297 protein-coding genes and 3 pseudogenes (1 of these 300 cut by a window edge) are annotated in these 344,169 nt (G+C 71.5%); 130 read left to right on the top strand and 170 right to left on the bottom strand.

The window, feature by feature from the left end; all coding sequences use genetic code 11:
* A partial coding sequence (locus tag ABD808_RS36890) for a hypothetical protein (RefSeq protein WP_344907620.1) occupies positions 1-312 on the top strand: 312 nt, incomplete at its 5' end.
* Positions 313-430: 118 nt separating this feature from the next.
* Here the strand turns inward: ABD808_RS36890 and ABD808_RS36885 are convergent.
* Positions 431-991, bottom strand: a complete 561-nt coding sequence (locus tag ABD808_RS36885; RefSeq protein WP_344907617.1) for a zinc-binding dehydrogenase — start codon at positions 989-991, stop codon at positions 431-433.
* Between ABD808_RS36885 and ABD808_RS36880 the strand changes: the two genes are divergently transcribed.
* Positions 938-1,462 (top strand): hypothetical protein, encoded by a 525-nt coding sequence (locus ABD808_RS36880; protein ID WP_344907615.1) that lies wholly within the window; start codon positions 938-940, stop codon positions 1,460-1,462. The genes ABD808_RS36885 and ABD808_RS36880 overlap by 54 nt on opposite strands.
* A 159-nt stretch (positions 1,463-1,621) precedes the next feature.
* The gene (locus ABD808_RS36875; protein WP_344907612.1) at positions 1,622-2,062 is read left to right on the top strand and encodes a class I SAM-dependent methyltransferase; all 441 of its coding nucleotides are present in this window, start codon (positions 1,622-1,624) and stop codon (positions 2,060-2,062) included.
* 32 nt (positions 2,063-2,094) lie between these two features.
* Here the strand turns inward: ABD808_RS36875 and ABD808_RS36870 are convergent, their stop codons facing one another.
* Complete coding sequence (locus ABD808_RS36870; protein ID WP_344907609.1) at positions 2,095-2,742, bottom strand: NAD(P)-dependent oxidoreductase; 648 nt, start codon at positions 2,740-2,742, stop codon at positions 2,095-2,097.
* A 90-nt stretch (positions 2,743-2,832) separates the two neighbouring features.
* Here ABD808_RS36870 and ABD808_RS36865 point away from each other — a divergent pair, with 90 nt between their 5' ends.
* On the top strand, positions 2,833-3,249 hold the full coding sequence (locus ABD808_RS36865; protein ID WP_344907606.1) for a winged helix-turn-helix transcriptional regulator: 417 nt from the start codon (positions 2,833-2,835) through the stop codon (positions 3,247-3,249).
* 51 nt (positions 3,250-3,300) lie between these two features.
* Here ABD808_RS36865 and ABD808_RS36860 read toward each other — a convergent pair whose 3' ends face one another.
* The gene (locus ABD808_RS36860) at positions 3,301-4,254 is read right to left on the bottom strand and encodes a zinc-binding dehydrogenase (RefSeq protein WP_344907603.1); all 954 of its coding nucleotides are present in this window, start codon (positions 4,252-4,254) and stop codon (positions 3,301-3,303) included.
* A gap of 153 nt (positions 4,255-4,407) precedes the next feature.
* Here ABD808_RS36860 and ABD808_RS36855 point away from each other — a divergent pair.
* Together ABD808_RS36855 and ABD808_RS36850 are read left to right on the top strand one after the other, a co-directional pair.
* Positions 4,408-4,639 (top strand): annotated as a pseudogene (locus ABD808_RS36855) (helix-turn-helix domain-containing protein); the annotation flags it as partial.
* A 52-nt stretch (positions 4,640-4,691) separates the two neighbouring features.
* Entirely contained in the window at positions 4,692-4,859 is a 168-nt protein-coding gene (locus ABD808_RS36850; RefSeq protein WP_344907600.1) for a hypothetical protein, read from the top strand.
* On the opposite strand, the gene ABD808_RS36845 is transcribed toward ABD808_RS36850, so the two are convergent.
* Entirely contained in the window at positions 4,829-5,176 is a 348-nt protein-coding gene (locus ABD808_RS36845) for a DUF190 domain-containing protein (protein WP_344907597.1), read from the bottom strand. The two genes, ABD808_RS36850 and ABD808_RS36845, sit on opposite strands and share 31 nt — an antisense overlap.
* Before the next feature lie 371 nt (positions 5,177-5,547).
* Between ABD808_RS36845 and ABD808_RS36840 the strand changes: the two genes are divergently transcribed.
* A complete protein-coding gene (locus ABD808_RS36840; RefSeq protein WP_344907594.1) occupies positions 5,548-5,670 on the top strand; it encodes a hypothetical protein in 123 nt (40 codons plus the stop codon).
* Positions 5,671-5,722: 52 nt separating this feature from the next.
* Here ABD808_RS36840 and ABD808_RS36835 read toward each other — a convergent pair whose 3' ends face one another.
* On the bottom strand, positions 5,723-6,331 hold the full coding sequence (locus ABD808_RS36835) for a TetR/AcrR family transcriptional regulator (protein ID WP_344907591.1): 609 nt from the start codon (positions 6,329-6,331) through the stop codon (positions 5,723-5,725).
* Positions 6,332-6,399: 68 nt separating this feature from the next.
* Between ABD808_RS36835 and ABD808_RS36830 the strand changes: the two genes are divergently transcribed.
* Entirely contained in the window at positions 6,400-7,047 is a 648-nt protein-coding gene (locus tag ABD808_RS36830) for a hypothetical protein (RefSeq protein ID WP_344907588.1), read from the top strand.
* On the opposite strand, the gene ABD808_RS36825 is transcribed toward ABD808_RS36830, so the two are convergent.
* From ABD808_RS36825 to ABD808_RS36800, 6 genes are all read right to left on the bottom strand, one after another.
* Positions 7,044-8,741, bottom strand: coding sequence for an ABC transporter ATP-binding protein (locus ABD808_RS36825; protein ID WP_344907585.1), 1,698 nt, complete (start codon positions 8,739-8,741; stop codon positions 7,044-7,046). The genes ABD808_RS36830 and ABD808_RS36825 overlap by 4 nt on opposite strands.
* Positions 8,738-10,516: an ABC transporter ATP-binding protein gene (locus ABD808_RS36820; protein WP_344907582.1), complete on the bottom strand. Its 1,779-nt coding sequence runs from the start codon at positions 10,514-10,516 to the stop codon at positions 8,738-8,740. Before ABD808_RS36820 ends, ABD808_RS36825 begins: the two co-directional genes overlap by 4 nt.
* A gap of 143 nt (positions 10,517-10,659) precedes the next feature.
* Positions 10,660-10,824, bottom strand: coding sequence for a VenA family class IV lanthipeptide (locus ABD808_RS36815; protein WP_344907579.1), 165 nt, complete (start codon positions 10,822-10,824; stop codon positions 10,660-10,662).
* On the bottom strand, positions 10,821-12,635 hold the full coding sequence (locus tag ABD808_RS36810) for a S9 family peptidase (protein ID WP_344907576.1): 1,815 nt from the start codon (positions 12,633-12,635) through the stop codon (positions 10,821-10,823). The genes ABD808_RS36815 and ABD808_RS36810 overlap by 4 nt, the downstream gene beginning before the upstream one ends.
* Positions 12,632-15,406, bottom strand: a complete 2,775-nt coding sequence (gene lanL / locus ABD808_RS36805) for a class IV lanthionine synthetase LanL (RefSeq protein WP_344907573.1) — start codon at positions 15,404-15,406, stop codon at positions 12,632-12,634. Before lanL ends, ABD808_RS36810 begins: the two co-directional genes overlap by 4 nt.
* 400 nt (positions 15,407-15,806) lie before the next feature.
* Positions 15,807-16,967 (bottom strand): ROK family transcriptional regulator, encoded by a 1,161-nt coding sequence (locus tag ABD808_RS36800; RefSeq protein ID WP_344907570.1) that lies wholly within the window; start codon positions 16,965-16,967, stop codon positions 15,807-15,809.
* Between the two features lie 147 nt (positions 16,968-17,114).
* Here ABD808_RS36800 and edd point away from each other — a divergent pair, with 147 nt between their 5' ends.
* Genes edd through eda form a run of 3 tightly spaced genes read left to right on the top strand, consistent with a single transcriptional unit; the run spans position 17,115 to position 20,547 of the window.
* Positions 17,115-18,938 (top strand): phosphogluconate dehydratase, encoded by a 1,824-nt coding sequence (gene edd, locus ABD808_RS36795; RefSeq protein ID WP_344907567.1) that lies wholly within the window; start codon positions 17,115-17,117, stop codon positions 18,936-18,938.
* Between the two features lie 11 nt (positions 18,939-18,949).
* Positions 18,950-19,924, top strand: coding sequence for a glucokinase (glk, locus tag ABD808_RS36790; RefSeq protein WP_344907564.1), 975 nt, complete (start codon positions 18,950-18,952; stop codon positions 19,922-19,924).
* The gene (eda, locus tag ABD808_RS36785) at positions 19,921-20,547 is read left to right on the top strand and encodes a bifunctional 4-hydroxy-2-oxoglutarate aldolase/2-dehydro-3-deoxy-phosphogluconate aldolase (protein WP_344907561.1); all 627 of its coding nucleotides are present in this window, start codon (positions 19,921-19,923) and stop codon (positions 20,545-20,547) included. The genes glk and eda overlap by 4 nt, the downstream gene beginning before the upstream one ends.
* Here the strand turns inward: eda and ABD808_RS36780 are convergent.
* Positions 20,533-20,718 carry a hypothetical protein gene (locus ABD808_RS36780; protein ID WP_344907558.1) on the bottom strand — a complete coding sequence of 62 codons (186 nt, stop codon included), beginning with the start codon at positions 20,716-20,718 and terminating at the stop codon, positions 20,533-20,535. The two genes, eda and ABD808_RS36780, sit on opposite strands and share 15 nt — an antisense overlap.
* 74 nt (positions 20,719-20,792) lie before the next feature.
* Between ABD808_RS36780 and ABD808_RS36775 the strand changes: the two genes are divergently transcribed.
* Complete coding sequence (locus tag ABD808_RS36775) at positions 20,793-21,764, top strand: LysR family transcriptional regulator (RefSeq protein WP_344907555.1); 972 nt, start codon at positions 20,793-20,795, stop codon at positions 21,762-21,764.
* A 13-nt stretch (positions 21,765-21,777) separates the two neighbouring features.
* Here the strand turns inward: ABD808_RS36775 and ABD808_RS36770 are convergent, their stop codons facing one another.
* On the bottom strand, positions 21,778-24,366 hold the full coding sequence (locus ABD808_RS36770; RefSeq protein WP_344907552.1) for an ABC transporter permease: 2,589 nt from the start codon (positions 24,364-24,366) through the stop codon (positions 21,778-21,780).
* Between the two features lie 136 nt (positions 24,367-24,502).
* Between ABD808_RS36770 and ABD808_RS36765 the strand changes: the two genes are divergently transcribed.
* A complete protein-coding gene (locus ABD808_RS36765; RefSeq protein ID WP_344907681.1) occupies positions 24,503-25,789 on the top strand; it encodes a sensor histidine kinase in 1,287 nt (428 codons plus the stop codon).
* Positions 25,786-26,430, top strand: a complete 645-nt coding sequence (locus ABD808_RS36760; protein WP_344907549.1) for a response regulator — start codon at positions 25,786-25,788, stop codon at positions 26,428-26,430. Before ABD808_RS36765 ends, ABD808_RS36760 begins: the two co-directional genes overlap by 4 nt.
* 5 nt (positions 26,431-26,435) lie before the next feature.
* Here the strand turns inward: ABD808_RS36760 and ABD808_RS36755 are convergent, their stop codons facing one another.
* Together ABD808_RS36755 and ABD808_RS36750 are read right to left on the bottom strand one after the other, a co-directional pair.
* The gene (locus ABD808_RS36755) at positions 26,436-26,966 is read right to left on the bottom strand and encodes a DUF1707 SHOCT-like domain-containing protein (RefSeq protein WP_344907546.1); all 531 of its coding nucleotides are present in this window, start codon (positions 26,964-26,966) and stop codon (positions 26,436-26,438) included.
* A gap of 6 nt (positions 26,967-26,972) precedes the next feature.
* Positions 26,973-27,635 (bottom strand): PadR family transcriptional regulator, encoded by a 663-nt coding sequence (locus ABD808_RS36750; protein WP_344907543.1) that lies wholly within the window; start codon positions 27,633-27,635, stop codon positions 26,973-26,975.
* Positions 27,636-27,815: 180 nt separating this feature from the next.
* Here ABD808_RS36750 and ABD808_RS36745 point away from each other — a divergent pair, with 180 nt between their 5' ends.
* Positions 27,816-29,801: a bifunctional phosphatase PAP2/O-acyltransferase family protein gene (locus ABD808_RS36745; protein ID WP_344907540.1), complete on the top strand. Its 1,986-nt coding sequence runs from the start codon at positions 27,816-27,818 to the stop codon at positions 29,799-29,801.
* Here the strand turns inward: ABD808_RS36745 and hpnH are convergent, their stop codons facing one another.
* The 10 genes from hpnH to ABD808_RS36695 form a co-directional block, all read right to left on the bottom strand.
* Complete coding sequence (gene hpnH, locus ABD808_RS36740; RefSeq protein ID WP_344907537.1) at positions 29,802-30,806, bottom strand: adenosyl-hopene transferase HpnH; 1,005 nt, start codon at positions 30,804-30,806, stop codon at positions 29,802-29,804.
* Between the two features lie 3 nt (positions 30,807-30,809).
* Positions 30,810-32,669 carry a squalene--hopene cyclase gene (gene shc, locus ABD808_RS36735; protein ID WP_344907534.1) on the bottom strand — a complete coding sequence of 620 codons (1,860 nt, stop codon included), beginning with the start codon at positions 32,667-32,669 and terminating at the stop codon, positions 30,810-30,812.
* Positions 32,669-33,679 carry a polyprenyl synthetase family protein gene (locus ABD808_RS36730; RefSeq protein ID WP_344907531.1) on the bottom strand — a complete coding sequence of 337 codons (1,011 nt, stop codon included), beginning with the start codon at positions 33,677-33,679 and terminating at the stop codon, positions 32,669-32,671. Before ABD808_RS36730 ends, shc begins: the two co-directional genes overlap by 1 nt.
* Positions 33,676-35,064, bottom strand: coding sequence for a hydroxysqualene dehydroxylase HpnE (gene hpnE, locus ABD808_RS36725; protein ID WP_344907528.1), 1,389 nt, complete (start codon positions 35,062-35,064; stop codon positions 33,676-33,678). The genes ABD808_RS36730 and hpnE overlap by 4 nt, the downstream gene beginning before the upstream one ends.
* Complete coding sequence (gene hpnD / locus ABD808_RS36720; protein WP_344907525.1) at positions 35,061-35,978, bottom strand: presqualene diphosphate synthase HpnD; 918 nt, start codon at positions 35,976-35,978, stop codon at positions 35,061-35,063. The genes hpnE and hpnD overlap by 4 nt, the downstream gene beginning before the upstream one ends.
* Complete coding sequence (gene hpnC, locus ABD808_RS36715) at positions 35,975-36,850, bottom strand: squalene synthase HpnC (RefSeq protein WP_344907522.1); 876 nt, start codon at positions 36,848-36,850, stop codon at positions 35,975-35,977. Before hpnC ends, hpnD begins: the two co-directional genes overlap by 4 nt.
* 131 nt (positions 36,851-36,981) lie before the next feature.
* Positions 36,982-38,334, bottom strand: a complete 1,353-nt coding sequence (locus ABD808_RS36710; RefSeq protein ID WP_344907519.1) for a DUF2079 domain-containing protein — start codon at positions 38,332-38,334, stop codon at positions 36,982-36,984.
* Between the two features lie 423 nt (positions 38,335-38,757).
* A complete protein-coding gene (locus ABD808_RS36705) occupies positions 38,758-39,144 on the bottom strand; it encodes a CGNR zinc finger domain-containing protein (protein ID WP_344907516.1) in 387 nt (128 codons plus the stop codon).
* Between the two features lie 14 nt (positions 39,145-39,158).
* Entirely contained in the window at positions 39,159-40,073 is a 915-nt protein-coding gene (locus tag ABD808_RS36700) for an aminoglycoside phosphotransferase family protein (protein ID WP_344907513.1), read from the bottom strand.
* Between the two features lie 31 nt (positions 40,074-40,104).
* Positions 40,105-40,521, bottom strand: coding sequence for a TetR-like C-terminal domain-containing protein (locus ABD808_RS36695; protein WP_344907510.1), 417 nt, complete (start codon positions 40,519-40,521; stop codon positions 40,105-40,107).
* A gap of 362 nt (positions 40,522-40,883) precedes the next feature.
* Between ABD808_RS36695 and acnA the strand changes: the two genes are divergently transcribed.
* A complete protein-coding gene (gene acnA / locus ABD808_RS36690) occupies positions 40,884-43,649 on the top strand; it encodes an aconitate hydratase AcnA (protein ID WP_344907507.1) in 2,766 nt (921 codons plus the stop codon).
* A gap of 36 nt (positions 43,650-43,685) precedes the next feature.
* On the opposite strand, the gene ABD808_RS36685 is transcribed toward acnA, so the two are convergent.
* Positions 43,686-44,306, bottom strand: coding sequence for a LysE family translocator (locus ABD808_RS36685; protein ID WP_344907504.1), 621 nt, complete (start codon positions 44,304-44,306; stop codon positions 43,686-43,688).
* Between the two features lie 64 nt (positions 44,307-44,370).
* On the opposite strand from ABD808_RS36685, the gene ABD808_RS36680 reads away from it, so the two are divergent.
* Genes ABD808_RS36680 through mug form a run of 3 tightly spaced genes read left to right on the top strand, consistent with a single transcriptional unit; the run spans position 44,371 to position 46,596 of the window.
* Positions 44,371-45,306: an aldo/keto reductase gene (locus ABD808_RS36680; protein ID WP_344907501.1), complete on the top strand. Its 936-nt coding sequence runs from the start codon at positions 44,371-44,373 to the stop codon at positions 45,304-45,306.
* Positions 45,307-45,313: 7 nt separating this feature from the next.
* Positions 45,314-46,033, top strand: a complete 720-nt coding sequence (locus ABD808_RS36675; protein WP_344907498.1) for a sulfite exporter TauE/SafE family protein — start codon at positions 45,314-45,316, stop codon at positions 46,031-46,033.
* On the top strand, positions 46,033-46,596 hold the full coding sequence (gene mug, locus ABD808_RS36670; protein ID WP_344907495.1) for a G/U mismatch-specific DNA glycosylase: 564 nt from the start codon (positions 46,033-46,035) through the stop codon (positions 46,594-46,596). Before ABD808_RS36675 ends, mug begins: the two co-directional genes overlap by 1 nt.
* Here the strand turns inward: mug and ABD808_RS36665 are convergent.
* The 3 genes from ABD808_RS36665 to idi all read right to left on the bottom strand — a co-directional run bounded on the left by ABD808_RS36665 (position 46,583) and on the right by idi (position 48,605).
* Positions 46,583-47,215 carry a Uma2 family endonuclease gene (locus ABD808_RS36665; protein ID WP_344907492.1) on the bottom strand — a complete coding sequence of 211 codons (633 nt, stop codon included), beginning with the start codon at positions 47,213-47,215 and terminating at the stop codon, positions 46,583-46,585. The genes mug and ABD808_RS36665 overlap by 14 nt on opposite strands.
* Positions 47,216-47,306: 91 nt before the next feature.
* The gene (locus ABD808_RS36660; RefSeq protein ID WP_344907489.1) at positions 47,307-47,738 is read right to left on the bottom strand and encodes an ASCH domain-containing protein; all 432 of its coding nucleotides are present in this window, start codon (positions 47,736-47,738) and stop codon (positions 47,307-47,309) included.
* A 288-nt stretch (positions 47,739-48,026) separates the two neighbouring features.
* Positions 48,027-48,605 carry an isopentenyl-diphosphate Delta-isomerase gene (gene idi / locus ABD808_RS36655; RefSeq protein ID WP_344907678.1) on the bottom strand — a complete coding sequence of 193 codons (579 nt, stop codon included), beginning with the start codon at positions 48,603-48,605 and terminating at the stop codon, positions 48,027-48,029.
* Positions 48,606-48,755: 150 nt separating this feature from the next.
* Between idi and dxs the strand changes: the two genes are divergently transcribed.
* Positions 48,756-50,684, top strand: a complete 1,929-nt coding sequence (gene dxs / locus ABD808_RS36650; protein ID WP_344907486.1) for a 1-deoxy-D-xylulose-5-phosphate synthase — start codon at positions 48,756-48,758, stop codon at positions 50,682-50,684.
* Here the strand turns inward: dxs and ABD808_RS36645 are convergent.
* The 3 genes from ABD808_RS36645 to ABD808_RS36635 all read right to left on the bottom strand — a co-directional run bounded on the left by ABD808_RS36645 (position 50,681) and on the right by ABD808_RS36635 (position 54,008).
* Positions 50,681-51,046 (bottom strand): hypothetical protein, encoded by a 366-nt coding sequence (locus ABD808_RS36645; RefSeq protein ID WP_344907483.1) that lies wholly within the window; start codon positions 51,044-51,046, stop codon positions 50,681-50,683. The genes dxs and ABD808_RS36645 overlap by 4 nt on opposite strands.
* A gap of 68 nt (positions 51,047-51,114) precedes the next feature.
* Positions 51,115-52,464 (bottom strand): FAD-dependent oxidoreductase, encoded by a 1,350-nt coding sequence (locus ABD808_RS36640; protein ID WP_344907480.1) that lies wholly within the window; start codon positions 52,462-52,464, stop codon positions 51,115-51,117.
* Between the two features lie 38 nt (positions 52,465-52,502).
* The gene (locus ABD808_RS36635) at positions 52,503-54,008 is read right to left on the bottom strand and encodes an amino acid permease (protein ID WP_344907477.1); all 1,506 of its coding nucleotides are present in this window, start codon (positions 54,006-54,008) and stop codon (positions 52,503-52,505) included.
* 149 nt (positions 54,009-54,157) lie between these two features.
* On the opposite strand from ABD808_RS36635, the gene ABD808_RS36630 reads away from it, so the two are divergent.
* Positions 54,158-55,369, top strand: coding sequence for an RNA-guided endonuclease InsQ/TnpB family protein (locus tag ABD808_RS36630; protein WP_344907474.1), 1,212 nt, complete (start codon positions 54,158-54,160; stop codon positions 55,367-55,369).
* Positions 55,370-55,574: 205 nt separating this feature from the next.
* Here ABD808_RS36630 and ABD808_RS36625 read toward each other — a convergent pair whose 3' ends face one another.
* From ABD808_RS36625 to ABD808_RS36590, 8 genes are all read right to left on the bottom strand, one after another.
* The gene (locus ABD808_RS36625; RefSeq protein WP_425549021.1) at positions 55,575-57,662 is read right to left on the bottom strand and encodes a 3-hydroxyacyl-CoA dehydrogenase NAD-binding domain-containing protein; all 2,088 of its coding nucleotides are present in this window, start codon (positions 57,660-57,662) and stop codon (positions 55,575-55,577) included.
* On the bottom strand, positions 57,659-58,861 hold the full coding sequence (locus ABD808_RS36620) for a thiolase family protein (protein WP_344907469.1): 1,203 nt from the start codon (positions 58,859-58,861) through the stop codon (positions 57,659-57,661). The genes ABD808_RS36625 and ABD808_RS36620 overlap by 4 nt, the downstream gene beginning before the upstream one ends.
* A 53-nt stretch (positions 58,862-58,914) precedes the next feature.
* The gene (locus tag ABD808_RS36615) at positions 58,915-60,162 is read right to left on the bottom strand and encodes a sensor histidine kinase (RefSeq protein ID WP_344907466.1); all 1,248 of its coding nucleotides are present in this window, start codon (positions 60,160-60,162) and stop codon (positions 58,915-58,917) included.
* Positions 60,159-60,821, bottom strand: a complete 663-nt coding sequence (locus ABD808_RS36610) for a response regulator transcription factor (RefSeq protein ID WP_344907464.1) — start codon at positions 60,819-60,821, stop codon at positions 60,159-60,161. Before ABD808_RS36610 ends, ABD808_RS36615 begins: the two co-directional genes overlap by 4 nt.
* Positions 60,822-60,893: 72 nt before the next feature.
* On the bottom strand, positions 60,894-61,790 hold the full coding sequence (locus ABD808_RS36605; protein ID WP_344907462.1) for an SMP-30/gluconolactonase/LRE family protein: 897 nt from the start codon (positions 61,788-61,790) through the stop codon (positions 60,894-60,896).
* A gap of 353 nt (positions 61,791-62,143) precedes the next feature.
* The gene (locus tag ABD808_RS36600; RefSeq protein WP_344907461.1) at positions 62,144-62,803 is read right to left on the bottom strand and encodes a DUF6082 family protein; all 660 of its coding nucleotides are present in this window, start codon (positions 62,801-62,803) and stop codon (positions 62,144-62,146) included.
* A gap of 74 nt (positions 62,804-62,877) precedes the next feature.
* Positions 62,878-63,483 (bottom strand): DUF6879 family protein, encoded by a 606-nt coding sequence (locus ABD808_RS36595; protein ID WP_344907459.1) that lies wholly within the window; start codon positions 63,481-63,483, stop codon positions 62,878-62,880.
* Positions 63,476-63,745 carry a hypothetical protein gene (locus tag ABD808_RS36590; protein WP_344907676.1) on the bottom strand — a complete coding sequence of 90 codons (270 nt, stop codon included), beginning with the start codon at positions 63,743-63,745 and terminating at the stop codon, positions 63,476-63,478. The genes ABD808_RS36595 and ABD808_RS36590 overlap by 8 nt, the downstream gene beginning before the upstream one ends.
* 101 nt (positions 63,746-63,846) lie before the next feature.
* Between ABD808_RS36590 and ABD808_RS36585 the strand changes: the two genes are divergently transcribed.
* Positions 63,847-64,173 (top strand): hypothetical protein, encoded by a 327-nt coding sequence (locus ABD808_RS36585; RefSeq protein ID WP_344907457.1) that lies wholly within the window; start codon positions 63,847-63,849, stop codon positions 64,171-64,173.
* Positions 64,174-64,271: 98 nt separating this feature from the next.
* Here ABD808_RS36585 and ABD808_RS36580 read toward each other — a convergent pair whose 3' ends face one another.
* The 3 genes from ABD808_RS36580 to ABD808_RS36570 all read right to left on the bottom strand — a co-directional run bounded on the left by ABD808_RS36580 (position 64,272) and on the right by ABD808_RS36570 (position 65,617).
* Positions 64,272-64,457, bottom strand: coding sequence for a DUF397 domain-containing protein (locus tag ABD808_RS36580; protein WP_344907454.1), 186 nt, complete (start codon positions 64,455-64,457; stop codon positions 64,272-64,274).
* A 177-nt stretch (positions 64,458-64,634) separates the two neighbouring features.
* Positions 64,635-64,820, bottom strand: coding sequence for a DUF397 domain-containing protein (locus tag ABD808_RS36575; protein ID WP_344907452.1), 186 nt, complete (start codon positions 64,818-64,820; stop codon positions 64,635-64,637).
* Complete coding sequence (locus ABD808_RS36570) at positions 64,811-65,617, bottom strand: helix-turn-helix domain-containing protein (protein ID WP_344907450.1); 807 nt, start codon at positions 65,615-65,617, stop codon at positions 64,811-64,813. Before ABD808_RS36570 ends, ABD808_RS36575 begins: the two co-directional genes overlap by 10 nt.
* A 136-nt stretch (positions 65,618-65,753) precedes the next feature.
* On the opposite strand from ABD808_RS36570, the gene ABD808_RS36565 reads away from it, so the two are divergent.
* The 5 genes from ABD808_RS36565 (at position 65,754) to ABD808_RS36550 (ending at position 68,164) form a co-directional block, all read left to right on the top strand.
* Positions 65,754-66,152, top strand: coding sequence for an ATP-binding protein (locus tag ABD808_RS36565; protein ID WP_344907448.1), 399 nt, complete (start codon positions 65,754-65,756; stop codon positions 66,150-66,152).
* Positions 66,131-66,532, top strand: a complete 402-nt coding sequence (locus ABD808_RS36560) for a hypothetical protein (RefSeq protein ID WP_344907445.1) — start codon at positions 66,131-66,133, stop codon at positions 66,530-66,532. Before ABD808_RS36565 ends, ABD808_RS36560 begins: the two co-directional genes overlap by 22 nt.
* A 165-nt stretch (positions 66,533-66,697) precedes the next feature.
* Entirely contained in the window at positions 66,698-67,006 is a 309-nt protein-coding gene (locus ABD808_RS38735) for a MerR family DNA-binding transcriptional regulator (protein ID WP_425549020.1), read from the top strand.
* A 133-nt stretch (positions 67,007-67,139) separates the two neighbouring features.
* Positions 67,140-67,661: a hypothetical protein gene (locus ABD808_RS36555; RefSeq protein ID WP_344907442.1), complete on the top strand. Its 522-nt coding sequence runs from the start codon at positions 67,140-67,142 to the stop codon at positions 67,659-67,661.
* 65 nt (positions 67,662-67,726) lie between these two features.
* A complete protein-coding gene (locus ABD808_RS36550) occupies positions 67,727-68,164 on the top strand; it encodes a hypothetical protein (RefSeq protein WP_344907440.1) in 438 nt (145 codons plus the stop codon).
* 28 nt (positions 68,165-68,192) lie between these two features.
* On the opposite strand, the gene ABD808_RS36545 is transcribed toward ABD808_RS36550, so the two are convergent.
* From ABD808_RS36545 to ABD808_RS36535, 3 genes are all read right to left on the bottom strand, one after another.
* A complete protein-coding gene (locus ABD808_RS36545; protein WP_344907673.1) occupies positions 68,193-69,398 on the bottom strand; it encodes a ribonuclease D in 1,206 nt (401 codons plus the stop codon).
* 325 nt (positions 69,399-69,723) lie between these two features.
* Complete coding sequence (locus tag ABD808_RS36540; protein WP_344907437.1) at positions 69,724-70,290, bottom strand: DUF3000 domain-containing protein; 567 nt, start codon at positions 70,288-70,290, stop codon at positions 69,724-69,726.
* Between the two features lie 160 nt (positions 70,291-70,450).
* Positions 70,451-70,708: a hypothetical protein gene (locus ABD808_RS36535; protein ID WP_344907434.1), complete on the bottom strand. Its 258-nt coding sequence runs from the start codon at positions 70,706-70,708 to the stop codon at positions 70,451-70,453.
* A 148-nt stretch (positions 70,709-70,856) separates the two neighbouring features.
* Here ABD808_RS36535 and hemE point away from each other — a divergent pair, with 148 nt between their 5' ends.
* A complete protein-coding gene (hemE, locus tag ABD808_RS36530) occupies positions 70,857-71,891 on the top strand; it encodes a uroporphyrinogen decarboxylase (RefSeq protein ID WP_344907431.1) in 1,035 nt (344 codons plus the stop codon).
* 29 nt (positions 71,892-71,920) lie between these two features.
* Here hemE and ABD808_RS36525 read toward each other — a convergent pair whose 3' ends face one another.
* Complete coding sequence (locus tag ABD808_RS36525) at positions 71,921-72,901, bottom strand: DUF4349 domain-containing protein (RefSeq protein WP_344907428.1); 981 nt, start codon at positions 72,899-72,901, stop codon at positions 71,921-71,923.
* A gap of 150 nt (positions 72,902-73,051) precedes the next feature.
* On the opposite strand from ABD808_RS36525, the gene hemG reads away from it, so the two are divergent.
* Complete coding sequence (gene hemG, locus ABD808_RS36520) at positions 73,052-74,485, top strand: protoporphyrinogen oxidase (protein ID WP_344907425.1); 1,434 nt, start codon at positions 73,052-73,054, stop codon at positions 74,483-74,485.
* Positions 74,482-75,192 (top strand): hydrogen peroxide-dependent heme synthase, encoded by a 711-nt coding sequence (gene hemQ / locus ABD808_RS36515; RefSeq protein WP_344907423.1) that lies wholly within the window; start codon positions 74,482-74,484, stop codon positions 75,190-75,192. Before hemG ends, hemQ begins: the two co-directional genes overlap by 4 nt.
* Before the next feature lie 56 nt (positions 75,193-75,248).
* On the opposite strand, the gene msrB is transcribed toward hemQ, so the two are convergent.
* Complete coding sequence (gene msrB / locus ABD808_RS36510) at positions 75,249-75,650, bottom strand: peptide-methionine (R)-S-oxide reductase MsrB (protein ID WP_344907419.1); 402 nt, start codon at positions 75,648-75,650, stop codon at positions 75,249-75,251.
* A 65-nt stretch (positions 75,651-75,715) separates the two neighbouring features.
* Here msrB and ABD808_RS36505 point away from each other — a divergent pair, with 65 nt between their 5' ends.
* Positions 75,716-76,798 carry a DNA polymerase domain-containing protein gene (locus tag ABD808_RS36505; RefSeq protein ID WP_344907416.1) on the top strand — a complete coding sequence of 361 codons (1,083 nt, stop codon included), beginning with the start codon at positions 75,716-75,718 and terminating at the stop codon, positions 76,796-76,798.
* 203 nt (positions 76,799-77,001) lie between these two features.
* Positions 77,002-78,672, top strand: a complete 1,671-nt coding sequence (locus ABD808_RS36500) for a flavin monoamine oxidase family protein (RefSeq protein WP_344907414.1) — start codon at positions 77,002-77,004, stop codon at positions 78,670-78,672.
* 58 nt (positions 78,673-78,730) lie between these two features.
* Here the strand turns inward: ABD808_RS36500 and ABD808_RS36495 are convergent, their stop codons facing one another.
* Entirely contained in the window at positions 78,731-80,671 is a 1,941-nt protein-coding gene (locus tag ABD808_RS36495) for a Xaa-Pro dipeptidyl-peptidase (protein ID WP_344907412.1), read from the bottom strand.
* A 182-nt stretch (positions 80,672-80,853) separates the two neighbouring features.
* Entirely contained in the window at positions 80,854-83,259 is a 2,406-nt protein-coding gene (locus ABD808_RS36490; protein WP_344907409.1) for a HelD family protein, read from the bottom strand.
* A gap of 223 nt (positions 83,260-83,482) precedes the next feature.
* Here ABD808_RS36490 and ABD808_RS36485 point away from each other — a divergent pair, with 223 nt between their 5' ends.
* Positions 83,483-85,171: an alkaline phosphatase D family protein gene (locus ABD808_RS36485; RefSeq protein ID WP_344907406.1), complete on the top strand. Its 1,689-nt coding sequence runs from the start codon at positions 83,483-83,485 to the stop codon at positions 85,169-85,171.
* 93 nt (positions 85,172-85,264) lie between these two features.
* Here ABD808_RS36485 and ABD808_RS36480 read toward each other — a convergent pair whose 3' ends face one another.
* Complete coding sequence (locus tag ABD808_RS36480; protein WP_344907404.1) at positions 85,265-86,356, bottom strand: ATP-dependent DNA ligase; 1,092 nt, start codon at positions 86,354-86,356, stop codon at positions 85,265-85,267.
* 126 nt (positions 86,357-86,482) lie between these two features.
* Between ABD808_RS36480 and ABD808_RS36475 the strand changes: the two genes are divergently transcribed.
* The gene (locus tag ABD808_RS36475; RefSeq protein WP_344907401.1) at positions 86,483-87,667 is read left to right on the top strand and encodes an RNA-guided endonuclease InsQ/TnpB family protein; all 1,185 of its coding nucleotides are present in this window, start codon (positions 86,483-86,485) and stop codon (positions 87,665-87,667) included.
* Positions 87,668-87,765: 98 nt separating this feature from the next.
* Here the strand turns inward: ABD808_RS36475 and ABD808_RS36470 are convergent, their stop codons facing one another.
* The 3 genes from ABD808_RS36470 to ABD808_RS36460 form a co-directional block, all read right to left on the bottom strand.
* Positions 87,766-88,485, bottom strand: coding sequence for a pyrimidine reductase family protein (locus ABD808_RS36470; RefSeq protein WP_344907398.1), 720 nt, complete (start codon positions 88,483-88,485; stop codon positions 87,766-87,768).
* Between the two features lie 15 nt (positions 88,486-88,500).
* On the bottom strand, positions 88,501-90,594 hold the full coding sequence (gene glgX / locus ABD808_RS36465) for a glycogen debranching protein GlgX (RefSeq protein WP_344907671.1): 2,094 nt from the start codon (positions 90,592-90,594) through the stop codon (positions 88,501-88,503).
* A gap of 197 nt (positions 90,595-90,791) precedes the next feature.
* On the bottom strand, positions 90,792-91,340 hold the full coding sequence (locus tag ABD808_RS36460) for a DUF4262 domain-containing protein (protein WP_344907395.1): 549 nt from the start codon (positions 91,338-91,340) through the stop codon (positions 90,792-90,794).
* A 189-nt stretch (positions 91,341-91,529) separates the two neighbouring features.
* On the opposite strand from ABD808_RS36460, the gene ABD808_RS36455 reads away from it, so the two are divergent.
* Together ABD808_RS36455 and ABD808_RS36450 are read left to right on the top strand one after the other, a co-directional pair.
* Complete coding sequence (locus ABD808_RS36455) at positions 91,530-92,198, top strand: sulfotransferase family protein (RefSeq protein ID WP_344907392.1); 669 nt, start codon at positions 91,530-91,532, stop codon at positions 92,196-92,198.
* Positions 92,199-92,301: 103 nt separating this feature from the next.
* A complete protein-coding gene (locus ABD808_RS36450; protein ID WP_344907389.1) occupies positions 92,302-93,012 on the top strand; it encodes a DUF1707 SHOCT-like domain-containing protein in 711 nt (236 codons plus the stop codon).
* A gap of 16 nt (positions 93,013-93,028) precedes the next feature.
* On the opposite strand, the gene ABD808_RS36445 is transcribed toward ABD808_RS36450, so the two are convergent.
* The 4 genes from ABD808_RS36445 to ABD808_RS36430 form a co-directional block, all read right to left on the bottom strand.
* On the bottom strand, positions 93,029-93,787 hold the full coding sequence (locus tag ABD808_RS36445) for a sirohydrochlorin chelatase (RefSeq protein ID WP_344907386.1): 759 nt from the start codon (positions 93,785-93,787) through the stop codon (positions 93,029-93,031).
* Entirely contained in the window at positions 93,769-94,479 is a 711-nt protein-coding gene (locus tag ABD808_RS36440; RefSeq protein ID WP_344907383.1) for a phosphoadenylyl-sulfate reductase, read from the bottom strand. Before ABD808_RS36440 ends, ABD808_RS36445 begins: the two co-directional genes overlap by 19 nt.
* A gap of 259 nt (positions 94,480-94,738) precedes the next feature.
* On the bottom strand, positions 94,739-96,406 hold the full coding sequence (locus ABD808_RS36435; protein ID WP_344907380.1) for a nitrite/sulfite reductase: 1,668 nt from the start codon (positions 96,404-96,406) through the stop codon (positions 94,739-94,741).
* Between the two features lie 270 nt (positions 96,407-96,676).
* On the bottom strand, positions 96,677-96,865 hold the full coding sequence (locus tag ABD808_RS36430) for a hypothetical protein (protein ID WP_344907377.1): 189 nt from the start codon (positions 96,863-96,865) through the stop codon (positions 96,677-96,679).
* Between the two features lie 145 nt (positions 96,866-97,010).
* On the opposite strand from ABD808_RS36430, the gene ABD808_RS36425 reads away from it, so the two are divergent.
* The 3 genes from ABD808_RS36425 (at position 97,011) to ABD808_RS36415 (ending at position 99,976) form a co-directional block, all read left to right on the top strand.
* A complete protein-coding gene (locus tag ABD808_RS36425) occupies positions 97,011-98,108 on the top strand; it encodes a YihY/virulence factor BrkB family protein (RefSeq protein WP_344907375.1) in 1,098 nt (365 codons plus the stop codon).
* A 39-nt stretch (positions 98,109-98,147) separates the two neighbouring features.
* Entirely contained in the window at positions 98,148-99,161 is a 1,014-nt protein-coding gene (locus ABD808_RS36420; RefSeq protein ID WP_344907372.1) for a phosphotriesterase family protein, read from the top strand.
* 77 nt (positions 99,162-99,238) lie between these two features.
* Complete coding sequence (locus ABD808_RS36415; RefSeq protein ID WP_344907369.1) at positions 99,239-99,976, top strand: phosphoribosyltransferase; 738 nt, start codon at positions 99,239-99,241, stop codon at positions 99,974-99,976.
* A 332-nt stretch (positions 99,977-100,308) separates the two neighbouring features.
* Here the strand turns inward: ABD808_RS36415 and ABD808_RS36410 are convergent, their stop codons facing one another.
* The 4 genes from ABD808_RS36410 to ABD808_RS36395 all read right to left on the bottom strand — a co-directional run bounded on the left by ABD808_RS36410 (position 100,309) and on the right by ABD808_RS36395 (position 103,961).
* Positions 100,309-100,605, bottom strand: a complete 297-nt coding sequence (locus ABD808_RS36410) for a WhiB family transcriptional regulator (RefSeq protein WP_075901375.1) — start codon at positions 100,603-100,605, stop codon at positions 100,309-100,311.
* Positions 100,606-100,786: 181 nt separating this feature from the next.
* Positions 100,787-101,701, bottom strand: coding sequence for a ferredoxin family protein (locus ABD808_RS36405; protein WP_344907365.1), 915 nt, complete (start codon positions 101,699-101,701; stop codon positions 100,787-100,789).
* A gap of 86 nt (positions 101,702-101,787) precedes the next feature.
* Positions 101,788-103,365 (bottom strand): glycerol-3-phosphate dehydrogenase/oxidase, encoded by a 1,578-nt coding sequence (locus ABD808_RS36400; protein WP_344907362.1) that lies wholly within the window; start codon positions 103,363-103,365, stop codon positions 101,788-101,790.
* Positions 103,362-103,961 (bottom strand): TetR/AcrR family transcriptional regulator, encoded by a 600-nt coding sequence (locus tag ABD808_RS36395; RefSeq protein WP_344907359.1) that lies wholly within the window; start codon positions 103,959-103,961, stop codon positions 103,362-103,364. Before ABD808_RS36395 ends, ABD808_RS36400 begins: the two co-directional genes overlap by 4 nt.
* A 60-nt stretch (positions 103,962-104,021) precedes the next feature.
* On the opposite strand from ABD808_RS36395, the gene ABD808_RS36390 reads away from it, so the two are divergent.
* The 5 genes from ABD808_RS36390 to ABD808_RS36370 all read left to right on the top strand — a co-directional run bounded on the left by ABD808_RS36390 (position 104,022) and on the right by ABD808_RS36370 (position 110,860).
* On the top strand, positions 104,022-105,629 hold the full coding sequence (locus tag ABD808_RS36390; RefSeq protein ID WP_344907668.1) for an FAD-binding oxidoreductase: 1,608 nt from the start codon (positions 104,022-104,024) through the stop codon (positions 105,627-105,629).
* Between the two features lie 3 nt (positions 105,630-105,632).
* Positions 105,633-106,520, top strand: coding sequence for a diacylglycerol/lipid kinase family protein (locus ABD808_RS36385; RefSeq protein ID WP_344907356.1), 888 nt, complete (start codon positions 105,633-105,635; stop codon positions 106,518-106,520).
* A gap of 335 nt (positions 106,521-106,855) precedes the next feature.
* Positions 106,856-108,385, top strand: coding sequence for a metallophosphoesterase family protein (locus tag ABD808_RS36380; RefSeq protein ID WP_344907353.1), 1,530 nt, complete (start codon positions 106,856-106,858; stop codon positions 108,383-108,385).
* Positions 108,386-108,541: 156 nt separating this feature from the next.
* Positions 108,542-109,069 (top strand): DUF4234 domain-containing protein, encoded by a 528-nt coding sequence (locus ABD808_RS36375; RefSeq protein ID WP_344907350.1) that lies wholly within the window; start codon positions 108,542-108,544, stop codon positions 109,067-109,069.
* 129 nt (positions 109,070-109,198) lie between these two features.
* The gene (locus ABD808_RS36370) at positions 109,199-110,860 is read left to right on the top strand and encodes a bifunctional 3'-5' exonuclease/DNA polymerase (protein ID WP_344907348.1); all 1,662 of its coding nucleotides are present in this window, start codon (positions 109,199-109,201) and stop codon (positions 110,858-110,860) included.
* Here the strand turns inward: ABD808_RS36370 and ABD808_RS36365 are convergent.
* Together ABD808_RS36365 and ABD808_RS36360 are read right to left on the bottom strand one after the other, a co-directional pair.
* Positions 110,842-111,528 (bottom strand): SGNH/GDSL hydrolase family protein, encoded by a 687-nt coding sequence (locus ABD808_RS36365; RefSeq protein WP_344907345.1) that lies wholly within the window; start codon positions 111,526-111,528, stop codon positions 110,842-110,844. The two genes, ABD808_RS36370 and ABD808_RS36365, sit on opposite strands and share 19 nt — an antisense overlap.
* Positions 111,525-112,928, bottom strand: a complete 1,404-nt coding sequence (locus ABD808_RS36360) for an MFS transporter (protein ID WP_344907342.1) — start codon at positions 112,926-112,928, stop codon at positions 111,525-111,527. Before ABD808_RS36360 ends, ABD808_RS36365 begins: the two co-directional genes overlap by 4 nt.
* 118 nt (positions 112,929-113,046) lie before the next feature.
* Between ABD808_RS36360 and ABD808_RS36355 the strand changes: the two genes are divergently transcribed.
* Positions 113,047-113,655 (top strand): TetR/AcrR family transcriptional regulator, encoded by a 609-nt coding sequence (locus tag ABD808_RS36355; protein WP_344907339.1) that lies wholly within the window; start codon positions 113,047-113,049, stop codon positions 113,653-113,655.
* Position 113,656: 1 nt separating this feature from the next.
* On the opposite strand, the gene ABD808_RS36350 is transcribed toward ABD808_RS36355, so the two are convergent.
* From ABD808_RS36350 to ABD808_RS36320, 7 genes are all read right to left on the bottom strand, one after another.
* Positions 113,657-114,916, bottom strand: coding sequence for a flavin-dependent oxidoreductase (locus ABD808_RS36350; RefSeq protein WP_344907337.1), 1,260 nt, complete (start codon positions 114,914-114,916; stop codon positions 113,657-113,659).
* A 10-nt stretch (positions 114,917-114,926) separates the two neighbouring features.
* Positions 114,927-115,715, bottom strand: coding sequence for an ABC transporter ATP-binding protein (locus tag ABD808_RS36345; RefSeq protein ID WP_344907335.1), 789 nt, complete (start codon positions 115,713-115,715; stop codon positions 114,927-114,929).
* Complete coding sequence (locus ABD808_RS36340; protein ID WP_344907332.1) at positions 115,712-116,353, bottom strand: ABC transporter permease; 642 nt, start codon at positions 116,351-116,353, stop codon at positions 115,712-115,714. The genes ABD808_RS36345 and ABD808_RS36340 overlap by 4 nt, the downstream gene beginning before the upstream one ends.
* Complete coding sequence (locus tag ABD808_RS36335) at positions 116,350-117,126, bottom strand: ABC transporter permease (RefSeq protein ID WP_344907328.1); 777 nt, start codon at positions 117,124-117,126, stop codon at positions 116,350-116,352. Before ABD808_RS36335 ends, ABD808_RS36340 begins: the two co-directional genes overlap by 4 nt.
* The gene (locus ABD808_RS36330; protein ID WP_344907665.1) at positions 117,123-117,635 is read right to left on the bottom strand and encodes an ABC transporter substrate-binding protein; all 513 of its coding nucleotides are present in this window, start codon (positions 117,633-117,635) and stop codon (positions 117,123-117,125) included. Before ABD808_RS36330 ends, ABD808_RS36335 begins: the two co-directional genes overlap by 4 nt.
* Positions 117,632-117,793, bottom strand: coding sequence for a type 2 periplasmic-binding domain-containing protein (locus ABD808_RS36325; protein WP_344907325.1), 162 nt, complete (start codon positions 117,791-117,793; stop codon positions 117,632-117,634). The genes ABD808_RS36330 and ABD808_RS36325 overlap by 4 nt, the downstream gene beginning before the upstream one ends.
* 102 nt (positions 117,794-117,895) lie before the next feature.
* A complete protein-coding gene (locus ABD808_RS36320; RefSeq protein ID WP_344907323.1) occupies positions 117,896-118,888 on the bottom strand; it encodes an ABC transporter substrate-binding protein in 993 nt (330 codons plus the stop codon).
* Between the two features lie 666 nt (positions 118,889-119,554).
* Between ABD808_RS36320 and ABD808_RS36315 the strand changes: the two genes are divergently transcribed.
* The 6 genes from ABD808_RS36315 (at position 119,555) to ABD808_RS36290 (ending at position 129,162) form a co-directional block, all read left to right on the top strand.
* On the top strand, positions 119,555-122,965 hold the full coding sequence (locus ABD808_RS36315; protein WP_344907320.1) for a nitrate- and nitrite sensing domain-containing protein: 3,411 nt from the start codon (positions 119,555-119,557) through the stop codon (positions 122,963-122,965).
* The gene (locus ABD808_RS36310; RefSeq protein WP_344907317.1) at positions 122,962-123,414 is read left to right on the top strand and encodes a roadblock/LC7 domain-containing protein; all 453 of its coding nucleotides are present in this window, start codon (positions 122,962-122,964) and stop codon (positions 123,412-123,414) included. The genes ABD808_RS36315 and ABD808_RS36310 overlap by 4 nt, the downstream gene beginning before the upstream one ends.
* Before the next feature lie 28 nt (positions 123,415-123,442).
* The gene (locus ABD808_RS36305; protein WP_344907314.1) at positions 123,443-123,913 is read left to right on the top strand and encodes a DUF742 domain-containing protein; all 471 of its coding nucleotides are present in this window, start codon (positions 123,443-123,445) and stop codon (positions 123,911-123,913) included.
* 40 nt (positions 123,914-123,953) lie between these two features.
* Positions 123,954-124,571 carry a GTP-binding protein gene (locus tag ABD808_RS36300; RefSeq protein WP_344907662.1) on the top strand — a complete coding sequence of 206 codons (618 nt, stop codon included), beginning with the start codon at positions 123,954-123,956 and terminating at the stop codon, positions 124,569-124,571.
* A gap of 111 nt (positions 124,572-124,682) precedes the next feature.
* Positions 124,683-125,456, top strand: coding sequence for an SGNH/GDSL hydrolase family protein (locus ABD808_RS36295; protein ID WP_344907311.1), 774 nt, complete (start codon positions 124,683-124,685; stop codon positions 125,454-125,456).
* A gap of 88 nt (positions 125,457-125,544) precedes the next feature.
* The gene (locus ABD808_RS36290) at positions 125,545-129,162 is read left to right on the top strand and encodes an AAA family ATPase (protein ID WP_344907307.1); all 3,618 of its coding nucleotides are present in this window, start codon (positions 125,545-125,547) and stop codon (positions 129,160-129,162) included.
* A 28-nt stretch (positions 129,163-129,190) separates the two neighbouring features.
* On the opposite strand, the gene ABD808_RS36285 is transcribed toward ABD808_RS36290, so the two are convergent.
* Positions 129,191-131,104: an ABC transporter ATP-binding protein gene (locus tag ABD808_RS36285; RefSeq protein ID WP_344907303.1), complete on the bottom strand. Its 1,914-nt coding sequence runs from the start codon at positions 131,102-131,104 to the stop codon at positions 129,191-129,193.
* Positions 131,105-131,364: 260 nt separating this feature from the next.
* On the opposite strand from ABD808_RS36285, the gene ABD808_RS36280 reads away from it, so the two are divergent.
* The 5 genes from ABD808_RS36280 (at position 131,365) to ABD808_RS36260 (ending at position 134,124) form a co-directional block, all read left to right on the top strand.
* On the top strand, positions 131,365-132,528 hold the full coding sequence (locus ABD808_RS36280; RefSeq protein ID WP_344907301.1) for an LCP family protein: 1,164 nt from the start codon (positions 131,365-131,367) through the stop codon (positions 132,526-132,528).
* Positions 132,529-132,566: 38 nt separating this feature from the next.
* Positions 132,567-132,923 (top strand): hypothetical protein, encoded by a 357-nt coding sequence (locus tag ABD808_RS36275; protein WP_344907298.1) that lies wholly within the window; start codon positions 132,567-132,569, stop codon positions 132,921-132,923.
* Positions 132,924-133,008: 85 nt separating this feature from the next.
* The gene (locus tag ABD808_RS36270) at positions 133,009-133,167 is read left to right on the top strand and encodes a hypothetical protein (RefSeq protein ID WP_344907295.1); all 159 of its coding nucleotides are present in this window, start codon (positions 133,009-133,011) and stop codon (positions 133,165-133,167) included.
* Positions 133,168-133,337: 170 nt separating this feature from the next.
* The gene (locus tag ABD808_RS36265; RefSeq protein ID WP_344907292.1) at positions 133,338-133,499 is read left to right on the top strand and encodes a hypothetical protein; all 162 of its coding nucleotides are present in this window, start codon (positions 133,338-133,340) and stop codon (positions 133,497-133,499) included.
* A gap of 136 nt (positions 133,500-133,635) precedes the next feature.
* Positions 133,636-134,124: a glutathione peroxidase gene (locus ABD808_RS36260; protein WP_344907289.1), complete on the top strand. Its 489-nt coding sequence runs from the start codon at positions 133,636-133,638 to the stop codon at positions 134,122-134,124.
* Positions 134,125-134,177: 53 nt separating this feature from the next.
* Here the strand turns inward: ABD808_RS36260 and ABD808_RS36255 are convergent, their stop codons facing one another.
* The 3 genes from ABD808_RS36255 to ABD808_RS36245 form a co-directional block, all read right to left on the bottom strand.
* Positions 134,178-134,720 (bottom strand): methylated-DNA--[protein]-cysteine S-methyltransferase, encoded by a 543-nt coding sequence (locus ABD808_RS36255; protein ID WP_344907286.1) that lies wholly within the window; start codon positions 134,718-134,720, stop codon positions 134,178-134,180.
* A gap of 73 nt (positions 134,721-134,793) precedes the next feature.
* Positions 134,794-137,418 carry a DUF6493 family protein gene (locus ABD808_RS36250; RefSeq protein WP_344907283.1) on the bottom strand — a complete coding sequence of 875 codons (2,625 nt, stop codon included), beginning with the start codon at positions 137,416-137,418 and terminating at the stop codon, positions 134,794-134,796.
* A complete protein-coding gene (locus ABD808_RS36245; protein WP_344907280.1) occupies positions 137,415-138,806 on the bottom strand; it encodes an SWIM zinc finger family protein in 1,392 nt (463 codons plus the stop codon). Before ABD808_RS36245 ends, ABD808_RS36250 begins: the two co-directional genes overlap by 4 nt.
* Before the next feature lie 172 nt (positions 138,807-138,978).
* On the opposite strand from ABD808_RS36245, the gene ABD808_RS36240 reads away from it, so the two are divergent.
* The 3 genes from ABD808_RS36240 to ABD808_RS36230 all read left to right on the top strand — a co-directional run bounded on the left by ABD808_RS36240 (position 138,979) and on the right by ABD808_RS36230 (position 140,743).
* Positions 138,979-139,335, top strand: a complete 357-nt coding sequence (locus tag ABD808_RS36240; RefSeq protein WP_344907278.1) for a hypothetical protein — start codon at positions 138,979-138,981, stop codon at positions 139,333-139,335.
* A gap of 81 nt (positions 139,336-139,416) precedes the next feature.
* The gene (locus ABD808_RS36235; RefSeq protein ID WP_344907274.1) at positions 139,417-139,728 is read left to right on the top strand and encodes a DUF3817 domain-containing protein; all 312 of its coding nucleotides are present in this window, start codon (positions 139,417-139,419) and stop codon (positions 139,726-139,728) included.
* Between the two features lie 88 nt (positions 139,729-139,816).
* Positions 139,817-140,743, top strand: coding sequence for a bifunctional helix-turn-helix transcriptional regulator/GNAT family N-acetyltransferase (locus ABD808_RS36230; RefSeq protein ID WP_344907272.1), 927 nt, complete (start codon positions 139,817-139,819; stop codon positions 140,741-140,743).
* Between the two features lie 107 nt (positions 140,744-140,850).
* Here the strand turns inward: ABD808_RS36230 and ABD808_RS36225 are convergent, their stop codons facing one another.
* The 5 genes and pseudogenes from ABD808_RS36225 to ABD808_RS38730 form a co-directional block, all read right to left on the bottom strand.
* On the bottom strand, positions 140,851-141,252 hold the full coding sequence (locus ABD808_RS36225; protein ID WP_344907269.1) for a hypothetical protein: 402 nt from the start codon (positions 141,250-141,252) through the stop codon (positions 140,851-140,853).
* 187 nt (positions 141,253-141,439) lie between these two features.
* A complete protein-coding gene (locus ABD808_RS36220; RefSeq protein ID WP_344907266.1) occupies positions 141,440-142,429 on the bottom strand; it encodes a S66 family peptidase in 990 nt (329 codons plus the stop codon).
* 1 nt (position 142,430) lies between these two features.
* A complete protein-coding gene (locus ABD808_RS36215) occupies positions 142,431-143,303 on the bottom strand; it encodes an aminoglycoside phosphotransferase family protein (protein WP_344907657.1) in 873 nt (290 codons plus the stop codon).
* Between the two features lie 81 nt (positions 143,304-143,384).
* Positions 143,385-144,122, bottom strand: coding sequence for an MFS transporter (locus tag ABD808_RS36210; RefSeq protein ID WP_344907263.1), 738 nt, complete (start codon positions 144,120-144,122; stop codon positions 143,385-143,387).
* Positions 144,062-144,679 (bottom strand): annotated as a pseudogene (locus ABD808_RS38730) (MFS transporter); the annotation flags it as partial. The gene ABD808_RS36210 and the pseudogene ABD808_RS38730, both read right to left, overlap by 61 nt.
* A 210-nt stretch (positions 144,680-144,889) precedes the next feature.
* Here ABD808_RS38730 and lon point away from each other — a divergent pair.
* The 5 genes from lon to ABD808_RS36180 all read left to right on the top strand — a co-directional run bounded on the left by lon (position 144,890) and on the right by ABD808_RS36180 (position 151,395).
* The gene (gene lon, locus ABD808_RS36200; RefSeq protein ID WP_344907257.1) at positions 144,890-147,286 is read left to right on the top strand and encodes an endopeptidase La; all 2,397 of its coding nucleotides are present in this window, start codon (positions 144,890-144,892) and stop codon (positions 147,284-147,286) included.
* A 171-nt stretch (positions 147,287-147,457) separates the two neighbouring features.
* A complete protein-coding gene (locus tag ABD808_RS36195; RefSeq protein WP_344907254.1) occupies positions 147,458-148,459 on the top strand; it encodes a Gfo/Idh/MocA family protein in 1,002 nt (333 codons plus the stop codon).
* A 100-nt stretch (positions 148,460-148,559) separates the two neighbouring features.
* Positions 148,560-149,549 carry a substrate-binding domain-containing protein gene (locus ABD808_RS36190; RefSeq protein ID WP_344907251.1) on the top strand — a complete coding sequence of 330 codons (990 nt, stop codon included), beginning with the start codon at positions 148,560-148,562 and terminating at the stop codon, positions 149,547-149,549.
* Positions 149,546-150,565 (top strand): ABC transporter permease, encoded by a 1,020-nt coding sequence (locus ABD808_RS36185; RefSeq protein WP_344907249.1) that lies wholly within the window; start codon positions 149,546-149,548, stop codon positions 150,563-150,565. Before ABD808_RS36190 ends, ABD808_RS36185 begins: the two co-directional genes overlap by 4 nt.
* Positions 150,562-151,395 (top strand): ATP-binding cassette domain-containing protein, encoded by an 834-nt coding sequence (locus tag ABD808_RS36180; protein ID WP_344907246.1) that lies wholly within the window; start codon positions 150,562-150,564, stop codon positions 151,393-151,395. The genes ABD808_RS36185 and ABD808_RS36180 overlap by 4 nt, the downstream gene beginning before the upstream one ends.
* A gap of 20 nt (positions 151,396-151,415) precedes the next feature.
* Here the strand turns inward: ABD808_RS36180 and ABD808_RS36175 are convergent, their stop codons facing one another.
* From ABD808_RS36175 to ABD808_RS36160, 4 genes are all read right to left on the bottom strand, one after another.
* A complete protein-coding gene (locus tag ABD808_RS36175) occupies positions 151,416-151,877 on the bottom strand; it encodes a hypothetical protein (RefSeq protein ID WP_344907243.1) in 462 nt (153 codons plus the stop codon).
* Positions 151,811-153,568 carry a hypothetical protein gene (locus ABD808_RS36170; protein WP_344907240.1) on the bottom strand — a complete coding sequence of 586 codons (1,758 nt, stop codon included), beginning with the start codon at positions 153,566-153,568 and terminating at the stop codon, positions 151,811-151,813. Before ABD808_RS36170 ends, ABD808_RS36175 begins: the two co-directional genes overlap by 67 nt.
* Positions 153,569-153,678: 110 nt before the next feature.
* Positions 153,679-154,107: a cytidine/deoxycytidylate deaminase family protein gene (locus tag ABD808_RS36165; RefSeq protein ID WP_344907238.1), complete on the bottom strand. Its 429-nt coding sequence runs from the start codon at positions 154,105-154,107 to the stop codon at positions 153,679-153,681.
* On the bottom strand, positions 154,100-154,786 hold the full coding sequence (locus ABD808_RS36160; protein WP_344907236.1) for a RibD family protein: 687 nt from the start codon (positions 154,784-154,786) through the stop codon (positions 154,100-154,102). The genes ABD808_RS36165 and ABD808_RS36160 overlap by 8 nt, the downstream gene beginning before the upstream one ends.
* Positions 154,787-154,890: 104 nt before the next feature.
* Between ABD808_RS36160 and ABD808_RS36155 the strand changes: the two genes are divergently transcribed.
* Together ABD808_RS36155 and ABD808_RS36150 are read left to right on the top strand one after the other, a co-directional pair.
* Positions 154,891-156,021, top strand: coding sequence for an exonuclease SbcCD subunit D (locus ABD808_RS36155; RefSeq protein ID WP_344907233.1), 1,131 nt, complete (start codon positions 154,891-154,893; stop codon positions 156,019-156,021).
* Positions 156,018-159,041 carry an AAA family ATPase gene (locus ABD808_RS36150; protein WP_344907230.1) on the top strand — a complete coding sequence of 1,008 codons (3,024 nt, stop codon included), beginning with the start codon at positions 156,018-156,020 and terminating at the stop codon, positions 159,039-159,041. The genes ABD808_RS36155 and ABD808_RS36150 overlap by 4 nt, the downstream gene beginning before the upstream one ends.
* 5 nt (positions 159,042-159,046) lie before the next feature.
* On the opposite strand, the gene ABD808_RS36145 is transcribed toward ABD808_RS36150, so the two are convergent.
* Positions 159,047-159,499, bottom strand: coding sequence for a MarR family winged helix-turn-helix transcriptional regulator (locus ABD808_RS36145; protein ID WP_344907227.1), 453 nt, complete (start codon positions 159,497-159,499; stop codon positions 159,047-159,049).
* 103 nt (positions 159,500-159,602) lie between these two features.
* Here ABD808_RS36145 and ABD808_RS36140 point away from each other — a divergent pair, with 103 nt between their 5' ends.
* Entirely contained in the window at positions 159,603-160,613 is a 1,011-nt protein-coding gene (locus tag ABD808_RS36140) for an SMP-30/gluconolactonase/LRE family protein (RefSeq protein ID WP_344907224.1), read from the top strand.
* Between the two features lie 71 nt (positions 160,614-160,684).
* On the opposite strand, the gene ABD808_RS36135 is transcribed toward ABD808_RS36140, so the two are convergent.
* The 3 genes from ABD808_RS36135 to ABD808_RS36125 form a co-directional block, all read right to left on the bottom strand.
* The gene (locus tag ABD808_RS36135) at positions 160,685-161,005 is read right to left on the bottom strand and encodes a GroES family chaperonin (RefSeq protein WP_344907222.1); all 321 of its coding nucleotides are present in this window, start codon (positions 161,003-161,005) and stop codon (positions 160,685-160,687) included.
* A 10-nt stretch (positions 161,006-161,015) separates the two neighbouring features.
* The gene (locus tag ABD808_RS36130) at positions 161,016-161,924 is read right to left on the bottom strand and encodes an NAD-dependent epimerase/dehydratase family protein (protein WP_344907220.1); all 909 of its coding nucleotides are present in this window, start codon (positions 161,922-161,924) and stop codon (positions 161,016-161,018) included.
* Between the two features lie 62 nt (positions 161,925-161,986).
* On the bottom strand, positions 161,987-162,751 hold the full coding sequence (locus ABD808_RS36125; protein ID WP_344907218.1) for an SDR family NAD(P)-dependent oxidoreductase: 765 nt from the start codon (positions 162,749-162,751) through the stop codon (positions 161,987-161,989).
* Between the two features lie 62 nt (positions 162,752-162,813).
* On the opposite strand from ABD808_RS36125, the gene ABD808_RS36120 reads away from it, so the two are divergent.
* The gene (locus tag ABD808_RS36120; RefSeq protein ID WP_344907216.1) at positions 162,814-164,490 is read left to right on the top strand and encodes a DUF4132 domain-containing protein; all 1,677 of its coding nucleotides are present in this window, start codon (positions 162,814-162,816) and stop codon (positions 164,488-164,490) included.
* A gap of 31 nt (positions 164,491-164,521) precedes the next feature.
* Here ABD808_RS36120 and ABD808_RS36115 read toward each other — a convergent pair whose 3' ends face one another.
* The gene (locus tag ABD808_RS36115; protein ID WP_344907213.1) at positions 164,522-165,187 is read right to left on the bottom strand and encodes a helix-turn-helix transcriptional regulator; all 666 of its coding nucleotides are present in this window, start codon (positions 165,185-165,187) and stop codon (positions 164,522-164,524) included.
* Positions 165,188-165,270: 83 nt separating this feature from the next.
* Here ABD808_RS36115 and ABD808_RS36110 point away from each other — a divergent pair, with 83 nt between their 5' ends.
* Entirely contained in the window at positions 165,271-166,194 is a 924-nt protein-coding gene (locus tag ABD808_RS36110; RefSeq protein WP_344907210.1) for an aldo/keto reductase, read from the top strand.
* 68 nt (positions 166,195-166,262) lie between these two features.
* On the top strand, positions 166,263-166,907 hold the full coding sequence (locus tag ABD808_RS36105; protein ID WP_344907208.1) for a PadR family transcriptional regulator: 645 nt from the start codon (positions 166,263-166,265) through the stop codon (positions 166,905-166,907).
* On the opposite strand, the gene ABD808_RS36100 is transcribed toward ABD808_RS36105, so the two are convergent.
* Positions 166,793-168,250, bottom strand: coding sequence for an APC family permease (locus tag ABD808_RS36100; RefSeq protein ID WP_344907205.1), 1,458 nt, complete (start codon positions 168,248-168,250; stop codon positions 166,793-166,795). The genes ABD808_RS36105 and ABD808_RS36100 overlap by 115 nt on opposite strands.
* 171 nt (positions 168,251-168,421) lie before the next feature.
* On the opposite strand from ABD808_RS36100, the gene ABD808_RS36095 reads away from it, so the two are divergent.
* The gene (locus ABD808_RS36095; RefSeq protein ID WP_344907202.1) at positions 168,422-169,051 is read left to right on the top strand and encodes a TetR/AcrR family transcriptional regulator; all 630 of its coding nucleotides are present in this window, start codon (positions 168,422-168,424) and stop codon (positions 169,049-169,051) included.
* Complete coding sequence (locus tag ABD808_RS36090) at positions 169,048-170,202, top strand: DmpA family aminopeptidase (protein WP_344907199.1); 1,155 nt, start codon at positions 169,048-169,050, stop codon at positions 170,200-170,202. Before ABD808_RS36095 ends, ABD808_RS36090 begins: the two co-directional genes overlap by 4 nt.
* 3 nt (positions 170,203-170,205) lie before the next feature.
* Here the strand turns inward: ABD808_RS36090 and ABD808_RS36085 are convergent, their stop codons facing one another.
* Positions 170,206-171,192: a diacylglycerol/lipid kinase family protein gene (locus ABD808_RS36085; RefSeq protein WP_344907196.1), complete on the bottom strand. Its 987-nt coding sequence runs from the start codon at positions 171,190-171,192 to the stop codon at positions 170,206-170,208.
* A 171-nt stretch (positions 171,193-171,363) separates the two neighbouring features.
* Here ABD808_RS36085 and ABD808_RS36080 point away from each other — a divergent pair, with 171 nt between their 5' ends.
* Positions 171,364-172,311, top strand: coding sequence for an alpha/beta hydrolase (locus ABD808_RS36080; protein WP_344907653.1), 948 nt, complete (start codon positions 171,364-171,366; stop codon positions 172,309-172,311).
* Positions 172,312-172,318: 7 nt separating this feature from the next.
* Here the strand turns inward: ABD808_RS36080 and ABD808_RS36075 are convergent, their stop codons facing one another.
* From ABD808_RS36075 to ABD808_RS36065, 3 genes are read right to left on the bottom strand one after another with little or no spacing between them, the layout of a single operon-like run.
* Positions 172,319-173,329, bottom strand: a complete 1,011-nt coding sequence (locus tag ABD808_RS36075) for a cation diffusion facilitator family transporter (RefSeq protein WP_344907194.1) — start codon at positions 173,327-173,329, stop codon at positions 172,319-172,321.
* The gene (locus ABD808_RS36070; protein ID WP_344907190.1) at positions 173,326-173,727 is read right to left on the bottom strand and encodes an ArsR/SmtB family transcription factor; all 402 of its coding nucleotides are present in this window, start codon (positions 173,725-173,727) and stop codon (positions 173,326-173,328) included. The genes ABD808_RS36075 and ABD808_RS36070 overlap by 4 nt, the downstream gene beginning before the upstream one ends.
* Before the next feature lie 47 nt (positions 173,728-173,774).
* Complete coding sequence (locus ABD808_RS36065; protein ID WP_344907187.1) at positions 173,775-174,830, bottom strand: DUF6777 domain-containing protein; 1,056 nt, start codon at positions 174,828-174,830, stop codon at positions 173,775-173,777.
* A 132-nt stretch (positions 174,831-174,962) separates the two neighbouring features.
* Here ABD808_RS36065 and ABD808_RS36060 point away from each other — a divergent pair, with 132 nt between their 5' ends.
* Positions 174,963-176,627: a serine/threonine-protein kinase gene (locus ABD808_RS36060; RefSeq protein ID WP_344907184.1), complete on the top strand. Its 1,665-nt coding sequence runs from the start codon at positions 174,963-174,965 to the stop codon at positions 176,625-176,627.
* Here ABD808_RS36060 and ABD808_RS36055 read toward each other — a convergent pair.
* Genes ABD808_RS36055 through ABD808_RS36030 form a run of 6 tightly spaced genes read right to left on the bottom strand, consistent with a single transcriptional unit; the run spans position 176,616 to position 184,827 of the window.
* Positions 176,616-177,818, bottom strand: coding sequence for a VWA domain-containing protein (locus ABD808_RS36055; protein WP_344907181.1), 1,203 nt, complete (start codon positions 177,816-177,818; stop codon positions 176,616-176,618). The genes ABD808_RS36060 and ABD808_RS36055 overlap by 12 nt on opposite strands.
* Entirely contained in the window at positions 177,815-180,097 is a 2,283-nt protein-coding gene (locus tag ABD808_RS36050) for a DUF5682 family protein (protein WP_344907178.1), read from the bottom strand. Before ABD808_RS36050 ends, ABD808_RS36055 begins: the two co-directional genes overlap by 4 nt.
* Positions 180,098-180,123: 26 nt before the next feature.
* Positions 180,124-181,209 (bottom strand): ATP-binding protein, encoded by a 1,086-nt coding sequence (locus ABD808_RS36045; protein ID WP_344907175.1) that lies wholly within the window; start codon positions 181,207-181,209, stop codon positions 180,124-180,126.
* Positions 181,206-182,723 (bottom strand): DUF5691 domain-containing protein, encoded by a 1,518-nt coding sequence (locus ABD808_RS36040; protein ID WP_344907171.1) that lies wholly within the window; start codon positions 182,721-182,723, stop codon positions 181,206-181,208. Before ABD808_RS36040 ends, ABD808_RS36045 begins: the two co-directional genes overlap by 4 nt.
* Positions 182,720-184,018 (bottom strand): SWIM zinc finger family protein, encoded by a 1,299-nt coding sequence (locus ABD808_RS36035; RefSeq protein WP_344907168.1) that lies wholly within the window; start codon positions 184,016-184,018, stop codon positions 182,720-182,722. The genes ABD808_RS36040 and ABD808_RS36035 overlap by 4 nt, the downstream gene beginning before the upstream one ends.
* Positions 184,019-184,074: 56 nt before the next feature.
* Positions 184,075-184,827 (bottom strand): M50 family metallopeptidase, encoded by a 753-nt coding sequence (locus ABD808_RS36030; protein WP_425549019.1) that lies wholly within the window; start codon positions 184,825-184,827, stop codon positions 184,075-184,077.
* A 272-nt stretch (positions 184,828-185,099) separates the two neighbouring features.
* Here ABD808_RS36030 and ABD808_RS36025 point away from each other — a divergent pair, with 272 nt between their 5' ends.
* From ABD808_RS36025 to ABD808_RS36000, 6 genes are all read left to right on the top strand, one after another.
* On the top strand, positions 185,100-187,241 hold the full coding sequence (locus ABD808_RS36025; RefSeq protein ID WP_344907163.1) for a hypothetical protein: 2,142 nt from the start codon (positions 185,100-185,102) through the stop codon (positions 187,239-187,241).
* Complete coding sequence (locus ABD808_RS36020) at positions 187,241-188,224, top strand: AAA family ATPase (RefSeq protein WP_344907160.1); 984 nt, start codon at positions 187,241-187,243, stop codon at positions 188,222-188,224. The genes ABD808_RS36025 and ABD808_RS36020 overlap by 1 nt, the downstream gene beginning before the upstream one ends.
* Before the next feature lie 14 nt (positions 188,225-188,238).
* Positions 188,239-189,369: a DUF58 domain-containing protein gene (locus ABD808_RS36015; protein WP_344907158.1), complete on the top strand. Its 1,131-nt coding sequence runs from the start codon at positions 188,239-188,241 to the stop codon at positions 189,367-189,369.
* Positions 189,366-191,588 (top strand): transglutaminase TgpA family protein, encoded by a 2,223-nt coding sequence (locus tag ABD808_RS36010; RefSeq protein WP_344907154.1) that lies wholly within the window; start codon positions 189,366-189,368, stop codon positions 191,586-191,588. The genes ABD808_RS36015 and ABD808_RS36010 overlap by 4 nt, the downstream gene beginning before the upstream one ends.
* 100 nt (positions 191,589-191,688) lie before the next feature.
* A complete protein-coding gene (locus tag ABD808_RS36005) occupies positions 191,689-192,633 on the top strand; it encodes a threonine ammonia-lyase (protein WP_344907152.1) in 945 nt (314 codons plus the stop codon).
* An 89-nt stretch (positions 192,634-192,722) separates the two neighbouring features.
* On the top strand, positions 192,723-194,828 hold the full coding sequence (locus tag ABD808_RS36000; protein WP_344907149.1) for a fibronectin type III domain-containing protein: 2,106 nt from the start codon (positions 192,723-192,725) through the stop codon (positions 194,826-194,828).
* An 8-nt stretch (positions 194,829-194,836) separates the two neighbouring features.
* Here the strand turns inward: ABD808_RS36000 and ABD808_RS35995 are convergent, their stop codons facing one another.
* Positions 194,837-196,510: a serine/threonine-protein kinase gene (locus ABD808_RS35995; RefSeq protein WP_344907146.1), complete on the bottom strand. Its 1,674-nt coding sequence runs from the start codon at positions 196,508-196,510 to the stop codon at positions 194,837-194,839.
* Between the two features lie 340 nt (positions 196,511-196,850).
* Between ABD808_RS35995 and ABD808_RS35990 the strand changes: the two genes are divergently transcribed.
* The gene (locus ABD808_RS35990) at positions 196,851-198,398 is read left to right on the top strand and encodes a hypothetical protein (RefSeq protein ID WP_344907144.1); all 1,548 of its coding nucleotides are present in this window, start codon (positions 196,851-196,853) and stop codon (positions 198,396-198,398) included.
* Positions 198,399-198,448: 50 nt separating this feature from the next.
* The gene (locus tag ABD808_RS35985) at positions 198,449-199,594 is read left to right on the top strand and encodes a CaiB/BaiF CoA transferase family protein (protein ID WP_344907141.1); all 1,146 of its coding nucleotides are present in this window, start codon (positions 198,449-198,451) and stop codon (positions 199,592-199,594) included.
* On the opposite strand, the gene ABD808_RS35980 is transcribed toward ABD808_RS35985, so the two are convergent.
* Positions 199,581-199,787, bottom strand: a complete 207-nt coding sequence (locus ABD808_RS35980) for a hypothetical protein (RefSeq protein ID WP_344907137.1) — start codon at positions 199,785-199,787, stop codon at positions 199,581-199,583. The genes ABD808_RS35985 and ABD808_RS35980 overlap by 14 nt on opposite strands.
* A 48-nt stretch (positions 199,788-199,835) precedes the next feature.
* Between ABD808_RS35980 and ABD808_RS35975 the strand changes: the two genes are divergently transcribed.
* The gene (locus ABD808_RS35975) at positions 199,836-200,495 is read left to right on the top strand and encodes a TetR/AcrR family transcriptional regulator (RefSeq protein WP_344907134.1); all 660 of its coding nucleotides are present in this window, start codon (positions 199,836-199,838) and stop codon (positions 200,493-200,495) included.
* A gap of 79 nt (positions 200,496-200,574) precedes the next feature.
* Here ABD808_RS35975 and ABD808_RS35970 read toward each other — a convergent pair whose 3' ends face one another.
* The 5 genes from ABD808_RS35970 to ABD808_RS35950 all read right to left on the bottom strand — a co-directional run bounded on the left by ABD808_RS35970 (position 200,575) and on the right by ABD808_RS35950 (position 204,670).
* Complete coding sequence (locus ABD808_RS35970) at positions 200,575-201,828, bottom strand: aspartate aminotransferase family protein (RefSeq protein WP_344907131.1); 1,254 nt, start codon at positions 201,826-201,828, stop codon at positions 200,575-200,577.
* A gap of 109 nt (positions 201,829-201,937) precedes the next feature.
* Positions 201,938-202,597 carry a GntR family transcriptional regulator gene (locus ABD808_RS35965; protein WP_344907127.1) on the bottom strand — a complete coding sequence of 220 codons (660 nt, stop codon included), beginning with the start codon at positions 202,595-202,597 and terminating at the stop codon, positions 201,938-201,940.
* A 24-nt stretch (positions 202,598-202,621) separates the two neighbouring features.
* Positions 202,622-203,380: a maleate cis-trans isomerase family protein gene (locus ABD808_RS35960; RefSeq protein WP_344907124.1), complete on the bottom strand. Its 759-nt coding sequence runs from the start codon at positions 203,378-203,380 to the stop codon at positions 202,622-202,624.
* Between the two features lie 29 nt (positions 203,381-203,409).
* Positions 203,410-204,171, bottom strand: coding sequence for a maleate cis-trans isomerase family protein (locus ABD808_RS35955; protein ID WP_344907121.1), 762 nt, complete (start codon positions 204,169-204,171; stop codon positions 203,410-203,412).
* A gap of 16 nt (positions 204,172-204,187) precedes the next feature.
* Positions 204,188-204,670 (bottom strand): DUF3830 family protein, encoded by a 483-nt coding sequence (locus tag ABD808_RS35950; RefSeq protein WP_344907651.1) that lies wholly within the window; start codon positions 204,668-204,670, stop codon positions 204,188-204,190.
* A 308-nt stretch (positions 204,671-204,978) separates the two neighbouring features.
* On the opposite strand from ABD808_RS35950, the gene ABD808_RS35945 reads away from it, so the two are divergent.
* On the top strand, positions 204,979-205,995 hold the full coding sequence (locus ABD808_RS35945) for a D-2-hydroxyacid dehydrogenase (RefSeq protein WP_344907118.1): 1,017 nt from the start codon (positions 204,979-204,981) through the stop codon (positions 205,993-205,995).
* Between the two features lie 2 nt (positions 205,996-205,997).
* A complete protein-coding gene (locus ABD808_RS35940; RefSeq protein ID WP_344907115.1) occupies positions 205,998-207,392 on the top strand; it encodes an amidase in 1,395 nt (464 codons plus the stop codon).
* Here ABD808_RS35940 and ABD808_RS35935 read toward each other — a convergent pair.
* Positions 207,379-208,392 (bottom strand): alcohol dehydrogenase catalytic domain-containing protein, encoded by a 1,014-nt coding sequence (locus ABD808_RS35935; RefSeq protein WP_344907112.1) that lies wholly within the window; start codon positions 208,390-208,392, stop codon positions 207,379-207,381. The genes ABD808_RS35940 and ABD808_RS35935 overlap by 14 nt on opposite strands.
* Before the next feature lie 107 nt (positions 208,393-208,499).
* Between ABD808_RS35935 and ABD808_RS35930 the strand changes: the two genes are divergently transcribed.
* On the top strand, positions 208,500-209,195 hold the full coding sequence (locus ABD808_RS35930; RefSeq protein ID WP_344907109.1) for a TetR/AcrR family transcriptional regulator: 696 nt from the start codon (positions 208,500-208,502) through the stop codon (positions 209,193-209,195).
* 173 nt (positions 209,196-209,368) lie between these two features.
* On the opposite strand, the gene ABD808_RS35925 is transcribed toward ABD808_RS35930, so the two are convergent.
* The 7 genes from ABD808_RS35925 to ABD808_RS35895 form a co-directional block, all read right to left on the bottom strand.
* The gene (locus tag ABD808_RS35925) at positions 209,369-209,656 is read right to left on the bottom strand and encodes a hypothetical protein (protein ID WP_344907106.1); all 288 of its coding nucleotides are present in this window, start codon (positions 209,654-209,656) and stop codon (positions 209,369-209,371) included.
* Complete coding sequence (locus ABD808_RS35920) at positions 209,625-210,515, bottom strand: endonuclease/exonuclease/phosphatase family protein (RefSeq protein ID WP_344907103.1); 891 nt, start codon at positions 210,513-210,515, stop codon at positions 209,625-209,627. Before ABD808_RS35920 ends, ABD808_RS35925 begins: the two co-directional genes overlap by 32 nt.
* Positions 210,508-211,023: an HAD family hydrolase gene (locus ABD808_RS35915; RefSeq protein WP_344907100.1), complete on the bottom strand. Its 516-nt coding sequence runs from the start codon at positions 211,021-211,023 to the stop codon at positions 210,508-210,510. The genes ABD808_RS35920 and ABD808_RS35915 overlap by 8 nt, the downstream gene beginning before the upstream one ends.
* Before the next feature lie 151 nt (positions 211,024-211,174).
* Positions 211,175-212,158 carry a hypothetical protein gene (locus ABD808_RS35910; RefSeq protein WP_344907097.1) on the bottom strand — a complete coding sequence of 328 codons (984 nt, stop codon included), beginning with the start codon at positions 212,156-212,158 and terminating at the stop codon, positions 211,175-211,177.
* Between the two features lie 78 nt (positions 212,159-212,236).
* Entirely contained in the window at positions 212,237-213,019 is a 783-nt protein-coding gene (locus ABD808_RS35905; RefSeq protein WP_344907094.1) for an SAM-dependent methyltransferase, read from the bottom strand.
* A gap of 31 nt (positions 213,020-213,050) precedes the next feature.
* Positions 213,051-213,881 (bottom strand): SAM-dependent methyltransferase, encoded by an 831-nt coding sequence (locus ABD808_RS35900; RefSeq protein ID WP_344907092.1) that lies wholly within the window; start codon positions 213,879-213,881, stop codon positions 213,051-213,053.
* Positions 213,878-214,084, bottom strand: a complete 207-nt coding sequence (locus ABD808_RS35895; protein WP_344907089.1) for a hypothetical protein — start codon at positions 214,082-214,084, stop codon at positions 213,878-213,880. The genes ABD808_RS35900 and ABD808_RS35895 overlap by 4 nt, the downstream gene beginning before the upstream one ends.
* 487 nt (positions 214,085-214,571) lie before the next feature.
* Between ABD808_RS35895 and ABD808_RS35890 the strand changes: the two genes are divergently transcribed.
* From ABD808_RS35890 to tgmC, 5 genes are all read left to right on the top strand, one after another.
* Positions 214,572-216,053, top strand: coding sequence for an NsdA family TPR-like regulatory protein (locus ABD808_RS35890; RefSeq protein WP_344907086.1), 1,482 nt, complete (start codon positions 214,572-214,574; stop codon positions 216,051-216,053).
* Between the two features lie 10 nt (positions 216,054-216,063).
* On the top strand, positions 216,064-216,618 hold the full coding sequence (locus ABD808_RS35885) for a GNAT family N-acetyltransferase (RefSeq protein WP_344907083.1): 555 nt from the start codon (positions 216,064-216,066) through the stop codon (positions 216,616-216,618).
* Positions 216,619-216,800: 182 nt separating this feature from the next.
* Positions 216,801-217,073: a putative ATP-grasp-modified RiPP gene (locus ABD808_RS35880; RefSeq protein ID WP_344907081.1), complete on the top strand. Its 273-nt coding sequence runs from the start codon at positions 216,801-216,803 to the stop codon at positions 217,071-217,073.
* A gap of 4 nt (positions 217,074-217,077) precedes the next feature.
* A complete protein-coding gene (tgmB, locus tag ABD808_RS35875; protein WP_344907078.1) occupies positions 217,078-218,076 on the top strand; it encodes an ATP-grasp ribosomal peptide maturase in 999 nt (332 codons plus the stop codon).
* Complete coding sequence (gene tgmC, locus ABD808_RS35870) at positions 218,073-219,374, top strand: ATP-grasp peptide maturase system methyltransferase (protein WP_344907076.1); 1,302 nt, start codon at positions 218,073-218,075, stop codon at positions 219,372-219,374. The genes tgmB and tgmC overlap by 4 nt, the downstream gene beginning before the upstream one ends.
* On the opposite strand, the gene ABD808_RS35865 is transcribed toward tgmC, so the two are convergent.
* The 10 genes from ABD808_RS35865 to grpE form a co-directional block, all read right to left on the bottom strand.
* Positions 219,371-220,030, bottom strand: a complete 660-nt coding sequence (locus tag ABD808_RS35865; protein WP_344907073.1) for a DUF1707 SHOCT-like domain-containing protein — start codon at positions 220,028-220,030, stop codon at positions 219,371-219,373. The genes tgmC and ABD808_RS35865 overlap by 4 nt on opposite strands.
* Positions 220,031-220,039: 9 nt before the next feature.
* Positions 220,040-222,319 carry an FdhF/YdeP family oxidoreductase gene (locus tag ABD808_RS35860; protein WP_344907070.1) on the bottom strand — a complete coding sequence of 760 codons (2,280 nt, stop codon included), beginning with the start codon at positions 222,317-222,319 and terminating at the stop codon, positions 220,040-220,042.
* Positions 222,320-222,375: 56 nt separating this feature from the next.
* On the bottom strand, positions 222,376-223,497 hold the full coding sequence (locus ABD808_RS35855) for a S1C family serine protease (protein WP_344907067.1): 1,122 nt from the start codon (positions 223,495-223,497) through the stop codon (positions 222,376-222,378).
* A 45-nt stretch (positions 223,498-223,542) separates the two neighbouring features.
* Positions 223,543-224,790 (bottom strand): multidrug effflux MFS transporter, encoded by a 1,248-nt coding sequence (locus tag ABD808_RS35850; protein WP_344907064.1) that lies wholly within the window; start codon positions 224,788-224,790, stop codon positions 223,543-223,545.
* A gap of 90 nt (positions 224,791-224,880) precedes the next feature.
* Complete coding sequence (locus tag ABD808_RS35845) at positions 224,881-226,602, bottom strand: TRAFAC clade GTPase domain-containing protein (protein ID WP_344907061.1); 1,722 nt, start codon at positions 226,600-226,602, stop codon at positions 224,881-224,883.
* A 3-nt stretch (positions 226,603-226,605) separates the two neighbouring features.
* Positions 226,606-228,840: a GAP1-N2 domain-containing protein gene (locus tag ABD808_RS35840; RefSeq protein WP_344907058.1), complete on the bottom strand. Its 2,235-nt coding sequence runs from the start codon at positions 228,838-228,840 to the stop codon at positions 226,606-226,608.
* A gap of 2 nt (positions 228,841-228,842) precedes the next feature.
* Entirely contained in the window at positions 228,843-230,087 is a 1,245-nt protein-coding gene (locus ABD808_RS35835) for a TRAFAC clade GTPase domain-containing protein (protein WP_344907055.1), read from the bottom strand.
* A complete protein-coding gene (locus ABD808_RS35830) occupies positions 230,084-232,723 on the bottom strand; it encodes a SaeA-related protein (protein ID WP_344907052.1) in 2,640 nt (879 codons plus the stop codon). The genes ABD808_RS35835 and ABD808_RS35830 overlap by 4 nt, the downstream gene beginning before the upstream one ends.
* Before the next feature lie 13 nt (positions 232,724-232,736).
* The gene (locus tag ABD808_RS35825) at positions 232,737-234,320 is read right to left on the bottom strand and encodes an Hsp70 family protein (RefSeq protein WP_344907049.1); all 1,584 of its coding nucleotides are present in this window, start codon (positions 234,318-234,320) and stop codon (positions 232,737-232,739) included.
* Positions 234,321-234,327: 7 nt separating this feature from the next.
* The gene (gene grpE / locus ABD808_RS35820) at positions 234,328-235,080 is read right to left on the bottom strand and encodes a nucleotide exchange factor GrpE (protein WP_344907046.1); all 753 of its coding nucleotides are present in this window, start codon (positions 235,078-235,080) and stop codon (positions 234,328-234,330) included.
* A 194-nt stretch (positions 235,081-235,274) separates the two neighbouring features.
* Here grpE and ABD808_RS35815 point away from each other — a divergent pair, with 194 nt between their 5' ends.
* The gene (locus tag ABD808_RS35815) at positions 235,275-235,724 is read left to right on the top strand and encodes a hypothetical protein (protein ID WP_344907043.1); all 450 of its coding nucleotides are present in this window, start codon (positions 235,275-235,277) and stop codon (positions 235,722-235,724) included.
* Here ABD808_RS35815 and ABD808_RS35810 read toward each other — a convergent pair.
* Positions 235,687-236,604, bottom strand: coding sequence for a carbohydrate kinase family protein (locus ABD808_RS35810; protein WP_344907040.1), 918 nt, complete (start codon positions 236,602-236,604; stop codon positions 235,687-235,689). The genes ABD808_RS35815 and ABD808_RS35810 overlap by 38 nt on opposite strands.
* Positions 236,605-236,676: 72 nt before the next feature.
* Here ABD808_RS35810 and ABD808_RS35805 point away from each other — a divergent pair, with 72 nt between their 5' ends.
* Together ABD808_RS35805 and ABD808_RS35800 are read left to right on the top strand one after the other, a co-directional pair.
* Positions 236,677-237,327 (top strand): class II aldolase/adducin family protein, encoded by a 651-nt coding sequence (locus tag ABD808_RS35805; RefSeq protein ID WP_344907647.1) that lies wholly within the window; start codon positions 236,677-236,679, stop codon positions 237,325-237,327.
* A 20-nt stretch (positions 237,328-237,347) separates the two neighbouring features.
* Positions 237,348-237,767 carry a TIGR03668 family PPOX class F420-dependent oxidoreductase gene (locus tag ABD808_RS35800; RefSeq protein ID WP_344907038.1) on the top strand — a complete coding sequence of 140 codons (420 nt, stop codon included), beginning with the start codon at positions 237,348-237,350 and terminating at the stop codon, positions 237,765-237,767.
* Positions 237,768-237,774: 7 nt separating this feature from the next.
* Here the strand turns inward: ABD808_RS35800 and ABD808_RS35795 are convergent, their stop codons facing one another.
* A complete protein-coding gene (locus ABD808_RS35795) occupies positions 237,775-238,773 on the bottom strand; it encodes an ADP-ribosylglycohydrolase family protein (protein WP_344907035.1) in 999 nt (332 codons plus the stop codon).
* A gap of 15 nt (positions 238,774-238,788) precedes the next feature.
* Positions 238,789-239,607 (bottom strand): AraC family transcriptional regulator, encoded by an 819-nt coding sequence (locus ABD808_RS35790; protein ID WP_344907032.1) that lies wholly within the window; start codon positions 239,605-239,607, stop codon positions 238,789-238,791.
* A gap of 62 nt (positions 239,608-239,669) precedes the next feature.
* On the opposite strand from ABD808_RS35790, the gene ABD808_RS35785 reads away from it, so the two are divergent.
* On the top strand, positions 239,670-240,080 hold the full coding sequence (locus ABD808_RS35785; protein WP_344907028.1) for a DUF2000 family protein: 411 nt from the start codon (positions 239,670-239,672) through the stop codon (positions 240,078-240,080).
* 21 nt (positions 240,081-240,101) lie between these two features.
* Here ABD808_RS35785 and ABD808_RS35780 read toward each other — a convergent pair whose 3' ends face one another.
* On the bottom strand, positions 240,102-240,344 hold the full coding sequence (locus ABD808_RS35780) for a hypothetical protein (RefSeq protein ID WP_344907025.1): 243 nt from the start codon (positions 240,342-240,344) through the stop codon (positions 240,102-240,104).
* Positions 240,345-240,561: 217 nt separating this feature from the next.
* Here ABD808_RS35780 and ABD808_RS35775 point away from each other — a divergent pair, with 217 nt between their 5' ends.
* A complete protein-coding gene (locus ABD808_RS35775; RefSeq protein ID WP_344907022.1) occupies positions 240,562-242,235 on the top strand; it encodes a hypothetical protein in 1,674 nt (557 codons plus the stop codon).
* Positions 242,236-242,299: 64 nt separating this feature from the next.
* Here the strand turns inward: ABD808_RS35775 and ABD808_RS35770 are convergent, their stop codons facing one another.
* Positions 242,300-243,073, bottom strand: coding sequence for an SDR family NAD(P)-dependent oxidoreductase (locus ABD808_RS35770; protein WP_344907020.1), 774 nt, complete (start codon positions 243,071-243,073; stop codon positions 242,300-242,302).
* Between the two features lie 102 nt (positions 243,074-243,175).
* Between ABD808_RS35770 and ABD808_RS35765 the strand changes: the two genes are divergently transcribed.
* The gene (locus ABD808_RS35765; RefSeq protein ID WP_344907017.1) at positions 243,176-244,003 is read left to right on the top strand and encodes a helix-turn-helix domain-containing protein; all 828 of its coding nucleotides are present in this window, start codon (positions 243,176-243,178) and stop codon (positions 244,001-244,003) included.
* 63 nt (positions 244,004-244,066) lie between these two features.
* Positions 244,067-244,804 (top strand): thioesterase II family protein, encoded by a 738-nt coding sequence (locus ABD808_RS35760; protein ID WP_344907014.1) that lies wholly within the window; start codon positions 244,067-244,069, stop codon positions 244,802-244,804.
* Positions 244,805-244,896: 92 nt separating this feature from the next.
* Here ABD808_RS35760 and ABD808_RS35755 read toward each other — a convergent pair whose 3' ends face one another.
* Both ABD808_RS35755 and ABD808_RS35750 read right to left on the bottom strand, forming a co-directional pair.
* Complete coding sequence (locus ABD808_RS35755) at positions 244,897-245,964, bottom strand: S1 family peptidase (RefSeq protein WP_344907011.1); 1,068 nt, start codon at positions 245,962-245,964, stop codon at positions 244,897-244,899.
* A 203-nt stretch (positions 245,965-246,167) separates the two neighbouring features.
* On the bottom strand, positions 246,168-246,908 hold the full coding sequence (locus ABD808_RS35750; protein ID WP_344907009.1) for a S1 family peptidase: 741 nt from the start codon (positions 246,906-246,908) through the stop codon (positions 246,168-246,170).
* Positions 246,909-247,160: 252 nt separating this feature from the next.
* Here ABD808_RS35750 and ABD808_RS35745 point away from each other — a divergent pair, with 252 nt between their 5' ends.
* Both ABD808_RS35745 and ABD808_RS35740 read left to right on the top strand, forming a co-directional pair.
* Entirely contained in the window at positions 247,161-248,114 is a 954-nt protein-coding gene (locus tag ABD808_RS35745) for an ornithine cyclodeaminase family protein (protein ID WP_344907006.1), read from the top strand.
* 172 nt (positions 248,115-248,286) lie between these two features.
* Positions 248,287-248,892 (top strand): response regulator transcription factor, encoded by a 606-nt coding sequence (locus ABD808_RS35740; RefSeq protein WP_344907003.1) that lies wholly within the window; start codon positions 248,287-248,289, stop codon positions 248,890-248,892.
* Positions 248,893-249,135: 243 nt separating this feature from the next.
* Here ABD808_RS35740 and ABD808_RS35735 read toward each other — a convergent pair.
* From ABD808_RS35735 to ABD808_RS35705, 7 genes and pseudogenes are all read right to left on the bottom strand, one after another.
* Positions 249,136-249,705: pseudogene (locus ABD808_RS35735) on the bottom strand (ATP-binding cassette domain-containing protein); the annotation flags it as partial.
* An 893-nt stretch (positions 249,706-250,598) separates the two neighbouring features.
* Positions 250,599-252,275 carry an ATP-binding cassette domain-containing protein gene (locus ABD808_RS35730; RefSeq protein ID WP_344907000.1) on the bottom strand — a complete coding sequence of 559 codons (1,677 nt, stop codon included), beginning with the start codon at positions 252,273-252,275 and terminating at the stop codon, positions 250,599-250,601.
* 90 nt (positions 252,276-252,365) lie between these two features.
* On the bottom strand, positions 252,366-252,476 hold the full coding sequence (locus tag ABD808_RS35725) for a SapB/AmfS family lanthipeptide (RefSeq protein ID WP_344906997.1): 111 nt from the start codon (positions 252,474-252,476) through the stop codon (positions 252,366-252,368).
* A gap of 6 nt (positions 252,477-252,482) precedes the next feature.
* Entirely contained in the window at positions 252,483-255,086 is a 2,604-nt protein-coding gene (lanKC, locus tag ABD808_RS35720; protein WP_344906994.1) for a class III lanthionine synthetase LanKC, read from the bottom strand.
* Positions 255,087-255,272: 186 nt separating this feature from the next.
* Positions 255,273-258,236 carry a helix-turn-helix transcriptional regulator gene (locus tag ABD808_RS35715; protein ID WP_344906991.1) on the bottom strand — a complete coding sequence of 988 codons (2,964 nt, stop codon included), beginning with the start codon at positions 258,234-258,236 and terminating at the stop codon, positions 255,273-255,275.
* Between the two features lie 145 nt (positions 258,237-258,381).
* On the bottom strand, positions 258,382-259,674 hold the full coding sequence (locus ABD808_RS35710; protein WP_344906989.1) for a glycosyltransferase: 1,293 nt from the start codon (positions 259,672-259,674) through the stop codon (positions 258,382-258,384).
* Between the two features lie 216 nt (positions 259,675-259,890).
* On the bottom strand, positions 259,891-261,564 hold the full coding sequence (locus ABD808_RS35705) for a CocE/NonD family hydrolase (protein ID WP_344907644.1): 1,674 nt from the start codon (positions 261,562-261,564) through the stop codon (positions 259,891-259,893).
* A gap of 177 nt (positions 261,565-261,741) precedes the next feature.
* Here ABD808_RS35705 and ABD808_RS35700 point away from each other — a divergent pair, with 177 nt between their 5' ends.
* The gene (locus ABD808_RS35700) at positions 261,742-262,791 is read left to right on the top strand and encodes a mechanosensitive ion channel family protein (protein ID WP_344906987.1); all 1,050 of its coding nucleotides are present in this window, start codon (positions 261,742-261,744) and stop codon (positions 262,789-262,791) included.
* Here the strand turns inward: ABD808_RS35700 and ABD808_RS35695 are convergent.
* Entirely contained in the window at positions 262,780-263,388 is a 609-nt protein-coding gene (locus ABD808_RS35695; RefSeq protein WP_344906986.1) for a TetR/AcrR family transcriptional regulator, read from the bottom strand. The two genes, ABD808_RS35700 and ABD808_RS35695, sit on opposite strands and share 12 nt — an antisense overlap.
* 194 nt (positions 263,389-263,582) lie before the next feature.
* Between ABD808_RS35695 and ABD808_RS35690 the strand changes: the two genes are divergently transcribed.
* Positions 263,583-264,962 (top strand): MFS transporter, encoded by a 1,380-nt coding sequence (locus ABD808_RS35690; protein WP_425549022.1) that lies wholly within the window; start codon positions 263,583-263,585, stop codon positions 264,960-264,962.
* A 25-nt stretch (positions 264,963-264,987) separates the two neighbouring features.
* Here ABD808_RS35690 and ABD808_RS35685 read toward each other — a convergent pair whose 3' ends face one another.
* The 8 genes from ABD808_RS35685 to ABD808_RS35650 form a co-directional block, all read right to left on the bottom strand.
* Positions 264,988-265,833 carry an ATP-binding protein gene (locus ABD808_RS35685; RefSeq protein WP_344906980.1) on the bottom strand — a complete coding sequence of 282 codons (846 nt, stop codon included), beginning with the start codon at positions 265,831-265,833 and terminating at the stop codon, positions 264,988-264,990.
* Positions 265,834-265,919: 86 nt separating this feature from the next.
* The gene (locus ABD808_RS35680; protein ID WP_344906978.1) at positions 265,920-266,606 is read right to left on the bottom strand and encodes a lysophospholipid acyltransferase family protein; all 687 of its coding nucleotides are present in this window, start codon (positions 266,604-266,606) and stop codon (positions 265,920-265,922) included.
* Positions 266,607-266,773: 167 nt separating this feature from the next.
* Positions 266,774-267,397: a GOLPH3/VPS74 family protein gene (locus ABD808_RS35675; RefSeq protein WP_344906974.1), complete on the bottom strand. Its 624-nt coding sequence runs from the start codon at positions 267,395-267,397 to the stop codon at positions 266,774-266,776.
* 2 nt (positions 267,398-267,399) lie between these two features.
* Positions 267,400-267,696 (bottom strand): type II toxin-antitoxin system antitoxin, encoded by a 297-nt coding sequence (locus ABD808_RS35670; protein ID WP_344907641.1) that lies wholly within the window; start codon positions 267,694-267,696, stop codon positions 267,400-267,402.
* Between the two features lie 11 nt (positions 267,697-267,707).
* A complete protein-coding gene (locus ABD808_RS35665; RefSeq protein ID WP_344906971.1) occupies positions 267,708-268,622 on the bottom strand; it encodes an SPFH domain-containing protein in 915 nt (304 codons plus the stop codon).
* A 58-nt stretch (positions 268,623-268,680) separates the two neighbouring features.
* Positions 268,681-270,225, bottom strand: a complete 1,545-nt coding sequence (locus ABD808_RS35660) for an MFS transporter (RefSeq protein WP_344906968.1) — start codon at positions 270,223-270,225, stop codon at positions 268,681-268,683.
* 102 nt (positions 270,226-270,327) lie between these two features.
* The gene (locus ABD808_RS35655) at positions 270,328-273,420 is read right to left on the bottom strand and encodes an AfsR/SARP family transcriptional regulator (protein ID WP_344906965.1); all 3,093 of its coding nucleotides are present in this window, start codon (positions 273,418-273,420) and stop codon (positions 270,328-270,330) included.
* 33 nt (positions 273,421-273,453) lie between these two features.
* Positions 273,454-274,509 carry an ATP-binding domain-containing protein gene (locus tag ABD808_RS35650; RefSeq protein ID WP_344906963.1) on the bottom strand — a complete coding sequence of 352 codons (1,056 nt, stop codon included), beginning with the start codon at positions 274,507-274,509 and terminating at the stop codon, positions 273,454-273,456.
* Positions 274,510-274,736: 227 nt separating this feature from the next.
* On the opposite strand from ABD808_RS35650, the gene ABD808_RS35645 reads away from it, so the two are divergent.
* Complete coding sequence (locus ABD808_RS35645; protein ID WP_344906960.1) at positions 274,737-275,240, top strand: DUF1269 domain-containing protein; 504 nt, start codon at positions 274,737-274,739, stop codon at positions 275,238-275,240.
* A 40-nt stretch (positions 275,241-275,280) separates the two neighbouring features.
* On the opposite strand, the gene ABD808_RS35640 is transcribed toward ABD808_RS35645, so the two are convergent.
* Positions 275,281-280,713: a DUF3320 domain-containing protein gene (locus ABD808_RS35640; RefSeq protein ID WP_344906957.1), complete on the bottom strand. Its 5,433-nt coding sequence runs from the start codon at positions 280,711-280,713 to the stop codon at positions 275,281-275,283.
* 502 nt (positions 280,714-281,215) lie between these two features.
* Between ABD808_RS35640 and ABD808_RS35635 the strand changes: the two genes are divergently transcribed.
* From ABD808_RS35635 to ABD808_RS35615, 5 genes are all read left to right on the top strand, one after another.
* Positions 281,216-282,238 carry a serine/threonine-protein kinase gene (locus tag ABD808_RS35635; protein ID WP_344906955.1) on the top strand — a complete coding sequence of 341 codons (1,023 nt, stop codon included), beginning with the start codon at positions 281,216-281,218 and terminating at the stop codon, positions 282,236-282,238.
* A gap of 61 nt (positions 282,239-282,299) precedes the next feature.
* Positions 282,300-285,077 (top strand): DEAD/DEAH box helicase, encoded by a 2,778-nt coding sequence (locus tag ABD808_RS35630; RefSeq protein ID WP_344906952.1) that lies wholly within the window; start codon positions 282,300-282,302, stop codon positions 285,075-285,077.
* Complete coding sequence (locus ABD808_RS35625) at positions 285,074-290,221, top strand: class I SAM-dependent DNA methyltransferase (RefSeq protein ID WP_344906949.1); 5,148 nt, start codon at positions 285,074-285,076, stop codon at positions 290,219-290,221. The genes ABD808_RS35630 and ABD808_RS35625 overlap by 4 nt, the downstream gene beginning before the upstream one ends.
* 3,051 nt (positions 290,222-293,272) lie before the next feature.
* Complete coding sequence (locus ABD808_RS35620; protein ID WP_344906946.1) at positions 293,273-293,722, top strand: hypothetical protein; 450 nt, start codon at positions 293,273-293,275, stop codon at positions 293,720-293,722.
* Positions 293,722-294,225, top strand: coding sequence for a hypothetical protein (locus tag ABD808_RS35615; RefSeq protein ID WP_344906943.1), 504 nt, complete (start codon positions 293,722-293,724; stop codon positions 294,223-294,225). Before ABD808_RS35620 ends, ABD808_RS35615 begins: the two co-directional genes overlap by 1 nt.
* A gap of 147 nt (positions 294,226-294,372) precedes the next feature.
* Here the strand turns inward: ABD808_RS35615 and ABD808_RS35610 are convergent, their stop codons facing one another.
* The gene (locus ABD808_RS35610; protein WP_344906940.1) at positions 294,373-294,798 is read right to left on the bottom strand and encodes an ATP-binding protein; all 426 of its coding nucleotides are present in this window, start codon (positions 294,796-294,798) and stop codon (positions 294,373-294,375) included.
* A gap of 107 nt (positions 294,799-294,905) precedes the next feature.
* Here ABD808_RS35610 and ABD808_RS35605 point away from each other — a divergent pair, with 107 nt between their 5' ends.
* The 9 genes from ABD808_RS35605 (at position 294,906) to ABD808_RS35565 (ending at position 311,698) form a co-directional block, all read left to right on the top strand.
* Positions 294,906-295,718, top strand: coding sequence for a helix-turn-helix domain-containing protein (locus tag ABD808_RS35605; RefSeq protein ID WP_344906938.1), 813 nt, complete (start codon positions 294,906-294,908; stop codon positions 295,716-295,718).
* Complete coding sequence (locus ABD808_RS35600; RefSeq protein WP_344906936.1) at positions 295,715-295,909, top strand: DUF397 domain-containing protein; 195 nt, start codon at positions 295,715-295,717, stop codon at positions 295,907-295,909. Before ABD808_RS35605 ends, ABD808_RS35600 begins: the two co-directional genes overlap by 4 nt.
* Positions 295,910-296,466: 557 nt before the next feature.
* Positions 296,467-296,730 (top strand): hypothetical protein, encoded by a 264-nt coding sequence (locus ABD808_RS35595; protein WP_344906933.1) that lies wholly within the window; start codon positions 296,467-296,469, stop codon positions 296,728-296,730.
* Between the two features lie 1,204 nt (positions 296,731-297,934).
* On the top strand, positions 297,935-298,324 hold the full coding sequence (locus ABD808_RS35590) for a hypothetical protein (protein ID WP_344906930.1): 390 nt from the start codon (positions 297,935-297,937) through the stop codon (positions 298,322-298,324).
* A gap of 301 nt (positions 298,325-298,625) precedes the next feature.
* Entirely contained in the window at positions 298,626-300,365 is a 1,740-nt protein-coding gene (locus ABD808_RS35585) for a DUF262 domain-containing protein (protein WP_344906927.1), read from the top strand.
* A complete protein-coding gene (locus ABD808_RS35580; protein WP_344906924.1) occupies positions 300,352-301,614 on the top strand; it encodes a type II toxin-antitoxin system HipA family toxin in 1,263 nt (420 codons plus the stop codon). The genes ABD808_RS35585 and ABD808_RS35580 overlap by 14 nt, the downstream gene beginning before the upstream one ends.
* A gap of 134 nt (positions 301,615-301,748) precedes the next feature.
* Positions 301,749-308,321, top strand: a complete 6,573-nt coding sequence (locus tag ABD808_RS35575) for a DEAD/DEAH box helicase (RefSeq protein ID WP_344906921.1) — start codon at positions 301,749-301,751, stop codon at positions 308,319-308,321.
* Positions 308,318-310,531: a UvrD-helicase domain-containing protein gene (locus tag ABD808_RS35570; protein ID WP_344906919.1), complete on the top strand. Its 2,214-nt coding sequence runs from the start codon at positions 308,318-308,320 to the stop codon at positions 310,529-310,531. The genes ABD808_RS35575 and ABD808_RS35570 overlap by 4 nt, the downstream gene beginning before the upstream one ends.
* A gap of 342 nt (positions 310,532-310,873) precedes the next feature.
* Positions 310,874-311,698, top strand: coding sequence for an abortive infection family protein (locus ABD808_RS35565; RefSeq protein ID WP_344906916.1), 825 nt, complete (start codon positions 310,874-310,876; stop codon positions 311,696-311,698).
* On the opposite strand, the gene ABD808_RS35560 is transcribed toward ABD808_RS35565, so the two are convergent.
* The 3 genes from ABD808_RS35560 to ABD808_RS35550 form a co-directional block, all read right to left on the bottom strand.
* Entirely contained in the window at positions 311,589-313,760 is a 2,172-nt protein-coding gene (locus ABD808_RS35560; RefSeq protein ID WP_344907638.1) for a GmrSD restriction endonuclease domain-containing protein, read from the bottom strand. The two genes, ABD808_RS35565 and ABD808_RS35560, sit on opposite strands and share 110 nt — an antisense overlap.
* 1,098 nt (positions 313,761-314,858) lie before the next feature.
* Positions 314,859-316,187: an outer membrane protein assembly factor BamB family protein gene (locus ABD808_RS35555; protein WP_344906913.1), complete on the bottom strand. Its 1,329-nt coding sequence runs from the start codon at positions 316,185-316,187 to the stop codon at positions 314,859-314,861.
* 349 nt (positions 316,188-316,536) lie between these two features.
* The gene (locus tag ABD808_RS35550) at positions 316,537-316,776 is read right to left on the bottom strand and encodes a hypothetical protein (protein WP_344906910.1); all 240 of its coding nucleotides are present in this window, start codon (positions 316,774-316,776) and stop codon (positions 316,537-316,539) included.
* 336 nt (positions 316,777-317,112) lie between these two features.
* Here ABD808_RS35550 and ABD808_RS35545 point away from each other — a divergent pair, with 336 nt between their 5' ends.
* Positions 317,113-317,430, top strand: coding sequence for a hypothetical protein (locus tag ABD808_RS35545; RefSeq protein WP_344906907.1), 318 nt, complete (start codon positions 317,113-317,115; stop codon positions 317,428-317,430).
* Between the two features lie 70 nt (positions 317,431-317,500).
* On the opposite strand, the gene ABD808_RS35540 is transcribed toward ABD808_RS35545, so the two are convergent.
* Positions 317,501-318,004 carry a hypothetical protein gene (locus tag ABD808_RS35540; protein ID WP_344906904.1) on the bottom strand — a complete coding sequence of 168 codons (504 nt, stop codon included), beginning with the start codon at positions 318,002-318,004 and terminating at the stop codon, positions 317,501-317,503.
* Between the two features lie 448 nt (positions 318,005-318,452).
* The gene (locus tag ABD808_RS35535; RefSeq protein WP_344906901.1) at positions 318,453-319,463 is read right to left on the bottom strand and encodes an ATP-binding protein; all 1,011 of its coding nucleotides are present in this window, start codon (positions 319,461-319,463) and stop codon (positions 318,453-318,455) included.
* A gap of 283 nt (positions 319,464-319,746) precedes the next feature.
* Between ABD808_RS35535 and ABD808_RS35530 the strand changes: the two genes are divergently transcribed.
* Positions 319,747-320,307 carry an RICIN domain-containing protein gene (locus tag ABD808_RS35530; protein ID WP_344906898.1) on the top strand — a complete coding sequence of 187 codons (561 nt, stop codon included), beginning with the start codon at positions 319,747-319,749 and terminating at the stop codon, positions 320,305-320,307.
* Positions 320,308-320,530: 223 nt separating this feature from the next.
* On the opposite strand, the gene ABD808_RS35525 is transcribed toward ABD808_RS35530, so the two are convergent.
* From ABD808_RS35525 to ABD808_RS35500, 6 genes are all read right to left on the bottom strand, one after another.
* Positions 320,531-320,935 (bottom strand): PPOX class F420-dependent oxidoreductase, encoded by a 405-nt coding sequence (locus ABD808_RS35525; RefSeq protein WP_344906895.1) that lies wholly within the window; start codon positions 320,933-320,935, stop codon positions 320,531-320,533.
* Positions 320,936-320,996: 61 nt separating this feature from the next.
* Positions 320,997-321,470 (bottom strand): NUDIX domain-containing protein, encoded by a 474-nt coding sequence (locus ABD808_RS35520; RefSeq protein ID WP_344906892.1) that lies wholly within the window; start codon positions 321,468-321,470, stop codon positions 320,997-320,999.
* 10 nt (positions 321,471-321,480) lie between these two features.
* Complete coding sequence (locus ABD808_RS35515) at positions 321,481-322,155, bottom strand: NUDIX hydrolase (RefSeq protein WP_344906889.1); 675 nt, start codon at positions 322,153-322,155, stop codon at positions 321,481-321,483.
* Positions 322,155-323,681: a hypothetical protein gene (locus ABD808_RS35510; RefSeq protein WP_344906886.1), complete on the bottom strand. Its 1,527-nt coding sequence runs from the start codon at positions 323,679-323,681 to the stop codon at positions 322,155-322,157. The genes ABD808_RS35515 and ABD808_RS35510 overlap by 1 nt, the downstream gene beginning before the upstream one ends.
* Before the next feature lie 140 nt (positions 323,682-323,821).
* Positions 323,822-324,385: a carboxymuconolactone decarboxylase family protein gene (locus ABD808_RS35505; protein WP_344906884.1), complete on the bottom strand. Its 564-nt coding sequence runs from the start codon at positions 324,383-324,385 to the stop codon at positions 323,822-323,824.
* Positions 324,386-324,412: 27 nt separating this feature from the next.
* Positions 324,413-325,084, bottom strand: coding sequence for a hypothetical protein (locus tag ABD808_RS35500; RefSeq protein ID WP_344906882.1), 672 nt, complete (start codon positions 325,082-325,084; stop codon positions 324,413-324,415).
* Positions 325,085-325,224: 140 nt separating this feature from the next.
* Between ABD808_RS35500 and ABD808_RS35495 the strand changes: the two genes are divergently transcribed.
* The 4 genes from ABD808_RS35495 (at position 325,225) to ABD808_RS35480 (ending at position 329,393) form a co-directional block, all read left to right on the top strand.
* Complete coding sequence (locus ABD808_RS35495; protein ID WP_344906879.1) at positions 325,225-326,001, top strand: IclR family transcriptional regulator domain-containing protein; 777 nt, start codon at positions 325,225-325,227, stop codon at positions 325,999-326,001.
* A gap of 129 nt (positions 326,002-326,130) precedes the next feature.
* Positions 326,131-327,471 (top strand): cation:dicarboxylate symporter family transporter, encoded by a 1,341-nt coding sequence (locus ABD808_RS35490; protein ID WP_344906876.1) that lies wholly within the window; start codon positions 326,131-326,133, stop codon positions 327,469-327,471.
* 20 nt (positions 327,472-327,491) lie between these two features.
* Positions 327,492-328,316 (top strand): SDR family NAD(P)-dependent oxidoreductase, encoded by an 825-nt coding sequence (locus tag ABD808_RS35485; protein ID WP_344906874.1) that lies wholly within the window; start codon positions 327,492-327,494, stop codon positions 328,314-328,316.
* 261 nt (positions 328,317-328,577) lie between these two features.
* A complete protein-coding gene (locus tag ABD808_RS35480; protein WP_344906871.1) occupies positions 328,578-329,393 on the top strand; it encodes an SGNH/GDSL hydrolase family protein in 816 nt (271 codons plus the stop codon).
* A gap of 33 nt (positions 329,394-329,426) precedes the next feature.
* Here ABD808_RS35480 and ABD808_RS35475 read toward each other — a convergent pair whose 3' ends face one another.
* Positions 329,427-330,446, bottom strand: a complete 1,020-nt coding sequence (locus ABD808_RS35475; protein WP_344906868.1) for a lysylphosphatidylglycerol synthase domain-containing protein — start codon at positions 330,444-330,446, stop codon at positions 329,427-329,429.
* Positions 330,447-330,702: 256 nt separating this feature from the next.
* Here ABD808_RS35475 and ABD808_RS35470 point away from each other — a divergent pair, with 256 nt between their 5' ends.
* Positions 330,703-331,902 carry an aminotransferase class I/II-fold pyridoxal phosphate-dependent enzyme gene (locus ABD808_RS35470; protein WP_344906865.1) on the top strand — a complete coding sequence of 400 codons (1,200 nt, stop codon included), beginning with the start codon at positions 330,703-330,705 and terminating at the stop codon, positions 331,900-331,902.
* Here ABD808_RS35470 and ABD808_RS35465 read toward each other — a convergent pair.
* Positions 331,868-332,968: a threonine aldolase family protein gene (locus tag ABD808_RS35465; RefSeq protein WP_344906861.1), complete on the bottom strand. Its 1,101-nt coding sequence runs from the start codon at positions 332,966-332,968 to the stop codon at positions 331,868-331,870. The genes ABD808_RS35470 and ABD808_RS35465 overlap by 35 nt on opposite strands.
* Positions 332,969-333,038: 70 nt before the next feature.
* Positions 333,039-333,602: a hypothetical protein gene (locus ABD808_RS35460; protein WP_344906858.1), complete on the bottom strand. Its 564-nt coding sequence runs from the start codon at positions 333,600-333,602 to the stop codon at positions 333,039-333,041.
* Positions 333,603-334,137: 535 nt separating this feature from the next.
* Between ABD808_RS35460 and ABD808_RS35455 the strand changes: the two genes are divergently transcribed.
* Positions 334,138-335,610, top strand: coding sequence for a GAF domain-containing protein (locus ABD808_RS35455; protein ID WP_344906855.1), 1,473 nt, complete (start codon positions 334,138-334,140; stop codon positions 335,608-335,610).
* A 23-nt stretch (positions 335,611-335,633) separates the two neighbouring features.
* On the opposite strand, the gene ABD808_RS35450 is transcribed toward ABD808_RS35455, so the two are convergent.
* Complete coding sequence (locus tag ABD808_RS35450) at positions 335,634-336,374, bottom strand: histidine phosphatase family protein (protein WP_344906852.1); 741 nt, start codon at positions 336,372-336,374, stop codon at positions 335,634-335,636.
* 54 nt (positions 336,375-336,428) lie between these two features.
* Between ABD808_RS35450 and ABD808_RS35445 the strand changes: the two genes are divergently transcribed.
* Entirely contained in the window at positions 336,429-336,794 is a 366-nt protein-coding gene (locus tag ABD808_RS35445) for a hypothetical protein (RefSeq protein WP_344906849.1), read from the top strand.
* Between the two features lie 103 nt (positions 336,795-336,897).
* Positions 336,898-337,305 (top strand): hypothetical protein, encoded by a 408-nt coding sequence (locus ABD808_RS35440; protein ID WP_344907635.1) that lies wholly within the window; start codon positions 336,898-336,900, stop codon positions 337,303-337,305.
* Between the two features lie 59 nt (positions 337,306-337,364).
* Here the strand turns inward: ABD808_RS35440 and ABD808_RS35435 are convergent, their stop codons facing one another.
* Together ABD808_RS35435 and ABD808_RS35430 are read right to left on the bottom strand one after the other, a co-directional pair.
* Positions 337,365-338,135: an NERD domain-containing protein gene (locus tag ABD808_RS35435; RefSeq protein WP_344906846.1), complete on the bottom strand. Its 771-nt coding sequence runs from the start codon at positions 338,133-338,135 to the stop codon at positions 337,365-337,367.
* 298 nt (positions 338,136-338,433) lie between these two features.
* Complete coding sequence (locus ABD808_RS35430) at positions 338,434-339,207, bottom strand: TetR/AcrR family transcriptional regulator (protein WP_344906843.1); 774 nt, start codon at positions 339,205-339,207, stop codon at positions 338,434-338,436.
* Positions 339,208-339,300: 93 nt separating this feature from the next.
* Between ABD808_RS35430 and ABD808_RS35425 the strand changes: the two genes are divergently transcribed.
* Together ABD808_RS35425 and ABD808_RS35420 are read left to right on the top strand one after the other, a co-directional pair.
* A complete protein-coding gene (locus ABD808_RS35425) occupies positions 339,301-340,281 on the top strand; it encodes an ATP-binding cassette domain-containing protein (protein ID WP_344906840.1) in 981 nt (326 codons plus the stop codon).
* A gap of 2 nt (positions 340,282-340,283) precedes the next feature.
* Positions 340,284-341,072, top strand: a complete 789-nt coding sequence (locus ABD808_RS35420) for an ABC transporter permease (RefSeq protein ID WP_344907632.1) — start codon at positions 340,284-340,286, stop codon at positions 341,070-341,072.
* Here ABD808_RS35420 and ABD808_RS35415 read toward each other — a convergent pair.
* The 3 genes from ABD808_RS35415 to ABD808_RS35405 form a co-directional block, all read right to left on the bottom strand.
* Complete coding sequence (locus tag ABD808_RS35415; protein ID WP_344906837.1) at positions 341,069-341,773, bottom strand: hypothetical protein; 705 nt, start codon at positions 341,771-341,773, stop codon at positions 341,069-341,071. The genes ABD808_RS35420 and ABD808_RS35415 overlap by 4 nt on opposite strands.
* A gap of 105 nt (positions 341,774-341,878) precedes the next feature.
* On the bottom strand, positions 341,879-342,625 hold the full coding sequence (locus ABD808_RS35410) for an anti-sigma factor family protein (protein WP_344906835.1): 747 nt from the start codon (positions 342,623-342,625) through the stop codon (positions 341,879-341,881).
* Entirely contained in the window at positions 342,622-343,221 is a 600-nt protein-coding gene (locus ABD808_RS35405; RefSeq protein WP_425549018.1) for a sigma-70 family RNA polymerase sigma factor, read from the bottom strand. Before ABD808_RS35405 ends, ABD808_RS35410 begins: the two co-directional genes overlap by 4 nt.
* 330 nt (positions 343,222-343,551) lie before the next feature.
* On the opposite strand from ABD808_RS35405, the gene ABD808_RS35400 reads away from it, so the two are divergent.
* Positions 343,552-344,169, top strand: partial view of a hypothetical protein gene (locus ABD808_RS35400; protein ID WP_344906833.1) — the 5' portion only. 102 nt of this gene lie beyond the right edge of the window; only the first 618 of its 720 coding nucleotides appear in the window; it begins with the start codon at positions 343,552-343,554; the stop codon falls past the right edge of the window.

The raw sequence follows: 344,169 nt of genomic DNA, 5'->3' as shown, positions 1-344,169 counted from the left end.
AACCCACAACCTCAACTGTGGATATGTGGATACTGTGAGGCCACATGCTTATCTAAATGGCATTGCCTCAAGGGCTGGGAACGAGTCGTCGAGGTCGGCTTCGACAGCGCCGAAGGCAAGACGCAGATCACCTCGCCTTGGGACTCGGTGGAACTGCCCTCCATCACCGTCGCCGGTCCCGGCCCGTACCGGCTGCGCATCCACGTCCGAGGCCAGGGCGCCCCCGAGACCTTCTATCCAGAAATGCCCGCCGAGCACCAACTGCTCGTCGTCTACCCTGGCAAATCAAAGAAACAAAAAGAGCTCAAGTGAACGCAAGAGCGATAGCCAATTGGCGAGTCGTAAGCACCACACTCGTCCTCGGCCCACGCACCCGTGCCACCTCGTCCGGGGCCCGTCTCGCCCACCAGGCTGGCGGTGCGATCACGGCTCACAGGACGAGCATGAGCTTGCCTCCGGGGCGGCGAGATTTGCTGAGTTCGGCCGCTTTCTGGATCTGGTCGAGCGCGTAGGTCCGGGCGACCGTTACGACCAAGATGCCTTCGTCGGCGAGCCGGGCGAACTCGTCCATCTGGTCGTAGCGGATCTCGGTGGTGACCCGGACGCCCAACTCGGCCGCGGCGGCGAAGTCCGAGACGGTGAGGACACGGTCGGGATCGCCGGTCAGTTCGATCAGGGTCGGTAGTGAACCACCGGCAGGGCTGGGCTGGTCGGGGCGGTCGATCCGGCCGCCGGTCGGGGCCGTGTCCAGGGCGCGGTCGACGTGGCCTCCGGACGGTGCCCGGACGCGTTCGGCCATGCCGTCGCCGTAGGCGGTCACCTGGGCACCGATCGCTTCCAGAGCTGCGGCCCGGGTCTGCCCGGCGGTGGCGATCACCCGAACACCCCGGTGCAGCGCGAAGCGCACCGCCGCCTCACCCACGGTGGTGCCCGCGCCGTGGACGAGCAGCAACTCGCCCGGCTGGACGCCGAGGTCGCCGAGGCGCGCCACGCCGTCTCGGCCGCCATCGGCAGCGCGGCGGCCTGCTCGACGGTGACGCCTTCGGGGATGTGTGCCCAGGCCGGCATCAGCGCGTACTCGGCGGCACCGGCCGTCGGACCGTCGAAGGTGGCCGGGCCGAACACGCGGTCGCCGGTCCGGACACTGGTCCGGGACGCCATCGACAACCACCGCGACGATCCACAGTTGCTGCGCATCATGATCGAGGAGGCGCCCCTCTCGCGGGAGTTGCTCGAAACGGTCGACCGGCACGAGAAGAAGCGCGTCGGTCAGGTGCGCGATCTCCTCGCCCGCCACCCCGACGTCCGCGTACGCGATCTCGACACCGCCGCCGACTTGATCGTGACCACCGTGGAACTGAACACCCACAAGGCCATGGCTCGTCCGCAGGCGATCACTGTCGAGACCTTCGAGAACGAACTCGTGGACATGGTGACCCGGTACCTGCGCGGTGATCGGTAGCCGGACTTCTTAGCCCAGGTAATCGCAGTGTGGCGCGTCCGACCAGAATGCCCGGCCTTGCGGGACGGCCCAGCGATATATATCGTCCCGATATATCTGTTCGATACATGGGGACGGGTTTGTCCGTTGTCCTGTGGCCCGGCTGATACGGGAGGGGCGATGAGGCGGGTCGACTACGACACCGAGCAGTACCAGGACTACGCGCGTGGCCGCGCGCTCACCGAACAGGAGTTACAGGCATGGCTCAGTGCCTTCGGAGCGGTGTTGCCTGAGCGGCGGCCGCTGGTGGGGCTGGACGTCGGTTCGGGGACCGGCAGGTTCACCCCCGCGTTGGCGCGGACGTTCGGGCCGGTCACCGGCGTCGAGCCGTCCGTGCGAATGCGCGAGGTGGCGGAGACGCAGGCCTCGCACCCCGATGTGCGTTATCTGGCGGGCTCTGCCGAGGCCGTGCCCGTGCCGTCCGGCAGCGCCGACTATGTCTTGATGTTCCTGTCCTGGCACCACGTCCAGGACAAGCCCGGTGCGGTCCGGGAGCTGGCCAGGGTGCTCAGGCCGGGCGGGCGGCTGCTCATGCGTGCGAACTTCTTCGAACGTCCCTAGCCCAACTCCGGCCGACTTCCCCAAGCACTTGGCTAGTGGGCGAGGTTGACCTGTGTTCTGTGGTGGTCGTCTTTCTCGATCAGGTCGACGAATCCGAGGGCGTAGTCGGCGGCGGAGATCGCGCCGCCGTCCTGCGGCTGGACGGCCACGTCGTCGCCGAGCCGGTAGCGGCCGAGTCGTTCGGCGGGCATGCGTGCGCCGAACCTGAGCGCCGGGCTCACGAAGACCCAGTCGAGGGTCGGCGGCGTGGCAGGGAGGTCCTCGATGATGAGCGCGGCCCCGGCGCGGATCTCGTCGTGGAGCTCTGCGGGGACGTGGCCGAGGTCGGTGACGAAGCGGGCCGCCCCAGGTGCGGGACGCAGGGAGGAGTAGCCGCCGACGACGTACAGGCGCGCGCCCGCGACATCGGCCAGACGTGCGATGGTGCCGTTGACGTCGCGGAAGGTGGCGGTCAGTGGGCCGCGTGGCGCGAGAGCCGCCACGACGACATCCGCGTCCTTTATGGATGCCGAGAGGTTCGCTTCGGCGGTGGCGTCGCCTTGGACGTAGTGCACGTTCGGGATCGGAGCGTCGGGAAGCGAGCGGCTCAGCGCGGTGACCCGGTGGCCGCGAGCAGCGGCCTCCGCGACGATGGCCGAACCGGCGTAGCCGGTGCCGCCGATGACGGTGATACGGGACATGAGGTGCCTTTCCCCCGGAGACGGATGGCGTCAGGCGACGCCTCCTGGTTACCGTAGGAGAGCAGCTCTCCAATCGGAAGAAGGCACTTCTTGGTAACCACTCAGGGCGAGCCTGTTCTCCACGGCAGCCCCTATCGCGCGGACTGTCCGACCCGCCACATCCTGGATCGCATCGGCGACCGTTGGACGGTGCTCATCGTGGGCGCCCTGTGGGACGGCAGCGCCCGGTTCTCCGAGCTGCGCCGACGCATCGAGGGCATCTCACAGAAGATGCTCACCCAGACTCTCCGCGGACTGGAACGCGACGGGCTCGTAAGCCGCACCGTCCACCCGGAGGTTCCGGTCCGCGTCGAGTACGCGCTGACCGAGGCGGGCAGCAGCCTGCGCGAACCGCTGAGCGCCCTACAGGAATGGGCGATAGCGCACCTCGGCCAGGTATCGGCGTCACAGGAGGACTACGACCACGCCGACCAACCACCCGCCACCTCCACGAACCACGACACCTGACCGCCACGTTCGGGGTCGCGGCCGCAGGGCAGGTCTATCCGGATCTCCTCGTCATGGGAGGAGGAGGGTTTTTGCTAGGACGGTGCGGGTTTCGATGGCCTTGTGTGCCTCGGCCGCTTGGTCCAGCGGGTAGGTCTGGCCGATCACTGGGGTAAGGATGCCCTCGGCTGCTTTTTGCAGGGCCCTTTCCAGGAGGTTTAGGCGTTCGTCCCAGGAGACTTGCAGGTCCTGGATGCCGCGTAGCGTGATGTTTCTGCGTTCGGCTTCCTGCTGGTCGGCGGCGGTGAAGCCGCCCAGGGTGGAGCCGTGGGCGGAGAAGGTGCCGCCGTTCGCGGTGGCGGCGAAGGCCGCTAGGCCGATTTTGTCGCCTACGCCGTCCAAGACCACATCTGCGGTTCCGTGAATTTCGTCCGCCCAGGTGGGGGACGAGTAGTCGAGCACGGTGTCGGCGCCCTGTTCGCGGGCCAGTTCCAGCTTTTGTGTTCCGCGTGCTGCGGCGATGACGTGGGCGCCTTGGGCTTTGGCGAGTTGGATGAGGAGGACGCCCATTCCGCCGGTCGCTCCCACGATCAGGACGGTGGCTCCAGGGGCGATTTCTGTGCGGTCGAAGAGGCGGAGTGCGGTCACGCCGTCGTGGAGGAGCGCCGCGGCCTCGTGGAAGCCCACGCCGTCGGGGATGGGACGGACGTCGTCCACGGGCGCCACCACCCGGTCGGCGTAGCCGCCGTTCGCGACGGCCACCATCGCGCGGCGGCCGATCCAGGCGGGGTCGACGTTCCGTCCGGCGGCGATCACCTCGCCCGCGCCGCCCCCGCCCGGCACGTACGGCGGTGTCGTGTCGAAGTACTGCCTGGCCATGCCCGAGCGGATCCGGGTCTCGACGAACATGGTGTCGGCGGCGGCCATCGCGACCACGACCTCGTCCGGTCCCGGCACCGGGTCCGGGGCCTCGCGCGGCTCCAGGACCTTGGGTCCGCCGAACTCGTTCACTTCGATCACTCGCATGTCCGGCTCCCTGTGTCGTCTAGGAGGCCAGTCTGGTCCCTCAACCAAACTTGAGGTCAACCCTTGAGGTGCAGGTCGAGACCCGTCGTGCCCGGGGGCTCCACGCCGGGGAGCAGGCGCGTGTCGTGGTCGTAGTCGCCGCCCGCGCGCGGGGTGCTCGGCGGTTTTCTGCGGGCGCGGCGGGAGCGCGTCGCCCCGGAGCAGGTCGGGATCGCCGGGGGCGGACGGCGGCGGGTGCGCGGCCTGCGCCGTGAGGAGCTGACGCAGCTTGCCGGGATCAGCGTCGACTACTACGTCCGGCTCGAACAGGGGGCGGGCGACGCAGCCGTCCGCCGAGGTGCTGGACGCGTTGGCCTGGGCGCTGCGGCTCGACGCGGCCGAGCGCGGGCGCCGAGTACCTCTTCCTTGACCCCGGACGCAAACGGATGCGGCACCCGGTGGAAGGGCTGATCACCCTGGACTACGAGACGCTGCACGTACCGGCCACACCGGGGGAGATGGGCCTGGTCGTGCATGCCTTCAGCGCGGAGCCCGATAGCCCGGAGGCCGACGCGTTGGAGCGCATGGGCGCCGTTCACCCCGTCCTGTCGGGCCGGTCGACGTAGCGGATCACCTCGACCGGGTCGAGGATGACCAGGCCCTCGGTGATCAGGTCGTCCAGTTGCGGCAGGAACGCTCGGATCTTGTCGGTGGCGTCCACGATGGTGATCGCGAGGGGAAGGTGCTCGGTCAGCGACAGGATCCGGGTCGTGTGGATCCGGCTGGACGTGCCGTAGCCCTCCATGCCGCGGATCACGCTGGCGCCCGCGAGTCCTGCCTGGTGGGCGCGGTGCACGATCTCGTGGTAGAGCGGCTTGCGGTGCCAGGTGTCGTCCTCGTCGACGAGGATCGTCAGGCGGAGCGCGGATCCTTCCAGCTTCATGATCGATCGGCCTTCTTCCTGGCGGCGGCGGGTCGGCGTCCCCCGGCCGCGTTGAGCGAGGCGTTGCGATGAGTGATTGTATGATTGCTCAACGTTATATCATGGTGGATAGTGCGGGCTTGACCAGGGCGTCCGGGGTCTGTCGCCAAGCGGGACTTCTGTTCGGAGCGGCCTCTCGGTTTGGACAGGACAAAGGTTGTCTCGTGGCGGGAATTCGCCATTTCTCGCGCGTTTGTGCAGGCGTGGGTCTTCGCGGAGATCAAGATCCATGTCAACACGGGACTTGACACGTCGTCCACGGTCACGAAGGGCTACAAGGACACGATAAAGATTCGCAAGCACTACAAGCTGACCGCCACACAAGGTGGGAGATGCAGCAGGCGAAAGGCTACGTCTACCACGTCTACAGCAACTGCGAGACGCAGTCCCGGGGCTCTTTCGATCTGAAGGCGCCCTACAACAAGTTCGTCTCGTACAAGACCGCCAAGATCTGACGGTGTGATCCGGGTCGCCCGAATGAATGGGCGGCCCGGATCTGTCAGGGAATCAGCCGCCGCCGGTCGCCGCGCGGTGGTCGTGGAGGTCGTGGAGCTCGTCCAGGTGAGCGGAAATGGCGGCGCGCATGCGTGGTGGGGTGGTGGTCTGCGGGTGGAGGGCGGCATGGACGGCCAAGCCGTCCACCAGGGCGTGCAGGCGGTCGGCTTCCAGTTCCGTGTCCGACTCCGGGGCCAGGGAAGTGACCAGCGCGAGGCAGCCCGCGCGTAGGGCGGTGTGGGCCTCCTCGCACAGGGCGCGCAGGTCCGGGTCGACGAGGGCGCGGGCGGTGAAGGCGAGCCAGACGTTGTTCTCGGCGGCGCGTTCGGCGTCCATGGGGAGGAGTTCGTCGAGGATCCGGGCGGCGCGGTCGCGGGGGTCGGCGGTCGGGGCCGAGACCGCGGCGATCCGTTCCTCGACCCGTTCGATGATCGTCCGCAGGGTGAACGCCAGGAGTTCGGGCTGTGTGGCGAAGTAGTGCCGGAGCGAGCCCGCCGACAGTCCCGCCTCGCGGGCGACGTTGCGGACGGACGCCCGGTCCAGCCCGTCCCGCCGGATGACCCGCCACACCGCCGCGACCACCTCGTTCCGGCGCCGGGCCGGATCCACCACCTTCGGCATGGGACTTTTATAGCACAACTGTGCTACTTTCGGAGATGTAGCACAGTTGTACTAGAAAGGAGTCCGCCATGAAGCGTGCTCTCGTCGTCGGCCTCACCGCGGGGCCGCTGCTGCTCACCGGGAGCGGGCTCGGCGCCGCCGCCGCCCTCCAGGCGAGTTCCGGTGGCGCGTTCACGACGCCGGACCACCGGTTCGGCACCTCGGCCGTCGCGCTCAAGACCGACGAGATCGCGGTGGGGTCCGACACGGCGCGGGCCGGGAACCCCACGCCGGACGTCGGCGAACTCGCCCAGGTCAAGATCGTGGTGCGGCCCGTCGACCCGCGCGTCCCGCTGTTCGTCGGGGTCGGGCCCAAGGATCGGGTCGAGGGCTACCTGAGCGGGGTGAAGCGCGATGAGTTCGTGTCGGCCGACCTCAGCCCGTTCAGACCGGTGTTCCGGCATCTGCCGGGCGCGTCGCGGGCCACGGCGCTGCCGTCGCGGCAGGGTTTCTGGGTGGCCAGCTCGGCGGGTTCGGGGACGCGCGTCCTGAAGTGGAACAAGTCCGGGGGCGCCTGGTCCGTGGTGGTGATGCGGATGGACGGGCAGCCAGGGGTGGACGCCTACGCCTCGATCGGGTTGCGGTTCGGCTTCCTGCTTCCCGGCGCGATTATCGTTCTGGCCGCTGGGGCAGTGCCGGTCGTCTGGGTCTCGGTGCTGCGGTGGCGGGGGCGTTAGGTGTGCCAGTGGCCGACCAGTTCCGCATAGAGGGGGCTGCGTTTTGTCAGGGTGGCGTGGGTTCCTGTGACGGGGGTCGGGCCGTCCAGGAGGACGACGAGGTCGGCGCGTTCGGCGGAGCTGATGCGGTGCGCGATCACGATGAGCGTGCCGCCGCGTGCGGCGAGGGCCTGTTCGGCGCGGGCCTCGGCGGACGGATCGAGCTGGCTGGTGGCCTCGTCCAGGATCGTGATCGGCGTGGCGGACAGGTAGGCGCGCGCCAGGGTGATCTGTTGCCGCTCGCCCTGGGAGAGGGGTCCGCCACCCGGGGGGATCTCGGCGTCGTAGCCGCCGAGGCGTTCGACGGTGGCGGCCATGCCGATGGCCTCGACGGCCCGGTCGAGTCGCGGGACGGTGGCATGCGGGCACAGGTAGGCGAGGTTGTCGCGCAGCGTCCCGGCGAAGACGTAGCTCTCCTGCGGGACGAGCGTGACCGCCGACCAGAGCCGCGCGGGTTCGAGGCCGCCGAGAGTGACGGTCCCCTGGGACGGGTGGAGCAGGCCGATCAGCAAGTTGGCGAGCGTCGACTTCCCGGTTCCGCTGGGGCCGACGACGGCCAGATGGGTGCCTTCGGGCACAGACAGGGACGCGTCCTTGAGCACCGGTTCGGCGTCGGGGGAGTAGGCGAACGTGAGGTGGTCCACCTCGATGTCGAAGGAGTCGGGCGCGCCGGGCGCCGAAGGAGGCGGTGACGTCGGGACGGCGCAGATCTCGGCCAGGCGGCCCAGCATCACCGCGAGGCTGAGCAGCAGCGTCCCGCCGGTGTCGATGAGGACGGTGATCCCGGGCTGGAGCCCGGTCACGAGGTAGACGGCCCCTCCGGCGACCTCCCCGGTCGTGAGCCCGTGGTGCGCGGTCAGATCGGGTGACAGGACGAGGAGCGCCAGAAGCGGCAGATGCACCCCCAGCGCCAGCACGGGCAGCCGAACCAGGCGGGTGCGGGCGTAGGCGCGCAACGCCTCCGCCTGGGCGTCGATCACGTCGCCGACGGTGCGGGCGGCGCGGTCCTCGGCGGCGCAGGCGGCGACGTCCCGGACGCCGTGCACGATCACGGCGGCCGACTCGCCGATGCGTTCGGCCTGCCGGACGACGGCCCGGTACCGGCGGATCTGGAGGCCGAGGAACGCGGCGAACACCGCGACGGCGAGCGTCACCGACAGGCAGGCGACCAGCGCGAGCGGCGGCGACAGCAGGGTCAGCCCGACCAGCGCGGCGACTCCGGCGGACAGGAGTTGCCGGACGTTGCGCAGCGCCGTCCCGAGCAGCGCGCGAACGGCCTCGGCCTGCTCGGTGACCTGGGACGCGCCCGCCCCGGCCGCGTCCGGCGACCGGTCGGTCATGCGGTGCAGGGCGCCGTTCACGACGTCCCGGACGAGCGAGTCGCGCATGGGCTCGACGGTGGCCGCGAGCCACGGGTAGATCCGGCCGGTGCCGACCGCCCCGACGATGGACAGGGCCGCGAGTGCCGCGAGCCACGCCAGGCCGGTGCCGGGACGCCCGGCGAGGAACCCGTGGTCGATGGCCCGCGCCAGGACGAGGCCCGACGCCAGCGCGGGCAGCGATTCGAGCGCCGACCAGGCGGCGAGGCGGCGCAGCGCGGGCCACTGTCCGCGCAGGTGGCGGTGCAGGAGCAGGGCGGCGGGCGGGACGGTCACGGTGCCGCCGGTTCCACCGCGAACACGGCCCGGTAGGCGGGGTCGCGCCACAGTTCGGCGTGCGGGGCCAGCGCGCGCACCCGGCCGCCGTCGAGCCAGGCGACGAGGTCCGCGCGGGCGGCGGTGGCGGGACGGCGGGCCACGACCAGGCTGGTGCGTCCGGTCAGGACTCGGCGCAGCGCCTGCGTCACGCGCGCCTCCGTCGCGGTGTCGAGACTGCTGGTGGCGTCGTCCAGGACGACGACGCGCGCGCCGGTCAGGGCGGCGCGGGCAAGGCCGAGGCGTTGCAACTCGCCGCCCGACATCGGGGCTTCGGCGAGGGGCGTGTCGTAGCCGTCCGGCAGGGCCCGGACGAAGTCGTCGGCCGCCGCGATCCCGGCCGCGCGGCGGACCTCGGCGCGCGTGGCGTCGGGACGCGCGTAGGCGATCGTGTCGTGGACGGTGGCGCCGAGCAACGCGGGGCGTTCGAAGGCGTAGGCGACGGCGCGCCGCAGGTCGGGGAGCGGTACGGCGGTGACGGGAACGCCGTCGAGTTCGACCGTGCCCTCGTCGGGGTCGGTGAGTCGTCCGATCGTCGACACCAGCACGCTCTTGCCCGAACCGGAGGTCCCGGCGACCGCGACGGCGGCGCCTGGTGGCACGTCCAGGTCGAGCCCGTCCAGGACGGCGCGCTCCCCGGCCCTGACGGTGACGCCGCGCAACCGGAGCCGACCCGGCCCGTCCGGGAGCGGTACCGGACGGGCGGGCGGCCTCACTCGCGGGGTGGCCGTGAGGATCTCGTCGACGCGCCCGGCGCCGACCTGGCAGTTGAGCAGCGCGACGACCGTGTCGAACAGGGAGGCGGCGGCGACGGCCATCGCGACATAGGACGCGCTCGCCACGAGCTGACCCGTGGTGATGTGACCCGACGCGAGACGCAGCCCGGCGACGCCGACGACCACGACCTGGACGAGCGGTGCCAACAGCGCGAGGCGGCGGCTCACCAGGCCCTGCACCGCCCACGTCTCGCGGCCCGCCCGCCCCAACTCGGGCAGTGGCTCCAGGATGCGCCGGACCTCGGTGGGCGCGGTGCCGCTCGCCTGGATCGTCCGGATTCCCTGGCGGGCGTCCAGGAGCCGGGTCACGATGGCCGCCTGGCACCGCTGGTAGCGGGCGAACGGCTCGGTGGCCCGGACGACGAACAGCCGCAACGCCAGGACGACCGGCGGCACTCCCAGCGCGAACGCGATCGCGAGCCACCAGTCGATCAGGGCCAGCGCCGTCGCCGCGCCCGCGGCGGTGAGCAGCGCGGCGGCGGCGTTCAGCAGCAGGACGGGGAACGCCGCCGGTCCCGACGCGCTCTCGGTGAGCCGGGCCAGCACGTCCCCGGTCGGGAACCGCCGCTGCCCCGGCGCCCCGAGGAGCAGCACCCGGTCGAGCAGCCGGTGCCGGAGCCAGGCGGTGATGTCGCTGCCGCAGTAGGAGCCGAGCACGTCCTCCCAGGTGTCGGCCAGCGCGGCCACGGCGAGGACGACGCCGAGCCGCGCGGCGGCGGTACCGGCTCCGTCCCCGGTGCGGACGGCGTCGATCGCGGCGGCGAGCAGGATGGGGGTGAGCAGCATCGCGCCGACGCGGATCGCCGTGAGCGCCGCCAGCAGGGCCAGCTTCGGGCGGATGCGGCGCATGGCCTCCCGCAGCCGCCGCCTCCCCCCGGCGCGCAGCGCGGCGGCGGCGTCGTCGGGCGGCGCGGCGCGGCGGGCGGCGGGCCGGGGGGAGCGTCGTGATGTCCGGGCCACCCTCGTCGGCTCCGTCCGGTGTCGGCGGGTGTCGCTTAGACTTGGTGTGGGTCCGGTCACGGACCGGCTGTTGCCGGTCCGTGACCGGGGTTCTGCGGCTGGAACGTTCAGTGGGTTCCGCTATCCGCATGTTCCGCGGGGCGTCACGAGCACGAGACGCCAACGCAGATGGTGTTCAGCAGCGTGAGCAGGCCCGTGCAGCTGCACGTACCGCCCAGCTGGATCCCGTCGATCTCGATGGGGTCCGTCTCGGGCAGCTCCTGTAGAGCGGCCACGATGTCGCCGTCGAATTCCATGGTGAATGTCACCTCCCTTCCTGGTCGATGGTGAAGATCCGTTCCGCCGCGAGGCAGAAGCGGACCACCGTTTCGCGCAGGACCGGAGGCCACGCCTGGACGACGCCGTGATGGTCGCCGCCCACCTCCAGGTAGTCGAAGTCGACTCCCTCGGTCCTGCCGAGTTCGAGGAGGCGCCGTCGCAGCGCCCTGGACTGGCCGACCGGGACGACCTCGTCCCGGTCGCCGTGCACGATCAGCAGTCGCGCGGTCAGCGTCGCGCAGGCGGCCAGCACGTCACGGTCGATCCGCCGCCGCTCGCCGGTCGCGTCGCACCTGCTCAGCCGGGAGACCCGTTCGCCGATCGGCCGCTCGACGTCACCGCGCAGCGCGGCCGCCGACGTGAACGGCGCCAGCGCGACGCAGCCCGACCACAGCTCCGGGTCGCGGCAGGCGGCCAGCAGCGCCAGGAAGGCGCCGTAGCTGCCGCCGAGCACGACGGGCCGGGGCAGACCGGCGCGGTCACCGGCGATCGCGCGGGTCAGGTGGAGGACGTCGTCGAGGTCGCGCCCGCCCCAGTCACCGATGACCGGACGCAGGTGCTCGTCGCCGTACCCCGTGCTGCCGCGCTGGTTGGGCGCCACCACGGCGATCCCGGCCGCCGCGAGCTGCTGGAACAGCGGCTCGAACTCGTACAGCCACGCCGCGAGCGGACCTCCGTGCAACGCCACCACCAGGTGGCGGCTACAGCGCCAGTCGGGGCCGCCGTAGACGATCGCCTCGATCGGGCCCGCCGGGCCCGGCAGCTCGACCAGGTCGGCGCCTGCCCACCGGTCGGCTTCCGCATGGGCGGCGTACCGGACGATGGGTTCCGGTGCGCCGGAGTACGCGGCCTCATCCACGGTCGCCAGGGTCGGGGGCTGGTCCGGTGCGGCGAACCGCATGTGGATGCGGCCGTCGTCCGCCCACTGGACGGGCGGCCATAACATTCCGCGCGGCGTCTGGAGCGGGGTCAGGCGGTCACGCACCGGGTCGTAGGCGGCCAGGCGCGCGGTGGCGCCCTGCATCTCCCGGACGAGGAGGGAGCCGCCTCCAGGGTCGAAGCCCAGCGGCGTCCGCGTGTGCGGAGACCGGTTGAGGGTCGCGGGGAACCGGACGGTGCCGTCGCCGGGCAGCCGCAGCCCGATCTGCTCGGTACCCGGCTGCTGGAGGCCCGGCGCGGTGGTCGTGACCGCCAGGGCGCCGGTCTGTCCGCTGTAGGCGACGATCCGGTCGATCGTGGTGTCGGACACCGACCAGATGCGCCGCCAAGAGCGTTCGGCGAGGTCGACGAGCACGCCACTGGTGCGATGCTCGGGGCCGGTGTGGTTGAGGGCAAGGGTGCGACTGTCGTCCAGCCAGACTCCGCCCGCCAGCACGCCCGGGACGCGCAGGACCGGATCCGGATGCGGCGTCGAGTCGGACAGCCGCCAGATCCGGGAGTAGCCGTCGTCCTCGATGGTCACCAGGAGCAGGGCCGGGCTCGGACCGGCCAGGGGGAAACCGGCCAGCATCGACGGGACCCGCCACGACCGCGTGACCCGCAGCCCCACCGGTGTCGGCTCCGCAGCGAGCACGGTGCCCGACGCGGGTTGGGTGAGCAGGACGCGGCCATCGTCCAGCGGCAGGACTCCGCACCGGCGGTCGATGGGCGTCTCCGTCCCGTCGAGGACGTGCCGGGTCGGCGCGGGGCGCGCGAGGTCCCAGCGTTCGGCCGTGACGTCGTCGTCGACGGCGCTCAGGCAGGCGGCCCACCGGCCGTCGCCGGAGAACGCGAACCCGAACCGGGTCGGGACGGCCGTCATGACGCGCGCCCCGAGCCGACCGCCGCCGCCGGGCCGGAGCCGGACGCGGACTCTGGACGGTCGGCCGCCCACAACCGGGACGTCCCGTGCCGCAGCCGCAACAGGAAGGCCAGCACGCCGCCCATGCCGTCGCCCCAGGTCGTCGAGACCTGCCCGAACTCGTCGGGGAACACGACGGTCCCGTCCCGGTACGCCCGGCCGGACAGGATGATCTCGGCGAGCCGCCAGGCCGCGTCGCGGTGGCGGTCGTCGCCGGTCAGCGCGGCCAGGTCGAGCAGGAAGTCCCCGTTGCCCGCCAGCCCGTGGCACTGCCCGAGCGTGGCGCGCCACCGATGGTCGAGCACCGACCGCGCCGCCCGTTCAGCGGCCCGGACGAAGCGCGCGTCGCCTGTCCAGGCGCCGAGACGCGCCAGGAACCCGCCGATTCCCGCGGCGCCATGGCACCAGTACGGCGCCGTGGGCGCGTCGCCCGGGCCCGCCCCCCAACTCGCGGATCGCTCCGTGCCGGTCGCCTCGTCCAGGAGGTTCTCGGCGACGGTGACGGCGAGGGCCCGGTAGTCGTCGCGGTCGGTGGCCCGCGCGCAGGCGGCGAGGAAGTGGCCGACCCCGGCGACGCCGTGGGCGTATCCGTAGTAGCGCCTTCCGGCGAGCTTGGACTCGTGCTGTGCTGGGGTGCTCCAGGACAGCCTTCCGCCCCGCGCCTCGACCCCGGCGGTGAGCGCGTCGGCGGCGGCGACGGCCCGTTCGACGTACTCGTCGCGTCCGGTGCGGGCCCACAGGTGCAGCGCGGTGAGGCCGAGGCCGGACGTTCCGTGCGTGATGTCGGGGCCGGGCAGCGAGGTGGGCAACCGGTCGGCGACCGCCAGCGCGCCGTCGACGAGGTCGCGATCACCCAGGGCCAGCCCGGTGTCGAGAACCGCCCACGCGGCCCCGGCCGTTCCGAAGTAGAGCCCGGCGGGTCGCGCGGTGCCGTCGTCCAGCCGGTCCAGGATCCAGCGGGCGGCGCGCGCCACCACGTCGGGCAGGCGCGGGTCGGAGGTCTGCTCGTAACATCGGACCAGCGCGCCGAGGACTCCGGCGGCGCCGTGCTGGAGGCTGCACGGGTCGGGCGCGCCGTGCACGCAGGACGCGGGCCACAGGGTCTCCGGCGCCGCGAGATCCATGGTGGCGAGCAGGTGGTCGACGATGCCGTCGGCGGCCCGTTCGCTCAGCTCCGCCAGGTCGCGCGGGGCGTCCGGCGGACGGGCGGCGCCCGGGGTGAGCCGGGTCAGGGCGGTCCGGGCCCGTTCGGCGGTCCACCGGTCGGCGGGGTCGTCGGCCATCAGGCCCAGCACCAGCGCCGGGAGGGCGGCGGGCAGGTCCAGGTCGCGGACGCGGACGGCGAGCCATTCGGCCAGCCGCTCGGACACCGGACGCGGCTCGGGAAACTCGTCCAGCAGGTACGGCGGGCCGCCGGTGATGAGGTGGCAGAGCGTCGCGCCGAGGGAGAAGCGGTCGGCGGACGGGTCCGGCGCGGCGCCGTCCATCTGCTCGGGCGCCGCGTAGCCGGGGGTGCCCGCGCGCAGCGGCGCCGGTTCGGTCGCGGTGGGGACCACGGCCAGCTCGAGGTCGATCAGGATGGGGGCGCCGTCCGGACGGACCATGATGTTGTTCGGGTTGAAGTCGCGCAGCACGACGCCCGCGCCGTGCGCCTTGATCATCAGCTCGGTCAGCCGTCCGGCCATCGCGAGGGCGGCGGGCAGGTGCGGGCCGAGGCCCGCCTCGCCGATGACGTCGGCCGTCCACTGCCGCAGCGACGTGCCGGGGATCAGCTCCTCCGCAAGGAAGAGATGGCCGCTCTGGGTGAACAGCCGGACCGGGCGCGGCGCCACCCCGAGCCGCTCGACCGCCTCGAGCGCGCGGGCCTCGGCGCGGAGCGGGTCGCGGGCGTCCCTGCCGTGCTCGTCGGCGGCCACATGAGGTCGCGCCTCCTTGAGCACGACCGGTTCGCCGGTCTCGGTGTCGGTGGCGCGGTAAACTCCGCCCTTGTTCGTGTGCCGGATCGCCTCGCGAACCGAGAATCGTGTACCAATGAGAATCTCGTTCCGGCTTTCCGTACCGTCCGTTCGACGCCCGGTTCCGGCCATTCCATGATCCGGAAATGGACAGACCGCCCATGGCGGGGGAGTGTACGATCCGACGCGCTTGTCCTCCACCGGACGGCCGTCCGGATCGAGGATCATCCAGGCGTAGAAACCGTCATTGGTGATCCGCCGCTCCTCGACGAACGCACCGTACCGATAATGGACGAGACTGCCGGGCACATAGGGCCGGTCGGAGAGAATACGGGGGCCGGGTAATCCGGCGGTCGCCGCGTCAAGTTCCGCCGCGAGCCGGACGGCCTCGTGATCATTTACCGGGTAGACGGTGATGAACTTTCCCGAATGGCCGCGGGAGGTGTTGCGCGCGTTGATCGCGGCGACATGGTCGTGGGTGGCGGCGAACTTGAACATGGACCCCGCGGCCAGCAGCACCGTCAGCGCGCGGCCCAGCACCTCCTCCGCGGAGGCGGGCGTGGCGGACACGTGCAGCTTCCAGCCCTGCGCCGGGCAGCCGCCGCCCTCTGGTCTGACGTGGCACCACATGGTGCTCCGGTCGGTCGTCCAGCGGGCGGTGGCGGGCACGGTGGCTGGTGAGGCGGCGAGCGCCCGGTCGAGGACGTCGAGCAGGCGGGTGTCGTCGGACGGCGCGGACACGGCTCCGCCGAAGACGCTGATATTGAAATCCGCCATGGGTTTAGCCCTCTTCCTGGCCTCGCCTTGCCGCAGCTTCTTCCCGAACCCCATACGGCCTTCCCAGCCGCATATTTGATCGAATTATTTGACTGATCGGGAATGTCTTTCTGAGAACGTCGATACGGTAACGCCGATCGCGCTCGATCGCCAGGTCAAGTTTTCGCCGAGTATTCACCACGTGGAGATAAAAGCCTTACTCGCTCCGTGGGAGCCTCCGATGACCGTGTGCAGAGAGTGACCGATAAGTTCATTTAATGTCAGAAATGAGGGGATTTGTCCGATTGTTCCGGTCACTCGAACTCTGACAATCTTGCTGTTTCGATAACAGATTAGTTTCGATTCGAGTCATGGCCGAGGGCTGCCATCGGGGGCCCTGGCGATCCGGTGCCCTTTTCTGCTATGCGCCGCCATCCGGGGGCCAGTTCCCGATGGCTTCCGGGGCGAGGACGCGGTCCAGCACCATGGCGGCACAGCCCGCGAGGCCCGCCCGTTCGCCCAGGCGGCTGGGCTCGATCCGCAGGCTGCGGGTCGCCAGGGTGGTGGAGCGCTGGTAGACGACCTCGCGCAGGCCCGCGATGAGAGGCTCGTCCGCGCCCACGAGGTCGCCGCCGAGCACGACCACGGCGGGGTTCAGCAGGTTGACGGCGGTGGCGACGACCTCGCCGATCCGGCGTCCGGCCTCGCGCAGCAGGGCGATGGTGCCGGGATCGCCGGAGCGGGCCAGCGCGACCAGCTCGGGGAGGTCGCGCGCGGGCGAGCGGGCGAGGAGCGCACCGCCGCCCGCGAGGGCCTCCACGCAGCCGGTGTTGCCGCAGCGGCAGGGAGTGTCGGCTGCCGCGCCGGTGCCCGGGGGGATCCGGACGTGGCCGATCTCGCCCGCCGCGCCGAGCGCCCCGCGCTGGATGCGTCCGCCGGAGATCAGGCCCGCGCCGATCCCGGTGGAGACCTTGACGAACAGCAGGTCGTCGACGCCGGGATGGGCCTGGTGCTCGCCGAGTGCGGCGGCGTTGACCTCGTTGTCGAGATGCGCGGGGACGCCGAACCGCGCGGCGGTCGGGGGGCCGACCTCGACGCCGTTCCAGCGTCCGGCGGCGTGCTCGACCGCGTCCGGGACGCCGAGCCCGACCCCGCGCACGGTGGCCCCGTCGATGTCGGCGGAGGCGAGGAGGGACGTCCACTCGTCCAGGAGGCGGGGGAGCGTCTGCTCGGGGGACGCCTCGGGCGGCGGGCCTTCGGCGTGGGCGAGGACCGTCCCGGCGAGGTCGCAGACGGCGAGTTGCCCCCGCGACTGGCCGAGGTTCGCGACGAGGACGGTGCCGCCCGCCGCGTTGAACTCCAGCCGGGCCGGGGGACGCCCCCCGGTCGACGGCCCGTCGGCCCGCTCGACCACGAGGCCGCGGGCGACGAGGTCGGCGACCCGCGCGGCGACCGCCGGACGCGACAGCCCGGCGACGCGGCCCAGCTCGGCGCGGGTCGCGACGCCGTGCTCCCTGATCAGGCGGAGCAGGTCGCCGCTGCCGGACGGGCGTCCGAACGGGCTGCTGGCGGCACGGGGCATCCGATCAGTCAAGCACGCACCCTTGTGTACGTCCAACAAACGCAAGTGGCCGACTTTTGTATGAACAGATTCATAAGTGAGTTGTCTCGCCAACAAATGTCTCGATAGCTTGGGCGAACCGGAGAACCCCCTGGTCTGGAGCGTCCTATGGCTGTCCATCCCGTGCTGGCGGAAGTGACCCGGCGCGTCGTCGAACGGAGCGCCGGGCCCCGCGGCGCCTACCTGGATCGGATCCGCGCCGCCCGGAGCGAGGGCCCCGTCCGCGGCGGGATGGGATGCGCGAACCTGGCGCACGGCTTCGCGGCCTGCGGCGTCCAGGACAAGCTGTGGCTGCGCGGGAACGCCACCCCCAACATCGCGATCGTCACGGCGTACAACGACATGCTGTCCGCGCACCAGCCGCTGAAGGACTACCCCGACGCGCTGAAGGCCGCGATCCGCGCGGCGGGCGGGACGGCGCAGGTCGCGGGCGGCGTGCCCGCGATGTGCGACGGCATCACGCAGGGCCGCGCCGGGATGGAGCTGTCGCTGTTCAGCCGGGACGTCGTCGCGATGGCGACGGCGGTGGCGCTGTCGCACGACATGTTCGACGGCGCGCTGCTGCTCGGCGTCTGCGACAAGATCGTCCCGGGGCTGGTGATCGGGGCGCTGTCGTTCGGGCACCTGCCGGTGATCCTGGTGCCCGCCGGGCCGATGGCGTCCGGGCTGCCGAACGGGGAGAAGGCGAAGGTCCGCAAGCGGTTCGCGGCCGGGGACGCCGGGCGCGACGAGCTGCTCGCCGCCGAGGCCGCGTCCTACCACTCGCCCGGCACCTGCACCTTCTACGGGACGGCCAACTCCAACCAGCTCCTGATGGAGGTCATGGGCCTGCACCTGCCGGGGGCGAGCTTCGTCCCGCCGGACACGAAGTTGCGCGACGCCCTGACCGAGGCGGCCGGACGCCGCGTCCTGCGGCTCACCGACCTGACCGACGGCTACCTGCCGGTCGGCGAGACGCTGGACGAGCGCGCGTTCGTCAACGGGGTCGTCGCGCTGCTGGCCACGGGGGGCTCCACGAACCACACACTGCACCTGGTCGCGATGGCCGCCGCCGCGGGCATCGAACTGACCTGGGACGACTTCGACGCCCTGTCCGCGGTGACGCCGCTGCTCACCCGGCTCTACCCGAACGGCACGGCCGACGTGAACCACTTCCACGCGGCGGGCGGCACCGCGTTCCTCATCGGCGAGCTGATCGACGCCGGGCTCCTGCACCCGGACGCCAGGACGGTCGGCGGTGACACGCTCGCCGACTACCGGCGCGTCCCGGAGATCGACGGCGGCAGGGACGGCGGCCGGGTGACGTGGCGGGACGGTCTGACCGAGTCGGGCGACCCGGGCGTGCTGCGGCCGGTGGCCGAACCGTTCGACGCGCACGGCGGCCTGCACACCGTGCGCGGCAACCTGGGCCGGGCGGTGATCAAGGTGTCGGCGGTGCGCGCCGAGCACCGGACGATCGAGGCCCCGGCCCGCGTGTTCGACTCGCAGGAACGGCTCCAGGCCGCCTTCGCCGCCGGGGAGCTGGACCGGGACGTGGTCGCGGTCGTCCGTCACCAGGGGCCGCGCGCCAACGGGATGCCGGAGCTGCACCGCCTGACCCCGCCGCTGTCGGTCCTGCAAGACAGAGGGCATCGGGTCGCGCTGGTCACCGACGGCCGGATGTCCGGCGCGTCGGGCGCGGTACCCGCCGCGATCCATGTTTCACCGGAGGCGGCGGCGGGCGGTCCGCTCGCCCGCGTCCGCGACGGGGACGTCGTCCGGCTCGACGCGGACGCCGGTGTCCTGGAGGTCCTGGTCCCGGACGAGGAGTTCGCCGCCCGCGAGCCCGCCGCCGACCCGCCCGACGAGACCTGGGGCACGGGACGCGAACTGTTCCGCGCGTTCCGCCACGCGGTGGGCCCCGCCGAGCGCGGCGCGGGGGTGTTCTCGTGAGCACGGGCTCGTTGAATTCGGAACCGTGGCTGGTCGGGGACATTGGCGGCACCAACGCGCGGTTCGCGCTGGTCGACGGCCCGGACGGCGTCCCGACCCGCGTGGAGTCCCTCCCGACCCGTGACCACGCCGGGCTCGCCGAGGTCGCGGCCGCCTACCTCGCCCGGTACGCGCCGGACGTCCGGCCGTCCGCCGCGTGCCTGGCCGTCGCCGGGCCCGTGACGAACCGGACGTATCACCTGACGAACGCGGGCTGGCCGAGGGGCACCGAGGAGGAGGTCCGGGCGCATCTCGGCCTGGCCCATCTGGAGATCATCAACGACTTCGAGGCCCTGGCCCTCTCCCTCCCGCGCCTCGGCGAGGACGACCTGATCCCGCTCGGCGGGACGGCACCCGACCCCGCCGCGCCGCTCGCCGTGGTCGGGCCGGGCACGGGGCTCGGCGTCGCCGGGCTCGTCCCCACGGCCGGGGGCTGGGCGCCGCTGCCCGGCGAGGGCGGCCAGGTCGACGCCCCGGCCGCCACCGACCGGGAACTGGAGGTCGCGCGGCTGCTGCGCGCCGAACGCGGCGTCGCCAACGCCGAGGACCTGCTGTCCGGTGACGGCCTCGGCCGCATCCACCGCTATCTGGCCGTGCTCGACGGCGCGTCCGCCGCGCCGCTCACCGCCCAGGAGATCGTCGAGCGCCGCGACGACCCGCGCTGCGCCGAGGCCCTCCACATGTTCTGCGCGCTGCTCGGTTCGCTCGCCGGGAACGTGGCGCTGACGCTCGGCGCTCGCGGCGGCGTCTTCGTCGGCGGCGGGATCCTGCCGCGCATCGTGGACGTGCTGCGCGGCAGCGCGTTCCGTGCCCGCTTCGAGGGGAAGCCTCCCGTCGAGGACTACCTGCGCGGCATTCCCACCGCGCTCATCGTTCACCCCGGCCCGGCGCTCGCCGGTGCCACGCTGCGGCTCGCGCAGAGCCTGCCGGAAACGGAGCCCGCATGATCGCCGATGACCTGTTCGACCTCGCGCCCGTCGTCCCCGTCGTGGTGCTGGACGACGCCGACGCGGCCGTCCCGCTGGCCCGCGCCCTGGTCGACGGCGGGCTGCCGGTGATCGAGGTGACGCTGCGGACTCCGGCCGCCCTCGCCGCGATCACCCGGATCGCCGCCGAGGTGCCGGACGCGGTGGTCGGCGCGGGGACGGTCGTCCGCCCGCAGGACGCGGAGCGGTCCGCCGCCGCCGGGGCCCGGTTCCTGGTCAGCCCCGGCTGCACGTCCCGGCTCCAGGCCGCGATGGCCGCGACCGGGCTGCCGTTTCTGCCGGGCGTCGCGACCGCGTCGGAGGCGCTCGCGCTGCTGGAGAGCGGGATCACCGCGATGAAGTTCTTCCCCGCCGAGGCGGCGGGAGGGATCGGATACCTGAACTCGCTTCGGGGGCCGCTGCCGCAGATCAGGTTCTGCCCGACCGGCGGGGTCGGCCCGAAGAACGCCGCCGACTATCTCGCGCTTGAGAACGTCGGCTGTGTCGGCGGTTCCTGGGTGACCCCGGCGGACGCGGTCCGGGACGGAGACTGGGACCGCGTCCGCGCGCTCGCCGCTGAGGCGGCGGCGCTACGCACCGGGTGAGGCGGCGTCCGGGGCGTCGGCGTGGCACCGTGGGCACGGGCCCGCGGTCAGGGGCCGCCCGCCGCCGTTCGGGACGAGGTCCATGCGGAGCCTGCCGCAGGCGCACCGGGTCCAGACCACGATGCCGTCGCTGGTGAGATGCCGGGAGAGTGTGGTGCTCTGCTGGTTCATGTCCGTCAGTCTGCAACCGGTGGAACGTTGGCGTCTATTTCAGATTTCCGCACTGGACCGTGTAATTTGGTTGCATGATTGATCTGCGGCGGCTGCACATGCTCCGGCTCGTCCACCAGTACGGGACGGTGACGTCCGCTGCGGAGGCGCTGCACCTGACCCCGTCGGCGGTGTCCCACCAGCTGCGCGAGCTGGCGCGGGAGCTGAGGGTGCCGCTGCTGGAGCCGCAGGGCCGCAAGGTCCGGCTGACCCCCGCCGCGTATCTGCTGATCGAACACGCCGACGGGCTGCTCGCCAAGTGGGAGGAGACCCTCGCCGACCTGGAGTCGCACCGCGCGGGCGTCACCGGGCCGCTGCGCATGTGCGGGTTCACGACGGCGGTCGGCGGGCTGGTCGCGCCCGCCGCCGGGGCGCTGCTGCGCGAGGACCCGAGCCTCACCATCGAGGTCCGCGAATGCGACACCGACGTGGCGGTGGGCCTGCTCGCCGCCGGGGAGGTCGACATCGCCGTCATCGAGCCGACCCCGGACGCGCCGCCGCCGGGCGATCCGCGCTTCGACCGGGAGCCGCTGCTGGAGGAGGCGCTCGACCTGATCGTCCCGGCCGGGCACCCCCTCGCGGTGCGGGCGGGCCTCCTGTGGGGGGACGACCCCCCACGCCCCCCGGAAGGGCCCGGTGTGCGGCTGGAGGACGCGGCGGAGGAGGCGTGGATCAGCGTCATGCCCGAGGTCTGCGCCCACCACCAGCAGGTCATGACGTACTGCGCCGCCGCCGGGTTCACGCCCCGGATCGCGCACAAGGCCACCACATGGTCGGTGATCTGGGCGCTGGTCGCCAACGGGCTCGGCGTGTCCCTGGTGCCCCGGCTGGCTGGCGGGCCGTCCGACCAGCCGGTGGTCCGGATCCCGCTGACCGGCGACGGCGTCCCGAAGCGGCGGGTGCTGACCTGCGTGCGGCGCGGCAGCCGCGAGCACCCGCTGATCGTCCGCGCGATGCGGGCGCTGCACGACGCCGTCCCCGACCAGTGCTCCCGAATGGCCGCCTGAGCCACCCCGTCCGCTATTCCGTCGCGATCGCCCGCAGGACGTTCAGGCGGGCGGCGCGGTGGGCGGGCCACACGGCGGCGGCGACACCGATCACGGCGGCGGCCGCGACGCACACCGCGAGCCGCCCGTAGGGGATCGCGAGGACCTCCATGCCGCCGTCGCCCGCCGCCATCGCGCGTTGCAGGACGATCCCGAGGACGACGCCCGTCCCGACGCCGAGCGCGGCCCCGAACAGCGACACGACGACCGCCTCGTAGCGGATCATGCGGCGGAGTTGGCGGCGCTGCATGCCGAGGGCCCGGAGCATGCCGATCTCCCTGGTCCGCTCGGTCACGGCCAGCGCGAGCGTGTTGACGATGCCGAGCGCGGCCACGAGGACCGACAGCACCAGCAGGCCGAGCACGAGCTTCAGGAACAGGTCGATGGACCCGGCGGCGTCGGCCTTGACCTGGGCGCGGTCCTTCAACTCCAGGTTGGGCCAGGGGCTCAGTGCCTTCTCCAGGGCCGCGCGGCCGACGCCCGTGGCGTCGACCTCGATGCGGTCGATCGGGGCGTCGGGGTCGTGCGCCCGGTACCCCGCCCAGTCGATGATCATGGAGGGGGCGGACGGGGTGACCGACGGATGGTCGGCGAAGATCCCGGCGATGCGGAACGTGCGCTTCGTGCCGTCCTGGTACTGGCCCGCGATGGCCGTGCCGACCTTCCAGCTCCGCGCGGCGGCGACGCTGTGGCCGACGAGCAGGTCGTCCCCGTGCGCGGACGGCGTCCCCTGCTGGAGCGGCAGCCGGAAATGGCCGAGCAGTTCGCCGGGGGTGCCCGCCGCCGCCGACTCCACGGACCCGTCCAGCCTGAACCGCGCCGTCCTGATCGGGATCGCCGCCCGCACGCCGTCGACCTTCGCGACCGCTCCGGCGGCCTCGGCCGTGACCGGGGTGAGCTGGCTGCGTCCCGTGATCTGGTAGTCGGCGGTGAGGCCCGCGTCGAGCTGCCGGTCCACCGACGACGCCATCGACTGGACGAGCACCGACACCGCCGCGATCAGCGCCAGCCCGATCGTCAGCGCGGACGCCGTCGCCGCCGTCCGCCGGGGGTCGCGCAGCGCGTTGCGACCGCCCATCCGTCCCGCCGTCCCGCCGAAGCGCGCGCACAGGCTTTTCCAGGGGGTGTGGGGGGTCGTCCCCCCACAGAAGAGGGGCCAGCCCAGCAACCGGATCGCCGGGCCGCTGAGCGCGGGGGACGCCACGACCACCCCGATGAACAGTGTCATCGCGCCAGCCCCGACCAGGGTGAGGCCCGAGTTTCCGCTCCCTGCCAGCCCGGCTCCGGCGAGCGCGCCGCCGACCGCGAGCGCGCCGCCGCCGGACAGCAGCCGTCCCCGCAACGGTCGTGGCGTCGCCGTTCCCTCGCGCAAGGCCGCGACGGGCGGGGTTCGCGCCGCCCGCCGGGCCGGGACGAACGCGGCGGTCAGCGTGACGAGCGTCCCCACGGCATACGACGCGATCACGGCGGAGGACGGCACGACGAGCGTCCCGAACGGTAGATCCTCGCCGCCCAGCAGGACGCCCAACACCCGCGCCAACCCGGCCGCGACGCCCACGCCCGCCAGCAGGCCCAGCGTGGACCCGACGAGACCGACCCCGGACGCCTCGCCGAGCACCGACCGCGTCACCTGCGCGCGCGAGGCGCCGACCGCGCGCAGCAGCGCCAGCTCCCGCACCCGGCCGCTGACCAGCATCGCGAACGTGTTGAAGATGATGAACGACCCGACGAACATCGCGATCACCGCGAACATCAGCAGGAACGTCCGGATGGCCTTGAGAACGTCGCTGACCGGCTCGGCCTGCTCGTCGACGGCCTGTTCACCCGTGATCGCCTCGACGCCGGGTGGGAGGGCCGCCGCGACTGCGTCCTTGAGCTGCTCCTGCGTGACGCCGTCGTCGGCGTGCACGACGATCCGCGCGTACGTCCCCGGATGGTCGGACAGCAGGCGCGGCGCGGCGTCCGGCGCGAACGCGGTCATCGAGAGCTGGTCGCTGAGCGCCGAGTCGCCGACCTCGAACAGGCCGGTGAGCCGGAACGTCCGGGTGCCCGCCGCCAGCGCCACCGTGACGCGGTCGCCGACGCGGTATCCGGCGTCCTTGGCGGTCGTGACGTCCACGGCGATCTCGTCCGGCGCGGTGGGCGGCGCCCCCGAGGTGAGGCGGGGGAGCGACAGGTCGGGGTCGCCGTCCCAGGCCACACCGGTCTGCGGCTCCGACCCGGCGATCCGGCCGTGCCGGTCGACGACGGCCGCGAACCCGGTGACGACGCCGTGCGCCTTCTCCACGCCGGGCACCTTCCGCACGGCCGCCAGCACCGGCGCGGGGACGGGACGTTCCGACGCCCGCTCGCCGAGCCCCGGCTCGAACGCCCGGTCGGTCCGGACGATCACGTCCGTGCCGCGTCCGAGGTCGTCGAAGGCCCGGTCGAACGAGCGGTCCAGGGTGGCGGAGAAGATCAGGGTTCCGGCGATGAACGCGACACCGGCGACCACCGCGACCCCGGACAGCAGCAGGCGGGCGCGGTGCGCGACGAGGCCGCGCAGCACGAGCTTGGACATCATGCGACCGATTCCAGCCCGGCGGGACCGCCGCCCGGCAGCCCGGATCGTCGGGTCCGGCCCCGCCGGACGGCCCCCACACCACGACTTTCGTAGGGGTCGCGGACCGGACCCGGTTGCGTACGGTTGTGCTGTGCGCATGCCCTCGCCCCGCCTCGTCCCGGCGCGGCTCCCTCCCCCCGGACGGCCCCGCGACCTGGTCGCCGACGCCGTCGTCGTGGTGGGCGCCGTGCTGTTGAGCTGGAGCCTGGCGTCGGGCCCGCGCGCGTTGCTGCACCCGCACGGCGGCGCGACGATGGCGCTGCTCATGGGCCCCGCGCTGGCATTGGCGGTCCGCCGCCGCGCCCCGATGACGGTCGCGTGGCTCACCGCCGCGTTCGCGGCGCTGGTGTGGATCGTCGAGCAGGCCGCTCCGGGCACGCTGCTGCGCGTGGGCGCCGACCACGCCCTCGGTTCGCCGGTGTGGTGGCCGCCGACCGCGCCGTTCGCCGCCTACGCGGCGATGGCCTTCCCCCGCGACGGCGCCCGCCCGGCGTGGCTGCGCGCGCTGCCGGTCGTCGCGCTGCTGCCGGTGATCGGCACCACGGGCGACGTCCTGCCCGAGGCGGCGATGCGGCGGTTCTCGGCGCAGGAGTCCGGCAGCGTCGGCGCGCTGGTGTTCCGCAGTACCGCCGTCGTGGTGATCGCCGCGCTGATCGGCATGTACGTCGCCGCCCGCCGCCGCGTCGTGCAGGGCCTCACCGAACGCGCCGAACGCGCCGAAACGGAGCGGCATCTGCTGGCCGAGCGAGCCCGCGCGGAGGAACGCGCCCGGCTCGCCGCCGAGATGCACGACGTCGTCGCGCACCGGGTCACGCTGATGGTGCTCCAGGCGGGGGCGCTGCGGGTCCGGGCGCCGGACGAGGCGACCCGGGCGGCGGCCGAGGAGCTGCGCGGCACCGGCTGCCAGGCCCTCGACGAACTTCGCGACGTCGTCGGGCTGCTGCGGCGCGGGCCCGGCGCCGGTCCCGCGGCCGACTCGGGGCCGCTGCCCGACCTGTCCGCGCTGGTCGCCGAGTCGGCGGCGGTCGGCGTCCCGGTGGAGCTCGCCGAGCACGGCGACCCGCCGCCCGCGTCGCCCGCCGTGGGACGCACCGCGTACCGGGTCGTACAGGAGGCGCTGACCAACGCGCGCAAGCACGCGCCGGGCGCCGCCGTCCACGTGGACGTCCGCTACCGCATCGACGGGGTGACGCTGATCGTGCGGAACGCGGCGGCGTCCGGCGAACCGGACGCCGAGCTGGCGGCCAGCGGGTCCGGGATGGGCCTGGCCGGGCTGCGCGAACGGGTCGAGCTGATCGGCGGGACGTTCACGGCGGGCCCCCACCTGGACGGTTTCCGCGTCGAAGCCGCCCTGCCCGCCTACGTGCCGGTGGCCGAGCCGTGATCACGGTCCTGCTGGTGGACGACGAGCCGATGGTCTGCGCGCACCTGCGCACGATCCTCGGCGCGGCCGACGACGTGACGGTCGTCGGTGAGGCGCACGACGGCGCGGCCGGGGTAGAGGCCGTCGTCCGCTATCGCCCCCACGTCGTGCTGATGGACCTGCGGATGCCCGGCGTGGACGGCCTGGCCGCCATCGAACGCATCGCCGCGCTGCGCTCCCCGCCCGCCGTCGTCGCGCTGACCACGTTCGACGCCGACGAGTACGTCATCCGGGCCCTGCGGGCAGGCGCGGCGGGGTTCCTGCTGAAGTCGACGCCGCCCGAGGACCTGGTGAAGCTCGTCAGGGTCGCCGCCGACGGGCACACGGTGATGTCGGCGGCCGCGACGATGCGGCTGCTCGGCACCGCCGAGGACCGCGCGTCCGACCGGGACCGGACCCGCGCCCTCGTCGACGGCCTCACCGAACGGGAGGCGCAGGTGCTGGCCTGCCTCGGCAGCGGCCTGTCCAACGCGCAGATCGCGCGCCGCCTCCACCTCAGCGAGGCCACCGTCAAGGGCCACGTCTCCCGGCTGCTCGACAAGCTCGGCTGCGCCAACCGCACCCAGGCCGGGCTCATCGCACGGGACGCGGGCGTCGGCTGAGCCGTTCAAGCCCTGCCGCGACGCATCCCGATGGCCAGCACGATGGCCCGGATGACCCAGATGGCCAACGCGATCTGAAGGACCGCGAGGACCCCCGCCCCCGGCCCGACCGTGAAGGCCAGCACCAGGAACACCGCGAGCAGTAGCGGGAACGCCTTGTGCGGGCCGTGTCGGTGATGGGGCCGGTGCCGGTGATGCGGTGCCAGGTGGCCGTGGTGGGCGAAGGCGTGCTGCCACCCGGGGTGTCCCAGGCCGCCGAACATGACCGCCGCGCCCTGTTCCAGCGTCACCCGGTCGGGCTTCTCCGGTTCGGGCAGGCCAGTCGGGGACGGCAGGTCGCGGACGAGCACGCGCAGGTCGCCGCGCGTCTTGGCGGACAGCGTGGCGTCGAGGCGCTCGTCCAGCTCGGCGCGGTCGAGCCGTCCGGCCGCGAAGTGGTCGTGCAGGGCGAGCATGACCGCGTCGCGCTCGGCGTCACCGATGCGGATCTCGTCGTGGCGTGCCTCGTCCTTGTGGGCCTTGCCCTCGTGTGCCATGGGTCGTCATCCTCCGGTGTTCGCGTCGGTGGGGCCCGCGTCGTCGGTGTCGGTGTCGATGTCGTCGTCGGCGAGGATCCGGTAGAGGCCGCGCCGCGCGTCCGACAGGACGGTCGTGGCCCGGTCGACCTGGTCCGCCGACCCCGAGTGGACGATCTGCATGACCGCGGCTCCCGTCTGCGCGGCCTGCCGGAACAGCTCGGGGACGCCCTCGCCGAACTCGGGCGTCATCTCCTCCCACGGCGCGGTCAGCCGGTCGGCGTTCTCCTCGACATGGGCGCGGCCCTCGTCGGTGAGGTGGAACGAGCGGCGTCCGCCCGCCTCCTCGCCCGCGATCAGGCCCTCGTCGGCGAGCTGCTGGAGCGCCGGGTAGACCGCGCCGGGGCTCGGCCGCCACGCGCCGCCGCTGCGCTCGTCGATCTCCTGGATGATCTGGTAGCCGTTGCGCGGCTCCTCGGCGAGCAGCACGAGGATCGCCGCGCGGACGTTCCCCTTGCGCGCCTTGGGGCCCCGGCCCCACGGCCCGCCGCGCCCCCGCGCCCAGGGCGGACGCGGGCCCGGACCGAAGCCGAACCCACCGGGACCGCCGGGGCCCGCGCCGTGCCCGGGGCCGAACAGCCCGCCGAACGGGAAGTCGCGCCAGGGGCCGTGGCCATGCGAGTGACCCATGTTCTACACCACCTTCTGAGAGCTCTCTATGACCTCTCGCGATACGACAACGATATATCGAAGACGTCGGGTGAAGCCAGATGGTTCCCGAGATTCGCGAGGGCGAACCGGACATGATCCCTAATTTCGGTCATCGCCGTCTGATCGCCAGGAAACCTGGGTAACAGCCGTACGGGATGGATGATGGGCGCACATGAGGCGGTGACCGCCCGCGAGGCGGTGCTCACACCGGACGCGCACGGCCCGGCGCCGCGCGTCCGGCGCGAGCTGCTGGTCGGGCTCCTGCTGTTCTCGGCGTACGCGCTGGTCACCCGGCTCCCCGAGCAGGGCAGGACGGCGACGGCCCGCGCGCACGGCGAGGCGATCTTCAATCTGGAGCGGGCGCTGCACCTCGACGTCGAGCCGCGCCTCAACGGGTGGCTGGCGCACCAGTCGGTGCTGCGGGTGCTGGCGAACTACGAGTACGCGATCACGTACATCGCGAGCGCGCTGATCCTGCTGATCTGGCTTTTCATCCGGCACCCCGAGCGGTACCGGACGGCCCGCAACGCGTTCATCCTGCTCAACATCGGCGGCCTCGCGACGTTCGCGCTGTATCCCGTCATGCCGCCGCGACTGATGCCCGACCTCGGATTCGTCGACACCGTCCTCCTGGGAGGCACCTGGGGGTCGTGGGGGTCGCCGATGGTCGAGCACGCCGACAAGTTCGCCGCCGTGCCGTCCCTGCACATGGGGTGGACGCTGTGGGTCGGCGTGGAACTCGCCCGCGTCAACGCCCGACGCTGGGTGCAGGTGCTGAACGCCGCGCACGTTCTCGTCACCCTGTACGTGATCCTCGCCACCGCGAACCACTTCATCGTGGACGCGGCCGCCGCCGTCCCGTTCGTCGCCGTCTCGGTGTTCATCGCCGACCGCATCTCCGGCCCGGCGCCCGTCCGCGCCCAGGGCCCCGACGCGTTCTTCCTCGCCGTGGAGACGCCCGACGCCCCGCAGCACGCGGGCGGCGTGATCATGCTGGACACGTCGCGGCGGGAGGTCGGCCGCGACGATCTCGTCCGGGTGGTCGGGGAGCGCCTCGCCGGGCTGCCCCGGTTCCGGCAGCGGCTCGTCCGGCGGGGGCGGTGGCGCCGTCCCGTCTGGCGCCACCACGGCGCCGTCGACTGGGGCTGGCACGTCGCCGAACGGCACGTCGACGGCATGTCCGGGCTGCGCGCCGTGGTCGCCGAACTCCAGTCCGAGGCGCTGCCGCTCGACCGGCCGCCGTGGCGGATGGTCGTGGTGAAGGGCGCCGAACCCGGCCGGACCGCCGTCGTGTACCTGATGCACCATGTGGTCGCCGACGGCGTCGGCATCGTCGCCCAGGCCGTGTACCTGATGGACCCGCCGCCCGAACCCGCCAAGGCCGGGCCTCCGCGTCAGCGGCTGCGCAGGGCACTCGCCACCGTCGTCGGGCTCGGGCAACTCGCCGTGGACACCGCGTCGCCCGACCGGTTGCCCGCCGCCGGGACGTCCGAACGCCGGTTCGGCACCATGCACCTGCCGCTCGCGACCGTCCGCGACGTGGGTCGCCGTTATGGCGCCCGCGTCACCGACGTGGTGCTGTGCGCGGTCGCGGGCGCCCTGAACCGGGTCGTCAGCGAGGAGGACGGGCGGCCCGGGACCTGCCGCGTCGCCGTCCCGCTGATGATGCGGCCGCCCGGCAGCGCCATGGTCGGCAACCACACCACCGCCGTCATGGTCGACCTGCCGATCGGGAAGATGGCCGAGACCGACCGGCTCGCGCTGATCTCCAAGCGGAGCCGCGTACTGCGGTCCGGGACGCGCGCGCAGGCCGCGTGGACGGTGATGTGGCAGGCGGGCCGGATCCTGCCCGCGCCGCTGCACGCCCGGTTCGCGCGGAAGGCCTACAGCGGCCGGTTCCTCCAGGGCACCGTGTCGAGCCTGCCCGGCCCCGACCGGCCGCTGCGGATGGCGGGCGCGCCGCTCACCGCCGTGTATCCGGTCGTCCCGCTCGCGCCCGGCACGCCGTTCGCGATCGCCGGTCTCGGCGTCGACCGCGAGCTGTGCTTCGGGCTGTCCCTCGATCCCGGGCTCGTCGACGACGCGGATGTGCTGATGGACGCCGTCCTCGACGTCATCGAAGAACTGCGGGACGAGCCCGAGTGATCAGAGCGTGCGCATCGCGCGCAGCGACTCCTTGAGCGAACCCATCGTCGCGAACACGGCGGTCGGCTCGTAGCCGCAGTGCGCCATGCAGTTCGCGCAGCGCTCGTCGCGTCCTCGCCCGTAGGCGTTCCAGTCGGTCGTTTCGAGGAGTTCGCGATACGTCGCGGTGTGGCCGTCGTCCATCAGATAGCAGGGGCGCTGCCAGCCCTTCAGCGAGTACGACGGGATCGCCCACGCCGTGCACGGGAAGTCGACGCGCCCTTCGAGGAAGTCCAGGAACAGCGGCGAGTGGTTGAGACGCCAGCGGCCGCGCCGGCCGTCCGCGAACGCCTTGCGGAACAGCTCCCGCGTCTCCCGCACGCCGAGGAAGTGGTCCTGGTCGGGCGCCTTCTCGTAGGCGTACGCGGGGGAGATCATCATCTGGTCGACGCGCAGGTCGTCGTTGAGGTAGTTCAGGACCTCGATGACCGTCTGCGGGGTGTCGGTGTTGAAGAACGTCGTGTTGGTCGTGACGCGGAACCCGCGCTCCTGGCACATCCTGATCGCGTCCACGGCCTGGTCGAACACGCCCTCCTTGCAGACGGAGGCGTCGTGTCGTTCGCGCAGCCCGTCGATGTGCACGGCCCACGCGAAGTACCGGGACGGCTCGAACTGGTCGATCTTCTTCGGGATCAGCGCCGCGTTCGTGCACAGGAACACGTACCGCCGCATCCGCACCAGCTCGGCGACCATCGCGCCGATGTCGGGGTGCATGAGCGGCTCACCGCCCGCGATCGACACCATCGGCGCGCCGCACTCGCGGATCGCCGCGACCGCCTGCTCCACCGGCATCCGCTGCTTGAGGACGTCCGCCGGATGCTGGATCTTCCCGCAGCCCGCGCACGCCAGGTTGCAGGCGTACAGCGGCTCCAGCTCGACGATCAGCGGGAACCGCGTCCGGCCCCGGAGCCGGTTGCGCAGGACGTGCCCGCCGACGCGCAGGCTCTGGCGCAGTGGCATCGCCATGGGTCATGACCCCTTCAGATAGCGGCCCAGCGCGCTGAGGGGGAACACCAGGCGGTACAGGTGGTAGTTGATGTAGAAGTCGCCGGGGAAGCCGGTGCCGGTGAAGTGGTCCTCGTCCCAGGTGCCGTCGTCGCGTTGGTGGTCGACGAGCCATTGCACGCCGCGCTCCACGGACGGGCCGCGCTCTCCGGCGGCGAGCAGCGCGAGCAGCGCCCACGCCGTCTGCGACGCGGTGGACTCGCCGTGCCCCACCCACGACCGGTCGCGGTAGGAGCGCAGGTCCTCGCCCCAGCCGCCGTCGTCGCGCTGGTGCCGCTCCAGCCACGCGACCGCGTCCCGGATCACGGGCTTCTCCGGCCGGACGCCCGCCGCGATCAGCGCGGGGACGACGCTGCCCGTCCCGTACACGTGGTTGGCGCCCCAGCGTCCGAACCACGACCCGTCCGGCTCCTGGGCCTTGAGCAGCCAGACCACGGCCCGTTTGACGAGCCGCGAATCCGCCATGCCGCGGTGTGCCATCGCCTCCACGACATGCGCGGTGACGTCGGCGGACGGCGGGTCGATCACCTCGCCGAAGTCGCAGAACGGCAGCCTGCGGCCCAGCGTCCGGGTGTTGTCGGCGTCGAACGCGGCGAAACCGCCGTCCCGGCAGACCATCCCCACCATCCAGCGCACGCCGCGCTCGATCGCCGGGTCGGCGGCCGGGTGCTGGACGCGGTTGAGCGCGATGACCACCTCGGCGGTGTCGTCGACGTCGGGATAGCCGTCGTTGTCGAACTCGAACGCCCAGCCGCCCGGTGGGAGGCCGGGGCGCCGCACCGCCCAGTCGCCGGGGCCCTTGACCTCCTCGCGGATCACCCAGTCGGCGGCCCGTTCCAGCGCCTGGTTCCCGGCGGGGACACTGGCGTCGGCGAGGGCGTTCATCGCGAGGACGGTGTCCCAGACGGGGGACTGGCACGCCTCCAGCCGCCGCCCTTGCTCGTCGCGGATGGTGAACCGTTCGAGACCGTCCAGGCCGCGCCGGACGATCGGGTGGTCCAGGCCGTAGCCGAGCAGGTGCAGCGCGAGCAGCGAGTACACCCACGGCGGTTGGATGCCGCCCCATGAGCCGTCCCGTTCCTGGCGCGCGATGATCCAGTCGGCGGCGCGGCGGAGCGCGGCCCGCCGCAGACCCTTGACGGGACGCCGCTCGTACACGTGCAGGGCCTTGTCGAGCGTGGTGAACGCCAGGTCCCAGGCGGTCGGTTCGGGCTTCTCCGGCGGCGGGTCGACGGGGCCGGGATACAGCTCGTCCAGGTCGAACGGCAGCGGCCGGACGGGACGCAGCGCCGCCACGACCGTCAGCGGCACGATCGTCTGCCGCGCCCAGCACGCGAAGTCGTAGACGTTCAGCGGGAACCAGCGCGGCAGGAAGATCATCTCCGGTGGCACGACCGGCAGGTCGTCCCATGACCACCGGCCGAACATCGCCAGCCAGAACCGCGTGAACACCCGGGTCGCCGGAATCCCGCCCCGGGTGCGGATGAAGGCGGCCGCGCGTTCCATGTGCTCGGCCTCGGGCGGGTCTCCGGCGAGCCGCAGCGCCACGTACGCCTCGACCGTCGTGGACAGCTCGGGCGGGCCGCCGTGGAAGTTGGCCCAGGTGCCGTCCGGGGCCTGCCGCGACCTGATCCAGCGGGCCGCCTCGTCCGTGTCGGCGCCGGTGCGGATGCCGAGGAACTCGCGCAGGAGGAGATCCTCGGCGTCCATCGTGACGTTGGTCCGCAACTCGCCCTTCCACCATCCCTCCGGCGACTGGAGGAGCAGCAGGTGCTCGCGGGCGGCGTCGACCGCGTCCGCGACCGTCAGCAGCGGCCCGGGCATCAGTGGTCCCGGCCCGTGACGAAGTCGGCGACGCGCAGGAACTCGGCGCGCACGGGCTCCGGGATCCGGGCCGTGACCAGGTGCTCGGCGGCGCGCTGGATGCGGCTCTCCGCCTCCAGTTCGGCCCAGGCCCGGCCGCCCGCCGCCTCGATGAGCGCCGCGACCTCGCGCAGGTCGTCCTCGGAAAGGTCGTCGCGCCCGTACAGGTCAGTGATGCGGTCGGCCTCCGGTCCGCCGTTGTTCAGCGCGGCCACGACCGGCAGCGACATCTTGCGGGACCGGACGTCCGACAGCGCGGGTTTCCCCGTCGTCGCCGGGTCGCCCCAGATGCCGAGCAGGTCGTCCACCAGCTGGAACGCGATACCGAGGTCGGCGCCGAACGCCTCCAGCGCGGCGGGAAGCGCGTCCGGGGCGCCGTCCAGCACGGCGCCGATCGAGCACGAGCACTCCAGCAGCGCGGCCGTCTTGCCGGACACCATCGCCACGCACTCGTCCAGGCTGATGTGCCCGCGCGTCTCGAACTCCATGTCGAGTGCCTGACCGGCGATGAGACGGCGGGTCGCCACGGCCAGCGCGCGCGTCGCCCGCGCCGACCCCTGACCCGGCGCCTCCAGCAGCACCTCCACGGCGAGCGCGAGCAGCGCGTCACCGGCCAGGATCGCGGCCGGCTCACCGAAGATCGTCCAAGCGGACGGACGGTGCCTGCGGGTCCGGTCGCGGTCCATGATGTCGTCGTGCAGCAGCGAGAAGGCGTGGGTCAGCTCGACCGCGACCGCGCCGGGCAGCGCGCTCTCCGGCGGGGCGCACGCGGCGCGGGCCGACAGCAGCGCCAGCGCCGGGCGCAGCGCCTTGCCCGCCGGGCCCGTGCGCGGATGCCCCTCCTCGTCGGTCCAGCCGAGGTGGTACGCCGCGACGCGGTAGGTGCACGGGTCGAGGCGGCCGACCGCGGCGCGCAGCGCGCCGTCGACCAGCTCCCGGACGCCGGTCAGCGAGATCGGAACGGCCGTCACCGGACCCGCACCCCCTCGGTCACCCGTTCCGGCAGCCGTTCCAAGTGGCGGCGGACCAGGCGCGCGGCGGTCAGGCCGCTGCGCACCGCGCCCTCCATCGTGTCGGGCCAGCCGGTGTCGGTCCACGCGCCCGCCAGGAACAGGCCGGGCGCCCGCGTCGCCGCCGACGGCCGGGCCGCCGCGCAGCCGGGACGCTGCCGGAACGTCGCCCGCCGCTCCCGCGTCACGAACACCTCCCGGACCTCCGCGCCCCGTGCGGCGGGCAGCAGCCTGCGCAGCTCGGGCACGAACCGGGCGCGGATCTCGGCGGTCGGCATGTCGATCCAGCGGTCGGCGGCCGACAGCGAGATCGCCAGGTACTGGCCGGCGCTGTCTCCGGTGGGGGGGCGACCCCCCACACCACCCGGAACCGCCGCGAGGCCACTGGCCGCCGTCCGGTCGAACGCCCACTGGACGGGTGAGCCGACCGCGGCGGCGAACGGCTCGTCCATGACCGTCCGGTCGTAGACGACGTGGACGTTCACGATGGGGCTGGCGTCCAACTCGTGCCAGCGCAACGGATCCGGCAGCGCCTGCGCGGGCAGCAGCCGCGCCGCCGCCTCGGGCGGCACCGCCATGATCACCGCGTCGGCGGCGATCGGGACGCCGTCCACCACGACCTTCGGGTCCGTGGTGACCGCCTCGACCTTCGACTTGAGCCGGACCGTCCCGCCCATCTCCGCGATCCGCCGCAGCGCCGGACCGCCGTGCAGCTCCTCCAGCGGGACGCTCGGCACCCCGATGTCGGCGGCGTCGGCGCGGCCCAGCAGGGCGCGGCGGCACACCACCGCCGACAGCCCGAGCGCCGCGTCGTCGACCTCGGCGTTCAGCGCGGACGTGAGGAACAGCCCCCACAACGCCTGCCGGGCCCACGCCCGCTGCCCGTGCTCGGCCAGCCACGCGCCCGCCGTCACGGCGTCCAACGCCGGGTCGGACGGGTCGAGCCCCCGCATCGCGACCGCCGCCCGCACCGCCCGCACACGGTCGGCGAAGGGGAGCGGCGAATACCTCGCCAGCGCGGGCAGCATGTGCAGCGGGCTCGGCAGGTTCGCCCGCCGCAGCCGCGCCGGTCGTGTGCCCGGACGCAGCACCGCGACGTCGAACCGGTTCTGCACCGACACCAGCCGTTCGGCGCGCAGCCTGCGCAGCAGCCCCTGGTACGCCGTGCAGCACTTGAGGAAGACGTGCTGGCCGTTGTCGACGCGCAGGGCGCCGCGTCCGAACGAGTGCGTGGCGCCGCCCAGCCACGGGCGCGACTCCACGAGCGTGACCGGCACCCCCGACTCCTGCAACGCGATCGCGGCGCTGATGCCCGCCAGGCCGCCCCCGACGATGACGACGCTCACCGCTCCACCCCCGACAGCGCCCGCGCCGCCACGACCGCCTTCTGCCAGGTCGGCAGCGACACCCGGGCGTTCAGCGCCGCCGCCGGGCGCGCCGCGATGTTCTCCAGCAGCCGCCGGTAGATGCCCGCCATCGCGGCGGTGCAGGCGGCGCTGCGCCGGTCCAGCAGCGGCAGCAGCCGCAGGCCCTCGGCGTACCAGGCGCGGGCCCGCTCCGCCTGGAAGCCGACCAGCTCGTTCAGCCGCCACGGCGGGTCGAGGAACCGGCCGGACTCGTCCAGGTTCAGCGTGCAGCCGAACCGTTCGAGGTCCTCGGCGGGCAGGTAGATGCGGCCCGCCATCCGGTCCTCGCGCAGGTCACGCAGGATGTTGGTGAGCTGGAGAGCGACGCCGAGCGAGTCGGCCAGGCCCTCGGCGCGCTGCCGCCCGTCCGAGCCGAACACGCCGAGCGACAGCCGTCCGATGGTTCCGGCGACCCGCTGGCAGTAGCGCAGCAGGTCGTCGAACGTCTTGTAGTCGGCGCCGCGGATGTCGTCCTCGCAGCCGTCGATCAGCTCGTCGAACGCCTCCAGCGGGATCGGGTAGCGGCCCGCCGCGTCGACCAGCGCGGTCAGCACCGGATGGCCCTCCAGGGCCCCGGCGTCGGCGCGGCGGCGCAGCACCTCCTGCACGGTCGTCAGCCGTCGCCGCGACCGGTCCAGCAGGTCCAGCCGCACGCACGCCGGTTCGGGGCCGTCCCCGATGTCGTCGACGCCGCGTGCGAAGGCGTAGACCGCGCTCATCGCCCGCCGCTTCGGCGGCGGCATCAGCCGGATCCCGTAGGAGAAGTTGCGGGCCTGTTCGCGCATCACCCGCTCGCAGTGCCGATACGCCCCAAGGACCCGGTCGGATTGCTCGCACGCCTCCGAGACCGTCATCGCCTCCCCCTTTCGAAACCCCGTCCGAGGCCCCGGGCCCACCCGGCCAGGAGCCACGCGCGTCGTGGGCGCAGTCGGTGCGCCAGCACGTCGTACCGGCCGCGTTCGAGCGCGGCCAGCGTCGCCCGGCCGCCCGCCACGTAGCCCGCGACGGCGATCCGCGCCCAGCCCGTCAGCTCCTCCATCAGCGGTGCGGCGCCCCGGTCCAGGAGGTCGCGGGCGCGGCCCGCCTCCAGGGCCAGCACGCCCCGCAGCCGCGTCGGCGTCAGCGGGCGGGCCAGGTCGTCCTCGGCGCACCCGAACCGCCGCAGGTCCTCGCCCGGCAGGTAGATCCGGCCGTCGCGGTAGTCCTCCCCGACGTCCTGGCAGTGCTCGATGAGCTGCAACGCGGTGCAGACGTCGTCGGACGCCGCCACCAGACGCGGCCGGTAGGCGCGGAACAGGTGCAGGACCATGCGCCCCACCGGCGACGCCGACAGCGCGCAGTACTCGGTCAGCTCCTCGAACGTCTCGTACCGGTTGACGACCTGGTCCTGCCGGTTGGCGCGGACCAGGTCGCGGAACGGGTCCGCCGGTATCCCGTGCGCGTGCACCACCGGCGCCAGCCTGCGCAGTTGCGGCAGGCTCGGCGTCCGCCCGGCGAACACCCGGTCGAGGTCGTCGTCCACCAGACCGAGCAGCTTGGCCCGCTGCCCGCGCGGCGCCTGGTCGCCGATGTCGTCGACGAGCCGAGCGAAGCCGTAGACGGCCCGCAGCCCGGCCCGATGCCGGGCCGGCAGCAACCGCGCCGCGACGGGAAAGTTCTCCCGCGCGGCGAGCCGGTCCAGCGCGCGGTCATGCTCGGCTGCGCTCCAGGACGGTTCAATGATCACCTTGGGAAGATCGACAGGACCGGCACTAGAGAAACTCTGGCCAAGGTATGGGTTCTTTGAAACGTTGCGCGCCCGGCCCGCACCGGTTCACAGTCCCAGCCGCCCCGAAGGTTGACCTTCCGGCTCTGACGTCAGCCCGGATTCCGATGGAACAGGAGCACGCCGTCTTCCGCTCTGACCAGCGAGAACCCGGCCGAGGGGAGCTCGTTCAGCCTGGCCAGCTGCACCTCGGCGGGCGCCGGAACGCCCCCAGGACGCGTGCTGTCGACGATCACCCACTCCGCAGGGCGTCGATGCACGTCGGCGAAGAGCGTCACGTCGCACCTGTCCGTGAGTTGCGGAACGAGATAATTGCTGGCGGCGACCGAGGCCCCACTGGGAATCGCCGCGAGCAATTCCCGCGTCGCCACGACATGGTCCGAAGGGTGATAAAAACTGGAATGCATAAGATTCCAGAACGAAAAGAACGGTAAGAACGCGATGCCTATGACGATCGTGCTCATCGGGGCGAGGCCAGCGTACCGTCGAGCCATCGAGAACCTGCTGGTCCGTAGCATTGTGACCGCGTCAAGCATTGCCACGAAGACGATCGGCATCAAGATCGCATTGTAGTGCACCTCGCCGATACTCCATTGAGGCGACTGCGTTGACGCGATCCGGTAGGCCACAACCGGAAGACCCACGATAACGAGAGGCGACCGCAACGCGGAGAACGCCGTGACCGCCGACAGGCACAGCAAGAGCATAAGCTTCTGCGGATGTTGAAACATGCTGGCAGGCACGTCGGCGACAGTCGAAAGAATGCTCTGCTGACCGCCAGCACTCATCTGACCCCAGTAGCGGTACTGGCCTGCCCAGTTGAAATAGGGTATCAACACGGTAACCGTCACCACGAGACCGACGATGCCGATGGTGGCGACACTCACTCCAAGACGGTAACGCTTCTTTATCACAAGGTAGAGTCCGATGGCGGAGATGACGAGCCCAAAGTCTTCCTTGACAAGTAATAAAGGAAGGGCCATTGCAACCGCCGCCCGCCAGTGTTCCTCCGTCAGGTAAGTGACCGCGAACGCGAGGAGTGGAACCGCGAACGCGATCTCGTGAAAGTCGAAGGCGACCGCACCCTGGACGCCCCAGGAAAGTCCGTAGGTCACTGACACGGCGGTACCTCTGACCAGGCCAAGCCGTGCGATGGCCAATCTGGCGATCGGAACCACCGACAACGCGACCAGGAACGCCTGGGCCACCAACAGCATTCTCGCATCAGGCCACACCCAGTACAGCGGGGCCAGCGTGGCGATGATCGGATGAAAGTGATCTCCGAGAAGGTTGGCCCCCGGCCCTTTGACAGGCACGATTGGCGCATCGAAATGCGAATAAGCACGAACCGCCTGGTCAAAGATGCCGAGATCGTATCCAGCCGAGTCTATGCGCGCATGTCTGAGCAGTGAATAGGAAGCGTAGAGGGCCCACAGAACGACCATGAGAATGAAGGGAGCAGCTCGGCCGGCTGACGGCCGGCTGACGACATCAGGCGGTCTGGTTTCTCTGGAGTGCACAGGGGCATCTATGGCCATGACAGGCGAGCTTACTGTCTAACACACCTCTGTCGACACCAGTTTCCCGAGATCCATCAGACGCCACCGGATCGCGAGTCGGCAGATGGCGCACTCGAAGCCAAGCGACTGTGCAGGGTGTTTTAGCAGGTGGGCGGAACGCTTTCGCTGACGTCCGAGACCAAAACAGGTACCGGATTAACCTGCGTTTGGTGACGTTGCGTGGGCACTGAGAAGCGTGCTGGGATCGAGCGACTTGGGCCATTTGTGTCGCGCCCGAAGGTAGGAACGGCACTCGGCCCCAGAAGGGTGGCCGGTGAGTGTGCCACGAACGGCTTGAATTGTGGGGAGTCAGGGCTGCTCGTGGCGGCCGCGGAGGGTTTCCTTCTTGACGCGGTTGCCGCAGGTGTTCATTGAGCACCAGCGGCGGGTGCCGGGGCGGGACGAGTCCAGGAACAGGGCCTGGCATCCGGGGCCCGCGCACTCGTGGACGTGGGCGATCTCGGGTGCGGTCACGAGGTCCAGGGCGTCACGGGCCACCAGGGCCAGGGTCGCGGGGACGGGGTCGGCGGCGTGCCAGGAAAGGTGTCCGGCGGCGTCCAGGCGCGGCACGGGGGTTGGGAGGGCGGCCGCGTCGTTGACGGCTTTTCGTGCTCCTGCGGAGCACGATTCGAGGCCCGCCGGGGTTCGGGCGGCGGTGATGAGTTCGAAGGTTGCTTCTCGGAGGTTGCGGGCCAAGGCGTCGTGGTCGACTAGGTGAGGCGTGGGAGGAGCTGGAGCGCGACGTCGAGGGGGCGGCCGTCCGGGGTGCCGCCGTCCTCGGTCGTCCATACCTCGGAGAGGACGGCCACGACGAAGCCCCAGGCGGCCACTCGTTCGGACGGTATCCGAAGGCCGTCGGCGAGCTGCTCGATCCGCGCGGGCACGAGCGCGAGCAGGGCGTCGTCGCGGTCGCCGGGGTCAGGGTTGTAGAGCAGGGCACCGACCTCGTAGCCGGGGTCGCCGACGTAGCCGTGTGGGTCGATCGCCAGCCAGGGTTCGCGCCGGGCCCGCAACACGTTGTCGTGGTGCAGGTCGCCGTGCAGGACGACCGGTTCCGTGGTGTCGGCGCACAGTTCGTCGAAGAGCTTCGCGGCCCGTTCGACGAGGTGTCGTGGGAGTGGGTCGTCCCCGGGGAAGCGGTTCAGGTGCTCCGCGAACGACTTGGCCTCTGTGGAGAGGTCGGGGAGTGGGTATCCGGGTGGGGCCGGGTTGTGCAGCTGCTGAATCAGGTTGATCACTGCGGCCGTGGCCTCGTCGTCTTTGGCGGGGACGAGGTCGCGCGCGAGGGTTCCGGGGTCGGCGCGTTCCAGTAGCAGGGCGCCGCGGTCGTGGTCGTGGGCGAGCAGCCGGACGGCGCCGTGCCCGTGGTAGAAGTCCAGCGCCGCCACCTCGCGATCGAGGTGGCCCGGCTGCGGCGGTCCGAGCTTGAGGACCGCCGCCGTCCCGTCCTCGCGCGTCGCCGCCGCCACCCAGTGGTAGCTCAGGTCGAAGAGCGGACCGATCGTCAGACCCCAGGCGTGGGTCACGGCGTCGATGGTGCTCGGCAGCGCGTCCAGCCAGCGTTGGCCGTCGGCGCCCCAGACGTTCAGCGCGTTCCGGACGAGGACGGGGGGAAGTTCGATCACGGGACCGATCCTGCCACCTGGGCGCGCCTCGTCATTCCTCGTCGCGGCGGGCGGCGGCCTGGTCGGACAGGGCGCGGGCCAACTCGGCGGCCTGCGCGTCGCCGAGCGGCTCGTGTCCGACGAGGATCCGGTACCAGAGCAGGCCGTAGATCTGGTCGACCATCAGGGCGAGGTCGGCGCCGGACGCGATCTCGCCGCGGCCGCGGGCGCGTTCGAACAGCGCGGACAGGACGCGGCGCCGCGACTCGATGAACACGCTCATGTGCTCGCGCGCGTGCGGGTCGCGCTGCGCCTCGGCCATCGAGTTGCGCAGCACGGACGCGGTGAGCCGGTGGCCCGCCGCCCGGAACGTCGCGGTCAGGAACGCCGTGAGGTCGCCGTGGAGGGTGCCGGTGTCGGGGACGGGGATGTCGGCGCCCGTGCGTTCGGCCATCGCCTCCAACAGCACCGCGCCCTCCCGAGGACGTCGCGCAGGCGGTCCTGCTCACCGCGGCCAACGGCTTCGTGACCGGCCAGGTCGTCGAGTGCAACGGCGGGCTCAGTCTGCCGACCGGACGCTGACGAGGAGCAAGTACCTTGATGTCGAGATAAGTTGGGAGTAGCTTGACGTCAAGAGAAAAGCGGCGGAAGTTAGCCTGACCTGATTGCCGGTCGGACTCCCGACTAGGGCAGGATCAAGGGAGACGTGCATCAGCCCGCCGCGCGGCGCCCCGCGCCGAACCCAGGGCGGCGGGCGCATCTGAAGATCGAGACGACGCCGCGCGCCCATGTCCTGACCGGACGCGCGCGGTGGTGACGGAGGAGGAGTCCGTGTCCGCGAACAGCTTCGGCAGCCGCGACAAGCTACAGGTCGGCGACAGGTCATACGACATCTACCGGCTCGACGCCGTCGAGGGCGCGGCACGTCTCCCGTACAGCCTCAAGGTGCTGCTGGAGAACCTGCTGCGCACCGAGGACGGCGCGAACGTCACCGCCGACCACATCCGCGCGGTCGGCCAGTGGGACCCGAAGGCCCAGCCCAGCAAGGAGATCCAGTTCACCCCGGCGCGGGTCATCATGCAGGACTTCACCGGCGTGCCGTGCGTGGTCGACCTCGCCACGATGCGCGAGGCCGTCCGCGACCTCGGCGGTGACCCGAGCCAGATCAACCCGCTGGCGCCCGCCGAGATGGTCATCGACCACTCCGTCATCGTCGACTACTTCGGTTCGCCGGACGCCTTCGAGCGCAACGTGCAGCGCGAGTACGAGCGCAACCGCGAGCGCTACCAGTTCCTGCGGTGGGGGCAGACGGCGTTCGACGAGTTCAAGGTCGTCCCGCCCGGCACCGGCATCGTGCACCAGGTGAACATCGAGCACCTCGCCCGCGTCGTGTTCGACCGCGACGGCGTCGCCTACCCCGACACCTGCGTCGGCACCGACTCGCACACGACGATGGAGAACGGCATCGGCGTGCTCGGCTGGGGCGTCGGCGGCATCGAGGCGGAGGCCGCGATGCTCGGCCAGCCCATCTCGATGCTCATCCCGCGCGTCGTCGGGTTCAAGCTGAGCGGTGAACTGCCCGCCGGGACGACGGCGACCGACCTGGTGCTGACCGTCACCGAGATGCTCCGCCAGCACGGCGTCGTCGGCAAGTTCGTCGAGTTCTACGGCGAGGGCGTGCACGCGCTGCCGCTCGCCAACCGCGCCACGATCGGCAACATGAGCCCCGAGTTCGGCTCCACCTGCGCGATCTTCCCCATCGACGACGAGACGCTGAACTACCTGCGGCTCACGGGACGCGACGAGGAGCAGATCGCCCTGGTCGAGGCGTACGCCAAGGCGCAGGGGATGTGGCTCGACCCGTCCGTTGAGCCGGAGTTCTCCGAGTACCTGGAACTCGACCTGTCGACGGTCGTGCCGTCGCTGGCCGGTCCGAAGCGCCCGCAGGACCGCATCTCCCTCGCCGACGCCAAGCCGACCTGGCGCCGCGACGTGCAGAACTACGTCGCCAGCGTGCAGGGCGCGGCGGACGAGGCGTCCAACGAGTCCTTCCCCGCCTCCGACTCCCCGGCGATCAGCCACGACACCAACGGCGACAAGCCCCGTCACGTCGACCCGGACGGCTCGTCCCGCCCGCACACCCGGGTGCCCGTGACGCTGGACGACGGCACCGAGTTCGAGATCGACCACGGCCATGTCGCGGTCGCGGCCATCACGTCCTGCACCAACACGTCCAACCCGTACGTGATGATCGGCGCCGCGCTGCTGGCGAAGAACGCCGTCGAGAAGGGTCTCACCCGCAAGCCGTGGGTGAAGACCTCGCTCGCGCCCGGGTCGCAGGTCGTCACCGACTACCTGGAGCGCGCCGGGCTCACCCCCTACCTCGACAAGATCGGCTTCAACCTGGTCGGGTACGGCTGCACCACCTGCATCGGCAACACCGGCCCGCTCCAGCCGGAGATCTCCAAGGCCGTCAACGACAACGACCTCGCCGTCACGGCGGTGCTGTCGGGCAACCGCAACTTCGAGGGCCGCATCAGCCCCGACGTGAAGATGAACTACCTCGCGTCGCCGCCGCTGGTCATCGCCTACGCGCTGGCCGGGTCGATGGACGTCGACATCCTCAACGACCCGATCGCCGAGGGCACGGACGGCCCGGTCCACCTGCGCGACATCTGGCCCGCGCCGGACGAGGTCGCCTCGATCGTCGAGTCGTCCATCGGGCAGGAGATGTTCACCGAGAGCTACGCCGACGTCTTCAAGGGCGACGAGCGCTGGACCGGCCTGCCGATCCCGACCGGCAACCTGTTCGAGTGGGACGCCTCGTCCACCTACGTCCGTAAGGCCCCGTACTTCGACGGCATGGGCGCCGAGCCCGAGCCCGTCGCCGACATCCACGGCGCGCGGGTGCTGGCGAAGCTCGGCGACTCGGTCACCACCGACCACATCTCCCCGGCCGGGTCCATCAAGGTCGGCACGCCCGCCGCGCAGTACCTCCAGGACAACGGCGTCGCCGTGAAGGACTTCAACTCCTACGGCTCGCGGCGCGGCAACCACGAGGTCATGATCCGCGGGACGTTCGCCAACATCCGGCTCCGCAACCAGCTTCTGGACGACGTCGAGGGCGGCTACACCCGCGACTTCACCCAGGACGGCGCGCCCCAGTCGTTCATCTACGACGCGGCCCAGAACTACGCCGCGCAGGGCACGCCGCTCGTCGTCATCGCGGGCAAGGAGTACGGGTCGGGGTCGTCGCGCGACTGGGCGGCCAAGGGCACCGCGCTGCTCGGCGTCCGCGCCGTCATCGCCGAGTCCTACGAGCGCATCCACCGCTCGAACCTGATCGGCCTCGGCGTCCTGCCGCTCCAGTTCAAGGACGGCGACTCCGCCGAGTCCCTCGGCCTGACCGGCACCGAGACGTTCGACATCACCGGCGTCACCGCGCTCAACGAGGGCGGCGTCCCGGACGAGGTCACCGTCAGCGTCGACGGCAGGGAGTTCGCCGCGACCGTCCGCATCGACACCCCTGGAGAGGCCGACTACTACCGCAACGGCGGCATCCTCCAGTACGTCCTGCGCAACCTCATCCGCAAGTGACCTTGGGACGGGCCGTCCCGCGCGGGGCGGCCCGTCCTACCGCTCGACGGCCAGGCGGACGCCGAAGCCGATGAACACCACTCCGGTGACCTGCTGGAGGCGCCGTTTGACGGCGGGCCGCGACAGCGCGCCGCGCGCCGCGATCGTCGCGACGACGACCAGCCCGAGCCACAGCAGCACCTCGGCGACATGGATGACGCCGAAGAGCATGCTCGTCCCGAACGTCGGTGCCCCGGCCGGGATGAACTGCGGCAGCATGCTCATGTAGAACACGCCGACCTTGGGGTTGAGCAGGTTGCTGACGAGCCCGATCCGCAGCGCGGCGGCTCCCGAGACGTCCGCGCCCGGGGCCTCCTCGGCGTCGTGGGCCTTCCGGCGGGCCGTCCAGAGCGCCCGCCCGCCGAGCCACAGCAGGTAGCAGGCGCCCGCGACGCGCAGCACGTCGAACGCGATCCGCGACGCGGCCAGCAGCGCGGTCAGCCCGGCGGCGCTCGCCGCCGCCCAGCACAGCAGGCCGGAGGCCACCCCGACCCCGGCGAGCAGCCCGGTCCGCCGCCCCCGCGTGGCGGTCGTCCGCAGCACGAGCATCGTGTCGACGCCCGGCACGACCGTCACCAGGGCGGCCACGGCGGCGAAGGTGAGACAGGCTGTGATCATAAAAGCAATTGTGCCAGGAATAATCCGATATGCCATGACCTGACCTTTCATTATGATCAAGGACATGGTGATGACGAAGATCGGCGACCTGGACGTCTCCCCGCTCGCGCTCGGCGGCAACGTGTTCGGCTGGACCGCCGACCGGGAACGATCCTTCGAGGTTCTGGACGCCTACGTCGCGGGCGGCGGCACCTTCCTCGACACCGCCGACCAGTACTCGGCGTGGGTCCAGGGCAACGGCGGCGGCGAGTCCGAGACGATCATCGGTGACTGGACGGCGTCCCGCCGCAACCGCGACGACCTCGTCATCGCGACCAAGGGCGGCCGCCACCCCGACCACATGGGACTGTCCGCGCCGACGATGCGGGCCGCCGTGGACGACTCCCTGAAGCGGCTGCGCACCGACCGCATCGACCTCTACTACACGCACTTCGACGACCCGTCCGTCCCCGTCGAAGAGATCATGACGACGCTGGACGAGCTGGTCACCGCGGGCAAGATCAGGCAGATCGCGGTGTCCAACGTCGAACCCGACCGGCTGCGCGCGTCCCTGGAGTTCAGCGAACGCGAGGGCACCGCCCGCTACGTCGCCATCCAGCCGCACTACAGCCTCGTGTCCCGCGACACCTACGAGGGCGCCCGCCGCGACCTCGCCGAGAAGCACGGGCTGGTGGCCGTCCCGTACTACGGCCTCGCGGCCGGGTTCCTGACGGGCAAGTACCGTCCCGGCGCCACCGTGGACAGCGTCCGGGCGGGCGGCGCGTCCAAGCACACCGACACCGAACGCGGCCGCAACGTCCTCGCCGCGCTCGACGCCGTCGCCGAGGAACAGCACAAGGCCGTCGCGACGATCGCGCTGGCCTGGCTCGCCGCGCGACTCACCGTCGCGACGCCCCTGGCCAGCGCCCGCACCCTCGACCAGCTCCCGCCGCTCCTCGACGTCGCCCGCACGACCCTCACGGCGGACCAAGCCACCCGCCTCACCGAAGCGTCCGCGTAGTCCCTCCATGCCGGACGTCGAATTCCTCCTCGTCGCCGGGCTGGCCGTCATGGTTGGGGCGATCGTGCAGGGCAGCGTCGGCCTCGGCGTCGCGCTCGTCGCGACCCCCATCGTGACGATGCGGTACCCGTCGCTGATGCCGGGGTCGATCCTCGTCGTCGCGGCCGTCCTGCCGCTCGCGACCCTCGCCCACGAGATCAGGGAGGCCGACCTGCGCGGCTTCGGCTGGGCGTTCGCGGGCCGCGTCGTCGGGACTCCGTTCGGCGTCATGCTGGTCGCCGCCGTCCCCGACCGGGCCCTCGGCATCGTGATCGGCGCCGTCGTGCTCGCCGCGCTGGCCGCGACCGCCTGGTCCCGCGAACTCCCGCGCAACCGCCGGACCCTCGCCACCGCCGGGGTCGTCTCCGGCACCACCGGCACCGCGTCCGGCATCGGCGGCCCCCCGCTCGCGCTGCTCTACCAGCACGAACGCGGCCCCCGCGTCCGCGCGACCCTCGCGGTCTTCTTCACCTCCGGCGCCCTGCTGTCCCTCGCCACCCTCGCGCTCGTCGGCCGCCTGCCCATCCGGCAGGTCACGGCGGGCCTGGAACTCCTCCCGTTCGTCCTCGCCGGTTTCCTCGCCGCCGGACCCCTCCGCCGCTACCTGGACGCCGGCCACCTCCGGCGCGCGCTTCTGATCGTCGTCGGCGCGTCGGCGGTGACCCTCATCGCCCGTAACCTGACCTGATGCGCCCCACCAAGGCCGACCTCGAAGCCGCCCGCGACCGCCTCATCCCCGACGTCCTCCCCCCGGACGGCGGGACGCTCCGCGTCCTGTTCAGCGGCATCAACCCCGGCCTCTACTCGGGCGCCACCGGCCACCACTTCGCCCGTCCAGGCAACCGCTTCTGGCCCGCCCTGCACCGCTCCGGCTTCACCGACCGCCTCCTGGACCCGTCCGAACAGAACCTCCTGCCCTCCTACGGCCTGGGCATCACCAACCTCGCCCACCGCACGACAGCCCGAGCCGACGAACTGACAACCACCGAACTCCAGGAAGGCGGCCGCCGCCTAACCGCCCTGGTAGCACGCCACCGCCCGACCTACCTGGCGGTCGCAGGCGTCACCGCCTACCGCACAGCCTTCAGCCACCCCAAAACCCAAATAGGCCCCCAGGAAGACACATTCGGCCCCGCAAGAATCTGGGTCCTCCCCAACCCGAGCGGCCTCAACGCCAGTTGGCCCCTTGGCCGCATAACAGCCGAATTCACCCGCCTCCGCCAGGCCACCGAAGCCCTCAGAACGCCGTGAGCACCTGCGGATCGAAGCGAACGGTGAACGGCTTGTCTGCTTCGATCTTGACTTCCAGGATGTCGCCAGCCGTCGCCCTCTGGTCGAGCCGGTAGGCGCTGACCCTCTCGCCGGTGTGACCGGCTTCGTGTTCGTCCAAGACGAACACCTGGACGACGGGTTCAGGTTTGTAGTCGACCACCCAGTACTGGGGAATTCCCATCGCCGCGTACTCCTGGGGCTTGCGGAAGCGGTCCCTGCTTTCACTTCCGCTGCGCGGTGAGACGACTTCCACCACGAGGAGCAGATCGTGTCCTGGAATGGTGGTCGGGCAGTCGCCCTCGAACCAGGACTTCGCGGTGTGCCGCGGGACGACGATCACATCGGGTTTGCGGACCCCTGACGGTGTGCTGATCTCCCAGTCGCCACCTCGGTCCGCGTAGATGGCGGCACCCGCCTGCTGCGCCGCGGTCTCGATGAGTTCGTGCAGCCTTCGGTACGCGTAGTTGTGGAGCGGATTCGGAGACAGCTTGACCAGCCACCCATCCTCGAGTTCCAGGCCGCGGCCTTCGTCCTCTCGGGCGTGCAGGTCTTCCACCGTGTACGGGCCCGGCCCGCCATGATCGTGCGCGACGCTCACGTTCCGCTCCAGTTGGTGGCATGACAGATCCATGCAGGCACTAGGTTACCCCGCCCGACTTCTGCCACCTAGAGTAGCGGGCTCTTTACTCTCAGGTGACCTTGTTGAGGGTGGCGCGGGCGAACTTCGCGGTTACCTCGGTGACGAGGGAGGGTTTCGGTTCCCAGAGGCCGGGGCGGCCGAGGGCCACGATGGGGCGGGGGAGGGTGCGGACGGAGGCCAGGTGCCAGTGGTGCATGCCCGGGGTCGCCCAGGGGCCGCAGTCGCAGGTGGCGCCGGTGGGGGAGCAGACGGCGTCGAGGTCGGCTACGGCGATGATGGCGCCGATGGCGGCGAGGGGGTCGCGCGGGTCCCAGCCCGCGGCCTGGATGAGGGGGGAGTCGCAGGCCGTCAGGTCGACGCGCATCGAGGCGTGGACCAGGATCGGGCCGCGGTAGGCGGTCGGCAGGGCCTGGTTCGAGACGGTCTTGCCGCCGCGCGCTATCGCGAACGCCCAGGGTTGCTGCACACTGATCGCCTGCACGCGGTACCTCCAGTGCTCGCCCATCCTCCACCGCCACGGGATCCCCCGAGGCCCGGCGAGACGCCGGTACACCGCGCAGTGATGCCCGAGAGGCTAGGCGCATCACGGCGGAAACGCCAGTGGACGAGGCGAGCGGGTTGTCGCCCCGGGACGACCGGAAGTCCGTTCGATTCCCAGGCGGAGCTTCTCTGATCATCCGTGTGACGCGCGAGGCGCCCGGGTGGTTGACGGGCTGGAGGGGTTCGTCTGCCGGGCGGGCGCCGAGACGGCGCCCGCCCGGACTCGCGACTACCAGCCGAGGGCCGGTGGGAGGTCGGTCTGGCCCGCGTCAGGCCAGTCCCGGGGGGCGCCGAGCGGCGCGAGTTCGGCGAGTTGGAGGCGGTACCAGGGTGATGACTCGGGCTTTCCGGTCAGCTCCAGGCAGCGCTCCCACGTCCACCATTCGGCGCGCTCGACCTCCGTGGGGTTCGGGTGGACGTCCCCGTTCGCCGGGACGGTCGCGCGCACGACGGGGCAGCGCTCGTGTTCGACCGTCCCGTCCTCGGCGACGGCCCGGTACCGGAACCGGGGCAGGACGGACGTGAGGGTCGCGTCCGGCATGCCGAGTTCGTCCCGCAGGCGCCGGAGCACCGCGTCGCGGAGCCCCTCGCCGGGGGCGGGGTGGCCGCAGCAGCTTCCCGTCCAGACGCCCGGAAATGTCCGTTTGTCGAGGGCGCGCTGAGTGATCAGCACGCGACCCTCGGTGTCGACGACGTAGCATGAAAATGCCAGGTGGTATGGCGTGTCCTTATGGTGGCTGGCGTTCTTCGGGGCCGTTCCGACGGCCTCGTCATCCGCGTTGAGCAGCACAATCTCTTCGACGCCCATGCTCATTTACTACCTCATGCGCGCCGCCGGGGGCAGCCGTTTCGCGCAGCGGCGGCGGGGGGTCCTCCCCGCGCCGGGGGCGAACCGGGATTAAACTCGGAACGGCCCGAGCCAGGGGAGCCGCGATCCCCGATGGAGGAGTTGAAACGAGTGAGTCTGCTGGAGTCGATCACGGGTCCCGGGGACCTCAAACGACTGGACGCCGCTCAACTGTCTCGGCTCGCGGAGGAGATCCGCGAGTTCCTCATCCAGGCGGTCTCGAAGACCGGTGGCCATCTGGGTCCGAACCTCGGTGCGGTCGAGTTGACGATCGCGCTGCACCGGGTGTTCGACTCGCCGCACGACAAGGTCCTGTTCGACACCGGCCACCAGGCGTACGTGCACAAGATGCTGACCGGGCGGCACGACTTCGACCGGCTGCGCCAGCGCGGTGGGCTGTCGGGGTATCCGAGCCGCGCCGAGTCCGAGCACGACAACATCGAGAACTCGCACGCCTCCACCGCCCTGTCGTACGCCGACGGGTTCGCCAAGGCGTTCCAGCTCCGTGGTGAGGGCGACCGCGCCGTGGTCGCGGTCGTCGGCGACGGCGCGCTGACCGGCGGGATGTGCTGGGAGGCGCTCAACAACATCGCGGCGGGCATCGACCGGCCGGTCATCATCGTGGTCAACGACAACGGCCGCTCGTACTCGCCGACCATCGGCGGCCTCGCCTCCCACCTCGCCGACCTGCGCGTCACGCAGGGGTACGAGAACGCGCTCGACCTCATCAAGAAGACCGTGCCGCGCGCCCCGGTCGTCGGCAACTTCACCTACGAGGCGCTGCACGGCATCAAGAAGGGCATCAAGGACGTCCTCCAGCCGCAGGCCATGTTCGAGGACCTCGGGATCAAGTACGTCGGCCCGATCGACGGCCACGACGAGGACGCCGTCGAGCGCGCGCTGCGCCGGGCCCGCGGGTTCGGCCGCCCGGTCATCGTGCACTGCATCACCACCAAGGGACGCGGCTACGCCCCGGCGGAGAACGACACCGAGGACTGCATGCACGGCGGCGGCGCGTTCGACCCCGCCACCGGCGAGTTCGTCCGCAAGAAGGGCGGCCCCGCCTGGACGAGCGTCTTCGGCGACGAGATGGTCGCGATCGGCCGCGAGCGCGCCGACGTCGTGGGCATCACCGCGGCGATGCTGCACCCGGTCGGGCTCGCGCCGTTCGCCGAGGCGTTCCCCGACCGCGCCTTCGACGTCGGCATCGCCGAGCAGCACGCCGCCACGTCCGCGACGGGGCTCGCGATGGCCGGGATGCATCCGGTCGTGGCCCTGTACGCGACGTTCCTGAACCGCGCGTTCGACCAGGTCCTGATGGACACGGCGCTGCACCGGCAGCCCGTCACGTTCGCGCTGGACCGCTCCGGCGTGACCGGTGACGACGGCGCCAGCCACAACGGCATGTGGGACATGTCGATCCTGCAACTGGTCCCCGGCATGCGCGTCGCGGTGCCGCGTGACGGCGCCCGGCTGCGCGAGCTGCTGCGCGAGTGCGTCGCGGTGTCCGACGGCCCGACCGCGATCCGGTACCCGAAGGGCCCGGCCGCCGAAGACATCGACACGGTCGACACGGTCGGCGGCATGGACGTGCTGGCCCGCCACGACGGCTCGAACGGCGCCCGCGTGCTGCTGGTCGCGGTGGGCGCGATGGCGACGCCCGCCTTGGAGGCCGCCGCGCTCATCGCCGCCCAGGGCATCGGCGTCACCGTCGTCGACCCGCGCTGGGTGAAGCCGCTCGACCCGGCGCTGGCCGACCTCGCCCGCGACCACACGCTCGTCGCCGTCGCCGAGGACAACGGCCGCACCGGCGCCGTCGGCGACGCCGTCGCTCGACTGCTGCGCGACGCGGAGGTCGACGCGCCCATCCGCACGTTCGGCATCCCGCAGGAGTTCCTCGACCACGCCGCGCGGGCCGAGATCCTCACCGAGATCGGGCTGACGCCGCAGGCTCTGGCCCGCGACATCACCGAGCACACCGCCCGGATCACCTCCACCGAGGCGCACGACCCGGACCGGGAGACCTCCGACCGCGACTAGACGCCCTCCGCGGACAGCAGCTGCCAGAAGTGGGTGATGGACGCCGCGGACGTGCCGAGCTCACGTCCGGAGTACGTCCATCGCCCGCTCAGGCGCCAGGGGCGTCCGGCGCCGTCGCGGACGTAGACCTGGAGCGGGAAGCAGGCGTCGTGGGCGCGGATCACGCCGGTGGTGTCGACCGAGGGGTCGAACCGGGGCTCGCCGTCGCACCGCACGCCCATGATGGACGTGCGCGGATCCTGGCGCAGGAGGCCCCGCGTCAGGTCGTAGACGAGTACGGACACGTAGTCGGGGCCCAGCCACCTGAGGTCGGGGACCGTCTCGGGTGGAGGGAACCCGTACAGCTCTGGACCGCCGGTCACAGGCCGCACGGTAGCGTCAGAGTGACATCCCCGTCACTACTTTCGCGGGATATTGCCGCCGGGCCGAATCAGTGCCGGGTGTGGCACGCCGAGGTCATCGCCTCCCAGCGGGCCAGCTTGACGCGGTCGCCGCGGTCGAGGGAGCGGGCGAGCGCGATCTCGGCGGCGTCGAGGTTGAGCCAGTCGTCGTAGGTGACGACGCGCAGGCCGCGCGCCTCCAGCAGTTCCTCGATGGTGCGCTTCGGCGCGGCCTCCCGGTCGGCGGGCAGGTCGGCGAGGAGGTTCCGGACGGTCTCGGCGGCGTCGGACTTGTTGGTGCCGACGACCCCGGTCGGCCCGCGCTTGATCCACCCGGCGACGTACTCGTGGGGGACCGGTCGGCCGTCCGCGTCGAGGACGCGCCCGCCGTCGTTCGGGACGGTCGAGCTGCGCTCGTCGAAGGGGACGCCGTCGAGCGGGACGCTCTGGTACCCGACCGACCGCAGCACCATCCCGACGGGCAGCGTCTCGAACTCGCCGGTGCCGGTGACGCGGCCGGTGTCGTCCAGCCGGGTCCGTTCGAGGCGCAGGCCCTCGACCCGGTCGGTGCCGACGATCTCGACGGGCGCGCGCCAGAACCGCACGTCGATGCGGCGGGGCCGGTCGGGCGGCTCGGCCGTCCAGCCGTTGACGACCTTGACGTTGCCGCGGACGTGCCGGTCGCTCTCGGCCAGCTCGGCGCTCGCGGGGTCGAGATCCATGTCCTCGGGGCTGACGTGGATACCCGCGTTCGGCAGTTCGCCCAGCTCGCGGGCCTCCTTGGTGGTGAACTTCGCCTGCGCGGGGCCGCGCCGTCCGATCATGTGGACGCGCCGCACCCGGCTGCGCGACAGCGTCTCGATGACCTCCTCGGGGACGTCGGTCGCGCGCAGCTCGTCGGCCGTCTTGGCGAGGATCCGGACGACGTCGACCGCGACGTTCCCGACGCCGATCACCGCGGCCTCCTCGACCGACAGGTCGAAGGTGTGGTCGGCGGCGTCGGGATGCCCGCAGTACCAGTTGACGAAGTCGGTCGCGGCGATGCTGCCGGGCAGGTCCTCGCCGGGGATCCGCATGTGCCGGTCGACCATCGCGCCGGTGGAGTAGATCACGGCGTCGTAGCACTCCAGCAGGTCGGCGCGGCCGACGTCGCGGCCGAGCTCGACGCAGCCGAAGAACCGGACGGCCGGGTTCTCCAGCACCTTCTGGAGATACCGGGCGATCGACTTGATGGACGTGTGGTCGGGGGCGACGCCGTACCGGACCAGACCGTACGGGGTGGGGAGGCGGTCGAAGACGTCCACGCGAACGTCCCCGTCGGTCTGCTTGACCAGCGCCTCGGCGGCGTAGATCCCCGCCGGTCCGGAACCGATCACCGCGACGAGCACCGGAGAAGCCATGCGGCCATTGTGCCTACTCGGAGGCCGAACCGACACCGTTATGAGGGTGGCGGACGGGTTCGGTCTTTCGCGGCGACCGTCGCGGACCGCTGCACCCTGCTGTTCCGGTAGCCGTACGCGGCGTAGACGACGATGCCGATCACCAGCCAGGCCAGGAAACGCAACCATGTCTCCACGGGCAGGTTGATCATGACGAACAGACAGCCCAGGACGGACAGCGCGGGCAGCACCGGGACCCAGGGCGTCCGGAACGCGCGCGGCAGGTCCGGACGGGTCCGGCGCATGATCACCACGGCGATCGAGACGACGAGGAACGCGAACAGCGTGCCGATGTTGACCAGCTCCGCGAGTTCGGCGAGCGGGATGAACCCGGCGAGCACCGCGGCGATCCCGCCCATGATGAGCGTCGACCGGTAGGGGGTGCCGAACCGCGGGTGGACGGCCGACAGCCAGCTCGGCAGCAGCCCGTCGCGGCCCATCGCGAAGAAGATCCGGCTCATCCCGAGCAGCAGGATCATCACGACGGTGATGAGCCCGGCGACGGCGCCCACGTCGATGACGGTGGCGAACCCGGGATGCCCGACGGCCTTGAACGCGTCCGCCAGCGGCGCCTCGGTGCTGAGCTCGGTGTAGTGCTGCATGCCGACGACGACGGTCGACACGGCCGCGTACAGGACGGCCGTGATGATGAGGGAGCCGATGAGCCCGATCGGCAGGTCCCGCTGCGGGCGCCGGGCCTCCTCGGCGGCGGTGGCGACGATGTCGAAGCCGATGTAGGCGAAGAACACGATCGAGATGGCGGAGAAGACGCCGAGCCAGCCGTAGGTCGCGGGCGTGATCCCGAACAGGACCTGCATCAGCGGCGCGGCGAGACCGCCCGCCTCCTCGGTCGGTTTGGACGCCGGGATGAACGGCTCGTAGTTCGCGCCCTTGACGAAGAACAGCCCGGCGACGATCACCAGCAGGACCACGAACACCTTGACGGTGACGACCACGGCGGTGACCCGCGAGGAGATCTTGATGCCGAGGATGAGCAGCGCCGTCACCGCGAGCACGAGCGCGATGGCCGGGACGTTGACGGTCCCGCCGTCGCCCGGTGGAGCGGCGATGGACGCCGGTATCGTGACGCCCGCGTCGTCCAGCAGCGAGGCGAAGTAGCCGGACCAGCCGACCGAGACGACCGCCGAGGCGAGCAGCATCTCCAGGATGAGGTCCCAGCCGATGACCCACGCCGGGAACTCGCCGAGCGTCGCGTAGGAGAACGTGTACGCCGATCCCGCGACCGGGACGGTCGAGGCGAACTCGGCGTAGCAGAGCGCCGCGAGCCCGCACACCACGGCGGCGAGGATGAACGACAGCGCGACGGCGGGCCCGGCCTTCTCCCTGGCCACCTGGCCGGTGAGCACGAAGATGCCCGTCCCGATGATGACGCCGACGCCGAAGACGGTGAGATCGAGCGCGGACAGGGCGCGCCGAAGCCGATGCTCGGGCGCCTCCGTGTCGCGGATCGACTGCTCGACCGACTTCGTGCGCAGCAGGTTCATCGAATACCTCCGAGGAGATCCCCGCCTTCAGGCGGGGGAGGAATCGGGCCCCTGTGGAGCGGGCCGGGAACAGGCGATTCGCCGCTGGGCGAACCGCCGTCCACCCCACGAGGGCAAGACTTAACCGATCTTGCGATAATGTGTGAGGCATGGCGCCGACCGTGAAGCGGGCGTTCAAGTACCGCTTCTACCCCACCGCCGAGCAGGCGGCCGAACTCGCCCGCACGTTCGGATGTGTCCGCTTGGTCTATAACCGGGCGTTGGAGGAACGCACCCGGGCCTGGTACATCGAGCAGCGTCGCATGTCCTATGTCGACACCTCGGCCGCGCTCACGGCATGGAAGAAGACCGAGGACCTGGCGTTCTTGAACGAGGTGTCGTCGGTGCCGCTCCAGCAGGCGCTGCGGCATTTGCAGGCCGCGTTCGTCGGGTTCTTCGACAAACGCGTCCGCTATCCGCGTTTCAAGTCGCGTAAGAAGTCCCGGCCGAGCGCGGAGTACACCCGGTCGGCGTTCACGTTCCGCGACGGTGAGCTGAGACTGGCGAAGATGAGCGGGCCGCTGAACATTCGATGGTCGCGTCCGCTGCCCGAGGGGGCCGAGCCGTCCACGGTGACGGTGTCCAAGGACGCGGCCGGGCGGTGGTTCTGCTCGATCCTGTGCGCCGACGCCATCACGCGCCTGGACCCGTCCGAGCGGGCCGTCGGTGTCGACGCCGGGATCACCTCGCTGGTGACCCTGTCGACCGGGGAGAAGATCACCAACCCCCGCCATGAGCGCCGCGACCGTGACCGCCTCGCCCGCGCGCACAAGGAACTGGCCCGCAAGCAGAAGGGATCGGCGAACCGGGACAAGGCCAAGCGGAGACTCGCGCGAGTCCACGCGCGGATCACCGACCGGCGCCGGGACTTCCTGCACAAGCTGACGACTCGGCTCGTCCACGAGAACCAAGTGGTCGTGATCGAGGACCTGAACGTCACGGGCATGACCCGCAACCACTGCTTCGCCCGAGCGATTTCCGACGCGTCGTGGCGCCAGTTGCGGACGATGCTGGAGTACAAGGCCGACTGGTACGGCCGTGACCTGGTGGTGATCGACCGGTGGTTCCCCTCCACCCGGACGTGCTCGCAGTGCGGGACCATCACCCAGAAGATGCCCCTCAACGTGAGGGAATGGCAATGCGGCGGTTGCGGCGCCCGGCACGACCGGGACGTCAACGCCGCGCGTAACGTTCTGGCCGCCGGGCTGGCGGTGTCGGCCTGTGGAGCCGGTGTAAGACCTCAACGGGAGTCCTCCCGGACGGGGCAGTCGGCAGTGAAGCAGGAAACCCACGGGGCGACCCGTGGACTCCCCCGTTCTTAGGCGGGGGAGGAGGTCAATCCCGGTGCCCTTCCGCCCTCCCCTCACCCTCGTGCACATGGCCGTCACCTGAACGTCAGCCCTATGCCCCACAGCGCGCACCTTATGATCAGCTCATCGGCGCCCACGGCGATGACATGCGGAAATGCAGAAAAAGAGGCATCCCGAACCATGGTCGGAATGCCTCTTTTCCCGTTTCGGCCCGGAATCAGGCGGGTGGGGAGGCCGCTCCCGGGGCCAGGAACCGGCGGCCGGTGACGCGTTCGGCGACGCCCGTCCGGTCCAGGTACGGGGTGATGCCGCCGAGGTGGAACGGCCAGCCCGCGCCGAGGAGCATGCAGAGGTCGATGTCCTCGGGCGCGGCGACGACGCCCTCGTCCAGCATGATCCGGACCTCGTCGGCGAGCGCGCTCAGCGCCCGGTCGAGGACCTGTTCCTCGGTGGACGGGTTCGTCCCGCCGCCGAAGATCTCCACGACCTCCGGGTCGAGCGAGAAGTCCGGCAGGTACACGCCGGGCTTGCCGGACGCGACCAGCTTGGCCAGGTTGCCCGACAGCGGGAACCGGTCGGGGAACGCGCCGTGCAGCGTCTCGTTGACGTGCAGCGCGATCGCCGGGCCGACCAGGCCCATCAGCACGAACGGCGGCATCGGCAGCCCCAGCGGCTGCGCGGCGCGCTCGGCCGTCTCGATCGGGGTGCCCTCGTCCACGGCCTGGACGATCTCGGCGAGCAGCCGCAGCAGCACGCGGTTGACCACGAACGCCGGGGCGTCCTTGACCAGCACGCACGACTTCTTGAGCGCCTTGCCGGTCGCGAACGTGGTGGCGAGCGTCGCTTCGTCGGTCTGCCCGCCACGGACGATCTCCAGCAGCGGCAGCACCGCGACCGGGTTGAAGAAGTGGAACCCGACGACGCGCTCAGGATGCGCCAGCCCGGCCGCCATCTCGGTGACCGACAGCGAGGAGGTGTTGGTCGCGAGGACGCACTCGGCGGAGACGTGCTCCTCGATCTCCGCGAACACCTTCCGCTTGACCGCCATTTCCTCGAAGACGGCTTCGATGACGAAGTCGGCCTCGGCGAAGGCGTCCTTGCCGAGCGAACCGGTGATCAGCGCTTTGAGCCGGTTGGCCTTGTCGGGGGAGAGGCGGCCCTTTCCGAGCAGTTTGTCGATCTCGGCGTGCGCGTGGCCGACGCCCTTGTCGAGCCGTTCCCGGTCGAGGTCGGTCAGCACGACCGGGACTTCCAGTCGGCGCGCGAACAGCAGCGCGAGCTGAGACGCCATCAGCCCGGCACCGACGACGCCGACCTTGGCGACCGGACGGGCCAGCGCCTTGTCGGGCGCCCCGGCGGGCTTCTTCGCGCGCTTCTGGGTGAGGTCGAAGGCGTAGAGCCCGGCGCGCAGCTCGTCGCTGATGATCAGGTCGGCCAGGGCCTCGTCCTCGGCGGCGAAGCCCTCGTCACGGGTGCGGTCCTTGGCGGCGGCGATCAGGTCGAGCGCCCGTACGTAGGACGGCGCGGCGCCGTGCAGCCTGCCGTCGACGTTCCAGCGGGCCATCGCGACGGCGTCGTCCCACGCCTTGCCCGTGTCGACCTCCGGCCGCTGGACGGTGATCTCGCCGGTCAGGACGCGGGCCGTCCACGCGAGCGACTCCTCCAGGAAGTCGGCCGGTTCGAAGATCGCGTCCGCGATGCCCAACTCGTGCGCCCGCGGGCCCCTCAGCATCCGGTTCTGGGCCAGCGGGTTGTCGATGATGACCTTGAGGGCGTTCTCCGCGCCGATCAGGTTCGGCAGCAGGTACGTCCCGCCCCAGCCGGGCACCAGGCCGAGGAACGTCTCGGGCAGCGCGAACGCCGGGACGCCGGACGAGATCGTCCGATATGTACAGTGCAGCCCGATCTCGACGCCGCCGCCCATCGCCGCGCCGTTGTAGTAGGCGAACGACGGCACGTCCAGCTCGCCGAGCCGCCGGAACACGTCGTGGCCGAGCCGGGCGATCGCCAGGGCGTCGTCGCGGGTCCTGACCAGCGGGACGCCCTTGAGGTCGGCGCCCACGGCGAAGATGAACGGCTTGCCGGTGACGGCCACGGCCGCGACGTCGTCGCGTCCGGCGACCGTGTCGATGGCCGCGTCCAGCTCGCCGAGGCCGCCGGGGCCGAACGTGTTGGGCTTGGTGTGGTCGTGCCCGTTGTCCAGCGTGATCAGCGCGAGCGTGCCCGCGCCGTAGGGCAGCGTCACGTCCCGGACGTGGGCGTGCGTGACGACTTCGTCGGCGAAGACTTCCCCGAGGCTGCTCACTTCGTGCCCTCCCATGCGGCGTTCTCCCAGAGGACGGTCCCGCCCATGCCCATTCCCACGCACATCGTGGTCAGTCCGTAGCGGACGTCGGTGCGCTCTCCGAAATGGCGGGCCAGCTGGTTCATCAGCCGGACGCCGGACGAGGCGAGCGGATGGCCGAGGGCGATCGCGCCGCCCCACGGGTTCACCCGCGCGTCGTCGTCGGCGAGCTTGAAGTGCTCCAGGAACGCCAGCACCTGCACGGCGAACGCCTCGTTGATCTCGATGAGGCCGATGTCGTCCATGGTGAGGGCGTTGCGGGCGAGGAGCTTCTCGGTGGCGGGGACGGGCCCGACGCCCATCACCTCCGGCTCCACCCCGGCGAACGCGAAGTCGACCAGCCGCATCCGCGCGGTCAGCCCGAGTTCGGCGGCGACGTCCTCGGCGGCGATCAGGCAGGCGGTGGCGCCGTCGTTCAGCCCGGCGGCGTTCCCGGCCGTGACGTTGCCGTGCGCGCGGAACGGGGTCTTCAGCCCGGCCAGGTCGTCCATCGTGGTGCCTGGACGTGGCGGCTCGTCCCGCGTCGCGAGCCCCCAGCCCTTGTCCTGCGAGCGGATAGCGGTCGGGACGAGATCCGGCTGGATCTTCCCGGCCGCGTACGCCTCGGCGACCTTCCGCTGGCTGCGCACCGCGTAGGCGTCGGCGCGCTCGCGGGTGATGCCGGGGAACCGGTCGTGCAGGTTCTCCGCCGTCGAGCCCATGACCAGGGCGGACGGGTCGACGAGCTTCTCGGCGAGGAACCGCGGGTTCGGGTCGACGCCCTCGCCCATCGGGTGCCGCCCCATGTGCTCGACGCCGCCCGCGATGGCGACGTCGTAGGCGCCGAACGCGATGCCGGACCCGGACGTGGTGACGGCCGTCATCGCGCCCGCGCACATGCGGTCGATCGCGTAGCCGGGCACGCTCTTCGGCAGCCCGGCCAGCACGGCGGCGGACCGCCCGATGGTCAGGCCCTGGTCGCCGGTCTGGGTGGTGGCGGCGATGGCGACCTCGTCCACCCGGTCGGGCGGGAGGGACGGGTTGCGGCGCAGCAGTTCGCGGATCGCGCGGACGACCATGTCGTCGGCGCGGGTCTCCGCGTACAGGCCCTTCGGGCCGGCCTTGCCGAACGGCGTGCGGACGCCGTCGACGAACACGACGTCGCGTGCGGTGCGAGGCACGGGATCGCCCTCCCTGCGGTGAGGCTCCGGTGAGTCACCCCCAATGCTACTCGCTAGTAACCGACGGCCGGGGAGAGGCTCGCGGACAGCGGCAACCGAATGGTGATGGACAGGCCGCCGCCGCTGCGCGGGACCGTCTCGATCATGCCGCCGTGCGCGTCCACCACCGCCCGGACGATCGACAGGCCGAGGCCCGCGCCGTCGGCCGACCCCGTCCGGTCCCGCACTCCGTTCTGTGTCCCGTTTCGCGCGTCGTCGCGCGGTCCGGTTCGGGTGGGGCGCAGCCGCCGGAACGGCTCGAAGATCGTCGCGACCTCGTAGGGCGGGACGGATCGGCCGGTGTTGACGACCTGGAGAAACGCGGCGCCGTCCCGCACGCCCGTCCGGACCCACACGCGACCGTCCCGCACGTTGTACTTGACGGCGTTCTCCAGCAGGTTCACCGCGCACCGCTCCAGCAGCACGGGATCGCCGGACACGATGGCGGGCGCGAGCCGGGCCTCCACGTCCACGGACGCCTCGTCGGCCTGCCCGTCGAGATGGCCGAGCGCGCCGCGCACCACGTCCGGCAGCGGCGTGTCCGTCCGCTCGCCGAGGGCCCGCTCGGACCGGGCCAGCGTCAACAGTCCCTCGATGAGGCGTTCGTGGCGGGCGGTGTTGCCGAGCAGCACGTCCGCGAGCGCCTTCGTCTCCGGCGGGTTGCGGCGGCTGGCGAGCGCGACCTCCAGCACCGTCCGGTTGATGGTGAGCGGGGTGCGCAGTTCGTGCGACGCGTTGGCGACGAACCGGCGCTGGGTGTCGAACGCGCGGTTCAGCCGGTCCAGCATCCGGTTGAACGTGTCGGCCAGGTCCTGGATCTCGTCCTGCGGGCCGTCCAGCGCGATCCGCTCGTGCAGGTTGCTCTCCGACAGCCGCCGCGCCGCCGCCGTGACGGTGTGCAGCGGGCGCAGCATCCGTCCCGCCACCACGTACCCGATCACCACGGCCAGGACGCCGAGCACCAGCATCGTGACCAGGGAGCTTTGCAGGAGCTGCGCCAGCACGTCGTGCTTCTGCCGGGCCAGCTCCCGGTCCGCCTCCGCCTTCAACGTCGTCAGGCCGGACAGGTCGCCGGCGGTGCCGATGTTCCGCAGCCTCGCGAGGGCCGCCGGGTCGAGACGGTCGTTCGCGGTGAATCGCCCGTCCAGGGTGCGGACGGTCAACAAGTACGTCACCGCGACCAGGACCGCCGAGGTGAGCATGAACAGCGACCCGTACACGAGCGTCAGCCGCGTCCGGACGTTCAGCCTGGGCGCGTTCATCGGGTCTCCAGCCGGTAGCCGGAGCCCGTCACCGTCTCGATCACCGGCGGCTCGCCCAGCTTGCGGCGCAGCGTCGCCATCGTGACCCGGACGATGTTGCTGAACGGGTCGATGTGCTCGTCCCACGCCCGTTCCAGCAGCCGTTCGGCGCTCACCACACCGCCCTCCGCCCGCAGGAGTTCCTCCAGGACGGCGAACTCCTTGTTCGTCAGCCGGAGCTCCCGGCCGTCGCGCGCGACCCGGCGCCGGTGCGGGTCGAGCCGGATGCCGCGCCGTTCCAGTACCGGCGGCACCGGCGGCCCGGACCGCCGGGCCAGCGCCCGCACGCGCGCGACCAGCTCGTCGAACACGAACGGCTTCGGCAGGTAGTCGTCGGCGCCGAGCGACAGCCCGGCCACGCGGTCGTCCACGTCACCGGCCGCGGTCAACATCAGGATCCGCGCGTCGCCGTGCCGTCGCACCAGCTCCCGGCACACGTCGTCGCCGTGGACGCCCGGCAGGTCCCGGTCCAGGACCACCACGGCGTACTCGTTGTACGAGGCCCGGTCCAGGGCGTCGTCGCCGTCGTACACCACGTCGACGGCGATCGCCTGGTCGCGGAGCCCCTCGGCGATCGCGTCCGCGAGCACTCGTTCGTCCTCGACGATCAGAACACGCATGCGGCCGATCATGTCCGGCGGGACGTTAAACGCCGGTAAGGGAAGCGGGGGGCGGGGTGGTGAGCGCGTGGTCTACGGCTGGACCGAGATCACGTCGTACGGGGTGTCGGGAGCGGGCTTGGTGTTGAAGCGGGCGTTCGGCAGGTACAGGCGGTCACCGGCCTGCGCCACGCTGGTCGGGACGTCGAACCGCGGGTCGGTCAGCTTCTTGACGATCTTGCCTTCGGTGGCGTCGGCGTTCAGCTCGATCACGGCGACGGTGTTGAGCTGGTTCTGCACCGCGTAGGCCGTCGTGCCGTCGGCGTAGAGGCCGTCCCCGGCCGTCAGGACCTCGCCGTGCAGGTCGACCGCCTTCGTGACGCCGGTCGCCGGGTCGACCTTGAACAGCTTCCCGGCGTTGGACTGGATGAGCAGCAGCGAGTGCCCGTCCGGCGCCATCGTGATGCCGTTGGCGTTGAAGCCGTCCTTGTAGACGATGTCTCCGGTCAGCGGCAGGGTCGTGACCGGCCCGCACCCGTCGAGCGGGGTCATGTAGAGCGTGGGGTTGGTCGAGTCGGTGTACCAGGCTCCTTCCTTCGTGACGACGACGTCGTTGATGAAGGACGCCTTGTCCGTGAGCTTGAAGTTCTGGAGGACCTCGCCGGTCTTCGCGTCCAGGGTCCGCGCGTCTCCGGCCCTCCCTCCGGCCACGTACAGCTTGTCGCCGAGGGTCTCCATGCCGAGCGACGGCGTCCCGGGGCCCTTGTTGATCACCGTGCCCTTTCCGGTCTCCAGGTCGGCCCGGTAGATCGCGCCCGACGACCGGGAGCTGACGAACGCCACCGGCCCCGGACCGGCCGCGATGCCCTCGGGCTGGAACCCCGCGGGCAGCGCAATCTGGTCCGGCGGAGCCGTTGCCGCCTGCGCGGTCGCGCCCATCGGAATCAACAGTCCGATGATCACCGCTGTACCGAGAATTCGAGATCTCATGGACCCAAACGTCTCGCATCACGCCCACACCGACCAGACCCATCTCTCGCCGCTATGACCGACCAATTCACAAAGCCCCAGCGTACCGGGGTTGCCAGGCCTGAACACGGCCCACAGCGACAATGGGGAGCCATTAGGCCGTGAGATCTGGTTTCGCCTGGCAGGCTGAGAACACAGAAAACCCCGGGCCCAAGCGGCTGACGGGGGATCTCTGTGCGCTCTGGAGGTTTTCGAGTGTTTTGGCGAACCGGCGAAAGTCCGTGAAACCCAGGGCCCTATTGGACGCCCTGCGCTCAGAAACACTGACCCGCAAGGTGTACGCCCTACGCCTCTTCGGCATCCGCGTTCTCGCCCTACTGGTCCCCGCCTAAGCGGCGCGCTCGCCTAGCAGCTACACGCCCCAACACCGAAATCAACCCCACCCCCGTCAAAGCCCCGATCATGAGACCCCAGAGACGGCGACGGCGGGGGCTTGGTGCGGGAGCGGACGCACGGTGGTATTCCTCATCAAGGATCTGGTGGAAGCGGCGGGCGCGCCGAGTTTCCGACGTACTCATCCGCACTTGACGAGCTTCACGCCAGAAAGCACGTCCTGGATGGGCGCTGAACATCTCCCGGGAAATCGCGCGTAGGCGCGTCTCTGGGAGGGCCTTCGTCTCGAACGACATCTGCCATTCCGAGATGATCATGTTGATGTACATGAGCTGCCGACGTGCCTTACGGCTCTCACCTGCCGGGACCGGCCCCCACGCCTCGTCGAGATCGGGATCGTCCATGGCCATCTTGAGCAGTTCCGCTATCGCGATGCGGCGCGCCTCCTCGCGGCTGATCTTCGTTTCGCGTGCCTGGAGGATGAGGGTGGCCACGATGCCGACCAACGCGACGGCGGCGACGAGCGCCGATGCCGCACCGTAGGTCTGGCCTATGAAGCTCAGCCGCTCCCACCGCTCAGTGGAGCCGTCGAACGCGCGCAGGGCCCACGGGGACACGCCGATCAGGCCGATGACCACCATGGTCAGGAGGCTGAGACCGAACGTCCTCAGCCCGCGACGGCCCATGCGAACGGAAGGCATCCATGAACGATAGATCAGACGGTCGGCGCGGGCAGCGGGGCGACCTCTCGCTCGAAGAAGTCGAGGAGCGGTTCCCCCTTGTGGAACAAGTGGGCGATCTCGGACGCCACCGTACTGATCAGGTGGGGGACGTCAACGCGTTTGGCCCCGTCCGGCGTCCAATCAGGCTGGTAGCGAATCTGGTAGAGAACCTGCCCGCCGATGACCACGACCTCGGGCACCTGACGACGACTCTCGAATGACGCGAGTTCCGCCGCAGGAAGCACGCTCAGCTCGAAGCCCGCTTCCGCGAGCATCCGTAGCGCGTACAACTCCCACTGGACGTAGGGCGTCAACGGAGTTTCGACCACGCGAACGCGCTTGATTGTCAAGCCTTGCCGCCGGTTCTGACGAGCCTCCGCACTGATGGCGTCACGGTCCTTCTCCAAGAGATCCAGGGCGCGTTGCCAGTCTCCGGCCGAAAAGGCCTCCCAACTGGGGTCGTCGACCTCTCGAAAGGTCTGGGAGCGTTCGAGCTTCCAGATCACCCCCCGGAGGCCCTCGACGTGGCGCGCGAAGTCACTGTGGTAGGCCGCGTGATCCAGCTCGTCACCAGGGATCTCGGGAATCCGGTCAAGCATCTGGGATGTCCGGTTTCGCGGCGGCGAGCAGCCGACCGGAGATGATCACAAGGCGCTCATCGGTGCCGATGCTCACACCTGGCGGAAGCCGATCGCTGTAGGCGCTGGTGGCATCGCGGCCGATCACGGCGATGTCGCCGTTGTCCATCTGCCAGATCTCCGGGCAGTCCTGCGTCGTACGGCTGTCTCCCACCTCGGCGGCCGTCTTGCCCAGCCGCCGACGGAATCCAGCGTCGTGATCGGCTTCCCATGGCCTGGTCATGATGTGGCTCACTTCCAGTCGCTGACAACAGTAGAAATTTTCCCACTGAAGCACAGGACCAACAAGCCCTGTCCATTATGTCCATTCAGCGATAATTTGCCATGAAAGTGACGTTGGATGGCCGAATTATCGGCCGCCAGCTCGGCTTTCAGTTCCTCCGGTTGCGCACCCCGCTGCTGGCTGTCGAATCATTCTTCGAAAAGCTCAGGAAGATACGGCTCGAACCGGGAGGCCGGACACTCAAGATCCAGGCCGCGTCCTCTTCCGGCCAGCAAGCGACGACGACGCTGGACGTCGGCGGCGCCCATCGCGGCACCGGCCGCCACACGTTGTCGCGTCAGACCCTGGACTACGTGACCGTGGCGGCCCGCCGACACCGTAGGGCCATCGGCAGCAAGGGCCGGACGATCACGCCCGGCAAGCGCTGATAGTGCTGGTCCACGTACGCAAGGGCCGAACGGGAAAGCTCCAGCGAGGACTCCGGGACATACTCGCTGTCTCTGAGTCTGGGGGGAGTCTTTGTGCGCTAGAGGTTCTTGAGGGTTTCGGTGAGGTGGCGGAAGTCTTCGCGGGTCACGAGGATGTGACCACCGTCCGGATTCTTGCTATCACGGAGCGCGACAGTGTTCGGAATGTTCGCGACCTCAACGCAAGCGCCGCCGTCATGAGCGCTGTGTCGAGATTTCCGCCATGTGGCTGTGCTCAGGTCCATCTCTCGTCATGACCTTTCTGGTCAAGGCTCGCGTGTCCTTACACGTTGAGTGCCTCCGCTTGCAAGTGTAACGAGGGCATGGCCCTAGGGGGCGGGGCAGTGGTTTGGCCGTGGCGGGCTGAGAACGCAAAGCCCCCGGTACTCGCTGGCTCTGAGTCCGGGGGGAGTCTTTGCGCGCTAGAGGTGCTTGAGGGTTTCGGCGAGGTGGCGGAAGTCCTCGCGGGTCACGAGGATGTGACCACCGTCCGGGTTCTTGCTGTCGCGGAGTGCGACAGTTCCCGGAACGCTGGCGACTTCGACGCAGTTGCCTCCGTCGTCGTCGCTGCGTGTGGCCTTGCGCCAGGTGGCGGTGCTCAGGTCCATCTCTCGTCTATGACCTTTCTGATCAACGCTCGCGACTCCTTCGCGCTGAGCGCTTCCGCTTGGAGTGTAACGAAGGCTTCGGTGGTCTTCTTGAGGTCTTCCGGCTTCGTGGACGTCTCGCCTCCATATGCCTTGTCCGTGACCACGACCATCGACATGTCCGGGAGGGTGGCGATGGTGAAGGACGTTCGCACCCCACGATAGTAGGCCAGGGGAGCGATCTGGATATTGATGCCCTCGCGTTCCGAGAGTTCGATGAGGTATTCGAGCTGCTCTTTCATGGTCTTCGGACAGTCTATCTCGCGATACAGGACGCTTTCGTTCATTACCACGGAGATGAGAGGTGGGGGGTTCCTTTTCAGGATCTCTTGCCTCCGTATCCTGCTCTGGAAGTCCTCCTCGTTCGGGAGTAGGAACCGGGCGTACGCCTCCGTTTGAAAGAGGCCGTAGACGAGCCTGATTTCGTATCCGCGCAGCATGTCGGCCTGGAATTCCGCTTTGGGGAAGTGTGCGAAATATGTCGGATACTTGATAGTTCTGAGTATCTCGACCAGTTCATCCCATGCCTTGACGAGTTCCCCGTTCGCGTTGAGGGCCTTGTCTACCCGGATGGTGAAGTCTCGACGGCACTTGGTTCGCGCTCGCTCTACATGGCTGATGTATGACCGCGCCACGTTGACCTGCTCGGCTAGCTCCGTCTGGTTCAGCCCCGCCGCTTCCCGCCGACGACGGAACTCGCGAGCGAATCCGACCAGCTCAGGGTCCACGTCCATCTTCTTTTCGCTGGTTGAAGCCATGTGGATCTTCCTCCGGGTGTGAATGGTCTGTGAACGACTGCTAGTCGAATGGGGGTAGTGCCTCGCTTCGCTTCTTTCAGTATGTATCTCTGTGTCTTCATGTGTGAAGACAACAGCCGAACTCAAAGGTCGTACGATGCCCGCACTCGATCAGGCCCCAGAGGTGCCGACGCTCTTCCTTGATCCCAATGAACACGCACCTAGGCGCGCACGGGACTTCATCGCTAAGTGCTTCTGTGATCTGGGAATCGCCGACGACTACGTGGGGCGCGTCGTAGTGAGTGAACTCGTCGCTAACGTGTGCGTACACGTCAAAATCGGGCAGATCATTGTCCGGGTGGTCGAAGACGAGCGGGACCGTTCCGTGGCCATCGAGGTATGGGATCAGGGCGAGAAGATGCCGGTCATCGTGGAAGCCGATGAGTGCGCCGAATCCGGGCGCGGGCTCTTCATGATGTCGCTGCTCGTCCGTGAATGGGGCGTACGACCGATCACCGAAGGAGGAAAAATCATATGGGCGCGGCTCGACCGGTGACCGTCCGAATGGAGCGGCGCGTGCTGCGGCTGCGCACGTGCCTCGGTCGGTCGACGGCCGTGAGGTATCTGGACACGCTCAGCGCCGCTCTCCAGCCGCTGGGCTACCGGTCCATCCGGCTCTACCGGCCCGAAGAGTTCCCGATGCCCGTAGCACTGCCCGTGCTTTGGGAGCCCTTCCTGTGGGTGTACGTCCCAGGTCCGCGTGGTCATGTGGGGACCGTCCTGAACGCCCGTGCGGTGCCGAACCAGATGTGGGCGTACCACGAGGCCCGGCGCGGCAGGCAGGGATATCTGTCCCCGTGTGGCGACGCGAAGACCGCGGCCGAAGAGGTCGACAGGCTTCTCAAGCACCGGATGTACCCGGACGTCGACTGGTAACAGACCAGCGAGGGGCGTGGGACCTGGGGGGACGCGCCCCTCATTCCGAAGAGACGTCATTGAGATCTGTCCCCGTGGAGATCTCAGTGCCGTTTCTGGGGCCCCTGTTCCTTTCAAGGTGAGGGGGAGGAACAGGGGCCCTGTCTCATAGACCTGGAGGAACGGATGCAGAGTTCAGCGGAGAAGCCCCTGCGGTGGGGATGGCTCGCCGTCATCTACTTGAAGTCGGGCGGACAGTGGGTCAGCGCCACGGAGGCATCACGGTTGTCCGGAGTACCCACGGCCAACCTTCGGCGGTGGGCACGGCGGGGAGTCATCAGCGTCATCCATCGACCGGGGCAGCGGCGTCGGTACTACGTCCCTGAGCTTGAGTTACTCGAAAAGTTCGAGAAGCACAGGGGAGATCTGCCGGGGCTGATCGTGCTGGGCAATCACATTGAGGTCGTGCTCGCTTCCGCCTACGACTCCGCCTAGCTTCTCATGGACGAACCCCCTTCGGACTCTGGTCGGCTGATGCTGCTTTAACCCCCGTGCCGCTGTTATGGGTCCGGCTCGGGTGCGTGACCTGGGCGGAGAGGAAACGATGGGGATTCGACTCGGAGTGGGGATGGCGACGGCGGTGGTCTCGGCGTCGGTGACCGTCGCGGTCACCGTGTGCGGCGGCGTCGGCGGGGCCGCGGCGGCCGACGGGACCGGGACGGCGGCCAAGGCGTCGGCGTCGGCGTCGGCGAAGCCGGACTCCCACGGTGCGTCCCTTTCCCCGGACGACGCGCGGGCCAAGTTCGTGAAATGCCTGCGGGACAACGGAGTGGACGTCCCGGACCGGGACGAGGCGATGCCGAGGTGGTTCGACAAAGGCGTCAACACGGAGAATCTGAAGGGCGCGATGGAGAAATGCAGGTCCCAGCTGATGACGGGATCGAAGCTGCCCGATCTGAATGACCCGAAGGCCCGTGCGCGGCTCGACGGGTTCGCGCGGTGCATGCGCGAGCACGGGGTCAAGCTGCCCGACCTGTACCCGAACGGGCGGTTCAAGGCTCCGGGCCCGATCCTCGACCCGCACGCCGCCCGGACGGCGGTCGAGCAGTGCCGGACCCATCTGGTGAGCCTGCCGGGCTCCGGGAACTGAGGCAGGGCCCCGGGCACCGGCACCGTCGAGCGCGATCTGACCCCTGGAAACGCCCAGGTGGACGGGTGCATGATTGGTACGGCCGTACGGCGGCCGTACGGTCGTGTCGGTCCGCGACGTTCGCCGGGGAGGTGTTGTCCGTGCCGGTGCCGCGTCCGCTCCGCGAACGCTGCCGTGAGTTCCTCGGCATCGACGGGGAGATCCGCTATGTCTTCCTGGCGTCGAGCCTCGGCGGCGGGGCGAGCTTCGTCTTCGTCGTCACCGACGACCGGATCGCGGTGGTCTCCACCGGTCCGCTGAACCGCGCCACCCCCAAGAGCGTCTGGGGCAGCTACCCGCGCGGCACCCGCATCGGCCCGGTGGAGATCAGCGCGGGCGCGTCCTTCGAGTTCGCGGGCGCGCGCTTCGAGCTGGACGACGAGTACGTCTCGGTCGTCAACGCCGCCGACGCCGAGGTCTTCTCCCGCGACAGCTTCCCCCACGACCCCCTGCCGGACCTCTGACCGAGGCCCGGCCCGGCCCACATGTCGTTCAGAGGTCTTCCTTGGTCTCCAGGCGGAGGAAGGCGCGGGCGAGGGGCTGCGCGGTCAACTCGACCTGCCAGCGGCGGGCGCCGAGCCCGCGCAGGGCGGCGCCGATCGCCGAGGCGGACGCCTCGTCCGGCGGCGACCAGGCGAGGCGGCGGACGAAGTCGGGCTGCACGAGGTTCTCCGACGGCATGGAGTGCTCCTCGGCGAGCCCGGCGACGACGGCGCGCGCGGCGGTGAGGCGCTTGGCGGCCTCGGGGTCGCGGTCGGCCCAGCGGTGCGCGGGCGGCGGCCCGTCCCCGGGGACGGTCGGCTCGGGCAGCCCGCGGTCGGTCAGCTCGCGGGCGCGGGCGACGGCGCGCAGCCACGCCGACGAGTGACGGCGGGCGCCACGGCCCCGCATCGTCGGCAGCGCCTGAAGGTCGGCGGGGGTGCGCGGGGCCCGCTGCGCCAGCTCGATGATGGCGGCGTCCTGCAACACCCGTCCGGGCGACAGGTCGCGTTCGCGGGCGATCGTGTCGCGCGTCTCCCAGAGTTCCCGGACGGTCGCGAGCGCCCGCCGGTTCCGGACGCGGTGGATCCCGGACGTGCGGCGCCACGGATCGGCCCGCGGCGGCTTCGGCGGCGTCGTCAGGATCGTGGCGAACTCCTCCAGCGCCCACTCCAGCTTGCCCGCGGCCTCCAGCTCGTCGTGCAGGGCGTCGCGCAGCTCGACCAGCAGTTCGACGTCGAGCGCGGCGTAGCGCAGCCAGTCCTCCGGGAGGGGGCGCGTGGACCAGTCGGCGGCCGAATGCCCCTTCTCCAGCACGAACCCCAGCACGTTCTCGACCATGGACCCGAGGCCCACGCGCGGGTAGCCGAGCAGCCGCCCCGCCAGCTCGGTGTCGAACAGCGTGCGCGGCACGAGCCCCACCTCGGCCAGGCAGGGCAGGTCCTGGTTGGCGGCGTGCAGCACCATCTCGGTGTCGGCGAGCACGGCGTCCAGCCCGGACAGGTCGGGCAGCTCGATGGGGTCGATCAGGGCGGTGCCCGCGCCCGCGCGGCGCAGCTGGATCAGGTACGCGCGCTGCCCGTACCGGTAGCCGGAGGCCCGCTCGGCGTCGACCGCCACGGGGCCGGTGCCCGCCGCGAACGCCGCGATGACACGTTCCAGTTCGGCGGCGCCGGTGAGCACGGGCGGGACGCCCTCGCGCGGCTCCAGCAGCGGCACGGCCGGGGGACCGGTGTCGGCCTCGTCGTCGGGGCCACTGCCCGATCCACCGCCCGGACTGCCGCCCGGTTCGGCCTTCGGCCGCCGGAGGGTCTGCTCTGGAACGGTCCCTGGCCGCTTCGCGGCTGTGCTCTCCGCACCGGTGTCCCGCTCGGGGCCGGTGGCGCGCGTTTCCGACACTCCCACTGAACCTTTTTCATCTCCGGATCGACGAGCCGTGCGAGGGTTCCGGGACGCGGACCGACGAAAAAGGCTGTCTGCTCCCGCGTTGTCCCCCGCCGCCCCGGTCTCGGACGCTGTGCTCACGTCCCCTACCGTACGTCGCTCAACCGCCGGTGCCACCAGGGCGGTCCGGCAGCGCGGCGACTCCGGCCGGCGGCAGCCCCGCCGTGGTGCACATCACCTCGCACCAGGCCGCCACGTGCGGAGCGAGATCATCGCCGGTCGGGGACCAGGACGCCCGCAGCTCCAACTCGGTGGTGGACGGCTCGTCGCGCTTGTCGCCGAAGCTCTCCGACACCGCGCGGGTGATCGTCCCGGACACGCCCGCGTACCCGGCGGGCTCCAGCGCCTCGAGCAGCCAGTCCCACGCGACGGAGCCGATCAGCTCGTCGGCGGCGATGTCGGGCTCGAGGTCGGCGCGGATGTAGGCGACGATGCGGAAACCGTTCGTCCAGCCACTGTCGCCGTCGGGATCGTAGAGCACGATGAGGCGCCCCATGGCGACCTCGGTGTCGTCGTCGCGGTAGACGCTGCCGGACATGGCCGCCGCGTGGGGCGCGAGGCTCTGCGGGGCCGGCATGTCCTCCAGATCGAGCTCCGGCCGGACGCCGGGGCCGTCGAGGATCTCGCGGAGGGTGGCCAGGGCCCGCTCGAAGGCAGGTGGGTTCATGGAAGGACCGCCCTGGTCGCGGGTGCGTGGACGGGTGCGAGGGGAGGTGTCGGGTCGATGGTTCCTGGACGGCGCGCCGCCGCGGGCGGGCGCGGTGGCGCCGGGAGGGCGCGGAGGGGATGCAGGCACAGCACAGGTTTCGTCTCGGGGGCCGGGCCGGTCAGGCCACGGCTCGCACGGTCGCCGGGGCGTCGAAGGCGGTATCGGCCTCGGAGGCGGTATCGGCGTCGGGGGTGATGTCGGCGTGGGCGGTGGCGTGGGCGGTGGTGTCGGCGCGGGCGGGCGCGGTCAGCGCGGAGCCGACCAGGACGGCCGAGCCGCAGTCCACGCAGGCCCGTTCGGGGCACTCCGCACCGTGGCCGTCCGGACACGGCGGGCTCTCGAACACCCGTTCATCACCGCAGGTGGAGCAGTACACGGGGGACCTCCCTCGGCTATGACACGAATCACGCTCGCACGCGGCGGTGACAGAATGCGGGACTTCGCTCGGCGTGTCCGGAAGTTCGTGCCGCTCCGCGCGTCCTTCCCGTGCTTTCTCACCATCGGATCCGTGGGACCATCGCAAGGTGACTGAGAGCCCCTTTCTGCTGGCCTGCCGCCGTCGCCCGGTGCCGCACACCCCGGTCTGGTTCATGCGACAGGCCGGACGCTCGCTCCCGGAGTACCTGCGGGTCCGCGAGGGCGTCCCGATGCTGGAGTCCTGCGCCCGCCCCGACCTGATCGTCGAGATCACCATGCAGCCGGTGCGCCGGTACGCGGTGGACGCCGCGGTCTTCTACAGCGACATCATGGTGCCGCTGCGGGCCATCGGCGTGGACCTCGACATCAAGCCGGGCGTCGGGCCGGTCATCGCCGACCCGATCCGGGACGCGGCGGGCCTGTCCACGCTGCGCCCGCTCGAACCGGGCGACGTCCCCTACGTGACCGAGGCCGTCGGCGCCCTGGTCGGTGAGCTGGGCTCGACCCCGCTGATCGGCTTCGCGGGCGGGCCGTTCACGCTGGCCTCGTACCTGATCGAGGGCGGGCCGTCCAAGAACCACGAGCGCACCAAGGCCATGATGTACGGCGAGCCCGAGCTGTGGTCGGCGCTCATGGAGCGTCTCGCCGACCTCACGATCGCGTTCCTGAAGGTGCAGGTCGCGGCCGGGGCGAGCGCCGTGCAGGTGTTCGACTCGTGGGTCGGCGCCGTCGCCGCGCAGGACTACCGCGCCTCGGTGCTGCCGCACACCCGCCGCGTCTTCGCCGAGATCGAGTCGCTCGGCGTCCCGCGCATCCACTTCGGCGTCGGGACGGGCGAACTGCTCGGCCTGATGGGCGAGGCGGGGGCCGACGTCGTCGGCGTCGACTGGCGGGTGCCGCTGGACGACGCCGTCCGCCGCGTCGACCCCGGCAAGGCGTTGCAGGGCAACCTCGACCCGGCGATCCTGTTCGCGCCGTGGGAGGTCGTGGAGCGCCGCGCCCGCGACGTGCTCGCCCGGGGCCGCACCGCCGAGGGCCACATCTTCAACCTGGGGCACGGCGTCCTGCCGTCCACCGACCCGGACGTGCTGGCCCGCCTCGTGGACCTCGTCCACGAGGCGAGCGCGGAGGGCACGGCCTAGCTCAGCGGGCTCAGTTCAGACGGCCCGGCTCAGCCGGTCGGCGGCGGGTTCTGCGGGCGCTTCACGCGCCCGGTCCAGCGGCCCGTCGTCGCCTCGAACGCGACGCGCAGGCGGCGCCGGAACACCAGCACCGGGACGCCTAGCACCGCGATCGTGACGAGGAAGGGCAGCAGCCAGCCCAGCAGGACGGCGAGGCCGCCGAGGAACGCGGTGAAGGCGTGCCAGCCGTCGCCGAGCGCGCCGACGAACCCGCCGCGCTCGTCGTCCTTCTTGACGGGCGGCGGCGCCTTGCTGACGAGCGTGACCGTCACGGTCGCGAACGCGGTGCTGTTCCGGAGCGTCTTCTCGCGGGCCTGGAGCGCCTCCAGGTCGGCCTCCCGCTCGGCGATCTCGTTCTCGATGCTGATGATCTCGCTCACCGAGGTCGCCTTGTCGAGCAGCTTGCGGAACGAGGCGAGCGTCGCCTGGGCGGACCGGACGCGGGCCGCCACGTCGGCGACCTCGCCGGTGACGTCGTCGGCCTCCTGGGTCAGCGACAGCTTCGTGCCGAGCTGGGTGCCGAGCGCGTTCAGGACGTCCGGGTAGCGCGTGGCGGGGATCTTCAGCGCGATCTCGGAGCGGTCCCCGGAGCGGCCGGTCGACGACCCGCAGCAGCCGTGGTCGCTGGACGTCGACTCCTTCTCGACGTATCCGCCCGCCGCCGTGACGAGCTGCTTGGCCTTGGCGGCGGCGGCCTCCACATCGTCGGCCCTGACCCGGAGGGTCGCGGTGTGGACGACCTCGCGCGCGGCGGCCAGCGGCGCGTTCGGCGTGTTCCGCTTCCGCTCGCCGGTGTCCTGACCCTTCTCGCCCGCCCGCGCGCTGCTCGGGGCGGCGGGCGCGGCGGCGTTCTGCCGGTTCACGCTCGACGTGCCACCGGAGTCGCTGTCACCGCTGCCGCTGCATGCGGTCAGCGTCCCGGCCAGCGAGAGCACTGCCAGGACGTATGCCGCATTTCTGACGATCCGCATGGGGCTTGGACGTCGGTGACCTGCGTCACCGTTCCCCCCGAACCCGTAGCGATACGGGAACGAAGAGGGCACACCGGAGTCACGGCGCGCGAGTGGACCGTGAGGGGACCCGGTGCGCGGACCGGCGGGACGTCTGGGAGGCTGGGGGACATGTCCACGTCCCACGCCGTCGTCGTCGGGGGCGGCATCGCCGGGCTGTCCGCCGCGCGCGTGCTCGCCCGGAGCGGCGTGCGCGTCACCGTGCTGGAGGGCTCCCCGCGGATCGGCGGCAAGCTGCGGGTCAGCGAGATCGCCGGGATCCCGGTCGACGAGGGCGCCGAGGCGATGCTGGCCCGCCGTCCCGAGGGGCTCGACCTGGTGGACGAACTGGGCCGGGGCGACGACCTCGTGCATCCCGGCACCACGTCCTCGGCGATCTACAGTCGCGGCGCGCTGCGGCGGTTCCCGGCGGGGCAGGTGATGGGCGTTCCGGCCGATCTGCGGGCGCTCGCCGCGTCGCGGGTGCTGTCCCCGGCGGGGCTGGCGCGCGTCCCGCTCGACCTCGTCCTGCCGGAGACGCCGCACGGGGACGACGTGTCCGTCGCGTCCTTCATCGGCGCGAGGCTGGGCCGCGAGGTCGTCGACCGGCTCGTCGAGCCGCTGCTCGGCGGCGTGTACGCGGGCCGCGCCGACCTGCTGTCGTTCGAGGCGACGCTGCCCGGCGTCGCCGCCGCCGCCCGCACCAACCGGTCGCTGATCGGCGCCGTGCGGGGCGTCCGGGACGCTGCTCCGACGAACCAGGGGCCCGTGTTCGCCACCCTGCCCGGCGGTCTCGGCGCTCTCCCGCAGCTCGTCGCGGACGACGTCGTCGCCGCCGGGGGAACGGTGCGGACCGGCGCGACCGTCCGCGAACTGCGCCGCAGGGACGGCGGCTGGCGCCTCACCATCGGCCCCACCCGCGACCCCGAGTACCTGGACGCCGACGCCGTGGTGATCGCGGTCCCGGCGGCGCCCGCGTCCCGCCTGCTCGCCGCCGAGGTGCCCGCCGCCGCCCGGCAGCTCGCGGGCATCGAGTACGCGAGCATGGCGATCGTCACGCTCGCCTACCGGACGAGCGCGTTCCCGCGCCTCCCCAAGGGCAGCGGCTACCTCGTCCCGGCCGTCGAAAGTGATCCGCGCCGGGGCGGCAAAGGCGTCAAGGCCGTCACCTTCAGCTCGATAAAATGGCCTCACCTGCGTGACGGCGACCCCGACGTCATCGCGGTGCGCTGCTCCATCGGCCGGTTCGGTGAGGAGCGCACGTTGCAGCGGTCCGACGCCGAGTTGGCCGCCATCGCGCGGGCGGAGCTGGCCGCGACGTGCGGCGTCACCGAGGCGCCCGCCGAGAGCCGCGTCTCCCGGTGGGGCGGCGGGCTCCCGCAGTACAACGTGGGCCACGCCGACCGCGTGGCCGCCATCCGGGCCGCGGTCGCCGCGGAGCCGGGCCTCGCCGTCGCGGGCGCCGCCTACGACGGCCTGGGCGTCCCCGCGTGCATCGCCTCCGCGCGCGCCGCGGCCACCCGGATCCTGGACGACCTGTGCAGCCGAGAAGGAGCAGAGCAATGACGGAGCAGGCGGGCAAGCCCGATCGGCCGAAGGCGCGCGAACTCAACGACGTCATCCGCTACACGATGTGGTCGGTCTTCCGGATCAAGGGCACGCCGGGTTCGGCCCGTCCGAACTACGCGGCCGAGGTCCAGGAGGTCCTCGACCAGGCCGCCCAGAAGGACGTCACCACGCGCGGCGCCTACGACGTCGCGGGCCTGCGCGCCGACGCCGACTACATGTTCTGGTGGCACGCGCCCACCTCCGACGACCTCCAGGAGGTCTACACCCGGTTCCGCCGGACGGCTCTCGGCCGCGCGAGCGAGCCGGTGTGGTCGCAGATGGCGCTGCACCGCCCGGCGGAGTTCAACAAGAGCCACATCCCGGCGTTCCTCGCCGACGAGGAGCCGCGCGCCTACGTGTGCGTGTACCCGTTCGTCCGGTCGTACGAGTGGTACCTGCTGGATGACGGGGAGCGCCGCCAGATGCTCGCCGAGCACGGCAAGATGGCCCGCGAGTACCCCGACGTCCGCGCGAACACGGTGTCGGCGTTCGCGCTCGGCGACTACGAGTGGATGCTGGCGTTCGAGGCCGACGAGCTGCACCGCATCGTCGACCTGATGCGCCACCTGCGCGGCGCCAAGGCCAGGCTGCACACCCGCGAGGAGGTCCCGTTCTACACGGGCCGCCGCAAGCCCGTCTCCGAGCTCGTGGCGGGCCTCGCGTAGGACGGTCGCCCAGGTGCCCAGGTGCCCAGGTGCCCAGGTGCCCAGGCGTCCGGGCGCTATTCGGCGGGTTCGAGGGTGAGCGAGACCGAGTTGATGCAGTACCGGTCGTCGGTGGGGGTGTCGTACCCCTCGCCGTGGAACACGTGGCCGAGGTGCGAGTCGCAGACCGCGCACCGCACCTCGGTGCGGACCGTGCCGAGCGAACGGTCCTCGATCAGGGTGACCATGTCGGAGTCGGACGGCGCGTAGAACGACGGCCAGCCGCAGTGGCTCTCGAACTTGGTCTCCGAACGGAACAGCTCCGTCCCGCAGGCGCGGCACCGGTACACGCCGACCGTCTTGGTGTCGGTGTACTCGCCCGTGAAGGGCTTCTCGGTGCCCGCCTCCCGCAGCACGTGGAACTCCTCGGGGCTGAGCCGCGCCCGCCACTCTTCCTCGCTCTTGCGGATCTTGTCCATGCCTTCGACGGTACCCGGCGGACGGGTGGAGGTGTGGTGTCCGACCTGTGGGTTAACGTGCATGCATGGCCTCGCCCTTCATCGAGATCCCGGTCGGGGATCGGCTCGTCAAGGTGTCGAACCCCGACAAGATCTACTTTCCTGAGCCCGGCTACACCAAGCGGCGGCTCGTCGAGTACTACATCGCCGTGGGGGAGGGCATCCTGCGCGCCACGCGCGACCGTCCGACGACGCTGGAGCGCTGGCCCGCGGGCGTCTTCGAGGGCGCCCGCATGGCCACCCGGGAGGACTACGCGCGCGGCCAGGCGGGCATGGGCGCGGGCAAGTCCGACGCGTTCTACCAGAAGCGGGTGCCGAAGGGCGCGCCCGACTGGGTGCGGACGTCCCGCATCGCGTTCCCCAGCGGCCGTTCCGCCGACGAGGTCCGCCCGACGGAGGTCGCCGTGATCGCCTGGGCGGCGAACCTGGGCACGCTGACGTTCCATCCCTGGCCCGTCCGGGACGGCGACGTCGACCATCCCGACGAGCTGCGCATCGACCTCGACCCGCAGCCCGGCACCGACTTCTCCGACGCCGTCCGCGTCGCGCTCGGGCCCGCCCGCGAGCTGCTCGACGAGCTGGGGCTGACCGGGTTCGTCAAGACGTCCGGCAAGGGCGGCGTGCACATCTACGTGCGGATCGAGCCCCGCTGGTCGTTCACCGCGGTCCGCCGCGCCGCCCTCGCGTTCGGCCGCGAGGTGGAGCGCCGCGCCCCCGCCGAGGTCACCACCAAATGGTGGAAAGAGGAAAGGGGGGAACAGGTATTTGTGGACTACAACCAGAATGCCCGTGACAGAACGATCGCGTCCGCCTACAGCGTCCGCCCCGTTCCGGACGCCGCCGTCTCGGCCCCGGTGACCTGGGACGAACTGCCCGACATCGGCCCGCACGACTTCACGATCGCCACCATGCCCGCCCGTTTCGCCGAACTGGGCGACCTGCACGCCGCCATCGACGACACGGCGTTCTCCCTGGAGGGCCTGCTCGATCTCGCCGACCGCGACGAACGCGACCACGGCCTGGGCGACATGCCGTACCCCCCGAACTACCCGAAGATGCCGGGAGAGCCGAAGCGGGTCCAGCCGAGCAAGGACACCGACAACCGCTGACCGTAGGCGCCGGGCCGAAAACCGGGTTTGTTTTGTGCGCTAATTACCCTGGCCGGTTCCGGACGTTCCAGTTGTCATGCCGTGAGCTGTGCGTGTCGCGGTACGTGATCAAAAAGGCCATTGTGCGCGCCTATCAGTGAACGCTTGCGGTCACTTACCGTGCTTGCGTTCACGTCTTTCCGTCGCAGTCTCCCAGAAGGAGCATGATGGACCAGCCGCACAACGGCTCATCGCGCCGCACGTTTCTCGGCATGGCCGCCGGCGCCACCCTGCTACAGGTCATGGCCGGGATCGCTCCGGCGCACGCGGCGACCGAACCCTCCGGGTTGTTCGCGCCGCCGAGCAAGAAGGGGCGTGGCAAGACCGTCGCGATCCTCGGCGCCGGGGTCAGCGGGCTGACCGCCGCCCACAAGTTCATCGAGGCCGGGTATCGGGTCACCGTCCTTGAGGCGCAGGGCCGCGTCGGCGGCCGCAGTTTCACCGCCCGGCGCGGCGCCAGCATCACCGAGGTGTGGGCGGACGGGTCCGCCCGCACCCAGACCTGCCGGTTCGACCGCGGCCTGTACGCCAACCTCGGCCCGGCCCGCATCGGAAACGACCAGTACCGGGTCATCGGGACGTGCCGCAGGCTCGGCGTTCCACTCGAACCGTTCCTCATGGGGACCGCCGAGAACTTCTACCGGACCGACGACGCGTGGCAGGGCGCGCCCGTGACGCACACGAGGCTCTCCAACGATGTTCGCGGCTATGTCGCGGAACTCGCCGCGGCGGCCGTCGAGAAGGGCCTCGCGGACAGCGGCGGGCTCAGCGAGCCCCAGCGCGCCAGCCTGCTGGCCCTGCTGGACTATTTCGGCGACCTCGACACGACCGACCACGGATACAAGGGGTCGTTGCGCTCCGGGCTCGGCGCGCCGCTCGACATCGACAAGACCGCGACGAAACTCGACCCGCTCGCTTTGACCGACATCTTGGAAAGCGAATACTGGACGAACCGCTTCTACGAGGACCTTGACTACGGTTACAAGCCCTCCATGTTCCAGCCGGTCGGCGGAATGGACGGCATCGTCCACCGGCTCGCCGCCGCCCTGCCCGCCCGGACCATCACGCTCAACGCGCCCGTCCACGCCATCCGATCCTCCGACGACGGAGTGCGGGTCGCCTGGAAGGACGCCGACGGCGAGCACGACAGGACGTTCGACTACTGCCTGAGCAGCATCCCCGTCCCGGTGCTCAGGCAGGGCGTCGAACTCGCCGGGTTCTCCGCCGCCTTCGCCCGCGCCGTCGCGGGCGTCCAGTTCGTGCCCTCGTGCAAGCTCGGATGGCAGGCGAACCGGCGGTTCTGGGAATCGGAGAAGTACAGGATCCAGGGCGGCATCAGCCGTGTCGACACCGAGGTCGTGCAGTTCTGGTACCCGTCCCACGACATTTTCTCGCGCACGGACAAGGGCGTCCTGATGGGCGCCTACAGTTCCTACAGCAGTGGGCAGAAGTTCGGCGACTACTCCCACGCCGAACGGTTGCGAGTGTCCCGTGAGGCCGGGACGAAGCTGCACGGCGAGTTCGCCGACCGGTCCATCGTCCCCGAACGGCAGGGCATGTCCGTCGCCTGGCACAAGGTGCCCTACCAGCTCGGTGCCTGGGCCGACTGGGACCGCACCATCGCCGAGCACCGGGAGATGTACGAGACCCTGATGAACGTCCAGGGGCACGGGAACGTCATGGTGATCGGCGACCAGATCTGCCCCCTGCCCGGCTGGCAGGAGGGCGCGATGATGTCCGCCGAATGGGCCTTCAACGCCCTGCACGGTGATCGACGGCGCCACGTGACCGTGCGGCGGGTGCCCGACTCGCGGCGGGTGACGACCGGCGGCTGACCGGACCCGGCACGGCGAGGCCGCCGCCCCACGCGGGAGCGGCGGCCTCGTCGGCGTGTCAGCGGAACTGGCGTTCCTGGACGGGCAGCGTGACGTTGGACGGCCCGCGCCACGGCGTCACCGCCTGCGGCACGAGCGCGCCGCCGCCGTGGTGGTGGCGTCCACCCGCGACCAGCGGGACGCTGATGGAGCTGCCGTGCAGGTCCACCGTCACCTTGGCCCCGGTCGCGGTCTCGATGTTGTAGTCGGAGTCCGTCCCCGCCAGGATCAGCCCGAGGCGGTGCCCCTTCTTCAACACGTACTCCTGGCTGAGCGTCTCCCAACGGACGTCGTAGTAGCGGCCGGGCACCAGCGGCGTCGGGTCGCTGAGCGACTGGTGGTTCTGGGCGTCGAGCCACCCGCGGGCGACCACGTTCACCGCCGACCTCACCGTGGTGACCTGCGTCTTCTTGTAGCAGCCGTCGTCGGCGGCGGTGGCCTCACCGTGGCAGTCCTCGGTGGTGAGGGTGCGGATGCCCGCGCCGTCGCCGAGGTAGTCGACGCGGGTGTCGTCGCCGTAGTCGACGAGCAGTGCCGTCAGGTTGGCCGTCGGCTTGTCCAGCTTGATCCGCAGGCTCGCGCTGGGCGTCCCGGACAGGCGGGACGTGTCGGGCAACGGTCCCGACACGAACGCGGACCGGAACGCCTTCGCCGTCCCCGGGTCGCTGACCATCTGGCCTTCCGGGGTGCCCGTGCGTCCCGATCCGGGCGCGTCGGTGAACGACGCGGTCGCCCCCTCCGGCGCCTGCGCCGGGCCGAGCGACCCGTCGGCGGCGGGCCGCAACGTGACGGCGCTGGCGGCGGGGGACGGCCAGTCCTCCTGCGTGATCCACTGGTCGGGCCCGATCTCGATGTCGGCCCGCGGCTCGTCCATCACCCGGTTGCGGACGTTGAGCAGCTCGTGGTCGAACCACTTGTGCAGGGTGTCCACCCAGTCGTCCCGCCGGATGTCGAACGGGTCGACGTGGCCGCGCTGCGACAGCCACACCTTCCGCTCGACGCCGCGCTTCGCCAGCGCCTTCCACCAGAGCGCGAAGTTGTCGTCCTTCACGTTCAGGTCGTTGACGCCGTGGTAGGCGAAGATACTGGCGCGGACCTTGTCGACATTGCCGATGGTGCCGTCGCGGTAGTCGGTCGTCTTCCAGTAGTCGTTGTAGTTGCCGGTCTCGTCCTCCTCGTCCTCGCCGAGCTGGGCGCGGACGGCGGCGCACTTCGCGGGCGGGTCCGTGTCGACGTAGTCGGAGAGCCAGGGTTGCTCGTTGGCCTGGTACACCACGCCGTTCATGCGGCTGTAGTTGTACCAGCCGCTGATCCCGGCGATCGGCACGATCGTCTCCAGGCCCTGCACGCCGGTCGAGGCGACGCCGTTGGCGAGCGTCCCGTCATAGGACTTGCCGATCATGCCGGTGCGGCCGGTCGTCCAGGTCGCCTCCACCGGCTTGCCGTCCGGCCGGAACGCCTTGGCGCGCCCGTTCAGCCAGTCGATGACCGCCTTGCCGCCGAGGACGTCGCTCGGGCCGCCGCTCACCGGGCACCCGTCGGACTTGGTCGTCCCCACCATGTCGACCGCGAGGAACGCGTACCCGCGCGGGACGAAGTAGTTGTCGTAGTAGAGCGGGAACTTCGACGGATTCCCGTTCGCGTCGTAGGTCTTGCGCTCGCTCTCGTTGCCCCGCCCGGCGTTGTCGTAGTACGGGCTCTCGTCCATGATCACCGGCACCTTGAGACCCTGCTCGGTCTCCTTGGGCCGGATGATGTCCACGTTGACGCGGTCGGGTTTGCCGTCCGCGTCGCTGTCGACGGGCGACTCGACGTACACGTGCTCGCGGATCGCGTCCTTGTAGGAGAAGACCGGCTGGGTGACGCCGTGCCTCACCACGATCTTGGGGGACGCCTGGGCGAGCGCCGTGGCCCCGCCCGCCGCGGTGAGCGCCGCGCCGGTCAGCACGGCCACCGTCATCGTCCGCCGGGTCCGTCTCAGGGATCGCCTGGCCAACCCGCACCTCCCACGAAGAAGAATGATCTCTACGGGGGCACAGGGTCCTCGCCGCGGACCATGGCGTAAAGAGCACCGCTCGCCGAGAAATCAGGCACGCTCTGCCCTTGCCTTTTCCCACCAGACGCGCTTGACACGGCCGCCCATCAGACGAGCGCCGACAGGATCTCTGGGAGGTCGTTGTCGTGGACGACGGTCAGGCGGCGCGTGGCGCGGGTCAGGGAGACGTAGAGGTCGTGGCCGCCCTTGACACCCTGGGCGAGGATGCCCGCCGGGTCGACGACGATGACGGAGTCGAACTCCAGGCCCTTGGCCTCCTCGGTGGTCAGGATGACGGCGGGGGAGTCGAGGGCCTCCGGGGTCGCCCCGGCGGCGGCGTCCTGGACGGCGTCCAGGACGAGCGGGTGGGCCGTCGCGGACGCGATGACGGCGAGGCGTCCCTCGGTGAACGTGCCGCCGAGGTCGCCGGGGGAGTCGGCGGCGATGCGCGACAGCTCCGCCTGCACGAGGTACGCGAGGTCGGTGACCGGCATCGCGACCGCCGTGGGCGGCGGGCCGTCGTCGCGGACGGGCTCGGGCGGGACCTGGTCCGGGGCGACGGCGGCCAGGACGTCCGCCGCGACCCGCATGATGGCGGCCGGGGTGCGGTAGTTGACCAGGAGGCGTTGCTCGCGCCAGCGACCCGGGACGTAACGGTCGAGCATCTGGCCCCAGGACGCGGCCCCGGCGGCGCTCCCGGTCTGGGCGATGTCGCCGACGACCGTCAGGGACCGGGTCGGGACGCGTTTCATCACCGTCCGCCACGCCATCGCCGACAGCTCCTGCGCCTCGTCGACGATCACGTGGCCGTAGGCCCATTCGCGGTCGGCGAGGGCCCGCTGCGCGGTGGTGAGCGGCGGGCCGTCGTACTGGTGGCGGTCGGCCAGGTCGCTCGCGGTGACCATGTCGAGCTCGGCGACGCCGGTCGATTCGATGACCTCGCGGGCGTACAGCTCCTCCTGCTCGCGTTCGGCGTCGGCGGCGCGCTTGCGGGCCCGTTCGGCGGAGTCGTCGGCGCCGAGGAGGTCGGCGGCCTCGTCCAGGAGGGGGACGTCCGAGACGGTCCATGGGGCGTAGGACGGACGGCGCAGAAGCGCCCATTCGGCAGGGTCCAGCCCAGCGTGCGTGCCCAGACGGGCGAGTTCGTCCGGGTCGGTGTAGAGGTCGGTGAGGAGGCCCTCGGGTGTCAGTTCCGGCCAGAGCGCGTCGAGGGCGGCGCGGACGTCCGGGTCGTGCCAGAGGGTCTCCTTGGCCATGCGGAGTTCTGTCTCGTCCAGGAGGGGTTCGTCGGCGGCCTCGTCGATGAGCTCCTGGAGCCAGGCGGGCAGGCCGCCGTTCTTGGCCATCTCCTCCAGCGGCTCGTCCACGATGCGGTCGTACTGCTCGGCGCGGTCGACGGCGAGCGCCTCCAGGAGGTCGTGGACGAACCGGCGCCGCTGCACGTTGTGGGGCAGGCGCAGCGCGCGGGCGCGGTCGCGGGCCCGTTCGCACGTCTCGGCGTCGACGGTGAGGGTGAGGCCGTCGGTGGTGACGCGCAGGCCGTCCGCCGGGACGCGCTGCCGGTCGCGGACGGCCTCCGCCACCAGGTCGGCCATGCGCAGGTCGCCCTTGACGACGGCGACGTCGGGCCGGTCCGAGGCGGTGGCCTTCAGGCCCGGGTGCAACTCGCCGACCGTGGCCAGCACGACGTCGGTCTCGCCCAGGCCGGGAAGCACCTGCTCGATGTAGCGCAGGAACGTGGTGTTCGGGCCGACGACGAGGACGCCGCGCCGTTCCAGTACGTCCCGGTGCGTGTAGAGCAGGTACGCGGCCCGGTGCAGCGCGGCGACGGTCTTGCCGGTGCCGGGGCCGCCCTGCACGACGAGCACGCCGTGCAGGCCGGAGCGGATCACCTGGTCCTGCTCCTCCTGGATGGTGGCGACGACGTCGCTCATCCGGCCCGTCCGGGCGCGGCGGAGTGTGGCGAGCAGAGCGGCCTCCCCGACGATGCCGCGCCGCTCGGACTCGGCCAGGCCCTCCAGGTCGAACACCTCGTCGTCCAGCCGGACGACCTCCCGGTCGCGCAGGTGCAGGTGGCGGCGGCGGGCGAGGGTGCCGGGCGCGCCGGGGGTCGCGGTGTAGAACGGGCGGGCCGCGGTGGCGCGCCAGTCGATCAGGAGGGGCTCGCGGTCCTCGTCGCGCAGGCCGACGCGGCCGATGTAGAACGTGTCGCCGGGGCCGTCGACGCCCGCGCGGTGGTCGATCCGGCCGAAGCACAGGCCGTGCTCGACGCCGCCGAGCCGGGCGAGCCGGCGGGCGGCCTCGTCGGTGGCGACGCCGCTCTCGACCCTGGCCTGGAACGCGCCGCCGCCGCCCGCCGCCGGGCCCGCGCGCAGCGCCGCCTCGGCCCGGTCCCGTTCGGCGTCGAGCCGCGCGTACGCGCGGGACACGTACTCCTGCTCGGTCCGGATCGCGGCCTCCCGCGATTTTTCCTCGCGTTCGGGGTTGACAGCGTCCGCTTGACGGAGTCCCATGACCTGTGCTACACTCCTGTTTATAGATTGGGTTTGGTGTGCGCAGTTCGTAAGTCGCCACCTTATCACCCTCCCATCTCCCATCGCACCCGATCTTTTCGGAACGTCCCAAAAGATCATCTCTGTTGTGGTGGGCGTCATCCGGGCGGTACCCCAGGGACACCGACCTTCGTCAGGATTTCGGGCGATTGATGCTGGATCCTCCCGAAAGGTCGCTAGCCCCATGGCCGACATCCCACGTCCGCTGAACCGGCGAACCTTCCTCGTCACCAGCGGGCTCGCCACCGCCGTCGCCGCCGTCGGCGCGAACTCCGTCGTCCCCGCCGTCGCGCACGCCGACCCGAGCCCCCGCACCCTGAGCGGCGACCCGTTCACCCTGGGCGTCGCCTCCGGTGACCCCGAGCCCGACGGTTTCGTCCTCTGGACGCGGCTGGCCCTCAACCCCCTCGCCGAGGACGGGCTCGGCGGCATGCCGAACCGGACGGTGCCCGTCAGCTGGGAGGTCTCCTCCGACGAGCGCTTCCGCAAGATCAAGCGCCGTGGCACCGTCGCCGCCCGCCCCGGCTCCGCGCACTCCGTCCACATCGAGCTGAACGGCCTGCGCCCCGGCCACGACTACTGGTACCGCTTCCGCGCCGAGAACCACGTGTCCCCGGTCGGACGGACCCGCACCGCCCCCGACGTCGGCACCTACGGGCCCGCCCTCGCCATGGCGTTCGTGTCGTGTTCGCAATACGAGCACGGCTACTTCACCGCGTATCGGCGTCTCGCCGAAGAGCACCCCGACCTGATCCTGCACCTCGGCGACTACCAGTACGAGTACAAGAAGGGCGTCTACAACATCCCCGGCGGCAACGTCCGCGACCACGAGGGCCCCGAGACCGTCACGCTCGGGAACTACCGGCTGCGGCACGCCCAGTACAAGGCGGACCACGACCTCCAGGCCGCGCACGCCGTCGCGCCGTGGCTCGTCGTCTTCGACGACCACGAGGTCGAGAACAACTGGGCCGACGACGTCCCCGAGGCGGGCTCCGACACCCCGACGCCCGAGGCGTTCCGCGCCCGCCGCGCCGCCGCGTTCCAGGCGTACTACGAGAACATGCCGCTGCGCCGCCGGTCCATCCCGCGCGGCCCCGACATCCAGGTCTACCGGCGCGTCGCCTGGGGCAAGCTCGCCAACTTCCACATGCTCGACACCCGCCAGTTCCGCGACGACCAGGCCTGCGGCGACGGCTACAAGGACTGCCCCGAGGCGAGCGACCCGAAGCGCTCCATCACCGGCGACCGGCAGGAACGGTGGCTGCTGGACGGCTTCCGCCGCTCCCGCGCCCGCTGGGACGTCCTCGGCCAGCAGGTGTTCTTCGCCCAGCGCGACAACACCGCCGGGCCCGTCAAGAAGACCTCGATGGACTCCTGGGACGGCTACGTCGCGTCCCGCGACCGGATCACCAAGGGCTGGGTGGACGCCCGCGTCCGCAACCCCGTCGTGCTCACCGGCGACGTCCACGCCCACTGGGCGAGCGACCTCAAGGCGAACTACGACGACCCCGACTCGAAGACGATCGGCTCCGAGCTGGTGTGCTCGTCCATCACCAGCACCGGCGACGGCAAGGACTCCAACCCCGCCGACCAGCCCTTCCTCAAGATCAACCCGCATCTGCGCTTCTACAACGACCAGCGCGGCTACGTCCTGACAAGGATCACCAAGGACGAGATGAAGGCCGACTTCAAGACCCTCCCGACCGTCCGGACGCATGACGCGGAGGCGTCCGTGAAGGCGACGTTCGTCGTCGCGGACCGCGAGCCCGGCGTCAAGCAGACCTACCTGCGCCCCTACGACGCGCCGAAGCTCGCCGCGCGGGCCGACGACGACCTGATCAGCGAGACCCTCCGGAAGGAATCCCAGCCCTGATGAAGGCGGCGCCGGGCGGCACGAGCCGATCGTGCCGCCCGGCGCGGCACCGGCTCAGCGGTCGACGCGCGACGCGCGGCGCGCGGCGCGGGGTCAGCGGTCGACGCGCGGCGAGGTCGCCGGGCCGGAGAGGATGTCGGTCAGGTCGTAGGCCACCGGCACCTCCAACTGCTCGTACGTGCACGACTTCGGGGTGCGGTCCGGCCGCCAGTTGCGGAACCGGGCCGTGTGCCGGAACCGGTCGCCCTCCATCGCCTCGTACGCCACCTCCACCACCAGGTCGGGACGCAGCGGCACCCAGCTGAGGTCCTTCTTGCCCGTCCAGCGGGACACCGCGCCCGGCATCCGGTCGACGGTCGCCTCCGTCTGGCTCGCCCACTCCGCCCACGGATGCTCCGACAGGTCGTCCAGACGGTACGGCTGGAGCTCCTCCACCAGCTCGGCGCGGCGTTTCATCGTGAACGACGCCGCGACGCCCACATGCTGGAGATTCCCTTCGTCGTTGTAGAGGCCGAGCAGCAACGACCCCACGATCGGGCCGGACTTGTGCCAGCGGAACCCCGCCACCACGCAGTCGGCGGTGCGCTCGTGCTTGATCTTGAACAGCACCCGCTTGTCCGGCTGGTACTCGGTGTCGCGCGGCTTGGCGATGACGCCGTCCAGCCCCGCGCCCTCGAACTCGTCGAACCAGCGCAGCGCCAGCTCGTACGACTCGGACGCGGGCGTCACATGGATCGGCGCCCCGACCCCGGACAGCGTGTCGACCAGGCGCCGCCGCCGCTCGCCGAGCGGCACCTCCATCAGCGACTCGTCGCCGAGCGCCAGCAGGTCGAACGCCACGAACGACGCCGGGGTCCGCTCCGACAGCAGCTTGATCCGCGACGCGGCCGGATGGATGCGCTGCTGGAGGCCGTCGAAGTCGAGCCGGGTGCCCTTCGGCATGACGATCTCGCCGTCGATCACGCACCGCTCGGGCAGCTCGCGCCGCACCGCATCGACCAGCTCGGGAAAGTACCGGGTGAGCGGCTTCTCGCCCCGGCTGGACAGCTCCACCTCGTCGCCGTCGCGGAACACGACGCAGCGGAACCCGTCCCACTTCGGCTCGTACAGCAGATCGCCCTGGGGCATGGTCTTGACCGCCTTGGCCAGCATCGGCGACAGCGGCGGACTGATCGGCAGGTCCATCAGGTTTGCGCGGGTTCCCCGCCTGCTTCAGCAGGCGGGGAACCCGCGCTCCCTCCCTCCTGGTTTTGTCGGTGTGGGCCGGTACCGTCGGCTGGGCAGGGCCGGTTCTGGCACGGGGGGGTGGGTGTGCGCAGGTCGTTCAAGTTCCTGCTGCGGCCCACCGCGCGGCAGGCCGGGTCTTTGGCGGCGTGTCTGGAGGACCACCGGCAGTTGTACAACGCAGCCCTTGAGCATCGCCGTACCGCCTACCGCATGGCCGGGGTCTCGGTCCGGTACGGAGACCAGTCGGCCGAGTTGACCTACATCCGTGCCGCTGACGCCGGTGGACAGGGCCGCTGGTCGTTCTGCTCGCAGCAGGCCACGTTGCGGCGGTTGGACAAGGCGTTCGCGGCGTTCTTCCGCCGCGTCAAAACCGGGCAGCGGGCGGGGTTCCCCCGGTTCAAGGGGCGGGGCTGGTTCGACACGGTGACCTGGCCCCGGGACGGTGACGGGTGCCGGTGGGACTCCCAGCCCCAACATTCCTCGGCCGTGTTCGTCCGGCTCCAGGGGGTCGGGCACGTCCGGGTCCACCGGCACCGCCCCGTCCATGGTGTGGTGAAGACGATTAGCGCGAAGCGGGAAGGGCGCCGCTGGTTCGTGGTGCTGTCGTGCGATGAGGTGCCCGCCGACCCGCTTCCCGCCACGGGCGCGGCAGCCGGGATCGACCTGGGTGTGGCGTCCCTGGCCACCACCAGCGACGGGGAGCACCTGGCCAACCCCCGCCACCTGGCGGCGTCCGCCGAACGCCTCGCCCGCGCCCAGCGCGACCTGGCCCGCAAGAAGCGCGGGTCGCAGCGGCGCCGCAAGGCGGTGGCAAAGGTGGCGGCGCTGCACGCCAGGGTGCGGCGTCAGCGTCTGGACGGCGCGCACAAGGCGGCATTGGGGCTGGTTCGCGCGTATGACGTGATCGTGCACGAGGACCTGCGGATCGCGAACATGACCCGTTCGGCGTCCGGCACGGTCGAGGAGCCGGGGCGGAACGTGGCGCAGAAGCGGGGGTTGAATCGTTCGATTCTGGATGCGGGTTGGGGGGTGTTCCTGACGATCCTCGCGCACAAGGCTGAAAGCGCCGGTCGAGAGCTGATCGTGGTGAACCCCGCCGGAACGTCCCGCACCTGCTCGCATTGCGGGCACTGCGCGAAGGCGAACCGCGTCACCCAGGCCGCGTTCGCGTGCACGGCGTGCGGGCACACCGCACACGCCGACGTGAACGCGGCCGTCAACATCCTCAGGGCAGGGCTTGCCCTTCGCCAGGCTGCGGAAGCGGCTTAGCGAGAAGCCGCTCCCTTCGGGGAGCGGAGGAGTCACCCCCCTATAGTGCGCGGTGCCACCGACAATCGGATAGGGCGGGGTCCCCGTAGGTCAGACGCTTATTGTTTGCGTGCGTAGCGCAGGAAGAGGTAATCGTCCTCCCGCAGGGCGTGCGCGAGGGTCAGGTCCGGGGGGACGGGCACCGGCGGGCCGTCCAGGATCCGCGTGGGGGCCCCGCCGATCAGCAGCGGGCTCAGCGTGAGGCACAGCTCGTCCAGCAGCCCCGCCGCCACCACCTGTCCGAGGACGGTCGGGCCGCCCTCGCACAGCAGGCGCCGATGGCCGCGCGCCACGAGCTGTTCGACGGCGGCGGTGAAGTCGAGGGAGTCGGTCCCGGCGACGATGACGTCGGCGCGTTCCCGCGCGGCCGCCAGCCGCGCCGGGTCGGCGGACGCGGGCGTCAGCACGATCGTCCTGGCCTCGGCCTCGGTGAAGAGCGGCGCGTCGAAGTCGAAGTCGAGGGAGCGCGACACGACGGCCAGCGGCGGGACGGGCGGCCGCCCCGCCCGCACGTCGCCCCACTCCTCGGCGGGCTCGACGGGCCCGTAGCCCTCGACGCGGACCGTGCTCGCGCCGACGATCACCACGTCCGCGAGACCGCGCGTCAACTGGAACAGGTGCCGGTCGGCGGCGTTGCCGAGGCCGCCGCTGCGCCCGTCGCGCTGCGCCGCGCCGTCCAGTCCCGCGACCATCTGGGCCCGCAGCCAGACCCGGTCGGACGGACAGGCGTACCGCTCGGCGAGATCGACGTCGCCGGGCTCAGGAGTGAGGGCTCGCATAGGAGGCCAACGCTACTAGGGGAGCCTGCGCAGGACCGTCAGCGACCGGTCGGCGATCTCGACGGTGTCGCGGGCCTTGACGCGCGGACGCTCGTCGACCGCGCCGGGATCGGCGGTGTCCAGGGCGAACTCCCAGCGTTCGCCGTACTGGCCGCCCGGGAGCGTGAACTCGACCGGCTCCGCGCCCGCGTTGATCAGCAGGAGGAACGAGTCGTCGCGGACGCGGCGTCCCCGTGGATCGGGCTCGGTGATGGCGTCGCCGTTGAGGAACACGCCGAGCGACTTCGCGAACCCGACGTTCCAGTCGTCGTCGGTCATGCTGTCCCCGGCGGGGGTGAGCCAGGCGATGTCGGCGGCGGCGCCGCTGCCCCGCCCGGTGAAGAAACGGCGGCGGCGGAACACCGGATGGTCGTGCCGCAGCCGAGACAGGACCCGCACGAACTCCATGTCGTCGGAGCCGTCCCACCGGACCCAGGCGATCTCGTCGTCCTGGCAGTAGGCGTTGTTGTTGCCCTTCTGCGTGCGGCCCAGCTCGTCGCCGTGGGACAGCATCGGCACGCCCTGCGACAGGAACAACGTCGCCAGGAAGTTGCGGCGCTGCCGGGCGCGCAGCGCGAGCACGGCCGGGTCGCGGCTCGGGCCCTCGACACCGCAGTTCCACGACCGGTTGTCGTCGGTGCCGTCCCGGTTGTCCTCGCCGTTGGCGTCGTTGTGCTTGTCGTCGTAGGACACCAGGTCGGTCAGCGTGAACCCGTCGTGACAGGTCACGAAGTTGATGGACGCGAACGGCCGCCGCGCACTGTGCTCGTACAGGTCGGACGAACCCGTCAACCGGGACGCGAACTCCGGCATCGTCGCGTACGACCCACGCCAGAAGTCGCGGACCGTGTCGCGGTACTTGCCGTTCCACTCCGTCCACAGCGGCGGGAAGTTGCCGACCTGGTAGCCGCCCTCGCCGACGTCCCACGGCTCGGCGATGAGCTTCACCTGCGAGACGACCGGATCCTGCTGGACGAGGTCGAAGAACGTGGCGAGCCGGTCGACGTCGTGCAACTCGCGCGCCAGCGCCGACGCCAGGTCGAAACGGAACCCGTCGACGTGCATCTCCAGGATCCAGTAGCGCAGCGAGTCCATGATGAGTTGCAGCGCGTGCGGGTTCCGCACGTTCAGCGAGTTGCCGCAGCCCGTGTAGTCGAGGTTGTAGCGCTTGTCGTCGTCCCGGAGCCGGTAGTAGGACGCGTTGTCGATGCCACGGAACGACAGCGTCGGCCCCAGATGGTCGCCCTCGGCGGTGTGGTTGTAGACGACGTCGAGGATGACCTCGATGCCCGCCTCGTGCAGGGCGCGGACCATCGCCTTGAACTCCAGCACCTGGTCGCCGGACCGTCCCGACGAGCCGTAGGCGTTGTGCGGCGCGAAGAAACCGATCGTGTTGTAGCCCCAGTAGTTGCCGAGCCCCCGCGCCACCAGCGCGTGCTCGGGAATCGACTGGTGCACCGGCATCAGCTCCACGGCCGTCACGCCGAGGTCGAGCAGATGGTCGATCATCACCGGATGCGCGAGGCCCGCGTACGTGCCGCGCTGCTCCTCCGGGATGCCGGGATGCAGCTTCGTCAGGCCCTTCACGTGCGCCTCGTAGATGACGCTCTCGTGGTACGGGACGCGCGGCGGCCGGTCGTCGCCCCAGTCGAAGAACGGGTTGACGACCACGTTCTTCGGCATGAAGGGGGCGCTGTCGTCCTCGTTCAGCGCGTCCGGATCGGCGAACCGGTACGAGAACAGCGACTCGTGCCAGCGGATGTCACCCTCGACCGCCTTGCCGTACGGGTCGAGCAACAGCTTCGCCGGGTTGCAGCGATGCCCCTCGCGTGGATCGAACGGCCCGTGCACCCGGTACCCGTACAACTGCCCGGGACCGACGCCCGGCAGGTAGCCGTGCCGCACGAACCCGTCCACCTCGGGCAGCACCCGTCGCGTCTCGCGCCCGTCGGCGTCGAACAGGCACAGCTCGACGCGCCGCGCCACCTCCGAGAACAGCGCGAAGTTCGTGCCCGTGCCGTCCCAGGTGGCGCCCAGCGGATAGGCGTCACCGGGCCACACCTCCCGCATGCGCCCCAACTCCTCGACCGATTCCATCCCGACGATTGTGGCCTACCCACCGTCCTCCAGCCCCCACCCACCACCATCCAACGGACGAGCTTCGCTCGGCAGCCCCTCTGCCAGCCCCCACCCACCACCATCCAACGGACGAGCTTCGCTCGGCAGCCCCTCTGCCAGCCCCCACCACCTTCACCCACTGCGCGGCGTTAGAGACGCTGCGTCCAGATGTTGGAGGGGTGTTGTCTTGGTGGTAGCCACAGCCATGGCTGTGAGCGGCGGAACGGTAGTTCGGTGCCGGGTTGCCAGGGGAACAGGCCCTCGCCGTTGGGCCAGACGACCTGGAGCATTGGCGGCGGCGGTTGCCGGTAGAACGCGGCGGCGCCCTCGAACAGGGGGTCGTACCAGCGCTGGTCGACCTCGCGGAACGCGGCCTGGTGGCCGCGGACGACGCCGTCGCGGCGCTCGCCGTCCTTCGGGGCGTGTCCGTCGGCGGTCTGCCGCCCGAGCGCGTTGAGCAGCTCCTCCATCTCGTAGACGTCGCCGCCGAACATCGCCAACTCCGGTGCGCCATGGCTGTGCCACAGGCCGATCGTGTACGCCCACCCGGGCACGTCGTCCTCCGGGTGGACCAGGACGACGCTCCACCCGTACTCCGTGATGTGCACGATGGTCCGCAGCTGGAAGTTCTCCAGGCGGTCGCGGTCGCCGTAGTCCTTGCAGATCAGGCAGGTGCACGGGGAGTGGGCGTCGGACATGGCCTTCAGTTTACGATCTATGAACCCTCGGTATCGCTCGCCCACCCGCGATGGCGGGGTTGTGGACATGTCCAACTCCGGTCTCTGGACGTCCGTTGGACGGCGAAGGTTGACCGCTCCCGAAGCAGGGCCGAAAGTGACTTCTGTGATCCGCGAAGATCACCCAGCCATCGGAGTGGGGGTTCGAGAATGGTCGACGTCCTCGGCGCGGGATTCGGACGCACCGGCACCATGTCGCTCAAGCTCGCGTTGGAGCGCCTCGGTTTCGGTCCGTGCTACCACATGGCCGAGCTGACCGAACATCCGGAGCAGATCCCGTTGTGGCGCGGCGCCGCCCGCGGCACCATGCCCGACTGGGACGGCGTCTTCGCCGGATACCGGTCCGCCGTCGACTGGCCCGCCGCCGGGTTCTGGGACGTGCTCGCCGACTTCTACCCGTCCGCGAAGGTGATCCTCACCGTCCGGGACCCGCAGCGCTGGTACGAGAGCACCGCGTCGACCATCCACAGCATCGCGATGGCGCATCCGCCGTCGGAGGAGGACGGCGGGCTGATCTCCGAGATCCAGAACGTCGCGCGGGACATCGTCTGGGAGGGCGTCTTCGACGGCCGCTTCGACGACCGCGACCACGCGCTCGACATCTTCACCGAGCACGCGGACACCGTCCGCCGCACGATCGCCCCCGAACGGCTGCTGGAGTTCCAGGTCAGCGACGGTTGGGAGCCGCTGTGCGCGTTCCTCGGCGTCCCCGTTCCCGACGAGCCGTTCCCGCACGCGAACGACCGAGAGCAGTTCGGCGTGTGGATCGAGGAGCTGATGTCCAGGAGCGAGCCCGCCGCGCCGCCGGACCTGCGATGAGCATGCCGCCCAGCCGCCTTCCCGTCCATCCTCCTGAAGTGGTGGGACGATCTCGTCCGCGCGGCGGATTGCTCACCGTCACCAGGGGCATACCTTCGGAATCATGAGTCAGTCGAGTCCGCAGCCGGAGCGGCCGTCTCCGTGTCGTCCGCGGGACCGGTGGCCGGACCCGAGCCCCGAGCGATCCGCGGCCGAACTCTCCGAGGTCACGGCGGCACCCGACGCGGTACGCGCGTCCGACGCCGAACGTGAGGCCGTCGTGGAGCGGCTGCGGATCGCCTCCGTCGAGGGACGACTCACCTTCGAGGAGCTGACCGAACGCACCGAGGCCGCCTACGCCGCCGTCACCCGGGGCGACCTCGAGCGCATCACCGCCGACCTGCCCGGCATGGGCGCCCCCGGCGCCGAGCCCGCGCCGCTCCAGGTCAAACGCCGTTTCACCGCCGTGATGGGCGACTGCAAGGAGCGCATCGTCGGTCGTATCGACGGGCCGCTGGAGGCCGTGTCGGTGATGGGCGACGTCGAGCTCGACCTGCGCGGCGCCCAGGTCCCCGCCGGGGAGGTCAGCATCACCGCCACCGCCGTGATGGGCGACGTCAAGATCATCGTCCCGGACGGCGTGCGCGTCGAGGTGACCGGCCACAACTTCCTCGGCGACCGCCGCATCGCCGTCCGCGAACCCCATCCCGGCGCCCGCGTCCCCGTCGTCCGCGTCACCGCGAACGTCGTGATGGGCGATGTGAAGATCGCCGACGACGAGCACCACGCCCCCGCCCGCCGCGCCATCGCCTCCTGGTGGCGCGACCGCACCTGACCGGCCGCTCCTCCGGTCAGACGGCCTCGGCCGTCCGCGCCACCTCCAGCTCCTCATAGCGTCGCAGGACGAGGTCGGCGATTTCCGGGGCCGCGCCCAGGGCGGGAGAGACCGCCGTGGCGCCCGCCGCGAGTGACTCCGCTCTGATCTTGTCGGCGAAGTGGCCCGGGGACAGGACGTAGGACGCGACCGCGACCCGGGGGGCACCCGCGGCCAGCAGGGCCGTCACCGCCTCCGCCGGGGCCGGACGGGCCGCCGTGGCGTACGCCGCGACCACGTCGCGGAAGCCCCGTGACCGCCACTGCCGAGCGAGACGCGCGACGGTCGCGTTGGCGGACGCGTCGCTGGAGCCCGCCGACACCAGCACGACGGCCGTGTCCGGGTCGCCGGGTTCGACGCCCACCTCGGCGAGGCGGCGGTCCAGGGCGTCCAGCAGGAGCGGGTGCGGGCCGAGCGTCCCTGCCGTGCGGACGTCGAGCCCCGGGTGCAGGGCGCGCACCCGGTTCAGCACGCCGGGGATGTCGGTCTTGCTGTGGTAGGCGGACGTGAGCAGCAGCGGCAGCACCACCGCCTCGTGCACGCCGTCGCGGGCCAGACCGTCCAGGACCTGGGCGGGCGCGGGCGCGGCGTGGTCGAGGAACGAGGCGTGCACGGGGACGTCCGGGCGGCGGGCCCGGACGGCGTCCAGCAGCGCGGCAACGGTCGCGGCGGCGCGCGGGTCACGGCTCCCATGCGCCACCGCCACCATCGGACGGCTCAAAGGTGAATGCCGCATTCGGTCTTGCCCAACCCGGCCCAGCGGCCGCTGCGGGGGTCCTCGCCGGGGGCGACGGGACGGGTGCACGGCGCGCAGCCGATCGACGGGTAGCCGTCGTAGTGCAGCGGGTTGACGAGCACCCCGTTGTCCTCGATGTAGTTGTCCATCTCCTCCTGGGTCCAGTCCAGGATGGGGTTCACCTTGACCATGCCGCGCTTGCGGTCCCACTCGACGACCCGCCGGTCGCGGCGGCTCGCCGTCTCGTCCCGGCGGATGCCGCTGAACCACGCCATGTAACCCTCAAGAGCGCGGCCGAGCGGCTCGACCTTGCGCAGGTGGCAGCACAGGTCGGGGTTGCGGCCGAACAGGCGGGGGCCGAGCGCGGCCTCCTGCTCCTCGACCGTCCGGGACGGGGTCACGTTGATGACGTTCACCGGGTAGACGGCCTCGACCGCGTCGCGGGTGCCGATCGTCTCGGCGAAGTGGTAGCCGGTGTCGACGAACAGCACGTCGATGCCCGGCTTCACCTTCGACACCAGATGGATCAGCGCCGCGTCCGACATGGAGGAGGTGAGGCAGATGCGGTCGCCGAACGTCGCCACCGCCCAGCGGATGACCTCCAGCGTGGGCGCGCCCTCCAGCGCGACGGCGGCGGATTCAACGACGTCTTCGAGTTCCAAAGCGGGTCTGTCGGTCTCCAAGAGAGTCACCGAGGGATCTCCTTGCTCGCGGTGCGGGGAGCTCCGACACCGAGGAATTTCAACGTGAAGGCCCTGACGCAGTCGGGACAGAACCACGAACCGTGCGCGTCCTTGTGGGGGGACGACCCCCCACGCCCCCCGGGAAGTTCGGAGGGGGGTTGGGGTTCGAGGTTCTCCTCACCGCAGTACGGGCAGTAGAACGGCGCCATACGCTCGCCCCCGCCGTGCGAGTGTCGGCCCCCCGCACCCCCCGGGCTCGCGTCGTCCGTCATTTGAGATCCGCTTCGTCGGCACGGTGCACCCACTCGGCGAACGTCTCGCCGTCGGTGCGCTGCTCGTCGTATTTGCGGACGACTCGTTCGATGTAGTCGGTCAACCCGGCCGAGGTGGTCTTCAATCCGCGGACCTTCTTGCCGAACGTCGCGCCGAGCTGCCCGCCGAGGTGGATCTGGAACCCCTCGACCTGGTCGCCGTTCTCGTCGAGGACGAGCTGGCCCTTCAGGCCGATGTCGCCGACCTGGATGCGGGCGCAGGCGTTCGGGCAGCCGTTGACGTTGATGGTGAGCGGCTGGTCGAAGTCGGGAAGCCGCTTCTCCAGCTCGTCGATCAGGTCCATCGACCGCTGCTTGGTGTCGGTGATCGCGAGCTTGCAGTACTCGATGCCGGTGCACGCCATCGTCTGGCGGCGGAACGTGGACGGACGGACCTGCAAATCGTGCTCGGCCAGCGCGTCGGCGAGGGCCTCGGTGTCCTTTTCGGGAACGTCGAGGATCACCATCTTCTGCTCGATGGTCGTGCGCACCCGGCCGGAGCCGTAGCGCTCGGCCAGGTCGCCGATGACGCCCAGCGTCTCGCCGCTGACCCGGCCGACGCGCGGCGCGAACCCGACGTAGTAGTCGCCGTCCTGCTGCGGGTGGATCCCGACGTGGTCGCGGCGGGGGAGCGGGGCGGCGGGCGCGGGGCCGTCGGGCAGCGCGTACCCGAGGTACTCCTTCTCCAGCACCTCGCGGAACTTCGCCACGCCCCAGTCCTTCATCAGGAACTTCAGCCGGGCGCGGCTGCGCAGCCGCCGGTAGCCGTAGTCGCGGAAGATGGAGGTGACGCCGTGCCACACCTCGCTCGCCTGCTCCGGCTTCACGAACACGCCGAGGCTCTGCGAGAACATCGGGTTCGTGGACAGCCCGCCGCCGACGAACAGCTGGTAGCCGACCTCACCGGCCTCGTTCACGACCCCGACGTAGGCGATGTCGTTGATCTCGTGGACGGTGCAGTGCGAGGTGCAGCCCGACAGCGCCGTCTTGTACTTGCGCGGCAGGTTGGAGAACTCGGGGGACCCGATGTACCGGTCGTGGATGTCGCGCAGGTTCGGCGTCGCGTCGATGATCTCGTCGGCGGCGATCCCGGCGAGCGGGCAGCCGATGATGGTGCGCGGGACGTCCCCGCACGCCTCCATCGTGTGCAGCCCGACCGCGTCGAGGGCCTCCCAGATCGCCGGGACGTCCTCGATCCGGACCCAGTGCAGCTGGACGTTCTGCCGGTCGGTGATGTCGGCCGTGCCGCGCGCGTACCGGGTGGAGATGTCGGCGATCGTCCGCAGCTGCGGGCCGCTGAGCTGCCCGCCGTCGATCCGCACCCGCATCATGAAGTAGCGGTCCTCGAGCTCCTCGTCCTCCAGCGCGCCGGTCTTGCCGCCGTCGATGCCCGCCTTGCGCTGCGTGTAGAGGCCCATCCAGCGGAACCGGCCGCGCAGGTCGGCCGGGTCGATCGAGTCGAAGCCGTTCTTGGAGTAGATGTCGATGATGCGGCGGCGCACGTTGAGGCCGTCGTCGTTCTTCTTGTTCTCTTCGTTCTTGTTGAGGGGTTCGTGGTAGCCGAGGGCCCACTGGCCCTCGGCCTTCTTGCGCTTGATCGCGGGTGGCACGGCGCGCGTCCTCATCTGTGATGGGAGGGGCACACGTGGGCACCGACAGTCGGGGGGCGGCCGGCTCGGCACTGAGCTGGGATGAATCAACGACGCCGATGCGCCACGCGGCCCGATGAGCTGGGGCGTGGTCGGAGCGTCACCGACAGATCGCGCTGCGGACGCGGAGGAAGTCGACGTGCCGGCGCTTGGCCAGCAACGGGTCCGCGGCAGTCATACCAGAACTCTGACATGTCCGCTCGGGGACTGTCCAGTTACGTGGGGCCCACGGGCGAGTGAGATGCGTCATCCCTGACGCCTCCAGTTCACCGGAGGCTCGGCGTCCCCGCCGGTACCGGTCTCGCCGTCGGCACTCACGCCGCTCTCCGGGGAACGCTCGTCGCGTGTCGCCGGGCCGCGCTGGTGCTGGCAGTCGCACCAGGACCCGCCGCGACACTCCTCGTGGCGGCGTTCCCGGCAGGACTGGCAGATCATAGTTTTAGTATGCATTACCGATGCGAGTGCCCGGCCGTCACCGACCCCGTAGCCGGTCGCCACGTGAAGCGTCGTTCTCCACCGTCAAAGCGGGTATGAGCAGAGGGATGTGTTCCGGACTCGTAACGCTCTACGGTTGGGCGGTGTGACCACCGTCTCCGGCGCCGCGGGCGTCTCCCCTGCCGGAGACCCCGGCGACGAGCCGGCTCCGGCCACTCCGGGGCCCGGCGACCGACGGCCCGGGGGCGGCTGGCGGCGCGCCGTGCCGCCCGTGCGGGATCGAGTCCGCGCGGCAGTCGCCTCCTCGGGACGGGTCAGCTGGCTACTGGTCAGGGGCACCGCGGTCAGCGCGTTCCGGTACCGGGTCACCGGGCTGGCCGCCGAGGCCGCGTTCTTCGCGCTGCTGTCGCTGCCGCCGCTGGTGATCGGGCTGATCGGCACGATGGGCCACCTGAGCGGCACGATCGGAACCGACACCGTCGCCGACACCCGCTCGTGGGTGATCGACCACTCCCGGCAGGTGCTGACCGGGTCGGCGGTGGACACGGCGGTCGTCCCGCTGATCGACGACGTGATCAAGGGCGGCAGCCCCGACATCGTGTCGCTGAGCTTCCTGATCTCGCTGTGGGCGGGGTCGCGCGCCACCAACGTGTACGTCGACACGATCACGATCGCGTACGGCCTGTCGGGCATCCGCGGCGTGATCCGCACCCGGCTGCGCGCGTTCTTCCTCTATCTGGTCGGGCTGCTGGTCCTGCTGGTCGTCATCCCGCTGCTGGTGGCCGGGCCCGCGCTGGTGCGGGAGGCGCTGCCGGAGAGCGCCGAGGCCGTCCAGCTCCTGTACTGGCCGGTCGTGGTGACGCTGTCGATCGTGTTCCTGGCGACGCTGTACCACGTGAGCGTCCCGGTGCGGACGGCGTGGGCGCGGGCGGTGCCGGGCGCCGCGCTGGCACTGCTGATCTGGATCGTCGGCAGCATCACGCTCCGGGTCTACCTGACCGGGTCGCTGAGCGGCGTGTCGGTGTACGGGTCGCTGGCGGCGGCGATCGCGGTGCTGGCCTGGCTGTACGTCGCGGCGCTGGCGGTGCTGATCGGGGCGGCGCTGAACGCCGAGATCGACCGGCTCTGGCCCACCGAGATCACCACGCGGGCGCGCGCCGAGCTGGCGGAGCGGAACGCGAAGGTGGCGGAGGAGGAGGACCCGGACGACGCGGGGCCGGACGGCAAGAACAGCGCAGCGTAAAGTCCGGAAAAAGCCGAATATGTCGTAACCTCGCCTGTCATGACCCCCCGAGTGGAGACGGGCCGGATCCGGACGGTGACCGGCGCGATCGCGATGTCCGACGTCACCGGCCCGGTGCTCGCCCACGAGCACCTACAGATGGACTTGCGCTGGGCGGCGCGTCCCCAGCTGGTGGAGTCGGACCCGGGCCGGTGGCTGGACGAGGAGAAGTCCGTCCAGCGGGAGCTCGCCGCGGCGCGCGGGGAGCACGGCCTCGGCCTCGTCGTCGACCTCACGTGCTCCGGCATGGGGCGCAACGCCGCCGCGCTGGCGCGGATCAGCGCGGGCGCGCGGGTCGCGGTCGTCGCCGGGACGGGCGTGTTCACCGAGCCGTTCCACCCCCCGTTCGTCCGCGAGACCCTGGGCGCCGGGGAGGACACGTTCACCGGCGCCGACGGGACCGTTCCGGACGCGCGGTCCGGCGTCGAGCGGCTCGCCGAGCGGCTGCTCGCCGAGGTCGGCTTCGGCATGGACGGCACCAACTCGCTGCCCGGCGTCATCGGCGAGATCGGCACCTGGGGCGAGGCGCCGACCGAGACCGAGGAGCTGTGCCTGCGCGCCGCCGCGCGGGCGGCCCGGCTGTCGGGCCTGTCGGTGGCCACCTACGGCCGCGCGGGCCTCGCCCAGCTGGAGATCCTGACCGGCGCCGGGCTCGCCCCGCGCCGCGTCGCCGTCGGCCAGCAGGACCGGGTGGACGACCCGGGCCAGCACCGCAAGATCGCCGAGACGGGCGCGTACGTGTCGTTCGGCACGCTCGGGCTCGCCGGGGAGGACCGGGCGGCGATCGGCGCCCGCGTCCGCTGCGTCATGGACCTGCTGGAGGCCGGGTACGCGTCGCGGGTGCTGCTGAGCACCGGCGTGTCCAGGGCGCGGCAGATCACCCGGTACGGCGGCGGCGGGTTCGGGTACCTGTTCGACACGTTCCTGCCCGCGCTGCGGGCCGCGGGCGCGGACGACGCGACGCTCGACGCCGTCCTGCGCGACAACCCGCTGCGCTGGCTCACCGGGACCTGAGCGCCCATATGGGACGATCCGCACGCCTGTAACGACGGCGGGAGTGGGTAGGGGTGGCCCCGAAAGGGGGTGCGCCGATGTCCTGGAGGGGATCCGCGCCCTGGAAGGGATCCGCACGCGGCTCCCACCAGACCGAGACCGTCCGGCTCCCCTACGCCGACCGCGCCGAGGCGGGCCGGGTGCTCGCCGAGCGGCTCGTGCCGATGGGGCTGGACGGCGCCGCCGTCCTCGCGCTGCCCCGGGGCGGGGTGCCCGTCGGGCATGAGATCGCGCGGCGGCTGGGGTCGCCGCTGGACGTCCTGGTGACCCGCAAGATCGGGTATCCGCCGCAGCCCGAGCTCGGCGTCGGGGCGATCGCCGAGGGAGGCTCCCCGGTGTTCGACGGCGACCTGCTGGACCGGCTGGGGCTCGCTGAGGACGATCTGGACGCCACCGTCGCGGCGGAACGGGCCGAACTGGACCGCAGGGTGGCGGCCTACCGGGGCGGGCGGCCGCTGCCGAACGTCACGGCACGGCCGGTGATCGTCGTGGACGACGGCCTGGCCACCGGCGGGACCGCGCGCGCCGCCGTCCGGGCGCTGCGCGAGCGGGGGCCGTCGCGGCTTGTCCTCGCGGTGCCGGTGGGCGCCGCCGAGACCGTCCACGCCCTGGAGCCCGAGGTGGACGACCTGGTGGTCCCGGCCGCGCCGTGGGAGTTCCACGCGGTCGGCCAGTGGTACCGCGACTTCGACCAGCTCACCGACGGCGACGTGCTCGACTGGCTGCGCCGGGCGGCGCGGTCGCGGGGGACGGGCCGGTCGGGCGGGACGGGCTGACCGCCGGACCGTGACGGACCGCCCTGACGGGACGGACCGCCGCGCGGGGGACGACGACGCCCAAAGAATGGTGCGGTCGGATTTCCGAGAATTGGCCACGCCGGGGACGCCGTTGCGGTAAAGGTGCGGATTCCCGAAAGGCGATCGGGATGTGATGTACATGTGACGTACTTGGGACGAACCGTCCCCCGGTCCGGGGCGACCGGACCCCGGGCAACGCAAACGGCCCCGCGATGCGGGGCCGTGTCGTTTTTCTAGGTGGCGTGCCGGGGTAGGCGACGGGAGCGTTCTGGCGCGTGCGTTCCGACCCTGCGGGCCGGGCCGCCGACGGGCTACGCGGCGTTGGCGCGGCGCATCCGGCGACGACGCTCGGACGCGCGCTCGTCTTCGTTCAGACCGCCCCACGTGCCGTACTTCTCGGGCCTGGACACCGCGTAGTCCAGGCAGTCCGTGCGGACGGGGCAGCCCATGCAGATCTGCTTGGCCTTGCGTTCACGGATCTCCCGCTCGGGCTGACGCTCGCCGTCGGGACCGAAGAAGAGGACGAGGTCTTCCCCCCGGCACGCCGCGGCGTCCTGCCAGCCCCAGCTGGGACGAGGGAGGTTTGCCTGCCGACGTACCTGAGCCATGGAACACCCACCTTGATTGGTTCGTACAATTTCAGGACATGGACGCTCGACATGCTTCGGGTGACATGAGTCAGAAGCGCCGAATGGTCCAACGTCTGGAGTTGCCGCTCTGTTCCCGTCCGGTTACTCCGGAAACTGGGGACGCGCGACAGGGAGACCCGCGAATGGGGCCTCAGTGAGATTACACGAGGGCCGCCTCGTTGAGAAGGGTGAGTTCCCTAACAACATAGGTTTTCAGGTTCTCGTCGCACTCCGGGCCGCAGGGGGCGGACTGCTGGACGTCCTCGACGACGACCCGGTAACGATGTCCCAGTACCGTAACGTCTGCTTTGTAGCCTGATGTTCCCAGCCGGGGGCGGACATCGACGGCGGTCACGTCGTCCAGCCCGAGTCGTCCCGTGTGAGCCCGGACGAAGTGCTCGGCGGCCTGCGCGAGTTCGGACGTCCCGGCGCGCCCGCGCAACCTGCTCAGGACCACCTCGCCGCGCAGGTAGGCGTCCGCCGCCGCCATGGCCTCGGGTTCGCCGAGGTCGCCATAGCAGAGACCGTGGGGGAGACACACCAGGTTCGCGGCGAAACGGTCGCCGCCGACATGCGTGGTTTCCCACACCCGGTGGCCGTAACGCGCCGTGAGCGAGCGTGCCAGCGGCGCTCCGGTGCGGGCGCAGCAGGCGTTGCGGCGCCCGTGGGCGCAGACCAGGAACACCGGCTCGGTCAGGCGCTCCCCGAGGCCGGGCGAGCGTCCGGCGGCGAGCGCGGTCAGGTCGAGGGCCGCCAGGTCGGCGGGGTCGGCGAGTTCGCGTCCCTCGATCCAGACGTCGGCGCCGCGCGAGAACGCGGCGTAGACCTGGATGGGCGGGGTGGCGCGGCGGCGTCCCGCGCGGCGGATCAGCTGCGGCCGGACGCCCGCGTTCCGGGCGGCGCGCACGGCCTCGGCGACCGGGGCGGGACGGGCGAGCTGCTCGACCCGCTCGGGCCAGGGGCCGGGGTGTTCGACGAGCAGCCAGGAGCGCGCCTTCTCCGTGGCGCTCGCCAGGCACGGCAGCTCGCCGGTGTGGCTCCCCGGGCAATGCCCGCAGCCGTTACCCCGCTTCACAGAATCCCCCCGGTCGATCTTTCCGCGATTAGGTAAGGGTAACCTAAGCACCTCCTTCCAAACCAGGCGGATCCGCCGGAACGACTTCAGTTGAATGCCCGGTCGGGCAGCAGTGTCCGGGCGGCCGGGAGCGCGGCCTCCCGGTCGGCCGCGACCAGCCCGATCCGGGTGCGGCGGTCCAGCAGGTCGCCCGCGTCCAGCGCGCCCTCGTGCCGCACCGCCCACGCCAGTTCCACGCCCAGCACCGGCAGCCCCGGGACGACCGGTTCCAGCAGCGCCGGGTCGTCGCGCGCGAGGGCGATGAGCAGGGGCGCCTCCGTCCCGTACCGCTGGACGAGCCGTGACGGCGCGTCCAGCGCGTCGAGCCGTTCGGGCGGGGCCGCGCCGACGAGGGGGAGGCGCGCGGTGCGGGACGGCCCGGTGTCGAGCCCGGCGGTGCGGGCCGCCGCGTCCACGGCGTCCTGCGCCATCCGCCGGTAGGTGGTGAGCTTGCCGCCGACGATGGTGACGACGCCGTCCCGCGAGGTCAGCACGGCGTGCCGCCGGGAGATGTCGGTGGTGCTGGTGTGGGTGGCGCTGGTGTGGGTGGCGCTGCCGCCGTGCCCGACGTCCAGCAGGGGCCGCAGCCCGGCGAACGCGCCGAGCACGTCCGCGCGCCGCACCGGAACGTCGAGCGCCGAGCCGAGGACGTCGAGCAGGAAGCCGATCTCGCCGTCCGTCGGCTCCGGGACGTCCGGGATCGGGCCGTCGGCGGGCTCGTCGGTCAGGCCCACGTAGACGCGGCCGTCGCCCTGCGGCATCACCAGCAGGAACCGGCTGGACGTGTCCGGCACCGGCACCTGCAACCCGGCGGTCAGCCCGCGCAGCGTGTCCGCGCCGACGACGAGGTGGGTGCCGCGTGAGGGGCGCAGTCGCACCCCGTCCACGAGCCCGCCCGCCCAAACGCCCGTCGCGTTCACCACCGACCGCGCCCGGACGGTGAACTCGCGGCCGGTCAGCTCGTCCCTGACCCGCGCACCGTCACCGGACAGGGCGACCGCGCGGCAGCGGGTGAGGACGCGGGCGCCGTGCCCGGCGGCGGTCCGCGCGATCGCGGTGACCAGGCGCGCGTCGTCGGCGAGCTGGCCGTCCCACGACAGCAGCCCGCCGCGCAGCCCGTACGGGCGCAGCGCCGGGGCGAGCCGCAGCGTCTCGACCGCCGACAGGCGGCGCGGGCCCGGCAGCACCGAGCGCGGGGTGCGGGCGGCCAGGCGCAGCGCGTCGCCCGCGTGGAAGGCGGCCAGCGTGGCGGCGGCCCGGGTGCGCGGCATCAGCGGCGTCAGCGGCGTGACGAACGGCAGCGCCCGGACGAGGTGCGGCGCGGTGTGCCGCATCAGCACGCCCCGCTCGACGGCGCTCTCGTGCGCCACGTCCACCTGCCCGGACGCGAGGTAGCGCAGCCCGCCGTGGATCAGCTTGGAACTCCATCGGGACGTGCCGAACGCCAGGTCGTGGGCGTCGATCGCGGCGACCGACAGGCCCCGGGACGCGGCGTCCAGCGCGGCGCCAGCCCCGGTCGCGCCGAGGCCGACGACCAGCACGTCCACCACCTCGTCCGGCAGGGCGGCCAGCTCGCGTTCCCTGCGCGCCGCGGTGAGCGACGTGCGCGGATCGGGTGTGGTCATGGCGCGAGCATCCTCTCCAGAATGTGGTGGAGGTCGGCGTCGAAGGCGTCCGGGCCGAGATCCGGATCGGAATCGTCGATCATCGTCGGCGCCGACAGCACGTAGGTCTGGACGACCAGCAGCACCGCCCGCGCCTGCCGCGCCGGGTCGTCGCGGCGGATCGTGCCGTCCGCGTGGCCCGCCCGCAGCGCCTCCTCGAACAGGCCGAGGAACACCAGTTGGCTCTCGCCGCAGCGATCCAGGACGTAGGGGAGCAGCAGCTCGGGATCCACCTCGACGATCTTGCGGAGCAGCGGGTGGTCGCGGAACTCGCGGGCGCCGGAGACCAGGCCGTCCACGAACCGGGGCCGGACGGCGCGGCCGTCCTCGGGCGGTTGCAGCGAGCCGCTCAGCCCGACCCACTCGCGGGTCATCAGGTCGGTGACGATGGTGCGGACGTCCGGCCAGCGGCGGTACAGCGTCATCCGCGACACGCCCGCGCGGCGCGCGATGTCGGTGAGGGTCGTGCGGCGCACGCCGACGGCCAGCACGCAGGCGCGGGCGGCGTCCAGGACCGTGTCGTCGGCGGTCCGTTGCTTGTGACGATTCGACGTCATGTGTCACAGTGTAAGCACACGCGCCGATGACGGGGGAGGCCCGGGGTGGAGACCCGCGACATGCTGTGGAACGGCTGGGGCGACCCCGACCGGGCCGCGCCGCTGCCGGAGCCGGTGGTGACGCTGCTGCGCGATCTGCTCGGCGTCCGGCCCGCCTCGGCGCCGCCGGTCGCGCTGGCGGACGTCTCGGTCCCCGAGAGCCGGCTGCCTCCGGGCGCCCTCATCGACCTCGCGCGGATCGTGGGCGACCGGCACGTGCGCGCCGACCGCGAGTCGCGCGTCCGGCACACGCGCGGCAAGTCGACGTCCGACCTGCTGCGCCTCCGCTCGGGTGAGGCCGTGGACGCGCCGGACGCGGTCGTCCTGCCGGGCACGCACGACGAGGTCCTCGCGGTGCTGCGGGCCTGCGCGGCGCGGCGGATCGCCGTGGTCCCGTTCGGCGGCGGCACCTCGGTCGTCGGCGGCCTGGCCCCACACGGGGTGGAAGCCTTCGTCGCGCTCGACCTGCGGCGCATGGACGCGCTCGTGTCCGTCGACGAGGTGTCGCGGACGGCCGTCCTGGAACCGGGGCTGCGCGCGCCCGCCGCCGAGGCGTTGCTGGCGGAGCGCGGCTACACCCTCGGGCACTTCCCGCAGTCGTACGAGTGGGCGTCGATCGGCGGGTTCGCGGCGGCCAGGTCCAGCGGGCAGGCGTCCGCCGGATACGGGCGGTTCGACGAGATGGTCGTCGCGCTCACCGTCGCGACGCCGGAGGGCACGCTCGACCTCGGGCGGGCGCCCCGGTCGGCCGCCGGGCCCGACCTGCGGCAGCTCGTCCTCGGCTCGGAGGGCGCGCTTGGCGTGATCACGTCGGTGACCGTCCGGGTCCAGCCCATTCCGGCGGCCCGGGCGTACGAGGGCTGGCGGTTCGCGTCGTTCGCCGAGGGCGGCGCCGCGCTGCGCCGCCTCGCCCAGGACGGGCCGCTGCCCGCCGTGCTGCGCCTGTCCGACGAGACGGAGACCATGGTCGGCCTCGCCGACCCGTCCGCCCTCGGTGGTGAGCCGTCCGGCGCCGGGTGCCTGGCCGTCCTCGGTTTCGAGGGCACCGCCGAGCGGGTCGCCGAACGGCGGGCCGGGGCGGCGGACGTGCTGCGCGCCGCGGGCGGCGAACCGCTCGGCGCGGGGCCCGGCGAGAAGTGGGAGCACGGCCGCTTCGACGCCCCCTACCTGCGGGACGCGCTCCTGGACGCGGGCGCGTTCGCCGAGACGCTGGAGACGGCGGCGTTCTGGTCGGACGTCCCCGCGCTGTACGAGGCCGTCCGCGCCGCGCTGACCGGCGCCCTCACCGGCGCGGGCACGCCGCCGCTGGTGATGTGCCATGTCTCGCACGTGTATCCGTCCGGAGCCTCCCTCTACTTCACCGTCGTGTCCGCCCAGGGCGACGACCCGGCCGGTCACTGGGCGCGCGCCAAGCGTGCCGCCAGCGACGCGATCGTCGACGTGGGCGGCACGATCAGCCATCATCACGGGGTGGGCACCGACCATCGCGACTGGTACGCGCGGGAGATCGGCCCGCTGGGCGCGGCGGTGCTCCGCGCCGTCAAGGACCGGGTCGACCCGGCCGGGATCCTCAACCCGGGCGTGCTCGTCCCACCTGAAACACCTGAAACACCGGAGACAGGGGAGTAGTACATGGGCGAGGTACGGGCGTTCACCGCCGTCGTCAATCCGGCGGCGGGCGGCTCCGGGTCCGCCTCGTCGCTGCTCACGCTCGCCCGGCTGCTGCGCGACTCGGGCGCCGAGGTGGACGTGGAGTACAGCCGGGGCCTGGCGCACGCCGCGGACGTCGCCCGCGCCGCCGCCACGACCGGGCGCGTCGTGCTCGGCGTCGGCGGCGACGGCATGGTCGGCTGCGTCGGCGGCGCCCTCGCCGGGACGGACGCGGTCTTCGGCATCGTCCCGGCGGGGCGCGGCAACGACTTCGCGCGCCAGCTCGGCGTCCCGTCCGACCCGCAGGAGCTGGCCAAGCTGCTGCTGGAGGGCGAGCCGCGCGCGGTGGACGCGATCGACGCCAACGGGACGGCCGTCCTTGGCAGCGTCTACGCGGGCGTCGACGCGGTCGCCAACGCCAACGCCAACAAGTCCCGCCTGCGCGGTTCGGCCGCCTACTACTTCGGCGCCCTGCGCGCGATCGCGTCGTGGCGCGCCGCCGACTACGTGATCACCGTGGACGGCGAGACGCGCGAGCGGCAGGGCTACACCGTCGTCGCCGCGAACTCGGGCTACTACGGGTTCGGCAAGCACATCGCCCCGGACGCCCGCGTGGACGACGGGCTGCTCGACGTGATCCTCATCCGGACCGCGCCGAAACGGCTCTTCTTCGCCGTCATGCGCGAGTTGGAGGCCGGAACGCACGTCCGGCGTCCCGAGGTCGAGGTGATGCGCGGCGCGGAGGTGCGGATCGAGCTGGCGGGCCCGTCCGGAAGGACGCTCCCGTACGGCGCGGACGGCGAACTCCCCGGCGCGCTGCCCGTGACCGCGCGGGTGATGCCCGGCGCGCTCCACGTCATCGCCCCCTGAGCCGATGGCGTCCTGACCTGGCCCGACTTGGACCGAAGTTTGGGTCGGTTTACGCCACCATTACGGCCCCTCGGGTAGCGTCGAGTACGTCCCGCTTAGGGACCTTGGGGCTGTCTGCGGACACATCATGGGAAGGCGACCGCGACGCTCGCCGTTCTGGGGGGACTCATGATGGCCGCAGGCGCCCGCGACGTGGTGGCGCCGGCGTCTCTGGGGGTGGCGCCGGTGTCCACCACGCTTGGAATCACGTGGTTGTCGCGGTAAGTCGCCTTGACTGGTGAGAAAGCGTCCGGACAGGCTGTGAGGAACCCCTCACGCTGCCGGAGGCTGCCCCCGTGTCTGCCGAGCCAGTGTCCGTCGAGGAGTCCACCGGCCCCGACAGCTCGCGCGATTCCGAGGCGGGCGCCGGATGGGTCTGCCAGAAGCCGGGCACGTTCAACGACCTTCTGCCCGACCGCGTCGCCGACTTCTCCTGGCGCCGCCCGAAGGTGCTGTGGAGATCCCGCAACGACCTGCTCGCGCGGCTGTTCGGCGACCCGTCCAACGAGATCCGCCGCCGCTGCGTCGCCGCTCTGCGCGACAGGGGGACGCCCGCCGGGTTCACCGTCCACCGCGCCGACTCCGAGTACTCGTTCGCGCTGCTCGGCGACACCGGCGAGGGCGACCGGTCCCAGTACGCGGTGGTGCCGCCGCTTTTGCACGCCGCGGGCGACACTGACTTCATGGTGATCGTCAGCGACGTCATCTACCCGGCCGGAGGCTCCGACCAGTACGCGGACAAGTTCTTCCGCCCCTATAAGGACTACCCGGCGCCCATCTTCGCCGTGCCCGGCAACCACGACTGGTACGACGGCCTGCGCGGCTTCCTCCACGTCTTCTGCGGCCTGGACGCCGACTGCTCCCCGCCGCCGTGGCGCGGCCCCCTGTCGTTCCTCCCGCGTCTGCTGTGGCGCGACCCCGACGACCTGGACCACGCCGCTCTCGCCGAGGCCACAAACCACTATCGGGGCGCGCCCGGCCAGCGGACCGTCCAGCCGGGCCCGTACTGGGCGATCGACACGCCGCCGCTGCGCCTCATCGGCATCGACACGGGCATCGAGGGCACGGTCGATCGGGACCAGGGCCGCTGGCTCCGGGCCGTCTCATCGGGACCGAAACCCAAGTTGCTCGTGACCGGAAAGCCCCTCTATGTGGACGACGATCACCGTCCCGGGCCGATCGAGGGCGGCGGCACGGTCGACGAGATCGTCCAGGACCCGGCCCACAACTACGTCGCCGCGATCGGCGGCGACATCCACAACTACCAGCGCTACCCGCGCGAGACCCGCGACGGGCGAACGATCCAGTACATCGTGTCCGGCGGCGGGGGCGCCTTCATGCACGCGACCCACACGATCCCGAAAGTCGACGTTGTGGACGAGGACGACTTCCGCTGCTACCCCCTGCGCGGCGACTCCCTGTCCCGCTACAGCAAGCTGTACGGCCGATGGCTGCGCCTTCCCCGGCTCTTCGAGCTGACTCCGGAGGAGGCCACGGCCGCCGTCCAGCACCGGCTCGGCATCACCCCCGGCCGCGGCTACGGCGGCGACGGCCCGATGCCGTCCCGCCGCGCCCGCTTCGTCGCCGCGCTTCTCGGCGTCCCCCGCGATGGCCGGGCCCGCTCCGTGCGGCTCCCCGTGCGCAAACTGCCGCAGCGCTTCCGCTCGGAACTGTCCGACTGGGACGACCCGCCGTTCTTCAAGAGCTTCCTGCGGCTGGACGTCACCGAATCGCGCCTGCGGATCCGCTGCTACGCGGCCACCGGTTGCGGCGACCACGAGACGGCCCCGCCGTGTGAGGACGAGGTCACGATCCCGCTCCGCTGAACCCCCATCTTTTGGAGCATCTGACAGCAAAGTCGGCCGAAGTCGGCGATCCGTCACCCCCACATGCGCGAATGCCGTTACAGTCTTGGCTCGAAATACGGGTGAACGGTAAGGACGGTCGGCCGGAAAACGACCGCGTCCCAGGAGCGAAACTCAATGAGCTACCCCCAGCAGGGCCAGGGCCAGCCGTACCAGCAACAGCCACAGCAACAGCAACAGCAACAGCCCTACCAGGGCGGCTACGCCCCCGCCCCCCAACAGCAGCAGGGCCCCGCCGCCGTCGGTTCCGGCGCGAACATGAAGCGCCGCAACCCGGTCGGCGCCTGGCTCGGGCTGCCGATCATCACCTTCGGCATCTACGGCCTTGTGTGGTTCTACAAGGTCCACGTCGAACTCCACGAGTACGACCGCCGCATCGAGAACGCGTCCACCAACGCGCTCCTCTCCGTGCTCTTCGGCACCATCACCCTTGGCATCTGGCCGCTGATCATGTACGTCAAGCTGGGCGGCCGCATCGCCGAGGCCCAGCGCGCCGCGGGACTTCCGCCGAGTTGCAGCGGGGGCATGGGCTTCCTGCTCGGCATCTTCGGCTTCGGTGTCCTCTACTACCAGATCCAGCTCAACAAGGTCGTCGACCGCTACGGCGGCACCCCGGCAGGCCAGCAGGTCTCCCTGGTCGCCTGACCTCCAGGGGCTACGGCCCTGGCTCCCTGAAGCAGCCAACCACCGACCCCCTCCCGCCCCCACCCGTGGCGCGAGGGGGTCGGTGCTTTTGGCGAGCTGTTTTGTCAGAGCCGCTCGATAAAATCAGGTGTGCGGATCGCGGTTGCTGAGAGCGCCCGGAGCGGGGGTGTGCTGTGTGTTCTCGGGGAGGACGGTCGTGCCGCCGGGGCCGTTCAGGAGGTCGCGGATCTGGTCGGGGCGGTTCGGGAACGGGAGCGTGGGGACTCGCCGCGATGGGTCTGGGGGTCTACCGCGCGGTTCTATCCACGGCTGCTTGAGGCGGGGGTTCGCGTTGCGCGATGTCATGACTTGGAGCTTGTTGAGAATCTGCTGCTCGGGCATGCGGGACGGTATGGGGAGCCGCGTTCTGTAAGGGCGGCGTGGGCACGGTTGCGGGGAGAGCCCGTGCCAGCGGATCCGGTGCATGAGGAGGAATCCGCACAGGCGTCGTTGTTCGAGGAAGAGCGCGATGCCGCTGGTGAGGGCATTGAGCAGGTCGTTGGCGTTTTCGCGGAGCAGCAGCGGGTCGTTTCAGGATTGGACGGGTTCGCCTTGCTCGCGGCGGCGGAGTCGGTCGGATCTCTTGTCGCGGCCGAGATGAGCCATGACGGGCTGCCCTGGTCGGCCGAGGAGCATGACGCGCTGCTTACCGACCTTCTGGGAACGCGTCCTTCCGGGGGCCTTCGTCCTCGGAAGTTGCAGGGTCTCGCGGATCGCATCAGCGCGGCATTCGGTGCGCGGGCCCATGTGAACCCTGATTCGCCCGCCCAGATTATCAAGGCGTTCGCGTCAGCCGGGTTGCCCATTGCGTCCACGCGGGCGCATGTGCTCAAAGGGATTGATCACCCGGCGGTGCCGTTGTTGCTTGAGTACAAGGAGTTGTCCAGGCTCCATACCGCGCATGGCTGGGCGTGGTTGGACACGTGGGTCAGCGATGGACGATTTCGTCCTGAGTATGTGGTGGGGGGCGTTGTTTCGGGGCGGTGGGCCACCAGCGGCGGGGGCGCGCTTCAGATTCCGCGTGTGTTGCGAAGGGCTGTTGTCGCTGATCCTGGATGGGCGCTGGTCGTCGCCGACGCCGCTCAGCTGGAGCCGCGCGTTCTGGCTGCTCTGGCAGGGGATCGAGCCTTCACCGAGGCGGCGGCACAGGGTGATCTTTATGCGGCGCTTTCTGATGCTTTTCAGGACGACGGTGTTTCCATGAGTGCGCGCGACAAGGCGAAGCTCGCCCTGTTGTCCGCGATGTACGGCGGCGGGACGGGGGAGGCGGTACAACTCCTCGGCGTCCTCAAGAAACGGTTTCCGGACGCGTTCGAGTACGTGGAGGCGGCGGCGCGGGCGGGGGAGCGAGGACGGCTTGTGCGGTCCAGGCTCGGACGCACCTGTCCGCCGCCGTCGGCAGGATGGCGTGAACTGACGTTGGAGGGCGGCGATCCCTCGGGTTCGGCGGGGCAGGCGCTTCGGAGCCGGGGCCGGTTCACGCGCAACTTCGTCGTGCAGGCCACCGCCGCCGACTGGGCGCTCGCCCTACTCGGGTCGTTGCGTCGTCGGCTGCGTGTTCTCGATGCTCCTCGATTGGTGTTCTTTCAGCACGACGAGGTCGTCGTGCACACGCCCGTGGAACTCGCGGGGGATGTCGCCGCCGCCGTGCACGCCTCGGCGGACGAAGCGCGGCGGCTGCTGTTCGGCGACACCCCCGTCGTGTTCCCCATGGAGGTCGCGGTGGTGGACCGCTACTCCGACGCCAAGTGACGGGCCAGGGCGCGGATGGTGGTCGCGCCGGCGAAGGCGTGGCCCCGCGCGTTGAGGTGGAGCCGGTCGGCGCTGTAGATGCCCGGGTCGGCGGTGAGCGGATGGCCGGACGGGACGGCGGCGTGGCAGCCGCCGTGTTCGGCGGCGACCTCGGCCGCCACCGTGTTCAGCCGCTGGATCCTGGACGAGATGACCTCCCGGAACCCGGGCGGCCCGAGCCCCGCGACGGTGATGTCGAGGAGCCCGATCGTGACGACGTCCGCCCCGGTGGCGCGGAACGCCGACACCATCGTGGTCAGTTCCCGCCGCACCTCCTCGCCGTCGAAGTCGGGGCTGAGCATGTCCCGGCCGCCCGCGACGACGAACGCGAGGTCCGGGCCGAACTCCAGCGCCGGTTCCAGTTGTTCCGCCGTGACCTGCGCGGCGATCAGGTCGCGGCGGCCGAGGTTGAGGGAGGTGAACGTGGGCGTCGCCGCGAGGAGCGCCTCCTCGACCCGGTTCGTCCACGACAAGTCGCGGTAGCCGGGGACCGGGTCGCGGATGCCCTGCGCGACGCTGTCGCCGATCGTCGCCATCCTCGCCCAGGGCGCGCCCGCCAGCAGCGCCGCGGCGTCGGCGGCGGGCAGGGCGGCCGGGTCCGTCCACTCGGACAGCATCGTCTCGCTCAAGTTGTCTCCTCTCGGCGCCGGACGCTCAGCAGGAGTCCCGCGAGCGCGGCGCCGACGGTGGCGATCGTGCAGAAAAGGTAGACGGGGATGTAGTCGTCGTGCACGGCCCGCGCGGGAAGCAGCGCGGCGAGCATGGCGATGCCGAACGCGCCGCCGAGTTGGCGCGCGGTGGTGTTGAGGCCGGTGGCCCCGGCGAACTGGACCGGCTTCACCGAGAGCGCGGCGGCGGACGCGACCCCGGTGGCGAGCATCCCCATGCCCGTCCCGACCAGCAGGCCGACCGGCAGCCAGAAGGTGACGAAGTGGGCCTCGGACGGCAGCGAGACGAGCGTCCACACGCCGGCCGCGATCATGATCAGCGCTCCTCCGGTCACGGCGGGACGGACGCCGACCCGTCCGGACAGCCGCCCCACGGCGACGGCCGCCGCGGTGGCGGTGAACGCGCCGGGCGTGGAGGCGAACCCCGCCTTCAGGATCGAATAGTGCCATTCGCCGGTGATGTAGAGAACGCCGACCAGCAACCACGTGTACATGGCCATCCCGTACAGGAACGACGCGGCGTTGGCGGCGGCGAACTGGCGGCTGCGCCACAGGGAGATCTCCAGCGCGGGCACCGGGTGGCGCGCCGACCGCCACAGCGCCAGCGCGATGAGCACCGCGCCGCCGACCAGCAGGGCGAGGGTGCGGGCGTCCGTCCACGCCCAGTCCCGGGTCTGGGTGACGCCGAGGGCCATCGCGCCGACGCCGCCGCCGAGCAGGACCGTCCCGACCAGGTCGGGGAGGCGGCCCGCGGCGTGCCGGGCGCGGGGCAGGCCCATCCCGACCACCACCAGCGCCAGGCCGAGCGGGACGTTGATGACGAACAGCGACCGCCAGCCGAACTGGTCGACCAGCACGCCGCCGAGGCTCGGGCCGATGGCGGCGGCGAACGCGCCGGACGCGCTCCACAGCCCGATGGCGCCCGCGCGCCGCTCGGCGGGCAGGTCGTGCAGCAGCAGCGCGAGCGACGCGGGGATCATCGCGGCGGCGGCGCCGCCCTGGAACGCGCGGGTCGCCAGCAGGACGGGCACGGTCGGCGCGAGCGCGCAGGCCAGCGACGCGAGCGTGAACAGCCCGACGCCCCACTGGTAGAGCGTCCGGCGTCCGACCAGGTCGGCGAGCCGCCCGGCGGGGGCCAGCAGCGCCGCGAACAGCACCGCGTACAGGGTGATGACCCAGGTCAGCCCGGACAGCGAGCTGCCCGGGAAGTCGGCGTGCAGGTCCGGGACGGCGAGGTTGGCGACGGTCGCGTCGAGCATGGCGAGGAACGCGGCCCCGGCGGCCAGCCAGGGCACCCGGCTCGCGCGGGTCCGGGCGGCGGTGGACGCGACGGGCGCCCCCGCTGTGGTCTCGGCGGTCATAGGGATGAGCCTCTCGACTAAAAAGAACGAACGGTCGTACACTCTTCTTGACGCGAGCGGCTCCCGTCAAGGGGTGATGGCTTTGACTTCGTACGAACGGTCGTGCAGATTGGTCGATGTGAGCATCGACGGACGGGTTCTCAAGGGAGAGCAGACGCGCGGCGCCATCCTCGCCCGCGCCGCCGACCTCGCCTCGACCGAAGGGCTCGAAGGGCTGTCGATCGGGCGGCTCGCCACCGAGCTGGGGATCAGCAAGAGCGGCGTGTTCACGCACTTCGGGTCCAAGGAGGAGTTGCAGCTCGCGACCGTCCGCAAGGCCGCCGAGGTGTTCCGGCAGCATGTGGTCGAACCGGCCCTCGCCGCGCCCCGGGGGCTGCGGCGGCTGCGCGCGCTCATCGAGGCCTGGCAGCGCTACCAGCGCGGGCTCGTGTTCCCCGGCGGCTGCTTCTTCGACTCGACGATGGCCGAGTTCGACGCCCGTCCCGGCCGCGTCCGCGACGCCATCGCCTCGTCGCAGCGCGACTGGAGCGCGTTCCTCGAACGCTGCGTCGGCCAGGCCCGCGACCTCGGCGAACTCGACGGCACCACCGACGTCGCCCAACTCGCCTTCGAACTGGACGCCGTCTGCCGCACCGCGTCGATCTACGCGGTCCTGTACGACGACCCGTCCATCTACGAGCGCGCGGCCCGCGCCGTCGACACCCGCCTCGTGGCCGCGTCGGTGTGACTCAGCGCGCCGAGTAGGACGACCGCGCGTTGAGCGACTCCACGTCGGAGAACGACGTCCGGCGGTACGCGCCGGTGATCGTCGTCAGCTCGTCGGCGGTCAGCACGTCCTCGATCGTGTCGAAACCGTCCGGCGCGCGCTCGGCGACGGCGTGCAGGATCCGGTCGGCGGGCATGTCGCGGCAGGCCAGCACGATGGCGTTGACCGTTTCGAGGCGCTCCCGCTCGTAGGCGAGCAACCCGGCGACGGGGTTGGTGGCCTGCACCAACTCGTGCGCCAGGACGCGCCCGTCGAGCACGGCCTGCGACCCGCCGTTGGACCCGATCGGATACATCGGATGGGCGGCGTCGCCGAGCAACGTCACCCGGCCCGACGACCAGCGGCCCAGGGGGTCCCGGTCGACCATCGGGTACTCCAGGATCTCCGCCGTCGCCGTCAGCATCGCGGGGATATCCAGCCAGTCAAATGTCCAGTCGGCGTAGTGGGGCAGGACGTCCTCCAGACGGCCCTTGCGGTTCCAGTCGGGGGTGACGTCCATCCCCTCACCCGCCAGATTGACCTCCGCCACCCAGTTCAACAACGCCTCGCCCCGGCGCTCGGCCCGCGCGGAGATCGGATAGACGACCATCTTCGCCGCACTGTTGGTGCCCGCGACGGCCAGCGTCCGCCCGGACAGGAACGGAACTCCTTCGGTGACACCGCGCCACATCCGGATGCCGTTCCACAACGGCGCGGGCTCGGCAGGGTTGAGCTGCGCACGGACAGCCGACCGCAGCCCGTCCGCCCCGACCAACGCGTCGGCCGTAACTGTTTCGGCGGTGCCGGACGCACGATCGAGCAGCCGGGCCCGCACGCACGTCTCGTCCTGCTCGAAGCCCTCGAACACGGTGCCTGTGCGGACGGCGCCCTCCCCGAGCCGCGCGCGAACCGCGTCGAGCAGCAACATCTGCAAGTCGCCACGGTGAATCGAATACTGCGGCCAGTTGTAACCAAGCGCCCGCCCCCGCGGCTCACCCCAGATCCGCCCGCCGTGCCGATCGAAATGCACCATCTCCCCGGTCTGGACACCGAGTCCGGCGAGGTCGTCCCCGAGCCCCAGCTCGGTCAGTTCGCGCACCGCGTGCGGCAGCAGGTTGATGCCGACGCCGAGCGGCCGCATCCGGGTGGCGGAGTCGACGACCAACGCCCCGATCCCGGCCTCGTGCAGGCTCAGCGCCGCCGTGAGCCCCCCGATCCCGGCCCCCACGATCAAAACGCGCATCGGTCGCCTTTCACTCTTCGTCCACGATGTCCGGCACCCTAGCGCCGCCCCGGACGAGCCGCCCGACCTCCGCCCTGAGCCGGACGAACTCGGGCAACCCGCGCGTCTCGATCTGGTCGCGCACGGCGGGCAGCCCGACGGGCAGGTCGGCGCGGACGCGGCCGGGCGAGCGGCTCAACACGACCACCCGATCGCCCACGTAGACGCTCTCGTCGATGTCATGGGTGACGAGGAGGATCGTCATCCGCCGCCGCTGGTGCACCTGGAGCAGGAGGTCCTCCAGGTCCTCGCGGGTCTGGGCGTCCACGGAGCCGAACGGTTCGTCCATCAGCAGGAGCGACGGACGGTAGGCCAGGGCCCGCGCGATCGACACGCGTTGCTGCATGCCGCCCGACAGCTGCCACGGGTACCGGCGGCCCGCGTCCGGCAGGCTCACCGACTCCAGGGCCTCCAGCGCCGCCGCGCGCCGCTCCGCCCTGGCCATGCCTCGCCTGCGCAGCGGCAGCGCCACGTTGTCGCGGACGGTCAGCCACGGGAACAGCGACCGGCTGTAGTCCTGGAACACCACCGCCAGGTCGGCGGGGACGCCGTCGATCGGCGCGCCGTCCAGGGTGAGCGTCCCGCCGGTCGGGCGGACCAGCCCGGCGACGCAGCACAGCAGCGTGGACTTCCCGCAGCCGGACGGCCCGACGATGCTGACCAGCCGCCCGTCCGGAACGGCGAGGTCGAGCCCGTCCAGGACCCGGTGGGCGCCGTAAGAATGGGTGAGCCCGGTGATCCGGAGCATTCCCGTCGTCATGTCGGAAGCCTGCGCGCGCCCGCGTGCCAGGAGAGCAGGCGCCTTTCCAGGAGGACGAAGGCGGCGTTGAACAGGAATCCGAGAATGCCCAGCATGACGATTCCGGCCCACATGCGGGGCAGCTCGAACGTGCGTTGCGCGCCGATCAGCTCCGAGCCGATGCCCGAGGTGCTGCCGACCAGCTCGGACACGACCATCAGGATCAGCGCGAAGGACAGCGCCACCCGCAGCCCGGCGAAGACCTTCGGGGCCGCCGCCGGGAGGACGATGACCAGCGTCACGGGCGGCACGGCGCGCAGGAACTCCAGCACCGGGTTCAGCAGGTCGTCGAGGAATCGCGACCGTCCGATCGCCGCGCCCGCCACGATCCCGGCGGCGCCCGCGGCGGCCCACCCGACGAACAGGTGGGTCAGGCTGGTGGAGAAGTCGTCCACCGCGTTGTCCGAGAGGAACAGCCGGGACGCCGGGCCGGAGAACCACAGCTCCCGCAGCGAACCGGCGATCGTGGTCGGTGGGGGAAAGTACGTCTCCTTCGCCGCGCGTGTGGCGAGTTCCCACGCCACGGCGGCGACGGCGACCAGCCACCCGTGCTCGGCCGTTCGGCGGAGCCCTCCGCGTGGCCGCTCCTCGCTTCTCACGCGACGCCCTCCACCCGGGCCGTGTGCCAGCGGAACATGATCCGTTCCAGCCCGAGCAGAACGCCGTTGGCCAGCAGCCCGAGGCCCCCGGCCCAGACGGCCCCGGCCAGCAGGAGGTCGCTCCGGCCGCCCCCGGACTGGGTGGCGGCGAGGTAGATCCCCACGCCGTCGACACCCCCGGCCAGCAGTTCGGTGCTGATCACGACGATGAGCGCGACGGACGCGGCGATCCGGACGCCCGTCGCGATGAACGGCGCGGCGCTCGGCAGCGACACGCGCCACAGCACCGACGGCGTCCCGAACCCGAAGCCGCGCAGGCTGTCCTTGGCGACCGGGTCGACGTCGCGGAGCGCGTACAGGGTGTTGATCAGTATCGGCCACAGGCACGCGTAGAAGACCAGCGACATCTTCATCCGCGTGGGGTCGCCGAACAGGATGATGGCGAGCGGGATCAGCGCGACCGACGGGACGGGCCGGAGCAGCTCGACCAGGGCGCGGGCGGGGACGCCGAGCAGCGGCACCGAACCGAGCAGCACGCCGAGCGGCACCGCCACGAGCACGGCCAGCGCGAGCCCGCCGAACCACGCCGTGAGCGTGGCGCCGACGTCGACGCGGAACTCCTCGTCGAGGGCCAGCCTCCCGGCCTCCCTCAGCACGTCCGACGCCGGAGGCAGCGCGGTCTCGTCGACGAGGCCCGTCCGGCTCACGACCTCGAGGAGGACGACCGCCCCGGCGACTCCGGCGGAGCCGAGCACGACGCGGCGAGGACTCATGAAGCCGGAAGCGACAGGACGTACCGCTTGACGTCGATGTGCTCGTCCACGTACCCGAACCGCCGCATCAGGTCCGCCACACGTTGGATCCGGTTCACGTCCCGCGTGGTCGGGAAGGTGCCGATGGCCATGGCCGAGACGACCTTCGCCTCGATGCCCTTCGCGTAGGACGGCACGGTCTTCTCGACGGTCCCACGGTCGGCGGCCATCGCCTGCGCCTTCACGAACGCGCGCTGGAACGCGGCGACCGTCCTCGGATTCTCCTTCGCGAACTTCTCGGTGGTGCCGAGGTGCGCGATCGGGAAGTCGGCGGTGGGTCCGCTGGTCAGGTCGGCGATCACACGGGCGCCGATCGACCTCGCCATCTGGGTGCCGAACGGCTCGATCGCCTGGACGGCGTCGACGCTCCCGGACTTCAACGCCTGCTCCATGGCGGGTGGGGCGACCTCGACGAAGCTCGTGTCCTCGTCGAACTCGACGCCCTGCGGCGCGCCCGCGGCGCGCGTCAGGAGCGTAGCGATGTTGCCCTGTCGAGTTGACCGCTCTTGAGCAGCGGGATTCCGGCGGCGCCCCCCTGGATGGTGCGCGTCCGCACGGTCAGGCCCTCGGACCTGAAAAGGCCCTTGGTGAGTGCGAGCTGGATCGACACGGTGTCGACGATGGTCATCGTGCCGACGAACGCATGGCGCAATGGAGGCACATCACGGGTGACGCGCCGCGTTCATGTCTACTTATTCGAATTGGTGAGGTGGGACGGGCGCGCCGGGTGTCAGGTGGCGGACTGGACCGGGCGGAACAGGATGGCCTTCATGTCGGGCTTCTTCTGGAGGAGGCCGCCCGCGGTCATGAGGTCCACGACGCGCTGGATGTGGTTGGTGGTCAGCGTGCTCGGGTAGTTCGGCAGCGTGATCACCGAGACGACCCTGGAGTCGATCTTGGTGTAGGCGGGCAGGGCGCTCTCGACGCGGCCGCGGTCGGTGGTGGCGATCCGCTGGGCGGCGAAGATGGCGCGCTGGAACGCGGCGGCGGTGTTCGGGTTCTTGGTGGTGAAGTCCTGCGTGCTGACGTAGCCGGAGATCGGCAGGTCGCTCACGGGCTCGGCCCCGCCGTCGACGACCACCCGGGCGCCGAGCCTGCGCTCGGCGTCGGAGGTGAAGGGCTCGCTGAGGTGGACGGCGCCGACCTGCCCCCGGTCCAGCGCCGAGGCCATCTGCCCGAACGGCACCTGGACGTAGCGGATCTTGGACGCGTCGACGTTGTTGGCCTTGAGGATCGCGTTGAGCGTCAGCGACTGGACGTTGTTCTCGATGTTGACCGCGACCTTCTTGCCCTCAAGGTCCTTCGGCGTCCTGATGGGGGAGTTGGGCAGGACGAGCACGTCCATCATGTGCGACGTCATCGAGGCGCCCTCGGCCAGGATGCTCAGCTTGAGCGTGCCCTCCGCGTTGGCCTCCAGGAAGGAGACGTAGTTGGCCCCGGCGATCGCCTGCACATCGCCCTTGGCGAGCGCGGGGATCGCCTGCGTGCTCTGCTGGATCGGCTTGATCTCGACGTTGAGGCCCTCCTTCTTGAAGAGCCCCTCCTTCTGCGCCAGATAGACCGCCACGTTGTCCGCCAAGGGGAGCGCGGCGACCGTCATGGTGGTCGTCTCCAGTTTTCCGCCGCCCGACGAACCGTCACCGGAGTCACTACAGCCCGTGATCGCGGCGGCCGCGAGGGCGAGGCCGCCGAGGAGTGCGGAAAGACGCAGAGATGGCCGCATGGGCTCTCCTTAACTTGCGGGAGGTTCAGTGCGCGGGGCATCCGTCCGGGACTGTGAGCCAGGGGGGACGACTCCGACCACCAGCACTGGCCTGACCGCGTGCGACCTGACAGTATCGTGAACTGCGGCGACTTGAGTGGTTCGCTCCAAAATGCGTGACTCTCTTGTGTCCTGGTTCGTCCGGGTCATCGCCCTGGGCCCGCACAGCAAATCGGAGAGTGATCGATCGTGCCCTGCCGAGACGGACACGCACGCCCCGGCGGACGACGCGTGGGCCACGGCGATGAGGCGAGCAGCGTTCTGTTGCCGTTCGTAGTCCTTCGAGTACGGAATGTCCGATCACGGTTAGTGACCACCCGTGCTCAATAAATCGGACATACGGGCATGAAGTAACGATCGCGGCATTGGTCTATATCGAGTGGCCTATGGTCCTTTGCGGCCTATCCGTGGATGTGCTGCAATGTCGTGCGCCGAGGGTGGAGGTGATGTCGCTTTAACCCTTTGCGCCGGTGAGGCCACGGAGCGTGCGACATCGTGTGGAGAGGGTGTTAACGGCGGATGCAACCTAGCGACGAAGGTCGCGACCGTCCTCGACCCGGCAACGTCGAGGTGCAGTCGGACCGTGCGAGACGTGCGGGCAGCAGACTGAGCCTGCGGAACTGGCGCGTGCCGCAGCGGCTCATCGTCCTCATCCTGGTTCCGACGGTCGCCGCCGTGGTGCTGGCCGGGGTGCGCATCGACAACTCCGTCAGCGAGTCGCAGACGTACACGCGCGTCCAGCGGATGACGGAACTGAGCGCGGGCATCACGCAGTTCGTCACGGAGTTCACCTCCGAGCGCGACCTCGCCGTCGACTACATCGCGGCGGGACGCCCCGAGGGACTGCTGCCCCAGGTGCAGTCCTCACAGTTCAGCACCGACGCCCAGACCCAGCTGATGCAGCAGGCAGCGGTCGTCATCGACTCGTCCTACGGCACCGACGCCGTCCGCGGCGCGCGCTCCGTGCTGAACCGCGTCAACGGGGTCAAGGCGCTGCGCGGGCTGGTCATCGGCGGCAAGGTGCAGGCGTTCACCGTCATGCAGAAGTACACCTCGTCCATCGAGGACCTCATCGCCGTCCTCGACAGCATCTCCACGAACGTGGTCGACACCCGCCTCACCCAGTCGAGCCGCGCGCTCGGCGCGCTGCTGCGCGCCAAGGAGGCCGTCTCCCGCCAGCGCGCGCTGCTCCTGCTCGGCGCGCGGCAGCACCGCCTCACCACCGACGAGATGAGTGCCCTGAACGCCGCGCGCGCTCAGGAGGACAACGAGATCAAGACGTTCCGCAACTCGGTGAGCCTGGAACAGGCCCAGGTGCTGGACGACACCGTGATCGGCGGCCAGGTCGACCAGGCCAAGGAGGTGCGGCAGCGGGTGATCACGGCCGTCGCCGCCACCGGCGGCCGGCTGCCCCGCGCGCTCAGCACCCCGGCCGCCGCCGAGGCGATGAAGAACGCGATGTCCGACCTGATCAACAAGATGCGCCTGACGGAGCTGGACCTGACCCAGGACATCCTGGATCTGAGCGACGCGCGCAAGGCGGACGCCCGGAAGTCCACGATCATCGACTCGATCATCGTGGCGCTGCTGCTGGCCATCGTCCTGCTGATCACCATCGTGATGGCCCGGTCGCTGGTGCGGCCGCTGCGCCGCCTCCAGTCCGGCGCGCTGGACGTCGCCGGCACCCGGCTGCCCGGCCTGGTCGACCGGCTGCGAGATCCGGAAGCCGCGGCGGGCGGCATCGAGGTCGAACCGATCGACGTCGACTCCACCGACGAGATCGGGCAGGTCGCCCGGGCCTTCGACGAGGTCCACCGCGAGGCGGTCCGGCTGGCGGCCGACGAGGCGGTCCTGCGAGGCAACATCAACGCGATGTTCGTCAACCTCTCCCGCCGCAGCCAGTCCCTGATCGAACGGCAGCTGCGCCTGATCGAGACGCTGGAGCAGAGCGAGCGCGACGAGGAGCAGCTCGGCAACCTGTTCCGGCTGGACCACCTCGCCACCCGCATGCGCCGCAACTGTGAGAACCTCCTCGTCCTCGGCGGCCAGGAGCAGGTGCGCCGGTGGAACCGGCCCGTCCCGCTGATCGACGTCATCCGCGCCTCGCTGTCGGAGGTCGAGCAGTACGAGCGGGTCGCGCTGCGCGTGCAGGGCGACATGACGGTCGCCGGTCCCGTCGTCAACGACCTCGTCCACCTGCTGGCCGAGCTGGTGGAGAACGCGACGGTGTTCTCCTCCGAGCACACCAAGGTGACCGTGTCCGGCCAGATGCTCAGCGGCGGCGGCTCCATGCTGCAGATCACCGACAACGGCGTCGGGATGTCGCCCGAGGACCTGGAGCAGGCCAACTGGCGGCTGGCGAACCCGCCCGTCATCGACTTCTCCGCCGCCCGCCGCATGGGCCTGTTCGTGGTCGGCCGCCTGGCCGTCCGGCACGGCATCCGGGTGGAGCTGCGGGCCGCGCAGGGCGGCGGGCTCACCGCGTTCGTGGTGCTGCCCGACGCGATGATCACGCCCGGCGAGTCCGGGGTCGGCAACCGCCCGCTCGGCTCGCGCGAGAACGACGGGCAGCTCGCCGCGCTCGGCAGCACGCCCGAGCCGCCCGCCCTCGGCGTCGGCGGCGCGTTCCAGCAGGACGGGCACGGCCCCGGTCGTCCGGCGCCCGCGCCGATGGGCGACGGCACCGGAGCGTTCCCCACGGTCGGTGGCGTGGGCGGCGGTGTGGGCGGCAACACCGGCTCGCACCCGATGGTCGGCAACACGGGGTCGCATCCGATGGTGGGAGGCACGGGGCCGCTGCGTCCCGTCCGCGGCGCCACCGGGCCCCAGCCCACGTTCTCCAACGGGCCCCAGTCCGAGTACTCCGGGCCCCAGTCCGAGTACTCCGGGCCCCAGTCCGAGTACTCCGGGCCGCAGTCGGAGTACTCGGGCCCGCCGTCCGAGTACCCGACCGGCGCGATGCCCGCCGTCCCGCCGGTCGACCCGGCCGGTGCGCAGGGCCCGCCGAGTGACCAGCGGCCGCAGCGCAGGCCGGGTGAGCTGCCCGTCCGCCGTCCCGGCGCGCAGCTGCCGGGACGTCCCGTCGACGACGGCCCCAACGGGCTGTTCCAGCCGCACAGCGAACGGATGCGGGACGGCGGCCACAACGGTGCCCACCCGCCCGAGCGGCGTCCGGAGAACCGTCCGGAGCCGCGGCCGGAGCGCCGTCCGGCCACCGGACCGCAGTCCGTGGTCCCCGAGGCTCAGCCGATCGTGCCCGAGTCCGGGTCGTCCCGGCAGATCCCGTGGGAGACCGGGCCGCTGGAGCAGGTGGGCGGGGAGTCCGACTTCTACGCCGGCGGCTCGCGGACCGGGCCGCACGAGGTTCGCTGGACGGAGGAGCACGTGTCCGCGCCGACCCCGCCGGAGGAGGCCGTACCGGAACCGCGCGCCCGCGACCCGCGCATGCGGGCCGCGCCGCAGGCCCCACCGCCGACGCCGCCACCCCCGCCCGAGCCGAAGGCACCGCCGCGGCTCCCCGAGCGCTCGCCGATCTTCGACGCGATGCAGTCGGAGTGGTTCCTGCGCCGGGCGGAGGGCTCGGGCGAGGACCCGGTGCGGGGTTGGGAGTCGCCCGCCGACGCCGGGTTCCGCGCCGCCGAGGCGATCCGCGAACCCGTCACGGCCAGCAGGACCGACGTCGGGCTGCCCAAGCGGGTGCCCGGCAAGAACCGCATACCGGGAGCGGTCGGCCGCGCGACCACGTCACCGGCGAACGCCCCGGCGGCGAACGTCCCCGCGGCCGCCGACCAGCAGCCCGCGGGTCCGGCTCAGGACGGGGCATTGCCGGGAGGCACCACGGAAGGGCAGGCTGTGCAAGGCCAGCAGGGACAACAGGCACAGCAAGCGGAGGCGCACGGCCAGACGGCCGACGCCGTCCGCAGCCGCTTCGCGAGTCTCCAGCGGGGCGTCCATCGGGGACGCCACGAGACCCGCGGCGACGGCACGTCAGGTGAGACGCCGTCACAGCGTGACGACGAGACAGGAGGCACCCGGTGAGCGGGCAGGATCTCAACTGGTTGGTGACGAACTTCGCGGACCGTGTCGCGAAGGTCGCGCACGCCGTGGTGGTCTCCTCGGACGGGTTGCCGATGGCGTACTCGTCGGGATTCCCGCCCGAGCGCGCGGACCAGCTGTCGGCGATCGCCTCGGGGCTGATGAGCCTGACCCAGGGCGCGGCGAAGATCTTCGACGCCGGGGGGGTGAACCAGACGGTCGTGGAGATGGACCGCGGACTGCTGTTCGTCATGTCCATCACCAACGGATCGGTGTTCGCGGTGCTGGCCGCGCCCGACTGCGACCTCGGTCTCGTCGCGTACGAGATGACCCTGCTGGTGGAGCGCGTCGGCCGGGTGCTCACGCCCGCGCTGCGCGGCCAGGACCAGCAGCAGCCGCCGTTCTCGGGACCGTCCGTGACCGAGATGGGCGCCGGGCCCGCCCGTTATTGATCGTGACTGACTGACGGAGGTCGGCGACATGGATCGAGGCAGTCCCTACGGAGGCGGCCCCGGGGGACCGGGGCGCTGGCCCGGTGAGCCTGTTCGCCCGGAGGGCGGACGCGCACCGGCGCAGGGACGGCCCCCCGAGGCCGATGAGGGCGACTCCAGCTCGCTGGTGCGCCCGTACGCCGTGACCGGGGGACGGACCAAGCCGCGCTACGACCTGGCCATCGAGGCCCTGGTCACCGCGGCGCCGTACCCGCCGCGCGACGTCACCGTGCTCACCCCCGAGTACCGGGCGATCATGGACCTGTGCCGGTCGGCCCGCTCGGTCGCCGAGGTCTCGGCGCTGCTGCGCCTGCCGCTCGGCGTCGCGCGGGTGCTCGTCGCCGACATGGCCGTCGAAGGGCTGCTCCGGTTGCACCAGTCGCAGCCCGCCACCACCGCCGGCGGACAGCCGGACCTCCGCTTGCTAGAAAGGGTGCTCAGTGGCCTTCGGAAGCTCTGACCAGGTTCCGGTCCCGGGGTCGCGCGGCGGAGAGGCCGAGCTGACCTCGGTCAAGATCGTCGTCGGCGGCGGCTTCGGCGTCGGCAAGACCACCTTCGTCGGGTCGGTCTCGGAGATCATGCCGCTCACCACCGAGGCGGTGATGACCGCGGCGAGCGCCGACGTGGACGACCTGTCGGCCGTGCCCGACAAGACGACCACGACGGTCGCGATGGACTTCGGCCGCGTGTCGCTCGACAGCGAGCTGATCCTCTATCTGTTCGGCACGCCGGGACAGCACCGCTTCTGGTTCATGTGGGACGACCTGGTCCGCGGCGCGATCGGCGCCGTCGTCCTCGTCGACACCCGCCGGCTGGAGGACTGCTTCGCCGCGGTCGACTACTTCGAGGAGCTCGGCCTGGCGTTCGTGGTCGGGGTCAACGGGTTCCACGGCGAGTTCCAGTACGCCGTGGAGGACATCCGCGAGGCCCTGTCGATCAGCGCGCACGTGCCGATCGTCCAGTGCGACGCGCGGAGCCGGGAGTCCACCAAGCAGGTGCTGATCACGCTCGTGCAGCACGCGATGACGGTGCACTCGACGACTCCGGCGGGCGCGTCCGCGCCGCCCGCGGCGCCCGGCGGTCTCCAGCCCGGCACCACCTCGCCGAGCTGGACCTGATCCAACCGATCTCGTGTAGCCCTGGTCACACCCCGGACGGTCGCGCGGAGCATCCGCACGATGCATGATTCTTCTACGTGATCGATCATGAATCGGTGGATGGGGGTCGCGATGGGTGAGATGGAGCGGGTCCGGACCTTCGTGGCCCTCGGTGACAGCTTCACCGAGGGCCTGAACGATCCCTACCCGGGCGGGGGCGACCGGTTCCGGGGCTGGGCGGACCGGCTCGCGGAGCACCTGGCCGCGCACAGTCCCGAGCTGTGCTACGCCAACCTCGCCGTCCGGGGGAAGCTCGTCCGGCAGATCGTGGACGACCAGGTGCCGTGCGCCATCGAGCTGGCTCCCGACCTCGTGACGTTCTGCGCGGGCGGCAACGACATGCTCCGTCCCGGGGCCGACCCCGACGCGCTCGCGGTCGTGTACGACGACGCCGTCCGGCGGCTGCGCGCCACCGGCGCCCGCGTGGTCGTCTTCACCGGCTTCGACACCCGGGGCCTGCGCACCGGCGGACGCATCCGTGGCAAGGCCGCCACGTACAACATGCACCTGCGCGCCATCGCCGACCGGCGCGGTTGCACGGTCGTCGACCTGTGGTCGGTGCGAGTGTTCGACGACCCGCGCGCCTGGTACGAGGACCGTATCCACCTGTCGCCCGAGGGTCACCGCCGCATGGCGCTGTTCGTCGCGGGCGCGCTCGGCCTGCCGGTCACCGGCGACTGGCGCGAACCCTGGCCGCCGCTGGACCGTGCCGACTGGCTGACGATGCGCCGTGAGGACGTCCGCTGGGCGCGCACCTACCTGCTGCCGTGGATCGGGCGCCGCGCCACCCGCCGTTCGTCGGGCGACGGACGCGCGCCGAAACGTCCCACCGCGCGCCCGCTCTAGTGTCGTGGCGGTGCGCGACGCCGTCGAGGTCGTAGGGTGCTGTGCGAAGTCATCCCCCGACCCGTCGTGCAGAAGAAGGACCCTTTAGGTGAGTTCCCCCCGGTTGCCGGACCATCTCGAAGTGCTGCTCACCGAGGAGCCCGTGCTCGACGTCTATTCGCACGGGCCCTGGCGGGTGCCGGACGGCCTGTACGAGGAGATGCGCGAACGCGCCGTCGAATACAACAGGGACCCTCGCGCCGTGGTGCTGACGCGACAGCTCAGCGACTTCTACGGGGAGGGGACGAGCGCCGCCGGGGCCGAGCAGTGGTCGCTGCTGACGTTCCTGCTCGGCGCGTCGGCGGTGCGCGGCGGATCGCGCGGCGATGTCGACTACGAGCTGCTGTCGGCGTTCCTCGCGACGCCGGAGCCCGCCGTCCGCGAGCCCGCCGCCTGGTTCACGCAGGGCGGCCGGTGGCGTCCGCCGGGCCTGTGGCTGCCCGAGCCCGCCGGGAACGACCCCGAGCGCCGCGCCGTGATGTTCGAGCTGGCCCGTGCCGGGCTCGACGTCTTCGACGGTCTGGCGCCGGTGGAGCGCCGCAGGCAGGCCCTGATCGGCCTGTTCGACCGGCGCGCCGCCGACCCGGAGCTGCGGGCCGCGGACCTGAGCGTCCCCAACCGGCGCCTGGAGGAGACCTGGACCGCCGCGCTCACCGACGAGGAGCTGAGCGACCTGCCCGAGCTGGCGGGGCCCGCCGCCTACCTCGAATGGGCGTGCTCGGGCCTGGACGCCGCGCACGCGCGCCTGGCCGGGACCGTCGCGGACGGCGACGAACCCGACGCCGCGCTCGCCCGGCTGCTGCTGGCGGCCGAGGCCACGGTCGTCCCGGCGGAGCTGGCGGTGGCGCTCGGCACGGAGCGGTACGAGAACGTCGGGGAGCGGCTCCGCGCGGCCCGCGAGGGGTTCGCCGTGGAGGCGTGGCAGCAGGACGTGCGCGCCTGGCTCGCCCGGGGCCTGGTCGCCGGGGAGGCCGACGCCGCCCGCGCCTGGCTGGACATGGCCGTGCGCGTCACCGGCGCCGTCCAGGGCCTGCCGGACGCGGCGATCAGCCCGCGCTGCCGGGTGCCCGTCCGCCAGTTCCAGGCCGACCTGCGGCAGCTGTTCACCCTGCGCCGGGTCGTCAACCCGCTCGGCGCGACGCTCGGGCTCAGCCCGAACGGAGACCGTCCCGAGCAGGGCCGCCCTGGGCGGAGCGGCTCCGAGGACGCCGAGCGCGCCGACGACGCGGCCCGGGCCGCCGGGGACGCCCTGATCGGCCAGCCCGAACTGTCCCGCGCGCTGCGGGACGCGGTCGCGGCGCGGCTGGCGGGGGAGCGTCCCGTCCGGCTGCTGGTCGCGGGCCCGGAGGGCACCGGCAAGGGCACCGCCGCCGAGGCCGTCGAGAACCGGCTCGCCGAGCGGGGCGCGATCCGCGAGGCGCTGTGGATCTCCGACCAGGTGTTCGCCTCGCTCGGGGTCAGCGACGCCGTGCTGTGGTTGCAGGCCCGCGTCCACGACTGCCTTGAGGGCAGGTTGCTCCTCGTCGTGGACGACCTGGAGAAGCTCGCCGCGCACGAGCGGTGCGGCGCCGCCGCCGCCGAGGAGCTGCGCCGGTTGATGGCCCGCTCGCCGTCCCTGGACGTCGTCGCGCTGTGCCGTCCCGGCGGCGACCGGCGACTGTTCGACGCGAACCCGGCGCTCGTGCGGGCGTTCGACGCGGCCCGCACCAGCGACTTCGCCGAGGCCGACTTCGTCGAGCTGTTCACCCTGGCCGTCGCCCGGCGCGGCGCGCGCGTCGCCCCCGAGGTCGCCGCGACGGCGGGCGGAATGCTGCGCCGCACGCCGCCGCTGCTGAACCTGCGCGGCGCGCGGCTGGCCGAGCACATGGCGGGGGAGGCCGTCGCCGCGGCCGAGCTGCGCACCCACGGCGAGGAGGGCGCGGCGGACGCCAGGGCCCCCGAGGTCACGGCGGAGGACCTGCCGCAGCGCCTCATCCCCGGCCGTCCCGCCGACACCGACCCGCTCGCCGAGCTGGCCGCCTGCGCGGGCATCGAACCCGCCAAGCGCGAGGTGGAGGCGCTGGTCGCCGAGGCCATGGCAGCCCGGCTGCGCCGCGAGGCCGGGATGACCAACCGGACCCGGACCCGCCACCTCGTGTTCACCGGCAACCCCGGCACCGGCAAGAGCAAGGTCGCGGGCATCCTCGGCCGCGTCTACGCCGACCTCGGCGCGCTGTCGTCCGGGCACCTCGTCCAGGTGGAGCGCGCCGACCTGCTCGGCGAGTACGCCAGCGAGAGCGTGCTGCGGGTCCGCCGCGCGGTGGAGCAGGCCCACGGCGGCGTGCTGGTCGTCCGCGACGCGCACGCGCTGGTGTCGGCCGCCACGGACGCCGCGCGCGGACGCGAGGTGCTGGACGTGCTGCTCACCGGCGTCCAGGCCCACAGCGAGGACCTCGTCGTCGTCCTCACCGGGCCGGAGGCGGAGCTGAACGGGCTGCTGAAGTCGCATCCCGACCTGGCCGCGCACTTCCCGCGCACCGTCCGGTTCCCCGACCTCACCGAGGGCGAGCTGGTCGACGTGTTCGCCGCCAAGGCCGCCGACTCCGGCTTCGCGCTGACCCCCGGCGTGCTGGACAAGGTCCGCGAGCTGGCCGAGTCCGCGCCGCGCGAACGCGGGTTCGGCAACGCCCGCGCCATGATCAACCTGCTGGACCGGGCGGTGGCGATGCAGGGCCGCCGCGTCTTGGCCGACGGCATCGTCGACGAGACCGAGTCGCTCGACGAGATCCTCCCGCAGGACGTCCCCGGCGCGCTCAGCCGCGGCCGCGACGACGTGCCCGGCGACCCGCTCGCCGAGATCGAGCGGCTGATCGGCCTGGCCGACATCAAGCGGGAGGTCGCCTCCCTGGTCGCCGAGGTCCGCGCCGAGCAGCTGCGCCGCGACGCCAAGCTGGCGCCGTCGACGCCGTCCCGGCACATGGTGTTCATGGGCAACCCCGGCACCGCCAAGACGACGATGGCCCGGCTGGTCGCGGCCGTGTACGCGCGGCTCGGGCTGCTGTCGTCCGGGCACCTGGTGGAGGTCACCCGCGCCGACCTCGTCGCCGAGTTCGTCGGGCAGACCGCGCCGCGCGTGCGGGGCGCGGTCGAACGCGCCCTCGGCGGCGTCCTGTTCGTGGACGAGGCGTACGCGCTGTCCTCGATGGGCGGCGACCCCCGCGACTTCGGCCACGAGGCCATCGCCGAACTGCTGCGGCTGATGGAGGAGCACCGGGGCGACCTGGTGGTCATCGTCGCGGGCTACGACGGCGAGATGGGCCGGTTCCTGGACGTCAACCCCGGCCTGAAGTCCCGGTTCCCGAAGGTGCTGCGGTTCCCCGACTACACCGCCGACGAGCTCGTCACGATCTTCGAGTCGATGGCGGCGGAGGCCGGGTTCGCGCTCGCCGACGGCGTGCTGCCCGCGCTGCGCCGCCTCGTCGCCGCCCACCCGCGCGACGCGTCGTTCGGCAACGCGCGGCTCGTCCGGAACCTGCTGGAGGCGGCGATCTCCCGGCAGGCGCGCCGCATCACCGCCGCCGACGACGCGGCGCGGGACGGCGTCGCCCCCGCCGAGGTCGGCCTGCTCCGCCCCGAGGACCTCCCGGACGCCCCACCGCCCGAACCCGTGCTGGGCCCCTATATCTAAAGGGCCCCTTCATCTAAGGGCTCTACATCTAGGTGGCCCCGTAGGCGGCGGCCTGGAGCGAGTAGAGGTCGGCGTACAGGCCGCCGCACGCCATCAGCGCGGTGTGGTCGCCCTCCTCGATCACCTTCCCGTGCTCCAGGACGTAGATCCGGTCGGCGTAGCGGACGCTGGCGAGCCGGTGCGTGATCAGCAGGACGGTCCGGCCTCCTGTGGGGGGACGACCCCCCACGCCCCCCGGAACGGCCCGGGCGTCGGCGTGCGTGCGGATCCGTTCGAACAGGTGGTGCTCGGCCCGCGCGTCGAGCGCGGCGGTGGGCTCGTCGCAGATCAGCAGCGGCGCGTCCCGGAAGAAGCCGCGGGCGACGGCGAGCCGCTGCCACTGGCCCCCCGACAGCTCGGCGCCACCCTTGAACCGGCGGTCCAGCAGCGTGTCGTAGCCGCGGGACAGGCCGTCGACGACCTCGTCCGCCCCGGACGCGCGGGCGGCGGCGAGCATCGCCGGGTCCTCCTGCCCGGCGGCCCGGTCGCGGTCATGGCCCATCGTGACGTTCTGCCGGGCGGTCATCGGCCAGTGCGTGTACTCCTGCGCGATGACGGCGACGTTCGCCCACACGTCCTGCGGCGGCACCTCCGTCAGCGGCACGCCGCCCCAGCTGACCAGGCCGGAGTCCGGGTCGTACAGCCCGGCCATGATCTTGGCGAGGGTCGTCTTGCCGGAGCCGTTCTCGCCGACCAGCGCGATCACCTCGCCCTGGCGCACGTGCAGCGAGACGCCGTTGAGGGACGGCTCCTCCGAGCCCGGGTAGGTGAACGTGACGTCCTCGACGTCGATGCGGGCGAAGTCGTCCGGCAGCCGCCCCCGTTCCTTCGCGGACGGCAGCGCCCGCGGCGGGACCCGCTCCTCCGCGGCGACGCAGAAGCTCACGTAGTCGCCGAAGTACAGGCCCTCCTCGTAGCACCGGTTGACGGCGTACACCAGCGTGGCCAGGGACGTCTGGCCCGTCCGGATCGCCAGCACCGCCGTGCCCGCCACCGCCAACGGCATCGCGCCCTTCCACAGCATGACGCCCAGCGCGACGTAGACGCCCGCCGTCGCGACGCCCTTCAGCATGTCGCCGGTGACCTTCACGATGGCCTGGCGGCGCGCCACGTCCAGCTCGACGCGCCGCTGGTAGGACGCCGCGCCGTCGTACTGGCGCAGCAGGAAGTCCCGCATCGTGAACGAGCGGACCTCCGCCGCGTGGCTCCGCTCGACCATCAGGTCGGACAGGATCCATTTGCGGCGCGTCACCCCGACGAGCGACAGCATCATCAGGTATCGCATCCGCGCGCTGCGGACGGACGCCCACCCCTCCGGCACGGCCGTGAACAGGAGCAGGGGGAGCAGCAGCGGGTGCAGGACGCCGAGCGTCCCGGCCGCCGCGACCATGCCGATGGTCCCGGTGAGGACGTCCACGGCGTGCTGGACGACCAGCGGCGCCGACATCAGGCCCCGGCCCTCGGCGCGTTTCAGGTCGTCCAGGAAGTCGGAGTCGTCCAGCGCGGTCAGGTCCACCGCGGTCGTCGCCTCGTACAGCCGCAGCTCGACCAGCCGCTCGACCTGGGGTTCCAGCCGCGCCTGCGCCCAGCCCGCGCCCGCCTGCAACCCGGCCCGCAGCGCCACCGCGCCCGCCACGAGCGCCAGGGCGGGCAGGGCGTCGCGGACCCGGGACGGCGTCGGCGCGGAGCTGAACAGCGCGCTGAGCACGCCGGTCGTGGCCAGCAGCCAGAACGCGGTGAAGACCCCGGCGGCCAGGTTCAGGCAGACCGTCACGAGGGCGTCCCTCCGGCTCGCCCGCCAGGCCAGGCCCGCCGCCTGGAGGATCACCGCCGGCAGCCGCCGCGCGATCGTGGACATCCCCGTCTCGGTGAGTTCTTTGTCCCGCGCGTGCCAGTTGGTCATCACCTCCGGAAGGCCGGGATCGGGCGGCGCCTCCCGACGACGGCGGCGTCCGCCCCCCTGTCGTGGACGTGAACGTTGTGATAAAAGCCGTCGTGGACCCATGCGCCGCCCTTCGCCCGACCTGCCCGACACAGAGCAGTGTGCGCCTTCCGGAGGACGGTGTCCGTCGCGTGTGTCACACAGTGTGGCGATTTGTAGCAGTGGACAATCATGCGCCGGATTGACGCGCCGACCACCCTCGGTTGTCTAGGGTCTACGGCATGACCGACGCCCGGCCCGAGGGCTGGACACGCAGGGAGGACGGCCACGTGGGGCGCAGTAGGGAACACTCCGCACGCGCGGAGCACCAGCACGCCGCCTATGGGCGGGAGGCCTACGGCGATCCCTATGACGACCCGTACGCCGGTGACCAGCTCGCCGGACGAGGGAACGCCGGTGGCGGCCAGTACGGCGGGGCCCCGCCCATGCGGCGACGGCGGCGCCGCTGGCCGCGCGTGGTCGGCGGTCTCGTGGTCGTCCTGCTGGTGGTCATGGTCGGCGGCTACTTCTACCTCGACTCGCGGCTGAAGCGGGAGTCCGTGCTGGAGGACTATCCCGGCCGGATCGGTGACACGCCGGGGACGAACTGGCTGATCGTCGGCTCCGACAGCCGCGAGGGCTTGTCCAAGGCCGACCAGAAACGGCTCAGGACGGGCTTCGCGGGCGGCCGCCGCACCGACTCGATGATGCTGCTGCACTACGGCTCCGGCGGCACGTCGCTGATCAGCCTCCCGCGCGATTCCTACCTCCCGATCCAGGGGCACGGGTCCAACAAGCTGAACGCGGCGTTCGCGTTCGGCGGTCCCAAGCTGCTCGTCCGGACCGTGGAGAAGGCCACCGGCGTCCACATCGACCACTACGCCGAGATCGGCTTCAACGGCTTCGTCGGGGTGGTGGACGCCGTCGGCGGCGTCGACATCTGCGTCAAGGACGACATCAAGGACCCCAAGGCGGGCCTCGACCTCAAGGCGGGCTGCCAGACGCTGGACGGCGGGCAGGCGCTCGGCTACGTCCGCACCCGCAAGTTCGCCCGCGCCGACCTCGAACGGGTCGAGCACCAGCGCCAGTTCTTCGGCGCCCTGATGAAGAAGTCGACGAGCCCGGGGACGATGCTCAACCCGTTCCGGAGCGTCCCGCTGGCGATGAACGCCACCAGCAACTTCCTCGTGGACGACGGCGACCACCTGCACAACCTCGTCCGGATGATGTGGGCGATGAAGGGCGTGAGCGGGGGCGACGGCGTGACGACCACCGTCCCGATCGGCGGCTCCGGCAGCTCGCCGAGCGCCGGGTCGTACATCACCTGGGACAGGGCCAAGGCGTCGAAGATGTTCGAGGCGCTCCAGCAGGACCAGAAGCTCCCCGCGGACGTCATCACCAAGTGACCCGCGAGGTCGGCCGGACCGGCGGCTAGAGTCGGAGCATGTCCGATCTGCCGCCGGACGGCGCCGCCGACCTCGACGGGCTGTCGTCCAAGGAGCTGCACGACCGCGCGGTGGGCCTCGCCAGGGAACGCCGCGACGTCGGCTTCCTGTGGGACCTGCTGCGCGCCATCCCCGCCGCCGCGGCGGCCACCGGGGAGGTCGGCCGCGCCGAGTTCGACCTGTTCCACGGGCTGTCGCTGCTCGAGGAGTTCACGCACGCGGGTGAGGGCGAGATGGCCGACGCGCTGCGTCCCCTCTACGTCGAGTACCTCACCGCGCACGCCGGAGACTCGCGCGCCCAGGGCTCGGGCACCAGAGGCTCCCGCGACGAGGGCTCGGGCACCAAGGACGGCTGACGTTCTCTTTGACCGGCCTTGATCTCCGTCCGGCCGCCCCAGGGAATCACTCTGCGTAGACAGTCAAGCGCAGAGGGTGGTTGAAGTGAACAAGAAGCACATGAAGATCGCCGCCATCGCCTTCACCGTGTGGTACATCATCAGCAGGCCCGAGGGGGCGGCCAGTCTCGTCAACAGCGCGCTCGGCGGGCTCGGCACGGCCGCCGAGTCGTTTTCGCAGTTCGTGGGCGCCATCCCGAGCTGACCGAGCGCTTCGCGGCCCCGTACCCCGGCGGTACGGGGCTGTTTGGTGGCGCGGTCAGCAAGCGGTTGCCCCCACGTCACAGTAAAATCGCGCTTTGCGGGCAGACGCGCCTGGGCACAATTGGATCGGGTCAGTTGTGTCACCGCGCTACAACCAGGGACGGCGTACGGATGAAGAAGAACCTCCGCTATGTGGCGATCGCCTTCGTCATCTTCTACTTGCTGAGTTCACCGAACGATGCGGCAGGAGTGGTGAACAACGCGTTCAGCCAGTTGGGCAAGGCGGGCAACCAGCTCGCCTCTTTCGTGAACGCCCTGGGCACTCCCGGCTGAGTCCACCCGGTGCGACGCCGGGCCTCGACCATCGCCGGGGCCTCGGCTTCGTCCAGGTTCGACACCGTCCGAGAGTGACAGGGACATCATCGAGGGCACGACCGGTCTCAGGGAGTGATCTCCTAAGATCGGCCTCATGTCTGTCTTCGACGTAGAGATCGAGGGTCTGCGCGGCGGCTCCGCAGACCTCGACCAGTACCGGGGCAAGGCCGTCCTCGTGGTCAACGTGGCCTCCAAATGCGGCCTCACCCCGCAGTACTCCGGCCTTGAGCGGTTGCAGGAGCGGTACGCCGGGCGCGGTTTCACCGTCCTCGGAGTGCCCTGCAACCAGTTCATGGGCCAGGAGCCCGGCTCCGCCGACGAGATCGCGGAGTTCTGTTCGACGACCTACGGCGTCACGTTCCCGCTGACCGAGAAGATCGAGGTCAACGGCGACGGCCGCCACGCCCTCTACCAGGGCTTGGTGGACACGCCCGACGCGGAGGGCCACACCGGCGACATCCGCTGGAACTTCGAGAAGTTCCTCGTCGCCCCCGACGGCACGGTGGCGGCCCGCTTCTCCCCTCAGACCGAGCCGGAGTCGGCCGAGGTCGTCACCGCCATCGACAAGACCCTCCCGGCCTGACCGTCCGCGCCCTCCTCACCGGGCGGTGCCCGGTGAGGTCGGGTCGGGTGAGGTCAGGGGGCGCGGGTGAGGTCCCAGTCGAGGGTGGCGGGCAGGGCGCCCTCCAGGGTGAGGAGCCAGCGCTTGACCTCCACGCCTGAGCCGCCGCTGTAGCCGCCGAGCCCGTTGGACGCGACCACGCGGTGGCACGGCACGATCAGCGGGATCGGGTTGCTGCCCATCACCTGGCCGATGACCTGCGCGTGGACCTCGGTGCGACTGCGGTCGCCGAGACCGCCGTAGGTGATCGTCTTCCCGTACGGGACGGACTCGTACAGCGTCGTCAGAACCTGCCGCTGCACGTCGGACGTGAGCCGCCAGTCGATCGGGACCTCGAAGTGCTTCAGGTCGCCGGTGAAGTAGTCGCGGACGGCCGACAGCACCGGGGCCAGGCGGTCGGGCGCGTCCACGACGGACAGGCCGGTCCCCTTGGCGACACGGGCGCGGGCCGCCGGGGTGTCGCGGAAGTGCAGCGACACGACGCCCGTCTCGGTCTCGGCGACGAGCATGCGTCCGAGCACGGTGTCGACCGTGCCGAAGGCGAGGGTCTCGCTCATCGTTCGGCGCTCCTTCCAGCGTGTCCAGCGTCGCATATCTCGGCTCTCCTTCAGTCAACACCGCGGGAGGCCGTCACGTTGCGAGGGTGCGGTGCAGGCGGGCCGACTCCTTGACGAGGCGGCTGGACCCGCCGCGTGCGGCGACGTCCGCGACGGCGGGGATCGCGCCCCTGACGCCCGTGCTCTCGGCGACGCGGGTGGCGAGGCCCAGCAGGTCGGGGACGCCCGCCGCCGCGCGTTCCCCCGGCGCGGGCAGGACGTGCGGGAGGGCGGCGGCGGCCGTCGCCCACACGTCGGCGTGGGCCCCCGCGTCGGCGGCGGACGTGAGGCTCCGCACGGCGCGGGAGAAGGTGATGCGCCCGAGGGCGGTGAGATGGCCGAGGGCCGCACCCGTCTCGGCGGCGGGGAGCTGCCCGCGCCCGCCGAAGGCGAGGAACGCCTCGACGGCGTTCGCCCGCTCCTGCGGGGCCCGGTTCACGAGCGCGCAGGCGAGCAGCGTCCCGGTGGCCGCCCCGGCGGGCCCGTCGGCCTCGGCGAGGTCGAGCACGAGGCCGCCCTGCCCCCACCCGTGGTCCTCGGTGCCCGCCACATGGGGGAGGAGATGGGCGGCGGCCAACTCGCGGTGGGACGGCAGCACGGACGGCCAGGATGAGGTGCGCCCGCCGTACTGCTGGCATCGCTCCGGCCGGTCGGACGCGAGGGCGCAGAAGCGCGCGATGTCGGAGTCGCCCGGGACGTCCGCCGAGGCCAGAACCTGGAGAAGTATGCCGAGACCGCCGGCGACCACGATCGGCTCGTCGAGGAACCGGCACTCGACGACGGGGTCGAGGAGCCCGCCGCCCGCCAGCCACGATGCCATCTCCCTGCCGACGGGGGACGTCAGGGTCCTGGCCCGCGCCACCGTGGCGGGGTCGATCTCGCGGGGCACCCGGAGCTTGGCCAGCAGGACGTCGGCCGCCCCCGGTTCGAGCCCGGCGGCCTCCAGGCGTTCGAGGCGGCCGACGAGGACGTCCGGGTCGATGTGGCCGCTGCCCCGCGTCGGGGTCGCGAGCAGGAAGGGCGTCCGCCCGACCGCGGACGCGAGCTCCCGCGCCCGCCAGCCGAGGAGCCGCGACATCGGCGGCTCGGCCCATTGGCTGATCCTCGTCGTCTGCTCCCGGACGAACCCGGTGACCCTGTTGATCAGCTCGTGCCGGGATCTCGGGTGGGTCAGGCCCCGGAGGGTGATCCCGGACACGCCCCAGTTGGTCCCGTGCCAGGACGAGGCGCCGTCGTGGTCGATGAGCCACGGCGTGGCCTTGCGGAGGGCCGCCCTGGTCGCGTCGAGGTCGCGGTGGGCGAACTCGACGAGCGCGCCCAGGAAGCGTTCGGCGCGGACCCACTGCTCTTCCGCGTGGACGAGGTCGGCGAACTCGTCGGCGAGTTCGGTGAGCGACCCGATCGGGGTGGGCCACTCGCGCGGTGTGAAGGGCGGCGGGGCCGCGAGCGGCGCGGGCCCGGCGGCGGCCTCGACCTCGCCGAACGCGGCGGCCACGGTGGCGCGCAGGTCGGTCGGAAGGCCGACGGCGGCTTCCCGGACCTCCTCGCGGGCGGTGTCGCCCGCCTTGGCGGCATGCCTCACCAGGATCTTGACGGCGCGTTCCCGCAGGTCAAGGTCGTCGGACCCGAGCACGACGAGGACGGCGCGCAGGGTGGCGTCGACGCGGTCGCGTTTGCGGGCCGTCCGGTCGAGCCAGGTCAGCGTGGCGCGGACGAGCTTCTTCTCGGTGCGGAACAGCACGGCGCCCGCCGCCTCGTCGAACAGCGCCGTGTCGAGGTGCTCCAGGTCGTCCACCCGGCGCACCTGGCCCAAGGCGAGATCGGCGACGGTCGGCGGCGCCGCCGGAAGCAACCGCACATAGTCGCGGACCCGCGCCGTCGCCTCGTCGTCGGTGGGTTCGAGGGCCTCGTGCAACTGGACGAACCAGCGGAGGTCGTGTGGTGTGCCGCCCCGCAGGAAACGGCTGACGCAGCCGTCCAGAAGGGCGGCGCGGTCGAGCCGTCCGGCGCGGGCGAGGCCGGTGAGCGCTGTGGCCCAGGACTGGCCGCCGGCGGTGTCCCAGCCGTTGCGGAAGCTCGGCCGGGAGAGGACGGCGCCCACCCCGTCCACCTCGAACAGCTTCGGGACGAGGGTCTCCAGGAACGGGTCGTCGGCGAGTTCCCCCGGGCTGACGCCGTCGGTGGCCCAGCCGACGACGAAACCGTCCGACACCGGGGGAGCGCCACCGGCGGACCTGGCGAGCGCGGCGGCGATGTGCCAGCGAACCAGGTCGTCGTCGGTGGTCCGAAGGCGGGCGGCGACGCGGTGGGCGACCTCGGCGCGCCACTCGGCCGGGCGGAAGGACGTGACGTCGCACAGCGCCTCGCACAGTCTCCCGGTCGCGTCGCCGGGCCACCAGGGACGCAGGTCCGACCGGCACAGCCAGGTCGCGGCGGCGGCCGGGCCGCCGATCGTGCCCGCACCGGCCAGGAGGAGCGCGTTGATGACCGTCCGGTCGAGGAACCCGTACCGGTACGCGGCGCGCAGCCTCTTCAGCTCGCCCCGCAGTTCCTTGGCCGCGGCGCGGCGTTCGGAGTCGTCGAGCGCCGCCACGAGCCGCACGGTCTCTGGCAGGTTCCCGACGGCGACGGCCTTCCAGAGGTCGTCCCGCGCGCTCATCGGACGGCCTCGGCGGTCGTCTCGGCGGTCGCGTCGGCGGCGCGGCGGACCATGCGGGCGGCCAGGACGTGCTTGCACGGCCCGCGCTCCCCGCGATGGTCGTACCACCAGGGGCACGTGCAGGTGACGCGGTCGCCGTCGAAGCGGACCTCGCGGTCGCCGCCGTCGGTCCGCACGATCGCGGTGCTGTCGCCGACGAACCGCACCGCGTCGCCCTCGACCAGCGCCTGAGCCGACCGCAACCGGGGGTTGAGCGCCGCGACCCGGGTGGAGTCGTAGGGCAGCTCGCGGTGGAAGAACGCGGCCTCGGCCGTGTCGAACCCGACGCGGCCGGACGTCCCGAGCTGGGTCAGGGCGGCCCTCGTCCGCTCCAGGGTGAGCCCGGACCGCTCGGACAGCAGGTCGGGGTCGACGCGGGGCTCGAACGACAGCAGCGCGCCGACGAGGTCGGCGTCCCCGGCGGCCTCGTCGGTCGTGAGGGCGTCGAGCACGGCGCCCTCGCCGGAGAAGCCGCGCGAATGCCGGGGAGACAAGGTCAGGACGTACCGCATCCCGGGCAGCTCCAGCTCCCACACGCTGGACACCGGCCCGCTCCCGGCCGTGACGGGCGGCCCGTAGACGCGCAGGGCACGCGCGAAGCGGAGCAGGGGCAGCAGCGTCCGCAGCCGGTCGGGCCCCGCCAGGCACACCGCGCCGGGCGCCGGACGCGGCGAGACCCGCAGCGTCCGCCCGGCGGGCACCACCCAGAGGGCCTCCCGCGCGCGCTTGGGCAGGGACCGCAGGAACCGGACGGCGTCAGGCCCCGCCAGCTCGCCGCGCGGATCGAACCCGGCCGTGATGACCTGCACCTCGGCGAACCCGCGCAGCCACCGGTCGGGGAGGGGGACCTTCTTCTCGACGACGGCGCCGTCCAGGGTCGTCACGGCCAGTTCCTCGGCGCCGACCGCCAGGTGCAGCGGATCGGAGCCGCCGACCCGGGCCAGGGCCTCGCGCAGGGGGCCGTTCACGTCGACGTTGGTCGTGCCGCGCTCGTGGACGTCGCCGTCCAGCGCGGGCTCCAGCACGTCCAGCCGCGCGTAGACGCCGCCGCACGCGGAGAACGACTCCATCCGCAGCCGGTCGCCGCCGCACGTGACGACCGGGTCGCGGAACGAGGTGGGGCGCGGCTGGTGGTACCGGGTCTGCGCGACGTCGGCGAGGCCCAGCAGCGCCGCCGCCGCCGGGGCCGCCTGCGTGAGGACTCCGCTGAAGAAGTGCGGATGGGCGCGCGGCCCGTCGCTCGTCGTCCCGCCGGACGTGGACAGGCCCAGGAGCCCCTCGTCGAGCCCGGACGGCCGCGTGTACGAGTACGACTGGGCGGCCCCTGCGGCCACGGTGCTGGTCGTCATGCGGCGACCGTAGAGCGGGCCGCCGACATTTCGCGGACCGAGCCTCCGCGCCCTCGCCGCCGGGCTTCCGCGGACCCTGCGCATCGAGCCTCCGTGCCCTCGTCACCGGGCCTTCGCGCCCATGTCAGGGGGTGAGGTCGGGGCGCGCGGGGCCGGGGGTAGGCTCGGTGCCGTGCGACGGTTCCTCACACCAGGCTGGATCGGGCTGCACGCGATCGCCCTCGCGCTGTGCGGCGCGTTCATCGGCTTCGGCTGGTGGCAGTACGACCGCGCGCAACAGGGCAACGACCGCAGCTGGGCCTACACCTTCGAATGGCCGATCTTCGCGCTGTTCGTGGTCGTCATGTGGATCAAGATGATCCGGGACGAGCGGGCGGGCACGGCGCCGGCCCCGAAGGTGATCGAGGAGCCCGCCGAGGCCGCGGTCAAACGGGAGATCATCCGGCGGCACGAGGAAGAGGACCCGGCGCTCGCGGCCTACAACCGCTACCTCGCGCGGCTCAACGCCGAGGGCGGCGGACGCGGCTGACCCCGCCGCACGGGCCGTCCGGGCGGGGAACCTCCGGCGGCGTGCGGGCATCGACGAAAGGTGTGCTCTGTGGAAGGCGCGGTGACCAGGTACCGGATCCTGGCGCTGGTGGTCGGCACCCTGCTGGTGCTGCTGACGATCGGGATGATCCTGAAGTACACGCCGATCGACGAGCCCGCCATGGCGGGCGTCGTGGCGCCCGTCCACGGCTTCTTCTACATGGTCTACCTGGTGGTCGCCTACGACCTGTGGCGCCGGACGGGCTGGCCGCTCGGCCGGATGGTGATGATCGTGCTCGGCGGCGTCGTGCCGCTGATGACCTTCTTCGTCGAGCGCCGGATCGTGCGCGACGCGCGGGTGCTCCCGGCGGCGAAGGCCGAGGCGAACGCCTGACCGTTTCCCGGTCGATGTTTCCAGAGCTGGCGAACCCGATCTTTCGCAAGGTAACGTTTGACTGAGTCAAACGTTTGGGAGGGGTCCCATGGAGGTGGCCGACGACGACATCGGCACGGTCCGGGCGTTCAACCGGTTCTACACCGGCGTCATCGGCGTGCTCGGCGAGGGGCTCGTGCGGTCCCCCTACTCGCTCACCGAGGCGCGGGTGATCTTCGAGCTGGCCCAGCGGGAGGACACGGAGGTCCTCAACCTGCGCCGTACCCTCGCCCTGGACGCCGGCTACCTCAGCCGGATGCTCGCGCGGTTCGAGAGTGACGGCCTGGTCGCGCGGGAGCGCCTGGCCGGTGACGCCCGCCGCCAGTCCGTCCGGCTCACGGCGCGCGGCCGGGAGGTCTTCGCGATGCTGGACGCGCGGTCCGTGACCGAGATCCGCGACCTGCTGGAGGGCCTGCCGACGGGTGACCGGCGGCGGTTGCTCGCCGCCATGCGGACCGTCCACGGCGTCCTCGGCGACCGCCCGAACCGGGACCGCGACGTGACGCTGCGCTCGCTGCGTCCCGGCGACCTCGGCTGGATCGTGGACCGCAACGGCGCCCTCTACAACCAGGAATGCGGCTGGGACCGCACCTACGAGGCGCTCATCGCCGAGATCGTCGCCGACTACGTGCGGGACCACGACCCCGAGTGGGAGAACGCCTGGATCGCCGAGTCGGGCGGCGCGCGGGTCGGCGGCATCTTCTGCGTCCGCCGCGACGACGACGTGGCCCAGCTACGGCTGCTGCACGTCGAGCCCGAGGCGCGCGGCATGGGCGTCGGGTCGGCCCTGGTCGACGAGTGCGTCCGCTTCGCCACCGAGGCCGGCTACGCGGAGATCATGCTGTGGACGACGGTGCTGCAACGCCCGGCACACCGGATCTACGAGCGCGCCGGTTTCGTCCTGGACGAGAAGGAGCCCCCGGTCGAACGCTTCGGCGACACCGTCCACGGACTGGTCTGGCGCAAGAAGCTGTGAACCGGGCCCGTGGTGGCGCTGTGCCTCCACGGGCCCGGCTTCCGCAGCGATCCCTTGCTGCACCGGCGGCCGGGACGGGGGTCGGACGGAGTACCGGCCGCCGCTTCTCACCGGCGTGACGCCGGTTCGACTCGGAACTGATTCCCACCCCCCTCCCGCACCGGGCCGGAGGGAAGACCCGTCCGGCGATCGGGAGCGGGCGCCGGAATGGCGCCCGGATGATGCCCGGGGCCGGGCCGACGGCACGACTGGACGATGCCGTGGGCCCGGCCGATGGGGGACGCCGACGCCGCGGGGGTGTGCGGCGCCGGGACCCGGATGCGGTCGGCGGGGAACCCGGTCGGTCCGGTACGGCCGAGGACCCGAGGTGTGCCGCCGCGCGTCCCGGCCACGGCGCCCGTTGGGGGACGGTGCCTGCCGGGGTGGGACGCGCCGTGGACGCCCTCGGCCGTACGGACCGGGCCGTGCGGGGAGAGTCGCGGGAGGGTGTCGCGCTCTGTACGGTGCATCCGGACCCCCCGTGTGCCGACCTGAGGCTTTGCCGCCCCGAGGCTGTTTCGTTCACTCATTGTCACGATCTCGTTGCGGTAGGTACCCTCACGTCATGCGCGCGTAAACCGAGCCCGTCGCAAAGAATCGTGATCAAGAAGCCGACTTTGCCTGCCCATTGCCCGCGTGGCCCGCGGGCCGGTGGTCTCAGTGCCGCAGCAGCGTCAGATCAGTCGCGCGCTCGCCGACGTTCAGCCGTGCCCGGCCGCCGATCGGGAACGTCGCCACGGGGTGGGTGTGACCGACGTCGATGTTGGCCAGAACGGGGACGCCGTCCAGCGCGGGCTGGGTGCCGACGATCTGTTCCAGCAGCGGCCGGGTCATGCGGCTGGCCTTCTGGAACCGTCCGATGGCGAGCCCTTGGACACCGGTCGCGTCGGGGAGTTGCAGCAGGGACGTCAGGTCGCGCGCGAAGGTCGCGGGGTGTGACTCGAAGTCGTCCTCAACGACCAGCAATGCACCATCGAGGGACGGCATGAACGGCGTCCCCTGCAACAGGTTCAGCGTGCACAGGTTGCCCCCGACGATCCGTCCCTCGCCAGCGCCGGGCCGGATCGTCCACCACCCGTCGTTGACGACGGGCTCGCGCGCGTCCTGGTCGAGGAACCACAGGTCGTCGGTCCAGTGGGAGGCCGGGGTCAGGGCGACCGGCGCGGTGCCGAACGTGACCGAGGTGAACCAGCGCAGGGTGTCCTCGAAATGGTCGCGCATCCCGAACGTCGACCAGTGCGGCCCCGAGTACGTGACCAGGCCCGTCCGGGCGAAGATGGCGTTCTGAAGCGCCGTGATATCGGAGTACCCGCAGAGGATCTTGGGGTTGGCGCGGATCAGATCCCAGTCCAGATGGGGGAGTAGCTCATTGCAGTTGAACCCGCCGAGAACCGTCATGACCGCCACCACCGACGGATCCGCGAACGCCTCATGCAGGTCCGCCACGCGCGAGGCGACGCTGGACGAGTCGAAGGCGTCCCGCTCATCGACATGCCGCCCATAGGTCAGTTCGAGCCCCAACTCGGCGAACCGCGCCGCGATGACGGCCGTGTGGTCGTGCTCCAACACCACCGCCCGCGACCTGGCGGGCGCCACCACCCGCACGACGTCCCCGGCGGACAGCTTGCGCGGAAAGACCACGTCCACGTCACACGACCTGAGCGATCACATAGCGGGCGTTGGTGGAGATGACCGGGTTGGTGGCGCGGTAGTAGGGCAACTGGATCACGGCCATCGACAGGGCCCAGCCACGACCGCGCAACCAGGTCGCGTCGTCCGCGCCCACGCTCTCCATGAACGTGTCCCTGGACGACGCCGTCAACAGGTTCCAGGCCGGGATCAGATCGCAGGCCGGGTCGCCGACGCCCGCCGTGGGGAAGTCGAGGACGGCGGCGAGCCTGCCCCCGGCGACGAGCAGATTGCTGGGCATGAGGTCGGAATGTACCCAGCGCGGCGCCCCGGCCCACGCGGGCGCGGCCAGGGACTCCTCCCAGGCGGCCGTGGCGGCGTCCGCGTCGAACGGCTCGTCGGTCCGGCGCAGCTCCTCGATCGCCTCCCGCGTGTAGGCGTCGACGGTCTCCAGCGGCGCCCCACGATAGGCGCGCGGCCCGTCCTCCACCCTCAGCCCCCACATGGCCCGGACGAATGCCCCCAAATCCCGAGCAAGACCATCGGCCTCAGCGAGGACGCCTTCCACGGGGTTCTCGCCCTCGATCCACCGATGCACCGACCAGACCCACGGATACCCCTCGCCGGGCTCACCCCGCGCTACCACCGTGGGAATCGCGACGGGCAACGCGGGCGCGAGCAGGGGCAGCCACCGCCGCTCCCATTCCAGCTGCTTGACGCCGCTCCTGGTCAGGGGAAGCCGCACCGTCAGCGCGTCACCAAGCCGGAAGACCGCGTTGACCGTCCCGCCCGAAGCGAGCCGCTCGACCGGTAGCTCCACCCACTCGGGAAACTGCCCGCGCACCAGCCGCCGGACAAGGTCGGCACTGACATCGGCCTCATCCGCGTGCATCTTGGTCACCGGTTCACATGATCGTCCCGGCACCCCACCCGTCAACGCATTTTCGACGGCCGCCCCAAACGGGCTCGGCGATCAGCGGGCGTTCTCGCGGGCTGCGTGGGTTGAGCGGTCGCTCAGGATTCGCCAGGCGCATGCGGTGAGGGCGGCCGCGCGGGCGAGGCCCAGCCAGAAGGGAGCGGTCAGCCCGAAATAGTGTGCGAGGACGCCGCCGAGGATGGAGCCGAGGCACATGCCGCTGTTGGTGACCAACCGGTAGGCGCTGTGGACGCGTCCGAGCAGGCGGGCGGGGACGATCTGTTGGCGCAGCGAGGCTCCGATGGTGGAGAGGACGACGAGGTGGAAGCTGAGCAGCGCGAACAGCCCACCGGCGGTGATCGCGCTGCGGGTCAAGGCCAGCCCGGGGTGGATCAGCGTCTCGATGACCAGGCCGGCGCGCAGCGTCGTGCCGGTGCCGAGCAGGGCGATGATTCGACCGGCGGCCAGGCCGCCGACGACCCCGCCCACGGCTCCGGCGGTGAGGAGGAATCCGTACCCGGCCGGACCGACGCCGAGCCGTTCGCGGGCGATGAGGACGGCGACGGAGAACGCCGCGCCCAGACCCAGGTTGGACAGCCCGACGGTGACCGACATGGTGCGCAGCAGCCGGTGGCGTGCCAGCCAGTCCAGGCCTTCGCGGATCGAATCATGGAAGGTCGGGTGGGAAGCCCTGGTTGAAGCGTTGAGCGACCTTGGTGGCCGCTGGCGGGCAGAGTGATGATCAGGATGGCCGTGAACAGAAGGGCGAGGGTGTCGAGGGTGAAGGGCGCCCATGCCGCCACGGCGAACAGCATTCCGCCGATCGGTTTGGCAAGGAGTTGCTGGCTGAGCACCGTCGCTGCCTGGAGTCTGCCGTTCGCGCGTTCCAGTTGGGTGGTGTCGATGATGGAGGGCAGCAGCGCGATGGACGCGTTCTCGAACAGCAGGCCAATGCAGCCGACCATGAAGAACGTCGCGTAGAGCAGCGGCAGTGAGGCGTGCCCGGCAGCGGTCGCCGTGGCCACCAGGCCCAGCGCGGCAGCACGGACCACGCAGGCCGTGACCATGACGCGACGGCGGTCCAGCCGGTCGACCAGCGCTCCGCCGGGCAGGGCGAACAGCATCAGGGGAAGCTGTTGGGCGATCATGAGCCCGGCGATCTGGATCGGGTCGTGGGTGAGGGCGGCGGCCAGCAGGGCCGCGGCGATCTGGGTGGTGCCGTCGCCCAGTCCGGACAATGTGCTCGCCGCCCACAGTTTCGCGAACGGGCGCCCGAGCCTCTGGTGCCGACCCGTTGTCCGGCGCGACGCCGCCGATGGTTGGCCTCCAACGTTCGGTCTGGACTCGGCCATGCGGCTTGTGACGCTGGCGGCCTGATTCGGCGGCGTCGTGCGGTCAGAAGGTCGTCCGGGTGCTGGAAGTGGGGGGCTTCGCCGATGTCGGGGTGGGTGGGGGGTTGGTGATCGCTGAGAGCGAACGTTGTTGGGGAAACAAAAAGCTGCTCCGGTTTCTTGAGTGTGAATGACTCAACTTGGAGTTGGGTTCTCGGATTGGAGCTGAGCATGAGCGAGACCCTGACGCTGCCGGTGCTGCCCCTGGACGACGGGGCCGTTCTGCCCGGCATGGTGGTGCCGCTGGATCTTTCGGAGAGCGGCGAGGTGCGGGCCGCGATCGAGGCCGCTCGGGCGGTGGCCCGGGGGCAGGGGCCGGGTGTCCGGTCGGCGAGCAAGCCGCGGGTGCTGTTGGTGCCCCGGTTGAACGGGCAGTACGCCGGTGTCGGCACGCTTGGTGTGGTCGAGCAGGAGGGGCGGCTGCCCGGTGGGGAGCCCGGGGCCGTTGTTCGCGGTGTGCAGCGGGTGCGGATCGGGACCGGGACGACCGGGCCCGGCGCGGCGCTGTGGGTGGAGGGCGTCCTGATCGAGACGCCGCCCGCGTCCGGACGCGCGCAGGAGCTGGCGAAGGAGTACAAGAGCCTGGTCAGCGCGATCCTCCAGAAGCGGGGTGCCTGGCAGGTCGTGGACGTGGTGCAGCAGATCGACGACCCGTCCACCCTGGCGGACAACGCCGGGTACGCGCCGTACCTGTCGGACGAGCAGAAGATCGAGGTCCTGGAGACCCCGGACGTGGTGGAGCGGCTGACGCTGGTGATCGGGTGGGCCCGTGACCATCTCGCCGAGCTGGACGTGGCCGAGACGATCCGCAAGGACGTCCAGGAGGGCATGGAGAAGACGCAGCGGGAGTTCCTGCTGCGGCAGCAGCAGGAGGCCATCCGCAAGGAGCTGGCCGACCTGAACGGCGACCCCGCCGACGAGGAGGACGACTACCGGGCCCGGATCGAGGCCGCGAACCTGCCCGAGAAGGTGCGCGAGGCGGCCTTGAAGGAGGTCGACAAGCTGGAGCGGTCGTCCGACGCTTCGCCGGAGGGCGGCTGGATCCGGACGTGGCTCGACACGGTTCTTGATATCCCGTGGAACACGCGGACTGAGGACGCCTACGACATCGCGGGCGCTCGGGAGATCCTCGATGCTGATCACGCCGGGCTTGATGATGTGAAGGAGCGCATCGTCGAGTACCTGGCCGTCCGGAAGCGGCGTGAGGAGCGCGGGCTGGGCGTTGTCGGCGGACGCAGGAGCGGGGCCGTGCTTGCTCTCACCGGGCCTCCTGGGGTTGGTAAGACCTCGCTGGGTGAGTCGGTCGCTCGGGCCATGGGGCGTAAGTTCGTGCGAGTCGCCCTGGGCGGTGTCAGGGACGAGGCCGAGATCCGGGGGCACCGGCGGACGTATGTTGGTGCGCTTCCCGGACGGATCGTCCGGGCCGTGCGGGAGGCCGGGTCGATGAACCCCGTCGTGCTGCTGGACGAGGTCGACAAGGTCGGCGCCGACTATCGGGGTGACCCGACGGCGGCGCTGCTGGAGGTGCTCGACCCCGAGCAGAACCACACGTTCCGCGACCACTACCTGGAGGTCGAGCTCGACCTGAGCGACGTGCTGTTCCTCGCCACGGCCAACGTGGTGGAGGCGATCCCCGGGCCGCTGCTCGACCGGATGGAGCTCGTCCAGCTGGACGGCTACACCGAGCACGAGAAGGTCACGATCGCGCGTGACCACCTGCTGCCGCGCCAGCTCGACAAGGCGGGCCTGGAGGCGGCGGAGGTGGCGTTCGGCGACGACGCGCTGCGGCTGCTGGCGGCCGAGTACACGCGGGAGGCGGGCGTCCGGTCGCTGGACCGGTCGATCGCGCGGGTCCTGCGGAAGGTCGCCGCGAACGTGGCGCTGGAGAAGGCGGAACTGCCCGTCTCGATCGGCGCGGATAATCTCCGGGACTACCTGGGGCGGCCCCGCTACACGCCGGAGGTGGAGCTGAGCAGGAACGAGCGGCGGACGGGCGTGCCCGGCGTCGCGACGGGCCTGGCGGTCACCGGCGCGGGCGGCGACGTGCTGTACATCGAGGCGTCGCTTGCCGACCGGGAGACGGGCGACACCGGCGTGACGCTCACCGGGCAGCTCGGCGACGTCATGAAGGAGTCGGCGCGGATCGCGCTCAGCTACCTGCGGTCGCGGGGCGCGGAGCTGGAGCTGCCCGTCGGCGACCTGAAGGACCGGGGCGTGCACGTCCACGTGCCTGCCGGGGCGATCCCGAAGGACGGTCCGAGCGCGGGCATCACGATGACGGCGGCGCTGGCGTCGCTGCTGTCGGGACGGCCCGTCCGTTCGGACGTGGCGATGACCGGCGAGGTGTCGCTGACCGGTCGGGTGCTGCCGATCGGCGGCCTGAAGCAGAAGCTGCTGGCCGCGTCCCGGCTCGGCATCACCACCGCGATCGTGCCGAAGCGCAACGAGCCCGACCTTGAGGACGTCCCGGCCGAGGTGCTGGAGAACCTGACGGTGTTCGCCGTCAGCGACGTCCGCGAGGTGCTCGACCTGGCTCTGGAGCCCGCCACGACGGTCGTCGCGGCCTGATCGAGCCGAACGCCCGTGCCGGGGCCCCGTGCCCGGCGCGGGCGTTCGCGCGAGTAATCGCCGAGTTTTCGGACACCTCCATCTCCGGTAACGCTCGTCGTCGAGCGTTGACGGTGCCGGCGCGCGGCAGCACACTCGTGGGCACCTGACCGCCGACCGGGAGGGATCGCCATGAGGATCGGACTGGCCGGCGCGGGGCGCATCGGGGAGCGCCACGCCGCCGCCCTGGGCGCGCTGCCGGAGGTGGACGCCCTGGTCATCGCCGACGCGGAGCCCGCCCGCGCCCGTGACCTCGCCGTCCGGCTGCCCCGCGCGACGGCGCTGGACGCGGTCGACGAGCTGTTCCGTTCAGGGTTGGACGGGCTGATCGTCGCGGCCGCCACGGATGCGCACGCCAATCTGGTCGAGCGCGCGATGGCCGCCCATGTCCCCGTTTTCTGCGAGAAACCACTCGCCTCCGACCTTGATGGAACGTTCCATATTATTTCGGCCGCCGCGAGCGCGGAGACGCCCGTCCAGGTGGGGTTCCAGCGCCGGTTCGACGCGGGCAACGCGGCGGCGCGCGAGGCCGTGCTGTCGGGGCGGCTCGGCTGGCTGCACTCCGTGCGCTCGTGCAGCTTCGATCCCGCGCCGCCGCCCGCCGAGTACGTCCCGTCGTCGGGCGGGTTGTTCCGCGACTGCGTCATCCACGACCTCGACCTGATCCGCTTCGTGACCGGGCGCGAGGTCGTGCGGGTGATGGCGGCGGGCGCCAACCGGGGCGACGACTTCTTCCGCGCGTGCGGCGACGTCGACACCGGGTCGGCGCTGCTCGTGCTGGACGACGGCACGCTCGCGGTCGTGTCCGCCACCCGCTACAACGCCGCCGGGTACGACGCGCGGCTGGAACTGTTCGGGTCCAAGGACAGCATCGTCACCGGCCTGGACGACCGCACGCCCGCGACCCCGCTGCCCGAGCGGGCGCAGGAGCCGAGGCGCGCGTACGGCGGGTTCCTGGAGCGCTTCGCCGACGCCTACGACGCCGAGCTGCGCGCCTTCCTGGACGTCGTCGCCGGGCGGCGCGGCAACCCGTGCCCGCCCGAGGAGGCCCTGGAGGCGTTCTACCTGGCCGAGGCGTGCGAGCTGTCGCTGCGGGAGGGGCGGACCGTCGGCACCGACGAGGTCCGGCGGTGAATCCCGGTGCCGTGATGTGGCGGCGGCGGGGGTCGCGACGCCGCCGCGATGTGTGATCAACTCCTCTCACCGACCGTTCGGGGAGAAGGAGAGCGACCCGATGAGAGGCTTGTTCGCGCGCGGAGCGTCCAGGGGCCTCGCGGTCCTGGGCGCCGCCGCTCTGCTGACGCTCGCCGCCTGTAGCAGCGAGGGGGGCAAGAAGGCCGAGGAGGAACGGGAGGGCGCCGGGCCCCGGCTGAAGGTCGCGATGGTCACCCACTCCGCCCCCGGCGACACCTTCTGGGACATCGTCCAGAAAGGCGCGCAGGCCGCCGCCGCGAAGGACGACGTCGAGTTCCTGTACGCGGCGAACCCCGACGGCGGCAAGCAGGCCGAGTTGGTCCAGGCGCAGATCGACAAGAAGGTCGACGGGATCATCGTCACACTCGCCAAGCCGGACGCGCTGAAGGACGTCCTCGCCCGCGCCGCCGCCGCGAAGATCCCGGTCGTCTCGATCAACTCGGGGGAGGGCGCGTCGGCGGGGCTCGGCGCGGTCGCCCACTTCGGGCAGGACGAGTCGGTCGCCGGAGAGGCGGCCGGTGCGCAGCTGGCGAAGATCGGCGCGAAGAGGGCGCTGTGCGTCGTCCACGAACAGGGCAACGTCGGCTTGGAGAACCGCTGCGCGGGCGCCAAGAAGACGTTCGGCGGCCACATGGAGAACCTCTACGTGCAGGGCTCGAACATGCCGGACGTCAAGTCGTCCATCTCCGCCAAGCTCCAGGCCGACGAGGGCGTCGACGGCATCCTGACGCTCGGCGCCCCGTTCGCCGCGACCGCCGTGGACGCGGTCAAGGAGACCGGGAGCAAGGCGAAGATCGGCACGTTCGACCTGAACAAGGACCTCATCGCCTCGATCAGGTCGGGGGCGGTCCAGTTCGCGGTCGACCAGCAGCCTTATCTCCAGGGCTACGAGGCCGTCGACCAGGTGTGGTTGCTGAAGCGCAACGGCAACGTCCTGGGCGGGGGACGTCCCGTGCTCACCGGCCCGGCCATCGTCACCAGGGAGAACGCCGGGGCGCTGGAGGCGTTCGCCGAGCGGGGCACGCGGTGACGATCTCCCTGTCACGCGCCGCGCCGCCGGTGCGGAGGCTGCTGGGCCGTCCGGAACTGGGCGCGCTGCTCGGGGCCGTCGCGCTGTTCGTGTTCTTCTCGCTCGTCGCGGACGCCTTCCTGGAGACGGCGTCGTTCTCGACCGTCCTGTACGCCAGCTCCACGTTCGGGATCATGGCGGTCGGGGTGTCGCTGTTGATGATCGGCGGGGAGTTCGACCTGTCCGCCGGGGTGATGGTGACGTCGGCCGCGCTGATCGCCGCGCTGACCGCGTACCAGCTCACGCTGAACGTGTGGGCGGGCGTGGCGATCTCGCTCGTCCTGACGCTGGCGCTCGGCGCGGTGAACGGCCTGCTCTACGTCCGGACGAAGCTGCCGAGCTTCATCATCACGCTCGCCACGTTCTTCATGCTCGCCGGGCTCAACCTCGGCGTGACGAAGGCGCTTACCGGCAACGTCGCGAGCGACTCCGTCCGCGACATGGACGGCTTCGACAGCGCCCGGCAGGTGTTCGCGTCCGACGTGGACATCCTCGGCGTGAACGTCCGGGTCACGGTGTTCTGGTGGCTGCTGTTCACAGCGATCGCGACCTGGATCCTGCTGCGCACCCGGCTCGGGAACTGGATCTTCGCGGTCGGCGGGTCGGCCGCCAGCGCCCGCGCGGTCGGCGTCCCCGTCGACCGCGTCAAGATCGGGCTGTTCATGGGCGTCGCGTTCTGCGCCTGGTTCTCCGGGATGCACCTGGTGTTCGCGTTCGCGACCGTCCAGTCGGGCGAGGGCGTCGGCAACGAGTTCCTGTACATCATCTGCGCCGTCATCGGCGGGTGCCTGCTGACCGGCGGCTACGGGTCGGCGATCGGCGCCGCGATCGGCGCGTTCATCTTCGGGATGACGAACAAGGGCATCGTGTACGCGGAGTGGAACCCGGACTGGTTCCGCTTCTTCCTCGGCGCGATGCTGCTCATCGCGACCGTGGTGAACCTCGTCGTCCGGCGCAGAGTGGAGCGGACGCCATGACGGACACGCCACTGATCAGGCTGACCGGGGTCGGCAAGAACTATGGCACGATCGTCGCGCTGCGGGACGTGAGCCTGGAGGCGGCCGCCGGTGAGGTGACCTGCGTGCTCGGCGACAACGGCGCGGGCAAGTCCACCCTCATCAAGATCGTCGCCGGGCTGCACCGGCACGACTCGGGCACCTACGAGGTGCGGGGCGAGCGGGTCGCGTTCGGGTCGCCGCGCGAGGCCCTCGACCGGGGCATCGCGACCGTCTACCAGGACCTCGCGGTCGTCCCGCTGATGCCGGTCTGGCGGAACTTCTTCCTCGGCTCGGAGAGGCGGAAGGGCTTCGGGCGCCTGGACGTCGGGTTCATGCGGGCGACCTCCCACGCCGAACTGGCCGCGATGGGCATCGACCTGCGCGACGTCGAGCAGCCCATCGGCACCCTGTCCGGCGGCGAACGGCAGTGCGTGGCGATCGCCCGCGCCGTCTACTTCGGCGCCAAGGCCCTGGTGCTGGACGAGCCCACCGCCGCCCTCGGCGTCAAACAGGCCGGGGTGGTGCTGCGGTACATCGTCCAGGCGCGTGAACGTGGGCTCGCCGTCGTGTTCATCACCCACAACCCGCACCACGCCTATCCGGTCGGCGACCGGTTCCTCATCCTCAACCGGGGCCGGAGCATCGGCTACCACACCAAGGACGAGATCACCCGCGACGAGCTGACCGCGCTCATGGCGGGCGGCGCCGAGCTGGAGGAACTCGCCCACGAACTCGACGCCGCGGGCTCGTCCGCCACCGCGAGACGGCTGACGGACGAGGCCAAGGACCTGGGCGTCACCGACACCTGATCCGTCACCGAAAGCCCGGCCTACTCCTCGGCGGTGTGGACGTGGCGCGCGGCGAACGCGGCGTCCGGCTGGGGGTGGGCGCGCAGGGTGCGCAGGAGCGCCCGCCACTCGTCCGGCCAGCCGACGCGGGAGGCGTGGTGGTCGGTGAGCACGCAGGCGAGCAGGCCGCCGGGCAGGTCGCCGCGCGCCGCGAGCCGGACCGCGTGCGGCAGCACGTCGGCGGGATCGGTGACGTCTGTCGCGAAGTACGAGTCGACCTCTTCGCCGACGAGCGCCTGCGCGACGCGCAGGGTGGCCAGAACGCCATTTCCGAGGCTGTCCGCGAGGGCGTCCACAGTCGCCGCCGCGCTGGGGGAGTCCCAGCGGAGGGTGGCCGCCGTCAGCTCGCGGGCGAGCTGATCGGGCAGGCGGTCGGTCACGGCGCGGACGGTCTCCGCGGCGGCGTCGGGGTCGGTGTCCGCGGCCTCGCGGACCTCGTCCACGAGCGCCTCCAGCCGTTGCGCGGCGGGCAGGTCGCGTTCGGCCTGGGCGTCCGGCGCGTCGGGGGCGGCGGCCAGCTCGGCGGTCGCCGCCGCCAGTTCGGCGGTGCCGAGGCCGCGCGTCGCGCAGCCGACGAGCGCGACGAGCGCACGCCGCCAGCTCCGGGTGTCGGAACAGGTCGGTGACGATCGCGGCGAGGAGGTTGGGCGCGCCCGGGGCCCACGGCGCCCACACGGCGACGGCGGGCAGCGCCGCGTCGCGGGCCTCGGCGTCGGTGGACCGGGCCACCCGCAGCACGAGCGCCGCGTAGTCCTCGCGGTGCCGCTCCTCGACGTGGAGGGGCGCGGCGCCGATCACCTGGCGGGCCAGGTCGCGCGGCCCGTCCGCCGCCTCCCGCAGGATCCGGCACGCGACGGGGTCGGCCAGGCGCGGGCGGACGGCCGACACGATCGCGGCGCGGACGTCGCGGTGCTGGTCCGGGTCGTCCCAGGCGGCGGCGATGAGGGCCAGCGCGTCCGGGACGTGGTTGTGCAGCAGGATCCGCAGCGCCTCCTTCCGCGCGGTGATCTTCCCGTCGGTCAGCACGGGTCCGAGCGTCGCCGCCAGCGCGGACGGCGGCGCGAACCGGGCCGCGCGGGTCGCGGCGTACGTCGTCCCGACGAGCGGCGGCCTCCAGACGCGGGGCGAGGGACGCGCCGAGCCGGTGCTCGTCGCCGCGCCGCAGCGTCCGGCCGAGATCGCCGAGGTGGATGCTTCCGGAATGCCCGATCAGCCGGTCGGACAGGTCAAGCGCGAACAGCAGCAGGTCGAGCTCGTCGCGGACGGCGCCCTGCCGGGCGACGGCGGCGACGGCGGCGTCGTCGAGCCGGGCCAAGCGGTCCCGCACCGACCGCCGGTTGAGCAGTCCCCGCAGGTGGGTGCGGTAGCCGTCGGACAGCAGCAGGCGGAGCACGCGGGCCGGTTCGGCGGCGATCAGCCTGCCCGTGACGGCCTCCAGCGCGCTCGGCAGCGGCCCGGTGCGGACGTACCGTTCGAGCAGCGCGATCACCCGTCCGGGCGCGTGGCCCACGGTCGCGGCGACGCCGGGCGCGTGCACGAACCACCAGGCCGCGTGGACGCTCTCCGGCAGTTCGGCGAGCCGCCGCTCGGCGTAGTCGAGGACGACGTCCGGGTGCGACCGGCCCAGCGGTGCCCAGTTCGGGACGGCGTGCGCGAGCCCGTCGACCCGGCCCGCCGCGACGTCTCGGTTGCAGGCGGGCAGCAGCGCGGCGGCCTCGGCGTCGCCCCACCGTTCGGCGGCCGCGTCGACGAGCGCGTCGGCCAGGTCGGCGCGCCGGTACCGGCGGACGGCGTCGTACAGCGCGGAGCGGGCGGCGGCGGGCGCGTCGGCGAGACCGTCCAGGAACGGCGTCGCGTCGACGCCGAACCGGACGCCCAGCCGGATCGCCTCGCAGGCCAGCCCGGCGTCGGGATCCTGAACCGCCGCGCCGAGGTGCGCGAGTGACGCCTCGTCCCGCACCGCCGCCGCGACGAACAGCGCGACGGAACGTTCGTAGTACGCGCCTCGGGACAGGTCGTTCAGCAGGGCGGCGATCTCCGGTCCGCCGGTGTGACGGCGGAGGGCGGCCAGGCGCAGGCAGCGTTCGCGGTAGGGCAGCGGCTCGATCTCGGTCAGTAGTTCCTCGACGCGCATGGCGCGCCATCCTGCCCGATCAGCCAGACGTTTTCACCCGGTTTCTTCCCCGGTCGGCTCGGACGCGGCGCCCTACGTACGGCCGCCACGCCCCAACGTGGAATCGGTCGTCAGAGCAGGTGCGCGTTCGGTTTGCGGGCGCGAACGGCCAGGTCGGGCAGTTCGACGATCTCGACGCCCGCCGCCACGAGGATCTCGGCGCCCGTCCCCTCGGCGAACAGCGGCGGCTCCCGCCACGCGAACACGACGCGGCCGGCACCCGACCTGACGATCAGCTCCGCGCACGGGTGGGGACGCGACGCCCGCTTTCCGCACGGCTCCAACGAGCTGTACACGGTCGCGCCCGACAGGTCGGACTCCGTCTTGGCGAGCGCGGCCTCCTCGGCGTGGTCGTGCGGGGTGCGTTCCCGGGAGTGGCCACGGGCGATCTCGTGGCCGTCCGCGCCGACGATGACCGCGCCGACCGAGAACGCCGTCCGGGACGGCGGGCACAACGCCGCGAGATCGCAGGCCAGCGCCAGCCAGCCGAAGTCATCCACGCGCGCCCCCGACGAGGTAGCGCAGCAACGCGAGGTCGCCGATGCGGGTGACCTCCGCGAGACGCATGGGACGTTCCGGCGACTGCGGGAACACCCCCGACTGGACGAAGCGCGGCGCGGACGGGTCACCGATGAAGAACGGCGCGACGACCAGGTGCAGCTCGTCCACGGCCCCGTCCGTCAGGAACAGCGTGTGGACGCCTCCGCCGCCCTCGACCATCAGCCGCCGGACGCCCCGTCCCGCCAGGTCGCCGAGCATCGCCGCGAGCGTGAACGGGTCACCGGCGTCGACGACCTCGGCGACGCCGTCCAACCGGGGCGCCAGCTCGGCGGCCGTGCCGGACGGCGCGTACACCAGCTTCGGCGACTCGCCCGTCGTGAAGAACCGCGACCCGGGATCAAGGTCGCCGCTCCAGGTCAGCGTCACCTTCGTCAGGTCGGGCGGCAGGCCCCGCTCGGCCCGCCGCTCGCGCCGCCGCTCGGACTTCACCAGCAGCCTCGGGTCGTCGGCGCGGACCGTCCCGGCGCCGACCAGGATGGCGTCGCAGCTCGCGCGCACCGAGTCGACGCGGTCCCAGTCGGCGGCGCTGGACAGCCGCAGCCGCTCCGGGGACGCGTCGTCGATGTACCCGTCGGCGGACATCGCGCAGCTCAGTAGCACGTAGGGGCGGTCGCTCACGCCGTCACCCTAACGGGAGGCGGACACCACTCGAAGATTGTTTCGATCCGCTCCGGCGTTTCTGCGCGGGATGTGTCGGACGGGACGCCTATGGTTGCTGCGACATGCGACTCCTGCACACCTCCGACTGGCATCTCGGGAGATCCTTTCACCGGGAGGACCTGCTGTCCGCGCAGGCGGCGTTCGTCGACCATCTGGTCGCGACCGTCGAGGCGGAGCGGGTCGACTGCGTGCTGGTCTCCGGCGACGTCTACGACCGGGCGCTGCCCGCCGTCGACGCCGTCCGGCTGTGCGACGAGGCGCTGCGACGGCTCGCGGCCATGACCCGGGTCGTCCTGATCGCGGGCAACCACGACTCGGCCCGCCGCCTCGGGTTCGGCTCCGCGCTGATGGACGCCTCCGGTGTGCACGTCCGCGCCGACTTCTCCGCCGTCGGCGAGCCCGTCGTCATCGGCGACGCCGCCATCTACGGCATCCCCTACCTGGAACCCGAACTCGTCAGGCACCCGTGGGAACTGGACGAACGCAGCCACGCCGCCGCGCTGACCGAGGCCATGCGCCGCGTCCGCGCCGACGCCGCCCAACGTCGCGACCTGCGCTCGGTGGTGCTGGCACACACGTTCGTGACGGGCGGCGAGTCCAGCGAGAGTGAACGCGACATCTCGGTCGGCGGGTCGTCGCAGGTCGCCGCGTCGGTGTTCGACGGCGTCGACTACGCGGCGCTCGGCCATCTGCACGGCAGGTGGGCCATCAACGACCGCGTCCGCTACTCCGGCTCGCCGATCGCGTACTCGTTCTCGGAGGCCGCGCACGTCAAGGGGTCCTGGCTGATCGACCTGCGTGACGGCGGCGTCGGCGCGGAGTTCGTCGAGGCGCCGGTGCCGCGCCGCCTCGCCCGCGTCCGCGGCCGCATCGACGACCTGCTCTCCGACCCGTCGTATGACCGGCTGGAAGACCGCTGGCTCCAGGTCACGCTCACCGACCCGCGCCGCCCGTCCGCGGCGATGGAACGGCTGCGCCGCCGCTTCCCGCACACGCTCGTCCTCGGCTTCGACCCCGACGGCGGCGCGGCGGACGGCACCCGCACCTGGACCGACCGCGTCCGCGAACGCTCGCCGCTCGACCTCGCGGGCGACTTCGTCGCCGAGGTCACCGACGGCCCCGCGACCCCCGCCGAACGGGCACTGCTGCACGAGGCGTTCGAGGACTGCCGCCGCAAGGAGGCCATGGCGTGAGGCTGCACCGGCTGGAGGTCAGCGCGTTCGGGCCCTTCTCCGGGACCGAGGTCATCGACTTCGACGCGCTGTCCGACGCCGGGCTGTTCCTCATCCAGGGCCGGACGGGCGCGGGCAAGACCAGCATTCTCGACGCGGTGTGCTTCGCCCTGTACGGACAGGTCCCCGGCGTTCGGAACGCCGTGAAGGGCCTGCGCAGCGACCACGCCGAGCCCGCTGCCGGGCCCCGCGTCGTGCTGGAGACGACCGTCCGGGGCCGCCGCCTGCGGATCTCGCGCTCACCCGCGTGGGAGCGGCCGAAGCTACGCGGCTCCGGGACGACGACCGAGCACGCCAAGGTCATCCTGGAGGAGTTCGAGCACGGCGCGTGGACGGGCCTCACCACCCGGCTGGACGAGGCGGGCGACCTGGTGTCCCGGCTGCTCGGGATGACCGCCGTCCAGTTCTGCCAGGTCGCGCTGCTTCCCCAGGGCGAGTTCGCCGGGTTCCTGCGCGCCGGGGCGGACGAGCGCCGCAAGGTGCTGGAACGGCTGTTCGCCGCCGAGGTGTTCACGCAGGTCGAGAAGTGGCTCGCCGATCGCCGCGCCGCCACCGGACGCCGGGCCGCCGAGCTGGGCGCGACGGCGTCCTCGATCGCCGACCGCGTCGCCGAGACGACGGGCGCCGCGCCGCCACGCGGAGACCGGGCCGCCGTGCCCGCGCCGCGCCGCGCGGAGCCGCCGGTGGAGCCGTTCGCGGACGTGGCGGCGCTGCTCGCCTGGGCCGCCGAACTGGCCGCCGGGCACGAGGACGTCCGCGCCGCCGCCACCACACTTCGCGCGGAGGCGGCGGCCAGCCTGGAGAAGGCCCGCACCGCGCTGGACCATGCCAAAGACCTCGCCGACCGGCGGCGCCGCCACGCCGACGCCGTCGCCCGGCGGGACGCGCTGCGCGAACGCGCCGAGGAAAGGTCGCGCCTGGCGTCCCGGGTGGACGCCGCCGCCCGCGCCGACCGTGTCCTCGCGCTCATCAGGGACGTCCGGGCCCGGCACGACGAGGCGGTCCGGGCCCGCCGCTGGGCCGAGGAGACCCGGTCCGCGGTCGCCGAGCTGCTGCCGCCGAAGGCGCCGGACGACGTCATCGCCAAGGCCGAACGCGACCGCCGCGACGAGGCCGCCTCCCTTGAGGGACGGCGCGGCGCCGCCACCAGGCTCGAACAGATCGGCGACGAACGGGCGGAGCTGGCCCGCGAGCTGACCCGACTCGAACCCGAGGAGGCCCGGCTCGGCTCCCTGCTCGCCGACCTGCCGGGCCTCGTCACGGCGCGGCAGACCGAACTGGACGACGCCCGCGTCGCCGCCGCCGGGCTGCCCAGCGCCGTGGCCGCCGCCGACGCCGTCCGGCACCGGCTCGACGCGGCGCAGCGCCGCGACCGGGTCGAACAGCACCTCGCCGAGGCCGAAGCCGCACACCGGCTCCGCGTCGACGCGGCCCAAGCCGCGCGCGACCACGAACTCGACCTCCGCCAGGCACGTCTCGACGGCATGGCCGCGGCCTTGGCCGCAGAACTGAAGGACGGCGAACCCTGCCGGGTCTGCGGCTCCACCGAACACCCCGCCCCGGTCGACTCTCTGGGCGAGATCCCGACCGAGGAGCAGGTGGACGAAGCGCGGGCCGCCTTGGACAAGGCACAAGACGACCGCGAGATCAGCGCCCGCAGGGTGGAGTCACTCCGCACCGAACGCGACGGCCTCCTCGAAACCGCCGGTGAGGTCACCGCCGACTCGCTGGTCGGAGAGGTGGCCGAAGCCGAACGCGCCGTCCGCGACCTGGAGAGCCGTGCGGCCGAGGTCGACCGGCTGGAGGCCGCGCTCCACCGCCACGAACAGGACCTCGCCCACGCCCGCGACGAGCGCGACAAGGTCGCCGAGACCCTCGCCGGAAACCGCGCCGAAGACGCGAACCGCGCGGACGAGCAGGCCAGACTCTCGTCCGAACTGGACGAGGCGCGCGGCGACGACCCGACCCTGGAGGCGCGCATCACCCGGCTCGGCCGCGAGGCCGACGCGCTCGGCGCCGCGGCCGAGGCCCTGCGCGCGTCCGCCCGCGCCGCCCAGGAGCTGGCCGCCTCCCGCGCGAAGGCCGAGCGGGAGGCCACCGAACAAGGGTTCCGCACACCCGACGAGGCCGCCGAGGCCGCGCTGCCCGACGAAGACCAGGGCGACCTGCGCGACAAGCTCCGCCGCTTCGACGACGAGGAGGCCGCCGTCCGCGACCTCCTCGCCGACCCGGCGCTCACCTCTGCCGCCGCCGAGCCCGCACCCGACCTACCCGCCCTGGAGACGGCGCGACGAGCCGCGGACGACGCGCACACCCGCGCCGCGTCCGCCGCCGACCGCGCCCGGCACCGCTGCGACCGCCTCACCGAGCTGCGCCGTGAACTGACCGCCGCCGTCCGCGCGTGGCGGCCCGCCGCCGAGGCCCACGAGGTCGCCGAGCGGCTCGCGGGCCTCGCGTCCGGCAAGCACGCCGCGAACCGGCACGCCATGTCCCTGTCGGCGTACGTGCTGGCGGCCCGCCTCGAACAGGTCGTCGCCGCCGCGAACGAACGGCTGTCGCGGATGTCCGGCGACCGCTACGCCCTCGTCCACACCACCGGGAAGTCCGCGGGCGACCGCACGAAGGGTTCCGGGGGTCTCGGCCTACGCGTCGTCGACGCCTGGACGGGCCTCGATCGCGACCCGGTGACGCTGTCGGGCGGCGAGTCGTTCATCACCTCGCTGGCCCTGGCGCTCGGCCTCGCCGACGTCGTCACCGCCGAGGCGGGCGGCGCCGAAATCGGCACCCTGTTCGTCGACGAGGGCTTCGGCACCCTCGACGAGGAGACGCTCGACGAGGTCATGGACGTCCTGGACGGCCTGCGCGACGGCGGCCGGGCCGTCGGCATCGTCAGTCACGTCGCCGAACTGCGCGCCCGCGTCCCCGCCCAGCTCCGCGTCACCAAGCAACGCACCGGCTCCACGGTCACCATCGTCGCCTGACCGACTCAGTCGTCGTGCTCGATCCGCGCGGCCTCCAGATGGCCGACGCAGCGACCGAGGAGATCCTTCAACGTCGCGAGCTCCTCACCGCTGAACTCGGCGGCGAGGCCCCGCTCGACCCGCACCGCGTGGGCGTCGGCGTTCGCCAGCGCCGCCTCGCCGTCGGCGGTGAGCCGGGTCTCCAGGATGTTGCGATGCCACTCGTGCGGCGTGCGCTCGATCAGCCCACGCTCCTGGAGGTTCTTCAGGATCGTGCTCATCGTCGGCGGGGTGACCGAACAGGCCCGCGCGAGCGCGGCGGCGGACATGCCGGGGTTCTCGCCGAGGTGGAGGAGCGCCGCGTACTGCGGCACCGTCAGCCCGCTGGGTCTGAGCGCCGCGTTCTTGGCCCCGTGCAGTGCCTGCTCGGCGCGCTTGAGGTAGGAGCCGATCCGCTCTGACGTGGGCATCGAGGTCATTTCCGCATGCTATCGAGCCCATCGAACAGAAGACCCTTGACGTATATTAGGGTCCTAACTAATATACGAACGCTTGCTAATGCATCAACTCGAACGGAGACGCATGTCCCTGCTCCACCGCTTCACCACTCCGATGGCCATCGCGATCGGAGCGGCCGTCCTGCCGCTGTCCGTAGCCTCGGCCCCGACGGCGGTCGCGGCCGTCCACGCCCAGACCTCCCACGCGCGGATCTCCCCGGCCTACGTGCTGCCGGGCGACCACGTGTACCCCGAGGGCATCGCAGCCGACCCCCGAGGCGGCGCCCTGTACGCGGGTTCGTACCAGGACGGCACCGTCTACCGAATGCGGCCGGGCCACCGCGTGGCCGAGGTGTTCCTCCCGGCGGGCACCGACGACCGCCACACCGTCAACGGACTGAAGGTCGACCGCGCCGGACGGCTGTGGGTGACCGACTCCACGACAGGCGTCTCGGTGTACGACACACGAAGCCGCCGCCTGCTGGCCCAGTTCGACGTCCCAGGCGAGGACGCCCGGTTCGTCAACGACCTGGCCGTCGCCCCGGACGGCACCGCCTACATCACCGACAGCGCCCGGTCCGTCGTCTACCGCGTCACCCCACGCGACCTGGCACGGGCACGCGGAGGCAGGGCCACCCTGGTCCCGCGCTTCGACCTGGACGACATCGTCGACCCGCACAAGACCGGTGACTTCACTCTGAACGGCATCGTGGCCGACCCCACCGGCCGCTTCCTCATCACCACCGACTCACACGGCGCCGACCTGTACCGTCTGGACACCATCACGGGGGCTGCCCAGAAGGTCGCCCTACACGGCGGCGACGCACGCAACGCCGACGGCCTGGAACTCCAGCACGGACGCCTGTGGATCGTCCACAACATCGACAACGCCATCAGCCGCTGGCGGGTCGCCCGCGACGGCACGTGGGCCCGCCGCGAACGCATTCTGTCCGACCCGTCGCTCCAAATCCCGACGACCCTCGTCCGCCGCTCGGGAACCCTCTACGTAGTGCGCTCCCAGTTCGACAAGGGCGGCCCCATGGGCGACGGCACGCCCCAAATCCCCTTCACCATCGCCGCCGTCCACAACTTCTGACCGACCAGGCGACCCGAGCAAGCCAGTGAACGTGGAAGATTCGGGAGCCGCCGAACGGGGGAACGGGGGAGTCAGAGGTAGAGGCCGGTGCCGTGTTCGGGGCGTTCGCTGGCTATGGCGTGGACGTCGCGTTCGCGCATGACCAGGTAGTTCTCGCCCTGGATCTCGACCTCGAACTGGTCGCCGGGGTGGAACAGGACGCGGTCGCCGACCTTGACGACGCGGGCGTGGTGGCCGACCCCGCACACCTCGCCCCACACCAGGCGGTTGCCCTGCTCCGCCGTCGCGGGGATCACGATGCCGCTGGTGCTGCGGCGCTCCCCGCTGTCCTTCTCAACCTTGATCATGACCCGGTCGTGGAGCATCTGGACTTCGAACTTCGGCTCGGACACGCTGGGGAGTTTATCCGCCCGCGCCGATCAGGGCGTTCCACGAGCTTGTGATGATCTCCGGCAGCGAGGAGCGCTCCGGGTGCCAGCCGAGGTCGGACTGGGCGGCGCCCGGATCGCACACCAGGATGGAGGCTTCGGGTCGCGGCGGGCGGCGCAGGGTGGGCACGGGGCGGCCCGTCGCCTCCTCGACGGCCGCGATGACCTCGTGGACGGCCGCGCCCGCGCCGGTCCCGACGTTGTAGACCCTGTTCTCGCCGAAGCGGACGGACTCCAGGGCCTTGAGATAGGCGGCGGCCAGGTCGTCCACGTGGAGGTACTCGCGGACCGCCAGGCCGTCGCCGTTGATCTCCAGGTGCGGTGCGCGTCCGGCGGCCACGGCGAGCGCCTTCGGGATCAGCCGGGTCTGGTCGGGGTCGACGCGGCCGTCCACCGAACCGGCGACGTTGAACGTGCGGAGGACGACGGCGCCGATCGCGCCCGTCCGGGCGTGGAACCGCACGGTCTGCTCGGCGGCCAGCTTCGACGCGCCGTACGGGCTGGCGGGCGCGGTGCCCTCGTCCTCCGGGATCGGCTGCCGCTCCGGCGTCCCGTACACGGCGGCGGTCGAGCCGAACACCAGTCGCGTCTCGCCGACGGCCTCCAGCAGGTTCACGGTGCCCTGCACGTTGGCGGTGAAGTACCGGAGGGGGGCGTCGAACGACTCGCGGACGCGGGTGAGCGCCGCGAGGTGGCACACCCCGTCGTAGGGACCCTTCGGCAGCCCGCCGGGGTCGAGGAGGTCGCCGTGGACGGGGCGAACTCCGTCCGGCACGGCGGCGTCCCGCCGCACCAGCCCGTCGACCTCGTAACCGGCCGCGACCAGCCGCCGCGCGACCGCGTATCCGACGTAACCCGCCGCTCCGGTCACCAACACCCGCATTCGACGCTCCTGTCGCTCTGTACCCAGGTCGCTCCGTACACAGGTAACCCTGTGCGGGCGGGCTACTTGTACTTGCGGCCGGTATTGGACGACAGGCGGGTGAGCAGTCCGCGGGGTATGAGGCGGGTCGCGGCGATGAGCGCCTTGTACTGCGCGCCGGGGATGCTGACCTGGACGCCCCGCCGCAGGTCGCGGAGCCCGGCGGCGACGACGTCGTCCTTGTCCAGCCACATGAAGTCGGGCAGGTCTGACATGTCCATGTTGGCGCGGTCGTGGAACTCGGTGTGCACGAAACCCGGGCACAGTGCCATCACGCGGACGCGGCCCTGGGAGCGCCGGGCGATGTCGGCCGCGACGCCCTGGCTGAAGCTCACCACCCACGCCTTGGACGCCCCGTACGTGCCGCGCGCCGTGAACGCCGCCGCCGACGCCACGTTGATGATGCCGCCGCGTTCCCGCTCCAGCATTCCGGGCAGGGCGGTGTGGGTGAGTCGCAGCACGGCCTCGCAGTGCACCTTCAGCATCGTGATCTCGTCCGACACCGGGACGTCCAGGAACACGCCCCTGTTGCCGAACCCGGCGTTGTTGACGAGCAGGTCGACGTCGCGGACGCGCCCCTCCGCCGTGGCCAGGCCGTCGTCGGTGGACAGGTCGGCGGGCAGGGCTTCGGCGCGCACCGCGTACCGGTCGTGCAGGTTGGCGGCGGTCCGGTCGAGCCGCTCGGCGTCGCGGGCCAGCAGGACCAGGTCGAATCCGTCGGAGGCGAGGCGGCGGGCGAAGGCGGCGCCGAGCCCCGCGGTCGCGCCGGTGATGAAGGCGGTCGGCATGGCCTCGACCCTAACTCGGGAGTCCCCGGCGGACTGATGGGACCTTCTGGAAGGATCACCACATGTCCGACGATCTCCAGGCCCATCTGGACGCGCTGAAGGCGCCTCGGCCGACGCGCGCATGGCGTCGCCGCACGTTGGAACTGCTGGACGACCCCGCCGCCCGCGACGAGGTGCTGCACCGGGTCCGCCGGTACGCGACGAAGGACCCGAACCCCGTCGGCGGGCGGCCGTTCTCCGACGCCTCGCTGCGGAACGACCCGGGCGCCCGCGGCCGGGTCTGGGCCGCCGCGCTCCTCGGCGACCCTGGAACGATCCCGCTGCTGGACGTGATCGTGCGCCGCGCAGCCGGGGTGACCCGCGACTTCGAGCCGTCCGCCCGGCTGGCGGGCGCGGCGGTCAACGCGCTCGCCGAGTTCAGCGACCCGCACGCGCTCGACGTGCTGCGCGGGCTGCGGCGCGACGTCCGCTACCCGGGGCTCGGCGCCCAGATCGGGACGGCCGTCGAGACGGCGGCGGCCCGGCGCGGCATCACGCCCGCGCAGCTCGTGGAGCGCGGCGTCCCGAGACACGGCCTGTGCCGGGACGGCTCGCTGGCCCTGGACATCGGCGCCTACCAGGCGGTGCTCGTCATCGAGGACCCGCTGACCGTCCGGCTCACCTTCACCGGCGCGGACGGTCGCCCCATGCGGACCGTGCCCGGCGCGCTCAAGGTCCCGTTCGCCGAGCGGATCAAGGAGCTGAAGATCCTGGTGAAGCGGGTCCGCGCGACCCTGGCCGCCGAGCGGGTCCGGGTCGAGGCGCTGATGGCGGTCGAGCGCGTCTGGACGTACGGGGAGTGGTGCCGGCACTACCGCGACCACCCGGTCACCGGGGTGGTGGCGTCCGGGCTGATCTGGGAGTTCGAGGGGCCGGACGGGAGCTGGCACGCCGCCACGCCCTGCGAGGACGTCCTGGTGACGGTGGACGGCCGCGCCCATCCCGTCCCGGCGGGCGACGCGCGGGTCCGGCTGTGGCATCCGGCGCGGGCGGTCCCGGGCGCGGTGCGGGCCTGGCGGGCGTTCGTCGCCGACAACCGGATGACGCAGCCGTTCCGGCAGGCGTTCCGCGAGACCTACCGGCACGCCCCGGCCGAGTCGTCGGGGAGCCTCGCCTGCGGGTGCTTCGACGGGGAGGTCAGCCGCGTGTTCGCCGAGGGCCGGTGGCGGGTGCGCTGCCACCATGACGCCGGGCACGGGCGCGGCGAGGTGCGGTTCGACCGCCGGGTCGCCGGACGGTGGCGGGAGACGGCCCCGGCGGACGTGCCGCCGCTGGTGTTCAGCGAGGGCACCCGGGAGTCGGACCTGTTCATCCGGGTCGCGTCGATCGCGGACGAGTCCCCGTTCGGCGAGTTGTCGGCGACGGCCGAGATCCGCGGGGACGCGCTGCGCCGCGTCCTGCCGCACACGAGGATCGCGGACCGCTGCGCGATCGACGGCCGGTTCCTCGTCGTCCGCGGCGAGCTGCGCGACTACAAGATCCACCTCGGGTCGGGGGGCGTGCTGATGGAGCCGGGCGAGGCCAGCCTGCGGGTCGAACCGTCCCGGAAGCTCGGGATGCGGGGCCTGTTCGTGCCGTTCGAGGACGAGCACCTCACCCGGATCGTCGGCACCGCGTTCCTGCTGGCCGCCGACCACCGGATCACCGACGAGACCGTCCTGCGCCAGATCAGGCCGCGGCTGAGCCCCGCCGTGAGTTGAGCCCGGCCCGGCCGTCAGCTGATCGGGCCCGTCAGCTGATCAGGCCGTACTCGTGGGCGCGCAGGCCCGCCTGGAAGCGCGAGTCGGCGTCCAGCAGCGTGAGGATCTCGGCGACGCGGCGGCGGTAGGTGCGCAGCGCCATGCCGAGGCGGCGGGCGGCGGCCTCGTCCTTCAGCCCGCCAGCGAGCAGCCGCAGGATGTGCAGGCTCTCGTCCGACAGCGCGGGCGGCCGGTCGCGGCGGTAGTCGGCCAGGTCGATCGAGGTGTCCCAGGTGGCCTGGAACAGCGAGACGACGCCCTTGACGACGCCCGGCGACCGCACCACCGTGTACTCGCGCACGCCCCGCTCGGGCGGTCCCGCGAGGATCGCGATCCGCCGGTCGATGAGGATGGTCTCGTGCGGGAGGGCGGCCGTGCAGATCCGCACGTGGGCCCCGGCCCGCGCCAGCTCCACGAGATGCCGTTCGGACTCCTCGTCCGCGAGGGCCGCCGGGTTGTACAGCTTGTGGGTGACGGGCTTCGGGCCCTTCCGGCACCGTTCGGCGACGAACCGTTCCCGGTGGCCGGGCATCGCCCAGGTCGTCAGGTCCGTGGCGGCGCAGGCGAACTCCTCGCACGCCAGGAACAGCCGTCCGGCGCGTTCGCCCAGCTCGGCCTCGCCGCGCAGCACGACGTTGCGCTCCAGATCCACGCTCATCGCCTCCCAGTGTGCCACGCCGCCGGTGGCAGCAACCTGCCAGCGGTTCGGCGTCGCCGGGTGCCCGCAGCACAGTGGGACGCATGACGACGACACAGACCACTCCAGGTGGGCATTTCGACATCGGCGGGGACCTGCGGGTCGCCCGGATGGGGTTCGGCGCGATGCGCCTGGCCATCAGCGGACTCGACGGTCCGCCCAATGACCGCGACACCGGCCTGAAGGTCGTGCGCGGGGCCGTCGAGCTGGGCGTGGACCATATCGACACCGCCGCGTTCTACTACGTCCAGGACGGTCCCGCCGCCAACGAGATGATCCGCGCGGCGCTCGCCCCCTACCCGGACGGGCTGGTGATCGCCACTAAGGTCGGCCCGTACCGGGGGCCGGACGAGCGGCACCCGTCCGGGGAGATCCCCGCGTCCGGGCTGCGGGCCGAGGTGGAGCGGAACCTGCGGGAGCTGGGCCGCGACCACCTCGACCTCGTCTACCTGCGGCCGGGCGGTATGGAGGAGCCGACGGACGCGCCGATCGGGGAGCGCTTCGCCGTCCTGGCCGCCCTCCGCGAGGAGGGGATCATCCGGCACCTCGGGGTCAGCCACGTCAGCATGGCGCAGTTCGCCGAGGCCCGGGAGATCGCGCCGGTCACGGCCATCCAGAACCGGTTCGACATCACGCAGCCGGAGGACACCGAGCTGCTGGCCCTCTGCGAACGCGAGGGCATCGCCTACGCGCCGTACTTCCCGCTCGGCGGGTTCGGCGTCCCCGACGACGACCGTGTCAACACGATCGCGGCCCGGCACGGCGCCACCCCCGCGCAGGTGCTGCTCGCGGGCCTCCTCGCGCTCTCCCCGGTGATGCTGGCGATTCCCGGCACCGGCTCCCCGGCCCATCTGGAGGAGAACATGGCCGCCGCCGGAATCGCCCTCACCCCGGACGACCTGGCCGTTCTCTCGCGGCGGGACGACGCCCCGTACCCCCCGGAAGGGCCCGTGGTGCGCGGACGCTAGCCGCCGGTCGCCGGTGGCCGCCGCCGGGGCCTACCCTGTTACGCGCCTGCGGATCAAGGGGGAGCGCGATGTCGGCGACGCGGCTGCTGGTGCTCGGCGGCGTGCGGCGGTTCGGACGGGCCCACGGCTACGAGATCCGCCGCGAGCTGATCTCGTGGGGCTCGGACGAGTGGGCCCACGTCAACCCCGGTTCGATCTACCACGCGCTCCGCCAGCTCGCCAAGGAGGGCCTGCTGCGCGAGCACGAGGTGGAGGAGAGCGACGCGGGCCCGCCGCACACCGACTACGAGATCACCGACGCGGGCCGCGCCGAGTTCCTGCGGCTGCTGCGCTGCGCCCTCGCCGCCGTCGACGTCCGGCACCCGGAGATGCTGACGGCGGGGCTCGGGTTCCTGACCGAGCTGCCGCGCGCCGAGGCCGTCCGGCTGCTGCGCGAGCGGCTGGACGGCCTGGCGGTGCGGCGCTCGTCCGTGGCCCCGCACCGCGAGGCGCGGGACCCGGACGACCACCTGCGCGAACTGTTCGGCTGGTGGGTCCACTCCGCCGACTACGCCGCGGACTGGACGCGCGGCCTGATCAGCCGCCTGGAGTCGGGCGCCTACGTCATGGCCGACGACTCCTCGCCCACCTCGGGTTCGGGCCCGTCGCCCGGCTCGTCGGCCGCGCCCGTCAGGTTCCAGCCGCCCCGGCGGCGCAGGACGAGCACGAAGTAGACGACCGTTACGGCGATGACGCCGATGGTCACGTACAGGCTCGGGCGTCCGATCTCCGGGTCCTTGGCGCTCTGGTAGATGACGTAGACGAGGGCGCAGAGCGCGGCGACGGGCGCGACCGGGAACCACGGCATCTTGTACCTGGCGTGCGCGGTGGTCCCGTTGCGGCGGCCCACGATCACCGCCAGGCACAGCGCCCCGTACACGGCGACCAGGGACGTCCCGGTGACCACGAGCAGGAACTTCTCGTCCAGGAAGCACGCGGCGGCGCTGAGGATCCCGGTCAGGATCGTCGCGATCCACGGGGTGCCGAAGCGCGGGTGGATCGACGACAGCGCGCTGTCGATCTTCGGCGTCCAGGTGCGGTCCCGGCCCGAGCTGAAGATCAGCCGGGCGGTCAGCAGCATGATGGCGATCACCGCGTTCAGGATGGCGAGCGCGATGGCCAGGCTGATCACGGTGTTGAGGGTGTCCCCGCCCTGCGCCGTGATGAAGTACTCCATCATGTTGTCGGAGTGCAGCAGCTCGTTGACGTCGGGCGCGCCGAGCAGCACCGCGGTGATCGGGATCAGCTCCGCCGCGACCGTGATGCCGAGGGCCCACAGGACGGTCCGGGCCACCGCCCGGTGCGCGTCGTGGGTCTCCTCGCCGAAGTACACGGCCGAGCCGTACCCGTTGTAGGAGAAGATCGCGACGGCGGTGGCCGCCGCGATCAGTCCCGCCGACGCCGCGGTGAGGCCCCCGCCGTCCCCCGCGACGACCGGATTCGTGATCAGGTCGGTGAACGGCCGCTCCACGTTGAGGAAGCCGAGCGCCGACAGCACGATGAGGGCGATCATCTCGATCGCCAGGAAGACGCCGGTGACCACCGCGTTGACCTTGATGTCGAAGATCGCGATGACGGTGGCGACGGCGACGGTGATCGCCGCGACGACCGGGGCGTTCAGGCCGTCGATCAGGACGCCGAGGTAGGTGCCGACGCCGAGCGCGATCACCGCGAGGATCAGCAGCTGGGTGATCAGGATCAGGCCGAGCACGACGAAGCCGGGCATCCGGCCGAGGGTGCGGCCGACGATCGCGTACTCGCCGCCGGTGAGCGGATACGCCGACGACAGCTCGGCGTACACGAACGCCATGAAGATGCCGACGACGCCCGCGGCGGCGTAGCTCCAGAACGCGCCGGTGCCCGCCTGCGAGATCACTCCCGGCGCGATGATGAAGACGGAGGACGCGGGCGTGATCGCCGACAGCACGATGAGCAGCGCGCCGACCGTCTTCAGTCCGCGATGCAGCGCGGGCCGGTGGTCGGTGGCTGGGGGTGGACCGATCTCGGGTGCGGCCACAACGGGCACCTCCTCGACTCGAATTCTTCGAACGAGTATCAAAGAACGACCCGTCACCCGGTCAAGCATCGAGGACATAACATCTTGGTCTCGGCTTTTATGGTCGGGAACCTGACTCACGCTGGGGAAATCTGACTTGCATTGTCTGAAGGATCTTCGGAGAATGAGCCCATGGCCCGACCCAGCAGAGCCCACGAACGGCGCGCCGACCTCGTCGCCGCCGCCCGCCGCGCGGTGCTCGACCGCGGCATGCTCGACCTGCGGCTGCGCGACGTGGCCGAGGAGGCGGGGCTCTCGTCGGGGTCCGTCCTGTACTACTTCCCGACGCTGACCGACCTGCTGCGCGAGGTGCAGCGGGAGGCCGTCGACCGGTTCTGCGCCGCCCGCGAGGAGGCCGTCCGGGCCGTGCCCGACCCGCGCGACCGGCTCATCGCCATGATCCGCAGTGGCCTGCCGTCGGGCCCGGACGACGAGCTGTGCGTGCTGCTGTACGAACTCGGCACCGTGGCGCGCCGGGAGGCGTCCTACGCCGCCGAGCACATCCGGCTGTACGAACGGCAGGTCGGCATCTACGCCGGAATCCTGGACACCGGCGCCGCCACCGGCGCGTTCACCCTGACCCGCGACGCCGGAACCATCGCGCGCAACCTCGTCGCGCTGGAGGACGGCTACGGCCTGCACATCACGATGGCCGTGCCCACCGTCGACACCGCGCGGGCCGAGGCCCTCCTGCTGGCCGCCGCGTCCGACGCAACCGGCCGTGACCTCAGCACACTCCCGGATCAGGAAGGTGACCGATGACCCGAGCCCGCGCCTTCGGCCTGCCGTTGCCCGGCACGCCAGGCCCGCACAACGCGATCACCGACGTCCCCGGCATCGAGGTCGGCTACACGACGCTGCTCTCCGGGGACGGGCCGCTCCGCCGGGGCGAGGGCCCCGTCCGCACCGGCGTCACCGCGATCCTCCCGCGCGGCCGGACCGGTCTCCTGCGGGGGGACGACCCCCCGCAGCCCCCGGAACGGACCGGGTTCCTCGACCCGTGCGCCGCCGGGATCTACTCCCTGAACGGCAACGGCGAGATGACCGGGTCGCACTGGATCGCCGAGACCGGCGCGTTGGCCCTGCCGGTCATGATCACCAACACGCACGCGGTCGGCGCGTGCCATCGCGGCGCGATCGACTGGGCGGTGCGCGAGAACCCCGGCTTCGAGGAGTGGATGCTGCCCGTCGTCGCCGAGACCTGGGACGGCTACCTCAGCGACATCAACGGCGACCACGTCCGGCCCGAGCACGCCGTCGCCGCGATCGACGCGGCCGCGCCCGGCCCCGTCGCGGAGGGCTCCGTCGGCGGCGGGACGGGCATGAACTGCTACGGGTTCAAGGGCGGCACCGGCACGGCCTCGCGGGTCGTGCGGTACGGGGACGACTCCTTCACGGTCGGCGTCCTCCTCCAGGCCAACTTCGGCTCCCGCCCGCAGCTCACCGTGTGCGGGGCGCCCGTCGGCGCCGACCTCGGCGACGACAACCCGATGGAGGACGACGACTGGCTCGCGCGGCCCGGCACCGGGTCGGTCATCGTCGTCGTCGGCACCGACGCGCCGTTCCTGCCCGGCCAGTGCACGGCCCTCGCCCGGCGCGTACCGCTGGGCCTCGCCAGGACCGGCACCTACGGGCAGCACGGGTCGGGCGACATCTTCCTCGCCTTCTCCACCGCCAACCCGGGCGCGATCACCGGCGGCTTCGAGGTGGGCGAACCCGGCTACGACACGATGCGGTTCGTCCAGTGGAACCGGATCGACCCGTTCTACGAGGCCGTCGTGGAGGCCGTCGAGGAGGCGGTGCTGAACGTGCTGCTCGCCTCCCGCACCATGATCGGGCGGGACGGCAACCGCTCCCCGGGCCTGCCGCACGACCGCCTGCGCGACCTGCTCACCGCCCGCGGCGTCCTCTAGCGGCTACGTGTCGACGAAGGTCCGCGGGACGATCACGCGCAGCGCGTTGCCGCGCAGCCGGATCGACACGGGTGTGCTCCCGCGGATCTCGCCGTCGACGTCCACCCGCATCGGCGGATCGGTCTCGATCTCGACGTGCGCGGTGGTGGTGAAGGCGTCCTCGTCCAGCGTCCGCCACTGCCCGGTCAGGATGTGCCGGGCCGTCGCCGACGCCAGCCGCAGCCGCCGCTCGTCGCCCAGCCGGTAGACCGCCAGCAGCCGGTCGTCGGGGCTGGCGTCGCGGGCGATGCGGCGCCCGCTGTGGTGCGCGCCGTTCGCGACGTTCAGCTGGTGCGTGACCAGCTCCGTGGTCTCGCCGTCGACGGTGATCCGCGCGGTGAACGCCCGGTGCCGGGGCAGCAGCCGCGCCGCCGTCAGCGCGTACGCCGGACGGCCGAGGAACCGCTTCAGCGCGTGCGGGACGTTCTCGGCGACCTGTACCGAAATGCCGAGGCTCACCATGTTCGCGAAGATGTGCTCGCGGTCGCCCGCCGGTCCCTCGCCCTGCGGGTCGCCGGTGCTCGCGAACCAGCCGACGTCCACGTCGGCGACCTTGCCGCCGCCGGGCCCGTCGACGGCGAGCGTCCGGACCGCGCCCGGCAGGTCCATGGGCAGCTCCAGGCTGCGCGCGAAGTTGTTGGTGGTGCCGAGCGGCAGCACCCCGAGCGCGATGTCGCGGTGCGCCAGATGCCCGACCGCCTCGGCGACCGTGCCGTCCCCGCCGCCGACGACCACGAGGTCGGGTTCCAGCGCGAGGACGTCGGAGAACAGCTCCCGCAGCCGGGTCGGGTCCGTCACCGGGAACACGTGGACGAAGTCGACACCGGCCTCGCGCAGCATCCCGCGGGCCCGGCCATAGAGCCTGCGGCCCCGCCGCGACCTGGCGTTGATCACCAGCGCGGCCCGTCCGCCGCCGCGGATGGCCGACTCCAGCTCCGCCTTGCTCCGCATCTCGACGCTCCGCATCTCGGCCCCGGACCCCCTCCTCGTCGCGTCACCCTACCCGGCCCGGCAGGAACCGAACTTCGATGGAAGTTTTGTCAACCGATGGCGCGCAGTTGAAACACCGTCCCAAGTGGGAACCATTGAAGGAGAGACACATCTGAATGACGGGGCGTGAACATGGGGCTGCGCGAGTCGGCGGGAGAACGTTCCATCCAGGGGGCCGACGACGGCGCGGCCGTGGTCGCGGAGCAGCGTCCGCGCCGCCGCGTCCTCGACCTCGCCGTCCGGTCACCGGTCCTCGACGACACCGTGCACGCCCGGCTGCTGCTGCCCCGCCACTGGGCACGGGACGCGGCGCGGCGCTGGCCCGTCCTGTGGCTGCTGCACGGCGCGGGCGTCGGAGCCGACCGCCACACCGCGTGGAGCGACCACACCGACATCGAGGAGCTCACCGAGGACGCCGACGTCATCGTCGTCATGCCGGACGGAGGCCCCTGCGGCAACTACACCGACTGGTGGAACCGCGGCGACGGCGGCGCCCCGAAATGGGAGACGTTCCACCTTGCGGAGCTGCGGCAGATCCTGGAACGCGGTTACCGGGCCGGGTCCGACCGCGCCGTCGCCGGGAACGCGATGGGCGGCCTCGGCGCGATGGCGTACGCGGCGCGGCACCGCGGGATGTTCCGGGCGGCGGCCTCGTTCAGCGGGCCCGTCCACACGCTGCACCGTGACCCGGACGGCCTGGACGTCGCCGACCTCGTCGAACTGGGCGTCGCGATCGGCGCGTCGTCCCTCGACTGGACGGACGTGTGGGGCGACCCCGCCGAGCAGCAGACCGTGTGGCGGCAGCACAATCCGTACGACCTGGCCGGACGGCTCTCGGGCGTCCGGCTGCACCTGAGCGCGGGGGACGGCGAGCCCGGCCCGTACGACCCGCGTCCGTCCGCCACTGACAGGGACGTCGTCGAGAGCCTGGTCTCCACCGTCTCGCGGGAGTTCGCGGCCAAGCTCGGCAAGCTCGGCATCCCCGTCACGACCCGCTTCTACAAGGGCACCCACACCTGGCCGTACTGGCGCCGCGAGCTCCGCGCCGCGCTGCCCGGCCTGCTGGAGGAGATCAGCTGAGCCCGGGTCAGTGATCGCAGGACGTGTTGCCCGCGTGCTCGTGCGTGTCGTCGTCGTCCGACACGTGCCGGGGGCCGTGCGAGTCGGAACAGTGGCCGTGGGCGCCGCCGGTCGGGTCGCCCACATGGTCGACCTCCAGCGTCGTGTGCGTGATCCCGTACGCGCCGCGCAGGAGTTCCTGGAGATCGCGGCGGACGGCGTGGCAGTCGCCCCCGGCGTCGACGAGCACATGCGCCGACAGCGCCGGATAGCCGGAGCTGACCTCCCAGACATGCAGGTCGTGGACCTCCTGGACGCAGGGCCGCCCGGCCAGCCTGGTGCCCAGTTCGGCCGGGTCGATGCCGGTCGGCGCGGCCTCCATCAGCACGCGGCCCGCGTCGCGCAGCAGCCCGTACCCGGCCTTCAGCATCAACGCGGCCACCACCAGCGACGCGATCGCGTCGGCGCGGGCGAAGCCGGTCGTCCACACCACGAGCCCGGCGACGGCGGTGGAGATGAACGCGAACAGGTCGTTCAGGATGTGCTGGAACGCGCCCTCGACGTTCAGGCTGCGCCGGTCGGCCCGGCTGATCAGCATGGTCGCGGCGACGTTGACGGCGATGCCCGCGAGGGCCGTCCAGAACACGAACTGGCCCTCGACGTCGTGCGGGTCGACCAGCCGCCGGACGCCCTCGTACAGGAAGTAGACCGTGAGCAGGATCAGCGTCAGCCCGTTCAGCTGTGCCGACAGGATCTCGGCGCGGCGCAGCCCATAGGTGAACCCGGCCTTCGGCGGACGCGCGGCGATGCGCATCGCGACCAGCGCCAGCGCGATCGCGAAGGCGTCGGTCATCATGTGCGCGGCGTCGGTGATCAGCGCGAGCGACCCGGCGAGCAGCCCGATCGTGACCTCGACCGCCATGTAGAGGACGATCAGGACGAGCGCGCCACCGAGGAGACGGCGGTCGGCCCCCGGCGAGACCGTGTGCCCGTGCCCGTGGCCGTGCCCTTTCGCGGCGGACTCCCGGTGGCCGATCATGTGCCCTCCGTCCCGTGGCCGACGTGGGTGAGGGCGAGGTCGAGCAGCATCCGGACGTGCGAGTCGTCCAGCCGGTAGTAGGCCATCCGCCCGGCCCGGCGGACCCGGACGACGCGGTTGGCGCGCAGCAGCCGCAGCGCGTGCGAGACCGCCGACTCCGAGTTCCCGCAGGCGGCGGCGATGTCGCACACGCACATCTCGCCGCCCTCCAGCAGCGCGGTGATCACCCGCAGCCGTCCCGGGTCGGCGAGCAGCCCGAAGACCTGTGCCAGCTCCACGATCGTCTCCGCCTCGGGCAGGGACGCCGAGACGAGGGCGACCTTCGCGGGATCGACCACCCGGACGGCACAGGTCTCGGGCTCGGCCGCCACCGGCACGACATCTGACTGACTGCTCATATGAGCAAACATACCGTAGGTCGTTTCGTGGCCGGTTCCGGTCCCCGTCAGGCGAACGCGGCCATCGGCTCCCTGGCCGGACGCGGCGAGACCGGGCCCTCCGGCGCGACACCGCGCGTCGGCGTCCCTCCGTCGCCCCCGGTCACGGGGTCGCCCGTGCTCGGCCCGTCCGACGGCATGCCCGGCGAGGCGGGGGAGACACCGGGATCGGGCGTCTCCGTGCTCGGCGGCTCGGTGCCCGGCGACTCCGGCCCCGGCGAGTCCAGGCCGGAGTCGGACGGTGACGGTGAGTCGCTGGTCAGGCCCTCCGTCTCCGTGGGCGGCAACTCGGTCGGCGGCCCGTCGGACTCTCCCTCGCTCGCGCGGGGACGCTCGAACCCCATCGTGGCCTCCGGATCGACGAGGACGAACGTGACGATCGGCCCCTTCCTGGAATCCCTCGGCAGGACCTCGGTCACTTTTCCCTTCGCGAATCCCGGCCAGGATCGGCCACTGTAGGACGAGGCCCGAACCGACAACCCTTCCTCCGGTCGCGTCAAAGGATTGCCACAATTGCACTTAACCACGGGCACTCCGTAACCATTGATCAAAACGCCCATTCCGGCCTGAAGGACGGCGGGCCCGCTCGTCGCCTTCCCGTCCCGGAACCCGTGGTTGGTGACCAGCGTGTCGAAGCGCAGCAGCACCGGCGTCAGCTGCGACACGAACCGCTCGATATCGCTGACGGCGATGCCGTGCACGTCCGCCCACGCCCGCGCCTTGTCCGGGTTCGCCCGCAGGAACGCGATGAGTTTACGCTGGTCACAGGTGGACGCCTGGCGTGTACCGCCGTACAGGCCGGGCGCGTCGCCGTCCTGCGTCCCGCCCACGACCGGCCGCTCCTTGATCTTCAACTGGTCGGTGTCCGCCGCCCGCGCGTACGGGTCGGGGCCGGGGGTGCCGACCGTCAGCCTGGTGATGTTCGCGGCCGTGTTCCCGCAGCCGGTCAGCGCGCCCGCCACCAGCGCGAGGGCCGCCGCCACCACGAACCCGCCCCACGCGGAAGCGCCGCCCGGCCCGGGGGAAACCCCGCGCCGGCGAAATAGCGAATGGATGTCAGGCATGATTCCTCTCCCGCTTCGGGCTCGCCGAACCTATACTCTTGGATGCCGGGCGGAGCGGTTTTGTGCCCGGCGGAAACCGCAAACTTTCCGCCGACCGCCAAGCCGGTATCGGGGATCCGACGGGGGTTGTGAATGGCGCACCCGATTCCGCTCACCGCCGCCGACCCCACCCGGCTCGGCGGCTGGGAGCTGCTCGGCCGGATCGGCACCGGCGGCCAGGGCGTCGTCTACCTCGGCCGCCCCACCGCGCGTCCGGTCCCCGCGCCCCGCGACAGCCCCGACCGTGTGGCCGTCAAGTTGCTGCACGCGCAGCTGCTCGGCAACACCGGCGCGCGGGAGCGGTTCGTCCGCGAGCTGGCCCTCCTCCAACGGGTCGCCGGGTTCTGCACCGCGCAGATGCTCGACGCCGACATGGCGGGCGACCGGCCCTACATCGTCAGCGAGTACGTGCCGGGCCGCTCACTGCGCCACCTCGTCGAGGAGGAGGGCCCGCGCACCGGCGCCGACCTCGACCGCCTCGCGATCAGCTCCGTCACCGCGCTGTCGGCGATCCACCGCGCGGGCATCGTGCACCGCGACTTCAAGCCGCAGAACGTCCTGATGGGCCCGGACGGCCCCCGCGTCATCGACTTCGGCGTCGCCCGCGCCTTCGACACCGGCGCCACCCTGACCAGCCAGGTCGTGGGCACCCCCGCCTACATGGCGCCCGAACAGTTCACCGGCCGCGTCAGACCGTCCACCGACCTGTTCGCCTGGGCGACCACCATGCTGTTCGCCGCCACCGGCCGCCACCCCTTCGCGGGCGGCCCGCTCCCCGCCGTGATGTACCGCATCATGCACGAGACCCCCGACCTCCGCGTCCTGCCGCCCCCTCTCGCCGACGTGGCCGCCGCCTGCCTGGCCAAGAACCCAAAGGACCGCCCGACCACCGAAGACGTCCTCCTCTGGCTCCTCGGCGACCACACCCCACACCCGCTCAACCCCTCTGAGCGCCGAGACTCCACCACGGCCCGGTACCCCCCGCCGTTCGCCCAGTCCGAGACGGCCACCACCACACCGCCCCTCCCACGCACCGCCGCCGAAGCGGACCCTGGCACGTTCCGCGAACTCGATCCAAGAACAACGCCGTTCAACCGCGCCCCCGCACCGGCCCGCGCAGACACGACGCCCCCACCGCCCATCGGCGGCGACCCCAGCGGAGCCGACCCCGGGACGTTCCGCGAGCTGTCTCCGCAACCGTTCACCCCGAACGCCGCCTGGCCAACGCCGGGCACAAGCACGCCGTCCCCGCCGGGCGCAGGAGGCTACGGGGAAGCAGACCCGGGGACGGTCCGTGAACTGCTCCCCGAAGCGACGCCGTTCGGCGGCGGTGCGGGGGTGGGCTGGGCGGGGGAGGGGCCGGAGGCGCGGCCGAGGCCTCGGGTGGTGGGGCGGGGAGTCGCGTTTGGGTTTGGGCTGGTGCTTGCCGGGTTGCTGGCGGCGCTCGATGTTGTCGCGCTCGCCGTGTTGATCGCGGTGCCGTCGCTCACCGAGGGCGATGGGGGCGCGTTGCTGCCTGTGGTGGCTTCGTCGTTCGCCGTGGTGGCGGTGGTCACGTTGGTCGCGGCGATTCTTGCCTGGCGGGGTGGGCGGGCCGCCACGTGGACGGTGATGGGGGCGCGGGTCGTTCGGGTCGCGATGTGGGGGGCCTGGGGGGCGCTGGTGGACGTGGACGTGGTCGCGCTCGCGGGGCACGCGGCGTTGACCGGTGTTGTCGTGCTGTTGCTGGCGGTCGGGTTGGTGCGGTCACCCCGTTGAGGCGGCGTCGCGTTCGGCCCATTCGCGCAGGTCGCGGCGTTCGATCGCGGCGGCCATCAGGTCGGGGAAGGCGTCGGGTGTGCACGCGAACGCGGGGACGTCCAGTGCGGCCAGCGCCGCCGCGTTCTCGTGGTCGTAGGCGGGTGCGCCCTCGTCCGACAGGGCCAGGAGCACGACGACCTGCACGCCTGACGCTGTCAGTGCCGCCACGCGGCGGAGGAGTTCGTCGCGGATTCCGCCCTCGTAGAGGTCGCTGATCAGTATGAGAATCGTGTCGTTCGGGCGGGTCACGAGGCCCTGGCAGTACGCGACCGCGCGGTTGATGTCGGTGCCGCCGCCGAGCTGCGTGCCGAACAGCACCTCCACCGGGTCGTGCAGCTGGTCGGTCAGGTCGACGACGTTGGTGTCGAACACGACGAGTGACGTGCGCAGAGATCGCATGGACGCGAGTACCGCGCCGAACACGCTCGCGTACACCACCGACGCCGCCATCGAGCCGCTCTGGTCGATGGCGAGGACGACGTCGCGTTTGACGGCCTGCTGGCGGCGTCCGTAGCCGATCAGCCGCTCCGGGACGAGGGTGCCGTGTTCGGGCAGGTAGTGCCGCAGGTTCGCGCGGATCGTCCGCTCCCAGTCGACGTCGGCGAGGCGCCGTGGGCGAAGCACCCGGGCGGAGCGGTCCAGGGCGCCGCCGACCGCCGACCGGGTGCGCTGCCCGAGGCGCTGTTCCAGATCGTGCACGACCTTCCGGACGACGGCTCGGGCGGACTCGCGGGCCCGGTCCGGCAGCACCCGGTTCAGGGACAGCAGCGTCCCGACGAGGTGGACGTCGGGTTCGACGGCGTCCAGCATCTCCGGTTCGAGGAGCAGCCGGGTGAGGTCGAGACGCTCGATCGCGTCCTTCTGCATGACCTGCACGACGCTGGACGGGAAGTAGGACCGGATGTCGCCGAGCCACCGCGCCACCGAGGGCGCGGAGTCGCCGAGCCCGGCGCCGCGCCGTCCCGGCCGGGACCCGCCGTCCTGGGAGCCGTCGCCGCCGTAGAGCCTCTCCAGCGCCATGTCCATGCGGGCGTCGTCGCCGGTGAGCGACACGCCGGTGCCGTCGGCGCGGTCGCCGCCGAGGACCAGCCGCCAGCGCCGCAGCCGTTCGGTCGCGGCGTCCGGTCGCGCCGTGTCTTCCACGCTCATTGGTCCCATCCGAGGATTCGCAGGGTCGTGGCCGTCGCGGGGGCCGCGCGTTTCTCGTCTATGTCCTGTTCGGGGCGATGTGACGGCGCGGCGGTGGTGTCGGGGCGGCGTAGCCGTTCGCCGATGGCGCGGCGTTCGGCGGAGGCGTAGGCGCCGAAGGTGCGGCGCAGCAGCGGCAGGACGTCGGTGAACGACTCGCCGGGCAGGCCGGAGATCCAGCCGTCGACGAGGCGGAGCAGCGCGTCGTCGTGGGTGAGCAGCAGCGCGCCGCCGGACAGGAAGCCCTCGACCCAGGCGGCGGCTCGGGCGGGCGGAGTGCCCGTGGACACCGCGCGTGCCATCCGGTCGGGGACGTCGTCGAGACGCCCCGCGTCCAGGAGGAGGCGGGTGATGCGGCCGTCGATGAGGCCGTGCAGCGTGTCGGGGCGTGCGACGAGGTTCTCCAGGGCGCGGCGCCACCGTTCGAGGTGGTCGTCGTCGGCGAGCAGGGACAGCGCGCCGTGGACGGCGTCGACATGCCCGAGGAACGTGCGGGCCGCGTCGTCGTCCAGGCCGGTGAGTGCGGGCGGCAGGCCGACGCAGACGCGGACGACCAGGCCGTCGACGACCGTGCGCAGCGGCCCCGTGGACGTCCCGCGCACGTCGCCGTACCGCAGCGCCCTGACCAGCGCGGGCATCGCCGCCATCAGGTGCGCGACGTCGGTGTCGACGGCGGCCCGGTCGGCGAGCGCCCGCATCACGGTGGGCAGCGCGTCGCCGAGGTCGGCGAGCAGGCAGCGCTCCGCGACGGACGTCAGGTCGGCGAGCGCCGTGGCGCCCTCGGCGAGGGCCCGCGCGCGGGCCGTGGACGCGCCGCGCACGGTGGTGCCCCACGCGCTCGCCTCGATCAGCTCGACGTCGAACTCGGGACGCCAGCACAGCGTCCACGTCTCGCGGAACGTGCCCTTCGAGCGGCCCGCGTCGGCCGGGACGCCCCAGTGCACGTCCAGCAGGCGGAGCCGGTGCAGCAGGCGGCTGCGTTCGAGGTCGGTGGGTTTGCGCAGGTCGAGGTCCTGCTCCTTGTCGAGCGCGGACGGCTTGAGCCGCAACCGCCGCTGCTCGGCCTGGAGGTCGCGTTGGAGCGGGACCATCGGCGTCCGCTCCGGGACGGCGCCGAGCCGCTCGCCGACGACCAGCCGCTCCTGGATCAGCTGGACGGGCAGGTCGGCGCCCTCGCACAGCACCGCCCGGGTCGCCTCGGTCACCTCGTCCAGCCCGGCGAGGGGACGGCCGCGCAGCGCGGCGAGCGCCTCGGCGAGCCGCACCGCCTCGATGACGTGCGCGGACGAGACGTGCAGATCCTCGTCGCGCAGGACGCGGGCGGCGATGGTCAGCCACCGTTCGATCGGACGGTCCTTCGCCGTGAACAGATGGTGGTACCAGCCGGGCGAGCGGACGCCAGCGCCGTAGCCCGACCGGCCCGCGAGCCGCCCGTGCGTCCACGGCACCCAGGTCATCGCGACCTTGATCTTCGGCAGGCCGCGCAGCGTCCGGTCGTCGTGCGCCGCCGGGACCTTCGCCTGGATCGCCGGGACGTGCCACGCCCCGCAGACCACCGCGACCCGCTCGTACCCGTCCCTGAGGGTGCGGCGCAGCGTCCGCCGCATGTGGGCCTCGCGCTGCTCCTCGCGCCGCCGGTGCCCGGGCGGCAGCCCCGCCGACGCCGTCTCCTCCGGCAGCGCGGCGAGCTGTTCGCGCAGCTCGGCCATGGCCTCGGCGATGGCGGCGAACGGCGCCTCCTCGGACGCGCCACGGTGCTCGACGACGTCGTCCCACCATCGTTCGGCGTCGTCGTATCCGGCGGCCTTCGCCAGCCAGCCCAGCGGGTCGAGCCGGATGCTCTCCGGAGCCTCCTCGCCGACCTCCCGATCTTCCTGCCTGTCCTCTTCCGTGTCGTCGGTGGGGACGAGCTGGTGCGCCGCCGGAAGGTCGCAGAACCGGACGGGGACGCCCGCGCCGTGCGCGTACCGGATCGCCTGCCACTCGGGGCTGAACTCGGCGAACGGCCAGAACGCGGCCTTGCGTTCGTCGCCGGAGTCGGGGTCGGCGGCGGGGGAGTAGGCGAGCAGCGCCACCGGCGGCACCATGTCCGCGTCCCCGGCCAACTCCACGATCGGGTCGGCCTCGGGCGGGCCCTCGACCAGCACCGCGTCCGGCTTGAACTCCTCCAGGGCGCCGCGCAGCGCCCGCGCCGAGCCGGGCCCGTGGTGCCGGATCCCGTAGACCTCGACACGATTCAAGGGGACATGGTTCGAGGGGACGTGGCTCAAGACACCTCCCGGCAGGCGCGGTAGAAGTCACGCCACTCCGGGCGGTCCCGGACGACGGCCTCCAGGTACTCCTGCCACACCACCCGGTCGGACACCGGGTCCTGGACGACGGCGCCGACGATCCCGCCCGCCACGTCCGCGGCCCGCAGCACCCCGTCGCCGAAGTGCGCGGCCAGCGCCAGCCCGCTGGTGATCACCGAGATGGCCTCGGCGGTGCTGAGCGTCCCGGACGGCGACTTGAGCTTGGTCCGCCCGTCGCCCGTCACCCCGGCGCGCAGCTCCCGGAACACGGTGACGACCCGGCGGATCTCCTCCAGCCCGGCGGGCGACTCGGGCAACTCCAGCCCGGCGCCGATCTGGTCGACGCGGCGGGCCACGATGTCGACCTCGTCCTCGACGGACTCGGGCAGCGGCAGCACGACGGTGTTGAACCGGCGGCGCAGCGCGCTGGACAGTTCGTTCACGCCCCGGTCGCGGTCGTTGGCGGTCGCGATGACCGTGAAGCCCCTGCGCGCCTGCACCTCGGTGTTCAGCTCGGGGACCGGCAGCGTCTTCTCCGACAGGACGGTGATCAGCGTGTCCTGGACGTCGGACGGCATCCGGGTCAGCTCCTCGATGCGGGCGACCATGCCGCCGCGCATCGCCCGCATCATCGGGCTCTCGACCAGCGCCCGCTCCGACGGGCCCTCGGCGAGGAGCCGCGCGTAGTTCCACCCGTAGCGGATCGCCTCCTCCGCCGTGCCCGCCGTCCCCTGGACGAGCAGCGTCGAGTCGCCGCTGACCGCCGCCGCGAGATGCTCCGACACCCAGGTCTTCGCCGTCCCCGGCACGCCGAGCAGCAGCAGCGCCCGGTCGGTCGCGAGCGTCGCGACCGCGACCTCCATCAACCGGCGCGGCCCCACGTACTTCGGGCTGATCGTCGTGCCGTCGGGCAGCTCGCCGCCGAGCAGGTACGTGGTGACCGCCCACGGCGACAGCCGCCAGCCGGGCGGCCGGACCCGGTCGTCGTGCTCGGCCAGCCGCGCCAGCTCCCCGGCGTGCTCCTGCTCGGCATGCGGCCGCAGCACAGCGTTCTCTGTCAAATCAGCTCCTTGGACATCTCAGCGCGGAAACGCAGGGTGGCGATCAGTTCGGTGACGGCGTCCTGGACGGCCGCCTCCAGCCCTTCGAGGCGGGACGCGGCGGCCGGGTCGAGCCGCAGATCGGCCAACCGGCACAGCTGGGTGATCTGGTGTTCGTCCTGGCGGGTGAGCCGGTCGGGCCGGTCGCGCGGGGCCAGGGTGAGCGCCGCGACGACCGCCGCCGCGAGCGCGCCCGTCCACGGGCCGGGGACGCGCTCCAGCACCCGCAGCAGGTCGGCCCGCCCCTCCACCCACCGGATCAGGTCGGCGGCGGCCGTGTCGCGTTCCGCCTCCGGCAGGATCGACAGCAGGTCGCCGAGGGCTTCGGGCTCGTCCACCATGACGCCGCCCTTGAGCAGCGCCCTGGCCCAGCCGGTGTCGTGCTGGGCGAGTGCGGCGCGCGACCACCCGATGTGGACATCGCGGCCGTCCGCCTCGGAGATCGGGAGACACACGATCTCCATGGGCGGCAGCTGGAACAACTCCGTCCAGGTGGACAGGGGGGTGCGGGCCAGGATCTCGCGCAGCCACGCCGCCCGCGTCCCGACCGGCGCGCCGCCGCTCCTCGGCGCGAACGACCCGCTCGGGTGGAACGGGACGCCGTCGCGCGCCATGTCCTCGTCGTGGGCGCGCGGCGGCTCGACGCGGATCCAGGTCCGCCGCCGCCCCCGCGCGGTGCGGGTCTCGGGCGTGAGGCAGGCGCGGGCGCGCGCGGCCATCCGCTCTCCGTAGGCGGAGCCGGGCACACGGGCCAGCAGGTCGGACGCGATCTGTCGGACGTCCTTGCCCCGATCTTCCAGGGCGGCTTCGAGGAACTCCTCGTCGTCCAGCGACAGCCCGTGCCCGAGCGTCGCGAGGAACGCCGCCCGGTCCGGTGCGGGCTCGCCCGCCCACGTCGCCTGGAGGAGAGCACGCGCGCCGCCGGGATCGGTGCCACGGACCTGCGTCAGATAGGCCACGCGCCGGTTGCGCGTCCCCGTCTCCCACACCTCGGGGCCGCCGCCGGGGTCGTCTCCGGAGCCGACCAGGTACGCCCAGTCGGTGTTGCGCAGCGCGAGCCACACGCCGCGCCGTCCGGCCGCCCGCGCGATCAGCGGCCGCAGCGACCTGTCGCCGCGCCCCCGTTCCAGCAGGTCGGGCAGTGATTGCGGGGGGACGCGGTAGCCGTGCCGGGCGGCCGCGTCCAGCCATTCGGGCAGGACCCGGATCTGCTCGCCGGACAGGATCCGCCGCAGCCGCGCCGCCGCCGGGCCCGGCACGACCGGCGCGTCCTCGACGGGCGCGAGCGCGATGGGCTCGGGCGCGCCGCTCGCCGGGAGTTGCCCGGCGCGGCGCCGGACCGTGAGCACGGCGGCCTGGTCGAGCAGCCTGCTCGCCCGGTCGCCGGTCTCGGCGGGCGCCTCCGCCAGGACCGGCGGATCGCGCCGCTCGGTGCCGAGCAGCGCGGCGCTGACATGCTCGTTCCACGCGGTCACAGGACCACCGTTCCCTCGTCGTCGTGCCAGGCGGCCAGGGGGCGCAGGCCGCGCGGGCTCCACTCGCCCGCCAGCGTCACCGGCCCGCCGCCCGACAGCGCCAGCAGCCGCCACGGGTCGCCGGGACGCAGCGGCAGGGCGTCACCGGCGCCGTCGATCACGAACAGCGCGCCGTCGTCGGCGCGGGCGAGGCGCACGTTCGCGAGCGTCGCGGGCCAGCGGTCGAGCCACGGGTCCTGCGCGAGGGCGGCGGCGTGCTCGTCCAGGAAGCCCTGGACGGACGTCCCGGCGGGGCCGCTCGGCTCCGGTGGGCCGTGCCGCTCGGCGGCCAGGGCCCGCAGCGGCGGCGAACCCGGATAGAAGGCCATCTCGACGTCGACCTCCGTGCCGACGACGAACGATGCGTCCAGGGAGGTGCCCGGCGCCGCGAACGAGAGCACCAGCGCGGGGCGCCCCGTCCGCCGACCCCGCAGCCACACGCGCCGCGTCGTCAGCTGCTCCTGCGCGGTGTCACGCAGCCCGATCACCCACCAGTGGTCGCGGACGCGCTCCCCGTCCGACAGCACCTCCTCCTGCGGGACGGTGAACCCGACCCGGGACCGGACGGTGTCACGCAACCCCGCAGGCAGTTCGTCGCGCCGCTGGTACGCCCGCACCAGCAGTCGCAGCAGCGCGTACTCCTCCAGGAGGCGCCCCGGCCAGCCGGGCCGCCGGGGGATCGCGGCGAGCGCCTTGACCTGCCCGGCGAGCGCACCGGCCTGCGCGTCGACGAGGCGCCGGGCCGCGTCGTCCCACAGGCCGTAGGGGGCCTTCTCCGCCTGCGCGAGCCCGTGCGCGACCTGGTCGCGCAGCCACTGGTCGAGGTCGGCGAGCCCGTCGTCGACGCGCCGCTCCCGCCGCTCCACCGTCTTCGGATCGCGCGACCTGGCCGCCGACACGGCCCGCTTCTCCGCCGCCTTGTCGGCGCGGGCCCGGCGCTCGTCCATCCACTCGGCCGCCCAGCCCGGACGCGGCCCGCCGTCCACCAGGCCGTCCGCCCATAGGAGCAGCAGCCCGAGGGCGTGCTTGCACGGGAACTTGCGGCTGGGGCACGAGCACCGGAACGCGGGCTCGGTCAGATCGGCGCACGCCCGGTAGGCGGAATTACCGCTGCCCTGGCACTCGCCCCACACCGCCTCGCCGTCGAAGCCCGTCCCGGCCCAGGTGCCAAGCTTGGCGACCTTGCCCGCCGCCTTGGCCGACGCCGCGTCGGGCGCGAGGCCGAGGACCTGCTCCCGATCCCATCTCTCGCTCACACCATCGAAACTATCGGCGCCCTGGGACAATCCGTGGCCCGACGCGGTCGCCCAGGTCAGGGAGTGGGCGTGCTCGACAGGTCCGAAGCGGAGACGCCGTCCGGGATCAGCAGCGCGACGCCGATCACCAGCGCGAGCAGGGCCGTGGCGCCGAACAGGCTCACCCATGCCAGGCCGGGGACACCGGTGAGGTGCGCGAGCTGGTCGGCGTCGGAGCTCGGCGCCATCCGGCGGGCCCGCATCCGCTGCAACTCGATGACCGGACGGGTCGCGGCCAGCAGCAGGAAACAGGCGGCCAGATAGGCGAACCCGGCCTGCACGTCGGCGCTGCCGAGCCACGACACCCCGAAGATGATCGCGCCCGTCACGATCACCGAGAGCGCGCCGTAGGCGTTCCTGATCATGATGAGCATGGCCGCCAGCAGGGCGAGCGAGAACCACAGCATCAGCGTGATGCGTCCGCCCGCCAGCAGCAGCGCGAAGAACAGGCCGAGCAGCGGGGGAGTGAGGTACCCGGCCATCGCCGTGAAGATCATGCCGGGGCCGTGCGGCTTGCCGCGCGAGACCGTCACGCCCGAGGTGTCGGAGTGCAGCTTGATGCCGTCCAGCTTGCGGCCCGTGAGCAGCGCGATCAGCGCGTGCCCGCCCTCGTGCGCGATCGTCACCGTGTTGCGCGCGATCCGCCAGGTGGGTCCGTGGACGACCGCGCCGAGCGCGACGAGGCCGACGAGCGCGACCAGCCACAGCGGGGGGTCGGGCTGCGTTCCCGTCACGCGGTCCCACAGGTCGCCGATGCTGATGTCGTCCACGTCCACCTCGGAGTCGTCGTCGCGATGCCCAAACAGTAGGACGTCGGGAGTAACGTCCGCGTTCGGTTCACCGTGGTTCGGTCCAGGACAGTCCCGGTGAGGTCCCGAGATGTGATCAATGTCATGCCGGTTCGCCCGTAACCCGCCACGTCACGGCGGATCACCTGGGGCGATCTTCGTGAATCACGGTACGACGTCCCGCATGAACCGTTATGGTGCCTTCGCGCCGCGGTTCGGGGGCTCGAGCCCGGCGCACGAGAGGGTGACGGGGATTGAACGGGGACCGATCCGCCGCGCGGGCATCGAGCGCGCGCGGTTTCTTCAGGTATTTCCGGCGCGACCGGCTGACCGGGCAGATCGCGGCGGGATTCGTCGGCGTGCTCTGCGTCAGCGCGCTCGTGTACGGGGTGGGCACGGCGAGCGCGCGGTACAAGCTGTCCGACGTGGGCGCCTGGCTCAACGCGGGCGCCAAGGGCATGGTCGTGCACGCCAACGGGCTCGCGGGCAAGGTGGACGGCAAGGCGTCGGTCGTGTCGCAGATGCGCGGCCACCACATCAAGATCGTCCAGGACGGCACGACGGTGCTGCTGGTCGACGAGGACACCGGCGTCGTCAGCCGGATCGACCCGTCCCAGCTCACCATCACCGGCAGCCGCCCGGTCGGCGGGCCGGGGCTCCAGGTGCTCGCGGGCGCCGGGGCCGCGTACACGATCGACCTGGTCAAGGGCGTCGTGCAGCGGATCGACCCGCTGCGGCTCACGCCGATCGGCGCGTCCACGACCCTCACCGCGCCGCTCGGGCAGGCGGGCATGGACGCCGACGGCGCGCTGTGGGTGCCCGTCCCGCAGACCGGGCAGGTCGTGCCGTTCCACGGCGGCGGCCAGGGCGCGCCCGTCGCGGCGGGGAAGCCGGGTGACCGGCTCGCGCTGACCATCGCCGCCGGACGACCCGTGATCGTCGACAGCACGTCCGCGTCGGCGCTGGTCGTCCGGCCCGAGGGCACGCAGCGGATCACGCTGCCCGCGCCCGTGGCGAAGACCGCGTCCGGGGTGAAGGTCCCGGCGGTCACGGACGGGCAGATCGTCCCGATGCTCGGCGCGGGCGGCTCGCTGTACCTGCTCGACACCGGCGTCGGACGCGTCGAGTCCGTGGCGCTGCGCGTGCCCGACCACGCTTTCGAGCCTCCCCACGCGCTGGGGCCCCGCGTCTACCTGCCCGACCGGACGTCCGGACGCCTGCTGGTCTTCAACACCGACCGCGACGCCTGGGAGAAGCCGATCACGGCCACCCGGCCCGGCGGGACGATGGAGGTCATCGTCCGCGACCACATGCTGTGGGTGAACGACCCGAACGGCGCGGTCGCGTTCGCGTTCGACCCGAACGGCGCCGTCAGGCGGATCAAGAAGTACGAGGACAAGATCCCCGGCAGCGCGCGGCGGCCGATCCCCGTCCAGGCCAGGCCCGGGGGAGGGCAGGGCAACCGGAACGGTTCCGGCGGCGGACACGGGGGCGAGAACCCCGTCCCGCCGCAGGGCAGGCCGCCGGTGAAGAAGGACCCGTCCGCGCCCGACCCGCCGACGCCCGCCGCGTCGGGCGACAACGGCTCGGTCAACGTGCGCTTCACGCCCGCCGCGCAGCCGCCCGGCGTCTACCCGGTGACCGGGTTCGTCCTGCTCGACCGGTCGGGCAGGCCGGTGTCCGGCGCGAGCCCGGCGCGGTTCCCCGCGAACTCCCCGGGCGGGACGTTCAAGGTCGGCGGCCTCACCTGCGACACGACGACCCACATCTTCACGGTGGCCGCCGAGTACAAGGGCAAGGACGGCAAGGCCGCCTACAGCGAGTCCGGCGAGGTCGGCGCCACCGCCTGCACGGCGCCCGGCCCGCCGACGTCACCGCAGGCGAGCGCCGTCAACCACGGCGCGAACCTGACCTGGGGCCGGTCGTCCGGCTACGACGTCACCTACGACATCGCCTGGAACGGCGGATCGGGCCAGGCGGCGGGCACGTCGAAGCAGGTCAGGTCGCTCACCAACGGGCGGTCGTACACGTTCCAGGTGACCGCGCGCAACGGGGCCGGGTCGTCCACCGCCGTGAGCGCGGCGGCGACCCTCACCCCGGTCCCGGCCACCTACAACGGTTGGCACAACACCAGCACGAACACGAATCTCCACTCCGGCCCCGGGACCAGGTACTCGCAGACCGGCAAGTTCACCAAGGGTTTCACGGGCTCGGTGACCGTGATCTGTCAGCAGACGGGGGACGAGGTCACCGACACCGACGACACCAGCCTGAAGAGCACGGTCTGGGACAAGATCGACTTCGGCGGCAAGACCCAGTGGGTCAGTGACATCTACGTGCGGACACCCGGTTCCGCCTCCGGGACCTTCTCCTCGACGCTCTGGGGGTGCTCCTGATGACGGAGAACGCGGGAATGGACGCCGACGCGCTGGTGGCGCGGTTCGCGCAGATGTTCGCGGCGCTGGCGGGCAACGTCGAACGGGTCGTGCGCGGCAAGCGGGACAAGGTGGAGCTGGCGCTGATCTGCCTGCTCTCCGAGGGGCATCTGCTCGTCGAGGACGTCCCGGGCGTCGGCAAGACGACGCTGGCGCGGGCGATGTCGGCGTCGGTGGAGGCGAAGTGGGCGCGGATCCAGTTCACGCCCGACCTGCTGCCCAGCGACATCACCGGCGTGTCGATCTTCAACCAGGGGACGAGCGCGTTCGAGTTCCACGCCGGGCCGATCTTCGCGAACCTCGTCGTCGCCGACGAGATCAACCGGGGTTCGCCGAAGACGCAGTCGGCGCTGCTCGAGGTCATGGAGGAACGCCGCGTCACCGTCGAGGGCACGCCGCATCCGGTGCCGCGCCCCTTCATGGTGATCGCGACGCAGAACCCGGTCGACATGGACGGCACGTACCCGCTGCCGGAAGCGCAGCTCGACCGGTTCCTGATGCGGATCTCCATGGGCTACCCCGACCACCAGGCGGAGGTGGCGCTGCTCGCGGGCGCGCCGACCGGCGCGATGCTCGACCAGATGCCGCCGGTGATGGCCCGCGAGGACCTCGCCCGGATGATCGAGTTCGCGCAGCGGCTGCATGTCGCGCCGCCGCTGTACGACTACGTGGTGCGGGTCGTCGCGGCGACCCGCGAGAATCCCGACCTGCGGCTCGGCGCGAGCCCCCGGGCCAGCATCGCGCTGCTGCGCGCCGCGCGGGTGCGGGCGGCGGCGGCCGGACGCGCGTACATCGTCCCGGAGGACGTGAAGGCGCTCGCCGTCCCGGTGATCGCGCACCGGCTGATCGTCACGCCGGAGGCTGAGCTGCGCGGCCGGACCGGCGCGGACGTCGTCGACGAGGCGTTGCGGAACGTGCCGACGCCGCAGGCGGCCGGAGTGTGAAAGCGGGGTCTGGGGTGCTGACACCGCTGGGATGGGGGACGGCGGCCGTGTCGGTGCCGCTGTACGCGGCGGGCTGGTGGCTCGGCTATCCGGAGCCCGCGATGCTCGCGGTCGCCGGGCTGGTCGCGGTGGTGGCCGCCGCGCTGTGGACGCTGCCGCGCCCGAACCTGGACGTCCGCCGGGAGATCGCGCCGACGAAGGTGGCACGCGGCGAACCGGCCGTGGGCGTCCTGCACGTGACGAACAAGGGTCGCGGCGCGCGCGGGCTCAGCGCCTACGACGCGGCGGGCTCGGAGCCGGTGGCGGTGCGGGTGCCGAGGCTGCGCGCGGGCGGGACGCGGTCGGTGACGTACCGGCTGCCGACCGGACGGCGCGGCGAGATCCCCGTGGGTCCGCTGCGGCTGGAGCGGGCCGACCCGCTGCGGCTGGCGCGCCGGGTCCGCGAGTACGGGGCGCCGCAACTGCTGCTGGTCAGGCCGAGGACGGTGCGGCTGCCGCTGCTGCCGTCCGGGCGCGCCCACCATCTGGAGGGCCCGACGAGCGACCGGTCCCCGGCCGGGACGGCGACGTTCCACGCGCTGCGCGAGTACGTGATCGGCGACGAACTGCGTCACATCCACTGGAAGTCGTCGGCCAGGACCGGCACGCTCATGGTCCGCCAGCTCGTGGACGCGAGCCTGCCGACGACGACGGTCGTCCTGGAGGCGCGGCCTGACGCGTGGCCCGACCCCGACGACTTCGAGCTGGCCGTGGACGTGGCGGCGTCGGTCGCGGCGGGCGCGGCGGCGGCGAACTTCCCGGTCCGGATCCTCACCGGCGACGGGCCGCTCGCCGACACCCGAGGCGGGCCCGACGACCTGGAGGTCCTGCTCGACCGGCTCACCACCGTCATCGTGCAGGACGGCCCGCGCTCGGCGGTCGACGCCCTGCGCCGCGTCCGCGCGGGCGGCTCTCTCGTGGTCGTCACGTCCGGAGTCGCGGAGCTGGGACGGATCGCGGCCGTGCGGAGCCGTTTCGACCGGGTCGTGGTGCTGCGGGTCCGCCCGGCGGAGCCCGCGTCCGCGCCGCCCGGCGTGCAGTTGCTCGACGTCGCCGACCTGGACGGGCTGGTGGAGTCGTGGCGGCGGCTGGGGAGCGTCCGGTGACACGGTACGTCTCGGTCGTCGTGACCGCGTGCCTGGCCGCCGTGGCCGGGCTGTCGTTCCAGCGGGTGTTCGGGCTCGGGCCCGTGCTGCCGGTCGCCGCCGTCGCCGCGTCCGTGCCGACGGTGTTGTGCGCGCTGTTGTCGGGCCCGCGCAAGGACAAGCGTCCGTGGCCGCTGTGGATCTCGCTGGTGCTGACCGTCGCCGCGTGGGCGGGGACGGCGGCGGTGACCGTGCTGCGTCCGGCGCTCGGGTCCGGGACGTTGCCGGACGCGCTCCGCGAAGGCGTGCTCAGCTCGTGGAAGTCGATCCTGACGACGCTGCTGCCCGCATCGGCGGAGCCGGAGCTGCTCCTGCTGGTCAACGTGGTCGTGTGGCTGGCGGCGTTCGCGTCCGCCGAACTGGCGCTGCGGACGTCGCTGCGCGCCGCTCCGTGCCTGCCCGCCCTCGCCGCGTGGGCGGTCGCGCTGCTGCTGGGCGTGGACGGCCCCGGCTCCAACACTCCGCTCGCCGCCGCGACCGTCGTCCTGATCGGCGTGCTGATCCTCGTCCGCTCCGACATCTCGAACATCTCGGACACCAGAGACGGCGCCGTGCGCATTTCCTGGCGTCCGTTCGTCATCGGGGTGCCCGTCGCGGCCGTCCTCGGCGGGCTGGCGTTCGCCGCAGCGCCGGTCGTGCCGGTGAGCGCGGAACCGTACAACCCGCGCGAGCAGGTGCAGGCACCGCCGCCGCAGCGCCGCGACAGCGTCAGCCCGCTCGACCGGGTCGGTGGCTGGCTGCTGAGCCCGGACCAGGTCATGTTCACCGTCCAGGCGAAGCGGAACGAGATCGAGCGACTCGCCGTCCTGGACAAGTTCGACGGCGTGACCTGGTCGTCCACCGCCCGGTTCGTCCCGACGGGCAGGCGCGTGCCGGAGGGGCCGCGCCCGGACAAGAAGCACGAGGTCGCGCAGCGGATCACCATCCGTGACCTGCCCGGGGTGTGGGTGCCCGCCGCCGACCGTCCTCGCCAGGTCGACGGGCTGCCCGTCGTCGTCGACCCGGACAGTGGCGCGCTGGCGTCCGCGCAGCCGCTGCGTGCTGGCCAGACCTACCGGGTCGAATCCGTCGTGCCGGAATGGACGGCGGACGACCTGGCGGCGGCGCGGGTCGCGACCGACGCCGAGGCGCGGGCAGCGCGGGAGCTGCCGTGGGGGCCGGGCGCGACGAGACCGCCCGTCCAGGTCGGCGAGTTCGGCCAGTTCGCGCGGGCGGCCACGCAGGGCGCGACCTCGCCGATCCAGAAGGCCGCGATGCTCGCCGAATACCTCAAGGGATACGCGAAATACGACGTGACCGCTCCGCCCGGCCACAGCTACCGGCAACTCGACTACTTCCTCGGTGAGGGCAGGCGCGGCACGCCCGAACACTTCGCGACCGCGTACGCGCTGCTCGCCCGCACGCTCGGCCTGCCGTCCCGTGTCGTGGTGGGTTTCGACGGTGGGAACCGTGTGGGCGACACCGTCCAGGTCCGTTCCGGGGACGTGATGGTGTGGCCCGAGGTCAAGTTCGACGGTCTCGGCTGGATCCGCTTCAACCCGCTCCCCGACAGCGCACGCCGTTCCAAGAAGAACGACTCGGTCGCTGCGGGGGAGACGGAGCAGAAGCTCGAACAGGCGCAGAAGAACGCAGCGTCCCAGCAACGCGGGCAAGGGCCGGGCAACACGCCGCAGAAGGAACCCAAGAAACCGGCCGCCGCCGACAGTGACGAACCCACGCCGTGGTGGGTGTTCGCGTCGATCGCGGTGGTCGTGCTGCTCATCGGCTACGTGTTCGCCGTCCTGCTCGCTCCCGTCTTGCGGAAGCGGCGCCGCAGGGCCGGGCCGCCGTCCGCCCGCATCACCGGGGCCTGGCACCAGGCCCTCGACCACCTCGCCGACGTCGGGTTGTCCACGGCGCGGACGCTGACGGCGCACGAGGTCGCGCGGTTCGGCGCGTCCAACGTCGGCGACGACGCGCACGGGCAGCTGGGGCCGCTCGCCGACCTGGTCAACCGCAGCCGCTTCGCCGCGTCCCACCCGGACCCGGACGCCGCCGACCGCGCCTGGCGGCACACCGACGAGCTGGGCCGCCTCGTCACCGCCAGGGCCGGACGTCTGCGCCGCCTCCGCCGCCGCCTCCACCCGAGGTCACTGCGAGACCACCGGGACCGCGAGGACCGCGGGGCGCGGACGGACTAACTCACCCCGCCTGCCGGGCCCGCCCCGCCTGACCCGCCTGGCCTGACGGGGCCCGCCCGGCCCGGCGCGCCTGACGGGGCCCCGCCGTTATCGTGGCCGCATGTCCGTGATCGTTCGCGACGTCCGTCCGCCCGGGCCCGATGACCTTGACCGCGCCTGGCGGGCCGTGTCCGCCGTGCTGGCGCCGACACCGCTGCTGCCGTCACCGGGCCTCGGGCCCGGCGCGGCGTTGAAGCTGGAGTCGTTCCAGCCGGTCGGCGCGTTCAAGGTCAGGGGCGCGCTCGCGGCCGTCGCGGCGCTGCCGGACGGCGTCCCGGCCGTCACGGCGAGCGCGGGCAACCACGGCCTCGGCATGGGCTACGCGGCCGCCCGGTCCGGCGCCGACGTCACCGTCGTCGTGTCGACGCTCGCGTCGCCGGTGAAGGTCGAGCGGATCGCCGGGTATCCGGTACGGCTCGTCCAGCACGGGACGTCCTACGACGAGGCCGAGGCGCACGCGATGAGCCTGCCCGGCCACTACGTCTCGCCCTACAACGACCCGGCGGTCATCGCGGGCCAGGGCACCATCGGACGCGAACTCGACGGGCAGGCGGACGGGCCGCTCACGGTCGTCGCGCCGGTCGGCGGCGGCGGGCTCCTCGCCGGGCTCAGCCTGTGGGCGCGCGAACGCGGGAACGTGCGGCTCGTCGGCGTCGAGTCGGCCGTGTCGCTCGGCGTGTCCGCGTCGCTGGCCGCCGGACGGGTCGTCGCCGTCGACGTCGGCGACACGTTCGCCGACGGGCTGCCCGGCAACCTCGAACCCGGCAGCGTCACCCCCGCCGTGATCGGCCCGGACGCCGCGATGACGTCCGTCACCGATGACCAGATCCGGACGGCCGTCCGGTGGCTGTTCCACGAACACGGCCTCGTCGCGGAGGGCGCGGGCGCGGCGGGCGTCGCCGCCGTCCTCGCCGGAAAGATCGAGGTCACGGGCCGCCTCGTCACCGTCATTTCCGGACGCAACATAACCGTCGAGACCTACCGCGACGCGCTCCGTGAGCCCTGACCCGCGCCCGCCATCTGCGCAAACACCCGCATAAGAGGGCGAGATCCACTACCTTGTCCCGTCATAACGGGGAGAAGGTGATCGGAAACGTGCGGGTGGGGGGCCTCCGGGCGCTGTTTCGGCGCGACCGGATCACCGGGCAGGTCGCGGTCGGCCTTGTCGGCGTGCTCGGTATCGCCGCCGCCGTGTACGGGGTCGGCGTCGCCAGCGCCACGTACCGCGTGTCCGACGTCGGCGCCTGGCTGTCCGCGCGGAGCAAGGGCATCGTCGTGCACGCCAACGGCCTGGCGGGCAAGGTGGACGGCAAGACCGGCGTCGTCGCGCCGATGCGCGGCCACAACATCAAGATCGTCCAGGACGGCTCCACCGTACTGATCATCGACCTGGACACGGGCGTGGTCAGCCGGCTCGACCCGTCCCAGCTGAACATCGGCCAGAGCCGCCCCCTCGGCAAGGGGATCCAGATCCTCGCCGGTGCGGGCAAGGCGTACACGGTCGACTCCGTCAAGGGCGTCGTGCAGGAGATCGACCCGGTCGCGCTCGGCCCGGTCGGACCGTCCGCCGCGCTGCCGCCGATCCTCGGCCAGGCCGGGATCGACGCGAAGGGCACGCTGTGGGTGCCGGTGTCGAAGAACGGCGAGGTGTCCGCGTTCACCGGCGGACGGCTCCAGGCGCCCGTGAAGGTCGGCGCCTCCGGTGACGACCTGGCGCTGACCATCGCGGCGGGCGATCCCGTCGTGACCGACTCCACCGCCGCCACCGCCACCGTGATCAAGTCGACCGGGGCGCGGCTCACGGTCGGCCTGCCGACGACGGTGCGGCAGGGCGGGCGCGGCGGCGTGCTGGCGCCCGCGCACACCGAGGGCAAGACCGTCCCGCTGCTCGTGCCGGGCACCGGGTCGCTCCTGACGCTCGACACCGACACCGGGCGGTACTCGAGCACGCGCCTCGCGATGCCGAGGCACCGTTACCGGCCGCCGCAGATGCTCGGGGCGAAGGTGTACATCCCGGACGAGACGGCCGGTGCGCTGATCGTGTACGACGCGGCGGCCAACCGGTTCCAGCAGCCGATCCCGGTGACGGGACGCCCGGCGCCGCTGGACGTGTTCGTCCGCGACGGGCTGCTGTGGGCGAACGACCCGTCCGGCCCCCACGCCGTGGTCGTCGACCGGCAGGGCGCGCACAAGGGCATCGACAAGTACAAGGACAGGGTCGCGGGCGGTCCGAAGCGCACCACGATCCCGCTGCCCGGCGACGGGAACGCGCCGCCGCCCCGGGGCGGGCCGCCGCCGTCGACGCCGCCGAGCCCGCCGCGTTCGGGGGAGCCGCCGTCCGCGCCGTCCAACGTGACGGTCACGCCCGGCTCCGGGACGATGCGCGTCGACTTCCAGCCCTCCCAGGGCGACGGGATCGTCGGATACGTCCTGAAGGACGTCGCGTCCGGGCTGTCCGCCGCCCCGGCGGGGGTGCCGGGTGCGGGCCCGTACACGTTCACGGTGAGCGGCGGCGACTGCGGCAGCGAGTACCGGTTCCGCGTCGCCGTCCGCTACAAGGACGACCATGGCCGCACGCGCGAGGCGCTGTCGGCGGCCAGCGACCCCGTCCGGCCGTGCGTGACCCTGGGCGCGCCGACCGCGCTGACGGCGACGGCCGTCGCTTCCGGGGCGAAGGTCTCCTGGACGGCCCCGCCCGGCGCGACGGCCGCCAGCTACAAGCTCACCTGGGACGGTCCCGTCAAGGGCTCCGCGACGGTGACGGGCACGTCCACGACCCTCGCCTCGATCGGGACGAACGGCCCCTACACGTTCAAGGTCGCCGCCGTGAACGGCGCCGGAACGGGCCCGGCCGCCACCCGCGACACGAAGCTGACGGGCCCCGCGATCCGGTATCCGGTGGAGCGCAACGAGAACTCCACCGGAAGGGTCTATGACATTCCGGACGCTAACACTGCCAAGACCATCACCACGATGCAGGACAACAACGGCGAGAAGATCGTCGTCAACTGCCAGGAAAAGGGCGTCCTCTACGAGAGGAACGCCACTCTCAAGGGCGATATGTACGCCAATGTGACTTACAATGGTAAGACCGGCTACCTCATCGGGTATTTGGTGAACACGCCGGGCGACTGGAAGAGTTTCGCCGGGCTGCCTTTGTGGAAATGCGAGCCCGCCGGTTATTTCGGGCCCGCCAACTAGCCCGCCAACTAACTCGGCCTCTTCTTCGCCTTGTTGATGCACGCGGGCGCCGACCATGACACGTCCGGCGCCTTGCCCTCGTTGAGGCGGAGCACGGAGCCGACCCGGAAGCAGTAGGCGGTCGTCGGCCGCAGCCCCGGCACGGTCGCCGAGCGGGAGTCGTGCTTGACCGGCACGATCGGGGCCGAGCCCGCGGGCTGTTGCTGGACGAGCAGCGGCAGGCCCCGCGCCCCGGGCGGGAGCGTCCACAACAGTGCGGCAGTGCGCCCAACCGGCCTGGCGATCAGCTTGCGCGGCCGTGTCGCCGCGAGCTGTGCGGGCGTGATCGGCTCGACCGGGGCGCCCGTGTTCGTCGCTCCCGTCGTGGCCGGTGCGGACGGTGACGGAGACCCCGCCGTCGGGCCCGTCCCGTCATCGCCGCCGCCCCGGGTCAGTGCGAGGGCGCCGATGCCGAGGGCCAGCCCGCCGACGAGCGCGACGCCCGCCGCGACGATCAGGCCGCGGCGCGGACCGTCGTCCGGGTGGTCCTGGGGGAACTGCTGCGGATGCGCGTGCGGCGTCGTGTTCGGCGTGGTGTTGGGCGTGTGCGACGGCGTGGCGTCGGGATGCCACGGAGACGGCGGCGCGGGCACGGGAGCCGGAACGGGCGCGGGCATGGGCGTGGCGGCACGCGCGGACGGCCCCTGCGCGGTCGGCGCCCACTCCGGGACGAGCGGCGGCCCGGAGGCGTCGGGAAACGAGAGCCGTGGCGTCGCCGGGGGACCGGTCGGGGGACGGCTCAGCGACGACGGCCCGGTCTCGGAGCCGTCCGTCCGGGGAGCGGGCGGCACGGACTCGCCGCCGTACGCCACGTCCGTGACCGGCAGTCCCAGCTCGCCCTGCACCCGCTGGAGCGCCCGCGCGAACTCGACGGCCGTCGCGAACCGCTGCTCGGGCGTCTTCGCCATCGCGCGGCCGATGACGTCCGCGACCTGCGGCGGGACGTCCGGACGCGGGATCGGCGGCGGCGCGTCGTTCAGAATTCGCAGCATCAGCAGCGCGATGCCCTCACCGGGCGGGCCCTTGAACGCCGGACGGCCCGCGAGCAGCTGGTACAGGGTCGAGCCCAGCGAGTAGATGTCGGCGCCGACGCCCGGCGAGCGCCCCTCCAGTACCTCGGGGGCGGCGTGGTGCGGTGTGAACGCCTGCGTGTGCGTGGCGTCGAAGCTGTCGACCAGGCGCGCGATGCCGAAGTCGGCGAGCGCGGGCTCCCCGTACCGGGACAGCAGCACGTTCTGCGGTTTGACGTCGCGGTGCAGGACGTCGGTCTCGTGCGTGGCGGCGAGCGCGCCCGCCATCTTCACCCCGATGCGCAGCACGTCCGCGACGGGCAGCGGCCCCTCCCGCGCGAGCCGGTCGGTGAGCGCGCCGTGCTCGAAGTACTCCATCGCGATGTAGGGGCGCCCGGAGCGGGTGGTGCCGGTGTCCAGCACCGTCACGATGTTCGGATGGCCGGACAGCCGTCCGGTGATCTTGCTCTCCCGCTGGAAGCGCCGCATCGCCGCGTCGTCGACGGACCCGATGGACAGGACCTTCAGCGCGACCATCCGGTCGAGGTGCTCCTGGTGCGCGCGGTACACGACGCTGAAGCCGCCCTCGCCGACCTGCTCCAGCACCCGGTAGCCCGGGACGTCCTCGCTCATGCGTGCGGGCTCATGGCTGGGGCCTCATCGGTGGGGGAGTCCTTCTCTGTCGCTCGTCCGGGTCGCGGCGGGGGCGCGATCTTTCGATGTTCCGCTGCCCGGGACGGTTCCCCGGCGGTCAACAGCGTAGTACTTGGACGAAACGGGCGCGCGCCCTTCCGCGCCGCCTTCGTGTCGCCTTCCGTGCGTCCTTCCGTTCCGGAGCCCGGATCGCGAAGAAATGGGACCGGCGTTCTCAACGTCCGACAATCGTTGTCCCAATTCCGTCCCGTGGGCATTCTCGCGCGTCCTAGCCTCAAGCCTCACGACGACGGAACTGGCCCGGAGGGGGTGGCCCGGCATGACGGACGATGTCCTGGCGAATCCGGGAACGGACACGCCGATGACGAAAATGGCTTATGGCGACCTTGTCCGGATGGCGTATTTCGTTCTTCCGGGGAAGGGACGGCGCGTCTACCGGCTGGCGATCGCGCGCCGGATCGTGGACGGCACCGCGCGCGGCGCGCGGGACCGCTCGCCCGCCGGGTACGCGCGCCGCCGCACCCGCGTGCTGCGCCGCGCGATGAGCCCGTCCCGCAGGCTCCGGATCGGGCTCGGGCCGTGGCTGCGCGCGCTGCCCGCGCAGATGCCCGACCCCGTGCTCACCGCCGCGCTCGCCAAGCTGGACCCGGACGTCCGCGTCGCCTACGTCCTGCGCCACATGGAGGGCCTGCCCCGGTACGCCGTCCGCGACCAGCTGATCGAGCTGCGCGTCCGCGACCCGTGGCCGGTGATCCGCGCCGCCGACACCGTGCCGCCGCCCTCGGCCCGGCGTCCCGAGCGGTTCGAGCCCGCGCTGATGCGTCCCGTCCGGCCCCGGTCGGTGCTGCCGCTCGTCACCGCCACCGCCCTCACCGGTGTGCTGGGCGTCGCGCTGGTGCTGACCGGGCGCGACGAGCCCCCGATCGCCGCCCCGCCGCTGGTGTCCGCTGCCCCGGACGCCTGGACGCGCGCCCGCACCCTCGACGCCTGGCCCGCGCGCGGCGACCTCGCCCACGACCGGACGTTCACCACGCGCGCCGCGTCCGCCTGGACCACCGGCCCCGACGGGAGCCAACGTCCCGGCGGCACGGTCCGGCTCCTGTACGCGGGCCGTCTCGACGGGGTGCCCGTCACCCTGATGCGGCGCGGCGACCGGCTCGCCCGGTACACGCCCGGCGGGCTCGACGTCACCGTCGCGGGCACCGACCCGTCCGCCCCCATCGCCCTCGGGGGCGGACGCTACCTCCTCGCCCCCTGGGACGCGCGGCCCGAGACCCTCGCCGGTGCCCCGCTCGCGACGTCGGACGGCGTCACCGCCCCGGCCCGGGCCGCCACCGGCTGCGGCCGTGGCCCGCTGTTCCACCTCGGCGCGCGGACGGTCGGCGACCTCGGCGGCCCGCGCGCCGCCGTCCTCACCTACCACTCGCCCGCCTACCGCCCGGCCCGGACGGACCCGCCCGCCCGTCTCGGCGCGGAAGGCCAGAAGTTCTGGAACCGGCTGGCGTGCCTGACACGCCCGTCCCGTCCGGTGTCCGCCGCGCTGGCGTGGAACTTCTGGTCGGGGCGGCTCCCGCACGGCGGCGACCACGCCGACTGGGTCTGCACCCGCCTCACACACCCCACCGGCGCCGCCACCGCCCGCGCGACGCTCCTCACCGACAAGGACCGGGCCACCGGGCCCTGCGACGCCCGCCGCCCGGCCAGCGGCACCCGGTGGCGCGCGCCGTCCGGCCGCTGGTACTACCTGGCCGCCGCCGGACGCGGGCTCGTCCCGCACGCGGAGGGCGTCCGCCGGTCCACCACGAGCGACCGTCTCCTCGTCGCGCCCGGCGCCCGGTCCGCGCCGGTCACGGTCACCGCCCGCTGACCGGGATCGGGCACACTGGACGGTCCGCCACGAGATTCAGGGAGTCGCCGATGGGCACCGGGCCCCTCTCCGGAGTACGGGTGATCGAGCTGGCCGGGATCGGCCCCGCGCCGTTCGCCGCGATGCTGCTCGCCGACCTCGGCGCCGACGTCATCCGCGTCGACCGCGCGTCGGCCGTCCGGGACGGCGAGTCCACCGGCGGCACCGACTTCACCAACCGGGGCAAGCGGTCCATCGCGATCGACCTCAAGAACGAGCGCGGCAGGCGGGTCGTCCTGCGCCTGGTCGAGAAGGCCGACGTCCTCCTCGAAGGGTTCCGGCCCGGCGTCACCGAGCGGCTCGGCCTCGGCCCGGACGACTGCCTCACCCGCAACCCCCGGCTCGTCTACGGCCGGATGACCGGCTGGGGGCAGGACGGGCCCCTCGCGCCGACCGCCGGGCACGACATCGGCTACCTCGCGATCACCGGCGCGCTGCACGCCGTCGGCCGCGCGGACGGCCCGCCGCAGGTCCCGGCGAACCTGCTCGGCGACTTCGCGGGCGGCAGCCTGTACCTGGTCGTCGGCGTCCTGTCCGCGCTGCTGGAAGCCGGGGCGAGCGGACGCGGCCAGGTCGTCGACGCCGCCATCGTGGACGGCGCCGCGCACCTGTCGACGTTCCTGCACGGGCTCCTCGCGGGCGGCCTCTGGGAGGACCGGCGCGGCGTCAACTTCCTCGACACCGGCGCCCCCTGGTACGACGTGTACGAGACCGCCGACGGCCGCCACATGGCCGTCGGCGCGCTCGAACCGCAGTTCTACGCCGAGTTCCTCCGCCTCCTCGGCCTCGACGGCGAAGACCTTCCCGCCCAGCACGACCGCGCGGGGTGGCCGGTGCTCCGCGACCGGTTCGCCGCCGTCTTCCGCACGCGGACCCGCGACGAATGGACGGCGGTCTTCGTCCCGAGCGACGCCTGCGTGGCGCCCGTCCTGTCGATGACGGAGGCGGCGGAACACCCTTACAACACGTCCCGCGACGTGTTCCCCGCCCTCGCCGGGCACCGCCAACCCGCCCCGGCCCCCCGCTTCTCCCGCACCCCGACCACGACCGACGGCGTCCCCGCCCAACCCGGCGGCCAGACCCGCGTCATCCTGGCGGACCTCGGCTTCGACGACGTCGAGACCCTCCTCAAGGAAGGCGCCGTCAGCCAGGCCTGACCTCCAGCCGTTCCTCCGCCGTCGCGGCAGAGGACGCGGCGGGAAGGCGGCTGGGGAGGGCCAGCGCCACGGCCGCCGCCACGACGAACAGCCCGGCGGACACGCTGATGCTCAGCGCGTAACCGGATTTCAGAGCGGACGGATCCACAGCACCGCCGGTCTGGTGCGCGGCCAGCGTGGCAAGGGAGGCCACACCCACTCGGCGACACCGCCGGATGTCGAGCCGGGAATGATGGGACCCATGCCACAGCCATCCGCCAGGCGGGGCAGGCCGCCCCGCATCTCCCGCGCGGAGATCATCGAGGCCGCGCGCCGGATCGTCGAGGAGGACGAGGGCGTCGACCGGCTGACGATGCGGCGGCTGGCCGGGGAGGTGGGCAGCACGCCGATGGCGCTCTACCACCACGTGCGCGACAAGGAGGAGCTGCTCGTCCTGCTGATGGACGCCGTCGCCGAGGAGGCGCAACGCAGGCCGGAGCTGCCCGCCGACCCACGCGAGCGCGTCATCGTGCTGGCGACCGCGATCCGCGCGTCACTCGTCGAGCGGCCGTGGGCGGTGGAGTTGCCGGCCGCCGACGACCTGATGTCGGTGTCGGCGCTCTGGTACAGCGAGCGCATCGTCGGCGCCCTCGTGGAGTGCGGCCTCACGACCGAGCGGGCCGTCCACGCCTATCGGGCGATCTGGTACTACACGGTCGGGGAGCTGACCGTGCGGACCGCGTCGGCCCGCAGGCGCGAGCGCGACGACCGGCCCACCTACCGCGACCGCGTCTTCACCGAACTCGACCCCGGCGAGCTGCCCACCCTCGCCTCGCTGGCCGGGCGGTGGACCGAGCTGACCGCGCGGGACACGTACCAGGACGGCCTGCGCGCCCTCGTCGACGGCCTCACCCGCGGCTGAGGATTCCCGGCCGGGCCGCGGGTGAGGGTCTCGCGTCGATCGGGCGCGCGTCCGGTGTTTCGGTCAGACGGTCGCGGGGTCAGGACGTGGCGTCGGAGACGGCCGCCGTCCAGAGGGTGAGCGCCTCGTCGAGCTGGTCCGCGGTGACGATCAGCGGCGGGATCATCCGGACGACGTTGCCGTACGCGCCGCAGGTCAGCAGCAGCAGCCCCCGGTCGGCGGCGGCCTTGTGCGCGCGCTGCGCCGTCCCCGGGTCGGGCTCGCCGTCCGGGCCGGTGAACTCGGCGGCCTGCATCAGCCCGAGGCCGCGCACGTCCCCGATACCCGGATGGTCGGCGGCGACCTTGCGGAGTCCGTCGTTCAGCCGGGCGCCCTGCCGGGCGGAGTTGCCGACGAGGTCCTCGTCCCGGATGACCTCCAGCGTCGCGAGCGCCGCCGCGCAGGACACCGCGTTGCCGCCGTAGGTGCCGCCCTGCGACCCCGGCCACGCCTTCTCCATCAGCTCGGTCGGCGCGGCGATGGCCGACAGCGGGAACCCGCTGGCCAGGCCCTTGGCGGTGATGAGGATGTCGGGACGGACGGCGGCGTGCTGGTGGCCCCAGAACCGGCCCGTCCGGCCGAACCCGGTCTGCACCTCGTCCATGATCAGCAGGATGCCGTGCCGGTCGGCGCGCTCGCGCAGCCCCTCCAGGAACGCGGGCGGCGCGGGGATGTAGCCGCCCTCGCCGAGCACGGGCTCGACGATGAACGCGGCGGTGTCGGAGACGGGGCTCGCCGTGGCGAGCAGGTAGTCCAGTTCGCGCAGCGCGAACCGGGTCGCCTCCTCCTCCGACCAGCCGTACCGGTACGCCTGCGGGAACGGCGCGATGGCGGCGCCCGGCATCAGCGGGCCGATCCCGGCGCGGAACTTCGGTCCCGCCGTGGTCAGCGCGGCGGCGCCCATCGTCCGGCCGTGGAAGGAGCCGTGGAAGACGACGATGCCCTGCCGCCCGGTCGCCTGCCGGGCCAGCCGGATGGCCGCCTCGACGGCCTCGCTGCCGCTGTTGAGGTAGAACAGCGAGTCCAGGCCGTCGGGGAGCACCTCGCCGAGCGCGTCGGTGAGCCGCAGCAGCGGCTCGTGCATGACCGTCGTGTACTGCCCGTGGATCAGCGTGCCGACCTGTTTCCGCGCCGCCTCGACCACGCGCGGATGGCAGTGCCCGGTGCCGGTGACGCCGATGCCCGCGGTGAAGTCCAGGTAGCGGCGTCCTTCCTTGTCGTAGAGGTAGACGCCCTCGCCGCGCTCGGCCAGGACGGGAGTCGCCTGCTTGAGCAGGGGTGACAGGGTGGCCATGCGTCCCTCCGGTAGATTGTCGACAATCTGCAATGTAGGTGCCCCGTGGGGCGATGTCCAACGCGCGAGCTAGATGTCCAACGCGCGAGCTGAATGTCCGACGCGGGAGCTAGGAAACGCGCAGGCGGTCGATGGAGTCGGTCATGTGCTCCTCGATGAGCTTGAGCAGCCGCTCCTCCTCGCCGTCGCCGATCGCGTCGACGAGCCGCCGGTGCTCCTCGACCAGCTCGCACGGCTCCGGATAGGTGCCCTGGAGCGCGTTCAGGCACATCCGGGTCTCCACCAGCAGGGTGTGCGCCATCCGCTCCAGGCGGGGGCTGCCCGACGAGCTGACCAGCACCTCGTGGAACGCCTGGTCGGCGTCGCTCATCGCGATCCGGTCGCGTTCGTCGGCCGCCTCGACCAGCGCGTCGAGCGCGTCGGTGAGCCGGGCGACCGCCTCACCCCGGTTCCGGTTCATGATCAGGCGGCAGGCCTCCCGCTCGATCGCGAGCCGGGCCAGGTAGACGTCCTCGACGTCGCCCGCGTCCAGCGTGATCACGAACAGGCCGCGGTGCGGCTCGCTGACGAGCAGCCCCTCCTGGACGAGTCGCTGCATCGCCTCGCGCAGCGGCCCCCGGCTGATGCCGAGCCGGGCGGCCAGCTCGGCCTCGCCGAGCTGCGCGCCGGGCTCCAACGACCCGTACATGATCGCCGAACGCAGCTCGTCCGAGACGATCTCGACGGTCGACTTGCGGGGGACAGGTTCCAGTTCACCCAACTGGCCCATGCCGGGGGCCCCTTTCCTTCATCGCTATTCGATATGTCGTGCCTGCTCCGGGGAGACGGCGAACAGCCGACCCAGCCCGGTGCGCGGCGTGAGACCCCGCTGACCGGACGCGAGCCGCAGACCCTCCCACACGCTCACCTGGTTGGCGGTCAGGACCGGCTTGCCGACCCGCGTCTCCAGCTCGTCGAGCCAGGACACGGTGTGCAGCGCGGTGTCGGGGACGAGCACCGCCTCGGCGTCCGGATGGTCGTTGGCCGCGACGAACGCCAGCACCTCGTCGCGGCCGAGGGTGCCGACCTCGGCGGCGGTCACGATGCCGCGGCACGACAGCGCCACGACCTCGATGCCCGCGTGGCCGAGGAACGCGGCGAACCGGTCGGCGACGTCGGTCGGGTAGGTCGCGGCGACCGCGACCCTGGTCAGCCCGAGGGCGCGCACGGCGTGCACGAACGCGAACGACGTGCTGGACGACGGGACGCCCGCCGCCTCGGCGACGCCCGCGACCTGCTGCTCGGCGCCGTCCCAGCCGAACACGAAGCTGCCGCTGGTGCAGGCCCACACGGCCGACTGGACGCCCTGCTCGCGCAGCGCGCGGGCGCCGTCGGCCAGGACGTCGGGGCCGCCGATGTCGAGCAGCGCGTCGACGCGATGGGCGTCCTCGCGCATCAGCGTGTGCACGACGGGCAGGCGGACCCCGCCGATGGCGCTCTCGATGGCCGGGTAGTCGTCCTCGGCGCTGTAACCGGGGTACAGGAAACCGGCGCTCAACCCGTTCTGATGCATGGAGTCGACAATCCTAACGCTCGTGGCGGTCACGCCGCCGTGTACGGGGCCAGTGCCACCAGCGACTGCCCGGGACCGGCCGCCGAGCGGCCCATCGTGCGCAGCGCCGTGCACATCGTGACCTGGTTCGCGGTGAGGACCGGCTTGCCGATCATCTGTTCCAGCGGCGCGATGATGTCGTAGGTCGGCACGTTGGTGCAGCTGATGAACACCGCCTCGGCCTCGGGGCCGTCCACCGACGACACCGCCGACACGATCTCGCCGTACCCGACCTTCCAGATGTGGCTGAGCAGCCCCATCCCGACGGACGAGACGACCTCGATGCCGTACTCGCGGAGGAACGACACCAGCCGCTCGGTGACCGCGTCGATGTAGGGGGTGACGACCGCGATGCGCTTGACGCCGAGCAACCCCAGCGACTCCACCAGCGCCCCGGACGTCGTCGTCGACACCGGCGCGCCCGCCGACAGCATCGACCGGTGCAGCTCCTGCTCGCCCTCCTTGCCGCGGATGAAGCTGCCCGACGCGCAGGCGTACGCGACGGCGAGGGGCTCGGGGGCCAGCACGTCGCGGGTGGCCTGCCGGACGATCGACTGGTCCGACAGCGCGGACGCCATCTCGACCGTGACCGGCACCGGGACGTAGGGGAGCCGGGTCATGTACAGCGACACGTCGTCGGGCGTCCACCGCCACAGCTCACGGTCGAGGGCGAAGTCGAACGGCGCGACCACCCCGATGCCGTGCTGGGCGAGCAGCTCGGGGCCGACGACCAGCGTGGGGTCGAATGTCATCTGCGCTGCCACCGCTCTAGGACTCGGCACGGCTGTAGACGAGACGCTCGCCGATTCCGCCGGACCGCCAGACGTCGTTGCACGCCTCGGCCATCCGGTCGAGACCGTCGACGATCGTCGCGTACACGTTGCCGGGGACCCAGCCGACGTCCCCGTTGAGCAGCAGGTTGTTGCGGCCGTAGAAGATCGCTAGGTCGATCACGCCCGGCAGCGCGTGGATGTTCTTCTCCTCTTTGAACTTCCGGTCCAGCATGCCGCCGGGGAACGAGAAGTAGACGACGTCGCCGGGGATGGGGGTGACGGTGGGGTTCTCCTGGCCGACCTCCTCCTCGGAGAACCGCTCGACCATGGTGTACACCTCGTTGCGGGCGTACTTGGCGTGGTATGCCTCGCCACCGAGGGGCAGGGCTCGCCAGACCGCTTCACACGTGCGGGGCGCGTCCTTTTCCAGCAGCTCCGCGACGCACGAGACGCCGCGACGCTCCAGGGTGATGGTCATGAGCTTGGGCATGCTGGACCTCCCCATGAACAGGGGTGGGCGAAAGCGTCGCCACCCGAAGGACTCTCCATGTTTGTGGGGGGGAACACCCCCCCACGCCCCCCGAGAGGGGTTCGTTAGAGCGCTCTGGGATCCGTCCTGGCCTTGCTGGGCAGCGGTTGCGACGGTCTTGCAGCACACGTTCTCAGTGCGATCACCGGGGCCGTGGTGCATCGCGCTGATTGTTGACAATCCTACGAACGCTTCCTAGCGTGTCAATGCCTCCCCGTATTCCCTTTAAACTCCGCACTCCTCTGGAAGTGGCGCCGATGGAGCACGTCCAGCCCGCACCCGGCGGCCCGCCCGACGTGGTGGTGCTGACCGGGGACGTCCCGCCGCCCGGCATCGCCGCGGTGGAGCGGCTCGCGCGCGTCCGGCTCGTCCGCGAATCCGGCCTGGCGGAGGCACTTCCGGGCGCCGACGTCCTGTTCGTGTGGGACTTCCTGTCCGACGCGCTGGCCGCCGCGTGGCCGTCGTCCGGGGGCCCCGGCTGGGTGCACATCGCGAGCGCCGGAGTCGACCGGCTGCTGTTCCCCGCCCTCGTCGAGGGTGACACGATCGTCACCAACTCGCGGGGGGTCTTCGACGAGCCGATCGCCGAGTACGTCCTCGGGCTGGTGCTCGCCTTCGCCAAAGATCTACCCGCGACGGTCCGGCTCCAGGGCGAGCGCCGCTGGCGGCACCGCGAGACCGAACGGATCACCGGGGCCCGCGCCCTGGTCGTCGGCACCGGCCCGATCGGGCGGGCCATCGCGCGCCGCCTGTCGGCCGCGGGCCTCGCCGTGGCGGGTGTCGGGCGCACCGGCCGCGACGGCGATCCCGACCTCGGCACCATCCATCCGATGGACCGGCTGGACGAGGCGTTCGCCGGGGCCGACTATGTCGTGCTCGCGGCGCCGCTCACCGACCAGACCCGGGGCATGATCGACGCGACCGCGCTGGCGCGGATGCGGCCGTCCACCCGGCTGGTCAACGTCGGACGGGGCGCGCTGGTCGTCCAGGACGACCTGGTCACGGCGCTGCGCGCGGGCCGGATCGCGGGCGCGGCGCTCGACGTGTTCGAGGACGAGCCGCTCCCGCGGACCTCGCCGCTGTGGGACATGCCGAACGTCATCGTGTCCCCGCACATGTCCGGCGACGTGGTCGGCTGGCGGAACGAACTGGTCCGGCTGTTCGCCGACAACCTCGAACGCCACCTGTCCGGCCGCCCGCTGCGCAACGTCGTCGACAAACGCCTCGGCTATGTCGGCACCGACTCACACGCCGGTTCTCACCAGAGGGGGTAGCCATGTCCGACGCGGCCGACCTGACCGCGACCGAGCTCGTGGACGAGTACGGGTCCGGGGCGCTCTCCCCGGTCGAGGCCGCCGAGGCCGTCCTCGCCAGGATCGGGCGCGACGGCCCCCGGCTCAACGCGTTCTGCGTCGTCGACGAGGAGACCACGCTCGACATGGCCCGCGCCGCGACCGACCGCCGCGCGCGCGGCGCGACCCTCGGGCCCCTCGACGGCGTGCCCGTCTCGATCAAGGACATCCTGCTCACCCGGGGCTGGCCGACGCTGCGCGGCTCCGCGACCGCCGACCGCTCCGGCCCCTGGGACGAGGACTCCCCGGCCGTCGCCCGCCTCCGCGAGCAGGGCGCGGTGTTCGTCGGCAAGACGACCACGCCCGAGTTCGCGTGGAAGGCCGTGACGGACAACCCGATCGACGGCGTCACCCGCAACCCGTGGGACGTCTCCCGCACGCCCGGCGGGTCGAGCGGCGGCGCGGCGGCGGCCGTCGCGGCGGGCATGGCGCCGCTCGCGCTCGGCACCGACGGCGGCGGCTCGGTCCGCATCCCCGCCGCGTTCACCGGCATCTTCACGATCAAGCCGACCTACGGCCGGATCCCGCACTACCCGGCGAGCGCCTTCGGGACGCTCGCCCACACCGGCCCCATGACCAACACGGTCGCGGACGCCGCGCTGCTGCTCGACGCCGTCTGCGGCGCCGACGGCCGCGACTGGTCCGCGCTGCCCCCGCCGGACTTCGCGTTCAGCGAGGCGGGCCCGGACGACCTGACCGGCCTGCGCGTCGCGTTCAGCCCCGACCTCGGGTTCGCCCAGGTCGACCCGGAGATCGCGGCGTCCGTCGCGGCCGCCGCCGAGGCGTTCACCGAACTCGGCGCGAAGGTCGAGCAGGTCGACCCCGGCTTCGACGACCCCGTCGAGGACTTCGAGGTCCTGTGGTTCGCGGGCGCCGCCAAGGTCGTCGAGAAGCTGACCCCGCGGGCCCGAGGATTGCTCGACCCGGGCCTGGCGGAGATCTGCGAGCAGGGCGCGCGGTACTCGGCCGTCGAGTATCTGACCGCCACCGCCCGCCGGATGGAGCTGGGCCGCCTGATGGGCCTGTTCCACGAGCGTTACGACCTGCTGCTCACCCCGACGATGCCGATCGCCGCGTTCGAGGCGGGGCACGAGGTCCCGCCGGGGTGGCCGTCCCGCCGCTGGACGAGCTGGACCCCGTTCACCTACCCGTTCAACATGACGCAGCAGCCCGCCGCGAGCGTCCCGTGCGGGCTCACGTCCGGCGGGCTGCCCATCGGCCTCCAGGTCGTCGGCGCCCGCCACGCCGACGCCCTGGTGATGGCCGCCTGCGCCGCCTACGAACGGATCCGTCCCTGGCAGCGCCTCACGGGAAGGTGATGACCGCTCGGCCCTGATGGACGCCCTCGTCCATCTCGGCCAGAATCCGGGGCGCGTCGTCCAACGTGACGGGCGTGATCTCGGGGACGATCCCGTGCGCCACGGCGAAGTCGAGCGTGTCGCGCAGGTCGTGCGGCGAGCCGCACGGCGTGCCCATCACCCGCTGCCGCCGCAGCACCAGCGGCAGCGGTGAGACGGCCACGCCCTCACCGCCGAACCCGAGGTAGAGAAGCGTGCCGTCCGGGCGCAGGCCGTCGAAGGCTGCGAGCCCCGTACCGGTGTCCGGCGCGGCGTTGACGATGAGGTCGGCGCCGCCCCAGGCCCGCAGCGCCTCGGCCGGGTCCCGCTCGCCGGACGCCACGAACAGCTCGGCGCCCTCGGAGATCATCTCGGTCTCGGCCCGGCGGGACCGGGACACGACGGCGACCCGCGCGCCCATGGCGGCGGCGAACCGGACGGCCATCGCCCCGACCCCGCCGGTGCCGAGCACCGCGACCCTGGACCCGGCGACGGCCCCGGCCCGCCGCATCCCGTTGAACGCGGTGAGCCCGGCGCACATCAGCGGCGCCGCCGCGACCGGGTCGAGACCGGCGGGCAACGGCACGACGAACCCCGCGCGGGCCACGAAGTACTCGGCGTATCCGCCGTCGACGTTGACGCCCGTGGCCTGCGTGGGCGACCCGGTGCACAACACCTGGTCGCCCCGGGCGCACTGGTCGCAGTGCCCGCACGACCCGTACAGCCACAGCGCGCCGACCGGCGTCCCGATCTGCGGCCAGTGCACGCCGTCCCCGAGCGCGACGACGACGCCGCTGATCTCGTGCCCGGGCACGGTCGGGAACGACGCGAACGGATAGTGCCCGCGCAGATGGTTGACCTCCGAGAAGCACATCCCACACGCGGTCACCTTGACGAGGATCTCGCCCGGCCCCGGTTCGGGCAGTTCCCGCTCGACGACCTCCAGCGGCTTTCCAGGCGCGTTCAGAACAGCGCTGCGCATGCCGGTTTCCCCCTCCGTTAGGGCGATAGCGTTGATATATGAGTAACTATAGCAACGATAAGCCAGACCGCAAGCGGTGCTCAACGAAGGTCTGTAACATTGATGTCGTGACTGCTCAGAAGGACCGCGACACCCGCGAGCGGATCATCCGCACGGCGGCCAGGCTGCTCTCCGAGGCGGGCGGCGAACCCGTCTCGACCCGCGCCGTCTGCGCCGCCGCCGGGATCGGCGCGCCGACCCTGTACCACCACTTCGGCGACAAGAAGGGGCTGTTCGACGCCGTCGCCGCGTACGGGTTCGAGCGCTACGTGGCGGCCAAGCGCGCCCAGGTCGGCACCGGCGACCCGGTCGACGACCTGCGCCGGGGCTGGGACGTCCACGTCGAGTACGGCCGTACCAACCCCGAGTTCTACTCCCTCATGTACGGGCAGCCCGGCAAGACGTCCCCGGCCGCCGAGGAGGCCCACGCCATCCTGGTCGAGCTGATCGACGCCATCGCCCGCGCCGGACGCCTCCGCGTCCCCGCCGACACCGCCGTCCAGATGGTCGGCGCCGCCGGAGTGGGCGTCACCCTCGCCCTGATCTCCGGCACGAACGACGACCTGTCGACCAGAACCCGCGAGGCCGTCATCACTGCCATCACCGTCCCCCACAAGGAGGCGCAGAACGGCACGCCTTCACCGGCCGCCCGCGCCGTAGCCCTACGCGCCGCCCTCCGCGCCGACCCCCCACCCGGCCTGACCCCCACGGAAGCGGCACTACTCGGCGAATGGCTCGACCGCGTCGCGGGCGCCGCGTCCTGAGCAGCCTGGCCAGACTCGGGGCGCCTTCTCAGTCGGTCAGCCGCACAGCTCCGGAGGGCAGCAGCTCTCGCCGGTCATGGTGACCCTCCAACGAAACATGGTGAGTCCAGCGGGACGCGACAGGTGTGGTGCCGCAGCCCGGGTGTCCGCCGTCAACACCGGGCAGCGGGATCTCAGTGCCGCTGGCCAGCGTCGATCGACCGCAGAGCATCGACGATCGCGTCGGCGGCCTCGTCCGGGTCGGCGGGAAGCTGTGTCCACGGGTCCGTCTCGCGGTCTCGCAGCTGGTAGTTCGCACCGTTCCACGTCGCGGTCCATGGCCCGGCGTACCCACAGGTGACATGCACGTGCGACAGGCCGGTCTCCCCGTCGCGGACGATGGACAGGGCGAACTGGGGGGCGCGTTCCCGGATGGCGGCGTGCAGCCGCTCAGCCGGGCTGAACGCTTCGGGTACCTGCATGGAATCCTCCGGGGGTTGTGGGGGTGGTGTGGGCGGGCGGCCTCGGCGTGCTCCGCCCGGCCGCGGTCGGGATGGTGAACTCGGCCCACGCGGGCCGGTGGTCGGACAGGTCGTCCGCGCCGCACTCGACGCCGTACCCGGTGATCCACTCGTCGGGAACGGTCGTATGGATCCGATCGGCGCGGTAGGCGATTTTGTGGTCGCCGTGTCCGACGGTCGGGGTGGGGTCGCCCCAGTGCGCGCCGACGTCGTGGAACCCGGCGGCGGCGAGTTCCCCGGCGGGCAATGTGTCGAGCTTTTTGGCGACCTTGTACGGGTCGAGTCCCGTGGTGTCGGGGGCGTCGTTGATCGCCACGGCGTTGAAGTCGGCGACGTAGATGGCGTCCAGGTGTCGGTGGACGGTGGCCATCTCGGCTTCGGCGAGGCGCGTGGCCGGGCTGCTGGGCGCTGAATGGCCAACCAGGAAGTGCAGGGGCCGGGGGCGTCCGGCGACTCGTAGCCGGGTGTTGGTGAGTCCATGGACCCAGGGCGGCCCGTGCAGGTGCTCGGTCCGTTCGACGGTGAGATCGTCGTTTTCCCGCACGAACACGGCGAGGTCGAGCCGGTAGAAGTTCGAGCGACCGACGAAGTGGTAGGACGTCCCGAGTTCCCGCGCGATCTGTCGCGCGCGTTCGTGCTTGCCCTGGCCCCAGCGGGCTTCCTGTAAGCCGATCAGGTCAAGGTCGAGGGACGCGAGCAAGGCGACCTGGTCCCGGAGGCGGGAGTCGGCCCCATGCCCACGGTCGGGACCGCCGCCGTCAAGGCCACCCTCACGCAGGTTGTAGGTGGCGACACGGATGGTGATCGGCCTGTCAGGCATGTGTGATCTGCTCTCCGGTGAGAAGGACGGGCAGGTCTCCGATGTGTCTGATCACGGCGGTTCGTGGAGGCAGCTGGGTGCTGACTGCGATCGGTCCGAGCAATACGGCCCGGATGCCAAGTGCCGCTGGCACGCAGACGTCGGTGTCGATGTTGTTTCCGCAAACGACCAGCTCACAGGGGCCGATCCCGAGGTCATCCAGGACGCGCCTGTAGAAACGAGGGCTGGCCTTGTTGAGGGCCATCTCGTGGCTGAGGTAGACCCGGTCGCAGAACAGCCCGTCGACCCCGGCGGCTTTGAGAGCCGGGCGCCGGTCCTGGCAGGCCAGGGTGTTGGACACCAGCGCCAGGATGATTCCGGCGGCGTCCAACTGCCGGATGACGACCTGTGCGGCGCTGCTGACCGGCCGCATGCCCAGCTCCGGGTCTACGTCGTCGGCGCTGCTGGTCAGGGTGAGGCCGTAGTCGACGGCGACGTGGGTAATCGGGCCGCGACGGACCTTGCTCATGGGTGTCGCCTCTCGATCTGGGGAACGGGTCGCGTGTCTTGCATGCGGTTGTCGGGGTTGAACCGGGTTCGCCCGGCCGGAGACCAGAGGATAGAGACCGCTTTACGGGCCGGGCTTGGGTCGCGGTCCGGTGTCTCCGGCCGGGCGAGGATCAGGTGCGCGGGGAACCAGACGACCCGGGGGTCCGGCTGGGAATGCGGGTGGTCAGCGCCGCTCGTACGGAGAAGGGCGGATGGGGTGAGAACAACCACCCGACCGCGGTCAGCGCCCCGGACACGCCGCGTGGACGTGGGCGGGCGCTGCGCACCAGAGCCCAATAGCAGCGGGCGACGTCGGGGCCGACCGCTCGGGCGGCGACGACATCGGCGACGAGTTCATCAGCCCACTGCGTCGCAGTGACGACTACCCACACGGCGGGGGCGACCAGGATCAGCAGGTGCGGGGGCATAGTCAGGCCCAGCGCCAGCCATCCGGCCAGGAGTGGCGCGCCCAGCAGTCGATGCGGGGTCCGTGACCCGCGGCGAGCGTGGTGCGCCTCGTGGGCCAGGACGAACGCAGCTGCTTTGGGCTCGGCCAGTAGCCGTTCACCGAACATGAGTATCGGGTGCCGCCGGTAGGGGATCAGCGCTGCCGAGAGTCGCAGTGGCGCGCACTGGCAGCCACCGGTGTCGATGGTGCACGTTTGTTCGTGCTGGGGCTCGGGCCGCATCGCGTACAGGTGCACGACGTCGGCCGCACGGAACCGGTTGCGGATAGTGCGTTGAACAGAACTCAGGACGGCGCGGATCTCGGGCGACTGATCGGCCATGAGCCGGTGGCGGTAGGCGTCGGCGCTTGCCCAGTCCACGCCTGGAGGGCCAGACCGGTGTGCGTTCCTCTCGGCCAGCACGATGCCGCCGACGACGAAAACGGCCAAGACGCCGCTCAGCACCGTACCCATCGAGTAGGGCAGTGCATTGAGCAGGTCGGCGATCCCGACTCCGACGGGCAAGAGCACCAGCGGCGCTGTCGGTATCAGCGCGCCGCGCCGTCCGCGGCCTGGCTGCCCGGTGCGCATGAAATCCTCGAAGTCGGCCAGCGGCTTTGTGTCGGTTTGGCGGGTGTGGGCGGACGTGGACCGCGTTGTCTTGGTCATCGTTTCGTTTCGTTGTCGGCGGTATCGGGAGGTCGTGGGCGGAGCAGGGTGATATACCGCTGCCCGCCCGGGGTCGTGCTAGGTCTTGCGGGCGACGCCGCAGAACTGGAGGACCTCGGGCGGAGTTCCGAAGGGGGAGTGGTCGGGGCGCCAGCGCGAGCAGGACACGACGCCGGGGTTCAGCAGTTCCAGGCCGTCGAGGAAGCGCGCGAGCTGCTCGGGCGTGCGGGTGACGGTCGGGGGACCGCCCATGTCCATCACCAGCCGCATGGCCTGGTGAAACCGCTCGCCGTGCAGCGCGGCGGTCGGGTGGGCGATGGCCACGTGGCTGCCCGGCGCCAGCGCTGCGACCAGCCTTTCGACGGTGGCGAGCGCCTCGGTGTCGTCGACCAGGTGGTCCAGGATGCCCAGCAGCAGTAGCCCGATCGGCCGGGTGAAATCGAGCGTGATGGCGGCCTGGTTCAGGATGGTGTCGACATCGCGGGCGTCAGCGCCAATGGTGTCGCAGGTCCCTTCATGGCTGCTGTAGAGCAGCGCACGGGCATAAGCAACGACCAGCGGATCTTCGTCGACGTACACGATCCGGGCATCGGGCACGACCCGCTGGGCGACCTCGTGGGTGTTGTCAACCGTGGGTAGCCCGGCGCCGATGTCGAGGAACTGACGGACCCCCGCCTCGCCCGCCAGATATCGGACCACTCGGCTGAGGAACGCTCGGTCGTGGCGGGCGGCGTCCACGATCTCAGGCAAGATCGTCGCGACCCGATCGGCGGCTCGCCGGTCGATGGGATAGTGATCCTTGCCGTTCAGCCAGCGATCCCAGACACGGGCCGATTGCGGAACCTCGGTGTTAAGGACCACCTCGTCCCTGTAGGCGGGCTTGGCATGGAGGTCATCGAGTCTGGGCATGCGGTTCCTCCATCGCGGTCGGCTGTGGGAGGACGAGAGCCATGCCGACGACGCGGACCGTCTCATACGACGCGCGCCGGTAGGTTCCGTCGGCCGACCAGAGCTGAACGTCGACCAGGCCAGGCGGGTCAACGAGGGTCCAGCCTTCCGCGAGCGCGCCGATCTCCTCCTCGTCGCGGAAGGTGATCGAACTGCTGCCCCGTTCGTACGCCTTGGTCATCCCGTGGACGCGGTCCGCGCTGGTGCGTGTCTTGGTCGCGTGCGACACGATGACGACGCTGCCGGGCGCCAGCCGTTCCCGAAGTCCCGCCATCACGGCGACCGGGTCGTCCACGAAATGCAGGACGGCCGCTAAGACGATCAGCGTCGGCACGGCCAGGTCGACGCGGCCGACCAGCTCCGGGCGGTCGAAGATGCCGTCGAGATCGGTGACGTCGCCCTTGAGTACCTCTTGGTATCCGCGGCGCAGTGCTCGCGCATGCGCGAGCACGACCTCGTCATTATCGACGGCGACCACCGTGGCGTTCGGGTCGGCCTGGTGAACGCAGGTCTCGACCGAGGGGAGCGGGACGTCATCGACGATGCCGACACCAAGGTCGAAAACCTGCCGGATGCCGAACTGCTCGACGGCCCACTGTGCCGCGCGTCCGGCGAAGAGCAGGTTCTCCTTCGCGACCGTCGGCGCGTCCGGTGAGGCCGCGATGATGGCTTCGGCGGTCTTCCTGTCGACCTCTCCGCAGTCTCGGCTGCCGAGGAGGTAAGCGTAGACCCGGGCCCGGGAGGCGGAAGAGTAGTCGAGGCCGAGAGGTGTCATGACCCGGCCGCCGCGAGCTTGGCGTCCAACTCCTCGGGGGAGTCGGCGTCCACGTCGACGATCTGGGTGGGGTCCGAGTCCCTTCGCCGTAGCTTTGGGTCTAGGAAGGCCCACCAGCGGCCGACGTCGGTGTGCACGATGCTCCAGTTGGGGTGCGCCTTCGCCAACATGGCCTTGGTGGGGTCGGCAACTTCTGCGGTCATGATCATTTCCCTGGTGTCGAATATGGGGTTCGTGCGTGCGACCACGACGTCGACCCTCCGCGCCGAGTCGGCGCGAGCGCTCGGTGGCTGGCGCCGCAGCACGGTCTTGTCGTCAACGGGTGCACCTGCCCAGTCCCGGTCTTCGAGACAACGAGTGAGGCCCCGGAGCGGAAGCGTCGAGCCGCACACGGGGACGTCTGGTTAGGACAAGCTCAGCGTTTCGGGCTCCGGTGCCACTCATGGCTACCTTTCGAGGCGAGATGCACTAACCGGTTGATGTGGAGTTAGTGAACGCGCTTTCACCCCGACAGTCACTAGGGCTGGAGACATAATTCTTATGTACGCATCCAGCTCTCTGACCTGGGGATTTGTCGATGCTAGAGGCCGTCCTATGTCACGCGGACGGGCCGCGTCCGAAATGCGGGGTTGCCGCACCTGGTCGCGTCGGGTGACTCTGGAACGGGAGACCATGAAAGGGAGGAGCCTGGTGGGCGCGTGGAGCAGACGCGACATTGGTCGGCTACGTGAGCAAATGACCCGACAGGGCCGTGACTCCACCGAGATCGCGTCCGAGATCCGGGTGCGTACGGGGGTGGCGATGCTGGCCGCCTATCGGATGGCCGCTGGGCTGTCGCAGCCGGTACTGGTGGAACGCTTCTGTGAGGCAGCACCCGGTGCCTTCATGGATCAGCCGTTGTTGTCACGGCTGGAGGGTTTTCCGGGGCCTGGAAGCCGGGCGCCCCTGGCCACGCAGATCATCACGTTGGCCTCGATTTTTGAGGTGTCCCCTCTACGGCTCTTGGCTCCAGACGCCTTGGACCAGATGGAGCAGCATGAACGGGATGTGCTGATCAGATGCAACGTCACTTCTCCTCTGCGCCCTCTCACCGGCACAGCTCACCCCGCAGCACCGGAAACGTCCCGGCACTGGCCGCTGGCGAATCCCCGTATGGAAAGGCAGGTTCAGATGGCGGCGCGTAGGGCCATGCGGTTCGGCACCAACGCCGAGGGCGGCAACATCGGCCCAGAGGGTATTGATCAGCTCCGTGATGATGTCGCGCGGTTGGCTAGGGCCTACCCGCAGCGGCCATTGCCGGAGCTGCTCGGAGATCTCACCGAGCTGCAAGACGTCACGTTCGGCCTACTCGAAGGCCAGCAGCGCCCACGTCACACCGCCGAGCTGTACTTGCTCGCGGGTGTGTTGTCCGGGATCTTGGCCAAGGCCAGTCACGACCTTGGCGATTCGCATTCAGCGCTGACTCAGGCCAGGACAGCCTTCATCTGCGCCGACAACATCGACCACGCCGGATTGAAAGCCTGGACTGCGGGACTGCGGTCGATGATCTCCTACTGGGCCAGCCGACCGAACGACGCTGTCCGGTACGCCCAGCAGGGCGCCGATGCGGCGGCGGCCACCCACGGAACAGCCTCAGTGTGGTTGATCGCGCAGGAGGCACGCGGTTGGGGGCTGCTCGGGGACGCCGACCAGTGTCGTGCGACGATTCAGCGCGCGAATGAAGCACGCGAGACCGTCGAGCACGATGAACTGGACGAGTTCGGTGGCATCATGACCTTTCCCGTACCCCGACAGCTGTACTACGCCGCCGATGCGTCGATCTGGCTACCGGGAGCGGAGGAGGATGCTGCGCGGCAGGCGGAAGCCGCTATCGGTGCCTATGCGGAGGCTGCTGACCTTGACCGGTCATTCAGCGATGAGGCGGGGGCCCGCGCCGACTTGGCGCTGGCGCGCGCTGCCCAGAGCGATGTAGAGGGTGCAGCGGAGGCGCTGTCGGATGTGCTGGATCTCCCAGTCGATCAAAGGATCGAGGGGATCGTCACCAGCGTAAGGCGAGTACATCGCCTCCTCCGTGAGCCTCACCTACAAGGGCCCGCCGCGAGGAGTCTTCAGCAGGAGATCGAAGCTTACGCGCGAACACCGGCAGCTGCGGCACTGCCGACTGGCCGTTAGCCTCCTGGTCATGTATCCGGTTTTCATCACCGGCGAAGGCGTGAGCCTCCGCGAGTTCACACCCGATGATGTCGATGCGGTCTTCGCGGTATATGGGGACCCGCTGGTCGTCGAGCACCTGTCGTTCGACCCTCGTACACGCGAGCAGGTGACCGCGACGCTGACCAGCGTGATCGAAGCGGCGAGGCAGAGCCCGCGGCGCGAGTACTCCCTTGCCGTTGTGGTCGGCGGCGAGGTGATCGGGTTCGCCCGGCTCGCGGTCGATGCCCAGCATCCCGGGCAGTCCAGTGGCCAGCTCGGGTTCGCGCTGCGCGCTGATCGGTGGGGCCAGGGCCTTGGTCTGGAAACAGTCCGGCTACTCCTGCGGCTCGGCTTCGGGGAACTGGGGCTTCACCGGCTGTGGGGTGCGCGTAGCCCGGGCAACCATGTGTCCGGGCAGCTGATGACCAAGCTCGGAATGATCGAGGAGGGTACAATTCGCGGCCATATCCGTGTGGGTGGGATTTGGCGGGACTCGGTGGTACATTCTATTCTCGATGACGAATTGATGGCCGTCGAACAGTAAAGTAGATCTTCAGAAATGCCGCTTCCTCCGGATAGTTCATGAGGGTGCCAAGCGCCTTTGTCAAGGTGGACGGGGGATGCGCAATGGTGATACAGGTGGCGGCTGTTGACCGTTACCGTGATTTCCTTCAATCTCGTATTCAGATTGGGCTATGTTCCCGCGTTTTAGGAGGAGGATGAGCAGTGAACGATCATGTCGATACCGCAGGGGTGCCGTGGGGCTGGGGCAGGATGACTGAACGGCTTCCCATTGGCCCGGTGCCGTACACAAGGGTGGAGTTGGACCCGATCACACAGACCAGCCGCTTCTGCAACGACGCGGACCAGATCGTCGAGATGGGCAAACACGGCACGAACAAGACCAAGGGCACAGCGACGATGTCCGGCGGCGGCGACGGTGACAGGCCCCAGCAGCAAACACAGGACGACAACACCACCGATTACGAGCAGGATTGAGCCGGTGGGGCAGCGGGCCGACATCGGCCGCACAGGGAATCACGGCGAAGCGGTGCTGGTGGTCACAGGTCTGGAGGATGTGACTGCTGACCTGGTCATAGCCGCGCTGAATGATCGTCAGGTCCCGGTCGTTCGGGTCGACCCTGCCGACATCGGTTCGCAGAAGGACGCCTTGGCCTTCGCCGCCGATATCGGCGGCGAAAGTGACCGGTGGGAGGGGCTACTGCGGACCGGCAGCCGACGTCTTGACCTGACTCAGATCCGGTCGATCTACCATCGACGGCCCGGTCGTTGGCGGTTCGATCACTTGGAACCGCGTGCACGGGAGTTCGCGGTCCGGGAGGCACAGCACGGGCTGGCCGGGTTACTGGCGCACCTACCGGTGCCGCAGTGCAACGCACCGGCCGCGACCGCCCGGGCTGACTACAAGCCCGCTCAGTTGCAGGCCGCCGCCGAACTCGGCTTCAGCGTTCCGGAGACTCTGATCACCAACGATCTGGCCGCAGCGCGAGCTTTCGCGGCCAAGCATGCTCCGGTGGTCTACAAGACGTTCCGCGGCGTCCCGCCCGCCGACGGACAAGCCGGAGCGATCTGGACCCAGCGGATCGCTCCGACCGACTTGGACGACTCCATAGCGGTCACCGCCCACCTGTTCCAGGCAGAGATCGACAAGGTTGCCGACCTGCGCGTCACCGTCGTCGGCCGCCGCGTGTTCGCCACCGCGATTACCGGCCCCGGCAACTCGCTGGACTGGCGCTCGGCTGACTGGAACCAGTTGAACTACGAGCCATACCAGCTCCCCGACTGTCTGGTGCCACTGTTGCACGCCTATCTGGACCATTTCGGGTTGGCCTTCGGCTGTTTCGATCTCGCCGTCGAACGGGATTCCGGACGTATCATCTGGATCGAGTGCAATCCGAACGGGCAGTGGGGATTTCTTCCTGACTCCGATGCCATCGCTGAGGCGTTTGCCGCCTTGTTGCAGGCAGGATGGACGCCATGACCGGCACTCCCGGCCAGACTGGCCCCGAAACCGCCGTAGGAACCGAAACGATGAGCGCCCAGGCCATTGACGCTGCGGCCGAGCCGCTGCGCGCGGCCCTGGCCGACCAACTCGCAAGGACCGGACTTTTGGCCGACCCCGCGTGGCGGCACGCGGTCGAGACCGTTTCCCGACACCGGTTCGTTCCTGGCTTCTACGCCCAGACTGACCACCGGGACGAGCACGGCCTGGTCGTCTGGGAACCCGTCACGGCGGCGACCGACACCCGTCGATGGTTGAAGGCCGTTTACACCGACACCACACTCATCACGCAGTTCGACGGCGGCGAACCCGATTGGGGCCACCCGGTGACCCGTGCGGGTGGGGCGCCGACGTCATCCTCCACGCTGCCGTCGCTTGTGCTGCGGATGTGGATGGATGCCGACCTCGACGATGGGCAGGATGTCCTGGAGGTCGGTACTGGAACCGGGTACTCCACCGCGCTGGCGTGTGAACGGCTCGGGGGCCAAGGCGATGTGACGTCGATCGAAATCGACCCGCACCGATTGGAACAGGCCGCGGCCGCCCTGTACGGGGGCGGATACTCCCCGGACCTGGCCGTGGCGGACGGGTTGTACGGCTACTGGCCTTCAGCGCCGTTCGACCGGATCGTCGCCGCGTGTTCGGTCCGCACCGTGCCGCATCCCTGGCTTGCTCAGACCCGGTCGGGCGGGAAGATCCTTGCCACGTTGTCGGGGTGGCTGTACGGGTACGCCCGCGCTCTCCTCACTGTCACCCGTGACAGTGGCGGCGAACCCACCGCTGAGGGCCCGCTTCTGCCGGGCACCATCTCCTTCATGGCGGCCCGTACCCACAACCGTCCCGAACCCGGGAACCCCGCGCACTGGGCCGCCCTCACCCGCGACGCCTCACCGCGTCCAGCACGGCACGCCCCCAGCCGCGTGGACGAAGCCACCGAGGAGGGGTTCTTCGGTCGGTTCCTCGCGCAGTTGGCCGTCCCCGACGTCCAACTGGCCACCGAGAACACCGTCGATGGGCCTGTGCTGCACCTGGTTGACGTCACCACTGGTTCGGCCGCCACCCTCACCCCAGACCACATGGTCCGTCAGGCGGGACCCGCACGATTGTGGGACGCTGTGGAAGCCACCTGGGATGCCTGGGACCGAGCTGGCCGTCCCGGTCCACAGACCTTTCGGATGCGCGTCGCCCAGGGACGGCAGACCATCATTCACACAGAACTGAAAGACCTTGCCTTTTCCCTGCCCAGCAATCCGGGTAGTCCTGTTCCGGGGCCTTAACCGGCCTCGGGGTGTTCTAGTTCCTTTGTGCGTTGTTTCTGCTTCTTCGGCTTGCGGCGTTTCACGCCTACGCCGCCCCAGAAGGCGAAGCCCTTGATGACGACCGTGGGGGCGCCGGGGGCGCCGGGGCCGCTCGCGCTGTTGTCGAAGCCGCCCATGATGCCGAGGCCCTTGACGTGGACGGTGAGGTCGTCGGGGACGATGATCTCGAAGCCGCCCATGATGGCGATCGTCCGGATCGTCGTGGTCGGCTCCTCGAACCGGGCCTCGCGTAGGTCGATCTTGCCGCCGCCCCAGAACGCGAACGCGCGGAAACGGCGGGGGACGTTCCACACGCCCGACCGGCGGAACCCGCTCATGATGCCGATCCCCGTCTTCCAGGACGGGGCGCCCTCGACCGGGCGCCGCTCCACCCCGGCGGCCGGGGACGGCGCCGCCGACGTGCCCGGCGCCGGGAGGTCGCGGGTGATCGGCTCCAGTTCGGCGTAGGTTTTGGCGGCGTACACTGCGTCCAGCCGTTCGTCGAGTTCGGCCAGGGTCAGCCGCCCGTCGCCCGCCGCGTCCTGAAGCACCCGCGCGACCCGCTCGCGGTCGGCGTCACCGGCCCGCATCTCCGGTGCGCCGGGCGATCCGGTGGGTTCGGGGAGGTTCGTCATACACAAAGCCTAGACCGCCCTCACCGGTTCAAATCGGACGATCACGGACTTGGACGTCGGCGTGTTGCTGACCTCGGCGGTGCTGTCGAGCGGCACGAGGACGTTCGTCTCCGGGAAGTACGCCGCCGCGCAGCCCCGTGCCGTCGGGTAGGAGATGATCCGGAAGGACGGTGCCCGGCGCTCCACGCCGTCGGTCCATTCCGACACCAGGTCGACCATCGTTCCGTCGGCCAAGCCGAGGGCCTCCAGGTCTGCGGGGTTGACGAACACGACGCGGCGGCCGGACTTGACGCCCCGGTAGCGGTCGTCCAGGCCGTAGATCGTGGTGTTGTACTGGTCGTGGCTGCGGACGGTCTGGAGCAGCAGGCGTCCCTCCGGGATCTGGAGCACCTCCAGCTCGTTCACCGTCAGGTTCGCCTTGCCGGTCGCGGTCGGGAACTTGCGCTCGTCGCGTGGGGCGTGGGGGAGGGTGAAGCCGGTGGGTTCGCGGACGCGGGCGTTGTAGTCGTCGAAGCCGGGCACGACGCGGGAGACGTGGTCGCGGATCACGTCGTAGTCGTGTTGCATGGCGTCCCAATCGATGTCCGAGTCGGGGAGTGTCGCGTTCGCGAGGCGGCAGACGATCGACACCTCGGAGAGCAGGTCCGGGGACGCGGGCGCGAGACGGCCCCGGGAGGCGTGCACCATTCCCATCGAGTCTTCTACGGAGACGAACTGCGGCCCCGATTCCTGGGCGTCGCGTTCGGTGCGGCCCAGCGTCGGCAGGATCAGCCCGATCTCGCCGGTGACCGCGTGCGAGCGGTTGAGCTTGGTCGACACCTGCGCGGTCAGGCTGCACCGGCGCAGGGCCGCCTCCGTCACGGCGGAGTCGGGGGTCGCGCGGACGAAGTTGCCGCCCATTCCGAGGAACACCTTGGCGTTTCCGTCGCGCATGGCGCGGATCGCGTCGACGGTGTCCAGGCCGTGTTCGCGTGGGGGTTCGAAGTCGAACTCGGCTGCCAGGGCGTCCAGGAACTCGGGCTTGGGCTTCTCCCAGATGCCCATCGTCCGGTCGCCCTGGACGTTGGAGTGCCCGCGCACCGGGCAGACGCCCGCGCCGGGACGGCCGATGTTGCCGCGCAGGAGGAGGAAGTTGACGATCTCGCGGATGGTGGGCACGGAGTTGCGGTGCTGGGTCAACCCCATCGCCCAGCAGACGATGATCTTCTTGGCGGCCAGGACGTCGGTGAGCGCTGCCGCGATCTCTTCGCGGGTCAGGCCGGTCGCCGTCAGGACGTCGTCCCAGTCCAGGGCGCGGGCGTGCTTCTCGAAAGCCGCGAAGCCGTGGGTGTGGGCGTCGATGAAGTCGCGGTCGATGGCGTCGGGGGTCTCCAGGAGCATCCGGTTGAGTGCCTGGAAGAGGGCCAGGTCGCCGTTCAGGCGGATCTGGAGGAAACGGTCGGCGAGCGCCGTGCCGCGCCCGGTGATGCCGGACGCGCGCTGCGGGTTCTTGAACCGCATCAGGCCCGCCTCGGGCAGCGGGTTCACCGCGACGATCCGGGCCCCCGCCTTCTTGGCCCGTTCCAACGCCGACAGCATCCGGGGATGGTTCGTGCCCGGGTTCTGGCCGACGACGAAGATCAGGTCGGCCTGGTGGAGGTCGTCCAGCAGCACCGAGCCCTTGCCGACGCCGATCGTCTCGCTCAGCGCCGACCCCGACGACTCGTGGCACATGTTGCTGCAATCGGGGAGGTTGTTGGTGCCGAACGCGCGGACGAACAGCTGGTAGGCGAACGCGGCCTCGTTGCCGGTGCGGCCCGAGGTGTAGAAGACGGCCTCGTCCGGCGAGCCGAGCGCGGTCAGCTCCGACGCCAGCAGGCCGAACGCCTCGTCCCAGGAGATCGGCTCGTAGTGCTCGGCCCCGGCGCGCTTCACCATCGGCTCGGTCAGCCGACCCTGCTGGCCGAGCCAGTGGTCGGAGCGCCCCGCCAGCTCCGACACGGTGTGCCGGGCGAAGAACTCGCGGGTGACGCGGCGTGTCGTGGCCTCCTCGGCGACGGCCTTGGCGCCGTTCTCGCAGAACTCGGCGATGTGCCGGTGGTCGCCCTCGGGCCAGGCGCAGCCGGGGCAGTCGAAGCCGCGCTTCTGGTTGACGCGCAGCAGCGTCAACGCGGTGCGCCGCACGCCCATCTGGTCGTACGACTGGCGCAGCGCGGTCGTGACCCCCGGCACGCCCGCCGCCCACGTCTTCGGTTCCGACACCTCAAGACCCGCGTCGTCGAAGTCGTCGGCGGGCGCCTTCCGCGTCATCGCACACATCCTTACTACTCGGCCGGAGATGTCCCACTCTCGCACGTGAAAGGCGGTTATTGGGGCGGGCCTTCCACCAACCGGACCTCGGTCGACATCGGGATCCCCTGCGGGGTGGTCCATTCGATGCGGACGATATCGCCCGGCCTGCGGGCGAGCATCAGCGCGGTGAGGGTGGCGGGGGAGTCGACGGCCTGCCCGCCGAGCGCGACGATGGCGGCGCCCACCGGGACGCCCGCGGTCTCGGCGGGGGCGCCGGGCACGATCTCGGCGACGAGGACGCCGGGCCGGTCGCCGTTGGCGCGGACCTTCACGCCGAGCATGGCGGTCGGGCCGATGTGGACGGTCGGCGACGACTCGCCCCGCTGGATCCGCCGAGCGACGGCCAGGGCGTCCTCGGACGGGATCGCGTACCCCCGGTGGTCCGCGCCCGGCGCGGACCCACTGTCGGGCGGGGCGATCCCGGTGGAGGCGGCCGTGTTGACGCCGATGACCCGTCCGGCGGTGTTCAGCAGCGGGCCGCCGGAGTCGCCCGGCTTGATCGGCGCGTTGGTCTCGATCAGCCCGGTGAGCCGCTCGGACGTGCCGGTCGTGTCGTCACGCGCGGTGACCGTCTGCTCCAGCGCCAGGACGGCGCCGGTGACGACGGTCGGCGTGCCGCCCTTGCCGCCCGCGTTGCCGACGGCCGTGACGGGGGCGCCGACGGCGACGCCCGCCGCGGGCGCGAACACGGCGGCCTTGAGCCGGGTCGCGCCCGCCAGCCGGATCACCGCGATGTCGCCCGCCCGGTCATAGCCGACGACCCGCGCGGGGTAGGTGCGGCGGTCGTCGGTGTCGGTGCCCCTGATCTCGGTGGCGCCCTGGATCACGTGGTTGTTGGTCAGGACGAGCCCGGACGGGTGCAGCACGATGCCCGTCCCGGCGGCGCGGATGCCGCTGAGCGACTGCTCGGTCTCGATGTTGACGACGCCGGGCCGCCGCCCGCTCGGCGGCGCGTGCTGGGCGGTGGCGGTCGGCGTGCCGGGCGGCGGGACGTCCCGTGCGCCCTCGCTCTCGGTCACGCGGCAGCCGGGCACGAGCAGCAGGGACAGCAGCGCGACCAGGAGCATCGGGATCGCGATGCGGACGGCGGAAAGCCCCGTGGCACGGGGCGTGGCACGCGAGGTGTCGTCGCTCACTCGGCCTCCTAGCGCTTTCCACCATTAATTCCCTCTTCCTGGGTATTAGTCGGAAACGAGGGCGGCGGAGCGACGCGAACGGAGCGCGAACGCGGTGGCGACGGCCGCGAGCATCGCCGCGCCCGCGATCGACAGGGCCATCGGAACGGCGGTGTCGGGACCGGCGATCCCCGCGAGCGGCGCGGCGGCGCCGCCGACGGCGAACTGCGTCACGCCGAGCATGGCCGACGCGCTCCCGGCGACGCGCGGTGGACGTCCCGACAGGGCCAGCGCCGTCGTGTTCGGGCCGATGAGCCCCTGTCCGGCGGCGACGAGGAACAGCGCGGGCAGCACCCCGTACAGGCCGCCTCCGGTGAGCACCACGACGACCAGCGCGACGGCGCCCGCGACGACGATGGCGTGCCCCGTCGCGAGCAGCAGGCGCAGCGGGACGCGGCCCGCGAGCATGCCGCTGACCTGGCCCACCGCGACGATGCCGATGGAGTTGACGCCGAAGACGACGCTGAACGCCTGCGGGGACAGGTCGTAGATGTCCTGGAGCACGAACGGCGATCCGGAGATGTAGGTGAACAGCGTCGCGAACGACAGGCCGAGCGTCAGCGCGTATCCGGCGAACGGGCGGTCGGAGGCGAGCGCGCGGAACGTCCGCAGCGTGGCCCGCGTCCCGCCCGTCTCGCGCTGGCCGGGCGGCAGCGTCTCCTTCAGCCCGAGCAGCGCGCCGAGGAACAGCGCCACGCCGATCCCCGTCAGGACGGCGAAGATGCCCGTCCACGGCATGACGTTCAGCAGTTGCCCGCCGATGACGGGGGCGAGGATCGGCGCGAGGCCGGTCACCAGCATGAGCGCGGCGAAGAACTTGGCGGCGGCGACGCCGTCGTAGAGGTCCTGGACGATGGCGCGGGCGACGACGATCCCGGCGGCGCCCGCGGCGCCCTGCACCAGCCGGAGCGCGATGAGGGTCTCCACGGAGGGCGCGGCGACGCACAGCAGGGACGCGACGGCGTAGGCGGCGACGCCGATCAGCAGGGGCCTGCGCCGTCCGAACGCGTCGCTGAGCGGCCCCGCCACGACCTGGCCGATGGCGAGCCCGGCGACGCACGCGGTCAGCGTGAGCTGCGCCTGCATCGCGCCCGTGGACAGGTCGGAGGTCAGCGCGGGCAGCGCGGGCAGGTACATGTCGATCGACAGCGGCGCGACGGCGGTGAGCGCGCCGAGCAGGCAGATCATCAGGAGTCGCCGGTCCACGGGGCGGGGCGGCGCGGTGTCAAACGGCGAGGGGGCCGTCTGCGTCATGGGAGGTCTCCAAGGGGGATCATGGGCCTGCCTAGTAGGACGCAATGACGGTCCGTTATCTTCCGCGTCAGGAAGTGGGGTGCGTCACACTCAGAACGGGAGGCGTTCGGCGGCGGCGACGACCGCGCCGGTCACTGACGCGGCGGTGAGTGCCGACAGCCCCGACAGGACGGCCCAGCGCCCCACCGTGTACCCCACCGGGACACGGGTCGAGCCGCGTCCACGCACCGGCCACGGGGCCCGCAGCGGGGCCGTCCCCGGCGGCTCGGACGGCGCCTCAACCGCCGGACGGTCGCCCTCGGACGCGCCCGGCCCGGTCAACCCGACCACCCAGCCGAGCAGCTCGGCGACGTCCGCCGGTTCGGTCTCCAGGCCCGAGGCGAAGTACCGCACCTGCCCGGCGACCTGGTCGAGCGTCCGGACGGTGTTGCCGAGCCCCACCCGCGCGAGCCAGTCGCGCAGGTCGCCGTCCTCGGCCAGGCAGCGGCCGATCTCGGTGCGGGTCAGCAGGTCGACCTTGGTGACGATGACGGCCACGCGCTTCTGGCGTCCCTGGTCGGGACGGGAGCGCAGCTCGTTCAGCACCCGCTGGAGCGTGTCGGCCGGGTCCTCCTCCGACGACACGGCGGCCTGGTCGACGAAGCGCGTCTCGTCGCTGGTCAGGGCCCTGCGCAGCTGGGGGAGGGCGAACGGGTCGACGACGAACAGCAGCGCCTCGCCGTGGTCGAGATACCGCAGCGACTCGACCTCGGTGGCGCCCGTGTAGTGCTCGCCCGCCGGGTCGAACAGGTAGAGGATGCGGCGCGACCGTCCGGGCAGCTCCACGTCCACCATGGTGGCGAGGGGCAGCTCGGGTCCGGTCTTGGCGAGCCGCCCGCCGCGCTGGAACTCGCGGATGGCGCCCGCGTACGCCTGCGCGTGCCGCTGCTCGACGAACGTGAGCCGCCCGTGGACGGCGCGCGCCCGCGCGTGCAGCGCCCGGATGCCGAGGACCATGAACGTCGTCTTGCCCGCGGCCGGGCCGCCGACGAACGGCAGCGGCTCCACCCGAACCCGTCCGATGCGTTCGGGCAGCCGCCCGCCGCAGTGCGGGCAGTACGCGGCCAGCCGGAACCGCCCAAGCGGGACGGTCGTGGGCAGCCGCGCCCCGCATCGGCACACGTGCCGGAACGCGCCGCCCGACCCGGGGGCGAGATGCCGGTGCCGCGCGCCGCATCCCGGGCATTCGTACTCGGGCAGGCCGATCCGGTCGTAACAGAACGGGTGCGGGCAGGTCTGGAGGATCCGCCCGAACGTCATGAAGCCCCGCTCAACGGCGGCGAGGGCCAACACGCAGAGCAGCCACACCCCGAGCCCCATCGCGGCGGCGACCCCGTACAGGACGGTCAACGCCACCACGAACCCGGCCGCCGGGACGGCCGCCGCGACGATCCCCGCGCACAACGCCAGCCAGGTCGGGAAGAGGAAGAACCCCCAGAAGCCGCCGAGCAGCAGCCGCGTCAGCCGGACGACGATGCCCCTGGCCAGCTGGTACACCTGCGGGACGACCGTGTGGCTGATCGTCCACCAGTCGCGCCACACCTGCCCGAGCAGGTAGTGCCGGTAGGCGATCTTCGGTTCCGCGACCGGCGAGGGCCCCTCCAGGGTGGACGGCGCGAGCGTCCGGCAGGCGTGCAGGTAGTACAGGCCGATCCCGGCGACCCCGGCGACGATCAGCGTCCCGGCGAACAGCACCGGGAACACGTACATGAACCCGAGCCACATGACGGCGGCCCACACGGCGAGAAGCAGCAGCACGATGATGGGATGCACGGGTCACGTCCCCCCGGCCGACTCGTCCGCGGCGAGGAGGTCGCGCAGCGCGGCCCGCAGCCGGGGGCTGCGCGACAGGCGGGCGTCGAGCTGCCGGGCCGCGAGCCAGCGTCCGGCGGCGGCCCGCGCCCACGCCTCCAGGGCCGGTTCGGCGGCGCCGCGCGCCTTCAGCCGCAGCACCACCTCGACGAGGTCGTTGCGGCGCCCGAGGTCGGCGCCGCGCAGCGGGACCCGTCCGGCGCGGGCGCGGGCGGGCAGGTCGGCGGTCCAGCGGGCGCCGAGCCGGGCGCGGGCGGCCTCCGACAGGCCCGCCAGCAGCTCCGCCCGGAACGCCGGGGGCCGCTCGGACAACTGCCGCGCCGCCCCGACGAACGCCTCCCCGGCGAGCTGCGTCGTGGCGTCATCGGCGGGGGCGATCTCCTCCAGGGCGCGGGCGGCGCGCGGTGGCCCTGCGGTGATCGCCGTCCCGTAGGCCAGGACGACGGCGGCGTCGCGGCCGGACGGGCCGTCCGGCATGAGGTCGCGGACCCGTTCGGCGAGCCGCAGCGTCGCCGGTTCGGCGAGGCGCTCGCCGCCGGGGAACGCGAGCCTGGTGAACGTCCGGGACGGCAGCCCGGCCAGCGCCGGATGGTCTGTCATCGCGGGGCCGTGCTCGTCCAGCAGCTCCGCGCATTCGGCGGCGGACGGGGGAGTGGCCCAGACCTCGCGCAGGGCCGAGTCGAGGTCGGCGCCATCCAGCCGGAGCAGCTCGCCGGTGATCGCGATCCGGCGTCCCGGGGTCCGGCGCCCGATCGACGCGAGCACGGCGGACGCGACGGTGGGCTTGGCGCGCAGCCGGTCGCCGTGCTCGTAGAGGAGGTCGCAGTCGGCGGGCGTGAGCGCCGCCGCTCGTTCTCGGTCGGCGGCTTCGGTGAGGCCGGTGAGGACGCCGTCCAGGAGGGCGTCCCGCAGCGCGACGGGGCAGTCGGACAGTGCCTCGCGCAGGTCGGCGGCCCCGCGCCGCGCGCATCGCGCCGCCGATTCCGCGACCTGCTCCGGGCCCGGCGGCGCTCCGGCGCGATCGGCGACACCGGCCGCCGCCGCGACCGCGACCAGACCGGGCGCCTCCGCCATCGCGTCCACCACCCGGTCGGTGACGCGGATCGAGCACTGCCGCGCCACCTCGTCCGCGCCCGCCGCCCGCGCCCGCTCGTGCACGGCGAGCGCCAGGCCGAGACCCATGGACGGGACGCCCGGCACGAGGTCGCGCCAGACCCACTCGGGGATGTCGGACCCGCGCCTCGTCAGCAGTTCGGCGGCCGCGGCCTCCTCGTCCGGCGTGACGGTGACGTCGCCCCGGCACAGCGCCAGTAGCGCGGCGGCGCCCTCCTGCCCGGGGTCGTCCAGCGGGGCCAGCTCGCCGAGGGCGTCCAGGCCGCCGAAGTCACCGTCGCGCCAGCATCCGGCGACGGTCCGCGCGAAGCGGCTGGCCTCGCCGTCCAGGTGGCCGCCGCGCAGGTCGAACGCACGGGCGTGCGAGGCGTGGTGCCGTTCGGCGGCCCAGATCGCGGGCGTCGTGCCGACCAGGCGCTGCGCGGCGCCCTCCGGGTCGCCGGTGTAGGTGACGAACGACAGCCGCGCCGCCGCCCCGACGGGCAGCGAGTACGACACGATCGCGATCCAGCGGGCGATCAGGTCGACGTCGTCGGCGACGAGGACGACCCGGCCGTGGCCCCGGCGCAGGACGTCCGCGACGGCGTCCACGAGGTGGCCGAGCAGCGCGTACGGGTCGGCGGGGCCCGACTCGGGGAGCCAGGCCGCGAGGGTGTCCGGGTCGAGCGCCGTGCCCGGGGTCAACTCGTCCAGCGGATCCAGGACGGCCTCCGCCGCCGGGTCGGGCGTCCAGTGCGGGGCGTGCCACAACTCGGCGGGACGCAGCCCCTCCAACTCGTCCGGCTCCGCCACGACTGCGTGTGCGAAGAAGTTGCCGTAGCGACCCGAGTAGTCGCGGCCGAGATAGCGGCAACGCAGTAGCAGCGGCCGCCCGTCGACCCGGTCGTAGAGCAGCGACACGGGGAACCCTGCCAGCTCGGCGTCGTCAGGGGACAGCGGCGCGTCGGGCGGCGGACGGTACGACAGGTACGGCGTCACGCCCGCCCTGACCCCGTCCGGCAACCCGGGGGTCTCGGCGACGAACTGGAAACCGGCCCGGCCGGTGGGACCGCGCCGCGCGGACGTGTAGTGCAACTGCCACGCCACGGCTAGCCCTCCCCGGGACGGACGCCGTCCAGCATCCCGAACCTGTACAGCAGCCAGAGCAGCGGATCCTCCGCACGGTAGGGACGGACGCCGCCCGCCCCGACCCGGCCGTCGTCCGGGACGCCGCCGAGCGCCGACAGCCCGAACAGCGCGTGGTCGGCGTACTGCTGCCCGAGATACGTGTCGAGCTGCCCGGCCTGCCAGTCGTGCAGCAGCGCGCGGACCTGCTCGTTCACCGCGTCCCTGTCGTCCAGATCGAGGACCCCCACGCCGGAACGGGAGCGGTGCAGCGCCGACTGGTCCAGCAGCCCCGGCCGCAACACGTCGATCTTGGTGAGCGCGACGGCGACGGGCACGGGCAGCGGCTCGCCGGGACGGGTGCCGTGCCGCTGCCGCAACGTGTCGGTGACGCGGGCGATGATGTTCAGCGGCTCGCTGTCGGGGTCGTCCCCCGCCCCGTGCGGAGCCGGGACGGCGTCCCGCACGCCCGTCCGCGCCCCGGGCAGCTCCAGCGGGTCGACGAGGAAGATGATCGCGTCGGCCGCCTCCAGGTACCGCAGGTGCAGGTCGGTGACCTCGCGGCTGCGCAGGTCCTCGCCCGCCGTGTCGAACAGCACGAGCGCGAGCGAGTCGTTGCGGGTACGCGCGAACCGTCCCCGCGCGAACCGGCCGTGCCGCGTGCGGGTGAGCAGGTAGACGAGCGGTTCGCGGGGGCCGGTCGTCGCGCTGGTGGTCGTCGGCAGTAGCCGCCGTTCCTCCAGCAGCGGGCGCGCGAAGTCGCGCTTGTACCGTTCGATGGTGCGGTCGTCGCAGGCGACGAGGGAGGCGTCCAGCTCGGTCCCGACGCGGTTCATCAGCTCGTGCAGCAGGACGGCGATGTAGGTGCTCTTGCCCGCGTTCTTCGCGCCGACCAGCGCGACGATCCGGCCGGGCGAGTCGCAGTACGCCGACGGCAGCGGGTTGTGGCAGTCCGGGCAGGCGCGGTTGCCGGTCGGGAGCCCGCAGTCGGGGCAGTCGGCGCGACCCCCGCGCTTGAACGACACGCGCCCGGACGCGGAGAACACCGGCGGCAGCGACGCGCCCGCGGTCGACCCGGTGTACTCGGCGAGCGCCGTGTCCAGGACGGGCGCGCAGCCCTGCCGCCGCCCGGCCTGCCCCCGGCATCGGAACAGGATCCGTTGCGGCGCGACCGCCCCGAAGCAGTACGGGCAGGTGACGCTCTGCGTCCTCGCGGTCATGGGGTTCATCGCGCGACCTGGAGCCGCCGGACGGGGGGATCGCTCAGCTCGACGACCTCGTCGTCGGCGAAGCAGCGCAGCCAGTAGGGCCCGGACGCCTCCGGTACGGCGAGGGACAGCTCGCCGGGCACCGGTACCTGCTCCCACGCGCCGAGCGTCTCGCCGTCGGCGGCGCGGTGCGGCATGACCCGTCCGGCGCGCAGCACCAGCGACAGCCGCGCCACCCGCAGTGGCCGCGACGACGTCAGCCGGATCGTCAGGTACCGCCGCCACGGCGGGCCCGATCGCAGCACGTCGTACCGGACGATCGCGCGGGCCGCCACCTGCGCGGTGACCGGCGGGCCCGTCACCCGGGAGCCGCCGACGTTTCCGGCCGCCGCGACCGTCAGTTCGACCGGTTCGTCCTCGGGGACGGGCAGCCGGATCCCGCCCTGCGTGTCGTAGGCGGCGCGGGTCACGATCTCGGTCGACGGCGGGTCGGCGATGCGCAGGGCGTCCCGGCCGACCAGATAGGCGACCTCGACCTCCGCGACGTCCGGCGGCCAGTCGAAGCCGACGTGCACATGGTCGCCGCGCCGCTCGGCGACCAGACGGCGCGGCGGCGGCAGGTTCACGTGCCGGTGGTAGGCGCCGATCGCGGCGCCGCCCTCCGCCACCGTCACCGCCAGCAGCCAGCCGCCCGCGCCCGGCCGGACCGCGAGCCCGCCGTCCAGCGGCGTGCACGCCAGCCGCCGGGTCTCCCGCCGGACCTCCTCCAGCGGGACGAGCGCGCTGCGCGGCCACGGCGGCGGTCCCGGCGACAGCACCAGCTCGACCGTCCCGGTGCGGGGCGGGGCGAAGCGGACCCTGACGAGGCCGGGGTCGGACTCGTCGACCTCCGCCGCCAGCTCGAACACCGGCTCGGGCGGCGCGCTCGGCGTGACCGACGCGCGCACCCCGTCCGTCACGACCTCCCGCCCGGACCCGTCGAGGTAGACGGCGGCGACGAGGTAGTGGTGCGTCCGGCCGTTGTGGACGCGCTCGCGGAACCCGTCGCGGCCTGCCGGGATGGGTCCGCCGTCCCGGACGACCACGACCCGCGCGGCCTCCGCGGGGCAGCGCCACCGTCCGGTGACCTCGCCGTCCCCGGCGAGCAGTTCCACCTCCGTGGGCTCGGGCCGCACCACGATCGGACCCGCCACGGCGGGCGCGGCGGCGGCCTCGCCCCGCACCGCGAACACCCCGTAGTACACCGCCGCGTTGATGGGCGGACGCTCGTCCAGCGGCCCGCCGAGCCCGGTGCCGTCGCGGGCGTCGCGAGGCGCCCGGCCCACCTGACGCACGATCTTGTAGAGCACCTCGCCCGCCGTGGACGGCGACGGCTCCCACGACAGCCGCACCACGCCCGCGCGGGCGTCGAGATCGGCGCGCACCATGGGGACGGGACGCGGCGGCAGCCGGTGCCGGTGCGCCGCCGCGCCGGGCAGGTCGCGGACGAGCCGCAGCGCGTCGTCCAGCAGCAGGTGCGCGCGGTCGGGATCGGGATCGGCGGTGGCCGTCTCGCGCAGCCGCAGCGCCGTGTCGAGCCGGTGCCGCGCCTCGGCGGCCAGCACCTCCTCCTCGGGCGCCTCGGCATTGGACGGCCCGTCGCCGGAGGGACGGGGCACGTTCGCGGCGTCCGCCAGCTCCGCCGCCGCGAACACCTCACCGGCGTCCAGGAGGGCGCGCAGCCGTCCCGCGAGACCGCCGCCGCCCTGGCCCGTCTCGCGGACGAGCGCGAACACCATCCGGCGCGCGTCGCCCCGCTCGATGCCGAGGTCGTCGACCGCGTACCGCAGCAGGGCCCGTTCGGACGCCCGCTGCCGCAGCCGCTCGCGGAGCCGGTCCACCACGTCGAACAAGACCAGGTCGCGCGGCGGCACGTCCGACCGCAGCGCGGCCAGGATCGTGTCGGCGTGCGTGGTGCTGGTGTCGCGGCCCCGCCGCGCCCACTGCGCCGCCGCCGTCTCGACCGCCTCCCGATCGAGGCGCGGGGGGCCGCCCGCGACGGCGAACCCGTCCAGCAGCCGGATCGGGCCCGTGAGCCGCGCGCCGAACACGAAGTCGGCGAGGTGCCGGGAGCCGAGGACGTCCAGAGACTCCCGCACCTTCCGGTACGCCGGGTAGGGCGCGGCGGACGGCAGCGGGTCGGGCTCGCGGATCTCGATGCCGTCGGTCGCGGCGTCGCCCTCCAGCTCGGCGCGGGTGACGCCGCCGGTGCGGGCGATGCCCTCCACCTCGGCGGGCGTCGCCATCTTCAACGTCCCGGCCGCGTCGGCGAGCCGGGCGCGGGCGTCGCCGCGTCGCCGCTCGGTGCGGGCCCGCCCGCCGCGCAGCCGCTCCTCCAGCGGACGCGGGTCGCCGCGCTCGGCGGCGGCGAACAGCGGCGCCAGCTCGCGGTGCTCGGCCTCCAGCCGGTCGATCAGCTTGCGGTACTTCAGCTGCCCGCGGGCCCGTCGCCAGCACTGCCGGACCTGCTTGACCCGCGCCGCGACCTCCTCGCCGGACAGCTCGCCGGGCGGGAGTTCGGGCAGCGCGTAGCGGACGCGCAGGTCTTCGGGAGGCTGGTCGCCCGCGGCCCGCGCGGGCTCCAGCACCTCCCGCCGGTAGTCGTCGTCGAACGCCACGGGCGCCTCCCGATCAGCTCACCCGGACCCGGGAGAGGGCCTTCCGGGAGCGCTCGACCTCCTCCTCGGACATGCCGCCGACGTCCACCTTCAGCTCCAGCCGCTCCCCGGTCTCCTTCTCCATGGCCGTCACGTTCAGCAGCCCGGACGAGTCGAGCGCGAACGTGACCCGGATCGGCCAGCCCGCCTGCTTGCCCGGCGGGACGCGGATCTCCCCGGTCGCGATCTCGGTGTTGTCGATCAGGTCGGTGGACTCGACCACGCCCGCCTGCTCCATCACCCGGATGTCGGCGGACGGCTGGTCGTCGTACACGGTGAAGAAGTCCTCGGTCTTGGCGGCGGGCAGCTCCTCGTTGGCGTGCACCAGGTGCGCGACGCTCTCCGCGCCGGTGTCGCGGTCGACGACCACGATCCCGAAGGCGTGCGACGCGACCGTCGTGATCTGCCGCGCCGCGATCCGCTCGCGCTGCTCGGCGGACAGCCCCGCGCGGCTCGCCAGCTCCTCGGCCCGCTCGGCGGCGCCCTCCCGGACGAGCCGCCGGTACGTCTCCTCGAACGCGAACAGCGCCGCGCCCTTGGCGACGGCGAGGTCGGGATCCTGGAGGCGGGGCGTGAGGCCCAGCTCGGTCGCCAGCCGCGCGGCGACGACCGGCATCTTCGTGGACCCGCCGACGAGGACGAGGTCGTCGTAGTCCTCCACGCCCTTGTCCGCGGCGGCGGCCAGCGTCCGGCCGGTGATCTCCACGGTGCGGTCCAGGAGGTCCTTGGTCAGCTCCTCGAGCTTCTCCCGCGTGACCTCGACCGTCGCGACCCGGCCGTCGTGCATGACGCGGACGGTGTGCGCGGTGCGGGTCGTGAGGGCCTTCTTGGCGTCCTCGGCGTCGCGGCGGAGCTGCTGCTCCGTCTGCTTGTCGTCGAGCGGGTCGGCGGCGTCGGGGTGCTCGGCGCGGAACCGTTCGGCGAGGTGCTCGACGAGACGGGCGTCCCAGTCGGCGCCGCCCAGCTCGTGGTCGCCGTCGGTGCACACCACCTCGATGTGCCCGTCGCGCAGCGCGATCACGGTGGTGTCGAACGTCCCGCCGCCGAGGTCGTACACGAGGATCGTGCGGTCCTGCTCGGGGTTCAGCACGCCGTAGGTGATCGCGGCGGCGATCGGCTCGGACACGATGTCGATGACGTTCAGCCGGGCGATGTGCCCCGCCTTGCGGGTCGCGTCGCGCTCGGCCGCGCCGAAGTACGCGGGGACGGTGATGACGACGTCGCGGGCCTCCTCGCCGGTCGTGGTCCGCGCGTCCGTCGCGAGCTTCAGCAGGATGAACGCCGACAGCTCCTCCGGCGTGAAGTCGATCCCGTGGATGGGACGGGTCACGTCCCGGCCCATGTCCCGCTTGATCAGGCTGACGACGTTGTCGGGCTCCAGCACCGCGGTGTCCTTCGCGGTGGCGCCGACGACGACGTTCTCGCCGCTCTCGAAGTAGACGACGGACGGGGTGGTGTCGGTGCCCTCAAGGTTCCGCAGGACCGCCGGTCGTCCCACGTCGTCGATGGAGGCAATGCAGGAGTACGTGGTTCCGAGGTCGATCCCGTAGACAGCCATGTCCCACTCACCCATCGGTGCCGAGTCCGGTGTTCACTCCGTTGTTCACTGCTTCGGCGCGCTGGGTCTCGTCGAGTCTCCCGACGCTGACCGCGGCCTTGCGCAGCACTCTGCCGTCCTGCTCGAACCCGTCGGCCTGGACGGCGGTGACGGTGTTGTCCCGCAACGGGTCGTCGACGGGCGTGACCGCGACGGGACGGTGCCGCGCCGCGTCGTAGGGGGCGCCCGGCTCGACGGTGAAGCGCTCCACGCCGAGCCGCGCTAGGGCGTCCGCGACGTCGTCGGCGACCGCCGCCAGCAGCAGCGCCGTCCGCCGCGCGTCGGGCGGTTCGGCGAGGTCGGGCGAGGCGAGGCGGCCCGACTCGCGGCGCGTCTGGTCGTGCAGCCGGTACAGCGCGGTCTTGACGGGTTCGAGCATGGCCCGCAGCTCACCGCGCCGCAGCCGCTGGTTCTCCTCGTGCAGCCGGTCGATGACGGCCTCGCGGTGCGCGGCGCGCTCATGCTCGCGGTCGAGCCGCGCGGCGAGCCCGGCGAGCGCGTCCCTGATCGCGCCGGGACCGACCTCGTCGGATTCGACCTCGCCGGGCTCGACCTTGCTCGTCCCGACCTCGCCGGTTTCGACACGACCGGTTCCGACATCACCGGATTCGACATCACCGGATTCGACATCGTCGGGCGTGACGTCGCAGGGCGCGTCGGACGTCGACTCCGGCCCGGTTGCGGAGTCCTCGTCGACTGTGGGTTCCCCGTCCCTCGACACGTGCAGTCACCTTAATGCTGGGAGGCAGGAGGCGATAGGTCCGCCGATGACCTCCACCGGACTCTAGTTTGACCGGCACCCGCCGTTCCAGCACCGCACTCCGCGGCGTTTTCTCGCGTCGTCACCTCGAGGTAACACCAGGGAAACGAGCCTCGTCGAGGCTGGGGGGACATGTGGGGGAACAGGAGGTGGCGATGATGCTGCGGATACGCATCCGCCTGCCGGACCGTCCGGGATCACTCGGACGGGTCGCGCGCACGCGCGGCGCGGAGATCCTCGCCGACGCCGTCCCGGCGATCCTGAGCGCCGACTGGGCGGGGCTCGCCGAGCAGACGGCGGACGGCGACGCGGTGCTGGTGCACGCCAGCGCCGGGGCCGCGCCGGGCGCCGGACTGCCGGACCTGGCGCCGCTGCGGCCACGGGCGTTCACGGCGCCGGACGGCACGCGGTTCGCGGTCTGCCCGCTGTCCGGCGGCGCGCTCGCGCTGGTCGTCGCCCGCACCGGCGCGCCGCCGTTCCACCGGACGGAGGTGTGCCGCCTCGAACAACTCGCCGGGGCGGCGGACGCGGTCCTCGCCCGGCGGCTCGGGCCGGCGGGCGAGCGACTCAGCCCAGCAGGCGAAGCACCGAGTCCAGGTCGGTGAGGCAGGCGTCGGAGCCGAGGCCCTGCGCGACGGTCGCGGACGTGGCGCTGCCCCAGCGCGCCGACTCCAGGACGTCGCGCCCGTGCGCGAGGCCGGTGATGAACCCGGCGCAGTAGGCGGCGCCGCAGCCGGTGGTGTCGACGACCTTGACGGGCGGTGCGGGCAGTCGCCGCGTGTCCCGGCGGGTCGCGACGACGCTGTCGTCCCCACCGCGCGTGACGATCACCGTGGCGGGCCCTCGGGCGAGGAGCGCCCCGGCGGCCTTCTCCGGGTCGTCCTCGCCGGTCATCGCGGCGGCCTGCCCTTCCGACAGCAGGACGTGGTCGACGTGGGGCAGGAACGCGGCGGCGTCGCCGAGCAGGTCGGGCCGGGGGGACAGCGGGTCCATGGTCACGACGGTGCCGGACTCGCGCGCGGCGGCGAGCATCGTGAAGAACGCCGGGTCGTTCAGTCCGGTCGTGACGTCGGGCCCGCCGAGGTGCACCACGGTCGCGGCGCCGAGCAGCCCGGGGCCGACCGCGCCCGCGGTGAGGGTCAGGTTGGCGCCGGGGGCGTGCAGGGCCGGGCGGTCGCCGTCCGGCCGGACGGGCAGGATGGACGCGGCGGTCTGGGTCGCGGTCCGCCGGACGAGCCCGCGCACGTCCACGCCGTTCCTGGTCATGATCGCCACGAGCAGGTCGCCGAGGTCGTCGTCGCCGATCGCGCCGACCGAGACCACGTCGTTGCCGAGCCGCGCGAGCGCCACGGCCGTGCCCGCGGCGGCCCCGGCGGCGGTCACCCTGATCTCGTCGACGACGACGGGGTCGGGCCCTTCCGGGACGTTCCGCACGGGCCCGGCGAGCACGTCCAGGGTGTGCGCCCCCAGTGTTACCACGGCCATGACCGGACCCCTTAAAGATCGTCAGGGCCGTTAGCGTAACGGTGTGCACCTGGAAACATGAAAGGTATTCGCATGCTGTTGTCGGACGAAAGGCGCAAACTAGCTGCGATCGGTCGACTGCTGGCCGAAACCGGTCTCGTGCCGGGGACATCGGGCAACCTCAGCGTCCGGTCGGGCGACCTCGTCGCCGTCACCCCGGCCGGAATGAGGCTCGACCGGATGGAACCCGCCGACTGCCCGGTCGTCACCCTGTCGGGCGCCCTCGCCGAGGGCGAGCGGGCGCCGTCCTCGGAGACGCCGATGCATCTCGCGCTGTACGAGTCGACGGCGGCGAGGGCGATCGTCCACACCCACTCCACCTATGCCGCCGTCGTGGCGACGACCATGGCCGAGCTGCCGCCGATCCACTACAACATCCTTCTTCTGGGCGGCACCGTGCGGGTCGCCGAGTACGCCACCTACGGGACGCCCGAGCTGGCCGACAACGTCCGCGCCGCCATGTCCGGCGGACGGCGCGCCGCACTGCTGGCCAACCACGGCGGCGTCACGATCGGCCGCGACCTGGACGAGGCGTTCGAGAACGCGCGCCTGCTGGAATGGCTGTGCGGCGTGTACGTCCGGGCCAGGGCGATCGGCGAGCCGCGAATCCTGACCGCCGAGGAGCTGGCGAAGGTCACCGAACGCGGCCTGGCCCCGTCCGACCTTCCGCCTCTAAATGGCTGAGGGCATGGAAAGCTGAGCGGGTGCCGAAGCTTCCGCCGGACGAGGCGCGCCGCCTGCTCACGACGGTCCCGGTCGCGCGCCTCGCGACCGTGGGGGAGGACGCGCGGCCGCACCTCGTCCCGGTGACGTTCGCCGTCCACCGGGGAGCGGTCTACACCGCCGTCGACCACAAGCCGAAAAGCACGCGGGACCTGCGCAGGCTGGCCAACATCCGCGCCAACCCGCGCGTCGCGCTGCTTGCCGACCACTACGAGGACGACTGGGACCGCCTCTGGTGGGTCCGCGTGGACGGCCGCGCCGCCGTCGTCGACGACCCGGCGCGGACGGCCGAACCCGTCCGGCTGCTCGCCGACCGCTACGCCCAGTACCGCGAACGGCCGCCGCGCGGCCCGGTCATCGTGATCACGATCGACGCCTGGACCGGCTGGACGGCGTCGTAACGCCGGGTCAGTCCCAGGCCCGACCGATCTTCGCGAGGTCGTCGGCGTACTCGATGCGGGCGGACCAGCCGTCCGGCCAGGCGTCCATGCCGAGATGGGCGCCCGCGAACGCGCCCGCCAGGCAGGCGATCGAGTCGGAGTCGCCGGAGCTGGCCGCGCCCCGCCGGATCGCCCTGACCGGCTCGTCCGGGAAGAGCAGGAAGCACAGCAGTCCGGTGGCGAGCGCCTCCTCCGCGACCCAGCCCGCGCCGGTGATCTCGCAGGGGTCGGACGCGCGGTCGCCGCGTTCGACGGCCACGTCCAGGCGGTCGAGGGCGTCCAGGCACTCCTCCCAGCCGAGGGACATGAACGTCATGGGGTCGAACGCCTTCGACCGCTGCCACAGGGTGCCGAGCCAGCGCTCGTGGTAGGTGGTGCGTTCCTCGTAGCAGCGGTCGCGGAGCGCGTCGGACAGGTCGGACGGGTCCATTCCGTCGGCCAGCCACCGCACCGCGAACGCCGTCAGCTCGCTGGCGGCGAGCCCCGTCGGATGGCCGTGCGTGAGGGCCGCCTGGAGTTGCGCCGCGCCCGCCCGGGTCTCGTCCGTCAGCCCGGGGGCCAGGCCCACCGGCGCGACCCGCATGTTCGCGCCGCACCCCTTGGAACCCGCGATGGTGGCGTCCACCCAAGGCTTCCCAGCGGCCAGGCCATGGCAGGCGCGCAGGCACGTGTTGCCGGGCGCGCGGTTGTTGTCGGGGCTGTTGAGCCAGTCGACGAACCGGCGCCGCCACATGGGGGTGATGAGGTCGGGGGTGAAGGGAGGGTTCTCCAGCGCGTCCAGCAGGGCCACGCCGACCGCGATCGCCATCTGGGTGTCGTCGGTGACCAGGGCGGGATCGCCGTCGAGCCCGGCGGGCCCGTCCTCGCCGAACCGCTCGCGGATCTGCTTCATGGTGAGGAACTCGGTGGGGGCGCCGAGAGCGTCCCCGTACGCCAGCCCGAACATGGTGCCGCTCGCCCGTGTCATGGGCGGCATTCTTCCTCAGCCCGTGGCGGCACTCCGGTAGTTTCCGGGCGTCATGCCATAACAACGGACGAACCAGCGCGTCAGATGGCTCTGGTCGGCGAAGCCCGTCGCGGCCGCCACGTCGCCGATCGCGCCGCCCCGGGCGAGCATCCGGCGGGCGGCGCGCAGCCGGAGCTGCCGCTGGTAGTCGCTCGGCGCCATCCCGTACGCGCGCCGGAACCCCCGGTAGAGGGCGAACCGGCTGCACCCGGCCGCCTCGGCCAGCGCGTCGGCCCCGACGTCGTCCAGGTAGGACTCCTGGAGCCGCCGCCGCGCCCGCTCCACAGTGCCAGTCAGAGGGCCCGTCGCGGACGTGGCGCGCACGCCCCGGGTCGCGGCCCGCGCCGACATCGCCCCGACCGTCGCGGTGAGCAGCTCGTCCCGCCGCAGGGCGGACGCGCCGCCGAGCAGCGCCGCGTGCAGCCCGCGCAGGTTCCGCGCCAGGACGGGATCGGTCACCACGGGCGAGTCGAACAGTGGAAGCGCGGCCGTACCGCCCGCGATGTCGGCCAGCACACCGGACACCAGCTCCGGCCCGATGTGCACGATCCGGTACGTGAAGCCCAGGTCGTCGGCGGCGTGGCCGTCGTGCGGGTCGTCCGGGTTGAACGCGATCACCATCCCTGTCGCGCTGGTGTGCGCGCCGCCCCGGCACCGGAACGCCTGGTATCCGTCCTCGGTGACGCCGAACGAGTACGTCTCGTGGCTGTGCCGGTGGTAGGCGTGCCGCTCGAAATGCGCGTGCATCGCCTCCAGCGGACGGTCCGCCGAGCGCCAGTACCTGCTCCAGTCCACGTTTCCAGTGTGGCGCACGAGCGTTCAAGACGATCCGTCCTGGTGAGCGCGACCCTGGACGCATGCGCTTCGACACCAAGATCGGGATCGTGGTCCGGGACGACCTGGCCGCGTGGCAGCGACTCAACGTGACCGCGTTCCTGGCCGGCGCCGTCGCGGGCGGCGTCCCGGACGTGATCGGCGAGCCGTACGAGGACGCGTCCGGCAACGCCTATCTGGCCATGTTCCGGCAGCCCGTCCTCGTCTACGAGGCCGACGCCGGGGCGATCCTGACGGCCCATGGCCGCGCCCTCGCCCGCGAGCTGCCCATCGCCGTCTACATCGAGGACATGTTCAAGACGGGCCACGACGAGGCGAACCGGGAGACCGTCCGCGCCGTCACCGCCGACGCGATGCCCCTCGTCGGCTTCGCCGTGCACGGCCCGCGCAACGGCGTGGACAAGGTGCTGAAGGGCCTGCGGCTGCACCCCTGAGCCCGCCCGAGGGGAACGAGGTCAAGGCGCCCAGTCGTGCGGCCCCAGCACGTATCCGTCGCTGGTCGAATGCAGGTGGTTGATCGACACCAGGTGCCCGAGCGCGGCCCACAGGTCCTCCTCGGGCCCGTCCACGAGCCGCCCGACCGTCTCGAAGTCGGCGGCCCGGCCGTCCTTGTCGAGTTCCGCCACGGTCTCGTACACGATCAGCTCGAAGTCCGTGAGCTCCTGGACGTCCCCCCGCCGTACGAATCGCTCGTCCATGGACAAATCATTCCCACTCCACCTCGGCTAACCGTCGTTATCGACGGCCGGGCGGACAGGGGTGTGATCTCAGTCATATGACCGGGCGGTCGCGGTTGAGTAGGGTGATCTTGTCATTCCGGGACGGAACTCCCCGCAGGTGCGGTCCTTCCGAGGATCACTCCGTCCGGTTCTGCGCCCACTCACGACCTCTGTCATCGCACAGAAGGGAAACTCGGTGAGGCGCTGGAGAACAGCCCTGATCAGTGCTGTCGCGCTCGCGGCATTACTAGTCCCCGTACAGTCGGCCGTCGCGGACGGCCCCGGCGAACCCCGGCAACGAGACGCGAAACCCGGGCCGTCGTACCAGCTCGGTCACGGCAAGAAGAAGACCCAGGCCCGCGCCAGCGCGCTGGCCGACCACACGATCACCCTTCGCGGCGTCGACATCAACGGCCAGCCGGTCGCGCCGCTCGCGAGTCTCATCGACCTCGGCACCGGCACGGAGTACATCCTCAGCCAGTCCGGTGGGACGCTCACGGGAACGGTCCCGGACGGCGACTACAGCCTCACCGCGATCGTCCTCACGGGCAACCCGTACGCGCCGGACGACCTGGCGCTCTACGGCGACCCGACCCTCACGGTCGGCGGCGACGTCGACCTCACCATGGACGCCAGGACGGCGACGGAGATCAGCTCGGTCAGCCCGTCCGCGACGGCCACGGAGTACCAGAGCCACGCCCAGCTCGTGCAGACGATCGCCGGGCAGGTGATCACCACGACGGTGAGCGGCACGCCCACCACCGGGCTGCGCGCCTGGCCGTCGGCGAGCACCACCCGGCCCTACTACTTCACGTACTCGGAGTGCAAGACCGAGCCGCTGACCACGCTGCCCTCGCCGCGCGTCTACAAGCTGGCGTTCCCGACGACCGGGCAGATCCCGACCAACCTGACGTTCACCGCCCCGGAGAGCAGCCTGGCCCTGGTGAACACCACGTACGCCTCGCAGGGGGTGGCGTCCGACGGTGTCGGTCCGCACGCCACGATCGTCGACTACGACGGCATCGGCGGCTCCGTGGTGGGGCTCACGAACCCCGCGTCGGCACCGAGCACCCAGCGGGTCTACTACACCGCGAACGGCGTGAAGTGGCGGAGCGACTACTTCTACGTCGTGGGCGGCTACCAGGTCGCCGAGCGGGACACCGGGCCGCGCACGTTCACTGCTGGCACCACGACATCCGAGACGTGGCACAAGGCCGCGTTCGGGCCCACGATGCCGGTCGGGCATGGGCAGGGGACGCTCATCGCCCGCCCGCTGCTGGCCGACACGGGGACGCTCGGCCACGAGAACTTCTCCGGCAACTACAGCGACGGCACCACCGGCACACTCACCCTCTACCGCAACGGCACGCTGGTCGGTCAGAGCACCAACCCGTTGGCCGGTGACTGGACCGTACCCGCCGCTGCCGCGAACTACCGGCTCGACCTGGCCGTGCAGCGCACGGTCCCGTGGTCGCTGTACGCCAAGAAGATCAACACGAGCTGGACGTTCCCGTCCGCGGAACGTCCCGGCGACCCGTTCGCCGACCAGCGCGACCTGCTGCAGCCGAGGATTACAGGGGCCTTCGACAGCAGCGGGCGCGCTCCGTCCGGCACCACCTTCCCGCTGGACGTCGTCGCCCAGCGCGCCGCCGACGGGAGCGCCGTCACGTCGGTCTCGCTGAAGGCGTCGTTCAACGACGGCGTCACGTGGACCACCGTCCCGCTGACCGCCAACGGCACCGACCGCTGGACGGCCAACGTCACCCACCCGTCCGTCAACAACGGCTACGTGGCCCTGCGCTTCACGGCCTCCGACAGTTCCGGGTTCGCGGTGCAGCAGACCGTGACCCGCGCCTACGGCTTGAACTGACACGGCTTGAACTAGTCGCCGTCGCCGTCGCGGCCCCGGGTGCCTCGTGCGCCCGGGGCCGTGCCTACTGCGCGGTCCAGCCGCCGTCCACGGGGACCAGGGCGCCGGTGATGAAGCTGGCCGCGTCGCTGGCGAGGAACGCGACCGTCTCGGCGACCTCCTCGGGGGCGCCGATGCGGCCGATCGGGTGCGCCGGGCCGAACGACGCCAGCATCTCGCGGCCGTTCTCGACGACGCCCTCCATGATGTCGGTGTCGATCACGCCCGGCAGGACGGCGTTGGAGCGGATCCCCTTCGGTCCGCCCTCGATGGCCAGCACCTTCGTCATCTGGACGAGCGCGCCCTTGGACGCGGCGTAGGCCGTCTGCGTCGCGAACGCGACCACCGACGAGACGGACGCGATCGACACGATCGCCCCGCCGCCGCCCGCCTCCATCACGCGGAACGCCTCGCGCGCCTGGACGAAGTTGCCTCGCGCGTTGACGCGCAGGATTCCCTCGAAGTCGTCGACGGTGGTCTCGGTGATCGGCTTGTTCAGGGTACGGCCCGCGTTGTTGACGAGGATGTCGAGCCGCCCGAAGCGGTCCACGGCGAGGCGCGCGGTGGCGCGGGCGAGGTCCTCGTCGGCGACGTCGCCGACCAGCGCGGCCACGTCGTCCCCGGCGAGGTCCTCGACCGCCGGGGAGCGGTCGGTGACGACGAGGCGGGCGCCCCGGGCCCGGAGCAGGTCGGCGGTGGCGCGGCCGATGCCGCGGGCGGCGCCGGTGACGACGGCGACGCGGCCGGTCAGGTCCCAGGCGGTGGGGAGGTTCTGCGTCTTGTGGTCTTTCGCGGTCATGTCCTCGACGATGGCCGACCCGGCCGCGCGGTGACAGGCCGGGATGTTCCTGGGAGTGGTGCACCCAGGAACGCCCTTGCGGCGCGGCCTAGCATGGCGAGCATGACGCGCACCGATCTCGGCGCCTACCTGCGGGCGCGGCGCGACCAGGTCGCCCCGGCCGACGCCGGGCTGCCCGTCGTGGGACTGCGTCGCGTGCCCGGCCTGCGCCGCGAGGAGGTGGCGATGCTCGCCGGGGTCAGCGCCGACTACTACGTCCGGCTCGAACAGGGCCGGGAGCGCAACCCGTCCGCGCAGGTGATCGAGGCGCTGGCGGCCGCGCTGCGGCTGGAGGACGACGCCCGCGGCCACCTGTTCCGGCTGGCCGGGCTGAGCCCGCGCGGCCGTGGCGCCGCCGTGCCCGACCGCGTCGACCCGAGCCTGCTCCAGCTCATGGACGCCTGGCCCGACAACCCGGCGATCGTCTACAACCGCGCCTACGACGTGCTCGCGTCCAACGTGCTGGCCGACGCGCTGTTCCACGACTGGGCGCACTCCCGCAACCTGATGCACGTCGTGTTCACCGACCCGGCGGCGCGCGGGTTCTACCGCGACTGGCACGAGGTGGCGCGCAACAGCGTCGCGGGGTTCCGGCTCGGCCTCGGTGAGGCGCCCGACGACCCCCGCGTCCGGCACGTGCTCACCGAACTGCTGGAACGCAGCCCCGAGTTCGCCGAACTGTGGGCCCGGCATGACGCGCGTGGCAAGGCGCTGGAGCGCAAACGTTTCCGGCACCGCGAGGTCGGCGACCTCACGTTGACGATGCAGACGTTCGACGTCCGGTCGTCTCCGGGGCAGGAACTGGTCGTCTACCACGCGGAACCCGGGTCGGACAGCGCGGCGGCCCTGACGCTCCTCGGTTCGCTCGCGGCGACGTCGCGGCCCCAGTAGCCTGGCGGCGGGCGACCCCGCGAAAAGAGCAGCGCGAGAAGAGCAGGACGAGGAGTTGGTCACGTGAGCTGGTTCCGCTGCGCCGATCCCCGCCCCGGGGCGCCGACGCGGTTGGTCTGCCTTCCGCACGCGGGCGGGTCCGCGGTCTTCTACCGGACCTGGGCGAAGGAGATCAGCCCGGCCGTGGAGGTGCACGCCGTCCAGTACCCGGGCCGCGCCGACCGGATGGGGGACGCGCTCGTCACCGACGCGGGAAGCCTCGCCCACCAGATCGTCGACGCGATGGCGCCGCTGGTCGACCGTCCCGTCGCGCTGTTCGGGCACAGCATGGGCGCCGTCCTGGCGTACGAGGTGGCGCGGCTGCTCCAGGCGCGGGGCGACGCGCCGGTGCACCTGTTCGCGTCGGGCGCGCGTCCGCCGCACGACCGCGGTGACGACCGCGTCCACGAGCGCGACGACGACGGCGTCGTCGCGGAGCTGACGAAGCTCGGCGGCACCGACGCCGACGCGCTGCGCGACCCGGAGCTGCGGGAGCTGGTCCTGCCGTACGTGCGCAACGACTTCGCGCTCATCGAGACCTACGCCCACCGGGACGGGACGCGCCTGGACGTCCCCGTCACCACGATCATCGGCGACGCCGACCCGCACGTGAACGAGGCGCAGGCGGCCCGCTGGGCGGAGGTCACCGACGGGCCGTTCGCCCTGACCGTGTTGCCGGGCGGCCACTTCTACCTGGCGGACCGGCGGGCGGACGTCATCGCGGAGATAGTCCGCGCCCTGGACGTCCCAGCCGTCCCCTAGCTCACCGAAGACGGGCAGTTTCGCGAGGACGGGCGAAGGGCCGCCCCGCGGGAGTCGTCGCGGGAGCGGCCCTTCTGGGTGCACCAGTCGGTCTAGTAGACGGTCAGGCCGTACACCTGCATGGGCTCGGTGACGGGCTGGAAGTACGTCGTCCCGCCGGAGGAGCAGTTGCCGCTGCCGCCGGAGGTCATGCCGAGCGCGGTCGAGCCGGAGAACAGCGAACCGCCGCTGTCGCCGGGCTCGGCGCACACGTTGGTGCGGATGAGGCCCGTGACGGAGCCCTCCTGGTAGTTCACCGTGGCGTTGAGCTGGTTGACGGAGCCGCTGTGCACCTGGGTGGTGCTGCCGCTGCGCGTGACCTGCTGCCCGACCGTGGCGCTGCCCGCGCCGGTGATGTCCCGGGAGCCCTGGCCGTACAGGCTGACGGCGCCCTGGGTGTCGGCCGGCGTCGACGTGTACTTGACGATGCCGTAGTCGTTACCGGGGAAGCTGCTTCCCGCGGTGGTGCCGAGCGTCCGCCCGGAGCTGTCGGTCCACGTCGAGCCGATGTTGGTGCAGTGCCCGGCGGTGATGAAGTAGTACTCGTTCCCCTTCTTGGCGTTGAAGCCGAGCGAGCAACGGGACCCGCCGGTCTTGATGGCCTCGCCGCCGAGCGTGAACTTCCGGAACGTCCCGGACACGCGCTCGGTGCGGACGGCCGACCCGTACTTGGCGGCCTGCGCCTGGACCTTCTTCAGCTTCGCGCCGGTGACGCTGCTGTCGATGGACAGCAGCACCTGGTTGGTCGCCGGGTCGACGGCCCACGCGGTGCCGGGGACCGCCGCGTCCTGCTTGAGCCCGTTCATGACCTTCGTCAGGTACGAGCCCTTGCGCGCGACCGTCTTCGGCACGGCGCCCGCGTCGCGCACGGTCTGCGCGGCCTTGGCGTCGGTGACGGTGACGACCAGCTCACCGCCCTTCAGGTAGGAGCCCGCGGTGCGGGCGCCCAGCTGCTTGGCGAGGGCGGTCGACAGCTCGCCGGGGCCCGCGGGAGCGGTGGCGGCGACGGGAGCGGCGGACGGAGCGGAGTTGGCGGGGGCGATGGTGAGGGCGCCGGCCACCAGCCCGGCGGACGCGGTGGTGACGGTGACGGCGAGCACACGCCTCTTGGTGATCTTCACTTTGTGGTGCCTCCACGGGGGATTGGGCGCACCCTGGTGGTGCGCCGGAGGTCCTGCACATGGTGTGGGAACCGTCAAGGGAGACGTAAGACGCATAAGGTGACCAATTCAGGACAGAGCGCTTGTCACCCTGACGACGGATCGGTGGTCAGAGCGGGAACCGCACTGGCCACGTGGACCGTTGGAACGGATTCGCGGTGGGGTCAGTAGATCTCCAATCCGTAAGCCTGGAGCGGCTCGGCGATCGGCTGGACGTAGGCGGTCCCGCCGCTGGAGCAGGTGCCGCCGACGATGATCCCGATCGCGCGGGAGCCGGCGAACACGGGCGCGCCGCTGTCGCCCGGCTGGACGCACAGCGTGGTGCGGATCAGCCCGGTGACGGCGCCCTCCTGGTTGTTGACGGTCACGTTCAGCGCGGTGACCGTGCCGGTCGTCGCGCCGCTGGTGCCGCCGAGGCCGGTCACCTGCTGCCCGACCGTGGGACTCATGGCGCCGGTGATGTCGTGGAACTCGCCGCCGACGCGGACGCCGCCGCGTGTGTCGCCCGGGGTGGAGACGTACTTGACGATGCCGTAGTCGTCGCCGGGGAAGCTGCTGCCCGAGCTGTGGCCGAGCAGCTGCGTCAACTCGCGGTCGGCGTACCAGGAGGTGGCCGACTTCACGCAGTGACCCGCGGACAGGAAGAAGTATGTGTCGCCCTTCCTGAGGTTGAAGCCGAGCGTGCAGCGGCCCGAGCTGGAGTAGATGGGGTCGCCGCCCAGGACGACCGGGGCGGACGGCCCGGCGACGCGCTCGGGCACGTGCTCATGAATGCGCTCGGCGCGGACGGCGGGGGACACGGCGGGGGACACGGCCGCGGCGGGAGCGGCGAGGGCGGCTGCCACCAGCCAGGACGCGGCCAGAACGGCGACGGCGCCGCGCAGGCGGGTGGGACGGATGGTCATGGTGAGCCTCCAGGGGGAGCGGGCGCACCCGGATGGTGCGTCGGAGGTCACCTGACATGCTGAAAGACGGCGGAACACCGACGTAAGACAAGAAAGTGACTAATCACATCGGTGTCGCTTGTCAGCATGGGTGCGGGACGCGGCCCGGAATCGGGGAAGGATGACATGTTCAACGGTTTCGCCCGGACGGGCAGCCCAATGGCTCCGCCCCGGTAGTGACGCCGCGGGGCGCGGGGACGGGAGAATAGTCCGGTGACGCTACTTTTGACCCGTTCCGACCTTGAGGGGCTGCTCGACGCGGCCGGTTGCCTGGACGCGCTGCGCCGGGGCTTCGCCGCCGAGCCGGGCGAGGCGACCGCGCGCCGGGTGATCGGACGGCTCCCCGGCCAGGGCACCGCGACGGCGCTGCTGCCCGGCCTGGTCGAGGGAATCCCCGCCTACACCGTGAAGGTCAACGCCAAGTTCCCCGGCAGCAGGCCCGCGCTGCGCGGCGTCGTGTGCCTGCACGACCTCGGCACCGGCGAGCTGCTCGCGCAGCTCGACTCGGCCACCGTGACCGCGTGGCGGACGGGCCTGGCCGCCGCGCTCGGCACGCACGCGCTGGCCCGTCCCGGCGCGGACACCGTCGCGGTGATCGGCGCCGGGGCGCAGGCGGAGCTGGTGCTGCGCGGACTCGGCGAGCTGCGGGAGCCGCGCGGCCTCACCGTCTGCGACCTGGACGCGGGCCGCGCCGCCCGGTTCGCCGAGCGGCACGGGTCCCGGCTCGGGGTTCGCGCGGACGTCGTGGCCGACCCGCGCGCCGCCGTCGCGGACGCGGGCATCGTCGTCATGGCGACCTGGGCGCGCCGCCCGCTCCTGCACGCCGCGGACGTGGCGCCCGGCACGCACATCACGTCCCTCGGCGCGGACGAGCCGGGCAAGGCCGAGCTGGGCGCCGACCTGCTGGAGGACGCCCGCGTCGTGGTCGACGACGTGCCCCTCGCCGTCGAGATGGGGGTGCTGGCCGAGGCGGGGCTGGACGTCAAGCACGCCGCCGGGACCCTGCGCGACGTGCTGTGCAACCAGGTGCCGGGACGGGTGCGGACCAGCGAGGTCACCGTGTACGCGCCGGTCGGCCTCCCCTGGCAGGACCTCGCGGTCGGCTGGGTCGCCTACCGGGCGGCCCGCGAGGCGGGTGCCGGGACCGAGTTCGACTTCCTTTCGTGATGATCCCTGACCGGGCATTTCCTGGTATGGGTCGTCCGAATTGTCGTTTTGATCCGGCCTTTGCAATAACGCCATGAATAGTGTTGACTCCGGGCGGTAGATCGTCCGCCTGACCCATGCCGTCAGGGTGGCCCCATCGGGCCCGCCGCCGGTTGCCGTCCAGGAGGCGAAAATGATTCGGATTTTGCTCGCCGAGGGGGCGCCTCTCCTTCGCGGCGGGCTCGTCGCCCTGTTAGAAGGAAACACGGACTTCGACGTCGTCGCCGCGATCGGCTCCGGGGAGCAGGTGTTGCGGACGGCGCGCAGACAACGTCCCGACGTCGCGCTGATCGACGTCGGGCTCCCGGGACTGGACGGCTTCTCCGCCTCGTGCGCGCTCCGCGAAGCCGTGCCCGAGTGTCGGACCGTTCTCATGGCGGGCCGGTGTCGCAACGGCGACCTGCGGCGGGCGCTGGCGGCGCGCGCCGCCGGGCTCGTGCTGAAGGACACCTCGCCCACCGACCTCGTCGACGCCATCCGCCGGGCCGCGGACGGCGCCCGCGTCATCGACCCCGACATGGCCTTCATGGAGTTGTGCTCGGCCAAGAACCCCCTCACCGACCGGGAGGCCGAGGTCCTGTCGCTCGCGTCACGGGGTGCGTCCGCGGCGCAGATCGCCGAGGACCTCTTCCTGACGATCGGAACCGTCCGCAACCATCTGTCCCGCATCAACCGCAAGATCGGGGCGCAGAACAGGATCCACGCCATCCGGATCGCCGAGGAGGCCGGATGGCTGTGATCCCCCCTCCCAGCGTCCGATGAGGTCGCGGTAGAGGGGCGACACGGCGGGCAGGTCGGCGTGCCGTCCGGTCCGCGCTCGGGTGCCGTCCAGGACCAGGACGCGCCGCGCCCGCTCCGCCGAGCTGATCCGGTGCGCGATGACGATCAGCGTGCTCCCCGGCCGGGTGGACGCGCGCCGCGCGAACGCGCCCTCCGCGCGTGCCTCGGCGGCCGCGTCGAGCCGGTAGGCGGCCTCGTCCAGGATGACGAGCGGTTGCGGCGCGAGGTAGGCGCGGCACAGCGCGATCAGCTGCCGATCCGCCTCCGGCAGGTCCGCCGGGACGACCCGCGCGTCGTACCCGCCGACGTCGGCGACGAGCCGTTCCAGCCCCACCTCCGCGACGGCCAGCTCCACCTCGTCCGGCTCGGCGTCGGGCGCGTAGTAGGTCAGGTTCTCGCGCAGGGTGCCGGTGAACACGTACGCCTCCTGCGGGATGAGGACGCGCCGGTCAGGGTCGCCGGGGGGCAGGCCGTCCACCAGCACCTGCCCGGCGGTCGGCGCGACGACGCCCGCGATGAGGGCGGCGAGCGTCGACTTCCCGATGCCGCTCGGGCCCACCACGGCGAGGTGGTCGCCGTCCGGGACGACGAGGTCCAGGTCCTCGATCACCGGTCGCGCGCCCTCCCCGTAGGCGAACGAGACGCCGCGCAGCTCGACGGCCGGGGCGTCCCGCACCTCCTCCGGCGGGACGGGTCGAGCGGCGCGATCGGGCGCGCTCGTCTCCAGGATGCGGCCGAGGGTCACCACCAGGCGCAGCCCGCTGCCGCCCATGCCCTGCATCAGCGTTCGCAGCGCGGGCTGGAGGCCGTGCAGGACGTAGGTCAGCGTTCCGATCAGCGTCCCCGGGGTGGCGCCGCGCCGCATCAGCGCGGGCGCCGCGGCGAGGACGAGCAGCAGCGGCAGCCAGGCGCTCACCGCGAGCGCCGTGGCCCGGAACGCCGCGAACCGGGCCACCGCCCGGCCCGCCGCCGCCTGCGCCTCCACCGCGGCGCCCAGCTCTTCCCGCAGCGCCGCCTCGCCGCCGCAGGCGACGGCGTCCCGCAGCCCCTCGGCGAGCGCCGTGGTCCGTTCGGCGATGTCCTCCTCGCCGACCACCAGGTCCCGCTGCCGGACGGCCGCCGCGCCGAACGCCGCGCCGAACAGCACCAGCCCGAGCAGCATCGGCGGCAGCACCAGCAGCGCCACCACCGGCATCAGGGTCAGCAGGCCGAGCAGCGCCGCACCGGCGGCGAACAGGAAGCCGCGCACGATGACGAGCAGGCCGCCGAACGTGTCCCGGACGATCTCCACCTGGTGCGTGAGCCGCGCCACGGCTCCCCGGTCGGGCCTGCCGCCGAGGGACCGGCGCAGCGCCCCGTCCACGACCCGCCGGACGAGGTCGTCGCGGAACGGCTCCACGATCGCGGCGAGCGCCGGATACAGGCGGCGGCTTCCCAACGCCCCGGCGGCGGCCGCGACGGCGAGGACCCCGAGCCAGGTCACCGCGCCGGTCGTGTCTCCGGTGCGGAAGGCGTCGACCGCCTCGCCGACGGCGCGGCCGAACACCGCCGTCGGCACCGCCTCCACCAGCGACCACGCGGCGGCCCGCGCGACGGCGCGGGGCCGGGCCCGGATCGCGTCACCGACCGTGCCGCGCAGGACCCGCGCGGCTTCACGTCTGCTCCTCACCGGGTGCCTCCGAACAGGACGCGGTAGTCGGGGTCGTCCCACAGGTCGGCGTGCGGGGCGAGCGCGCGGACGCGGCCGTCCTCCAGCCAGGCGACGAGGTCGGCGCGGGCCGCCGTGGACGCCCGGTGCGTGACGATCAGGCGGGTGCGGTCGGCGAGCCGGTCCAGCAGCGCGTCGGTGATCTGGAGTTCGGTGACGGTGTCGAGGCTGGACGTCGCGTCGTCCAGGACGAGGACCCGTCCGGCGTGCGCGAACGCCCGCGCGAGCCCCATGCGCTGGAGTTCACCGCCCGACATGGGCGCGTCGGCGAGCGGGGTCGCGTACCCGTGCGGGAGGCGGCCGATGAAGTCGTCGGCGCGGGCGGCCCGCGCTGCGTCCCGGAGCCGGGAGTCCGGCGGCCGGGCGGGGCCGAACGCGAGGGCGTCCTCGACGGTGCCGCCGAACAGCGCGGGCCGGGCGAACGCGTACCCGATCTCGCGGCGCAGCGCCGTGTGGGTGAGGCGGGGGAGCGGAGTCCCGTCGAGGAGGATCTCGCCGCCGTCGGGGTCGGTGAGGCGCCCGGCGAGCGCGGCCAGCTCCGACGCGCCCGAGCGCCCGGTGACGGCGACGGCCATCCCGCCGGGGACGGTGAGGTTCAGGCCGTCGAACGTGCCGCCGGTGACGTCGCGGAACTCCAGGCTCCCCGGGCCGGGCGGCGCGTGCTCGGTGCCGTGCGCGGGTGCGGGCAGCGCGAGGATCTCGGCGGCGCGGGCGGCGCCCGCGCGGGCGCGGGCGAGCCGTAGCAACTGCGTCAGGACGGGTCCGAACCCGGCGGCGAGCCCCGCGTACTGGACGACCGCGACCAGCTCGCCCGGCGTGATCCGGCCCGCGGCCAGCTCCGTGCCCGCGATTCCCACGGCCGCGATCTGGAGGAGCAGCAGCGTCAGCATCCCGCGCGCCGCGATGCCGCCCTGCACGCGCCACAGCGCCTCGCCCTCGGCGCGCAGCCCGGGCAGCGGTTCCAGGATGCGGCCGGTCTCGCGGTCGACGGTTCCGGCGGCGGCGATCGTCCGGCATCCGGCGAGGGCCTCGGCGAGCCGTCCCGCGATGGTGCCCTGGACGTTCAGGTAACGGTGCGCGGTCGCGCTGATGTCGCGGACGAACGCGCGCAGCAGCAGTGCGATCGCGGGCAGCGCCACCGCGATGGCGGCGGCGACCCGCCAGTCGATCAGGAACAGCGCGGCCAGCGCCCCGGCGGCGGGCAGCACCCCGACCGCGGCCTCCGGCCCGGCGGCGGGCGCCACCCCGGCCTCGGCCGCGCCGCCGACGACCCGTCCGGCGACGTCACCGGGCGGGACGCGCAACGCCGGGCCGACCGCCAGGACGTGCCGGACGAGGCCGTGCCGGAGCCACGCCGTCGCCCGCGCGGCCGCGCACCCGGTCGCGAGTTCCGACAGCACCTCCGCCATGGCCGACAGCGTGACGAGCGCGACGCACGGCCACACCGCCGCACTCGCCGGGGCCCCGCCGGGCGGGACGGCGTCGATCGCCCTGGCCAGCGCGTAGGGGAGCAGCACGACGGCGGCGGCGTCCACCACCGCGGCGGCGGCGACGAGCGCCGTCCAGCCGCGGGCGCGCCCGGCGGCGCGCAGCAGAAGCCGGTTTGCGCCGTGTGAGCCGGGAATGGGAGTCATCGAGTCCTACCTTCGTTTCTGGGGGGCGACCCCCAGACCCACGGCGACGGCCATGGTCCCCGCTGGGAGGACCATGGCCGCGCTGCACCGCTACAGGCAGATGGTGACACTGTGCGAGCTGTGGCAGAGCACGGAGAGGCTGCTGTTGCCGCCGTGACCGCCGTTCTCGCTCACCATTCCTTGAAGGTCGAGAAGCGCCATGTTTCTTCACCTCCTTTCGGGCTGGATAGAGGTGACCGCCGTAGGGGTTCCCACGGGGAGTCCAGGATGAGCGGAGCGAAGCGGGGGGTGTGGGGGGTCGTCCCCCCACGGGGACACAGGGCTGAGGAAGGGCAGGTGGGGGGCCTGGTCGTGCAGGGCCGCTCCCAGGGCCAGCAGCACACCGGCCGTTCCGGTCGCCAGGTCCATCGAGAGCCGGTACATGTGCTCGCCGGGGAACGCCAGGCCGTCCGCGTAGGGGAGCGCGTGCCAGGCGAGGTCCCGGACGTGTCCGGCGACCCGCTCGTCGTCGCGGCCATGGCGGGCCAGATAGAGCAGCATTCCGGCGCGGCCACCGAACAGGCTCGGCTGCGCGTAGTACCGGGACATCGCGGCGACGCGGATCTTCTGCCGGGCCGTCTCGAACTCCTCGTCCGGGCGCAGCGCGAGGTACTCGTCCAGGACGAGCCCGACCCCGACGCTGCCGCGCCCGAGGTAGGGCAGGACGCGACTGCCCTGGTCGACGTGCAGGGCGCCGTTGTGGTCGGTGACGCAGGCCGCGAGGTCGCGGCGCAGCGCGTCGGCGGCGAGGTCGAGCAGCACGGGGTTCCCGGTGCGCTCGTAGAACCGGACGAACATCAGCGCCACCCCGGCGCCGCCGTACAGGAGACCGGGCCGGGGCGTCGGGACGTCCTGCCCGCGCCCGGCCACGATCTCGGCGGCACGGGCCGCGCTGGTCAGCAGCGACCGTTCGCCGGTCGTGTCGGCGAGGTCGGCCAGGGCGAGCGCGACGCCCGGCAGGCCGCCGTACAGGTCGTCGCCGAGCCGCTCCCACCGCTCGTTCAGGCAGTGCTCGGCGGCGGTGAGCGCGTCCTCCCCGCGTCCGAGGCGGGCCAGCACGTGCGCGGCGCCGAGCAGCCCGTCGTACAGGCCGATGCCGGTGCCGCGCCTCGGGTCGGCGACCCGCGCGGCCAGCCACTCCTCGTGCTCGGGGTAGCGGCCCGCGCCCGCCGCGTCCAGCGCGTACAGGACGCCCGCCGCGCCGTGCGCGAGCCCGAGGGACGCGCCGTCGAACTGCTCGGGGTCGCCGGGGAACAGCCGGTCCTCCCGGTCCGGGGTCGCGCTCGCGAGGATCGCGCGCGTCAGGGCGGTCCGCGCGCGTTCCCAGCCGCCGGTGTCGGGGACGAACTCGGGCGCGGCCACCGGCGCGGCGCCCCGCGTGATCTCCTCCACCGCCTCGTCGAGCCAGGGGCGCGGCACCGGGAAGTTCGCGGCGACCAGGTCGGCGAGCTGCCGGGCCTTGCCGCGGTCGATGACGAACAGCGTGGTCAGCGGGACGAACAGGGCGAGCCGTAGGCACGCCAGGCTGTAGTCGTCGACCTGGGTGCCGCGCCGGTCGGGCGGGGCGAGGAACGCCGGGTTCGCGAGGGTCTGCCGTCCGCCGTCGGACGCGGGCGCCGCCGTCTCGAAGTCGATGAGCGCGGCGGAGTCGTCGGGGCGGACCATCACGTTGAACATGTGCAGGTCGTTGAACGCCACCCCGCGCTCGTGCAGGGCGGCGACGACCCGTTCGACGCCCGCGTGGACGTGCAGGGCCCACGCCGTGTACGCCGCGGTCTTCTCCGCGTCCGGCTCGGGGTCGAGCATCGGATGCCGCTCGGCGAAGAACGTGTTGAGGGTGCGTCCCTCGATGAACTCCTGGACGAGGAAATGGTGCTCGCCGAGCGTGAACCAGTCGAGCGCGTCGGGAACGCCGTCGATTCCGTCGAGCGTCCGGAGAATGTCGCGCTCCCGCTCGATTCGGGTCACCGCGTCCGCGCCGTCGGCAGCCAGGCCCGCGTAAGGGCGCCCTTCTTTCAGGACCACCGTCCGCCCGGAACGGGTGTCGGTCGCCTCATAGACGCCGCCGCCGTTGGAGAAATGCAGGGCCTTGGTGATCTGGTACGGCAGATCCGTTGTCGTCGTGGCGCCGCGCGCTTTGAGATGCGGTTCGAGACAGCCGGGAAGCGTCACCCATTCGGGCACGGAGAAAACGGGCTCGCGGCGGTCGGGAATCAGTTCCCCGTCGCCGTTCTCCAGCGCGGGGACGAGCTTGCCCGTCTCGTCCAGGCACCGCCGTTCCGCGAAGCCGCCGTACCGGACGTGCAACGGCCCGTCGCCGATGCGCAGGTCACTGAGGATGTAGGGGCCGGGCAGGCCGTCCAGCAGCGCGCCCAGCTCGGCCAGCACCCGCTCCAGTTCGCGCTCGTCCGCGGGGTAGATCGTGACGAGCTTCCCGCTCGCACCGCGCGGCGCGTACTTGGCGTTCCGCATCCGCAGCGTCCCCGGGCCGCGCAGGTGCTTGAACTCGATGCCGCGACCGACGCAGTAGTCCCAGGTCCCGGCGAGGATCTCGGCGGCACTTTCCACACACCCGGAAACGTGGACTTTCCAACCCTGAAGCGGAGTCCGTCTTTTCGGCGGGTCATAAACGACCCATTCTTCTCCGAAAATCTGCTCCCAGCCCTCGGGGAGATCACGCTGAGTTATTTCGAAGTCGGTGCGGCGGGTGACGGGAGGCGCGTCGTAGAAGAACTGATCCGCGAGGCAGTAAAGCTCATACCCCTTGTCCACTGTGGATTTCCCTTCTGCGCGCGCCGTCCTCGGCGCCCTACAGAAGAAAGGTTTGCAGTCAATTTGCGAAAAGACCAGTGGCGGAAATAACGATCGGCCCGTGAAGATCTACCAACGGTCACACGCGCCCGTCACCGTACCGGGCGACGGCGTGGTGGAGAGGTGAGCGCGACCCGGGGGAACGGGTCAGCGGAGGCCCTCGCGGTGAGCGACGGCGGCGGCCTGCGTGCGGGTGGCGACGCCCAGCTTGGCGAGGATGTTGGAGACGTGGACGCTCGCCGTCTTCGGCGAGATGAACAGCTCCGCCGCGATGTCCTTGTTGCCGAGGCCGTCCGCGACGAGCCGCAGCACCTCGCGTTCGCGCCCGGTCAGCGCGCCGAGCGGACCGGAGTCACCGTTCCGCCGCAGGCCCGGGGCGGCGCCGATCCTGGCGCGGGCCCCGAGGTCGCGCAGCGCGTCGAGCAGCGGCCGGGCGCCGAGCCGTTCGGCGACCTCGACCGCCGCGCGCCACTCGGCCTCGGCGGCGTCCCGGTCGCCGGTCTCCGCGAGGGCCTCCGCCAGCCGCCACCGCGACCGCGCCACCTCGTACACGAACCCGCCGCCGGAATCCCCGGCCGGGTCGCCATAGGTGAACAGGTCGGTGGCCCGGCGCCACAGCTCGACGTCGTGGACGCCGTCCACGCGGAGCCGCTCGGCCTCGGCGCGGGCCAGCCAGGCGTGCCCCTCAAGGCCGATCCAGGCGCGGGGACGGCCGTCGGTGTGGACGGCGACGACCGTCCGCGCGAGGTCCAGCAACTGGTCGGCCGCGGCGACGGCCGCGCGCTCGGCGGCGGCGTCCCCGGCGACCCGGGCCCGCGCCGCCAGCTCGGCCTGGGCCCACAGGCCCGTCGCCGCGAGGCGGATCGCGCCGTCCGTCTCGCCGTAGGCCGTGCCGAGCACGTTGTCGACGTCCTTCGCGGCCGACACCAGGTCGCCGCGCCACAGCGCGTGTTCGGCGGCCAGGCCCCCGGCGAGGTAGTTGAGGAACAGGTCCTGCTCGCGCAGCGGCTCGATCCACCGCAGCCGCTCGCCCGCGCGGGGACTGCCCAACGCCACCTCGACGAACAGCGCGTACGCGGAGCTCTCGCCCTCGACGGGCCGGACGACCCGGACCGGAAGCTCGTCCGCGAGCCGGGCCGCCTCCGCCCACTCGCCGGTCGTGTAGTGGATCAGATACCGCAGGGACAGCATGACGATCCCGTAGGCGCTCCATCGCAGGCCCTCGGCCAAGACGAACCGGACGCCCTCGTCGGCGGCGACCGCCGCGCCCACGAGGTCGCCCCGGTCGAGCTTGGCGCGCGCGTGGTGGAACCGGGCGCGGCCGGCGGCGATCGGGCTGTCCCCGGCCGTGTCGGCGAGGTCGCGGGCCCGCGCGAACAGCTCCACGCCGCCCGCGTCGGCCTCCCGCGACTCCCGCCAGATCCCGAGGGTGACCAGCAGCGCCGCCTCCGCCCCGAGGGCACCGGCGGCGCGCGCCTCGGTGACGCCCTTCTCCGCGTACTCCGGCATCTCGTGGTCCGGGTCGCGGTACAGCAGCGACCGGGCGTAGGTGGCCATGCCCCAGGCGCGCTCGGCGGACGGCGGTTCGCCCGCGAGCATCGCGACCGCCTCGCGCGCCGTTCGCCGCGCCTCGTCGTCCTCGTCGATGTCGCCCAGGTACGTCGCCAAATGCTCGCGGATCTGCGAGCCGAGCCGCCGGTCGGCCGGGTCGGCGACCTCCGCCAGCCGCCGCAGCCGGTGCACGGCGCGGCGCGGTTCCCCGGCCCGCGCCGACTCCTTCCCGGCGGTCAGCGACAACCGGACGCGGTCGGTCCCGGCGGCGGCCTCGGGGTCGGGGACGGCGTCCCACAGTTCCAGCGCCCGCTCGTAGTGCTCGACGGCCTCGGCGGGCGCCCCGAGCCGTCCCGCCTCGTCGCCCGCCCGGACGGACGCGGCGAACGCGGCGGGCAGGTCGTGCGCGGCGAGGCTGTGGTGGGCCAGTTCGGCGGCGACGCCGCGCGTCCCCTCCGGACGGGCGGCGAGCAGCCGGGCGAAGTCGGCGTGCAGCCGGGTCCGCTCGCCCGGCAGCAGGTCGGCGTACACGGCCTCGCGCAGCAGGGCGTGCCGGAACGTGTAGCCCGTCCCGGACGGGACGAGCAACTGGTGCGACACGACCTCCCGCAGCGCCTCGCCGACCGCCGCCTCGTCCAGCCCCGACACGCGGCGGGCCAGCTCGTCGTCGATGCGGCGCCCGGCGACGGCCGCGACCCGCACGACCCGCTGCCCCGCGTCCGACAGCCGCTCCATCCGTGACAGCAGCAGGTCGGCCAGCGCGGACGGCAGCTCCGTCGGCTCGCCCGTGGCCGGGCCGTCGAGCCGCGCCGAGTACAGCTCGGCCGCGTAGAACGGGTTGCCCTCCGAACGGCGGTGCACCCGCTCGACGGCCGCCGCGGTCATCGGCGCCGAGCCCCGGGACAACTCGGCGAGGTAGGCGGCGGTCTCGCCCGGCCCGAACGGGGCGACCATGACGCCGGTCACGTTCGGCAGCCGCAGCAGCTCCGCCACCACCGGCCGCAGCGGATGCCGCCGGTGCAGGTCGTCGGACCGGTACGTGCCGACGAGACAGACCCGCTCGCGTTGCAGGACGCGGCACAGGAACGTCAGCAGGTGCCGGGTCGACTGGTCGGCCCAGTGCAGGTCTTCCAGGACGAGAAGGACGGGCCGCTCGTGGCCCAGCTCGCCCAGCAGCCCCAGCACGGCGCCGAAGAGTTGCTGCTGCGCGAGTTCAGCCGCGGCGCCCGGGTCGGGGCCGCCGTCCGGCAACAGCTGTCTGAGGACGGGACGGGCGTCCAGCGCGGCACGGACCGCGTCGGCCTCGGGCGCGCCGGGTTGCGCGGCCGTCCACAGGGCGTCGGCGAGCGGCAGGTACGGCATGCTCTCGCCCAGCTCGGCGCACTGCCCGACCAGCACGGCGCAGCCCTCGTCGCGGGCGGCGTGGATCAGCTCGGACACCAGGTGCGTCTTGCCGACGCCCGCGTCCCCGCTGACGAGCACGACCCCGGCGCGGCCCGTGGTGGCCCGCGCCAGCGCGGCGGCCAGCTCCGCCCGCTCGGCGGTCCTGCCGATCAGCACCAACGGCCCCTTCCGATCATCCGGCCCCAGTATTCCACCTGGTGGACGTGCGGGCCCCGGACATGAACGGGCCCCGGATCCGGGCGGATCCGGGGCTCGCGAGGGTGCCGGGTCGAACGGTTGCGGGAACGGTGGTGGCGGACGGTCAGCCGGTCAGCGCGGGGGTGCGGTCGGTGTCGCTGTCCTGCGGCGCCTCGGCGTCCGCCTCGGGCGACGACTCCGTGTCGGACAGTTCCTCGGGTTCGGGCTCGGGAACCGGCAGGACGCGCTGGTAGGCGCGCAGCGTCTCGGCGGCGATGCGCTCCAGCGAGTACCGGGACCGGGCCCGGTCGGCGGCGGCGATCGAGTAGCCGTGCAGCGTGGTCTCCTCGCTCAGCAGGTGCCGGATCGTGCGGCCGATCACCACCGGCCGTCCGGCCGGGACGTGCACGCCGGTGATCTGGTCGAGCACCTCGTCGGCGTTGCCGCCCGCCCGGGTCGCGACGACGGGCACGCCGCAGGCCATCGCCTCCAGCGGCACCGCCGGGCACGGCTGGTGCGGGGTGAGGCACAGCGCGAGGCTCGCGGTCCGCAGCAGCTTCGGCAGCGCCTTGCGCGGAACCCGGCCGAGGAAGATGACCCGGTCGTTGACGTGCAGCTCCTTGGCGAGCAGCACCAGCCGGTGCACCGTCGGGTCGTTCTCCAGCTCCTCGCGGTCGGGTCCGCCCGCGATGGCCAGCTCGGCGTTCGGGACGTGCACCAGGGCGCGCAGCGCGGTGCCGATGTCCCCGGACTCCAGGTCCCCGCACACCATCACGAGACGGCGCCGGTCGCCGCGCGGCATGGCCGGGCCGACCTGCGCGAACTGCTCGCCGTCCACCCCGTAGGGGACGACGGACACGCTCGGCCGCGGCACGCCCATCCGGACGAGCGCCCCGGCCTCCTCGGCGTGCCCGGCGAGCACGACGTCGGCGTCGCGGGCGATGGCCTTCTCCAGCCGGTCGCGGTGCGGGTGCACCTCGTTCCCGGCGCGCCGTTCGGAGGCGGCGACGCCGTGGTAGCTCTGCGCGAACGGGATGCCCAGCTCGCGGGCGACGGCGCAGGCGGCGAGCCCGCCGACCCAGCCGTGCGCGTGCACGATGTCGGGACGTCCCGCCCCGCTCCAGCGGCGGCGCAGCCCGTCGGCGAAGTCACGGACGTGCTTGAGCAGCTCGTCGTCGGTGAGCGGGCGGGCCGGTCCGGCGGTGAGCTGGACGAGCGCGGCGCCCGGGGCGAGCTTGACGCGGGCACGGGCGGCCCTGTCCTGGCGCCGGGTGTAGACCGTGACCTGGTTCGGTTCGCCGTCGGCGGTGAGCGGACGGGTGAGCGAACGAGCGAGATCCCGGACGTGGATGGACTCCAGGTGTTCGCCGTCGAGGTCGGAGGCGGACACGAGAGCGATGTTCAACGGGCGGTACATGCGGATCCTCCGGGACAACACTGGGGAAGCACGGAGGTATCTGCGTCGTAGACACCTGTTCGATCAGTCTCTTTTCCGGGAGCACCTTCCGTCAAACCTCACGAATCGGAACTCCCGCCCCATCGGGCCGCCCACGGCACCGCCTACCAGCACGGATGCCGCGGCGAAATGACCGCGGAAAATGACCACGATGAAATGACCGTGATTTGGACTCGGCTAGGAGACGACCGGAAGGTGGACGGCCGAGGCGCGGCCGGGGGCGTGGAAGATCTCCTGGTCGGCGGTCAGCATCTCGGTCGCCGCGCCGATGGGCGCGCCGGTGCCGGGATTGCGGGCGACACGGGGGTAGGCGCCGCTGGCGACCTGCACGCGGACGCGGTGCCCGCGCCGGAACCGGTGCCCGGCGGGCCACAGCTCCAGCGCGACGTGTCGGACGCCGTCCTCGTCGGGGTCCGGGGGGTGTGCGGGGTCGTCCCCCGGCGAGGCGGTCGCGTCGGGGCCCGGGGTGCCGGGGACGAGCCGCCGCATCCCCTCGCACAGGTTCAGCGACTCGCCGTCCGGGGCGACGTCGCACAGCCGGACGACGAAGTCGGTGTGCTCCCGGTTCGACCGGATGTACAGGTCGGCGGTGACCGGGCCGATGATCTCCAGTTCCTCGTCCAGGACGTCGGAGGTGTAGGTCAGCACGTCCCGGCGGCGTTCCAGGCGCCGCTGGTCGGTGGACGGGTGCGTCTCGCCGAGCAGCGTGGGCCCGCCGAGGAACGGGGTCGGGTGCTCCGGGTCGTACCGGTAGGTGTCGGGCTCCGACTCGGTCGGCGCGCCGGTCGACAGGCCGCCGCCGGGGTGCAGGTGCCAGCTCTCCTCCCGCATCCCGGGGACGGGCCAGTCGGGGAACTCGCGCCACTCGTCCGCGCCCGTGATGTACAGCCGGACGGGGTTCTCGCGCAGCTCGGACGGGTCGTCCAGCAGGTGCGCCCGGAACCAGGCGATCGACTCGCCGATCGACCCGCGCATCATCCGCTGGTCGGCGTGGAACCACGGCCCGATCGTCAGATGGGGGCGGCGCCCGGCGGCGCGCAGGGCGGCGTAGTCCTTGATCTGCCAGGGCAGGAAGATGTCGTACCAGCCGCCCGTCATGTTCACCGGCGCCGTGACCCGCGACACGGTCGGGCTGAAGTCGCGTTTGTCCCAGAACGGGGTGTCGGGGCCGTTGACGAGGAGGTCCTGGAAGAAGCGCTGCTGCCCGCCGGTCGCGAGCCGGTCGAGTTCGCCGATGGGACGCCCCGACAGCGTGGCGCGGCGGGCCCGGCGCGGCGACAGCACCGCCGTCGTGATGCCGGACAGCGAGTTCTTCATCCGCGCGGTCATGTCGACCCAGATGAGGGCCGACTCCAGCGCGAACGCGCCGCCGACGTTCACGGCCTCCCGGAACGTGGACGCCGTCACCTGCATCGAGAGGGCCTTCAGCTCCGGCCCGGCGTCGGCGGCGACGGCCCACTGCACGTAGCCGAGGTAGCTCGGGCCGTGCATGGCGAACGTTCCACCGAACCAGGGCTGTGACTTCAACCACTCGACGGTGGCGATGCCGTCCTCACGCTCGTCCAGCGCCTCGAACACGCCGCCGGACCCGAAGCCGCCGCGCACGCTCTGCACCACGACCTGGAACCCGTGCGACGCGAAGCCCTGCCCGCACATCAGCCCGAACGGCCCGCGCCGCCCGTACGGGGACCGGACGAGCACCGTGGGCGCCCGCTCGACGTCCGCGGGCGCGTAATGGTCGGCCAGCAGTGTGATCCCGTCGGCGGCGGCGACCTCCAGGTCGCGATCGACCGTGACGCGGTGGGGGCCGTTCCGCAGTCCGAGCGCCGTGACCCCGAGCCGGCGCATCATTCCCACGCCTACCACGCGATCAAGCGTAATCGTCCCGCTGGTCGCCCCGGGCCCCCGGTGCCCCGGATGCGCGTCGCGCGGTCCCGGTCTCCAATACGATCGAGGACGCGCAACACCGCAAATCGGACGTGACGGACGGGTCGCGGCCCGTCCGACGGAAGGGGAGACGCGCGCGTCATGGACGACCTGAGCTGGGAGCGGATCATCGCCGCCGGGATCGTGGTGGTGGCCGCCCTGGCGATCGCGGTCCTCCTGCGGTTGCTGACGGGACGGCTCTTCAAACGCGCCGGTGACACCCGCTGGACGTGGGACGACCTGGCCGCTCGGCTGATCAGGGACCTGGCCGTCCCGGTGTCGGTGATCGTCGGCGTGTGGGCCGCGGCGAAGGTGCTCGAACTGCCGCGCGGCACCCTGGACGTGACCGGCCGGGCGCTGACCGCCGCGACGATCCTGGTGGTGTCGCTGGCGCTGGCCCGGCTGATCGCGGCGTCGGTCAGCTCGTTCGCGCTGGCCAAGCAGGGCGTCGCCGCCAACGTCACGATCTTCGCCAACATCACCCGGGTGGTGGTGATCGGCGTCGGCGTGCTGGTGATGTTGCAGAGCCTCGGGATCTCGATCTCCCCGCTGCTCGGCGCCCTGGGCGTCGGCGGCCTCGCGGTCGCGCTCGCCTTGCAGGACACCCTGGCGAACCTGTTCGCGGGCGTGCACGTGCTGGCGTCCAAGACGATCGAGCCCGGCGACTACATCAAGCTGTCCACCGGACAGGAGGGGTACGTCGTCGACATCAACTGGCGCAACACCTCCATCCGGACGCTGTCGGACAACATCGAGGTCATCCCGAACCAGCGGTTCTCCGACACGATCCTCACCAACTACCACCGTCCCGCGCAGGACATGTCGATCCTCATCTACGCGAAGGTGGCCTACGAGGTCGACCTGGACCACGTGGAGGAGCTCGTCACCGCCGTCGGTCACGAGGTGATGAAGGACGTGCACGGCGGCGTCGCGGACGCGAGCGTCCTGGTCAGGTTCGACGACTTCAACGACGCGACCGTCGGCTTCCACGTCATCCTGCGCTCGACGGAGTTCGGCGACCAGTTCCTCATCAAGCACGAGTTCCTGAAGCGGCTGCACCGCACGCTCCGCGAGGAGGGCATCGCGCCGCCGTACTGGCACCACCGCGTCACCGTCGAGGACCAGTCCAGGAAGGACGAACTAGCCCTCTGAGCGCGTCCCGTCGCAGCGGCGGACGAGCGGCATCAGCACGTCGTCCACCACCGACTCCAGATAGGCGTCGGTGATCACGCCGCCCTCGGTGAGGTTGTGGTAGATGATCACGGCGGTGCCGACGGCGGCGATCTGCCGGGTCGCGGCCTCGGGACGGATCTCGCCGCGCTCGGCGGCCAGCACCAGCGACCGGTAGGTGAACTCCCGGACGGGCAGGCTCACGCGCTGCCGGATGACGTCGTGCAGGAGGCCGCCGCCGTCGTCGGGGGAGCCCGCCTCCTTCAGCACCTTGAAGGCCGCGCCGCGGCAGGCCGTCAGCGTGTCGCGCAGGCAGGTGAGGGCCGCCAGCAGGTCGGCGCGGATCGCGCCGGTCGTGGGCAGCGCGGGCGGTTCGGGCAGGACGTGCTTGAGCGCGTCGGTGATCAGCTCGTCCTTGGACTGCCAGCGCCGGTACAGGGCGGCCTTGCCGGTCCGCGCGGTCGCCGCGATGCCCTCCATGGTCAGCTTCCGGTAGCCGACCGCCTCCAGCTGCTCGAACACGGCGTCGTAGATCGCCGCCTCCAGGTCCCCGCCACGGCGTCGGGTGGCCGGGGTCACGGCGCGCTTCCCAAAATAGTGAACGGTATCGTTCCTTCTGGTGCGAATCGGTGGTACGTTCCCCACATAGTGTACGTCGCCGTTCCTTAAATCTCGAAAGGTCGCCCTTGACCGCATCGAACCGGCGAACGGCGGAACCGGGGGAGTTCACCGCTCCCACCGAGGCCGTCGCGCCGCGACTCCATGATCGTCCAATCCATCGGGGTCCGCTCCATCATCGCCCGGGAATCGTCCTCGCCGTCATCGTCGCCTGTCAGCTCATGATCGGCGTGGACACCTCCATCGTCACCATCGCGCTCCCGCGGATCCGCACGGGGCTCGACATGTCGACCGGGGGCCTCGCCTGGATCCAGAACTCCTACATGCTCGCATTCGGCGGCCTCCTGTTGCTCGGCGGCCGCGCCGGAGACGTCTTCGGACGCCGCCGCGTCTTCACCGCTGGCGTCGTCCTGTTCACCGCCGCGTCGCTGGTCGGCGGGTTCGCCACCGACGCCTGGTGGCTGCTGGCCGCGCGCGCCGTCCAGGGCGTCGCCGCCGCCGTCGCCGCGCCGAGTGCGATGGCCCTGATCGCCACCAACTTCCAGGGCGCCGCCCGCGTCCGCGCGCTGAGCGTCTTCTCCGCCGTGACCGGCGCGGGCGCCGCCGTCGGCATGCTCGCGGGCGGGGTGCTGACCGAGGCCGGGTCCTGGCGGTGGGTGTTCTTCGTCAACGTCCCGCTGGGCGTCGCGCTGGCGCTGGTCGCGCCCCGCGTCCTCACCGAGCCCGAGCGGCGTCCCGGACGGTTCGACGTCGCGGGCGCGGCCCTGTCCACCGGCGGCATGACCGCGCTGGTCTACGCGCTGATCCGGGTCGGGTCGGACGGGTGGGGCGACGGCCGCGCCGTCGCCGCGTTCGCGGTGGCGGTCGTCCTGCTCGCCGGGTTCGTCGCCGTCGAGTACCGCGTCCGGGAACCCGTCATGCCGCTGTGGCTGCTGACCGGCCGCGACCGCGCCGCGTCCTACGCCGTCATGCTGATGCTGACGTCGGGGATGTTCGGGGCGTTCTTCTTCCTGACCCAGTACCTGCAACAGACCCTCGGCTACGGGCCGCTGCGGGCGGGCCTGGCGTTCCTGCCCATGGTCGCGATGCAGTTCGGGTCGGTGCGGATCGCGCCCCGCCTGATGCCGAGGCTCGGCGCCAGGACGCTCATCGTCACGGGCCTGTTCCTCACCCTCGTGGCCCTGGTGTGGCTGTCGCGGCTCTCGCCCGGCGACGGCTACGCGGCCGGGCTGCTCGGCCCGTTCCTGCTCATGGGCGTGGGCATGGGGACCACCGTCATGCCGTTGAACGCGACGGTCCTCGGGAGCGTCGGACCCGAGCACGCGGGGGCCGCGTCCGGCGTCGCGCAGACCATGCTGTGGTCGGGCGGATCGGTCGGCTCGGCCATCATGGTCACCGTGTACGGGTCGGCGTCGTCCGGCGCCCATGACGTGGGCGGGGCCGTGGACGGCCTGGTCGCGGTGTTCCAGGCCGGTGCCGTGTTCGCGGCGGCGGGCCTGCTGCTGGCGGTGGTGGTGCTGCGCGTCCAGCGCTGACACCCCACCGGGGAGACAGCGGGGCTCAGAGGGTCGGGGGAGTCGTCTCGTCGAACCACGCGAGGAACTCGGCGGCGCCGAACTTCCTCGCCGTGTCCACGGCGGACGGCGACCCGGCCCACGGGTCGGCGCCCACGTCCAGCAGAGCCCGCACCACCTCCGGCTCCTTGCGGAACACCGCGCCCACGAGGGGCCGCCGCCCCCGGTCGTTGGGCCGCTCCGGGTCGGCGCCGCGCCCCGCGAGCGCCCGGACCGTCCCGCCGTGCCCGTGGTGGGCGGCGAGCATCAGCAGCGTGTCGCCCCGGTCGTCGGCGAGGTTCGGCGGCGCCCCCGCGTCGAGGTGTTCGACGAGTTCCGCCGTCCGCCCGGCGCGCGCCAGGTCGAACAGCCGGGCCGCGAACTCCTCCGTCTCCGGGTCGGTGCCGAGGAACGGGACGGTGCTGTCCGCCGTGAGCAGCACCCCGAGGCTGTCCTCCCCGTACCGCAGGTGCTTCTCCAGCGCGACGAGCGCGCCGTTGTCGGGGAGGGCGTGGAAACGGATGTCGTCCGCCAGCGCCCTCATGATCAGCAGCCCGCGGCCCCGCTCCTCGGCGGGCCCGGGGTCGGGGACGTCGCCCGGCTCGAACCCGTGCCCCGCGTCGATCACCTTGATCACGCAGCGGCGGTCCTGGATGGTGGCCCGCACCGTGTACCCGGCGCCGTCCTCGACGTGCCGGATCACGTTCGTGCACGCCTCGGTGAGCATGAGCTCGATGTCGCCACGGATCTGGTCCTCCACCCCGAGGGCGGTCAACGCCGCGTCCAGGAGCCTGCGCGTCGCCGGGACGCTCGCCGCGTCCCGGGGGAGCAGGAGGTCGAGGCTGATCTCCACGTCCACTCCGTCCGTGTTCCGTCCCCGTAGATCGTGCCCTTCCGGTCACCCTCAAACCCGAGACGGCCCCCAGCCTCGCGGCGGGCTCAGTCCTCGGCCGGACGGGGCGCGTAGTCGTCCACGTACTCCTGGCCCGACAGCCGCTGGATCGCGTCCATGATCTCGTCGGTCACCTCCCGCGCCGCCTTACCGCGCGGGATGCCGTCGTCGCGTCCCTGGAAGTCCATCGGCGCGCCGATCGTCAACTCGATACGCCCGGGCCGGGGGACGGCCCGCCCCCGGGGCTGCAACCGGTCGGTGCCGCCGATCGCCACCGGCACGACGGGCGCGCCCGTCCGCATGGCCAGCCGCGCGACGCCCGTCCGGCCCCGGTAGAGGCGCCCGTCCGGCGACCGGGTGCCCTCGGGGTGGATCGCGAACACGCCGCCGCGCTCCAGCACCGCCGCCGACGTGTCGAGCGCGTCCAGCGCCGCCCGCCCGCCGGACCGGTCGACCGCTATCGCGCCGAGACCGCGGAACAGCGTCGCCACGGCCCGGCCCTTCATGTCCGTCCCGGTGAAGTACTCGTGCTTGCCGAGGAAGTGGACGCGTCTCGGCACCATCAGCGGCAGGACGAACGAGTCCAGGAACGCCAGGTGGTTGGCCGCCAGGATCACCGGTCCGATCCGCGGCACGTGCGCGAGCCCGCGCACCCGGGGCAGGAACGCGGCGCGCATCACGGGCCCCATCAGGACATGCTTCAGCAGCGGGTAGACAAGGCGGTCGGGTTCCATGAAAGCCGAGATTATGGCCGGTGCGCGGCATGCCGCGCTCGCGCCCGATACAAGGCCCATCCCCTGGAACTTGTAGGAATCGCCGATTGCGGGTGCGGCCTCGGTCGGTCGTTTTCGGCATCGGGCGGCCCGGACGCGGCATCGGTCGGCGCGCCCCGGGGCGCGGATCAGCCGCTCGCGGCGGCGCGCTGCTGGCGGATCACCCGGCGGACGGCGGGCGCCGCCGGGCCCGTCCGCGCCGTCAGCTCCTCGATGCGGCGCCGGTGTCGCCGCCGGTCCGTGTTCGGCAGGACGGTCCGCAGCTCGCCCGCCGCCGCCAGCGCGACCGCCGCCGCGTCGTAACTGTGCACGTGGGCGACCGGACGCCCGCGCAGCGCGGACGACACCCCGCCCCACAGCACCTTCACGACGCGGGGGTCCTTCACCTCGATCTCGTCCCTCGGGAACAGCCCGAGGACCTTGCGCGTCCGGACCCGGATCCAGCCGTCGCGGACCAGTTCGTCCTGGACCGTCCCGACGATGGCCCTGCCGTCCTTGCGCACCCAGTACCGCCACGTCCGGGGCCGCGACGCCGCGATCTGCGCCAGCACTCCGTACGGGTCGTCGCCGGGCGTCCCGGGGACGGGCCCGTGCCGCTCCTCGACGAGCCTGCCGTCGAGGTACAGCTCGGTGAGGGCGGCGCCGCGCAGCACGTACCCGAGCCGCGCGCCGCGCCGCGTCATCCGCCGCTTGGTGGTGTCGTAGGCCAGCAGGTACATCCGTGCCGGCAGCGAATCCGGAATCCCGACCATGATCAGTCCTTGCTCCCGCCCCCCGGCGGGTCGTGCGGTTGCTCGTTCCCGGCGGTGGCGCCGGTTTCGGTGTCCTGGCGTTCGGGGTCGTCTTTGCGTTCGGGTTCGTCCTTGCGCGGACGGCCCCGCCCGCGCATCCGTCCCGCCGACCCGGGCATCCGGCCCGCGTCGGCGAGCGCCCGCCGCAGCAGGAACTCGATCTGCGCGTTGGTGCTGCGCAGCTCGTCCCCGGCCCAGCGCGCGAGCGCGTCGTGGACGGCGGGGTCGAGTCGCAGCAGGATCTTCTTGCGTTCCGTCACGGGTAAGCGGGTCACTGGTAGAGGCTGCCGGTGTTCACCACGGGTTGGGCGTCGCGATCGGCGCACAGCACGACCAGCAGGTTGCTGACCATGGTCGCCTTGCGCTCCTCGTCCAGGTCCACCACGTTCTCCTCGTCCAGCCGGTCCAGCGCGAGCTGCACCATGCCGACCGCGCCCTCGACGATCCGCTGCCGCGCCGCGACCACCGCGCCCGCCTGCTGGCGCCGCAGCATCGCCTGCGCGATCTCCGGCGCGTACGCCAGCCGGGTGATGCGCGACTCGATGATGTCGACCCCCGCCGCCGCGACGCGCTGCGCCAGCTCCTCCGACAGCTGCGCGGTGATCTCGTCGGCGTTGTCGCGCAGCGACGTCCGGTCGTGGGAGTCGTAGGGGAAGCTGCCCGCGATGTGCCGGACGGCCGCCTCGGTCTGGAACGCCACGAACTCGACGAAGTCATCGACCTCGAACACGGCCCGCGCGGTGTCGGCGACCTGCCACACCACCACGGCCGAGATCTCGATCGGGTTGCCGTCCAGGTCGTTGACCTTGGCGAGGCCCGTCTCGTGGTTGCGGATCCGGGTCGAGACCTTCCGCCGCTCGGTGAGGGGGTTGACCCAGCGCAGGCCGTCGGTGCGGACCGTGCCGTCGTAGCGTCCGAGCAGTTGCAGCACCCGGGCCTCGCCGGGCGCCACCGGGGTCAGCCCGGCCGCGACGACGAGCCCGGCGAGTGCGAGCAGCGTCCCCACGACGATCCCGGCCGCGATGGCGGCGTCCCCGCCGACCGCCACCCCGACCAGTACCGCCACGGCGCTCAGCAGGAGCAGCGCCACCGCGACTCCGAGCATCGTCCATCCGCCGCGGTCGGCCGCCGCCCGCTCCTCGATCTTCGGCCGGGGCATCTCGACCTTGGTCGTCACGTCCGACATCACCGTCTCCTTCCGCTCTGTGCGTTATCACCAATCTAGCATAGTGATATCACTTTTCTCACTCGGCGGGGACGGCGACCGGGTCGGCCTCCTCGGCGTCCGCGATCACCTTCGGCACGTTGCGCAGCGTGACCAGCGCGAAGACCCCGACCAGGGCGGCGAGGACGGCGCTGCACACGAGGGCGGCGTGCATGCCGTCCACGAAGGCGTCCCGCGCGGCGGCGGCCACCTGGGCGGCGAGGTCGCCGGGAAGCCCGGCGGCGGACTGGAGCGCGCCGGCGATGGAGTCCCGGGCGGCGGACGCGGCGGGCGCGGGCACCCCGGCGGGCAGGTCCAGCACGTTGCGGTACACGGCGTTCAGCACGCTGCCGAGGACCGCCATGCCGAGCGCGGCGCCCAGTTCGGTCGCCGTCTCCGAGATCGCCGACGCGGCCCCGGAACGCTCCTTCGGCACGGACGCGAGGACGGTGTCGCCGGTGACGGTGAGCCCCATGCCCATCCCGATCCCGGACAGCAGCATCGCGGGGATCATCGTCCAGTACGCGGTGTCCAGCTCGATCAGGACGAACAGCGCGAAACCACCGGCGGCCAGCAGCAGCCCGAGCGCGACGACGCGCGCCCGCCCGATCGCGTTGATCAGCGGCGGGGCCAGCGCCGCGCCGCCGACCATGGCGCCCACCGCGCCGGGCAGCCCGGCGAGGCCCGCCTTCAGCGGCGACCAGCCGAGGGCGAGCTGGAAGAACAGGGAGAAGATCAGCGACTGGGCGACCAGGGCGAACATCGCGAACATGTTGGTGACGACGGAGCCGCTGAACGCGGCGTCCCGGAACAGCCGGACGTCGATCAGCGGGTCGCGCACCCGCATCTGCCGGACCAGGAACGCCACCAACGCCACCAGGCCCACGGCCGCGGACACGTAGATGTGGGCCTCGTCCAGGCCGTGCGCGGCCGCCTCCTTGATCGCGTAGACGATGCCGAGGACGCCGACGATCGACATCGGGACGCTCACCAGGTCGATCCGTCCGGGCGCCGTGCTGCGCGACTCGCGCAGCACGAGCGCGCCCGCCACAAGCGTCACCAGCATGATCGGCACGTTGATCAGGAAGACCGAGCCCCACCAGAAGTGGTCGAGCAGCGCGCCGCCGATGACGGGCCCGAGCCCGACGGCGAGCCCGGCGACGCCGCTGAACGCGCCGACCGCCATCGTCCGCTCCTTCGGCTCGGTGAACGCGCGGCGGATCAGCGACAGGCACGACGGCATCAGCGTCGCGCCCGCGACGCCCAGCACGGCGCGGGCCGCGATCAGCAGCTCCGCGCTCGGCGCGTAGGCCGTCACGGCGGACGCCCCCGCGAACAGCGCGGTGCCCATCAGCAGCAGCTTCTTGTGCCCGATGCGGTCGCCGATGGCGCCCATGGTGATCAGCAGACCGGCGAGCGCGAACCCGTAGGCGTCCGCGATCCACAGGATCTGGGTGGCCGAGGGGTCCAGGTCGGCGCTCAGGTGGGGGACGGCCTGGTTGAGCGCGGTGAGGTCGATGTTCGGCACGAGCGCGGCCAGGAGGCAGACCGTGAACGTGCCCCACTTGCGGGCTGAGGTGTTCATGTCCGCAAGGTTCGCGGGCGGCGCTGACCGTCCCCGCACCGTCCGCTGACGGCCGCGCCGGTGGCGGTCAGCGGCGGGACGGTGGTGCGATCAGCGGGTGGATCAGTGGTGGGTGAGCAGGGCGTGCGCGTCCTCGCGGGAGAGGTCGGCGCCCGCCGCGAACGCCGCCTCGTACGCGGCGTCCCCGACCAGGTCGCGGGCCGCGTCCGACACCCTCGCCATGTCGGCGTCACCGGCGACCTGGACGCCCTGGAGCGCCGCCGCCGCGCCGAGCAGCGTCGCCGCCCGCGCCCCGTCGCCCTCCGCGACGGCCACGCCCGCCAACCCGACGCCCGCGAGCGCCCGGTACATGAAGATCGGATGGTCCATCGACATGTCGAGCGCCTGGAAGAACAGCTCCCGCGCCCGGGCGTGCTCGCCCTCGCCCACCGCCAGCCAGCCGAGCCCGACCAGCGCGGACCCCCGCGCGCTCGCGGCGATGAACCGCTCGGACGCGAAGCCCGTCAGCGCCATCTCGTACTGCCGCCGCGCCTCGGCGACGTCCCCGCGCCGCCGCGCCACCTCGCCGAGCCCCTGATGGCCACCGGCGATCTTGTCCGGGGTGCCGGCCCGGCGGGCCATGGCGAGGCCGCGTTCGAAGTCGGCGCGCGCCGTGTCCAGGTCGCCGCCGAGAATGTGCACGAACCCGCGCTGGAACAGCAGGTCGCCGGTGTCCTCGGGCGCGCCGAGCCGCTCCATCAGCGCCAGCGCCTCGTCCAGCAGCTCCAGCGCCCGGTCCCGGTCGCCGCGCCGCGCCGCCACCTGGGCGAGCGGGTCGAGCGAGTTGGCGATGCCCCACCGGTCGCCGCACGCGCGGAACCCGGCCAGCGCGTCCGCGCCCGCCCGCTCCACCTCCGCGACGTCGCCCTCCGCCTGCGCGACGAACACGTCGCTCATCCGCGTCAGCGCCCGCGACCACGGGTCGTCCCCGATCTGCATCGCGAACACGTCCATGTCGGTGCGGTCGGGCCCCGCCGTCAGGGCCCACAGCACGGTGGCCACCGGGTGGGCCAGCGGCCGCCGGATCCGCCTCTGCATCGCCTCGGCCCGGTCGAGCCACGCCACCGCCCGCTCACCGGTGACGCCGCCGCCCATCGCGCTGGTCACGCACAGGACGTACTCCTCTTCGAGATCGTCGACGGGGTCGTCGCCGATCGCGTCCAGCAGCTCCGTCGTCAGCGGCGCCCCCTCGACACGGCCGCGCAGCCACCAGTACCAGGCCAGCGCCGCCGTCAGCTTCAGCGCCACCGCCCGGTCGCCCCGCACCGACCGCCGCAGCGCCGCGTGCAGGTTCCCGTGGTCGGCCGCGAGCCGCTCCAACCATTCGAGCTGCTCGGGACCCCGCAGGTGCGGCTCTGCGCGCCGCGCCAGGTCGAGGAAGTACACGGCGTGCCTGCGCTCGAACCGCTCGGCCTCGCCCGCCTCCGCGAGCCGCTCGGCACAGAACGCGCGCACGGTGTCGAGCATCCGGTAGCGGGCGCCGTCGCTCTGCACCAGCGACTTGTCGGCCAGCTCCGCGACGAGCTCGTCGGCGTCCTGACCGCTGATGCCGACGGCCGCGTCCAGCGTGAACCCGCCGGAGAACACGGTGAGCCGCCGGGCCAGGGCCTGCTCGGTGTCGTCCAGCAGGTCCCAGCTCCATTCGACGACGGCGCGCAGCGTCCTATGCCTCGGCGGGGCGGACCGGTCGCCGCGCGAGAGCAGCCGGAACCGGTCGTTCAACCGCGTCGCGACCTCGCCGACCGGCAGGGACCGCAGCCGCGCCGCCGCCAGCTCGATCGCCAGCGGCAACCCGTCCAGCGCCCGGCAGATCCCCACCACGGTCGCGACGTTGTCATCGTCCACCGCGAACCCCGGCCGCACGGCCTCGGCCCGGTCGAGAAACAGCCGAACCGCCGGATACACCGCCGCCTCTCGCGCCTGCACACCGTCCGGCGGCAGTTCCAGCGGGGGCAACGGCCGCAGCGCCTCACCAGTGATCCCCAGCGCCTCCCGGCTGGTCGCCAGCACCCGCAGCCGCGGACACGCGCTGAGCAGCCGGTGCGCCAGCGTCGCGATGTCCGCCACGACGTGCTCGCAGTTGTCCAGGACGAGCAGCAGCCGCCGCCTCTCCAACGCCGTCACCAACCGCTCCACCGTGCCCGGCTGCCCACCGGGCGCCGGCAGCATCGCCCCTTCCCTGAGCCCGAGCGCCCCGAGCACCGCCTTCGCCACCTCACCGCCGCCCACCGGCGCGAGATCGACGAAACAGACGTCACCGTCCTCCCGCTCCGCCGCCTCCACCGCGAGCCGCGTCTTCCCCGCCCCACCGGGACCGAGCAGGGTGACGAGCCGCCTGTCCGCGAGCATCTTCCCGACCCTGCGCAGCTCCTCCTCGCGTCCGACGAAACTGGTGAGCTGAGCGGGGAGGTTCGCCCGGAACCCCTCCTCCTCACCTCGCAGGATCGCCAGATGCACGTCGGCCAGCTCCCGCGACGGATCGGCCCCCAGCTCCTCCGCGAGCACCCGGCGCCCGTCCTCGAAGACAGCCAGCGCCTCTGTCTGCCGCCCGCTCCCGTGCAGGGCCCGCATCAACAGGGCCCGAGCCCGCTCCCGCAATGGCTGCGCGTGCACAAGCTCCCGCAACCCCACGAGAACGGCCGAACCATCCCCAACCGCCAGCTTCGCCTCCGCCCAGGCCTCCACGACCGACGCCCGCTCCTCCTCCAACCGCGCCGCCTGCCCCGCCGCGAACGGCGCGCTCACATCGGCGAGCGCGTCCCCCCGCCACAACCCGAGCGCCTCCTCGTACACGCGCCCGGCCACCTCGAACCGTCCCTCACCGGCGGCCCGCCGCGCCTCCCCGGCAAGCCGCTCGAACCGATGCACATCAACGTCATCGACACCAACGACGACCCGATACCCCCCAGCCGCACCCTCAACGACGGCGACGTCCCCAAGCCCCCGCCGCAACCGCGAAACCTGCGACTGCAAAGCATTGGCCGCCCCACTGGGCGGCTCCTCCCCGTACAGCCCGTCAATGAGCCGCTCGACGGAAACGACTCGTCCAGCGTCCAGAAGCAGCATCGCCAACAACGCCCGCACGGTAGGCCCGCCCACCGACACGGCCGTCCCACCCACAAGGACCTCGACCGGCCCCAACAAGCCAAACAACATCCCCCAATCCTCCCGCACCGCACGGTAACGCTGTTACCCACGAGGTCGGCCAAGCGCGACGCCTATGTTGTGGCCTGACCATCGGCCGTCGACGCGCCAGATCGCGGACATGCCGAACGCCTCGGCGAGGACATCGACCGCCCACGGTTCGGCCGGAGCCTGGGGGAGGACGAGGAAGCAATGTTTCGCGGGTTCGCCCTCGGCATGCTGGACCTCCAGGACGCGCAGGACGGCGTCCCGCATACGCCGGTAGGTGTGGCCCCCCTCGCCGAGCACTTCGTACAGGATCCGTCCGTCCGGCGCGTCGCAGATCACATCGGCGGTGGGGGAGTCGACCGTAGGGATGAGACCGGCGCCGTACAGTTCGGAGATGAGCGCATACCGAAGGCCTTCGTGGACGGTGTTCCGGCGCTCCTCACACACCGCCGACTCAAGGTCGGCGATGAATCCCACGAAGCCGCCGCCGGGCTCTTTGGCATCGGCTTCCGCGGAGGACGCGGGTGAGTGGTCGGTCACGGCTTCGCCTTCTTCTGGATCGTCGGTCGCCGGGCGCAACACGCGGGGGACGGGCTCGGCGTGCACGATGGTCAGTGACCGGGTGCACCGGGTGATCGCCACGTAGAGCAGGCCGTTTCCGCCGGGCGCGAGGGACGCGATCTCGGCGGGTTCGACCAGCACGACGTGGTCGAACTCCAGCCCCTTGGACTCGGCAGCGGTGATCGCGACAGCGCGCTCGCCCGCCGGGAGTGCCGCGCGGAGGGCGGGAAGGTCGTCGCGCAGCACGTTCGGGACGATCACGGCGATGGACCGGTCGTCGCCGGGGGAGGCCAGCGCTCGCGCTCGCGCGACCGCCACCTCCCGCAGCGTGGCGGGCTCCACCGGAACCATCGTGATCGCGTCCGGGCCGACGGGCCGGATCGACCTCGGAAACGGGGTCCGCGGGGAGATGGATCGGCCGAGCCCCTCGGCGAACTCCATCACCTCGCGGGGCACGCGGTAGCCGACGGTCAGCTCCTCCAGATGCCAACCGTCGCCGCCTGCGAGGGACGGAACGTCTCCCGGTTGGTCTGGAACCTGCGCTCGTAGCACGTATAGGCGTGGTCAACGGCCCGCTGCTCATCCGCGAGCGTGGACCTGTGATCGGTCAACTCCTGCTCCTGAAGTTGTGTGTCAAGCATCCCCTGTGCTTCGGGGGGTGGGGAGAGTTTGCCGAGGCATCACCGGGGACGCCGTGGCTTTGACTATTCAGGAGGTAGGTAACGAGTACATCCAAACCGGCTGTTTCAGCCGGGTCAGCAGTCAACTGGGGGACTCGCATGAGCGACCTGATCGCCATCGCCTACGACGACCTGCCCGCCGCCGAGCGGGCCCGTGACAAACTCGTCCAGCTCCAGAAGGAGCACGTCATCGAGCTGGCGGACCTCGCGGTCGTCGAACACCGCGAGGACGGAAAGATCAAGCTGCACCAGTCCAGGAACCTGGTCGCCGGTGGCGCCCTCGGCGGCGCCGCCTGGGGCGGCCTGATCGGGCTCATCTTCTTCATGCCCCTGCTCGGCATGGCCATCGGCGGCGCGACCGGCGCCGCCATGGGCAAGGCCGCCGATATCGGCATCGACGACGACTTCATGCGCGACCTCGGCGACCAACTCCTCCCCGGGAACGCGGCATTGTTCGTCCTGGTGGACAAGCGCAACCCGGAGAAGGTGGTCCCGGAGATGGCGCCGCTGGGCGGCCGCATCCTCAGGACCTCCCTGACCAACGAGCAGGAGGAGCACCTCCGCGAGGCGGTCAAGGCCGCCCGCGCCCCCCAACCCGCCTGATGCCCGGGGCCCGGCCACCGGACGACCGGTGGCCGGGCCGTCAGCGCAGGACGATGCGGTCGGGGAATCCGTCGATCCTGGCCTCCTCCTGGAGCCGGCGGAGGTCGTCGCCGAACGCGCGTGCGATGTCGGAGCCGCGGCGGGTCCAGCCGAAGAAGCGGGCCGCGTTCGCGGTCAGTTCGGCCTCGGTGATCCCGGGCGACTCGGCGATGATCTCCAACAGGGCCGTCCGGCGTTCGACCGGCGGCACCTCGGCGACCTTGCGGAGCATCTCGTCGCCGGGCTCGCGGGGGACGATCGGACGTCCCTGGAGGACGATGGTGTCGCCGTCCCGCTCGACCTCCCGGTCGGTCCTCACCAGGTCGTCGAGCGCCCGGTCGAGGTTCTCCCGGATGCGCGGGCCGATCCGGACGATGCCCCACACCGACGCCGCCCTGCGGTAGAGCACCTCACACTGGATCGGCGCCTCGATTTCGAGGGTCACGCGGAACAACCGCTGGAGCAGGCCGCGTGACTTGGGGACGTGCATGTCGTAGTGGAAGGCGTCGCCTTCGAGACGTGCCCGCCGGTAGCGGGCGGCCCAGTCGCGCCGTTCGCCGTCGTCGGTGAACACCATGGTCACCCGGGGCGGCTCGGCGGCGGGGAGGTCCGGTGTCTCGACCGGCTCGGGCTCCCGTACCGCCGGCATAACGGCCGCGTCGACCGCCTCGCGCAGCCGGGACTCCGCCTCGGGACGGTTGCGGTACCAGTCGGTGCCCCAGATCCGGTACAGCTCCCAGCCGAGGCCGCGCAGCACCTCCTCCCGCAGGCGGTCACGGTCCCGTGCGGCCTTGGACGAGTGGTACATGGCGCCGTCGCATTCGATGCCCAGCACGAACCGCCCCGGCATCCCCGGGTGGCGCACCGCCATGTCGATCCGGTAGCCGCCCACACCGACCTGCGGCTGTACGTCGAGCCCCCACCCGGTGAGGACGTCCAGCACAGACTCCTCGAACGGGCTCTCGGGCTCGGCGTCGTCGCTGAGCGGCCCGTGTTCCAGGACGGCGGGCCCGTGCTCGGCGTAGTCGAGGTATTTCTTGAAATGGTTGCGGCTGTTGTTGTCGCCCTCCCGGATGTCGGAGCCGGAGATCGACGAGACGACCTCCACCCGGCGACGGGCGCGGGTCACGGCCACGTTGAGCCGCCGCCACCCGTTCTCCCGGTTGAGCGGCCCGAACGCCATGGTGAGCCGTCCGTCCGGGCCGGGCCCGTACCCGACGGACAAGATGATCACGTCGCGTTCGTCGCCCTGGACGGTCTCCAGGTTCTTGACGAAGAACCCGTGCAGCCGGTCCTCCGCGAAGAAGGTTTCGAGATCGGGATGGTCGGCGCGGGCGCGCTCCACCGCCTCCTCGATGGCGTGCGCCTGCGCGTCCGACATCGCGACGACGCCGAGGCTCAGGTCCGGCCGCGTCCGGTAGTGGTGCAGGACGCGGGCGGCGACGGCGTCCGCCTCGATCGGGTTGCGGCGGCTTCGGCCGCGCTCGTACACGCCGGGCACCTTGGTGAAGGTGACGCCGACGTCGTCGCCGGACTCGAACGCCCCCGGGAAGGTCACCAGCCCGTCGCCGTAGAACCGCCGGTTGCTGAACGCGATCAGTCCCTCGTGGCGGCTGCGGTAGTGCCAGGACAGCGGCAGGCTGCGGATGAGCCCGCTGCCCTTGCACATGTCCAGGAGAGAGTCGAAGGAGTCGGGGACGTCCTCGTCGTACTCGTCGTCGTCGGAGTCGTCGCCCTGGGCGAAGAAGTCGGTCGGCGGCAGCTGCTTCTGGTCGCCCGCGACGATGAGCGAGTCGCCCCGGTAGACGCAGTTGACGGCGTCCTGCGGCCGCACCTGCGACGCCTCGTCGAAGATGACGACGTCGAAGCGGTACCCGGGCGGCAGGAACTGGCTGACGGTCAGCGGGCTCATCATGAAACAGGGCTTGACCAGCGGGACGGTCTCGGCGGTCCGATCGAGGAGCGTCCGCACGGGCATGTGCCTGCCGCGTTTCTCGGCCTCCCGCTGGATGACGGCCGCCTGCCCGACGTTGGGCCGGGGACGTCGCGCGTTGCACGCCTCGATCACCTGCGCGTGCGCGCCGGCGACCAGGGCCCGGTCGAGCTCGCGGAACCGTTCGGCTAGCCGGTCCCGCTCGACGGCCCGGACCGGGGTGAGCCGTGGGTCGGCGGCCATGACCCGCTCGGTCCAGGCCTCCAGCACGGCCCGTTCGACGACCCGGGGGAACCGCGCGCCGTCCAGCCCCCGCTCGGCGGCCCGGCCGATCAGCCCGTCGAGTCCGAACCGGCGCAGGGTCGCCCGGGCGCCCTGGCAGGACCGCCACTCGTCGGGCCCCGACCGGTCAGCGGCGAACCGGCCGGTGACCTCGTCGAACACCGTGGCGGTCCCGAGGAGCCCGCCGTGCAGTTCCTGCTGCCGCCGGGTGTCGAAGAGCTGGACGAAGTCGGTGACGGCCTCGCGGAAGGCGGCCCACGCGCCGCGCAGCTCCTCGTCGGGACGCGCCGCGAGCAGCGCGCGGGCGGCGTCCTCGGGGAACGGCTCGTCCGGGGCCCGCAGCCCGCCGACCCAGCCGAGCGCCGCCGGAAGCGCGGTCACATCGGTGTCCAGCCCCGCGTAGAGGGCGCCCAGCATCCGCTCGTCCTGAGCCCGCCGGGCAAGGAAGTCCTCCCGTTCGGCGCGGGTCGCCGCCACGCGCGCGGCGACCCGCCGCGCCTGCCCGAGCGTGAGCGCCTCGGTCCCGGCGACCGCCGGCCGCACCCGGGCCACGAGGTCCGCGGCGGCGGCCAGGGGGCCGAGATGGGCCGTGTACCAGTCGGCGGCGTCGGCGAGGGTCCCGGCCGCGAGCCGTGGCCGTCCACCCGGTCGCGGCGCCGGGATGAGCGTCCGCCGCCACCGGTCGAGCCGCTCGCCCGCCTGCTCGGCGGCGACGCAGGCGTTGAGGTCGGGGCGCCCGCCCGCGGCGACCTGCTCGGCCAGCGCGGTCGGAACCCGCAACGCCCCGGTGAGACCGCCGATCTCCTCGGCGGTGCCGAGCAACTGCCGCACGAGCCCGAAATCGGTGCGCTCACCCTGCCAGTACCGGCCGAGGAACCCGCTCAGCGCGGCGGCGGCCTGGTGCAGCGCCACCGCGGCCTCGTACCAGGCGAGCGCCTGCGGCAGCCGCCGCGCGGCCTCCTTGGTCCACTCGCCCGCCACGGTCAGCCCGGCGAGCACCCGCCTGTCGTCGCGGTGGGCGCCGGAGAGCCTCCCGAACCCGTGGGCCTCGCCGAACCGCCGCACGAGAGCGGGAAACTCCGGCATCGCGAGGATGCTCTCGGTGAACGCCTCCGCACCCGCGGCCCTGGCCCCGGCGAGCGCGGCGACCCGTCCTTCGAGTTCGTCGGTCGCGTGCGCCGCGGCGGCCCGGCCGTCCCGCGTCAGCCAGTCCGCCTCGGGGTGGTGCCGCCGCCGCGCGAACTCGGCCAGCCGGCACACCGCGAACGCCTGCTCGAACGTCTCCGGCGCGGGCATCCCGTAGACGGCGGCGACGTCGCCGAGGGACGCCCGGACGGTGCGCAGCGTCTCCGCCGTGTCCGCGAAGTCGGCGCCGAGCCCGCGAAGCTCCCGCTCGGTGAGCCTCGGCAGCGACAGACCCTCAGTGGCGAGCCCGGCCAGCGCGGTCTCCGCGGCGGGCGGCTCTGTGTCGATCCCGGCGGGCAGTTCGTCCCACCCCGGACCGACCTCGCCGGTGACCGCCGCGACCGAGGCCCGCAGCGCGCCGAGCCGTGCGGTGAACCCGGCGACCTCGGCCCTGAGCGCGGAAAGGTCGGCGACGGTCAACCACCGTTCCGGGACGTCCGGACGCGACGCGGTGGCGTCGAGCAAGCCCAGCAGCCGTTCGGTCGCGCCGAACTTGGTCAGCCCCAGCGGCCCGGAGATTCCGCCGTACTCGTCGAGACGGCGCCGCAACGCCTCGCCGCGCTCCCGCAACAGCTGGAGCCGCGCCAATGGCTGCGCGCCCCGGAGACTCCGCCACACGAAGTCGGCGCCTTCGGCGACGGGCCGCCACGCCCCGCCCAGCCGTTCCGCGGCGGCGCGAACGTCCTGGAGCCCCGCGGCGGTCAGCCCGTCCGGCACCGCCGTCGGCAGCGGCGGGACGTCGGCGAGCGCGCTGACCTGTCCGATCACGTCATGAAGGGTCAGCCCGAGCGGCGGCCGCGTCTCGTTCATCGCCGTCGCGTACGCCGAGAGTTCCCGGCGCGCGCGCAGCAGGCTCCGCCGGTCCTCCTCCGTCCCGGTGCGGACGGCCTGGGGTCGCCGCGCCAGCGCGTCCCCCAGCGTTTTCGCGACCTCCTTGCGGCTCGCGTGATGGCTGTGCAACGCCAGCACGAACGCGCCGAGCCCGACCGCGTCCAGCCGGTTGCGGACCACGTCCAGCGCGGCGGCCTTCTCGCTGACGAACAGCACGCTGCGGCCCTGGTGCATGAGCGCCGCGATCATGTTGGCGATGGTCTGGCTCTTGCCGGTGCCCGGCGGCCCGTCCATGATGAACGACCGCCCGTCGAGCGCCGCCGCGACGCACTGCCGCTGCGAGGAGTCGGCGTCCAGCACCAGCGGCGTCTCCTCGGGCGGCTGGACCTCGTCGATCCTGTCGGTCTCGACCGGCTCGAAGTACAGCGCGTCGGCGGGGAGCCGCGCGGCCTCACCGAGCCCGATCGCCCGCACCAGCGGATGGGCGAGAACCTGGTCCTCGTGATCGAGCAGGTCCCGGTACATCGCCTCCTTGTGGGACCGGAACGTGGCGAGCACCACGTCCTCGCCGACCTCCCAGTCCACCTGCCCCGCGACCGCGCCGCGCACGGCGGACAGGGCCCCGTGCAGATCCTTCATGCTGTCGGGATCGGGCCAGTCGAGCCCGAGCTGCGCCATCTTGACGGCCAGCGCCGGATTGGGAACGACGTCCTCGCTCTGCTCGGTGACCAACTGGAATGCCCCGGGCCCGAGCCGATCGAGCCGCACCGGGACGAGTAGCAACGGCGACGACCAGAAGCCCTCCGCACCGGGCTCGCGCCACGTGAGAAACCCCGCGCCGAGCTGAAGCGTCCACAACCCGGTGTCATTGAAGATCTGGTTGGAGTCCCGGTAGAGCTTGCGCAGCGCGGCGTCGAGCGCGGCCCGGGTCTGCTTCTGCGTGACGATCCCGCCGACGTCGTCCAGCGTGACCAGCCCTTCGGCCTCACCCTCTTCGGGCAGCTCGGCGAATCGCAGCCCCGAGTCGAGCCCGACGAGCAACGGCCCCGCCTGCGGCGACCGGACGGCGAGAGTCGCCGTCCTGGTGTGCCGAAAGTTCAACAGCCGGTTCCGCCCGGTGAGATCGATCAGATCAGCACGCCATTTGCCCAGCACGTCCCGCAGTAGTGCGCGCGACAGCTCGTCCCTTGTCGAGTTCCCCATGGCCTCCACCTTTCTGACAGACCCGCGAACGAGGCCCTGGCCGGGGACCGGGACGTTCTTGACACTTCACTCTCCACGGAAAAAGTGGCCGCGTCACGCGCCTGTCGAATTGACGGCGACCGACCGGGACTCCGAAGCGCATATTCTGCTCCGCCCTACCACGACAGCCGCCCGCACTGGCCGATCCCGGCCGGCCGAGCGGCCGCTCCGGCGAAGTCCGGGCGTACCGGGGAGCCTGTCCGACTACGGCCAGCCGTTCCCCGCGGACGGAGAATCCGGCCGTCCCAAGGCAGCCAAACCCCATCCGACCTGGGACGACACCTCCGACTCCAGGCGCCTGAGCCACCCTTTCGGGGCGCCCAGGCCGGGCACCGCGGGCGGTCACCGTGCCGCGCCCTTCTGTGAACGGCGCCACGGTCGCCCGCGCCGCCCTATCCTGGCTGTCCAGCCGGGTGTTGGCCGGACGACCCTGGTCAGTGCCGTCCTGGGAAGGCGGGCGCCGATGAAGCCGCTCGAACCGTCCGATCCGCGGGAGGTCGGAGGCATCGAGCTGCACGGCAGGCTCGGCGAGGGCGGGATGGGCGTCGTGTACTTCGGTGTCACCCCCGATGCCGAACGGGTCGCGGTCAAGGTGATCCGGGACGGCCTGTCGAGCCAGGTCGGCATCCGCGAGCGTTTCGACCGCGAGGTCCGCGCCATGCGGATGGTGCAGGGGCCGCACGTCGCCGGTCTCGTGGCGGCGTCCGAGCCGGACGCCGACAGCCCGTGGCTCGCGATGGACCACGTGCGCGGCGAGACGCTCAAGGAGTACCTCGAGGGCCACCCGCCGCTCACCGCCGAGATGGGCGCGGCACTGGGCTTCCTACTGGCCGAGGCGCTCGCCGACATCCACGCCGCCGACATCCTGCACCGCGACATGAAGCCCGCCAACATCCTGCTCGGCCCGGACGGCCCGAAGGTCATCGACTTCGGCCTCGTCGACCTGGCGGAGGCGGACGACGGCCTCACCCAGACGGGCATGCGGCTCGGCACGCCCGTCTTCATGTCGCCCGAGCAGGTCGAGTCGGCGAAGGACCTGACACCGGCGACGGACGTGTACTCGACGGGCGTCACGCTGCTCTACGCGCTGACCAGGCATCTCCCGTACGGGCCGATGAACGGGCACGCGCTGTACTTCGCGATCGCGAACCCCGACAAGAAGCCCGACCTGTCGGGCCTCCCCGCGTCGCTGGAACCGGCGATCGAGGCGATGACGGCCCATGACCCGGAGGCCCGGCCGACCCCGGCGGAGGCGTCCGCCGAGTTCCGCGGGGTGCTCGCCGCCGACGGTCTGACCCCGTGGGACGCCCGCGTCCACTTCGCGACGCTCACCTACGTCGAGCGGCCGGACGACCCGCCGTCCGACATCGAGCCGCCCCGCCGTCCCGTCCGGCCTCGGCATCGGGAGCGCTCGGCGCCCCGTCCGGTCGTCGCCTCCCTCGCGGACCGGCTGGCCCTCGCCTACGGGCCCGGCACCAGACTCTGACGGGCGCCGCCCCCGCTCGTCCCACCCGATCGCCAGTGAACGACCGTAAGGAGCCCGCCGAGTGACCTCCTCCGCAGAGACCGAGACCCCGTTCGCGCCGGGCGCTCGCGTCGAGGTCCGCGACGCGGAGTGGATGGTGCGCACCTGCACCCCCACGCCCCGCGACGGCAACAAGGTCACCGTTGTGGGCGTCTCGGAGTTCGTCCGGGACGAGGACGCGGTCTTCTTCACCAAGATCGACGACGTCGTCCCGCTGCGTCCCGAGGACACCCGGCTCGTCGCCGACACGTCGTCGGCGTTCGCGCGCAGCCGCCTCTACCTGGAGTCGGTGCTGCGCCGCACGCCCCTGCCGCAGTCGGAACGCGGCTTGGCCCTGGCTGATCGGTTCCTGCTCGACCCGCTCACCTACCAGCAGCGCCCGGCGGAACTGGCGCTCAGGGGCCTACGCCCCCGCATCCTCCTCGCGGACGTCGTCGGCCTCGGCAAGACCCTCGAAGTCGGACTGATCCTGGCGGAACTGATCCGAAGGGGACGCGGCGAACGCATCCTCGTCGTGACACCGCAGCAGGTCCTCGAACAGTTCCAGCACGAACTGTGGACGCGGTTCGCGATCCCGCTCGTCCGGCTCGACTCGGTCGGCATCGAACGGATCCAGCGCGACATCCCCGCCGGACGCAACCCGTTCCTGTACTACAAGCGCGTCATCATCTCCGTCGACACCCTCAAGAACCAGGGCCGGTACGGGCAGCATCTGGAGAACATGCACTGGGACGCCGTCGTGATCGACGAGTCCCACAACCTCATCAACGAGGGAAACCTCCGAAACAAGCTGGCCCGCCTCCTCGCCAGGCACACCGACGCGCTGCTGCTGGCGAGCGCGACCCCGCACAACGGCGACGCCACGTCGTTCGCCGAGCTGATCGGCCTGCTCGACCCGGCCGCCATCGCGAACCCGAAGGAGTATTCGGCGTCCGACATCGACCACCTCTACATCCGCCGGACGAAGATCAGCGACGAGGTGCGCGACCAGATCGGCGGTCGCTGGCCCGACCGGGGCCCGTCCGTCTCGCTGCGGAGCCCCGCCACGCCCAAGGAAGAGGCGATCTTCACCGAACTGGCCGAGGTCTGGCTGCCCGGACCGGACGGCACCGGCCGCCCGGTCGTCGACAATGACCGCCGCCTTTTCCCCTACACGCTCGCGAAAGCGTTCCTGTCGTCGCATGTCGCGCTCGCCACGACCGTCGCGAAACGGTTGAAGAACGCCAGCGAGCAGCGCGAGATCGAGGCCCTCAACGACCTCGCCTTCCTCGTCCAGCAGATGAACGACACGGACTCGGCCAAACGCAAGGCCCTCGTGGACGAGCTGAAACGCATCGGCGTGAAGGCCAAGGGGACAATGCGCGCCGTCGTGTTCTCCGAGAGCATCCCGACCCTGGAATGGCTCGCCCAGACCGTCCCCGCCGAACTCGGCCTCGCCGCCGACCAGGTGCAGATCATGCACGGCGGCTTCTCCGACCAGCGGCAGCAGGAAATCGTCGAGACGTTCTCCCTCGCCGACAGCAAGGTCCGCCTCTTGTTCACCGGGGACGTGGCGTCCGAGGGCGTGAACCTGCACCGGCAGTGCCACCACCTGATCCACTACGACCTGCCGTGGAGCCTCATCCGGATCGAGCAGCGCAACGGCCGCATCGACCGGTACGGGCAGGAGCACCAGCCGCAGTTCCGCGCGATCGTCCTGACCTCGCAGACCGAAGGCGCGCTGGACGACACCACCGTCGCCGAAAAGCTGCTCAAACGCGAAGAGGAAGCACACCGCAGCATCGGAACGGCGGAGGCCGTCACCCGCGAGTTCACCGCGAAGAAGGAAGAAGACCGCCTCATCAAGGACCTGCTCAAGGGCAAGTCGGTGGAGGAGTCCCTCGCCGAGGCGCCGCCCGTCGACTTCCTGGCGAACCTGTTCGGCGCGGTGGAGCAGGAAGAAGCACGCGCCGAGGTCAGGCGCGCCCGCGTCCCGAAACTGTTCGGGTCGACGGAGGAGTTCGTCCGCGAGGCACTGCGCACCGTCTGCCCGACCCTGCGCGTCGACGACGACGGCGGGCTGCTCGCCTTCGAACCGCCCCGCGACCTCGTCCAGCGTCTCTCCGCGCTGCCGACGTCCTACCTGCGCACCCACAAGATCACCGAGCGGATGAAGGTCACCTTCGACCGCGACCTCGCACAGCGCAAGCTGGACGAGGCGCGCCGCACCAAGACCATGTGGCCGGACATCGCCTACCTGTCCGACCTGCACCCGATGGTCGAATGGCTGGTGGACAAGGTGCAGGTACAACTCGTCCGCCGCCAGGCGCCCGTCATCACCGCGACGGTCGACGAGCCGACGTTCCTCGTCCAGGGCATCTACTCCAACGCGCTCGGACAGCCCACGGTGGTCGACTGGATGGCGATCAGCGGCCTGCCCGACACCCCCGTCGTCCGGGACATGACCGAGGTCCTCACCGCGGCCGGAGTCGGCCCCCAAATGATCAACACCAACCGAACACCCGATATCGACCGGCTCACCCCGCTCATCGTCCCCGCGATCCGGGCCGCTCGCCGCCACCTGGACGAGCAGCGCGACCGCCACGACGACGAGGTAGCGCGCCCGCTCCGCGAGTACGACGGCCAACTCGAACTGTGGGAGCGCGAAAGTTTGAAGAGCCTGGACGGGAGTTCGCACGGTGCGAAGAAACGGGGACACGTGACCGACACCGTCGCCGACCAGAAACGGTTGCTCCGAAGCCTGGAAACAACGGGTGAGCCGCTGCTGCGCATTCTCGCCGTGCTTGAGGGGGACTCGTGACCTACGACTCGATCGTCAACCGCGGCGACTACTTCTCGGCCCACTACCTGGCCGAGGTCCTCCCCAAGGACCTGAAGAAAAAGGAAGGACTCCTCGCCCGCTGGACCGAGGCTGAGAATGACGGACAGCCGACCCCCCGCACCGGCCTGCGCGGCCTCAAACGCAGCTACTTCAAGGACCGTCCCACTTTCGCGGACGCTCTGGAGACGGTCCGCGAGGGCAGGGACCTCCCGAAGATCGACGAATGGAAGAAGTCCCTCCACGAACTGCACGGCGACATCCTTCGCGCCCTGGGCTTCAAGGCCGAGCCGCGCGTCCTTACAGTCGAACGCTCCGACAAACAATACGAAGTAGCCGTCGCCCACGCCGAGCCCGCCGACCGACCCAGCGTCATTGCGATCGAATGCGGATGGGCCCCCGACGTCGACGCCGCCCTCGACAGCAGCGAGGCCGGACGCCTCCTCACCCCCGTCGAACTCGACCACCCGCACATGCTCCGGACCGGCGACAAGCTCGCGTCCTGGCTGTTCGCCGCCGACGAGCCGCCCCGCTACGTGCTGATTCTCGCGGGCGGCGTCGTGATCCTCGCCGACCGGCTGACGTGGGGCGAGGGACGCTACCTCGCCGTCAGCCTGGACGTGGCGCTCGGCCGCAGCACCGCCGCGACCAGCGAAATCGAAACGATCGCCGCCCTCTTCAGCGCGGATTCGCTGCTCCCACCCGAGGAAGGCGGAGCCGAACCCCTCGCCGAACTGCTCTCCGGCTCCCGCCAGCACGCCGTCGGCGTGTCCAAGGAACTCCGCGAAGGACTCCGCGAATCCGTCGAGATCATCGCGAACGAAGTCCTCGACCGAATGCGTGAACAGGGAGTCCGCCCCGAAGAGGTCATGGAACCGGCGGCCTTCGCCAAGGAGCTCGGCCGCGAATCCCTCCGCTACCTCTACCGAATTCTCTTCCTCCTGTACGCCGAGGCCCGCCCCGAACTCGGCATCCTCCCCACCGACGACGAGGCGTACGTCAAGGGCTACAGCATGGCCCGCCTCGGCGACCTGATCGTCCGCGACCTGGTCTCGGAGGAATCGCGTCGCAGCGTCCACCTGTACGAGTCGCTCGACCTGCTGTTCCACATGGTCAACGACGGCCGCAACCCGCGCGGCGCGGGCCTCACGCTCGGCTCGGACGGCGAAGGACTCCGCTTCGAACCCCTCAAGTCGGACCTGTTCGACCCGAAGAAGACGGAATTCATCGGCAAGGACGCCATCGACCTGGACGAGGACGACCCCGACTCTCCGCCCATCGACACCCGCCTCCGCAACGAGGCGCTCTACAAGGTGCTGCGCCTGCTCATGCTCGCCAAGGGCAAGCGCAAGGAACGCGGCGGCTTCATCTCGTACGCGCAGCTCGGCATCAATCAGCTCGGCGCGGTGTACGAGGGCCTGATGTCGTACACGGGATTCATCGCGCAAGAAGAGTTGTACGAGGTCGCCAAGAACGGCGACCCCAAGGACGGCTCCTGGATGATCCCCGCCTCCAAGGTCGACGACTACGAGGACGCCGTCTTCGTCCGCCGCGTGGACGAGCACGGAATCAAAACCGAAGACCGCGTCCGCTACAAGCCCGGCGCGTTCGTCTACCGGCTCGCAGGCCGCGACCGCCAGACCAGCGCGTCCTACTACACCCCCGAGTCGCTGACCCAGGTCACCGTCCAACTGGCCCTCCGTGAACGCCTGGACCAGGACGGCACGACCACCCAGGCCCGCGAGATCCTCGACTGGACGATCTGCGAACCCGCCCTGGGCTCCGGCGCCTTCCTCAACGAGGCGATTAATCAAGTTGCCGCCGAATACCTGAAACGACGCCAGGCCGAAAAGAACCAGAGCCTCGAACCCGACCGCTACGCGGAAGAGTTGCAAAAGGTCAAGGCGTACATCGCCCTGCACAACTCCTACGGAGTAGACCTCAACGAGACGGCCGTCGAACTGGCCGAGGTCTCCCTCTGGCTGAACGTCATGCACCAGGGCCTGCAAGCCCCCTGGTTCGGCCTGCACCTCCGCCGAGGCAACTCCCTGATCGGCGCAGGCCGCCGCCTCTACGAGGCGCACCACCTCAAAAAGAAGGCGTGGCTGACCACAGCCCCCAACGACCACCCCTTCCGCAACGGCCCGATCCCCGACGGCCACATCCACCACTTCCTCCTGCCCGCCCAGGGTTGGGGAGCGGTAGCGAGCGAGAAGGAAGCCAAGAACCTCGCCCCCGAGGACGCCAAACGCCTGGCCGACTGGCGCAAGGGCATGCTCAAGGACCCGTCCACCAAGAAGAAGCAGGGACAGAAACTCACCCAGGTCCAACGCCTCCAGGGCTTGGCCCGCCGCGCCGAGTACCTATGGGACTTGGTCAGCAAGCGCTTGGAACTATCCGAGAAGGACATCAGCCGCCGCATCCGAGTCTGGGGCGCCGACGACCTACGCGAGCCAGCGGACGAGGTCGTCTCCCGCGAACAGATCCTCAAGGACCTAACGCACCCCGGCACGCCCTTCTGGCGCCTCAAAACCTTGATAGACACCTGGTGCGCCCTCTGGTTCTGGCCCCTGGACAAGGCCGCACTCCTGGACGGCTCAGACGACATCTACGACCGGCTGAAGGACAACGTCCTCGACAGCGTCCCGCCCGCACCAATCGAGACACCGGACCCCGCGCCGTCCGGATTCCCGCAAACCTGGGAGTCCGCGTCGCTCTTCGGGGACACCCCTGTCCAAACGTCGATCACCCAGCCCAAGCCCCGCCCCACTTCACCCCGCAAACCCACCCGCGTCGACCGCCGCCCTGTGATCCCGCTCGCCGACCTGGACGACTGGCTCGACTTCGCCGAGGCCACCCTCGGCAGCCTTGACAACACGGAAGGCACCTTCGGCGCCGAGGAAGAGCTGACGCTGGACAAACTCAGCGAGTTCGAGGAGCAGATCCCCGGCTGGATGGTCATGGACTCACCCGACCGCCTCCTGGCCCGCTTCCCCTGGCTCCCAACCATCACCGACCCCGAGGACGGAATCGCAACCCAACAGGGCTTCTTCCACTGGGAACTCCAATTCGCCCAAATCTTCCACAAGGGCGGCTTTGATCTGCAAGCGGGTAATCCTCCATGGGTTCGTCCTGAGTGGGACGAAGCTGGCGTTCTTGCTGAATTGGATCCCTGGTTTAAGCTCATTGAAAAAGCGACTGCGGACGAGCGCCGTCAACGCAAGACACGTTTGGTCTGTAACACGGCATCATCAGGCTTCGTTGTCGATGAGTTGGCTGCGCAGGCAGGAGGGTCCAACTTTGTTGGCTCGGTCGCAAACTATCAACTTTTGCGGGGCACGCGGCCTGATCTGTACCGTGCCTTCATGATTCGAGTGTGGAGTAATATTGGCTGGCGTGGGACGGCTGGTTTGCTGCACCCGGATACGCATTTTACTGGCGAGAAGGAAAAGAAACTACGTGCGGCAGCATACGCGCGTCTGCGCGTGCATGCAGACTTCGTTAATTCCGGGAATCGTTTCTTCCCTCCGCCGGTGAATCGAAGCTCGCATTTTGGTCTGCATGTCTATGGCACCCCGAGGCGTATCAGTTTTGCTCACCTGAGCTGGCTTTTCGCTCCATCCGCGCTAATTGATTCTTTCGAGCATCAAGGTGCAGGTGCGTTGCCGGGGATTAAGTATGGTGGAACATGGGATGAGCGACCACACAAATCCCGTGTTATCATGGTTGATTCTGACGTTCTTTCGGAGTGGCGAAATCTTTCCGGAGACCCAGTTCCTTCTGAGGAAGTACGGCTTCTTTACCCAGTCAGTGCAGTGGAACAGAAGGCGATACGCATCCTGGGGGAGGTTTCGTATCGTCTTAGTGCGCGAGCGTCGCGGATAACTCAAGGATATAACGAAACCATCGCCGTTAGCGATGGTCTTATTAAATGGAATATTCATGACCCAAATGACTGGGCTGAGATAATTCTAAAGGGTCCGCAAATCGGCGTAGCCACCCCTTTCTTCAAGCAACCGCCCAATACGGGAACGAAAGGTCGTCCGCAAGATCTCACCAAGCTGAATAAAGAGGCTTTGCCTCGGTCGGAGTACGCGCGCGCCACTGACCGTGAGACATACCGTCGAGCACAGGAGGTTTGGATGGACAGTCAGCGCTACGCCGAATACTTGTCCTCCCCCGAGGAACAAAGAAGAGCGCGAGAAGTGCTTGCAAAGGCAAAGGGGGGCCTACCCTCAGAGGTGCCTGTCAGTATGGTTGAAGATTTCCTAAAGGATAAGTCTTTGCGGCCATGCTCAGACTTCTTTAGAGTCTTCTGGCGCCGCATGATTCCCGATGACACTGACCGAAGTCTTTTTCCTGCAATCTATCCACCTGGGCCGGCCCATGTAGACGCTGTCAGTTCCCTGTCAATGGCGAGAACTAAAGAGACAGTTCTCGTAGGTGGGTTCTGGTCTAGCCTACCGATTGACTATTTGCTGAGGATAACAGGAACCACGGATCTCCGCGTGTCAAAGGCTAGGAGTATGCCGACTCCTGAGCCTGGGCATCCACTTGAGACTGCTCTTCTGCTACGTACGCTAAGGCTCAATTGTCTCACGCAAGCATACGCGGATTTGTGGGGAGAACTTTATTCACCAGAATGGTCTCGCGAGCAATGGGCGGTAAGCTGGCCAAATATTTCGGCGTTGGCCGCGGTCAAAACGGATTGGGATACTGCCACCCCGTTGCGTACGGAAGGTGAGCGGCGAGCAGCCCTTGTGGAGATCGATGCGTTGGTGGCTGTTTGGTTGGGGCTATCGGCAGAGCAACTCTGCGCGATCTATCGCGCTCGCTTTCCGCAGCTTTTCGGCTATGAATCAGAAATGTGGTTCGATGCAAATGGGGCAAAGATAGCAGCGAACTGGAATTCATTTGGTTCCAGCCAAACAAAGGGAGACTACGAGCAACTACGTAACTATCTTCGCGATCCAGGAGGTGTCCTGCCCCCTGAGGGCTACGAGGGCCCATTCTATCGAGCGGACCGGGAGGCGGAGTATCGGGAGGCACACGCTGTGTTCTCGGAGCGGTTGGAGCGGGGGAAGGGCGAGGGTTGGACGCCCGGTGGTGGAGGCTCGTCCGCGTAAGGCGGTTCGGCGTGCTCCGGAAGGTCTGACCGGAGCGGAATGTGGGCCGGTGCTGGCTGACCAGTAGGGTCTAGGGAGGTCCCCAAAACGTGCCGCCTCCCGATGGGGTACGGGACGCCGTTCGCCAGGCGGATCGGGATGTGATTTCCCTGGGCGCGTGGTGTGTTCTCGGAGCGGCTGGAGAGGGCGAAGGCTGAGGGTGAACGCCCGGTGGTAGGGGGCCTTCGCGTGAGATGTTTTGGGTGTTCCGGAAGGTCTGACGGAATCGAATGTGGGCCGGTGCTGGCTGACCAGTATGGGGATACAGCATCTGGAGATCCCAATAGAGTTCCGTGTTCTACGAGGGGGATTAGGAGTGGGCGTGTCGGGGGTCTCGTGCTGTGTTCTCGGAGTGGTTGGAGCGGGCGAAAGCTAAGCGGTGCGCCCTGTGGAGGGTTCCGCCGCTTGATGGCGTTCTATGGCGTACGTGGGCAATGCTGGTTGGCCAGTGTTGGGCTGGCGTTTCTGGTGTTCTTGGTGGGGACGCGCAAGTCCGTGCACGGCTTGTAGCCGGAAGAGCGATGGCAGAGACGTGAGCGCGTCCGCGTGGTGGGCTTGTCGTGTTTCGGGTGCCATGTTCGGTGTCGCGTGAGCCGGTGCTAGTCGTTAGGTGGCTGCTTGTTCGGGGTCGTGGGCGGGGGTACGTCGAGTGCTGCGCGACCCTGGTTGCGGCGATGAGCGAGAGGTGGGTCTGCCCGACTGGTGGATTCGTATGGGATGGGACGTCAAGCGCAGGGCGGCCGTTGGCGTGCGTGAGCGTTGATCGGGAAGCCCATTGTCGGGGCGCTTTAGCGGGACGGGTGTGGCGGGTATCTGTGCGATCGGGCATGTGGGACGCGGCGACCGGACGATGAAGAGTCGGCCGCGTGATGGTGGTGTCAGGGCTCGTTCTGGTGGGACGCGATGGCCTCTACCTGGTGAGGTCTGTGCGACGTTGCGTTCGCACGATGACCCTTGGGGTGGGTTCCGGGATGGTGTGCGGGTGCATCGGTTGAATCGTGCGGCTTTGTGCGCGATTTCATCTTGTTTGTGGTGGCGGGTGGGCGAAGTGATCGTTCTCAGGCGGGGGAACCGTGGAGTCGGAAGAGGAGGGTTGATCAGGAGATTTTTGACCGTGCGCGTTTTGGTGATGCGCGATTTGATGGGGGACAGCATGTCCTGGATGTGGGCCCCGCGCGTTGTGGGCATGCCTGGCGGACGGTTCGGTCTGGGCCGGGTCGCCTTTCCCGGTGGAAAGGGCTGCGGGCGTGGGTGTGGAACAGGGCAGCGGGACGGACGCACGCCCGGAGACCGGCGAGAAGTCGTATGCTCCGCCGCCTGACAACCCGGGCTCCGCCGGGCAGCCTTCACGGTTGGAGAGTCGGGCCCGTGCCCGTGACGCACAGGGGCAGGGTGAGGGCAAGGACCCGGCCGGTGAGGCGAGGGAGGACAAGCCGCAGGCCGCCGCCGGGTCGCGGGAGAGCGGTAAGGATCGCGAGGCCGGCAACGGTGAGGGCGGGACCGAGGGCGGACGGTCTGAGCAGCCCGCCGCGCGTAGCCAGCCCTACCGCGACATGCCGGGTTCGCCCGGGCAGCCGTCCCGCTTGGAGAGTCGGGCCCGCGCTCGCGAGACACAGACGCAGGGCGAGGCCGGGGACACCAGTGCCCCGGCGAGTCGGGAACGCGACGACAAACCAGTTGCCACACCGGTGAATGGCCAGCCACGCGAAGGCATGTCCGCTGGCGCGGGACGAGCCGAGCAGCCAGCCACGAGTCAGCGGCCCGGCCAGGACATGCCGGGGTCTACCGGCCAGCCGTCCCGGCCGGAAAGCATTGCCCGCACGCGGGAACAGGGGCAGCCGGGCGAGACCACGTCAGATGAAGGGCGTGACGTCCAGGCCGGTGGACGATCGGGTGAGGGTGGACGGGGTGAGCCGAGCGGTTGGCCCTACCGGGATATGCCTGGTCAGCCTGGTCAGCCATCGCGCTTAGAGAGTCGGGCCCGTGCCCGCGAAACTGCTGGGCAGAGCGCGACGCCGGAGACCGAGACGGGCGAGCGACCTGAACCACCTGCCCGCGTAACCGACCCGGCCCGACCGCAGGCCGAGGACAGCGGCACTGGGGAGCTGGGCGATGGCCGCGACGGTGAGCCCGTCCCCGAGCAGGACGGCCAGACTGGCACGCAGCTCGATTCACCCACGCGGCAGACCGACGCGACCGAGCCTCAGGCCGAGGGCGGGGAAGCGCGTGACACCAGCGAGGGTGAGGGACGGCCGCAGGACGCCCCTGACCCCATTAACGAGGCAGGGCCAACACGGCCCGACCGGGCGACGCAGCCGACATCGGACGCTGAACAGCCAACGCCCATACCGGACGAGTCCACCGACAAACCGTCCCCACCCGACAACGAAACCAGCGGATTACCGGACACCCGTACGGATGGCGATACGTCCGATGCTGACCGTGATAGGAATGCCGAAGACAACGGCACCAGCCCGGAGGCCCCCGCCAACCCCATCCTTTCCGACGTGCGCCTCGGCGACGACGCCAGCGTACGCATAGAACCCCGATACGGACGAGAACGGCCCGCGGAAACCGCACCCGCCCTTACCGAAACGCCTGACCCGGCGAGATTGCCCGCCCGCAAACAACTCGACCCCGCCGGAGAACAAGCCGAACCTAAACGTGGGGAACTACGGGATCCCAACGACGATCCTATGGCCCGTGATCTACGTGACCGCGACCCCGAAAAGAGAACTCGTAGGTCTGAGACTCTGGACAGGTTAACGAAGAATGTCGGAAATATGCATAAGGTGTTGGACGAGTTCTCCAAGCCTATCGATAAGGGTATGAAACGAGTCGAGCCTACGGGGCAACACTCTGGAAGTCGTCCTGATCACGGCTCCAACGTCCCGACCGATCAAAGCGTTAAAGCGGGCGACGCCACGATTGGTGGACTGGGGTTCGCTATAGTTGCTGTAACAGCCATCCGTCAGGGTGTTAACTTCGTGCAAGGCTTTTTGAGGAGGAGACATGAAGATAACGGATCAGCAGGTCGCCGTGTTGCGGGCGCAACTCGTCGGTAACCGTGAGGAGCACCTCAAGCTGATGAGGCAGCTCGACCCGGATGAAGCCAATACCTGTTACACCACCCTGGTCGCCGCCGCGTTCATCGCGGCAACCGAGGACCACTTCAGGAAGGATGGAAAGGTTGCTGAGGAGTCCGAGGTGATTGACTTCGTTGCTCGGATGCGCCAAAAAGATGATGATATAGCAGAGACAATTAGCCCAGAAATCGCTGAAAGTATGATCCTCGACATCCTTGGCAAGGGTACTGCGGTTGATGCTGATCCAGATCGAATGTTTGGCCATCAGGCATTTCTGCTTGCCGTGATGGTGAGTGAGAGAGAGTTCACGGACTCTGCGCTCGACTCCTTCTTGCGCGAAGCGCGTGAGCTTGCTGACGGTCACCTTGCCAATTAATGGACTACTCGGCGGTCAGGATTGGCGAGGAAAACATCCTTGCGTTGCGGGCTCTCCTCCTAGAGGGGCCAGCGGCTTGGACTCCCATACACGAGCAGGTTCAGGAGGACGACGAGACGGCGGCGGGCTACATGTCGCTGATCGTCGGTGCCTTTCACGTGGCGGTGCTGCGGAAGTTTTCGCCGACGTACACGAGCAGTGACATCATCCAGCTCGTCGCCGAGGTGCGTATCGCATTGGCGGAGAGCGGAGGAACGCTTAACGCGCTAGTAGCCGAGAGCCTGATCCGTGAGGTCCTGAACGCGCCCCAGCTTAAGGACGACGGCGGGAACGACGTGGAAGACGTCGTCCTCGCCCATGTCTTCGTGCTGCTGTTTCTCGTAGTTGAAGCGGACTACGATCGGGCCGGGTTGGAACAGTTCATCGAGGACGCCACGGCTCAAACAGAGAAGTGGCTTGCGGCTCGGCGGGCCGGGGCTGTGACCCAAGTAGCGGAAGGCTGAGGGGGCGCTCCCCGTACCGCGCGGCCTGGGTGTTGTACGTCCGCAGGCACGGCCCGGCGCCTTGGGCGTAGTGGTGCGAGGTGGTTCGGCGTGCTGAGGTTCTGAGCATCGGGAACTCCAGCACGCCGCGTTTCACCAGGCTGGGAGTCATGGGTTGAGACGGGCCCATATCCACTTTCCGCCGGAGGGTTCGGGGGTGTGGCCGCATGAGGTGGCGAGGGCCGCGACTATCGGTAGGCCCCGGCCGCCGTTGTTGTCCCAGTTCTCTTTGGAGACGTCGAGAGTGTCGAGTGTCAGGCGCTCCAGAGGGCGCATTCGCGGGCGGGCCGGGCTGGCGTCCCACACGGCGATGAGGACGCCGTGCGCGTCGCGACTGCACTGGTAGCGGATCTCCTTGCCCGGTGTGGCCGCCACGGCGTTGCTGATCAGTTCTGATGCGATGAGGAACGCATCGTCCGTTATGTGGGCGTAGCCCCATTTGTGTAGACGTGTTTGTGTGAGCGTACGTGCCAGCCCCGGCGCTGCTTTGGATGCCAGCATGGGGATCAGCAGGCAGTCCGGCGTTGCGATCATCGGTCGCCCGCTCCTTCCTGGAGGTTTTACGGTTCGTACCTCCAGGATCACGATCCGTTAGTAGAGTGAGGTGTATTCAGAAACACACAAACCCCCGAGAGGTGCCGATGAGCGCCGCCGATGAGATCGATCCCGCCTCTTCCCTCCACGCCTGGCTGGCCTATGACCTGCGCTTTTACCGTCAGAAGCGTGGGCTCACGGGTACTCAGGTCGGCAAGATCATTCACTGTGTCCGGTCCCATGTTGCGAACATTGAGGCTGGGCGGTCCTGCATCGACAAGGCCCAGGCGAAGTCCCTTGATCAGGCATGGGACACGGGAGGACACTTCGAGCGGCTGCTCGGATTCGCGCGGTCGCTGGGCACCCCGGACTGGTTTCGTCAGAGCGTCGAGTACGAGGTGACGGCGGATATCCTCCGCATCTACCAAGGGCAGAACATTCCAGCCCCTCTTCAGACTGAGGACTACGCCCGCGCTGGGCTGTCGATGGGCCGCGTCGATGACGTAGGGAAGGCCCTCGCGAACCGTATGGCGCGGCAAGAACTGATCATCGGCAGGGAAGACCACCCGCTGATGATGGTTCTCCTCGATCAGGACGCGCTGGATCGTCCGGTAGGAGGGCCCGAAGTCATGAGGGCGCAGCTCCGGCGCCTGCTCGAGTTGGGTGAGCGTCCAAACGTGAGTATTCGCGTCATCGCTCGATCGGTCGGCTGGCACGTCGGCTTGGCCGGGCCATTCCAGGTCATGAGCCTGGAGCGCAAGGAGGTGGCCTACACCGGCGCGTTCCATGGTGGCCGGTTGGTCCAGGATGCCGCCGAGGTTCGTGAGATCGCCATAGACTTCGAGCTGATCGGGGCGAAAGCCTCGTCCGAAGGCGAATCCCGTGCCCTGATCGAAAAGATCATGAAGGAGTTCGCATGACGACTAACTGGCGTAAGAGCTCGTACAGCGGTAACTCCACCGACGAGATGTGCGTGGAAGTTGGCGAGCTGGCCAGTGGTGTTGGTATCAGGGATTCCAAGGACCCGAACGGCGGGCTGCTGGATGTGAGCAGCACGGAGTTCGCCGCCTTGGTCGGACGGATCAAGCAAGGCGCGCTCGACCTGGCCTAGTCGTGCCTGCGCTGGTCTCGGGGTGAGCGGCTTGCTTCGATGCTCGCCCCGAGATCGGCGAAGGAGCGTCGGGGAGTGAGCAGGTAGGGGCTGCGTAATCCGGAAGGTGCGGGCGCACGCGACCTCAGAGCGGAGGGGAGCAGGCCGCCGAGACCGCACTCGTCCGAACCAGAACCACCAGGTCCGGCACGGTCGGCCACCCACGAACATCCCAATCCTGCCGGAACACAAGCTGATCCCACCCACGGCGGACTCCAGCGCGTGCCGGATCGGACCGAGCGTCCATCCGCACCCGAGCGAGGCGCCGCGATTGACTCGCGCCGTTTCTGTCCTGGCCAAAATTTGGCATCGGTCCACGGCGATCGTATCGATACCACTACGTATCTACGCCGCGTAGTCGCAGGTTGATGGGGTGTGCCGTGCGGATTCATGCAACGTGTTGACCATTCTCCGACTGATCAGTACGATCGCGAGTTGATAGAAATCTTTCAGCAGACTTCTGACGTAAGGATGGTAAGCGCAGGTGGCGGTCTTAAGTAGCGATCGCGGTGGTGGACATGTCTGAAGTAGAGGTCGTCGGTGAAGCTTTGAAGCATGCGGCGAAAATGCTGAACCGGAAGCTGAGTTCGCTCGGTGAGTCAAGAACTCTGGGGGGCCTCAAAGCGCGAACTGTGCTCAACTCACTCATCGGAATCGCTGCCACGACCGCAGGCGGAGTCATCGCGTTGTTCAATCCACCTGCGGGTGGAGCGGTGGCCGCAGACGGTGGGGTAGTGAATGTTCTCGGCCAGATCGGCGACCGAAGAAATAACAAGGCGTGATGACGTGATCGCTATCTCGCGTTTCGCGCGTAGGCCCGGGTATTTTACTAGGTCAGTTGCGGGTGCGCTCTCGACGTCGGTGTTGTTATTGCCGCTGAGCGGTTGCGGAGACGGTGACGGCCCTACTCGGGGTTCGAGTGGCCGCCCCTCGCACGCTCAGAGTCCGGTAGTGGTCAACAAACAACCAGACGGTCTAATAGTTTCGCTGCCAAAATTGGAATCTCTTATTGACAAAAGTGTTCCGAAAGAACTGAAAGGGGCACTATTCAATCGTGACACGTTCGCGGACGCGAGGGACCGCCAGAATTTCTCCTGGGATATTTTTGACTCTACCCACAGTAGAAGTTTGGAGGTCACCGTTAGGCGTAATCCAACAGTTGCCAGTGCGAGGAAGAAGGTCCGGTACGCTGAAACGGAAATTGCTAATGATCACCTTCGACGTCCGCTGAATGCGTTCGACAGTGGCCCGGCACATCGCGTTCCTGGCGTGGCCGACGAGTGTGTCGCCTTTGATGTGGCGAGCATAAATAGCGTTAACGGCGTTGCCGGTGACGTTAATTACTATACGCAAAGGGGTCGCTACCTGGAGTGTCGCGTCGCGAACGTTGATATTTCTGTGGAGTGGATTGGGTTGAATTATTCGAAGCCGTGGTCAAGGACGATCGGCTCTGGCCTCGATCGTGCTTCCGCGGACCAGGTAACGCAAGCCGTCGTTCGATCCATAGCCGCTGTACTCGCCTGAGTGCCTGCTCTTCACCACCGTGGTGATCCCCGTCGACCCACTCACCGCAGTGGATGTCCTGTGCGCGGCCTCACCAGGCGGCCCCTCACCTGCGTAGCTCGACTGGGAACTCAATAGCACCGAAGGAATGATCGCGTGATCACTGTCTCACTCTTCGTGCACAGGCCTGCACGCTTCACCAGGTTAGTTGCAGGAGCGCTCTCGTTGCTGCTGCCGCTGAGCGGTTGCGGAGACGGTGATAGCTCTACTCAAGATGCTCGGCCCTCTCGATCGCCGAGTCCAGTAGTGGTTAGCAAGCGACCAGACGGTCTGATAATTTCGCTTCCAAAATTGGAATCTACTATTTTTGGAAGTATTCCAAAAGAGCTAAAAGGGGCGCGGTTTGACAGGTTCTCGAACGGGACGGATAGGAAAGATTATTCATGGACGGCTTATACTTCGACCCATAGTAGACATTTGAAAGTGATTGTTCTGCGCGTCCCGTCGGTCGATGATGCGAGGAAGGAAATCCGGTCTACTGAAAAAGATATGGCCAACGTTAATCTCCGACGTCGGCTGAATGATTTCAACAGTGGTCCTCCACGGCGTGTTCCCGGTGTGGCCGACGAGTGCGTCACATTCGATCTTTCGCGCGTAAATTTCATTAGTGCTGTTCCTGGTAACGGTAACTACTACACGCAAAAGGGTCGTTATTTGGAGTGCCGCGTCGCGAACGTTGATATTGTCGTGGAGTGGATCGGGTTGAATTACTCGAAGTCGTGGTCAAGGACGACCGGTTCTGGCCTTGATCGTGCTTCCGCGGACCAGGTGACGCAAACCATCGTTCGATCTGTGGTCGCCGTACTCGCTTGAGTGTTCGCCGATGGGGCGGGGGTGCGGCCGCATGAGGCGGTGAGGGCCGCGCTGATCGGAAGGTCCCGGCCGCAAGGGTGTGCGGTTCGACCGGTTCGACCGGGTGACACCGCCGAAGCTGTGCGGTCGACGCGGTCGTTTAATGAGCCCGGACCGTCGCCGTCGTCGGTAGGCTTTCCGGGACGGTGGAGACCGGCTTGACGCTGGTGGTGAGGGCGAGCCTAGATCATGTTGACGCGGTGATCGTTCGTGCCGGTCGGGAGCTGGGGCTCGTAGAGGGCGGGCTGAGGAGGAAGAGCTGATGAACGCGAGCCTTGACACGCGGCCCGTCGCCACGATGTTCGACGTCGAGACCCTGGTGAACCAGGCGTGGGCCGGGATGATCCGCGTTCCCCATTTCCAGCGGGATTTCCGGTGGCACAGGTCCGATGTCAGCAAGCTTTTCGACAGCATCGTGCGCGGCTATCCGGTGGGATCGCTCCTGCTCTGGCGAAAGCCCGCGGTCGCCAAGATACTCACGCTGGGCGATCTGCGCATCGACGCTCCGCAGACGCAGGCTGCGCTCTGGGTGGTCGATGGACAGCAGCGCATCACGAGTCTGGCCAACGCCCTGCACCCGGACGTCAGCGATGCGCGCTTCCTCCTCGCGTACGACCTGCGAGCCCGGCAGTTCGTGCCCACGCCACCGGTCGAAGAACCAACGATCATCCCGCTTCCCGTGCTGTTCAATCTCACCAAAGTCCTGAGCTGGTTCGGGAGTCACCCCGAAGCGGTGGAACACGTCGAGCACGCCAACGAGATAACTCAACGGCTGCGGCAGTTTCCCATCCCGGCCTACGAGGTCGTCCATGACGATACGAAGGTGCTTCAGGACATCTTCGACCGGATGAACAACTATGGGAAGCGGTTGAGCCGTGCGGAGATATTCTCAGCTCTGTTCGCCGGTGAAGAGGATGAGAAGGACGTCGCCCTCACGTTCGACAAGATCGCTCAGAACATCGACGACGATCTCGGCTTCGGACTGATCGACAACGACACCGTTCTGCAATCGGTACTCGCGCGACGGGGACCGGACACGAAGCGCGAGATTCGCAACGAGTTCAGGGAGGGAGAGGCTCCCGAGCGGTCGTATCATTCCGCGCGCGCGATCATCGAGTTTCCCGACGAGGACCGCGAAACCGCGTACCGACTGGCGGAGGAGGCGATGCGGAGGGCGGTTCAGTTCCTCCAGAACGAGGCTTCGGTTCCGCACTACAGCTTCCTGCCGTACCGTCACCTGCTTGTCGTGTTGACACGGTTGTTCGCGCACCATCCCAAGCCTGACGAGCGGAACCTTCGGCTGCTCCGCCGTTGGTTCTGGCGGGCGGCCGTGGTGGGGCCGGAGGCGTTCAAGGGAAGTACCACCGGGGCCATTCGCTTCCTCAGTTTCGCGGTGAAGCCGGATGACCTCACCGGATCGCTTGAAACTCTGCTCAGTCTCGTGGACAGGCCGGATTCGCCACTTCCGGATCTGCGTCGATTCCGCAGTAACGAGGCTGCCACAAAGATGGTGCTCTGCTCCTGGTGGCAAAGGGGGCCCCGGTCTCTCGAAGACGGTGAGCCGTTCGACATCGATGACCTGTCGGCCACGTTGCAGGACCGGCAGACGGCGCTCGACGCCGTCCGATACGTGGTTCCGAGGCGCCTCGTTCCGCCGGAGTATCGGATGTGGGCGGCGAACCGTGTGCTCATGCCGGTGCTGTTCAAGGACGTCGGTGCGGTCGAGGACCTGATCATCGGCGCCCCCTTGATCGCCGATCCGGATGAGTGGGCCGACCCCCCAGTGTGGCCGGAGGCTCTCGCCTCCCACGAGATCACCCCGGAGATGGTGGAGCAACTGCGCGGCGGTGACACGGTCGGGTTCCTCCGTCTGCGTCAGGGGGCGCTTCAGCGGCGCCTCACCGACTTCCTCAGCAGCAGGTGCGAATGGGGGTTCGAGAACACGCCGCCCCTCGATCAACTGCTCGTCGAAGACCTGGAAGAGGACGATGAGCTCGCCTGACAAGCGCTTCGGGGTCTGGCTCGGTGAGCGCCGGGTCGGCACTATCGTGCAGCAAGGAGACCGCACCCGATTCACCCTTGACGCGGAATACCGTGAGGATCCGCAACGGCCCGTCCTCGGCCTGCGCTTCGAGCAGAACCTGTCGGCGGTGCACGCCGCGACGGTTCGGTTGCCTCCGTGGTTCTCGAACCTGCTTCCGGAAGGAAGGCTGCGCGACTGGATCGCTGCGGACCGCAGGGTTTCCGCCCAACGTGAGATGGAACTGCTCATTCAGGTCGGACACGACCTGCCCGGCGCCGTGCGGGTCTTCTCCGAAGCCGTTGACCCGGACGACTGGTGGGACGGCGACTCTTTGCCGGGCAGCTCTCAATCCGGCGCCGATGATGAACCGGCGGCCGGATGGCGCTTCTCCCTTGCGGGAGTGGCGCTGAAGTTCTCCGTCCTGCGCCGGAACGACCGGCTGACGCTGCCCGCCTACGGCGAGGGCGGCGACTGGATCATGAAGCTGCCGGACCGGATTCACCGGGACGTCCCGCGCAACGAATTCGCCATGATGTCCCTGGCCGCTGCGATCGGCATCGACGTGCCCGAGATCTGCCTGGTGCATCGGTCGCAGATCGATGACCTGCCGGAGGAGATATGGCCGGACGGTGAAGAGGTCGCCTACGTGATCCGGCGGTTCGACCGCGAGGGCGGGCGGCGGCTCGTCCATATGGAAGATCTCGCGCAGGTCCGGAACCTCTACCCGGACAAGAAGTACCTTGGCAACTTCGAGACGGTGGCATCCCTCATCTACCGGCGGCACGACGTCGAAGCGCTCCGGGAGTTCACTCGCAGACTGGCCTTCTGTGTCCTGATCTCCAACGGCGACGCGCATTTGAAGAACTGGTCTCTTCTCTACCGCGACCCACGTGTTCCGACGCTTTCACCGGCCTATGACCTGGTCTCGACGGCTCCCTACCGGACGGGTGAGGAACCCGAGGACCTCGGCCTCAAGTTCGGCGGCACCCGGCACTTTCACAACGTTACGCTGCGCACGTTCTCGAAGCTTCAAGACCGTCTTGGAGCGGTCGGGACGGACCTTCCGCAATGCGTGGCCGAAGTGATCGAGAGAACACGGGACGAGTGGCCCGGATGCGCTTCACACCTGAACGGTAACCAGCGGCTCCAAGATGCCATCGATGCCAGCATCAAGGCGCGCAGCCGCACGCTTCTGAGGGGAGCGGGGAGCGGCAGTTCACGATCATGATCGTGCCGGGTCGCCGCGGCCCCGGCGCGGTCGGTGCCGCCTGCCGATTGTGGTCAGGGCTTGGGCGCGATCCCGGGCCGTCCTGTCGGAAGCGCCCAATAGGCTGCCGGAGTGCGCGATGAGGGGGCGAGACGGTGAGGCCGACGCTGGCGGCGGACGAGGTTCGGCGGAATCTGACGCAGTACCTCACGACCACGTTCGCGTTGGCGGACGAGCAGGTGCGCGACGGGCTGGAGCGGTTCCTCAACCATGCTGAGCAGGGCATCTTCCGTGGTCCCTACCTGCGCATCCGCACGCCGTTCCGCGTTGAGGGTGACGGGTGGCGGGGGCTGCTCCAGTGGGCGCCTGCCGGGTTCGTCCCGTATCGGCACCAGGCGGCCGCGTTCCGGCGGCTCACGACGTTCAACCATCGGGCGGAGCCGACGCTGATCACGACGGGGACCGGGTCCGGCAAGACCGAGTCCTTCCTGGTCCCGGTGCTCGACCACTGCCGCAGGGCGCGCGCGCAGGGGAAGGGCGGGGTGAAGGCCGTTCTGCTCTACCCGATGAACGCCTTGGCCACCGACCAGGCCCAGCGGCTCGACGACTACCTCCGGCAACCCGGTCTGGGTGACGTGACGGCGGGTCTCTACATCGGTGACACCCCCGAGACCGGCTACCCGCGCGTGTACACGCGTCGGGCGGAGATCCGGCGGTCGCGGCCGGACATCCTCATCACCAACTACAAGATGCTCGACCTCCTCCTCCAGCGCGCCGACGACCTTCCTCTTTGGGAGGACGCCGACCTTGCTTATGTCGTCGTGGACGAGTTCCACACCTACGACGGCGCGCAGGGCACCGATGTGGCGATGCTGCTCCGGCGTCTCGCGGCGGCGGCCGGGCACAGCGAGCCGGGCAGACCACTTGGACGCATCTGTCCGGTCGCGACGAGCGCGACGTTGGGGGAGAGCGGGGACGGCGCCGAGATCCGGCGGGTCGCCGAGACGGTGTTCGGCACTCCCTTCGGCCCCGATTCGGTGATCGGGGAAGACCGGCAGAGCACCGACGAGTTCATCGAAGAGGCCGGGATCGACTACAACCTGCCTCTGCCAGACCCGCAGGAACTCGCGTCCATCCCCGACCCGCACGGTGACGACGGCGCCATGGCGCAGATCATGCAGGCCGTCACCGGAAGCGACTCGCTCACCCCGCGCGAACTCGGGACGGTGCTGCGGCAGCACATCCTCACCAGCGCCGTCCTCGAAGTGCTGGACGGGAAGCCGCACACGCTCGGCGAGATCCTCGAACTCCTCCCGCGCAAGGGCGCCTACAGCTGGGGCACGGCGATCCGCCTGTCGCCGATGCAGGCCGCGGCGGCGCTGGCGCGGTTCGTCGCGCTGCTGTCCGAGGCGCGGCATCCGGACGACGCCGACCGTCCCTTCCTGCACATCGAGACGCATCTGTGGGTGCGGTCGGTGACGCGGCTGCTGCGCGCGGTCGGGCCCCGGCCGGGGTTCGGCTGGTACGGGGAGGCGCCGCCGCTCGACACGGAGACCACGGTCACCGGCGGCGGACGGGAGATGCTGCCCACCGTGTACTGCCGTCACTGCGGACGGTCCGGCTGGGCGGCGATCTCCCCGGAACGCGACCCGCACGACCTGGTCACCGACCCGTCCCGCGTCTACCGGTCCGGGATCGCGGAGAAACGTCTCGTCCGGCCGCTGATCACCGCGACGCGGCGTGAGGCGGAGGCGCAGGCGGCGGGGGAGCGGGGCGGCCCGAAGGTCCTGGTGCTGGCGGCGAACGGGCAGCACGTCCGGCCGCTCGACCCGGAGAAGGACCTGGCGAACTCCGCCAGGGCCGACTTCCGGGACGTGTTCGTCCTCACCGACCTCTCCCACACCAAGGAGAGCAACCGCGACGCCGAGAACGACCGCTGCCCCGCCTGCGGCATGGAACAGGGGACGCGGTTCCTCGGCTCCGGGCTGGCGGCGCTCGCGTCCGTCGCGGTGACGGAGCTCTTCACCGGCGGCCAGCTCGAGAAGCAGGAACGCAAGACCCTCCTGTTCAACGACTCCGTACAGGACGCCGCGCACCGCGCCGGGTTCGTCGCGAACCGGTCGTACGGGTTTTCGCTGCGGCTCCTGCTGGCGTCCCAACTGGACGACGCCGACGGGCCCAAACCGCTGCACGAGCTGATCTCCGACACCGTCAAGGAGGCCAGCGTCCCCGAGTACCTCCCCTCGGTGGTGCCGCCCGACCTGCACGACCGCGACGACGTGGACGCGCTCCTCGCGGGCGAGACCGAAGGGTCCGCGCGGACGTGGAACCTGATCGGGGAGCGGCTCGCGTTCGCGTCGGTCCTGGAGTTCGGGCTGCGTTCCCGGCAGGGCCGCACGCTGGAGCTCACCCGGACCGTCGCCGCCGAGGTCGCCGTCGACGACATCGACCGCGTCGCCGACCTCGCCCGCGACCTCCAGCTCGCCGGGCCCGCCGCGCTGACCGGGCTGCCCGGCCACGACACCTACGTCGCGTACGTGCGCGGGCTGCTCGAACGCATGCGGATGCGCGGCGCCATCAAACACCACTGGCTCGACGCGTGGATCGACGGCGCCGGAACCAAGCGTTACATGACCATCTGGGGCAAGCGTCCCGACGGGATGCCCGCGTTCCCGCGCGGGCTGTCCGCGCCGCGTTTCGTCCTGGGCGCGCCGAAGGACCGCAGCGAGTTCGACGGGATCACCGGGCGGCAGTCCTGGTTCCAGGACTGGACGGCCCGCTGCCTCGGCATCGAACCCGGCGCGTCCGGCCCCTACCTGTCGCGGCTGCTGACGCTCCTCACCGACGAGGACGTCATCGCGCGCCGCACCGCCGGAGACGGCGCCACACCCGTCTACGGGCTGCGCCCCGGTCACGTCCTGGTGCGCGCGCTCGACGACGACCAGGTGCAGGCCGCCGGGGTGTACTGCCCCGTCTGCAACTGGCAGCAGACCGTCCACCCGGACCGCCTGCGGGAATGGGTCGAGTCGCCCTGCCCGCGTTACCGCTGCACCGGACGTCTCGACACCGACACCCGGCGCAGCGACCTGTACGAGAAGGACTACTACCGCCTGCTCTACCGCAGCAGGCGCCCGTTCAGCGTCATCACCGCCGAGCACACCGGTGCGCTCACCCGTCCACAGCGCGAGGACGTCGAGCAGAGGTTCCGCGACGGCGCCCGCTACAGCGACCCGAACGTCCTGGCGTGCACGCCGACACTGGAACTGGGCATCGACATCGGCGACCTGTCCACCGTCGTGCTCGCGTCGCTGCCGCGTTCGCCCGCCAGCTACGTCCAGCGGGCGGGACGGGCCGGACGCAGGTCCGGCAACGCCTTCCTGCTGACGCTCATCGGACGGAACCCGCGCGACCGGTACTACCTGACCGACCCCACGGACATGATCGCGGGCGACATCGTCCCGCCCGGCTGCTACCTGTCCGCGGTGGAGATCCTCCAACGCCAGTACGTCGCGCACCTCGCCGACCTCGCCGCCCGCGACCACTTCGACGGCCTGCCGCCGATGCCGCGGCTCGCGTCCGCGCTGTTCGGCGAGTCCGGCTGGCTGCCCGCGTTCCAGGACGCCGTCCTCGGCCGGGGCGACGCGCTCGCCGACGGGTTCCTCGCCCTGTTCGCCCAGGGCGACCCCGAGACCGGCGTCACCGAGGACGCCGCCCGGCGGCTTCGCGACTTCGCCGTCGCCGGGCTGAAGGACACCGTCACCGCCGCGGCGCGGGTCTGGGACGAGCGGCTCGCCGACATGCGCGCCCGCCTGGACGTCATCGACGCCGCGATCGACGCGATGATCGACTCCGACCGGCAGCAGCGCGACCGCCGCGCCGAACTGCGCGCCGAGCGCCGGGCCGTCCAGGCGCGCATCGGCGAGATCGGGCGCGGCGACGCGCACGGCACCCTCGTCGAACTCGGGCTGCTGCCGAACTACTCGCTCATCGACACCGCCACCGCGCTCGAAGCCACCCTCACCTGGGAGGAGCGCGTCGGCGACGAGACGGGCGAGGCACCCGCCCCCGCCGACCGGCAGCGGGCCGACCGGGCGCGCGGCGACCGGCGCTTCCACAGCGAGATCCGCGAGTACGAGCGGTCCGCGTCGCTCGCCCTCACCGAACTCGCCCCCGGCAACCACTTCTACATCCGCGGCTACCGGCACGAGGTCACCGGACTCGACATCGGCACCCCGCAGCGTCCCGCCTACCAGCAGTGGCGCGTCTGCCAGGAATGCGGCTTCGTCCGCACCACCGCCGCCCAGGAGGACCACAGCCCGTGCCCGCGCTGCGGCAACCCGCGCATCGGCGACAGCAGCGGCCTGCACACCGTCCTCGTCCCCACCCGCGTCACCGCCCACGACCTGCGCGACGACGCCCGCATCCGCGACGACCACGACGACCGGCAGCGCCGCTACTACGAGACCGCCGTCGCCGTCGACATCCCGCGCGACGAGATCGCCCCCGGCGCGTGGCGGCACGCCAACCGCGTGTTCGGCGTCGACTTCACCCGGCGCGCCGTGATCCGCCGGTTCAACCTCGGGTCGCTGCGCATGGACCGTCCCGCCGGTGACCCGTTCGCCGGTGACCTGCGGCGGCTGAACCCGTTCCACGTGTGCCGGACGTGCGGCGGCGCCACCGCGGACGGCCCGCCGGGCGGGGACGGGCGACTCACCGGCACCACCACGTCCGGGTACGACGCGTCCCGGAGCCACCACCGGCCCTGGTGCCCGCAGCGGCGCGGCGGCGACGTCGAGCACGAACCGCTGATCCTCGCGCACGAGCTGCGCACCGAGGCGCTGCGGATCCTCGTCCCCATCGCCACCACGATGATCCCCGAACGGACCGTCACATTCGAGGCCGCGCTGATTGCCGGGATCGCCCGCAGGTACGGCGGCGACCCCGCCCACCTGCGGATCGTCACCGCGACCATGCCCGACCACCTGCACCACAGCGGGCACCGGCGGCGCTTCCTCGTCCTGCACGACACGCTGCCCGGCGGCACCGGCTACCTGCACCGCATGTCCACCGAGGGCGGCTTCCGCGAAGTGCTCGAAGAGGCGTACGAGGTCGCGTTCCACTGCCCGTGCGCCAACGAGGAGGGCAGGGCCGCCTGCCACCGCTGCCTGCTGTCCCACGTGCGGGGCGAGGAGTTCGACAAGGCCGACCGGGGCCTCGCCGTCGAGATGCTCACCGACCTGCTGGACGGCTGGGAGACCGCGTCCGTCGCCAGCACCGACGACATCTCCCTCGTCAACCAGGTCGAGAGCGAACTGGAGGCCCGGTTCCTGGACGCGCTCATGCGGTGGGGACGCGCGCCGGGCAGCGGCCGCGCCATCGCGTCCGGCCCCCGCCTCAACGATCGCCGCACCGCGGACCTGCGCGTCGCCGCCGGGGACGACGTCGTCCACTGGCAGGTCATCCTGCAGAACACCATCAAGGGCACACGGCCCGACGTCTACTTCAAACGGCTCGACGGCGCGCCGCTGGAGGTCGCCGTCTACCTCGACGGCTACGCCTACCACGCCGCGCCGCACGCCAACCGGCTCGCGGGCGACGCCGCCAAACGGGCGCGGCTGCGCGCCCACGGCCGTGTCGTCTTCCAGATCACCTGGGACGACGTCGAACAGTGGGAGAGCGGCCTGTTCCCCGAGACACCCGCCTGGGTTCCGTACCAGGGCAACGCGCAGGGACGGGCCCGCGAGGGCTACCTCCAGGGCGGCGGCGACCCGGCCGAACTGGCCGACCTGATCTGGGCCAACCCGATCCAGACGTTGCTGGCGTTCCTGGCCGACCCGGACGGTGACCGCTGGCGGCGCCGTGCCGAGGCGGCCGTGACGGGCCTCGTGATGCCCGGTGCCGAGACGCGGCGGGCCGCCCCCGAGGGGGTCGCCGACCTGCTGGCGGCGGCGGTCCGCGGCGACGCCCTGCCCACCTCGCCACCCGGCGACCTGATGCTCGCCCGGACCGTCGACGCGAGCGGCTGCCCGCTCACCGCCGTCGTGAACGGCCGCACCCGGGCGTGGACGGCGTTCGCGGTCATCGACGACCGGACCGCCGCCATCGACGCCGACGAGGACGCGCACCGCCGCCGCTGGCACGCCTGGCTGTACTGGGGCAACCTGCTCCAGTTCCTCTCGAACGGGGAGGGCGACGGCGTCCAGCTCGCCTTCACCGCCCTCGACGGCTTCGACCCCGCCGCGCTCGCCGTCACCGGCGGCGCCGGGCTGACGTCGACGCTGAGCCTGCTGCCGCTGGACACCGACGACCTCCCGCCCGGCAGCGTCCCGGAGGCACGACCGGAACCGGAGGCCACCGGCCCGGAGCCGCCTCGGGCGGCCGACCCGCCCGTGCCTGACGCGCCCGTGGCCGACGTGCCCGTGCCGGACGGTGGCTGGGCCGAGGCGCTCGACCTGCTCGACCCGGACGAACCCGGCCTCGCGGACCTGGCGCGCGGCCTCATGGCGCGCGGCGTCCCCGTCCCCGAGGTCGGCTACGAGCTGGGCGAACAGGCATGGCAGGCCGAGCTGGCCTGGCCGGACGCCAAAGTCGCCGTCGTCCTCGCGGGCAACGACGACGAGGCCACCGGGCGCTACCACGCCTACGCCCACGCCGGTTGGGAGACCCGGGGGGCGACCTGGTGGGACGTTGACGAACTGGCGGAACGGATCAAGGCGAGGAACGCATGACCACGCGGGGCGAGGCGACGCTGCGGCTGCTCGACAAGGCCGACAAGGAGATCCAGAAACTCCCGCGCGTCGTCAAAGGCGCGATCTACGAGTTCCAGCACGACTTCCGCAAGAACCCCGACGCGCGCGGCCTGCGGCTCAAACAGCTCCAGGGCCACACCCGGCTGTACTCGGCGCGGGTCAGCGCCGAGTACCGGGCGCTGCTGCTGCACGTCGGTGCCCGCGACTACATCCTCGTCGCCGTCAAGCACCGCAAGGACGTCTACGACAACCTCGACCGCTACCAGTACAAGATCAACGATGTGACGGGCGCGATCGAGTTCGTCGACCTCGTCAGCGTCGAGGAGAACGTCTCCACGCCTCGCGCGCCCGAGCCCGCACCTGTGCCGGTGCCCGTCCCAGCGGTGCCCGCGCCGGCGCGGCCGCTGTTCGCCGACCTCACCGACGACGAGCTCCTCCAGCTCGGCGTCGCCTCCGTCCTGATCCCGCTGATCAGGACGATCACGACCGAGGACGAGCTGCTCGGGCTCACCGAGATGGCGCCCGCGCTCACCGAGGAGGTACTCCTCGGACTGTATTTCGGGAAGACCTTCGACGAGGTTCTCGACCAGGTCACCGCGCCCGTCCAAGCCGACGACGACGTCGACACCGACGACTACGCGACCGCGCTCGCCCGGCCCGCGACCCAGGTCACCACGTCCGACACCGAGCTCCAGGCCGTCCTCGAAGACGACTTCGGCCGCTGGAAGGTCTTCCTGCACCCCGGCCAGCGCAAGCTCGTCGAACGCGAGAACAAGGGCTCCGCCCGCGTCAGCGGCGGACCCGGCACCGGGAAGACCATCGTCGCGCTGCACCGCGTCAAGCATCTCGTCGACCGGCTCCCGCCCGGTGACGACAAGCCCGTCCTGTTCACCACGTTCAACAAGAACCTCGCCGCCGACCTGCGCAAACGGCTCCTGGAACTCGGCGGCCCCGAAACCGTGTCCCGCGTCGAGATCGTCAACATCGACAAGCTCGCCGCCGACGTCGTCGCCCGCGCCGAACCCGGTGGCAAACGCCGCTGGATCGACGACGCCAAGGCCGTCCAGGAATGGCGCGACCTGCTCCTCGAACTCGGCGAGACCATCTGGGACCCCGAGTTCCTCCACGCCGAATGGACCCACGTCATCCTCGGCATGGCGGGCAACTCCCGCGCCGACTACTTCCGCACCCGCCGTCCCGGTCGCGGCCGGGGCATCGGCCGCGCCCAGCGCGCCGAGATCTGGCGGCTCGTCGAGAAGTTCCGGCTCCGCCTAGACGAGAAGAACCAGTGGACCTACCGGCAGGTCTCCGAACACGCCGCCCGCCTCGAACAGGAACGCGCCGAGAAGATACGGCGGCACCGCGAGGGCAGCCTCAACGTCCATCGCGAGGACGCCTCCGTCGCCCGGATGCGCCCGCGCTACTCCCACATCGTCGTGGACGAGGCACAGGACCTCGCCGCCGCGCACTGGACGATGCTCCGCGCCATGGTCCCCGAAGGACCCGACGACATCTTCCTCGTCGGCGACGTCCACCAGCGGCTCTACGACAACCACGTCTCGCTGAGCGTGCTCGGCATCAACATCCGCGGACGGCGCTCGGCACGGCTCACACTCAGCTACCGCACCACGCACGAGATCCTCGGCTCGGCGGTCCGGCTCCTCGGCGAGGAATCGTGGGACGACCTCGACGGCGAGACCGATGAGCTCACCGGCTACCGGTCGGTGCTGCGCGGCTCCGCGCCCGCCGTGCACGGTGCCACCACCTGGGAGGACGAACAGGACTACATCGCAGCCCAGGTCAGCGAGCTGATCGACGGGCCCTCCCCGTCTATCGCCATCAGCGTCCCGGAACGCGCCATGGTCGCCGAGATGGAGGCCCGCCTCGCCCGCGCGGGCATCCCCGCCGCCTCCATCGGGCCCGACGGGCCGCGCGTCGACGACGTCGTCCACGTCGGCACCATGCACCGTTTCAAGGGCCTCGAATACCAGCACGTGATCGTCGCCGGAATCTCCGACGGTCTCGTCCCGCAGGGCTATCTGCGCAGATGGGAGCAGTCCGACCCGGCCCGGTACCGGCGGGAACTCCAGCGCGCCCGCTCCCTGCTGTTCGTCGCCGCGACCCGCGCCCGCGACACCCTCCACATCACCTGGCACGGCGACCCGAGCCCGTTCCTGGGGGACCGGTGACGGGTCGCAGCGGGCAGAGAACGGTCCCTACCATCGCGGTCGTCGGCATTTTCCCCGTGGGAATCGCGCCCGGGGCCGCCGCCGAACGACGTCGACGGGCCGGTCTCGCCGCTAGGCTACGGATCGGAACACGGAAGGGCGGGGGCGACCGCCCGCGGCCGACTCGGTTCCACCGTTCCCACGCATGGTGCCCTGCGCGGCTGGGGTGCGGCCATCTGGCCGTCGCTCGTGCGCGCCGTGAGCGCGTCGGCGGGTTTCGTCGACCTGGCGTTGAGGCGCGGTGGCCGGGCGACGTCGACCGCCGTGACCCCCGTCCAGCATCCCTAGCCGTCCGAAAGGCCGATGATGTCCGGAACAAGGCTGCTGAGCGACGCTTCGATCGGCGCGATCGCGGACCTCACCCGATCAGCGCCCGACGTGGAGCGGGTGCTCACCGGAGAGGGCATCACGCTGGAGGCCCTCCCGCCGGTGCGTGACCGCGGAGCGGTGATCGTCCCGAACGTCCGGCAGCGCCTGGCCAGGACATTGAAGGCTCTCGACCTGACCGACCGGGCGACCGTGAGTTCGGTCCTGGCCGTCGCGGCGAGGCTCGCGGAGATCTACGAGAACGCGCCGAACGCCAGCCCCGGACGCGTCGTCCGGCTTCGTGACTGCCTCGCCGCCGACGGCTACCACCTCACCCAGGCGGGCGACCCCCTGGCCGCCGTCCGGGCCCTGGCCGACGCCGCCGACCGGGAGCTAGCCGACGCGTCCGCGATCCGCGCGGAACTCCTCCGCCTGGAACGCAACCTCGGCGCCGACCCGAGCCAGGACATCGGCGCCGCCAAACGGCTGATCGAATCCACCGCCAAGATCGTCCTCGCGCGCACAGGAGTCTCCGCGGGCAAGAACCCGAACATGAACGTGCTGATCCCGAAGGCGATGGAGAGCATCGCCGCCTTCTCCGAGACCAAACCGCGGCACGTCCAGGCGATGATGGAGAGCCTGCGTGAGCTCGCGCTCAGCGTCAACAGGTTGCGCAACACGGCGGGCGACGGGCACGGCGGGGTCACCGCCGTCACCGGTGTGGACGACCGGGACGGTCGCCTGGCCGTGCGCGCCGCCATCGCGTGGTGCGCCTACCTGCTGGACGCCCTGGGCGACCTTCAGGGTCAGTCCACGGACTGACCCTGGCCCGCCTGCCGCATGTGCTCGGCCCGGATCGCGGCCAGCGAACGCAGCACGCCGTCGACCGGGGTGTGCCAGAACTCCCACCCGTTTCCCCTGCCGCCCACGGCGAACGACGCGGCGGTCGGCGTCTCGTGGCCTCGCCCTCGATCTCGATGAGGCCCTGCGACGTGATCACCGCGGTCGCCGCCTCACCGTCGGGACGACGGTCGACGAGCGTCGCGCCCACCTCCAGCAACCCTCGCTCGATCAGATCGGAAACCGACACGCCGTGATACGCGCGGCGACTCGTGACCGTGACCTGCCCACCGGGGGCCGGGTAGTCGGGGGAGTAGTCGGGATCGCTGAGAAGCCGGAACGCGTCCCTGATCACCCTGGCCATTCCTTCCTGTCGCATCGAGAGGAAGTCGTGGTAGCCCATTTCCTCCCATCCGTCCGGAAGGGCGTGCAGATCGCGCTGCCGGAGTATCTCGTCCTCAGTGAGGCCGGACGCCTCGATCTCAGCGGCCCAGAAGCGGGCCGGGTCGTCCTCCCCGGAGGTCCGCCGTTCGACGAGCGTCATGTTGGCGATCCGGTTGCTCATCTGTGTTTGCGTGATCTGAGCGGTGTCCCGCAGATGCGCTCGCGGGAACAGGTGATCCCGCCGGACGCCCGTCCTGCTGGTCCGCGCGGGGTCGAGGACGGTGCGCACGCTCGTCCGGGAAAGGAGCACCGGCGCGTCGTGAATGTTGAGGGCCGCGAGATACGCGGACAGACTTGGTGACTTGGACGCCGAGGTGGCCAGCGCGTTGGGCAGCCCGATCGTCCAGAAATCGTTGGTCAGCGTCGAGTCGATGACCCGGTCCAAGGCGGCGCGGAAGCCGTCCGCGTCGCCGTCGTCGAGATCGCCCAGCATCGCGAAGTCACGCTCGGCCTGAGTCTCGAAGTTGCCCGAATAGCGGCCCGTCGTGTGCGCCATGAAGAACCACCGGGCGATCACCGCTTCCAGCTGCTCCGGTGGGACCGCGAACCGGGTCCTGCCGAACAGCCAGATCGCGTAGGTGAACAGCACGGCGTTGTCGCTCGACAGCATCTTCGCGCCGCGGAAACCCGCGCGTTCCAGGCAACGCAGGAAATCGTGCCAGTTCCCGAGATCGAGCACATGGGACTGGGCCTCCGCCAGCACGGCGAACTGGTCGTCCCGGCCCAGGCCCTGCCCGCCTTTGCCGCGCAGCAGCTGATAGACCTGCTTGAGTACTGCCCGACGGAACGCCAGCGCCACGCTCACCCGCAGGAGCTGGTCGGGCTGCGGTCGCAGATACCAGTTGAACGCCGTCTCTCCGTCAAGGGTGGGTCGCCTGGCGCCCCCGCAGAACTCCTCCAGGTCGACGCGCCCTTTCTCCCAGAAGACGCTCATCATCGTGAGGATGAAGTCGGCTTGGTTGAGGGTCACGCCCTCGCTGTTGATCCGGACGAAGATCTCTGCGACCTGCTCCTCGTCGATCGACCGCGACAGCTCCATCACCTTGAAGGAGTAGTTGCACAGGTCGCGGCACCGGTCCAGCGCCTCGGTCAGCCGGTCCTGCTCGTCCTGGGACACCTTCCGGCGCGAGCCCAGCCGTTCGATGAACTCCCGGACGACTCCGTGGAAGCCCCGTCCCGCCCACAGGACGCTGATGTCGGGAACGAACTCCGGGTCCTTCTCGATGGCCGCGTCGGTCACCTCGAATCTGCCGTCGGCGGGCCGGAACGCGATGCGGATCCGCGTCCGGTCATAGTTCTCGCGTACGACGTCGATGCCCTTCATGACCGCGTACAGGGAAGTCAGCCGCTGCTGCCCGTCGACGATCAGGTTCCGCGGTACGGCGTCCCCGCTTCCGATGCGCCGCGCCCCCGGCTCCGCGTCAGTCTCCCAGAACAGCAGGAACCCAACGGGGAAGCCCTTGTACATGGAATCGAAGAGCGACCGCACTTTGGTCGCCTTCCATACGAACGGACGCTGAATGTCCGGAAGTGCGACGTCACCGCGATCGATGGCCTCGACGAGATGTGTAACAGAATAATCTGTGGTCCGAAACAGCATTGCGGTCACGATCACCCACCCGCCATCGACTTCACCGAATGGCATAACCCTATGCCCCGACCACGCCGTCCCACGCGCTCTTTGGGAGAGAGCCGGCCTGAGCCCACCGGATGATCCGTCCCAGCCGCGTCGGAGGCACCGGTGCTCACATTGCCGGGGCGCGGCGGCGGCCGCGCCCGACCGCTCCGGCTCGAACGTGGTGGCTGGGAGCACCAAGGCTTCTTGCTGGGCCGACGAGCTCGTCTCACAACGACAGGGGGGCTATCTCCTTGATGAACACGGGACGCTCTCATCGGGCGGTGGCCGGAAGTGGACGCGCCTTGGGATCTCGGACACGGGGGACTCGGTTCGATATGCGCCCGGCGAGGCTTTCAAAGAATACCCATTATGACGGAATGGACACGACGGCTGCTGAAGTGGGGGGCGACCGTACGACTCAGGACCGCCTGGAGGTCTGGGGATGGACCACGGCGATATCACCATGATTGGCCGCGGGGCCATTGGCGCCTACAGTGATCGGTTTCCGCCGGGTGTGCGCATCGGCTCCGACGAACGCCCTGTGATCAGCTCCGGTCGACTGCTCGCCGCCGCGAGACCGGACATCCGAGATGCTTGACCGGGTCTCCCGAGATCCCGGGTGACGGGCTGGCCTGCGCGACCAACCACAATTCTTCGCCCGTCCTGCCGCGAGTCTTAGCCCCGGTGATCTGGAAGGTCGAACGCTTTCAGGCTCTAGGCGGGGACTAGTAGGGCGAAGATGCGGATGCGACCATGCCTTCGGGGAGTGGGGCTGGGGCGTTGGCTACCACTGATTGGCCGGTGGGCCATGGGTGGTTGTTCAGGAGTAGCGCGGGCCAGGAGTCGCCCAGTGACAACGAAATATTTGAGCGGCTGACCAGTACCGGTGTCGAGCCATGGCTGGCCGACCGCCTACTGATCTTCCTGCCGATGGCGTACACAGTACGCGGAGATCCCCGCCTTGACGGCCCCGTCGAACCCCGACAATTCGATCACCGCGAAACCCTATCGTGGCGCTAAGAGGGCAGCGCCCCCGACAACGGGCGTTCGTTTCGCACGACCACGTTCGGACAGCGCGGCTCACTGGTTGGGGGCGGCCTTGTTCTTCGGCGGTTCGTAGACGGCGAGGACGGGCTCCGAACCTGGCTCGGAATCCTGGCGGACCAGAACGAAGAGGCCGTTCACCCAGGACAGGCGGCCCTTGCTCCGGATCATTTCATCGACCCCTGTCTGCGACTCGGAGATCGACATCAGTTCGGACGACTTTCCGGTACGCGGATCGAGCGCCACGACGGTGCTCGGCTCACCCGAATAGCCGTGTTTGCGCGACGAGACCGGCGGGTGTGCCGCGATCAGCCGCGCCCCGTCCATGCCCACCGGGACCAGCTCGGCGCGGTCGGTGATGTCGCTCTTCCACAGGCGGCGCCCAATCGTCAGGTCGTAGGCGACGACGTTCGCCCCGCTGAACTCGCCGACCTGGACGCGCACGTAGGCCGTCGTGCCGTTGAGCACGATGCCGTCGCACCAGGTGGCCTCTCCTGTCGCGCACTGCACTTTGGTGTCCTTGCCCAGTTTCACTCGTCCGGCGGGGGCCCCGGACTTGTTGAGCAGCATGACCTCGTTGACCTCGCCGCTGTAGCCGTCCCCGGTTCCGATCACGACTGGATTCGTCGAGAAGATCCCGGCCACACCGGTGTCCTCGCCGAGGACGCGGGTCCAACGCGGTTTACCGTTCGCCGCGTGGAGCGACTGGACCGCGGTGGTCAGGCCGCCTCGGCACGTCTGCTCGGCGACCAGCGCCTCGCCACCGCCGACACCCGCGTACAGACAGCCCTGAACGAGGCCGATGCGCTGCCAGATGGGCTTCCCGTCACGAAGCCGGAAGGCGTTGATGCCCTCGTCCTCCCGCTGCGCCGCGACGACACCGTCCGCGATGACGACCTGGGTCTCCTTGTCGCCACTGGAGTCCCACGGTGGCAGCGGCCGCTGCCACACCGCCGTCCCACGCTGGACGTCGATCACCTGGACGCGGCCGCACTTGGCGCCCGGATCGCTGTGCAGCACGGCGATCCGCCCGCCTGACATGAGCTTGGACGCGGCGCAGACGTCCCCGGTCAGTGGGACGGCCCAACGCTTCGTCCCGTCCGTGACCCCGTACCCGGTGACCTGCCGCCCGGCGGCGAGCGCGAGCACGTCCCCGGACGTCCACGCCACAGGATCGTGCGGTGCGAGCGGGGCCTTGGTGTTGTCCAACCACCAGGCCAGCTTCGCGGTCGGCCCCGACGACTCGTCCCCGCCCGACAAACCGTTCACAACGGCGACGACACCAACGGCGATCGGAAAGAGCAGGAAGAGGTAGCGCCAGCGCTGCCGTTTCCCAGGACGCGGCGGCCGGGGAACCTCGAACACAGGCGATTCAGTTGGCGAGGACACCCGTAGTTCCTATCACGACCATTCCGGGCCTATGTCCGCTTCTGCCATGTCGGACGTCGTCGGCAATCCGTACCCCACCATGAACTTTCGCGCGGGGTCGTGGTCGAGGTCGTGAGCCATTCCGGAGAGTGGTTGCGGAGGCAAATGGCTGTGACGGGGCGGGGTGATCGTGCCCCGAGCTGGGCGTCCTTGGTGTGGGCTGCGGCGGATATCGCGAGCTGGAGACAGGGGCCATCCTGGTGACGGCCTGCGGAGGTTGCCGCTGATGTGAGAGGTGGCAGATCCTGGAGTCATGTCCACCGGGCCGGATTCGCCAGATCCTCAGTCACTGTCGTTCGATCTCCTCTATGGCCTTATCAACGAGGCCGTGTTCCAACTGGGGCACGATCCGGATCTGTTCACCGGGCCGGAAGGATCTGACCCGGCGACCGGTGGGCCCGGCGAGTGTTCGGACTTCTGGACGATCAACGACGCCGCGATCGGGATCGCGTCTCGAAACGTGGAGGACATTCAGCGGCATGTCCTGAGCATCGTCACGCACGCGCGCGGCTGCCGTCTCACGCATGACCCGTGGGATGACCTGATCAGGGGATGTCAGCTTTACGTCCACGAGGACGGCGAGGCCATTCCGGGGTGGGAAGGCCGCGTCACCGCCTGGCTCCGCTCCCAGCGGATACGGCGAGACCCAGCTCGGCCGCAGGGACCCTCCGCTCAGCCCTTTTCCGGACCGGTCGCCCCTCCCTACGACGACAACCAGCCTCCGCGACCGGAACCCGCGCCGCCCCGGCCTGACGCGTTTCCTGACCCGCAGCCCTCGTACCCAGGGCAGGGCATGGGGCAGCCGCTCCCGGATCTCGTTGACAGGGCCGTCGAGATTGGTACGTACATTGGTGCCGCGGGGGTGGGCGGGGTCATCGGCAACCGGGCCGACGCGGGCGTGACACGGCTGTTTCGCCCGTTCCGCGCGCTGTGGCGCCGACTGGTGCGCCGTGGTGGCCGGACGCCCACCGAGGCGCAGGCCGTCGCGTCCGCCCGTGCCGCGCTCGCCGCCTGGAGTTATCTGCCGGAAACGCTCACCGTCCAGCGAACCGAAACGCGGGACGGCCGCTGGATCATCCACGGCACCGCCCGGCACGCGACCACCAGAACAGACGTCCTACGCATAACAATCCCCTTCGCCGAGTCCACACCCCCGGCACTTTTCATCGTCAACCGTTGACTCATCCGCCGCCCGTTCCCGGCAATGGCCTGAACACCTCGCCGCGGTGGAGTCGTCGGGCGGCCGGGTCTCAGGGGGCCAGGGAGGGGGGACGGGGGGTCGACTCGGTGCGTTGGGCGGCGAGCCAGTCTCTGGTGTAGTTCGTGACGTCCTCGATGAAGCGGTCCAGGTCGGGTTCCGAGAAGTTCGACTCGGCGACCAGGTGGAGGAGGATGAAGACCTTGGCGTTCAGGACGGACGTCAGGTCGCCGGGGGATTCGTCGTCGTTCAGAGGAGGGGCGTCGACGGCGCGGCGGATGACGTCCTCGATGAAGAGGGGGTCGATCGTGACCGAGTCCTCTTCGGCCTTGATCCGCAGGTCGGCGACGAAACGGACGATGTCGGCCACGGTGCAGGACGGGGAGAACTTCCGGCGCACCGCGACGCTGAACGCGCCGAGGAGCAGCGACACGTAGCCCGCCGCGGTCTCATCGTCGGTTTGCAGCTCGCGTTTCAGAGGTTCCCACGCCTGCGGACCCTCAAGAAGGAAGTGCCGAAAGGCCAGGATGTTGTTGTCGCGTATGTCAACCAGCAAGTAATTCATCGAAATAATTCATCACTCAGAGGGAATAGTCGACGGTGGGCCGAGCTCTGGTGTTTCACATCCTCTCATTCGCTGAAACGTCCTCAGTTCGGTACGGCCGGTCTCGGCCACGGCGACCGCCTCCGATGGGTTGTATTCGGCAGGCGCCCGTATGTGGATTACGGTCTGTCCGCTGAATCACCCCGGGCTGCGCGTCCGGCGGGTTGGACGCACGGTAACCGGCTCTCTACGGGTCCTGCCGTTTCCAGGATGGATCGAACCGCGTTCGGGAGCGTCGCCTTCGTGGGCGGGGTTCGGTCGTTTCGGGGTGCTTTGACTTTCTTACCATGGCCGACGTCCGGGGTGCTGCGTCCGGGCTAGATTTCCTGAGGTTCGACGTCCCCGAGAGCGTCCGGGCGGGCGCCGAGGAGGCCCGGGGTCAGGGACTGTCCCGGGGCCGTCATTCCGGCCAGGGCCGCCTCGAAATGCGCGTCGGTGAGGGGCTCGACGGCGTCAGCACCATCACGACGTTGGCGTCCTCGGCGAGACCGTCCATCGCGTTCAGCAGGGAGAACAGGAGCGGGGAACTGTCGTGCAGCTCACGGTCCTCGGCCACCAGGTCGACGTCCTCGAAGACGATGACGGCGGGTTGGAGCTTGCGGGCCAGCGCCACGGCGTATTCGAGGAACCGCATCGCCGGACCGGTCAGCTGGATGACCGTGTAGTCGGACAGACGGCCGATGAGATAGCGCACCGTGTGCGTCTTGCCAACGCCGGGTGGGCCGTGCAGGAGAAGGCCGCGCTTGAGGTGCTGCCCGGCGGCGATGAGCCGCTCGGCCTGCTCGGCGATGCCCACGATGTGCGCCTCGATGCCCTCCAGGTGCCCGTCGGGCAGGATCACGTCCGTCGCGGCCAGAGTGTGCCGGGGGAGGAAGGCGACGAGCTCGTTCTCGTTGTGTTCGCTGGCGCTGAAGCTCGCGAACTGGCCGCGTAGGACGTCGTGTTCGTCCTTGAGCCGTTCCACTTCGTCCCGTACTTCTCCGGCGGTCGTCCGGTCGCGGGCGAAGATGGTGAGCACGCACTGCCCGTCGTAGGGGTCTGTGTTCTGTACCCCGATCGCGATCGGCGTGCCGTCGGGCGCCGTCGTCGCGACCAACCCGAGTTCGACGACATCCATGGTCTTCGCGGGGCCGGTCGCCGCGGTCACGTAGTCGGGGCGGCCGAGTTGGTACGCGCCGGAGCGCAGCGCGCCGCTCAGCATGCTGTCGAGGCTCTCGAAGCGCCGGTCCGCGCCGGAGATCCCGAACCACTGCGCGCCCGGTGAACGCCGCGCCACGTAGGCGTCGATTCCGCATTGCAGACTGGCCTGCTCCCAGCTCCGGTACGTCTGCTCGACGGTGAGAACGTCGGCGTACGCGCACCCAACACGCCTTCGGCGATGTTCCAGAAGCGGACTCCGTTGGCGCGACATTGGCACCTGCGGTCAATACGGGAGCGGTCGAGTTGTGACGATCGGGCGGATCTTGGTGGGCTGACCACGCCGCGTCGTACTTCTGTAATGCGGAAACGTCAAAGAGCAACCAGTGATACTGGTGGGCGGTTTACTTCGAATGTAAATTTTCGTCAATGACTGTGGCTGACCGAAGTCTGACCAAGGGAGGCCAAAGGCGGTTGCAGACCGGAGTAGGCGTCCGAGCGTCCTAGCCGACGAAAAAGTCCGCGGTCAGGAAGGGACGTCAGGAATGAAGACGCGCATGAGAACGAGCCGGTTCGCCGCCGGGTCCATGGCGGGCGTCGCCGTCATGGCGATGCTCTTCGGCACCACTTCCCCCGCTCGCGCCGCCACCACCTCGTACGTCACCGCCATCAGGGGGCTCCTGAACCCCACCAAGGTCCTCGACGTGGAGGGGTGGTCCAGGGACGACAGGGGCAGAGTGCACCTGTGGGAATTCAGGACCACCGATGACGTGCGAAACCAGCGATGGATCGTCGAACGGGTCGGCGACATGAACGGTCACGATGTCTTCCGGTTCATCAATCAGTTGTCCGGGAAGTGCCTGGACAAGTCGGACGACAATCCGAACGGCAACGGAAACCTGGTCTACCAGTTCACCTGCCACGGCGGAAACAACCAGAACTGGGAGAAGATCCCGTTCGGCGATGACGGCTGGACGCAGCTCAGGAATGTCGCGGGCGGCCGCTGCCTCGACATCGAGGGACCCAGATGGGACAACGGCGCCACGATCCATGTCTGGGACTGCTACGGATCGGACGGGAAGCCCGCCTGGAGCCAGCGCTGGAACATCCTCCCGTGACCCATTGCCCACGACCCATTCCCCATGACCCGTCCTCATGACCCATCCCCATGACGGGGGGACCGGGAGCGCCCCGGCTCATCGCCGCCCGTCCGGCGGCGCGGAGACCGGGGCGCGCGGCGCGCCCGCCGCCGGACACTCTCGGCGGCGCCCCGGCGCCCCGGCGCCCGACGGCCCGACGGCCCGGCGGCCTGGTGGCGACCCGCCTGTGCCTGACGTGTGGTTACTCGGCGGTGCGTTTGGTCATGCCCTCGGCGTCAGGGTCGAGGCCCCAGGTGAAGATCGTGTGCGGGTGGACGCGGATCGCGTCCGAGTCATAGGGAGCGCCCGGTGGGAAGTCGCCGTCCACGACCGTCTCGGCGCGGCCGCGGATCTCGATGCCGCGGGCCTTCCACGGGTTGACGGACGCCAGGTCGTCGATGACGAGCGCCACCTGGTCGTTGCCCTGGACGTTGCGGTACTTGCGCGACTTGGCGAGGTTCCAGCCCCGGATGTCGAACGTCCCGATCTCCGCGTTGTAGGTGAACGTGACGGGATTGTTCTGCGGGTCATTCTTCGGCCCGACGGTGGCAAGCCGGGCCAGAAGCTGGGTGGCGAGGTAGTCCCGTTCGATGTCGGTGAGGTCCATGCGTACAGCATGCAACCTCAAGTCGTCCTGAGGTCAAGCTGGGCGATCGGCGGCCCGGCGGTTAGGACGGGGGTGTGAGGGAGAGGATCAGGGTTCGCAGGCCGGGGGACATCTTTTCCGGGAGGTCGTCCAGGCCGTACCAGCGGGCCTCCAGGATCTCGGTCGCGTCCAGGACGAGGTGTCCGCCGGTCACGCGGGCCTCGTAGTACGTCTCGACGCGGTGGTGGTAGCCGCTCGCGACCGCCGCCGGTGGGCCGCTGACCTTCACCTCCAGGGACGTCTCCTCTCGCACCTCGCGGGCGACGCCGTCTTCGAGGCGCTCCCCGGACTCGACGTAGCCGCCGGGCAGCCCCCACGCCCGGTACGCGGGCCAGAGGCGGTGGCGCAGCAGCAGGACGCGGCCCTCGTCGTCGCGGACGATGCCGCCCGCGTACACCAGGAACGTCCGGTGCCGGAGCCGGGCGAGGCGCCACTGCGTCCGGCCGCCGAGCCGTCTCCAGGCCCGCGCGGTCACGGCCGCGAACCGGGTCCTCATTGCCGAAATGCTAGCCCGTTTCGGCCGCCGCGCGGCGGACGGGTCGGGACGAGAACGGCGCGAGACCGCGCACCCCCGCGTGCAGCAGGGCAGCCAGGGTGAACGAGTCGGTGATCTCGCCGCGGCCCAGCATCAGGTCGATCCGCTCGGGCGGCACCAGCTCGACGCGGTCGATGCCCTCCTCGGAATGGGAGGCGTGCGGGCGGTCGACCTCCGCCCAGAAGAGGCCGACCTTGCTCCCCGCGGCGCCGGTGTCGGCGTAGAAGTCGCCGAGGAACGTCATCGACCGGGCCGGGACGCCCGTCTCCTCACGGAGTTCCCGGTTGGCGGTCTGCTCCGGCGTCTCGCCAGGTTCCGGGTAACCACGGGGGATTTCCCAGTGCCACTGCCGGGTGGCGTGCCGGAAGTGCCGCAGCAGGACGACCCCGCCCTCGCAGGTCGCGAGGACGGCCGCGCCTCCCTCCCCGTGGGCGTGCAACGCGCGCATGTAGCCGCCGGTCCGGCCGTCGGGGAACCTGACGGGGTCGCGCAGCAGCAGAATGTAGTCGTCGCGGTAACGGACGCCGTACGGGCCGCCTTCGGTCGGGAAGTCGTCCAGGATCGCGGTCCACGCGCCGGGCGGGTTGGCGAACAGGTCGGGCCGCTCGCCGCGGAGCCGTTCGTACTCTTCGTGCGGTGTGGTCATCAGCCCTCGTTGGACAGGTCGGCGCCGTCGTCGTCGCCGTCTTGGAGCGGCCCGCGCGTCGACAGGAACTCGATCAGTTTCCTCGCCTCCCGGTACGGATCCTCCATGCGGACGTCGAGCAGTTGCACGGTCGACTCGATCCGGTGCCGCGACCTGTTGTCCATGAACCGGCCGAGGCCGAGTCGGAGCGTGACGCGGGCCGCCTTGGTGCCCGCCAGGCTGGCGATGTCGCCCAGCAGTTCGTACCCCACGCTGCCGTCCGGCAGGTAAAGGGTGTTGACGGTGATCGCGCCGATGTCGATGGCGATTTCGGTGAGGCCGCCGAACCGTCCGCCGACGCTGTCGTTGCGGATCCGTTCCGCCTTGTTGAGCATCGTGAGGTACGCCCGGCTGATCTCCACGACGCCGGTGTCGGGATCGGTGAGGGTGTCGATGGACGGAGCGTTGACGACACCGGCGAGCGCCGAGTTGTAGGCGTGCCATTCCGGCTCGTTGCGGACCTGCCAGATATCGGCCAGAGAAAGGCGGTCCAGCGTGGGCACCGCCTCCAGCAGTTCCTGGACGTACTCGAAGGTCAGATTTCGCAGCAGCCTGATCAGCTCGTCGGAGTTCGTCGACTCGACCGGGTCGGCCTGGCGCCGCCGGAAATGGAGCGCTTCCTGCAACGCGGTGCGGCGCGGCGAATCGCTGGGCGTCAGCGTGAAGACGTCGAGCGCGTCCGCGACGTTCGTGGCGTACTTCAGGTCGATCAACTGCTTCACGACGGCCATGTGCGGCAGGCCGGGATCGTACTGGCGTCCCGCGACATCTCCGCCCTCGCCGACGACGAATTTCTCATAGAGGGCCTGCCGCGCCACCGGGCGCCCGGCGTCCAGTTCGTCGAACGCCCACCGGCCGACCTCCTTGAGCCGGACGAGGGCGCTGCGGGCCTCGTCCTCGTCCAGGCCGAAGTCCCGCCGCAACGCGGCCGCCTCGAACTGGACGAAACCCGTGAGGAACGCCCCGAACGACTTGGACATGGCCCCGGTGAGCGCCGTGTTCTCGTGGTCGTCCCAGGACATGCGCAGGCACGACATCATGATGTTCTCCGCCATCTCGCGCCACGCCGCCAGGCCCTTCGTGACCTGGAAGGCCGGGTCGGTCGCGGGAAGCGGGCCGTCCTCCGACAGGAGCAAGGGGATGATCACCTCGCGCTCCAGCATCTGGCGGAAGGCGTCCCGGTTACGGCCCTTCTTCTCGAAGTCCTGGTAGACCTGCGGATTGTTGTACAGGAACGCGCGGTTGACCAGGACCTTCTCGGCATTCAGCAGGGCGCGGAGATACTCGCGCCGCGACCTTCGCGCCTGTTCCCGGACAAGGTTCTGGCTGACTCCTCCCGCGCGCCGCGCCCGATCCAGGAGTTCCCGGTCGAACCACTGGTTGTCGAGCGACTGGGGCACCGCCGTGATCGTCTGGCGCAGATCCGCGGAAATCAATCTTTTGAAACTGACGTTCCCGATGTGCGCGACCGACATCTGCCACTCCATGACTCCCGGGGACATCGCCAGTCAACCCTAGATGGGCGCGTCTCCCACGGTGCCGCGAATGACAATCATGACCGACGGTGGCCACTCCGTCGCCGTATGGACGGAACTCCCGTCCAATCCGACGCTGGTGTGGGACGGGGTCAGGCGGTGACGCGGAGGACGCGGAGTTGGTCGGCGACGAGGCGGTAGTAGCCGACGAGCGTGACCAGTTCGTAGAGACGGGGGAGGCCGAGGACGTCGGTGGCGGCGGTGAAGCTGTCGTCGGTGAGGTCGCCGCTGGTGGCGAGTTCGCGGGTGGCGGTTAGGACGGCTGACTCCACCGGGTCGTCCAGGGGGCAGTCGGCGCCTGTGCGGATGGCGGTGAGCTGATCTTCGGTGAGGCCTGCCTGGAGTGCGGCGTGGCTGTGGACGGCCCACTCGTAATCCGAGCGTTCGTGTGCCGCGACGACGAGGATCGCCAGTTCCTTCTGGCGCGAAGTGAAACCCGTCCCGAAGCGGACGACGCTGCCGAGCTCCTGGAGTGCGTTGCCGAGTTCCGGACTGAGCAGCATGCCGTTGAACGGGCCGCGCAGGCGTCCCTCGTCGTCGGCGAGCGGGAACGGGCGGCTTCCGGTGGCGCGGGCGCTGTCGAGGAGCCGGTCGTAGAGCTCGCGCTGGTCGGCGGTCAGGTCGGCGGGCCGGAACGCGTCGAGGCGGGCTGGCATGTGTCTCCCCCCGAGGAAGGTGGTCGGTCAGTGGTGGGCGGGCGCGCCGCTGGTCTGGACGGTGTTGTGATACGCGAAGGTACGGCGTTCGTCCGCGGTCAGGGTTTTCATGACCTCGGTGCGCCAGGGCGTGTTCGTCGCGGCGTGGTAGGCGTCGGTGGCGAAGACGGCGGGGTCGTCGATCTCGTGGAGGGTGAGGAAGTGGGGAGCCCGGCCGTCCACGAGGGTGAACCGGCGGGTGCGGCGCCAGCCGGGGAGCGCGTGCAGGGCGGGGATGTGCTCCTCGGCGTACCAGGAGTGGAAGCCCGGTTCGTGTCCCGGCTCGACGGTCATGGCGCGTGCCAGCAGGATCGGCGGAGGTGTGGTGGTAGGGGAGCTCCGCCCGTCCGCAAACTGGTCGTCCAGTAGTTCGTAGACGCGGCGGTCGAGAGTTTCCAGGGCGGACATGACGGCGGTTTCGCGTGCGCTGCGCCGTTCACGCAGGGCGCGGTACTCCGGAGTGTGGAGAACGTCCAGGTCAAGGTCGTACCATGCCAGCCAGGACGGTGCCGCGCCGTCGGTGGCCCGGTACCGGTGACCCTGGTGGACGCCCGGTAGGGCGAGCCGTGCGGGGCCGTGCTCGGTGTCGTACCAGTTGTGGAACTCGTCCTCGTCGCCGTCCCTCGGCTGTGACAGGACGTAGAGCAGACCTTCCGTCACGATGGCCTCCCGTTGTTCGGCGGGGTCCCCCGGGATCCCGGGGTGTCCCGCATGCCGGAGACTTGGGGTTGTCCGCGGGATCTGTTCTACTGACGAACGTTCGTGCGTCAGTAGATTACTTTGGAGTCGGGAGTCAAGGAATGTCAAGGCAGGACCCGGATGTGATCGACTCGGTCGAGAAGGCGTTCCGCGTACTGGAGGCCTTCTCCGCGGACCATCCGACGCTGACGGTGAGCGAGGCCGCCGAGCTGACCGGCCTGTCCCGGGCGACCGCCCGGCGCATCCTGCTGACGTGCGCCCGGCTCGGGTTCGCGGAGGTGGACGACCGCAGGTTCCGGTTGCTGCCGCGCGTCCTGCGGCTCGGGTACGGGTACCTCGCCTCGCTGCCGATCTGGGAGCGCGCCCAGCCGCACATGCGCAGGCTGGCGGAGGAGGCGCGGGAGTCGTGCTCGGCCGCCACGCTGGACGGCGAGGAGATCGTCTACGTCGCCCGCGTGCCCGCCAAGCGCAGCATGTCGATCGTGCTGAACGTGGGCTCGCGCCTGCCCGCCCACCCGACGTCCATGGGACGGGTCCTGCTCGCCTCGCTGCCCCCTGACCGGCTCCGCGAGCGCCTCGGCACGATGCGTCTCGACCAGCTCACCCCGCACACGATCACCGACCCCGACGCGCTGGCGGCGGAGCTGGAGCGGGTGCGCGAGCAGGGCTACGCGGTCGTGGACGGCGAGCGCGAGGAGGGCGTCCGGTCGGCGGCAGCGCCGGTGCGGGACGGCTCGGGCGCCGTGATCGCGGCCATCAACGTGTCGGCCAACGCGGGTCGCGTCTCCGTCGCCGACCTGTACGAGCGCTTCGTCCCGCTGGTGGTGCAGGCTGCGGACGCCATCTCCCGCGACATCGACTTCGTCCCGTCCAGCTGACCGCCCCACGCCGCGGGGCCGCCTCCAAGTCGTGACCTCTCCGGCCCTTGACCGGTGTCGGCGCCTCGGTCACACTCACTTTCTAACCGACGTACAGCTGTGCGACTGACGAACAGAGGTGAGTAGGGGATGTCCGGTGCCACGTCCGCCCTGCGGGCCGCCTTCACCACGAAGCTCTGGCTGACGGTCCTGATCGCCCTCGCGCTCGGCGCCCTGCTCGGCCTGGTCGCGCCGGGCACCGGGGCGTCCATGCAGCCGCTCGGCGACGGGTTCATCTCGCTGATCCGCATGCTGGTCGGCCCGGTGATCTTCTGCACGATCGTGACCGGGATCGCGTCCGCCGGAGCGCTGGCGGGAATGGGCCGCGTCGGGGTGAAGGCCCTGGTCTACTTCGAGGTCGTCACCACCATCGCGCTCGTCATCGGCCTGGTGGTGATGGACGTGGCGCGCCCCGGCGACGGCGTCCACGCCGATCCGGACGCCATCAAGCTCACCGGCAAGGCGAGCGAGTACGCCGCCGAGGGGCAGCACCAGCACTGGTACGACTTCCTCGTCAACATCATCCCGGACAGCGTCGTCGGCGCGTTCGTGGACGGGAACGTCCTCCAGATCCTGCTCGTGTCCGTGCTGTTCGCCATCGCCATCAAGATGATGGGCGAGCGCGGCGCCCCCATCGCGCGCGGCGTGGAGCGGATAGGCGAGGCCGTGTTCGGCATCGTCCGGCTGATCATGTACCTGGCGCCGGTCGGCGCGTTCGGCGCGATGGCCTACACCACGGGCAAGTTCGGCACCAAGACGCTGACCAGCCTCGGCACCTTCGTCGGCCTGTTCTGGGCCACCGGCATCGTGTTCTGCCTCGTCGTGCTCGGCACCGTCGCCCGGCTGTGCGGCATCCGGATCATCCCGCTCTACCGCTACTTCAAGGACGAACTGCTCATCACCCTCGGCACCGCCAACTACGAGGCGGTCATGCCGCAGCTCATCGAGAAGCTGGAACGGCTCGGCTGCCCGCGGCCCATCGTCGGGCTGGTCGTCCCGGCCGGGTACGCGTTCAACTCCGACGGCGTCTGCCTCTACATGGGGTTCGCGGGCCTCTACATCGCGCAGGCCTTCGACATCAGCATGTCGATCTGGCAGCAGCTCGGCCTGCTCGCGGTCTTCCTCATCACGTCCAAGGGCGGCGCGGGCATCGCCGGGGCGGGCTTCGTCCTGCTCGCCGCCAGCCTGTCCACCACCGGCGCCATCCCGATCGCCGGAATCATGCTGATCTTCGGCGTGGACCGTTTCCTGTCCATGATGCGCGGCCTCGTGAGCCTGTGCGGACAGATGCTGGCCAGCATCGTCGTCAGCAAATGGGAGGGCGTCTTCGACCGCGACCGCGCCCGCCTCATCCTCGCCGGAGGCACCCCACCCGACACCCCCGCGCCCCCCGAGCCGCTCCCAGCCACCACAGCCGACGCCCGCGCGTGACCGGCCGCCTGGACGGCCGCGTGACTGAACGCCTGGACGGCAGGGCCGCCGGACGCCTCGACGGCAGGGCCGTCATCGTCACCGGCGCCGGAAGCGTCGGTCCCGGCTGGGGCAACGGCCGCGCCACCACGGTCGTCTTCGCCGCCGAGGGCGCCCGGGTCCTCGCCGTCGACCGGGATCCCGAGGCCCTCGCCCGCACCCTGGACCTCGTCGGCGAGAACGGGGGAGAGGCCGTCGCGCACGAGTGCGACGTCACCGACGGCGACGCGGTCCGCGCCATGGTCGAGGCGTGCCGCGCGTCCTTCGGCCGGGTGGACGTCCTGGTCAACAACGTCGGCGGATCCCACCCCGGCGGCCCCGCCGAGCTGGACGAGCAGACCTGGCATGCCCAACTCGACGCCAACCTCACGACCGCCTTCCTGGCGTGCAAACACGTCATCCCCGTCATGCGCGAACAGGGCTCCGGAGCCATCGTGAACGTCGCCTCGACGTCCGGTATCCGCTACACCGGCTCGCCGCAGGCGGCCTATGCGGCGGCGAAGGCGGGTGTCGTGCAGCTCTCCCGCGTCACGGCCGTCCAGCACGCCGCGGACGGAATCCGCGTGAACACCGTCATCCCCGGACAACTGCACACCCCGTTGGTCGAGGCGCGCCTAGCCGGACAGCGCGCGGACGGCGACATCGAGGAACTGCTCCGCCAACGCCAGCGCCGCATCCCGCTCGGCTTCATGGGCGACGGCCGCGACACCGCCTACGCCGCCCTGTTCCTCGCGTCCGACGAGGCCCGTTTCATCACCGGGACGGAACTGATCGTCGACGGCGGCATGACCGCCCGCTGCGACTGATCACCCCTCGGCCCGCGCGCGATCGTCCCGCCCCATTCTCGGTAGGGCATCTGTTCATCCGGGTTGCGGGTGGGTGGCGTGGGTGTGGCCGGGAGTCGGCCGCCTGGGCCGGCGCGCCTGGTGAGGGCCGTTCATGTCCGGAAAAGTTATATTTCAATGGCTAATAGTGACGAACGATGTTGATCAGTTGAGGGCTTGCGAGAATGGTGGGACGGGTATAAGACGGGCGGTACAATTCGATTCCTCGTCTCCGGAGTGCAGATGCGTTCCCTCCGCCCCTGTCTGGTCGCCTTCGGCGCGGCGAGTCTCGCCGCCGGTTCCCTGGTCTGGCCCGTGTCCGCGTCGGCGGCCGAGACCAACTACGTCGCCCTCGGCGATTCCTACTCGTCCGGGACGGGGGCCGGAGACTACGACCCCGCCAGCGGGTCGTGCACGCGTAGCGCCAACGCCTACCCGAAGTTGTGGGCGGCGGCGCACAAGACCTCGTCGTTCAAGTTCGTGGCCTGTTCGGGCGCGACGACCGCGACCGTCACCAGCGGGCAGCTCGGCGCGCTGAGTTCGTCCACGACGCTCGTCAGCATTTCGGTCGGCGGGAATGACGCCGGGTTCGCGTCCGTCATGCAGACCTGTGTGCTGAAGTCGACGTCGAGTTGTCAGAGCGCGGTGGCGCAGGCCGAGACGTTCATGAAGAACACGCTGCCAGGGCGTCTCGACTCCATCTACGGCAAGATCCGCGCGAAGGCGCCCTCGGCCCGGGTCGTCGTGCTCGGGTATCCACGGCTCTACAAGATCGTCGACGTGTGCGTGGGGCTCGACAACACCAAGCGCACGGTGCTCAACCGCGCCTCCGACACGCTGGCCGGGGTGACCGCCCAGGCGGTGAGCCGCGCCGGGTTCACCTGGTCGGACGTCCGGGACGAGTTCTCCGGGCACGAGCTGTGCTCCGGCGACGACTGGCTCAACTCCGTCACGATCCCGTTCGAGTCGTCCTACCACCCGACCGCGCGCGGCCACCAGCTCGGCTACCTGCCCGCGTTGACCGGCTCCGCGCGGGCCGCCGTGTCCCAGGACGCGTAGAGATCCGCAGCTTAAAGATCTACAATGTAAAGGTCATTGGCGGCGGAGCGTGCGGCAGGTCAGCACGCCCACCGGGACGGGCGCCCAGAACGTCACCGCGCGGAACAGCAGGACGGCGTGCAGGGCGGGCCCGGCCGGGACGTCGAGGGCGGTGAGCGCGGCGGCCAGCGCCGCCTCGGTCGAGCCGATGCCGCCCGGGGAGGGTACGGCGGCCGCCGCCGCGGCGCCCACCAGGTAGGCGGTGACCAGTGCGAGGACGTCCGTCGGGCCCACGCGTGTTCCGGGTACGGCGTAGACGGAGAGCGCGAAGGCCAGCGCGAGCGCGAGGGTCGTCGCGGCCGACGCGGTCAGCGTGGTCGCCAGGTCGCGGGGGCGGCGGCACAGGTCGGTGAGGCCCTCGGCGGCCCGTCCCAGCGCGGCGGAACGGGCGGCGCGGCGGGCCCACAACGCGGCGGCGGGCAGCAGCACGCCGCCCGCGAGGAGCAGCGGGACGGGCGGGACGAGCCCCACGGCGTTGGTGGCGTGCCGTCCGAGCGCGTCCAGGACGCGGCCGTCGCCGCCGCCGAGGCCGAGCGCGGCGGCGAGCAGCAGCAGGTCGGCGGGGACGCCCGCGACGTGCAGGACGGCGACCGCGACCACGGCGCGGGGGAGCGGCAGGCCACGGCAGACGAGGTAGCGGGTGTTGACGGCCACCGCCCCGAGCCCGCCGGGCGTGACGCGGTTGGCGGCCGCGGCGGTGCACTGCGCCAGCGTCGTCCGGTACAGCGGGATCGGATGCCCGGACACGGCGCGAAGCGCGACCGCCGAGAAGACGAAGTGCAGCACCGACAGCGCGACCAGCGCGGGCAGGAACGCCCAGCGCACGCGGGTGAACGTCGCCGCGGCCCCGTCGGTCAGCGCGACGGCCACTGTGGCGGCGGTGAGCAGAATTCCGAGAACGACCCAGCGGGCCCGGTGGGCCCGCTGTAGCGGGGAAGGCGGCGCGGCGCTTCCGCCGAACCCTGGGAGGTCGGCGGGCGCCGCGCGTTCAGCGCCGGCGGCGATCGGCTCCACTCCTCAGTGATCGGCTACTTGTCTGAAGCGTATGCGACGGCCGGGCTTGCGCGACGCGAACGATGGAGGACGTTCGAGTCTCGCGCTCGCCCCGGTCCGAAGGGCATCGCGACGCGGGAGAGGCGTCGAAGGTTTTCTTGCCCGGCCGTGTTTTTTGGTCCGCGCCTTAGATTGATTTCACACTATGATTAGGGGCCGCTACGGGAAGTGACGGTCGGCTTGGCCGAGGATTGCATGACCGGGGGAGAGTGGGACCATGACCAGCGCTCACCAGCGGCTCGGCGAACGCATCAAGGAATTGCGGGGAGGCGGAGGCGGTCGCCGCGGGCGGCGTGTCTGGCCCGCGCGGACCTCCGGTGGCCGGGCGATCGTGTTGACCTGTAGCGACTATCTCGGGATCGCCGAGCATCCGGCGATCACCGACGCGATGATCGCGGGGTTGCGGTCGGCGGCCGGTGCGGCCTGGTCGCCCGGCCCGTGCCTGACCGACGACCATCCGCAGATCGTGCTCGGCGCGGAGTTCGCGCGGCATCTGGGCGCCCGCGCCGGGGTGCTGTGCCCGTCCGGACGGGCGGCGAACATGGCGCTGATGCAGGTGATCACCGGCCCGGAGGTGCCCGTCTACCTGGACATCCTCGCGCACACGTCGCTGTGGGAGGGCGCGCGGGCGGCGGGCGCGGAGCCGGTGTGCTTCGGCCACAACGACCTCGGCCAGTTGCGCCGCCTGATCGGGGTGGGCGGCCCCGGAGTGATCGTCGTGGACGCCGTGTACAGCACCGACGGTTCGGTGGCGCCGCTGCGCGGGCTGGTCGAGGTCGCCGAGGAGCACGGGTGCCTGCTCGTCGTGGACGAGTCGCATTCGCTCGGCACGCACGGCGAACACGGCGAGGGTCTGGTCGCGGCGCTCGGGCTCACCGGGCGGGTCGACTTCCGCACCGCGAGCCTGACCAAGGCATTGCCCGGACGCGCCGGGCTGATCGCGTGCGACCGTCCGGGTTTCGCGGACTACTTCGCCCGGACCGCGCTGCCCGCCGTGTTCGGTTCGACGCTGTTGCCGCACGACATCGCAGGTCTCGCGGCGGCGTTGAAGGTCGTCCGGGACGAGAACCGGCGCCGCGCCCGGCTGCGCGCCGTCACCCGGCGGCTGCGGGGTGGGCTGGCCGACCTCGGATACCGGCTGGTGGAGGCCGACACGGCGATCATCGCGATGGAGACGGGCTCGGAGTCCGACGCGGCGTCGCTGCGCGACCGGCTGGCCTCCCGTGGGATCTACAGCGCGGCGCTGTTCCCGCCGACGGCGTCGGTGGGGCGGACGCTGGTGCGCCTGTCGGCTCACGCGGGCCTCACCGACGGTGACGTCCGCCGGGTCATCGGGACGTTCGCCCAGGTCGGTGAGCCGAGACCGCGCGCGGGCGCCGGGGTCACGCGGTCATCTCCTCGGCGAGCGCGGCGGTGAAGGCGTCCACGTCGCCCTCGGTGGTGTCGAACGAGCACACCCAGCGGACCTCGCCGGTCCGCTCGTCCCACGTGTAGAACGGGAACCGTTTGCGCAGCCGGTCGGCCGCCGCGTGCGGGATGACCGCGAACACGTTGTTGGCGTCGACGGACTGGGTGATCTGGACGCCGGGCACGGCGCGGGCGGCGGCGGCGAGGCGGCGGGCCATGGCGTTGGCGTGAGTGGCGTTGCGCAGCCACAGGTCGCCGTCGAGCAGCGCGACGAGTTGGGCGGACACGTACCGCATCTTTGACGCCAGTTGCGTGCTCGACTTGCGCAGGTACTCGACGCCCTCGGCCGCGTCGGGGTTGAGGACGACGATCGCCTCGCCGAGCAGCAGCCCGTTCTTGGTGCCGCCGAACGACAGCACGTCGACGCCCGCGTCGGTGGTGAGGGCGCGCAGCGGCAGGCCGAGGGACGCGGCGGCGTTGGCGATCCGCGCGCCGTCCATGTGGACGGTCATGCCGCGTTCGTGGGCCGCCGCCGTGACGGCCGAGGTCTCGGCCGGGGTGTAGACGGTGCCGAGTTCGGTGCACTGCGAGATGGAGACGACGGCGGGTTGCCGCCGGTGGACGTCGCCGAACCCGGTGGCGTGGGCCGCCACCAGGTCGGCGGTCAGCTTGCCGTCCGGTGCGGGCGCCGTGGCGAGCTTCAGGCCCGCGATCTTCTCGGCGGCGCCGCACTCGTTGGTGTTGATGTGCGCCGACTCCGGGCAGATGACCGAACTCCACCGACCCGTCATGGCCTGCAACGACACGACGTTCGCGCCCGTCCCGTTGAACATCGGGAACACCTGTGCCCGCGCGCCGAAGTGGCGCCGGACGACGTCGCGGAGCCGGGCGGTGACCGCGTCGTCGCCGTAGGCGGGCTGGTGCCCGTCGTTGACGGCGGCGAGCGCCGCGAGGACGTCGGGGTGGACGCTCGCCTGGTTGTCGCTGGCGAACCCCCGCGCGGCGGGCAGGGGCGCGATGTCGCTGCTCGGTGCGGTCGTCACGTCGGTGTTGGCTTCGGTCGGGGGCTGCGTCATGCGTCCATTCTCTGGTGCGTCCGGCCGGGCCCATTCACAGACACGGTCACGGGCACAGTCACGGGTACGGTCACGCGGGACGGTCGGTGACGTTCTGGACCGGCGCGGGCGCGGCGTCGGCCGGGGGCTCGGCGGCGCGCAGCGCCATCCGGGAGCGCATCGCGTCGAGGTCGTCGCCGAGCCGGGCCATGTTGGCCTGGAGGTCGCGCCACAGCCCGGTCCGCTGCTCCAGCTGCGCGAGCTTGGTGCGCAGGTCGCCGATGCGCCGCTCGGCGACCTCCAGCCGGGTGTGGTTCCCGGCGGTGTCGCGGCCGGTGCGGACCAGGCTGGTGGCGACGGCGGCCAGGTCGCGTTCGGTGTCGTCCATCCGTTCGTCGATGCGCGGCAGCAGCCGGTCGTTGAGCTGGCCGACGAGGGAGTCGAGTTCGGCGCGGAGCCCCCGCAGCTCGGTGTCCTGACCGCGGACGGTCTCCTCTAGAATCGCGAGGCGCTCGCTGATGGAGGGGAGGAGGCGGCCGAGCTCCGCCGACCGTTCCAGATCCCGCCCGAGTCTGACGAGAAGGCCGACGCCTTCGCGCAGCTGACGCTCCGCCTCGGCGGCGGCGCGGCGGACGAGACCCAGGATCACGGTCATGGCGCTCCCTCCAGGGGACGGTCCGAATGGAATCTCCTTAAACTCTAGGCGAACCGCGGTCGAACATTTTGTGGACTCGCGGTTATTTCGGTGATCGAACCTGGCGCCCGGCGTCCCCTCCGGCGTCCACCGGGCGATGTGTCGCGCGGCACGCGCACAGCCCGCGGCGAACGATGAGCCAGGCGCGTTCCGCGGTGTAGTCCTTGCGGTTCAGCGCCGGACGGACGCGGTGACAGGTCAGGCAGAGCATCGTTGTTCGTCCTCCCCGTGTCGCCGGAAAGCGACGGCCTGGCCCGGCGTCCCGCGCGCTCCCCCCGGGGGTTCGCGCGGGACGCCGGGACCCCCTTGCCGGCCCCCTTGCTCCCAGCGGTGGTTACCGTAGGCCGCCGGAGGTTGCATGCACGTTGCGTTCGTTCGGTCACTGTGCGTGCCGGATGCGGACGGCGCCGATTCCCCGGAAGCGGTTGCGGCGCCGCGCGGATGGGCCGATCCTCGGACGGGCCGGGGGTGCTGTCGGGGGGAAGGAGCACTGGTGGTGTGCGACCCGGTGGCCGTCCGGCCGCCGATCATCGAGTCATGGCGGCGTTCCAGGGACGCGGGCGTGGACGCGCGCGTCGCGGCGGCGCCGCTGGAGTTCGACCGCGACGTCCTCGCCGACGCGCGCGTGGACCATCCGCTGGGCCCGCACCGGGCCCAGCTGGAGGGCCTGCTGCGGCATGTCGCCGACGAGACCGGCCATCTGATGGTGATCACCGACGAGGGCGGCCGGGTCCTGTGGCGGCAGTGCCCGTCGGTGGTGCGCCGCGCCGCCGACGCGGTCGGGTTGGCCGAGGGTTGCCGCTGGTCCGAGGACACGGTCGGGACCAACGGGATCGGTACCGCGCTCGCGACCGGGCGGCCCCAGTACGTGTACGCGGCCGAGCACGTCGCGCACGTCCTGCACGGCTGGTCGTGCGCGGGCGCCCCGGTGACCGACCCCGACTCGGGGCTGGTGATCGGCTGTATCGACGTCAGCGCGGCCGCGCCGTCGTTGCATCCGTCGACGGTCGCGCTGGTCTGCGCGGCGGCGCGGCTGGCCGAGTCGCGGTTGGAGAACGAGATGCGGCAGCGGGACGAGCGGTTGCGGGAGCGGTTGTTACCGCATCTGCGGCAGGCGCGGGTGGCGGGCGTGCTGGTCACCGCGACGGGACGGATCGTGGGTGCCGGGCCCGGCGAGCCGGATCTGGCCGGGTGGCGGGGGCGGCGGGTCCGCGTCCCCGAGTGCGGCCGGATGATCACGCTGCCGGACGGCCGTACCGCCGTCGCCGAGTCGCTCGGTGAGGCGTTCCTGTTGCGGTTGCCGGGCCGGGTCCGTCCCCAGAAGGGCGGCCGCGCGCCGCGTTCGGGGGCGCCACGGACCGCCCAGGCCGCGCCGCCTTCCGGGGCGGGGCCGCTGCTGTCGTTGACGTTCCTCGGCGACGGCCGCCCGCACGCGAGGCTGGACGGCGCGCCGCTGCCGCTGTCGTTGCGGCACGCCGAGATCCTCGCGCTGCTCGCGCTGCATCCGCGCGGCCTGACCGGCGACCGGCTGGCGCTGTACCTGTACGGGGAGGAGGGCAGCGCCGCGACCGTCCGGCCCGAGATCCACCGGCTCCGCCAGCAGCTCGGCGGGCTGGTGCGGGCGCGTCCCTACCGGTTCGGCGGCGTGGTCGAGGCCGACTTCCTGACCGTCCGGCGGCTGCTGGACGAGGGTGACGTCGGCGGCGCGGTACGGCTGTACACGGGGGAGTTGCTGCCGGGTTCGGACGCGCCCGCCATCCGCGCCGAACGCGACGAGCTCGCGGTGCGGATCCGGCGGCAGGCGCTCGACCGGGGCGGCGTCGACGCGCTGTGGGCGTACGCGCAGACCGAGCCGGGCCGCGCCGACCTGGAGGCGCTGGAGCGGTTGCGCGCGCTCCTCCCGGCGGGTGATCCGCGGTTGGGGGCGGTCGCGTCCCGCAGCGACCGGCTGCTGAACGGTGACCTGTAGCAGTTCGGGCGGCGGCTAGCGGTTCAGGGGACGCGGGGCGCGACGACGCCCGCGTCGGTCAGGTGGGCGCTGTCGTTGTAGCTGACGGCGCGCAGGCCGGATCCGTCCCGCCGCCACCGGCTCACCGACGCGTTCCCGACGGGCGTCTTCTCGATCTCCAGGATCTCCCGTTCGGACAGGCCCTCCACCAGGTAGCGGGTCACGACGACGATCGCGTCGTGCGTGACGACCAGCACCCGCTCGTCCGGGGCGTCGGCCTCCAGGTCGCGGTAGAAGCTGCGCAGCCGCAGCGCCAGGTCGGCCCAGGACTCGCCGCCGGGCGGCCGGTAGTAGAACTTGCCGAGGCCGCGCATCCGCTCGGCCTCGGCGGGGAACCGGCGGCGGACGCCGAGTCCGGTGAGGCCCTGCAACGGGCCCTGCTCGCGGTCGCGGATCCGTTCGTCGACGAGGAGCCGCAACCCGCCGGGGTCCTGCGGCGCCGCGTACGGGGTCTGCGCGAGCGCGATCCGCGCGGTGTCGAGGGTGCGCAGGTAGGGGGACGCGATGACCCGCGTGGGGCGTTCGTCGGCGGGGAGTGCGGCGAGCCACCGGCCGAGCTTGGCGGCTTGGACGCGGCCGGTGTCGGAGAGGGGGATGTCGGCGTCGCGTTCGGTGATGCCCGCCTCTTCGGCGTCGGTGCCGATCGTCGCCGCGTAGGCGAGGTTGCCGGTGCTCTCGCCGTGCCGGGTCAGGTTGAGCCATCGCAGTGCCTTCACCCCCGCCATGCTGCCACGGAGCGCCCGGCGCCGGGCTCTACAGCCCGTAGTACTCTTTTGTCCGTGACGGATGTTCTGTCCACCGTGATCATCGTGGTGGCGCTGCTGCTCGCCGCCTACGCGGTCGTGACGATGGTCCGCAACCGCGCGATGGACGCCGGGCATCTGGTCGTCCTCGGGGTCCTGGAGGTCCTGCTGATCGCGCAGGCGGTCGTCGGGTTCGTGAAGCTCTCCGGCGACGGCGGCCCGGACAGCACGGCCACGTTCGTCGGCTATCTGGTCGGCATCCTGCTCATCCCCGCCGCGGGCGCCGGATGGGGGCTGATGGAACGCACCCGGTGGGGGTCGGCCGTGCTCGTCGTCGCCGGGATCGCCGTCGCGGTCATGGTCGTCAGGCTCGGGCAGCTCTGGGACGGTACGAGTGTCTGACTCGAAGTACGGCGGGGCCCGTGCGGACGACGGCGCCCGCGCCGGCGCCGAGACCCGCACGGGCGGCGCGTCCCGCCGCGGCACCGGAAGCGGCCCCGGACGGCTGCTCGTCGCCGTCTACGCGGTGTTCGCGCTGGCCGCCGGTGCGCGGGCGGGAGTACAGATCGCCACCAGGTTCTCCGACGCGCCACTGGCCTACGCCCTGTCGGCGTTCGCCGCGGCCGTCTACGTCCTGGCGACGGTCGCGCTGGCCCGCGGCGGCCGGACGTCGTTCCGGGTCGCCGTGGCCGCCTGCTCCACCGAACTGGCGGGCGTGCTCGTCGTCGGGACGCTGAGCGTCGCCGACTCCGGCGCGTTTCCCGACGAGACCGTCTGGTCCGGGTACGGGCGCGGTTATGGTTTCGTCCCGTTGGTGCTGCCGGTCGTGGGCCTGCTTTGGTTGCGCCGCACCGCCCGCTCGGGTGGCGGGCCCGAAACGGGCGGTGGGCGCCCTGTGGGCGGCGGCGAGTGAGTCCTCCGGCCACAGGTGTCGGGTGGTGCCCGGGTCGGCGGTCATGACGTGTTTCGGAGTCATGCCGCTGCGGCGGGCGGGGTGAGGCGGCCCCCGATGGGGAGGGTCCGCACGGCGGCTCTGGTGATCGCCTCGATCTCGTCGGGGGAGTAGTCGGCGGACGGGTTGCGGCGCATCCAGCGGACGAGCCGCAGGGGTTGCGCGAACACGATGCCGTCGGCGGTGAACGGCGTCCGGACGAGCCTGCCGCCGTGCACGGCCAGCACCGGCCGCACCTTCACGGGCACCTCCGCGACCCGTGAGATCAGCTCGGCGGTGGCGTCGGCCCGCGCGGTCAGCTCGCCCACCAGCTTCGACTGCGTCCGCCCGTCGATGAACAGGCGGTCACCGTGGTGGGAGACCTCCGCGTCGGGTTGCCAGGCCTCGTTGTGCACCAGCCACACACCGCCCGGCCCGACCACGAGTTCGTCGGCAGACCCGTGGCCCGGGACCAGCCGTCCGTACAGCACCCGGTGTCCGCGCCGCTCCAGCGTGAGGCGCAGCACCCGGCTCATCTGTTCCTCGCCGCGCAGGCCGCGCCGCCACACGCGGGACGCGCGATAGGTGCGCCAATGGACGAACGTGTCCGCGGACGCCACCAACGCGGCCATCACGATTCCGAATATGGCGTTGACCAGCAGCCCGCACAACAGAAGCGTCGCGCCGGACAGAATTGCGCGGGTCCGCAATCTCCCTTTTCGGCCGCGCTGCCAGAGATCCTCGTATACCGCCTGCGGTGAACCTCCGGTGAACGCGGCCCGGTCCCTCAGGTAGATGGAGCTGCCGATCATGACGAACCTTCCCAGCACCCTGCGATGACGTCATCATTATGGGGATAGGGTGGGGAATGGCGCCACACTTTGCAAGGTGACGTAAATCAAACGGAGAAGCAACTTCTGGGCTGGAAAGCATTGCCGACCTGGACTTTTGGCAGGGTTGAAGGCCGCGATCCGGGGAAAGATTTCAGATAGGCCGCCTTGAATGGCTGAAAAGCGCGATGCAACTATCACTGCAAGGCGCATGGCCTTTTTCGTTCGGGTGGCTTTTCTCGCATGAGCGGTCACACAGCGGAACGTTCCTGACGGTCCGTCAGGACGGCCCGGCGCCGTCCGGGCGGGAGCCGATGAGGGCCTCGATGCCGTCCAGAACGCGGGCCAGGCCGAACTCGAACGCGCGGCTGGGCGCGGCGGGCGCGTTGTACTCCATCCCGGCGGCGGTCCCGACGCGGCTGCCGATCGGGTAGTCGTCCTCGTTCACGAACGTCGCCAGGGCGGGCCCGACGGCCTCCCACCACTGGGCGTCGCTGATGCCGCTGCGCCGCTCGGCCTCGGCGGCGCCGACGGACGCGCGGGCGGCGCTCTCGGCGAAGCCGGTGACGAGCGCGACGACCGAGTCCATCTCCAGGTCGGTGAGGCCGACGCCCTCCACGGCGCGCAGCTCGTTCTCGTACTTGGCGATGGTGTTCGGGCCCATCGGCGGGCGTGCCAGCGTCACGCGCAGCAGCCACGGGTGGCGGTGGTACAGGTCCCAGCCGTCGCGGGCGACGTGCTCCAGCCGGGCGCGCCAGGTGTCGCCGGACGCCGCCGTCAGCTCGCCGAACGCGCGGTCGACCATCACGTCGATCAGCTCGGCCTTGCCGGGCACATAGGTGTAGATCGACATGGGGGAGACGCCCAGTTCGTCGGCGATGCGGCGCATCGACAGCGCCTCCAGCCCCTCGGCGTCGGCGAGCGCGATCGCGGCGCGCACGATCTCCTCGGCGGTCAGCCGCGGCTTCGGCCCGCGCTTCGGGCGGTCCCGCACGCCCCACAGCAACTCCAGGCTGCGCTTCGGGTCGCCGCCCCCGCTGTACTCGGTCGTCACGGGACCGATCCTCTCAGGGATGAAACTCTGTACGACGTACGTTATATTGTCCGCGACCCTAAGTCCGTACACCGTACATAGTTTGGAGGACGGGTGACGCGACCATCGTTCGCGGTCCTGGTGGAGGGACTGCGCAAGCGTTACGGCGACACCGCCGCCCTCGACGGTCTGGACCTGCGCGTGCCCGCGGGCACCGTGCACGGCCTGCTCGGGCCGAACGGGGCGGGAAAGACGACCGCCGTCCGGGTGCTGACCACGCTGACCCGGCCGGACGCGGGCACGGCCCGCGTCGCCGGGCACGACGTGCTGCGGGAGGCGGCCGAGGTGCGCCGCGCGATCGGGCTCGTCGGGCAGTACGCCGCCGTCGACGAGGTGCTCGGCGGCCGCCAGAACCTCGTCATGTTCGGCCGCCTCTACCATCTCGGCGCGCGGGAGGCGCGGCGGCGGGCGGACGAGCTGCTCGACCGCTTCCGGCTCGCCGACGCCGCCGACCGGCCCGCCGGGGAGTACTCCGGCGGCATGCGGCGCCGCCTCGACCTGGCCGCGTCCATGATCCTCGCGCCGCCGGTGCTGTTCCTGGACGAGCCCACCACCGGCCTCGATCCGCGCGCGCGGATCGAGGTGTGGGACGCGATCCGCGCCCTGGTCGACGGCGGCACGACCGTCCTGCTCACCACCCAGTACCTGGAGGAGGCCGACCGGCTCGCCGAGGGCGTGTCGGTGATCGACCACGGCCGCGTCATCGCCGAGGGCGCCCCCGACGAGCTGAAGGCGCGGCTCGGCGGCGACCGCGTCGAGGTCGTCCTGGACGATCCCGCCGCGCTCGGCGCCGCCGCCGCGATCCTGCGCCGGGTCGCCTCCGGCGAGGTCGACGTGGACGCCGACGCCCTGCGGCTCGGCGCGCCGGTGTCGGGACGGGCCGCCGCGCTCACCGACGCCGTCCGGGCGCTGGACGAGGCGGGCGTGCGGGCCGCCGACATCGCCCTGCGCCGCCCCACCCTGGACGAGGTGTTCCTGCACCTCACCGAGAACGGTGAGCCCGAGAACAGCGAGATGGAGGAGGCGCGTTCGTGAGCGTGCAGACGTTGCGCTGGGCCGTCGCCGACGGCCGGACCCTGACCGGGCGGGCCCTCGCCCACTGGGCCCGCAAGCCGGGCGAGATGGCCGTCGCGCTGCTGTTCCCGGTGATGGTCGTGCTGATGATGGGCTACCTGTTCGGCGGGCAGATGGAGGTGCCCGGCGGCGGCGACTACCGGGAGTTCCTCGTCCCCGGCATGTTCGCGCTGACGATGGTGTTCGGCGTCGAGACGACGTTCGCCGCCGTCGCGACCGACGCCGCCAAGGGCGTGACGGACCGGTTCCGCGCGATGCCGATGTCCGCCTCCGCCGTCGTGGTCGGACGCGCCGTCGCCGACATGCTCCACTCGGTCGTCGTGCTGGCCGTGATGGCGGTGTGCGGCGTGCTGATCGGCTGGGGCGTCCACGACGGCGCGGGCCCGGCTGCCGCCGCGTTCGGGCTGCTGCTGCTCCTGCGGTTCTCGCTGGTGTGGCTCGGCGTGTACCTCGGCCTGGTCGCCAAGGGGCCGGAGTCGGTGGCGGTCGTCCAGGTGCTGGTGTGGCCCGTCGGGTTCCTGTCCAGCGCGATGGCGGCGCCGAGCACCATGCCGGGCTGGCTCGGCGCGATCGCCGAGTGGAACCCGATGTCCGCGACGGTCACCGCGTGCCGCGACCTGTTCGGCGACGGCCCGACCGGCGGATCGTGGGCCGCGCAGCACGGCGTGCTGATGGCGGTCGTGTGGCCGCTGCTGATCGCGGCGGTGTTCGCGCCGCTGTCGATCCGCCGCTACCGCGCTCTCGGCCGCTAGGGCAGGACGGCGGCGCGGTGGCGGGCCAATGCCAGCGCCGGGTAGCAGGCCGTGGGCATCGGCTCCGGGCCGTCCGGTCGCAGGGCGGCGCGGAGCCGGTGGCCCGCGGTCTCCGGGGCGTAGGGCTGGACGGTGCACAGCTCCGCCCGCATCGCCTGCCGCGCCGCCGCCATCAGCGCCGGGACGTCACCCACGAGCACGATCTCGACGGGCGCGCCGCCGGGGGACAGCCGCACGGCCAGCGCGTGCGGCCCCGCGTCCCGGTGGCGGAACTCGCAGATGAGGCGGTCGCCGTCCAGCGGGCCCTCCTGGATCAGCCACACCGGGCCGAGGACGACCTGGCCGAGCGCGCTCTCCCAGGGCGCGGCCGGGACGTCGCCGAGCCGGTCGGCCGCCCGTCCGGCCGCGCGGCGCCCCTCGGCGGGGCCGATCGCGGCGAGCGCCCGCAGGAACGCCCGCGACCCCGGACCGCCGTCGGCCGCCAGGCAGGTGATCAGGTCGCCGAGCGCGGCGCGGCGGCCCTGGGCGTGCGGGGCGGCGGACTCCAGGTCGCCGAGCCGCGCGGACGTCCACGCCTCCGCCTCCAGCGGCCCCGGCAGCGACGGCAGCGCCGCCGCCTCCCGGACGTAGGCCGCGTACACCGCGCGCAGGCCCGGCAGCATCAGCTCCGGACCGGCGGCGGAACGGCTGGTAGGGCTCATCGCCCCAGCGTAGGAGACGCGGGAAGCGGCGCGTCCCGCGGCCGGTGCGGCCGGGCCGGGGACGCGCCGCCGGTTCGGGGGCCGGTCAGCCGGGGTCGGGGATGGTCAGTCGGGGTTGGGGATGGTCAGCAGCGTCCGGTTCCGGCCCGCCAGGCCGCCGGTCGTGCGGATCTCGAACCGGCTGATCTCCCGCGGCCGCAGCGCCGTCCCGCCCTGGAGCACCAGCTTCGGCTGGACGGAGCCGGGCAGCCCGTACCCGACGGCGGGCACGGCCCATCCGGCGACGGTGTGGGCGCGGCCGTCGCGGTCCACGGCGACCAGCTCGCATTCCTGCGGCCCGCCGACCCTGCTCAGTTCGAGCCCGATGCGGCTGCCCCACGCCTTGCCCTGCGTGGCGACCGTCCCGCTGACGCCGGTGCCCGCGTCGGACGCCGACATCCGGGTGCCGTCGCGCAGCAGCGCCGACGTCGCGGCGTCCGGCGGGGACGGCGCCGGGTCGCGGCCCGAGCCCAGCGTGACGCCGGTGCCGAGGGCGCCGCCGACCAGCACGACCCCGGCCGCGGCCGCCGCCAGTGCCAGCGCCGTGCGGTGCCGCCGCTCCCGCCGGGCCCGCTGCCGCAGCAGGTCGGACAGGACGGCGGGCTCGGGCGGCGCAGGCACGGCCGCCGCGTCCGCCGGTTCGGCGATCGGGCCGATGCCGTCCAGCGTCTCGGCGATGCCGCGCAGCTCGGCGAGCTCGGCGTTGCACGCCGCGCACCCCGGCAGGTGGTCCTCGAACGCGCGCCGGTCGGGCGGTTCCAGCAGGCCGAGGACGTAGGCGCCGACGTCGATGTGCAGCATGTCCGCGCTCATGGCGTCACGCCCCTTTCCTCCAGGGCGACGCGCAGCGCCCTGAGCGCGTAGTAGACCCGTGACTTCACGGTGCCGACGGGGATCCCGAGGTGCTTGGCGGCCTCGTTGACCGAGCGGTCCCGGAAGAAGGTCTCGTTGAGGACCTCGCGGTGGGCCGGGGAGAGCGCGAGGAGGGCTTCGGACACGACGACGGAGCGCAGCAGATCCTCCAACCCGTCGGGGACGCGCATGTTCTCCAGCGGGCCCTCGCCCGCCTCCTGCGGCCGGGCGTTCTTGCGGCGCTGGTCGTCGATGACGATCCGGCGGGCGACCGTCGCCAGCCACGGCAGCAGGGACGCCGCGTTCTCGTCGAGCTGGTGCGCGCTGCGCCAGGCGCGGATCATCGTCTCCTGCACGACGTCCTCGGCCCAGTGCCGGTCGCCGCCGGTGAGGCGCAGCACGAACGACAGCAGTGGCCGCCCGTACACGCGGTACAGCTCGTTCACGATCACCTGGTCGTCCACGCCGCCGGTGGGACGCGGGCCGCGGAACCAGCTCCACGGTCCTGCGGGACGTTCTCGGGCGGCCGACACGGCGGACGGTGATCTGTGGGCCATCGGGGGTCTCCGGCTGGGGCGGGGCGGACGGCGCCGTGCCCGTGGGGTCGGCGTCACGGTGCGGGGCTGAAGGGCAGTACGGGCTCCCCGCCACCGGAGGTTCAACGGGTGCCCGGACGGGACGCCCTTTCCGCCGACCCTTACTAGTTCGCCACCTTCTCCTTACCGGCGGCGCGGGCCGTGCACGGACCGCGTCGTAGTTGCGACGGTCAGCACGGGGAGCCCGTCACCACGGGTCCACGAGAGGGCAACGCTCACTCCACGCATTGGAGCGAATGCGGGCACCAAGCCCATTTGCCCACTTCAGGACCGAGGGGCGGGATCGGCACAGTGAACGGGAACGCGAACACACGACTCACCTACCGTCTGCTGGTGGCGGTGGACATCCAGGGGTACAGCAAGCGCGACACCCGCGAGCAGCTGCTCGCGCAGCGCGACCTGTGCGACGCGCTCGACGGCGCCGCGCACGCCGCGGGGCTGGACCGCGGCCGGTGGGACAAGCAGGTCGGCGGGGACGGGGAGCTCGCCACGCTGCCGGACGGGACCGACCCCGCCGCGGTCGCGGGCGACTTCGTCATCGGCCTCGCCGGTGCGCTCCGTGACCTGAACCGCGGGCCGGGCGGCGAGGCGCGGCGTCCGCTGCGGGTGCGGCTGTCGCTGCACCACGGCACGCTGACCGCCGGGCCGTTCGGTCCGGCGGGGGACGCGCCCATCGTCGTCCAGCGGCTGCTGGACGCCGCGCCGCTGCGCGCCCTGCTGCGCGGCGACGCGGACCGCGACCTGGCCTGCGTCGTGTCCGACTCGCTGTTCGAGGACGTCGTCCGGACCGGGTTCTGCGCGCTGCCGCCGGAAGCGTTCCAGCCCATCAAGGTCACCGCGAAGGGCACGGTGTTCCGCGGCCACATCCTCACCGGCCGCGCCGCCCGCCGCGCCGACAGCGCCGACAGG

This window comes from Actinomadura meridiana, assembly GCF_039537545.1.
GTDB lineage: Bacteria > Actinomycetota > Actinomycetes > Streptosporangiales > Streptosporangiaceae > Spirillospora > Spirillospora meridiana.
This window is presented reverse-complemented; position numbering and strand designations above follow the sequence as displayed.

Excerpts from the sequence above, each read along its gene's own strand:
- ABD808_RS36875 (WP_344907612.1), top strand. The coding sequence starts at position 1,622 with ATGAGGCGGGTCGACTACGACACCGAGCAGTACCAGGACTACGCGCGT.
- ABD808_RS36870 (WP_344907609.1), bottom strand. The coding sequence starts at position 2,742 with ATGTCCCGTATCACCGTCATCGGCGGCACCGGCTACGCCGGTTCGGCC.
- ABD808_RS36860 (WP_344907603.1), bottom strand. The coding sequence starts at position 4,254 with ATGCGAGTGATCGAAGTGAACGAGTTCGGCGGACCCAAGGTCCTGGAG.
- ABD808_RS36845 (WP_344907597.1), bottom strand. The coding sequence starts at position 5,176 with ATGAAGCTGGAAGGATCCGCGCTCCGCCTGACGATCCTCGTCGACGAG.
- ABD808_RS36840 (WP_344907594.1), top strand. The coding sequence starts at position 5,548 with ATGCAGCAGGCGAAAGGCTACGTCTACCACGTCTACAGCAACTGCGAG.
- ABD808_RS36835 (WP_344907591.1), bottom strand. The coding sequence starts at position 6,331 with ATGCCGAAGGTGGTGGATCCGGCCCGGCGCCGGAACGAGGTGGTCGCG.
- ABD808_RS36830 (WP_344907588.1), top strand. The coding sequence starts at position 6,400 with ATGAAGCGTGCTCTCGTCGTCGGCCTCACCGCGGGGCCGCTGCTGCTC.
- ABD808_RS36810 (WP_344907576.1), bottom strand. The coding sequence starts at position 12,635 with ATGACGGCCGTCCCGACCCGGTTCGGGTTCGCGTTCTCCGGCGACGGC.
- lanL (WP_344907573.1), bottom strand. The coding sequence starts at position 15,406 with ATGGCGGATTTCAATATCAGCGTCTTCGGCGGAGCCGTGTCCGCGCCG.
- ABD808_RS36800 (WP_344907570.1), bottom strand. The coding sequence starts at position 16,967 with ATGCCCCGTGCCGCCAGCAGCCCGTTCGGACGCCCGTCCGGCAGCGGC.
- edd (WP_344907567.1), top strand. The coding sequence starts at position 17,115 with ATGGCTGTCCATCCCGTGCTGGCGGAAGTGACCCGGCGCGTCGTCGAA.
- eda (WP_344907561.1), top strand. The coding sequence starts at position 19,921 with ATGATCGCCGATGACCTGTTCGACCTCGCGCCCGTCGTCCCCGTCGTG.
- ABD808_RS36780 (WP_344907558.1), bottom strand. The coding sequence starts at position 20,718 with ATGAACCAGCAGAGCACCACACTCTCCCGGCATCTCACCAGCGACGGC.
- ABD808_RS36775 (WP_344907555.1), top strand. The coding sequence starts at position 20,793 with ATGATTGATCTGCGGCGGCTGCACATGCTCCGGCTCGTCCACCAGTAC.
- ABD808_RS36770 (WP_344907552.1), bottom strand. The coding sequence starts at position 24,366 with ATGATGTCCAAGCTCGTGCTGCGCGGCCTCGTCGCGCACCGCGCCCGC.
- ABD808_RS36765 (WP_344907681.1), top strand. The coding sequence starts at position 24,503 with ATGCCCTCGCCCCGCCTCGTCCCGGCGCGGCTCCCTCCCCCCGGACGG.
- ABD808_RS36755 (WP_344907546.1), bottom strand. The coding sequence starts at position 26,966 with ATGGCACACGAGGGCAAGGCCCACAAGGACGAGGCACGCCACGACGAG.
- ABD808_RS36750 (WP_344907543.1), bottom strand. The coding sequence starts at position 27,635 with ATGGGTCACTCGCATGGCCACGGCCCCTGGCGCGACTTCCCGTTCGGC.
- ABD808_RS36745 (WP_344907540.1), top strand. The coding sequence starts at position 27,816 with ATGATGGGCGCACATGAGGCGGTGACCGCCCGCGAGGCGGTGCTCACA.
- hpnH (WP_344907537.1), bottom strand. The coding sequence starts at position 30,806 with ATGGCGATGCCACTGCGCCAGAGCCTGCGCGTCGGCGGGCACGTCCTG.
- shc (WP_344907534.1), bottom strand. The coding sequence starts at position 32,669 with ATGCCCGGGCCGCTGCTGACGGTCGCGGACGCGGTCGACGCCGCCCGC.
- hpnD (WP_344907525.1), bottom strand. The coding sequence starts at position 35,978 with ATGACGGTCTCGGAGGCGTGCGAGCAATCCGACCGGGTCCTTGGGGCG.
- ABD808_RS36710 (WP_344907519.1), bottom strand. The coding sequence starts at position 38,334 with ATGGTCGTTCTGTGGGCCCTCTACGCTTCCTATTCACTGCTCAGACAT.
- ABD808_RS36685 (WP_344907504.1), bottom strand. The coding sequence starts at position 44,306 with ATGATCACAGCCTGTCTCACCTTCGCCGCCGTGGCCGCCCTGGTGACG.
- ABD808_RS36680 (WP_344907501.1), top strand. The coding sequence starts at position 44,371 with ATGGTGATGACGAAGATCGGCGACCTGGACGTCTCCCCGCTCGCGCTC.
- ABD808_RS36675 (WP_344907498.1), top strand. The coding sequence starts at position 45,314 with ATGCCGGACGTCGAATTCCTCCTCGTCGCCGGGCTGGCCGTCATGGTT.
- mug (WP_344907495.1), top strand. The coding sequence starts at position 46,033 with ATGCGCCCCACCAAGGCCGACCTCGAAGCCGCCCGCGACCGCCTCATC.
- idi (WP_344907678.1), bottom strand. The coding sequence starts at position 48,605 with ATGGGCGTCGAAGAGATTGTGCTGCTCAACGCGGATGACGAGGCCGTC.
- ABD808_RS36640 (WP_344907480.1), bottom strand. The coding sequence starts at position 52,464 with ATGGCTTCTCCGGTGCTCGTCGCGGTGATCGGTTCCGGACCGGCGGGG.
- ABD808_RS36635 (WP_344907477.1), bottom strand. The coding sequence starts at position 54,008 with ATGAACCTGCTGCGCACGAAGTCGGTCGAGCAGTCGATCCGCGACACG.
- ABD808_RS36630 (WP_344907474.1), top strand. The coding sequence starts at position 54,158 with ATGGCGCCGACCGTGAAGCGGGCGTTCAAGTACCGCTTCTACCCCACC.
- ABD808_RS36615 (WP_344907466.1), bottom strand. The coding sequence starts at position 60,162 with ATGAACGCGCCCAGGCTGAACGTCCGGACGCGGCTGACGCTCGTGTAC.
- ABD808_RS36610 (WP_344907464.1), bottom strand. The coding sequence starts at position 60,821 with ATGCGTGTTCTGATCGTCGAGGACGAACGAGTGCTCGCGGACGCGATC.
- ABD808_RS36605 (WP_344907462.1), bottom strand. The coding sequence starts at position 61,790 with ATGAGATCTCGAATTCTCGGTACAGCGGTGATCATCGGACTGTTGATT.
- ABD808_RS36600 (WP_344907461.1), bottom strand. The coding sequence starts at position 62,803 with ATGGTGGTCATCGGCCTGATCGGCGTGTCCCCGTGGGCCCTGCGCGCG.
- ABD808_RS36595 (WP_344907459.1), bottom strand. The coding sequence starts at position 63,483 with ATGCTTGACCGGATTCCCGAGATCCCTGGTGACGAGCTGGATCACGCG.
- ABD808_RS36590 (WP_344907676.1), bottom strand. The coding sequence starts at position 63,745 with ATGACCAGGCCATGGGAAGCCGATCACGACGCTGGATTCCGTCGGCGG.
- ABD808_RS36585 (WP_344907457.1), top strand. The coding sequence starts at position 63,847 with ATGAAAGTGACGTTGGATGGCCGAATTATCGGCCGCCAGCTCGGCTTT.
- ABD808_RS36580 (WP_344907454.1), bottom strand. The coding sequence starts at position 64,457 with ATGGACCTGAGCACAGCCACATGGCGGAAATCTCGACACAGCGCTCAT.
- ABD808_RS36575 (WP_344907452.1), bottom strand. The coding sequence starts at position 64,820 with ATGGACCTGAGCACCGCCACCTGGCGCAAGGCCACACGCAGCGACGAC.
- ABD808_RS36570 (WP_344907450.1), bottom strand. The coding sequence starts at position 65,617 with ATGGCTTCAACCAGCGAAAAGAAGATGGACGTGGACCCTGAGCTGGTC.
- ABD808_RS36565 (WP_344907448.1), top strand. The coding sequence starts at position 65,754 with ATGCCCGCACTCGATCAGGCCCCAGAGGTGCCGACGCTCTTCCTTGAT.
- ABD808_RS36560 (WP_344907445.1), top strand. The coding sequence starts at position 66,131 with ATGGGCGCGGCTCGACCGGTGACCGTCCGAATGGAGCGGCGCGTGCTG.
- ABD808_RS38735 (WP_425549020.1), top strand. The coding sequence starts at position 66,698 with ATGCAGAGTTCAGCGGAGAAGCCCCTGCGGTGGGGATGGCTCGCCGTC.
- ABD808_RS36555 (WP_344907442.1), top strand. The coding sequence starts at position 67,140 with ATGGCGACGGCGGTGGTCTCGGCGTCGGTGACCGTCGCGGTCACCGTG.
- ABD808_RS36540 (WP_344907437.1), bottom strand. The coding sequence starts at position 70,290 with ATGAACCCACCTGCCTTCGAGCGGGCCCTGGCCACCCTCCGCGAGATC.
- ABD808_RS36525 (WP_344907428.1), bottom strand. The coding sequence starts at position 72,901 with ATGCGGATCGTCAGAAATGCGGCATACGTCCTGGCAGTGCTCTCGCTG.
- hemG (WP_344907425.1), top strand. The coding sequence starts at position 73,052 with ATGTCCACGTCCCACGCCGTCGTCGTCGGGGGCGGCATCGCCGGGCTG.
- hemQ (WP_344907423.1), top strand. The coding sequence starts at position 74,482 with ATGACGGAGCAGGCGGGCAAGCCCGATCGGCCGAAGGCGCGCGAACTC.
- msrB (WP_344907419.1), bottom strand. The coding sequence starts at position 75,650 with ATGGACAAGATCCGCAAGAGCGAGGAAGAGTGGCGGGCGCGGCTCAGC.
- ABD808_RS36505 (WP_344907416.1), top strand. The coding sequence starts at position 75,716 with ATGGCCTCGCCCTTCATCGAGATCCCGGTCGGGGATCGGCTCGTCAAG.
- ABD808_RS36500 (WP_344907414.1), top strand. The coding sequence starts at position 77,002 with ATGATGGACCAGCCGCACAACGGCTCATCGCGCCGCACGTTTCTCGGC.
- ABD808_RS36495 (WP_344907412.1), bottom strand. The coding sequence starts at position 80,671 with ATGACGGTGGCCGTGCTGACCGGCGCGGCGCTCACCGCGGCGGGCGGG.
- ABD808_RS36490 (WP_344907409.1), bottom strand. The coding sequence starts at position 83,259 with ATGGGACTCCGTCAAGCGGACGCTGTCAACCCCGAACGCGAGGAAAAA.
- ABD808_RS36485 (WP_344907406.1), top strand. The coding sequence starts at position 83,483 with ATGGCCGACATCCCACGTCCGCTGAACCGGCGAACCTTCCTCGTCACC.
- ABD808_RS36480 (WP_344907404.1), bottom strand. The coding sequence starts at position 86,356 with ATGGACCTGCCGATCAGTCCGCCGCTGTCGCCGATGCTGGCCAAGGCG.
- ABD808_RS36470 (WP_344907398.1), bottom strand. The coding sequence starts at position 88,485 with ATGCGAGCCCTCACTCCTGAGCCCGGCGACGTCGATCTCGCCGAGCGG.
- glgX (WP_344907671.1), bottom strand. The coding sequence starts at position 90,594 with ATGCGGGAGGTGTGGCCCGGTGACGCCTATCCGCTGGGCGCCACCTGG.
- ABD808_RS36460 (WP_344907395.1), bottom strand. The coding sequence starts at position 91,340 with ATGTCCGACGCCCACTCCCCGTGCACCTGCCTGATCTGCAAGGACTAC.
- ABD808_RS36455 (WP_344907392.1), top strand. The coding sequence starts at position 91,530 with ATGGTCGACGTCCTCGGCGCGGGATTCGGACGCACCGGCACCATGTCG.
- ABD808_RS36450 (WP_344907389.1), top strand. The coding sequence starts at position 92,302 with ATGAGTCAGTCGAGTCCGCAGCCGGAGCGGCCGTCTCCGTGTCGTCCG.
- ABD808_RS36445 (WP_344907386.1), bottom strand. The coding sequence starts at position 93,787 with ATGCGGCATTCACCTTTGAGCCGTCCGATGGTGGCGGTGGCGCATGGG.
- ABD808_RS36435 (WP_344907380.1), bottom strand. The coding sequence starts at position 96,406 with ATGAGGACGCGCGCCGTGCCACCCGCGATCAAGCGCAAGAAGGCCGAG.
- ABD808_RS36430 (WP_344907377.1), bottom strand. The coding sequence starts at position 96,865 with ATGATCTGCCAGTCCTGCCGGGAACGCCGCCACGAGGAGTGTCGCGGC.
- ABD808_RS36420 (WP_344907372.1), top strand. The coding sequence starts at position 98,148 with ATGACCCCCCGAGTGGAGACGGGCCGGATCCGGACGGTGACCGGCGCG.
- ABD808_RS36415 (WP_344907369.1), top strand. The coding sequence starts at position 99,239 with ATGTCCTGGAGGGGATCCGCGCCCTGGAAGGGATCCGCACGCGGCTCC.
- ABD808_RS36410 (WP_075901375.1), bottom strand. The coding sequence starts at position 100,605 with ATGGCTCAGGTACGTCGGCAGGCAAACCTCCCTCGTCCCAGCTGGGGC.
- ABD808_RS36400 (WP_344907362.1), bottom strand. The coding sequence starts at position 103,365 with ATGACCACACCCGATCCGCGCACGTCGCTCACCGCGGCGCGCAGGGAA.
- ABD808_RS36395 (WP_344907359.1), bottom strand. The coding sequence starts at position 103,961 with ATGACGTCGAATCGTCACAAGCAACGGACCGCCGACGACACGGTCCTG.
- ABD808_RS36390 (WP_344907668.1), top strand. The coding sequence starts at position 104,022 with ATGCTGTGGAACGGCTGGGGCGACCCCGACCGGGCCGCGCCGCTGCCG.
- ABD808_RS36385 (WP_344907356.1), top strand. The coding sequence starts at position 105,633 with ATGGGCGAGGTACGGGCGTTCACCGCCGTCGTCAATCCGGCGGCGGGC.
- ABD808_RS36375 (WP_344907350.1), top strand. The coding sequence starts at position 108,542 with ATGAGCTACCCCCAGCAGGGCCAGGGCCAGCCGTACCAGCAACAGCCA.
- ABD808_RS36360 (WP_344907342.1), bottom strand. The coding sequence starts at position 112,928 with ATGACCGCCGAGACCACAGCGGGGGCGCCCGTCGCGTCCACCGCCGCC.
- ABD808_RS36350 (WP_344907337.1), bottom strand. The coding sequence starts at position 114,916 with ATGCGCGTTTTGATCGTGGGGGCCGGGATCGGGGGGCTCACGGCGGCG.
- ABD808_RS36345 (WP_344907335.1), bottom strand. The coding sequence starts at position 115,715 with ATGACGACGGGAATGCTCCGGATCACCGGGCTCACCCATTCTTACGGC.
- ABD808_RS36335 (WP_344907328.1), bottom strand. The coding sequence starts at position 117,126 with ATGAGTCCTCGCCGCGTCGTGCTCGGCTCCGCCGGAGTCGCCGGGGCG.
- ABD808_RS36325 (WP_344907325.1), bottom strand. The coding sequence starts at position 117,793 with ATGACCATCGTCGACACCGTGTCGATCCAGCTCGCACTCACCAAGGGC.
- ABD808_RS36320 (WP_344907323.1), bottom strand. The coding sequence starts at position 118,888 with ATGCGGCCATCTCTGCGTCTTTCCGCACTCCTCGGCGGCCTCGCCCTC.
- ABD808_RS36305 (WP_344907314.1), top strand. The coding sequence starts at position 123,443 with ATGGATCGAGGCAGTCCCTACGGAGGCGGCCCCGGGGGACCGGGGCGC.
- ABD808_RS36295 (WP_344907311.1), top strand. The coding sequence starts at position 124,683 with ATGGGTGAGATGGAGCGGGTCCGGACCTTCGTGGCCCTCGGTGACAGC.
- ABD808_RS36285 (WP_344907303.1), bottom strand. The coding sequence starts at position 131,104 with ATGACCAACTGGCACGCGCGGGACAAAGAACTCACCGAGACGGGGATG.
- ABD808_RS36280 (WP_344907301.1), top strand. The coding sequence starts at position 131,365 with ATGACCGACGCCCGGCCCGAGGGCTGGACACGCAGGGAGGACGGCCAC.
- ABD808_RS36275 (WP_344907298.1), top strand. The coding sequence starts at position 132,567 with ATGTCCGATCTGCCGCCGGACGGCGCCGCCGACCTCGACGGGCTGTCG.
- ABD808_RS36265 (WP_344907292.1), top strand. The coding sequence starts at position 133,338 with ATGAAGAAGAACCTCCGCTATGTGGCGATCGCCTTCGTCATCTTCTAC.
- ABD808_RS36260 (WP_344907289.1), top strand. The coding sequence starts at position 133,636 with ATGTCTGTCTTCGACGTAGAGATCGAGGGTCTGCGCGGCGGCTCCGCA.
- ABD808_RS36255 (WP_344907286.1), bottom strand. The coding sequence starts at position 134,720 with ATGAGCGAGACCCTCGCCTTCGGCACGGTCGACACCGTGCTCGGACGC.
- ABD808_RS36250 (WP_344907283.1), bottom strand. The coding sequence starts at position 137,418 with ATGAGCGCGCGGGACGACCTCTGGAAGGCCGTCGCCGTCGGGAACCTG.
- ABD808_RS36245 (WP_344907280.1), bottom strand. The coding sequence starts at position 138,806 with ATGACGACCAGCACCGTGGCCGCAGGGGCCGCCCAGTCGTACTCGTAC.
- ABD808_RS36230 (WP_344907272.1), top strand. The coding sequence starts at position 139,817 with ATGGAGGTGGCCGACGACGACATCGGCACGGTCCGGGCGTTCAACCGG.
- ABD808_RS36225 (WP_344907269.1), bottom strand. The coding sequence starts at position 141,252 with ATGCACCGTACAGAGCGCGACACCCTCCCGCGACTCTCCCCGCACGGC.
- ABD808_RS36215 (WP_344907657.1), bottom strand. The coding sequence starts at position 143,303 with ATGCACGCGGATGAGGCCGATGTCAGTGCCGACCTTGTCCGGCGGCTG.
- ABD808_RS36210 (WP_344907263.1), bottom strand. The coding sequence starts at position 144,122 with ATGGGCGCCCTTCACCCTCGACACCCTCGCCCTTCTGTTCACGGCCAT.
- lon (WP_344907257.1), top strand. The coding sequence starts at position 144,890 with ATGAGCGAGACCCTGACGCTGCCGGTGCTGCCCCTGGACGACGGGGCC.
- ABD808_RS36195 (WP_344907254.1), top strand. The coding sequence starts at position 147,458 with ATGAGGATCGGACTGGCCGGCGCGGGGCGCATCGGGGAGCGCCACGCC.
- ABD808_RS36190 (WP_344907251.1), top strand. The coding sequence starts at position 148,560 with ATGAGAGGCTTGTTCGCGCGCGGAGCGTCCAGGGGCCTCGCGGTCCTG.
- ABD808_RS36180 (WP_344907246.1), top strand. The coding sequence starts at position 150,562 with ATGACGGACACGCCACTGATCAGGCTGACCGGGGTCGGCAAGAACTAT.
- ABD808_RS36170 (WP_344907240.1), bottom strand. The coding sequence starts at position 153,568 with ATGCGCGTCGAGGAACTACTGACCGAGATCGAGCCGCTGCCCTACCGC.
- ABD808_RS36155 (WP_344907233.1), top strand. The coding sequence starts at position 154,891 with ATGCGACTCCTGCACACCTCCGACTGGCATCTCGGGAGATCCTTTCAC.
- ABD808_RS36145 (WP_344907227.1), bottom strand. The coding sequence starts at position 159,499 with ATGACCTCGATGCCCACGTCAGAGCGGATCGGCTCCTACCTCAAGCGC.
- ABD808_RS36140 (WP_344907224.1), top strand. The coding sequence starts at position 159,603 with ATGTCCCTGCTCCACCGCTTCACCACTCCGATGGCCATCGCGATCGGA.
- ABD808_RS36130 (WP_344907220.1), bottom strand. The coding sequence starts at position 161,924 with ATGCGGGTGTTGGTGACCGGAGCGGCGGGTTACGTCGGATACGCGGTC.
- ABD808_RS36125 (WP_344907218.1), bottom strand. The coding sequence starts at position 162,751 with ATGCCGACCGCCTTCATCACCGGCGCGACCGCGGGGCTCGGCGCCGCC.
- ABD808_RS36120 (WP_344907216.1), top strand. The coding sequence starts at position 162,814 with ATGTCCGACGATCTCCAGGCCCATCTGGACGCGCTGAAGGCGCCTCGG.
- ABD808_RS36115 (WP_344907213.1), bottom strand. The coding sequence starts at position 165,187 with ATGAGCGTGGATCTGGAGCGCAACGTCGTGCTGCGCGGCGAGGCCGAG.
- ABD808_RS36110 (WP_344907210.1), top strand. The coding sequence starts at position 165,271 with ATGACGACGACACAGACCACTCCAGGTGGGCATTTCGACATCGGCGGG.
- ABD808_RS36105 (WP_344907208.1), top strand. The coding sequence starts at position 166,263 with ATGTCGGCGACGCGGCTGCTGGTGCTCGGCGGCGTGCGGCGGTTCGGA.
- ABD808_RS36095 (WP_344907202.1), top strand. The coding sequence starts at position 168,422 with ATGGCCCGACCCAGCAGAGCCCACGAACGGCGCGCCGACCTCGTCGCC.
- ABD808_RS36090 (WP_344907199.1), top strand. The coding sequence starts at position 169,048 with ATGACCCGAGCCCGCGCCTTCGGCCTGCCGTTGCCCGGCACGCCAGGC.
- ABD808_RS36085 (WP_344907196.1), bottom strand. The coding sequence starts at position 171,192 with ATGCGGAGCAAGGCGGAGCTGGAGTCGGCCATCCGCGGCGGCGGACGG.
- ABD808_RS36080 (WP_344907653.1), top strand. The coding sequence starts at position 171,364 with ATGGGGCTGCGCGAGTCGGCGGGAGAACGTTCCATCCAGGGGGCCGAC.
- ABD808_RS36075 (WP_344907194.1), bottom strand. The coding sequence starts at position 173,329 with ATGATCGGCCACCGGGAGTCCGCCGCGAAAGGGCACGGCCACGGGCAC.
- ABD808_RS36070 (WP_344907190.1), bottom strand. The coding sequence starts at position 173,727 with ATGAGCAGTCAGTCAGATGTCGTGCCGGTGGCGGCCGAGCCCGAGACC.
- ABD808_RS36065 (WP_344907187.1), bottom strand. The coding sequence starts at position 174,830 with ATGCCTGACATCCATTCGCTATTTCGCCGGCGCGGGGTTTCCCCCGGG.
- ABD808_RS36060 (WP_344907184.1), top strand. The coding sequence starts at position 174,963 with ATGGCGCACCCGATTCCGCTCACCGCCGCCGACCCCACCCGGCTCGGC.
- ABD808_RS36055 (WP_344907181.1), bottom strand. The coding sequence starts at position 177,818 with ATGAGCGTGGAAGACACGGCGCGACCGGACGCCGCGACCGAACGGCTG.
- ABD808_RS36020 (WP_344907160.1), top strand. The coding sequence starts at position 187,241 with ATGACGGAGAACGCGGGAATGGACGCCGACGCGCTGGTGGCGCGGTTC.
- ABD808_RS36005 (WP_344907152.1), top strand. The coding sequence starts at position 191,689 with ATGTCCGTGATCGTTCGCGACGTCCGTCCGCCCGGGCCCGATGACCTT.
- ABD808_RS35995 (WP_344907146.1), bottom strand. The coding sequence starts at position 196,510 with ATGAGCGAGGACGTCCCGGGCTACCGGGTGCTGGAGCAGGTCGGCGAG.
- ABD808_RS35990 (WP_344907144.1), top strand. The coding sequence starts at position 196,851 with ATGACGGACGATGTCCTGGCGAATCCGGGAACGGACACGCCGATGACG.
- ABD808_RS35985 (WP_344907141.1), top strand. The coding sequence starts at position 198,449 with ATGGGCACCGGGCCCCTCTCCGGAGTACGGGTGATCGAGCTGGCCGGG.
- ABD808_RS35975 (WP_344907134.1), top strand. The coding sequence starts at position 199,836 with ATGCCACAGCCATCCGCCAGGCGGGGCAGGCCGCCCCGCATCTCCCGC.
- ABD808_RS35970 (WP_344907131.1), bottom strand. The coding sequence starts at position 201,828 with ATGGCCACCCTGTCACCCCTGCTCAAGCAGGCGACTCCCGTCCTGGCC.
- ABD808_RS35965 (WP_344907127.1), bottom strand. The coding sequence starts at position 202,597 with ATGGGCCAGTTGGGTGAACTGGAACCTGTCCCCCGCAAGTCGACCGTC.
- ABD808_RS35960 (WP_344907124.1), bottom strand. The coding sequence starts at position 203,380 with ATGCATCAGAACGGGTTGAGCGCCGGTTTCCTGTACCCCGGTTACAGC.
- ABD808_RS35955 (WP_344907121.1), bottom strand. The coding sequence starts at position 204,171 with ATGACATTCGACCCCACGCTGGTCGTCGGCCCCGAGCTGCTCGCCCAG.
- ABD808_RS35950 (WP_344907651.1), bottom strand. The coding sequence starts at position 204,670 with ATGACCATCACCCTGGAGCGTCGCGGCGTCTCGTGCGTCGCGGAGCTG.
- ABD808_RS35945 (WP_344907118.1), top strand. The coding sequence starts at position 204,979 with ATGGAGCACGTCCAGCCCGCACCCGGCGGCCCGCCCGACGTGGTGGTG.
- ABD808_RS35940 (WP_344907115.1), top strand. The coding sequence starts at position 205,998 with ATGTCCGACGCGGCCGACCTGACCGCGACCGAGCTCGTGGACGAGTAC.
- ABD808_RS35935 (WP_344907112.1), bottom strand. The coding sequence starts at position 208,392 with ATGCGCAGCGCTGTTCTGAACGCGCCTGGAAAGCCGCTGGAGGTCGTC.
- ABD808_RS35925 (WP_344907106.1), bottom strand. The coding sequence starts at position 209,656 with ATGCAGGTACCCGAAGCGTTCAGCCCGGCTGAGCGGCTGCACGCCGCC.
- ABD808_RS35920 (WP_344907103.1), bottom strand. The coding sequence starts at position 210,515 with ATGCCTGACAGGCCGATCACCATCCGTGTCGCCACCTACAACCTGCGT.
- ABD808_RS35915 (WP_344907100.1), bottom strand. The coding sequence starts at position 211,023 with ATGAGCAAGGTCCGTCGCGGCCCGATTACCCACGTCGCCGTCGACTAC.
- ABD808_RS35910 (WP_344907097.1), bottom strand. The coding sequence starts at position 212,158 with ATGACCAAGACAACGCGGTCCACGTCCGCCCACACCCGCCAAACCGAC.
- ABD808_RS35900 (WP_344907092.1), bottom strand. The coding sequence starts at position 213,881 with ATGACACCTCTCGGCCTCGACTACTCTTCCGCCTCCCGGGCCCGGGTC.
- ABD808_RS35895 (WP_344907089.1), bottom strand. The coding sequence starts at position 214,084 with ATGACCGCAGAAGTTGCCGACCCCACCAAGGCCATGTTGGCGAAGGCG.
- ABD808_RS35885 (WP_344907083.1), top strand. The coding sequence starts at position 216,064 with ATGTATCCGGTTTTCATCACCGGCGAAGGCGTGAGCCTCCGCGAGTTC.
- tgmC (WP_344907076.1), top strand. The coding sequence starts at position 218,073 with ATGACCGGCACTCCCGGCCAGACTGGCCCCGAAACCGCCGTAGGAACC.
- ABD808_RS35865 (WP_344907073.1), bottom strand. The coding sequence starts at position 220,030 with ATGACGAACCTCCCCGAACCCACCGGATCGCCCGGCGCACCGGAGATG.
- ABD808_RS35860 (WP_344907070.1), bottom strand. The coding sequence starts at position 222,319 with ATGACGCGGAAGGCGCCCGCCGACGACTTCGACGACGCGGGTCTTGAG.
- ABD808_RS35850 (WP_344907064.1), bottom strand. The coding sequence starts at position 224,790 with ATGACGCAGACGGCCCCCTCGCCGTTTGACACCGCGCCGCCCCGCCCC.
- ABD808_RS35835 (WP_344907055.1), bottom strand. The coding sequence starts at position 230,087 with ATGAACCCCATGACCGCGAGGACGCAGAGCGTCACCTGCCCGTACTGC.
- ABD808_RS35825 (WP_344907049.1), bottom strand. The coding sequence starts at position 234,320 with ATGGCTGTCTACGGGATCGACCTCGGAACCACGTACTCCTGCATTGCC.
- ABD808_RS35815 (WP_344907043.1), top strand. The coding sequence starts at position 235,275 with ATGATGCTGCGGATACGCATCCGCCTGCCGGACCGTCCGGGATCACTC.
- ABD808_RS35810 (WP_344907040.1), bottom strand. The coding sequence starts at position 236,604 with ATGGCCGTGGTAACACTGGGGGCGCACACCCTGGACGTGCTCGCCGGG.
- ABD808_RS35805 (WP_344907647.1), top strand. The coding sequence starts at position 236,677 with ATGCTGTTGTCGGACGAAAGGCGCAAACTAGCTGCGATCGGTCGACTG.
- ABD808_RS35795 (WP_344907035.1), bottom strand. The coding sequence starts at position 238,773 with ATGACACGGGCGAGCGGCACCATGTTCGGGCTGGCGTACGGGGACGCT.
- ABD808_RS35785 (WP_344907028.1), top strand. The coding sequence starts at position 239,670 with ATGCGCTTCGACACCAAGATCGGGATCGTGGTCCGGGACGACCTGGCC.
- ABD808_RS35780 (WP_344907025.1), bottom strand. The coding sequence starts at position 240,344 with ATGGACGAGCGATTCGTACGGCGGGGGGACGTCCAGGAGCTCACGGAC.
- ABD808_RS35770 (WP_344907020.1), bottom strand. The coding sequence starts at position 243,073 with ATGACCGCGAAAGACCACAAGACGCAGAACCTCCCCACCGCCTGGGAC.
- ABD808_RS35765 (WP_344907017.1), top strand. The coding sequence starts at position 243,176 with ATGACGCGCACCGATCTCGGCGCCTACCTGCGGGCGCGGCGCGACCAG.
- ABD808_RS35750 (WP_344907009.1), bottom strand. The coding sequence starts at position 246,908 with ATGACCATCCGTCCCACCCGCCTGCGCGGCGCCGTCGCCGTTCTGGCC.
- ABD808_RS35740 (WP_344907003.1), top strand. The coding sequence starts at position 248,287 with ATGATTCGGATTTTGCTCGCCGAGGGGGCGCCTCTCCTTCGCGGCGGG.
- ABD808_RS35730 (WP_344907000.1), bottom strand. The coding sequence starts at position 252,275 with ATGACTCCCATTCCCGGCTCACACGGCGCAAACCGGCTTCTGCTGCGC.
- ABD808_RS35725 (WP_344906997.1), bottom strand. The coding sequence starts at position 252,476 with ATGGCGCTTCTCGACCTTCAAGGAATGGTGAGCGAGAACGGCGGTCAC.
- ABD808_RS35710 (WP_344906989.1), bottom strand. The coding sequence starts at position 259,674 with ATGTACCGCCCGTTGAACATCGCTCTCGTGTCCGCCTCCGACCTCGAC.
- ABD808_RS35705 (WP_344907644.1), bottom strand. The coding sequence starts at position 261,564 with ATGATGCGCCGGCTCGGGGTCACGGCGCTCGGACTGCGGAACGGCCCC.
- ABD808_RS35700 (WP_344906987.1), top strand. The coding sequence starts at position 261,742 with ATGGACGACCTGAGCTGGGAGCGGATCATCGCCGCCGGGATCGTGGTG.
- ABD808_RS35680 (WP_344906978.1), bottom strand. The coding sequence starts at position 266,606 with ATGGAACCCGACCGCCTTGTCTACCCGCTGCTGAAGCATGTCCTGATG.
- ABD808_RS35675 (WP_344906974.1), bottom strand. The coding sequence starts at position 267,397 with ATGGTCGGGATTCCGGATTCGCTGCCGGCACGGATGTACCTGCTGGCC.
- ABD808_RS35665 (WP_344906971.1), bottom strand. The coding sequence starts at position 268,622 with ATGTCGGACGTGACGACCAAGGTCGAGATGCCCCGGCCGAAGATCGAG.
- ABD808_RS35660 (WP_344906968.1), bottom strand. The coding sequence starts at position 270,225 with ATGAACACCTCAGCCCGCAAGTGGGGCACGTTCACGGTCTGCCTCCTG.
- ABD808_RS35655 (WP_344906965.1), bottom strand. The coding sequence starts at position 273,420 with ATGTTGTTTGGCTTGTTGGGGCCGGTCGAGGTCCTTGTGGGTGGGACG.
- ABD808_RS35645 (WP_344906960.1), top strand. The coding sequence starts at position 274,737 with ATGAGCGACCTGATCGCCATCGCCTACGACGACCTGCCCGCCGCCGAG.
- ABD808_RS35640 (WP_344906957.1), bottom strand. The coding sequence starts at position 280,713 with ATGGGGAACTCGACAAGGGACGAGCTGTCGCGCGCACTACTGCGGGAC.
- ABD808_RS35635 (WP_344906955.1), top strand. The coding sequence starts at position 281,216 with ATGAAGCCGCTCGAACCGTCCGATCCGCGGGAGGTCGGAGGCATCGAG.
- ABD808_RS35620 (WP_344906946.1), top strand. The coding sequence starts at position 293,273 with ATGAAGATAACGGATCAGCAGGTCGCCGTGTTGCGGGCGCAACTCGTC.
- ABD808_RS35615 (WP_344906943.1), top strand. The coding sequence starts at position 293,722 with ATGGACTACTCGGCGGTCAGGATTGGCGAGGAAAACATCCTTGCGTTG.
- ABD808_RS35610 (WP_344906940.1), bottom strand. The coding sequence starts at position 294,798 with ATGATCGCAACGCCGGACTGCCTGCTGATCCCCATGCTGGCATCCAAA.
- ABD808_RS35605 (WP_344906938.1), top strand. The coding sequence starts at position 294,906 with ATGAGCGCCGCCGATGAGATCGATCCCGCCTCTTCCCTCCACGCCTGG.
- ABD808_RS35600 (WP_344906936.1), top strand. The coding sequence starts at position 295,715 with ATGACGACTAACTGGCGTAAGAGCTCGTACAGCGGTAACTCCACCGAC.
- ABD808_RS35595 (WP_344906933.1), top strand. The coding sequence starts at position 296,467 with ATGTCTGAAGTAGAGGTCGTCGGTGAAGCTTTGAAGCATGCGGCGAAA.
- ABD808_RS35585 (WP_344906927.1), top strand. The coding sequence starts at position 298,626 with ATGAACGCGAGCCTTGACACGCGGCCCGTCGCCACGATGTTCGACGTC.
- ABD808_RS35580 (WP_344906924.1), top strand. The coding sequence starts at position 300,352 with ATGAGCTCGCCTGACAAGCGCTTCGGGGTCTGGCTCGGTGAGCGCCGG.
- ABD808_RS35570 (WP_344906919.1), top strand. The coding sequence starts at position 308,318 with ATGACCACGCGGGGCGAGGCGACGCTGCGGCTGCTCGACAAGGCCGAC.
- ABD808_RS35565 (WP_344906916.1), top strand. The coding sequence starts at position 310,874 with ATGATGTCCGGAACAAGGCTGCTGAGCGACGCTTCGATCGGCGCGATC.
- ABD808_RS35560 (WP_344907638.1), bottom strand. The coding sequence starts at position 313,760 with ATGCTGTTTCGGACCACAGATTATTCTGTTACACATCTCGTCGAGGCC.
- ABD808_RS35550 (WP_344906910.1), bottom strand. The coding sequence starts at position 316,776 with ATGCGTGAGACGGCAGCCGCGCGCGTGCGTGACGATGCTCAGGACATG.
- ABD808_RS35535 (WP_344906901.1), bottom strand. The coding sequence starts at position 319,463 with ATGTCGCGCCAACGGAGTCCGCTTCTGGAACATCGCCGAAGGCGTGTT.
- ABD808_RS35530 (WP_344906898.1), top strand. The coding sequence starts at position 319,747 with ATGAGAACGAGCCGGTTCGCCGCCGGGTCCATGGCGGGCGTCGCCGTC.
- ABD808_RS35525 (WP_344906895.1), bottom strand. The coding sequence starts at position 320,935 with ATGGACCTCACCGACATCGAACGGGACTACCTCGCCACCCAGCTTCTG.
- ABD808_RS35520 (WP_344906892.1), bottom strand. The coding sequence starts at position 321,470 with ATGAGGACCCGGTTCGCGGCCGTGACCGCGCGGGCCTGGAGACGGCTC.
- ABD808_RS35515 (WP_344906889.1), bottom strand. The coding sequence starts at position 322,155 with ATGACCACACCGCACGAAGAGTACGAACGGCTCCGCGGCGAGCGGCCC.
- ABD808_RS35510 (WP_344906886.1), bottom strand. The coding sequence starts at position 323,681 with ATGGAGTGGCAGATGTCGGTCGCGCACATCGGGAACGTCAGTTTCAAA.
- ABD808_RS35505 (WP_344906884.1), bottom strand. The coding sequence starts at position 324,385 with ATGCCAGCCCGCCTCGACGCGTTCCGGCCCGCCGACCTGACCGCCGAC.
- ABD808_RS35495 (WP_344906879.1), top strand. The coding sequence starts at position 325,225 with ATGTCAAGGCAGGACCCGGATGTGATCGACTCGGTCGAGAAGGCGTTC.
- ABD808_RS35490 (WP_344906876.1), top strand. The coding sequence starts at position 326,131 with ATGTCCGGTGCCACGTCCGCCCTGCGGGCCGCCTTCACCACGAAGCTC.
- ABD808_RS35480 (WP_344906871.1), top strand. The coding sequence starts at position 328,578 with ATGCGTTCCCTCCGCCCCTGTCTGGTCGCCTTCGGCGCGGCGAGTCTC.
- ABD808_RS35470 (WP_344906865.1), top strand. The coding sequence starts at position 330,703 with ATGACCAGCGCTCACCAGCGGCTCGGCGAACGCATCAAGGAATTGCGG.
- ABD808_RS35465 (WP_344906861.1), bottom strand. The coding sequence starts at position 332,968 with ATGACGCAGCCCCCGACCGAAGCCAACACCGACGTGACGACCGCACCG.
- ABD808_RS35460 (WP_344906858.1), bottom strand. The coding sequence starts at position 333,602 with ATGACCGTGATCCTGGGTCTCGTCCGCCGCGCCGCCGCCGAGGCGGAG.
- ABD808_RS35450 (WP_344906852.1), bottom strand. The coding sequence starts at position 336,374 with ATGGCGGGGGTGAAGGCACTGCGATGGCTCAACCTGACCCGGCACGGC.
- ABD808_RS35435 (WP_344906846.1), bottom strand. The coding sequence starts at position 338,135 with ATGATCGGCAGCTCCATCTACCTGAGGGACCGGGCCGCGTTCACCGGA.
- ABD808_RS35415 (WP_344906837.1), bottom strand. The coding sequence starts at position 341,773 with ATGAGCCCTACCAGCCGTTCCGCCGCCGGTCCGGAGCTGATGCTGCCG.
- ABD808_RS35410 (WP_344906835.1), bottom strand. The coding sequence starts at position 342,625 with ATGAGCGCGGACATGCTGCACATCGACGTCGGCGCCTACGTCCTCGGC.
- ABD808_RS35405 (WP_425549018.1), bottom strand. The coding sequence starts at position 343,221 with ATGGCCCACAGATCACCGTCCGCCGTGTCGGCCGCCCGAGAACGTCCC.